Annotated in this window: 390 protein-coding genes, 13 tRNA genes, 1 other RNA gene and 1 pseudogene (1 of these 405 only partly in view); 158 read left to right on the plus strand and 247 right to left on the minus strand. The window is 42.4% G+C overall.

Annotated elements, in window-relative coordinates; genetic code table 11:
* Nucleotides 1–346: 346 nt before the first annotated feature.
* From cmoB to FET73_RS07850, 11 genes are all read right to left on the minus strand, one after another.
* Complete coding sequence (gene cmoB, locus FET73_RS07800; protein ID WP_154223397.1) at nucleotides 347–1324, minus strand: tRNA 5-methoxyuridine(34)/uridine 5-oxyacetic acid(34) synthase CmoB; 978 nt, start codon at nucleotides 1322–1324, stop codon at nucleotides 347–349.
* A complete protein-coding gene (cmoA, locus tag FET73_RS07805; protein WP_154223398.1) occupies nucleotides 1324–2037 on the minus strand; it encodes a carboxy-S-adenosyl-L-methionine synthase CmoA in 714 nt (237 codons plus the stop codon). Before cmoA ends, cmoB begins: the two co-directional genes overlap by 1 nt.
* Before the next feature lie 12 nt (nucleotides 2038–2049).
* Nucleotides 2050–2400 (minus strand): histidine triad nucleotide-binding protein, encoded by a 351-nt coding sequence (locus FET73_RS07810; RefSeq protein WP_154223399.1) that lies wholly within the window; start codon nucleotides 2398–2400, stop codon nucleotides 2050–2052.
* Between the two features lie 18 nt (nucleotides 2401–2418).
* Entirely contained in the window at nucleotides 2419–3006 is a 588-nt protein-coding gene (gene recR / locus FET73_RS07815; RefSeq protein WP_154223400.1) for a recombination mediator RecR, read from the minus strand.
* A gap of 20 nt (nucleotides 3007–3026) precedes the next feature.
* Nucleotides 3027–3350: a YbaB/EbfC family nucleoid-associated protein gene (locus FET73_RS07820; protein WP_154223401.1), complete on the minus strand. Its 324-nt coding sequence runs from the start codon at nucleotides 3348–3350 to the stop codon at nucleotides 3027–3029.
* A gap of 14 nt (nucleotides 3351–3364) precedes the next feature.
* On the minus strand, nucleotides 3365–5098 hold the full coding sequence (gene dnaX / locus FET73_RS07825) for a DNA polymerase III subunit gamma/tau (protein WP_154223402.1): 1734 nt from the start codon (nucleotides 5096–5098) through the stop codon (nucleotides 3365–3367).
* A gap of 27 nt (nucleotides 5099–5125) precedes the next feature.
* An RNA gene (ffs, locus tag FET73_RS07830) (signal recognition particle sRNA small type) lies at nucleotides 5126–5221 on the minus strand.
* A 43-nt stretch (nucleotides 5222–5264) separates the two neighbouring features.
* On the minus strand, nucleotides 5265–5957 hold the full coding sequence (locus tag FET73_RS07835; protein WP_154223403.1) for an HdaA/DnaA family protein: 693 nt from the start codon (nucleotides 5955–5957) through the stop codon (nucleotides 5265–5267).
* A gap of 1 nt (nucleotide 5958) precedes the next feature.
* A complete protein-coding gene (locus tag FET73_RS07840) occupies nucleotides 5959–7146 on the minus strand; it encodes an AI-2E family transporter (RefSeq protein WP_154223404.1) in 1188 nt (395 codons plus the stop codon).
* Entirely contained in the window at nucleotides 7136–7717 is a 582-nt protein-coding gene (locus FET73_RS07845; RefSeq protein ID WP_154223405.1) for a CDP-alcohol phosphatidyltransferase family protein, read from the minus strand. The genes FET73_RS07840 and FET73_RS07845 overlap by 11 nt, the downstream gene beginning before the upstream one ends.
* Nucleotides 7714–8802, minus strand: coding sequence for a DUF2066 domain-containing protein (locus tag FET73_RS07850; protein WP_154223406.1), 1089 nt, complete (start codon nucleotides 8800–8802; stop codon nucleotides 7714–7716). The genes FET73_RS07845 and FET73_RS07850 overlap by 4 nt, the downstream gene beginning before the upstream one ends.
* Before the next feature lie 346 nt (nucleotides 8803–9148).
* Here FET73_RS07850 and FET73_RS07855 point away from each other — a divergent pair, with 346 nt between their 5' ends.
* Entirely contained in the window at nucleotides 9149–10597 is a 1449-nt protein-coding gene (locus FET73_RS07855; RefSeq protein ID WP_218944298.1) for a DUF5123 domain-containing protein, read from the plus strand.
* Between the two features lie 99 nt (nucleotides 10598–10696).
* On the opposite strand, the gene FET73_RS07860 is transcribed toward FET73_RS07855, so the two are convergent.
* Both FET73_RS07860 and FET73_RS07865 read right to left on the minus strand, forming a co-directional pair.
* Entirely contained in the window at nucleotides 10697–11239 is a 543-nt protein-coding gene (locus FET73_RS07860; protein ID WP_154223408.1) for a hypothetical protein, read from the minus strand.
* A gap of 1 nt (nucleotide 11240) precedes the next feature.
* Complete coding sequence (locus FET73_RS07865; protein ID WP_154223409.1) at nucleotides 11241–11618, minus strand: GFA family protein; 378 nt, start codon at nucleotides 11616–11618, stop codon at nucleotides 11241–11243.
* A gap of 236 nt (nucleotides 11619–11854) precedes the next feature.
* Here FET73_RS07865 and FET73_RS07870 point away from each other — a divergent pair, with 236 nt between their 5' ends.
* Entirely contained in the window at nucleotides 11855–12886 is a 1032-nt protein-coding gene (locus tag FET73_RS07870; RefSeq protein WP_179952182.1) for an SdiA-regulated domain-containing protein, read from the plus strand.
* A gap of 44 nt (nucleotides 12887–12930) precedes the next feature.
* Here FET73_RS07870 and FET73_RS07875 read toward each other — a convergent pair whose 3' ends face one another.
* The 11 genes from FET73_RS07875 to FET73_RS07925 all read right to left on the minus strand — a co-directional run bounded on the left by FET73_RS07875 (nucleotide 12931) and on the right by FET73_RS07925 (nucleotide 27860).
* Nucleotides 12931–13365, minus strand: a complete 435-nt coding sequence (locus tag FET73_RS07875; protein WP_154223411.1) for a hypothetical protein — start codon at nucleotides 13363–13365, stop codon at nucleotides 12931–12933.
* A 502-nt stretch (nucleotides 13366–13867) separates the two neighbouring features.
* Complete coding sequence (locus FET73_RS07880; protein ID WP_154223412.1) at nucleotides 13868–14617, minus strand: SDR family oxidoreductase; 750 nt, start codon at nucleotides 14615–14617, stop codon at nucleotides 13868–13870.
* 16 nt (nucleotides 14618–14633) lie between these two features.
* Entirely contained in the window at nucleotides 14634–15893 is a 1260-nt protein-coding gene (locus tag FET73_RS07885; protein WP_154223413.1) for a tetratricopeptide repeat protein, read from the minus strand.
* Nucleotides 15894–16020: 127 nt separating this feature from the next.
* On the minus strand, nucleotides 16021–21399 hold the full coding sequence (locus FET73_RS07890) for a DNA repair ATPase (RefSeq protein WP_154223414.1): 5379 nt from the start codon (nucleotides 21397–21399) through the stop codon (nucleotides 16021–16023).
* Between the two features lie 86 nt (nucleotides 21400–21485).
* Entirely contained in the window at nucleotides 21486–23525 is a 2040-nt protein-coding gene (locus FET73_RS07895; RefSeq protein ID WP_179952183.1) for a flotillin family protein, read from the minus strand.
* 109 nt (nucleotides 23526–23634) lie between these two features.
* Nucleotides 23635–24294, minus strand: a complete 660-nt coding sequence (locus FET73_RS07900) for an OB-fold-containig protein (RefSeq protein ID WP_154223415.1) — start codon at nucleotides 24292–24294, stop codon at nucleotides 23635–23637.
* Nucleotides 24294–24677: a hypothetical protein gene (locus FET73_RS07905; protein WP_154223416.1), complete on the minus strand. Its 384-nt coding sequence runs from the start codon at nucleotides 24675–24677 to the stop codon at nucleotides 24294–24296. The genes FET73_RS07900 and FET73_RS07905 overlap by 1 nt, the downstream gene beginning before the upstream one ends.
* A complete protein-coding gene (locus FET73_RS07910) occupies nucleotides 24667–25410 on the minus strand; it encodes a PspA/IM30 family protein (RefSeq protein WP_154223417.1) in 744 nt (247 codons plus the stop codon). Before FET73_RS07910 ends, FET73_RS07905 begins: the two co-directional genes overlap by 11 nt.
* Complete coding sequence (locus tag FET73_RS07915; RefSeq protein ID WP_179952184.1) at nucleotides 25407–25814, minus strand: YjfI family protein; 408 nt, start codon at nucleotides 25812–25814, stop codon at nucleotides 25407–25409. Before FET73_RS07915 ends, FET73_RS07910 begins: the two co-directional genes overlap by 4 nt.
* Before the next feature lie 126 nt (nucleotides 25815–25940).
* Entirely contained in the window at nucleotides 25941–26891 is a 951-nt protein-coding gene (locus FET73_RS07920) for a toxic anion resistance protein (protein WP_154223419.1), read from the minus strand.
* A 45-nt stretch (nucleotides 26892–26936) separates the two neighbouring features.
* Nucleotides 26937–27860 (minus strand): FHA domain-containing protein, encoded by a 924-nt coding sequence (locus FET73_RS07925; RefSeq protein ID WP_179952185.1) that lies wholly within the window; start codon nucleotides 27858–27860, stop codon nucleotides 26937–26939.
* 335 nt (nucleotides 27861–28195) lie between these two features.
* Between FET73_RS07925 and FET73_RS07930 the strand changes: the two genes are divergently transcribed.
* Nucleotides 28196–28564 carry a hypothetical protein gene (locus tag FET73_RS07930; protein WP_154223421.1) on the plus strand — a complete coding sequence of 123 codons (369 nt, stop codon included), beginning with the start codon at nucleotides 28196–28198 and terminating at the stop codon, nucleotides 28562–28564.
* 67 nt (nucleotides 28565–28631) lie between these two features.
* On the opposite strand, the gene FET73_RS07935 is transcribed toward FET73_RS07930, so the two are convergent.
* Nucleotides 28632–31499 carry a serine/threonine-protein kinase gene (locus FET73_RS07935; RefSeq protein ID WP_154223422.1) on the minus strand — a complete coding sequence of 956 codons (2868 nt, stop codon included), beginning with the start codon at nucleotides 31497–31499 and terminating at the stop codon, nucleotides 28632–28634.
* Between the two features lie 121 nt (nucleotides 31500–31620).
* Nucleotides 31621–33144, minus strand: coding sequence for a diguanylate cyclase (locus tag FET73_RS07940; protein ID WP_179952186.1), 1524 nt, complete (start codon nucleotides 33142–33144; stop codon nucleotides 31621–31623).
* Between the two features lie 214 nt (nucleotides 33145–33358).
* Here FET73_RS07940 and purM point away from each other — a divergent pair, with 214 nt between their 5' ends.
* The 6 genes from purM to FET73_RS07970 all read left to right on the plus strand — a co-directional run bounded on the left by purM (nucleotide 33359) and on the right by FET73_RS07970 (nucleotide 38334).
* Nucleotides 33359–34393 carry a phosphoribosylformylglycinamidine cyclo-ligase gene (gene purM, locus FET73_RS07945; RefSeq protein ID WP_154223424.1) on the plus strand — a complete coding sequence of 345 codons (1035 nt, stop codon included), beginning with the start codon at nucleotides 33359–33361 and terminating at the stop codon, nucleotides 34391–34393.
* 4 nt (nucleotides 34394–34397) lie between these two features.
* Nucleotides 34398–35012 (plus strand): phosphoribosylglycinamide formyltransferase, encoded by a 615-nt coding sequence (purN, locus tag FET73_RS07950; RefSeq protein WP_154223425.1) that lies wholly within the window; start codon nucleotides 34398–34400, stop codon nucleotides 35010–35012.
* Nucleotides 35013–35161: 149 nt separating this feature from the next.
* Complete coding sequence (locus FET73_RS07955; RefSeq protein ID WP_154223426.1) at nucleotides 35162–35746, plus strand: hypothetical protein; 585 nt, start codon at nucleotides 35162–35164, stop codon at nucleotides 35744–35746.
* A 51-nt stretch (nucleotides 35747–35797) separates the two neighbouring features.
* The gene (locus FET73_RS07960) at nucleotides 35798–36181 is read left to right on the plus strand and encodes a BlaI/MecI/CopY family transcriptional regulator (RefSeq protein ID WP_154223427.1); all 384 of its coding nucleotides are present in this window, start codon (nucleotides 35798–35800) and stop codon (nucleotides 36179–36181) included.
* Between the two features lie 13 nt (nucleotides 36182–36194).
* A complete protein-coding gene (locus tag FET73_RS07965; protein ID WP_154223428.1) occupies nucleotides 36195–37952 on the plus strand; it encodes a M56 family metallopeptidase in 1758 nt (585 codons plus the stop codon).
* Nucleotides 37953–38049: 97 nt separating this feature from the next.
* Nucleotides 38050–38334: a polyhydroxyalkanoic acid system family protein gene (locus FET73_RS07970; RefSeq protein WP_154223429.1), complete on the plus strand. Its 285-nt coding sequence runs from the start codon at nucleotides 38050–38052 to the stop codon at nucleotides 38332–38334.
* A 46-nt stretch (nucleotides 38335–38380) separates the two neighbouring features.
* Here FET73_RS07970 and FET73_RS07975 read toward each other — a convergent pair whose 3' ends face one another.
* Nucleotides 38381–38830, minus strand: a complete 450-nt coding sequence (locus FET73_RS07975) for a peroxiredoxin family protein (RefSeq protein WP_154223430.1) — start codon at nucleotides 38828–38830, stop codon at nucleotides 38381–38383.
* A gap of 172 nt (nucleotides 38831–39002) precedes the next feature.
* Between FET73_RS07975 and FET73_RS07980 the strand changes: the two genes are divergently transcribed.
* Nucleotides 39003–39093: transfer RNA gene (locus FET73_RS07980), tRNA-Ser, on the plus strand.
* Between the two features lie 744 nt (nucleotides 39094–39837).
* Nucleotides 39838–40911, plus strand: coding sequence for an energy transducer TonB (locus FET73_RS07985; RefSeq protein ID WP_154223431.1), 1074 nt, complete (start codon nucleotides 39838–39840; stop codon nucleotides 40909–40911).
* A 15-nt stretch (nucleotides 40912–40926) separates the two neighbouring features.
* Here the strand turns inward: FET73_RS07985 and FET73_RS07990 are convergent, their stop codons facing one another.
* The 3 genes from FET73_RS07990 to FET73_RS08000 form a co-directional block, all read right to left on the minus strand.
* Entirely contained in the window at nucleotides 40927–44049 is a 3123-nt protein-coding gene (locus FET73_RS07990) for an SNF2-related protein (protein WP_154223432.1), read from the minus strand.
* Nucleotides 44050–44121: 72 nt separating this feature from the next.
* Complete coding sequence (locus tag FET73_RS07995) at nucleotides 44122–45168, minus strand: saccharopine dehydrogenase family protein (RefSeq protein ID WP_154223433.1); 1047 nt, start codon at nucleotides 45166–45168, stop codon at nucleotides 44122–44124.
* Entirely contained in the window at nucleotides 45168–45971 is an 804-nt protein-coding gene (locus tag FET73_RS08000; protein WP_154223434.1) for an SDR family NAD(P)-dependent oxidoreductase, read from the minus strand. Before FET73_RS08000 ends, FET73_RS07995 begins: the two co-directional genes overlap by 1 nt.
* Before the next feature lie 66 nt (nucleotides 45972–46037).
* Here FET73_RS08000 and FET73_RS08005 point away from each other — a divergent pair, with 66 nt between their 5' ends.
* The 8 genes from FET73_RS08005 (at nucleotide 46038) to FET73_RS08040 (ending at nucleotide 54323) form a co-directional block, all read left to right on the plus strand.
* A complete protein-coding gene (locus FET73_RS08005) occupies nucleotides 46038–47255 on the plus strand; it encodes an acyl-CoA dehydrogenase family protein (protein ID WP_218944299.1) in 1218 nt (405 codons plus the stop codon).
* Nucleotides 47255–47992, plus strand: coding sequence for a TetR/AcrR family transcriptional regulator (locus FET73_RS08010; protein ID WP_154223436.1), 738 nt, complete (start codon nucleotides 47255–47257; stop codon nucleotides 47990–47992). Before FET73_RS08005 ends, FET73_RS08010 begins: the two co-directional genes overlap by 1 nt.
* On the plus strand, nucleotides 47943–48941 hold the full coding sequence (locus tag FET73_RS08015; RefSeq protein WP_154223437.1) for a phosphotransferase family protein: 999 nt from the start codon (nucleotides 47943–47945) through the stop codon (nucleotides 48939–48941). The genes FET73_RS08010 and FET73_RS08015 overlap by 50 nt, the downstream gene beginning before the upstream one ends.
* A 3-nt stretch (nucleotides 48942–48944) precedes the next feature.
* Nucleotides 48945–49700, plus strand: a complete 756-nt coding sequence (locus FET73_RS08020; protein ID WP_154223438.1) for a glucose 1-dehydrogenase — start codon at nucleotides 48945–48947, stop codon at nucleotides 49698–49700.
* 73 nt (nucleotides 49701–49773) lie between these two features.
* Entirely contained in the window at nucleotides 49774–50814 is a 1041-nt protein-coding gene (locus FET73_RS08025) for a DUF3011 domain-containing protein (RefSeq protein WP_179952187.1), read from the plus strand.
* Between the two features lie 146 nt (nucleotides 50815–50960).
* Nucleotides 50961–52004, plus strand: a complete 1044-nt coding sequence (locus tag FET73_RS08030; protein WP_154223440.1) for a DUF3011 domain-containing protein — start codon at nucleotides 50961–50963, stop codon at nucleotides 52002–52004.
* Nucleotides 52005–52106: 102 nt separating this feature from the next.
* Nucleotides 52107–52829, plus strand: a complete 723-nt coding sequence (locus FET73_RS08035) for an SDR family NAD(P)-dependent oxidoreductase (RefSeq protein WP_154223441.1) — start codon at nucleotides 52107–52109, stop codon at nucleotides 52827–52829.
* A 69-nt stretch (nucleotides 52830–52898) separates the two neighbouring features.
* Complete coding sequence (locus tag FET73_RS08040) at nucleotides 52899–54323, plus strand: hypothetical protein (protein WP_154223442.1); 1425 nt, start codon at nucleotides 52899–52901, stop codon at nucleotides 54321–54323.
* 68 nt (nucleotides 54324–54391) lie between these two features.
* On the opposite strand, the gene FET73_RS08045 is transcribed toward FET73_RS08040, so the two are convergent.
* The 5 genes from FET73_RS08045 to FET73_RS08065 form a co-directional block, all read right to left on the minus strand.
* A complete protein-coding gene (locus FET73_RS08045) occupies nucleotides 54392–54652 on the minus strand; it encodes a YcgL domain-containing protein (RefSeq protein WP_154223443.1) in 261 nt (86 codons plus the stop codon).
* A 203-nt stretch (nucleotides 54653–54855) separates the two neighbouring features.
* Nucleotides 54856–55167 (minus strand): hypothetical protein, encoded by a 312-nt coding sequence (locus FET73_RS08050; protein ID WP_154223444.1) that lies wholly within the window; start codon nucleotides 55165–55167, stop codon nucleotides 54856–54858.
* Between the two features lie 133 nt (nucleotides 55168–55300).
* Nucleotides 55301–55828, minus strand: a complete 528-nt coding sequence (gene mobA, locus FET73_RS08055) for a molybdenum cofactor guanylyltransferase (RefSeq protein WP_154223445.1) — start codon at nucleotides 55826–55828, stop codon at nucleotides 55301–55303.
* Complete coding sequence (locus FET73_RS08060) at nucleotides 55825–57099, minus strand: molybdopterin molybdotransferase MoeA (RefSeq protein ID WP_154223446.1); 1275 nt, start codon at nucleotides 57097–57099, stop codon at nucleotides 55825–55827. The genes mobA and FET73_RS08060 overlap by 4 nt, the downstream gene beginning before the upstream one ends.
* A complete protein-coding gene (locus FET73_RS08065) occupies nucleotides 57041–58633 on the minus strand; it encodes a nitrate- and nitrite sensing domain-containing protein (RefSeq protein WP_154223447.1) in 1593 nt (530 codons plus the stop codon). The genes FET73_RS08060 and FET73_RS08065 overlap by 59 nt, the downstream gene beginning before the upstream one ends.
* A gap of 173 nt (nucleotides 58634–58806) precedes the next feature.
* Here FET73_RS08065 and FET73_RS08070 point away from each other — a divergent pair, with 173 nt between their 5' ends.
* The 11 genes from FET73_RS08070 (at nucleotide 58807) to FET73_RS08120 (ending at nucleotide 71479) form a co-directional block, all read left to right on the plus strand.
* Entirely contained in the window at nucleotides 58807–60111 is a 1305-nt protein-coding gene (locus FET73_RS08070; protein WP_154223448.1) for an MFS transporter, read from the plus strand.
* 63 nt (nucleotides 60112–60174) lie between these two features.
* Entirely contained in the window at nucleotides 60175–61791 is a 1617-nt protein-coding gene (locus FET73_RS08075) for an MFS transporter (protein ID WP_154223449.1), read from the plus strand.
* A gap of 77 nt (nucleotides 61792–61868) precedes the next feature.
* Complete coding sequence (locus FET73_RS08080; RefSeq protein WP_154223450.1) at nucleotides 61869–65630, plus strand: nitrate reductase subunit alpha; 3762 nt, start codon at nucleotides 61869–61871, stop codon at nucleotides 65628–65630.
* On the plus strand, nucleotides 65627–67216 hold the full coding sequence (gene narH, locus FET73_RS08085; RefSeq protein ID WP_154223451.1) for a nitrate reductase subunit beta: 1590 nt from the start codon (nucleotides 65627–65629) through the stop codon (nucleotides 67214–67216). The genes FET73_RS08080 and narH overlap by 4 nt, the downstream gene beginning before the upstream one ends.
* 1 nt (nucleotide 67217) lies before the next feature.
* A complete protein-coding gene (gene narJ / locus FET73_RS08090; protein WP_154223452.1) occupies nucleotides 67218–67934 on the plus strand; it encodes a nitrate reductase molybdenum cofactor assembly chaperone in 717 nt (238 codons plus the stop codon).
* Nucleotides 67931–68602 (plus strand): respiratory nitrate reductase subunit gamma, encoded by a 672-nt coding sequence (gene narI, locus FET73_RS08095; protein ID WP_154223453.1) that lies wholly within the window; start codon nucleotides 67931–67933, stop codon nucleotides 68600–68602. Before narJ ends, narI begins: the two co-directional genes overlap by 4 nt.
* A 95-nt stretch (nucleotides 68603–68697) precedes the next feature.
* On the plus strand, nucleotides 68698–69252 hold the full coding sequence (gene moaB, locus FET73_RS08100) for a molybdenum cofactor biosynthesis protein B (protein WP_484502570.1): 555 nt from the start codon (nucleotides 68698–68700) through the stop codon (nucleotides 69250–69252).
* Between the two features lie 26 nt (nucleotides 69253–69278).
* Entirely contained in the window at nucleotides 69279–70289 is a 1011-nt protein-coding gene (gene moaA, locus FET73_RS08105; protein WP_154223455.1) for a GTP 3',8-cyclase MoaA, read from the plus strand.
* 1 nt (nucleotide 70290) lies between these two features.
* Complete coding sequence (gene moaC / locus FET73_RS08110; RefSeq protein ID WP_154223456.1) at nucleotides 70291–70788, plus strand: cyclic pyranopterin monophosphate synthase MoaC; 498 nt, start codon at nucleotides 70291–70293, stop codon at nucleotides 70786–70788.
* A gap of 9 nt (nucleotides 70789–70797) precedes the next feature.
* Nucleotides 70798–71064, plus strand: coding sequence for a MoaD/ThiS family protein (locus tag FET73_RS08115; RefSeq protein WP_154223457.1), 267 nt, complete (start codon nucleotides 70798–70800; stop codon nucleotides 71062–71064).
* Nucleotide 71065: 1 nt separating this feature from the next.
* Complete coding sequence (locus tag FET73_RS08120) at nucleotides 71066–71479, plus strand: molybdenum cofactor biosynthesis protein MoaE (protein ID WP_154223458.1); 414 nt, start codon at nucleotides 71066–71068, stop codon at nucleotides 71477–71479.
* Nucleotides 71480–71500: 21 nt separating this feature from the next.
* On the opposite strand, the gene FET73_RS08125 is transcribed toward FET73_RS08120, so the two are convergent.
* Entirely contained in the window at nucleotides 71501–72589 is a 1089-nt protein-coding gene (locus tag FET73_RS08125; RefSeq protein ID WP_154223459.1) for a GGDEF domain-containing protein, read from the minus strand.
* 137 nt (nucleotides 72590–72726) lie between these two features.
* On the opposite strand from FET73_RS08125, the gene FET73_RS08130 reads away from it, so the two are divergent.
* On the plus strand, nucleotides 72727–73953 hold the full coding sequence (locus tag FET73_RS08130) for a phosphopentomutase (protein ID WP_154223460.1): 1227 nt from the start codon (nucleotides 72727–72729) through the stop codon (nucleotides 73951–73953).
* Between the two features lie 41 nt (nucleotides 73954–73994).
* On the opposite strand, the gene FET73_RS08135 is transcribed toward FET73_RS08130, so the two are convergent.
* The 4 genes from FET73_RS08135 to FET73_RS08150 form a co-directional block, all read right to left on the minus strand.
* Nucleotides 73995–75356, minus strand: coding sequence for a PDZ domain-containing protein (locus FET73_RS08135; RefSeq protein ID WP_154223461.1), 1362 nt, complete (start codon nucleotides 75354–75356; stop codon nucleotides 73995–73997).
* Complete coding sequence (locus tag FET73_RS08140) at nucleotides 75353–76651, minus strand: DUF885 family protein (RefSeq protein ID WP_154223462.1); 1299 nt, start codon at nucleotides 76649–76651, stop codon at nucleotides 75353–75355. Before FET73_RS08140 ends, FET73_RS08135 begins: the two co-directional genes overlap by 4 nt.
* Nucleotides 76648–77355, minus strand: a complete 708-nt coding sequence (locus FET73_RS08145) for a trypsin-like peptidase domain-containing protein (RefSeq protein WP_154223463.1) — start codon at nucleotides 77353–77355, stop codon at nucleotides 76648–76650. The genes FET73_RS08140 and FET73_RS08145 overlap by 4 nt, the downstream gene beginning before the upstream one ends.
* Before the next feature lie 89 nt (nucleotides 77356–77444).
* Nucleotides 77445–78647 (minus strand): helix-turn-helix domain-containing protein, encoded by a 1203-nt coding sequence (locus tag FET73_RS08150; protein WP_154223464.1) that lies wholly within the window; start codon nucleotides 78645–78647, stop codon nucleotides 77445–77447.
* A 192-nt stretch (nucleotides 78648–78839) separates the two neighbouring features.
* Here FET73_RS08150 and FET73_RS08155 point away from each other — a divergent pair, with 192 nt between their 5' ends.
* Nucleotides 78840–79361 carry a hypothetical protein gene (locus FET73_RS08155; protein WP_154223465.1) on the plus strand — a complete coding sequence of 174 codons (522 nt, stop codon included), beginning with the start codon at nucleotides 78840–78842 and terminating at the stop codon, nucleotides 79359–79361.
* 15 nt (nucleotides 79362–79376) lie between these two features.
* Entirely contained in the window at nucleotides 79377–80507 is a 1131-nt protein-coding gene (locus tag FET73_RS08160) for a hypothetical protein (protein ID WP_154223466.1), read from the plus strand.
* Between the two features lie 117 nt (nucleotides 80508–80624).
* Here the strand turns inward: FET73_RS08160 and FET73_RS08165 are convergent, their stop codons facing one another.
* From FET73_RS08165 to lolA, 6 genes are all read right to left on the minus strand, one after another.
* Nucleotides 80625–81323, minus strand: coding sequence for a CPBP family intramembrane glutamic endopeptidase (locus tag FET73_RS08165; protein ID WP_154223467.1), 699 nt, complete (start codon nucleotides 81321–81323; stop codon nucleotides 80625–80627).
* Nucleotides 81324–82364: 1041 nt separating this feature from the next.
* Nucleotides 82365–82441 (minus strand) — tRNA-Arg (locus tag FET73_RS08170).
* Between the two features lie 26 nt (nucleotides 82442–82467).
* The gene (locus tag FET73_RS08175) at nucleotides 82468–83394 is read right to left on the minus strand and encodes a TolB family protein (RefSeq protein WP_154223468.1); all 927 of its coding nucleotides are present in this window, start codon (nucleotides 83392–83394) and stop codon (nucleotides 82468–82470) included.
* A gap of 25 nt (nucleotides 83395–83419) precedes the next feature.
* Nucleotides 83420–83791: a fluoride efflux transporter CrcB gene (crcB, locus tag FET73_RS08180; RefSeq protein WP_154223469.1), complete on the minus strand. Its 372-nt coding sequence runs from the start codon at nucleotides 83789–83791 to the stop codon at nucleotides 83420–83422.
* Complete coding sequence (locus tag FET73_RS08185; RefSeq protein WP_154223470.1) at nucleotides 83784–85091, minus strand: replication-associated recombination protein A; 1308 nt, start codon at nucleotides 85089–85091, stop codon at nucleotides 83784–83786. The genes crcB and FET73_RS08185 overlap by 8 nt, the downstream gene beginning before the upstream one ends.
* 11 nt (nucleotides 85092–85102) lie before the next feature.
* Nucleotides 85103–85747 (minus strand): outer membrane lipoprotein periplasmic chaperone LolA, encoded by a 645-nt coding sequence (gene lolA, locus FET73_RS08190; RefSeq protein ID WP_154223471.1) that lies wholly within the window; start codon nucleotides 85745–85747, stop codon nucleotides 85103–85105.
* A gap of 179 nt (nucleotides 85748–85926) precedes the next feature.
* On the opposite strand from lolA, the gene FET73_RS08195 reads away from it, so the two are divergent.
* The 6 genes from FET73_RS08195 to FET73_RS08220 all read left to right on the plus strand — a co-directional run bounded on the left by FET73_RS08195 (nucleotide 85927) and on the right by FET73_RS08220 (nucleotide 93593).
* Entirely contained in the window at nucleotides 85927–90957 is a 5031-nt protein-coding gene (locus FET73_RS08195; protein WP_154223472.1) for an Ig-like domain-containing protein, read from the plus strand.
* Nucleotides 90958–91160: 203 nt separating this feature from the next.
* On the plus strand, nucleotides 91161–91673 hold the full coding sequence (locus FET73_RS08200; protein WP_154223473.1) for a phage tail protein: 513 nt from the start codon (nucleotides 91161–91163) through the stop codon (nucleotides 91671–91673).
* Nucleotides 91674–91682: 9 nt separating this feature from the next.
* Complete coding sequence (locus FET73_RS08205; protein ID WP_154223474.1) at nucleotides 91683–92201, plus strand: phage tail protein; 519 nt, start codon at nucleotides 91683–91685, stop codon at nucleotides 92199–92201.
* Between the two features lie 9 nt (nucleotides 92202–92210).
* Complete coding sequence (locus FET73_RS08210) at nucleotides 92211–92729, plus strand: phage tail protein (protein ID WP_154223475.1); 519 nt, start codon at nucleotides 92211–92213, stop codon at nucleotides 92727–92729.
* Nucleotides 92730–92731: 2 nt separating this feature from the next.
* Entirely contained in the window at nucleotides 92732–93088 is a 357-nt protein-coding gene (locus FET73_RS08215; RefSeq protein WP_154223476.1) for a DUF6916 family protein, read from the plus strand.
* Nucleotides 93042–93593 carry a GNAT family N-acetyltransferase gene (locus FET73_RS08220; RefSeq protein ID WP_154223477.1) on the plus strand — a complete coding sequence of 184 codons (552 nt, stop codon included), beginning with the start codon at nucleotides 93042–93044 and terminating at the stop codon, nucleotides 93591–93593. Before FET73_RS08215 ends, FET73_RS08220 begins: the two co-directional genes overlap by 47 nt.
* A 9-nt stretch (nucleotides 93594–93602) precedes the next feature.
* Here FET73_RS08220 and FET73_RS08225 read toward each other — a convergent pair whose 3' ends face one another.
* The 4 genes from FET73_RS08225 to ald all read right to left on the minus strand — a co-directional run bounded on the left by FET73_RS08225 (nucleotide 93603) and on the right by ald (nucleotide 97933).
* Nucleotides 93603–93896, minus strand: a complete 294-nt coding sequence (locus tag FET73_RS08225) for a DUF6916 family protein (protein ID WP_154223478.1) — start codon at nucleotides 93894–93896, stop codon at nucleotides 93603–93605.
* 89 nt (nucleotides 93897–93985) lie between these two features.
* Entirely contained in the window at nucleotides 93986–94528 is a 543-nt protein-coding gene (locus FET73_RS08230; RefSeq protein WP_154223479.1) for a DsrE family protein, read from the minus strand.
* Nucleotides 94529–94541: 13 nt separating this feature from the next.
* Nucleotides 94542–96818 carry a DNA translocase FtsK gene (locus FET73_RS08235; RefSeq protein WP_154223480.1) on the minus strand — a complete coding sequence of 759 codons (2277 nt, stop codon included), beginning with the start codon at nucleotides 96816–96818 and terminating at the stop codon, nucleotides 94542–94544.
* A gap of 59 nt (nucleotides 96819–96877) precedes the next feature.
* Nucleotides 96878–97933, minus strand: coding sequence for an alanine dehydrogenase (gene ald / locus FET73_RS08240; RefSeq protein WP_154223481.1), 1056 nt, complete (start codon nucleotides 97931–97933; stop codon nucleotides 96878–96880).
* Nucleotides 97934–98196: 263 nt separating this feature from the next.
* Between ald and trxB the strand changes: the two genes are divergently transcribed.
* Together trxB and aat are read left to right on the plus strand one after the other, a co-directional pair.
* Nucleotides 98197–99147, plus strand: a complete 951-nt coding sequence (gene trxB, locus FET73_RS08245) for a thioredoxin-disulfide reductase (protein ID WP_154223482.1) — start codon at nucleotides 98197–98199, stop codon at nucleotides 99145–99147.
* Between the two features lie 51 nt (nucleotides 99148–99198).
* A complete protein-coding gene (gene aat / locus FET73_RS08250; RefSeq protein WP_154223483.1) occupies nucleotides 99199–99843 on the plus strand; it encodes a leucyl/phenylalanyl-tRNA--protein transferase in 645 nt (214 codons plus the stop codon).
* Nucleotides 99844–99868: 25 nt separating this feature from the next.
* On the opposite strand, the gene FET73_RS08255 is transcribed toward aat, so the two are convergent.
* The 10 genes from FET73_RS08255 to FET73_RS08300 form a co-directional block, all read right to left on the minus strand.
* On the minus strand, nucleotides 99869–100564 hold the full coding sequence (locus tag FET73_RS08255) for a helix-turn-helix transcriptional regulator (RefSeq protein WP_179952189.1): 696 nt from the start codon (nucleotides 100562–100564) through the stop codon (nucleotides 99869–99871).
* 339 nt (nucleotides 100565–100903) lie between these two features.
* Entirely contained in the window at nucleotides 100904–101626 is a 723-nt protein-coding gene (locus FET73_RS08260; RefSeq protein ID WP_154223485.1) for a TIGR04219 family outer membrane beta-barrel protein, read from the minus strand.
* A 334-nt stretch (nucleotides 101627–101960) separates the two neighbouring features.
* Nucleotides 101961–102671: a SprT-like domain-containing protein gene (locus FET73_RS08265; protein ID WP_179952190.1), complete on the minus strand. Its 711-nt coding sequence runs from the start codon at nucleotides 102669–102671 to the stop codon at nucleotides 101961–101963.
* Nucleotides 102672–102673: 2 nt separating this feature from the next.
* Complete coding sequence (locus FET73_RS08270; protein ID WP_154223487.1) at nucleotides 102674–103294, minus strand: hypothetical protein; 621 nt, start codon at nucleotides 103292–103294, stop codon at nucleotides 102674–102676.
* On the minus strand, nucleotides 103291–104307 hold the full coding sequence (queA, locus tag FET73_RS08275) for a tRNA preQ1(34) S-adenosylmethionine ribosyltransferase-isomerase QueA (protein WP_154223488.1): 1017 nt from the start codon (nucleotides 104305–104307) through the stop codon (nucleotides 103291–103293). Before queA ends, FET73_RS08270 begins: the two co-directional genes overlap by 4 nt.
* A 34-nt stretch (nucleotides 104308–104341) precedes the next feature.
* Entirely contained in the window at nucleotides 104342–104782 is a 441-nt protein-coding gene (locus FET73_RS08280) for a copper chaperone PCu(A)C (protein WP_154223489.1), read from the minus strand.
* On the minus strand, nucleotides 104779–106134 hold the full coding sequence (glmM, locus tag FET73_RS08285; protein ID WP_154223490.1) for a phosphoglucosamine mutase: 1356 nt from the start codon (nucleotides 106132–106134) through the stop codon (nucleotides 104779–104781). Before glmM ends, FET73_RS08280 begins: the two co-directional genes overlap by 4 nt.
* Nucleotides 106127–106945, minus strand: a complete 819-nt coding sequence (folP, locus tag FET73_RS08290; RefSeq protein WP_343032280.1) for a dihydropteroate synthase — start codon at nucleotides 106943–106945, stop codon at nucleotides 106127–106129. The genes glmM and folP overlap by 8 nt, the downstream gene beginning before the upstream one ends.
* Nucleotides 106946–106956: 11 nt before the next feature.
* Nucleotides 106957–108891 (minus strand): ATP-dependent zinc metalloprotease FtsH, encoded by a 1935-nt coding sequence (ftsH, locus tag FET73_RS08295; RefSeq protein ID WP_154223491.1) that lies wholly within the window; start codon nucleotides 108889–108891, stop codon nucleotides 106957–106959.
* A 52-nt stretch (nucleotides 108892–108943) separates the two neighbouring features.
* A complete protein-coding gene (locus tag FET73_RS08300; protein ID WP_154223492.1) occupies nucleotides 108944–109561 on the minus strand; it encodes an RlmE family RNA methyltransferase in 618 nt (205 codons plus the stop codon).
* A 21-nt stretch (nucleotides 109562–109582) separates the two neighbouring features.
* On the opposite strand from FET73_RS08300, the gene yhbY reads away from it, so the two are divergent.
* Nucleotides 109583–109921 carry a ribosome assembly RNA-binding protein YhbY gene (yhbY, locus tag FET73_RS08305; RefSeq protein ID WP_154223493.1) on the plus strand — a complete coding sequence of 113 codons (339 nt, stop codon included), beginning with the start codon at nucleotides 109583–109585 and terminating at the stop codon, nucleotides 109919–109921.
* A 15-nt stretch (nucleotides 109922–109936) separates the two neighbouring features.
* A complete protein-coding gene (locus FET73_RS08310; protein WP_154223494.1) occupies nucleotides 109937–110308 on the plus strand; it encodes an Mth938-like domain-containing protein in 372 nt (123 codons plus the stop codon).
* Here FET73_RS08310 and FET73_RS08315 read toward each other — a convergent pair.
* The 6 genes from FET73_RS08315 to FET73_RS08340 all read right to left on the minus strand — a co-directional run bounded on the left by FET73_RS08315 (nucleotide 110291) and on the right by FET73_RS08340 (nucleotide 114276).
* The gene (locus FET73_RS08315; RefSeq protein WP_154223495.1) at nucleotides 110291–111091 is read right to left on the minus strand and encodes a class I SAM-dependent methyltransferase; all 801 of its coding nucleotides are present in this window, start codon (nucleotides 111089–111091) and stop codon (nucleotides 110291–110293) included. The genes FET73_RS08310 and FET73_RS08315 overlap by 18 nt on opposite strands.
* Before the next feature lie 9 nt (nucleotides 111092–111100).
* Nucleotides 111101–111988 carry a HEAT repeat domain-containing protein gene (locus tag FET73_RS08320; RefSeq protein WP_154223496.1) on the minus strand — a complete coding sequence of 296 codons (888 nt, stop codon included), beginning with the start codon at nucleotides 111986–111988 and terminating at the stop codon, nucleotides 111101–111103.
* Between the two features lie 115 nt (nucleotides 111989–112103).
* Entirely contained in the window at nucleotides 112104–112229 is a 126-nt protein-coding gene (gene ykgO, locus FET73_RS08325) for a type B 50S ribosomal protein L36 (protein WP_077412593.1), read from the minus strand.
* A 75-nt stretch (nucleotides 112230–112304) separates the two neighbouring features.
* Nucleotides 112305–112685: a VOC family protein gene (locus FET73_RS08330; protein WP_179952192.1), complete on the minus strand. Its 381-nt coding sequence runs from the start codon at nucleotides 112683–112685 to the stop codon at nucleotides 112305–112307.
* Nucleotides 112682–113386, minus strand: a complete 705-nt coding sequence (locus FET73_RS08335) for a 2OG-Fe(II) oxygenase (RefSeq protein ID WP_154223498.1) — start codon at nucleotides 113384–113386, stop codon at nucleotides 112682–112684. The genes FET73_RS08330 and FET73_RS08335 overlap by 4 nt, the downstream gene beginning before the upstream one ends.
* Nucleotides 113387–113415: 29 nt before the next feature.
* Nucleotides 113416–114276, minus strand: coding sequence for a GGDEF domain-containing protein (locus FET73_RS08340; RefSeq protein ID WP_154223499.1), 861 nt, complete (start codon nucleotides 114274–114276; stop codon nucleotides 113416–113418).
* A 549-nt stretch (nucleotides 114277–114825) separates the two neighbouring features.
* Here FET73_RS08340 and gcvA point away from each other — a divergent pair.
* Both gcvA and FET73_RS08350 read left to right on the plus strand, forming a co-directional pair.
* Entirely contained in the window at nucleotides 114826–115755 is a 930-nt protein-coding gene (gene gcvA, locus FET73_RS08345; protein ID WP_154223500.1) for a transcriptional regulator GcvA, read from the plus strand.
* 15 nt (nucleotides 115756–115770) lie between these two features.
* Nucleotides 115771–116871, plus strand: a complete 1101-nt coding sequence (locus FET73_RS08350) for a GGDEF domain-containing protein (RefSeq protein WP_154223501.1) — start codon at nucleotides 115771–115773, stop codon at nucleotides 116869–116871.
* Nucleotides 116872–116912: 41 nt separating this feature from the next.
* Here FET73_RS08350 and FET73_RS08355 read toward each other — a convergent pair.
* The 5 genes from FET73_RS08355 to FET73_RS08375 all read right to left on the minus strand — a co-directional run bounded on the left by FET73_RS08355 (nucleotide 116913) and on the right by FET73_RS08375 (nucleotide 120608).
* Nucleotides 116913–116987: transfer RNA gene (locus FET73_RS08355), tRNA-Val, on the minus strand.
* Between the two features lie 102 nt (nucleotides 116988–117089).
* On the minus strand, nucleotides 117090–118424 hold the full coding sequence (locus FET73_RS08360; RefSeq protein ID WP_154223502.1) for a PDZ domain-containing protein: 1335 nt from the start codon (nucleotides 118422–118424) through the stop codon (nucleotides 117090–117092).
* 10 nt (nucleotides 118425–118434) lie between these two features.
* The gene (locus FET73_RS08365; RefSeq protein ID WP_154223503.1) at nucleotides 118435–118926 is read right to left on the minus strand and encodes a hypothetical protein; all 492 of its coding nucleotides are present in this window, start codon (nucleotides 118924–118926) and stop codon (nucleotides 118435–118437) included.
* Complete coding sequence (locus FET73_RS08370) at nucleotides 118904–119470, minus strand: sigma-70 family RNA polymerase sigma factor (RefSeq protein WP_154223504.1); 567 nt, start codon at nucleotides 119468–119470, stop codon at nucleotides 118904–118906. The genes FET73_RS08365 and FET73_RS08370 overlap by 23 nt, the downstream gene beginning before the upstream one ends.
* A gap of 58 nt (nucleotides 119471–119528) precedes the next feature.
* Complete coding sequence (locus tag FET73_RS08375) at nucleotides 119529–120608, minus strand: glycosyltransferase (protein WP_154223505.1); 1080 nt, start codon at nucleotides 120606–120608, stop codon at nucleotides 119529–119531.
* Between the two features lie 78 nt (nucleotides 120609–120686).
* Here FET73_RS08375 and FET73_RS08380 point away from each other — a divergent pair, with 78 nt between their 5' ends.
* The 4 genes from FET73_RS08380 to FET73_RS08395 are packed head-to-tail and all read left to right on the plus strand — an operon-like array spanning nucleotide 120687 to nucleotide 124594.
* On the plus strand, nucleotides 120687–121364 hold the full coding sequence (locus tag FET73_RS08380; protein WP_154223506.1) for a glycosyltransferase family 2 protein: 678 nt from the start codon (nucleotides 120687–120689) through the stop codon (nucleotides 121362–121364).
* The gene (locus tag FET73_RS08385) at nucleotides 121361–121708 is read left to right on the plus strand and encodes a DUF2304 domain-containing protein (protein WP_154223507.1); all 348 of its coding nucleotides are present in this window, start codon (nucleotides 121361–121363) and stop codon (nucleotides 121706–121708) included. The genes FET73_RS08380 and FET73_RS08385 overlap by 4 nt, the downstream gene beginning before the upstream one ends.
* Nucleotides 121709–121715: 7 nt before the next feature.
* Nucleotides 121716–122867, plus strand: coding sequence for a glycosyltransferase (locus FET73_RS08390; protein WP_179952193.1), 1152 nt, complete (start codon nucleotides 121716–121718; stop codon nucleotides 122865–122867).
* Nucleotides 122864–124594 carry a dipeptidyl-peptidase 3 family protein gene (locus FET73_RS08395; RefSeq protein WP_154223509.1) on the plus strand — a complete coding sequence of 577 codons (1731 nt, stop codon included), beginning with the start codon at nucleotides 122864–122866 and terminating at the stop codon, nucleotides 124592–124594. Before FET73_RS08390 ends, FET73_RS08395 begins: the two co-directional genes overlap by 4 nt.
* 25 nt (nucleotides 124595–124619) lie before the next feature.
* On the opposite strand, the gene FET73_RS08400 is transcribed toward FET73_RS08395, so the two are convergent.
* Together FET73_RS08400 and FET73_RS08405 are read right to left on the minus strand one after the other, a co-directional pair.
* On the minus strand, nucleotides 124620–125969 hold the full coding sequence (locus FET73_RS08400; RefSeq protein ID WP_154223510.1) for a hypothetical protein: 1350 nt from the start codon (nucleotides 125967–125969) through the stop codon (nucleotides 124620–124622).
* Nucleotides 125966–127093, minus strand: a complete 1128-nt coding sequence (locus tag FET73_RS08405) for a hypothetical protein (protein WP_154223511.1) — start codon at nucleotides 127091–127093, stop codon at nucleotides 125966–125968. Before FET73_RS08405 ends, FET73_RS08400 begins: the two co-directional genes overlap by 4 nt.
* A gap of 152 nt (nucleotides 127094–127245) precedes the next feature.
* On the opposite strand from FET73_RS08405, the gene FET73_RS08410 reads away from it, so the two are divergent.
* Nucleotides 127246–128007, plus strand: coding sequence for an FHA domain-containing protein (locus FET73_RS08410; RefSeq protein ID WP_154223512.1), 762 nt, complete (start codon nucleotides 127246–127248; stop codon nucleotides 128005–128007).
* A gap of 44 nt (nucleotides 128008–128051) precedes the next feature.
* Here FET73_RS08410 and ppnN read toward each other — a convergent pair whose 3' ends face one another.
* Nucleotides 128052–129422, minus strand: a complete 1371-nt coding sequence (gene ppnN, locus FET73_RS08415) for a nucleotide 5'-monophosphate nucleosidase PpnN (protein WP_154223513.1) — start codon at nucleotides 129420–129422, stop codon at nucleotides 128052–128054.
* Between the two features lie 280 nt (nucleotides 129423–129702).
* Between ppnN and FET73_RS08420 the strand changes: the two genes are divergently transcribed.
* Nucleotides 129703–130029, plus strand: a complete 327-nt coding sequence (locus FET73_RS08420; protein WP_154223514.1) for a DUF3301 domain-containing protein — start codon at nucleotides 129703–129705, stop codon at nucleotides 130027–130029.
* Here the strand turns inward: FET73_RS08420 and FET73_RS08425 are convergent.
* The 5 genes from FET73_RS08425 to dksA all read right to left on the minus strand — a co-directional run bounded on the left by FET73_RS08425 (nucleotide 130026) and on the right by dksA (nucleotide 134111).
* Nucleotides 130026–130637, minus strand: coding sequence for a LysE family translocator (locus FET73_RS08425; RefSeq protein ID WP_154223515.1), 612 nt, complete (start codon nucleotides 130635–130637; stop codon nucleotides 130026–130028). The genes FET73_RS08420 and FET73_RS08425 overlap by 4 nt on opposite strands.
* A 6-nt stretch (nucleotides 130638–130643) precedes the next feature.
* The gene (locus tag FET73_RS08430) at nucleotides 130644–130988 is read right to left on the minus strand and encodes a PilZ domain-containing protein (RefSeq protein ID WP_154223516.1); all 345 of its coding nucleotides are present in this window, start codon (nucleotides 130986–130988) and stop codon (nucleotides 130644–130646) included.
* Nucleotides 130989–130993: 5 nt separating this feature from the next.
* Nucleotides 130994–132472 carry a lysine--tRNA ligase gene (gene lysS / locus FET73_RS08435; protein ID WP_154223517.1) on the minus strand — a complete coding sequence of 493 codons (1479 nt, stop codon included), beginning with the start codon at nucleotides 132470–132472 and terminating at the stop codon, nucleotides 130994–130996.
* Nucleotides 132473–132543: 71 nt separating this feature from the next.
* Nucleotides 132544–133639, minus strand: a protein-coding gene (gene prfB / locus FET73_RS08440; RefSeq protein ID WP_154223518.1) for a peptide chain release factor 2 whose coding sequence is annotated in 2 segments (ribosomal slippage) — nucleotides 132544–133566 and nucleotides 133568–133639 — 1095 coding nt in all. Because the reading frame shifts where the segments join, the coding sequence is not laid out codon by codon here.
* A gap of 13 nt (nucleotides 133640–133652) precedes the next feature.
* Nucleotides 133653–134111, minus strand: coding sequence for an RNA polymerase-binding protein DksA (gene dksA, locus FET73_RS08445; RefSeq protein ID WP_246172711.1), 459 nt, complete (start codon nucleotides 134109–134111; stop codon nucleotides 133653–133655).
* A 153-nt stretch (nucleotides 134112–134264) separates the two neighbouring features.
* Between dksA and yidD the strand changes: the two genes are divergently transcribed.
* Entirely contained in the window at nucleotides 134265–134546 is a 282-nt protein-coding gene (gene yidD, locus FET73_RS08450) for a membrane protein insertion efficiency factor YidD (protein WP_154223519.1), read from the plus strand.
* A gap of 166 nt (nucleotides 134547–134712) precedes the next feature.
* On the plus strand, nucleotides 134713–136902 hold the full coding sequence (locus tag FET73_RS08455; RefSeq protein WP_154223520.1) for a carbohydrate binding family 9 domain-containing protein: 2190 nt from the start codon (nucleotides 134713–134715) through the stop codon (nucleotides 136900–136902).
* On the opposite strand, the gene FET73_RS08460 is transcribed toward FET73_RS08455, so the two are convergent.
* Nucleotides 136884–137774 (minus strand): alpha/beta fold hydrolase, encoded by an 891-nt coding sequence (locus FET73_RS08460; RefSeq protein ID WP_154223521.1) that lies wholly within the window; start codon nucleotides 137772–137774, stop codon nucleotides 136884–136886. The genes FET73_RS08455 and FET73_RS08460 overlap by 19 nt on opposite strands.
* A 48-nt stretch (nucleotides 137775–137822) precedes the next feature.
* Here FET73_RS08460 and rarD point away from each other — a divergent pair, with 48 nt between their 5' ends.
* Entirely contained in the window at nucleotides 137823–138710 is an 888-nt protein-coding gene (gene rarD, locus FET73_RS08465; RefSeq protein WP_179952195.1) for an EamA family transporter RarD, read from the plus strand.
* On the opposite strand, the gene FET73_RS08470 is transcribed toward rarD, so the two are convergent.
* Nucleotides 138711–139100, minus strand: a complete 390-nt coding sequence (locus FET73_RS08470) for a DUF2237 family protein (RefSeq protein WP_154223523.1) — start codon at nucleotides 139098–139100, stop codon at nucleotides 138711–138713. It abuts the gene before it with no gap.
* A 55-nt stretch (nucleotides 139101–139155) separates the two neighbouring features.
* On the opposite strand from FET73_RS08470, the gene FET73_RS08475 reads away from it, so the two are divergent.
* Both FET73_RS08475 and FET73_RS08480 read left to right on the plus strand, forming a co-directional pair.
* Nucleotides 139156–140034: an ATP-grasp domain-containing protein gene (locus FET73_RS08475; protein WP_154223524.1), complete on the plus strand. Its 879-nt coding sequence runs from the start codon at nucleotides 139156–139158 to the stop codon at nucleotides 140032–140034.
* 73 nt (nucleotides 140035–140107) lie between these two features.
* Nucleotides 140108–140419, plus strand: a complete 312-nt coding sequence (locus FET73_RS08480) for a hypothetical protein (protein WP_154223525.1) — start codon at nucleotides 140108–140110, stop codon at nucleotides 140417–140419.
* Nucleotides 140420–140526: 107 nt separating this feature from the next.
* Here the strand turns inward: FET73_RS08480 and FET73_RS08485 are convergent, their stop codons facing one another.
* The gene (locus FET73_RS08485) at nucleotides 140527–140832 is read right to left on the minus strand and encodes a YciI family protein (protein WP_154223526.1); all 306 of its coding nucleotides are present in this window, start codon (nucleotides 140830–140832) and stop codon (nucleotides 140527–140529) included.
* Between the two features lie 64 nt (nucleotides 140833–140896).
* Between FET73_RS08485 and FET73_RS08490 the strand changes: the two genes are divergently transcribed.
* From FET73_RS08490 to FET73_RS08500, 3 genes are read left to right on the plus strand one after another with little or no spacing between them, the layout of a single operon-like run.
* The gene (locus FET73_RS08490; RefSeq protein WP_154223527.1) at nucleotides 140897–141091 is read left to right on the plus strand and encodes a YwbE family protein; all 195 of its coding nucleotides are present in this window, start codon (nucleotides 140897–140899) and stop codon (nucleotides 141089–141091) included.
* Between the two features lie 6 nt (nucleotides 141092–141097).
* Nucleotides 141098–141739 (plus strand): glutathione S-transferase, encoded by a 642-nt coding sequence (locus tag FET73_RS08495; RefSeq protein ID WP_154223528.1) that lies wholly within the window; start codon nucleotides 141098–141100, stop codon nucleotides 141737–141739.
* Between the two features lie 34 nt (nucleotides 141740–141773).
* Nucleotides 141774–142058 (plus strand): DUF1244 domain-containing protein, encoded by a 285-nt coding sequence (locus FET73_RS08500; RefSeq protein WP_154223529.1) that lies wholly within the window; start codon nucleotides 141774–141776, stop codon nucleotides 142056–142058.
* 576 nt (nucleotides 142059–142634) lie between these two features.
* Here the strand turns inward: FET73_RS08500 and FET73_RS08505 are convergent.
* The gene (locus FET73_RS08505) at nucleotides 142635–145826 is read right to left on the minus strand and encodes an amidohydrolase family protein (RefSeq protein WP_154223530.1); all 3192 of its coding nucleotides are present in this window, start codon (nucleotides 145824–145826) and stop codon (nucleotides 142635–142637) included.
* Between the two features lie 100 nt (nucleotides 145827–145926).
* Between FET73_RS08505 and FET73_RS08510 the strand changes: the two genes are divergently transcribed.
* Both FET73_RS08510 and FET73_RS08515 read left to right on the plus strand, forming a co-directional pair.
* Nucleotides 145927–146823 (plus strand): DMT family transporter, encoded by an 897-nt coding sequence (locus FET73_RS08510; protein WP_154223531.1) that lies wholly within the window; start codon nucleotides 145927–145929, stop codon nucleotides 146821–146823.
* Between the two features lie 53 nt (nucleotides 146824–146876).
* On the plus strand, nucleotides 146877–147281 hold the full coding sequence (locus FET73_RS08515) for a cupredoxin domain-containing protein (protein WP_154223532.1): 405 nt from the start codon (nucleotides 146877–146879) through the stop codon (nucleotides 147279–147281).
* Nucleotides 147282–147348: 67 nt separating this feature from the next.
* Here FET73_RS08515 and FET73_RS08520 read toward each other — a convergent pair whose 3' ends face one another.
* From FET73_RS08520 to FET73_RS08540, 5 genes are all read right to left on the minus strand, one after another.
* On the minus strand, nucleotides 147349–150966 hold the full coding sequence (locus FET73_RS08520; protein WP_154223533.1) for an Ig-like domain-containing protein: 3618 nt from the start codon (nucleotides 150964–150966) through the stop codon (nucleotides 147349–147351).
* A 239-nt stretch (nucleotides 150967–151205) separates the two neighbouring features.
* Nucleotides 151206–151877, minus strand: coding sequence for a 2OG-Fe(II) oxygenase (locus FET73_RS15495; protein ID WP_343032281.1), 672 nt, complete (start codon nucleotides 151875–151877; stop codon nucleotides 151206–151208).
* A gap of 240 nt (nucleotides 151878–152117) precedes the next feature.
* The gene (locus FET73_RS08530; RefSeq protein ID WP_154223534.1) at nucleotides 152118–152423 is read right to left on the minus strand and encodes a DUF3817 domain-containing protein; all 306 of its coding nucleotides are present in this window, start codon (nucleotides 152421–152423) and stop codon (nucleotides 152118–152120) included.
* 143 nt (nucleotides 152424–152566) lie between these two features.
* The gene (locus FET73_RS08535; RefSeq protein WP_154223535.1) at nucleotides 152567–153793 is read right to left on the minus strand and encodes a winged helix-turn-helix domain-containing protein; all 1227 of its coding nucleotides are present in this window, start codon (nucleotides 153791–153793) and stop codon (nucleotides 152567–152569) included.
* 249 nt (nucleotides 153794–154042) lie between these two features.
* Nucleotides 154043–154276, minus strand: a complete 234-nt coding sequence (locus tag FET73_RS08540; protein WP_154223536.1) for a hypothetical protein — start codon at nucleotides 154274–154276, stop codon at nucleotides 154043–154045.
* Nucleotides 154277–154458: 182 nt separating this feature from the next.
* Here FET73_RS08540 and FET73_RS08545 point away from each other — a divergent pair, with 182 nt between their 5' ends.
* Both FET73_RS08545 and FET73_RS08550 read left to right on the plus strand, forming a co-directional pair.
* A complete protein-coding gene (locus FET73_RS08545) occupies nucleotides 154459–156111 on the plus strand; it encodes a DUF2891 domain-containing protein (protein ID WP_218944300.1) in 1653 nt (550 codons plus the stop codon).
* 8 nt (nucleotides 156112–156119) lie between these two features.
* On the plus strand, nucleotides 156120–157334 hold the full coding sequence (locus FET73_RS08550) for a pyridoxal phosphate-dependent aminotransferase (protein ID WP_154223537.1): 1215 nt from the start codon (nucleotides 156120–156122) through the stop codon (nucleotides 157332–157334).
* A gap of 4 nt (nucleotides 157335–157338) precedes the next feature.
* Here FET73_RS08550 and FET73_RS08555 read toward each other — a convergent pair whose 3' ends face one another.
* Both FET73_RS08555 and FET73_RS08560 read right to left on the minus strand, forming a co-directional pair.
* Nucleotides 157339–158142, minus strand: a complete 804-nt coding sequence (locus tag FET73_RS08555; protein ID WP_154223538.1) for a type 1 glutamine amidotransferase domain-containing protein — start codon at nucleotides 158140–158142, stop codon at nucleotides 157339–157341.
* A gap of 170 nt (nucleotides 158143–158312) precedes the next feature.
* Nucleotides 158313–158735, minus strand: a complete 423-nt coding sequence (locus tag FET73_RS08560) for a hypothetical protein (protein ID WP_154223539.1) — start codon at nucleotides 158733–158735, stop codon at nucleotides 158313–158315.
* A 958-nt stretch (nucleotides 158736–159693) separates the two neighbouring features.
* On the opposite strand from FET73_RS08560, the gene FET73_RS08565 reads away from it, so the two are divergent.
* The 3 genes from FET73_RS08565 (at nucleotide 159694) to FET73_RS08575 (ending at nucleotide 162642) form a co-directional block, all read left to right on the plus strand.
* The gene (locus FET73_RS08565; protein WP_179952197.1) at nucleotides 159694–161253 is read left to right on the plus strand and encodes a SulP family inorganic anion transporter; all 1560 of its coding nucleotides are present in this window, start codon (nucleotides 159694–159696) and stop codon (nucleotides 161251–161253) included.
* Nucleotides 161254–161463: 210 nt separating this feature from the next.
* A complete protein-coding gene (gene ppk2 / locus FET73_RS08570; protein ID WP_343032282.1) occupies nucleotides 161464–162369 on the plus strand; it encodes a polyphosphate kinase 2 in 906 nt (301 codons plus the stop codon).
* Nucleotides 162370–162378: 9 nt separating this feature from the next.
* Entirely contained in the window at nucleotides 162379–162642 is a 264-nt protein-coding gene (locus FET73_RS08575) for a hypothetical protein (RefSeq protein ID WP_154223540.1), read from the plus strand.
* 50 nt (nucleotides 162643–162692) lie between these two features.
* Here FET73_RS08575 and FET73_RS08580 read toward each other — a convergent pair whose 3' ends face one another.
* From FET73_RS08580 to FET73_RS08595, 4 genes are all read right to left on the minus strand, one after another.
* The gene (locus tag FET73_RS08580; protein WP_154223541.1) at nucleotides 162693–163406 is read right to left on the minus strand and encodes a response regulator; all 714 of its coding nucleotides are present in this window, start codon (nucleotides 163404–163406) and stop codon (nucleotides 162693–162695) included.
* A 67-nt stretch (nucleotides 163407–163473) separates the two neighbouring features.
* Nucleotides 163474–166779, minus strand: coding sequence for an efflux RND transporter permease subunit (locus FET73_RS08585; RefSeq protein ID WP_154223542.1), 3306 nt, complete (start codon nucleotides 166777–166779; stop codon nucleotides 163474–163476).
* Nucleotides 166769–169987: an efflux RND transporter permease subunit gene (locus FET73_RS08590; RefSeq protein ID WP_154223543.1), complete on the minus strand. Its 3219-nt coding sequence runs from the start codon at nucleotides 169985–169987 to the stop codon at nucleotides 166769–166771. The genes FET73_RS08585 and FET73_RS08590 overlap by 11 nt, the downstream gene beginning before the upstream one ends.
* Before the next feature lie 33 nt (nucleotides 169988–170020).
* The gene (locus FET73_RS08595) at nucleotides 170021–171088 is read right to left on the minus strand and encodes an efflux RND transporter periplasmic adaptor subunit (protein ID WP_218944301.1); all 1068 of its coding nucleotides are present in this window, start codon (nucleotides 171086–171088) and stop codon (nucleotides 170021–170023) included.
* 282 nt (nucleotides 171089–171370) lie between these two features.
* Here FET73_RS08595 and FET73_RS08600 point away from each other — a divergent pair, with 282 nt between their 5' ends.
* Nucleotides 171371–171949 (plus strand): superoxide dismutase, encoded by a 579-nt coding sequence (locus FET73_RS08600; RefSeq protein ID WP_154223545.1) that lies wholly within the window; start codon nucleotides 171371–171373, stop codon nucleotides 171947–171949.
* 63 nt (nucleotides 171950–172012) lie between these two features.
* On the opposite strand, the gene FET73_RS08605 is transcribed toward FET73_RS08600, so the two are convergent.
* From FET73_RS08605 to parC, 5 genes are all read right to left on the minus strand, one after another.
* Nucleotides 172013–172609 (minus strand): hypothetical protein, encoded by a 597-nt coding sequence (locus tag FET73_RS08605; RefSeq protein WP_154223546.1) that lies wholly within the window; start codon nucleotides 172607–172609, stop codon nucleotides 172013–172015.
* Complete coding sequence (locus tag FET73_RS08610) at nucleotides 172606–173262, minus strand: RNA polymerase sigma factor (RefSeq protein ID WP_154223547.1); 657 nt, start codon at nucleotides 173260–173262, stop codon at nucleotides 172606–172608. Before FET73_RS08610 ends, FET73_RS08605 begins: the two co-directional genes overlap by 4 nt.
* 306 nt (nucleotides 173263–173568) lie before the next feature.
* Nucleotides 173569–174174, minus strand: a complete 606-nt coding sequence (locus tag FET73_RS08615) for a peroxiredoxin C (RefSeq protein WP_154223548.1) — start codon at nucleotides 174172–174174, stop codon at nucleotides 173569–173571.
* A 106-nt stretch (nucleotides 174175–174280) separates the two neighbouring features.
* On the minus strand, nucleotides 174281–175099 hold the full coding sequence (locus FET73_RS08620; protein ID WP_154223549.1) for an alpha/beta hydrolase family protein: 819 nt from the start codon (nucleotides 175097–175099) through the stop codon (nucleotides 174281–174283).
* Entirely contained in the window at nucleotides 175080–177314 is a 2235-nt protein-coding gene (gene parC, locus FET73_RS08625; RefSeq protein ID WP_154223550.1) for a DNA topoisomerase IV subunit A, read from the minus strand. Before parC ends, FET73_RS08620 begins: the two co-directional genes overlap by 20 nt.
* Before the next feature lie 263 nt (nucleotides 177315–177577).
* Here parC and FET73_RS08630 point away from each other — a divergent pair, with 263 nt between their 5' ends.
* From FET73_RS08630 to FET73_RS08645, 4 genes are all read left to right on the plus strand, one after another.
* Nucleotides 177578–178807: an MBOAT family O-acyltransferase gene (locus FET73_RS08630; protein ID WP_218944302.1), complete on the plus strand. Its 1230-nt coding sequence runs from the start codon at nucleotides 177578–177580 to the stop codon at nucleotides 178805–178807.
* Nucleotides 178808–178970: 163 nt separating this feature from the next.
* A complete protein-coding gene (locus tag FET73_RS08635; protein WP_343032284.1) occupies nucleotides 178971–179924 on the plus strand; it encodes an alginate O-acetyltransferase AlgX-related protein in 954 nt (317 codons plus the stop codon).
* Between the two features lie 70 nt (nucleotides 179925–179994).
* Complete coding sequence (locus FET73_RS08640) at nucleotides 179995–181059, plus strand: hypothetical protein (RefSeq protein ID WP_154223552.1); 1065 nt, start codon at nucleotides 179995–179997, stop codon at nucleotides 181057–181059.
* A complete protein-coding gene (locus FET73_RS08645) occupies nucleotides 181049–183667 on the plus strand; it encodes a M14 family zinc carboxypeptidase (protein ID WP_154223553.1) in 2619 nt (872 codons plus the stop codon). The genes FET73_RS08640 and FET73_RS08645 overlap by 11 nt, the downstream gene beginning before the upstream one ends.
* On the opposite strand, the gene FET73_RS08650 is transcribed toward FET73_RS08645, so the two are convergent.
* From FET73_RS08650 to FET73_RS08665, 4 genes are read right to left on the minus strand one after another with little or no spacing between them, the layout of a single operon-like run.
* Nucleotides 183664–185817 carry a DUF255 domain-containing protein gene (locus FET73_RS08650; RefSeq protein WP_154223554.1) on the minus strand — a complete coding sequence of 718 codons (2154 nt, stop codon included), beginning with the start codon at nucleotides 185815–185817 and terminating at the stop codon, nucleotides 183664–183666. The genes FET73_RS08645 and FET73_RS08650 overlap by 4 nt on opposite strands.
* Complete coding sequence (hemF, locus tag FET73_RS08655; protein ID WP_154223555.1) at nucleotides 185814–186731, minus strand: oxygen-dependent coproporphyrinogen oxidase; 918 nt, start codon at nucleotides 186729–186731, stop codon at nucleotides 185814–185816. The genes FET73_RS08650 and hemF overlap by 4 nt, the downstream gene beginning before the upstream one ends.
* A gap of 20 nt (nucleotides 186732–186751) precedes the next feature.
* Nucleotides 186752–187201 (minus strand): PaaI family thioesterase, encoded by a 450-nt coding sequence (locus tag FET73_RS08660; protein ID WP_154223556.1) that lies wholly within the window; start codon nucleotides 187199–187201, stop codon nucleotides 186752–186754.
* Nucleotides 187198–188253 (minus strand): ribonuclease D, encoded by a 1056-nt coding sequence (locus tag FET73_RS08665; protein ID WP_179952199.1) that lies wholly within the window; start codon nucleotides 188251–188253, stop codon nucleotides 187198–187200. The genes FET73_RS08660 and FET73_RS08665 overlap by 4 nt, the downstream gene beginning before the upstream one ends.
* On the opposite strand from FET73_RS08665, the gene FET73_RS08670 reads away from it, so the two are divergent.
* Together FET73_RS08670 and FET73_RS08675 are read left to right on the plus strand one after the other, a co-directional pair.
* Nucleotides 188252–189880: a bifunctional metallophosphatase/5'-nucleotidase gene (locus FET73_RS08670; protein ID WP_154223558.1), complete on the plus strand. Its 1629-nt coding sequence runs from the start codon at nucleotides 188252–188254 to the stop codon at nucleotides 189878–189880. The genes FET73_RS08665 and FET73_RS08670 overlap by 2 nt on opposite strands.
* Before the next feature lie 3 nt (nucleotides 189881–189883).
* Nucleotides 189884–191758 (plus strand): formylglycine-generating enzyme family protein, encoded by a 1875-nt coding sequence (locus tag FET73_RS08675; RefSeq protein ID WP_154223559.1) that lies wholly within the window; start codon nucleotides 189884–189886, stop codon nucleotides 191756–191758.
* Here FET73_RS08675 and FET73_RS08680 read toward each other — a convergent pair.
* Nucleotides 191720–192610: an NAD(P)-dependent oxidoreductase gene (locus FET73_RS08680; RefSeq protein WP_154223560.1), complete on the minus strand. Its 891-nt coding sequence runs from the start codon at nucleotides 192608–192610 to the stop codon at nucleotides 191720–191722. The two genes, FET73_RS08675 and FET73_RS08680, sit on opposite strands and share 39 nt — an antisense overlap.
* Before the next feature lie 45 nt (nucleotides 192611–192655).
* Nucleotides 192656–193108, minus strand: a pseudogene (locus FET73_RS08685) (RNA pyrophosphohydrolase); the annotation flags it as partial.
* A gap of 264 nt (nucleotides 193109–193372) precedes the next feature.
* Here FET73_RS08685 and FET73_RS08690 point away from each other — a divergent pair.
* The 5 genes from FET73_RS08690 (at nucleotide 193373) to FET73_RS08710 (ending at nucleotide 199355) form a co-directional block, all read left to right on the plus strand.
* Nucleotides 193373–194590, plus strand: coding sequence for an alginate export family protein (locus FET73_RS08690; protein ID WP_154223562.1), 1218 nt, complete (start codon nucleotides 193373–193375; stop codon nucleotides 194588–194590).
* 197 nt (nucleotides 194591–194787) lie between these two features.
* Nucleotides 194788–195222: a c-type cytochrome gene (locus FET73_RS08695; RefSeq protein ID WP_154223563.1), complete on the plus strand. Its 435-nt coding sequence runs from the start codon at nucleotides 194788–194790 to the stop codon at nucleotides 195220–195222.
* A gap of 12 nt (nucleotides 195223–195234) precedes the next feature.
* A complete protein-coding gene (locus tag FET73_RS08700) occupies nucleotides 195235–196629 on the plus strand; it encodes a cbb3-type cytochrome c oxidase subunit I (RefSeq protein ID WP_154223564.1) in 1395 nt (464 codons plus the stop codon).
* A gap of 64 nt (nucleotides 196630–196693) precedes the next feature.
* Nucleotides 196694–197521 (plus strand): CbbQ/NirQ/NorQ/GpvN family protein, encoded by an 828-nt coding sequence (locus FET73_RS08705; RefSeq protein WP_154223565.1) that lies wholly within the window; start codon nucleotides 196694–196696, stop codon nucleotides 197519–197521.
* A gap of 4 nt (nucleotides 197522–197525) precedes the next feature.
* Nucleotides 197526–199355, plus strand: a complete 1830-nt coding sequence (locus FET73_RS08710; protein ID WP_154223566.1) for a nitric oxide reductase activation protein NorD — start codon at nucleotides 197526–197528, stop codon at nucleotides 199353–199355.
* Between the two features lie 39 nt (nucleotides 199356–199394).
* On the opposite strand, the gene FET73_RS08715 is transcribed toward FET73_RS08710, so the two are convergent.
* The 12 genes from FET73_RS08715 to FET73_RS08770 form a co-directional block, all read right to left on the minus strand.
* Nucleotides 199395–202250 carry a type I restriction endonuclease subunit R gene (locus tag FET73_RS08715; RefSeq protein ID WP_154223567.1) on the minus strand — a complete coding sequence of 952 codons (2856 nt, stop codon included), beginning with the start codon at nucleotides 202248–202250 and terminating at the stop codon, nucleotides 199395–199397.
* A gap of 489 nt (nucleotides 202251–202739) precedes the next feature.
* Nucleotides 202740–203291 carry a DUF6933 domain-containing protein gene (locus FET73_RS08720; RefSeq protein ID WP_154223568.1) on the minus strand — a complete coding sequence of 184 codons (552 nt, stop codon included), beginning with the start codon at nucleotides 203289–203291 and terminating at the stop codon, nucleotides 202740–202742.
* A gap of 42 nt (nucleotides 203292–203333) precedes the next feature.
* Nucleotides 203334–203870: an REP-associated tyrosine transposase gene (locus FET73_RS08725; RefSeq protein WP_154223569.1), complete on the minus strand. Its 537-nt coding sequence runs from the start codon at nucleotides 203868–203870 to the stop codon at nucleotides 203334–203336.
* A gap of 213 nt (nucleotides 203871–204083) precedes the next feature.
* Entirely contained in the window at nucleotides 204084–204398 is a 315-nt protein-coding gene (locus tag FET73_RS08730; protein WP_154223570.1) for a transposase, read from the minus strand.
* 338 nt (nucleotides 204399–204736) lie between these two features.
* Entirely contained in the window at nucleotides 204737–205159 is a 423-nt protein-coding gene (locus FET73_RS08735; RefSeq protein WP_154223571.1) for a hypothetical protein, read from the minus strand.
* Between the two features lie 204 nt (nucleotides 205160–205363).
* Entirely contained in the window at nucleotides 205364–205666 is a 303-nt protein-coding gene (locus FET73_RS08740) for a hypothetical protein (protein ID WP_154223572.1), read from the minus strand.
* 328 nt (nucleotides 205667–205994) lie between these two features.
* Nucleotides 205995–206387: a hypothetical protein gene (locus FET73_RS08745; protein WP_154223573.1), complete on the minus strand. Its 393-nt coding sequence runs from the start codon at nucleotides 206385–206387 to the stop codon at nucleotides 205995–205997.
* A gap of 17 nt (nucleotides 206388–206404) precedes the next feature.
* On the minus strand, nucleotides 206405–207079 hold the full coding sequence (locus tag FET73_RS08750; RefSeq protein WP_154223574.1) for a hypothetical protein: 675 nt from the start codon (nucleotides 207077–207079) through the stop codon (nucleotides 206405–206407).
* A 21-nt stretch (nucleotides 207080–207100) separates the two neighbouring features.
* Nucleotides 207101–207535 carry a hypothetical protein gene (locus FET73_RS08755; protein WP_154223575.1) on the minus strand — a complete coding sequence of 145 codons (435 nt, stop codon included), beginning with the start codon at nucleotides 207533–207535 and terminating at the stop codon, nucleotides 207101–207103.
* Nucleotides 207536–207606: 71 nt separating this feature from the next.
* Nucleotides 207607–208365: a TIR domain-containing protein gene (locus FET73_RS08760; RefSeq protein ID WP_154223576.1), complete on the minus strand. Its 759-nt coding sequence runs from the start codon at nucleotides 208363–208365 to the stop codon at nucleotides 207607–207609.
* Between the two features lie 62 nt (nucleotides 208366–208427).
* Nucleotides 208428–209738 carry a restriction endonuclease subunit S gene (locus FET73_RS08765; protein ID WP_179952200.1) on the minus strand — a complete coding sequence of 437 codons (1311 nt, stop codon included), beginning with the start codon at nucleotides 209736–209738 and terminating at the stop codon, nucleotides 208428–208430.
* 11 nt (nucleotides 209739–209749) lie between these two features.
* Nucleotides 209750–211345, minus strand: coding sequence for a type I restriction-modification system subunit M (locus FET73_RS08770; protein WP_154223578.1), 1596 nt, complete (start codon nucleotides 211343–211345; stop codon nucleotides 209750–209752).
* Between the two features lie 510 nt (nucleotides 211346–211855).
* Between FET73_RS08770 and FET73_RS08775 the strand changes: the two genes are divergently transcribed.
* The 5 genes from FET73_RS08775 (at nucleotide 211856) to FET73_RS08795 (ending at nucleotide 220438) form a co-directional block, all read left to right on the plus strand.
* Nucleotides 211856–214030 (plus strand): TonB-dependent hemoglobin/transferrin/lactoferrin family receptor, encoded by a 2175-nt coding sequence (locus FET73_RS08775; protein WP_179952201.1) that lies wholly within the window; start codon nucleotides 211856–211858, stop codon nucleotides 214028–214030.
* A 109-nt stretch (nucleotides 214031–214139) separates the two neighbouring features.
* On the plus strand, nucleotides 214140–216281 hold the full coding sequence (locus FET73_RS08780) for a cytochrome D1 domain-containing protein (protein WP_281347625.1): 2142 nt from the start codon (nucleotides 214140–214142) through the stop codon (nucleotides 216279–216281).
* 191 nt (nucleotides 216282–216472) lie between these two features.
* The gene (locus tag FET73_RS08785; protein ID WP_154223580.1) at nucleotides 216473–218494 is read left to right on the plus strand and encodes a S9 family peptidase; all 2022 of its coding nucleotides are present in this window, start codon (nucleotides 216473–216475) and stop codon (nucleotides 218492–218494) included.
* A 269-nt stretch (nucleotides 218495–218763) separates the two neighbouring features.
* The gene (locus FET73_RS08790) at nucleotides 218764–219159 is read left to right on the plus strand and encodes a BlaI/MecI/CopY family transcriptional regulator (protein WP_154223581.1); all 396 of its coding nucleotides are present in this window, start codon (nucleotides 218764–218766) and stop codon (nucleotides 219157–219159) included.
* Nucleotides 219152–220438 (plus strand): M56 family metallopeptidase, encoded by a 1287-nt coding sequence (locus FET73_RS08795; protein ID WP_154223582.1) that lies wholly within the window; start codon nucleotides 219152–219154, stop codon nucleotides 220436–220438. Before FET73_RS08790 ends, FET73_RS08795 begins: the two co-directional genes overlap by 8 nt.
* 160 nt (nucleotides 220439–220598) lie before the next feature.
* Here the strand turns inward: FET73_RS08795 and FET73_RS08800 are convergent, their stop codons facing one another.
* Together FET73_RS08800 and FET73_RS08805 are read right to left on the minus strand one after the other, a co-directional pair.
* The gene (locus FET73_RS08800) at nucleotides 220599–221540 is read right to left on the minus strand and encodes a TFIIB-type zinc ribbon-containing protein (RefSeq protein WP_154223583.1); all 942 of its coding nucleotides are present in this window, start codon (nucleotides 221538–221540) and stop codon (nucleotides 220599–220601) included.
* 32 nt (nucleotides 221541–221572) lie between these two features.
* The gene (locus FET73_RS08805) at nucleotides 221573–222949 is read right to left on the minus strand and encodes an FAD-binding oxidoreductase (RefSeq protein ID WP_154223584.1); all 1377 of its coding nucleotides are present in this window, start codon (nucleotides 222947–222949) and stop codon (nucleotides 221573–221575) included.
* Between the two features lie 49 nt (nucleotides 222950–222998).
* On the opposite strand from FET73_RS08805, the gene serA reads away from it, so the two are divergent.
* The gene (gene serA / locus FET73_RS08810) at nucleotides 222999–224231 is read left to right on the plus strand and encodes a phosphoglycerate dehydrogenase (RefSeq protein WP_154223585.1); all 1233 of its coding nucleotides are present in this window, start codon (nucleotides 222999–223001) and stop codon (nucleotides 224229–224231) included.
* A 48-nt stretch (nucleotides 224232–224279) separates the two neighbouring features.
* Here the strand turns inward: serA and FET73_RS08815 are convergent, their stop codons facing one another.
* Nucleotides 224280–224573, minus strand: coding sequence for a hypothetical protein (locus FET73_RS08815; protein ID WP_154223586.1), 294 nt, complete (start codon nucleotides 224571–224573; stop codon nucleotides 224280–224282).
* A gap of 92 nt (nucleotides 224574–224665) precedes the next feature.
* Nucleotides 224666–224953, minus strand: a complete 288-nt coding sequence (locus FET73_RS08820; RefSeq protein WP_154223587.1) for a hypothetical protein — start codon at nucleotides 224951–224953, stop codon at nucleotides 224666–224668.
* Between the two features lie 190 nt (nucleotides 224954–225143).
* Between FET73_RS08820 and FET73_RS08825 the strand changes: the two genes are divergently transcribed.
* On the plus strand, nucleotides 225144–226910 hold the full coding sequence (locus FET73_RS08825) for a DUF885 domain-containing protein (protein WP_246172712.1): 1767 nt from the start codon (nucleotides 225144–225146) through the stop codon (nucleotides 226908–226910).
* A 65-nt stretch (nucleotides 226911–226975) separates the two neighbouring features.
* On the opposite strand, the gene FET73_RS08830 is transcribed toward FET73_RS08825, so the two are convergent.
* Nucleotides 226976–227674 (minus strand): energy transducer TonB, encoded by a 699-nt coding sequence (locus tag FET73_RS08830; RefSeq protein ID WP_154223588.1) that lies wholly within the window; start codon nucleotides 227672–227674, stop codon nucleotides 226976–226978.
* A gap of 154 nt (nucleotides 227675–227828) precedes the next feature.
* Between FET73_RS08830 and msrA the strand changes: the two genes are divergently transcribed.
* Nucleotides 227829–228338 (plus strand): peptide-methionine (S)-S-oxide reductase MsrA, encoded by a 510-nt coding sequence (gene msrA, locus FET73_RS08835; protein WP_154223589.1) that lies wholly within the window; start codon nucleotides 227829–227831, stop codon nucleotides 228336–228338.
* Between the two features lie 84 nt (nucleotides 228339–228422).
* On the opposite strand, the gene FET73_RS08840 is transcribed toward msrA, so the two are convergent.
* From FET73_RS08840 to FET73_RS08850, 3 genes are all read right to left on the minus strand, one after another.
* Nucleotides 228423–228683 carry a GlsB/YeaQ/YmgE family stress response membrane protein gene (locus FET73_RS08840; protein WP_154223590.1) on the minus strand — a complete coding sequence of 87 codons (261 nt, stop codon included), beginning with the start codon at nucleotides 228681–228683 and terminating at the stop codon, nucleotides 228423–228425.
* 137 nt (nucleotides 228684–228820) lie between these two features.
* Nucleotides 228821–230068, minus strand: coding sequence for a hypothetical protein (locus tag FET73_RS08845; RefSeq protein ID WP_154223591.1), 1248 nt, complete (start codon nucleotides 230066–230068; stop codon nucleotides 228821–228823).
* 190 nt (nucleotides 230069–230258) lie between these two features.
* On the minus strand, nucleotides 230259–232259 hold the full coding sequence (locus FET73_RS08850; protein WP_154223592.1) for a hypothetical protein: 2001 nt from the start codon (nucleotides 232257–232259) through the stop codon (nucleotides 230259–230261).
* Nucleotides 232260–232481: 222 nt separating this feature from the next.
* Here FET73_RS08850 and FET73_RS08855 point away from each other — a divergent pair, with 222 nt between their 5' ends.
* The 5 genes from FET73_RS08855 (at nucleotide 232482) to FET73_RS08875 (ending at nucleotide 239964) form a co-directional block, all read left to right on the plus strand.
* Nucleotides 232482–235064 (plus strand): immunoglobulin-like domain-containing protein, encoded by a 2583-nt coding sequence (locus tag FET73_RS08855; protein ID WP_179952202.1) that lies wholly within the window; start codon nucleotides 232482–232484, stop codon nucleotides 235062–235064.
* Nucleotides 235065–235215: 151 nt separating this feature from the next.
* The gene (locus FET73_RS08860; protein WP_154223594.1) at nucleotides 235216–235773 is read left to right on the plus strand and encodes an ECF-type sigma factor; all 558 of its coding nucleotides are present in this window, start codon (nucleotides 235216–235218) and stop codon (nucleotides 235771–235773) included.
* Between the two features lie 53 nt (nucleotides 235774–235826).
* Nucleotides 235827–238484, plus strand: coding sequence for a serine/threonine-protein kinase (locus tag FET73_RS08865; protein ID WP_154223595.1), 2658 nt, complete (start codon nucleotides 235827–235829; stop codon nucleotides 238482–238484).
* A 93-nt stretch (nucleotides 238485–238577) separates the two neighbouring features.
* Nucleotides 238578–238913, plus strand: coding sequence for a hypothetical protein (locus FET73_RS08870; protein ID WP_154223596.1), 336 nt, complete (start codon nucleotides 238578–238580; stop codon nucleotides 238911–238913).
* On the plus strand, nucleotides 238906–239964 hold the full coding sequence (locus FET73_RS08875) for a hypothetical protein (RefSeq protein WP_154223597.1): 1059 nt from the start codon (nucleotides 238906–238908) through the stop codon (nucleotides 239962–239964). Before FET73_RS08870 ends, FET73_RS08875 begins: the two co-directional genes overlap by 8 nt.
* Before the next feature lie 59 nt (nucleotides 239965–240023).
* Here FET73_RS08875 and uvrA read toward each other — a convergent pair whose 3' ends face one another.
* Entirely contained in the window at nucleotides 240024–242852 is a 2829-nt protein-coding gene (gene uvrA, locus FET73_RS08880) for an excinuclease ABC subunit UvrA (RefSeq protein ID WP_154223918.1), read from the minus strand.
* Nucleotides 242853–243065: 213 nt separating this feature from the next.
* On the opposite strand from uvrA, the gene rplU reads away from it, so the two are divergent.
* From rplU to cgtA, 3 genes are all read left to right on the plus strand, one after another.
* Complete coding sequence (gene rplU, locus FET73_RS08885; protein WP_154223598.1) at nucleotides 243066–243374, plus strand: 50S ribosomal protein L21; 309 nt, start codon at nucleotides 243066–243068, stop codon at nucleotides 243372–243374.
* A 15-nt stretch (nucleotides 243375–243389) separates the two neighbouring features.
* The gene (gene rpmA, locus FET73_RS08890) at nucleotides 243390–243650 is read left to right on the plus strand and encodes a 50S ribosomal protein L27 (protein WP_154223599.1); all 261 of its coding nucleotides are present in this window, start codon (nucleotides 243390–243392) and stop codon (nucleotides 243648–243650) included.
* A 110-nt stretch (nucleotides 243651–243760) separates the two neighbouring features.
* Nucleotides 243761–244783 carry an Obg family GTPase CgtA gene (gene cgtA / locus FET73_RS08895; protein WP_154223600.1) on the plus strand — a complete coding sequence of 341 codons (1023 nt, stop codon included), beginning with the start codon at nucleotides 243761–243763 and terminating at the stop codon, nucleotides 244781–244783.
* Between the two features lie 54 nt (nucleotides 244784–244837).
* Here the strand turns inward: cgtA and FET73_RS08900 are convergent, their stop codons facing one another.
* The gene (locus tag FET73_RS08900) at nucleotides 244838–245935 is read right to left on the minus strand and encodes a GGDEF domain-containing protein (RefSeq protein WP_154223601.1); all 1098 of its coding nucleotides are present in this window, start codon (nucleotides 245933–245935) and stop codon (nucleotides 244838–244840) included.
* Nucleotides 245936–246643: 708 nt separating this feature from the next.
* On the opposite strand from FET73_RS08900, the gene nagZ reads away from it, so the two are divergent.
* A complete protein-coding gene (nagZ, locus tag FET73_RS08905) occupies nucleotides 246644–247672 on the plus strand; it encodes a beta-N-acetylhexosaminidase (protein WP_179952203.1) in 1029 nt (342 codons plus the stop codon).
* Nucleotides 247669–249681: an NADPH-dependent 2,4-dienoyl-CoA reductase gene (locus FET73_RS08910; RefSeq protein WP_154223603.1), complete on the plus strand. Its 2013-nt coding sequence runs from the start codon at nucleotides 247669–247671 to the stop codon at nucleotides 249679–249681. Before nagZ ends, FET73_RS08910 begins: the two co-directional genes overlap by 4 nt.
* A 159-nt stretch (nucleotides 249682–249840) precedes the next feature.
* On the opposite strand, the gene FET73_RS08915 is transcribed toward FET73_RS08910, so the two are convergent.
* From FET73_RS08915 to FET73_RS08940, 6 genes are all read right to left on the minus strand, one after another.
* Entirely contained in the window at nucleotides 249841–250053 is a 213-nt protein-coding gene (locus FET73_RS08915) for a DUF6500 family protein (protein WP_154223604.1), read from the minus strand.
* A 105-nt stretch (nucleotides 250054–250158) separates the two neighbouring features.
* Entirely contained in the window at nucleotides 250159–251559 is a 1401-nt protein-coding gene (gltX, locus tag FET73_RS08920) for a glutamate--tRNA ligase (RefSeq protein WP_154223605.1), read from the minus strand.
* Between the two features lie 47 nt (nucleotides 251560–251606).
* On the minus strand, nucleotides 251607–252134 hold the full coding sequence (locus FET73_RS08925) for a protein tyrosine phosphatase family protein (protein ID WP_154223606.1): 528 nt from the start codon (nucleotides 252132–252134) through the stop codon (nucleotides 251607–251609).
* A gap of 37 nt (nucleotides 252135–252171) precedes the next feature.
* On the minus strand, nucleotides 252172–252969 hold the full coding sequence (locus FET73_RS08930) for a tetratricopeptide repeat protein (protein ID WP_154223607.1): 798 nt from the start codon (nucleotides 252967–252969) through the stop codon (nucleotides 252172–252174).
* A gap of 25 nt (nucleotides 252970–252994) precedes the next feature.
* Nucleotides 252995–253606: a NifU family protein gene (locus tag FET73_RS08935; protein WP_154223608.1), complete on the minus strand. Its 612-nt coding sequence runs from the start codon at nucleotides 253604–253606 to the stop codon at nucleotides 252995–252997.
* A complete protein-coding gene (locus FET73_RS08940) occupies nucleotides 253603–254610 on the minus strand; it encodes an alpha/beta hydrolase (protein ID WP_154223609.1) in 1008 nt (335 codons plus the stop codon). Before FET73_RS08940 ends, FET73_RS08935 begins: the two co-directional genes overlap by 4 nt.
* 223 nt (nucleotides 254611–254833) lie before the next feature.
* Between FET73_RS08940 and FET73_RS08945 the strand changes: the two genes are divergently transcribed.
* A complete protein-coding gene (locus FET73_RS08945) occupies nucleotides 254834–256165 on the plus strand; it encodes an amidohydrolase family protein (RefSeq protein ID WP_154223610.1) in 1332 nt (443 codons plus the stop codon).
* 82 nt (nucleotides 256166–256247) lie between these two features.
* Here FET73_RS08945 and FET73_RS08950 read toward each other — a convergent pair whose 3' ends face one another.
* Together FET73_RS08950 and FET73_RS08955 are read right to left on the minus strand one after the other, a co-directional pair.
* Entirely contained in the window at nucleotides 256248–256976 is a 729-nt protein-coding gene (locus FET73_RS08950) for an NAD(P)-dependent oxidoreductase (RefSeq protein WP_154223611.1), read from the minus strand.
* A gap of 205 nt (nucleotides 256977–257181) precedes the next feature.
* Nucleotides 257182–258039, minus strand: a complete 858-nt coding sequence (locus FET73_RS08955) for an RluA family pseudouridine synthase (protein WP_154223612.1) — start codon at nucleotides 258037–258039, stop codon at nucleotides 257182–257184.
* A gap of 480 nt (nucleotides 258040–258519) precedes the next feature.
* On the opposite strand from FET73_RS08955, the gene FET73_RS15135 reads away from it, so the two are divergent.
* Together FET73_RS15135 and FET73_RS08965 are read left to right on the plus strand one after the other, a co-directional pair.
* Nucleotides 258520–261699 carry an Rne/Rng family ribonuclease gene (locus tag FET73_RS15135; RefSeq protein WP_218944304.1) on the plus strand — a complete coding sequence of 1060 codons (3180 nt, stop codon included), beginning with the start codon at nucleotides 258520–258522 and terminating at the stop codon, nucleotides 261697–261699.
* Nucleotides 261700–262794: 1095 nt separating this feature from the next.
* Nucleotides 262795–262871, plus strand: a tRNA-Arg gene (locus FET73_RS08965).
* 78 nt (nucleotides 262872–262949) lie between these two features.
* Here FET73_RS08965 and FET73_RS08970 read toward each other — a convergent pair.
* From FET73_RS08970 to FET73_RS08980, 3 genes are read right to left on the minus strand one after another with little or no spacing between them, the layout of a single operon-like run.
* On the minus strand, nucleotides 262950–264326 hold the full coding sequence (locus FET73_RS08970; RefSeq protein ID WP_154223613.1) for a pyridoxal-phosphate dependent enzyme: 1377 nt from the start codon (nucleotides 264324–264326) through the stop codon (nucleotides 262950–262952).
* A gap of 24 nt (nucleotides 264327–264350) precedes the next feature.
* A complete protein-coding gene (locus tag FET73_RS08975; RefSeq protein ID WP_154223614.1) occupies nucleotides 264351–265313 on the minus strand; it encodes an OmpA family protein in 963 nt (320 codons plus the stop codon).
* Nucleotides 265310–265750, minus strand: coding sequence for a hypothetical protein (locus FET73_RS08980; protein WP_154223615.1), 441 nt, complete (start codon nucleotides 265748–265750; stop codon nucleotides 265310–265312). The genes FET73_RS08975 and FET73_RS08980 overlap by 4 nt, the downstream gene beginning before the upstream one ends.
* Before the next feature lie 38 nt (nucleotides 265751–265788).
* Here FET73_RS08980 and FET73_RS08985 point away from each other — a divergent pair, with 38 nt between their 5' ends.
* On the plus strand, nucleotides 265789–266409 hold the full coding sequence (locus tag FET73_RS08985; protein WP_154223616.1) for a transglycosylase SLT domain-containing protein: 621 nt from the start codon (nucleotides 265789–265791) through the stop codon (nucleotides 266407–266409).
* A 16-nt stretch (nucleotides 266410–266425) separates the two neighbouring features.
* Nucleotides 266426–267085 carry a CPBP family glutamic-type intramembrane protease gene (locus tag FET73_RS15500; protein WP_154223617.1) on the plus strand — a complete coding sequence of 220 codons (660 nt, stop codon included), beginning with the start codon at nucleotides 266426–266428 and terminating at the stop codon, nucleotides 267083–267085.
* Here FET73_RS15500 and tadA read toward each other — a convergent pair.
* The 3 genes from tadA to guaB are packed head-to-tail and all read right to left on the minus strand — an operon-like array spanning nucleotide 267030 to nucleotide 270549.
* Nucleotides 267030–267539, minus strand: coding sequence for a tRNA adenosine(34) deaminase TadA (gene tadA, locus FET73_RS08995; RefSeq protein ID WP_246172713.1), 510 nt, complete (start codon nucleotides 267537–267539; stop codon nucleotides 267030–267032). The genes FET73_RS15500 and tadA overlap by 56 nt on opposite strands.
* Complete coding sequence (gene guaA / locus FET73_RS09000; RefSeq protein ID WP_154223618.1) at nucleotides 267530–269080, minus strand: glutamine-hydrolyzing GMP synthase; 1551 nt, start codon at nucleotides 269078–269080, stop codon at nucleotides 267530–267532. The genes tadA and guaA overlap by 10 nt, the downstream gene beginning before the upstream one ends.
* Before the next feature lie 8 nt (nucleotides 269081–269088).
* Complete coding sequence (guaB, locus tag FET73_RS09005) at nucleotides 269089–270549, minus strand: IMP dehydrogenase (RefSeq protein WP_154223619.1); 1461 nt, start codon at nucleotides 270547–270549, stop codon at nucleotides 269089–269091.
* Nucleotides 270550–270566: 17 nt separating this feature from the next.
* Here guaB and xseA point away from each other — a divergent pair, with 17 nt between their 5' ends.
* From xseA to FET73_RS09020, 3 genes are read left to right on the plus strand one after another with little or no spacing between them, the layout of a single operon-like run.
* Nucleotides 270567–271937 carry an exodeoxyribonuclease VII large subunit gene (xseA, locus tag FET73_RS09010; RefSeq protein WP_154223620.1) on the plus strand — a complete coding sequence of 457 codons (1371 nt, stop codon included), beginning with the start codon at nucleotides 270567–270569 and terminating at the stop codon, nucleotides 271935–271937.
* Nucleotides 271938–271978: 41 nt separating this feature from the next.
* Nucleotides 271979–272395, plus strand: a complete 417-nt coding sequence (locus FET73_RS09015) for a hypothetical protein (protein ID WP_154223621.1) — start codon at nucleotides 271979–271981, stop codon at nucleotides 272393–272395.
* A complete protein-coding gene (locus tag FET73_RS09020) occupies nucleotides 272388–272993 on the plus strand; it encodes an IMPACT family protein (RefSeq protein ID WP_154223622.1) in 606 nt (201 codons plus the stop codon). The genes FET73_RS09015 and FET73_RS09020 overlap by 8 nt, the downstream gene beginning before the upstream one ends.
* Nucleotides 272994–273008: 15 nt before the next feature.
* Here the strand turns inward: FET73_RS09020 and FET73_RS09025 are convergent, their stop codons facing one another.
* From FET73_RS09025 to FET73_RS09040, 4 genes are all read right to left on the minus strand, one after another.
* Nucleotides 273009–274079, minus strand: coding sequence for a lipoprotein N-acyltransferase Lnb domain-containing protein (locus FET73_RS09025; RefSeq protein WP_154223623.1), 1071 nt, complete (start codon nucleotides 274077–274079; stop codon nucleotides 273009–273011).
* A complete protein-coding gene (locus tag FET73_RS09030) occupies nucleotides 274076–274924 on the minus strand; it encodes a CorC family transporter (protein ID WP_154223624.1) in 849 nt (282 codons plus the stop codon). Before FET73_RS09030 ends, FET73_RS09025 begins: the two co-directional genes overlap by 4 nt.
* 154 nt (nucleotides 274925–275078) lie before the next feature.
* Nucleotides 275079–276134 (minus strand): TFIIB-type zinc ribbon-containing protein, encoded by a 1056-nt coding sequence (locus FET73_RS09035; protein ID WP_154223625.1) that lies wholly within the window; start codon nucleotides 276132–276134, stop codon nucleotides 275079–275081.
* A 1-nt stretch (nucleotide 276135) separates the two neighbouring features.
* Nucleotides 276136–277239, minus strand: a complete 1104-nt coding sequence (locus FET73_RS09040; protein WP_154223626.1) for an SPFH domain-containing protein — start codon at nucleotides 277237–277239, stop codon at nucleotides 276136–276138.
* Nucleotides 277240–277310: 71 nt separating this feature from the next.
* Between FET73_RS09040 and FET73_RS09045 the strand changes: the two genes are divergently transcribed.
* Nucleotides 277311–277769, plus strand: a complete 459-nt coding sequence (locus FET73_RS09045) for a GNAT family N-acetyltransferase (RefSeq protein WP_154223627.1) — start codon at nucleotides 277311–277313, stop codon at nucleotides 277767–277769.
* 21 nt (nucleotides 277770–277790) lie between these two features.
* Here the strand turns inward: FET73_RS09045 and FET73_RS09050 are convergent, their stop codons facing one another.
* The 23 genes from FET73_RS09050 to rnhA all read right to left on the minus strand — a co-directional run bounded on the left by FET73_RS09050 (nucleotide 277791) and on the right by rnhA (nucleotide 296882).
* Nucleotides 277791–278288, minus strand: coding sequence for a glycine zipper 2TM domain-containing protein (locus FET73_RS09050; RefSeq protein ID WP_179952204.1), 498 nt, complete (start codon nucleotides 278286–278288; stop codon nucleotides 277791–277793).
* A 279-nt stretch (nucleotides 278289–278567) separates the two neighbouring features.
* On the minus strand, nucleotides 278568–279710 hold the full coding sequence (locus tag FET73_RS09055; RefSeq protein ID WP_154223629.1) for an EAL domain-containing protein: 1143 nt from the start codon (nucleotides 279708–279710) through the stop codon (nucleotides 278568–278570).
* Nucleotides 279711–279853: 143 nt separating this feature from the next.
* The gene (locus tag FET73_RS09060; protein ID WP_154223630.1) at nucleotides 279854–281743 is read right to left on the minus strand and encodes a SurA N-terminal domain-containing protein; all 1890 of its coding nucleotides are present in this window, start codon (nucleotides 281741–281743) and stop codon (nucleotides 279854–279856) included.
* A gap of 59 nt (nucleotides 281744–281802) precedes the next feature.
* A tRNA-Asp gene (locus FET73_RS09065) sits at nucleotides 281803–281879 on the minus strand.
* 5 nt (nucleotides 281880–281884) lie between these two features.
* Nucleotides 281885–281960: transfer RNA gene (locus tag FET73_RS09070), tRNA-Val, on the minus strand.
* Nucleotides 281961–281974: 14 nt separating this feature from the next.
* Nucleotides 281975–282247 (minus strand): HU family DNA-binding protein, encoded by a 273-nt coding sequence (locus FET73_RS09075; protein ID WP_154223631.1) that lies wholly within the window; start codon nucleotides 282245–282247, stop codon nucleotides 281975–281977.
* Nucleotides 282248–282426: 179 nt separating this feature from the next.
* A complete protein-coding gene (lon, locus tag FET73_RS09080; RefSeq protein WP_154223632.1) occupies nucleotides 282427–284820 on the minus strand; it encodes an endopeptidase La in 2394 nt (797 codons plus the stop codon).
* A 14-nt stretch (nucleotides 284821–284834) separates the two neighbouring features.
* Entirely contained in the window at nucleotides 284835–286094 is a 1260-nt protein-coding gene (gene clpX, locus FET73_RS09085) for an ATP-dependent Clp protease ATP-binding subunit ClpX (protein WP_154223633.1), read from the minus strand.
* Nucleotides 286095–286308: 214 nt separating this feature from the next.
* A complete protein-coding gene (clpP, locus tag FET73_RS09090; RefSeq protein ID WP_154223634.1) occupies nucleotides 286309–286911 on the minus strand; it encodes an ATP-dependent Clp endopeptidase proteolytic subunit ClpP in 603 nt (200 codons plus the stop codon).
* A gap of 26 nt (nucleotides 286912–286937) precedes the next feature.
* Entirely contained in the window at nucleotides 286938–288239 is a 1302-nt protein-coding gene (tig, locus tag FET73_RS09095; protein WP_154223635.1) for a trigger factor, read from the minus strand.
* 33 nt (nucleotides 288240–288272) lie between these two features.
* A tRNA-Leu gene (locus tag FET73_RS09100) sits at nucleotides 288273–288356 on the minus strand.
* Between the two features lie 95 nt (nucleotides 288357–288451).
* Nucleotides 288452–288527, minus strand: a tRNA-His gene (locus tag FET73_RS09105).
* A gap of 15 nt (nucleotides 288528–288542) precedes the next feature.
* Nucleotides 288543–288619: transfer RNA gene (locus tag FET73_RS09110), tRNA-Arg, on the minus strand.
* A gap of 20 nt (nucleotides 288620–288639) precedes the next feature.
* A tRNA-Pro gene (locus tag FET73_RS09115) sits at nucleotides 288640–288716 on the minus strand.
* Nucleotides 288717–288858: 142 nt separating this feature from the next.
* Nucleotides 288859–288935 (minus strand) — tRNA-Arg (locus FET73_RS09120).
* 89 nt (nucleotides 288936–289024) lie between these two features.
* Nucleotides 289025–289115, minus strand: a tRNA-Ser gene (locus tag FET73_RS09125).
* A gap of 280 nt (nucleotides 289116–289395) precedes the next feature.
* Complete coding sequence (gene csrA / locus FET73_RS09130; protein WP_154223636.1) at nucleotides 289396–289611, minus strand: carbon storage regulator CsrA; 216 nt, start codon at nucleotides 289609–289611, stop codon at nucleotides 289396–289398.
* 129 nt (nucleotides 289612–289740) lie between these two features.
* Nucleotides 289741–292356 carry an alanine--tRNA ligase gene (gene alaS / locus FET73_RS09135; protein ID WP_154223637.1) on the minus strand — a complete coding sequence of 872 codons (2616 nt, stop codon included), beginning with the start codon at nucleotides 292354–292356 and terminating at the stop codon, nucleotides 289741–289743.
* Between the two features lie 125 nt (nucleotides 292357–292481).
* A complete protein-coding gene (locus FET73_RS09140; protein WP_154223638.1) occupies nucleotides 292482–293282 on the minus strand; it encodes an FHA domain-containing protein in 801 nt (266 codons plus the stop codon).
* 91 nt (nucleotides 293283–293373) lie between these two features.
* Entirely contained in the window at nucleotides 293374–294654 is a 1281-nt protein-coding gene (gene serS / locus FET73_RS09145; protein ID WP_154223639.1) for a serine--tRNA ligase, read from the minus strand.
* A gap of 100 nt (nucleotides 294655–294754) precedes the next feature.
* A complete protein-coding gene (locus tag FET73_RS09150) occupies nucleotides 294755–295687 on the minus strand; it encodes a hypothetical protein (RefSeq protein WP_154223640.1) in 933 nt (310 codons plus the stop codon).
* A gap of 65 nt (nucleotides 295688–295752) precedes the next feature.
* The gene (gene dnaQ / locus FET73_RS09155) at nucleotides 295753–296451 is read right to left on the minus strand and encodes a DNA polymerase III subunit epsilon (RefSeq protein ID WP_154223641.1); all 699 of its coding nucleotides are present in this window, start codon (nucleotides 296449–296451) and stop codon (nucleotides 295753–295755) included.
* Nucleotides 296448–296882 (minus strand): ribonuclease HI, encoded by a 435-nt coding sequence (gene rnhA / locus FET73_RS09160; protein ID WP_154223920.1) that lies wholly within the window; start codon nucleotides 296880–296882, stop codon nucleotides 296448–296450. Before rnhA ends, dnaQ begins: the two co-directional genes overlap by 4 nt.
* A 51-nt stretch (nucleotides 296883–296933) precedes the next feature.
* Here rnhA and gloB point away from each other — a divergent pair, with 51 nt between their 5' ends.
* Both gloB and FET73_RS09170 read left to right on the plus strand, forming a co-directional pair.
* Nucleotides 296934–297701 carry a hydroxyacylglutathione hydrolase gene (gene gloB, locus FET73_RS09165; RefSeq protein ID WP_154223642.1) on the plus strand — a complete coding sequence of 256 codons (768 nt, stop codon included), beginning with the start codon at nucleotides 296934–296936 and terminating at the stop codon, nucleotides 297699–297701.
* Between the two features lie 116 nt (nucleotides 297702–297817).
* Entirely contained in the window at nucleotides 297818–300385 is a 2568-nt protein-coding gene (locus FET73_RS09170) for an EAL domain-containing protein (protein ID WP_154223643.1), read from the plus strand.
* A gap of 8 nt (nucleotides 300386–300393) precedes the next feature.
* Here FET73_RS09170 and yaaA read toward each other — a convergent pair whose 3' ends face one another.
* From yaaA to FET73_RS09200, 6 genes are all read right to left on the minus strand, one after another.
* Nucleotides 300394–301167 (minus strand): peroxide stress protein YaaA, encoded by a 774-nt coding sequence (yaaA, locus tag FET73_RS09175; RefSeq protein ID WP_154223644.1) that lies wholly within the window; start codon nucleotides 301165–301167, stop codon nucleotides 300394–300396.
* Nucleotides 301164–302438 (minus strand): adenosylmethionine--8-amino-7-oxononanoate transaminase, encoded by a 1275-nt coding sequence (bioA, locus tag FET73_RS09180; RefSeq protein WP_154223645.1) that lies wholly within the window; start codon nucleotides 302436–302438, stop codon nucleotides 301164–301166. Before bioA ends, yaaA begins: the two co-directional genes overlap by 4 nt.
* A gap of 22 nt (nucleotides 302439–302460) precedes the next feature.
* The gene (locus tag FET73_RS09185; protein WP_154223646.1) at nucleotides 302461–302928 is read right to left on the minus strand and encodes a regulatory protein RecX; all 468 of its coding nucleotides are present in this window, start codon (nucleotides 302926–302928) and stop codon (nucleotides 302461–302463) included.
* A gap of 8 nt (nucleotides 302929–302936) precedes the next feature.
* Complete coding sequence (gene recA / locus FET73_RS09190; protein WP_154223647.1) at nucleotides 302937–303995, minus strand: recombinase RecA; 1059 nt, start codon at nucleotides 303993–303995, stop codon at nucleotides 302937–302939.
* 170 nt (nucleotides 303996–304165) lie between these two features.
* Nucleotides 304166–304741 carry a CBS domain-containing protein gene (locus FET73_RS09195; RefSeq protein WP_179952205.1) on the minus strand — a complete coding sequence of 192 codons (576 nt, stop codon included), beginning with the start codon at nucleotides 304739–304741 and terminating at the stop codon, nucleotides 304166–304168.
* Between the two features lie 16 nt (nucleotides 304742–304757).
* On the minus strand, nucleotides 304758–305474 hold the full coding sequence (locus FET73_RS09200) for a methyltransferase family protein (RefSeq protein ID WP_154223649.1): 717 nt from the start codon (nucleotides 305472–305474) through the stop codon (nucleotides 304758–304760).
* 220 nt (nucleotides 305475–305694) lie between these two features.
* Between FET73_RS09200 and mutS the strand changes: the two genes are divergently transcribed.
* Nucleotides 305695–308262 carry a DNA mismatch repair protein MutS gene (gene mutS, locus FET73_RS09205; protein ID WP_154223650.1) on the plus strand — a complete coding sequence of 856 codons (2568 nt, stop codon included), beginning with the start codon at nucleotides 305695–305697 and terminating at the stop codon, nucleotides 308260–308262.
* 50 nt (nucleotides 308263–308312) lie between these two features.
* Here the strand turns inward: mutS and FET73_RS09210 are convergent, their stop codons facing one another.
* From FET73_RS09210 to pheA, 8 genes are all read right to left on the minus strand, one after another.
* Nucleotides 308313–308888 carry a hypothetical protein gene (locus FET73_RS09210; RefSeq protein WP_154223651.1) on the minus strand — a complete coding sequence of 192 codons (576 nt, stop codon included), beginning with the start codon at nucleotides 308886–308888 and terminating at the stop codon, nucleotides 308313–308315.
* Between the two features lie 108 nt (nucleotides 308889–308996).
* Nucleotides 308997–309803 carry a TonB family protein gene (locus FET73_RS09215; protein WP_154223652.1) on the minus strand — a complete coding sequence of 269 codons (807 nt, stop codon included), beginning with the start codon at nucleotides 309801–309803 and terminating at the stop codon, nucleotides 308997–308999.
* Between the two features lie 116 nt (nucleotides 309804–309919).
* Nucleotides 309920–310708, minus strand: coding sequence for an enoyl-CoA hydratase-related protein (locus tag FET73_RS09220; RefSeq protein WP_154223653.1), 789 nt, complete (start codon nucleotides 310706–310708; stop codon nucleotides 309920–309922).
* A 52-nt stretch (nucleotides 310709–310760) separates the two neighbouring features.
* Nucleotides 310761–312368: a carboxyl transferase domain-containing protein gene (locus tag FET73_RS09225; protein WP_154223654.1), complete on the minus strand. Its 1608-nt coding sequence runs from the start codon at nucleotides 312366–312368 to the stop codon at nucleotides 310761–310763.
* A 2-nt stretch (nucleotides 312369–312370) separates the two neighbouring features.
* Complete coding sequence (locus FET73_RS09230) at nucleotides 312371–313552, minus strand: thiolase family protein (RefSeq protein WP_154223655.1); 1182 nt, start codon at nucleotides 313550–313552, stop codon at nucleotides 312371–312373.
* Between the two features lie 50 nt (nucleotides 313553–313602).
* Nucleotides 313603–314766, minus strand: a complete 1164-nt coding sequence (locus FET73_RS09235) for an acyl-CoA dehydrogenase family protein (RefSeq protein ID WP_154223656.1) — start codon at nucleotides 314764–314766, stop codon at nucleotides 313603–313605.
* On the minus strand, nucleotides 314766–315878 hold the full coding sequence (locus FET73_RS09240; RefSeq protein WP_154223657.1) for a Glu/Leu/Phe/Val dehydrogenase dimerization domain-containing protein: 1113 nt from the start codon (nucleotides 315876–315878) through the stop codon (nucleotides 314766–314768). The genes FET73_RS09235 and FET73_RS09240 overlap by 1 nt, the downstream gene beginning before the upstream one ends.
* 263 nt (nucleotides 315879–316141) lie before the next feature.
* Nucleotides 316142–317230, minus strand: coding sequence for a prephenate dehydratase (gene pheA / locus FET73_RS09245; RefSeq protein WP_154223658.1), 1089 nt, complete (start codon nucleotides 317228–317230; stop codon nucleotides 316142–316144).
* 140 nt (nucleotides 317231–317370) lie between these two features.
* On the opposite strand from pheA, the gene FET73_RS09250 reads away from it, so the two are divergent.
* Nucleotides 317371–317793, plus strand: a complete 423-nt coding sequence (locus tag FET73_RS09250) for a hypothetical protein (RefSeq protein WP_154223659.1) — start codon at nucleotides 317371–317373, stop codon at nucleotides 317791–317793.
* Between the two features lie 49 nt (nucleotides 317794–317842).
* On the opposite strand, the gene FET73_RS09255 is transcribed toward FET73_RS09250, so the two are convergent.
* From FET73_RS09255 to dgt, 3 genes are all read right to left on the minus strand, one after another.
* Nucleotides 317843–319648 (minus strand): ExeM/NucH family extracellular endonuclease, encoded by a 1806-nt coding sequence (locus tag FET73_RS09255; RefSeq protein WP_154223660.1) that lies wholly within the window; start codon nucleotides 319646–319648, stop codon nucleotides 317843–317845.
* 75 nt (nucleotides 319649–319723) lie between these two features.
* Entirely contained in the window at nucleotides 319724–320857 is a 1134-nt protein-coding gene (locus FET73_RS09260; RefSeq protein WP_154223661.1) for a M14 family metallopeptidase, read from the minus strand.
* Between the two features lie 348 nt (nucleotides 320858–321205).
* Entirely contained in the window at nucleotides 321206–322675 is a 1470-nt protein-coding gene (gene dgt / locus FET73_RS09265; protein WP_154223662.1) for a dGTPase, read from the minus strand.
* A 393-nt stretch (nucleotides 322676–323068) separates the two neighbouring features.
* On the opposite strand from dgt, the gene FET73_RS09270 reads away from it, so the two are divergent.
* The 3 genes from FET73_RS09270 to FET73_RS09280 all read left to right on the plus strand — a co-directional run bounded on the left by FET73_RS09270 (nucleotide 323069) and on the right by FET73_RS09280 (nucleotide 325078).
* Nucleotides 323069–323581 (plus strand): hypothetical protein, encoded by a 513-nt coding sequence (locus tag FET73_RS09270; protein ID WP_154223663.1) that lies wholly within the window; start codon nucleotides 323069–323071, stop codon nucleotides 323579–323581.
* 84 nt (nucleotides 323582–323665) lie between these two features.
* The gene (locus FET73_RS09275; RefSeq protein ID WP_154223664.1) at nucleotides 323666–323935 is read left to right on the plus strand and encodes a hypothetical protein; all 270 of its coding nucleotides are present in this window, start codon (nucleotides 323666–323668) and stop codon (nucleotides 323933–323935) included.
* A gap of 393 nt (nucleotides 323936–324328) precedes the next feature.
* Complete coding sequence (locus FET73_RS09280) at nucleotides 324329–325078, plus strand: hypothetical protein (protein ID WP_154223665.1); 750 nt, start codon at nucleotides 324329–324331, stop codon at nucleotides 325076–325078.
* Between the two features lie 103 nt (nucleotides 325079–325181).
* On the opposite strand, the gene FET73_RS09285 is transcribed toward FET73_RS09280, so the two are convergent.
* Nucleotides 325182–325445, minus strand: coding sequence for a hypothetical protein (locus FET73_RS09285; protein WP_484502569.1), 264 nt, complete (start codon nucleotides 325443–325445; stop codon nucleotides 325182–325184).
* Nucleotides 325446–325650: 205 nt separating this feature from the next.
* The gene (fusA, locus tag FET73_RS09290; RefSeq protein ID WP_484502571.1) at nucleotides 325651–327747 is read right to left on the minus strand and encodes an elongation factor G; all 2097 of its coding nucleotides are present in this window, start codon (nucleotides 327745–327747) and stop codon (nucleotides 325651–325653) included.
* 320 nt (nucleotides 327748–328067) lie between these two features.
* Here fusA and FET73_RS09295 point away from each other — a divergent pair, with 320 nt between their 5' ends.
* Both FET73_RS09295 and FET73_RS09300 read left to right on the plus strand, forming a co-directional pair.
* Nucleotides 328068–330398 carry a serine/threonine protein kinase gene (locus FET73_RS09295; protein ID WP_154223667.1) on the plus strand — a complete coding sequence of 777 codons (2331 nt, stop codon included), beginning with the start codon at nucleotides 328068–328070 and terminating at the stop codon, nucleotides 330396–330398.
* Nucleotides 330395–330955, plus strand: a complete 561-nt coding sequence (locus tag FET73_RS09300; protein WP_154223668.1) for a sigma-70 family RNA polymerase sigma factor — start codon at nucleotides 330395–330397, stop codon at nucleotides 330953–330955. The genes FET73_RS09295 and FET73_RS09300 overlap by 4 nt, the downstream gene beginning before the upstream one ends.
* A 62-nt stretch (nucleotides 330956–331017) precedes the next feature.
* Here FET73_RS09300 and FET73_RS09305 read toward each other — a convergent pair whose 3' ends face one another.
* The gene (locus FET73_RS09305; protein WP_154223669.1) at nucleotides 331018–331407 is read right to left on the minus strand and encodes a hypothetical protein; all 390 of its coding nucleotides are present in this window, start codon (nucleotides 331405–331407) and stop codon (nucleotides 331018–331020) included.
* Nucleotides 331408–331417: 10 nt separating this feature from the next.
* On the minus strand, nucleotides 331418–332695 hold the full coding sequence (locus FET73_RS09310; RefSeq protein ID WP_154223670.1) for a hypothetical protein: 1278 nt from the start codon (nucleotides 332693–332695) through the stop codon (nucleotides 331418–331420).
* 312 nt (nucleotides 332696–333007) lie between these two features.
* On the opposite strand from FET73_RS09310, the gene FET73_RS09315 reads away from it, so the two are divergent.
* Both FET73_RS09315 and FET73_RS09320 read left to right on the plus strand, forming a co-directional pair.
* A complete protein-coding gene (locus FET73_RS09315) occupies nucleotides 333008–334303 on the plus strand; it encodes an acetyl-CoA C-acyltransferase (protein WP_154223921.1) in 1296 nt (431 codons plus the stop codon).
* A gap of 3 nt (nucleotides 334304–334306) precedes the next feature.
* A complete protein-coding gene (locus FET73_RS09320; RefSeq protein ID WP_154223671.1) occupies nucleotides 334307–336409 on the plus strand; it encodes a 3-hydroxyacyl-CoA dehydrogenase NAD-binding domain-containing protein in 2103 nt (700 codons plus the stop codon).
* Between the two features lie 54 nt (nucleotides 336410–336463).
* Here FET73_RS09320 and FET73_RS09325 read toward each other — a convergent pair whose 3' ends face one another.
* The 8 genes from FET73_RS09325 to FET73_RS09360 all read right to left on the minus strand — a co-directional run bounded on the left by FET73_RS09325 (nucleotide 336464) and on the right by FET73_RS09360 (nucleotide 345874).
* Complete coding sequence (locus FET73_RS09325) at nucleotides 336464–337369, minus strand: GGDEF domain-containing protein (RefSeq protein WP_154223672.1); 906 nt, start codon at nucleotides 337367–337369, stop codon at nucleotides 336464–336466.
* 76 nt (nucleotides 337370–337445) lie between these two features.
* Nucleotides 337446–338450 carry a hypothetical protein gene (locus tag FET73_RS09330; protein ID WP_154223673.1) on the minus strand — a complete coding sequence of 335 codons (1005 nt, stop codon included), beginning with the start codon at nucleotides 338448–338450 and terminating at the stop codon, nucleotides 337446–337448.
* Nucleotides 338425–339792, minus strand: coding sequence for an MBOAT family O-acyltransferase (locus FET73_RS09335; RefSeq protein WP_218944306.1), 1368 nt, complete (start codon nucleotides 339790–339792; stop codon nucleotides 338425–338427). Before FET73_RS09335 ends, FET73_RS09330 begins: the two co-directional genes overlap by 26 nt.
* A 50-nt stretch (nucleotides 339793–339842) precedes the next feature.
* On the minus strand, nucleotides 339843–340850 hold the full coding sequence (holA, locus tag FET73_RS09340; RefSeq protein WP_154223675.1) for a DNA polymerase III subunit delta: 1008 nt from the start codon (nucleotides 340848–340850) through the stop codon (nucleotides 339843–339845).
* Nucleotides 340851–340854: 4 nt separating this feature from the next.
* Nucleotides 340855–341361: an LPS-assembly lipoprotein LptE gene (locus tag FET73_RS09345; protein WP_154223676.1), complete on the minus strand. Its 507-nt coding sequence runs from the start codon at nucleotides 341359–341361 to the stop codon at nucleotides 340855–340857.
* Between the two features lie 10 nt (nucleotides 341362–341371).
* On the minus strand, nucleotides 341372–343825 hold the full coding sequence (leuS, locus tag FET73_RS09350) for a leucine--tRNA ligase (protein ID WP_154223677.1): 2454 nt from the start codon (nucleotides 343823–343825) through the stop codon (nucleotides 341372–341374).
* Nucleotides 343826–343972: 147 nt separating this feature from the next.
* Nucleotides 343973–344704, minus strand: a complete 732-nt coding sequence (gene crp, locus FET73_RS09355) for a cAMP-activated global transcriptional regulator CRP (RefSeq protein WP_154223678.1) — start codon at nucleotides 344702–344704, stop codon at nucleotides 343973–343975.
* 93 nt (nucleotides 344705–344797) lie between these two features.
* Nucleotides 344798–345874, minus strand: a complete 1077-nt coding sequence (locus FET73_RS09360) for a chorismate transformation FkbO/Hyg5 family protein (protein WP_154223679.1) — start codon at nucleotides 345872–345874, stop codon at nucleotides 344798–344800.
* On the opposite strand from FET73_RS09360, the gene cysS reads away from it, so the two are divergent.
* Nucleotides 345863–347242, plus strand: coding sequence for a cysteine--tRNA ligase (gene cysS / locus FET73_RS09365; protein ID WP_154223680.1), 1380 nt, complete (start codon nucleotides 345863–345865; stop codon nucleotides 347240–347242). The two genes, FET73_RS09360 and cysS, sit on opposite strands and share 12 nt — an antisense overlap.
* Nucleotides 347239–347652 carry a SufE family protein gene (locus FET73_RS09370; RefSeq protein ID WP_154223681.1) on the plus strand — a complete coding sequence of 138 codons (414 nt, stop codon included), beginning with the start codon at nucleotides 347239–347241 and terminating at the stop codon, nucleotides 347650–347652. Before cysS ends, FET73_RS09370 begins: the two co-directional genes overlap by 4 nt.
* A 58-nt stretch (nucleotides 347653–347710) precedes the next feature.
* Here FET73_RS09370 and FET73_RS09375 read toward each other — a convergent pair whose 3' ends face one another.
* Nucleotides 347711–348025 (minus strand): HPF/RaiA family ribosome-associated protein, encoded by a 315-nt coding sequence (locus FET73_RS09375; protein WP_154223682.1) that lies wholly within the window; start codon nucleotides 348023–348025, stop codon nucleotides 347711–347713.
* A 137-nt stretch (nucleotides 348026–348162) separates the two neighbouring features.
* Here FET73_RS09375 and FET73_RS09380 point away from each other — a divergent pair.
* Nucleotides 348163–348249, plus strand: a tRNA-Leu gene (locus FET73_RS09380).
* 339 nt (nucleotides 348250–348588) lie between these two features.
* On the opposite strand, the gene FET73_RS09385 is transcribed toward FET73_RS09380, so the two are convergent.
* From FET73_RS09385 to FET73_RS09420, 8 genes are all read right to left on the minus strand, one after another.
* Entirely contained in the window at nucleotides 348589–348873 is a 285-nt protein-coding gene (locus tag FET73_RS09385) for a porin (RefSeq protein WP_154223683.1), read from the minus strand.
* A gap of 83 nt (nucleotides 348874–348956) precedes the next feature.
* Nucleotides 348957–351194: a hypothetical protein gene (locus FET73_RS09390; RefSeq protein ID WP_154223684.1), complete on the minus strand. Its 2238-nt coding sequence runs from the start codon at nucleotides 351192–351194 to the stop codon at nucleotides 348957–348959.
* A gap of 20 nt (nucleotides 351195–351214) precedes the next feature.
* A complete protein-coding gene (locus tag FET73_RS09395) occupies nucleotides 351215–353716 on the minus strand; it encodes a choice-of-anchor Q domain-containing protein (RefSeq protein ID WP_154223685.1) in 2502 nt (833 codons plus the stop codon).
* 126 nt (nucleotides 353717–353842) lie between these two features.
* Nucleotides 353843–356536: a serine/threonine-protein kinase gene (locus tag FET73_RS09400; RefSeq protein ID WP_154223686.1), complete on the minus strand. Its 2694-nt coding sequence runs from the start codon at nucleotides 356534–356536 to the stop codon at nucleotides 353843–353845.
* 9 nt (nucleotides 356537–356545) lie between these two features.
* The gene (locus FET73_RS09405; protein ID WP_179952207.1) at nucleotides 356546–357079 is read right to left on the minus strand and encodes an ECF-type sigma factor; all 534 of its coding nucleotides are present in this window, start codon (nucleotides 357077–357079) and stop codon (nucleotides 356546–356548) included.
* A 369-nt stretch (nucleotides 357080–357448) separates the two neighbouring features.
* Nucleotides 357449–358540 carry an OprO/OprP family phosphate-selective porin gene (locus FET73_RS09410; RefSeq protein WP_154223688.1) on the minus strand — a complete coding sequence of 364 codons (1092 nt, stop codon included), beginning with the start codon at nucleotides 358538–358540 and terminating at the stop codon, nucleotides 357449–357451.
* A gap of 18 nt (nucleotides 358541–358558) precedes the next feature.
* The gene (locus FET73_RS09415; RefSeq protein WP_154223689.1) at nucleotides 358559–361093 is read right to left on the minus strand and encodes a putative bifunctional diguanylate cyclase/phosphodiesterase; all 2535 of its coding nucleotides are present in this window, start codon (nucleotides 361091–361093) and stop codon (nucleotides 358559–358561) included.
* Between the two features lie 3 nt (nucleotides 361094–361096).
* Nucleotides 361097–361900: a substrate-binding periplasmic protein gene (locus FET73_RS09420; RefSeq protein ID WP_154223690.1), complete on the minus strand. Its 804-nt coding sequence runs from the start codon at nucleotides 361898–361900 to the stop codon at nucleotides 361097–361099.
* A 196-nt stretch (nucleotides 361901–362096) separates the two neighbouring features.
* Between FET73_RS09420 and FET73_RS09425 the strand changes: the two genes are divergently transcribed.
* The 8 genes from FET73_RS09425 to FET73_RS09460 all read left to right on the plus strand — a co-directional run bounded on the left by FET73_RS09425 (nucleotide 362097) and on the right by FET73_RS09460 (nucleotide 370884).
* The gene (locus tag FET73_RS09425) at nucleotides 362097–364049 is read left to right on the plus strand and encodes an acetoacetate--CoA ligase (RefSeq protein WP_154223691.1); all 1953 of its coding nucleotides are present in this window, start codon (nucleotides 362097–362099) and stop codon (nucleotides 364047–364049) included.
* Between the two features lie 13 nt (nucleotides 364050–364062).
* Nucleotides 364063–365013, plus strand: coding sequence for a helix-turn-helix transcriptional regulator (locus tag FET73_RS09430; RefSeq protein ID WP_154223692.1), 951 nt, complete (start codon nucleotides 364063–364065; stop codon nucleotides 365011–365013).
* On the plus strand, nucleotides 365010–366620 hold the full coding sequence (locus FET73_RS09435) for a DUF748 domain-containing protein (protein ID WP_154223693.1): 1611 nt from the start codon (nucleotides 365010–365012) through the stop codon (nucleotides 366618–366620). The genes FET73_RS09430 and FET73_RS09435 overlap by 4 nt, the downstream gene beginning before the upstream one ends.
* Before the next feature lie 109 nt (nucleotides 366621–366729).
* Nucleotides 366730–367623, plus strand: coding sequence for an NAD(P)-dependent oxidoreductase (locus FET73_RS09440; protein ID WP_154223694.1), 894 nt, complete (start codon nucleotides 366730–366732; stop codon nucleotides 367621–367623).
* A 14-nt stretch (nucleotides 367624–367637) separates the two neighbouring features.
* Complete coding sequence (gene ubiE / locus FET73_RS09445) at nucleotides 367638–368420, plus strand: bifunctional demethylmenaquinone methyltransferase/2-methoxy-6-polyprenyl-1,4-benzoquinol methylase UbiE (RefSeq protein WP_154223695.1); 783 nt, start codon at nucleotides 367638–367640, stop codon at nucleotides 368418–368420.
* Nucleotides 368417–369055, plus strand: a complete 639-nt coding sequence (locus tag FET73_RS09450; RefSeq protein ID WP_154223696.1) for a ubiquinone biosynthesis accessory factor UbiJ — start codon at nucleotides 368417–368419, stop codon at nucleotides 369053–369055. The genes ubiE and FET73_RS09450 overlap by 4 nt, the downstream gene beginning before the upstream one ends.
* A 13-nt stretch (nucleotides 369056–369068) precedes the next feature.
* Nucleotides 369069–370733: a 2-polyprenylphenol 6-hydroxylase gene (ubiB, locus tag FET73_RS09455; protein ID WP_154223697.1), complete on the plus strand. Its 1665-nt coding sequence runs from the start codon at nucleotides 369069–369071 to the stop codon at nucleotides 370731–370733.
* 13 nt (nucleotides 370734–370746) lie between these two features.
* Complete coding sequence (locus tag FET73_RS09460) at nucleotides 370747–370884, plus strand: hypothetical protein (protein ID WP_154223698.1); 138 nt, start codon at nucleotides 370747–370749, stop codon at nucleotides 370882–370884.
* A gap of 88 nt (nucleotides 370885–370972) precedes the next feature.
* On the opposite strand, the gene FET73_RS09465 is transcribed toward FET73_RS09460, so the two are convergent.
* Both FET73_RS09465 and FET73_RS09470 read right to left on the minus strand, forming a co-directional pair.
* A complete protein-coding gene (locus FET73_RS09465) occupies nucleotides 370973–371266 on the minus strand; it encodes a type II toxin-antitoxin system RelE/ParE family toxin (RefSeq protein ID WP_154223699.1) in 294 nt (97 codons plus the stop codon).
* A complete protein-coding gene (locus FET73_RS09470) occupies nucleotides 371263–371526 on the minus strand; it encodes a type II toxin-antitoxin system Phd/YefM family antitoxin (RefSeq protein ID WP_154223700.1) in 264 nt (87 codons plus the stop codon). Before FET73_RS09470 ends, FET73_RS09465 begins: the two co-directional genes overlap by 4 nt.
* A 223-nt stretch (nucleotides 371527–371749) precedes the next feature.
* Here FET73_RS09470 and FET73_RS09475 point away from each other — a divergent pair, with 223 nt between their 5' ends.
* A complete protein-coding gene (locus tag FET73_RS09475) occupies nucleotides 371750–372400 on the plus strand; it encodes a YiaD family glycine zipper/OmpA-like lipoprotein (RefSeq protein WP_154223701.1) in 651 nt (216 codons plus the stop codon).
* Nucleotides 372401–372460: 60 nt separating this feature from the next.
* Here FET73_RS09475 and FET73_RS09480 read toward each other — a convergent pair whose 3' ends face one another.
* Nucleotides 372461–373951, minus strand: coding sequence for a DUF5666 domain-containing protein (locus FET73_RS09480; RefSeq protein ID WP_154223702.1), 1491 nt, complete (start codon nucleotides 373949–373951; stop codon nucleotides 372461–372463).
* A 55-nt stretch (nucleotides 373952–374006) separates the two neighbouring features.
* A complete protein-coding gene (locus FET73_RS09485) occupies nucleotides 374007–374816 on the minus strand; it encodes a DUF6502 family protein (RefSeq protein ID WP_154223703.1) in 810 nt (269 codons plus the stop codon).
* Between the two features lie 347 nt (nucleotides 374817–375163).
* On the opposite strand from FET73_RS09485, the gene FET73_RS09490 reads away from it, so the two are divergent.
* Nucleotides 375164–375577 carry a secondary thiamine-phosphate synthase enzyme YjbQ gene (locus tag FET73_RS09490; RefSeq protein WP_154223704.1) on the plus strand — a complete coding sequence of 138 codons (414 nt, stop codon included), beginning with the start codon at nucleotides 375164–375166 and terminating at the stop codon, nucleotides 375575–375577.
* A 105-nt stretch (nucleotides 375578–375682) separates the two neighbouring features.
* On the plus strand, nucleotides 375683–377752 hold the full coding sequence (locus tag FET73_RS09495; RefSeq protein WP_154223705.1) for an acetate--CoA ligase family protein: 2070 nt from the start codon (nucleotides 375683–375685) through the stop codon (nucleotides 377750–377752).
* Between the two features lie 41 nt (nucleotides 377753–377793).
* On the opposite strand, the gene FET73_RS09500 is transcribed toward FET73_RS09495, so the two are convergent.
* Nucleotides 377794–378363 carry a PhnA domain-containing protein gene (locus FET73_RS09500; RefSeq protein WP_154223706.1) on the minus strand — a complete coding sequence of 190 codons (570 nt, stop codon included), beginning with the start codon at nucleotides 378361–378363 and terminating at the stop codon, nucleotides 377794–377796.
* A gap of 71 nt (nucleotides 378364–378434) precedes the next feature.
* Between FET73_RS09500 and FET73_RS09505 the strand changes: the two genes are divergently transcribed.
* The 4 genes from FET73_RS09505 (at nucleotide 378435) to FET73_RS09520 (ending at nucleotide 385179) form a co-directional block, all read left to right on the plus strand.
* Nucleotides 378435–380834, plus strand: coding sequence for a zinc-dependent metalloprotease (locus FET73_RS09505; protein WP_154223707.1), 2400 nt, complete (start codon nucleotides 378435–378437; stop codon nucleotides 380832–380834).
* A 108-nt stretch (nucleotides 380835–380942) separates the two neighbouring features.
* The gene (locus FET73_RS09510) at nucleotides 380943–382334 is read left to right on the plus strand and encodes a hypothetical protein (RefSeq protein WP_154223708.1); all 1392 of its coding nucleotides are present in this window, start codon (nucleotides 380943–380945) and stop codon (nucleotides 382332–382334) included.
* Nucleotides 382331–383752: a hypothetical protein gene (locus FET73_RS09515; protein ID WP_154223709.1), complete on the plus strand. Its 1422-nt coding sequence runs from the start codon at nucleotides 382331–382333 to the stop codon at nucleotides 383750–383752. The genes FET73_RS09510 and FET73_RS09515 overlap by 4 nt, the downstream gene beginning before the upstream one ends.
* Nucleotides 383752–385179, plus strand: coding sequence for a hypothetical protein (locus FET73_RS09520; RefSeq protein WP_154223710.1), 1428 nt, complete (start codon nucleotides 383752–383754; stop codon nucleotides 385177–385179). Before FET73_RS09515 ends, FET73_RS09520 begins: the two co-directional genes overlap by 1 nt.
* Before the next feature lie 43 nt (nucleotides 385180–385222).
* On the opposite strand, the gene FET73_RS09525 is transcribed toward FET73_RS09520, so the two are convergent.
* Nucleotides 385223–385705, minus strand: a complete 483-nt coding sequence (locus FET73_RS09525) for a glutathione peroxidase (protein WP_154223711.1) — start codon at nucleotides 385703–385705, stop codon at nucleotides 385223–385225.
* A 147-nt stretch (nucleotides 385706–385852) separates the two neighbouring features.
* On the minus strand, nucleotides 385853–395233 hold the full coding sequence (locus FET73_RS09530) for an isopeptide-forming domain-containing fimbrial protein (RefSeq protein WP_154223712.1): 9381 nt from the start codon (nucleotides 395231–395233) through the stop codon (nucleotides 385853–385855).
* A gap of 196 nt (nucleotides 395234–395429) precedes the next feature.
* Between FET73_RS09530 and FET73_RS09535 the strand changes: the two genes are divergently transcribed.
* From FET73_RS09535 to FET73_RS09545, 3 genes are all read left to right on the plus strand, one after another.
* The gene (locus FET73_RS09535) at nucleotides 395430–396020 is read left to right on the plus strand and encodes a carboxymuconolactone decarboxylase family protein (protein WP_154223713.1); all 591 of its coding nucleotides are present in this window, start codon (nucleotides 395430–395432) and stop codon (nucleotides 396018–396020) included.
* A gap of 2 nt (nucleotides 396021–396022) precedes the next feature.
* Nucleotides 396023–396997, plus strand: coding sequence for a cation diffusion facilitator family transporter (locus FET73_RS09540; protein WP_154223714.1), 975 nt, complete (start codon nucleotides 396023–396025; stop codon nucleotides 396995–396997).
* Nucleotides 396998–397153: 156 nt separating this feature from the next.
* Nucleotides 397154–397807: a hypothetical protein gene (locus tag FET73_RS09545; protein ID WP_154223715.1), complete on the plus strand. Its 654-nt coding sequence runs from the start codon at nucleotides 397154–397156 to the stop codon at nucleotides 397805–397807.
* A gap of 194 nt (nucleotides 397808–398001) precedes the next feature.
* On the opposite strand, the gene ybeY is transcribed toward FET73_RS09545, so the two are convergent.
* From ybeY to FET73_RS09570, 5 genes are all read right to left on the minus strand, one after another.
* Nucleotides 398002–398451, minus strand: a complete 450-nt coding sequence (ybeY, locus tag FET73_RS09550) for an rRNA maturation RNase YbeY (protein ID WP_154223716.1) — start codon at nucleotides 398449–398451, stop codon at nucleotides 398002–398004.
* A gap of 2 nt (nucleotides 398452–398453) precedes the next feature.
* Nucleotides 398454–399425 carry a PhoH family protein gene (locus tag FET73_RS09555; protein ID WP_154223717.1) on the minus strand — a complete coding sequence of 324 codons (972 nt, stop codon included), beginning with the start codon at nucleotides 399423–399425 and terminating at the stop codon, nucleotides 398454–398456.
* The gene (gene miaB / locus FET73_RS09560) at nucleotides 399418–400749 is read right to left on the minus strand and encodes a tRNA (N6-isopentenyl adenosine(37)-C2)-methylthiotransferase MiaB (protein ID WP_154223718.1); all 1332 of its coding nucleotides are present in this window, start codon (nucleotides 400747–400749) and stop codon (nucleotides 399418–399420) included. The genes FET73_RS09555 and miaB overlap by 8 nt, the downstream gene beginning before the upstream one ends.
* On the minus strand, nucleotides 400739–401329 hold the full coding sequence (locus FET73_RS09565; RefSeq protein WP_154223719.1) for a CoA pyrophosphatase: 591 nt from the start codon (nucleotides 401327–401329) through the stop codon (nucleotides 400739–400741). The genes miaB and FET73_RS09565 overlap by 11 nt, the downstream gene beginning before the upstream one ends.
* Before the next feature lie 83 nt (nucleotides 401330–401412).
* Nucleotides 401413–402150, minus strand: coding sequence for an FKBP-type peptidyl-prolyl cis-trans isomerase (locus FET73_RS09570; RefSeq protein WP_179952208.1), 738 nt, complete (start codon nucleotides 402148–402150; stop codon nucleotides 401413–401415).
* A gap of 142 nt (nucleotides 402151–402292) precedes the next feature.
* Here FET73_RS09570 and FET73_RS09575 point away from each other — a divergent pair, with 142 nt between their 5' ends.
* A complete protein-coding gene (locus tag FET73_RS09575; protein WP_154223721.1) occupies nucleotides 402293–403069 on the plus strand; it encodes an enoyl-CoA hydratase/isomerase family protein in 777 nt (258 codons plus the stop codon).
* 70 nt (nucleotides 403070–403139) lie between these two features.
* Here the strand turns inward: FET73_RS09575 and FET73_RS09580 are convergent, their stop codons facing one another.
* Together FET73_RS09580 and FET73_RS09585 are read right to left on the minus strand one after the other, a co-directional pair.
* A complete protein-coding gene (locus FET73_RS09580; protein WP_154223722.1) occupies nucleotides 403140–406244 on the minus strand; it encodes an efflux RND transporter permease subunit in 3105 nt (1034 codons plus the stop codon).
* A gap of 3 nt (nucleotides 406245–406247) precedes the next feature.
* Nucleotides 406248–407399, minus strand: coding sequence for an efflux RND transporter periplasmic adaptor subunit (locus FET73_RS09585; protein ID WP_218944307.1), 1152 nt, complete (start codon nucleotides 407397–407399; stop codon nucleotides 406248–406250).
* Between the two features lie 168 nt (nucleotides 407400–407567).
* Here FET73_RS09585 and FET73_RS09590 point away from each other — a divergent pair, with 168 nt between their 5' ends.
* From FET73_RS09590 to FET73_RS09600, 3 genes are all read left to right on the plus strand, one after another.
* The gene (locus FET73_RS09590; RefSeq protein WP_179952209.1) at nucleotides 407568–408191 is read left to right on the plus strand and encodes a TetR/AcrR family transcriptional regulator; all 624 of its coding nucleotides are present in this window, start codon (nucleotides 407568–407570) and stop codon (nucleotides 408189–408191) included.
* A 112-nt stretch (nucleotides 408192–408303) separates the two neighbouring features.
* On the plus strand, nucleotides 408304–409290 hold the full coding sequence (gene trhO, locus FET73_RS09595; protein ID WP_154223724.1) for an oxygen-dependent tRNA uridine(34) hydroxylase TrhO: 987 nt from the start codon (nucleotides 408304–408306) through the stop codon (nucleotides 409288–409290).
* Nucleotides 409290–409922 (plus strand): lysoplasmalogenase, encoded by a 633-nt coding sequence (locus tag FET73_RS09600; RefSeq protein ID WP_154223725.1) that lies wholly within the window; start codon nucleotides 409290–409292, stop codon nucleotides 409920–409922. The genes trhO and FET73_RS09600 overlap by 1 nt, the downstream gene beginning before the upstream one ends.
* On the opposite strand, the gene FET73_RS09605 is transcribed toward FET73_RS09600, so the two are convergent.
* Nucleotides 409890–410216 (minus strand): PilZ domain-containing protein, encoded by a 327-nt coding sequence (locus FET73_RS09605; protein WP_154223726.1) that lies wholly within the window; start codon nucleotides 410214–410216, stop codon nucleotides 409890–409892. The genes FET73_RS09600 and FET73_RS09605 overlap by 33 nt on opposite strands.
* 3 nt (nucleotides 410217–410219) lie before the next feature.
* Entirely contained in the window at nucleotides 410220–412295 is a 2076-nt protein-coding gene (locus FET73_RS09610; protein ID WP_154223727.1) for a DUF1631 family protein, read from the minus strand.
* A 257-nt stretch (nucleotides 412296–412552) separates the two neighbouring features.
* On the opposite strand from FET73_RS09610, the gene FET73_RS09615 reads away from it, so the two are divergent.
* The 4 genes from FET73_RS09615 to mmsB are packed head-to-tail and all read left to right on the plus strand — an operon-like array spanning nucleotide 412553 to nucleotide 417218.
* Nucleotides 412553–414049 carry a CoA-acylating methylmalonate-semialdehyde dehydrogenase gene (locus tag FET73_RS09615; protein ID WP_154223728.1) on the plus strand — a complete coding sequence of 499 codons (1497 nt, stop codon included), beginning with the start codon at nucleotides 412553–412555 and terminating at the stop codon, nucleotides 414047–414049.
* 39 nt (nucleotides 414050–414088) lie between these two features.
* Entirely contained in the window at nucleotides 414089–415249 is a 1161-nt protein-coding gene (locus FET73_RS09620; RefSeq protein WP_154223729.1) for an acyl-CoA dehydrogenase family protein, read from the plus strand.
* The gene (locus tag FET73_RS09625; RefSeq protein WP_154223730.1) at nucleotides 415249–416319 is read left to right on the plus strand and encodes an enoyl-CoA hydratase/isomerase family protein; all 1071 of its coding nucleotides are present in this window, start codon (nucleotides 415249–415251) and stop codon (nucleotides 416317–416319) included. Before FET73_RS09620 ends, FET73_RS09625 begins: the two co-directional genes overlap by 1 nt.
* Nucleotides 416316–417218 (plus strand): 3-hydroxyisobutyrate dehydrogenase, encoded by a 903-nt coding sequence (mmsB, locus tag FET73_RS09630; protein WP_154223731.1) that lies wholly within the window; start codon nucleotides 416316–416318, stop codon nucleotides 417216–417218. Before FET73_RS09625 ends, mmsB begins: the two co-directional genes overlap by 4 nt.
* Before the next feature lie 62 nt (nucleotides 417219–417280).
* On the opposite strand, the gene FET73_RS09635 is transcribed toward mmsB, so the two are convergent.
* The 8 genes from FET73_RS09635 to FET73_RS09670 all read right to left on the minus strand — a co-directional run bounded on the left by FET73_RS09635 (nucleotide 417281) and on the right by FET73_RS09670 (nucleotide 423433).
* Nucleotides 417281–417877: a hypothetical protein gene (locus FET73_RS09635; protein ID WP_154223732.1), complete on the minus strand. Its 597-nt coding sequence runs from the start codon at nucleotides 417875–417877 to the stop codon at nucleotides 417281–417283.
* A 149-nt stretch (nucleotides 417878–418026) separates the two neighbouring features.
* Nucleotides 418027–418986: a peptidoglycan DD-metalloendopeptidase family protein gene (locus FET73_RS09640; RefSeq protein ID WP_154223733.1), complete on the minus strand. Its 960-nt coding sequence runs from the start codon at nucleotides 418984–418986 to the stop codon at nucleotides 418027–418029.
* Complete coding sequence (locus tag FET73_RS09645) at nucleotides 418983–419642, minus strand: protein-L-isoaspartate(D-aspartate) O-methyltransferase (protein ID WP_154223923.1); 660 nt, start codon at nucleotides 419640–419642, stop codon at nucleotides 418983–418985. The genes FET73_RS09640 and FET73_RS09645 overlap by 4 nt, the downstream gene beginning before the upstream one ends.
* Complete coding sequence (surE, locus tag FET73_RS09650) at nucleotides 419639–420403, minus strand: 5'/3'-nucleotidase SurE (RefSeq protein WP_154223734.1); 765 nt, start codon at nucleotides 420401–420403, stop codon at nucleotides 419639–419641. Before surE ends, FET73_RS09645 begins: the two co-directional genes overlap by 4 nt.
* 65 nt (nucleotides 420404–420468) lie before the next feature.
* A complete protein-coding gene (locus FET73_RS09655; protein WP_154223735.1) occupies nucleotides 420469–420924 on the minus strand; it encodes a hypothetical protein in 456 nt (151 codons plus the stop codon).
* Nucleotides 420921–421403, minus strand: a complete 483-nt coding sequence (locus FET73_RS09660; protein WP_154223736.1) for a GNAT family N-acetyltransferase — start codon at nucleotides 421401–421403, stop codon at nucleotides 420921–420923. The genes FET73_RS09655 and FET73_RS09660 overlap by 4 nt, the downstream gene beginning before the upstream one ends.
* Before the next feature lie 27 nt (nucleotides 421404–421430).
* The gene (locus FET73_RS09665) at nucleotides 421431–422201 is read right to left on the minus strand and encodes a Bax inhibitor-1/YccA family protein (RefSeq protein ID WP_154223737.1); all 771 of its coding nucleotides are present in this window, start codon (nucleotides 422199–422201) and stop codon (nucleotides 421431–421433) included.
* 140 nt (nucleotides 422202–422341) lie between these two features.
* Complete coding sequence (locus FET73_RS09670) at nucleotides 422342–423433, minus strand: bifunctional chorismate mutase/prephenate dehydrogenase (RefSeq protein WP_154223738.1); 1092 nt, start codon at nucleotides 423431–423433, stop codon at nucleotides 422342–422344.
* Between the two features lie 81 nt (nucleotides 423434–423514).
* On the opposite strand from FET73_RS09670, the gene FET73_RS09675 reads away from it, so the two are divergent.
* Nucleotides 423515–424216, plus strand: a complete 702-nt coding sequence (locus FET73_RS09675; protein ID WP_154223739.1) for a CsgG/HfaB family protein — start codon at nucleotides 423515–423517, stop codon at nucleotides 424214–424216.
* 132 nt (nucleotides 424217–424348) lie between these two features.
* Nucleotides 424349–425458 carry an OmpA family protein gene (locus FET73_RS09680; protein WP_154223740.1) on the plus strand — a complete coding sequence of 370 codons (1110 nt, stop codon included), beginning with the start codon at nucleotides 424349–424351 and terminating at the stop codon, nucleotides 425456–425458.
* Between the two features lie 66 nt (nucleotides 425459–425524).
* Here the strand turns inward: FET73_RS09680 and FET73_RS09685 are convergent, their stop codons facing one another.
* From FET73_RS09685 to FET73_RS09700, 4 genes are all read right to left on the minus strand, one after another.
* A complete protein-coding gene (locus FET73_RS09685) occupies nucleotides 425525–427756 on the minus strand; it encodes a DNA internalization-related competence protein ComEC/Rec2 (RefSeq protein WP_179952210.1) in 2232 nt (743 codons plus the stop codon).
* A gap of 26 nt (nucleotides 427757–427782) precedes the next feature.
* A complete protein-coding gene (gene lolD / locus FET73_RS09690) occupies nucleotides 427783–428472 on the minus strand; it encodes a lipoprotein-releasing ABC transporter ATP-binding protein LolD (protein ID WP_154223742.1) in 690 nt (229 codons plus the stop codon).
* The gene (locus FET73_RS09695; protein ID WP_154223743.1) at nucleotides 428465–429709 is read right to left on the minus strand and encodes a lipoprotein-releasing ABC transporter permease subunit; all 1245 of its coding nucleotides are present in this window, start codon (nucleotides 429707–429709) and stop codon (nucleotides 428465–428467) included. The genes lolD and FET73_RS09695 overlap by 8 nt, the downstream gene beginning before the upstream one ends.
* 100 nt (nucleotides 429710–429809) lie before the next feature.
* A complete protein-coding gene (locus FET73_RS09700; RefSeq protein ID WP_154223744.1) occupies nucleotides 429810–430001 on the minus strand; it encodes a DUF2061 domain-containing protein in 192 nt (63 codons plus the stop codon).
* 135 nt (nucleotides 430002–430136) lie between these two features.
* Between FET73_RS09700 and FET73_RS09705 the strand changes: the two genes are divergently transcribed.
* Together FET73_RS09705 and FET73_RS09710 are read left to right on the plus strand one after the other, a co-directional pair.
* The gene (locus FET73_RS09705; protein WP_154223745.1) at nucleotides 430137–430754 is read left to right on the plus strand and encodes a trimeric intracellular cation channel family protein; all 618 of its coding nucleotides are present in this window, start codon (nucleotides 430137–430139) and stop codon (nucleotides 430752–430754) included.
* 84 nt (nucleotides 430755–430838) lie between these two features.
* A complete protein-coding gene (locus tag FET73_RS09710) occupies nucleotides 430839–431393 on the plus strand; it encodes a hypothetical protein (protein WP_154223746.1) in 555 nt (184 codons plus the stop codon).
* An 11-nt stretch (nucleotides 431394–431404) separates the two neighbouring features.
* Here FET73_RS09710 and ilvA read toward each other — a convergent pair whose 3' ends face one another.
* From ilvA to ilvE, 6 genes are all read right to left on the minus strand, one after another.
* On the minus strand, nucleotides 431405–432679 hold the full coding sequence (gene ilvA, locus FET73_RS09715; protein WP_154223747.1) for a threonine ammonia-lyase IlvA: 1275 nt from the start codon (nucleotides 432677–432679) through the stop codon (nucleotides 431405–431407).
* On the minus strand, nucleotides 432676–433731 hold the full coding sequence (ilvC, locus tag FET73_RS09720) for a ketol-acid reductoisomerase (RefSeq protein WP_154223748.1): 1056 nt from the start codon (nucleotides 433729–433731) through the stop codon (nucleotides 432676–432678). The genes ilvA and ilvC overlap by 4 nt, the downstream gene beginning before the upstream one ends.
* Nucleotides 433732–433799: 68 nt before the next feature.
* Complete coding sequence (locus FET73_RS09725) at nucleotides 433800–434090, minus strand: acetolactate synthase small subunit (RefSeq protein ID WP_154223749.1); 291 nt, start codon at nucleotides 434088–434090, stop codon at nucleotides 433800–433802.
* A complete protein-coding gene (gene ilvB / locus FET73_RS09730; RefSeq protein WP_218944308.1) occupies nucleotides 434087–435856 on the minus strand; it encodes a biosynthetic-type acetolactate synthase large subunit in 1770 nt (589 codons plus the stop codon). The genes FET73_RS09725 and ilvB overlap by 4 nt, the downstream gene beginning before the upstream one ends.
* Complete coding sequence (gene ilvD / locus FET73_RS09735) at nucleotides 435849–437552, minus strand: dihydroxy-acid dehydratase (RefSeq protein WP_154223750.1); 1704 nt, start codon at nucleotides 437550–437552, stop codon at nucleotides 435849–435851. Before ilvD ends, ilvB begins: the two co-directional genes overlap by 8 nt.
* Nucleotides 437552–438418 carry a branched-chain-amino-acid transaminase gene (ilvE, locus tag FET73_RS09740; protein ID WP_154223751.1) on the minus strand — a complete coding sequence of 289 codons (867 nt, stop codon included), beginning with the start codon at nucleotides 438416–438418 and terminating at the stop codon, nucleotides 437552–437554. The genes ilvD and ilvE overlap by 1 nt, the downstream gene beginning before the upstream one ends.
* A 679-nt stretch (nucleotides 438419–439097) precedes the next feature.
* On the opposite strand from ilvE, the gene FET73_RS09745 reads away from it, so the two are divergent.
* From FET73_RS09745 to FET73_RS09765, 5 genes are all read left to right on the plus strand, one after another.
* On the plus strand, nucleotides 439098–440690 hold the full coding sequence (locus FET73_RS09745) for an alpha-isopropylmalate synthase regulatory domain-containing protein (RefSeq protein WP_154223752.1): 1593 nt from the start codon (nucleotides 439098–439100) through the stop codon (nucleotides 440688–440690).
* Nucleotides 440687–442084, plus strand: coding sequence for a 3-isopropylmalate dehydratase large subunit (leuC, locus tag FET73_RS09750; RefSeq protein ID WP_154223753.1), 1398 nt, complete (start codon nucleotides 440687–440689; stop codon nucleotides 442082–442084). Before FET73_RS09745 ends, leuC begins: the two co-directional genes overlap by 4 nt.
* Nucleotides 442081–442677, plus strand: a complete 597-nt coding sequence (gene leuD, locus FET73_RS09755; RefSeq protein WP_154223754.1) for a 3-isopropylmalate dehydratase small subunit — start codon at nucleotides 442081–442083, stop codon at nucleotides 442675–442677. The genes leuC and leuD overlap by 4 nt, the downstream gene beginning before the upstream one ends.
* Nucleotides 442674–443741: a 3-isopropylmalate dehydrogenase gene (gene leuB, locus FET73_RS09760; protein WP_154223755.1), complete on the plus strand. Its 1068-nt coding sequence runs from the start codon at nucleotides 442674–442676 to the stop codon at nucleotides 443739–443741. The genes leuD and leuB overlap by 4 nt, the downstream gene beginning before the upstream one ends.
* A gap of 208 nt (nucleotides 443742–443949) precedes the next feature.
* Complete coding sequence (locus tag FET73_RS09765; RefSeq protein WP_179952211.1) at nucleotides 443950–445809, plus strand: ammonia-forming cytochrome c nitrite reductase subunit c552; 1860 nt, start codon at nucleotides 443950–443952, stop codon at nucleotides 445807–445809.
* Nucleotides 445810–445816: 7 nt separating this feature from the next.
* Here FET73_RS09765 and hemH read toward each other — a convergent pair whose 3' ends face one another.
* Complete coding sequence (gene hemH, locus FET73_RS09770; protein ID WP_154223757.1) at nucleotides 445817–446893, minus strand: ferrochelatase; 1077 nt, start codon at nucleotides 446891–446893, stop codon at nucleotides 445817–445819.
* Between the two features lie 291 nt (nucleotides 446894–447184).
* On the opposite strand from hemH, the gene FET73_RS09775 reads away from it, so the two are divergent.
* The 4 genes from FET73_RS09775 to FET73_RS09790 all read left to right on the plus strand — a co-directional run bounded on the left by FET73_RS09775 (nucleotide 447185) and on the right by FET73_RS09790 (nucleotide 453153).
* Entirely contained in the window at nucleotides 447185–447922 is a 738-nt protein-coding gene (locus FET73_RS09775) for an arylesterase (RefSeq protein ID WP_218944309.1), read from the plus strand.
* A gap of 12 nt (nucleotides 447923–447934) precedes the next feature.
* Entirely contained in the window at nucleotides 447935–448609 is a 675-nt protein-coding gene (locus FET73_RS09780) for an ABC transporter ATP-binding protein (RefSeq protein ID WP_154223758.1), read from the plus strand.
* Nucleotides 448606–451164, plus strand: a complete 2559-nt coding sequence (locus FET73_RS09785; RefSeq protein ID WP_154223759.1) for an ABC transporter permease — start codon at nucleotides 448606–448608, stop codon at nucleotides 451162–451164. The genes FET73_RS09780 and FET73_RS09785 overlap by 4 nt, the downstream gene beginning before the upstream one ends.
* A gap of 114 nt (nucleotides 451165–451278) precedes the next feature.
* Nucleotides 451279–453153: an FG-GAP repeat protein gene (locus FET73_RS09790; protein ID WP_154223760.1), complete on the plus strand. Its 1875-nt coding sequence runs from the start codon at nucleotides 451279–451281 to the stop codon at nucleotides 453151–453153.
* Nucleotides 453154–453278: 125 nt separating this feature from the next.
* On the opposite strand, the gene FET73_RS09795 is transcribed toward FET73_RS09790, so the two are convergent.
* From FET73_RS09795 to FET73_RS09820, 6 genes are all read right to left on the minus strand, one after another.
* Complete coding sequence (locus FET73_RS09795; protein ID WP_154223761.1) at nucleotides 453279–455183, minus strand: PLP-dependent aminotransferase family protein; 1905 nt, start codon at nucleotides 455181–455183, stop codon at nucleotides 453279–453281.
* 228 nt (nucleotides 455184–455411) lie between these two features.
* Nucleotides 455412–456110, minus strand: a complete 699-nt coding sequence (locus FET73_RS09800; RefSeq protein WP_154223762.1) for a glutathione S-transferase family protein — start codon at nucleotides 456108–456110, stop codon at nucleotides 455412–455414.
* Nucleotides 456111–456126: 16 nt separating this feature from the next.
* Nucleotides 456127–457029: a dienelactone hydrolase family protein gene (locus FET73_RS09805; RefSeq protein WP_154223763.1), complete on the minus strand. Its 903-nt coding sequence runs from the start codon at nucleotides 457027–457029 to the stop codon at nucleotides 456127–456129.
* A gap of 190 nt (nucleotides 457030–457219) precedes the next feature.
* Nucleotides 457220–460351: a hypothetical protein gene (locus tag FET73_RS09810; RefSeq protein ID WP_154223764.1), complete on the minus strand. Its 3132-nt coding sequence runs from the start codon at nucleotides 460349–460351 to the stop codon at nucleotides 457220–457222.
* 129 nt (nucleotides 460352–460480) lie between these two features.
* Nucleotides 460481–461113 (minus strand): Rieske (2Fe-2S) protein, encoded by a 633-nt coding sequence (locus tag FET73_RS09815; RefSeq protein WP_154223765.1) that lies wholly within the window; start codon nucleotides 461111–461113, stop codon nucleotides 460481–460483.
* Nucleotides 461114–461120: 7 nt separating this feature from the next.
* Nucleotides 461121–461373, minus strand: the 3' portion of a protein-coding gene (locus tag FET73_RS09820) for an MFS transporter (protein WP_154223766.1). The gene runs 995 nt beyond the window's last position; the window shows 253 of its 1248 coding nt (coding positions 996–1248); its start codon lies beyond the right edge, outside the window; the stop codon is at nucleotides 461121–461123.

The following is a 461373-nucleotide window of genomic DNA, read 5'->3' on the forward strand; positions in this document are numbered from 1 at the left end:
TTATCGCCGTTTTGATTTCGTTTGCAAGCTTTATTTTCAATCTTTTTCAAAACCAAATCAAACCGCTTTCAAAATCTTTTCCCTTCATCTCGAAGGGCTGCGTATTATCGCTTTATTTTCACCTTATGCAAGCGGTTTTTTTCATCTTTTTGAAATTTATTTCAAAGCCAATTAAAAAACCTTTTAAACAGTCACTTTTCGTGACCACTGCCTGACAAGGTGTGCGAATTATAGACCCAAAAACTTTCTTGTAAACCCTTTTGTGACACTTTTATGAAATTAGTTTGTGGCTTATATTAAATGCGACCATATAGCTGATTTTTTAAAATCAAACAATCTAACTTATTTACCTTTGTGCTTTGATGATAGCGCGCTTTGGCAAGTCATAACCTTCTATGGTTTTACCTGTTTCTTTATCAATGAATTCTGGAAGTGAGTGAAAGCGCATCCATTCGGTTGACCGTTGTTCCTCTGGTGTGGTTGTACTGACATCAAGCACTTCTATGTTTTTCATGCCAATGCGCTCTAACCACAGACACAACATGTCTGTACTGGGTAAGAACCACACGTTACGCATTTGTGCGTAGCGATCTTTTGGAATCAAACATGTTTGTTTATCACCATCTACCACGATTGTTTCTAAAATCAAAGTACCCTCTTTAACCAACAACCCCTTCAAATGCTCCAGATGCCCAATGGGTGATTTACGGTGGTATAACACACCCATGGAAAACACCACGTCAAAGCACTGCATGTGTTCGGGCATGTGTTCCATCTTCAATGGCAAGATACCCGCTTGAGACTTTATGTATTGATTAACCGCCCAAAACTGAACGTTCTGTAAAAGGCCTGGTTCAATACCTAACAACAACTCTGGCTTTTGTTGCGCCATACGCAACAAGTAATAACCGTTACCACAACCTACATCCAACACACTCTTATATGACAAGTCCGGTAAATGGGGTTCAATCCGCGACCACTTCATATTGGATCGCCATTCAGTATCTATAAAGGTATCGAACAATTGAAATGGCCCTTTTCTCCAAGGGTGTAACAGCTCTAGTTGTGCTTGTAGCGCTTCGGCTTCATTTAGGGTAGGCATTCCTCTTGCTGTAACTGCATCCAGATTCAAACCGACCGAATCAACATCAATTGTTGGTAATTCACTCAATGCAGTTAACCATTTAGGTAAGTCACCCTGATTGATGTTATCAATGATTTGTTGTGTTATGGATTGTAATACATGCTTATGAGGCGCTACTTTACTGTTATCTATTTGCTTCCACAGTGAAGCCAATTGTTTTTCAAATACAGCGTGATGCATTATTTAACACAAACAAATGATACAAAGTTAAAGGCACGAAACCACACTTCGACTTGAGAAAACCCGGCTTCAGTTAAACGCACTTTCCATTCAGAAACCGTGTCTGGCAATAAAGTGTCTTCTAAAGCTTGGCGTTTGCGAGCGATTTCACGGTCACTGTAACCGTTGATTTTTTTATAACCATGGTAAGCATCAATCAATGCATCCGATGACTTGACCTTTTCAGATAGAACAAACACCCCACCCTGATTCATGCCTTGATAAATATTCTTTACAGCACCATTTCGCAGCGCAGGGTCAATAAATTGCAAAGTGAAATTGCTCGCCACCATACTGGCGTTTTTGATTGTCGTTTCTGACAGGTCTTGTTGCTCAACTGAAATGGTGTTATTGATTTGCTGGGTTCGAAGTAATTGATTTAAACCTGCAATCATTGCATCAGAAATGTCGATGGCATGGATGGTCACGTTTTGAGGTCCAAGTGCTTGATCCAGTGTCAGACTGACACCACCCAAAGAAGCACCCAAGTCATATATGTGTGTTTGCCGCTTCACATGTTTCATGGCAAACATGGCAATGCCTTTTAATATGGTGTCATAACCTGGTACTGATCGTTTGATCATATCAGGAAACACTGAGACCACTTTTTCATCGAAAGCAAATGATGAAACTTGACTGAAACCCTCATCAAAAATTTGGTCTTTCTTATCCATCGACCTAATCCCTCAGCCCGGCGGCCAATTCATCATGCGGCCAGCCAGTAGGTGCATGTGAATGTGATACACCGTTTGCTGACCGTTTTCATTACAGTTCATCACCACGCGGTAACCATTTTCAGCTTCACCAATTTCTTTGACATAGTCATTGATTGCCAAATGCATTTTAGCAACGTAGTCCACATTATCGGTATTGATGTCATTGTGGGTACTGATGCGCACTTTGGGGATAAATAAGACATGAACAGGTGCTTGTGGATTGATGTCCTTAAAACCCAGCACAAAATCATCTTCATATATGACATCAGCAGGAATTTCCTTGCTGATGATTTTATCAAAAATCGTTCCTTCGTCAGACATAAGTCACTCAAAAATTATTTAAATATTAACACGTGACGCAAAAGCATGTGCCAATGTGCTGTTATCGATGTACTCTAAATCACCACCCAAGGGCACACCATGTGCTAATCGTGTGGTTTTGATACCGCCCTTTTCTGCCAAATGTGACAGGTATTGAGCCGTGGTTTCACCTTCAACAGTTGACCCAGTGGCTAAAATCATCTCTTTACAAGCTTCATCTGATAACAATTCAACCAACAGATCCAACTTCAACTCTTTGGGGCCCATTCCATCAATGGGTGACAATTTGCCATGTAAAACAAAGTACCTGCCTTTGTAATCCGTGGCTTGCTCCAAATGAACTATGTCCGCAGGCGATTCAACCACACAAATTTGTTGTTTACTTCTTTGTTCGTTACTACAAATTTTACACAATTCATGCTCTGTCAATGTGCGACAAGCTTTACACTCTTTGACCTGCTCTACGGCTTGCAATAAAGTTTCAGCCAAATGCTTAGCACCTGCTTTGTCTTTTTGTAATAAATGAAAAGTCAGCCGCTGGGCTGACTTGGGTCCGATGCCTGGCATGATTTGCAAAGCATTCATTAATTGACTGATTAAAGACATGAAATATGAGCGCCAAACAATCAGAATGGCATTTTAAAACCAGGAGGCAATTGCATGCCCTGGGTTAAATCACCCATGTCAATTTGCTGCAATTCAGACACTTTATTCAACGCATCATTGAACGCCGCAACCAACAAATCTTCCATCATTTCATTGTCACCGTCAATCATGTCATGATCGATGCGAATAGATTTAACCTGGTGTTGACCATTCATGGTTACACTGACGATGTCGCCGCCAGCCTTACCCACCACTTCTTTTGTCGCCAAATCTTTTTGATTTTGTTCCATTTGCTGTTGCAGCTTTTGTACCTGCTGCATCATATCGCCTAATTTACCTTTCATAATTTCACCTGATGTTATTTCGTACCAAATTTGTTTTCAATCACTGTGGCGCCAAACTGTTGTTGCAGCTCTGAAACCACAGGATCCTTGTGAGGCGCCAATTGTTGTTGTTGCTGTTGCGCTGCCAAAGCTTGTGCCTTGGCCACGCTGCTCACCTCATCTGCCAATTGATAAATCAACTGAAAACCTTGAGCTTCAACTTGTAAAATCTGCTCAAAAACCTGCTTAGACTTATCTGACAAATACATTTGCGCCTGTGTATCTACAGCAAATGTGAGGGTGTTTGCTTCATTTTTCAACAGTTCAAAATGTCGGGCCATTTCTCTGGTACTGCCCTTTAAAGGCAAATCTGGAAAAGCACTGAGCCACATTTCTTGGGTCAAACCTTCAAATGACAAGATGGGTTGGTGTGTTTGGGCAGATTGATTTTGCTCGGCAACCGCTTGCCTTGATTGAGGCTGGCTTTGAACCGGCTGATCTGATGAAGGTTTTTGAGTATGAGATTCAACAACAGCATCAACAGGCTTCTCTGTAACTTGATCATTATTGTTTTGTTCAACCGCCTGGTGCGACTTGATTTGTGCCTGGGGTACCTCAGTTTTTTCAGGCACAGGCTTTAATTCAGTGTTTTTTTTTGAGTCCGCGTTCATTCCACTGTCATAAGGCCCTACTTCAAAAGCCAGCATCCTGATGATGGCCATCTCAAAACTGATTTTCTTATTCGGTGCCATGCGCATTTGATCCAATGACAACATCACCAATTGATAATACATTTGTACCGCTTCTGCCGACAAGGCCTGTGCAAAATGCTTCAGGTCTGCCACATCAAATGCGGCACTGCCAGTGACCTTTTGGAATTGTTGTATCAAAGCCACTTCGTGAAGCAGCAAACACAGTTCTTCTAATACTTGCACATAATCAATCGACATTTCGTGCAACCATTCAAGCTTGGCTACCACGCCATCATGATCGCCTTCACCTATCAACTTCATCAACTCAGTCACATGAGAATGTTCAACCGTACCCAGCATGTTGCGGATTTCATCGTAAGTCACTTGGCCAGCACCAAATGCCAAAGATTGATCCATTAAGCTCAGAGAGTCTCGCATTGAACCGTCTGCCACCCGCGAAATTAACGCGATGGCCTTGTCATCATAGTTGACGTTTTCTTTAACCAGCAGAGATACCAAGTGGTCTGAAATTTGTTTTTGGGTTAAACGCTTTAGGTTGAATTGTAAACAGCGTGATAAAACCGTAATAGGCAATTTATCTGGTTCGGTCGTTGCGAGTAAGAATTTAACGTGTTCGGGTGGCTCTTCCAATGTTTTCAATAAGGCATTGAAACTGCTTTTAGAAAACATGTGCACCTCATCTATGAGGTAAATCTTGTAGCGCCCTTTACTCGGTGAGTAATGGACATTTTCTAACAGCGCACGTGTGTCATCAACACCTGTTCTTGACGCCGCATCAACCTCAATCAGGTCAATGAATTCGCCTGACTTAATCTCTTCACAGTGGGTGCATACACCACAGGGAGTTCCTGAAACACCTTCAAGACAATTCAGTGATTTGGCCAACACACGAGCCAAGGTGGTCTTGCCTACACCGCGAGTTCCGGTGAATAAAAAAGCATGGTGAAGTCGGTTGTTTTCAAGTCCGTTGACCAATGCCTGTACGACATGTTCTTGTCCAACGATTTCTTGAAAGTTTTGAGGGCGGTATTTACGTGCTAAAGCTTGATATGTCATTTGAGGCCAGTGATGAATTAAAGGGACTCCCGCCAGCCGGTCCCCGCACATGAAGTCACGACTGTGGCTGCTCCCTTCCGGGCCTGACCAAGTCCACCGCTATTCATTGCGAGGTGACAAACGGAAGTCACCAGGCCGGTATTATCGCCAATCAAGAAATTAAAGTCTATAGTCCAGACAGATTTATTTTCTTTAATAAAGGGACAGTCAACCTGTGCTTTTCTTTCAAGGTCTCTGTTTCTATTGTTTTCAACAATTGGCATAAACTTGGGTAATCTCTGGACAAATGTTTTTCGACGTATGGCAAAACGGCTGCATCAAAAGTGATGCCTTTATCTACCAATTGCCTTTCAAACAGTGCCAACGCTTTTTCTCCTGCCAAAACAGTCAATGGTAAGATTTGCCCAGCATTGAGCCTAGAACGCAAATCCGGCAAACACCAGTCTTTGCTTCGCGGGGAAATTGAAGCACTGTATATCAATGAAATGCCATTGGCCTTACAGTGGTTATATAAATTAAATGCCAATGTTTCATCAGCACGATTGCCTGCAAGCACATTCACATCATCCACCAACAACAAAGCCAAATCAGTTGGCAACACATTTTCAATGGGCACTGTTTTCATTTGCTCTGCAGCAACCATCATGACCTTGGTCGTTTGTCTTTCATGCCAATGTCGACAGGCATTCAGCACGTGCGTTTTTCCCGTGCCAGGTGCTCCCCAAACATAACTGAAATCTGGTAACCTGCTTTTGAGCGCAGACACAACCGGCACATCCTCATCTGCAAGGATAAAGTCTTCGAAGTCTTGTGACTGAGCGGTAACCAATTCCAGTGGCACTTGCTTGCTGTGTTTCATATCAAACTTCTTTATCTTCACCAGTGTCTGGAGCTTGACTCAGTTTGTCTTCCGTTTCAGATTGAATTGCTTTCTGTTTTTGCCGCTTGTTGTTATCCCCATCCGGCTTTTTGCTTAAATTGATTTCATTTTCCTTGCCATATAACTTACTTTCCATATACCTGACATGCCCATACCGCAACAACACCATAATGACAGCCGCCAGCGGCAAGCCTAACAGCACACCAACAAAACCGAACAATTGACCACCTGCCAAAACAGAAAAAATGACCGCCACTGGATGTAAACCAATGCGATCACCAACCAACCAAGGCGTCAAAATAAAGCCTTCCATAAGCTGACCAATGCCGAAAACAATCAATACATATATGATGTGGTTGATGTCTCCAAATTGCATAAATGCCGCAATCACACCAGCAATCAAACCGACAATAGTGCCTAAATAAGGCACAAAAGAGACCATGCCAGCCCCCATGCCAATCAATAAAGAGAGCTCAATACCAACCAACCACAGACCAATGGTATAAATGGTACCCAAAGCCAACATCACACTCAATTGCCCCCTAAGAAATGAAGACAACACTGCATTTGAATCGCGGGTTAATTGATTGACAGTATTATAATAAGGTCGTGGCACCAACTCACCCACTCGAGCAGTAATGATGTCCCAGTCTCTCAATAAATAAAATGTAACCACAGGAATTAATAAACCATTCATCATCCAGTTCACCACCACCATGCCACTCTTGCCGACTGAAGAAATGATGTTTTGAGCAATACCACCGGCTTGACTCCAGTGCGATTTAATCAAAGCACCCAATTCAGATATATCAAACAAGTCAGTTTGCAAGCCAAAATTTTGTTGCAACCAAGGGGTTAGATTCTCACTTAACCATTCGAAATACATCGGTAAACGACTGACAAAACTCGATATTTGTTGCTCCAATGCAGGAATCAAGAGCAAAGCCACACCAATCACTATTAAGGTAATAACAAAAAAAACGATGGTGACCGAAATAGAACGGCTGAACTTCCAAGACTCCAGTTTATCCGCCAACGGGTCAAACAAATAAGCCAACAAAGCACTGACCGCAAATGGCGTCAATATGGGGGACAGCAAGTAAACCAAATAGCCCACTAAAATAGCAACGGCCAAAAAATACCATTGTTGATTTCGATCAGTTAACATGAGACTGCTCCAGTCGCGCCATACGGCGACCCATTAATACATATTGAATACCACTGCTAAATGTGGTGAAACCCACGGCATAAAACAACCATGACATTGAAAATGGTAAGTGCCACCAATCTGCCAAATCAAGTAATAAAAACAGAATCAAAAGGATTTGTAACACCGTATTACACTTGCTCCAGAAAGTCGGTTGTGCTTGTTTTATCTTACCAATCTTAAAGTGATAATAGCTGGTACCTAAAACAATCAGCACATCGCGCAACACCACCATAACAAACAACCACAGCGGGATGACAGATTGCCATGCCAACACCAAATAGCACAACATCATCATGGCTTTATCAGCCAGAGGATCTAAAATGCCGCCCAACCAACCTTGCCAACCAAACCGCTTGGCAAGAAAGCCATCCAAACCATCAGATAAACCTGCAAAAAAAGTGATGATTAAAGCGGTCTGATAATCTTTCTGCCACATGTAATACACCAAAGGCCCTAAAGCAATGATGCGCCCTATGGTGATGATGTTTGGCAAATAACTCAGCCATTGTAACTTTTGTTCTGGTTTCATTGAGGTAGTGCAGAAAAAATTAAACTGTTTCCCGTATCTAATGGCAAATAATTCAACACCGATTCATTGTCAACGAATCGTGTAAACGTTTCTGCAAGCACACTGATATCCAATCTCAAATGAAGCACCTGCCCTTTCAGTTTTTCAATTTGCCACTGGTTGATCAGCGATTGGTTATTCAGGTAATTGATGATCATTAACATTTGGTCGGCATTGTAAATATTATTGATTTGAATAGAAATGGTGCGATTGGCCAATTCATTGGCAAAAATTTGTTGATTCGCTGCTTGGTGACTTTGGACAAAATCACTCAAATGATTGAAACCTTGACTGAGCTTCACAAACTGTCGGTGTTTGATGATGACATCTTCACCCGCTTTAGCCAAGCCCATTCTGTAAGAATACCCAAGTCCAGTGTCCTTAACATAAACCAGTAACACATTTTCATATTGTTGCACTTGATGCAGATAGTCAATCACATCAGGGTTGAGCAACTTCACATCTTCAGGCGCAAAATTCATCAAATCTGACGCGTCAACTTGGTAAAAATCGGCAGGAACGCCCTTATTTTCTAACCACTTGTTTAACCAATAATGATTGTCCCCAGTTTCTGGCTCAAACGACAACACACCTGACTCATCTTCCGAAACCATCCAAACCAACATGGGTGTGCGTCTGTTAGGCCAGATTGGTATTTCTTTTTCAACCATCTTCTGGCGCAACAACTGTTCATCTGCTACCACATGCAACCAATACTGCTGCTGACCATTGTGCCGCGGTGCTTGCTCAAAATAATGTCGCAATATCACAGAAGAAAAACTGTCATCTAACCAACCTTGACTTTCCACAGCTTCGGCATTTAAACCACTGCCTTTGCTGATCAGGTTAAACATGGCAGACTTAAGCGCACCCGGTGCTTTCACATTTTGTGAATCGACCAATGCTGCAGCTTGATTGACATTCACTTCTTTGGCGACACTTTGCAAAGAAAAAACCAACAACATACAAAATATCAAGCATACAAATAGAGCATCCAATTTAGGACTGAGAATCTGTGTGTTCGCATTCAATGGGATTTTATTCACAATGCACCTGTTGCCAAAAAAAACATGTTAACAGCGAATTATAAATGAATCAAAGTAATGACATTCACCTGATTTGATTGTTTTTTTGAATTAATTTTAGTTTCTGCGTCAGTAAATTTAAAAGCGGCTTGGTTATTAGACTTTTAATTTAAAAGGAACATGCGATCATCAGGCACCAAAAGGCAACTTATTATTAAAATGACAAACCACTAAACCATACTCATACAATGGTCATCAATATCAACCGCCTTAAAACACAGCAAGTGACTGATAAATTCTGAAACAATTCACATTTCATGTTGCCTGAAAGTGATACCATATTTCCTTTTAATTCCGTTTAAATATGATGACTAAAAAGTGGACGTTGTGCGCTCTACTCCTGTTGCTGATGTTCAATATACCAATGGTCTCAGCACAACAAAACTTCTATATTGACCCTATTAATGGCAGTGACAACAACACGGGGTCAGAAAACGCCCCTTGGGAAACCTTCCGAAACGTCATCAGCTATTATTCATCCAACTTCAAACCGCCACAATGGATTGAGCTTCAGCCCGGAGACACCATCTTCCTGATGGAAGGCATTCATAACACTTTGCTGAACCCTGGTGGAGATGGCGGTGCCACAGACGGTGGCGCATACCTTGTCTACTTCAGGGGCAAATACGGCGACATCAACAATTGGTTCCACATCAAAGCTTATCCTGGCACCAACCCCATACTCGATGCGGGAGGCAATGGCTCAGGCGCCCTCATCTACCAAAGCAGTCATTGGAACATCTCCGACATCACCATTCGCAATGCCTATGCCACGGGCGAAGGTGGCGGCCTCAGGCTAGCAGAGATTGAACACGTCAAAGTTTCAAATGTGGAAGTCTATGACACAGACGGTCTAGATAACAACAACATATCAGGCCTCCATTGTGCTGGCTGTTACGACATCGAAGTTTTTAACAGCAGCTTCCATGACAATTATGATCGAACCAACCACGACACCAATGGAGAAAGTACTGTCAACAGTTCTAATATGGTTTTTTTCCAAGGTGGCAACATCAGCGTCCACGACAACGACTTTTACAACAGTGTGCCGACATCTGCACAAAAGTCAGGCACATGTTTGAAATACAAACACGCCAGTTCAGATCCAGTTGCTTATTTTAAGGTTTACAACAACCAGTTTGAAAATTGCAAACACCACGCAATACAAACAGGTACAGCAAACAGCCACATACACCACAACACCATCATCAATTCTGACCGCATTCATTCGATTGATGCCGGCGGGCCAACCCACCAAGTGAATCAAACTTTTGAATACAACACGATTTATAACTCAGGTGGCATCCTACTCAACCCAACCACCAATTGGATCAACCAAGACTTCCCAAACGATCCCAAAAACATCACCATCAACAACAACATCTTTTATGACCTGATCCCAGCCTACAACCAAGAAAAAGGCCTGATCAATATTGGTACTTACATGAGCGATGACCTTTACAGCTTGATATTGCCCGAACTTAATTTACACAACAACTGCTACTACAACCCCAATACAGCGATTGAACTGAATATTGGTGCACAGAATGGTGGTAATTACGGCGTGCTGGGTGGCCGGTATGTACTCAGCGACTGGCAACAAGACTTGGGATTAGACAGTAACAGCATTGAAGCCGACCCCATGTTCACAGACATCAACAACGGCAACTTTCAACCTGAAACAAGCAGCCCTTGCATCAACATGGGCGCTTTCCCTCAGTATATGGACTTGATATTTGAACATGGTTTTGAATAAGTAAAATAAAAGTTAAAAACAAGGAAAGTCTAAAATTAAAAGGCGCTGGATAATGAGCCTAGAAACTGCATTGGACTCGTTTATTCATGACATTATTAATTAACATTCAATCCCACTGACTTTGGTTTGGCTCCCATCAAGTAATAGCCAGCCAGGAGAGCTTCCGTCTTTAAATAATACCCGCTGCCAAACTTGAACTTCAGGAAATGTAATGACCTCGAATAAACCAAAACCTTCATCAACTGGAACCTCACACTGAGAACCTTTGATAGAAACCCTTCCGTACCCTTCGCTGGTATAGTACAAGTAATCCACAATTTCATTTTTATATATGACTCGCTCATTGTCAGGCAGCGTGGGTTCACACTGTGTTGCCAACGCTTGTTCTTTAGTTTTCAACTTACCTACAGAAATGACTCGAGTTAAACCATCTTTTAAGCTAAAAGGTATTTTCCAATCAACGCCGTAAGGAATGATTTTTGTTTGTGACTTTTTATTCGGCAAGTTGTAAAGAAACAAGCTGTCCTGACCAGATGCATAATGCGGGAGACATTCGCCAAAAATACGCGGCTCCTCATGTACCGCATCTTGAGCCCAGTTTACGCCAGACATGAGCAACAACATAACAACCAGCTTTATCATTTCAATCTAAAAACTCCCAAGTATTCGCACCATCAAAGGGCCTGATTTTGAGCCGTGCGCGGTCTTTGGCTGTACACATGCGAAAATTCACCGCCATGCGTGTTGACTCATCACAGTTCAAACTCAACCAGTGTGTGGTACAGCCACAGTTTTTACATGAATGCATGGCTAAGGTTTTATCACCATGAACATAAGCAATGGTCTCGCCATTGCTTTCAGGCAAGGTCACATGACTCATGTCAACATGGCCCCACAATGCCCCCAGCCTTTGGCAAATGGAACAATTACATTCAACCAGCCACTTAGGCGATGCCGACAGGTTAAAAACCACAGCGCCACAATGACAGCTGCCTTGTATATTTGTTTTCTCAGTTTCCATCAAATGATGTTAACACAAGCATGTGACACATGGTTCAGCAACAGATTTGAAAATCTTGGCCCACCATTATGATCCTGTTTCACATAAAACACTGGTTTTATTGTAGTTGCTGGGCTTGCCCCAGCCTTTGCCCCGTATCACTTTTTTTTCAAAGTGACTTACTGAACGACAAGATCATTCCGCTGCATGAATATCTTCATAAAGGCACCCGCAAGGGGTGCGACTACGGTGATTCCTTGCTATCAACCATAAATACTTGTGAAACAGTACTAAAGTACAGCGCTATATTTGAAAATTCCAGTACGCCATCACAAATCAACCTGCCATTCAGTCATACCATAACTAACTACAATACAACGCCAATTAGCTTAACCATGCCTTTTAAAATCACAGCCTATTTCATACTGACCACAATCACCTGCCAGCACAGCAACGCCAATCCAGCCAACGGCAATCCGGCCAACTTAAGCGACTACATAGTTGATGGCAATTTCAGCCAACTGACCACTGAATATAACTTGTCTGGGATTACTTACAACCCGATTGCTGATGAATATGTCACGGTCAACCAAGACCGCTATTGCCGTTTGGACAATCAATTCAATGAGTTATTTTGCGGCGTGTTGTCATGTGGTGATTGTGAAGACATCACTTATTTGGGCACCAATGGTCAATTTTATGAATACGCCATTGTAGAAGAAGGTGGCAGCGAAGGTTCTGTATACATCGTCCAATCACCTTTTGAAACCCACAGCATCCGCATTGACCTACCAGGCCTACAAACACTGACCTATGCAGCCACATCCGGTGGCGATTCTGGCGAAGGCATTGCCTATGATGCTGCTAACAACCGCTTTTTTGTTTGCATAGAAGACCCTTCAATGGAAGTACTGGTATTCGACCGCCCTGCCCACTCAAACGATGCCACTTATTCAGACAACAGTCTGGTTGTCGCCACCGCATTGGACACCAATACACTTGAAGGCCTTTTAGGCACTTTCGCAGATTTATCCAGCTGCTATTTCAATCAAGCCAATGGCCGCCTGTGGCTAATGTCAGACACCGCCCACAATCTCAGCGTGGTGGATTTTCAGGGTAATTTACACGAACAACTGACCTTACCCGACCGCCAAGTCGAAGGCTTTACCTTTAGCCAAGACTTCAGCCAGCTGGTGGTGGTAACAGAACCCCGAGACTACCAAACTTATACGGCCGACATTGAAGTGATTGATTTGATTTTTGTTGATGGGTTTGAGGCTGGTAATTAGCGCCGCGCTCAGCCGCGGATAACTTTGGGCGCTTTGTTATGCATTTACTTGAGGGCCCTGATTTTTTCGAGTTTTTTCTCAACCTCGGTCCCCTCGATGTTAAAAGTTGACAGCTCGACGTCACAAATAGTAAGCCAAGGGTATTTGGCATATTCGTTGCTCTCACCGAGAAATGCCAAATAATAGATGCCCGGGATCAAACCAACCAAACCAGTACCATACCCCAAGACCTCTACAACTTTACCTTCTTTCTCTTCCGATCCTTTAAAGGACTCAATCAAGCGATATGTAGCTTGACTGTATCCAACTTCTTGCCCATCAAATTCTGTAGTTTTTAACTCTGTAGCCACTACTTGGAACAGTAATACAGATTTGGCTTCTTTAAACTTTTCTTTCTCGCTCTTTTCAGGCCCACACTGAAACCCAAAAGAAAGAGACGAAATAAGTGAAAATGTGATTGTTGCTATGATTTTCTTCATGATTGCATAACGATTAGCATCAGCGGCCCAGCTTTGCTGGGTCCGACTGCTTGCGTTTGTTATAACTTAGCTTTATTATAATGATACCAGGCATTAAGAAACACAGTAACGTAAATTAAAAATGCGATGGCAATAGTGCCAACTGGTACTTGGCCACTGGTATTTTCAAATAAGACTAGAGTGTACAAGCCGAATTGCACAACACCAACAACAACTATAAGCACGGACATGCCTACGCGCCTATAATAAGTCGAAATCACTTGCAAAGGTGTAACCAATAATACCCCCAACAAAAAAGAAGATCCATTGTAAAGGCGTGTAACTAGAGATGGGGGCTCGCTTGCAGGTGCGAATGCACTAAATATGAGGAAAAAACCAATAATTAGACCGATTATTCGAATAAAACCCATTTCTAAAGTTTGCCCCTAAAAGTTATAACAATTTATTAAATACGCATTATATGCATTTAACAAAGTAAAACTTAACTCATTATGGCCTGCGTTCAAGAAAGTTTTCTGATGATGCCTTTAGGTAAAACTGGAAACACATACCTGAAAAAGGCCCAAGGCCAGAAAGGCACATAACTGTTCAGCTTTTCTTTTTCTATTGCTTTCACCATGGCTTTAACACCCGTTTCGGTATCTACAATAAACGGTACTTTTTTCACTTTCTCATTGATTTCACTGCGTATAAAACCCGGATGAACACAACTGACTTTGATGTCTGTGTTCATTAAGTCAATGTACATACCCTCACACAAGTTGGTGACTGCCGCCTTGGTGGCCGCATAAACCGTGAGTGCACGCCGATAACCGCGAAAACCACTCATGGATGAAATCGCGACCAAGTGACCGTGCTGTTGTTCGCGCATGATTTCAAGCGCCGCTTCAGCTTGTGCAATTAAAGCGACAAAGTTCGTCTCAGCGGTTTGTTTATTGGCATGAAAGTAACCTGTACCCAAACTCGCGCCCTTCCCCATACCGGCATTCAAAATCGCCCGGTCTATATCACCCAAAGCGGATTTGAATTGCTTAAACACCGCAAAAACCTCATCATGGTCATTGACATCCAACTCAGCCACTTCAACCTGAATCTCAGGATTGATCAAAAGCAATTCCTTTTTCAACGATTCAAGGCTTTCCGTTCGGCGCGCACAAATAGCAAGGTTCCGCCCCTTCTGAGCAAACTGTCTCGCCATTTCCCTGCCCAGTCCTGAACTGGCACCGGTAATTATGATGTTTTTTCTGGTCATGTTTTTTTTGTTGTTATTAATCCAAAGTGATTGTTTCAGCTAAAATAGATTGCGTGTTTCTATAATGCCACTCTAGTACACTACTCTCTTCATTTTCGATAATTTTGAATTTTATCTCAATTGTACTTAGTTCAAGTTTTGATTGGTTTATTGCCTCTGTAATCAATTCCTTTACAGCTGAAGCAACCCCCTTCTTGACTGTATATTGGACCACTTCAAATGCGTTTTTAGGGCCCTCACAATCTGGGTCGTTATCTAACTTGTCATAATCCATATAATCTAACCCAAATTTACATTTATCGTCTTCTTCATCCACATCGTCTACATCATCACTGATAAACAAACCATTAATACTGTACCCATCATCAGATTCAATAAGCGTTTTATCTTCAGTCAGCTTATCTAAAATTTTGTCACCCAGCTCACCCAAAAATTTCATCTTTATCTCACCTCTGAATTCAGAAACATCTGTGCAAGTTGAATAAATGAAATCTTTTAACTCTGGAATATAATTATCTAACGATTCAGAAAAGCAATATTGCGTTCGTGGTTCCTTGTGTTCTCTTAAGTAATGACTTGCCTTTAATAATTCCACTGATTTTTCATCTGGAATCTTTGTTACAACAAACAGAGATTCATCACTTCCTCTGTACATGTGAGGGCCATGTTGGAGTCTTGAGGCATTTATAACACCAGATAACGACTCACCGGCAAACACTTCAATGACTTTTATTTTGTAAGTTATATACGCATCCATACAAAGTACACCAGGTTCAAAACAAGATGAAGGCTGAACCAATGGAATGTCTTCATAACCCAAGAGTTTGCCAACAAAAACCGTATTTACTTGTGCCGATTTATACTCTTCTTCTTTAATTTTTCTTTCAACAGCATTGGTATAATGTTCGGGAACTTGCCTTTCTTCTTTCGACATTCTGCCTAAATTAAATTGTGCATCCATATTTCCTTGTTTTGCAGCCTTTGAATACCAATGAACTGCTTTAACTGATTGTGAATATCCAGCAGTACCTGCATCAACCATATACCCAAGTAAAAACTGTGCCTTCGAGTGACCAAGCTCAGCGGCCTTTTCAACCCAAACTATTGCTTCTTTATCTTTAGATTGCTTAATGAGTTCAAATGCTTTCACATAATATTCTGTAGCTAGTTTTGAGTCAGTATTTAGCTTTTCTTCCGCCTTAATCTGATTAGGCTGAGTAGCACAGCCAGAAAAAATCAACGACATCAGATAAATCAGTAAGTATTCGATTTTCATATTTACCTCAATTAGAAATATTCAGTTATTTGAAAAAATTGACAAGTTAAAAGAGAATTCCTCTCGTCCACAAACCAAACAATTGAATATCATCTACTCAATTTTTGGTTCAACTTGCTTTACACCATTACTCATCATCTGATTTTTTAGCCACCTTCTTGGCCGTTTTTTTCGTCACTTTCTTTGACACTTTCTTGGCCTGTTTACTGCTGGCTTTGGTGACTGATCGGCTGGTTTTATTTTGGCTCAAACTTTTGATTTTGCTCGATAATTCTGTGACCTTTTCAAGGACTTCATTATTGATGCTGAGTTTTTTGTTCATGGCGACGACAATCGGGACGAAGGAGGTTTCCAGTGTTTCGGATAATGATGCCAAGGCATTGTCTAGGCCGGGCAGCGGTTCGTTGTTGACTGAAACCTCAAGGTTTAGCGCCTTGATGGCGGCGATCATTTGTTGTGCAACGCCCTCTAAGCTTTCTGTGTTTCGATCTGAGGCATTCTGGCTACCGCTGGCTATGCCACTCGCAATCAATGTACCAAGATCGCCCATTGAATTTTTCAGCCCAGCGATTTGACTGGCGACCTTGGTGGCGCCATCGGCATCATCACCAGCGAGTGCATTGCGGATTTTGAATTCTGACTTGATGGTTTCCCAACGTTCGCTTTCAGCTTCTGTTAACTGTCCGCGCAGTGATTTCAATTTGAGCAAATTGGCCTCGGCGCCGGTGGTGAGTAATTGGGCTTCGCCAACATAATGGTCATCGATGACGGCTTGTAGCTCGGCATCGTCCATGATGGCGACAATTTTTTCGGACAGTTTGTTCATGTTGCGGTAACTGCCTTGTAGTTTGAACGGCGGTTCTTCGCGGTAGCGGTCGTCCATGGCAGCCGATTGGATGTAGGCTTGGTTAACCTGCAATATCACGTCTTGGACTGTGAACAGACGTTGTAATACCGTGGTGATTTCATTGATTTCACTGGTGGCATAGCTGTGCGACAAATCGGCTGTGGCGACTTCTTTGCCTTTGGCTTTGTCCATCAATAAATACAAGTCATTCAAATCACGCAAAGCCAAAGGTGCCAAAACGGCATTCGAGGTCAAAGAGTTTTCGATATAACTCATGGCAAAGATGTCTTCTTGACCACTCAATACGTCACCCAAATTATAAACGTCGGCGCGGTTGGCCAGCATGTCAGGGACGCGGAACACTTCGCCCGATTCGGTGTAGGGGTTTCCGGCCATGATGACACAGAACTTTTTACCTCTGAGGTCATAGGTCTTACTCTGCCCTTTCCACACACCTTCTATTTTTCTGGTGCCATCACAGAGTGAGATGAATTTTTGTAAAAATTCGGCATGGGTGTGCTGGATGTCATCGAGGTACAGCATGACGTTGTTACCCATTTCTAAGGCCAGATTGAGTTTGTCCAATTCTTGCTTGGCCGTGGCATTAGGAGCATTCGCCGGATCCAATGATTTCACGTCATGACCTAATGAGGGGCAATTGATTTTCATGAAATTCAAACCCAAGCGATTGGCCACATATTCCATCAAGGTGGTTTTACCGTAACCCGGTGGTGAAATCAGCATCAACAAGCCCATCAAATCGCTGCGCTTGTTCTGGCCCAAAGCGCCCATCTGCTTGGCCAAATTGTCACCCAGAATCGGCAAGTAAGATTCGTTGATTAATTTATTGCGCACAAATGAAGCCAAGGGTCTGGCTTTGAAGGTATCCAGCGCCATGGTTTTCTTTTGGTCTTGCATCACCTGTTGTTTTAATTCGCGGTAAGCTTGGTATTGTGGTTTGAGGTTGGCATGGTAATGTTGCAAACGCTCGATGAATTCATCAAATTCAAAGCGAACCGCTCGGTCTGAGACATTGGCATGTTCACCGAGTAATTGATCGACTTCACAATGCAGGGCCACGGCTTCATCTGCGTAGGCTTTTTTGTTATCAGTGAGCAGGTAAACGATGGCTTCGTTCATGTAACGCAGGGTGCTCGCTTGGTCTTGACTTTCGCCACGCTCCCCTTCACTTTTGCCTGCTTTGGTCACATAACCTGTGACCCAATAGGACAACATCAGCCACTGTTCTTTGGGTGATCCAGACAAGTCTTTCAATCGGTTCATCAGGTTTTTGTGTTCACCAATGGATTCCAAATAGCTGGTCATGTTATTGACCAAGGCTTTGGCCGCTTTTGAGATTTGTATGCGGCTCGAGTCTAAACTGTTCAATGCCTCATCTGTCACCAAATAAGCGAATAAATAAGCCGCGGCATTAGCCACTTGCTGCGCCGGAACTTCCATGTCTAAAGCTTGATAAAAATCTGTCATGGCCTGTTCAAAATCCAAACAGAGGTCTTCGCTCATGGCCCGCTGGCCCAAAGCATTGATCAAGGTTTGTGCGGTTTTGGCCTGATGGGTGAACTGTTGTTGTAAGGGCTTGTCGTTGACATTGAGCCAGTAAAAATTGGCATAGGCACGAGCAGATGGATTGAACATCATCAACGGCGAGGCGCTGTGGACTTTCAGCAAGGCCGACAATATGCGACTGGCATCGTGGTCATGTACGCCTTTTTCGTAGCCTTCTTGGTACAGCGGGCTGGCATAGTCTTTGACTGTTTGTGCCAACTCCTCATCATTTAACTGTTTCAATGCAGCCATGTCAGATTCTATTTTGCCCAGCAAGGCGGCATTAAAAATGGCGTAGGCCAAATACTCTGCGCGGTATATCTCACGATTTTCTGAACTGAGGGTTTGTTGCCAGAATGCTTTGTATTGATGCAACTGTTCGTTGTCTATGGGTTCGTAATATTCTGTGCCAGATAAATGGAACACCAATTGCTCGCCTTTGGGTAAAATCGTCAGGTCCAAAGCTTGTGTGTTGACACTGAACTTGTGTTTGCCCAGGTTGATGGTATTACCACCATCTTCGAAGATGTCTCTTTTGTCGCGTAGACTTCGGATGGCTTGTTCGCGCACCGCTTTGAGTTTGGCTTCGATGTCATCGGCCTTGACGTTGTCGTCCAGTTCACGCAGTTGCACCATCAAATCGGCCACTTTGTGAACGATCGGGTCTGATGAATAATAGGTGTTGAGCTGATCGTTGTCGGTGAATTTTAATGAACGTCGTTCGATGCTTTTAAGCACGCGATTGGCTGCTGATTGGACGCTTTCTGCTTTGCGTTGACGTTGTTCAATCAGGCCTTGTTTTTTGTTCTCAAAGGTTTCGTGTAACTCCTCACGTTTGCTGAGGATTTGATCCAAGAACGCTTCGTTGTCACTGAAATTACTTTCCAGTTCTTCGAGTTGTACCAACAAACGCGCTAACTGCTCATCACAACCATCTGGCGTATCGGCCAAAGCCACACCACTGGTGATACTTTGTGACAACACCGCCAACTGGGCACCAAATTCGGCCACAGATTCTGTCGCTGACAATTCTTTGATGGTCAGCTTGGCGTGGGCTTTGGTTTGGTTGATGCGGCTGTATATTTTTGAAACCGATTCTAAAATCGCGGTTTTTTGTAAGGTGTCATCAATTTCAAGGCCATTGATCACTTCAGACAAGGCGTCCAAGCCCATGCCCATTTCGTCCAATTCTTCAGTTAATGGCTTGAGGTCTTTGACCGTTTTGATGGTGGCGATCTTGTCATGAACACTTTCCACCACGTCGTTGTAGTGCTGCATCGCTTCGGCTTGTGACAAGAATGCCACGGTTTTCTTACCGAAGTTATCAATTTCCTGTTCTACCTGCGCACTTAAATCATCCAACACCGAAAGGTCGATGTAACGGTATTCGCGCAGTGAAAGCAGGTGGCCTTTCTGTTGTTTCAATTGTAACAAGGCATCAACAAATGGCCTGGGCGTGTCCCAATTAGACACTTGAATTTCACGCAATAATGACTTTAATTCCTTTTCGGCCAGCTTCAATGACTTGGCAGATTCTTGATTGATGGCGGTGACTTTTTCAAATTCATCCAACACCAGCTCTGCGGTGTCGCCAATCAGTTTAAGCTGCTGGTCAAAACCACCCAGCTCTTCGTTTTCTAACCAATAAAAACCGTCTTGAACACGTTGAATGTTTTTGATCAGGTCTTCATAGACTTGGACACTGGGTTGTTGCTCACTGATGAGTTTGGAAATGCCATACAGTTCAGAAATACCCTGAACCAGTTCGGCATTGCCGATGGTGGACAAAAAGGACTTTTCATCCGTCTGCGCGGCTGTGAATTCTTCGCTGGTGTATGGTGTTTGCCATATTTGCATCGGATGGATGCGCGAAGGCTCAACAGACTCCGAACGAAAGATGATCATTTTACCATCATCAAACAAAGAATAACCGTGACCAAAAATCGGACTTTGTAATTCTTTTCGTATCATGTTGTATGAATACAATACGAATTTACCTTCTAAGTGTTCATAAAACACATACAAAACATCTTCACCATTAGGCGACAGCCAACGCCTTTTGAATTTCAAACCATTGACATCTTCGGCAAACACCTTGTATTCACCACTTTGTAGGTAGTAACCGCCGGGGAAAATAATCCCATGGTCATTGGGCAGCTGCAAGCAAGCATGCCCTAAGGAATCAATCCGAACCACTTCATGGGTGCGGCTGTTGTAGACAAAATAGCGCCACAACTCTTCTTTGTATGGCAGCACTTTGAGTAAAATTAAACCGTCAATTTTGGCATACTGAACCTCAGCATCTTCCAGTGATTGGTGTGCTTCTTCTACAAGCTCACGGTATATGCCCTCACCGTCCTCGGTGTTGTCTTCAATTTTTATGGTTAAATCGCCGCCAACAGTTTCAACAAAAACCTCATCTAAAACAGACACATGTGGGTGTTTCCCTTGAACATAATCTTCGCGCGTTGTTTTGTGCCACTCAAAATCATAAGACGGTGGCAGCTCCATGTCCCTTTCGCCACGGTCATCGATGTATTTAACTTCGCCTTTATTATCGGCACCACCGTCTTCAATGGCCCAACGAAAGACACGAATGTCGCCAATTTTTTCACCAATTTGGAATGATGCCAGGACTTTTTGGTTGACCACACGCAATTGGATTAACTGGGCTTTTTTGTAGTAGCTGTAGAGCTCTGTGAATTGTTTATTGAACATGGGATCGGCCAAAAAGCTGCCTGCAATCGGCGCTTCTTTGACTTCGAAATGACCGTCATTTTCCTCTAAGGTGTATAAGGCAAAAACATCAGATATCTTGGTTTCTTTTTTCAATCCAAGAAACACATTGTAACCAAACAACAACAAACCATTGATGCGAACAATGTCACGCGGTGTGCAGTTGTTTTCTGTGCGCACCCTGACGCGGTCCACCACATCTAAGATGGTTTTACCGAATTCCGCTTCGCGTAACTGGTTGAGTTTGATGACCTCAGATTCCAGTCGTTTATTCTGCGTTTCTAATCGCTTGCGAATGACGTCATAGGAGCCGCCATCGGCAACCGCTTGATTGATGGTGTTGTTTGCTTCAGCCATAAATAATCCTGATCAATTCAATAAAAGTTTCATCAAGTCGGGTTCACTTTTGAACCCGACATACATAAGTTTTTTAACTGTTGTGCTTATGTTTCAGATGAATCTTGGTCGTCATTCCTTGACAGTTTTTTGATGATTTTGGTCACAGCATCTTTATCAAAAGCTTGTCCAGATCCCAGACTCATGACCTTACTCACCGCGGCTTGTAAGATGTCACTTTTACCAATCGCGCCATCTACGGCTTTACCCACAGACAATGAGCTCATGAATTTCTCTAAGAAATCACCATTACCACCAACGATGTCGATGTTGGCTTCTTTCAATGCTTCAGCCAAGACTTGCGCTTGTGTTTCGGCTATCTCAGTATTGGCTTCAATGGCCTTCATGTTTTCAGCATGTGACAAGTCCAATCCCATGCGGAATTCCTCATGGTCACGTGCTTTGTCGTCCATGGTTGCCATGGCTGCAAACTTCTCTTTCAAACCACGTGCTTCTGCTGCATAACGTTGCTCAATCACTTCAGCTTCAGCCGCACCACGTTCTTTGATCGCTTGCGCTTCTGCCACTTGGATGTTCACACCCACCATGGCTTGTTGCTCTTCACCCTCGGCATCAGCCTCTTTCACACGCACATTGGCCATACCGATTTCTTCGGCACCCGCGGCTTCTGCTCTGAATTTACTTGCCATAACAGCGGCTTCTGCTTCACCTTGTTTTTGATTGGCTTGTGCTTTGGCTTCAATCACTTTGGCTTCTGCCAAACCCGCCGCTGCCACTTCTTCACGTATACCTTCGGCCAAGCGGATTTTTGCATCGGCTTCTTTAGAGGCTGACTCACGTGCAGCTTCTGCCATCGTGATGCGTTCACTGGCTCTGTGCTTGGCTGTGGTTTCTTGTGCTTCGGCTGCTTTGATTTCCTTGATCAATTCTTGCTCTGCCAAAGACTCCGCCATAATGACTTGGGCTTTTTTGTTGCGGCTGGCTTCTTCTACCACACGCAATTCATTGATCTGCTCTTCTTGCTCGGCCACTGTTTTTTCAACAGAGATGCGCTCACGAACCACGTCAGCAATGTTTTTCTTTTCGACTTCGATGTCTTTTTGCTTGTTGATTTCTTGTAAGGCCACTTCGCGTTCACGGGTCACCACCTCTAATTGTCTGACCTTGGTCACCTTCTCTTCTTCAATCGCAACAGCACGCAAACGGTTATTGCTCGCCACTTCGACTTCACGCTTTTTATTTTCTTCCATCACCATCACCTCTTGTTCAGTGGCAATTCGGGCAGATTCAGATTTCAAGCGCTCTTCACTTTCAATTTTTTCCTTCTCAGCCAATTCACGGGCTTTAACAGAAGCAATTTCACGTTCTTGCTTTGCCACTGCATCGGCTTCGATGCGTTCCAATTCCAAAATACGCTCTCTGGCTTCCACATTCCTTTTTTTGATTTTGGTTTCTTCTTCACGCTCAAACTCATTGGTTAAAATGTGCTGTAAGGCCGTTAATTCAGTTATTTTTCTGATGCCTTGTGCATCTAATATGTTGTCCGCATCCAGTGCTGACATGGGCGTCTGCTCTAAATAATCAATCGCAGCATCTTCTAAAACATAACCATTCAAGTCTTTTCCAATCACTTCAATGATGGCGTCTCTGAAACGGTCACGCTCCTCATAGAGCTCTTCAAATTCCAGTTTCTTACCCACCGTTTTTAGAGCCTCTGAAAACTTGGCACTGAACAGTTCTTCAATGGTCGCTTGCTTTGAAGCACGATCACAACCAATGGCTTGCGCCACTTTCAAAACATCTTCCTTGGTCTTATTTACGCGAACAAAGAAAGTCACTTTGATGTCTGCTCGAATGTTGTCTTTACAAATCAATCCATCCTTATCACGTCGATCAATCTCAATCGTTTTCAAAGAAATAATCATGAACTCTTTCTTGTGAATGATTGGCCAGACAATGCGACCAGTGAAAGTCACTTCTGGCAAATCTTTCATGGTGTTCACAATCATGGCCTGCCCTTGTTCTACTTTTTGATAAAACTTCTTAAACAACAAACCCGACACCAGCAGCAAGCCAGCCACTATGCCAAAAACCCAACCAAACATGATCAATACATCTACGCCCATACTTTTTCTCCTAAAAAATTTTACTTTTTATTTTTTATTAATTACTTTGTTATTTATTTATGCTTTTCCGGCATTGCTTTTTCCGGCAATGCTTTATTTTGTTATGTTGTTAACTCAGTTTTTTTTTAATCAAATAACTGCTGTCATCCTCTATATATTCGACCAATACCACTTTATCTCCCTTCTTGATACCTGCCGCCTCATCAGCCCGTACATCAAAAATCAAACCATCGACATCATGCTCCAATATGGCTTGACCAAATGTGGCCGTCACCTTTCCAGTTTTAACGATACATTCGGTACCAATCAGCGTCCCTTTGCTCACAGCTTCGTGGGTAATGAACAACTTTTTCAAAGGTTTGATTACCCAGGATGCCAGAGGAATCGCCAATGCGAAGCTGATAAAAATCATCACAGCACCTGTGATCATTTTCAAGATATCGCCTGGTATCAAGACCGACAAAACCGACACATATATATAGCAAATCATCCATGAAAAGAGCACCAATATAGAAACCACAAGCGTCACAGGTACACCTGTTAAGCCGAATTTTAAGAAGAAGCCTGTGATGCCACTTAAGCCCCTTGAGCCATCGACATCCGCACCCAAATCTCCTTCAATATCAATGTCTGTATCAAAACTTAAATCAAACATTTCTGTGTCTATGCCACCCAAAAATGCCAACAACCAATAGCTGAGGATGATGGCCAATAAAACCGAGTACACCACCACTGGAAAACTGATTAAATGCGTTAAAAATAAATCCATCATGACTCCTTTTTATTGTTGTTCTTGTTATTATTTAACTGCGGGTTCACTTGTTGGTTTTCCCTCGCATGTAAAACCAACTTCTCAGCTGCCCTGCGCTTGACTTCAACGGCATCTTGGGAGGCCAGCCCATAACTTTCAGCTAAATAGCCCAAATCTTCATCTGACAGCGAGATCGACAAGCGCAGCCTTTTCGGTTTTCTCGACACTTTGAGTCCAAGAATCTGCCTGATGCGATCAGATGGATTGATGTTCCTGTCCAAGGCTTCTTTTCTGATCACATACTGAACCTGTTCACCCAAGTCAAAGGCCACTTGTGTCGCCTTGACCGCTTTGTTCTCGTTGGCCCATTTTTTGGGAATTTTGCCTTTTTTATTTGTCATCGTTCGACTTATTTTTGTCTTGCAACCTGTCCAACACGGCTTTTGCATGTTGACTGATGGCTTCAGTGTTCAGCGACTTTTCTTGGTTCGCCGCCGCCCGAACACCTTTGTAATTATTGGCCAGTTTTTCTTCATTGGTATCAACTGCGCTGCTTTTCTGCTTTGCTCTGATTCGCTCTAAAGACTTTTTCGCTGAAACCATTTTTGAATCGGCACCATCGATATTACCCATGATGGTTTCAGTCGCTTTTTGTACTTTTTCAGATGTTCTCAGCATCGAAAGCTGCCTTTCCAGTTCTTTTAAGGCGCGCTCCGACTGCTCCAGCTGGCTTTGTAAGTAGCACACATTGTTTTTGACGTTTTCCAATGACTCATGCAAATAATCTCGGTCCAATTCCAAGTCCACCACCTCAATGGCATACCCCATGGCCAATGACTCATCACCTTGGGCCATGGCTTCAACCACCAAAGCTTCTTGTTGTGATAATTTGTCATTGATGATAGACAATTGATTCGCCGACTGTTTTTCCTTGGTCATCATTTGAGTCAAAACATGTTTTGCTTCATCTAAATTTGCTTTCGCCTCTTCACAGGCTGATTCCACTTTCTTCGAACCTGCAGCATCTGTTACGGCATCGGCCAGTTCACGTGACTCAGTTCGTATCGTTTTAATGATTTTACTCAGAATGTTCATCCCTGCACCGTGGTCACCTGTTTTGTTCTCATCGCTCATAACAAAAAATCCTCCATCGCAGCCACCACATCCAAAGCGTTCTCATTCAATATCACCAACTCTTCAACCAACTTATCGAACTCTGAATTCACTGAAAGCGACCCAAACAATACATAACGGTCACCCACCCGTGCATAAGAAGACAAGGGAATTGAAATACTGGTGTCTAGCATCATTTCCAACATTTCTACGCGACTTTCAGCAATGATTTCATCCTCAGACCACAGGTAAATGATACAAATCACTTGCGTATTGGTTCGGGTGATATAAACAGGAAACCCATCAAAACCCGCCATTTCAACTTGTAAAACATCAACCTCCCCGTCGATGTTTTGACATTCAAAAGTGTAACCTTCTGATGTTCTGTGTTGTGACAATCTGATGGCAAAATCAGCTAAGTTCATGTTGTTTCTTACTCCTCTGTTGCGCCCGTTTGTTTGCTCTCTATTCTGACATAATATGTCATAATGACATATTATGTCAATGTGCATTTAGTCACAGTTACAAATTAATATAAGGTAACTTAGTGGTTATTCGCTTTGAACTTGACCGGACTCAAGTTCAGTCTGTACTGACTCCATTTTCGATAAGGCCTCAGCAATCAGTCCATCGGCATGGTTGATTTGTTTTTTATTAACAGCAGTTGTTGCTGATGCCGCCTGACCGGCTTGTTCAAGCACATATATACTGGCTGTGACCTTCATGGCTGCTGTTGTGGTATTAACAGATTGGTCTATGCCTCTGATTTGATATTCATTTTGGGTAATAAACAAGTCCAAGCTCATCACAGACTGCCTGGCAATCAACAGCTGTTGTTGCAATTCCAAGGTTCTCTTTTGTATCGCTGGTAACCATTCATCATGCCATATTGACTCATTACTTTGTTTATCGGTTTCTTGTTCAACAACCGTGGTTAAATGTGTTGCCACATCGACAACATGTTCTAAATGAAGCAAATGGGCATTCAGCGTTGATTTTTCTCCCAACAACATGGCGTTGTCGTTGGCTAATTGTTTCTTATGCTGTGCTAACTGTTCTGTTAATTGAGTGATTTTTTGTTGGTGTACTGGGAAACTTTCCAACCACATTTCCCATGCAGACTCTTTCACTGAGAATAACAGTTTGAACATACTCAGGAAGTTACCCCAAAAAGAATTTTTGGGTGGTTTGATTTTGAGCACCGTGATGTGCAGTTGTTTTAACAATTCAGTGGCTTGACCACCCGCTTGCGTTGACCGCATCAGCTGTTCTAACGGTGGCTTTAAGCGGTTGTTCACTTGCCAGAAAGCCTGTTGCTCTGAATCACCCAGGGCCAATAAACTTTGCTTTACTTGTTTGACCTGTGCGTCATTGCTTACGGCAAGTGCTTGCGTCAACCATTGCTGACTTAGGGTTTCCAATTGATTTTGCAGCGAATCTTTAAAACGCTGATGATCCAACTTGATCAATCCAAATTCCTTTTCGCTTGCGCTGTCTTCCATCGAATCCACATTTGAGGTTATGAGCTCATATCATTGTAGCAAAATTTAAACTTCAAGTCTTAACAAATCATTACCACCTATGATATGTATGTGATGCCATGCAAATCGCAATGCACCACGTCGCCTTTCCACCAATTGTAACTGTTTTAATTTATCAGAATGGCTGTGTATTAATTGTTGTCGAAGTCGGTAAATGTGGATGTTGATGTGTTTTTCATCGAGCCCCGTTTTGTGACTTAATTCCTCTTTATCGACCCAGCCCTGCTCTGGCACTTCAATGCCCACCTTTTCATCCGACAAGCGTTTTCGGGCCAAAAATAACAGCAATTCATGGTGAGTCCGTTCGCCCAAATCCAGCTCAGTTTGCTCAGCCTGAATCCTCAAAGAAACATGCTCTTCATCCTTACTCACATTAAATGTCACATGCAATGTATCTTTATCCATGCTTGTGCGGGCGACTTGTATAGTGCTTTCGGTATCTTCGCAGTCGACAAAATACCAACCTCCTTGACTGGTCATGATGTGATCACCTGTTTCGAGGGATCGAATCCCTGAAGCGTCTTCACTCACCCAAGTTTCATCTGTCGTTTGATAAACACTGACTTCAGCCAAATACTTGTCAGGCAAAGCAGTGAACGCTGACAATTCAATAATTGAAGCTGCATCATTAAATCCAACATTTAAAGCCTGCAAAAAGGCACGGGGTGCTGAATCACTGGTTAATTGCCAAACAGCTGTTTTTAGCGAACCAAACTGGATTGAATCACCTATTTTTAGACGCTGCTTTAGCCCCGACTTGATGATACACCCATTCACAAAAGTACCATTGCTGCTGTTGTCCTGTAGCAACCAACGAGAACCATTCCATGAAATGGAAGCATGTAATCGTGATGCTTCAGGGTTTTTAAGCAAAGTCTGACAACTGCCAGAATGACGCCCAATGATATGCTGACTTCTCAAAACCATCATGTCATTTGTTTCAGTATTTAAAAGCCTTGCCATTTTAAGTAAAAACCACAGCTGTAATATTTTGTAATATCATTTATCTGATGAATCAATTATCATATATAAATGATTGATTTTCATCAATCTAATCACTTGAGCTTGAGTAACTTAACCCTTTCTTTTAGTTTGGTGATGATTTATGTGTGTTGATGACCAGTATATCTATTGGCATCAAATTTTGTGAAATTGCGTGATGTATCGTTCTTGCGGTAACCGCTAAACATGGCATAACTGTCAGTACAGTGATAAGCGAATTGTACGTAAAGATAACGCGCGACTTAAAAAAAGTGAGGAAAAATATGACAAACCCAACGATTAATGTATCTTTGAGTTCTCTTGAAACTGGCACTGTACCCACAGTCACTCAAACCGTGGAGGTTGCCGAAGGCGCCAACTTAGACGTGACAGTAGATTGGCCTGCCGCTGGTGACAATACCATAACGGTAGAATTAGATTTCAGCAAAAGTGGGGATCAAGACCCGTTCAATGACGTTGATGGTGGAGACACATCATTCAATTTGACCCGAACCCCGCCGGCCACATCAGCCACTCACACATTAACCATTCAAAACAATGCAACCGTCACAACAGACACTTATGATTTGATATTAACTATTGGTAATCAGCAATATTCGACTGATCCAATGATAATAGTTGATGAAAATTAATTAACATAAGTATCATCTGTCAAAAGAATCGGGATTGAAAAACCGGTTCTTTTTAATTTTTATGAGTCTAATCGTTTATTACACTACCTACCAACTCTTTAAACCTTTTGTCACTGCGACTTATTTTTATCAAAGGGGAATTTAATATTTCTTGTATAGAATAATTTTTACGCAATGCCACTTCTAAATGCATTAGAGTTTCATCAACATACCCCAGGCAGTCATATGCAGTAGCTATAAAAAAGTTTTCGAATCCAGAGTTGGACTCACCTATTTGCTTCGCAAAAAAAAGCGCTTCACTTTCATTGCCTAGATTTGCCAAATAATAAGCTGCAGCTGATTTTGCATTACTATCATTTGGGTTTGTCTTTAATAAATCATTAATCCGATCAACTGCAACCTTATAGCTATCTTTACTTTTACTATTACCCACCAACTTATATGCATCCGCTAAGTTGCCCCAATTCATATAGAAACCCTTATTCAATTCAACTGCTTTTTCAAAAGCCACCACAGAATCCTCGTATTTCTCAATAGAAAACAACATGGTACCTAAATTTGAATAGGCCCTATCCGATGGGTTTAATTCAATGGCACGCTTCGTATATTCAATCGCGTTATCAATATCACCTAATGCATAATAGGCAGCTGCCATATTTCTGACGCCCAAGTCATTATTGGGGCTCATTTCAGACAACCGTTTAAATTGTTCAAGTGCTTTAGCGTAGTCTCCCACTTGAAAATAATAAATGCCAAAACCTGAAACCACACGCCAATTATTGGGTTCTGCTTGCTTTGCAGATTGGTATATTTGCTCTGCTTTTTCTGGTTTACCACTCTTGTAGTATGCTTTGGCCAATCCAATTTGGGATGGGGTGTGTTTTGAATTGAAGCGAACACTTTTCTCAAATAATTCAATGGCGTTTTCATATGCGCCTTTTTGAACAGCCACCTCTGCCAATAAATAATTTATTTGTCTGTTATTAGAGTTTAGGTTTCTCAACGCATCAACAGTTAATGTCATCGCATCCAACCATTTGACTTCTTCACTTTTGATGTACTTTCTATACTGCGATTCAGCCAATCCAACATAAGCAGCTTCATACCGTTCATCAATTTCAATGGCATTTTGGAATGCATCGAGTGCTTTATCGGCGTTTCCAGCCTGATCGAATCGATACAGGTAACCCCTGCCCTGAACGTACTCACGGTAAGCACCGTCGAGCTGTGGCCTTTGGGCTTTGATTTTTTCAGTTAAATCTTTTGGGAAAGTCCAATCCAATAATTCAAGTGCTTGGGTTCGAATAAGGCCATGACCTTGGAACAATTCATCGGCTTGGATGCTGATTTCAGCTGTTTTCATTTGCTGGCCGGTTACTGCATCAAGTAAATTCATCACCAATAACCTCGTTGACCCCATATGTTGGATACTGCCGGTTAAGACCAAATTAACACCATACTTATCAGCCACAGCTTTCAGCGACTGGTCTTTCATGCGGCTGATTTCTGTCGAAGGGACAATCCATGTGTTGTTTTGCTCAGCAGCAATCGTGGCTAAATCTGTACCTAAATTAACGGCCAAACCATCTCCGAATAATTGAATCAATGGATCTCCACTGATGTTTTCAAAGGGCAGAATGGCGATTTTATTGGCTTCGGCCAATTGGCGTTCGATTAATTGTTGTGTCGATGCGGGAAACAAAACATCTTTTACCGACCAGCCCAGGCCGATAACAAAAGGGATTAAAATGGCGGCTTTTGTCAGCCAGTGGCGTTTTTGCCACCAATTCTTTTTGTACGTCAATTCAGCATGAATGCGGTGCAGTTCTTCTGCCAATTCAGCAGAACTTTGCCAACGTTCGTCTTTTTGTGTCGCCAACATTTTATCCAGCAATGTGACCACCGCATCAGGCAGAGCGGGTAACAGTTGTTTGATCGGTTTGTATTGTCCTTCACAAACCGCTTGTTGAATCGATGGGATGTCTTTGCCTTGAAAAGGCCTTTGACCTGTGAGCATTTGATACAACAAGGTGCCAAATGAAAAGATGTCTGACCGTTGATCCAGGTTTAAGCCGCGTGCTTGTTCCGGCGACATGTAGCTGGGTGTTCCAACAGCCATGGTTTTAACCTGGCTTTCACCTTCCGTTTCTGAAGAGGCCACTTTATTTTGTTGCTTTATCAATCCTGCGATACCAAAGTCTAATATTTTCAATGTGCCATCCGCACTGAGCATGATGTTTTGTGGCTTGATGTCGCGGTGGATGATGTATTTTTGATGGGCTGAATTCAAGCCATCTGCAATTTGGCAGGCATAAGACATGGCCGTCACCAGATCCAGTCCTTGCTCTGGAATTAATTCATCCAATGGCTGGCCATCAACCCATTCCATGACAATGTAATTGCTGTCTGCGGCCCTGGCCACATCATATATCGTGACGATATTGGGGTGATTGAGTTTACTCGCCATGCGCGCTTCGTCAAGTAAAGCCTCGGCGCTGAGTTGGTTACTGGCCAATACTGGCCGCAGCATTTTGATCGCCACATCTCGGTGTAAGGTTTTGTCTTTGGCATGGTAAACCGCACCCATCCCACCTTGACCTAAAATCTCATGAATTTCAAAATGAGCCAAATCTCCGGCCAAATGAAAGGTATTCTTTTGCTGCAATGTTTTTTTCTGTGCTGACAACACGTCAGGAGCGACAGTTTGATTGGGGTCTGATTGTTTGCCATGATTCATGGGGGCCACTGTTTCATCAGCTTCACTTTTAGGGCAAATCTCATGTGAAGGTGTATTTCGTGAAGAAATATTTTGAGGGGCCACCGTCTGAACTTCATCATTTTGATTCAGCGGCCAATCACAGAGGTCACAATGCGTGGTACCTTTGCTGTTTTGGTGTAAACATTGTGGGCAGCTCAGTTTGGAATTTTGATCCATAAATCAATTTGGCGTTGGTTCGTTACCAGTGATTATATGAATTACTTGCCACGGTAGTCAATCAGGAGAATAAAACTGGCCTAATGATGTCTGAAGGGATGTATGAAAGTAATTGAACGGACTATGAAAAGCTGACCGTTTGGTTTCTGCCTTGTGCTTTGGCTTGATACAAAGCCGTGTCTGCATTTTCAAGCAATAACAAAGCATTGTGGTCACTGTGGTGTTGAAAACTGGCAGCTCCAATACTGACCGTGACCCAAATAGACTCTTCTCCTTTGGTGAACGGGTGTTTTTCTGTCGCCAGCCGTATGCGTTCGGCCAACTCATGTGCTGCGAAAATATCTGTATTGGGCAAGATAACGACAAACTCTTCACCACCAAAACGCCCAACCACGTCATGCTGACGCGTTTGAGACTTGATGATTTCTGAAAACCCTTGTAACACTTGATCACCCATGGTGTGACCAAAATTGTCATTGACTCTTTTGAAATGGTCTAAATCTAAGATTAACAAGGAAAGCGGTTTTTTGTTAATTTGTGATTGCCAAATTTGTTCTGCCAAAGCTTCATCCACATGCTGACGCGTATACAGCTGCGTTAAATCATCAGTGATGGCACGACGATAAAGCATGCTGTTATGCAGTGCAATACTGGTGTGTGCAGCAAATGTGGTCAAAAACGGAATTTGTTCCGGCGTGAAATTATGCGGCAACTGCTGGTTATCTAAGTAAATCACACCAATCACGTCATCCTCTTGAACCAATGGGATCACCACAATGCTGCGACCACCTCCATTTTTCACACTGTTCACATCCGCTAAGGCCGCATTGACCTCTGTGTCTCCAATGATCAGAATTTTATTTTGTTCAAAACAGCGTTTCACCAGGGCTTGACTGTAATCTTGTTCAACACCTGAGTCATCAGACCAAACCAGTTCATCAAAATGCCTCAGTGCAAAAAATTGATGGTCTTTACCGTTGAGGTGGTTCAAAACAACAAAACCGCGCTCGGCATTCAACACTTTACTGACCAAATTCAAAGACGTTTTGAGCAACTCAGACAAGGTCAAACTGCGGTTCAAGATGTGACTGATTGAATTGAGGATTCGTTGTTCTTTCAACCTGGCTTCCTGTGCCGTGATTAATTGATGTAATTCACTGTCAATGTTTTTAATGAGGTTGACATTGAGGGTGTTGTCACCAAAATTTTCTTGGAGCAAAAACAACAACTTAACCCTAAAGTCATTGAATTCACTGGAAAATTCCATTTCCTCATTTTGTGTGGTTGGCCTGAAACAAGTTTGAAACATTTCTTGGGTTTCATGCTCTCCCCTCATTTCATACCAAAGGCTTAAGTTTCCCAGTTTAATTTCTGTGTCTTGCTTTAATGCTACAACTTCATCAGGTTGTAGTTTTGCATTGCCAATCCATGTACCAAAACTTGAATTTAAATCTTTTACATGCCAAGCACCTGCCAACCAAACAAATTCTAAATGCAAGCGAGACACACTGGTATTAAACACTTCTACTTCAGCCACGTCTGATCGACCCAAGGTGATAGGTGACTGATCTGGTTGCAACATTTCACTGTGCATTTCATTGTCAACATCTATCCAAGACAGATAGTGGTTGGTGACTTGTGTCATAAGGGCCCCTCTAAAGCAGCAAACATTATGGTTTGCTTGGTATAAGATTGTCAAATACCGAATTATCCTGATATCACGAATGGATGATTCAACAATGAATTCAAGTAACCCTAATCCGTTATAGACGTCGCCTGACATTAATAAATAACGATTTTTCTCCAAACATGACGTTACTTGGCATAAAATCAGCGCGTTTTATCAAGCATGGGTCAACATGAGCAATAACAAGTCTTTCACATACAAAGATGCCGGCGTCGATATTGATGCGGGCAATCAACTGGTAGAAAACATCAAACCTTTGGTTAAAGCCACACACCGCCCCGGTGTCATGGGCTCTTTAGGCGGTTTCGGTGGTCTTTTTGATTTATCAGAAGTCAACTGCGACAACCCGGTTTTGGTTTCTGGCACCGACGGTGTGGGAACTAAACTTAAACTGGCTCATATGCTGAATGACCACAGCACCATTGGTATCGACTTGGTGGCCATGTGTGCCAATGACATCATTGTGTTGGGCGCTGAGCCCTTATTCTTCCTAGATTATTACGCTTGTGGCCAGTTAAGCACCGACCAAGCCAGTGCTGTTATTGGTGGTATTGCCAACGGCTGTAACATTTCTGGCTGTGCTTTAATCGGTGGTGAAACCGCTGAAATGCCCGGCATGTACGAAGGCGACGATTATGATTTGGCTGGTTTTGTTGTCGGCGTGGTTGATAAGAAAAAAGTGATTGATGGCTCGGGTGTTAAAGCAGGTCAAGCTTTGGTCGGTATCACTTCTTCAGGTCCGCACTCTAACGGCTACTCATTGATTCGTAAAATCATTGAAGCCAAAAATGTGGACATCAATCAAGATTTTGACGGCAGCACTTTGGGTAAAAAATTATTGGCGCCAACGCAACTGTACATCAAGCCGATTCTTTCCTTGCTAGAAAACACTACAGTTCATGGTATGGCACACATCACTGGTGGTGGTATCATGGAAAACATCACCCGCGTTATGCCTGAAGGCTTGGCCATTGAAGTGGTTCAAAACAGCTGGGAACGTCTGCCTGTATTTGATTGGCTGCAAGAACAAGGTAACATCGATGATGTAGAAATGCTTCGCACATTCAATTGTGGCATTGGCATGGTGATGGTTGTTGATCAAACTGATGTTGACACAGTTACATCACATTTTGCCGACCAGGGTTTAAATGCTTGGAACATAGGTCAAGTGATCGAAAAAACCCACCAAGACGTGGTGCTTAAATAAAACCATGAAAGTGGTTGTCTTTATTTCTGGGCGCGGCAGTAATTTGGCCGCGCTTTTGAATGCCCAACAAAGCGGTGGTTTCGAAGTCGTTCATGTCATAAGCAACAAAGCATCTGCTTATGGCTTGGAAATCGCCCAAGAAAACGGCGTCAACAACAGCCACATCGTATGGACTGATAAACAACAAGGTGAGCAATATGCCATCGAGGTTTTGAATCAGGTTAAACCCGACTTGATTGTATTGGCTGGTTTCATGAAGGTGTTATCCGCCCAATTTGTTGCTCAATTCGAGAATAAAATCATCAACATCCACCCGTCTCTTTTACCACTTTATCCAGGCTTAAACACACACCAAAGAGCGATTGATGATGGACAAACCATACATGGGGCCAGTGTGCACTTGGTCGATGACCAACTTGACCATGGTTTGGTACTGAGTCAATGTCATGTTGAAATCACACAACAGGATACAGCTGACTCTCTGGCTGTAAAACTCATCACAAAAGAGCATCGCTTATTGACCGAAACTGTCGCTCTGATTGCTGCCAACAAACTCACATGGATTGACAGCTTGGCATTAAATGGTGAACCATTGGCGTCAGCACTTGTCATAGAGTGATGCCGTTTAACTCCATAAAAATCAATTTGAGGGTGCTACCCGTTTTACTGACCTGCTTTCTAGGCCTTTCACTGAGTCACACTGCCGGTGCCAATTCAAGTTTAAAACCATTCCAAGCAACTTATCACATTTATAAAGACGGCAAAATAATGGCCGAACAAAAAACCACACTGAAAAAATCACCTGAAGGCCTTTACATTCTTTCAGATGAAACCACTGGCACCCACGGACTCGCTTCTTTTACCGGCTTTGAACGCAGCGAAACTTCCCGCTTCAGTACCAACAACAGCCATTGGTCTGTGTACCAACATAATATGATACAAAAAGTGGCTTTCAGTAAACGACAATTCAACTTCAGTAACAATCAACAACAAACCCAAATACAAGGAACCCACAAGAAAAAACCATTCACTGCCAGCAACAAAGAACACCCAGTCTCTTCTCATATGCTTGCCGTTAGGCTCTCTGCACTGGCTTGCTTAGACGACCAAACTGCTTTTACTGTCCCAGTATTAAAGTCAAAAAAAATATCTCGCTATCACTTTACAGCTGAAACCCTCGACAATAAATTAATCAAAGTCAGCCGCGAGTACCCGAAACAAAGTACCAGACAAAGCCACATCTGGTTTGATCCTGAGCAAAACTGTCTGGCAATCAAAACATCATACACAGATGATGACAGCTTGATTGAAACCAAAATACACACATTCAATAGCAAACCAGTTGCACACTAACTACGACTTGTTTAAGATATACGACAATATTCGTTAATAAGCTTAAACAATATGAACACACCAAAACCAACCAAAACCGAATTGGCGATTCTTAATGTCATGTGGCAAATTTCTCCAGCCACTGTGCGGCAGATACATGAAGAGTTAATCAAAAAAGCCAAAACCAGTTACACAACCACCTTGAAAATGCTACAAGTCATGTATCAAAAAGGCTTGGTCAGCAGAAACAGTGAACAAAAAGCACACATATACGAGCCCATTCTGACTAAAAAAGAAACACAGGCACAAATGCTAGATGACTTGAAACACCGCTTGTTTGGGGGTTCCATCAGCTCTTTGGTTTTACAAGCACTGGGCAACAACTCAGAAACCAGCGCAAAAGAAATTGAAGAAATCAAAGCACTGTTGGAAAATGTAGAAAACAAAAACATCTGATCTGGAGAATACCTTGTTTGACTCACACATCATCAATGCACTGGGATGGACCCTGATACATTTTTTATGGCAAGGAAGTGCCATAGTTCTGATTTATTGGTTAATTTCCCGAAGTTCAGAGTCTCTACATGCCAAATACTGGACCGGCATGTCTGCAGTGATGTTGTGTATATTAATTCCAACCAGTCAATTCATCAGTTTAATTCAACAATCTGAAGTCACAGAAAGCTTTTTTGTCATCAGCAGCAGTTACCAAAGCATGGCCCTAAAACCCATGTCAGCAATAGATACTGTCTTGATGCTGGTAAACCAAACACTACCCATCCTGGTATTTTCTTGGGCACTTATAGTGACTTTATTAACCACCGGGCTGATTCGCTCATGGTTCAGGCTCAATGCCATCGAACATGACTGTGATGCCACTTTATCTGCCGAACTCAAACAGTTCATTAAAAACACAGCAATTAAACTCGACCTGGCAGCCATTCCAATCCTCAAAGTTTCTAAAAAAATCTTTGTACCTGCAGCATACGGCATTTATAAGCCAACGGTTTTATTACCATTGAGTTTGATGAGTCAAATTCCAAAGGAACAGATTCATGCGATTATTACTCATGAGCTGTGTCACCTTAAACGCAATGACTACTTGCATAATATTTTACAATTAACTGCTGACATTTTGTTGTTTTTTCACCCTGCAATACGTTGGATGAATAATGACATCAGGCAAGTCAGAGAACAATGCTGTGACCAATTAGTTCTATCTCAGGACACCCATGCAATCACCTACGCGAAAGCACTCACCAACATTGCCAGTTTAAGCAATGGCCATTCCTTTGGGCCTCGATTACAAATTGGTATCAATGATGGCTTGTTGTTAAAACGCGTCAAATTTCTACTACAAAACAAATCAAGCCAATCATCTATCATGATGTTTTTACCCCTTGGCATTTTGTTACTGGCTTGTTTTTACTTATTTCAGTCAAACCAAGCCCCAATTGGGTTCTCAGACACATCCACAACAAAGTCCAGTCAAAAGGAACCCAAAATAAACAAAAGATTGGTCAGCAACTTATTTTACCCAAAACAAAGACAGCAAAGTGATTTTACGCTTGCAGCAGAAACAGTCAAACCAGCTGAATCTTGGCGTTTAAACAACACATCCGTTGCAGAAACGTTCACAGCTGAAAGTCCAAAAAACGCTGCCATTACTGAAGATTTTCAATTGCAGATTGTTGATGTTGAGATTGAAAACGCATTGCCAACCTCAGACCTCAGAAATGATTTACTTGATGCATTTGAATCGACACAGCCTGCCGTTCGCTACCCTGCGGTCGAGTTAACAACAATTAATGATTTAGAAATCATGAACCCAGTTGATAGCAATACGCACAAGTCAAATCACAACTTAAAAGCCACATCAGCATTGATTAAACCAAAATTAAAATCATATTTGGCACCTGAGTATCCAAATGAGTTTTGGAAGAAACAAGTAGAGCAAACCGTTATTGCCAGCTTTAAAATAAAACCCAACGGTAAACTTTATGACATTGAAATGAATTCTCAAGGCAATAATTATGTGGCTTTTGAACAAAACGTTAAAACCATATTGAGAAAATGGCGATTTGAAAAAGACTCTTTGAACAGAACCAATATGCAGAAAACATACCAACAAATATTTGAGTTCAAACTCAGTTCGGTGTTAGAGAAAAACTGTCAAAGAGCAACAACTGGTTCGCGCATGAAAAAAGCGATCGCATGTAATCAGTAAAGCATTTATTTATTTCAAGTCAAATCAGGCGAACCAAACTGGTTCGCCTGTTTTGGTTTCGGCATGTTAAAATATTCTTTTTTTAAAATGCTTAGACATGTCAAAAATTTACATTAAATACCCCTGTTCTGAACACCCCAAAGAAATCATTGCCGAACGCGTAACTGAAATGTTACACAAATTAGAAAGTAAATATGGCATATCTCATGAATTTACTTGTGACGACCATTGTGATTTGTCAGGCTCTGGAATAGACGGGCAAGTGAAAATTCATGACGACGGCATAGAAATTGAAGCCAAACTGGGCTTTATGATGATGGCCTTCAAAGGCATGATTGAAAATGAAATCCAAACCAAATTAGAAGAAACATTTTCAGAATAAAAAAAACCGGCTCATAGGCCGGTTTTTTCTTGATGCCACAAAATAATTATGATTTACGTTTAATCATTTCGCTTAATTCTTCGACAGAACGGCTGTAGATTGAAACTGGCTCTACGTGCTTATATTGAACTTCCATGTCTTTGTCCAATAAATAAATCGCACGCTGGATTCCAAACCAACCAAACGAATCATATTGCTTTGCTACCGCGCCGTCAGAGTCACTCAATATAGTAAACGGTAAATCTAAATCTTTTTTAAATGCCGCCAGATCCTTTGGCTGATTTCCACTGATGGCAATCACATCTACGTCCAACTCAGAAAACACATCCTGGCTGTCACGGTAATCAGACATTTGTTTATTACAAACTGGCATACCGTCACCTGGGTAGAACACCAATAACACTTTGTTTTTTATCTTGCTAGATAATTTGAATGGTTTCCCATTGTCTGCCACCAAAGAAAAATCTGGCGCTTTATCACCTGTTGCTAAAGCCATATTCAAAACTCACTTGAAAAAGTAAACCGCGTATTTTAGCTGTTTTTGAACAAAATAAAAAGCCCACCAGCACTTGAGTAAAAAAAATGAAGTTTTTTTTTAAAAATAGGTAGCCAAAAACAAATTTTAGGCTATAATTCGCATCCTCGTTTAGTTACGAGCAGCTTGATGCGGAGAGATGGCAGAGCGGCTGAATGCACCGGTCTTGAAAACCGGCATACGTTAATAGCGTATCTAGGGTTCAAATCCCTATCTCTCCGCCACATCAACCTTCTTCATTACCTCATTTATCTGAACACCCAATTAATTTCATAAAAGACAGCTGAATGCACGCCCTTTTCGCAATCTTTTTCAAGGCTTCTTTGGCTTACAGTATTTAAAAGCTCATTTATTTACCGAAAGATTTCCTGTTACTGACACTAACTCATCTTTAAGGCTGCCAAAACCGCCATGAAACGATTACGGGGCTGGTCTTGAAAAAATTGTCTGGAACAAATTTTAACGCCGAAGGCGCTCGAAGAGTGAATGGCAGGACGCCATTCATTAAAACCGGCATACGTTAATAGCGTATCTAGGGTTCACAAAATCATCTGGAATGATTTTGGATGCTGAAAGCACACGGAGTGTGAAAAACAGGACGTTTTTCATCCAATCCCCAAAAACAGAAACACCCTCTCCAACTAAACTATTTCCCTTACTTCAATCATTAAATCTTTTCCTAATAATAAAATGGCGGAAGCATAAGTTAGCTTGAACTCCACGGTTCACAAATTTGAATGGATCAAATTTGGATGCCAAAGGCACCCAAGCCATACATTAAAGCAGTGTAAAAAACAGGACCCAAAAAACAACTAAGCCCATCCAATCCCCAAAAACAGAACCCCTCCCCAACTAAACAAACATACTAACTGCATCAGCATCATTCTTTCATTCGACAAAAAATAAACCTTTATCAATGACACACCTCTAAAATACATCACTTTCTGAGCGGCCCAATAAACCACAACATGTCAAAACACCAGACTACAAAAAACATCATTCTGACATGCTTTTTATTCTACTGTACCTCGATTTTAAGCCAAACTGAACACACATTGGACGACCATGACTCTCATTTGCCTTTACAAATTCCTACACCTTTAAAAAACACACTAAGCAATCAGAACAAAACCTCAATTAAAGAGTGGGTTGAGATTGAAATGCTTATTTCACCTTTCAGAACTATAAGTGAATTAAAAATATTACATAGTTCAGAAAATGTGACCTTTGAGCGCGACAGTTTAAAAAACATAAATAAGTTATCACGAAGCTTCATTCCAAAAAAAGAAAACGGCATGTATGTCTATTCTTCTTATATCTATAGATATGACATATTTTTTGATTTCTCTGATAATTATGATGGAAAAGTCATAAGAGGTAAGCCCCAGAACATTGAAAGCCAATCAGTTTTAAAAGAAATTAATCAAACGAAAAACCTGTTGATCTATTTCACGCATGAAGTACCAGAACAAACCTTTATTGCCGAGGTAACTTCCCACAACTCAGGTGATTTCTTAGCCATACAAATCAAAAAAAGCATTGGTATTCCTGGAAGCAACCAAACCCCCTACCTCAAACACATCGGCTTTAATACCCTGCAAAACAAAAACTTGATTTCATATTTTGAGTTTTATTCTGCTTATGGAAAGTACATCAATTACCCAAACGAAATCTTCAGAGATAAAAATGGTACACAATATCTACCAGCAACAGTCAATGAACACAAACCACTGGCCGATAAAACTGAATACTGGACCAAAAGACCACATACCGCCAAACCACGATTCAAAGAAAACCTTCATTTATTCAGCAATTATTACGCAGAACTTGATTCCATCAACTATGAAGGAACTATAAAACTTAAATCTACTGTTGAAGCCACAGGCTTACTCAGTGATACAATCATCACAGAAAGCAGTGGACTAAAGAGACTGGATGAAATCACATTAAAAGTGTTAAAGCACCTTTATATGATTCCAGCTTACAAAAACCACCAGAATGTTGCCGATATAATCGACTTCGAAATTGAATTTAAAAGGTAATCACCTGCAACTTATTCACCCACCCAATGGCTCAAAGACACTTTCCCATTGTTGTTCACCCAGAATATCAGTCATGGTTTTGTTGTGGTTCAATACACTGTCAGCGAGCAGTTTCTTGTTGTTTTGCATGTCGTTGATTTTTTGTTCAACGGTACCGCGGGCTATCAACTTATAAACAAAGACTTGCTTGTCTTGTCCAATCCTGTGGGCGCGGTCACTGGCTTGTTTCTCAGCGGCAGGGTTCCACCAAGGATCGAAGTGTATCACCGTATCGGCTGCCGTCAGATTCAAGCCCGCACCACCGGCTTTTAAGCTGATAAGAAAGACTGGCACATTACCCTGTTGAAATTCATCCACCAAGCCGCTGCGCTTTGCAGCGGGTGTTTTTCCGGTCAGTTTCAAATAATCCACTTCAAGTGCTGAAAGCTCATCAGCAATGATTTTCAACATACTGGTAAATGACGAGAATATTAAAATACGGCGGCCGTCTTCTATTAAGGTTGGTAAAACCGTTCTCAACCAAGCCAGTTTGCCCGAGCCTGCTTGAGTTTCTTTGGATTCAGTTTGATCTTGACTGCTATTTTGGTCATTACTTAGGCCCAACAATGCCGGGTGACAGCATACCTGCCTCAAACGCAGCAAGGCATTGCCAATCAGCAATGAATGACCTGACTTGTTATGCACCGCTTGACGTATCTCATCGGCCATACTCAATCGTACCGACTCATAAACAGCGGCTTGCATTTCTTCCAGTTCAATCAATTCAACCACTTCGGTCTTGTCAGGCAATTCTGTGGCAACCTGCTCTTTCTTGCGGCGCATCATCAAAGGTGCGACACGCGCTTGCAATGCTTTTTGTTTCATTTCGTCACCGGCTTTTTCTATCGGCCATTGGTAAACATTTTGAAACTGCTTTTGTGAACCAAGAAAACCGGGCATCAAAAATTCAAACATCGACCACAACTCACCCAAATGATTTTCAATCGGCGTACCCGTCAAACACAACCTGTGTTTTGAGGGCACTTGCTTCACTGTTCTGCTGATTCTTGTTTTGCTGTTTTTGATGGCTTGAGCTTCATCGAGAACCAGCAAATGAAAGTCATGTTGGCGCAACTTTTCAACATCCCTCGATAAGGTCCCATAAGAAGTCAGCACCACATCTGCTTGTTTTATTTTTTTGTGTAAAGGTGCTCTGTTCTGACCCATTAATGCCAACACGGACAACTGCGGCGTGAATTTCGCACATTCACTTTGCCAATTACCAACCAAGCTGGTTGGCGTCACCACCAAACATGGCGTGGTCATTCTGCCCGATTGCTTTTCTGTCAAAATATGGGCCAATGTTTGTAGTGTTTTACCCAAACCCATGTCATCTGCCAAGATGCCCCCCAGGTCATGTTGAACCAAAAACTGAAGCCAAGACAAGCCTGATACTTGATATGCACGCAAAGTTGCATTTAAGCCACCTGGAACGGCCACTTCTGGTAATTCATTGACCGACTTCAAGGCATCTGCCTTGTCCTTCAACCACAAGTCACCTTGCCATTGTAGGTTTTCAGGACTGTCCTGCCACACTTGTTCTAATTGATTCAAGCGCAATAACTGACTGTCTTGTAACTTTAAGGAATCAGACGGTGCTTTCGTTGACAAATCATACAGTTCGCTCAATGTGGCAGCGATGTGCTTGACCTTTTTATGTTCCACACCAATCCATTGTCCATCGTCTAACTGTATGCTCAACTGCTCTGCGGCCGTTTCTAAAGCACCTGTTTTTATGGCCTTGACCAAATGCGGCAATAAATTAACCGGTTTACCATCAATCTCCACGCCCAAAGCCAAATCAAACCAAGGTGTGTCGGCATCTGATTGTATATTGGCAAACCATTTATCACTGGTAACCTGATTATTGCGGAACGTGGCATCAAAGTCCACATGCCATCCGGCCCTTTTTAAAGCCAGTAACAACGGTGCATGACTGGTCAAATCAGGCTGCAAACAGCGGTCATTTACGGAAAATCGTTCTGCCACAGGTGCTTCATAGGCGGCATGCACAGAAGGCAGCTTTTCCAACTGAATACAATAGCCTGCCACCGCATCTAATAATTGCTCATCTGCTGGCACCAGACCTTGACGCAAATCTTCTAAATTGAATGACACCTCGCCGACAGAAAATGATATTTGTGCCACATCTAAAGTCATCGCTGTTTGTGGCGCCCATTCCAGCGTCATGCTGTGACTTATTACAGCCAAATGCGCCTGCATAGTGGTAGCACGCTTAACATCTATGGCAATGAATCGCTTGGTTTGGGCGGCTACTTTTTCTACAATGGCATTGTTGCCCTTGTGAAACCATACCCCTTGAAGCATGGCATCTAAAGCCGACTGACTGGCTTGGATGTGTGCTGCAGGATGATTGTCTTGCCACGTTAATGGCGGTCGATAGCATGCACGCCAAAAGCAGCGACCTGTGCCAACCATGGCTTTGAAAAGGGGTTTGTCTTTGGCACTTGAAAGCAGGTACTCATGAGCACCAGTTGCACCTGCCTTGTGCATCATATGCATGATTTGTTGATCTGCCAGACTGAGGAATTTTGGCCTGACCTTCTTTAATAGTAAGCCACTGTCAATCTCGGCTTTTATTTGGTAACTGTCATCTTGATTCAGATAGGCCTTGTGTAAGCTGACCACATACTGCCCCACACTTTCGTCATAATTCAACAGGTAAGCGACCCTGTGACGTGCCATGGGCGGGAAAGGATCGTGGCTTTGTCGTTGCAACCAATGAAAAAAGGCCATACGGACATCGCTGCTTTTCTTTAATTGCTGAGTGAATGGTGGCAACTGATCTAATCGTGACTTACTCTCTATCACCAAGGCACAAATATGGACACAAGGCTTGGGTATTGCACAACTACATTTTGCGACCAATTGTGATTCCAGTGGCCAGTGCAACTGACAATGCACTTCTTCAGTACCGTCATTCAGTTTTGCCCTGACCAGTTGAGACACTTCATCATGTCGCCATTGAATCCACTCCTCACGCATCATCAGTGTCAATGCTTGGTAAACCAGAGCTTCTGATAAATGCGTTTGAAGCTGGCCTTTAGGGCCTTTGAAGCTGATTGGGTACTTAATCACTGGTCTGTTTAAATTTTCAAACCGTCCATTATATGACAAGTCACCCTGATCGATCAGGATTTTACTGAAAGATTAATCTAACTTGCTGGTGCCTGGTAATTTATTGACCAAATCAGCCCCCATCAACATCGCAGGTGTCTGGTAACCTGAGCGATTGACGCCAGTTAACATCGCAGCAGCAATATGGACTGAACCTTGAGCAGTCAACTCGTAGCCATTACTGGTCAAAATCCGCAGTGTTTTGACATCACCGGCTTCATTTTTAACCTCACCCCAAACATGCGTTGTCAAAGCTTGTCTGGTTGATTCCGATGGCCCTTTGACTTTTTTCTCAATCTTGTTTTTGATGATGTTTTGAATCCAACGCCACCCTAAGATGGGCCTTAAAAAGTTCATGCGCTTCATTTTTTTGACCAAACCAAGAGATGCAGGAATATACACTTCGATGTTTGGAATTTTGGTGTTGTGATAGGCCGTTGACACATCACCCCATGGAATGGTCATGGCCAGTTTCTCTCCGCCTCCGAAGTCTATTTTTCTGGTTTTAAATGCCAGTGGCACATGCTTAATCACACCATTTTCTCTCACTTTTCCGCCGTAAGGGAGCGCTTCTACTGATGTTTTGGCCGTGCCCGGACTGAATCCAGAGCGAGAATCAAAACCTAAAGTCAATTGCGTGGCATCTGGCATCATTTGTTTTAATTGAGAGGCCACACAATCAGTAGGAATCACATCAAAACCCACACCAGGGCACAATACCACACCTGCATTTTGGGCCGTCTTATCTAAAGAAGCCGCCAGTTCAAACACATCAATTTCACCTGTAATGTCTAAATAGTGGCTTTTCTGGTACAAGCAAGCTTCCATCATTATGGCAGCCGTTTGAGAAAATGGTCCCGCACAATTAAGCACCAAGAACATGTCTGCCAATAAACCATGGTCTTTTGCCAATTCATCTATAGAAAAAACTTGAAAGGGCAAATTGTATTGTGCTGCCAGTGTTTTGACCTTTTCTTCACTGCGCCCTGCCAATACGGGGTTCAAGCCTTGAGCAACCGCTTGCTCAACAATTAATTGACCAGAATAGCCTGTTGCACCATAAATCATCCACTTATTCATTATTTCAACTTCCCATAAAAAGACATTTTTTGTCTGTAAAAATAGTTTGGAAACCATCTAGCAATTCGGTGTTGCCAACGACTTTGCTTATCTGCCAAAATCAAAAATTCTTTTTTATCAACAGCATTCAATATCATTTTAGCCACATCATCTGCGGTGTATTTTGATGCTTTCATCCAAGAACCAATTTTTGATTTAACTGCTTCATCAACGCCTTCCATAGATGATACCAAATTGGTTTGAAAAAAAGCAGGACAAGCGCAACTGACATGAATATTTTTAGCTAACAGCTCGCACCGCAAGGTTTCACTCAATGCCAGCACGGCCGCTTTAACGACATTGTATGAAGACATTCCTGGCATCAAAGCCAATGCAGCAAACGAAGCCACATTCACTATACTGGCTTGACTGCTTTCAGACAACAAAGGAATCAGGGTTCGACTGATGCGCACCACACTGAGCAAATTGGTATCAATCAGCCGCTCCCACTCATGCTCTGTGGAACCAATCAGATCTCCTTGGCTGGCAACACCAGCATTGTTAATCAACACATCAAGTCGACCATAGGCATCCATCAAATGCTTTTTCATTGCTTCAATTTGTGTCAAGTTTGTGACATCACAAGGTATAAAAATGGCTTCACCACCTGATGCCTTCAAATCATCAACAACTTGTTGTCCTTGTTCTTTTTGCAGGTCAACCACCACCACATTATGGGTTTTTATCGCTTGCTTAGCCAATGCCAAGCCCAAACCACTGGCGGCACCTGTAATTAACATCACTGGCCTATTTTTTTGAGTCATATGTTTATGGTAAAATTTTTGGTTTTGCTATTCTAACAAACAAAACGAACATTCATTCGAATAATTATGTATAATGCCACCCATGATGCCAAGACCGGTCAAAATATGACAGCAATCAGCCCAGCTTTAGCAGCTGAATTCGAAAAGATTAAAACATTCATGGCCACTGAAGTGTTGCCATTGGAACCACTGCTTTTAACCCAACAGTGGGAAAAGTTAAATCTGGCTTTGAATGAATTGCGTAAAAAGGTCAAACATCATAACTGGTGGTCAACCCACTTTCCCACAAGCATGGATTCATATTCTGTGCATTTGACAGGTTTGCTGGCTGAAGTCATTGGTCAATCCCCCCTCGGCCATTATGTCTTCGGCTGGCAGGCTCCAGATATCGGCAACATAGAACTGTTACACGACCACGCACCAGAACACATTAAAAAACAATGGCTTGATCCTTTAAAGTCAGGTGATATTCGCAGCTGTTTTGCCATGACCGAGCCTAACAATGCAGGCTCAAATCCAACCCTATTAAGCACAAGTGCTAAAAGCGAAGGAGATGACTGGGTCATTGACGGTGACAAATGGTTCACCACTTCAGCAGATGGGGCGGCTTTCACCATTGTCATGGCTGTAACCGAACCCGATGCACCCAAGCATCAAAGGGCCAGCATGATACTGGTTCCCATGGATACAGACGGACTCATTTTTAAACGCAATATTCCAGTAATGGGACACGCAGGATCTGGCTATTTTTCACATGCAGAGCTCTGTTTTAAGTCTTGTCGTGTGCCTAAATCAAACACCATTGGACAAGCCGGTCACGGTTTCAAATTAGCCCAACAGCGTTTAGGACCTGGTCGGATTCACCATTGCATGCGCTGGATTGGCATAGCACAACGCTGTTTTGACATCATGTGTAAACATGTCAAAAACAGACAAATCACAGCCACACAAACATTGGCCGACCAAGCCATGATACAGAGCAAAGTAGCCACCAGTTTTGCTGCGATTCAGGCCGCCAGAACCATGGTTTTGAATACAGCCCAAACAGTTGATGCTGCTGGCTTTGATGCCGCCCGATTTGAAATTTCAATGATTAAATTCCATTGTGCGCAGATGTTACAAACCGTGATGGATAATTGCCTTCAGTCCTTAGGTGCTTTGGGCATGACTGATGACAGCATCGTCGCTTTTTTCTTTCGTGAAGAGCGTGCCGCGAGAATTTATGACGGTCCAGATGAGGTTCACATGCTATCATTAGGTAAACAAATTTTGAAAACCTATTGATGCGAACCAGTTACCAACAATTTTTAATTTTATTTGAACAATTAATTGGTGATGAGTGGATGTTTCTATATAAAAAACATCACCATAAATTAAACCTAAAAAACCAAAACATCGCGACTAAAAAAATTCAAACCATCATTGAAGCCACCACCTATCTGGCACACAAACAAGGCTTTCAATCGATGTCGATGCGAGACCTGAGTGAACATTGTCAAATGAGCATCGGTGGTTTGTATAAATATTTTCAAAATAAAAATCAATTGGCTGCCATGGTGCATACCGGCTTGATTGAGATGGGCTCAGTTTGCTTAAAACAGTTTGCAGACCATGACAAGGACCCCATACCGGAACTGTATGCCATGTTGACGCGTCATTTGTACCTCAGTGAAAGGCTAAAAACTTGGTTTCATTTTGTGTTCATGGAAGGAAAGCACTTAGACCGGGCTTTGATGAAACTTTTTATCCGTTCAGAAATTCAGATGGAACAAGCCATCGAAAAGAAAATCATTGCAGCACAGAAACTGGGGCATTGTGAATGTAAAAACCCAGAATTCACCGCATCTATGATCAAAGCCATGCTCCAAGATTGGTATACCAAAACTTGGAAATACCAAAAAAGAAACATCACCATAGATGATTACGCCGAAAACATGTGGCAAGACATCTGTGCCATGATCAAAATAAACAATGAACAAAGCGACAGTAAAAAACTATATCAGTACGCAACTCGGCACTGAAGCACCGATTACCATAACGCCATTAAAAGGAGGTGCCAGCAACCTGACGTTCAGGGTAACTGCCGGTGAACAACACCTCATATTAAGAACTTCTCCACCGGGCACCAAAGCCAAAGGTGCACACAACATGGAACGAGAGTTTCAATGGTTAAAAGCATTAAAACCCAGCTATGATTTGTGCCCAGAGCCCTTATTTCTGTGCCAAGACTCGTCTGTTTTTGAACGAGATTTTTATGCCATGCAGCCGATTGAAGGCCTGATCATCAGGCAAAATTTACCCGAAGCATTCAATCCAACGCAAGCCCCAGACTTATGCCGTTCATTAATAACTAATCATTTTCAATTACATCAATGTGATGGTCAAGGTTTGCATCATTTTGATAAAGGCCGTGGCTACATCAAGCGACAAATTGACGGTTGGATCACCAGGTATTTGAAAGTCAGGCCAGCACATGACAAGGCCCAAAAAGTGATGGATTGGTTAGAAAAAAACATGCCAGAAGACAACCGTGACTATTGCCCAATTCACAATGACTTTAAATTTGATAATGTGGTGTTTGACAGCAGCAAGACAGAAAAACCTCAAATCATTGGTGTTCTTGACTGGGAATTAGCAACCGTTGGAGATCCTTTGATGGATCTGGGTTGCTCATTGGCATACTGGATACAATCTGATGACAATGACATGCTCAAGCAATGCGCCATGATGCCAACACATTTACCTGAAATGATGAGCCGTGATGAATTGGTGCATTATTATTGCGACCTTGCAGGTATTCAACTTGACGATTACCGCTTTTATTATGTTTACGGCTTGTTCCGACTGGCTGTGATTGCACAACAAATTTTCTTCCGTTATGAAAATGGCCAAAACCCCAACCCGGCTTTTGCAACACTAGGCGCCATTCGCGACCTGATGATTCAACAAGCCACACAACAATTAAAATAAAACATGAACAATACATTTGAAAATAAAATAGTCCTGATCACAGGTGCATCGCGTGGTATCGGACAAGCTGTGGCAGAACAGTTTGCTGAACAAGGTGCCACCGTAATCGTCAGCTCACGCTCTCAAGAAAGCTGTCAAAATGTGGTCGATGCCATCACATCAAAAGGCGGCCAAGCGCATGCCATTGCCTGCCACAACGGCGACCCTGAATCCCGCATTGCCTTGATTGAAGAAATAAAAAAACAATTCACACGACTGGATATTTTGGTCAACAATGCCGCTGCCAACCCTTATTTTGGTAATGTGTTAGATACGGGATATGAAGCGATGAAAAAAGCGGTAGAAGTGAATGTAGAAGGCTATTTTCATTTGAGCCAATTGGCTGGTCAAATGATGCGTGACCAGAAATCAGGCGTCATCATCAATACCGCCTCGGTGAACGGCGTTGTTCCTGGATGGAATCAAGCCATTTACTCAAACAGCAAAGCCGCCATTATTTCCATGACCCAAAGCTTTGCCAAAGAGTGTGCCCAATTTGGCATCAGAGTGAATGCCGTATTACCAGGCTTAACCGACACCAAGTTTGCTTCGGCTTTAACCCAAAGCCCAGCCATGCTAAAAATGATATTGCCTCAAATTCCAATGGCAAGAATGGCCCAACCAGAAGAAATCGCACCTGCATTTCTATTTTTAGCTTCACCTGCAGCCAGCTACATCACAGGTGTGAACTTACCCGTAGATGGTGGCTTTTTGGCTTAAGATTCACAACAACACGGCAGAAACCATCCAAAGAAGGTATGATAAGTAAAACCAAATGATAACGGAGGCTTATATGAACAAAGCAATACTGACAATTATCACTGTATTTTTGACAGTCAGTTATCAACCTAAGGCGGCCGCACAGAAAGTTAAACGCCTGCCTAGTGAACACAACTCAAACGAAGCCAATTACCAGCAAAAACAAAACAAACGAAACCGGCAAAGCAACAACAATGACAGAATCACTTGCAAGTCAAAGAATGGCAGAAGAGCACACTGCCAGATTAACACCCAAGGTGGAATCAGGTTAGTTAAAGAGTTGAGTCGGGGTAAATGCCGAGGCAATTGGGGTTATGACTATTATGGGGTTTGGGTTACCAACAGTTGCCGAGCTAAGTTCACGACCGACCGGTATCAAGACCACTGGGGAAATAATTACAACAAAGACCATATAGTCCGCTGTGAATCTTACCGTTTAGGTAAACAAATTTGCACCATCGGTCACAACTTGAAAAACGTTAAAGTTCAATTAATCCATCAATTAAGTGCCAGAGATTGCAGCGGCAACTGGGGACACAATAACAAAGAAATTTGGGTTATTAATGGTTGTAAAGCCGACTTCAAAATTCAAAGAAACAACAAACCAAATGCCAACCACAGGCCTGGACAAGTAACAAACGAACTGGTTTGCCTGTCTAAAAAATACCGCAGACATTATTGTGATATGCCAAGATTAAAAGACGTCAAATTGGTTGAAGTCATGAGTAAAGCTGAAAAAACTTGTTTCAACAACTGGGGATTCGATGCCAAAGGCATATGGGTCGATAATAATTGTAAAGCCCGTTTTCATTACACACAGAAAGGCAACCGCTCTGGTAACTGGCAAGACAGACAAACAAACAACGTACGTCAACATCCAGACACCCCTCGCCTTCTCAAGTGTAAATCTCGCTCAAACACAAAAAAAACCTGTGCCCGCAACATCAGAAAAGCAGAGTTAAATCGCAGCATAAGCAAAGGTAAGTTCCCATGCAAAGGAAATTGGGGCATTGACCGCTCAGGTGACTTGTTCGTAAAAAACAACTGCTATGCTGAATTTAAGGTTTGGGATTAATCCAAACCACTACCAAGGCTGTTATACAAACAGCCTTCGATTGAGTATTCAATTACGCTTTTGATTTGGCATATAAATTTACAAATTAAGTCTCCATTCAGCTCAGAAGTGTTTAAAATAAAATAGAACACAATTGAGAGGAACAAATGAATAAATTCATCACTTTAATTTTATTGGCACTGTGCTTTCAAGTCAGTGCACAAACAACCAACAGACAAGCAGCAAAACAACTAGAAAAAATGTCACCCTCAATGAATTCTTCAGAGGATGATTACAATCGTTTCAAAGGCAACAAATCCAAATCAACCCAATACCGCCGTGGAGACACTTTCAAATGTGAGTCCTACAATGGACAAAGACAACACTGTTACGCAGACACGTCAGGAGGCATACGACTGAAACGCCAAATCAGCTACAATAATTGCCGTGGCAACTGGGGATATGATTATTATGGTGTATGGGTCACTAATGGGTGTAGAGCAGAATTCACTACAGACCGATACCAGAACCATTGGGGTAATGACTACAGAAATGACGATTTCATCAGATGTGAATCCTATAGCATGAGAAGAAACAGTTGTCAGGTAGGCAACTTAAAAAATGCAAAAATCACTTTGATTCACCAACTAAGTCGCTACAGCTGTCAAGGCAACTGGGGACACAACAACAATGAAATTTGGGTGGCTCGTGGCTGTAAAGCTGACTTTCGTATCAGTCGTTATGACAATGATTATGGATACGGTGGTAACCAACCCGATTTACAAACCATTCAATGTGAATCACGTGGCAGTTACATGGAATACTGTGAAGTACCAGAACTAGAACAAGTTGAAATCATTGAAGTTTTAAACCGCCGAGGAAATGCCTGTAGAGGCAATTGGGGTTACGACCCACGAGGCATATGGGTTAAAAATGGCTGCAAAGCTCAATTTGGCTTTTTAGCATACCAACAAGAAAACTACGATGATCATTATGATGATGGTAATTACCAAAGTAGGTACTTTGATATCAAATGCAAATCCAGAAGCAAACAAGTCAAAATTTGTAATGCCAAAAACTTTGAGCGTGTCGAATTCAAACGTGAGATAAGTAAAGGGAAATACCCATGCAAAGGCAACTGGGGCGTCAATCGTTTTGGCGAATTGTTTGTTAAAAACAACTGTTATGCCGAGTTCAGGGTCTGGAAATAAAAGCTAAATAAGTCGACAAACACAAAGCCGCACATGATGCGGCTTTGTGTTATATTGCTCAAAACCTTTTAATCAAACCACCCATACGTACACAAAATCAGCATGAAACCTTTAATATTTATTGCCGGGGGATCACAAGGCTTAGGTAAAGCCATGTGTGAAAAATACCTTTCTGAGAACTGGGATGTGATTGAATTATCACGCAGTGGCACTTCCAGCCACAGCATCAACTGTGACTTTGCGAATGTTTCACAATCCAACGAAACATTCAGACAACTGTTCAACCGTTACAAAACTGAAAACCGACCTGAAATTCAACTCATCATCAACACAGCCAGCTTATCTCCATTTGGCAATATCGGTGACACTGATGTTGAAGCAATCAGCAAACATTTAAACATTAACATCAACAGTGCGATGATGTTGGTACACCAATTCACCCATGCGTTTCAAACACACCAAGCTAAAAAAACCTTGGGTTACATCAGTTCTGGGGCAGCAAGAAGACCCATAGAAGGCATGGCCCTGTACTGTGCCAGTAAAGCCGCACTAGAGCATTTTACACTCACTTTTAATCAAGAACAGCAACGCCAAGATCATCCTATCAATGCCATGGTTATAAATCCAGGCGTCATGGACACAGGTATGCAGTCTGACATCCGTCAACAAAGTGAAGCAGATTTTCCTTTGGTCAATCAATGGCGTGATTTACATGCCAACAATCAACTGGCAGATGCAAAAACAGTTGCCGAAATTTGTCATCAGCTGATGAATAACCCCCTTACTGAAACGCCTTACCATGTGGCACAGTCTTATTTAAAGTAGTCATTTACAGGTATGTTGTATATTCTTGTAAACTTTTGTAAAGTGTTTGCCAAAAGAGAGGAGTGTTAAATGGAACAAAAATTTAAGGTCATCTATTTAGGGAAATTATCAGATGATGCCAATGAAGGGTTGATTGCCGAGCGTTTTGCTGAAAAATTCAAAATGCCTGAGGCCAAAGCCACAAAAATATTACGAGCGGGCAAAGAGGTGGTGCTTCACCCTGGTGCAGAGCATGTCAAAGCTTATAAACTCAAAGCAGCATTAGAAGGTTTAGGTCTTCAGATGCGACTTGAACGGGTTCAAATAACCCAAACCGCCAAACCACCTGAACTCGAAACGTCTAAAACTGAATCACCTCAACCTCAAACACCAGAATCGGCAACAGAAACACCCAAGAGCACAGCCCCTCAAGAAGATAAATCGAACACTCCTCCTGCACCGAAACAGTCCATAGACACTTCAGCGATGTCTTTAGAACCCATGCCTGAAGAGTCAGAAGATGAAAGTTCCGCAGAAGACAGCAACGACCTATCTCATAACCAAACTGCGGAAAAAAGCACACGTAATGAAAGTGATAAAGACACAAAACTTCAAGTGGGTTCAGACGTCAACTCTCCAAATTGGGACCTTGAACCCATAAAAGAGGAAACCAGCGATTCAGAAGACCAAGAGATTCAGGAAGGTGAAAAACGCAACAAACAAGCCACTGCCAAACAAGAGTTCGTTGACTTGAGTAAACCTTCAATGATTTATGAAAAGAAAACTGAAGAAAAAAATGAAGCGTTAACACAAGAACAAGAGAAGGCAACAGAAACTGAGGAAAAAGAACCTGCTCGTATTATCGGATTAATAAAACAATTTGGCGGAGTTGCTGTTGCTGGCTTGGTTGGTATTTTGTTTTTACTGAAGAAATTTGGTTTTTTAAAATTTTTAAAAATTGGCGGTTTGATGGCTGCAGCGGCTTATGCTGGTTACAACCCAGAAGAGGCCTGTATGGGTAATGGTGATTGTGAAGATGCAATTTCCGATCAAATTGATGCTTGTTGGTCATACAGTGAATTAGATCAATATGACTGGGATAACATGTCTGATGACCAATACTATGAACTCAAACCTCAAGTTGAAGAAAAATTCATTTCCTGCTTCCGTTATGAAGAGACCGGTGCTCAAGTTTTAGAATCGCCCATTGAATTGCGTTTTGATTTGATGGCCATGTGTGATGAACTCAGTACCCCAGTTTCTGGATGTATTGCAATAGCTGAACGACAAATTAAAACATGCTACGACCGCTCTGAAATCATCGAACCCATAAAAGCTTCAGGCTATGATTATTATGGAACCATGTTAACAGACATGCAGTATTATAAAAACTTCTATGGTTGCTTTGAAGACAACAGTGGCAGCATGTTATTTGCTGAATTTGTCGACAACATGGATGTAGAGGCAATTAACGACGCCATGCAACAATTACAAAACGAATTAGACGCTCAATAAAATTCAAGTAAAATAAAAAAGCCCAACAGTAATCTATGTTGGGCTTTTTCATGTTTTGGCTTTACCGTTCAGTCACCATAGCTGATCAAATCATTAATCACTTTAGGTGGCATTTGCAAATGATAACCTTGATTGGCTAAGTTCTCTTTTACTTTAACAATGTCTTCAGAAGCCAGCTTGTCCCGTTTTGCCAAATTCAATTGCATCACCTGAATACAAGGCTCAATCAATGTGCGTAATTCTTGTGGCACATCTTCTAGTTTTTTACCTCGCGCCAAATACAAGTAAGCACCTTCTTTTTTCTTTGAACGGTAAATATAAGCAATCATCATCAGTCCTTAGTATTTGTATTTGTATCAGGTTCAGTGTCTTTATCTGCTTTTTTAGCAGAATCACCTATGACAGTTTTTAAAGGGCAAACTTTTACGATTGGACATTTGGCACAACTCAGTACCAATGCATATGGACAAAGGGTCATTACATCTACTCATGAATAATGACCCCATTTTAACTTTTTAACTGACAATGTGCATCAAGATGATGCAACAACACCGGTAATGCGACAAGATTGCCACTGTGGGTGTGTATCTAAAATCGTGAACTGCCCTTTTTCAACTTCAGCTTTCAATTGCTTCACACCTGTTCTCAAGAAATAAGTCACTTCTATTTTTTCTTTGGCCAATAAGTAGCTATCCCACCGCTTACTGGGTTCGTGGCAAACCACTTCACAGCCTTCATCACCACATTGGAGAATTTCTTTGTGCACCTCAGTTTGGTTGGCCATTGATTGGTTGGCCACAACCATTAAGCCAACAGCCAACATTTTAGATATTGCATTCATCATAAGTCACCTCGTTAATTACTTAGGTTTCTATGATACTGACAACAAATGAATCAGCCATTAATTGTTATGGGAGTAAAACATGACACATTTCACATTTCAGTTCCATATGGTATTTAGCGTGCCTGTTATCTAATCAATTGTTTTTAATCGCTTGCCATTCTTTCTGTGTGTTCACGTTGGTAAATTGTACAGACTGACCTTCTAACTCAACCAACTTTTGGGACAACTGTTCAAACAACTGATGTATTGCCAACTGTTTATCTTCCAGTTGTTTGGTCAGAATTTGACGAACTTTTTTTGTGTTTTTTAATATCAACGGAAAATGCTGACCTTCAAAACGAGTCACTTCTGAATCTTCAACCACATCAAGCAAACCCGCAACCAACTTTGAATTCAACAAAGGCATATCAACCGGCACAAAGAGTACATTTATGCCATCATCCAATGCCCTCAAACTACTAGACATACCTGATAAAGGTCCCAGCCCTGATTGTTCATCTGCAATGCCATCTGGCCCACTGAAATACACTGAATCCAAACCCGCATCCAACAAGACTGACCTCATAAATGCTTTCAGTGGCTTGCCTTTGTAAATCAACTCAGATTTATTTTGTCCCATGCGTGACGATTGCCCTCCACACAAGACCACACCTGCTGTCATGAGACAGTCAATGATCCAGGAATCATTGGTAATACCGCCAAATACTCTCCAGCCGCTATGTGTTCGGCCTCTTCAGGCAGCACCAACCAACAATTTGATTCAGCGAAAGAATGTGTTTGAAATGAACCTTGACCTGTCAGCATATTGGCTTGCAGCTGTCCCGTTTTACTCAGGCTGAGCTGGGCTTTAGCAAAAGTTCTGAACCCTTGCTTCTTATCTATGTTGCACATGGTCTTGGCTAATATAGTTGCTTCAGGTGGCATGCCCTTGATCATGCGCAGTAAGGGTGTCAAAAAGAACCTCGCACCAGATGCAGCTGCTATTGGGTTTCCTGGCAACCCGAAGTACAAGGTACCATCTGGCAATTCAGCAAACAAGATAGGCTTACCCGGACGCACTTTGGCTTTATGAAAGTGTACTGTGGCACCTCTTTTTTTCAAAATACTGGGTATGAAGTCATACCGCCCCATAGATACCGCCCCCGTACTGATGATGACTTTAACTTGTTTCTCTGCCGCTTGGTTCAGCAACAACTCAAATGCGGCTTCGTCATCTTGACAATTGGCCTCAAATGTCACATCACAATCAATTTGAGACAAATACGCACGTAAAAAAGGTTGATTAGAATTGTGAATTTTACCGGCTGCCAAACCTGAACTGTTTTCATCGTCAGATAATTCATTGCCGGTAGAGAATAAGGCCACTGGCACTGGTTTTTTGACGCTTATTTTTTTTACACCCACAGTCGCCAAGGCCATGATGTGTTGGGCTTGAATCACTTGATTAACACCAACCACCGGTTGTCCAATATCATAATCAGTACCGGCCTTTCGGATGTTCTGACCTAATTCAACCGTTTTCTCGAAAATCACTTGGTCACCATCAACATGCACAGCCTCAACAGGCACCACCGCATCAAAACCTTTGGGTACAGGCGCTCCAGTCATGATTTCCCAAGCTTGCGCAGGCGCTGTCAAACCTCTTGAAACGCTGACATCATCACTGTCACCCGCTTGAATTCGTCCTGTGATTCCTAAACTGGCTTTTGACTGTTGTTGCAGCTGTTCATTCACCTCAGAAGTCACCACGGCAAAGCCATCCATGGCAGAATTATCAAATGAGGGCACTTGGATGGGTGAGTTCACTGGTGCAGCTGTCATGTGGTTTAAAGCCAATGGCAAGTCAACCGTTTGCTGTTGATCCCATGGGTGATTAAGAGCGACTTTTGTAAGAATTTCTAGCGTTTGTTGGTAACTGATCAGGGGTTTCATTGAATTGACAATCGTGTTGTTGTTTAAATTGGCAGCTTTGTGCGATTTCTTTATCACAGTACTCACAAAGCATTTTCATGTTCTTTACTTGTATTTGTTGCTTTTCAGAAGTTAAACCTTCTTGTTTAAAAGATTTCAATGAACGAGAAAAGGTTTCAGGCTTCATATCCAGCAATGAAGCAATGATGGTCTTTTCATACGGAAGCATAATGGTGTTGGGGTTTTTTTGTGCCACAAATTGTTTCAACAAAAAATGCCCTACACGCTCTTTGGTCGATTTAACTCGGTTGGCTTCAACCTGTTGTTGGTATTGTGTCGAACTTTGTGACAAGTACTTTAAAGAGTTTAAAGCCAATGTTAAATCCTGATTAACTAAATGGCGATAGATAGCAGCAGGAAATGACAACAACCTCGCTTCAACACTGACTTGTGCATTGTTACTGTAATTTGAACTTTCAAAAATCGATGATTCAATAACAACATCACCACTTGAAAGCATATGCTCTATTTTTTCTGTACCTTCTGCACAGTTTTTGAAAATTTTGATCCAACCAGATATAACAACATAAATCCGAGAAGCCTGTTCGCCTTCTAAAAACAACAAACTGCCTTTTTTGTAATCCCTGACATTACTGGACTGGAATAATTTCTTTTTAACTCCAGTTGATAAATTACGAAACAACAAATAATCTTCAATCAATCCAATTTCATCTTCATTAAATAAGCGGTTTTCGCCTTTTGCAGTATTCCTTACGGGCTTACTGAATAAAGCTGAAATGAATTTTTGCTCCAACTCATACATCATATCCATTTTCTGGCTTACCAATTCAAACCAAAATTTGGCTTTGATATTAAGCGTATGAGAACTGGTGATTTGTTTGTGAACCGCTTCTATTTCTATGTGTTCGATGTACAAGTGATTAAACAAATTTTTCTGGTCTTCATCTGCCAAAGCAAGAAAAGTTCGTTTATTGACCTGTTGTTCATTCAACAGCATTTCAAAACCATGTAAAAACATGTCGCAATCAAACTGCTGCATATTGATACCCATGGTACCTAATGCACGCTCTCTACCAATGCGGTCTTTCCATTTAATAAAGTTACTCAATGCAGAAATTTGTACCGATTTATTGGGTTTCAAAGCCAAAATTAATTCTATTTGCAAAAATACCAAATGGCTGATTAATTGGTGTGTATATACCATCAATGCTTCACTGGCATTTATGGTAAATGATTGACCAGAAACCCGATATGGCACCTGACTTAAAAAATGATTCAACGAACGGTTGATTTTATCCAAGCTTTTTACCAAAGACACATTTTCCAGCTGAGCACTTTCGTTCACAAGTTCACTGATTTGATTCATTAAACCATCACTTTCAATCACACACGATTGAAACAGGTTTAAATTGTCATCTGTCGGGTCACTCAAATACATACAAAGTACACCTCGCTCTGCCTGAAAAGCATGAGTCGTGCAGCTTATTAGTTGCAAAAACTCAAGGGCTTTGGTTTGATTTTTCATACGCCGCATTTTATCAGAAAGCCCAAATGTTTACCTTATTTTTTGTAATTACAAGGCCACCCCAAATGCAGAGAAAATCAACTTCACTTAACGATTTTTGAATAATTGATTCAAGTCAATTATATCTCTTAACAAAGTATCCAAAATGGCAACACCGGAAATTTCATTCAAAGAGAACTGCTATGAACTTACAAAACGTATCATCAAGCGACCAAAACAGAGCCCTGGGGATAAGCACCCTGGCATTTACCGTGTGTTTTGCTGTATGGACCATATTCTCCATCATCGGCATCAAAATCAAAGCCGAATTGGGTTTGAACGACACGCAGTTCGGCATTTTGGTTGCCACACCTATCTTAACGGGCTCATTAAGTCGCTTGTTCTTAGGCATTTGGACTGATCAATACGGTGGACGCTTGGTTTTCACTGCACAAATGTTAACCACTGCCGTGGCTGCTTTTTTCCTGACCAAAGCCAACAGCTATGAAATGTACCTCTTAGGTGCTTTGGGATTGGGATTGGCTGGCGGCTCATTTGCCGTTGGTGTGGCGTACGTTTCTTCATGGTATCCTGACCACAAACAAGGCACAGCATTGGGCATCTTTGGTGTCGGCAATGTGGGTGCTGCCATAACTAACTTTGGCGCACCTGTTTTATTGGTCGCTGTTGGTGGTGTTTGGCAAAGTGTGGTTTTGGTCTATGCAGGTGTGCTCGCAATTACCGGTGTATTGTTCTTTATCTTCACAAAAACTGACCCAGCACATACCGGTGCAAAAGGACAAGCCAGACCATTTATGGAACAAATGAAGCCACTGAAAAACTTACAGGTATGGCGCTTCTCACTTTATTACTTCTTTGTTTTCGGTGCTTACGTGGCTTTGGCTTTGTGGCTGCCTCGCTATTATGTTGGCGCGTATGGACTAGAACTCGGCACTGCTGGTTTCTTGGCAGCGTGTTATGCCCTTCCCGGTTCTGTCTTCCGCGCTTTGGGTGGTTGGCTTTCTGACAAAATTGGTGCTCGTCGCGTGATGTATTGGACATTTACTGCTTGTGTGATTTGTACTTTCTTTTTGTCTTACCCTTCAACTGACTACACCGTGGCAGGCATCGAAGGACCGATTCATTTCAACATCAGCATCCCTTTGTGGTTGTTTGTGACTTTAACCATTATTTTGGGCTTCTTTATGTCATTAGGTAAAGCGGCGGTTTACAAACACATCCCACACTACTACCCAGACAATGTTGGCTCTGTAGGCGGTATCGTTGGTTTGATAGGTGGCTTGGGTGGTTTCATCTTACCCATCACATTCGGCATCATGAATGATTTAATTGGTGTTTGGACAAGCTGTTTTATGCTTTTGACTGTGATCATTGGAATCGCTTTGGTTTGGATGCATTTCGCCATCATCAAGGCCAACAGAGAAGCCAATCCCAACATGGACAAACCTGAATTCTTACCTGAACTCAGAAACGTTAATAACAAATAAATTTACACCACCGAAGTGATTGACTATCCAATCACTTCGGTTTCTCATTTAAGGAGCATAGCTATGGCTAAAGATTTAAAAGGTTGGAACCCAGAGGACGAACAACAATGGGAATCCTATGGAAAAAAAATTGCCAACCGCAATTTATGGATTTCAATACCCGCACTGCTGTGCGGTTTCGCCGTTTGGTTGTACTGGGGTATCATCACAGTACAAATGATGAACCTGGGATTTCCCTTTGAACAAGCTGAATTGTTCAGTTTAACCGCCATAGCAGGACTGTCAGGTGCCACCTTGCGCATCCCGTCAACATTCTTTATCCGCATAGCAGGTGGAAGAAACACACTGTTTTTAACCACTTCATTGCTCATCATACCTGCAGTAGGTACAGGGTTTGCACTCCAAGATACCAGCACATCACTTTGGGAGTTCCAACTTTGGGCCCTGTTCAGTGGTATTGGCGGTGGTAATTTTGCCTCATCAATGTCTAATATCAGTTATTTCTTCCCTAAGAAAGTACAAGGTTATGCCTTGGGAATGAATGCAGGCTTGGGTAATTTTGGTGTCACCACCATGCAAATTTTGGTGCCTTTGGTGATGACTTTTGCCTTGTTTGGTTCTTTCGGTGGAGATTCACTGACCTTACTTGGGTTCAGTGGTACATTGATTGGTAAAATCCCTGCTGGAACAGAAACTTACATTCAAAATGCTGGCTTTGTCTGGTTATTGATTCTGGTGCCTTTGGCATTTGCCACCTGGTTGGGCATGAACAACATCAAAGACGAACATGTATCTCCACACATTGGTTCTCCATTCATGGCTTTTGCTAACATCATCTTCATGTTAGGCGGTGGTATGGTCACTGCTTTGTTTGGTTTGTGGCTGTTGTTACCTGAACACATGAGTGGTTCTGGATTAGAGCTTAACAAAGCTTTGGTGCTTTTAATCGTCATTGTTTTGACTGTGGTTTTATTAAAATTAACACCGGGACCTATTGGCCGCAACCTTTCACGACAATACAAAATTTTTGGTAACAAACACACCTGGGTCATGACTGTCATTTATACCATGACTTTTGGTTCATTTATTGGCTTTTCAGCTGCATTTGCTTTGTCTATCAAGGTCATCTTCGGCTTTCAACACATCATGGTTGATGGCGTGATGACTCATGACTTGGCCAATCCAAACGGACCCAGTGCCTTGATGTATGCTTGGATGGGACCGTTTATTGGGGCATTGATTAGACCTATCGGTGGCATGATTTCTGACAAATTAGGCGGTGCCAAAGTAACTCAAATCATTTCAGTCATCATGGTACTCAGTGCCTTGGGCGTGGCATATTACATGCAACAAGCCTACCAAAGTGCCACACCTGAGCAATATTTCGTGCCTTTCTTGGTATTGTTCCTGACTTTGTTCTTGGCATCTGGAATCGGCAACGGATCAACTTTCCGCAGCATCGCTGTGATTTTCAACAAAGAACAAACCGGCCCTGTTTTGGGCTGGTCTTCTGCAGTTGCTGCTTATGGTGCATTTTATATCCCACAAGTACTGGGTGAGAACATCAAAGCCGCCACACCTGAATATGCACTGTACGGCTTTGCCGGCTTTTACATGGTCTGCATCATTTTGAACTGGTGGTTTTATTTGCGCAGCAATTCTGAATTCAAGAACCCCTGAATAATTAAAACAAAAAATAAAAAAAGAACAATGAAATATTTCATGAGTAATAAAAAACACAACTACCGAGGTTTCCTATGAGTCAATTTTTAGACCGGTTAACTTATTTAACCAAACAAAAGCCAGAGACATTCTCAAAAGGTCATGGCATCACCACCGATGAAAATCGTGATTGGGAGCGTGCATACCGCAACCGTTGGGCACATGACAAAATCGTGCGCTCAACACACGGCGTAAACTGTACCGGTTCATGTAGCTGGAAAATTTATGTTAAACGCGGCTTGGTGACATGGGAAACCCAACAAACGGACTACCCGCGAACCCGCGAAGATTTGCCCAATCATGAACCCCGTGGTTGTGCACGTGGTGCTTCTTACTCATGGTATTTATACAGTGCCACGCGCTTGAAATACCCGATGGTGCGTGGTCGCCTGATTCGTTTGTGGCGCAAAGCCAAAGCTAAATACAACGACCCAGTTGAAGCTTGGGCATCAATTCAAGCGAATGAAGTCGATAAAAAGTCATACAAAGAAATTCGTGGCCTCGGCGGTTTTGTACGTGCTGATTGGGATGAAGTCAATGAAATCATTGCCGCATCGAATGTCCACACGATTAAAGAACACGGCCCAGACCGAATCATTGGATTCTCACCCATTCCTGCCATGAGCATGATTTCATATGCAGCCGGTAGTCGTTACCTGTCATTGATTGGCGGCGTTTGTATGAGCTTCTATGATTGGTACTGCGATTTACCACCAGCATCTCCTCAAACCTGGGGTGAGCAAACTGACGTGCCCGAAAGTGCTGACTGGTATAATTCATCTTATATCATTGCCTGGGGTTCAAATGTACCTCAAACACGTACACCTGATGCGCATTTCTTCACAGAAGCGCGTTACAAAGGCACCAAAACAGTTGCGGTGACTCCAGATTACTCAGAAGTGGCTAAATTATGTGACCAATGGATGCCAGCACGTCAAGGTACTGATGCGGCATTGGCGATGGCCATGGGCCACGTGATCCTGTCAGAATTCCACCGTGACAACACCAGTAATTACTTCGATGATTACACACGAACTTACACCGACATGCCGTTCTTGATTCGCCTAGACGAACATGAATCTGGTTATGCTGCCGGTCGAACTTTACGTGCCAGTGACGTCAAAGCATTGAGTGCACAAGACAAAGCCGAATGGAAACCTGTTTTGATTGATGAAAAAAGCAATCAAATTACAGTCCCCAATGGCACTGTAGGCTCTCGTTGGAGTGAAAACAAAGGCAAGTGGAACTTAGAAACCAAAAATGTAGACAATGGCACTGAAATTTGGCCGTTGAAATCATTGGTCAAAGACCATGATGACGTGGTTGAAGTGTCCTTCCCATATTTCGCCAACGAAGCACATGAACAACCAATTTTCAAACACACTGAGCATGAAGATATTCTGAAACGCAAAGTGCCAGTTCGTAAAGTCACCACGGGTGACGGCAAAGAAATTCTGGTTGCTACCGTATTCGATTTGATGATGGCCAATTATGGTGTCGATCAAGGTTTGAATGACAACAACTGTGCCAAGTCTTTCAGTGATGACATACCTTATACACCGGCTTGGCAAGAAAAAATAACAGGCGTGGACAAAGAAACCGTGATTCGCATTGCCCGTGAGTTTGGTGACAACGCAGACAAAACACGTGGCCGCTCGATGGTTATTTTGGGCGCAGCGATTAACCATTGGTACAACATGGACATGAACTACCGCGGCATCATTAACATGTTGATGATGTGTGGTTGTATCGGTAAATCAGGTGGCGGTTGGTCACATTATGTGGGTCAAGAAAAACTCAGACCACAAACTGGCTGGCAGCCGCTGGCCTTTGGCTTGGATTGGCACCGCCCACCCCGTCACATGAACTCAACGTCATTTTTCTATAGCCACTCTAACCAATGGCGTTATGAAAAATTACAAGTCGATGACATTTTGTCGCCTTTGGCTGACAAAAAAGATTGGAGCAACTATTCACTGATTGATTGTAACGTGCGTTCAGAACGCATGGGTTGGTTGCCATCGGCACCACAATTAAAACGTAATCCATTGGCCTTAACCAAAGAAGCCAGTAAAGCAGGCTTATCAAGTTCAGATTATGTGGTTAAACAATTGACTTCGGGTGACCTGAGCTTCTCTTGTGAAGATCCAGATCATGAAGATAATTTCCCAAGGAACATGTTCATTTGGCGTTCAAACATCTTAGGTTCTTCTGGTAAGGGTCATGAGTACATGTTGAAACATTTACTTGGCACCCAAAATGCCGTGATGAGCCAAGACGTCAAAGAGATGGGCCACGAAATCCCATCAGAAGTAAAATGGCATGACAAAGCACCAGAAGGTAAGTTGGACTTGGTTGTGACATTAGACTTCCGCATGTCAACCACCTGTTTGTACTCTGACATCGTTTTACCGACGGCCACTTGGTACGAGAAAAACGATTTGAACACATCAGACATGCATCCTTTCATTCACCCACTTTCTCGCGCGGTTGATCCCGCTTGGGAATCACGCAGTGACTGGGATATTTTCAAAGGTTTTGCTAAAAAATTCTCTGAAGTGTGTGACGGCCATTTGGGCACAGAAAAAGATTTGGTTGCCCTACCTATTTTGCACGACACACCCGCTGAGATTGCTCAAGCTTTGGATGTTAAAGAGTGGAAAAAAGGCGAATGTGAAGCCATTCCAGGCCAAACCATGCCTAACTTTATTGAAGTGGAACGCGACTACCCTAATACATACAAAAAATTCACTTCAGTGGGTCCTTTGTTGGAAAAACTGGGTAACGGTGGTAAAGGCATTTCATGGGATACCAAAAACGAAGTTGAGTTCTTAGGTAAATTGAATCAAAAAGTAACTGATGAAGGTGTCTCTCAAGGTCAGCCAAGAATTGAATCTGACATTGATGCCACCGAAGTGGTGTTGTCTTTGGCACCTGAAACCAATGGTCAAGTGGCAGTCAAAGCATGGGATGCCTTAGGTAAATTCACTGGTCGAGATCACACACATTTGGCCAAACCTAAAGAAGAGGAAAAAATCCGCTTCCGTGACATTCAAGCGCAGCCAAGAAAAATCATATCCTCACCTACATGGTCAGGTTTGGAAGATGAACACGTTTCATACAACGCCTGCTATACCAATGTACATGAGCTGATTCCTTGGCGCACATTAACAGGTCGCCAACATTTCTATCAAGACCACAAGTGGATGCGTGATTTCGGTGAAGGCTTCTGTGTTTACAAGCCACCCATCAACACCAAAACAGTGGCACCAATTCAAAAAGTCAAAAGTAACGGCAGTAAAGAAGTGGTATTGAACTGGATTACCCCGCATCAAAAATGGGGCATTCACTCAACCTATTCTGAAAACTTATTGATGCTGACATTGAACCGTGGTGGCCCAGTGGTTTGGGTTAGTGAAATTGATGCTCAGAAGATTGGTGTCAGAGACAATGACTGGATTGAGCTGTACAATGTCAATGGTGCGATTGCAGCCCGTGCTGTGGTATCACAACGTGTACCTGAAGGCATGAGTATGATGTACCACGCACAAGAGAAAACCATCAATACGCCGTTGGCTGAAAGTACGGGTGCTCGTGGTGGTATCCATAACTCGGTGACCAGAACTGTGGTCAAACCAACCCACATGATTGGTGGCTATGCCCAATTGTCTTACGGTTTCAACTACTACGGCACCGTCGGTTCAAACCGCGATGAATTTGTTGTGGTTCGCAAGATGGAGAAAATCCAATGGGAAAAAGAAGAAGCCAAGTTGGCAGCCGCTGGAGGTGAACAATGAAAATCAGAGCACAAATAGGTAAAGTCCTGAACTTAGACAAATGTATCGGTTGTCACACATGTTCTGTGACCTGTAAAAACGTTTGGACATCGCGTGAAGGCGTTGAATACGCTTGGTTTAACAACGTAGAAACCAAACCTGGCATCGGTTACCCAGATGACTGGGAAAACCAAGCCAAATGGAATGGTGGTTGGGAACGCCTCAAAAACGGCAAAATCAGACCCAAAATGGGAGGCAAATTAAAACTGTTAAGTAAAATTTTTGCCAACCCTGATTTGCCTGAAATTGACGACTATTATGAGCCGTTCTCTTTTGATTATGCCAACTTACAAAATTCACCAGAGGTAAGTACACCACCTACGGCACGCATGCATTCTGCCATCACTGGCGAGAAGATGGAAAAAGCCAACAAAGGTCCAAACTGGGAAGAAATTCTCGGTGGTGAATTTGAAAAACGAAGCAAGGATTACAATTTCACCAACATTGAGAAAGAAATCTACGGCCAGTTCGAAGAAACTTTCATGATGTACTTGCCACGTTTGTGTGAGCATTGCTTGAATCCATCTTGTGTGGCCACCTGCCCTTCTGGCGCGATTTATAAACGTGAAGAAGACGGCATCGTATTGATTGACCAAGACAAATGTCGCGGTTGGCGCATGTGTGTCTCGGGCTGTCCTTACAAAAAAATCTACTTCAACTGGGAATCTGGAAAATCTGAAAAATGTACTTTCTGTTACCCACGAATTGAAGCCGGTGAACCGACCGTTTGTTCTGAAACCTGTGTCGGTCGCATCCGTTACTTGGGTGTAATGCTTTATGATGCTGACCGCATCGGTGAAGCCGCCAGTGTTGAGAACGAAGAAGATTTGTATCAAGCACAGTTAGACATTTTCTTGGATCCAAACGACCCTGAAATTCAAAAGCAAGCGATCAAAGACGGTGTACCACCATCTTGGATTGAAGCGGCTAAGAAATCACCTGTATACAAAATGGCGATGGAATGGAAAATTGCTTTCCCATTACATCCAGAATACCGCACTTTGCCAATGGTTTGGTATGTGCCACCTTTGTCACCCATCAAAACAGCCATGCAACAAGGCTTGATTGATTCAGACGATGGTGTGTTCCCTGAATTAGATCAATTGCGTATTCCAGTTAAATATTTGGCCAACTTGCTGACTGCAGGTAAGGTTGAACCGATTGAAGTGGGCTTAAAACGCATCATCTTATTGCGTGAATTCATGCGCCGCAAAACGGTACTGGGCATCACTGACCATGACTTATTAGCAGAACACGGTGTTGATGAAAAAATGATGGACGAAATGTACCGCTCTATCGCTTTGGCCAATTATGAAGACCGCTTTGTGATCCCAACCAACCACCGTGAGTATTCGGGTGAAACGCCATTTGACAATGAAATGGCCTTTGAAAGCCGTTCATCATGTGGGTTCAGTTTTGGTAACGGTTGTTCTGGCGGTAGTGGCGATAAGTTGAAGCTGAACATTTTTGACTCATCTAAACAAAAGAACACCATGAGCGGTAAGGTTCGTGGCCAAGGTACCAACAACCTGCCCAAAGGAGAATGAGATGAAGACTTATAAAGTATTGAGTTTATTATTGAGCTACCCGCGTCAAGATTGGGTTGACCACGTGTCAGAATTCAAAACCGTTTTAGCAGAAGAAAAGTTACTCTCAAAAGCCAAATTAAAAGGCTTGAATGAACTGATTGATCGCATCGATTCGAGTGATTTGATTGATTTACAAGAACAGTATGTGGCCACGTTTGATCGTGGCCCTGCGCACTCTTTGCATTTGTTTGAACACATCCACGGCGAATCAAGAGACCGTGGACAAGCTATGGTCGACTTGATGGAAATGTACAGTGCCAACGGATTTGGCATGAGCACATCAGAACTGCCTGATTTCTTACCTGTATTTCTGGAGTTTTTGTCTTCAGGTACAGCCAAAGAAGCCAGTGCTGTGTTAGGTGAAGCAAACAAAGTATTGATGCTAATCAAAGAACGTTTGGCCAAAAAGAAACTGGATTATAAACACGTCTTCGCTGCTTTGAATGAAATGGCAGACGGTAAAGTGTCACCAAAATCAATGCGCAAAGAAATCAAACAAATGGTGGCCCAAGAGAAAGATGAGGTCACTTTTGAAGACATTGACAACCAATGGGTAGAACCCGAAGCATTTGGTAAAAACCCTTTCAAATCAAGAAATTACTTGAATCAAAAGATTAAAGTGAACATCAATGAGTCGAAAGGGCCAGCCATGCCACCTACAGGAGGATTACAATGAATCAATTTTTATTCGGCATTTATCCGTATATTGCCATGACGGTGTTTTTGTTGGGCAGTATTTTTCGCTATGATCGTGATCAGTACACGTGGAAAGCCTCATCAAGCCAAATGCTATCAACCAAAGGCATGCGCTTGGGCAGCAACTTATTCCACGTCGGCATTATTTTGTTGTTCTTTGGTCATTTGGTCGGCTTGTTAACACCACAAAGTGTTTACCACCTGTTCATGACAGCAGAAACCAAACAGGTTATGGCAATGACAGCTGGTGGCATCTTTGGCACTTTGTGCTTCATCGGCATGGTGATTTTAATTCACCGTAGATTGACCAATCCAAGGGTCAGAGCGACAACAAAATTCTCTGACATCTTTATTTTGTTGCTGTTGTTTGTGCAATTGATTTTGGGCTTGCTAACCATCCCAGCTTCGGCACAACATCCAGATGGCAGCTCTATGATTGCTTTGGCTAATTGGGCGCAACACATCGTCACATTCCGCTCAGGTGCTGCAGACTTTATCATTCATGAAGCGTTGATATTTAAATTGCACATCTTTTTGGGTTTGACCATGTTCTTGGTATTTCCTTTCACTCGATTGGTTCACGTATGGAGTGCACCCGCGAAATATTTATTCCGCAAAGGTTATCAAGTGGTCAGGAAAAGAGGTTAAAATCTCAAAATAACGGCATGTTGTTGTGGCATGTAAAAATACAGTCACAGCAACATGCCTATTTCAACTAAATTTGACACGAATAAAACATGAGTATGCACCAACCCAAACCCTTTGAAGCGTTGAATATCGCCGTTTTGACTGTCAGCGACACACGCAATGAAGACACAGACACCTCTGGTCTGTCATTAAAAGAAAACGCCACTGAGGCGGGACACCACGTGGTTGACAAAAAAATCATCAAAGATGACTTGTTTCATATCAGGGCTGTGGTTTCAGATTGGATTCACCGTTCGGATGTGCAGGTGGTACTGATTACCGGCGGCACTGGATTCACACAAAGGGATTCCACCCCCGATGCAGTGATGCCATTGATCATGACTGATGTGCCTGGCTTTGGTGAATTGTTTCGCCAAGTGTCATATACTGAAATCGGTACATCAACTGTTCAGTCACGCGCCTTTGCTGGCATTGCCAATGGTACATTGATTGCTTGTATGCCCGGTTCAACCAATGCCTGTCGTACAGCATGGAACAGCATATTAAAAGAACAGCTGGATGCCAGTCACAGACCATGTAATTTTGTTGAACACTTGCGCCCTGCCGACAATGATGCCAGCGTCAGCTCAACTTGTGGCACACGTAACTGAACACCAAACCATGTAAAATCTAAAATATGAATCACGAACCCTTAACAGATCAGCTTGACAGGCCTTGTAAAGATTTAAGAATTTCAGTCACCAACCGGTGTCAGTTTCGTTGCCGCTATTGCTTACCCGCAGAACATGTAGATGTCATGCGCGCGCAAAGTGCACCTGAGAACAACCTCAGCTTCGAAGAAATCACAGCATCTGTTGCCGCTTTTGCAGCCATTGGTGTGACTAAAGTGCGTTTAACCGGCGGTGAGCCCCTGTTGCGCAAAAATCTGAAGCATTTAATCCGCGACATTAAAGCCATAGACGGCATAGAAGACATTGCGCTGACCACCAATGGTGCCTTGCTTCCACCTGTATTGGATGATTTAATAGCCGCAGGTTTAGATCGCATCACCATCAGCTTAGATGCCATTGATGATGATTTATTTAAAGAGATCACCGGCACCAAACACACCGCCAAAGAAATCCTTGATGTGATTGAGCTGTGCAACCAAAGCAGCATCAAACAAGTCAAAATCAATACAGTTGTTCAAAAAGGTGTGAATGAACACCAAGTTTTACCGATACTTGATCACTTTCGTAACAGTCGTGTTGTCGTTCGTTTTATAGAATTCATGGACGTAGGTAACATCAACAAATGGCAAGAAGCCAAAGTACTGCCCTCTGCTGAGGTGTTGAAAATCATAGAAAAGCACGCTGACTTTGAAAGCAAAACACCCACCAGCAAAGGTGAAGTGGCTAAGCGTTATGGGTTCAGTGATGGCTCAGGTGAATTTGGCATGATTTCATCCATCAGCCAACCTTTTTGCAGTGACTGTAACCGCGCTCGACTGTCATCCGACGGTCAAGTGTTTACCTGCTTATTCACCGCTCAAGGGCACGACCTGAAACCCTTATTGAATCAGCCCAAAGAATTGAATGATTTTGTCAAAGACATTTGGCAACAGCGTGATGACCAGTATTCTGCCCAACGCCATAATGAAACCAAAACGCAGTTACCAAAAATTGAAATGTTTGTGATGGGTGGTTGAGATGACAACAGAAAATAACCCAAAGGGTAAAACATTGACCCACATAGATAAAAATAACCAACCCACCATGGTTGATGTCAGTGAAAAAGTGATCACACTCAGGCGCGCCGAAGCCATCACGCACATTGAATTACCACCTGAAGTACAAGCTGTATTGGAAGGCGGAGAAATCAACAGTAAAAAAGGCCCCGTTTTTCAAACAGCCATCATTGCTGGCGTCATGGCGGCAAAGAAAACACACGAGCTAATCCCCTTTTGTCACCCAATCAATATAGAATCTTGCAAAATAAACATCAAAGCCATCAGCCAAAGCCAATTAGAAATCCGTTGTGTTGCACAATTACACGCCAAGACCGGTGTAGAAATGGAAGCCTTAACAGGCGCCTCTGTGGCGGCCTTGACCGTCTATGACATGTGTAAAGCCCTGAGCCACGACATCGTTATTTCTCAGACACGATTGGTACAAAAATCAGGTGGCAAGTCCGACATCAAAAAGTAAGAAATCACAATGTCAGACATTGAGGAAACTAAAACAATGAATAACATCACCTTAGAATTTTACGGCCGCCTTCGTGCGCAATTTTCAGCACAAGCACCTGCCTATCAAACAGAACACACAACTATTGCTGACGTCTATCAGCAACTTTGCAAAGTCCACAAAGTGCCCCAAGCCAATGACATCAAACCCATCATCAACGATGAATTTGCCAACTGGCAAGATGAAATTAAGACCGGTGATGTGGTTGGCTTTTTACCACCCGCGTCAGGAGGTTGATATGTTCACGCTTAAAGACACTGCGATTGACCCTGATGCTTTAAAAGCCCAAACAGAAAACCCCAAAAGTGGTGGATACGTCTGCTTTGAAGGCTGGGTTCGCAACCACAACAATGGTGAGCATGTAGAACAATTGCACTACTCCTCACATGAAAAACTGGCACTACAAGTCGGCAACCAAATCATAGAACAAGCCAAACAAAAATTCGACATCAATGAAGCCGTGTGCTGTCATCGCGTCGGCGAATTGGCCATAGGCGATATGGCAGTATGGGTAGGCGTCTCAGCCAACCACAGAAAAGCCGCATTTGAAGCTTGTGAATACATTTTAGAAGAAGTTAAAAAAGAAGTGCCCATTTGGAAAAATGAACATTACACATCAGGTGAAACAGGCTGGGTTGAAAATAATTTTTAATAAGCCAAGCGTGAATAAAAGTCACCTTGAATACATCACCACATGATGTTCTTGGTTCTTTTTGGCTTGGTACATGGCAAAATCAGCACAACGACGCAGTTCACTGAATTTACTCGAATGATAGGGCGCTATAGAAACACCAATACTGACCGATACCGGAATGTGGTCTTCTTCATAGAAAAAACCAGCAGCAATTTTTTGTGCCAAACGGTTTGATAATTCAAGCGCATCATCATGGTGCTTGATTTTGTCACAAATCACTACCATTTCATCACCACCTATTCGACAAGCTTCATCACCTTTTCTGATGATAGATTTAATGGCCCCAGCAATAAACTGTAAGCAACAATCCCCCGCTTCATGACCATAATGATCATTGATAATCTTAAAGTTATCAACGTCTAAAAACATAACTGCTACATGACTGTGTTTCACCCTTTGCGCAATTAATTTTTCAATTTTTTTCTCTGCAAAGGTCATCAAAGACAGGCCTGTCAGCTGATCAAAAGAAGCCAAATGCTCCATTTTTTTATGTTGCTGTTCCAAGTTTCTAACAACAATCCCAAGCGCTTTCTTATATTCCAATAATGACATACCTATAAAGAAAACCACCACAATTGAGGTGAAAATAAATATCATCCAATGACCAGGATCCATACTGATGGCTTGTTGAGAAAAAGTTTGGACCACATGACCTTGAGCATACCCCCAAGCCAAACAAGACAACGCCAAAATGTTAAATATAAAAAAGCTCCAAAATGCCCGCCGGTCAAAAAACATGCCGATTATTAAAGCCGTCATGGGAATGATACTGAACCCAGCAGCCATCAATCCATATTTAAAAATACCTAAATAAGCAATGCCGCCACTGACTAGAGTAATGAGCGAAGTTTTAATGTATAACGGTAATTTTTTCCTAAATAAAGCCACCATCCAAACTGATAACATCAAAACAGATTGCGATACCTCTACCCAGTCCATAGAAGAAATTTCAGCCCGTTGAAGCTGCATAAATAAGGCAACAACACTCAGCGATATCCACAACCAAATGAACCGATTGATGATTTTATCTAAAATTTTGGCTTCTGTCTTAAGTAAAGTATTTGGCATGGCAATTCATATGGCGCAATGATAAGTGTTTTAAGCTTTACATTTATCTCACTGAAATTTCAGGATATATAAACATGTGTTGGGAGAAAAAATAGTTGTGTGTTAAATTACATTTTTAACTCAATAATCATCAATTTATGACACGCGCAGTTATTTTGGTACTCGACTCACTGGGAGTGGGTGCCAGTGCAGATGCTGACCAATACGGAGACAGCAAAGCTTGCACGCTTGGTCACATTGCACAGGCCTGCCAAGCTGGAGTGGCTGACACTGAAGTCAGAACTGGCCCCTTGTCCATCCCCAACTTACTTGCTCTCGGCTTAGGAGAAGCATTAAAAAACAGTTGGCCACAGTCCGACACTGGATTACAAGATGTCCAACAGCCTAAGGCAGCTTACGGCTATGCCCTGGAGCACAGCTTTGATAAAGACACACCCAGCGGTCATTGGGAAATGACCGGCGTGCCTGTGCCCTTTAAATGGGCCACTTTCCCAAAGACCACACCCTGTTTTCCACAAAATTTGATTAATGAACTCGTTGAGCGCTGTGAGCTTCCTGGTGTATTGGGACAATGCCATGCCTCTGGCACCACCATCATCCAAGACTTGGGTGAAGAAAGCATCAAAACTGGAAAACCTATTGTCTATACATCTGCCGACTCTGTGTTCCAAATTGCTGCTCACGAAACGCACTTTGGCTTAGACAAATTATTGTCAGTCTGTCAAATTGCCAAAGAGCTCACAGCGCCCATGAACATCACTCGTGTGATTGCCCGACCCTTTGATGGTGACCACGCCCGCAATTTCCAACGCACACACAACCGCAAAGACCTGACCACCGCACCCATTGAAAACACACTGTTAGATGCGATGAAAGCAGCCAACCATCAGGTGGTTTCTGTTGGGAAAATCAATGACATCTTTGCTGGTCGTGGCATCACAAAAAGCATCAAAGCCGGTGGTAATATGGCGTTGTTTGATGCCATGCTAGACGAAATCAAAACAGCCCAAGACAACACGCTGATATTCGTCAACTTTGTCGATTTCGACAGCTTGTATGGTCATCGACGTGATGTGGCAGGTTATGCCCAAGCACTTGAGGACTTTGATACACGTTTACCAGAACTGTTCAAACTCATGACTGATGAAGACGTGGCACTCATAACAGCAGACCATGGCTGCGACCCCACACAACCGGGATCTGACCACACCAGAGAACACGTGCCCGTTGTCTTTTTTGGCCCCAATATCAAGGCGCAAAACATAGGTCAACGAGACGGTTTTATGGATATGGGCCAAACCCTAGCCCACCACTTTAAAATCAAACCATTAAAACATGGTCAATGCATCCCTTTATATGAGTAATCATCAGTAATCACTGTTGGCATATGGTTCTGCTTAAATAATCATTTTTTAAGTACAGCAGCCATCCAATCAATCAAAACTTGTGCAACATCAGAATTGTAATGTTGACCTGGGTTTCCTGGGGAGTATGACCCAGCACTCATGTCAGCTTGTAATGCTTGCATGTCATCATACCGCATCAACCCATGGTCGGTATTTTTGATGACTTTTGCAGTCGCCGTTACTTTGTTGCCTTCATTCACAACTGCAACCAAATCATGTGCCCAGTTTTCGCTTATGGCTTGGATGTCGAATTCACCATGAATCGCCAATACCGGTTGTCGGCTATTTTTCCAAGCAGTTTTCAAGTCATAACGGTTCAAATCCCTGAAAAAACTGAAGTGCCTTTGTAAAATTTGTTCACCTTGTACCGGTAACAAGCCAGAATCCCATCCGGCTTTGTATGATGGATTATTCTGTAATTGTGACCAGCTTTGGTTTGAATTCAACCAAGCGGACAGTAAAGGTTGAATGTTTTTTACATTGGCCTCAGCTGTGGCTTTTGGTGTACCCATCATCACAGATTGCTCACCAAAAATGTCCAACATATACTCATACCATGGTTTGATAACAGCCCCATAAACAGCGACACCTGCCAATTGGTATTTTTCTGCCAAAAACGGTGCATAAACCCCACCCAAAGAATGGCCAAAAATAAACACCTGCTCAGCGTTGACAAAATCATAGGATTTCAATGCTTTAATACCTGACTCAAACCCCGCCATTTCGGTACTAAAATCTACTTCTTCACATCGCTTTTTGCCTTGGCTGTCACCTACACCTAGTTTTTCCATTTTATAAACCACCATGCCACTGAGTACCACTGCATCTAATAACTGTTGCATGGTCAGATTGGGCACCATGGCATGGTCTATTGACTGACATGTATATCCTTGAATGTAAAACATGGCTGGCCTTTTGTCGCCTGATTTCATGTTTTTAGGCTGGTAAACAATAGAACGAAGGCTGTCACCTTGGTGCTCAACGACATCGTATAAGACATCGTATTCAGCATGAGATTCTCGTGCCTTACCTTGCATGGCTCCTTTTAATGTCATGGCTTTATCTTGACGTACAATCGCCACTTCTATGTTTTCACTAACCCCAATTTCTTTGACCAATGCGATGATTTGTTCAAAACTACTGATGGGCTTTTGGTTTATCGATTGAATCACATCTCCTATTTGTAAACCAACCGCATCTGCTGTGGCTTGAGGAAGAACGCGCTGCACAACCACGTTTCCAGTTGTATCAGCTTGCGCCACCAAGCCTAAAAATGATTGTGGTTTTAATTTTTCTGTAGCACAGACAGGTGAAGTCAATAATATCGCTGTCAATATAAATATATGGGTTATCTTTGTCATTGAATAGTCTCCGATTGGGTGTATATTGTTTGATAATCATTTAAAGCAAGAACTGACATGCCACTGAGCTTCAACAGTTGATGATGAAACTGGCGGATGTCAAAAGCATGACCCTGTTGTTTTTTGAGTTTGGTTTTTAATTGTTCAATTTTATGTTTGCCAAAAACATAGGTATTGACTTGCATGGGCCAACGTTTCATTCGGTTAATTTCTCGCAACATCACATCAACGCCTTCTGGAAAGTGCTGTTGCCAAAACTTTTTCGAATATGCCACGGACCATCCTTTACTGTGTATACCCACATCAATCATGGTACGCATGGCACGCAATGCTTCCCACTTAAGCACAAACTGATGTTGTAAAGGGTCATTCAAAACCCCCAGGTCTTTTCCTAAAGTTTCTACATATGCAGCCCAACCTTCTACCATCGCCATGCGGCCATTGGCTAGCCAGTCTGGGTTCAGTTTCAACTCGGCACAGTCTATAGTGTTGTTACTCATCATGCTTTGATAATGGTGGCCTGGCATGCCTTCATGTAAATAGAGCCAAGGGATTTGAGCCAAATCATACCTTTCATCTTGTGGGTGGTAATACATGGTTTGGTTGCTGGGATCATAATAGCCAGGAGCGGGAAAGTCTTTGCCTTGAATAGAACGTGCCACCTTCAATTGTTTAAAACCTGAACTATTAAGAAACAGGGCTTCAAAGTTTTTCTCTACCGCGCGCTCAATTTGCTGAAAGGTCTTTTGAATCCCTCGGTCATCATTTGCAGCCAGTGTTTGTTGTTTAGGTTGCGTTTGATTGTTTGCGGATTGCCTATATTTGTCAATCGCAGTTTTGAATGAAGCTTCACCAACTGAATACAACTCATCAGGCGATATATCCTGCCCCAACCAAACCAAAGTGAGCCATTGATACCATTTGTCTGCGTTCTTCATTTCATGCAATCGGCCACTGAAAGCCTCATCACTTTTATGCCATTGCTGTTGTAAACCGTGAAATAGCTTTTGTGCTTGCACGCCCTGCTCTAATATTTTGACCGCCTGTTTATGGCACGAATTTTGTGGCTCAAATTGTTTCATGAGTTTTTCAAGTTGAGCTATTTCTTGCGCTTGATCTGGCACATTGGCATGCTTCATTCTGTGTATAAAATCAGCCCACGCCAATGGTGCCTGGGTTATTTCTATTCGATTCGCAGTGGCGGAAATTTCATTCCACTCAACACCACTGTTTGAATCAGCGACCAATGACATCATCAAAAGCAAAAAGAAAAAAGGTGTTTTAAAAGCTTTCATCGGTTCAAAAAATCCAAAACTGGCTGGGTAGAAAATGGAGCAAAAAATAAGCCACCTCCTTTTTCGTCAGGAATCGTATTTGAAACTATCCCAACAACATACCCTTCACCATTCAAAACCGCTGCGCCACTCAACCCACGCAATGAACTGGGATTGATGCCATCAAGCTTTATCAAAAGATTATTGCCCTCTGAACGAACAAATCGACCAGTAAAACGATCTTGTTGACAGCTTGCTTGCGTTGCATAAGTACACCCAAAAACAGTGACATCAGCGCCTGCCTTCAAATCTTGATCAGACAGTTTTAATATTTTTAATTTTGAGTCATTCTTTGTTACCTCAAACAACAGCCAATCATCTTGTAATACCTTCATATCCAGTGCTTCTTGAGTGTTTGCATTTAACATTTTTCCCAGCTCCACTGTGCCGCCGCTTTCATTAAAAGGCTTTAAAAACCAACTCGATACGACTTCATCAACATCAATTGAACTCAATCCTTCACCCATAACTGCCAGCAGCACATGTTTGGCGCTAACAGCATAGGTTTTTCCATGGTGTTCTATTAAAAAACCGCTGCCAACAAAGTCTTTGCTGTTACCCGACTTTGAAAAGGTGATGGCATTGGCCGCTGAATAGCGAAACTCGCCTGTTAAACCCTCAGATGCCATTAACAAAAGTAATAATATGTGGAATGCTTTGTTCATGTTTAATTATTGTTGCTAAAAACACCACAGCATAGTCATACAAGATATATAAGAGATAAATCCGACCCAATTTATCCTTTTCTCCTCACTTAACTGGCCATTTTTAATGTTTTACGGTACACAGAAGGAGAACAACCCTCCACTTCTTTAAAAGCTTTGTTAAAAGTCACTCGGTTGTTAAACCCACTTTCTGATGCAATGCGTTCCAAGGTGAATTGTGATTTAGCATCTTCAATCAACATTCTGGCATGATTCACTCGGTGTTGGTTAATCAGCTGGAAAAAAGTGCTGTCCATGGTTTGGTTGATGACCTGAGAAACCAAATGTTTGCGAATTCCCAACTGCTCTGAAAATGTTGTTAAATTCAAGTTTGAATCTAAATACAACTGCTGAGAATTCAAAACCCTCTTGATTTCCTCTGCCATCACATAAGCGGTGTCTTCATCTAAAATCGAATGGTTGTATTTATCGCTTGAGCCAGTTTCAACTAACGGCTTTTGCAGACTGGCAGACGTGACTTCTGCTGAGGCAATCCCTTCCAAAACCAAGTGTGGCTTTTGTAAGCCCCAATAACCCATCATTAAAACGATCGCTGACATCAGCAACAACCAATAATCACTGACCACTGCCAATGTGCCCAAGCCAAAAAACTGTTGGCTCAAAAACAGCACAAGCCAAAATACCTCCAACACCATCAGCATCAAGCACAATTTCTTTTGCCACCGCAAACAATAAATCGCATCATCTGCACGGGTGTCCATTACTTCAACAGCAGCGGTGTTCAACTGACGCCAAGCCACACCAAGGTAAGTGGCCAAATGCAGCTTAATAGACAATAATAAAAACACCCACTGCAAAGGCAAAGGTGCTGAACTGTTGGCACCTTTATAAGAAGCAATCCGAGTCACTTTTTGCGCCGCAGGTAATATCAGGTCAGGTAATTGAAACGCAAACAATACCAAAAAAGGTAACAGCTGCAAGACCCACTTACCTTTTGACCACACCGCCAAGCCCGCCATGCGCCTGACATAAGCCAAGAACAACGGACCAATAAGCAGCGCCACTCCAGAAAGCCAGTCTATTAAATGTGGCACATAACGAAACAAACCAGACTGAATCAAACCCGCTTCCAACAACTTATAAGCCATAACAGATAACAATACCGCCAAAATGATACCTGGTGGCTTGCTTAAGCCTTGTTGTTCCCACGCACTTTTGAACAAAATCACCGCCATCAAAGCCGCATGACTGAACGCCATAAAATAAATCACACTGAGAGGAGAAAACGCCATCCGATATTTAACTTTTTAAAAAAACCATTATTCAACACGACTGAGACTAAATCATGTGTCATTAGTCAGTTCAGAGTTATGCAAAGGTCACAAAACCTTAAAAAAAACAAAAATAATGATAAATGGGAACGCTTTTATCAACCCAATAAAGACCATTCATTAATCTGAGCCTTTTTAACAGGAGCAGACAAAATGACAAAAACCGCTTTAATCATCGGCTTAATGGCGGCCACCATCAGCCACGCCAACTGTACAGATGGCAACAAAACAACAGCAGCAAATCCACACACCTCCAAACCTGAAGCCATACAGTTTGGAATCCAATTAAACACCATGCAAACCCAATTGAAAAACTTGTGTCAGCGAGTCGAATACAAAGAAATCAAGCCGCCACAAATTCCAGGCACCAAAAACAGACAGGTACAACTCGATTGTCATGGCTTTGAGTTTGCCGGCGGTGAACGTCTGGCTGAATTTGTATTCAAAGACGATGCTTTATTCCTGACTTGGGTATTGGTCAAGGCCGAAGAATTAAACAAACTGGAAAAAAGCATGACACAAACCTATGGACAAGCAAGCCATCAAAACCAAATGTTCTCAGCCTACACTCAACACCACACCGCCCTCAGGAAAGACATACCAGAGGTGCTTTTTTATGCCGATGAAGCCGCCGCCCAATTTGAAGCATGGTTTAAATCAGCAGAATCTCAATAACCGCAGGAGCATAACATGACATATAAAAAACTGTTAATCATCACCTTAATCTACTTGTCACAAGCCGCCTATGCAGCTCATGATAACGCCTATTTTCGCCACCTTAAATTCAGGGAAACGCCCTTCAGCCCTTACCAAGGCATCCACCCCATCGATAAAAAAGAGGCCAAAGAAACAGCACACTATCGCTTTGAATACGATGACCAAGGCCGAGTCACCAGTGTTGCACACATGATTGGAAAGCAAATCATCAATGACAACGGCAATTGGGACACTTTTATATGGTTTGCTCCAAAAGTCAGTATGACATATAAAAAACACCAAGAAATTCACCATTACCACAACACCAAAGACGAAAGAATTTCAGCACACGGTAAAGTGTACCAAGCCACTTACCAGCTCAACTCAGAAGGCAAACGCATCAGCCTCAGTTTCACTGATGAACAGGGCCAAGCCAGTGAAAACGCATGGGGTATCAACCGCTACCAGTGGCAGCACAAAGACGCCCAAAACATCATCGAAAAACGCTTTGACTTGAAAAACACACAAAAACCCCTGCGTCCAGTATTTCCTTTTTACGAAACCCACATGACCTTTGACCACAAAGGCCAGATACAATTCATGAAAAACTACGGCACAGAAAGCCAACCAACCAACAACGACTCCGGCGCCGGCATCGACCGCATTTTTTACGACCTAGAAGGTAATTTCCAACGCTGGCATGTCTATGACAAAGATGGAAAACCCGTCAACGGCAACCGCCCCATGGTTCACATTGGCGAGCATCTTTACGACGACAAAGGCAATAAAATAGGCATGCGCGGCTTTAACCCGCAAGGCCAGCAAATAAAATTTTCTTGGGGCGATTTTGAAATCCGCAACCAATACGACAAATTCGGCAACCAAGTCCAAAGCCAAGTATTAAACGAATCAGGAAAACAATCCCACCGCATCACCGTCGAGTACAGTAAAAATGGCCTGCGCCGCGAATGGCTCAAAGCCTACAATGCAGAAAACCAATTATCAGCATCGCCCATGCTCAGTGGTGCAGCGGCACTGAAGTATCAATACGCTGATGATGACCTGATACCCAGTGGGCGCGTACCATATGATAAAGAATTGAAAAAACTACCCCAACAAAATTAGACCTTTAAACCCAACCACAAGACCTGCCATGGACGGCAAGGTTTCGGCATACGATTGCAGCTTAAATAACAGACTGCCAGCGGCCCGCTGGCACTGAAACCCCTTAAACGCCAATGCTTAAGATTTAGTTGACACTGACTTATCGCGAAAAAATAAAAACCGCAAAACAACATAGGTTAATAATGGTGCCATAAACATCCCCACCACACTGTGTAATAAAAGCCCCCATTCACTCATGTGTTTCGTCGATTCAGAAACAAACACACCCGCCGCCACCGGACCTTGAGCAAACACATTCGAAATAAAGTTCCAGCCAAAATGCAAACCAATAGGCAAAGCCAAAGAACCACTTTTATGAAAAGCAAACGCCCAAACCCAACCGGTTAAACCAGTTCCCAAAAAGACAAACAACATGGGAATCCATTGCCCCAAAATGCCATAAGAAAACCAATGGTAAACCCCAAATACCGCCGCCGAAATCAACAAAGCCCAACGTGCACCTAAAAATTGAATCGCAATCACCAACAAAGCGCCACGGAAAATCAATTCCTCAAACAGCACCGAACGCAAATGCCAATAAGCCACCTCTGGCCACTGCCCCCAATTCGCCCCTTCAGCCAACTGCCACTCCGTGCCACTGATCCACCACCTGACCACATAAACCAAACCACACAACAACACCATCAAAGCAAAGCCACAAAACAACTGCTTCAGCCGCAAAAGCACAGGCGACCAACCCAAAGCCGACAAATTCTGCTTCAAAACAAAATGCAACAACAACCAAGAAACCAACAAAATAACCACATTCCCCAACATGCACACCTCCCCAGCAAATCAAACATTATCTCAACAAAAACCCAACAAAAACACCGCCAAAAGTCCTGAAAACACCACCCAAACCAGCCACAAGCCCGCCTTGGCACGATTGTGTTTAGCCTGTATTGCTATATCACCTATAAAACACCGCCTTAGATTGAATTAAGTGAGGTGTGCTTGTTGCGGTGCAATGGGCAGGGGTGAACCCTGCAACTACATTTGTTTGGTGGTGGTTTGATCTGTAGTCACACCCCTTGCGGGTGTCTGTTTTGGTGGTGGTTTGAACTGTAGCCGCACCCCTCGCGGGTGCCTAAATCACCATTCCGTCATATTCCAACTTGACCTACCCCCATCACACTCGGGCTTGACCTACCGCCGTCATACTCGGGCTTAACCTACCCCCGTCATACTCGGGCTTGACCCACCCCCGTCATACTCAGGCTTGAACTACCCCCGTCATACTCGGGCTTGACCCACCCCCGTCATACTCAGGCATGACCTACCCCGTCATACTCGGGCTTGACCCGAGTATCTCCTTTTCTGGTTATATGTTTTGTTAACCTGTTGCGTTGCAAGGCAAGGGCAAGCCTTGCAACTACAATAAAACGAAACAGCAACGGTTAACTGGCAATCAAAGAGATTCTCGGGTCGGAGCCCGAGAATGGCGGATTGAATGGTGCGCTTGAGACGATTTTGTTCAGGCGTCCTTGCCCTCGGCTCTTTGGGCTCACTTCGCGCGGCTGATTTGTTCCTAGCAATCTTCTGTCCTATAAAGCCATGTTTTCGATTATTGGTAGTGCATTTTGAGATGGGCTGAGATTCTCGGGTCGAGCCCGAGAATGACGAAGTGTTAGGTATGGTGCGCTTGACAGGAATGGACTCGGGCTATCCCTGCCTTCGGCTATTTGGGCTCACTTCGCGCGGCTGATTCGTTCCTAGCAATTTTCTGTCCTATAAAGCCATGTTTTCGATTATTGGTAGTGCATTTTGAGATGGGCTGAGATTCTCGGGTCGAGCCCGAGAATGACGAAGTGTTAGGTATGGTGCGCTTGACAGGAGTTGAACCTGTGACCTGCCGCTTAGGAGGCGGCTGCTCTATCCAGCTGAGCTACAAGCGCTTGTGGTTTTGAAAGGGTGAATTATATCATTCTGTTGTGTTTTCGCCAGTGGCTTCTTGCATCACAACAGCAATCTGATTGCCTTTGGGGTTTGTGGTGATTCGGCTGATGTCACCCTGCTTTGGATCAGTAAATTGTTTGATCAATGTCCAGTGCTTTTTGTTGGTACTGACAAATAGGTTCTGACCCTGGCCTGTCCAGAATCTACCTTTGCTGTCTAAGGTGAAGTCTTCACTGCCTGCAATCAAATCCATGACTTTTGTTGCTTTGCCTTTTTTACTTTTGCGGGTTTTAATCTGCCAAGGCTTGGTTTTTTTGTCTACATAATACAAGGCCGTGTGGTTTTTATCTGTGATAAAAGAGCGGCCGATGTTTTCTTCAATTTTCGTGACTTTTTTGTTTTTGCCTTGGTGGTATAAATCTCCGCCACCGGTGGTATTCAGCACAAAGGTCCACAAGTGTAAGCCGTCGTTTTGTACCCAGTTGTGGTAACCAACGGGCTTGAGGTCGCTGTGGCGTTCTGCTTGTTGGTCTTTTTTGTTGTTCAGTTTGACCAGGTATTGATCACCTTGGGCGTCAACTTGTATCACGCTCAAGCCTTTTTTACCTGGAATCGGTGTGGGCGAGTATTCGCTTTCTGGCGTGACCATATAGGCTTGGTTGAGGTCTTTTTTGATGTCGTATTGGTAAATATCGGTTTGGCCATTGCGAAACTTGGTGTAGTAAATCATTTTGCCTTTTTTACCAAAACGCGGCTGTGAATCATAACCCGCACTGTGGGTGATGTTTTTTCCATTCAATAACTCAGGGATTTCGCCTTTGTTGTTGATGTCAAACAAGTAAATTTCACTGCCCGGAATGGCAGGAGTAGCAGCAATGACTGGGCCTTCTTTTGCTTCCTCAGCTTGGCTCATTGTGGCCACTGCCAACATCAAAAAAACATTTTTTTTCATATCTAATTCCTTAATTTTTACTTTCTTAATTCTTTAGGCAAAGGCCCAGCCAAAATGCGGTAAAGCAAAATATACATGTCAACAAAGTATAAGCCAAAGCGCGCAGCCATTCATCATTTTGTATCAGCAGTACCGTTTCCATAGAAAAGGCAGACCAGGTGGTCAATGCGCCCAAGAATCCCACCATCAACAATGGCTTGAGTGTGGCACTGATATCTGGTCGACTTTGTAGCCATGAATAAACCAACCCCATGAAAAAACAACCGACGACATTAACCAATAAAGTCGCCCAAACCAGCGGTTTGTCAAAAATCGCGACCACGATTTGGTTGACCCCATATCGTGCTGTTGCACCCAAAGCACCACCTAATGCAACTAACACATAAGCATTAAGCATTTGAACTTCCTTTGGCCTTCAGTGCTTGCACTCTTTTGTCTCGGATGAATTTTAGCCGCTCACTGATTTGTTTTTCTAAACCTTGCTGCACAGGCTGATAATAAATTTGTTCACCCATGGCATCAGGAAAACCGGTTTGGTCATATGCGATGCCGTCGGTACTGTCATGGTCATACTGGTACCCTTGACCATAACCTTGATCTTTCATCAAATCTGTCGGTGCATTTCGCAAGTGCATCGGCACAGGCTGTGTTCCACCTGATTTGGCCGCTGCTGTGGCTAATTTAAAAGCTGCATAAACGGCATTACTTTTGGGACAAGATGCCAAATAGCTGACGGCATGGGCTAAAGCCAAATCCCCTTCAGGCGAACCCAAACGCTCATAAGTCTGCCATGCATCAAGACACAAACCCATGGCACGTGGATCGGCATTACCCACTTCTTCTGATGCCATGCGCAGAACACGCCGTGCAATATAACGTGCATCACAACCACCATCTAACATCCTTGCCAGCCAATACAAGGCGGCATCGGGATGCGAACTTCTGACACATTTGTGCAAGGCAGAAATCTGCTCATAAAATTCGTCACCACCTTTATCAAAACGTCGTGTTTGGCCCGACGTGACCAATGCCACATCTTCGTCTTGAACGCCCCCATCAAGCACATAATCAGATAAAATTTCTAATAAACCCAATAGTTTTCTGGCATCACCATCGGCGGCTTGTATGAGTACCTTTTGTTGTCGCTCAGAAAGCTGCATGCCTTTGAGTTTTTCATGAGACAAACTGCGTTTTAACAGCACCATTAGGTCTTCTGATGTGATGGCTTTTAGGACATAGACTTTACTTCGTGAAAGTAATGCATTGTTCAAAGCAAAACTGGGGTTTTCTGTGGTGGCACCAATCAAAGTAATCAAGCCACTTTCTAGGTGCGGTAAAAAAGCATCTTGTTGAGATTTATTGAACCTGTGTATCTCATCAACAAACAACACCGTTCTTTTTGGCAGAACAGCTTCTGCTTTAACAATGGCATCTCGTATGTCTTTTACACCAGCCAAAACAGCTGACAGGTTAATTAACTGTGCATCAACACTTTGACTGAGGATTTTGGATAAAGTGGTTTTACCGGTACCTGGCGGCCCCCAAAACAACATGGAATGTAACTGTTTTTGTGCCACCAGTCGAGACAAAGGTTTTCCTTCACTGACCAAATGGCTTTGACCTACTACCTGGTCTAAAGCAGTGGGCCTCAATAATTCCGCTAACGGTGCTTGAGGTTCAAATATGGATTCAAACAAACTGATGGCCTTTAAAACTCACCGCCAGTTTGTTCACTGGGCGCTTGAATAACGTCAACACCTTCAGGTGGTGAAAACTGAAACAGGTCATCCTCTAATTTTGGATTTTTCACACTGTCATGAAATTCGAATATCATGGTTTGGTCTAAATGATTGACCACTTTAATTTGAGATAATTGCTTGTCTTTCAAAGCCAACCACACTGTTTTGACTTCTTCAGATTGTTTTTTTGGAGTCAGGCTTATCCATGAAGTACCGTTTGACTCGGTTTCAAACTTGATGTTGTAATGTTGATTGCTTAAATCTTTATTGATGATTACGTATATGGGGTTAAGCTGGTTATTTTGTTTTTTTACCGTGACTTGTTCTAAGTCTTCATCATAAACCCACACTTTATGACCATCAGCTATAATCAATTGTTCAATGGGTTGTTTATAGTGCCAACGAAATTGACTGGGTGCTTTAAGCCAAACCAAGCCGTGACTTTCTTCACCATGTTTGTTGTCTTCATTGACTTCAAACTGTGTAAACTCCGCACGCATGGTTGATAATCCATCCCTAACTTCTGCCAACAATACCTGCGGATCGGTTTGCGGTGCTTCAGCTGCTAATTGAAAACTCCACATCAAAATTAATACGATTTTTATTTTTTTCATTTTTATTTTATTCCTTTTAATTTCACAAAGTTTAACATTTAATCACTTTAAGTGAGATGACTGGGTTCAATAAATCACTTCTATAACTATGAAATTATTGACAACACTACAGTAATTTTATACTGTAATTTAACAATGCTTAACATTTTTTGAATCACAAACTAAAGGAACGGGGAACCATGAAATTTCTAAAATCAGCCATATTCATGTGGCTGGCTGTACTCACACTCAATACAGCCGAAGCTCAAAATCGTCAATACCACCTATTTGCCGACACCGATAACAACAGTACTTCAGGCTGTACTGTTAATTGGCCAGGTTTGGGAAACAGCATATCAGGTATAGAAAACCGATTCACTATCACAACCGACAGTCAGCTGCCACCTAACATCATTGACACGCAGGTTCATGACTGTCAGGGCAATGCTTTTGGTGCAGGTACAAGTCAAGGCCAAGCTGCCTTAGGCCTTAACACCGGCAATAACAGCAGTGATGTGTTTGAATTTTCAATCAACAGAAATTATTTGGGTATCAATTCATCAGGTAGTGTGCTGTTTTATTTCGCCAGTGAATCCAGTGCCGTTGCAGACGTGGTTTTAGCTGCAAACGGTGGCGGTCCTATTTTTATGGGTTTTGCATTTCCTGTTCCTGCTTTGGGCCTTTTAGGTTTGGTGCTAATGGCAAGTTTAATGTTATTTTTGACCCGTAAAAAAATCAACAAGCAATTGAAAACCACTGCTGTATTGATTTTAGTTGTTTCAAGCGCTTGGGCCATGACCATTATTATCGACGGCCAAACCAATGACTGGGCCAGTATGAGTCCTGCAGCCACAGACCCAATTGGCGACACCGATGGCACTGGCAGCTATGCAGACATCACCAGCATTTACTTGACAAAACAAAGTGATCAGCTGTATTTCCGTATGGACGTGGTTGATGTAGAAAACCAAGCTCCGGTGGCCAACGCCACTTCTGACAGCACATTAGAAGAACAAGCAGTTACTATTACACTGACCGGCTCAGATGCTGAAGGCGCAGCCATTACCTTTTCTCAAGCCACAGCGCCTGCCAATGGCACACTGAGTAATTTCACTGTTATTAATAACACCACTTCTTCTGTGGATTACACACCAGATTTGGATTTTGCAGGAAATGATACATTCACCGTTATTGCCAATGATGGTCAAGTAGATTCTGCACCGGCAACAATCTCAGTCACCGTAAACCCAATAAACGACGCACCCAGCTTTACTTCTGGTGGCAATGTCAATGTCTTAAAAACAGCAGGTCCTTACAGTCAAACGTGGGCCACTGCCATAGCAGCTGGACCCGTTGATGAATCCAGTCAAAACCTGAGTTTTAATATCACGGCCAATGACAATGCAGCGATTTTCACGCAACAACCAACCATTGATGCCAATGGCCTGCTGACCTTTACTGGGGTTAACAATGCCACAGGAACAGCCAACTTGACGGTTGAGTTAATGGATGATGGCGGCACGGCCAATGGTGGCATCGACACCTCTACCGCAGTCAACTTCACCATCACTTTACAGGGCGTTAATGATGAGCCTTCTTTTACGGCAGGTGCAAATCAAACTGTGAACGAAGATGCGGGGGCACAAACCATCAACGCTTGGGCCACCAATGTCTTGGCAGGACCACCTGATGAAATTGGTCAGACTTTAACTTTCAATGTGGTAAATAATACCAATGCTGCTTTATTCAGTGCAGGCCCAGCAGTGGCTGCTAATGGTACATTAAGCTACACACCAGCAGCTGATGCCAACGGCTCAGCAACCATCACAATTGAATTAATGGATGATGGCGGTACCGCCAATGGTGGCGATGACACTTCTCCTGCGCAAAGCTTCGACATCACCGTAAATTCTGTAAATGACGTGCCCAGTTATACCAGTGGTGGCGATATCACAGTTGATGAAGACAGTGGTGCATTTGATATGGCTTGGGCCACAAACATCTCAACTGGCCCTGCCAATGAAAACAGTCAAACTCCAAGTTTTAATATTGTTAATGTGAGCAATGTCAGTTTATTTTCTGTGACTCCTACGATTGATGCCACAACAGGAAACTTAAGCTTTACGCCGACTAATGGTGTATTTGGTACTGCAACAATCACCATCAACTTGATGGATGATGGCGGCACCACCAATGGTGGTGTTGACACCACAGCGAATGCGACTTTCGATATTTCAGTCAGTGAAGTCAATGAACCACCAGTTTTGGCCAACATAGCTGACCCCAGTGTGGATGAGAATACCTTGCTGGCTTTCACTGCAACAGCAACAGATCCAAACGTTCCCGCTCAAAACTTAACATTCAGTTTGGGTGGTACAGCGCCATCAGGAGCCGCGATTACTGCTGGAGGTGATTTCACTTGGACACCTACAGAAGCCCAAGGAACCACCGGCTCTTTCACGTTTGATGTCATTGTCACTGACGACGGCACCAACCCCAGTAACCTCACTGATTCACAATCTATCACTGTGACTGTCAATAAAGCCAACGAAGCACCCGTGCTGTCTGCCATTGGTGCACAATCAGTCGATGAATTGACTTTATTAAGCTTCATGGCCACAGCCACTGATTCTGATAATCCTGCTCAAAACCTGACTTATACATTAGGTGGAACAGTTCCATCTGGTGCGAACATCACACCGGCAGGTGCTTTCACTTGGACGCCTACAGAAGCACAAGGTCCTGGTGTTTACACTTTTGATGTGATTGTGACTGATAATGGCGCCAATCCAAATAACCTCACAGATTCAGAAACCATCAGTGTGACAGTCAATGCAGTCAACACAGCACCTGTATTAGCCGCGATTGGCAATCAAAGCATTGATGAAGAAACCCTGTTAAGTTTCACCGCCACAGCAACAGATTCTGATTTACCGGCCCAATCACTGACTTATAGCTTGAGTGGTCAACCTGCTGGTGCTTCAATCAACCCTGGCAGCGGCGTGTTCTCTTGGACACCCACAGAAGCACAAGGACCTGGTGTATATACATTTGATGTTGTGGTGACTGATGATGGCACCAACCCTATGAATTTAAGCGATTCAGAAACCATAACGGTCACAGTTGCGGAAGTCAATGTGGCTCCAACCGCCAATGGACAAGCCACAACCACAGATGATGCAACACCTATAGTTATTACCTTAACTGGTAGCGATCCAGAAGGTGCCGCTTTAACATTTGCTATTGCTTCACCACCTGCCATCGGTAGCTTAGGCGCCATTTCGCAAATCACGCCAACTTCTGCCGATGTGACTTACACGCCATCTGGAGCGACAGGCTCTGCAGACTTTACCTTTACAGTGAATGATGGTGCATTAACCAGCCCTGCCGCAACGGTTACCTTGCCGGTCACATCTTCTAACACGGCACCAACAGGTGTCAATGACGCGTACAATGTCACCGGAAATGTTGGTATTGATGTGCCTGCTGGCAGTGGTGTCACTTCAAATGATACAGACCCAGAATTAGATACCTTAACGGTTACGGCTTTTGATGCAGCCAGCGCACAAGGTGGTACGGTATCTGTGAACGCCAATGGCAGCTTTACCTATGATCCACCGGCTGGCTACACCGGCGCAGATAACTTTAGCTACACATTATCAGACGGTGCACTAACCGACACAGCTACAGTTAATTTGACTGTTGCCAACAAGATTTGGTTTATTGATAATTCTGCAGCTGCAGGCGATGGTCGTTTAATATCACCATTCAATTCAATCGGTAGTTTTAATTCAAGTGCTAACGACGCTGCAGGCGACGTGATTCATATTGACTTTGGAGACGGTACCACCACAGGTTATGACACAGGAATCATACTGTTAAACAATCAAAGGTTGTTGGGTCAAGGTGTGGTACTCAGCTCCACAAACACTGGAATTACATACCCTACTCACAGCAGAACCCTACCAGCTGCTGCCGGGAATCCAACATTGGTGACCACCAATGCCAACAGCATAACCCTAGGAAATAATAATATAGTCAAGGGTTTGACCGTTGGTAATACAGGTACAGGGATCGCAATTTTGGGTCAACCGTCATTTGGCAATTTGACCATTTCTGATGTGTCTGTCAATGGAACAGGCAAAGCTTTAGATTTAGTCAACGGTACACTTGATGCCACTTTTGATGAAATCAGCTCGATTTCCAGTACGACTGAGGTGATTGACTTATTGGCATTAGATGGCCAACTCACTGTCAATGGAGGCAATATGTCAGGCGCTGCCACCAACACAGTTAGCATCAGCACCAACTCAAGTTCATTCAGAGCTGATTTTAATGGTGTTACAGTGGGCGCTAACAACGCAGCTACTGGCATTAATGGCATCAGCTTCATTTCCTCAGGTTCAGCCGCAGCTGAACTCAATATTAATAACAGCATCTTCACCGGCTCTAAAAACCGCATGATTTCGGCGACCTTCACAGGCTCTGGTGGTGGTTTAGTTAATATAGGGACAGTGTTAGGTAATCAGTTCATAAGAAACCAAGATCAAACGCCATTAACTGGAGCTGTCATTGGCATATTTACGGATGGAGCCGGTGCAATGACCACTAACATTGTTAACAATTCTATATTGGCTGGCGCATTCCGTTTTCAAGGGGATGGTATTTTTGTCAGAAATGCCGATACCTATACAGGTACGCACAGGGCCACTATTGCAAACAACACCATAGGTACACCAGGTGTCAATGGCTCAGCCTTTAACCCTGCAGACAACTCAGGCGATGCCGGCATAGTTTTGATGGGCGGAGATTCCAGCAACATGATCGCACTGATTAATGGTAACAATGTCTATGATTACAACGCCTCTGGAATTGAAGCAGATTTTACGTCCACCGGTGGAAATTATGACGTCACCATTACCAACAACACCATCAGTGACGCACTGGGAACCAGTGGCTTCGATGCTGCAATTGCCGTCTTTGGTGGAGTCAATGCCGCCTCTGCTGTAGATGCCTGTGTACAGGTAGATGGAAATAACTTAAATGATCCCACTAACGAAGAAATTGATGTGGACGTCTTCAATGACGCAGGGACATATAATGACCCAGGGCTTACTACCTTGACTGATGCAGGACTTGAGACACATTTGCTGGGCACTAACACAGCCGCAACTGCAGTAACGTTCACATCTGGCACACTGGGCGGAGGAGCCGGTTGTATTCTACCTTAAGCTGATCATTTAATAATTGTCACATGAATTGAGAAAAAATTTTCACATGTGACAATTATTAAACTTTAAACAATAAAAAGTTCTTTCCGAGAACAACATAATTCTAAATGGTGTTAATTAGCATCATTTGAATGGGGAAAATAGGAGTAAGGCAAATCCAACTTTGCAACTTCTCACACTAAAACAAATTGGAGGATATTCTAATGTCAGAACCTTTTTTAGCCGAACTCAGGATGGTTGGGTTTAACTTTGCACCAAGAGGGTGGGCGCTTTGTGATGGGCAAATACTGCCAATCAATCAAAATCAGAGCTTATATTCCTTATTAGGTACTACATATGGCGGTGATGGGCGAACCAGTTTCGCATTACCTGATCTTCGCAGTCGTGTGGCTGTTCACCCTGGCAATTCTGGTACAGGAACGGACTACTCACTGGGTCAAAAAACAGGAGAAGAAACCCATACTTTGACTGAAGCAGAAATGCCGCAACACACCCACACTTCTTTCGGCGTATCAGACGCAGCAAACACCACAGCACCTTCTGGCAATCAATTTGCATCGACACAAGGTTTATACCATACAGCAGATTCTTTGGTGGCAATGGATCCAACCAATATACGCAATACAGGTGGTAGCCAAGCTCATGAGAACATGCAACCATTTACTGTAGTTAATTACTGTATAGCCCTTCAAGGCCTATTCCCATCACGAAACTAGGAGAAAATCATGTCAGATCCATTTGTTGGAGAAATAAGAATGTTTGCGGGCAATTTTGCACCGCGATCTTGGGCATTTTGTGATGGTCAGCTGCTGGCCATTTCCCAAAATGATGCTTTGTTTTCATTATTAGGCACTGTTTATGGAGGTGACGGAAGGACCACATTTGGCCTTCCAGATATGCGCGGCCGTCTATCAGTTCATGCTGGTAATGGACCGGGTTTAAGTCAACGCAGACTGGGGGCGAAAGGTGGCGCAGAAAACGTGACTTTAACGGCCAACCAAATGCCTTCACATTCACACACGTATAATGGCAGTACTGCCGCAGGTAACCTGAACTCTCCTGCTGGGAATGTATTGGCAGGCCGTGCCAACGATCCCACTTATTTAGAGTCACCCGCAACAGGACAAATGTCATCCAGCTCAGTGAGCAGCGCAGGCGGAAGCCGTTCTCATACTAACCTCATGCCTTATTTATGCGTTAATTACATCATCGCATTATTTGGTATTTATCCAAGCAGACAATAGGAGATTATCATGTCAGAACCATTTATTGCAGAAATAAGAATATTCGCTGGTAATTTTGCCATCAGAAGCTGGGCATTCTGTAACGGACAATTATTACCTATTGCTCAGAATACCGCATTGTTTTCACTGATTGGCACCACCTATGGCGGTGACGGCAGATCAACAATGGCACTGCCCAATTTGCAAGGACGTGCGCCCATGCACCCGGGCAGGGGGCCAGGATTAACCGCCAGACAGCTGGGAGAAAGGGGCGGAGTCGGTACGGTTACACTTTCTGAAAATCAAATGCCATCTCACAACCACGCGCATGGGGTTGGTGAACGCAGGCCAAGAGGCACAGTGCCCAGTGGAACTGCGGTCGTGACAGAAGCAGGTGAAGCCACTTACAAAAACAATGGCTCCAATGTGCCTATGGCCAACCAAGCCATCAATAGCACAGGAGGCAGTCAACCACACAATAATGTACAGCCGTTGCTGGCTCTTAATTTCATTATAGCCCTACAAGGCCTATTCCCATCCAGGAGTTAATTATGAACCGAAGAAAGTTTGCAAAATCAATCATGGGAGGCATTGGCGCAACAGTTATGACGAGCCAAGTTATGGCAAGCACTGTCCAAGCTAAGTCTACCTCATTTCAATTTGAAGCTGGTCATACCATGCGTACTGAAGACGGTTTAAACATGACGCTCAGTGGACATCAACTGCCCACTAAAAACCGTGATCCTAAACAATTTGTATTGACCTTTGATGTGCACAATGCCAATGGATTGCTTCAAGAGAACATTTATCAATTAACTGATCACAAGGGTGTAAAGCATGAAATATTCATGACCCCAGTTAATGAAAACCAACTCCAAGCAGTCTTTAACAGGAGAACGCATGCCTAAAACTTGGTTAAAACTTAAGAAATACCAGTACATTCCAAGCAGCATTTCTTTCCAAGCCATATCCGATAACGATATGGCTTTTCTTTCTGAACTGTACCGCAGCACCCGCTGGGAGGAAGTCATGCAGGCACCTTGGAGTGAGCAACAACGAATTGATTTTTTAGATCAACAATTCAACGCTCAACACACACATTACCTATCGCACTACCCTCATGCTGAAAAACTTTTGATCATTCAAGATAACCAAAGAATTGGTCGCATTTATTTAGATCGCGATGACACATCTATCTGCCTGATTGATGTCGCTTTCTTAACACCAAACCGCGGAAAAGGTTTAGGAACGAAGCTATTAAAAGAGCTCCTTTCAGAAGCACAAACCACCAACAAAAAAGTGGTTATACATGTGGAAAATTTTAATCCTGCTTACCAATGGTATATCAAACATGGCTTTCAACAAATTGAAGACAAAGGCGTTTACCAATACATGGAATGGTATCCACAATAAACAAGGGATTTAAGTGAAAACAGCCTCGTAATGAACACCTTTGTCATCACCAAAGACTGGCACCAAAAACAACTCAAACTCACCCAATTCTTTATGGGACACAGTGTAAACGCCTTGCTCATAAACCGTGGGTGATTCATTTGAAAACACCACGGAAAATTGTTTTCCTTCACGGTTCGCTGCTGGGGCTTGACTGGCTGTTACTTCAACAATTTGACAATTTGACTTCTGACTGCCGACAAATTGAATCTCAAACACATCTTTCTGATTGGCTTCAAATGATTTTTGATCAGGTAAACTCATAAAAATTAAGGCGTATTAATGAATTATTATTATAGCTGATTTCTTGCTGATTATTTATACAGAATGGAAGTATTATTGAATGATTTGCTTTAAAAAGGATTGACGGTAAAACCTTTTTGTTGAAGCAAAGCATGTGCTGTCATCGCAGATAATGACAACTTGACACCCGGCAACAAATCACTTTGATTAACGCCATAATAAGCCGCACTCTGACCACATACATAAAAAGTCACGCCCTGCTCATGCAAAGCCTTAATTAAAGCTTTATTTTTATTTTCTACTTTTTGCTTAGCTTGATAATAAGTATCAGAAGTCAGGTCTTTAACCGCACCGCCATGAACCACCACCGCTAGATTGATGTGTTCTTTTTTAACACCAGCTGCATGGTGCATGTTGATGAAACGAGCAACAGTATCAAATGACCTGTTCACTTCACCCGCTTTGGCTTGTTTTGCCACATCAAAGCTGACTTTAAACTGAGCATTTTCAGGTAATGCTTCCATATCCTCAACTTCAGCAATTTTCCCAAACTCAGGAATGACTTTACCTGCATGAAAATGATCATTTTGCGCCCATACAAATGAGCTGACACATACAGCAAACAACACCAAAAAGTATTTACATAGTTTCATTATTTCACTCTCGTTATACAGATGGTGGCGGTGGCGCCAATACTTCGCGAGCACCATTATGTGCAGGCGCTGAAACGACACCATTTTCTTCAAGTTGCTCAACAATGGTGGCGGCGCGGTTATACCCTACTCGCAAACGCCTTTGAACGTATGAAATAGAAGCTTTGCGACTTTCTGTAACAACAAACACCGCCTTGTCATACAGTTCATCCACATCACCTTCTGCTTTTTCTGGTAAACCAGTGTCTCCCAACATTTGACCATCTTCAGTCAACTGCACTTCATCTAAAATACCTTCTTGGTACTCAGATTCATAATGTGTGGTCAAGTAATTCACCACACCGTGCACTTCATGATCATCAACAAAGGCACCATGGACACGATCTGATTGTGACCGCCCTGGTGGCAAATACAACATGTCACCATGGCCTAAGAGCTGTTCTGCACCACCTTGATCTAAAATCGTTCTTGAGTCAATTTTTGAAGACACTTGGAATGCCATACGTGTTGGAATGTTGGCTTTAATTAAACCGGTAATCACGTCCACTGACGGACGTTGTGTTGCTAAAACCAAATGCACACCCGCCGCACGGGCTTTTTGTGCCAAACGCGCGATCAACTCTTCAACTTTTTTACCAACAATCATCATCATGTCAGCAAACTCATCAATCACCACCACAATAAAGGGTAAAGGCTTTAATTCCTCAGGTTCAAGCCCTATTCCACGAGTCACTTCATCAAAGAAAGGATCCAAAATAGGCTCACCGTCGGCAATCGCTTTTTTGATTTTTTTATTGAAACCGGCTAAATTTCTCACGCCCATGGCGGCCATTAATTTATAACGGCGTTCCATCTCAGCCACACACCAACGTAAGGCATTGGCCGCTTCTTTCATGTCCGTTACAACGGGGGCTAGCAAATGCGGAATGCCTTCATAAATAGACAGTTCAAGCATCTTCGGGTCGACCATGATCATTTTGACTTCTTCAGGTGTGGCCTTGTACAGCAAACTGATGATCATTGAATTAACAGCCACAGACTTACCAGATCCTGTGGTACCTGCTACCAACAAATGTGGCATTTTGGCAATGTCCACAATCACTGGCTTGCCACCAATACTTTTACCTAAACCCAAGGTCAGTGGTGACTTGGATTTATCAAACTCAACTGAACGCAAAATTTCACTCAAATAGACAATTTCACGGTTGATGTTAGGTATTTCAATACCGATATAAGGTTTACCCGGAATCACATCGACAATTCGGACAGAAGAAATGGACAACCCACGAGCCAAATCCTTAGACAAATTAACAATAGTTGCTGCCTTGATACCTGCAGCTGGGTTGACCTCAAAACGTGTAATAACAGGGCCAGGATAGACTCCCACCACTTCAGCTTTGACTTTAAAATCAGCCAGTTTCAGCTCTAACTGCCTTGATAAAACTTCAAGTTCTTCATCACTGTAACCCACCACTTGGCTGGGCGGATTATCTAACAAAGCCAAAGGTGGCAATTTCCCAGGCGGCAAAGAATCAAACAAATTCATTTGTTTTTCCTTGGTCGCTCGCTGGCTTTCTTCTTTAACGGGTTCCGTTTTCTCTATCACAATGGGTTCGCGGTTTTTCTGTACCACGGCATCATTCCTGCGAACGACTTCACGCTCAGATTGTGCTTTGCGACCCGCTTTCCAATCACCAAACTGATCCCACTTGGACTGAAGCCACAAACCCAACCTAATCATCCCCTTACCCACTTTATCCATCAAGCCTATCCATGACAGTCCAGTAAACAGTGTGATTCCAGCTAAGAAAACAGCGGTTTGTATCATGCTGGCACCAATCATCCCAAATCCAGACATGACAGAACTGCCAAAAACTTCTCCAATGATACCACCTCCTGAAAAAGGTAAACCTGCCGTGTTTCCATGCAAATGTGCCAAACCACAACCCGTGACCAGTGCAGCCAAAAAACCACCCACTTTGATCACGGTGTCAAGCCACGTCAACTCTTCATCATCTGAACCGCGATATAAACGCCAAGCAATGATGAGCAGAGCCAAAGGCAAAAAGTAAGCAAAATAACCGAGAAAATGAAACAAGAAGTCAGCTAAATAGGCCCCACTCACTCCACCCAGGTTGTTAATTTGTGACACTTCAGAAGAAGCAAATGACCCCGGATCATTGGGGTTATAAGTGATTAACGACAATAAAAAATAGGCCGCTATGGGCACCAGCACGAAAACCGTGCTCTCCAGTACCCTTTTTTTGATTTGGTGTGAAACTTGCGTCAAATTTACCTCAAAAAAAAGGGTTTTCTATTGCGAAACTTCGCAATAGAAAACCTCTTATATTACAACAGTGCTGGGTGAACTATTTTACCCGAATGCACATTGATGCCTTTTTGTAACGAAGGAACCGAAGCCCAATCAGGCTGTGCCAATCGTTGCACATATGGCAAGATGGCCGCTGAAATCGCTTGTGTCGAAGTTCTTGGAACCGCACCTGGCATGTTAGTCACTGAAAAGTGAACCACGCCATGCTCAGTGAATGTCGGTTCTGCCCAAGTAGTCGGACGTGTGGTTTCTACACAACCACCTTGATCAACAGAAATATCAGCAATCACCGAACCAGGTTCCATGCCTTTAACCATTTCTTCAGAAATAACATGTGGCGCTTTGGCACCGGTAACCAAAACAGCACCAATGACCAAATCAGCATTTGAAATTTCAGATGCCACCAATTCTTGGTAAGGGTACAAAGCCGTCACATTAGAACCCATGGCCATCATTTGAGCCAAACGGTCTTGACGTTTATCAAAAACCACCACATTAGCACCCGAAGCTGCTGCCAGTGCAGCTGAAGCACCACCGGCGGCACCACCACCTAAAACAACCACTTTACCACGTTCTGTTGAAGGTAAGCCACCCAATAAAACGCCTTTACCACCCAGAGGATGATGTAATGTATGTGTACCCACTTGTGTCGCAATGCGACCGGCAATAATCGACATGGGCGCCAATAAAGGCAATGAGCCATCAGTTTCTTCAACAGTCTCAAATGCCACACCAGTCAAACCGATGTCCAACAAAGACTGTGTTAATGCAGGCTCAGCGGCCAAGTGCAAATAGCAAAACAGCAAATGATCTTCGCGCAGGTATTGTAAATCACCAGCAATTGGCTCTTTGACTTTGACAATCATCTCCGCTTCACGGTACAAGCTTTCTGCATCAGCCTCAACGGTGACACCTGCCTTGATGTAGTCTTCATCTGTAAAACCACTCATAAACCCAGCAGTTGCTTGGATATAAACTTCATGGCCTGAACGAACCAAGTCAGCTGCTGCTGCTGGCACCAAAGCCACTCGGCCTTCTAAGGTTTTGGTTTCTTTTGGAATCCCGATTTTCATGAACTGTATGTCCCCATAAAAAACTTTGAAAAGCGCACCGACTCATGCCGACGCAACAAAACGCCTATTTTAGCCAAGCAATGCCAATAAAGGAACAATTGTTTTATCAATGAACAGTCCTTTCAGGTATATCATAGACAGACCCATCATAACCAGTGAATTTAATATTCGCAAAAGCAGAACACTGCATTCCAATAAATCTATTTTACAAAACACAGCCTGCCGTTTATTATGGCTGCTTTGAAAAATTTGAGTACCCATCCATGGAAACAATACATCACAAACTCATCATTGTGGGTTCAGGCCCCGCAGGTTATGCAGCAGCCGTTTACGCGGCCCGTGCCAACTTAAAACCAGTTATCATCACAGGCCTTGAACAAGGCGGACAATTAATGACCACCACAGAAGTGGAAAATTGGCCAGGTGATCCAGGAGATTTACAAGGTCCCGAGTTGATGGCGCGCATGTTAGAGCATGCTGAAAAATTTGATACTCAGGTGGTTTTTGACTACATCAACAGCGTAGAACTGGGTGAACGTCCTTTCACATTAAAAGGTGATCAAGCGACATATACTTGTGACTCTCTGATTATTGCAACGGGTGCTTCAGCTAAATACTTAGGTTTGGAATCTGAAGAAGCGTTTAAAGGCAAAGGCGTTTCTGCTTGTGCCACTTGTGATGGGTTCTTTTACCGCGACCAGCCTGTAGCCGTTGTTGGCGGTGGAAATACAGCTGTAGAAGAAGCCTTATATTTATCAAATATTGCGTCAAAAGTCTATTTGGTACACAGGCGCGATTCGCTGCGTTCAGAAAAAATCTTACAAGACCGTTTGATGGAAAAAGCCAAAAATGGCAATGTTGAATTGGTGTGGGACCATGAGGTGGATGAAGTGTTGGGCGACAACATGGGTGTTACAGGTTTGCGTGTCAAAAGCACCAAAGGTGAAGGCACTCAAGACCTGAAGGTTCAGGGCGTGTTTATCGCCATTGGACACTCTCCAAATACACAAATCTTTGACGGCCAGTTGGACATGCAACATGGCTATATCACCGTAGAATCAGGTCAACAAGGCAATGCCACACAAACTTCTATTGAAGGTGTGTTTGCCGCAGGTGATGTCATGGACCACATTTACAGACAGGCCATCACTTCAGCCGGCACCGGTTGTATGGCTGCTTTAGATGCTGAGCGTTATTTAGACGCACAAGAATAAAGCATAAATGGGTGCGCCGGTGTTTTAAAGTGCTGGCGCCTCAAATTTTCCATGCTACCCTACCTCTATTTACACGAAGACTTTCCGCCGACTGAACAAGCATTAACAGCGCCTGATGGTTTGTTGTGTGCTGGTGCCGACTTATCACCAGAACGCTTGATTCAAGCCTATGAATCCGGCATTTTTCCGTGGTATAACGAAGACGAACCCATCTTGTGGTGGTCTCCATCTGAACGCATGGTGTTATTTACTGATGAAATTCACATCAGCAAAAGTTTTACCAAAGACATAAAAAAACATAAAATTAGCTATTTTTTAAACCGCAATTTCAAAGCAGTCATTGAGCACTGTGCCCACATAGCCCGAAAAGACAAAGGCACATGGATTCACCCCGAGATGATCGATGCCTATTACGAATTGTTTGCACGTAAGCGCGCTTTTTGTCTGGAGGTTGAACTCAATGGTGAAGCTGCAGGCGGCATTTATGGCGTCATCACTGACCATGTATATTGTGGGGAGTCTATGTATTCTTTGAAAACCAACGGCTCAAAATACGCCCTGCTCGGCCTGTGCCAGCACTTACAAAGCATTGGTATAAAGCTTATCGATTGCCAAATTCATAACCCACATTTAGAGAGTATGGGTGCCAAATTAATACCCCGCAAACAATTTTTAAATCATTTAAGTGGCCTATAACACGCAAGCGACTTAACCCAATAGTCTAAGCCATGATTTTTTTAAACAATGCCAATTGATTGTTGGTATTGGTTTTTTTTAAAATGTTTTTAAACTGACATCTGACCGTGTGATCTGAACGTTTTAACTGCTCAGCAGCCGTCTTCAGACAAGAATTTTCATATAAAGAAACCAATAAACGCGATTCTGCTTGAGACAAATTGTATTTACGCTGTAGCGTGCTGTCATAAATGGTGCCCGGTAAAGCTGCACCAAACAAGCCTTCACTGTCGAGTGCTTTTTTGATATGAATTAAATAGTATTGAAAACGCCACAAATCTATACTGGAATATTCTTTTTTATCAGGATGCGGTAACAGATCTATTAACAATTTTATACCGTCACTTAAATTCACATGGCCTACGGCTTGCTTAACCAATGAACAGTCTGCGTTTTGCTTCCTTTCAATGTGCAACTCAACACCTTGAACAGCTTTGTGTCCTAAGATCTCTTCTGGGCTGCTTGCAACTTTTGAAAATGTGTTTTCCATTGCGGTATTTGAAATAAAATCAGCCTCTGCTAGTACCCAAGCAGAATGATCAGTACCCTCAACAGAAACTGTGATAGAAGCTGCAGATAAATCCTCACCCAAATGCTCAGCGACAGAAAGCCAATTACTTTTACCCAAAGGCATGTCGTAAATGGATTGAATAACTTCAGAATTAACAGTGAGCTCGTACATAACAGCACCTTCTCTTAACTTGATATTCCTTAAACCAGGAAAAAACGACTCATCCATGAGCCAAACCAATTTGGTGATCCCTTGCTTCTTTGTGACACCATCGTGAACCAAACGATGATGCCACCCCCTTATGAATATTTCAGCTGTCAAATAATAATTTGAGGAGAACCTTTTCAGCCTACTTATATACAGTGCGTTGAATCTATGATATCTCTCATTATTTTTAAAACTTTTTAGCTCAAAGCCATTTAAAACTCTTTAGCTTCTTGATTAACAAGACTTTTTTAACCAAAAAAAACCCGCAATCAGCGGGCTTTTTTTTTAAAAAGTCCATGGTTTTTAAAAGTGAAAATTAATACCTGCAAAAAAACCATCAATTTCTAAATCAGAAGTCAAATCACCAATATTAACCAAGTCTACACTCAAGGCACGGTAACCAATCACGCCACCCAAACCCATTTTGCTTTCGTAGTTCACACCCACTTCAAAGTCAGTCACATCATTACTGTCAAAACTCAAAGCTTCAACACTGCCATAGACTGAAAAGCCCGTTAAAGGCAGGTCAACTTGCCCTTTTCCATATAACATAGGAATCACATCATCAAAATCCGAACGGTCATCTAACAGTTCCTGATAATTGAAATCACTGTACCCGTCGAAATATTTAAAGCTCAATCCCAAGTCTAAATTTATCCAATTATCTAACACTTCATAATAAAGCATCATATCCACATGGCTGAAATCTATATCGCCGATAACATCTACACTTTGTCCAGGAAAGGCAGCCACGTCACTGATGTTAATCAAACCTTCGGCTTGAACATCGTTTTGTTGAATTTTGATGTTGGGTAAGAATGGTACAGGGTGTTCCAAAGCCGCGTAAAAAATATTGCCGCCGTTGTCAAAATCAATGTCAACACGGTCACTGCTTGAAATATCTGAATTGATGTTACCAGCCATGTCGTGTTGCCAGTTACTGACACCCGCATAAAAACCCAGAACGGTATCGGCCACAGTTGCTTGAGTCATCATCAGAGCAACGAGAATAATTGTTTTTTTCATGTTTGATTCAATTTAAAAACGGCACAGTTTAACTGAGTTCATTGTCTTTGCAAGTATTGGTCAATTGAAATTATTTCTTTCGCAATATTTGCCTTTTGAAAATAGCTCAAACCCGTCATGCCAATGGCTCTTACCCATCATACCGACGCAGGTCGATATCCAGTGATTTAAGAATAAACCAATCAATTATTATAAGGCGCACAGATCAGCAAAAAAAACATTCAAACTGGATTACGGCCTTCGCCGCAATGACGATATCGCCCAATCAACTGCTCACACGAAAACAGAAAAATACGGAACGCCATCGGCTCGTTGGCTCATAGCCTTTTGTGATTCAATATTTGTGATTTAACAATAGTTGTCGCTCTCGCCAATCTGGCATAAAACCATCCATCAAAGCGTGGAACCGCTTGTTGTGCAAACGTTCATGTAAATGTGTCATCTCATGGACAACAATATATTCAACACAAGATACTGGGTATTGTGCCAAGGACAAGCTCAACCAGATGCGCGCATCATGAATGTGACATGTTCCCCAGCGGGTTTTCATGTTCTTGATTCTGCATTCGGCAACTTGTTTACCTACAATTGGCTGCCACTTTTCAATTATACTTTCTGCCTTGATTAACAGCTGGTCCCTGTACCATTGATTCAACAGTTTTTTCCTGTTGGCAGTTGTCGTTTTAGTGCCAACATACATGTACAGTCTTTGATCTTTAGACAAAACTTGGTGTTTGCCTTTGGCGGCTAACACCACCAATTTAAATGCTTCACCAAAAACTTGATGCCATTCACCCGACTTGTATTCAAACTCAGGCTTAATAGCTAAGGATTTAATTTGTGCTTGAGCTGATTCAATCCAGTCCAAGCGATCCAATACAAATTGTTCAATCACTCTATCTGAAACTTGATAAGGCACCGATACCCGAACTTGACCATCGGGTTTTAACACCCGCATATTGAGGTTCTTTATTTTTTTACGCCAAACCAAAACTTCTAAATCCTGAATGTAAAGTACAGATTTTTTTGTGATTTTACTGGTCACACTTAACTTTGTTCTTCAGTTTTCTGAAGCTTTTGACAATGCTGTATGACTTTCACCTGGGATTCATCAATCAAATAATTAATTTTGAAATGCAATATAACTGACAAAACAACTAGCACAACAGTCAATGTCAAGCCAATTATTGGCTTAACCAATGCTTTATTACCATAGGTGATTTTGGTAAGAGACATTGTTTTTGCGCCAGGCAAAGGAAATTGCCCTGACTTCTTGATTTGTATTATTTGTCGTACAAAAACAAACAAGATACCCAGTAACATTACATACACCATCAGCATAATCACAAAGAAGTTTAGCTCCATACCTGAAAACCCCATCCATTCTTTACAAAAACTTTGCTCCATATTCTGAAGCCATGGATTGAATACAAATTTCACAAGCAATAAGAGAGGAATCGCGCCAATAACCAGCCACATGACTTGCTTCAACCTGTCTTTTTTACTGTATAAAGGCGCATAGAGGTGCGCTTGGTCTTCTGTAATGTCATGACTGAACCATTGAATGCGTTGATTTTTTGGCCTTGAAAAATCTAAAAGCAAAGCCAATATTAAAGTGACAACACCCGCCGCCAAGAGCATATAAGTCCAATCTATTTCAAAATTCATATAATCAACATGGCATCACCATAACTAAAGAAACGGTATTCCTTTTCTATGGCATGTTGGTAGGCATTGAGGATGTTGTCTTTACCCGCGAGAGCCGAAACCAACATCACCAATGTGGATTCGGGTAGGTGAAAATTGGTGATTAAGCCATCTATGGCTTTAAATTCATAGCCTGGGAAGATAAAGATTTGGGTGTCACCTTGAAAAGGTTGAATGTTACCACTTTGCGAGGCGGTTTCTAAACAACGCACCGCGGTGGTACCAACGGCAATCACCCGGCCGCCTTTGGCTTGGGTATCTTTGACTATGTCACACACTTCAGGAGTGACTTCTAACCATTCTTTGTGCATTTGGTGGTCGTGGATGTTGTCTGATTTTACCGGCTGGAATGTACCCGCACCCACATGCAAGGTTACATGAGCGAAACGCACGCCTTTGTCAGCAATTTGTGACAACAACTCATCATCGAAATGCAATCCTGCAGTCGGTGCCGCCACAGCGCCTGCCTGTTCAGCATAGACTGTTTGGTATCGACTGTCGTCGTCTTCATCGGCTTTTCTGGTGATGTAAGGTGGTAATGGCATGTGGCCATGGGCTTGCATCAATTCAGACAGCGGTGAGTCTATGGTTTCACACAAAAAGAACATGCCATTGCGCGCCATAACACGCAGTTTGGCGACACCATCAAAGTAAATTGCTGTACCCAACTTGACTGATTTATTCGCTTTGAGCATGGTTTTGGCATATTTTTCATCCAATACACGCTCGATAAAAACTTCAACTTGACCGCCCGTGGCTTTTTGCCCTTTCAGCCGTGCAGGAATCACTTTGGTGTTGTTGAACACCAATAAATCATTTGGCTGTAATTGCGACAATAAATCTTTGAACTGCCTGTCGCAGACTTCGCCTGTATTTTTATCCAAATGCAATAATCGACTGTCACTGCGATTTTCTAAGGGATGTTGCGCAATCAAGGCATCGGGCAATTCGAAATTGAATTCAGATTTTTGCATTGCTGAAACTCTCAGTTGTTTTTATTATTCTGTCTTAATTGGCAGCTGCTTCTTTAACAGGAAAATCGAGGTGTTGAACATGTTTTTCGCCGGCACTGTCTTGATAGATTAAGCAAATGCGCACGTCTTCACCTAACTGTATTGTTTCTTTTGGCATCATCAACATGATGTGTAATCCACCTGGCTTGAACTGCAATTTATCACCTGCTTTGAGGGTCAGTTGCTTTTGTTCTTCCATACGATAAACACCATTCTCTTCGATGCTGCGGTGAATTTCGGCCATACCAAAGGCAGGGCTGAATGCACCCACCAAGGTTTTTTCGGTGTCGTCATTGTTCTCAATGTCTAAATACGCCGCCATCATTTTGACATTCGGCGGTGCAGCACGAAGCCACTTTCCATCGGTTTCAGGGAATTCATAGGCATCAACAGTCAATGCCATCAATAAAATCATTAAGCTCAGTATTATTTTCATAGTGATTCTGCCAGTTGGGCTAATTTTTTCGCTTCTTGCTGTGCTACTTGTGCATTTTTGGCTTCAACCATCACGCGCAATTTAGGCTCTGTGCCTGAAGCACGTATCAAAACACGCCCTTCATCACCCAAAGCATCATCTACTGCACGGGCCGCTTTAACCAATACTGGATGAACCGCCAATTGTTTAGGTGTTTCATTGATCACATTGATCATGGTTTGTGGGTAGAGCTGCATTTGGTCAGCCAATTGCTGTAAATTTTTTCCTGTTTCAATGATGACAGATAACACCATCAATGCACTGACGATACCATCACCGGTACCCGCCAATGCCAAGTTCAATATATGACCAGAGGATTCGCCACCGAGAATCCAGCCGTTTTGTTTTAATTTTTGGTGCACATAGCGGTCACCGACATCAGCACGCTCAAATGGCACGTCCATGGCTTTTAAACCGGCTTCCATGCCTTGGTTCGACATCAGGGTGCCGACAACACCACCATTGAGCTCACCTTTTTCATGTAAGTGTTTGGCCACCAAATAAATCAATTGATCACCATTCACTTCTTCACCTTTGTGGTTGACCATGACCACGCGATCACCATCACCGTCTAATGCGACCCCCAAGTCTGCACCCGATTCCAACACTTTTTCTTTAAGCACTGCGACTTCGGTTGAACCGCAGTCTTTGTTGATGTTAAAACCATCAGGTTGGTTACCAATCACTGTGACATCGGCGCCAAGCTCTTTAAACACCTGTGGTGCGACGTGGTAACTGGCACCATTGGCACAATCGAGCACCATTTTGATGCCATTGAGTGATTGCCTGTTGGTGCTTTGTTTACAAAATTCGATATAACGGCCGGCCACGTCATTCAAACGTTTGGCTTTTCCAATTTCAGCCGATTCAACCATCTGCATCGGTTGCGCTAACATCGCTTCTATCGCTGTTTCTTGTTCGTCGTTGAGCTTTTGGCCATTTTGATTGAAGAATTTGATGCCATTGTCATAAAACGGGTTGTGGGAAGCACTGATTACAATTCCCGCACTGGCATGTAATGTTTTGGTTAACCACGCCACGGCAGGTGTTGGCATGGGGCCAAATAAAATGGTGTTAACACCAGCTGAAGACAATCCCGCTTCTAAAGCAGATTCCAGCATATAGCCTGAAACCCGTGTGTCTTTTCCGATGACCACTGTGTGATTTGGCATGGTTTTGCCGAGTACATGACCGGCTGCATAACCCAAACGCAAAGCAAATTCTGCCGTCATTACTTTGCCACCTACTTTACCTCTGATGCCATCGGTACCAAAATATTTTTTTTCTGTGGCTTTATTTTTGGGCTTATTCATTGTTCATTCCTATCAGGTGATGTGAAGTAGTCAACACGTCATGTGTCGCTTGCACATCATGGACACGGAATATGTCCGCGCCTTGTAAATAACAAAATTGTGCCACAGCCAGTGAACCTGGCAGCCGCTCATCTACATTTCTATTCAATAAATCACCAAACATGGATTTTCGAGAAACACCTATCAAGACAGGAAATCCCATTTGTTTGATCGTGGCGGTATTTCTGAGTAATTGTAAATTATGTTCCAAAGTTTTACCAAAGCCAATGCCTGGATCTAAGATGATGCGATCGGGGTCCATGCCGTAGGACAAACAAGCTTCCACCCTTTGTTCAAAATAATCTAACACAGTTTGGACCACATCATCATATTCAGGGTTGTCTTGCATGTTTTCGGGCAACCCTTTTTTGTGCATTAAACAAACGTCCACATCATGTTTGACTGCCACTTCTATGGCATCGTCGTCGCCATGTCCTTCAAGGGCATTGACGTCATTGATGAAGTTGGCACCGGCATGAATGGCTACATCCATCACTTCTGCTTTACTGGTATCTATTGAAATGGTGAGGTCTGGATGGGCTTGTCGCAAGGCTTTGATAACTGGGATAACGCGAGACAATTCCTCGTCTATTGAAACCAAGGCGGCACCGGGTCTGGTGGATTCACCACCGATGTCAATGATATCAGCACCTGCAGCAATCATTTCTTCAGCTTGCACAAGCGCAGCATCTAATTGATTGAATTGTCCACCGTCTGAAAACGAATCGGGGGTGACATTAAGCACCCCCATAATTTTAAAATCTTTAACCACAATGAAATCTATTAGGTTTGTTCAGCGGTGTCTCCAAAAGGACCTGCCTTTTTGTCGCTTTTGCTGTCTTTGTTACCGCCGTCATTGTCACTGTCATTGTCTTCACTGATCCAATCTTCAGGTGGTGAAGGCTCTTTTCCAGCCATGATTTCTTCAATTTGCTTGGCATCGATGGTTTCATAGGTTATCAAAGCCTTGGCCATCACATGTAATTTATCTAAATTTTCATTCAAGATTTTTTCTGCGCGGGCATAATTTTTATCAATCAACGTTCGCACTGCCAAATCAATCTTATCAGCGGTGGTATCAGACATGTGTTTGTGTTGTGTCACTTGGCGACCCAAGAACACTTCACCTTCATCTTCTGAGTAAGACAGTGGGCCCAACTCGTCAGACAAGCCCCACTTGGTCACCATATTCTTAGCAATGGCCGTGGCACGTTCAATGTCATTTGATGCACCTGTGGTCACAGCATCTGCGCCGCCGATGATTTCTTCGGCAATGCGGCCACCATACAAACTTGAAATTTGGCTCTCTAAAGCGGTTTTACTGTATGAATAACGGTCTTCTTCAGGCAAATACATGGTCACACCCAGAGCTCGACCTCGAGGAATGATGGTTACCTTATACACTGGGTCATGTTCTGGAACCAAATGACCAACGATGGCATGACCGGCTTCATGGTATGCCGTGTTGCGCTTTTCTTCGTCTTTCATCACCATGGATTTACGTTCAGCACCCATCATGATTTTGTCACGTGCTTTGTCGAAAAGCTCCATGTCGATTTCAGTTTTATCAAAACGTGCGGCAAACAAAGCGGCTTCATTAACCAAGTTAGCCAAATCTGCACCTGAGAATCCTGGTGTACCACGTGCAATCACCAAAGGACTGACGTCATCTGCCAATGGCACTTTTTTCATGTGTACTTTCAAAATGGCTTCACGGCCTTTGATGTCTGGCAATGGCACAACCACCTGTCTGTCAAATCGACCGGGGCGTAACAAAGCTGGGTCTAATACATCTGGTCTGTTAGTCGCTGCAATCACAATCACACCCTCATTGCCTTCAAAACCGTCCATTTCAACCAATAACTGATTTAAAGTTTGTTCGCGCTCATCATGACCACCGCCTAAACCGGCGCCACGTTGGCGACCGACCGCATCAATCTCATCAATAAAAATGATACAAGGTGAATTTTTCTTGGCTTGTTCGAACATGTCACGTACACGTGATGCACCGACACCTACAAACATTTCTACAAAGTCAGAACCTGATATGGTAAAGAAAGGCACACGTGCTTCACCAGCAATCGCTTTGGCTAACAATGTTTTACCGGTACCTGGCGATCCCACCATCAAAATACCACGAGGAATGTGACCACCGAGTTTTTGAAATTTGCTCGGGTCACGCAAGAAATCAACCACTTCGCCGACCTCTTCTTTGGCTTCTTCGGCACCGGCCATGTCAGCAAAAGTCACTTTGTTCTGATCTTCATTCAGCAGTTTCGCTTTGGACTTACCAAAACTCATGGCGCCGCCCTTGCCGCCGCCACCTTGCATTTGACGCATGATGACAAACCACAAACCCAAGAACAATAAAATTGGGAAAATGGTTTCAAAAACACGCCAAAAAATACTGGTTTCTTGCGGTGCTTCAACCGCATATTTGACGTCATTTAAGATCAAATCATCTTCAAGGTGTGGGTCATTTCCCGCTTGTACCTCAAACTGTTCACCACTTTTTGTTTTGGCTCTTATTTTTCGATGTACTGATGTTTCTGGATCAATCAACACTTCTTCAATTTGGCCATTTTGAACCATATTAATAAAGTCAGAATAGACCACTTGGCCTTTTTGTTGTGGTGCTTGTAACATGCTGCCAAAGACACTCATCAGTATCATCAGTACAACCACCCACAGTAATATGTTTTTTGCTACGTTATTCAAATTGCTTCTCTTTAATTTAAATTACTTTATAAATTCAGTTTTAATGATCCAGTCATTTAAAGCCTTGGGCCACGGCAAACACTTCTCTCGAACGCGCTCGCGATGATTTGGGTTTATATATGGTCACTTTTTTGAATGCCTGTTTCATGTTTTGGATGTGCTCATCAAAACCAGCCCCTTGAAACAACTTGATGGCATGGTTACCATTTTTGTTCAAGGCTTGGTGACAAAAATCCAAAGCCAACTCTGCTAAATACATACATCGTGGCTGATCCATGGCATTCATTCCAGATAAGTTTGGGGCCATATCCGATAAAACAAGGTCTATTTTTTTATCGCCTAACAGCGTCAATAATTGATCATAAACTTCGTCCGATGTGAAATCACCTTGGATAAAATCCACCCCTTCAATGGGTTCAATGTCTAGTAAATCTAGACCCACCACCATCGCATCTGACTTTAAATGGTACTTGACTACTTGACACCAGCCACCCGGAGCGGCACCCAAATCAACCACAGCCTCAACACCTTTGAGCAGGTCAAACTTAGCCACCATTTCTTCGAGTTTAAATGCTGAGCGGGCGCGGTAACCACGTTCCTGTGACAATTTGACAAATTCATCGTCAAAATGTTCTTTTAGCCATTGATTTGAACTTTTACTTCTTGCCATCTGATAAAATATGCGGAAATTATGGAAATTTTACCACCAATGACAAACAAAACGAAAAAACAAGCCGCTCCTTTGAGCAAAAATGCGACAAAATACCTGCGCGGTGTCGCGCATCACATCAGCCCTTTGGTTACAATTGCAGACAAAGGCGTGACAGAAAATATCTTGACAGAGCTGGACATCTGTTTAGAACGCCATGAATTGGTCAAAGTAAAAATCAGAGCCGACCGTGAAACACGCAAAGCAATGGCTGAAGAATTGATCAAATCATCGAATGCACAAGAAGTTCAAAGTATTGGCCAAGTACTGACTTTATACCGCGCCAATCCAAAAGACGGCGTTTACGAGCTTCCAAAATAACAACCCAGTAATCACATGCAACTCACTGAACACGGAAACGACCATCCGAATTTAATTTCACAAGCCGAAACGGGCTTGTGCCATACCGCAGGACAAAGCTACAACCAGAGCATCATTGTGCCTTGGGATGCACCCATTGAAACTGTGGGAACAAAAACCGTTAGGGAACTAGATGAATCATTGGTTCAAAAGTTATGTGATTATCAACCTGAAATCATTGTGCTGGCCACTGGCGAGCACATTGAATACCCAGACACTGACTTGTTACTGCCCTTGGTGAAAAACAACATCGGCTTAGAAGTGATGACCAATGCCGCTGCCGCCCGAACCTTCAACGTATTGATGTCAGAAAACCGTCAGGTCTTGTGCTTATTTTTGATAGCTTGAGACCGTTTCTTCGCTACATTCTTTAACAGCTTTCAACGCATAAACCAAAGGTATATCATTGCCTTTATGCTGAAGGTGAAATTGACCGGCCTGGCGTTCTTCCATGTTATCAAAGCAATCATATGGGCTGTAATCAAACTCTTCAAAAGCTTGAATACTTAAACCTGCACATAACAATGCTGAGATAACTTCACCAAGCGGGTGTGACCACACAGCAATGGCTTGTTTTTCTTCAGACTTGTTTTCTGTGTAAACCGTTTCAGTTTCAACATCGGGTTCAAGCTGATGAAAATATGAATACCCATCAAGCAAATCATAGACAGGATGAAATTCTGCCATAAAGAAAGTACCACCTGGCTTAAGTTGCCTGGCCACGCCTTGCGCCCAAGCTTTGATGTCTGACAGCCAACAAATGGTCCCATATGAAGTGAACACCACATCGAATTGACGGCGTTTTTGTAGATAATTGATGACATCATCACATATAAAAGTGGCGTGTAAGTCGCACTGTTCACTCAAATCTTGCGCTTGCTTGATCGCCACTGATGACAAATCGACGCCAGTAACCTTTGCCCCCAACCTCGCCCAAGACAATGAATCCAATCCAAAATGGCACTGAAGGTGTAACAAACTTTTGCCTGAAACATCGCCCAAAGCCTTCATTTCAATGTCATTCAAAGTGTTGTTACCGGCTTTAAATGCAGGCACATCATAAAAAGACGATTTGACATGAATTTTGGTTTTGGCATCCCAAGCTTTTTTGTTTAGCTTTAAATAATCCATGATCGTTGTTTATTGAAGTTGTAACATTCCAACATCAATCAATCGTTCCTCCCATGCTTCAGGATCATTAGGAATGTCATATAAATTACTGATTTCCTTCAATGCTTGATAAATCCAGCCCAATTCTTGATCGGTGCTGTTCGGGTCATGTGCTAACTTAATCAAGGTCGGCAATGCAGCATAACGCTCTATAACTTGCAAAGTGCCTGTTTGAGCTAAGCCACAGAATGCCCGCTCTTGAATATAAGCTGATGTATCATTTTGCGCCACAAACAACAAAGGCTCAATGATTTCTTCTCCACCAAAACGAGCAAGTGCCTCTACCGCCCCTTGCCTGACTTTATCGCTTTCACTGCCAATGGCTTCTATCAGTACATCATAAACCTTTACACGATCAACACCACGAGCAGCAATCGCTGCCATGGCCCACAAAGCTCCTGCTGCATTCTTTTCAGGTTTACGCTCAAACTGTCTTATCAATCGATCGACTTTTTCGGGTGTTTTATCGACGTCATATTGTGCCAAATACAATTCAAACCCCGCCATTCGAATTTCAATCAACGGTGAATTCAAAGCGGTAGTGGTTAACGTTTGTAACCGTGGGTTTGATTCTATTTCTCCATGCCAATTTTCGGCGTACTTTAAAATATAATCTGGCGCACCTTCAAAACGATTAATCGCCAACTCCAACGACCTTTCAGCACGTTGCTGAAAAGGCAGTTCTTCAACCATGGCCGTATAAAAAGTGTCAAACTTAGGCTGTGTAGACTCTCCAGAGGAGAACAGTGGTTCAATAATGGAGCGGTATTGCTCAATCACATAGGCACGCACAGCTTCATTACTGGCCAATACACCCGCACTGAGGAAGAATGATAATAAGATAAGTGTTTTTTTCATCAATGCAGTATATCAAATTGAGCACAATGAGAGACAGTTGATATTTTCAAGACAAAAAAATACCCTCGATTGAGGGTATTTTTAAAATTCAGCTTTCAAGATTTCTCTGGGCGGTTTATCTTTGACGTGCTTTCAATTTTGGATTTGATTTACAAATCACAAAAACTTTTCCACGGCGACGAACCACTTTGCAGTCTCTTGAACGAGTCTTGGCTGATTTCAAAGATGATAAAACTTTCATAATTTACCGCTTGTTTTTAAAAGTCCGTGAATTATACCCACACAGTTGAAATGTGCAATATATTTTATGAAGTATTTAATCTTGAAAAGCCCTTTCTTCCATCAACCCTACCAAATGACCGTCCGGATCACGTAAAAAAGCCATCCATAAATCATGATCTGCCATCTTAACAACAAAATGTGGTGCCTTCTCTACAGCAACATGTTGTAAATCAGTTTGCTCAAACCAGCCATTCAAATCATCTAATTGATAGTAGATAACAGATGTGTGATGGTCCTTAGTATGTCCCTGTAATTCAGTTAACATCAGCCTGACTTCGCCACACTGCATAAATGCCATGCCACTGTCAGTATCAAAAAGCAGTTCCAAACCCACAACCTCACTGTAAAATGACACTGAACGATCCTTGTCACTGCAGCTGATGGCCAACTGACCTATTTTTTGCGGCTTGCTCATGATGCTGGTGTACCATATAACTGACTTGATCGTTGATACAACAGCCATGAAGTAAAAATATATTTATCATCAGATACCGGTTTATTTCCCCTGTGAGTATGGGTAAAACCAGCAGGCGCTATGACCAATGAACCACGCTTGGGTTTGACACTGGTATTTTGAAAATAAAAATCAGTCTCCCCCCCTTCTTCTACATCATTCAAATAAAACATCCACAACAATGTTCTGTGCAAAGAGTCGTTATATTCGTCTTTGGGGTGCGGATAAACTTCAGAATGCCAGTAAAAATACCCGCCTTCATTCTTTTTATACTTTTGAATGTTGATTGAACCCAGCCTATATACTGCTTTAATCATGTTTACTAAAGCCTCGTCAGACAGGTTGGGAATGTCTACATAAGAAACAGACTCAACCCCGTTTTCAGTTTGTACCTGAACAGAAATGGCACCTGCCAACAGGAATGGGTGTGCCCTGACATACTGCACCAATCCTGTAAGCACTGCATTTTGTAACACATTAATATCTTCTTGCCACTCAGAAAAATTATTGATCGTGATGTCGCTACTGTTCTTTTTGATTAAATCCACACCCTGTCCAGTAGCACCTGGTGCAGCATGTTGACTTTGATTGAATTTTTCAATTGCCTTTTGGCAAAATGCTTCCGATAAAACGTTCTCGTAAACGCCAATAAAATTTGTCAAAATAGCCACTCAGTTTTAATAAAGCATATTTATAAAACAGTTACGCAATTTTTTCCAGCAGTTTTTGATTGATATAATGCCCTGTCTGCTCTTTTAACGACTTCCATGTATGGCTCTTTACCTTTGCACTGGCTGACACCAAAGCTTAGGGTTACTTGATGATCTTGGATTGACCCTGACATATTAATTTCGGACAAATGAATCCTGATGTTTTCACACGTTTCAGCCGCTTCATCAACACCAACGCCTAATTCAACAATGGCAAATTCTTCACCACCCCAACGACCCACTTTTTGAGAGTCACTTAAAAATGCCAACAAAGACTGACCTGCTTTACTGAGCACCTCATCACCGGCCACATGACCATAGGTATCATTTATTACCTTAAAGTCATCAAAATCAATAATAATAACAGCATACGTCTCATTATTCTTATGAGCAACTTCATGGATTTTTTCCAGCTGACGCTGCATTCCTCTTCTGTTATAAAGCCCTGTCAAACCATCCCTAATCGCCTGCCTTGTTAAGGCAACATTCAAAGACTGGTATTCTTCCAGCCATTTTTTTACACCTATAAAAACAAAGGCATAACCCAATAACTTTAAACTCTTCTCTATAATGGCTGTATAAACCTCACCATGATAATAAAGCTGATCAAATGAGTCTGCGAGTAAAGCGACGAACGCCAAATAGAATCCCCATGACAAGTAGGGGTGATAAGGTTTGTCTTTTAAATCATCTACTTTAAAGTAAAAGAAAACCGCCATTATGGCTGTAAAAGACTCTGTCAACAAATTAAAAAACCGTATATCTTTTACTGGCTCAAACATCCACGCGCTGAATCCCAAAGAACACAAAACGGTAACTATGATAATGATGGTTTTTTGCATTCGCACTCTCTATTTAATGTTGCAACTGCAACATTTTACACACACGTGTTAAATCATAACCTCACAGAGCAAGAAATGACATTTTTTGAACACAATGTCACAATAAATAACAAATACAGACTCCAAAGAACAGACGAACAAGCATTTTTGGCAAATTTTTGTCAAAAAAAGGCAAAAAAAAGGGCCTCTAAAATGAGGCCCGAAGCTATTAGCTGAGGAAGAGGGAGGAAAAACCTCAGCAATTGGTCATGTGAAATAAATCACATGGTTGAAGTCTTGCGACTTCAGGGAACAATGAAAAAAAACTTATGTTCTCTTCATAATCATTTTACTTAATGATTATGAACAAAAGATGAATACACATTCGTCTTTCATAAACCTTAGAACCATCTTAATAAGAAAAGTTCAAAGCATTTTAAGAATTTTTTGTTGAAAGGCTTTCCCCCTTCAACGGCTGCCTATTTTAAGTAAAAAAATAAAAAAAACAAACGAATTGTTTTTGCCTTTCGGATAAACTACACTTATCCGAAATTCACAAATATACAACACATGGCAATCAAATACCGCAACATACCGCCACTTAGAGCAATCAAAGCTTTTGAAGCTTCAGCTCGTCATTTAAGTTTCACTAAGGCAGCAGAAGAATTACACGTCACTCAAGCCGCCATCAGTCACCAAATAAAAAACCTGGAAAATATCACAGGAGTGCCTTTGTTTAAAAGGTACAACAGAGCACTCAAATTAACTTTTGAGGGTCGCATGTATTTGATTTCTGTGCGCAATGCCCTAGAAGGTATAGAGAAAGCGACCAGACAACTAAAAAATCAAGATGCATCTGGTACATTAAACATTTCTGTTCTGCCTTCTTTCGCCACGAAATGGCTATCTAAAAGGATATGGAAGTTTCAACAGCAACACAATGAATTAGATGTCAGAATTTCAGCGTTTGAATGGTTAACTGACTTCAAAAAAGATGACTGTGATATTGCTATCCGTTATACAGCGGAACCTCATTACCCAGGATTAAAAGCTGAGTTGTTTTTAGAAGAAGAAGTCTTTCCTGTGTGTAGCAAGCAATTATATGACTCTTTTGAGGGCCGATTATCTCCAGACAAATTACTCAAAGCAAAGTTATTGCATGAGGACTTTACCACTGAAGATTGGCATGAGTGGTTTGAATTGGCAGGACTGACAGCTCAAGTCAACCTACGAGGCACGCGATTCAGTCATACGGTTACAATGTTAGAATCTGTAGAAAATCACCAAGGCTTTGCCCTCGGAAGAACCACACTGGTACAGGATGACATTGAACGGGGCTTATTGGTAGCGCCATTTGATATTAAGATGAAAAGTCAAATGTCCTATTATTTGGTTTACCCTGAAAGTCATGAAAATGACACCAAGCTACAAATCATTAAATCTTGGCTATTTGAGGAAGCAGAAAAGTTTCAGTCTCAAGGTAATCAAAAATTATTTTGACTACATTCGTAAATAATGTATAACTTTCTGCAATTATTATTTCCGTTCAAAACGACTCAGCTTGTGAGTCATGCGTTTGATGAAAAATTTGAGGAATGGGACAAACCATCACGCCAAATACAAATATCGGCCATAGCCTTTCTCACAGCAATTCTATATATGCTTTTTTCAATGCTGAACAAGTCTTGGGCAACCGAAAATCTACAAAACTTGATGCTAAAAGTTCATTTGTTTGTGGTTGTCCCAATGCTATTAGTCATCAGCTTTCTTGCTTTCCGCAGAAAATATTACAACACCGTAATGAATATCCTGGCGGTTTCTCCAATCATTTCGATTATTTGTCATGCTTACATAATCAGCAAACTCCCCTACCAAGCACCCTATCAGATGGAAGGTTACATGATTATTTTTTGGACGTTTGTTATATCAGGGCTCACATTTAAGCATGCCTTAATCAGTGCTTCCTGCTCCGCCATAATTTTATTGACGACCGCCTATTTCTATATAAATCAGCCCGATTATTACACCATGCACGTTTTTTGGGTATTCTGTAGTTTTTCATTTGGCTTTTTAGGTGCTTTGATCTTTGACCAATCTAGAAAAGCCGTTTACAGCAGTCACCAAGAATTGCATCAAATTGCAATTACAGATAATTTAACGGGTGTTTTTAATCGAAACCAATTAAACCAGGTCTTAAAAGCTCAAATTGACAAATGTACAAAGGAAAGTCATTCATTTGGCTTGATCATTTTGGACATTGACCACTTTAAAGCAGTCAATGACACTTTTGGTCATGACATAGGGGACAAGGTGTTACAGCAAACAGCACAATTGTTATCAGAGCTTACTCAGAATGATGACATTCTATTTAGGTGGGGCGGAGAGGAGTTTATTATTGTAGCCCTTGACGTCAATAAACAAAGCCTTATCCAGTACTGTGATGTAGTAAGGAAACAGTTCGAACAAGAAAGTTTTGGCACAACTGAAAGTATGACTGTCAGCATCGGTGCTACACTTTTACAGCCGGAAGACACTCAGGACAAGTTAATTTCACGTGCTGACAAAGCACTTTATAAAGCAAAAGAAAACGGGCGCAACAACTGTGTTTATATATAAATCTGTGAATTGAAATACTGAGATGTAGTGACGTTTTGCAGTGGTGGACACGACTGGGATTGAACCAGTGACCCCTTCGATGTCAACGAAGTGCTCTCCCGCTGAGCTACGCGTCCACTGCAATATTAAGGCATCTTTGATTAAAAACGGCACTTAAGAAAGTGCCGTTCATCAAAGAGGAGCGTATTCTATTAAATAGAATCAAATAACTCAATACTTTATGACTCTAAATATAATTTTTCTTTATTACGGTAGATTTCTATCTCAACTTGATCATCATTTTTCAAGGCAGACATTTTTTTAACCACATCTTTGGGCGAGTTGACAACCTCACCATTGATGCTTTGAATGACATCACCATCTTCTAAGCCCAGTTTATTATCGGCATCAACTTCTAAAACCAAAACGCCTGAATCGACACCAAAATACTTTCCTAAATCTTTTGTGACTGTAGAAAAGTGGTGCTTCTTGCCCAACCATTGATTCATTTTTCCATTTGAAAAAAAGTAGGCATCAGCTTCACCACCAGTGGTCATCACACGAACTTCATGGTCACCTAAATTCAAATGCTCACCCAAAGCTTGGCCATCTTTCCCATCAAACTTGAATGTAAAGGCACTCGGACCATGGATATTTTCTATTTCAACCTCACCGTCTTTGCTGATCCATTGGTGAACATTTTTCATCAAGACATCTGGTGAATTAACCACCTTGGCCTCAACATCCACTACCATTTCATTTCCATTTCGATCAACAATCACTTCAATCAAGTCACCTGCTTGATAGTTGTTCTTTGAGAAGTCATTCAAACCCATGCCCTCTTTTCCCGTTTCTGCACCATCGACTGAAACGATCACATCACCTGCTTGAATACCTGCTTCTGCTGCACCACTTTCTGGCACAACCGAGATGACATCCCATCCAGCATCACTCACAGAAGCCATAAAACCCAACCTGGGCTTATTCTCATCAATGGACACAGCACGGCGGTCCAATTTAATTATTTTTTTGTGAACTTGGCCTTCATCAGCCTCTATGCCATGCTCAATCATCAGGTCTTCAATCAATTGGTTCAAATCCTCGTCCTCACCAACCTCCATGGTTTCTTCGATGACTTGAACTTCACCATCCACGTCCTTCTTGATAAAGACTTTGGCCACGCCGTCCTCTATATCTACGTTGATGTCATTGCTTTTTTGGACAAACATCATTTTATGGTTACCATGAACAATGTCTTCGTCACTTAAAACAATGTCTTCGTCACTTAAAACAATGACTTCTTTATGAACCTCAGCTCCTTCTGCATTGATATCAATACCATGTTCTGCCATCAAAGCATCAAGCTTGTCTTGCATGTCTTCACCATCGGCCAAATCCAAATTTTCATGTATTTTTGTCACTTTGCCATCGTTATCTTTGATTATCAGGACTTTACCTTGATTGCCCTCTACCTTAACATCGACATCTACCGTTTGAGTCTCCTCTGCTAGAGAGGATAAACTGGCTGCCATCAAAGCGGCTGTTATGGCTGTTTTTAAATAAGTATTATTCATGTTCTTTCTCCTAAATAAGTGGTTGGCTTGTTTCAATTGGCGGCATCAATTTTTTTTGTAAAGCCGCCAAATCATCCAAGACCTCAAGTTTTGCATTCAATAGCGCCAGCGTCTGTTGCTCATCAGTGCTCTGCGCAATGTTGGTATTAAGCTGTACCAACCAATTTTCTATAGAAACCATTTTCTCTAAAATATCTGAGCCCGGCTCAGAGTGCTTTACTGACTGGCTTAAAACTGCCAGTTCAATCAAATTAACTTTCTTAATCAACTGAGCCATCTGATCATTGACTGTCGTTTTGTTGCTTTCAGTCACCAAAGGTGGCAACAACATCCATACACTGACAAACAACACAAACATGGCTGCCATAGGTAACCACCACTGTTGCTTCTTTTTAGCATGATGTAACTGATCCATGATTTGATCAAATTGCTCTATATCAGGCGTCATCACTGGCGCTTGCTTTAAAACTGATGCCACATCAATTGTTGTGTTTTTGGTCATTATCCTGCTCCTGATGGGCCAACCATTCGGCCATTAACTTTTTACTTCTAGATAATTGTGACTTAGAGAAACTGACAGACATTTGATACCAGTCTGCAATTTCTTTGTGGCTGAAGCCTTCTACTTCATAGAGCCAGAGAACACTGCGTGACAAGGGTGGCAACTTTTGCAGCAACACATTCAAATCATGTGCAAGATTAAGGTCAATATTGACAGCAGTTTGTTCAGGAAGCTCCGCAACGGACATTTGACTTTCTCGTTGGCGGTGATTTTTTTTGATCAACTGTAGGCTTTGGTTCACCGCTATCTTTCTTAGCCAAAAACCAAAAGCCACGTCACCTGAGTGTTGTGCCATTTTTTGAAATGCAGCAACAAATGTATTTTGCAAAACATCCAAAGCATCTTCACGGCTTTGTAGCATACGAAAAGCCAAATTATAAACAGCTGATTTATATAAATCGTAAATGCGACGGTATGCCACCTGCTTGCCTTTCTGCGCTTGGGCTTTGGTCATCTCATCTATGTCTATACTGAAAGGGCTCACGGCTTAATTAATTTGTTTATTACCTATAAAGATAACAGTTTGGACCGAAAGGTCGCAGTCAAATCAAATATTTTGAAATATTTTTTAAAAACAAGTGGGTATCGAAATCCAAAGCCCTGTGTTCACATGCATCCCTCATGCTACTGGCTTTTTGTGGTGTCAACAAACTGACCGACGCTATAATTGATTCAACCAAATGCTCATCGTCTGCATAAAAACCTGTTTCTTGGTTAATCACAGATTCCAATGGACCTCCATGATCTGAACATATTACAGGCTTCCCAGCGGCCATTGATTCGACAGGTGTCATACCAAAATCTTCATCTTCTGGCACATAAATCGTTGCCAAACAGCCACCCAATAGGTCCAACAATTTTTCTTCACTGAGCCAGCCTGTGAATGAAATATTGTCATGACCCTGTGCTAATTTCTGTAATGCCTCAGACTCTGGACCTCCAGATGCAATCACCACTTTTTTGTCTGGCATTTTTTTGAATGCTTCTACAATAGATTTTATTCGCTTTAAACCATCTAATCTGGCCAATGAAAGAAAATAATCGCCTTGAGCTTTCCATCTGAATTGCTGAGTATCACATGGTGGATAAACCACTTGGGCATCAAGACTTAAGGTATTTTTAATTCTCTTTTTCACATATTGTGAGTTGGTCAGCACCACATCCATCTGATTGACCGCTTGTTCATACTGCGGCTGAAACCATGTGTTCAGGAGGTGCAAAGCCTGCTTGCCCAGCCAAGATAAATCTTTACTGTAATGCGCCTTCTTATCGTAAACAAAACGTGGTGGTGTATGACAATAAAATACGTGCTTTTGTGCATTGATGTTATTAATAGCCAGCGGACTGGCCACGCCAGAATAAATCACATTGGCATATGCCTTATCAAGGCGATATTTTTTAAATGCACGAGCCAGTGACCATGTCTTTATGCCTGACAAACCACTTAAGCCGTTTAAGTTTGTGACTTGACCTGACAACTGGGATAAATCAAAACCCTGTTCACTGATGGCTCCAGTCACCAAGTCACTGTTTAAACCCAAACATAAATCGTGGATCAATCGCTCTCCACCACCTTTGATTAAAAACAAATCATGTAAAGTTAAAACTGAGCTTGGGTTCATAGAAATGACAACAATGGATTGTGAAAAAAAGCGTAATGGTATATAAATACCGTCTTATTTTAAACCAAGCATCAGGACATGAAGACATTAATTGTCATTCCTGCCTTTAACGAAGCAGACAATTTACAAAAGCTACTGCCTCAAATCACTCAATTACGTGGTCTTGACATTTTAATTGTAGATGATTTCAGTAGTGATGGTACAGCGCTAAAAGCTAAAGACATGGGTGTAACTTGTTTGTCTTTGCCGGACCAACTGGGTGCTTGGGGGGCAACACAAACTGGCATTCGGTATGCATTAAGCAATGGCTATGACCAAGTCGTCACAATGGATGCAGATGGGCAACACCTCCCTGAGGAAATAGCCACCTTGTTAAACAGTAAAAGCCAAGACAACAATGTCATCATCGGAACCTTTCCGAAAAGGCTCAGTCGATTGAAAAAAATGGCTTGGGGGTTCTTCAAAGCATTAACCCTTATAAAAATTCAAGATTTAACATCTGGCTTCAGACTGTATGACAAACAAGCCTTGACTTTATTGTCTGGTGAACGTGCCAGCTTGTTAGATTATCAAGATGTTGGTGTTTTACTCCTGTTGTTAAGATCAGGCTTAACCATTTCTGAAGTTCCTGTTAAAATGTACGACCGTCAAGATGGAAAGTCTAGAGTATTCAGCTCATGGTTGGTTGTGATGAAATACATGATTCAAACCACCACCTTGTGTATTGCCAACTTTGGAGTTAAAAAAACGAAATGACAAACATTGTAATCTTAGTAATTGGCGCCCTGCTCTCTGTGACGATTTTCTATATGGTTCGCAAAGATAAAATGCACGGGCCATTTGCTACTTGGTGGTTGTTTGTGGCATTGGCCACTATCATTTTAGCCGCTTTCCCTCAGTGGGTAGATCTCATTGCTGGGCATTTAGGCATCGTTTACCCACCCACATTAATCCTGGTTCTTGCTGTGGCGTTGATATTAATCAAAATGTTGACCATGGACATGGCACTGACTCGTAAGGAAAGAAAAATCAGACGCTTAACTCAACGCATGGCAATCATCGAAAACAAATTGGATGAAGTCCTCCAAAAAGACAGTTAAGCAATCCATGAACATCCTGCATCTTGGTAAGTATTACCCGCCCTATCATGGCGGTATGGAACACTACTTACAAGACCTGGCCGAAGCACAAGTTGAACAAGGTCATCAAGTCACAGTGATGGTACACAACCACGAATTTGGCAAACTACTTTCTCAAACAAAAACTGAACATGTCAACGGCGTAAAAGTCATTCGATTGAAATCAACCAGACCCATCTGCTTTACTCCCCTGATGATTGGCCTGGGCAGAACACTCAATCAACTACTTAAAGAAAACAAATTCGATATACTTCACCTACATTGGCCCAATCCATCATTGGCTCTGTTGCTATTCAATAAAGCATCAAAAAATCTGCCTTGGGTCTTACGCTGGCATTCAGATATGGTGACTGAGTCATCATCTAAATTGCTCAAATTTATTTATGCACTGATCAAACCGATTGAACAAGCAATAATCAAAAGGAGCCAATTGATTTTATGCAGCAGCCCTGTATACATTGAACAAGCTCCTGCATTACTAAAAAACAGAGAGAAATGTCACGTGTTGCCTTTGGGTATTAAACCGATGCTCAAATCAAATGATCAATTACCCACAGAATGGGCAGAGCAACAATGGCCAAAAAATAAACTGAGGTTGTTTAACTTAGGTCGATTAACGTTTTATAAAAACCAAAAGCTTTTGATAGAAGCCAGCATACATCATCAGTCCCAACACACTTTAATTGCCGGTAGTGGCCAACTCAAAGCCCAACTGGAAAAACAAATCAAAAAAAATAAGCTACAAGAAAACATCAAGCTATTGGGCAACTTGAGCTGGCCAAAAGTCAATGCCTTGTATCAAAGTTGTGATGTTTTTTGTTTGACCTCAAATGACCGAGCGGAATCATTTGGCGTGGTGTTACTCGAAGCCATGTGGCACAACAAAATCATATTGGTAGCAGATACCTTGGGGTCTGGCATGTCTTGGCTGGCCCAGCAATATAACAAAGGCTTCATTTTCAAATCTAATGACGCCCATGATTTCATTAAAAAATTAAATCACATTGAAGAAAATTTAGGGTCAATTCAGGCATTGCCTGAAAATTTTCAATGGCCAATTAACCAAACGGCTTCAGACCTCAACCACTTGTACAAAAAAATAAAAAAGGAGACACCATGAAAAGAAAAACATTGTTCATTGCCTGCGCCATGTTCAGCACCAGTTTGCTAACTGCTTGCAGTGATGAAAAAGTGATCACTGCCGAGCCTTCAAATGAATCGGCTCAAACTCAGATAGCAACTGAAACAACTCCAGTAAATCATAAAACAAAACAAGGCACCGAAGTCAAAGCAGTAACTGGCAACAAAACTTTAATCAACAAGTATGCCACGTTTGAGTTAAGCAGTGACTTATCCCATTTATCAGACAATCAAAAAGCCATGATTCCTTTGTTTATCAAAGCTTCACAAATCATGGATAAGCTATTCTGGTTACAAGCTTATGGTGAGCAAGATCCGTTTCTGAAATCTCTTGGAGATGAAGAGTTGCGCCGCATTGCAGACATCAACTATGGCCCATGGGATCGTTTGGATGGTGACAAACCTTTCATCGATGGCGTAGAAGAGAAGTCTTTGGGCGCTAACTTCTATCCAAAAGACATGGACAAAGCTGAATTCGAAGCACAAGCCACTGATGAATTAAAAGACCTGTATACCAATGTAGTCAGGGGTGAAGAAGGTCAATTAATGGCTGTACCTTTCCACCAAGCCTATGCCAGTGATTTGAAAAAAGCTTCAGACTTTCTGCAACAAGCGGCCAGTTTAGCTGAAGACGAAGGGTTTAAAAAATATTTAACACTCCGAGCCGAAGCTTTGGTCACAGATCAATTCAAAGCCTCTGATTTGGCCTGGATGGACATGAAGTCGAATAAAATTGATTTAGTCATTGGCCCTATAGAAAGTTATGAAGACCAATTGTTTGGCTACAAAGCTGCCTATGAAGCCTATGTGTTAATCAAAGACCTTTCTTGGAGTGAAAAGCTGGCAAAATTTGCGGCCTTTTTGCCTCAACTACAAAAAGAACTGCCAGTACCTGACGCCTATAAAACAGAAACACCAGGAACTGATTCAGACTTAAATGCTTATGATGCCGTATATTATGCCGGCCACTCTAATGCAGGCAGTAAAACAATAGCCATCAACTTACCAAATGATGAATCCGTGCAATTAGAAAAGGGCACTCGTCGCCTACAACTTAAAAATGTCATGCAAGCCAAATTTGAGAAAATCTTGGTACCCATTGCAGAAGAGTTAGTGGCTCCAGAACAAAGAAAGCACATCACATTCAATGCATTTTTTGCCAACACCATGTTTCATGAAGTGGCACATGGCTTAGGCATCAAAAACACCATCAATGGCAAAGGCACTGTACGAACGTCATTGAAAGAATATGCCTCATCTATTGAAGAAGGAAAAGCTGATATTCTTGGTCTATATATGGTTGAAAAACTCTATAAGATGGGTGAATTAGATGACAGCGAAATGATGGATTATTACACCACTTTCATGGCTGGAATTTTTCGCTCTATACGTTTTGGATCGAGCTCAGCTCACGGCGTTGCAAATTTATTGAGGTTCAATTATTTTGCGGATAACGGCGCCTTTAACTTTGATGAGGTAACTGGACATTACTCGGTAAACGCTGAAAAGATGTCTGCTGCCATTGCTTCTTTGTCAGAAAAGATACTGACGCATCAGGGTAATGGTGATTATGAAGGCATCGCTGCATGGATGAAGAACAAAGGTCAAATCACACCTCAATTGAAGCGCTCTTTAGATGCCATCAACCAAGCAGGTATTCCAGTAGATATTGTCTTTAAACAAGGCCGACACATCCTTGGTTTATAAATTCAGATATAAACCTTCATTCGGATTAAAGGGTTGGCTCGCCAACCCTTTTTTGTTGCCAAACCACAAATACTTGAGTCAATAAATACATAAAGACGGGGACCAGCTGTAACACAATTCGATTAACGGCAGTATAATTCTCTGCCCACTGAGAAGCGCCTGTAAAAAAGAACAGAAACAGAAAAGCAGTAAACGATAATACAAAAAATGTTTGAGTAACTTGTTCATGTTTTGGGTGTTTAACCAACAACCAAAACAACACCACAAATGGCAGAAAGTACCACAAAAATCCCCAGTTGTTCTGTAAAAACAAGCCTGTAAACACTTCATTAGCAACCGGTGCAGGCATTAACAACATCTCAAAAACTGAACCAAATTTGATGAATTCTTGGCTGATAACCACCGTTCGACCTGCCCAACTGAATGACCATGTGCCTATGAAAAACCAGACTGTTAAAAACAAAGCCACCAAACTCAATACATACCAACGATGCTTTCTGATCAAAAATTTAGAAACCAGTTGTGCCAAAAGCATTAATCCCAGCCAAACCCAGCCTTCTGTTTTGAACAATGGCAGCATAGAAAGCAACAATGCCAACCTAATACCGTTGGTAACTGTGTGACGTTTATTCCACTCCGAAAGTGCTAAAACAGCAAGCAGTAACAACATTGACAGCCAAATGTCTGCATACCCTTGTAGATTGATGTGATTATTTAACAGCGGCATACACAAAAACAAAATGGTGGCACAAACTGTTAACACCCAATCAGCACCAGCTTGATGTAGCCTCAATAAAACCAAATAAACCAACCAAAAATAGCAAAGGCCATATAAATACCCAAGGACTTGATTGTTCTCATCACCCAAAACTTGGCCAATATAATAAAGCAAAGGTAAACCATCTGGATATTCAGCTGTCACATTAAACACGGCTGCCTTGTCACTTAGCCACTGAACTGATGAAACCATTTCCACAGAAAGACCATGGCTCAACCATTGCTTGGCTTTTAACTCCCATCCCAACCAACTGTCCCACGCAATCAATGGCATTTCAGGCTTAAGAAATAACCAATACACCAAGTATAAAAAAACCATTACACCAAACAACAACCAGTTATGGTTTCTTAATAACTTCAGTTTCCGCCATAACGAAGGCAAAGCAGCCATGAGTAAGGGTAAAAATACCAACAAAATACTGATATTTAAATCAAGCCACTGAATCACATTCAAAGCATGAAGCATGATTCCCATACCAATAAATATTTCAAATCCATTGATAGCGCTGTCTGAAAACTTGTTATCAAAAACCCTTAAAAAGGCAGTGCCCAACAATGACCAAAGCAAAATAACAAATATGGCAATCAATAGCATCATAGTTTCACCACACAAAATTGGTCATTAGATAATACCGTTTTGATATGCTTGGGAATGTACGATTTTTTTGAACTTTGACAGTCTGGCAATATATTTCGAGTCGTTATCAAATACACCTCATCCAAGTGATTGACTTTTTTAAATGCTGACGCATCTGACCAATATACATAATCATAAGTCAGAACCCCATGAAGGTGATAACGCATTCTACTTTTAATAAAAGCATCAGAAGCTTTGATAAAAACGGCAAATTCATGTGGCTCAGCTTGATCAATCCAGTCAACAAATTCAGCGGTAAAGTCATGGACTTTCCTGTCCAGCTCATTGATGTCTTTATTGGTATTTGGTCTTGGGTAATCAATTATTGTTTGCTGTTTCAACCTGTATTGACTGACAACAAAATATGCCGATGTTGGAAGCAACACCATTAACCACAAATACATCACCTGCTGTATTGGTAGCGATTGAAACCATGCCAACAGCAAAACCACGGTTAACCAAACTGCCAAACCCAACGCCAACTGTGGAAACAACGATTGTTTTTGCCAAAAGTTCAGTGAAGACAATTGATATTCAGCGCTATTCGACATCCAGGCTTTAACATAATACCATCGACTTACGATTGAATCTGAAGATAAAAAGAGTCCATCAAAACCCATGTCCTTGTTGACTGTGGTGTGCAAGCCCAAGTCCCTTTTAGAATTTACTGAAATCTGCAACTCCATTGGCACAGATGACTCGTACTCGACAAAAGACAACTCAGGTAATTCAACCACAAAATCATCAGCTTGCAAAAAATCACCATTAAACAAAGTCTTCCTGCCTTGCATGATTTTCAATGAAACTTGATACAATGAATCTGCTTTGGCTCCAGAAAATTTCAAGTACTTGTATTGACCCAATGCTTTTGACTGTATCGTGTATGAAAAAGATACAGGGCCAAAGGGGTTAGCGCTGATTGAGAAGTGGTCGCCATTGCGGTAAAAAACACCAGGCTCCACATCTAATTTTAAGGTGATATTTTGTTCTTTGTGCGCTACAGAGCCAGCATACAGCGAAAGAAACACTGTGCCTGTCAAACCCCCAATCACAACCAACCAAAATACCAAAACCTTTTTATTCATTTAAGCCCTTCCAGTGCTTTTATTTTTGACTATTATATGCAAATAAAGTCCCATTGACCATGCTCAAAACCGAGACTCAGTTCATAAAACCACATTTATGCATTGAATAGTTAAGCATTTTCACATTACAATCGTGTAAACCATTGAAAATAATGATGCATTTACAACGCAAAGACAACAACGAAACAATAAAATTCCCACTTAAAGAGCAGGTCATAGTGGGCAATGACTTTGATTGTGACATTCAAATCAATCACCCTGATTTGCATGGCAAGCACTTTATGGTTAAAAATAAAGACTATGGTTGTGTTCTGGAAGTCTTTGAGGGGACGGTCTTTTTAGATCAGAAGCAAGTCATGAAACAATGTATGATTGAACCAGGTGAGACCATTGGCGTTGGAGATTTGTGCTTGACATTAATTGATGATGAATTTATCCCCAAAGATTCTGCCATCAACCACACCCAAATTGATATTAAGAAAAACACCAAGCACAGTGCGGTTTTTGGACTCCGAAGTTTCGATCGTTTAAATGCAGGTCATTTCATTATCAATGACTTTCATCATGCAGATGGTTGGCATGTCATCCGTCAAGACAATGACTTACACTTTATTGACAGCAAACACAAAACCAGACTCAATGGGCTGAAGGTCGCACAAGCAAAACTCAGCAACGGAGATGTCATCACAAGTTCAAACTACAAATACAAAGTAGAGTTACCAGGCACTTCAGGGTATTCAAAATTCAGTCCGTCTCACCCTAAAAATGTCATGTTAAGTGAACAGGTAAGCAAGCAAAAAACTAACAAACCTGCCACACAAAACAAGCAATTCATCAAAAACAACTTATGGTGGATAACACTTTTGGTCGGTTTGTTGCTACTCATCATTTTAATCATAAACAATAAGCAATAAAAAAGGGCCTCCAAGCCCTTTTTTATTGCTGCCATCACCTCAGCTTATTTAACTACCTCAAAAACAGGTGTATATTCACTTCCGGGTAACTTCATGCGTTTTTGCTCAATAAATGCTTGTAACAAGTCATCTAACTTATGCATCAGCTCACGATTACCGTTGATTTGGTAAACGCCTTTTTCCTTGATTTGCTGTACACCAAACTCTTTAACATTACCGGCAACAATACCGGAAAAAACTTGTCTCAAAGAAGCTGCCAACTCACCAATGGGCCTATCCAAATGCAAGTTCAAAGCCGCCATGTTTTCATGAGTAGGAACAAAAGGAAATTGTAATGCCGGATCTATTTCTAGTCCCCAGTTATAGAAATAACTGACTTCATTTTTGGAACGATATTCCTTCACTTCATCAATACCTGTCATCATTTTTTGCGCAACTTGTTCTGCATCATCAATAATAATTTCATATAAACCAGCCACTTCTTCACCCAGTGCAAAGCGTATAAATTGATCAATTTGATGAAAATAATCTGCTGATTCTTTAGGTCCTGTCATGATAAAAGGAAAAGGTTTTCCCTTGTTTTGTTCATTAGACAAAATACCAATCAAATACAAAATTTCTTCTGCTGTTCCAACACCACCCGGGAAAACAATAATGCCATGCCCTAATCGAACAAAGGCTTCCAATCGTTTTTCAATGTCAGGCATGATAATCAGTTTGTTCACAATTGGGTTGGGAGCTTCTGCAGCAATAATACCAGGTTCAGTTAAGCCAATAAAACGCCCTTCCTTAATACGCTGCTTAGAATGCCCTACAGATGCTCCTTTCATTGGTCCTTTCATGGCACCAGTGCCACAACCTGTACAAATATCTGCACCACGTAAACCTAATTGATAGCCCACATCTTTGGTGTATTGGTATTCAACTCGATTAATAGAATGCCCACCCCAACAAACAACCAAGTTAGGATCAATTCCATATCGATGAACTTCAGACCGACGCATCAATTGAAACACATAATTAGTGATCTCAAATGAATCCAGCAATTCATCAGAACCATGCTCTGTGTGCTGGTAAACAATGTCTCTTAGTACAGAAAAAATTGAGTCCCTGATACCTGAAATCATTTTTCCGTCGACAAAAGCTTGTGCTGGCGCATTGATAAACTCTAAATGGATCCCCCTTTCTCTTGGCACCAAGTTCACATCAAAATTTGGATACCTTGACAACACTGCCATGGCATCATCATCTTTGGCATCACAGTTTAAAACCGCTAAACAACATTTCCTGAACAGTTCATAAACACCGCCTTGTCCAACTGCCATCATTTTATTGACTTCTTCTTGTGACAACAATGTCATACCGCCACGTGCTGCAATAATACAGCGATCTATGGTTTTAACCTCTTGATTCATTATAATTCTCCTTTTTTAGGGTCAATATGGCCAAGGCCCAATGGCCTATGTCATATAACCAGTATTATGTTATGCTTTGATTACAATCCACAGTCATTGTGTTGAAATCATTTTTTGGCCGCATTCGCATGGAATTTTGAAGACAATGAACGAGTCATCGAGAACATTCGAATACCACCCTTATCATTAATTTTTATTGGGTGGCAGTATTCACATTGATTTTTCAGAATACGGGCAAATATATTACATATAATAATCTTCAGATGCAAAATATTTTTTTATGACAGAGATCCCAATACTTTTTTTCTTCGTTGCTTTGGCTTATTTTTGGTACAACCAAATGCAAGCCTTAGACCACGTTAGAGCAACAGGTAAACACATCACCAAACAAAAACAATGGGTATTTCTTGACGACTCAATAGTGCAAAAAAAACTGACCATAAAACCCAAGGCAGGCAAGCTTTGTTTTTACAGGGAATTTGAATTTGAATTCTCAGACACTTCAGCCAAAAGGTATCATGGCACCATCACACACCATGGTCAAAAAACCACAGAAATTCAATACTTCATTGCAGACTCAATAGAAAGTATCAAGCTGAATCATTAAGACCAAAGTGTTGAAAGCAAGAACAGTGCCAACCCAAGGAATATCAAAACTGACACCCTATCCATCCACCATTTGAACCGAGCTTTCTCAAAAAAATGAGACAAACTTTTATCTGTCAACCATGCCAAAGATCCAAAGACCAACACTGTGACGAGTGAAAAAATCACGCCCAACCACAACAAACGCAAACCGGCACCAGGCTCATCTAATTGTGCAAATTGAGGAAACAAGGCAAAAAAGAACAGCAGCACTTTAGGGTTCGTCACATTCATGATGACACCACGCCAATAGCTGGCTTCTACAACACGTTGCGGCTTTAGCATGTCATCCGAACGATGTAACCAGGTCTGCCACGCCAAATAGAATAAGTATCCAGCGCCAAGAGTCGTCACCAGTTTTACTGCCCAGGGTGTGGCTAAAATTAAAGCCGTCACACCCAAGGCTAATAACAAAGTATGAACCAAACAACCCGTAGCAAAACCTAAAGTTAATTTAAATGCAGACAGGAAACCTTGTCGGCCGGCCGTCGCAACAACCAACAATACATCAGGCCCCGGTGTTAAGGCCAATAACACCGAGGTGATAAAAAAAGAAAAATATAAGGTCAATGAAACTTAGCCTTGGTAAGGTTCTACTTCATGCACTTGATCGCCTAACAGTTGCCACAAGGCTTGTTGTTTAGCGTCTTCAATCACTGTAAAGTGAAGTGCCAATTCTTTTTCATCCGAGCGAATCACCTGTGCCGTGACATCAAAATTGAATGATTGATTAACCACAATTTCTAAGATACAGCTGTCACCTTTATTTAAAGTTTCAATGTGATCTTCACTGATTTTTTTGAGTAGAATTCCCGAAGCTGAAATGTTTTTTACCTCTGCAATCAATGAATGACCGCGATGCAAAACCAAGCACGAAGCTATTATCTTTTTTCTGGCAAACCTAACACCTTCTTCATTCATATCACTTACTCTGGTTTCATATAGGGAAATAAAAGGACATCTCGAATTGAAGCAGAGTCAGTAAACAACATCACCAACCGATCAATTCCAATACCCTCTCCAGCAGTTGGTGGCATACCATACTCTAATGCTCGGATATAATCCGCATCAAAATGCATGGCCTCATCATCACCTGCTTCAAACTCTGCCACCTGTGCCTTAAACCGCTCAGCTTGATCCTCAGGGTCGTTCAACTCAGAGAATCCATTGGCGATTTCATTACCACAAATAAACAACTCAAAACGATCTGTAATCTCAGGGTTTTCATCATTGCGTCTGGACAGTGGCGAAATTTCTATCGGATATTCTGTCACAAATGTGGGTTGAATCAGGTGTTCTTCTACTGTCAACTCGAATAATTCAGCCAAAAGTTTGCCTTTTTTCCACTTTTTATCAATAGAAATATTGTTATCAGCACAGTAACTTTGCATAACTGACAAATTGTGACAATCATTTTCAGACAAGCCTTCATTGTATTCTGCCACCAATGAAGCCATGCTTTGTCGGCGAAATGGTTGAGCAAAGTCTAGTTGATTCCCCTGGTATTCGAATGCTGTTTCACCTTTAACATTTTCTGCCAAAGAGCGAAACATGGCTTCAGTCAGGTCCATCAATTCGTTATAGTCCGCATAAGCCCAATAAAATTCCATCATGGTGAACTCAGGATTGTGCTTAGTAGAAACACCTTCGTTACGGAAATTCCTATTGATTTCGAACACCTTTTCAAAACCACCCACTGTCAATCTTTTCAAAAACAGTTCAGGGGCCACACGTAAGAACAACTCCAAATCCAAAGCATTGTGATGTGTCGTAAAAGGTTTGGCTGTTGCACCACCTGGTATCATGTGCATCATCGGGGTTTCAACTTCTAAAAAGTCACGCTGTTCCATGAAGTGACGAATATGAGACACCATACGAGAACGCATTTTAAAAACATCTGCAGAATCTTGATTCATGATCAAATCCACATATCGCTGGCGGTATCGCGTTTCCTGGTCCGAAAGCCCATGGAACTTTTCAGGTAGAGGACGCAGGGATTTGGTGATTAACTCCAGCTCTGTGACTTTGACAGACAACTCATTGGTTTTGGTTTTGAACAACACGCCCTTACCCGCAACAATGTCACCCATGTCCCATGTTTTAAAATCAGCAAATTTCTCTTCACCTACTTGATTCAATTGTATAAACAACTGAATGTCACCCGACACATCTCTTAAATTAGCGAATCCACCCTTACCAAACAAGCGTTTGCTCATCATGCGACCAACAACTTCAACTTCTATCCCTTGTGGATCGAGCGCTTCCTTGTCTATGGCATCATAGTCATTGTGTAAATCAAGTGCCAAATGTGAACGCCTGAAATGATTTGGAAACGCAATGCCGTTTTCACGGATGGCTGTCAACTTAGCGCGACGTTCAGCTATTAATTTGTTATCTTCACTCATGAGTTATCTTCTTTAGTTGCTCTTGAATTAATTCTTTAAGAATGGTTTGTTATTTGAAAACAGGGCTTATTTTACAAACCCTGTTTTAAACTGGCTTCAATGAATTTATCTAAATTACCATCGAGCACTGACTGTGTGTTGGTGTTTTCAACACCAGTGCGTAAATCTTTGATTCGAGATTGGTCCAAAACGTATGAACGGATCTGACTGCCCCAACCAATGTCTGACTTAGTTTCTTCTAAAGACTGAGACTCTGCATTGCGTTTTTGCATTTCCAACTCATACAGCTTGGCTTTCAACTGTTGCATGGCTGTGGCTTTATTTTGATGTTGAGAACGCCCGTTCTGACACTGAACAACCGTATTGGTTGGCACATGTGTGATTCGTACTGCCGACTCTGTTTTGTTCACATGCTGACCACCTGCACCCGATGAACGGTACACATCAACACGCAAATCAGCAGGATTGATGTCAATTTCAAAATTATCATCAATTTCTGGGGAAACAAATACCGAGGAAAAACTGGTGTGGCGTTTGTTACTTGAATCGAATGGTGATTTACGAACCAAACGGTGGACACCAATTTCAGTTCTTAACCAGCCAAATGCATAATCACCAGTCACTTTGAATGTTGCCGATTTAATACCAGCCACATCACCGGCTGAAACCTCAATCAACTCTGGTTTCCAGCCTCTGGACTCTGTCCAACGCAGATACATACGCAATAACATTTCTGCCCAATCTTGAGCTTCCGTGCCACCTGAACCCGCTTGAATATCTACGAAAGCATTATTGGGGTCCATCTCACCAGAGAACATTTTCTGAAATTCAAGTTGTTCAATTTTTTCTTGTAAATCGGCCAATTCTGACAACACCGTATCGAAGCTCTCTTTGTCTTCTTCTTCATCGGCCATGGCCAAAAATTCACGGGTATCTTCGATGCCAGATTTTAATGCATCTATGGTGCTGACTATATGATCTAAACTGGCCCGCTCTTTACTTAATGCCTGGGCTTTCTCCTGATCATTCCATACATCAGGATCTTCTAGTTCAATATTGACTTCTTCTAAACGCTCTTTCTTGTTTTCATAGTCAAAGATACCTCCACAGCGCTTCGGTGCGCTGGGAGAAGTCATCTAATTGAGCAACTTGTTGTGCAATTTCCATGGAATCCTCTTTATTAACCTTCTCTGGTAATTTTTTGTTTCAATTCCCAACGCTCTTGGGCATCAATACACATGGTAGCAATGGGTCGAGCAATCAAACGCGGCAAACCAATCTCTTCATCAGTTTCTTCGCAGTAACCATAATCACCAGATTCTATGCGACGCAATGCTTTATTGACTTTCTTTAACAGCTTTCGATAACGGTCGCGTGTGCGTAATTCAAACGTGTTCTCAGTTTCACGAGAAGCACGCTCTGCCTCATCACTGACATCTCTTGCTTCAGATCTTAGGTTTTCGATGGTTTCATTTGACTCTTTAAGCAATTCTTCTTTCCATTGCTCAATGCGCCTTCTAAAGTATTCAATGTGCTCATCACACATGTATTCGTCTTTATCAGTAGGTAAGTAGCCGTCAGCCAATTCCAATTGGGCAACATATCCTTCTGGCAAATCATTAATGCTTCTTTCTGACATGGTATTCTCCTATTAAATGCCTCACAGCTAAAACCGCGTGCTAAAATATGGACTTATTATTATTTATCAATAGCTGGGCATCATACAGACACCAAACAATTTTTTAAGGCGGTAGTTTATACCTGAATTAAGTAAATTCGGCAACTTATTTTAATGATTAAAGCGATTTTCATCACACTTTTACGTGGCTACCAAATACTCATCAGTCCATGGCTTGGAAACCGCTGTCGATTTTATCCATCATGTTCAGAATATATGATTGAAGCAATAAAGCGGTTTGGGATATTTCAAGGCATAAAATTAGGCGTAAAACGTCTGGCCAGGTGTCAACCCATGTGTGAAGGTGGCATTGACCCTGTTCCTGACATAGACCCCATTACAAAGCAACCCATTAAAGATACTCCTGACCCGAAACCCAAAAACCCTTCCGATTAAATGCTGTTACACAAATATTTCAGTACTTGGGTAAATCCATATTTGATACTGTTTTTCATTAAGTTGCGCCCTTAATCACCCTGTATTTCAACATTCATGACCAATAACCTATTCCACTGCTTTTTAGTTTAACTGATACTGTCGTTCTACAATAAAAAACCCAAACATGAAAAAAGCATTTCTGTACTTGATGTTATTGTCCCAAGCAGCATGGACACAAACCACAATAACAACAAGCAATTCACCCATCACCATTGATGGCATTCTTGACGAAAAAATATGGTCAGAAGCCACTCAAATTGAACTACAGCATGAAGTGGAGCCTTTGGTTAATCAGCCAGCTCAAGTTAAAACCGTTGCCATGTTGATAGATACAGGTCAATCGTTGATTATTGGCTTTGATGCCCAAGACCCTAATCCTGAAAAAATTGCCGCTTTCTTGCATGACCGAGATGCCGCATATCAAGATGACCAAGTGGGTGTTTTACTCGATACATTCAATGATGAACGTCGTGCATTGGGGTTCTTTGTTAACCCTTTAGGTGTTCAAATAGACTTTATAAAAACGAATAACAGTGAAGACAATTCCTGGGATGCCATTTGGAACTCAATTGGCCGAATTACGCCATCTGGTTACCAAGTTGAAATAGAAATCCCTTACAGCGAACTACAAATGCCTTCCCATGACGGCCCCAAAACATGGGGCATTTACGCCCAACGTATCTACCCAAGAAAAACCCGCCAAATCCTTCAAAACGTCATACGAGATCGTGACAACAATTGTTTTTTGTGCCAGTCAGAAAAATTCATAGGTTTTGCTTCTGCACAACAGGGGCGCGATTTAGAAATCACACCCAGCTTTACAGCCATAAGCAGTAAAAGTCGGCCGGAACCAGACCAAGCCTATGACAGCACCGACTCTGATTTTGAACCCAGCCTAGATGTGAACTGGGGGGTGACTTCAAACTTAACATTAAATGCCACTTTGAACCCAGATTTTTCACAAGTTGAATCTGATACCGCCCAATTAACCACCAATCAAACATTTGCCCCTTTTGTGAATGAAAAACGTGCATTTTTTCTAGAAAACAATGACGTTTTTGACAGTCACTTTAACCTGGTTCACACCAGGAACATTGCTGATCCAAATTATGGTTTACGGTTGGTAGGTAAAACAGACGGCAATGCTTATGGATTTTTCTTTACAGATGATCAACAAACCAACTTATTAGTGCCCGGCGTCTTTGGCTCATCATTTACCAGCATCAATGAGCACAGCAACAACATGGTCGGACGGTTCAAACGCGATTGGGGAGATACATCTTCCACAGGTGTCATTGGTACCCACCGCATTGCAGGGGAATATGAAAACAGTGTCATCTCTGTAGACACGGACTATAGAATCAATAACAACCATCGAATCACTGCACAATGGGCACACTCAGAAACACAATACACCGACGAAATCATCGAAGAATTTGATCAACCTGAAGGTCGTTTTAGTGGCAATGCACAATATATGCAGTATCGATTCACAGACGACCACTGGAATATCAATGTTTCATACAACAACCGGGACAATGAGTTCAGGGCTGACTCCGGCTTTATGGGACAAATTGGGTATGACAGAAAAGTGGTAGGCGCAGGCTACACTTGGCGCAGCAACAATGCTTGGTGGAGTGACATCAGGTTTTATTCCGATTGGGATATCTCTCACGATGAAACGGGTCAGATGCTTGAAAAAGAATGGGAAGGAAACTTTCATATTCATGGACCTTTACAGTCCCATATATCAATTGGCGGTGGCGTGAGAGACCGTTTTTGGGAAGGTAAAATATATGCAGAAAATTTTGTCTTTGGTGGCCTTGAATTCAAACCATTTAAAAATTTACGCACCAAACTGGACTTTAATACCGGTAAATCTGTTGATTTCAGTAACAATCGACTCAGCGATTCGATCAGGTACACATGGAGTATTGATACCAATTTAGGGCAACACTTTAAAATAAACTTTGACCACAACTTCCGAAAACTGGCTTACCAAAGTAGAAATGTACTGATTGCTAACCAGTCGGATTTACGACTGTCATACCAATTTAATATCAAGCAACGCTTAAAACTGGTGGTTATTAATACCCATGTAGGCAGGCATTTAAGCCAATACCTCACGCCTGAAGACTTTGATGTCAGAAGTAACAACATATCCACGCAATTGGTATACTCGTATAAATTGAACCCCAGAAGCTTGGTGTACGTTGGTTATTCAGATACCGGTTTAGAAGATGATGACATAGAGTCTTTCACCAGAACCGACAAATCGTTATTTGCCAAATTCAGCTACGCCTTTAAAAGGTAATCCAATACAGCCTGACCCCAGCGGTCAGGCGATTCCAACATGGGAAAATGACCTAACTGAGGTAAGGTTGTTTTAATGGCATTTGTTATTTCGTTGTTTAAAACTTCAGCCATTTCGATGACAGCCACTGGGTCATTTTCTGCCCACAGCACATGTACAGGTAACTGCGTTTGCTGCAAAGCACCAATCCAGCGGTACCAAAATTGTTTCCTTTGCTTGATGTACTGCGTGGTTTGATGAATCACAGCTTTGCCCTTATTGTGGATCATCATATGCCAAAGAGCATCTACCTCATCTTCAGATACTTTAGTTGAGTCAAAGTATATCTGTTTTAAATTTTTGGCCAATGTACTTCTGTTGCTCAAGTTAGCCATAGATGGGCCAATAATACGATTTAATAGCAAACGCTGTATCAACCTCAACTGAGCCAATTCAATGTGCATCGAACCATTACACAAAGTCAAAGTTTTGATTTCAAAACCTGATAACAAACCATGGTTATCCCGAGCCACCAGCTCTGTTGCCACAGAAGTACCATAATCATGCGCCAACACATGTGCTTTAGTGATGCCTAATCGCTCCCAAAGCTGCAATGCCACATCACATTGGTCAATCAAAGTGTAGCTGTAATCTTTCGGCTTATCAGAAAACCCAAATCCAAGGTGGTCATGAATCACCACTCTGAAATGGACTGACAGCATGGTCAATACCTTATGGTAGTCATAGCTGCATGTTGGATAGCCATGTAAAATAACCAAAAAAGGTAATTGACTGTCTTGGTTTTTCGACTCAACCACAAATAGGGAGTTTACTTGAATTTCGACCATTCGACCTTGGGCTATCCATTGTTCGGCTTTGTTTTTCTCGTTCATACCTAAATGATATCATCAGCAGGGCTTTTTACGGGTACAATTCGCCCCATGAAAGAAACCACACAACAAAAAGGCCTGGCCGCCGCCATCTTTGCTTTTGTCTTTTGGGGCTTGGCACCGATTTATTTCAAGATGCTGAACCATGTCGATGCCTTCAACATCATTGCGCACCGTGTGGTTTGGGGCGTGTTGTTTTTGGCTGTATTTTTATTGGTTAGAGAGCGTCAAAGTTTTTTTTCAACATTGAAAATCCCACTCAAAACTTTTTTTGGGCTGCTGATCAGCGGTTTATTGATTGTCTGTAACTGGCTTATTTTTGTATGGGCTGTAACCCATGACCAAATCCTCGCAACATCCTTAGGTTATTTCATCAATCCTTTGGTTAATATTTTATTGGGCACTTTATTCCTCAAAGAACGGCTCACCAAGGCACAAATGATTGCCTTAACTTTGGCCGCTGCAGGTACACTCTACCTCGGTATATACATTGGCCAACCACCATGGATTGCTTTGGCTCTGGCCATGAGTTTCGGCTTTTATGGCCTGGCCAGAAAGCTATTACAAGTCAGGCCACTGGTCGGTCTATTCTGGGAAACCATGTGGTTGGTACCGGCTGCTTTGTGGTATTTTTCCGCCACAATGAACACCCAATTACAAACAACAACATCCACAATGATATTGTTGTTCTTTTCAGGTTTGGTGACAGTTTTACCACTGATAGGCTTTAATTATGCTGCCAAAAGATTGAGCTTAACTTATATTGGATTTTTACAATACATGGCACCGAGTATCAGTTTCATTATTGCAGTAATGTTTTATGGAGAAGCATTCACCCATGGCCACCAGGTGGCTTTTGCTGGCATTTGGACGGCCTTGTTTATCATCAGCTACCATTCATTCAAAGAAAGAAAGCGCAAAAAACTGACCATGGTTTAATTAAACCAAGTCCACAGCGAACTCTTTCAGCCATGACAAAGGTAACACTTCTAAAGTCCGTTGATGTGTGCTGCGGATATAAACCTTGGGTGCAACACCTTGTTCATAAGCCTGTTTCCAACGCAAAGCGCACAAACACCACCTATCTCCAGCGTTCAATCCAGGAAAGTCAAATTCAGGATGAGGCGTTGACAAGTCATTGCCTACAGATTGCGAAAAAGCCAAAAATTCATCCGTCATTTTGACACAAACCGTGTGCATTCCCTGGTCCTCTTCTGCAGTGTTACAACAACCATCCCTAAAAAATCCCGTTTCAGGCGTGCCTGCAGTCTCTTCACTACAGGGTTCAAGTGGCTCACCATAGACATTCAAGCTGGGTAATTTATTCATACACTTTTACTACATAAAAAGACTATCATAACAGTTTTACAATTCATAAAAAATCATGAAAATCGCTATAATTACATGCGCTGACCACCCCCAAGGTGTTTCTGAAGACCAACCATTGTTTATGGCTTTAAAACAAGCACAAATTGATTTTCACATATGCATTTGGAACCACCCCCATGACTGGTCACAGTTTGATGTTTGTTTGTTGCGTTCTGTTTGGGACTACCATGAAAAGCCAGCCGATTTCATACGATGGGCTCAAACCACATCAAAAGTCTGCACGCTATTAAATCCTGTTGATGTGATCGAATGGAACCGTGACAAAAAATACTTAAAAGAATTGAGCGAGCATCAAATCAACATCGCACCCACGATTTGGTTGACGAAACAGACAAACATTCAGTTGTACGCTGAAATAATAAAACTACCCAAGAGCAAAACATATTTTTTAAAACCCACAATAGGTGCTGACTCTTCGGGTACTTTTAGATTCACTCTGAACACCATAGACAAAGCACAAACACACTTAAATCAATGGCTTGATAAACAAGACATGATACTACAAAGCTACCTGCCTTCAGTTGAAAGCTATGGTGAAGTTTCTTTGATTTTTATTGGCAACCAATATTCACATGCCATCAGAAAAATTCCAGTTGCTGGAGATTACAGAGTTCAGGACACTTTTGGTGCAAAAGACATGCCGCATCAACCCAGTGAAAAAGAAACACAAATCGCCTATGCAGTTAACCATTTCATTATAAATAAATTTAAAAAGTTATGCTATGCCAGAATAGATTTATTAATCGACCATAAAAACAATGCGGTGATTAATGAGGTGGAATTAATTGAACCTTCTCTATTTTTTCACCACAAAAAGGATGCTGCAAATACATTAGTTAACGCCGTTTCTTCAAAATTATATTACAAACGATAAATTTATCCTTGCACATACTACGAAACTAACTGTAGAATAAGAGGCACTACTACTTTTTACGTACGAGGATAATATGAAAAAAATTACTATAGTTATAAGTATCTTGGCACTGGCCGCATGCAGTAACAACAAAGGGAATGTGCTGGGAGTAGAATCTGGCGGTGAATATTACTCATTAGACCACGCAGCAAAAGCCGCTGTAGCAAAAAACAATGACGACGAACGATTGGTTTGTAAACGCGTTCAAAAAACAGGTTCACATTTTAAAACCAAAAGATGCACCACTGTTGCTGAGTTAAAAGCTGAGAAACGAAGGGCAAAAGAAATTTTAGAAGAGCGACAATTGCAAGAAACAAGAAGAATGGTAAGAGAAAAAAATAATTAATCAGTCTTTCGGGAGAGGGGATGGATTTCCACCCCTCTTGTATCTCTTAATTTTCACTTCAGTAAACAGTTTTCAGTTGTTTTACTCTAAACATATAAAGATTTTTATTAGTTATTAGGCAAAACTTTCAAAAACGGTTTAATCACCACATCAGCATACACACCAGCCGCCACATAAGGGTCTTCATCAGCCCATGTTTTGGCAGCTTCCAAATCATCAAATTCCGCCACAACCAAGGAACCTGTAAAAGCAGGTGTTTCAGGTTGTGCTTCGTCTGTTGCAGGATGAGGGCCTGCCAAAGTCAAACGGCCTTGGGCATCTAATTCTTTGAGTCGAGCAATGTGCTGATCACGAACAGGCATGCGCAGGCTCAATGAATCAGGGACATCTGTTGAAATGATGGCAAATAACATAGGAAATCCTTAAATATTGCAAATTCCACATTATAATCACCACTTTGAAATCAACAAGCAATACATGTCAGGCACATTAAGAAAAAACATCAAACCAGGCCTACAAGTGGCCGTAGTTCAGAAGCATCACCAACGATCGGGTGAATTAACAGAGGGCGAAGTTGAAAAACTACTGACCAATTCGCCCCAACACCCACATGGTATAAAAGTGCGATTGACTTCGGGCATAGTTGGTCGGGTCAAGGAAATTCTAGACTAAAAACACATGACACAACATATCCTCTATACTTTCAGACGTTGCCCTTTTGCCATGCGCGCAAGAATGGCCTTGGCAAAAGCGGGTATAACATTAGAACTTCGTGAAATCTTACTCAAAGACAAACCACAAGACATGCTTGACCATTCACCAAAAGGCACCGTGCCCACTTTAATCACCGCATCTGGTGAGGTGATAGATGAAAGTTTGGACCTGATGTATTGGGCATTGGAACAAAACGATGCTGATAATTGGCTGACTGATAATGGTATTGGTTCACAATGGATTGACGCCTGTGATAACCACTTCAAAACATTGCTCGATAAATACAAATATGCAGACCGACACCCAGAGCTGAGTGAATCAGAACACCGTAAGAAAACACTGCCTTTTATCAACACGTTAAATGAACAACTGAACAAATCCACTTACCTGACTGGAAGTAAACTCAGCATCGCTGACATCGCCATTTTTCCTTTCATCAGACAATATGCCATGGTGGATAAACAATGGTTCGATACGCAACCCTACCCGGCCTTGCAAAGATGGTTGGCTGAACTTTTGGATTCAAAATTGTTCTCAAGCATCATGAAAAAATACAAACTATTTAATGACGGCCGCAGTTACACATGGCCTGAAGACCTAAATTGAACAAAAAGACATCACAAATTAAAGAGAGCAAACCATGGAAAAAGAAACTGAAATCAAAGCCCGCGTATTAGATCGCTTAATCGCTCACTTAGACAACAACAAAGATGTGCAAAACATCGACCTGATGATACTCGCCAAATTCTGCCGCAACTGCCTGTCTAAATGGACCGTTCAAGAGGCCAAGGAGCTCGGTATCGAAGTTGACATTGATGATGCGCGCCAACAAATCTACAAAATGAGCTACCAAGAGTGGAAAGACAAGTACCAAAAAAAAGCCACACCCGAACAAATGGAAGCTTTTAATAACCGAAATATTTGATTATAAATCTGAGTTAAAATCTTTAGTGCATGCAGGGCACTTAGACCCTATGGCAAGCCATTTTCTGTGTAACTTGCTGTCTTTTTTGCTTATTGCCCACCAGTGCCATTTACAGCCGCATTCTGGGCACTTAATCGAAAAGTTAACCCAGATAAAAGTGACAAAAAACAAAACAAAACCAAAAAAAATGACAAACATGTGGTTTTTTTCCTGAAACACCAAACCATAAAGCATGACCAACATTGCTATCACATTACAAAAAATAAATAACTGTATTTTCCACTTCTGGCCTGTTGCAGTTAATAAACCAACCTTTTCCTCTGACTCACTCATAATACCCTCACCTTTTTGTGGCCAGTGACATTGGAAAATTAACAACACATAGCCATTGAATTACTTATTTATGGTAATTGAAAACAGAACCACCAACAATCTTTTATCAGATTATCAAGTCAAGCTAAACAACAATACAAGAAAGGATTGGGTGGACTGTGGTTTATGCTGCCCAGCTGTACATTGGGCAAAAAAGTGGCACCAACACGGGTGTTGATGCCATGAATTCAAACCTTCTTCTATTTACTCAAAATAGAATTTCGGTCTTTCAACTTTGTCAGGGTAAACCTGATTCATGCTGGCCGCATCGTACAAACGGCCGTTGAGCATGACTTGATTCACTTGGTCAGAATCTTGAATGTTCTGTATGGGGTCGGCATTTAAAATCACCAAATCGGCCAATTTACCGGCTTTGATTGAACCCAGTTCATGGTCCATACCGATGTATTTCGCGCCATCAATGGTGCTGGCTTTCAATACATTCCAAGGGCTCATGCCACCTTGGGCGAACATCCACATTTCCCAGTGCGAGGCCAAACCTTCGCGCTGACCGTGCGCACCCATCAAGACATCAACGCCTTCAGTCTGAAGCTCTGTGGCCACACGTGCATTGTTAAAATGGTTGTAGTCCTCCAATGGCGCTTTGGTTCTGCGTACAGATTTAGGCTCCAACACATTGGCCGGAACAAATTTTGTTAACAAGGGGTGTTTCCACACATCGGTGGTGTCATACCAAAAATTCTCACCCCAAATACCACCGTAGCCTACACCGAGCGTTGGAACATAGGCAGTGTTCGAACCTGACCACAATTGCTTCACGTCATCATAAATATTGGCCATAGGAATCGAATGCTCAATGCCGGTGTGACCATCAACGACCATGCTCATGTTGTGCATAAACAATGAACCACCTTCTGGTACCACCATTAAGCCAGTTTGTCTGGCGGCTTCAAGTACTTGTTGACGCTGTTCACGCCGTGGTTGGTTGTATGACTTCACTGAAAATGCGCCAACGGCTTTCATGCGTTCCAAATGACCAACGGCGTCATCTATACCATTCACAGGAGCCGTAAAGAAATGGGTTGCACCATATAGAATGGTTCCCGTTGAATACAAACGAGGTGCAATAATCAGGCCCGCTTGTTGCATTTCTGATGCAGAAAATACCGTCGCGGTATCAGCCGATGGATTGTGTGTTGTAGTCACACCAAAGGCCAATGAAGCTTGGGCATTCCAATTGTTTTGTGGAATGATGGCACCATTGCCGTAAGGCCCATGCCAATGCACATCAACCAATCCCGGTATGATGGTTTTGCCACTGACATCGATCACTTCGGCATCTGCCGGAATTTGAATGTCACTGCCCACGGCTTGGATGCGGTTGTTTTTTACCAAAACCGTACCATTTTCGATGATGCTTTGCTCTCCATCAACCATTTCCATGGTGATGATTTTCGCGCCTTTCAAAGCCACCATACCATTCGGAATGTCAGTTTTGACTGGCAACTTCACCGTTACAGAGGATACTTTGCTTTCAGCTTCCTTGGATTTGTCGTTCAAAAAATCAAATTGGTCTGATAACTTTTGGCTGTACATCACAGGACCCAAGGCCCAAGACAATTGGCTTGATTTCTTATCCCAAGTCAAATAACTGCCTGCAAATTCTGAGAATTTTTTCAAAGGCATGTTGCTGGCTTTGCTGCCTGTGCCGATGTATTGACCACTTTTGACAAATGGTGTGACATAAACTTGGAAATTTTGAACAAAAGCCAACCACTGCTCATCAGGTGATACACTGTAATCACTGATCCAAGCACCTTTATAATGCTTTTGCATCTTGTTTCCTGACAGGTCAACACTCTTCAACTGAGTTGTTACCACTTCACCTGACACATCTGAACCGACATAAAAAATACGGTCTGATGATTTGTTGAACGATGGAGAACTGCCCGATTCAGCAACTTTGGTGCGTTTGCCTGTTTTCACTTCAGCAACAAAAATACCGGTATCATGCGAATACAATGGCGAGGTCAAATGCCCGCCCCTTTCGGCTGAATAAACCACATACTTGCCGTTTGGAGACATAGACACTTCGGTGTAATGACCAGGTGTTTTGCTGATGGTTTTGCTGCGACCCGATAAATTAGATACTTTAACTGTGCCTAATTTTTCATCATGCCATGAGGTATATACGATTGATTTACCGTCGTTTGACCATTTAGGAAACAGTTCGAAATGATCATTTTGTGAAGTCAAACGTTTGGGTTTACCATCTGGCAAATTGGTCAGATAGATTTTACCCAATGATTGGAACACCGCTTTTTTTCCATCTGGCGATGGTTGTAACCAGCGCAACATTTTGGCATTGAACTCCTCAGGGGCCACGGTATTTTTAACAGTGACTGCTTCGCGGATTTCGCGCTGGTCATCAATGTTGAATGGAATCACTGTCGCTTCACCACTAGCTACATTCAATTGATGGATTTTACCTTTAGCCCAAAATACGATGTGCTCACCGTCATTGGTCCAATCAAATCGCGGGTAAACACCATGAATCGCCCAAGTCTCTTGCATGTCACGCTCTAAACCCTGGTAAATAGGCTTGATTTCCCCCGATTCACGGTCCTGTAAAAACAAGCTGGATTGGTTTCTGATACGGCGCACGAATGCCAAAGCTTCACCATCTGGTGACGGCGTCGGACGCACCGCACCACCTGGGCCTGAGACCCAAGGTTTGGTTTTACCCGTGGCCAATTCTATAGCGAAAATTTGGTAAATTTGGTTATTTGAATCTTTAGAGTATTCAAAGTATTTACCTGGAGTTGAATCTCGCGAGTACAAAACATATTTGCCATCTGGCGTGTAAACGGGTTCGCCCAAGTCTTTTTGCTCATTTGGACGTTTGTTCAACTGAACGCCTTTTCCACCTGTTTTGTGGTACATCCAAATTTCACCCGCACCCAAAGAACGCATGCCGGTAAAATGTTTGCGTGCAACGATGTAATGCCCGTCAGGCGACCAAGCAGGTGAATTCAATAACCTGAACGACTCTTTGGTCACTTGGGTTTGGTTTGCACCGTCACCGTCCATGGTCCAAATGTTGTCGCCACCACCTTGATCGGTGGTAAAAGCGATGCGAGAACCATCAGGTGAAAAAGTGGGCTGCATGTCCCAAGCCATTGAATTAGTGATGTTTTTGGCATCGCCACCTGTTATTGGCATGGTGTAGATGTCACCTAACATGTCAAACACGATGGTTTTACCATCTGGACTGACATCAAGACTCATCCAAGTGCCATTGTCTGTTTTGATGTCTACCATTTTAGACACGCCTGGTGCCTTGTTAACATCCCATTTGGGTGTTTCTTTTTTGGCATCATCTGCCCACACCATACAGGTGGTGAGTAGCATTGCCGTGGTCAAAAATCTTTTCATATTTGTCCCCTTCTATCGGTTTAAGAAAAAATGAACAACAATTATACGTATCTGAGCGTGCTTATCGCATACAATCTGCTTTTTTTCTGCTGGAACCAAAATGGTTGGATTGGGTGAATTTCTTTCGATACTGTGCGCCATGCTCTGGGCATTCGCGGTGATATGCTATCGAAAAGCAGGCGACCACATGCCTGCTTCTACCATGAACCTGTTCAAAATCAGCCTCACCATGCTGTTGATGATTCCCACGGTCATACTCACTGACGGCGCCACACCGCCAGAGATGCCGTTACAGCATTGGGCATTGATGCTGTTCAGTGGTTTGGTGGGCATCATGTTGGCAGATTTATTTTACTTGCGTGCTTTACAAATGATTGGTGCCGGGCTCACAGGCTTAACAGGCAGTTTATACAGCCCTTTTGTTGTCGTGCTTTCCTTCTTTTACCTCGGCGAGCGTTTGAATGCTTGGCAAGTTATGGGCATGGCTTTGGTCATGATAGGCGTTTTGGTCATTTCTTATCGTCGCAAATCATTGACCATCGAACATCCGCCAATTAAGGGCTTTGTTTTTGCCGCTTTGGGCGTATTTTTCACAGCCTTAGGAATCGTTATCATAAAACCCATCAGTAATGAAATTCCGTTTTTTTGGATCATCACGATTCGATCAATTGGTGGCCTTATTGCCATGGTTTTGTTCAATATCTTGATGAAAAAATCACTCAATGTATTCAAAGTTTTTAAAGCCAAAGGCCGCTATTGGTTGATCGTGGGTGCTTTGCTTGGTCAGTATTTATCCACCATGGTTTGGGTGGCAGGTTACAAATACACCTCGGCTTCTGTGGCATCCATACTGAATGAAACAGCTTCAATCTTTATCTTATTTTTAGGCTGGTTGATTCTCAAAGAAGAAGTGAATCAACGAAAAATCCTGGGTGCAGTTATCAGCATTCTGGGTGTTTTGTGTGTGCTTTATTTCAGCAATGGCGGTTTTCATTGAATAAGCTATAGGTTTTCGGTGATAATAATTATCAACATTCACTCGGAGACAATATGAAATTCACATTCGTTGCACTCGTTAGTTTAAGTACCTCTGTAATCGCTGCTGACCAGACAGTCATAGTTAACAGCAACAATTTCAGTCCAAGAGACATCACCGTTTCAGTAGGCGACACCGTGACATTCACCAATCAAGGTGGCTTTCATAATGTCATTTCAGATGACGGCACCTCAAACAACAATGCTTTTCGCTGTGCCAATGGCTGTGATGGGGATGTCGGCGGAAATGGTGATGCAGCAAGCAACTCTTGGTCATTCTCCCTGACTTTTTTCAGTGAAGAGATGATTGGTTACTATTGTGGCATTCATGGTTCTTCTGGTGGCAATGGCATGTCTGGCACCATTAATGTCATCGATGACATCATTTTTAATAATGATTTTGAAACGATACCTGGTTAAACCTGATACCTAAAACAAAAAAAGCCAAGTACAGAGACTTGGCTTTCTTATGCAAAAGAACGCTTGGTTAATCTTCAAAACCATTTCTGAAAATCACATCCAACTCTACAGTGAAATACAGTACCAAACCATCATGATCTGATGCACGCAATACAGTTTGTGTATCTTCACCGAAATCAATGTTGGCATCGGCATTACCACGACCAAATTCGATGTCTACGAAAGGCAATAAAGCTTCGTCATTCAAAACCGCATTGTCTAATACCTGTGCATTGCCTTGATAAACATAAGAATACTGATCAAATGGCGTCATGAATTGAACCGCTTGGGTCATAGGCTCAGCAACAAATAAAGGCTCTGTCCACAAGGTGTTCATTGATTCCACCGCATTACCATCAATCTGACCCATCACATCAACATAACCATCTGAAAATTGGAATGCATTGAAATCACCAATCACAACCACAGCTTCATCGGCATGATTGGCTTCTATGTCTGCAACCATACTGGCCACATCATTCGCTTGAGCCAAACGCTTCAATCGCACACGCTCGCCCTCTTGGGCATCATCTATGCTGCCACGAGAACGCAGGTGAACAATTAACAAATTGACACGAAATTCATCAAAACCAACAGCAACATCTGCTTGAACATGCAGAGGTGGGCGGTCATGCAATAAAGTCACACTCATGTCAGGATTGACAATCGTTGTGTCTTTACCCAGTTGATTCACTGCAGCCAATGAGACATTACTTTGGTACAACACACCGACATCAATGCCGCCTTTGTCATTACCCTCAATCAACTCAGCTTGGTAGTTCAAACCACTGTCTGTATTGATTTTATCAGCCAAAACAGTCAAAGCATTCAAATTTTCAACTTCTTGAACAGCAACAACCATAGGTGCTTTCAATGTATTGACCACGTAGTCAGATAATTTGGCCACTTTTTCTTGAAACTCTTGGGTAGTCGCCACGGCATCATCGTCTTCTTCACCTTTGTCATCTACATCATCAAACAAACGGAACAAGTTAAATGAAGCCACTGTCACTTCTTGGGCTTGTGCAGCTCGAACCACACCTGGCAAGACATTTTCATTGATGACAGTCAAAGATTTTGGCCAAACTTCATATTCGCCAAAGTTATAACCAATCACACCTTCAATTGAAATTTCAGAACCTGCTGAATAATAAGCTGGAGATAGCAACAATTCATCAATATCAACTTCGAACAGCTCAGGATTTCCGTCAAATGTTTGGATAGATCCGCCGCCGCCAGGATACTCAATACCTGGTTCACGTAAAGCCCTTTGAGGACCCGCTTTGACAACCAAGTCGCTGATGTTAGCACCAAAATAAGCCGCATAGGCTGAACTGATATACCCTTGTGGCATATCAATCAACATGCCTTCCATACATTCATACTTGGCAATTTCTTGATCAGTTGAACAAACGGCAACTGTAGGATCAGTTGGTGGGAACGTATCATCAAATGTGATTGCCGTTGGCAAAGCATTACCCGATGAATTCACCACAATGGTGCTGCCAAAGCCAATTTGTGTTGCATCATAATATTCGTCCACCTCACCTGTCACATTGACATCGTCTCCTTCAGCTACGGGCACATTGTTTCCAGTGTAAACATAGATACCATTTGATGTATTCACATCCATGTCATCACGTGCATCTGGTGTTTGCATAAAGAAGCCATTAGTATCCAAGGCTGTGACGATGTTGTTTTCAGTAATCACAGTCAAACCTAAATACGGAGAAGTCAGTCCACTACCTTGAATTTCATAAATTTCTCGCAGTTGCGGTGGCGCAACCACAACAAAAGTGAAATCATAATCTGCCGCCATGTTATCGACGTTGCCATCTTGGTCAGTCACTTCCGCTGCTACTACATTTACAGTACATGCTGCATTGAATGCAAAATCAGCCGTCGGCGTGATTTCAATTGAAGCACCTGAAGCAGGTAACCCAGAGAATGCAATTGTTTGCGCGTCACAGGTCAAAGTCATACCACCGGCAGTCACATCTACAGCTTCCGAGAAATCAACTGTGATACTGGCATCAACAGCCACATTCATATCACCATTGGCAGGTGATGTTGAAGACACAGTAGGTGCCACATCAACTGGTGCCGGACAGCCAGCAAAAACCGTACCATCAACTTTTGTGCCAGGTGAGAACAATGCACCAGCAGAACCTGTTGCCGCACTGTGATCTACATAAGATGAACCAGTGACATCTGGATCTAATGTGCCTGACTGATCAGATGGTGCAAAAGCACTGTAATCTAAAACAGCCACATCGTTATTACCATCATTCACTGTAATCGTGTCACCACCATTATTTAAGCCTAACAAGTTTGTGCTTGCAGTTTGAACAACCGACTGGCCAAAAGCACCGGTTGGCGTACCGCCTCCAAAAACAACCAAACTACAATCGGCAGGGATAATCGAGTTGGCAGGGAAGGTATGACGCGTGCTAGTTGCATCTGAAACAGTCCAACCACTCACATCTAAATCTGAACCTGAGTTATTATACAATTCAACAAACTCGTCCTGCGAACCGTCTCTTGTACCATCCCCATTGGCATCACCTGTTATATCACCTGCTGGATCTGCTTGAAATTCATTGATGATAATTGCAGGAGGTATAACCACCAATGATTCAACAGTAAAACCAAAGCCATAATCGGCAGCCATGTTATCTGCCGTTCCATCTTGATCAGTCACTTCGGCTGCAACCACATTAACAGCGCACACAGCATCATTAGCTAAATCACTGTCTGGTGTAATGACCAATTGTGAACCTGAAAAAGGCAAGCCTGAAAAGCCCACGGTTTGTGCATCACACATCAAAGTTACAGCTGTTGCCGTCGCATCAACTGCTTCAGAAAAATTAACAGTGATTGTTGAATCAACCGCCACATCAATTGCAGAATCAGCAGGTAAAGTCGATGTCACTTCTGGCGCATTATCTCCGCCAACATCACCGCTAATAACTATATTATCAAAGGCCACCTCTTCCTTTGCTGATTCCATATTAACTGTAATTAATATGTCTAAAACCGCGCCTGTTACAGGTATATCAAAACCAAAAGTTTGCATCGCAGGAGACAGTCGGTTAGTCCCATCATTGTGATCTGCAAAGTCCGTACAATCGGCATCCAGCGTCAAAGGTTCATTTGAAAAATCTCCGCCACCAGGTGCTTCGTATGAAAAACACATGCCGTTAACATAACTGCCACCATCAATTTTATATTGAATCATGATGCTGTCATTACTGTCATACCCACCGTTTGCTGACGCACCTGAGCCAGATGCATTTCCTGCACCAAACAGAGCTGAGAATGATAAGTTTTGAAGGCCGGTGATATCAATACCAGTAAACTCTAAAGTTTGATCAGCGTTGCCATTACCACCACCATCGTCAGTATCTTCTGCAGCCCAAAACTGAGCGCCACCAAACCCTGAATAGGCTCCTGATATATTACTGACATTTGATCCATCAGTTCTGCCCCAATGATCACTGCCTGTGCGATTAAACTCAGGGGAAGACACATAACGTGTGCCCTGTCCGTCTGTTTCAAAATCTTCAACCAAAATATCAACAGCCTGAACTGTTCCCAAAGCACCGAATGTCATTGCAGAAGACAACAACCAATGTTTAAATTTCATAAACTCACCAAAATAAAGAGAAACAACCACATAAAAAACTTTTAAAGCTTAATTTGCGCAAAGTAACAAGGAAGCGATTTTAGAATGATTCATTGCTTAAGTCGCTAACGGCGGCATATTAACACTGCTTTATGACAATTTCATTCCAAATTGTCATAACAACTTTAAAGTGACAATAGTTTTGACTTTCGCGACAATCAGTGAACACTTTAAATGAACTTCATATGACAGCAAATATATCAAACAAGGCTTTCATTGACGCGATACCATCCCGTTAAGCTGTATCGAGATCGAGTGGCAGGTAACACTTCATGCGGAAACTCTTCACTCAGGAACAGAATCATGGTGCCAAAAGTGGGCGACACTTCAAACAAAGGACTGGGGGATATTTTGTCATACACCACCAATTGACCACCATCTTGTGCACCCCATTGGGGATTCAAATACAAGACCGAGCTGAGCCTGCGGTTTTTGCTGTTTTTAAATGCATCCAAATGTTTTTTGTAAAACGCCCCTGCAGGATAATGTGCAAACATACATTCATAGTCATACAGACCCAAAAACAAATGTTTGTTGATATAAAGCCGCAAAGCTTCTACCCAGCGGTTATAACGACTCAAATAATTCTCATCCCCAGAAAGCCAATGAATTTTGTCACTTCGAACAAACATGTTTTTCTGAAAGGAATCTTCACGGCCAACACCCGCCCGATCAAAGTCTGTAGGATTTAACTCAATCAACTCCTTCAACAAACAGGCCAAATAATCTGTATCAAATACTTGAGGTAACACCACGTAGCCTTGATCAAGCAAGGCCTCTACAATAAAAGCAAAACAATCCTGAGCCGGATCAGCAAGAGAAACAACTGGGTTCAATAAGATAGCCAAAAGTAAAGTTGACTTATATGCCACATCAACTTTATAAGCTACACATTAATGCCCTTTAGTTAATAAAAACCACGATAATGTTTCAGACATAAGCAACCCACAGAATAAAGCATTTGTTACTTAATTCAAAGGAAACCTTCAAAGCATGCTTTTTATAAGCCTACCGACCAATAAGTTATGCTTTCGAAATTACCAATTGAAGCAGGAAACAATGAGATTACATTAAAATTTTTATCAAGCCTGATCTTGAACCGTGAGTCAGATTTACACTTGTTTGACGCCCATGCCATTTTTTACATTCTTACCCAGCTCTTTTTGTAAAAACAATTCAACAGGCACAAAAGCAAAAGGTATGAATGCGGCGATAAGTACCAGCAACCAGACAACTACAGACCAATCTTGTCTATGGGATACCACCAGTGACAACAAAAAATACAAAAAGAATAACGCACCGTGTGTCATGCCTATGATAAAAACATAGTCCCTGCTGATAAAGCCGAGTGTGACACACAAAATAGCAAGATAAGAACACCCTTCTAACAAACTGGCGACTCTGAATAATTTTAACATGTCATATTCCTATATTTTAGATTGGACAGCCCGTCGTCCAAATGTACTTTAAAAATTGATGCATAGAATAATCGAAGTACACACATAACACCAAATGTTATTTAACGGAGCAATCCACCTGAGGAGACTGTTTTTGACTGCCATTAAAATAACGATTTTATGCCACTGTACAAAGCTTCAGCTGATGACTTCGATTGAACTTCAGTCAAAGTAATTGAATCACAGGACTGGAATATCATGAAGCTTTTCAAAGCTTTAATAAATGCGACATTGATCGCATCTTGGTCATAATTGTGCCGTTCCAATGGATGTTCAAGGTGCAGCATTTTAATTTCCAAACGCCGTTCTTTTCGGTGCGCCTTAGAGTCCATGCGACCTATAAACTTTCCCCGGTACAATAGAGGCAAAGAAAAATAGCCGTATTTTCTTTTGGCCGCCGGTACATAACATTCGATTTGATAGTCAAAATCAAACAGCACCTTGAGTCGGTCACGTTGAATCACAACGTTGTCAAATGGTGACAGGATCATCAGGCGATCATTCAAGCGTGGTAAGCGGCGTTCTAAAGCCCCAGCTTCAATAAAATAGCGCTCGCCAGTAGGTAATTGAATTTCGGTTAAATCACCTGCCGCCAAACGTTCATTAATCAGTTTTTTCACTGCTTCACGCAATTCAGTATTGCGGCGCAGATAGGTCAAACCTTTGAGTGATACCAAACCATGACAGCGCAGTTGTTGCGCTAACAAATGTGTGGCAAACTCAATGACACTCGGCATCTGTGTGTTCACACCTGATGGTAAAACCCGCTCAGTCAGATCATAGACTTTCTGAAACCCTTCTCGACGACTGACCATCAAGTCGCCTTGCATATACAATTGTTCCAAGGCTTTTTTCGCCGGCTTCCAATCCCACCAACCGGCTTGTTTGGTCCTCTTGTCCTCCACGTCGCGCGAACGCAAAGGCCCGTCAGATTTGATTCGGGCCAATAATTCAGCCATCAGTTTTTCATCACGGGCTTTATACCAATGGGTTTGACCACTTTTTATAGCGTGCTTATAAGGCAGAGAAAAACGGTAGTCAGCCATGGGTAAAAAGGCTGCTGCATGAGACCAATATTCAAAAACATCTCCTGAGGCCAACATTTGATTCATCATTTCTGGCTTAAAATTCGGCACCCTAGAATACAACACATGGTTGTGTGCGCGCTCAACTACTGAAATGGTATCGATTTGAACATAACCCAGATGTTCAATGGCCTTGTGCGCTCCTTTTACACTTTTGCCAAAAGGTTTAGCTGGTAGCAAGCCTTGAGACAGCAAAGCAATGCGTCGTAAACGAGCCATGTCGCTTTGGTTTTTAATTATAATCATGAACTGATTTTATCTGTCCTGGATTCAAGTAACAACAGCAGAAACCCAGGCTTTACTAGAGACAACAAGTCTTCCATTAATGTTTATTCTTGATGTGGCTTTTGTGGCCAGGAAACATTACTGAAATATTGAGTTAATACCATAGGTACTTATTAGGTCAAATAAATTTTAAAAATTAAAAAGGCGCTGAAACAATATAAATTCCAACGCTTTTTTTAACTTTATGACAAGTTACTACTAAATCACAGATCATGGTTCATTGTGGACAGATTCCGCACCCAATTTATGCAGGTAATCCAACACTTCCTTAAGATTGGCATCAGGGCCTGAAGTCATGTTTTCTTCTTCAGCGACTTGCATTTGTCTGACCGTGCATTCCCACTCTTGCAAAAGGGAAATCTTATCACTTTTACTTAATTTTGAAGAGTTGAAAATTTCTTCAGCACTTGAAAATGCCGCTGATGAAATTGTTTTATCTGACATATTTGTTCTCCTTTTATTTACGCAAATCACTTATAAGGGTATCAAATACAGATGTAGATTTAAACCACCGTCCAATGTTTTTGTTAGCATCCTAATCAGAACGATTACTGTTATAACAAACTCTCATTAACTTCTGTTTTTAAACTGTTATATAATTTTCAAATTTACATTGTTGGTTAACTGTGCAATTAAAACTTATACACATTAAAAGCATTCACTTGATTGTTGCTCTTGGCTTTTTTACTGTTGCCTTTGGCCTCAATGCGCAAGATTATAAAGCTCAACTAAATGATGCACTGAGCTTGGATCAAAAACACAGGGTAGAGATCAAACAACTCGAATTCAGTAATTCGCAACAAGCGAGCGATAAGAAAGAAATTCAGCGTTTAAAAAAACTTCAAGCGAAATTAGATGCAAAAAACATCGCCACCCTTGAGCAAATCATAAATCAACTGGGTCATTGGCCTGGTATCAGCGACGTGGGTGAGAACGTCGCCAAAATGGCATTGATCATCGTTAAACACGCGCCGATTGAGCAACAACATCACTTTTTTCCTGAAATCAAAAAAGCAGTCGATTCAGGCCAAGTCAAAGCTGAATGGTTTGCCTATTTATTTGATCAATACTTATTGAAACAAAATTTGCCCCAGGCATATGGCACATTGATGGTGGCTGGACAAAAACTGTACCCCATGCAGCCATTAGCACAAGTCAATTTAAATCGCACAGCCATTAAGCTACCAGCCCTGGAATCTGCTCTGGCCAGCAAGTCCAAGTGGTTACGACCCAATTTATTAGAAGAAGACCATTTTGAATTGCTCGATGTATCGGTCTTTGAACAATTTGCAGATTTGGCACTGGCATGCTTAGACAAGGAATACCCCAACAGCATCAAACATGTTTTGCAAAGTGACACTGACGCCCAAACACCCGGTCAAATGCACCCTGCTTTCTTTGGTTGTTTTGACTGGCATTCATCAGTGCATGGTCACTGGCTTTTGGTCAAAGCTTTAAAAACGTTCCCAGATCACCCCGCTTTTCAAAAGATCAAGCCGCGCTTGGCGGCACATTTCACTCAAGAACACATGCAAAAAGAGTTGGCATACTTTCAACAAGAAGGTCGCAAAAGTTACGAACGTCCTTATGGTATGGCTTGGTATTTGCAATTGGTGGCTGAGTTACATCAGTGGGATGACCCCGAAGTTCAGCAATGGCGTCAGAACCTCCAGCCATTAGAACAAGAAATAAAAAACAAACTGAAACAATGGATTCCCAAATTAACCCACCCCATCCGTAACGGCACACATTCACAAACGGCTTTTGCCTTTGGGATGATGCTGGATTATGCCGGACAAGTGAATGATTTAAACTTTCATACATTCTTAAAAGAGCACATCAATCGCTTTTATTTAAATGATAAAAAATGCCCCATAGCATATGAACCGTCTGGTCACGATTTCCTCTCAGCTTGTTTGGCTGAAGCTGATTTGATGCGGCGTGTTTTATTGGAACCAAAAACCTATCAAAAATGGCTCAAAAAGTTTCTGCCACAAATCAAACACGGCAGCGACTGGTTAGCAGTGGCCGTTTCAACCGACCCCAGTGATGGTCACTTATCACACATGGATGGCTTGAACATTTCTCGTGCTTGGATGTTAGAAGGTATGGCATCAAAATTACCGTTGAAAGACAAGCGCAGGGCCATATTACTAAGACAGGCCAACAACCACAGACAAGCTGGACTGGCAGCTGTAACAGGCGAACACTATGCTGGCGGCCACTGGCTGGGTTCCTTTGCCATGTATTACTTGACCCAAAGCGGCCTCAAAAAATGAACAACAACATGAACATCAAACAATCAAATAAACTCAATGATGTCTGCTATGACATCCGTGGACCTGTACTTTCCGCAGCACAAAAGATCGAAGAACAAGGTGGCAAAGTACTGAAACTCAACATCGGCAATCCTGCACCTTTTGGATTCGATGCACCTGATGACATCGTCCGCGACATGATTCACAACTTACCTCAAGCCGAAGGCTATTGTGACTCCAAAGGTGTCTATTCAGCCCGGGTGGCGATTTATCAATATTACCAAGAACGTCAAATCAAGAACCTCAATATTGATAACATTTATATTGGTAATGGCGTATCAGAATTGATCGTTATGACCATGCAAGGCCTGTTGAATGACGGTGATGAAATGCTGATCCCAGCGCCTGATTACCCGCTTTGGACCGCTGCGGTACATTTATCAGGTGGTAAAGCTGTGCATTATTTGTGCGATGAAGACAGTGACTGGGCCCCTGACTTGGCAGATATGGAAGCCAAAATCACTGACAAAACCCGCGGTTTGGTGCTCATCAACCCCAACAACCCCACAGGCGCCGTTTATACCGAAGCGCAATTGATACAAATCATTGAACTGGCCCGCAAACACAACTTGATTATTTTCAGCGATGAAATCTACGAAAAAATCTTATATGACAACACGCCCTACACTTCTATCGCATCCTTGGCCGATGACGTGATGTTTGTGACTTTTAATGGTTTGTCAAAAACGTATCGGGTGGCCGGATACCGCACAGGCTGGATGGTCATCAGTGGTCACACGGAACATGCCAGTGATTATATTGAAGGTTTGAACATCCTGTCTTCTATGCGCTTATGTGCCAATGTGCCCAGTCAGTTTGTCATTCAAGCCGCACTGGGTGGTTACCAAAGCATCGATGACCTGACTCAAGGCAATGGTCGGCTGAATCAACAACGCCTGTTGGCCCATGACATGATCAACAGCATCCCAGGACTTTCATCTACCTTACCCAAAGGAGCGCTGTATAACTTTGTTAAAGTCGATACCGAGCGTTTTGGCATCAAAGACGACGAGCAAATGATTTTGGATTTATTGGTCAGCAAACACATCTTACTGGTTCACGGTACAGCATTCAACTGGCCCAAACCAGACCATTTTCGTTTGGTTTATTTACCGAATAAAGAGGTATTAGAAGATGCCTTATACCGCATGGCTGATTTCTTTAAGAGTTACAGGCAATCATAACGCTTCAATCAGCCGACGCGTTAGCGGTCGGCTGTATTGATGTGTTAAGCTTTTCGCCTTTCTCGAGCAAGATAAGCATTTCTTTCGCTACCAATGCAGCAGGTGGCAAGAACATTGTTGACACTATGCGCGCATCTATGATGACCTCATGTTTATCGGCAATATTGTCTTTATTGATTGCTAGTGCACCGTTTTTACGAAGCTGATCTTCAACGAGAAATGGCAGTAAAGTACCCTGCTTAGCCCAAGACTTCTCCGCTTCCGTCGAGTTAGGGAAGCCCGCAACTCGCTTTCCCTGAACCAAAAACTTGCCATTTTTTAGTTTTACATTCGCAAAAGCGCCCGCTCCGTGCCCACTACTCCCGACTACTCCACCGCCTTCATAAATCTCCGCCATTATATCAAGTAGCTTTTGATTCGAAGCCACGTCAAACAGCGTCCCGTAGCCCCCACCTACAAAGACGGCAGCATAATCCTCAGGGTTAACCTGATTCGGCTTCAGTGAGCTATTAGCCTTGTCCAAAAAACCTTCATACTTTATTGTGTAACTGCTGATACCAAGAGGGTCCATCATAAATGGCACTACTCCTCCGGCCGGAGAAGCAAAATCAACTGCATAGCCATGAGAAATAAATATATGGTACGGAGGCGCGTATTCCCAAAGGTTATTTCTAGCGTCATGCTTATCAGGATCGCCCATATCTTCCAGATTTGAGGCAATGATCAGAATCTTTTTGGCGTCGCCTGCTTGGGCTGGCAGAGCAAAGCCGATAAAGATGATGCCCAATACCAAAACTAAATTTTTCATATTTACTCCATTGATTTAACTTTTGCTCAGAATTAGGCTTAACGCCAAGCTCAATTGCACAGCGGTTGTAGTGAGTATTGTGCAACAATGAGCGCAGCGAATGCACATAAACGAACGTAGACCACTAAGTCAATTGGAGCGCCTAGTTATGTGTTTTTTGTACTTAAACTTTACCAAAATTTCCACCAAGGTTTTGTTACTTCCAATTCTACGGCACTACTTGGGAATAATATTTCTCCGTTGTCAGCGCTGGCATCAAAAAAACCTATAGAGTGCTTTATTGATAGTTCACGCATTTTTGGATAAGCCTCTTCAGCTACAGACCATGAAAATGCGGAATAAATTACGTGCTTACCAACACAATGATCAGTCACCTTAGGATTGTCGTCATCTTCAGAAGCAAGTGGTCCATTCATGGGAGGGAAATATTCAATCATATCCTTGAACCACGCCTGCAACCCTTCGGTTGAAACTTCATTATCTTGATATGAATGATCTTCTTCCCATTCTGTTTGTTGGGCATACCACTTCATAAAGTCTTTTCTTTCCTTTGGTGCGACTGTGGGGTCAAAGACCATTAAGTCATAACTCATGCTTCACTCCTCTAGCACATAACAATTTATTAAATATGCATTGTAGTCATTTAATAAAGACAAATACAGCGAAACACTGGCTTTTGAATTGGTTTTCAACACAATATGGTAAATATTTTACAAAACAAATGGTTTTAAATTTGAATTTCTGTAATAAAAAAGCTGTGATACGCCGATATTTAATCAAACCTTGAATAACATGCAATCTATGTCATTTTATATACATCTAACCCGTGGTGCATTTGGGAGTTTTTCCAACAAAAAATACCGTCATTACCCGGCTTGACCGGGTAATCCATAGCGAAGCGGGTTCAAACGAAGTTTGAAAATATACAATATTCAAAAAAAATGTGATGTTTTTCAATTTTTCCTGCTTCAAATGCACCACGGGTATACACCTATTTAATGTTTATTGGTTAAGTTTTTGACGCAACTGTTTTATATGTTCTGGTTCCTGAACTCGCGGATAACGGTATGGCGGTGTGAAAACCACTTTCAACCGTCATACCGGCGAAGGCCAGTATCCAGTTGGAACAGCAAACAACGCACAGTATTATAGCTTATAGGTCTTGAGTAAGGTCTTGAGTAAGGTCTTGAGTAAGGTCTTGAGTGTTGTGCAAAGTAACCTCTGAGGCTGAAAATCATTTTTCAAAACTGGATTACGGCCTTCGCCGCAATGACGAGATGTGGTGTTGCACTGAACTGGATTACATGCTTGGAAATTCTCTATTGCCCACTCGATTTAGCTGGAACCATTATTGCTTTTATTGCTAATTAGCTGGAGATACTCGTGTCAAGCATGAGTATGACAGTTTGAGGACATACTTTTTGATTGAGCATTTTTTTGAGAGTGAGTGCATATTTTTGGCATGTCCAGAGTTTAAGTAACTCAGCTTTTGATTGACATTTCAAGCACATCAGGTAGTATGCGCGGCATTGTGAATTAAGGGTTTTTACCGTGTTTAACTTGATATCTAAAAGAATGGGCTACAGCGTCAAGAATGACGTGTTGTCCGGTTTGACCGTTGCTTTGGCTTTGGTGCCCGAAGCTGTGGCTTTTGCTTTTGTCGCCGGTGTGGATCCGATGGTGGGTTTGTATGCGGCCTTTATGGTGGGTTTGATTACCTCAATTTTTGGTGGTCGTCCTGGCATGATTTCAGGTGCCACAGGCGCGATGGCTGTGGTCATGGTGGCTTTGGTTGCACAACATGGTGTTGAATATTTGTTTGCTGCTGTGGTGTTAACCGGTGTGCTGCAAATCTTGGCCGGTGTGTTCAAACTCGGCATGTTCATACGCATGGTGCCTCACCCTGTGATGCTGGGCTTTGTGAATGGTTTGGCGATTGTTATTTTCTTGGCCCAATTGGGTCAGTTTAAAATCATTGACGCCAATGGCATTCAACAATGGATGACAGGTCCTACCTTATATTGGATGGTTGGTATGGTGGCTTTGACGATGTTCATCATTCACTTCCTGCCCAAATTGACACGTGTGGTGCCGGCTTCATTGGCTGCCATTTTGATTGTCACGGGTTTGGTGATTGGTTTTGATGTGCCTATTCCTAATGTGATCGATTATGTTCGTTCTAATTCAGGCAACCCTGAGGCCACGATTGCTGGTAGCTTACCCGCCTTTTCTATTCCATCAGTGCCCTTTAATTTAGAAACACTAAAAATCATCTTCCCTTATGCTTTGATTTTAGCCGCTGTTGGTTTGATTGAGTCTTTGTTGACTTTAACTTTGATAGATGACATCACTGAAACTCGCGGTCAAGGTAACCGCGAATGTGTCGGCCAAGGCTTGGCCAACTTCACCAATGGCTTTTTCGGCGGCATGGGTGGTTGTGCGATGATTGGCCAAAGCATGATTAACATCAAATCAGGTGGTCGAGGCCGCTTATCAGGCATCACTGCTGCGATTGCTTTGTTGCTGTTTATTCTGGTGGGTTCTTCGTGGATTGAAATGGTGCCATTGGCTGCTTTGGTTGGCTTGATGTTTATGGTGGTTTTGGGCACTTTTGAGTGGGCCAGCTTGCGCATGATAAACAAAGTTCAGAAGTCAGAAATATTTGTTATCGTATTGGTATCAGGTATCACTGTGATTGCTGATTTGGCGATTGCTGTGATTGTCGGTGTGATTGTTTCTGCTTTGGTTTTCGCTTGGAAAGGGGCCAAACGCATTTTTGTTGAAAGCCATACAGAAGAAGATGGCAGTAAAATTTATATGGTCAAAGGCCCTGTGTTTTTTGGTTCAATTCACAATTTCAATGATCAATTCAACCCAAAAACCGACCCTCAAGAAGTGATTGTTGATTTTGCTCAAGCACGCGTTTATGACCACTCAGGCATTGAAGCCTTGGACTCTTTAGCAGAGCGATATATGCGCAATGGCAAGAACCTGCATTACCGTCACCTCAGCCCTGAATGCCGTCAACTCCTGAAAAAAGCAGGTAATTTAGTTGAAGTCAATGTGATAGAAGATCCAGACTATCATGTGGCAGACAGTCAGCTGGGATAAAGTAACCCAATTGACCACATCCCCAAAGGGCTTGAATCCAACTGGATTTCAAGCCCCTTTTTTTTAAAATTACAGTCACTTTTAAAAGCATATTCATTCGACTGCAAAACAATCAGTCTAATTACATTCTTCCTCTTGATATATCTCAATTAAATTGACATCTTTTATAGGTATAATGTTAGTTATTTGCACACTTTTTTGGAGAACTGAGTGAAACTATCTAAAACCGATGCTTTAAAACAGCTTGAAATTTACACTGATCATCAGTTTGTCATGTCTCAAGACAAACCCATTTCTGGCAAAAAGTTATTAAAACTTTCTGCAGCTGCTGGAGACTACCCTTTTTCAGAAAGGATTGGTTTGTATGACTATGAACAACAAAAACACCTGCTCCAAACAGAACTGCTGAAAGTGCAAAGCTGGGTTAAAGAAACGGGCCAAAAAATCGTCTGCCTTTTTGAGGGTCGAGATGCAGCCGGTAAAGGTGGTACCATAAAACGTTTTATGGAACACTTAAATCCCCGTGCTGCTCATGTTGTCGCTTTAGAAAAACCCACTGCCCGTGAATTGGGACAATGGTATTTTCAACGCTACATTGCTCAACTCCCCTCACAAGGTGAAATGGTGTTTTTTGACCGTTCTTGGTACAACAGGGCTGGTGTAGAGAAAGTCATGGGCTTTTGTAACAATGACCAATATGATCAATTCATGCACCAGGTGTCACCTTTGGAAGACATGTTGGTTGACTCAGGAATCATCTTATTTAAATTTTGGTTTTCAGTGACGCGACAAGAACAATTGAGGCGATTTTTTAATCGCAAGAATGATCCTTTGAAACAATGGAAGTTAAGCCCTGTTGATATCGAATCATTAGGGAAATGGGATGATTACACCACAGCAAAAACCAACATGTTTAAACACACAGATACAGAAAATGCACCGTGGACCATCATCAAGTCAGATGATAAAAAAAGGGCCCGAATCAATTGTATGCGTTTCTTTTTAAGTCAATTAGATTATCCTGAAAAAGACCATTCAATTGTTGAACCTTATAATGATAAGATTGCTGGTTCTGTTGAACAAATATACAATGGCTTTTCACAAGACCGTCAATAAAAAACACCCATGGACAAAAAAGATTTAGAAAAACTGACCAACCGCACAGAAAAAGCGGCCAAACAGGCTGAAAGCCATTTAAAAAGAATAGAAGAAATTTTATTAAAAGTTGAAACTGAATTTGAAGAAATCAAAGACATCAGGGCTGATTTAGCCAAAGAACAAAAGAAAAACATCAAAAAGCAATTGTTAAAAATGTCTCAAAAAGCAGCCAAAAAAGCAGCCAAAAGAAGTGAAGCAATTGCTAAGATAAAAAATCAATTGAACAACTGATGCTTTATTAAGTCAACCTCACAATGTCCGTGAGGTTGACTGATGTGTTTTTAGGCAGTAGCAAGTTTGTACCCAATACCACGTACCGTCTGAATCCACTTGTCCCTCTCATGAGGTTTCAACGCCTTCCTTAAGCGCAACACATGAACATCAACCGTTCTGTCTTCTACAATGGTATTTCGTCCCCAAACATGATTTAGAATATGCTCACGAGCCAATAATTTATTAGGGTTTTGCAAAAACAACTTGAGTAACTTATATTCAGTTAAACTTAAACTAACACCCGATTCATTGACCGTCACTTCATGTGCTGAGGCGTCCATCACAATGTCTTGAAAACTGAGTTTATGACTGGTTTCAAAGCCTTTAGATCGACGTAAATGCGCCCTGATGCGAGCCATCAGTTCAAGCATCGATGCCGGTTTTGTCAAATAATCATCGGCACCACGCTCAAGTCCCTTGATCTTGTCATGCTCTTCAGAGCGTGCAGTTAACATGATGATGGGGACCTCTTTGACCACTTCATCTCGTCGAATCATGTCAATCAAGTCTATACCACTCATGTCTGGTAAACCCCAGTCTACAACTATCAAGTCAGGGTGCACCTGATTCAATTGTTCCAAAGCTTCATTACCAGAGGCCGCTTTGATGGGATCAAAGCCTTCTCGTTTTAAAGAAAACGCCATCATTTCTCTGATGGCCATGTCATCTTCAACAATCAATATATTGGTGTGCATTTCTGGAGGTTCTGTTAAAACTGACATATTAGGGTGTTATTGTGACGATACCATGACAATATCGTCACAAATAAACCAACCTTTAGCAAGTAACTTAAACAGATTCTGCCTTCTTAGCTGTGCGCGCTTCTTTTCTGGCTCCAAAATGGCGCAACTGCCAACGACTTGAAGACCAAGCCCTCAAGTCATCTAACCAGCAATACAAACTCGGCAAAATCACCAAGCTGACCACAGTAGAAAAGGTCAAGCCTCCAATAATCGCACGAGCCATCGGAAAATACTCAGCACCACCTTCACTGCCTAAACTAGAGGCACTGACACTCAATGGAATCAACCCCACAACAGTGGTTGATACAGTCATCAAAATCGGGCGCAAGCGATCTTGGCCACCTTGTATGATGGCATCATATCGGCTTAACCCCTTGAGCCTTAAATTATTAATGTGATCTATCAAAACAATGCCATTGTTCACAATCACGCCAATCAATATCATCATACCAATGCCGGCCATGACATTGAAAGTCGTTCCTGTTATGGCAAACATCACCCATGTCCCAACATAGGAGAAGAAAATTGAAGTGATCACACACAGAGGAAACAGCAAGGATTCAAACATCGCTGCCATGATAATAAAGATGAGGCAAATGGCAATAACCAAGTTCAAAAACAAATCATCTAATTTCGGATTGAATCCCCTGCTGCCACCGTCAAAACTCCAACGGTAGCCAGAATCAAAAGGAAATGCATCAAGCTTAGCTTGGATGCTGTCTTTGACTTCTTTGACATTGGCATCATCTATCACATCTATTTCAATTTCAACCGTGCTTTCGCGGCTCATTCTTCTCAGGCGTTGAGGAGATGAGGCTTGTGAAATACTGGCCACATTTTCCAATGGCACTGAAACACCTTGGTTGTTTTTAATCGGTAAGTTGAGCAGCTGTTCCAGTTTGAATTCGCCTTTTTTGTAATAACGCATCTTGACTGGAATTTCACCCGACTCATTGATGTATTCTTTTAGGTTCATGCCTCGCATGGCGATGTTGACACTTTGTGCCACTTCTACTGGACTTAAACCCAGATTCAGCGCACGCTCCCTGTCAACCACCACCTGTAACTCTTGTTGACCATTGCGCTGCTCCACCTGTACGTTCGTAACTTGCTCCACCTGTCTTATGGAAAACATCACATCATCTAAGTAACGGTCTTTAATCCACTCAGCAGAATCGCCTTGTAAATATACCTTGATGCCTTCATCACCAGAATTGCTTCGCCACCTAAACGAAGGTGCTCCGATGGCAATTTCCGGCAAGTTTTCAAGGATTTCTTTTTTAATTTCAGCCACGGTTTTGGTACCCTGCTCGGCTGGAATCAAAGTGATCATAGAGCTGGCGTTCCCTTCTTCACTGAAGTAACTGTAAACAGAATCTATTTCAAATTTTTCTTGGTTTTCATACAAGTACGCTTCTATGCGGTCCACATCTTTTTTCATGCGCTCAAGGGTATATGTCCCTTTCACATGGTATGGCAGCCAAAAATTTCTGCTTACGGACTGTCCCGTACCATCATCTTCTTTCATGAAACTTTTTGCCACCTGTCCGGCTAAAGACATCAGCACAATAAACCCCACCATAGCCCATCGATGGTGCAAGGTGAAATGCAGTATTTTGGCGTATTTGGCAGTGAATACCAAAGAAAACAAAAAGAACAATGACACGTAAACCAATATGGTGTTGCTGTCACTTGGCATGCCGAATGATTTAGCGACAACCGACCCCAGAATGATGACCATCAATATCAACAACCACTTTTTACTGTCTGACAATCGAGACCAAAAAGTGTTTTTAGGTGTGCTTTCAGCTTTATTTTGAATTTGTTTGTTGATGCCTGTGGCAAACTGATAAATGGCCATGGGAACCACGGTCACTGACAGCATCAATGAAATAACCAAAGCAGCAATGATGGCAACAGCCACATGTATCATAAATACAGCTATCAGATTTTCTTCCCCAACGATTAATGGCAAGAACACACAAATGGTGGTTAAAGTACCTGCAATCACTGGCGTCATGACTTGTTTAACACCTTCGATGATGGCCAAACGCGGGTGGCCCGGATTTTTCTGCTTCTGGGTAAAAATACTTTCGGTAATCACCACCGAATTATCTACCAACATACCAATCGCTAACATCAAGCCCATCAATGACAAATTATTTAAAGTGATGCCAGTAAAATACATCACTGACAAGGTGATAATGATTGATACAGGAATAGACAATGAAATGATCAAAGTCATCGCCCAATTGCGTAAAAACACAAACAAAACCACCAAAGACAACAGCGAACCTGTCACCCCAGCCGTCACCACATCACGCAAAGAATTTTTCACACCTTCAGCTTGGTTTTCCAAGAACACCAGCTTAATGCCTGCCATTTGCGATGTTTCACCCAATTGTGTGATGGTAGCCACCACTTCTTCAGCAACATCCACCAGATTAGCGGTTGATTCTTTGTAGATTTCTAAGCCAATCGAATATTTGCGGTTCAAATGGCGAGAATAATTACGCTCGCCATTCATCAATGTCACCGTGGCAACATCTTTCAGGCGCACATTGTTGTCATTGAGCAATAAATCTTGATAGTCTTCGATTCGCAGGGCTTTGGATTTAGGCGTGATGCGAATCACTTGATCGTTGGTGGTGAAGTTTCCTGAACCCACATTGAAATTCACGTCATTGATTTTACTTTGTAACTCACGAAAACCAATGTTGTAGCGCTTCATGCGTTCATTGTCTAATTTGATGCTGATTTCAAGTGGCTCAATGCCTTGTAAATCTACGCGAGCCACACCCGGTATGCGTTGAACTGGCTTGACCAAGTATTGATTCAATAAATCATAAGCACCTTCCAAATTACGATCCCCTGTAATTCGCAACTTCATGAATGTTTCTTCACCCGCTTCCGCTTTGTTGATTCGAATGTACCTAACATCATCGGGCAAAGAAGGTCGTAACAAATCGACCTGTTCTTTTATTAACATCGCTGTTTCATCGACATCCACATCTGTGGCAAACATCAATCCCACGCCACCGCCATCGGTGCTGCTGTTCGAGTTCATTCGTTCAATGTCACCAATGGTGGCCAATGCCTCTTCTAATGGTCGAGTGATGGTGCGTTCCACATCCTCAGGCGTACCCGCTTGATAAGGCACAAAAACATAGAAGAAAGGCAATTTAATTTCTGGCATCGATTCCAAAGACAACAAACGCGAAGATATCAACCCCATGGTCAATAATGACACAAAAACCATGCTGATGGTGATGGGTCGATTCAAAGAAAAGGCAGCGAATCGACTGACGCCAGTTGAAGCTTCTTCAAATGCTTGCGGTGCTTTATTCGACATCTTGGCGCTCCTTGGTCATCAACGAGAACAAGACCGGAATCACAACCAAGGTCAAAAAGGTAGAAACCATCAAGCCACCCATCACAGTGATGGCCATTGGCGCCCTGATTTCACTACCTGCGCTGGATTCACCTATCGTTATGACCATTGGCATCAAGCCCAACACGGTTGTCATGGTGGTCATGATGATGGGACGCAGTCGTGAATGACCTGCCTCAATGATGGCTGCTGTTTTGTTCATGCCTTGTGCCATCAATTGCTTAATAAGGTCAATCAATACAATCGCGTTATTCACCACAATTCCGGCCAGCATGATGAGACCAATAAACACCACCACCGATATGGTTGTTCCAGTGAGGTACAAAGCCCAAATGGCGCCAATAAAGGCCAACGGAATAGAAATCAAAATCACAAAAGGGTGTACCAATGACTCAAACTGGGAAGCCAGAATCATATAGACTAAAAATACAGCCAAGCCCAACGCAAATACCATGGATTGATTTGAAGCCTCTAAATCTTCGTTCTGTCCAGTCACTTGGGTATAAACCAAAGGATGAATCTCCGTGCTTTGCAGCTTCTCTTTGGCTAATGCCACCGCATCACCCAATGCAATGCCTTGAATATCTGCTGTCACCACGATTACACGCTGTTGATCACGACGTTCGATTTGTCCAGGACCTTCTGCCAAACGCACATCTGCCACATCTGAAAGTCGAATGGGCGAAGTGCTATTGGGGTTGATGATGAGGTTTCTGACATCCTCAACAGAATCTCGCTGTGTTTCTTGAGTTCTTACACGCAGCTCAACTTTTTGATCCTGCCAATGCACATTGGTCTCAACCTTGCCCAACACTTTATTGACCACATTATTCGCCACTTGTGACACATTCATGCCTAAAGATGCTATTTTTTCTTGGTCAAAATACAGTTGAATTTCAGGGTTGCCGATTTCAACTCCGCTGTCCACATTAACAAAATAAGGCGAGCTGGATAAAGATTGCGCCATTTTCTTGGCATTTTCTTTTAACAAATCTAAATCATTTCCTGCTAATTCAATTTCAATCGGCACCGCCAAATCAAAAAATTGCCCCGCGGCCAACTCACTTTGCAAGCCCGCTTTTTGATTCAAGACACTCAATAAGTCTTCTTGTATGCGTTGTTTGTCTGAACCTATTTTCAAGCTTAATAAAATCTCACCTGAGTTTTCACCACCTGATAAGGCAGATGCATCTAATTTATTGCCTTCTCCACTGATGCCGTAAACAAATTGAACACCTTCAATCTCACTGATTTTGGCGCTGATTTTTTTGAAAAATGTATCTGTAGATTCAATCGTTTCACCTTCAGGCAATTTAAATACCACCTTGGCTTTATTGGCCTCTAAGTCTGGTATCAGTTCCATCCCCAACCGAGGTAGTAGTTGTAAAGTCAGAGCAAAAGTGACGACAGCCAATGTCAAAACAACCCAACGGTGATTCAATGCCCAAGGCAACAGTTTTTTGTAGAGCTTTAACAACAAGTTATATAAACCATTAACGCCCTTGGCTGGAAAATACAAAACGAAGCCCAGCAGCTTGCCAAAAAGTTTGAATAGGGTTTTAAAGAACCAAATAATACTTTCGAATAAATTGTTAAAAAAGCCACGCCTTACGCCCCTTATTCCGCGACCAATACGTGTCTTAGACTCATATTCGGCTTGGCCTGTGTTACTTAAATGCGTCTTTTTGTGTGCTTTCAAACTGGACATCATTGGTATCAATAACAAAGCAAATACCAAAGAAACAATCAGAGTAAATGTAACCGTCAGGGCTTGGTCTTTAAACAATTGGCCGGCAATACCCTGAACAAAAATCAAGGGTAAAAACACAGCAATGGTGGTCAGCGTTGATGCAGTAATAGCACCACTGACTTCAGAGGCACCTTGCTCTACAGCCAACAACTCATCCCCTTTGCTTCCTTTCATTTTAGCGGCGATGTTTTCCAGTACCACAATACCGTTATCCACCAACAAGCCCACTGCCAATGCCACCCCACCCAAAGACATGATATTGAAACTGACGCCTGCACGGTACATAAAGAAAAACCCAGCAATAACTGAAACTGGAATCAAAGCACCAATAATCACTGTTGCCCACGCATCTCGCAAGAACAAGAAAATAACCAGAATCGCCAGAAAACCACCGATAATGGCAGATGAAACGACGTTATCAATCGCATCTTTAATAAACAATGACTGGTCGTTGATGATTTTTAGCTGGCTGCCATTGGGTAATTCTTTTTTCAATTGATTGATTTTTTCTTTGACCGCTTCTGCAACTGACACTGTGTTGCTGTCGCCTTCTTTATAAATGGCAATTTCAATCGCTTCCTTACCATTCAGTCGATTGATTGATTTGCGGTCTTTGTGACCCAGTTTAACTTCAGCCAGGTCTTTGATTTTGATGATTCTGCCGTCTTTATTGGCAATGATTAAATCCTTGATTGAATTGATGTCTTCAAACTGATTAATCGTTCTGACCAAAAACATCTGAGAACCTTGTTTGATGGCCCCACCTGTGAGGTTGATGTTTTCCTGCCTTAAACGTGATGAAATGTCACTGATGGTCAAACCCAACTGGGCCATGCGGAACTGGTCGGGTTGAATTTCTATTTCTTTTTCATAACCACCAGATATTTTCACTGCGGCCACACCCGCTACTGGATCTAATTTTTTCTTTAAAATATGGTCAGCGTACGAACGAAGCGCTTTTAACTCAGCCTCACCTTCTATGCCATCCAAACTCAAAGCCAATTGAATGACAGGGTCAGTAGATGGGTTAAAACGCAATAAAATTGGTGCATCCACATCCAAAGGTAATCGCACAGCATCCATGCGGTCACGTACATCATAAGCAGCTCGTTTCATGTCCGCATCCCATGTGAACTCTAACTTCACATCAGATCGACCTGTTGTTGACGTTGAAAACACCCGAGATATGCCTTTTACGACACCAACCGACTCTTCCAGTGGTTTGGTTATCAACAATTCTATCTCTTCAGGTCCAGCATTTTCATACTCGGTTCTGATGGTCATGGTTGGGTATTCTAATGACGGCAATAAAGTCACCGGCATTTCTTTCATGGCAATCACGCCAAATAGCATGATGGTAATAGCCATCATCGAAACAGTGACACGTCGTGTTACCGCAAAATGAGTCAGTCCTTTCATGGGGCCTCGCCTTTGATATGTTGTGGTTTGGGTTTAGTTATAGTTAATGACTTTAACAGTTGAGTCAGGCGTCAAGTTATTTTTGCCTGTGGTCACTACCGTTTGACTGGCCAGAATGCCCGCAGTCAACTCCACCGTATCTAACATTTCATAACCCAATGTCACTGTTGTACGTTTCACGCCATCTTCACCATCTAGCTCATACACGAATGCCATGTCGTCTTCACGAATGATGGCATCTTTATCAACCACAACAACATCTTTTCTTTGATCATAAATGATTTCAGCTTTGGCAAACAGTCCAGGTCGCAAAATATGGTCTTTGTTATCAACAGCTACTGTAACTTGAAAGGTTCCAGAACTGGAATCTATCGTTGGTGCAATGCGTTCAACATGGCCGTCAATTTTCATGTTCTGTACCGCATCAAAATCAAAGCTAACAGGCAAGCCTTTTTTCATCAACAACCAATGGTGCTCTGGAACAGAAATTTTAGCTTGCAAAGAATCAAAATCCACCACATCGAATACTGCTGTCGCATTTTGAATTAAATTGCCAATTTTGACGTGTCTTTTCGCAACCATTCCATCAAAAGGCGCTTTTACCTGTGTGAACGACAGGTTCATGGCAGCCTGATCATAACTGGCCTTTAATGACTTGGTTTCAAAGCGCAAATTATCAACTTGTTCGGTATTGGTTAACCCTTTTTTAAGCATCAACTCAGCTCGCTTAAGGTTATTCAAGCTTTTATCGTAATTCGCTTTGGCACTGTTTAATGACAACTGCTGTGTATCAGACTCAAGCACCATCATGACATCACCTTCTTTTACCAAATCACCCTCTTCTACTTTAATTTCAAGAATGATACCTGAAGATTTGGTTGTTACCGTTGCTTGCCTGTCAGCTTCGAGTACCGCAGTAGATTTAAATGTGGCTATGGCATCACCTAACATGGTTTCTGTGGTTTCTACATTGATGACAATTTTTTCTTTATCCTTGTCTTTATCTTTATTTTCTTTATTGGCATTGGCTTGCCCACCGCAACTGGACAGTAACAACGACGAAAAGGCCACAACAAAGGCCATTAACACTTTTTTACTCATGATGATTTCTTTAGATTCCGTAGATTTAATGATTATAACCATATAACGGCTTTATTCATGTGCCTTAAGTCATTTAAAAACAACCCTTCAATCAATAAAGCATTTGATTTAGCCAGCCTCAACTTTGCTGGTCAGTTATTTTTACTGCTCAATTATTTCAAACAGCCCGTGAATTTTTGATGAAAACGTAAAGTTATTTGAAATTTTGATAGACTGTCCATATATTGCACAGACAGATTTTCATTGAGCCTCGGTGCTCACAAACATTGATAGGAGTGAATCATGTCTTTTGAATTACCAAAATTACCTTATGCTGAAAATGCATTGGAACCACACATTTCTGCTGAAACATTACAATACCACCACGGCAAACACCACAATGCTTATGTGACCAATTTGAATAACATGGTCAAAGGCACAGAATTTGAGGGCATGTCACTTGAAGAAATTGTGATGAAATCTGACGGCGGTATTTTCAATAATGCAGCTCAAATTTGGAACCATACTTTTTACTTCAATGGTTTCTCTCCAGATGGCGGCGGTGAACCTACTGGCGTTTTAGCTGACAAAATCAATGCAGCCTTTGGCGATTTTGCTACTTTTGTAGAAAAATTCAATGCTTTAGGGTTGGCTACCTTTGGCTCTGGCTGGGTTTGGCTGGTTCAAAATGATGCAGGAGATGTTGAGTTGGTCAACAGCTTCAATGCAGGCAATCCAATGACAGAAGGTTACACACCTTTGATGACTTGTGATGTTTGGGAGCATGCCTATTACGTTGACACCCGCAATGACCGAGGTGGCTACTTGAAAAACTTTTGGAATTTAGTTAACTGGGACTTCGTTGCAGGCAACTTGAAATAACCGCAAACATTAAACATAAAAAACCCGCATCATGCGGGTTTTTTATGTGTTGAATATTACAGCTTAATTCACTACAAAGCTGAATTGCTGCTGTTCATTACTTTTTTGATTGGTCAAGGTGAGTTGATAATTGCCTTCAGATAATTGGCCTTTTGACACCAGAACACTTACCATATCGTAAGTGGGTGTTAAATCACTGATTTTCATCATTTCATTTGTGCCTTCATTCACTGAATTGATTGCCACTTGATACAAATCAGAAGACAAATAAGCCACTGGCATTTGAATCAGATGATCACTTTCTTTACTTAAGTTCCAAACCAATTGTTCAGCACTTCTCACTTGAGAAAAGACAGAAATTTGTGGCGCCACCAAACCTTCACTCAACATATCATCTTTAGGCATCAATAAGCCCCAGGTCATCAACACAAACGCCGCTGCCATCCCAAATGCGGGTAACCAACTCACTTTATGAGTTTCTGTTTTGGCTTCTTCTTCATAATATTTTTTAACACCAGACTTCAATATTAAATCCAGCTCCAATTCTTCTTGTTCAGAAGGGTGTTCAAACAACCACATCTCAAACTGTGTTTTCGCATCAGGCGACAGTTTATTTTGAATGTAATCTTGTTTCATTTTTTCATCAGGTTGAAATTTCATTTCATCACTCCAATCATCATCCCTACTAATGTCACAGAAAAGCCCACAAAACTGAGCTTATTGGAAAAAATAGAAACCACGTTGTCTGCTTTATTTTCTTTCTTACCCATCAGCAATTCTTTTAACCTATGTTTGGCCCTAAACAACACCCTTGAAAAATGATCGGGTGTAATTTGCAATTCTTGGCAAATGGACAGTTTATCTTTATCTTCTAAGTAAAAAGCCTTCAAAATCTCTCTGTCACGCGCTACTTTTAATTCTTTAATCAAACGTTTCACATACTCAATGCTGTCATCCCATTCAACTTCTCGAGCCACATCGGCCGTTTTGTCTTCTAAAATAAACAACAAATCTTGGTCTAAGCTTGACCTGAATTTTTTATCTTTTCGTAAATACGAATATCCGATATTAATTGCTGCAGTTCTTAAATAAAACTTGATAGATTCAAGCTTATTAATTTCATTCGCCTTGAGCTTTTCAATGGTTAAACCAAAAGCATCATGAACTATATCCATATATAAGTCTGTATATGGAAACTGTTGGCGAACAATCACTGTTAACCATTGATAATGGTCCACAACAAATTGTTGACAGGCATCGGTATCACCTGCGGCAATTTGTTTCAATAAATTCAGATTTTGTTCGTCACTCACAGTATTCCTTTGGCTTTTTGAAACATTCACATTCTGCACACGACTATGAACAGACAAATTCTTTTTAGAATCTGAATGTTTCCAATGCGCGTGTCTGAGTATTATCATACTGTAAATGTCCAAAATTTCAATCACTGTCTGTGAGTGCTTATTTAATAGTGACATCAATTACAGCAAAATCTCATTAATTTGACAAAAACATGAAAAGTTAACACTTTTTTACAGTTAAGCACCACTTTTTGATATATCTGTCACAAAAAAACCCAGCACAAGGCTGGGTTTTAGTCAGTCGAATTTTAGCTCAATTTACAAAGCGTCAGACTCTTTTGACAAATAATCAGCAACGCCATCAGGTGATGCAGTCATGCCTTTGTCACCATCTTTCCAGCCCGCTGGACAAACTTCGCCATGTGCTTCATGGAAAGTCAGTGCATCCACCATGCGCAACATTTCGTCTACGTTACGCCCCAAAGGCAAATCATTAACCACTTGGTGGCGAACCACGTTGTTGGCGTCAATCAAAAATGAACCACGGTAAGCAACTGCACCGTCGGGTGTTTCAACATCATATTTCTTACATGCTTTGTGGGTAACATCAGCAAACATGGTATATTTCACTGGGCCAATACCACCTTCATTGATGGGTGTATTTCTCCAAGCATTGTGGGTAAATTGTGAATCAATTGAAACAGCAACCACTTCAACACCTCGTTTAGTGAATTCATCCATGCGCTTATCAAATGCGATTAACTCTGAAGGGCACACAAACGTGAAGTCCAAGGGATAAAAGAAAACCACTTTGACTTTGCCTTCTGTTGCTTTTTTGAAATTGTAATCGTCAACAATTTCACCTGTTCCCAGTACTGCAGCACCCTTTAAATTTGGTGCTTTTTTTCCAACTAATACGCCCATGCGATTTCTCCGTTGTGTTTAAAAAAATGACATTGTATCTTATCAAGCAAAAGGCTTCATTACGAATTTCAGAATGTTGCTTTCGTAAAAATCAATCAACAAGAGTTTAATCAAATTTTGACTTATCACACAGGAACTCAGCGACTTTTTCAGGAACATCAACAGTTAACTCATGCCCACCAGTAAAAGTTTGCAGTTGATAATTAACTCCTGATTGCCAGCCTGCATTTAAAAAAGCAGCTTGGTCATTTAAAGTGTATGAATATAAAGCATCAGTGGTTCCAACCATTTCCATAATGGGAAGTTGCCGTGTAGCACTCAGCGGGTAAGACAAGCCTGCATAGGCTTCTAATACACCTGCATTGACAGCATAGGCCGCAAAATACTCACTGTTAAGCAAATAAAACCAATGACCGACATGACCACCCGCTGAAAAACCCCAACCATAATACCGTGTAGTTTCAATGTTATAATCACTTTCAGTTTGATTCAATATTGTGACCCATATGGATGCATCAGTTCCTGGAACCCAACCTTGAGAACCTGAAGCCACCGGTGCGATCAGAATCATTTGGTATGTTTCTGCTGTCGCCTGCCAAAAGTTTCTCATCGCCAAGGCAGCTTGTGCTGTTTGACCAGGTGCCGCTGCACCATGAAGCACCATGAGTACAGGAAAGGCCGTGTTGGGGTTGTATTGACTGGGAATGTAGCTGTAATAAGTTCTGTTGACTTGATCAACAGTAATTTGATTTGTTAAAGGACCAGGATAAACACCCCCAAGGCCATTACTGGCTTGCGATTGATTTTGAAAGCCTGAATTGTGAATGATGTCTGGACAGTTTGTGAAGCTGGGAATGTCGGGCAAGGCAACAACTGTGCCTTGCCACATTAATAACAACGAAACTTTAGTCTTCTGCCACTTCAATTTCTAACCTGTCCACATTTCTGAAACCTTGAGGTAACAGACTACCACGTTTAGCACGAGTCCCCAAATAGTTGACTAAGTCTTTCCACTTAAAGCGAATATATCGGGCGCCTGCATGCACCAAGAAACTTTGCTCTGAAGTGATGACTAAAACATCGGCCAACCACTCTTCACCCGCTTTTAATCGTTTGGCAGGAATATTGATCAGTTTGTTGCCTTTGCCTTTCGCTAATTCAGGCAATTCATCCAAAGGAAACACCAGCATATAGCCGGCACTGGTAACACACACCACATGGGCATCAATTTCTGAGGCAATGTGCTTGGGCTTCATCGCAACAAATCCCGCAGGCACACTGAGCACTTTTTTACCTGCTTTCATCTTGCTGTGCAAGTTTTCAACTAAACCAAAATACCCATATCCAGCATTAGAACTCATTAAAACTTTTTCTGAAGGTTTTAAACAGGTGACACTGGTAGGCAGCATGTTGTTTTTGAATGAAAATTTTGTAGTCAAAGGTTCACCCTGCCCACGTGCAGAAGGCATGGTGTGTGTGGCCAGGCTGAAAGCCCTACCATCAGCTGACAAAAACACTGAAATTAAATTACTTCGTCCATGTGCATGATCTTGGTATTCATCTCCGGGCTTATAGCTCAATGACGCGGCATCAATATCATGACCTTTTGCCGCTCGAATCCAAGCCGCTTTTGACAAAATAATGGTACTGGGCTCACTCGGCACCAAAGTGGTTTCATCAAAGACTGCAGCCGCTTCGCGGGTCATGATGGCCGTGTTGCGCACATCACCATAGGTGTCACGGTCTTCAATGATTTCTTTTTTAATCAAAGATTTCATTTTTGCACGAGACTTTAATGTGCCTTCTAAACCGGCTTTTTCAGTTTCTAATTCGCTTTGCTCGGTGCGAATTTTCATTTCTTCCAAACGCGCTAAATTTCGCAAACGTGTATCTAAAATGGCGTCAGCCTGAATTTCAGTCAATTTAAAAGTGGCCATCAACTGTTCTTTCGGGTGCTCTTCTTCTCGAATGATTCGAATCACCTCATCCAAGTTCAAATAAGCAACCAACAACCCTTCTAAAATATGCAAACGGGCATCGACTTTATCCAAACGGTGCTGCAAACGTCTGCGTACAGTTTCTGTCCGGAAAGTCAGCCATTCGGTCAAAATCATGCGCAAATCTTTGACTTGAGGCCGGCGATCGAGACCAATCACATTCATGTTGACCTTATAGGTTTTTTCTAAATCTGTTGTGACAAACAAATGACTCATGATGCCGTCAAAGTCAACACGATTTGAACGTGCCGTAATCACCAATCTGACCGGGTTTTCATGGTCTGATTCATCACGCAAATCACTGACCATTGGCAATTTTTTATTGCGCATTTGAGCAGCAATTTGCTCCAAAACCTTACTACCCGAACATTGATGAGGTAAAGCCGTTACCACGATGTCATTACCTTCTCTTTCATAAACCGCCCGCATACGCACACTGCCGTGGCCTGTTTTATAAAAGTTAATGATGTCTTCACGTGGTGTGATGATTTCCGCTTTGGTTGGATAATCTGGCCCTTGAATGTGCTCACAAAGTTCTTCAATCTCAGCCTGAGGATTATCTAATAAATGCAACACACCATTAGCCACTTCTGTCAAATTATGAGGCGGCACATCGGTTGCCATGCCCACAGCAATGCCAGAAGTGCCATTCAATAACAAATTAGGCAACCGTGCAGGCAGCCACAAAGGTTCACTTAGGGTGCCATCGAAATTAGGCCCCCAATCCACTGTTCCGTGTGGAATCTCTGCCAACAGGGTTTTCGCATAGGCTGTCAGGCGTGACTCTGTGTAACGCATGGCGGCAAAGGATTTAGGATCATCTGGAGAACCAAAATTACCCTGTCCATCCACCAATGGGTAGCGATATGAAAAGTTTTGAGCCATCAAAACCATGGCTTCATAACAAGCAGAATCACCGTGTGGATGGAATTTACCAATTACATCACCAATGGTTCTGGCAGACTTTTTGTGCTTGGATTGTGCCGACAGGCCCAGTTCGCTCATGGCATAGATGATGCGTCGCTGTACGGGCTTCAACCCATCACCCACAAAAGGTAAAGCGCGATCCAAAACCACATACATGGAATAATCTAAATAAGAACGTTCGGCGTATTCGCCCATTGAAATCGTTTCGAAATCCATCCTGCTCGTCAATAATCAAAGCAGCGATTGTAGCGACTTTAAATAAATTTTTCACCTGCTTGTTAATTATTGACCTTGCTAATTTAATGACAAGGATTACAATTACTGCCGATATGCTGTTCACATCCCCTGTATTTCTGTTTCTTTTTCTACCTGTTTGCCTCTTGGCATATAGTCTGACGCCGAGGCCTCTAAAAAATACCCTGCTGTTGATATTCAGCTTGTTTTTTTATGCTTGGGGTGAATTGCAGTATGTGCTGTTGATGCTGGCATCCATTGTGACCAATTACCTGATGGGCTTAACCATTGATCATGCCAAACATAAAAAACTGTGGCTGGCTTTTGGGGTGTCGTTGAATTTATTGCCCCTGTTGTTTTTTAAATACAGCCAGTTTTTTGCTGAACAATTTGGCTGGTCATTTGATCAAGACATTCACCTGCCACTGGGTATTTCTTTTTTTACTTTCCAAGCCCTGTCCTATTTAGTGGATGTTTACCGCCAAGAAGTCAAAGCCGAACGCAATCCGCTCAACTTGGGTTTGTTTATCAGCCTGTTTCCACAATTAATAGCCGGCCCAATTGTTCGTTTCAAACACATTGCCGAACAATTAAAATCGAGAACAGTTGGTCTTCCAATGTTTGTTTCAGGCGTCGAACGTTTTGTTTTTGGTTTGGCAAAAAAGTTACTGATTGCGAACACTTTGGCGGTGGTGGCAGATGACATTTTGGCCTTACCTCAGGAACAAATCAGCTTGTCATTGGCTTGGATAGCCATGACTTGTTACGCCCTACAAATCTATTTTGATTTTTCAGCCTATTCTGATATGGCCATTGGACTGGGGCGCATGTTTGGCTTCCGCTTTTTAGAAAACTTTAATTACCCATATGTTGCACAAAGTATTCAAGAATTTTGGCGTCGATGGCACATGTCTTTATCGGGCTGGTTTCGTGACTACCTCTACATTCCGCTGGGCGGCAACAGAAAAGGCTCTTGGCGAACATATTTGAATTTATTTTTGGTATTTTTCCTGTGTGGACTGTGGCACGGTGCCAGTTGGAATTTTGTTATTTGGGGCATGATTCATGGTGCCTTCTTGGTGATTGAACGTTTAGGGGTTGGTCAGTTGATAATCCAAACACCCAGAATCATCCGGCACGTTTATGTTTGTCTGGTTGTGTTGGTTGCTTGGGTGTTTTTCCGAATTGAAGGCTTGCCTGATGCTTTAGGGCTTTTAAATATCATGTTTACCGGCAGTGAAACTGCCACTTATTACAGCTGGAATTACTTTTTCAGCAATCAATTTTATGTTGTTGCAACATTGGCTTTGATACTGGCATCACCTGTCGCAAAACAATTCAGCATCGCACCAGCCACCTCTCTTTCCATTACACAGCAATACGCAAGAACAGCCCTCGTCTCAAGTCTTTTACTATTGTCAGTGGTGTTGGTCTCAGCAAATACATACAACCCATTCATTTATTTCAGGTTTTGATATGAATCACACCCAATTTAACCTGATATTGACCCTCTGCTTTTTCATTGTTGTGCTGTTTTTAGCTCCAATTAAAAACTTCGCCTCCCCCGGTTATGGCCAAATTGAGTTCGAAAAAAGGCGGCTTGAACAACGGCCAAAGTGGCCGCAGACATTGACTGAAGTGAGATCATATCCGAATCAATTTGAATCCTATTACAAAGACCATTTCGGGTTCAGGCCTGTCTGGGTTAACCAATACAGAAAACTGAAAACTTGGGTGAAAGATCCCGTTGTAGAACAAGTTATATTTGGTTCAGAGCCTGGTTGGTTATTCTATAATGACAAAGATGGTAATGATGTGATTGGTGATTTCAGAAACATCAAACAATTCTCACCGTCACAACTGAAACAATTCGTTAACAACATCAAATCAAAACAAACATGGCTTGCTGACCAAAATATTGAATACTTATTTGTCATAGCACCATCTAAACATTATGTTTATCCAGAGTACTTACCCAAAAAATACCAGCCCATCAATCAACAAAACCTTAAAACACAACTTGCACAAGCATTAAAAACACACCCTGAAATCAACTTTTTAGATTTAACTCAAAACTTGATTGAGGGTAAAAAACAACAACAAATGTTCCTGAAAAACGACACCCATTGGACAGATTTTGCCACCAACTTAGTACAACTCGAAATTGCCAAAGTATTAGAAAAACTTTTTCCTCAACACATTCACCCCAACCTCAGGCCTTGGACCGATTTCAAGTCAAACGCCCCACATGCTGGTGATTTAGCCATGATGAATGGCACCATTGAACAATTTCCAGAAACCAGAAGCTTACCTGAATTCAGTGATTGTGCTGAAACACCTCTACAAAAAAAGGTCAAATACAATGACACCTTTGATACCAACTGCAATCATAAAGTTCGTGCTCTGGTATTCCGGGATTCATTTTTCTCAAACCTCCAGCCCTTTATTTCAGAGTATTTAGGATTGAGTCGCTTTGTGTGGAAACCAATGAAGTTCAAATCTGCTGAAAAACACATAGATGACATTCAGCCGCACATCATTATTGAGGAATGGGTGGATCGGCATTTACCTAATTTGAGACCACCAAAGTAGGTTGCTCTGACACATTGAGCTTACGAAGCTTATCGTTTATAATCATGACTAATCCAATCAAAGATTAACCATGAAATATTATATTTTATTCATTATCCTGTGCTGCGGAAACGTTCATTCCAGTTTGTATTCTGATGATGAAATTGCACAATTTCTGAAGGAACATCAAACACAAAGCAGTCCATTGGTCACAAGCATATTTACAGACAAGCAACCATTGAAAACTTTGAACAACTGGCTGATTTCGAAAAAACTCAATGACTTAGAAAAAGAGTTTCAACTGTATGCCTTGCTTAATCAACTGGCCACCACGCCACCGGACAACCACTTCTTACCATTACTTGAAAAACTGAGCTTGCATCAATCAAAAACGTTTAAAAACCACCCTGAAGGGAAATACCACGGGCATGCACCGATTGAGCTGTTTAATATCAGTGCCAAAGCCAACGGTGTATTGAATATTTGGTCAATGAAAAACGCTCAATCACAGGCCAGCAACATAATCAACAACCCATCCAATGTGGTTGAAGCGCTTGAGCAATTACTGAACCATAAAACGGGCCACATCAGACCCGTTCAATTGGGCATTAAAAATGCCTTTCAAGTAGCGACAAACAATCAACTAAAACATGTGAAACAGGCTTTTTATCGTTCACCACACATTCCCAGTGTTTTGCACACCACATTAGCTGACCTGGTTGTTGTTTCTGCTGACATTGAATTCGCCACTTGGGCATTGGGCTCTGTTAACAAACAACAAGCAGAACGGACTTATCGTTTGATCGCCAAAGAATACCCACAACAGCAAAGTATAGATTTATTGACCCGAGACATCGACAGCAAAGCCAACCCCAATTTTATAGTGACTTTGCTGACACCACACATCAACCAAAACAAAGTGGCAGATTACCTATTGGATAAATTAACCAAAGAGTCAACAACTGAAGGGGCGGCTTATGTGCTCTCAAAGAGTAATGACCCTTTGCTTTGGAAAAAAATGGAACAAATTCACAACACGACCACGTCTGAAGCCGTTAAGTCAAAAATTCGCTTGAGCTTTAAACACAATCAAAACGAAGCCGCTCAATTTATATTCAAGCGCATCGAAAAAATGGAGGCCATTCATGAGTTTTAAATATAAACAATCCCTGATAGCTGCACTTTTGGTTTCATCTGCTGGTTTAGGGCACACACAACAAATCACCCACTGGACTGAACAGAATGGTACGCTTGGTCTGGGCTACCCTGTTCCTGTTCCAGTTGACACACCTGAGCCATTTGACGGGTTCAGAACTTATGATGGCTTGCACAGCAAACACATGCAAATCACAGATGAAAACCCTCATGTCACTGCACATGTTATTGGCCAAACCATTGATGGAAGAGACATATGGGCCTATCGATTAAGCGATGAAAACCAACTGACGCAATATGGTGTGCCCGAAGGTGGCATGTTAATGAATGCAGGCATACATGCACGTGAATGGCAGTCACCAGAAACGGCCACGGGTGTTATGGAGTTACTTCATGACAACAGAAATGATGAATCAATTCACCAATTTTTATTAGAGAACACACAAATAGTCATCATACCTGTTAATAATATAGATGGATTTTTACAAACCCAGCGTTACCCAACCAGCAACTACTATTCCAACCAAGGTGGACCTCGTGATGGGCGCATGCGGCGCAAAAACATGCGCAATGTAGATGAAGTGCTAACAACCCGGTCAGATCATTTGTTTGGCATAGATCTGAACAGAAATAACGACCCATATTGGGCCTTTACTGAAAACTCCAATAACCCACGGTCATCAGGCGATCCCACATCTATTGTTCACCGTGGCATTGAGGCCTTTTCTGAGCCCGAATCCATTGCTCGCAGAGACTCAGTCAATTTATTAGACCCTGATCACTTAAGAGTGTACACAGATGTCCATTCTTTTTCTTTGGTCCATTTTTCAACCTTGACTTTCAACCAAAACAGAAACATTTTACAAGGTCGACTGTTGTCTGACTTTACAAGCTACCACAAGGAAATGCCCGGCAATAAAAACTATGTCAACGTCCCTTCTGCGCCTGGTGGTGGCATTGGTGCCACCGATGAATACTTTGGCTATACTTATGAAGTACCTTCTTGGACATTAGAAATTGAACCAAGTAATGGTGGCGTTGACTACGGTGGATTTGGTAATGACGGGCATGATGGTTTTATTCTTCCAGAGTCGGAAATCAGAAGGGTGAGAGAAAATTTAGCCAAAACATTTGTGGCCACTTGGTATGGGCAAGCGGGCCCTCCTTCAGCAGTTCAAATGCGTTTGATTGACCCTGAAATTGATGCCGTTGTTTATGATGCAGAGTGGGACACTATTGATCAAAATACGCGCGACTTATTTGAAAATCGAATTGACCGCATAAAACCTGGTAAAAAATACCAAATGCTATTGCGTTTTGATAAACCCATGCGTATCCGAAATGCCGAAGGTGAAGCCAGCGGTTTAACTGGAATAAACTTAAGAATCGACCCAGTTATCCAAGCACAAATAAATGGCCAACCCGTAACGCTTAATTTTGAAAATGGGGAGTGGCTCAATCAAAAGACAAACACATGGAAGAGCTATGGTTTGTATAAAGACGATACCTTTGTCACTGATGTAACCATTGATGAAAACTTATCATACACACAAGGAGATGAACTGACTTGGCGTTTTGTAGTTACCGACCTTTTAAATCAAGTCAATGATGGGAATCCTGCGACTGTGGTTACTTGGTCAGACGGTCAATGGCAAAATTATGAAAGCACAGATGGCAGTTTAGGCATCAACGGTGGGTTTGATAACACTTTATCTGTAAGACTGGGCAGCCAATCAATCAACGACGTACCAGCCCGAGTCGCCGCAACCGGACTCTACTATGCACCTGATCGCGCTGGTGAAGGCATCAGCTTAGAAGTATTGGATTCTGAAAATTTTTGGATGACTTTCTATAGTTTCAATGAACATGGTCAACAAGACTGGTTCACTGGTCAAAACAATTATTCAGGCAACCTATTAAAAACCCCGCTTACTGCTGTTTCAGGCGGTATATTCGGCCCGGACTTTAATCCAGACAACATCAGTCTACAAAACAAAGGCGAAATAGAAATGGTGTTCAGTGGTGGCGTCAGTTTGGCTCAACCCATTGGATTACAGTATTGGTACCGTAATGCTGCCGTTAAATTCACCTATCCAGATGGTTCAAAATTCCGCACCACTTGGGATCCCTTGAGTGTTGCGGCAGGATTTTACAGTGATTTATTTATGGACGGTATTGGCTCAGTCCTGTTGCCTCCTGTGGCTCCCAACCAACCACCATCGTATACTGGCTCTTGGTATAATGCAGATCGTGCGGGCGTGGGCTATCACATCCAAATCCTTGAAGACAACCGAGCTGCTTTGCTGTGGTACAGCTTCAGTCCAGAGGGTGATAAAAAGTGGTTTGTAGACATGCAAGGTGAAATTACAGACACTGACTCTGGAGTGACTCTTAACTTCAATAACATTTCAACCGCTAGTGGCACCATGTTTGGTGCAAACTTCAACCCAAATGACGTAGTCATAGAACCATGGGGTAGTGCAGAATTTAAACTGTCTTGCTTTGAAGGCAGCATGACCTATCAAAGTACAGACAACGCCTATGGCACTGGTGGCTATGATATTGAACCCCTGACGCGACCTGCCGGCAATATGTTTGGCTGTAACTAATACAAATAAAGCTTTAGGCTTTGCGGCGGCAAACACTGTTTGTCGTCGCACAATTGCCAAGACAACAGCAAAGGCTGCCGCTTTAAAGTCGGACTGACAATAAAACAATTTTTGTCCCTAGAATACGGTGATATAACCGCTTCACCATTACACAGCTGTACACCTTGTAAGGTCCAGGGCATTAGAGATTCAATGGACACTTTCCAACTATTCTCAACATTTATTAGCGTTATTTTAATGCCCTCTTTATTGATCTTTTTTTGCCCAATTGTGTGACTTTTAGACTGCAAATAGGCAGTTAACAATCCAGCATGTGCCGTATTTTGCTGTGCAATAGATGCCACATGACCTGCTAAAATTTGATTAAACCATTGTGTGTGGTTTTGATCTGATAGACTGATTACTTGTAACATTTTGGCCGTTGCCGAAACCGTGGCACCATCTTTGGCATTCACTACCTGAGGTTGCCAAGCATGCATTGTCTCAGCATTGCCTGTGGCTTCAGACTGGTATAAAACGCCTAGATACCAAAATTTTTCTTTAATTAAAGACAGCAACAACTCAGCATCTTCATCATAAGCCCGCGGTGATTCATCAGCAACTGCATCATGCAACGCCAAAGCCGCTGCTGCTAAATTACTGTAATCACTCAACACTGATTGAGTGCTGTTACGCTGTCCAGACTGTGAGACACGCCTCAGCTGGCCTTCGTGCCAATGTAAATTCCACAAATGATCATAGGCACTTTGAGCCAAACTGATAAAACCGACATCCTTCAATAAAACCCCAGCACGAGCCAAGGCTTCTATCATCATGCCATTCCAAGAAACAATCACTTTGTCATCAGTCAAAGGCCGAGCTTTACTTGCTCTGGCAGCAATCAATTTATTTTTAATACTTGGAAATTGATCTTCGAAAACCTCTAAATCACGTTGAAAAAGTACATTTTGACCTTCAAAATTACCACCAGGAAAAACGGCAAAATGAGTACTTAACCAAGCAAATTCAGTTTCAGTCAAAACGCCTTTCAGTTCATGCCAAGACCACACATAATAGGCGCCTTCGACCAATTCACCTCGGTCATTTAAACTGTCTGCATCCAAGGCCGAATAAAACAAACCTTGCGCACTCAACATTTCAGTGCTGACAAATGCCACTATTTGCCTCGCCGTTTCTGCAAAGCTCGCCTCATCAAACACCACTGCTGCTTGGGCATATAATTGAAGCAGCTGGGCTTGGTTATAAAGCATTTTTTCAAAATGCGGCACCAACCAATCTTCATCGACACAATAACGATGAAAACCACCCGCCAAATGGTCATGAATGCCACCTTGTTGCATTTTTTTCAATGTCAGCTTCAATGCAACCGCTACGTCTTCATCACAGCTGTCCACATATTGGTACATAAGAAATTGGAGCCAAGCTTCTTGAGGAAACTTGGGCGCACCACCAAAACCACCGTTTTGACCATCATGCATGTTTAATAATTCGGCACACAACTGCTCAGACGCTTGGTTCAGCCAATCTATAGAAACTTGTGATTCAGACACACCAACAGACAAGTAACGCTTCACGGTCTTTTTGACTCGCTGACCTTGTGCTGTTAATTTTTCTTGTTGCTCATTCCATAAGCTTTTGATTTGTTGTATTAAATCCAAAAATCGGGGTTGTGGAAAATAAGTGCCGGCCATGAATGGCTCGGCATCAGGTGTCAAAAATGATGACATCGGCCAACCACCTTGCCCTGCAATCAGCTGTAAAGCCGTCATGTAAAAATCATCGACCACCGGATGCTGTTCTCGATCGACCTTGATGCAAATAAAATGTTGATTCAAAAATTCAGCCACGGCCAAATCTTCAAAACTTTCATGTTCCATCACATGACACCAGTGACAAGTGGCGTAACCTATGGATAAGAATATCGGTTTATTTTCTGCCTTGGCACGGTCAAATGCAGCTTCATCCCATGCCATCCAATCAACAGGATTGTGTGCATGCTGGAGTAAATAAGGTGAAGACTCTTTGATCAATTCATTAATGAACTTCGGCTTACCACCTTCATGTAAATGTCGCGTTCTGACGTCATACTGCGCTTTTTTGTCTTGAAACAGCTGCCAAAGTACTTTTTTCGATGAATCAACCACTGTCACTTATTGAGGCCCAGCCAATCATGTGGCTTGAGGTAATCATACAGTTTGGCTTCTTGAGTGCCCGCTTCGGGTTGGTAGTTGTAACGGTATGAAACCTCAGGTGGCAATGACATCAAAATCGATTCAGTGCGCCCACCTGACTGTAAGCCAAACAAAGTACCACGGTCATACACCAAGTTAAATTCAACATAACGGCCACGGCGGTATTTTTGAAAGTCTTTGTGTTCATTATCAAATATACTGCCCTTGTGCCTTTTAACTATGGGAACATAGGCTTCACAATAAGCTTGACCAATCGCTTGAATAAACGCAAAGCTTTTATCAAAACCCCATTCATTCAAGTCATCAAAAAACAAACCACCCACACCGCGTGTCTCGTCCCTGTGTTTGAGGTAGAAATAATCATCACACCACGCTTTGAATTTACTATAGACATCATCACCAAAAGGCTTACACGCATCATAAGCCACTTGGTGCCAATGTCTGATGTCATCATCAAAAGGATAGTAAGGCGTTAAATCAAAACCACCTCCAAACCACCAATGGCTTTTTTCATCACCTTTAGGAACCGTTCTGAACACCCGGACATTGGCATGGGATGTTGGTATGAACGGGTTATCAGGGTGAACCACCAATGACACACCCGAAGCTTCAAAACCTTGTCCAATCATTTCAGGCCGTTTGGCCGTTGCGGCTGCCGGCAGCGCATCACCTTTAACATGTGAAAAATTCACACCTGCTTGTTCAAAAACTTCACCATTAAGCACCCTGGTTCGGCCGCCACCGCCATTGCTGTGTTGCCAAGCATCTTCTTGGAAGGATTTTTTATATTCTATGGATGCCAGTTGTTGGCAAATGTCATCTTGTAGTGACTTCAAAAAAGTCACCACTTGGTCAAATTGTTGCTGGTTCATGGCTTATCAGATACTAAACGTCAATCTAAAGCACAATTATAACCGTTCACATCAACTAATTTATTTTTAGAGCGCACAAAGATACCATTTCCACGACCTATTTCTTTGTCATGTTCGTTATACACCACGGCTTCAGCTATTATTTGGCTGCGATTTTTGTTCACCACACGACCTTTAGCAATCATTTTTCCGGTTGAAACAGGCCGAGTCAGGTAGGTTGTAAACGAAGTTGTGAGGACGAAATAATCAGGTTCGATTGAATTGGCAGCAAAAAATGCCGCATCATCGAGCATTTTAAAATACACAGACCCGTGAACGGCACCACCGGCATGATGGTATTGTTCAGTCAGTTCAATGCTGATATCGGCCCTTCCCTCATTGACGCTCAAATTTGGCATAAACAAAGCATTAAAAGGAGCAGCTTGGTACATGCTTTCTAAACAACGATAATGCACTTCCTTTGCCTTCATTGGATGGCTCGCCAGGTGGCCAAATCATTTAAAGTTTTGTTTTCAAATGCCAAACGCTTCAGTCCAGCAACATTAACGACTAATGCCGGTTCAATGCCCAAAGATTCGCAATGTTGGTTCAAGGTGTTTTTCATTTGTGTTAAAGCTTCACCCTGTTGACTTTTAAGCTTTACCATCACCGGCAATGCCGCTTCTTCTATGTCCTGCGCACCTTTTAAAAGTTTCAGTAAATGGTCTGCATGTATTCTCAACATATTGGGGTGTAAGCCCAATTGAAACATATCCTGTTTGCTTTTCACCTTGACAGCCATGTCTGACAACTGTTGTGGATTGAGAATCCAATTTCTGGGTTTGTTTCTATCTACTGCCTGTTGCTCACGCCACCCTAACAAAGCCCAAAGTTTCTTTTGTGCAGCAATTGGCAGCCTTTGTGACTTAACCATTTTTTGAAACACTTTTTCTGCATGCAAATCAACAGTGACATTTGCCAACTGTTGTGACATCAACTCATCAAACAAGGGCCGCGTACTTTTGGATTCCATTTTAGCCTCCAAAAGACCTTTCAATTCAGGCAAGTAAGCAATGTCCTCTATCGCATAATCAATTTGAGCATCTGTTAATGGCCGTTTCAACCAATCTGAACGGCTTTCAGCCTTTGACAATTCAATTCCAAGTAAATCTTTTACTAAGTTTTGATATGAGTAATGCAATCCAAACCCACTTGCAGCAGCAGCCACCTGCGTATCAAACAAGGCATCAGGTAAGCTACCTGTTAATTGGTGCCATAAATACAAATCCTCTGATCCCGAGTGCAAAATCACTTTTTTTATGGCGCGAAACATCATTGGAGCCACCTGTTGGTCCAACAAATCCACTAAATATGCACGCCCATTCACACAAACCTGCAACAATGCCGGATTCATATAATAAGTTCGACTGCGCTCAAACTCAGTATCTATCGCATAAAACATGCCATTGTCACAAACAGATGCTAAATTAGCTGCCTGTTCTGGTTCATCTATCCATTGATAATTTGTTAAGATATTGCTCATGAAATTTCCTAAGATTTTTTTGACCTGTGTGGTCATTGTAGTTTCTGCTTGCCAACATGCAAGTCAAAAACCTGAACCCGCTGTTCAAGCTTCTAGTTTGGCAGTGATTTCAATCAACGATGTTTACCGTACTGCTGGTATTGATGCAGGCAAAACTGGTGGCTTGGCACGCGTGCGTGCATTGAGGAAAAAACTGCAATCAGAATACGAACACGTCCTGTTATTACATGCAGGAGACTTTTTACACCCTTCTTTCGCCAGCAAACAAGACAATGGTGCCTCAATGATTCAAATCATGAACCATTTAGATGGTGCATTTGATGAATTTGACCAAGACATGGTTGTCACATTTGGTAACCATGAGTTTGATAAAAGCAAAGCCAAATACACACCATTAATGGAGGGGCTATTAAACAAAAGTGAATTCACCTGGCTTGATTCTAACATCAACTGGCAAACCGGTTTCAACAAAAATGACCACGTCATAAACAGCATCATCAAAACTTATGGTGATTTGAACGTGGGAATTTTTTCTTTCACCACCGACATGCAACACCCAGATTTTATTGAGTCTTTTGATGGTTTTGCGGCAACTGCTGAAAAGTATGTACCCGCACTGCGAGAACAAGGGGCCGATGTGGTCATTGCTTTGACACACCAATGGCTTCAAGATGATGTGGCGATGATGCAATTACCTTTGTCATATAGGCCAGACGTTATTTTTGGTGGTCATGAACATTTTGCACAATTAGAAGCCGTTAATGACCGATGGATCATCAAAGCCGATGCCGATGCCGCCTCTGCTGCTGTGGTTGAGATCAGCCAGTCAAATGGCGGGGTTTCAATTGAACAACCCATTATTGTACCTTTAGACCATAACATCCAAGAAGACCCAAAAACGGCACGCTGGGTTGCCGCACTGAATCAAAGCATTGATCATGCTTATTGTCGAAAAATAGAACACGAAAGCGAACAATGTTTGGCCACAGAATTAGGGAAAACACAGGTAAAACTGATTGCTGAAGAGACAGAAATCAGGCGTTTTGAAACTAATTTAGGAAGTTTATTGGCAGATTTGGCTTTGGCGCCATTCAAAAGCTGTGGCGCTGACATCGCGTTACTGAATTCGGGCTCAATTCGACTTAACCAAAATATTCCTGCAGGTGACAGCATCACCCAAAAACATTTGGAAGAAATGTTTCCTTACCCATCAGATTTAAGGTTAATTGAAATCAACGGTAAAACACTACAAGCCATATTAAATCACAGTGTTTCTGGTTGGACAGCCAATGGGCATTGGCTACAAATAGCTGGACTGGCTTACACACATGATTCTGACCTACAAACAGCCACGCACATCCATGTCAACAGCAGCAATGAAACCATCCAAGATGACCAGATTTTCAGGGCTGTGGTACCACATTACCTCATTTCACCTGTAACCAATCATGACGGTTATCACATGATTGATGAGTCTATGGAAGTGTCATGTGAAAAAACAACAAACAACCCTACTCTGAGAGAAACCAAACATTTATTTAAACAATATTTGATGCAAAGCCCTGAAGGCATATCGCCTGAAACCAAAGGCAGAATCTGTCATGTGCAAACACAGCAGTGCAACTGACGCATGGGACAACTAAGCTTCAAAGAACTGTTTATGATGCTGTTAGGGCTTGGCTTAATCGCCAGCCTTTATTACCTCAAAATCAGCCCTGATTTATTTACTCAACCAGTGGCAACGCTACCAGTAGAGTTAACAGAAACAGTCGAAGTAGAATCTAAGCCGATCAGTTTACCTGCCACAGTGATTGAACAGGTAAAAATCCCTGACTGGTTAGAAAATAAAAATGATTACGACTTGGTTGGCCTGACTGTAGATGATTTGTGGCAGTTTGCCCAAACAGCACATCAACAAGATCATGATTTTTTCCCCGAACAACAAAACGCATTGTTTTATTTGCTCCAAGCACAAAAGGCTGGTTTGGACACCGAGGAAAGTCAGGTCATGATGACCACATTAGAAGCCCGTCTTTATGCTGCAGCTGAAGAAGCTGCTACCAATTATCAAACTCAACGCCTGACTGACCTCACAGCACGATTGAAAACCATTAATCCTGATGATGAAAAAATTCAACAGTACACCACAAAAATTGGTACGTTTTACACTTTAGAAAAGTTAAGCAAACAAGCCGCACAACAATTAAGTGAAGGTCTTTTTAGTGCGCAAAACCAACAGGATCTGGTTCATACCTTGATTGCTGCAGAACAAATTGACAACAACCATCCAGAAATAAAAAGAATAAAAAACTTGGCAATCATGGATTTAACAGAACAGGCTTTTCGTTCGGCAGATGAAAATGATTATGAAATAGCAGAATCACAATTAGCCATTGCACAAACCATTGATTCAGCCCACCCAGAAACATTAGCAACCGTTGACGCCATATACCAACAAAAACAAGACCGGTTCACTTATTTAGACAACCAATTTTATTTGGCAATTGATCAATTGAATTTAGCTCGAGCCAAAAACCTGCTGGCCGAATTATCAGCCCTGAACATTCAAAGTGACCAAATAAATGGCTATCAAGCACTTTACAACAAAACACAGACATACGGTCGCTTAAACCCCCTAGACCCTACCCAAGACTATTTGGCCAATGGACAATTAGGACCTGAATTGGTTGTCATTCCTGTCGGAAGTTTCACTATGGGCGATCGACAAGGACCGTCTCATCAAAAGCCGGCACATCAAGTAACCATCACCAAAGCTTTTGCGATTGGTAAAACTGAAATTTCCGTTGCTCAATTTGCTCAATTCATAAACAGCACGCAATACATTACCACTGCTGAGGAAAAAAACATCTCTCAGATTTACGACCCAAGAAGTGGACGTTTCAAAGCCAAACACGGCATCAACTGGCGACATGACTACCAAGGAAAAAATGCAGATCAAGACTTGCCCGTTATTCATGTATCCGTCAATGATGCCTTGGCTTATGCTGCATGGCTGGCTAAACAAACAGGAGCAGCCTATCGTTTGCCTTCTGAAAATGAATTTGAATACGTATTAGGCATGGGTCACGATTACCGTTACCCGTGGGGTAACAGTGACCCAGTCCAGGTGATGGGAAACTTTTCTGGTGCCAAAGATAAATTGAACAAAAGCCGCATCCGTTGGCGTGAAGGTTTTACTGAGTACCAAGATGGCTTTTGGGGGCCGGCACCCACTGCTCATTTTCTGCCGAACCTATATGGCTTAAATGATTTAAGTGGCAACGTGATGGAATGGGTGGCAGATTGTTGGCATGATTCATATGTGCGAGCACCCAGTGACAACACCGCATGGATTAACGCCGGCTGTGAAGAGCGTGTCATTCGCGGTGGACATTGGGCCAGCAGCAAATCAGACTATCGCATTCAACACAGAATAAAAGCCAAACAAGACTTCACTGACCCAAGATTAGGCTTCCGAATCGCCAAGGACATATTGGTTAAATAATTCAACAACCATATCAGCTGTTTGTTGGGCATCAGAACGAGCTGAAACGTGTGGCGTGATGGTCACATTGTCCAATTGCCATAACGGACTTTCTGCAGGCAACGGTTCAGCTTCAAACACGTCCAAAACAGCATGTTTAAGTTGATTATTTTGTAATGCCTCACACAATGCCATTTCATCAACATGCGCGCCACGAGCCACATTAATTAATGTGGCACTGTCTTTAAACCAAGACAAAGAAGTGCCGTTTATGATGTGATGCGTTTCGTTTGTTAACGGTAACAACAAGACAACAAAGTCACTTTGTTCTATGACATGTTTGAACCCCGCATTATCATGAAAACACTGATGATTGGGGTGCTCAGATTGCGCAGTCCAAGCCAAAGTATTGAACCCCAAATCAGAACATCGGTCAGCAACAAAACCACCTAAAGCCCCCAGACCAATAAATCCCACGGTAGGAATGTCTTCAGTCTCTAATACCTGCCATTGTTTTTGATGTTGTTGGGAGTAGTACCCCAACTGGTGACGAGATTCAGACATGATGTACAACAGCACATATTGAGCCATCAGCTGCTTTAAACATTTTGTGACAATCCGCAGTTGAAGCAAACCAGATAAAGCCACATCATGGTCCATATGGTCAGTACCCGCACCCAAAGATGTCACTGCTTTTAAGTTTTTAAATTGTTCAGTAATGCCTTGAGGGTGTTGCCACAACACGGCAAACTCCACCAAATCAGGTCGTGAAATATTGGGCCACTGCTGAATCAAAAAACCCGGCAACTTTGCTTGAATCATTTGACACAAACCACTGCAGTCACGATCTGTAACCACCACTGCAATACTCATGCCTTTACCCTTTTACTCAAGTTAAACTGCGTCGATTAAAAACTCCAAATGTTTCAATGCGCGTTTATAAACTGGACGTTTAAAATGAATCACATTGTGCGCTGGATACCAAAAATCAACCCAACGGTAGGATTCAAACTCAGGAGAATCTGTTTTATTAAAATCTACAACAGATTCATGCTCAATCAATTTGAGCAAATAATACACTTGTTTTTGTCCAACGAACAACGGATCAGAATCGCGCTTATGAAACTTTTTAGGCAGCTCATATTTTAACCACCCTGGGGTACAACCCAACACATCAACATGTTGTGGACGTAGACCCACTTCTTCATACAGCTCTCTGAACATGGCTTCTTCTGCGGATTCGTCATTATTTATGCCGCCTTGTGGAAATTGCCACCCGTTCCCTCGGGTGCGCTTTGCCCAGAAAACTTGTCCGTTATCGTCTAACAAGATGATACCCACATTGGGGCGAAAGCCATCTCTGTCAACCATAACTCTTTATATTTTTAAACTGGCTCTATTGTTTCAAAAAAATGAATTTTTCACAAGTAATAATCAGTTTTACAGCCCACCCTGTATTACAAATTCAATAACATCAAAGGCCCTTATCGCATCAATAAAACGGCAATATAACCACAAAAAGCACACTGTGGTTTTACATTTATTTAACTTTTGCCAAAAGTTGACCTGGGTCAATGCAACTGCCTTAAAGAAAAAGCACAATTCACCCCATCATTTAACCACTGGAGTTAATCCTTGAAAAAAACACTCAAGCCATTATATTTATTAGCCTTGTTGCCCGCATTAGGGCAAGCAGATGATGCCGTTCAAGCGGCCACTTTTGGTGACGCCATTTCTGAAGGTAAAGCACATGTAATGTTGCGTTACCGTTTTGAACATGTAGACCAAGATGGCAAATCAAAAAATGCCAACGCATCAACTTTATTAACACGGTTGAACTATTTGACAAAAGATTACAATGGTTGGCAGGTGTTTTTAGAAGCTGACAATGTTTCAGAAGTAGGCATTGACGACTTCAATGCAGGCATGGGAAACACACCGAATCGTGGCGAATATCCAATTGTCGCTGACCCATCAGGTACAGAGGTAAACCAAGCCTGGGTTCAGTTTAAACACAATAACAACAAGTTCAAATTGGGTCGTCAACGCATAGTGTTAGACAACCAACGCTTTGTTGGTGGCGTGGCATGGCGTCAAAACGAACAAACATACGACTCATTCAGTATGGATTTCAATTTTGATGACAGCCGCTTATTTGTCGCTTACATTGATAAAGTTCACCGTATTTTTGGTGATGATGTTGCTGCTGGCAACCATGACAATCAATCATTCTTGATTAACTACAGCAACAAACTGAATCAAAACAGTAAGCTCGGTATATACCACTACAACATTGACAACGAAAATGCAGCCGCCTTTTCAACTGCCACTACTGGTGCGTTCTTCGAATGGGGTAACAAAGGTGCTGATTTGCCGTTGAACTTCAAAGCTGAATTTGCACAACAAAGCGACAATGCAGACAACCCAGTCAACTACACCGCCAACTATTACCGTTTAGACGCTGGCATACAGTTCAAACCGATGAAATTACTCGCCGGCTACGAAGTCCTCACTGGCGATGCCAACAAGTCAGGTGCCATGTTCCGTACACCTTTGGCTACTTTGCATGCCTTTAATGGTTGGGCCGATCAATTTTTAAATACCCCACAAGCAGGTATTGAGGATGCGTTCATCGGCAGTCAGTTCAACACAGGCAGCTTTAAATGGCAGGTACTATTCCATGACTTTAATGTAGAAGATGGCAGTTCTGACTTAGGCAATGAAGTGGATTTATCTGTAGCTAAAAAACTCAGTAAACGCACAAAAGGCTTATTTAAAATCGCCCACTTTGACGGCAAAGGCGCTCGTAAAGACGTGGATAAAGTTTGGTTCATGTTACAGGCCAACTTTTAATTAGTTTACACAAATTGACCTAGGTCAAGTGAGGTAGAGTAAAAAATGAATATCATGGGAACCATCGTAGGCCGGCTTATCATACTGTCAAGCATAAAACGTGATTCACACCGTCGGTCTGCGATACTTTTGATTTCTTCCCAATATTTATTTTCAACTTTGCCTCGCATCTTTTTTAACAAAGACAGGAGGATTCCATGAAAGAATTTTTCACCAAAAGTGTCGCCAGAAATATTTACTATGGTGGTTCTTTATTTTTCATATTGCTGTTTATCGTTTTAACGGTAGACACCCATAAACGCTTACCCGATAGAGACAACCGTGAAGCACTGACAGAAACTGCCAAGCATGGTAAGCGATTGTGGGAAGAAAACAACTGCATTGGTTGTCACACATTGTTAGGAGAAGGTGCGTACTTTGCACCTGAATTGGGCAATGTTTACTTGCGATTCGGCAAGAGCAAAGAAGCCATTAAAGCCTACATCAAAAGCCGCCCCGTCAATGGCATTCCAGGCCGTCGCAGCATGCCGCAGTTCAACTTCACAGAAGAAGAACTGGATGCCTTGGCTGATTTTTTAGAGTACACCAGCGGTATCAATACCGAGCAGTGGCCGCCTAACATTCAAGGATAAAGGAGCATCAAAATGAAATATCAATCTCAATCTGTAGCAAAACTCTATTTTATAGCTGCCATTGGCCTCTTCGTTGGCCAAATTTTATTCGGTGTTATCCTAGGGTTGCAATACGTCATGGGTGACTTCCTGTTTCCTTATATCCCTTTTAACATCGCCAGAATGGTCCATACCAACCTGCTAATCGTCTGGTTACTCTTCGGTTTCATGGGTGCCAGTTACTATTTGGTGCCAGAAGAATCTGGGCGAGAACTCCACTCAGTAAAACTTGCAAAACTCCTTTTTTGGGTGTTTTTAGGTGCAGGTGTCATCATCATTCTGAGTTACTTACTGATTCCATACGGCCGACTGGCCGAACTCACTGGTAACAGCTTTTTACCGACCATGGGTCGTGAGTTTTTAGAACAACCAACCATCGGTAAGATAGGGATAGCTGTGGTTTGCGCAGGCTTTCTCTATAACATTGCAGTCACCATCCTGTCAGGTAGGAAAACCGTGATTAACATGGTCTTATTGACTGGTTTGGTGGGTTTGGTTGTACTCTGGCTGTTCTCTTTTGTTAACCCAGAAAACTTGGTGTTAGACAAATACTATTGGTGGTGGGTTGTTCACTTATGGGTAGAAGGTGTCTGGGAGTTGATTCTCGGTTCATTATTGGCCTTTGTCCTGATCAAAACCACTGGTGTTGACCGCGAAGTGATTGAAAAATGGTTGTATGTCATCATTGCCATGGCTTTGATTACAGGCATCATCGGTACGGGTCACCACTACTTCTTCATCGGCACCCCGGGTTACTGGCAATGGTTGGGCTCCATATTTGGCGCTTTGGAACCGATTCCATTCTTCTTGATGACTTTATTCGCCTTCAACATGGTCAACAAAAGACGCAGACGCCACAGCAACAAAGTGGCCGTACTTTGGGCTCTAGGTACGGGTGTGATGGCATTCTTGGGTGCAGGTGTGTGGGGCTTCTTGCACACTTTAGCACCTGTAAACTTTTACACTCATGGCACACAAATCACCGCCGCTCATGGTCACATGGCCTTTTATGGCGCCTATGTGATGGTGGTACTGACCATCATTTCTTACGCCATGCCTAAACTGCGCGGTCGCCGTGCCAATTCAAATAAGGCCCAAGTGGTTGAAATGTGGTCTTTCTGGATGATGACTGTATCGATGGTGTTCATCACCTTGTTCCTGACCGCAGCAGGCGTGGTTCAAGTCTATTTACAGCGCATGGGCGAAGCACCTTTGCCATTCATGGTGGTTCAAGAAAAACTTGAAATCTTCTATTGGATGCGTGAAGCCGCTGGCTTGGTGTTCTTGTTGGGCTTGATTGTTTATATCTCTAGCTTTTTCATCAAAGGTGAAGCCGACCCAGTTGATGAAATCAGTCACCCCAATTAATTTCCTCCGATGTTGGGCTCTTTACTGCTTTGCAGTAAGGGGCCTGACTTTATAAGGATTGACTATGAAAAACATACAAACAATTAAACACTCAGAATCAGCCGCAGAATCACACGAAAAAGCACCCTTCTATCAAGCAGTGGGTAATGAGCTTGAACTGTTCACTACCGCTTGGCAAAACCAATTGCCGGTGTTGCTGAAAGGCCCTACAGGCTGCGGTAAAACCCGCTTTGTTCAACACATGGCAGATCAGTTGGGCAAAAAACTCTACACCGTCGCCTGTCATGAAGACTTAACGGCTTCAGATTTGATTGGCCGTCATTTGATTGGTGATGGAAAAACCTATTGGCAAGATGGTCCTTTAACCAAAGCCGTACGTGAAGGCGCCATTTGTTACCTTGATGAAGTGGTTGAAGCGCGCAAGGACAGTATTGTTGCCATACACCCTTTGACCGATGACCGCCGCATTTTACCGATAGAACGCACCGGTGAATTATTACAGGCACCTGATGGTTTTATGTTGGTGGTGTCTTACAACCCCGGCTATCAAAATTTACTCAAAGGCATGAAACCCTCAACCAGGCAGCGCTTTGTATCGATGCGCTTTGATTATCCTGATGCCGAACTGGAAGCCAACATCATTCAAAAAGAAAGTGGTTGCACCGACGAATGGGCCAATCAATTGGCACAGTTAGCACAACAATTGCGACAACTTAAAGACCACGACTTAGAAGAATCCGTTTCTACCCGTTTGTTGATATATGCTGCCACTTTAATCACCCATGGCATGCCCGCCATGAACGCCTGCGAGGCCGCCATTGCTGAAGCTTTAAGCGATGATGAAACCGTGGTTGAAGCCTTAATGCAAGTCACCAAAGCGCACATAGGATAAGTCAATGGAAGAATGGGTGGGTGTCAAATGGCACCATTACATCACACAAAAAGCGATGCCAAGCTTTACAGAAGCTGCTGTTGCCTTAGACTCTATTCAAAAGTCACTGGCAATCTATTTCCGTGCCTTGGGTGGTGATAAAGCGCTAAAAATCAGCTTCACTGGCCCACAAAAAATACACAGTCATCGAAACTGGATACAAAAAATTGCCGGAGCTGGCGACCGCCTAGAATGCGCCCACTTCCAACGTGACCACCTGTATTTACCCGAAGTTATCAACTGCTTTGCCGACAGCGAAAACAACCGTGCGTTGTATTATTGGTTGGCCGCCATGGCCAGCCACAACCAGTCACCCCACAGCGACCACCTTCTGGCGCACAACCTGTATTTAACCCAATCATGCTTTAAACAATGGCCCGGTTTGCGCAAAAGCTACAACACCTTAATCAAAAAACACATCAAACACCGCCGTGACATCAACAAACTGCCCAAGTCATTACAAGCCGCTGAGCAACAATTGCGTGACTCCTTACTGGATCTGTCGCCAGAGCCGGGCATTCCAACTGACCTGCTCAGTCAACTAAACCCCGTGCCTTTGTGGTTATACCCCAGCCCATTGGGCGCATCCAAAACGGCGAACAACAATGACCAGCAAGACCCTGATATGTCAGCCCAAGCCAGTCACAATGAAGCCAAAAAGAACAAAAGGTACCAAGCCGAACGGATAGAAGATGCCGAAAAAGACGGCCTCTTGTCTTTCCGCTTAGAAAGCCTGTTCACTTGGTCTGAATTCATCAATTTAGACCGCAGTGAAGAAGACGGTGAAGATGAAGATGCCATGCGAGTGGCCGATGACTTGGATCAATTAAGCGTATCAAGAGGCGAAACTGCCAGTAAATTGAAACTGGATTTAGATTTACCTTCACCCGAATACGATGACCACATCAAGTTGTCTGGCATTTTATTACCCGAATGGCACCACAAAAAACAACAACTGATCAAAGACCATTGCTCGCTGCAAGTGATGCAAATAAAGCACACACCACCCGCCACCTGGTCTCCAAAATTAAGAAAAACAGCGCAACAATTAAAACGCCAATTCGAAGCCCTCAAACCGCAAAGACAATGGTTCAACAACCAAAGCGAAGGCCAAGAACCCGACCTCACCAGCTTCCTCGACTTCATGGTCTCCAAACACCAAGGTTCGGGACAAAGTGACCCCAAACTGTATCGACATTGCCAACAATCACACCGTGATTTAAGCAGTTTGATATTGACCGACATATCTTTATCAACTGACGCCTACATCAGCCAAAGTCAAAAAGTCATAGACGTCATTAAGGACAGCCTTTACCTGACATCAGAATGTTTGCACGCCGCAAACGAACGCTTTGCCATCGCGGGTTTTACCTCACGCAAACGCAACCTGGTTCGCTACTACGACATCAAAGGCTTTGATCAACCATACAATGATGATATCAGGAATGCCATTCATGCCATTGAACCCAATTATTACACCCGCATGGGCACCGCCATACGCTACGGTTGCGAACAACTGAACAAACAGAAAACCAGCCAAAAACTGATGATCATTCTGACCGACGGTAAACCCAACGACTTAGACCATTACGAAGGCAAACACGGCTTGGAAGACACCCGCCACGCCATCATCGAAGCCAAACAAGCCGGCATCACACCATTCTGTGTATCAATTGACCAACAAGCCTACGAATACCTACCCTATTTGTTCGGCTCACAATCCTACTTCCACATCAAAAAAGCCACCGACCTGCCTAAAAAACTACCCCAACTGTATTACCAATTGACGACTTAAAGCGCATTCACTGCCCTTAAACCACCACAGATAAACGCATCAAACTCCACCTATGCCATTAATGAATGTATCTACATAATTCGTGACTTTCTGAATCAAGCGTTCGGCGGTGGATTTTCTTTCGCTGAGTTTGGGTCGGGTTTGCATCATGGCGATGACATCGTCGCGCATGGGTTCTCTTTTGGTGTAGAGGAAATCTCCAATAACCGATTCGAGCTTGTTTGGGTCGAGTTGTTCGGTTTCTGAAAAAACTTGGATGGCGCGTTGTTTTTCGGCTTCCCAGAATGCTTCAAAAGCATCCGGTACCGCATTGGCATCACTGATGAGTGGCAAATGTTTGTTGATGAATTTTTCTATCAGTTCACGCTTGCTGCGCAGTTCCAATTCGCCCATCATGGCATCAATGATTTTAGCTTTGTGGGCATCTTGTTCTTTCTCTGGGGCTTCTTTCAGGCCTTTGAGTAAGTTGACGATGTAGGTGACGTTAATTTCATCGCGGTGTATCAACTCTAATTCAAAGTCGATGTCATCAAGGATGGAAACTTTATCAGGTTCATTTAACTTTCTGGTTTTGTCGTACAAGTCCAGGTATTTGCTTTTGTAATCTTCAAAAGTTTGTTCCTCTATTGGCAAGTCTTTGAACTCGAAATCGGTATAACTACTGAGGATGTTTTTGATGCGCATCAGGTTACGAAAAGCCTGAACAAAAGCCAGTTCATCCTCTTCTGTCTGCAAATCATTCACACTGTCCACAGTGGGCACCAGTCCTAACAATATTTGGCAAGCAGATTCAAAATCCTCTAAATAGTCTTCATACGGCGGAATGATGATTTCGTCTTTGTTGTGCAGATTGGAGAACAAACGAATGGCATCATCTGTGGCCGGTTTGAGGTTACGGAAACATACGATGTTACCTTGAGATTTCAGTTCATTGAGGATGCGGTTGGTTCTGGAATAGGCCTGAATCAGACCGTGATACTTGAGGTTTTTATCTACATACAAAGTATTTAACGGCTTGCTGTCGAAGCCAGTTAAAAACATATTCACTACCAACAGCACATCGACCTGTTTGGCTTTCACCCTTTTGGCAATGTCATTGTAATAGCTATAAAACGATTTGGAGTCTTTGGTGGTGTAGTTGGTGCTGAATTGTTGGTTGTATTCACTAATGAAACGCTCCAAATGGTCTCTGCTGTGCGAATAATATTGTCCACTTTCTTCTGCCGCTTTCAAAGCTTGAAAGTCTGGGTCTGTGGCACCCACTCCCAATGCTTTTTTATCCTCTTCATTGGCTTGATAAGAAAATATGGTGGCCATTTTTAAGTCATGATCACCTGCTGACTTTCTGTCCAAGAGCATTTGATAATACTGAATCAAATGATCGACGCTGGAAACACAAAAAATAGAGGTGAATGCTTTGTTGTGGGTTTTGCGGTGGTGGTGTTTGATGATGTAATCGACGACTTGAGTCATGTGCTTTGAATCTGAAAAAACCTCTTCTTCATCAATCCCAGCAACTTGTTCATCATTGATTTCATTCTTTTGCTTGAACGTTTTGTAGTATTCAATCGAAAACGGCAACACATTTTCATCCCTGATGGCATCGGTGATAACGTATTTGTGTAGGCATCGGCCAAATAACATGCCAGTGGTTCGTTTGCCCAAATCATTCTTCAAGGCGTTTTCTTCAAAGATAGGCGTGCCTGTGAATCCAAACATTTGAGCCCCAGTGAAAAATTCTTTGATCTTACCGTGTGTCGCGCCAAACTGACTGCGGTGACATTCATCGAAGATAAACACCACCCTTTTATCCTGTAAATTGTTCAATCGCTTTAAATACTTGGTCTTAGATATTCCATTGTTCAACTTCTGAATGGTGGTCACAATCAGCTTGGTGTCACCTGCCAATTGTTTCACCAAAGTGCCTGTGTCTTCGGTGGCATCAATACTGCCTTTAGAGAAATTATTGAATTCCTTACTGGTCTGGTAATCAAGGTCCTTGCGGTCAACCACGAATACGACTTTGTGAATAGAGGGTAATGCCGTGAGTATTTGTGCCGTCTTGAAAGACGTCAGCGTTTTACCCGAGCCAGTGGTGTGCCAGATATAACCGTAATCGTCAGATGTCTTAACCTGATTAACAATTGCTTCAGTGGCGTAATATTGATACGGCCGAAGCACCATCAGCATTTTCTCTGTTTCGTTCAAAACGATGTACTGGCTGATCATTTTGGCCAAATGACCAGGGTCAAAGAATTCAGCAGAAAACTCGCTTAAATCTGTGACCAACTTGTTGTCTTCTTTTGTCCAATAGAAGGTCTGTTTGAAAGAACGCGAAGGAATCGCATTGTTGGCAAAGTATTTGGTGTTCACGCCATTGGAAATCACAAACAACTGCACATACTGGAACAAGCCATGGCCCGACCAATAAGAATGTTTTTCATAACGGTTAATCTGATTAAAAGCTTCTTTGACTTCCAAGCCTCGGCGCTTCAATTCAATCTGCACCAAAGGCAAGCCGTTAATTAGAATAGTCACATCGAAACGTGTGCTGTAACGCCCTTCCATGCGCACCTGTTGTGTCACTTGGAAATTGTTTTTCTCCCAGTTCAAGCCATCCAGTAACTGCACTGTTTTGGTTTCACCATTGGCATCCATATACGTCACGCGGTCACGCAAGATTTTGGCGCGATTGAAAATATTGCCCTTGTTGATGTTGTTAAGGATTTGCTTGAATTCGTGGTTGCTTAAAGTCACTTCGTTCAAACGTTCCAATTGAACTTTGAAGTTCGTCACCAACTCAGCATCGTCAGTTACATTAACCTGCTCATAGCCGATGCCTTTGAGCTGTTCGATTAAATTGTTTTCGAGGACTTGTTCGGCTTGGGTTGTCATTTGTTAATCATATGGGTCAGTTTAGTTTTCAAATACTTGAATTTGTATTGTCTTGGCGCCATAATTGTCGATGACGGGTAAGTCCTCTTATGTGCTTCAAATGTTCCCTTCCATCGGTTGGCAAGAGTTTGAAGATTATCGACATAACAGGGACCGTCTTTTTTTTGCCTGATTTTCACTTCAAATATTCCGTTTCAAATACAATCTGATTTTTAAATACATCATACCACTGAGTGTCCTGTCGTTCATACAGATTAATTAGGTTTACACTTTTCGAATTTAACGGCGATAAAAGCCGTCAAATAAAACTTATTTAAACCAAAACTTCATGATGAATCGAAGCAAGCATATTTTAAATTTCAGCCTTTTTCTTAAATAAGAACCACTGCTATTTTAATTTATCGCCATTTCCTTAAATAAGGACTTGGTTGGTTTAATAAAATAAACATATTTTAAAATGAAATTGAACCCTTAACTTTTCTAAAAAACCTAAGATCGACCCAACAAAGCCATAAACGCTTTACCAGGCCAGATGGCATCTTTACGTCCTTTTACCGTACAAGGCCTTTCAGAAAACCAAACATTCTGACGATAGCCCAACAAATCACGTACTTCAACCCCATGCATATGCCATTTCAATTCTTGAATCATTTGATTCATTGAACCCTGAACGGAACGATCGGTTTCCGTATCAAAAGCCAAACGGTGAATCAAATCATAGGCTTTATCCATTAACAGCTCATCCGCGCCCAACTTCATGATGGTGTTCAATACAGCATCCTGAAAATAATGATCGAAGTCACATAAGTCGGCCTTTTTGATATTAGGAATAAACAAAGAAAATCGCGTGGCATCATGCACCAAGAACAAACAAGGACTGCGCTGAATGCTGAAATAATGCCCATGCCAATGATTCAAAGGTATGATGCCATCTTCTGACAGCTTTTCAGTCAATGGCGCACGCAATTTGGGCTTAACACGTCCAGCTTCATCGAGTTTCAATGCTTCATACAGTTTTTTTGTGCAGTGTATTTTTATCATTATTTCTTATAAAAATGTAGGATGGGCTCTGCCCATCATAACTTAATGGTAGTTTTTTAATTGAGTAAAATCACACCAATTAACATCATAAAAACCACCCTCAACAAACTTCATAAAAGATGAATTGTGCCAATCGCATGGCTTTTCAACCAAACCATGCTTAACAGGATTATAATGAATATAATCGGTTAAATGATTTAATTCAGAACCATTGCGAATGGTGTGTTCATAATACCTTCTTTGCCACACACCACTTTCCCTTTTTTTAACCTTGCTCAATGACACTTCTCTTGACAGCTCAAGCCTTAAATCATTCGGTAAACTTTTTGTAAAATTAATCTTCAGTAGTGAAACAATACGGGGATATTCTGCAATATTCTGCGGCTTTAAAATCAAGTGGAAGTGTTCAGGCAGAACCACAATGGCATGAATGTTGAATTTCATTTTTTGCTGAACAGCCTTCAAAGCCAATCTGAACTCAGAAATATAATCTGTTAAAAGCTGACGCTTTCTGTTATTGATTGCGACAGTGATAAAAACATAACTATTTTCTACAAAAACTCTTCTAAAAGTTGGCATCTATAAATTTTAACACCGCATGATAAGGAAACCCATCAATAAACCAAAACCTTTTAAATACACAAAATACCGTAGGATGGGCTCTGCCCATCAAAAACCCCAACAAACCATTAATGCCGAATATTTTTTATCCAAACACCTCAAATTTCAAAGCTGGAACGATTACACATACCGATAAATTGTGATGGGCGGAGCCCATCCTACGTGGCTTTTTTAAACCTTGCTCAATGACACTTCTCTTGACAGCTCAAGCCTTAAATCATTCGGTAAACTTTTTGTAAAATTAATCTTCAGCAGTGAAACAATACGAGGATATTCTGTAATATTTTGCGGCTTTAAAATCATGTGGAAGTGTTCAGGCAGAACCACAATGGCATGAATGTTGAATTTAAATTTTTGCTGAACAGCCTTCAAAGCCAATCTGAACTCAGAAATATAATCTGTTAAAAGCTGACGCTTTCTGTTATTGATTGCGACAGTGATAAAAACATAACTATTTTCTACAAAAACTCTTCTAAAAGTTGGCATCTATAAATTTTAACACCGCAAGACAAGGAAACCCCATCAATAAACCCAAACCTTTTAAATACACAAAATACCGTAGGATGGGCTCTGCCCATAAAAACCCCAACAAACCATTAATGCCGAATATTTTTAATCTAGCCACCTCAAATTTCAAAGCTTGAGAGATTACACATGCCGATAAATTGTGATGGGCTGAGCCCATCCTACGTGGCTCAAATTTCAAAGCTGGAACGATTACACATACCGATAAATTGTGATGGGCGGAGCCCATCCTACGTGGCTCAAATTTCAAAGCTGGAACGATTACACATACCGATAAATTGTGATGGGCGGAGCCCATCCTACGTGGCTATTATTTGAGAATCAGAGTACGTAATTCGTTTAGATTGCTCAAGTCCTTCTACTAAGACTACTTTTTGTTCGTCTTTTAAAAGATCAACTATTTTTAAGGCGCTATCAATAGAAGGGTCATAGTCTTTATCATTGATTGGAAAATTCACATAAACTTGATTATCTTTGGTTTTCGAAAAAACAAAATAAGCTCCATTCTGGATTGGAATAAAATTATCTATTTCTTTTTTTATATCACCCGAAAAGAAACAAACTTTTTTCCAAATATAAGTAGAGTCATCTCTATAACCTCTTATATATTCTGCTGTAGAAAAACCAAGTAAACTATAATCCTTTGAAAAACTAAACTCAAAATATAAATTTTTATTTGGGTTAATTTCAGTTTCAAATAATTTATCTAAATTTATTTTCATAGCTTTTAAAAATAGTATCGTAGGATGGGCTCTGCCCACCAAAAACCAATCCTGTTCTTTCAGTTAAACTCTAAATGGTGGGTGGAGCCCAACCTACCTTGCTTAAGCCAGCTTCTTTTAAAAGTGCGTGTCCCTTATATTATATAATTAGTATAAAATTTTTCATTCCTTTGATCCCTAATCTGAGTTGTAATTTAATTCTTCCTAATCAATCCGCATATTGTATTTCACCAAATAAATATAGATGCCTGTTGATAACAAAGCTCCAATGAGAGCACCACCAGGTAAGCTTCCCATAAATTGCATCAGCATCACTTCAAATATGGTTGCTGCACCAGCAGCCATCAATACCAGAAATACAGGCACCATATATGCCAGATAAAGCTTATCAAATGCCATAAGGATTAATCCAAAAATTACATATAACCCAATGCTCACAATAAAACTCATTACTAAGAAGGTCAGAAAACCTTCACCTGGGTCAGGATAGCTTGATGCTGATGCCATATTGGGCATTAATACAATGATGGTTATTAATAACTGTCTCAATTTAAGCTCCTTTTGTAGTTTAACTAATCAAGTGTTTCCTTAATTTGGGTGCCTGTCCTCGCTTTTTACTTTATTTATCAATAACTTATATTTTAAAGGGGTCTGACCCCTTTTGTTTTGAAAATATAAATTTTTATTTGAGTTAATTTCAGTTTCAAATAATTTATCTAAATTTATTTGTTTTGGTCCTTTGATTAAATTTGAATTTATTTTCATAGCTTTTAAAAATAGTATCGTAGGGTGGGCTCTGCCCACCAAAAACCAATCGTGTTCTTTCAGTTGAACTCTAAATGGTGGGCGGAGCCCACCCTACTCGGCTTTTATGTATCTTTAAAACTTGGTTACCTTCTTTTTCAGAAACATATTCTTCATCTTGAATGTCACCTAATTCTGGTTTATATAAGGTAATGAAGCCCAGATTTTCAAAAAACCGATTCGCTTCAATTGAATTTTGATCAATTCTATCTGAAACTTTTGATTTTTTTGAAAGTAACACAGCAACATCTAAAAGATATTTTGTTGGGTAAAGTTTGCTATCAACTTCAACGAAATATATTTTAGATTTTCTAGAGACTGGCACTTCATTTTCATCTATATATACTGCCGCATCATAAATCATATTTTTTGCAATTGTTTCATTGCCAAAAATCTTAAGAACTGTTTCAAAATGATTTTTCATATTATTTTAGAAGGTACTCACTCCAAATCAAACTGTCGTTTTCGAAACCATGAATCCAAATCTACTTTGTCTATATTTTCTGGTGGGACAAGTTGTTTCACACAGTCAGCAAGAGTTTTAGCTAACTGGTTCATAAACTCTTGCATAGCTATATTAATGTCCTTACCTTCAAGAAAAGTTAAATCTACACTCATCATGTCAGGCAAGCTTAATGGATGAACAATTCGGTTTCGAATATCTCTTAACTTAAAAAGGTTTGGCAAAGAATGTTGTTTTAAATGTCCATATTCACTTTGCAAACCTACCATTTGAGGCAATATTGAAAATTGAACTTTCATCAAATCTTCAAAACCAATTAGCCTATCTTTCTTCTCGAGAGTAATTCGTTGTTTATTTGATATTTTACGTAAAATACCACGTTTGTTTGAATTTAACAGTAGTTTCTTAGTCGACATTGCAACACCGTCAACATAACTGAAAAATAACACAACTGAAAGGTAAGTAAGCCGAGTATATTGTGCTAAATTATTATCAATATTTTTGATAATGCCTAACCGTTCAATCAAGATAGGTTCTAAATTCGGCCAAGAGTATTCAGAAAACTGTTTTCCTATAAATAACAGTCCCTTGGTGACGTCTTTCAATTCCTTAGGATTTAGAAATTCATTATCTATTTGTTTTGATTGATTCATTTAAAAAAAAATCCAATAATTTTAATTGCGATTTATAGTTATTTTTTGAAAAATATTAATGATTTTTTTCAAATCATCACACTCCGTTAAATTTTCAATAGTTTTGATTGACTCATAATGCCCAGTAGATAATAGATGAGCAATGAAGCTTGAATCTTCTTTAATTATTGTGATTACATCAACCAAATTATTACTTTTTTGTGAAATAAGATATTCACCAAAATCAATCTTGGCCTGATTCAGAGCCTCCTTAAGAACGAATTTTTTGTCAATTTTAAAATCTACGTCTTTAGGTATTTGGCAATCAAATGATATTTTTCCATGTTTTAAACTATCATTAGGCGTTACTAAAAAGAATTCAGATTTTAAGTCTGGCTTTACCTTGTAATAAGTAACTATAATTAGTGCTTTTGGCCCAAATCTTACAGTTTCAGCCGAATATACTTTAAATTTCATTTGATACCTCTTATTATTTTTAAATGTGTGATTATTTATATTAGCTGTTTTCTATTGAAAACAACGCTGAGCTAACTAGATGCATTTGTAATTTTTTCAGGATTTAAAACAAATCCTGCAGCTCGAAATCTATCCGCTAATTTTGGAACAACTTCCTTTACGTGTTCATTGAAAGGTACATATAAAATGCCTTGAGCATCTGAAGGAGCTTCAAGATGACCTTTTTTCAATATTGCAACATTTCCTCTTCCTACTGCTGAGATTAGCATACCCATTTCAAGAACAACATTTTGACGCGCTCTGGGTTGAATATTTTCAGTACCATCTGCCTTTGAATAACCCATATCATCTGGTGTCATCAACACAATTCCAAATCTAGCTTGATTATTATTTGTTCCAATTTCGGCCTCTAAAGCTTCAATTATTGTTAACCCGCCACCGCCAGTATTTGCAAGTACAAATGGATCTAAACCCAGCTTATGTAATATCAATTCCAACTGTTCACGAGCTTGCGTATCATGCCCATGTACTACAAATACCTTTTTATTGGCATTTATTGGATTTTCAGGAGCAGAAGGCTCAGGTGCTTCAGCATTATTAGTTTCAACTGAAGGTAATCCATTGTATGTACTCCAAGCATCTTGCAACTTTTCTTTATTAGCTTTTTTTCCCTGAATTTGTAATTTCCCTGTTGTTTGGTACCAATTAACTATAGCACCTTCATTAGTTCTAATTTGATACCCATGTTCTTGGTTTTTTACTCCTTTAATCGTAAATCCACAGCCAATAATTTTAGTTTTCAAATCGTCTAAATTACCTTCGTATTTCATATGTTTTCCTTAATCATTACTTGTTGAATTTTTTAATTCTTTAATTTTTAAAATTCCAAAATCTACACAAACATCCTCTGTAACAAACCTTTCTTGAAGGATTCGGTTTCGGTGATTTGTTTGTCCATGGTGGTTATTTTTTTATCTGTGGCGGATAGGAAGTTGGCGATTTTTTGTTGTTCTTCAATGCAAGGTACTTTTAATCTTAAACCTGAAATATCTTTTGAGTTCACAGATTCAAATGTACTTCCTTGAGATATGCTCACCCACCGTGGTTCATACCAAAGTAGAAACTGAAATATAAATTCAATCTCTGTATTAGTTTTTGGTGAGATAGCTGAAATCCCCCTACCAATGCATGCATGATGACTTGATTTAGAAACTTCGCCAACTGGTGCTCTAACACTTAATAGCAAATCATTTGGATGGCATTCTTTAGTAATTTCTGTCGTAAAGACTCTGGGTGCTGACTGGCGATTCTTAATGTCAGCATTTCCTTGAATCAACGGTATACCATCACCTTCATTGTTGTATGCTGATGATTTTGGTGATGTCCCCATTTGTAGGTTACAAACATCACCTAATTTCTTCTCCACCCAATCCGGAAAATCATTCCTCTCATCATCTTTGGCCGTTCCTGCGCGTCCTGCGCTCTCGGCATTAGTGACTCCATTAGCACTTACCTCTCCTTCACGTCCTGTGACCGAGGTATTTGAAAGTCCATTTACTTCGAACCTAATCTCCTGATTAAAGATTTTTTGCATCAGGCCTTTTTTGTATTGTTCTAGGGCGGCTTTTTTTTGTTTGAGTAAGGTGATGCGTTGGTCGATGGCGGTGAGGAAGTTGGCGATTTTTTGTTGTTCTTCTTCACTCGAAGGTATACCGACCATTAAAGTATTTATTTCATTAGGTGATAAATTTGGTGGATCTGTTCCAGCAATTCTTGAGTCGATTTGAAAAATCAATTTGTTTCTTTGAAGCATTTGATAAATAAACTCCAAATTATTTTTAGATTTAACTTTTCCAACTCTTTGATTCAATAATGCAGGTTTATTTAAACCGCCAATTTTAGTGATTTTCAGCTTGTTGTTTAAAATTGGTCGAGTTAATGCAACTATGTAGTCACCATTGTTGAGACAATATTTTTCATATTTATCAATGTATTCTGAAGGCAAATATGACTTGTTATTACTCTTAATTTCTCCAATACCTACATCAGCAATTTTTATCCACCTACATCCACGGGTTTTTGAATCTTTACTTTTGAATGCATAGCCGTTAAAAATACTGAACACACTATTAATTGACTTATATAACCATTCTTCACTGTATTGTGAAAACCTCAACTCAGGAACCAACTTCTCTTTATTCAAAACCCCACCCATCAAAACGGCGTTGGAATGCCCAATTCTTTACAGAACTTAGCAATCTCTTCATTAGTTTGTTTTAGATCGGCATCGATTTGCTTGAGCTCATCTGATACGGCTTTTAAATCCACCGGCTCTTCTTCCTCAAAGGTATCAACATACCTCGGGATATTGAGGTTGTAATCGTTCTCAGCAATTTCTTCTAAGCTGGCGATATGGCTGTATTTGTCTTTTTCCTTCCGTTGTCTATACGTCTCGATGATTAAATCAACGTCTTCGTCGCGTAATACATTCTGGTTACCTTCTTTGATGTAATGGCCTTCGCCACTGGCGTCGATGAAGACGACTTTGTCGTTGGGCTGGCGGTCTTTTCTCAGTACCAAGATACAGGTCGGGATTGATGTGCCGTAGAAGATATTGGCGGGTAAACCGATGACGGCATCCAGTGCGTTCATTTGTTTGATGATGTATTCGCGGATGGTGCCTTCGGCTGCGCCACGGAACAGTACGCCGTGGGGAAAGACTGAGGCCATGATGCCGTTGTCATCTAATTGGTGCAGCATGTGAGTCAGGAAGGCGTAGTCTGCTTTGGTTTTCGGTGCCAGTCGGCCGTAGGGACTGAAGCGTTCGTCTGAGTCGTTCAGTGGATTGGCGCTTGATTTCCAATGGGCTGAGAATGGCGGGTTAGCGACCACGGCTTCGAAGCGTTGTTCGAGGTGTTGTGGATTTTCTAGGGTGTCTTCTTGGCTGATGTTAAAGTCGCGGTAATGCACGTCGTGCAGTATCATGTTCATGCGTGCCAAGTTATAGGTGGTGCGGTTCAGTTCTTGGCCATAGAATTCGGCCACATCGGCTTCTCTTTGCACACGCAGTAACAAGGAGCCTGAACCACAGGTCGGGTCGTAAACCGATCGCAGGCGGTCTTTTCCGGTGGTGACCAGCTTGGCCAGTATCTTCGAGACTTTTTGTGGCGTGTAGAATTCTCCGGCTGACTTCCCTGCCCCAGCGGCGAATTTCGCAATCAGGTATTCATAAGCATCACCGAGGACATCGGATTCGATTTCGTCGAGCTTGAAGTCGATTTTACTCAAGAAGCCCAAGATTTCGACCACGATGTCGTTTCGTGCTGCCACGGTGCGACCGAGTTTATTTGATTGTAGGTCGAGGTCTTCGAATAAGGCATTGAAGTCTTCTTCGGATTCGGTGTTTCGGGTGCTGTCCTCGATGTGGTTGAGTACCGCTTGTAGGTCTTCGAGGATGTAGGTAGATTCTGCATCATGACCTTCAGTGGCTTGACCTTGGCCGGCTTTACCTTGGCCTTTAGCGACCAGTACGCGGAACAGTTCGTTCGGTGCCAGGTAGTAGCCGAGTTTCAGTACCGATTCTTCTTCGATGGCCTGTAGCGTTTCTGGGTCTTTTACTTCGGTGTATGCTGTGATGTCTTCGCCCATCAGCAGTTCATTGGCGTAGATGTATTGTTTTTCCGAGAGGTATTTAAAGAAGATGAAGCCGAGGATGTAGTCTCGGTAGTCGTCGGCTGAGATTTTTCCGCGCAGTAAGTTGGCGATGCCCCAAAGTTGTGTTTCGAGGTTTTTCTTTTGGTCTTCGGTCATGATTCCTTTTTTGTTTCCCTAAGTGAGTCCATTTGTGAGTCCATCTGGTCGGTCATTGAGCTTGTCCCTGTGGTGATTTATGCGTTTTTGTGAGCGTGTCTATTTAATATAACCAGTTATGAATATTTATTCAATAGCGAAATGGCTCGCATGTTCTTTTTTGTTCTTAAGTGGTGTGATTATAATTTTTGGTTTTCTCAAATGGTGAGAATGTGACATTTTTTGTAGCCGCACCCCTTGCGGGTGTCTGTTCTGTCTTGGTGGGCTGTTACGGTGTAAAGGCAAGGCAAGCCTTGCGACTACATTTAATTTTGATGTGTTGTTGCGGGGCAAGGCGGGGGTGAACCCCGCAGCTACGAGTTAAAATTCGATGATTTGTTGCGACTTAAAATTGACATATGTCATACCATAGCATGATGATATCAAACATTTTTGTATATTTGACTTGCATCAATTATCAAACGTTTCATCAATACTATCCTGTTGCTTTAGTAACAAGCTACAGTAATGATGAAAAGAAACGTTTTGACAAAGAAAATCAACATGGTCATCGCAGCCAGCGCCTTGGGGTGTTGCTGGGCTCCTGCTTGGTCTGAAGACCGTGCCGTGGAATTAGATGAATTGGTTGTGGTTGCGAGTAAACAGGCTCGACCGATTCAAGAAGTGGTGGGGCAAGTCAGCTTGATCAATGCCGCTGACTTAGAGCAAACCCAAAGCTTCGATATCACTGATGCACTGCGCTATGAAAGCAACATCCACATGGAAAACGCTGGCAACCGTTTTGGCGCCACCGGCATTAACATACGTGGTATCGGCCAGAACCGCGTCGCTATTGAAGTTGATGGTGTGCCCATTTCTGATCAGTTTGACATTGGCTCCTATTCACAGGCCAGCGCCTTGTTTCCAGATGTTGCCTTAATTCAGTCTATAGAAATCCTCAATGGACCTGCTTCAACACTTTATGGCAGCGACGCACTCGGCGGCGTGGTCAGCATCAGTACATGGGACCCTTTTATCCTTTCTGCCCAAGGCCAAGAAGACAGTTTATATAAGTTCAAAGCGGCTTATAATGGCAATAACCACGGCAGAAACATCAATGCCACAGGCGCATGGGCGCACAGCAATTCGGCCACATTACTGTCATTCACCCAACAAGATGGCAAAGGCAAACTGAACCACGATTCAAGTGAAGCTTTTCGAGACATCAGTGATTGGGACCAACAAAACGCCTTGCTCAAGTGGAAACACCATAACAGCAAAGGCGATGCTTTCACCATAGCTTTTAACGGCCACCAAAAAGAACAATCAGGTGCCTTACAAGCTTTACTCGGCACAGGCCGGTTCAGCAGCACCACCGCACTGAACTTCAATGACCAACACAGTCAAAACGGCATCAACATCAGTCAAGACTGGTCATTTGCTGACAGCAGCTTTGATCATGCCCTGCTCAAAGTGTACGCCAACAACAGCGATTTTGATCAACAGACCCACGAAGAAAGGACCGTCAGGGGCGTGAATAAATCACTCTATCGCCGCTTTGAATTTGAACAAAAAACTTTTGGCTTTGAATTCAATTTGCACCAGAACTGGCAAACTGACAACAGCGAGCACCGCCTGATATATGGTGTGACTTATAGCCAAAATGACATCACCGAACAGCGCGATGCCACCGAAACCAACCACAGCACGGGCCAAGTGAGCTCAAACTTGCTGGGCGAACAATTTCCACTGCGTGACTTCCCCAAATCTAAAGTGTCAGAATGGGGTGTGTTTGTTCATGATGAAATTGAATTAAGCGACCGCTGGACTTTAATACCGGCTGTTCGATACGACCATTACCGCATGAGCCCACAAGAGGATGCTTTATTTATCGGTGAAATTGCATCAGCCAACAGCAGTGACTTCTCGCCTAAGCTGGGTTTGTTATATGACATCACAGACAGCAGCAACCTATATTTTCAATACGTCAGAGGTTTCAGGGCGGCACCATTCTCAGATGTGAACATTGCGCTCAACATCCCTTTTTTGAACACCATCGCCATCGCTAATCCTGACCTCAAATCCGAAACTTCCGATGGCTTTGAGTTAGGCTATCGCTGGTTTGGTGACGAACAACAGTTTCAAGCCAATTACTTCCACACCGATTACAACGACTTGATTGAAAGTAAAGCACAGGTGGGTTTTGACCCCGTTTCACAGGCTTTAATTTTCCAGTCTATCAACATTCAGGAAGCGAAAATATACGGTGCAGAATTAGACTATCAATGGCAGTTTCATCCCCAATGGCAAGCCAAAGTTAACTTCAGTCTCACACGCGGAAAAAACAAACAAACTGACCAGTATCTGAACAGCATTTCGCCTGCCAAAACCGTAGCTCAGCTGCAGTGGCATGACACAGATCAACGCTGGTTTGCTACTTTGTATGGCAGTCACAGCATGAGAAAAACACGTGTTGAGGACCCCGACAATGAACTGTTTTTACCACCCAGTTACACCACATTTGATTTGTTACTGTCACACCACTTGAATGACAAATCTACAATCAAAATGGCCATCAACAACCTGGCCAACAAGAAATATTGGTTGTGGCAGCAAGTCAGACATTTTGACCAAAATGACCCCGTCATAGAATCACTGTCACAGCCCCAAAGAAATGTTTCTTTCACTTTTACACACCAATGGTGAGGTCAATTGACATACATCAACGAAACAAACATGAAACACCATTATTATCAGATGGTTACTACTGTTAACCAGACAATTAATTAATACCAATGAAGACTCAGGAGTGCTTATGAAAACTTTGAAAAAAACCCTGCTGTGTGCAGGTCTCGTGCTTGGCTTACAGGCCTGCGCAGAGCCACCATCAAAAGAATCGAAAACTGACCCTTTGGCTGAACACAAAGCTGAAATGAAGTCAGCACAAACCGACCTTAAAACACAAATGACAGCAGGTGAAAAACTGTATCAAACACATTGCTCTGCCTGTCACCAAGGTGATGGTCAAGGCCTGAAAGGTGCATTCCCTCCTTTGGCCAAATCAGATTATTTGATGGAAGATCGAAATCGAGCCATCAACACAGTGATTGCCGGCTTAACAGGTGAAGTTGAAGTCAATGGTGTTAAATACAATGCCGTGATGCCCAACTTTGCATACCTCAAAGATGATGAAGTGGCTAATATTGTCACTTACATCATGAATTCATGGGGTAACAAAGGCTTTCAAGTTTCTGCTTCTGAAGTCACTTCAGCCAGAGGCGTAAACATCCAGGTGCCAACAGGTGCGCCAGCTGACCATCCAACAACTTCTAAAACAGCTGTCAGCTATGAGGGCGCACCTTCTGGAATCAACCCTGAAGACACGGTGGCCATGATTGATTCAGAAGGCCCTGCCATGAACCAAGATGAATTTGCCTATGCAACTAAGATTTACTTTGAACGTTGTGCAGGTTGTCATGGTGTATTAAGAAAAGGGGCAACAGGTAAACCCTTGACCACTGACATCACCCGTGAGAAAGGCACAGACTACCTGAAAACCTTAATCACTTATGGTTCACCAGCCGGCATGCCTAACTGGGGTACATCTGGCGATTTCACTGAACAAGAAATTGACACCTTGGCACGCTTCTTACAGCATGAGCCACCCGAGCCACCACAATGGGGCATGGAAGAGATGAAAGCTTCTTGGAAAGTGCACATCAAGCCAGAAGACCGTCCTAAAAAACCAGAACACAAAAGAGATTATAAAAACTTTTTCTCAGTCACATTACGTGACTCAGGCGAAGTGGCGATTATTGACGGTGATACCAAAGAAATCGTTAACATCCTGAAAACTGGTTATGCGGTTCACATTTCAAGAACCTCAGCATCAAGTCGATACATCTATACCATCGGCCGTGACGCCAAAGTGGACATGATTGATTTGTTTATGGATCCACCACAAATCGTTTCCACCATCAAAGTAGGCTTAGAGGCACGCTCTGTTGAAACCTCTAAATACCATGGTTACGAAGACAAGTTTGCCATTGCGGGCTCTTACTGGCCACCGCAATACACCATCATGGATGGCGACACTTTAGAACCCAAGCGCATCGTTTCAACCCGAGGCATGACTGTTGATACCCAAGAGTACCACCCAGAACCTCGAGTGGCAGCGATTGTGGCATCGCATCAGCATCCTGAGTTCATTGTGAACATCAAAGAAACAGGTAAAATTTTGTTGGTCGATTATTCAGACATCGAAAACTTGTCTGTGACCACCATCAATGCCGCCAGATATTTACATGACGGTGGCTGGGATCGCAGCAAACGTTATTTCCTCACCGCAGCCAACAAATCTAACAAGATTGCTGTGATTGACTCAAAAGAACGTAAGCTTGTTGCCCTAACTGATGTGGATCAAATCCCTCACCCAGGCCGTGGTGCGAACATCGACGATCCTGATTTCGGCCCTGTTTGGATCACCAGCGCCTTAGGCAACGACAAGATCACATTCCTTGGCACAGACCCCGAAAAACATGCAGACAATGCATGGAAAGTGGTTCGTACTTTACACGGTCAAGGTGGTGGTTCATTGTTTGTGAAATCTCATCCTAAGTCTAAAAACTTGTGGGTAGATGCGCCATTAAATCCAGATCCTGCCATCTCTCAAAGCATTGCGGTTTATGACATCAATAATTTGGACAAAGGCTACGAGGTACTTCCGATTGCTGAATGGGCCGATTTGGGTGAAGGTCCAAAACGTGTGGTACAACCTGAATACAATGCCCACGGTGATGAAGTGTGGTTCTCAGTGTGGAACGGTAAAGAGCAACGCTCAGCCATAGTCATCGTTGATGACAAAACCAGAAAATTGAAACACATCATCAAAGACAAACGCATCATCACACCAACCGGTAAATTCAATGTCTTGAACACTGTAGAAGACATTTATTAACCCCCCGTTCTTTTAACAAGGAACAGCTGGGCGACTCAATGAGTCGCCCTTTTTTTTGCTTCGCTCAATTTTCTTTTTGTCATGCCAGTACATTAATTATTGAATCGCCACGCTTTTCAAAAAACCAACTTATTTTGGCTGTTAGCAGTTCTGGTTTATACTGTTGAATCTTCTACAGGAACCCATAACCCATGAAAATACTGTTATCCATACTGCTGCTGACATTAAGTTTAAGTACCACCTATGCCAGCGAATCCAATAAATTAGAGTTACTTGATGTATTCAATCTGGAATATGTATCAGACCCCCAAATCTCGCCGGACGGACAAAAAATCATTTATGTTCGTAACTTCAAAGATGTGATGACAGATAAAAATCACAGTAATTTATGGATTGTAGATTTTGACGGCAAAAACAACCGACCTTTAACAACAGGAAACCACAACGCACGATCAGTCAAATGGTCGAACGATGGCAAGAAAATAGTCTATTTATCTAATCATGCAGATGATAAAACCAAGCTGTACTTGATGTGGATGGACAGCAAACAATCTGTGGCATTAACCAACACAAAATCGGCACCAAGCCAAGTCGCGTGGTCACACGATGACAAGCACTTGGTGTTCACACAATTTGTCGAAAAAACAAAACCGTCATTGATTAAAATGCCCGCTAAACCGAAAGGTGCCAAGTGGAATAAGCCGCCCGTTTATATTGATGACATGAATTACAAAGCCGATGGTCGTGGATTCTTACCCGCTGGTAACCAACAAATATTCATGCTATCAACTGATGGTGGTACACCGCGCCAGCTCACTGACACGGCACACAACCACCAATCTCCAGTCTGGGCAGCTGACAAAAAATCGATTTATTTTACCGCTAACCTACATGAAAACCACGAACATGAACCACTGAATGCAGAGGTTTATCAGTTGCAACTGGCGGATCTGAGCATCAAAGCACTGACCAAAAGGTTTGGACCAGACAGCAATGCCCAATTATCTCCTGATGGTAAAAAAATCGCTTATGTCGGTTTTAATGACACTTTCCAAGGCCATTCAATCCGTGAGCTTTATGTCATGAATGCCGATGGTTCTGAACCCAAATCTATATCTCAACCATTAGATCGCTCTGTACAATCCATGGCTTGGGCGGCTGACTCTAAAGGCCTTTATGTTCAATACACAGACAAAGGTGATGGCAAGTTGGCTTTGATTAAACTGTCTGGAAAATCCAAAATTGTGGCAGAAAACTTGGGTGGCTTGTCACTCGGCAGACCGTACAACGCAGCTGCATTTTCTGTTTCCAATAACAACCGCATCGCCATGACTCTAGGCGGCACGGAACACCCCGCTGACTTGGCCACAATTCACAACAACAAAACACGCCGCTTGACACAGTTAAATGATGACTTGTTCAGCTACAAAAAACTCGGCAAGGTTAAGGAAATATGGTGGGAATCGTCTGCTGATCAGCGACAAGTGCAAGGTTGGCTGGTCACACCACCTGATTTTGACCCCAGTAAAAAATACCCTTTAATTCTAGAAATCCATGGCGGCCCTTTTGCCAGCTATGGTTCGGTGTTCTCCGCAGAAGTTCAACTCTTTGCCGCTGCAGGATATGTGGTTTTGTATGCCAACCCAAGAGGCAGTACGGGTTACGGTCAAGAATTTGCTAATTTGATACACCATGACTACCCCAATAACGATTACCATGACTTGATGTCGGGTGTTGATAAGGCCATTGCTGAAGGGTACGTGGATGAAGAACAATTGTTTGTCACTGGTGGCAGCGGCGGCGGCGTTTTAACCGCTTGGATCATCGGTCACACGGATCGCTTCAAGGCCGCAGTGGTGGCTAAACCTGTCATCAATTGGATCAGCTTTGTGTTATACGCTGACAACCCTGGTTTTTTCTACAAATATTGGTTTCCAAATAAACCCTGGGAAGACACTGAAAACTATTTGAAACGCTCGCCCTTGTCCTATGTGGGTAATGTCACCACACCGACCATGTTACTCACTGGCGAAGAAGACCACCGCACACCGATGGCAGAAACCGAACAATATTATGCCGCATTGAAACTACAAAAAGTGGAATCAGCCATGGTCAGAATACCTGGAGCTGGGCATGGCATCGCCAACCGCCCCAGCAATTTAGTGGCCAAAGTGTCCAGTATTCTCGCATGGTTTGAAAAATACCGAGACTAAAAACAGGACAGGAAACCTTTACTTCAAATCCAACCAAGTTATAACTGGCCATACAAATTTAATCACGGCTCCGCTCATTAAGCGGAGCCTTTTTATGTATTCTGGCTCGCGCTTTAAGCACCCATTGATTTGAGGCTCTTTTTATCATTGCGGGTGTCATCCCTGATTTAAATGTTTGCGCATGAGACCTTAAAATTCTTATTAAACTTTATTCTTGACAAGTGTAGAGAGTAAGCATATCATGCAGACAATCGACAAATGTAGAGAAAATGAAATTATCTGAATTTGAACTTACTGTGATGCAGCTTTTGTGGCAAACAAAACAGGCATCAGCACCTGAATTACATCAGCAAGTGATTGCTCAAAAAGACGTCACCTACTCTACAGTTAAGACCATCATTGATCGTTTGGAAAAAAAAGGCGCCATCACGCGCAGTGAAAAAATAGGCAAAACCATATTCTATAAAACTGTCGTATCACCTAAAGACATTCAAAAACCGATGTTTAAATCAATGCTGAATCATTTATTTGGCGGCAACAAAAAACAATTGATGAACCACCTGTTTGATTCACAAGAACTGGATCAAAACGACATTGATTACTTGGAACAATTGATTCAGAAAAACAAAAAATCAAACAAAAACAACGAGCATAACAATGACTGAATACCTCATCATTAATATAACCATCAGCATATGGGCTTTGTTGATTCATCATTTCTTACTTACTGATGCACGCCATCAATTCATCATTTTATTGGTTGCCATGGCGAGCTGGCTAATCCCATTTGGTTGGTTTCAGTTCAGCACCGAAGTCACGGTTTTAACAGCCACTCAAACCATCATTGAACAAATCACACAACCGGTTCACACCTTGACCATCCAGTCCGAATCACATGTTTCATGGACACAAATCATGATGGCAATATGCAGCATGGGTATTTGTCTTTTTATCAAAGATTTACTGTCTCTGCGACAACAGCACCATACATTCGAACAACAAGCCCAAAGCACTGACATTCAGAACGTCTTTACCATCAATGGCTTGAACAATGCCTGTGTTACTGGTTTCAGACCCAGCATCATTTGGATTGATGAAGCCTTGTTCAATAGTGAAGCCCAAATCAGCATCCTCGCCCATGAGCAGCAGCACATCAGGCAACATGACCCTTACTGGTTGTTGCTGATTACCTTCATTCAACGGCTGTTTTGGTTCAACCCCATCGTCTGGCTATTGAGCAAAAAATGCCAACACAGCTTGGAAATGCGATGCGATCAGGCCTGTAAAAAACAATTGCCTCAAGGTTTATACCAAAACCACTTGGCCCAAACCCTACTGAAAATGCAGTCCAAAAACATGCCATTGAGCAACTGGATGGCACAGTCTGGCACCAAGCATTTACAACGCATTCAACAACTGTCAAAGGAGACAACCATGAAAAAGCACCACAAATACCTACTCGCCCTGAGTTTTACTGCAATCACATTACTTTCAGCTGCCGTTTTGGCCAATAAAACAATATCGAAAGTAGATCAGAATAATTTTCCAGGAATTGGTGCCAACCAAGTCTACTTAGAATTCAAGTTCAACATAGATGAAAAAGAAACACAGGAACTCAGTATTTTGGTAGAGAACGGTACTGAAGGCAGTGTTAAAATAGATGATTACACTTTTTCCTTTACACCACACATAATTAAACAAGCCACGGCTTCAAAAGAAAAGCAAAAAACCATGGCCAATAACAAAGCCCAAAATGAAGCTAATGTTCAAATTTATACAGAAATCTCAGTTCACCAAGACAAAAAAGCAAAAACAGAAATCAGCAACATGTCACTGATGTCACTGTCTAACACATGGGCATCATTTAAAATCAATGACCCAAAGAAAAACGAGGCCATAACAGCTGAGCTCAGAGCCACAACTCTTAATAACCCAGACGCCTAAGGCAAAATCCATTTGGCTCAACTCAAAGCCTGAAATGAATTCAGGCCTTGAGTATTCGACTAATTTGATACAATTCCTGTTGTGTGAAACAACCAGCCCTCCAGTCATATTGTAAGCCAACAACAGACACCTTAGTTTGTATTGCTGAAAACCAAGCCCCCTACTTCTGCCCTTGCGCCCACAAAGTCCAATGGTCTGGCTGGCCTTTTAAGAAAGTACCAACACGGATTTTGAACCCTGATGTTTCGCTCGCATTGAGGTTTTTGATGGTGGCAAATGCATTACCCAAGCCAATCGGCTCACCTGCCTGGTTTCTGGCCACCGCCAGTACTCGTGTGTATTTCACCGGATAATCATTTGAATTTTTGACATCTCCGATGATTTCAAAGGCGCCGTTTTTCTCATTGACTGAGAAGTCAGTCACTTGTAATAATTCTTGTTTTTGGCTGAATTGATTAGGGGCACTGGCCAGGGTATTTATTTCTATTGATTCCACACCATCTGGCGATTCAGGTAAAAAAACCAAAACCTCAGTTTCTTCGGTGGGTGCTAAAGTGTGTAATGCGGACCAACCGCTTTGTTCTGCCAAACGCTTACCTTCTTTATCGAACAAACTGACGACCACACCAGGGCGGTTCAGCGTTACTTGGTTATCCTGTACTTGGCTACTATTCTTAACACTGAATATCCAATACAAACCCTTGTTAGCCGTTTCACCCTTAACCTGACTTTTTATCTGTAGTAATTCGGCATAGGGTGTTTTTGATGCATCAACAGTTTCTGCCACAAATGGTTTCGCCAATGGAACAATGTTTTTTTGATGATCGACCTGTGTGGTTCCATCAGGGAAGTAATGTTCAACTGGCGTATTGACTCTCATGTTTTTAAACGCCACCCAAAAAATCACCATCAAAACCACCACAATCAAGGGCAATGAAATCATGATGGCTGACAATTTGGTTTTACTTTGTTTAATGACCACCGGCTCGCTGTGACGCATCACAGAACCGCAGTATTGACACTCCAATAATTCTGTCGTTTTGTTCTTTGTGACACTCGATGCCCCACAGGCATTACATTTGATGGTTTGATTATGCTTCATTGTCATAGTATAAAATTTCCGCTAAAAATGTATCAAACGACCTTACCGATATTCAACACACCGTTGGGGTCAAACACACGTTTCACATCACCCATCAGCTTGATTTCTTCTGCTGATTTAGAATAAGGCAAAAATGGCTTTTTGATTAAACCAACACCATGTTCTGCAGAAATACTCCCTTCAAAAGCTTTTATCAAACCATAAACATGTTGATTTACTTGTTCACATTGGGCCTTGAATTCTTTGGTTTCCATACCTTCAGGCTTCAATATATTCAAATGTAAATTGCCATCACCAATGTGACCAAACCATATGGTTTCAAAATCTGGGTATTCAGCGGCCAAAACATCCTCAAGCTGTTGCATGAATGCGGGCACCTGAGAAATTTTAACTGAAATGTCGTTCTTATAAGGTGTGAAGTGTGCAATCGATTCAGAGATGCCTTCACGGTACTGCCACAACTGTTGCCCTTGCTCTATGCTTTGGGCAATGATTCCATCAGTCACATGTTCGGCAATCATGCCCTGCTCAAATACGTCCATGGCCGCGGCTTCATTTTCATCGAACTCCAACAACACATAAAAAGGATGCAAGTCTTCAAAAGGATTATCAAATTCACGGTGCGCCATGACGCGCTTTAAAGAGCGGTCTGAGAAAAATTCGAATGACGACAAAGTTAATGCTGCTCGTGCTTGAGCAAACACCGCCATCACTGCTTCCAAGGATGACAAAGCCAAAAGCATAACGGATTGATTGGGTGGTTGATTAATCAACTTGATTTCAGCTTCAACCACAATGCCCAATATACCCTCTGAGCCTATCATCAAATGCCTAAAATCCAAACCAGAAGCATTTTTTACCAAGCCATTGTTCAGCTTTAAAATCTCACCCGAACCCGTCACCACGGTGAGGCCTAAGACATAATCTCGAGTCAAACCATACCGCAAAACACGAATGCCCCCAGCATTGGTCGCAATGTTTCCACCGATGTGGCTCGAACCCGATGAGGCAAAGTCTACTGGATAGAACAAATTGTTCTCGGCGGCAAAGTTGTGCAATTGCTCAGTAATCACTCCTGCGCCAACTGAAACGGTTTGATCTATTTCATTGAAGCCCGAAATGTCATTCAAACGCACCAAAGAAACCACCCATTCACTATTGGTAGCCACAGCACCCGCGCTGTAACCAGTTCTGCCACCTGATGGCACAATCACAGCACCTGTTTGATTGGCTAACTTGACGATTTCTTGCACTTCCTTGGCATCATTTGGGAAGAACACCACTGCGGCATTCGGCTCATGGAAACGGGTCCAATCTTGTCCAAACTGGGTCAAGTCATCTGTCTTGTGAGAGCGTGCAATGTGTGGAATGTGTTTTTCTAATAAAGAATGCAGTGTTTCGGCGTTCATATCTGGTAGAATCCTGAGTTTTATAACGGTCGGAAAAAAGGGCAAGAATATGACCAAACTCTCGCTAAGTAAAGAAAAAATCAAGGTAGTTTTACTCGAAGGTGTCCACCCGGATGCAGAACAGATGTTTCGCCAAGACGGCTACGACAACCTGCATGTTTTAAAATCGACACCAGATGATGCTGAACTTAAAGTCTTATTAAAAGATGCCCATATCCTCGGCATCAGATCTCGAACACAGTTAAAAGGTGACATCTTAGACAGTTGCGGAAAACTGATGGCTGTAGGCACTTTTTGTATCGGCACCAATCAAGTAGACCTGGAAACCTGTAAAAAGCGCGGTATACCAGTATTCAATGCGCCATTTTCTAACACACGATCCGTCGCAGAACTGGTCATGGGTGAAATCATTCTGTTATTACGTGGTGTACCTGAAAAAAATGCCAAAGCCCACCGCGGTGAATGGTTTAAATCGGCTCTGAATTCGAATGAAACCCGAGGCAAAACATTGGGCATTGTTGGATTTGGTCACATTGGCTCACAACTGGGGATTTTGGCCGAAGCCATGGGCATGAAAGTGAAATACTTTGATATTGAGAATAAATTGCCTTTGGGAAATTCAGAAGCCATCGCCAGTTTACATGATTTGTTACCACAAATTGACGTGCTGACATTGCATGTCCCCTCTACTGAATTAACCAAAAACATGATTGGCGAGACTGAGTTGTCACTGTTACCCAAAGGTGCGTACGTGATTAATGCAGCCCGTGGTGACATTTTAGACATCGAGGCTTTGGCTGCTCATATGGAAAGTGGACACTTAAATGGTGCAGCAGTTGATGTCTATCCAACAGAGCCTGCCAGTAACAGCGAACCATTTGAGTCGCCTTTGCGGCAATTTGACAATGTGATTTTGACACCGCACATTGGTGGCAGTACACAAGAGGCACAGGTTAATATCGCCAACGAAGTGGCCGATAAACTGATCAAATACTCAAACAACGGTTCAACATCATCTGCGGTCAATTTCCCCGAAGTGTCATTGCCCTCTTTGCATGAAGATTTGACCCGTGTGATGCACATTCATGAAAACAAACCAGGCATGTTAGAAAAGTTGAATCATGCCTTTTCAAGCCAGGGAATAAATATTGCTGCGATGTATTTGCAGACATCTGGCGATGTGGGTTTTGTGATCATGGACGTTCAATGCGAATCATCAGACCCGATTGTGGCTCAACTCAAAGACATCGAAGGCACTGTTCGCGTTCGAGTATTACACTAACTGAATTGAATAGACTCAAGCCCACTGAATTAATCAGTGGGCTTATGCTTACCTGTGCGTCCTGTAAATTTGTAATACGATTTCGGTTATGTCCTTACTTTGCTCTTCTTGGTGTTTTTTAAACACCTGTTTCTTGGCTTGTTGGTCTAAACGGTCGTAGTATTTAAAAGTACTAGGCTTATTAGATTTGATGTAATTAACCAGCTCAATTTCATCTTGAAACGTTAATACTGGCTGAGAAATAGCAAACAAGTTGCGTTCGACACTTGGGTCATTGGCTGTTTCACCAACAACAATTCCTGAAAAAAACACAAAAGCTGTGATTGTCAGTTGTTTCTTCATGGCTTACCCTCTTTAGTTTTTATTGTGTCTAAAATACTGCGACAAAAAATTAGAGTAAAACACCTAAAACATTGCTGTTTAAAAACAGACCATTAATTTTTATTGTCTTTATACACTTTCAATACAATGTCGGTTAAGTCTAATTGACGCTCTTTTAAATGTGACACAAAAACTTTACGTTTTGCGTCTTCATCTAAAAGGCTATAAATTTTAAAAGTCCTTGGCTTTTTTTCTTTCAAATACGAATTCATGTGATCGTGATAAAAAAAAGTGTACTGCTGTTCTGTTACCACAAAAATATTGTTTTCATACCCAGTGCCAGCATAGCCATAAGACACAAAAAATAAGATTAAAACACTGAAAGCAATTCTTTTATACATAACACACACCTTTCAAATGCTCGCCATTATAAAAACCCTGAGCTTTTCTGCCAGCATTAAACACCAATTGAAAAGATTGTTAACAATTAAACTCCCTTTTTATTGAACTCCGGTTTTCAGGCCACTTTTCCACTTTTTTGTGCCTTATAAAAGAGGTATGATGAGTACATTTAAAATAAGAGATAAAGCCATGAAATACTGTTTTATGATAGCTGTGTTACTGACTTCATTGATAGTAGATGCAAAAGTCAGTAAAAAAGAAACCAAAAAATTTCACGCTTTACTTGACCAAATTTGGCAATCACAATTAGCATTGTCACCACAAAGTGCCGCATATTTTGGCGACAAAAGCAAATCAGGTCAGCTCAATGATGTGTCTTTAAGTTGGCATGAAAAACAAAACAAAGTCATTAAAAGCGCCATACATGAGTTAAAAGAAATCAACCCCAAGAAACTGTCAAACACCGACCGCATTAATTATCAGATGCAGCAAACCACTTTAGCCAACACTTTGGCGGACAACCTGTTTAAAGAATTTCAGATGCCCATCACTGCTGAAGGGTCCTTTCATGTCAACCTGGCCAGTATGGGAAGAACCACCCGATTCCAAAACGAGGACGACATAAAAAACTACTTAAATAAACTAAAACAAGTACCGCGTGCGATGAAGCAGCACATGGACAACATGCAGGCTGGTCTTGACAGGGGCTTTTCACAGCCACGAGCCATCATCGGCCACTATCCTGAGTTCATATCCACTTACATTAAAGAAGATTCAACCGAATCCCCATTTTATCAACCTTTTATGAACAAACCCAAGCATGTGGTGACTACTGATTTCACACACTTCCAGCAACAAGCAAAAGACATCATCCGAAATGACATCAACCCCAGCTATAATAAATTCAAAGATTTTATGGTAGATGAATACCTACCCAAAGCCAAACAAAGCATAGCGGCTTATGACTTTCCTGATGGTAAAGCCTATTACCAACAACAAATTCGTGAATACACCACCTTAGACTGGACACCTGAAAAAATCCACAACATCGGCCTGGCTGAAGTCAAACGCATTCGTGCTGAAATGGAACAAATCATCACTGATTTACAGTTTGAAGGCAGCTTTGCTGAATTCTTAGAATTCTTGCGTACCGATCCACAGTTTTATGCCAACACACCAGAGGCATTACTCAAAGAAGCCCGCGACATTGCTAAACGCATGGACGGCAAACTGCCTGAGCTGTTCACCAAGCTTCCAAGGCAACCTTATGCCGTAAACCCTGTGCCTGCAGGTATCGCCCCCAATTACACCACTGGCCGCTATGTTTCAGCACCATTGAACTCTACTCGCCCTGGCCAATATTGGGTTAATACCTATGCCTTGGAAAAACGCCCTTTGTATAATTTAGAAGCTTTAACCTTTCATGAAGCCGTTCCAGGCCATCACTTACAAGGCGCGTTGAATGCAGAATTGGAAAATTTGCCCAAATTTAGGCGTTACAGCTACATTTCAGCCTTTGGAGAAGGTTGGGGATTGTATTGTGAAAAACTGGCCAAAGAAGTTGGCTTTTACCAAGACCCTTATTCAGATTTTGGGCGCCTCACTTATGAAATGTGGCGTGCCATGCGCTTGGTTGTTGACACGGGGATGCATGCCATGGGTATGACTCGTGATGAAGCCATCAAACTAATGGAAGAGAACACGGCACTGTCAAAACACAATGTACGTACAGAAATAGATCGCTACATTGCTTGGCCAGCACAGGCTTTGTCGTACAAACTTGGAGAAATCAAAATTTGGGAGTTACGAAATAAAGCAGAGAAAGCTTTAGGGTCAAATTTTGACATTAGAACATTTCATGATGCATTACTATCAAAAGGCCCAGTCCCCTTGGATGTATTAACAGTAATTATTGATGAGCACATTCAGAACGAACGCAAAAAAGCCAACCTGTAAGAATACAGCCCTTTACTTTACTCAGTGTTGCCAAACGAACAACACTGAGTACGTAGTAAAAACATTCACCTTAATACCAATGGGATAACCAATTCCTTAGTGATGTTTTTGTCTATCCCAAAGTTTTCAGGTGGTTCAAACTGCCAAGATTTGAGTGCTTGATGGACATAATTAAGCACTGAACGTGGGGTTGTATTGCGGATACCCCTGACTTTAACCACTTGACCTTGAGGGTCAATCGTCACTTTTAATCTCACTTGTTTTTTACTGAAATAAAGTGTTTTAGGTATAGAAATTTCATTTGATTGTGCGATATGCCAACTGTACTCATCAAGGGACTTCACTGGTGTCAGCACAGCTGGAGAAGCATCTTCAGTTGTTTCTTTAGGCACATCAGTCTGCTCTTCTTCTGGCTCGGATTCTGTAACCACATCGGTGGAGCCAATGTCTTCAGTAGGAATTTCAGTATCGTTTGCTGATTCCGTTTGACCTTCAGTACCAGAAGTCAGATCTAAATCAGGATTGAAACCGCCCACATCTAAATCTGATTCATCAAAACCAAAATCAGGTCGTTCGACCGAAGTATCTACCACTTCTGGTTCATCAGATGTCATCACTGGTGTATTTAATTGTGGTGCCGAGGTTCTTTCAGGCAAGCCTAACGGGCCACCTTGGTTTTGTTTTTTTTGTTCATCATCTTTTGAATCTTGAGCAAAGACTGGCAAACAAAAGAAAATTAAGCAAATGATTAATGTTAATCGCATCATAAAGTCAAAAACTAAAGCCCCATTTTAACACACACCTTAAATTCAATTATATTTCATAAAAACTTAAATTTATTAAAAATGATATTTACATCCAGATGTTTAGACGGCTATAATTCGCATATTATATTAATTACCTTATTATTTACTGATCATGAAGAAAGAAATTGCAATTTTAGCTGGCGGCTGTTTTTGGGGCATGCAAGACCTAATCCGTAAAATGGATGGTGTCATTGGAACCCGAGTTGGCTATACAGGTGGAGATGTGTCAAACCCAACATATCAAAACCACGGCACACATGCGGAAGCTGTAGAAATCACCTTTGATAGCTCAGTGATTTCTTACCGTCAATTATTGGCATTCTTTTTCCAAATACATGACCCCAGTACGGTTGACAGACAAGGAAATGATTTTGGCGCCTCTTACCGATCAGAAATTTTTTATACAACGTTTGATCAAAAGTTGGCAGCTGAAAAAGCCATCAGAGATGTTGATTCTACATCCCTATGGCCAGGACCTGCTGTCACAAAAGTAACGCAAGCGGCTACTTTTTGGGAAGCTGAACCAGAGCACCAAGATTATCTAGAAAGGATGCCGAATGGTTACACTTGTCATTTCGCCAGACCTGACTGGGTACTTCCTGATTCAGATTTAAGTCATTAATTAAATCAATTGATTAAATTTATTCGAACCCACCAATAAAAAAGCCGCTGAGAAATCAGCGGCTTTTTTATTTCGATTTGCTGATTATTTTGTGGCTTTTTTAATTACATTGATCAAAAACAATAAAATCACTGCCCCAATGGTGGCGTTGATGATACTGCCAACAATCCCACCACCAATAGCGATGTTCAACAAGCCCATGACATAATTGCCAACAAAAGCACCAACTATCCCAATCACAATATTTGGCACAAGACCAAAGCCTTTGCCTTTCATTAAAACGCCAGCTAACCAGCCCGCAACCGCACCGACTACCAACAATATAATTAAACCTTCTACTGACATATCATCTCCTCTTTATAGAATTATTTTAGGGGAGGAAGGCCACAATGCAGCCCTTCCCTTCATTCATGTTATGTCATCACATCACATACGACAAGCAAGAAAAGTTTGATTTCACAACTGTTAACATGCCAATCAATTTAATGTTCAAAATCAACTTTTTTGACGTCTTTCCAATTCACATATTTGCTTACACCATCGACACTGAATAGCAAACCTAAGTTTTCTTCAGTAAAACTGGCTGAATCGAACATTTCAACCTGCTCACCATCAATTAGGGTAACCAAGGCATGTTGGTTACTTTTAGGCTCGATGCTTTTGATTTGAAACAAAGGTAAATAGTAATCCATTCCTTTGACGGTGCATCTAATCATTTCAGCAGGGCTTGTTTGAGCCATGTTATAGACCAAATTTTTGGCAGAAATTTGAGCGCCATCTTTCAACGTCAACTGTGCATTCAACTTGCCTTTTTTACTTATCAATGAATGGTATTCTTGCCAATCATTTTGAGGAAACTCTTGAATGGCCATTTTTTTGAACTGTTCCCAAGGCAATGACATCCTTCCTTTTTCAGGTGTATCAATAAATATACCCCTGTTGTCAGCATCAACATCATTGGTGCCTGATAAATGTAATTGCTTACCATTTTGCAAGGTTAACAGCGATCCCTTCTCTTTTTTCTCTATACTTTCAATGTCACTTAATGGAATGCTTAATTCTTCATTCTCTGGGTTTGCCAAATCACTGCCGTCAATGGCTTCTTTTAAAAACCGTTCATCTCTGTCCCATTGAATTCGGCCTTTGAATGTTCCCAGTTTGCTGTCAACAACGGCATAAATTCCTTGATCAAAACCTGACAACCCATCGGCAGCCCGAGAAAAAGTGATGGATTCAATTTGCTTCATTCTGAATTCACCAGTTGTCCCATCAGACTTTTTGACAAACACGTCAGCATTCAAGTCATTAGAACCCTCGTAACTCTCAAACACATCACCATTGTGCAACTCTATTTTTAACCCCCTGCTCCCAGAGTCATCAGTAACTGTTAACAATTTTGCAATGGCGGCAAAAGGCACAATGAAGTCTGGATTTTCAATGTCATCAGCAAAAACAGAACTCAAAGTGATTTTAAATGAAAGTAAATTAAGTTTTGGACCAACTTGAGCATCTTCAATTTGTTCTTTGATGTCATCTGACAGGGTTTTGTATTGGGGAATTTCACTTTTTTCTCCATTAAAATGATCTGACCAAAACGTTTCTTCGTCCTCATCCCACCTCAAAATGCCAGTATGAGATTCACCACTTTTTAATTTTACTGTGCCATGGATGTATTCATTGGCCACAACATTCCCAGCCACAAAAAGCAGCAATACCATCAAACAACGCATATAAAAACCTCTCAATTGATTAATTAATTATTGTGTCATGATTGTAGGAAAAATGAAATAGCCCATTAGCCATTGATTTTAATCAATGACTCATACAATGCTTCAAATTTAATTGAAGACCAGTTGACCGTTGTTCGCGTTTTTACTTAAGGCTGTGTCTAAAGTTATTCATACACAGCCCAAAACAAAATTATTCAAAGCCAATAAAAGCATTTGATAGACGCAAATTGATAAAACCTTTCACAGATGTTCCCAGAAGCATGCCATAAACCTCATAATTTAATTCGGCATAAATCACAGCCGAATAGGAGGCTCCAGCAGCGACTCCAAGGCCGGTACTGCTCACATAATCAGCCATAGAGCCATTTTTACTTGCAGGATTCTTGGTGTTGATATGCATCCTTTTTTCAATGAATTGACTTGACGAGTTTTCCAACTCTATACCCATAGCACCACCAATGAACGCGCTTTCTAATCCCAAATAATTATGACTGATCTCTAAAGTATTACAATTACCTCTCGGACATGATTTTTTATTCTCTGACGGGGAAGCATTCAGTTTGATGTTGCCTGCTTTAGCAAACTTGATAGGGTGTTTTCTGCGGAGTTTCACTGAACCCTTCTTACTGTAGGCTGTCGAGCTGCTAGACAACACTTGTTTAAAGTTAATACTCACTTGTTTCAAATCTTCATCAAATTCCATCCCTTTTAAATTACCTGTTGTTGTACCTTGCCATGGTGAACTAAAAAAAGCATAAGCACCTCCTGCACGTTCAATGGCTGTAAAACTGCCAAACAAAAGCGAATTTGCATCAGGCTTATTCACAACAGTTTTGGCAGTAACGTCAATAAATTGGGTTTTGATTTTATTGGGCTTAAACGGCAATGAATTGTGTATGGTTACTTGTTGTGCTTGTTCATAAGGCAGGTGGTAGTGATAAACTTTCCAGAATGAACTGCTGTGTATCACATCATAGACGCCATCTTTTTTTGAACTGGTCCACCAGTCAGCAATTTTTTGTTTTCTTGGAAAAATAAAATCTTCACCCACTTCAATTTCAGCAACATAGCTTGGCTCATAACTTTTACCTGAAAGCGTCAGCTTACCATCCCAGGCATCGCCCATTGAAATCACCCTTCCCCTCAAACCTCCTACGTTTAATTGCATGGCAATGAATGCATCAACACGTGCAAAGATAACTTGGGCATCAGACCTGAGAAAATTAGCACTTGAGCCAGAATAAAAACTCCTGTCTAACACCACATTATCAATACCTGCACTGTATAAGTTCAGTTGTTGTGCCATGTGTTTATTAAACAACAAGTTAAAACTTTTAGCGGTATGTGGCAACTTGTTTTTCAAGTCACATTGCTGATTGATTTCACATTGCTGCTCTATGATTTTAGCCGCCCAAACATACATAGAATAACCTTTGGTTTGTTGCGCTATGAGGTCAGATATAACCGCCTCGCTGTAATCCAATAACAGCGTAAAATCTGCGCTAACTAACGCTTCATTGGGTGTGCCATCATGCTTGAACTCATCATTTAAAATGTCCATATATCCTTTAATCCATGACTTTTTATCTTTGAACACATTTTTAGTCATGTTTTGGTGTACGTCACTGAGTTTTTCGTGGATTTTTGAGTCAAAAACTATGGTTTCAGCAAAGTGAAGCAATCCATCATGAGTGAATGACTTTTCTCCGTTAAACAGTGGTTCGAATTGATCGTCCCACAAGCCATTGATGCGAGTCAGTGATTTTGTGATGTTGATTTCATTGGCCACCATGTCCAGTTTGCCCAAAATCTTTTGGCCTTGTTTTTTTAAAGCCTCTTGATTGCGCTTTAAGTTGTTGAGCTCTTTTTCTATGTTCTTAACCGCCACGTTAAGTACATTCAATTTATTTGTAATGTCCTGTTTCCATTCAGCTTCCGTTTCTCCCGAAAAACTGCCCAATGCACCACAAAGCAAACTGTGGGCCTGTTTTGCCACTGCCCCGTCAATGGGTGGTCCATGACATTCACTTTTATACAATTCTCCAACCACTTTCTTGGCTGCCGCTGTGGCAATTGACACCCCAGCTGACTTTACAGCTTTAACGATGAAATCATCTTCTTCACCCTGTGCTTGACTTGACACCATGACCAGCATGACAAATACCAAACTTATGTTTTTTAACATTTTCATTGAATTCCTCTTTTTTTATGTGTGAATTTATAAAAGCGAATAAATGAAGTCAAGGGCTCAAAAATATTTACCGAATCAGCAAATTAAAAATTAATTTGAAATAAATGACCCTTAAGCCAAATTAAACCGCTACTTATATGTAATCCATCCTTATTTATTGTTATGAATCTATTGTTAAACAAAAAAAATTCTGTACTAGGCACTTGGTCTGTCCTCTTGTTTATGATTTGCAACGCCGCCCATTCAGCTGGTGGCCCACTTTGTCAAACGCCTGCACTGGCTGTTGATGGTTTTACCACAACAGTAACCACTGCTGCCGAGATGGTGCAAGCTGTGCATTGTGCCAACGAAAACGGTGATGCCAATGGTGGCGACACCATTTTGTTAGGCAATGATGTGGTATTCACAGCGTATGAGGAAGTGGCTGATGGTTACAATGCTCTGCCACGTTTCACCGCACCTTTAACCATCGATGGACAAGATCATGTACTCAGTCGTGACATCAATTTAAACTGCGTCAATGATCAGGTATTATCAGTTGATGAATTCAGATTAATCAACAATACCTCGACCCTTTTAATCAAAAACATCAGCTTAAACAACGCGTGTGCTTGGGGCGATGGCAGTTTTCAAAATTTTGACTCATATGGAGGCGCCATACTCAATCACAGTGAACTCACTGTTGAGCGGGTCATATTTGACAATAACCAAGCACAATTTGGTGCTGCAATTGACAACACACCCACAGGAATGATTGCTGAAATCACCAACAGCATCATCAAAAATTCATCTGGTTTACAAGGCGCAGGCATCATGAATTTAGGAACCATTGAAGTCATTCGCAACAGTGCTTTTATCAGTAACACCGCTTCAAATACCACAGGGGGTATAGAGCTAAACGGCAATGCCGTAATCAACTTGATTGAAAACACCGTTTTTTCTGACAATCAAGCTGGTGGAATTAATGTTCGAAGTAGCTCGGCACAAGTGGTCAGGATCAACAACTCTACATTTGCCTATAATTCCGGTGCTATTGAAAATTTAGGTAGTGTGATGCAAATTGACAATTCAATCTTTACTGGCAATACAACTGACTGCTATAGGTCAAACTATACCGGTAACAACAATTTTTCTGATGGGGGGGACATCTGCCCAGGCGATGTCGGCGACGTTACAATGATGGATAACACCTTGTCCACAGATATGTGTGTCACGCCACTGCCTGATGGCAGTTGTTTACCGGTGTTTAAATTACAACCTGGTAGCAATGCCATCGATGCAGCCACTGACACACCCAGTAGCACCGATGCACGTGGGTTTACAGCCAATGGCATCAGGGACATGGGGGCATCGGAACTCATCGCGCCTTTCGTAACACCACCTGCTGATATTATTTTAGAGGCCACAGGCCCTGCAACAGCTGTCACTTTAGGCACAGCCACCGCGGTTGACTTTAACAACCAAAGCCTCAATGCGACTCCAGACACCAGTGGCCCTTTTGCGGTCGGTACACACACCGTGACATGGACTGCAACCGACAGCCATGGCTACAATGGAACTGCCACACAAACCGTCACCATCACCGACACCACGCCACCGGTGGTAACAATGAATGGAGACAACCCCATGCAGCTGTTTGTCGGCGATGTATTCGTTGACCCAGGTGCCACAGCTTATGACTTAGTTGATGGTGACATCACTGCGGACATTGTTGTTTCAGGACTCGTTTTTACCAATGGTCGTGCCACATGGGTGCGGGGGTATAACGTCCATGACAACGCTGGCAACTTAGGCTATGCCTCACGTATGGTGGACATCAATGTCAAACGCACCTTTACCGGCACCATGCCCAGTGGACAGCCAGGCACTATATCATTCTCCACACAGGACTATGATTGTACTTTCATTACCGACCCCAGTTTCCTTGAGGCCAACAACTTCACGCCTCAGCCACCTGCCACCTTGTCATTTTTAGATGGCGTGGTGTTGTATAGCATAGAAAATTGCGCTGCTGGTGCTGATATTGAGGTCACAGTTGATTATGTGCAAACCATCCCAAATGATCACAGTGGCTGGAGACACGGTGCAACTTGGACAGAATTCACCCCAAATATCAACGGTAATTCCTTCAGTTTTTCGATACAAGCACCCACCGCTCAACCCACCCAAGGTGCAAGCACATTCATAACCGATGCCATAGGTATGGCGGGACCGGCAGACTTAGAAGCACCCATAGTTACTGCTCCAGCTGACATTACTCAAGAAGCCACAGCGACTCTGACACCAGTAACATTGGGAACAGCCACAGTGACTGACAATGTAGATCTAAACTTAACAGCGATTGCAGACAACACAGGTCCTTTTTCCTTGGGAACACATGCCATCACATGGTCAGCCACTGATAATAACAACAACACGGGGACTGATACGCAATCAGTTACCCTTGTTGATACCACTGCGCCTACCATCACTTTGAATGGCAGCAGCACCTTGCTCATCAATGTAGGTGATATTTTTATTGATGAAGGCGCCACAGCCATTGATTTGGTTGGTGGTGACCTAACAGCTCAAATCACTGTGTCTGGGACGGTAGATATTACAACTGCGGGCACATATGACTTGATTTACACAGTGCAAGACAACAATGGCAATCAATCACAAGTGACAAGAACAGTGGAAGTCAATGCGGGGGGACCAACTTCACCACAAGTTGTACCCGCAGGAGATTATTTGACTTGGCTTTTGATGTTGGTACTCATTGGTGGTATTGGCTTTATTGCGGTTCGGGATACAGCCAGTAAATAACAAACATGAGCTCAGTTGGTTTGAATCACACAACTGAGCTCATCTTTGAGCTAAAAAATAGAGTATCTCATTGATTTAACGGGTAAAAAGCAGTTATCTGGTGTTTTAATCGTGATAGGATTAAGCAACCCATTTATCACTTTTACTTTAGATGAAATCAAATGAACCAAAGCATAAAGATGACGCAATCAGTAACGAACAACAAAAGGTATTTGACGAAAACCTATACCTACAGCTGAGAAAATTGGCACATGGACTGATGCACAAAGAGCGTTCTGGCCACACCATGTCACCCACTGAACTGGTGCACAATGCTTATTTAAAAATGTCGAATTACACAGCGGGCTTTACAGATGAACAACACTATTTCAGAACCATGGCAAGACAAATGAGGCGACTACTGGTAGATTATGCCCGACACAAATCCAGTAATAAACAAAAAGGTGCCTTACAGAAAGTGGCATTAACAGACTCATTAGGATTGATTCAGGAACAACCCAATTTTATTTACATCAATGATGCCATTGAAGCATTGAATGAGATCGACACGCGCAGTGCAGAAGTCATTGAATGGGTGTATTTTACTGGCGCAGAAGTTCAAAAAGTAGCGGACCTTTTAGCCGTTTCAAATAGCACAGTTAAAAGAGATTTGAAATTTGGCCGTGCTTTTATCAGCGACTATGTCAGTAACACTCATCGTAACAAATAAGCCACGTTAGACAGCTAACAACAGCCAAAACACAATAACATCAGTGATTAAATATGAGCCACTTTGGTCAAAACATAAAACAACTGTTCAATCAGTGCATTGACTTAAACCCTACAGAACAAAAAGCAGTCATTGCGGCCTCTGAATTTGATGAAGAGGTAAAAGCTAAAGTCACCAGCATGCTGAAACACCACCACATTAATTATGGTTTAACCGCTGCCATGATCGAAGAAGTCACTGAGGACATGGGCTTAGAGCAACTGAAAGCTGGTGATGCTTTAAACGAATATCGATTAATCAAAATGCTCGGCCAAGGCGGACAAGGTGAAGTTTGGTTAGCAAAACGCACCGACCCAAACTTTGAACAACAAGTCGCCATCAAAGTCTTAAAACCAATACACAGTAGACTTGAGTTAAATCGCTTTCAGGCTGAAAGAAACCTGCTGGCAACACTCAACCACCCGAACATTGCCCAACTGTATGGCGGTGGTACACACAATGATGGCCGACTGTACATGGTGCTTGAATACATTGACGGCATCAACATTCTTGACCACACACGCAAAGCAAAACTGAACTTAACACAGCGCTTGAAGTTATTTTTACAGGTGGCAAAAGCCGTTCAGTTTGCCCATCAAAACGGCATCATACATAGAGACATAAAACCTAATAACATACTGGTTGATCCATCAAATCAAATCAAACTGTTGGATTTCGGCATTGCCAAACACGTCGATGCCGAAGTCACTGAAACCATCAATGAGCGCATGCTCACCATGGCATATTCCAGCCCTGAGCAACTGACAGGTGAAGCTGTATCAACAGTGACGGATGTTTATGCATTGGGCTTGGTTTTATATCAACTTTTAACAGATCAAAACGCACACGTTAATAGCACGTCTACACCTGCCGAAATCATCATCGATGTCACAGAAAAAACACCCCCACTTCCCAGTAAGTGTACAAGCAATGAAGTCAGTTTTAAAAACCGCTTGCAAGGAGACTTAGACAACATCGTCATGCTGGCCATTCGCAAAACACCAGCCAATCGGTACCAAAGTGTCGATTCATTGATTCATGATGTAGAACAGCATTTAAAAGGCAGGCCGGTAAGTGCTTCTGGAGAAAATTGGCTGTATAAAGTTAAAAAACTGATACGCAGAAACCCCTTGTCAAGTTTAATGACTGCCTTGACTGTTGCCTCATTTTTGACCTTATTTGTCATCATTTCAAACGTCAACGTAACGGTCAAAGCACAAAGAGACTTGGCTTTAGCTGCACAAAGTGAAGCCGAACAACAAACACAGCTGGCCATGAAAACAAAAGATTTTTTGGTCACCTTATTACGCTCAGCTTCGCCTTTGGGTTCTGAAGGCAAAGAAATTACGTTGAGCCAAGTGCTGGCACAAGGAGAACGACAATTACTCAACAGCGCCGATGACCAACCCCATTTAAAAACCACCTTAATTCAAACTTTCGCTGAAATTCAGTCTAATTTGGGCAACAACGAAAATGCGGTGAACTTTTTAAGTCAATCCATTGCAATCGGAAAAAAGCATGGGTTTATTGATATAGAACTACAGGGCATTGGCCAATCAGCCATAGCATTGATGTGGCTAGGAAAAAACGATGATGCCCAGCGCTTATTTAAAGAAGCTGATGCGTTGTTTTTACAAACCAACAACGTTGAAGCAAAGGCGTGGCACTTAGCCAGAAAAGCGACGTGGCTACAAGAATCAGGAAAACAAGAATCATCTGAAAAAATGGCCCTACAAGGCATCTCACTCCTGAAAAACAATGGTATAGACAACCCAGGATTATTGGGTAGGTTTTATAATGAATTGGCGGCAGCCAACAGACACAGGAATAACGAACAAGCTTTGATCTATAATGACAAATCTTTGAAAGCTGCAGAATTATCCACTGGAATCAACCACCCTTATTATCAAATGAGGTTGGTTTCCAGGTCTGTCATACTGATGCGATTAAAGCGCCATGAAGAAGCAGAAAAAACACTTCAAACTGCGCTCAAAATTGCCGAAAAACTCTATTCAAAGAACCACCCCATTTTGGCTCATACTTGGTCTGAGTTGGCTACCTTTTATCATAACAAAGGTCATTTTAATAAAGCAAAAAATGCTTATGAACACACATTAAGCATGCTTGAAACCACTTTGGGTAAAGAAAACGTACATTACATATTACCACTCAATAATTTGGCGTTCTTAAATGAAGACATGGGTAATTGGACCTTAGCCGAAAAACAATTTTCAGAGTCTTTGGCGCTGAGGAAAAAAGTATTAAAAAACCAACCCATGCGAATTGCCAGCGTACAGGCAAACTTGGCACGACTGCTGGCCAAAATGAATCGATCAAATGAGGCAGCACACTACTTGAAATTGGCCATGCCAGTCTTCAGGCAATCAAAAAGAAACAACATTTACAACCAAGTCACAGACACAGCCATCGCCCTCAATAGAAGCTGTGAAATAGGTGAAACCTCATTGAACCAGTTGCTCCCAGAACTTAATACCCAAAACACTGGTTGGAGAAAAATGTATGCCCAATTTTGGCTGTCATCACTCAGCCAAGCTTGCGGTCTAACCGACATTGCTGATGACTTAAAAAAACAAGCCAAAGAACAGCTTGATGACGTATACGACATAAACTCAATAGGGTATAAAAACTTGTCATCGCAGTGGTTCAATTGATTTTTAAATTTATCATTATTTTAAAATATCAAAATAAATGAGCCCTTGACCGAATAAAACCGCTTTTACTTGTATACCATACAAATAAAAGCCATGAATACATATACCAAAACTGTTTTAATCATATTGAGCGGCTTCTGCTGCTCATCTCAAGCAACTGATGAACTGTCTTCAAAACATCAAAAAGTAGCGCCTACTGAATTTCAACTTCAAAGACGTGCATTCTCAGCTGGCGGCCACACCAAAAGCAAACAATTCACTATCAATGCCAGTATAGGACAAGCAGTTTCACACCAGTCCACTTCACAGTCTTGGCAATTGCAATCAGGGCTCATAACCCAGCAACACGGCTTGCTCAGTGACTTGATTTTCAAAAACACATTCGAACAACTTTCCAATAACTTTCACTCAGGAGAAGAACATGAGTAAGTATCACTCAGTATGGCTGTTGACAGCCTTTTTTATCACATCAGTTGAAGCACAAATCGACACCAGCATCAGTTACCAAGGCGAATTAACACGCAATGGCCTGAGCGCTGAGGGCCTTCATGACTTCAGTTTCACACTATTTGATGATTTAGAAAGTGGGCTGCAGATTGGTGATACCTTGTTGATTGAAGACATTGAAGTCAGCCAGGGCATCTTTACCGTTGTGCTAGACTTCGGCCCAGGCACCTTTGTTGGAGATAAACTCTGGCTTGAAGTGGCTGTTCAGGCTGATAACAGCAACGATTTTGAAACACTGCACCCAAGACAATCCATTCAAGCAGCACCCTATGCTTTGCATGCTGAAATGGTGGCACTGGATGCCATCGGTAGCACCGAAATCATCAACAACAGCATCACAGGCGACGACATCGCCAACCAAACCATCAATGCCACACACTTACAAGACGGCAGTGGATCACAAATAGATGCCGACTTATTGGACGGCATGGACAGCCAAGACTTTGCGCAACAGGCGGTAATTGACAACCTCAATAACACCATTACTGCACTTCAACAGCAGCTGAGCTCCCTCAATGACCTCGTGGTTAACGGCCCAAAAATCCTTGGAAGAACTGCGATGACAAGCAATGCAAGATTTGAATTTAATAACGAAACAGGCAGTCAGGCTGCAAATCCAATGTGCCAAGCCACTTTTCCAGATGACCCAGGTGCTCATATGTGTACTACCCATGAAGTGCAAAGGGCCTTGGCCAGCAAGCGATTTCCCAGTGACACAAGTTCAATAAACAACCAAAGATTCTGGACTGTAGAAAACACATTCTACAACCATTCCTCTTGGCAAAACAACTCAGTCCACAGTAATTGTTCAGGTCTATTGGAAAATGCCAGCGATGTGGCCCATGGCACCACAATGACTTTGATGTTCAACCAGCAGTCTGGAGGTAATGGCGGCAATCTTAATGGTGATTTTTTTGACCTTCAAAAAGGCGTTTATTGCGGGACCAACCTTCCCGTTCTTTGCTGTTTATAATCGTTCTAAACAGCAAAAGTCATAAGGCAAAATGTCAGTTCGACATTTTGCCTCTTTTATTATTTCAACAAAGGTTTTAAAAACGCCGCAGTGTGGCTCTTCTTATTCTTTATCAAAGCTTCAGGCGTACCTTTGGCAATGATTTCGCCACCGCCGTTACCACCTTCTGGCCCCAAATCAATTATCCAATCGGCCGTTTTGATCACGTCTAAGTTATGCTCAATGACAATTATGGTGTTGCCGTTATCACGCAAGCGGTGCAAGACTTTCATCAATTGCTTGATGTCGGCAAAATGCAATCCTGTTGTCGGCTCATCCAAAATATAAACTGTTTGGCCCGTGTCTCGTTTGGACAATTCTTTGGCCAACTTGACCCTTTGCGCCTCACCACCCGACAAGGTGGTCGCATTTTGACCTAAGGTTATGTAACTCAAACCCACATCCATCAAGGTTTGTAGTTTATTTTTCAAGGAGGGAATGGCAGCAAAGAATGGTAGCGCATCTTCAACCGTCATTTCTAAAACTTGGTAGATGTTCTTGCCCTTGTATTGAATGTCCAGCGTTTCTCTGTTGTAGCGTTTGCCTTTACAGGTATCACAGGTCACATAGACGTCTGGTAAAAAGTGCATTTCTACTTTGATCAGTCCATCGCCTTGACAGGCTTCACAGCGCCCACCTTTGACATTGAAACTGAATCGCCCTGGCTTATAACCACGGGCACGTGATTCTGGCGTACCAGCAAACAAGTCGCGAATGGGCCCAAACAACTGTGTATAGGTGGCTGGATTGGAACGCGGCGTGCGACCAATTGGCTTTTGATCAATGTCCACCACTTTATCGAACAACTCAATGTTCTCAAATTTTTCATACACCTGTGGTTGTTGCTGCGCACGGTTCAATTCATTGGCCAACACTTTATATAAGGTCTCATTAATCAAAGTTGACTTACCGGAACCTGAAACACCCGTGACACAGGTGAACAAGCCAGCTGGAATTTCTAAAGTCACATTCTTTAAGTTATTGCCTTTGGCGCCTTTCAACTTAAAGACTTTCTTTTTGTCTACCTTGTGTCTTTCAGCAGGAATTTCAATTTTCTGTTTGCCCGTTAAAAATTGTCCTGTGATGGAGTTTTCATTGGCACAAATTTCTTCTGGCGTGCCTTGGGCAACAATTTGTCCACCATGAACGCCGGCACCTGGACCAATATCAATCACATGATCGGCCATCTTCACCGCATCTTCATCATGTTCAACCACAATCACGGTGTTACCCATGTTTTTCAGGTTCACCAACGTTTTCAAAAGCTTTTCATTGTCTCGTTGGTGCAAGCCAATCGAAGGCTCATCCAACACATACATAACCCCAACCAAGCCGGCACCAATTTGACTGGCCAGCCTGATGCGCTGCGCTTCACCACCAGACAAAGAATCGGCCTTTCGATCCAAGGTCAAATAATTCAACCCCACATTAACCAAAAAACTCAAACGTTCAGCGATTTCTTTGATGATTTTTTCAGCAATCTGCGCCTTATTGCCCTGTAATTTGATGGTTTGAAAATGTGTCAAAGCATTGGCAATCGACATCGCATTGATGTGTGGCAAAGGCACGTCGTTAATAAACACATGACGCGCTGCACGATTCAAACGTTGGCCTTCACAAGATGGGCATGGTTTTTTACTGATGTATTTATTCAATTCGTCACGCACCATTGAAGATTCCGTTTCTTTATAACGTCGTTTCATGTTATTGGCGATGCCTTCAAAACTGTGGTTGCGGTTGTACTGGCCTTTGTCACTGTAATAGGTAAAAGGAATGGTTTTGTCACCACTTCCAAAAAAGATCACATCTTTGATGTTTTCAGGCAATTTATTCAACGGGGTCTCGACATCGAAGTCATAGGCTTCGGCCACCGCTTGAATCATTTGAAAATAATAGCCGTTGCGCTTATCCCAACCACGCACGGCACCATTAAATAAGGACAGACTCCAATCAGACACGATTCGGTCTGGATCAAAAAACTGACTGATGCCCAAACCATCACACTCCGAACAAGCACCATTGGGCGAGTTGAATGAAAATAAACGTGGCTCCAATTCACTTAAAGAGTAATCACAAACTGAACAGGAAAACAAAGAACTGAATAACACATCCACTTTGTCATCGCCTTCCACTTCATCGAAAGAAACCACTTTGGCTAAACCATCGGCCAAAGACAAAGCAGTTTCAAAAGACTCTGCCAAACGCTGAGCCATGCCATCTTTGACTTTGAATCGATCTACTACCGCTTCAATGTCATGCTTTTGTTTGGGGTTTAAGGCCGGCAAATCATCAATGTTATATACTTTGCCATCAATTCTGACACGCACAAAACCACTGGAACGCAGCTGCTCCATCAACAACAAATGTTCACCTTTGCGGTTTCGAACCACCGGTGCCAATAACATCAACTTTTTACCCGTTTCCATCGCCATGACTTTATCGACCATTTCAGAAACTTCTTGGGCCTCTAATGAAATGTGGTGGTCGGGACACTGTGGCGTGCCAATACGTGCATACAATAAACGCAAGTAATCATAGATTTCAGTGATCGTGCCCACTGTTGACCTAGGGTTGTGCGATGTGGACTTTTGTTCAATAGAAATCGCCGGAGACAAACCTTCAATGTGATCTAAGTCTGGCTTGTCCATCATTGACAAAAACTGTCTGGCGTAGGCAGACAAAGACTCCACGTAACGGCGCTGGCCTTCTGCATAAATGGTATCGAATGCCAAAGACGACTTACCAGAACCAGACAGGCCCGTAATGACAATAAATTGATCCCTAGGGATATCAACATCGATGTTCTTTAAATTATGGGTGCGCACACCACGCAGAGAAATTGTTTTCATGGGTTCTAAAGTCAAAGCACAACAAACCCACCATTTTAATGAGTATTGCATCGATTCTGTACCTAAATATTGCTCTTTTTACTTGGTTTGGTCATAATGTGCCTCCGAATCTGAGCGATGACTGAAATCATTTCAATAATCAGTTGACCGAGCTTATCAAGTTAAGTAAAATCCCCGCTCTTTTTAAGACAACCGAAATATTGGAGTAGTTTGATGCACGCAGTTGTAGCTACAGGTGGCAAACAATACAGAATCAAAGAAGGCGACGTAATTAAAGTAGAATCTTTAAAAGTTGAAGCTGGAGATAAAATCGAATTAGACAAAGTTTTGATGTTGTCTGATGGCGAAAATGTTGAAATAGGTAAACCTTTATTAGAAGGTAAAACTGTTTCAGCCGAAGTATTGTCGAATGGCCGTCACAAGAAAGTAAGAATCATGAAATTCAAAAGACGTAAACACCACATGAAACAAATGGGTCATCGTCAGAATTACACTGAAATAAAAATCACTAAAATAGGATAAGAGAGGTAACTCGTCATGGCACATAAGAAAGCAGCAGGTAGTACTAATAACGGTCGCGATTCGAATCCTAAGTACCTTGGCGTTAAAATGTACGGTGGCCAACAAGCCATTGCAGGTAACATTTTAGTTCGTCAACGTGGTACTAAATTTCACGCTGGCGACAACGTTGGCATGGGTAAAGACCACACATTATTTGCACTTAAAGACGGTGAAGTTAAATTCACTAAAAAAGGCAAAAACTACAGACAATACATTGAAGTTATCGCACAAGCATAACTACAGTCTGACAGTTAATCGAGAAAAGCTCACATTTTGTGGGCTTTTTTTGTGAGCCAATCAAAACCAGCCCACTCCCTATTCTCAATAAATAAGATATAATCCTCGCCATGAAATTTGTAGATGAAGTCAAAATAACAGTCAAAGCAGGAAACGGCGGCTCCGGTTCAGCCAGTTTCAGGCGTGAAAAATTCATTCAATTCGGCGGCCCAGACGGCGGCGATGGCGGCAAAGGCGGCGACATCGTGTTACAAGGTGACCAAGGATTGAACACCCTGGTGGATTTCCGTCACAAAAAGCGCTTTGACGCCCAAAACGGCGAATCTGGTCGAGGCAGACAAATGTACGGGAAAGGCGGCGATGACCTGGTTATCAAAGTACCTACCGGTACCGAAGTATACGACTTAGAAACCGACCAAAAACTGGGTGACATCACTGAACATGAACAAAAACTAGTCATCGCCGATGGCGGCAAAGGCGGCCTGGGTAACATGCACTTCAAAAGCTCAGTCAATCGCGCACCCAAAAGGTTCACATCAGGTGATCAAGGTGACCTTCGTGAGATCAAATTAGAGCTTAAAGTTTTGGCTGACGTGGGCTTGTTAGGCTTCCCTAATGCAGGCAAATCCACCTTCGTAAACGCCATATCAGCTGCCAAACCTAAAATTGCTGACTACCCCTTTACCACGCTGTACCCAGCCCTTGGCGTGGTTCCTGTGACCTCTGACACCAGCTTTGTGGTTGCAGACATCCCAGGTATCATTGAAGGTGCTGCAGAAGGTGCCGGTTTGGGCATTCAATTCTTAAAGCATTTACAACGCACAGGCTTGTTATTGCACATGATTGAGCTGCCAGCCTATGAAGGCATGTCAGATCCAGTGGAACAATTTCATCAATTATCAGAAGAGTTGGTTAAATTTTCAGAACAATTGAAAGAAAAACAACGCTGGCTGGTATTCACTAAAGCTGATGTCACAACAGATGAAGAAGCAAATGCATTGGCAGCCAATTACGCCAAAGCCATGGGATGGGAAGGTGGTTACCACTTGATATCTTCGATCAGCAAAAAAGGCTTGGATAAAATTGTTCAAGACATCGCCCAGCACTTATTTGGCGAAGAAGACGACTTTTAAGCCCGTAGCACACTCTAAACCAAGTCAAGCATGCCATTCATAACAATGGCATGCTTATAAGCCTTTCTCCTTATAAGGACTTACCACATATTTTGAATTAACTATGGGGCCACACTGCGTATCTGACGCCAATGCTTTGGCGATATTCATTGCTTTACTTTCAGCCACTGACTCACTGGCCTGAGGGCACACCAATAAAAATTGCGACGCACTGATTCTGAATAAGCCATCAGTAACATCACTGTTGTTTTTCAACACTGAAGCCATTTTTTTCAAGCACATGTCTCTGACTTGCTTGCCCCAATCCCTCATGATTTCGTCAACATTAATAAACTCAAAAGTGACCAACATTGCTCCTTTAGTTTGTAACTTCATAAACTCAGGAAAATAGTTTTTGTGCCACATCCCAGTCAAGTAGTCACGATTCATCAAGTGATTGATTTGCTTGTGGCTGTCAGCCAGCAAATCATTCGCCTCTTGTAACTCCCGCCCCATCAACTTAGCAACCATAGCCAAACAACTGATACCCACCACACATTCATAAATGGCATCTATAAATGAAATGTGTGTCATATAGTCAGGAACCGAACCTCCCAAAAGCGCAGGAATCAGCACCAAGCCATGATGCAAGAACAACAAGCCTTCAACCAGAAATACCGCCCATATCACCATAAAACGCTGCTTTTTCGACTCTGAAAACAACAAAAGACAATGGATTATCAGGATCGTTGACACACCTAAATAGACCATCACTTGAGTTTGTAATGTATCAAAGCCCAACAAAAACCAAGCCAAGTGCATCATTAGGTACAAGCCAATTTGTAGCTTTGAACTTAGAATAAAGCTGACATTGTGTGCTTTCAACTCAAACAAAGCCCTTACCAAGAACACAACAAAAGCCAATTTGAAAACAGCATACAACTGATAAATAAACCGCTGGCCAGTTTCACCACCACTTTCAGGCCAATTTAAAACCAACAACACCGACAGCAAGGCCAATGCGTTCATAGCCCAAGCCATGCGCCATGTTCTTATGAATAACCGTTTTAAACGCCAATCAAGCCAAGAAAAAAGAGAGAAAAATACCAACAACAAAGACACTTGAACTGACAATGACCATTGGTTAAGAATGACTTCAACAGCTTCTGGCATAAAATATATCGTTGATCCAATTGAATACAATGATTAAAACAGATTTCCTCAAGAAATGCATCATCGAGAATGCACTCACTAACAGTCATGTTCAAGCAGGCTAGAATCTGGTACAAAGAACAAAATACTCACTTGCAGCCTTACATCGTTGTAGGCTCAGCTTCCGTGTCCTCGACAATTGCTCCTGCATTGTTCTAATACCTGCCATCCTTGCCAGCATGCCTCCTCTGCCGCCCTACTTCCCTTACACTTGTCTGCTGCCGGCATCCTGCCTCCGCTGCCGCCCTACTTCCCTTACACTTGTCTGCTGCCGGCATCCTGCCTCCGCTGCCGCCCTACTTCCCTGTAGGGCAAAAAAAAACGCCATGTTCTAAGAACACGGCGCTTCTAATGTAAGCTAAGATTTAACTCAGTCTTTACTCTCCTCTACTTCCTCTTTTTTTTGGGCCTTTGGCCTCATTTTATTTATAGCTTGGGCACTTTGTTGGCTGCTGAATTATTATTGACATTTATTGTCAGCCTTAACAAAACTGTAACGATTATAAAGAAACCACGAAATAAAACAAGCCCCTTTTTTAAACTAATTCCTTGAAGTATAAAGTGAACATGCGTTCGCAAATGTAGACATACATGTATTTGAGAACTGCATCACAACACACAAATCAATCTTGCTGTATTTATGTTTGCCCAATTGATTATAATGAGCCGATGACTGCATTAATGATTGGCCTAGCGGGGCCCGAATTGACCGCCCAAGACAAAATAAACCTCCGGCACCCACTGGTTTGTGGTGTGATATTTTTCAAAAGAAATTTTGTCGATTACAAACAATTAACACAATTGATTACTGCAACCAAAGCCATCAAAGGTGACGACTGTCTGTTTGCCGTGGACCAAGAAGGTGGCCGTGTGATTCGCTTTGGCTTACCTTTCACGCAACTGGACCCATTGGCCACAATAGGTGACGCCTTTGACAGCAATCCTGACAAAGGTAAAACCTATGCCCACTTGCATGCTTGGTTGATGGCGTCTGAATTATTGAGCATCGGCATAGATTTAAGCTTTGCACCCGTTCTTGACATAGACAACGGCTCCAATGTGATTGGTGACCGTGCTTTTTCAACTGACCCCGACACTGTCAGCACTTTAGGTGAAATTTACTGTCGCAGCATGCAAGCAGCCGGCATGAAAACCACGGGTAAGCATTACCCGGGACATGGTACAGTGGTTGCCGACTCTCACGTTGACTTGCCCATTGATGACCGCCTTTGGGATGAGTTAGAAAATCTCGACCTCAAGCCTTTTGTCCAATTGATTGATGCTGGATGCATTGATGCCATGATGCTCTCCCATGTGATTTACAGCAAATCTTGTGATTTGCCGGCTGGTTACTCAAATGTCTGGAATGAAATTCTGTTGCGTAAGAAACATGGGTTTAGAGGCATCAGTATCAGTGACGATTTGGGTATGAAAGCGGCCGAATGCGTTGGCCCTGTAGAAAAAAGATACCAGGCTTGTGTTGACGCAGACATTGACATGACCTTGGTTTGCGACTTTGACTTGTGCACAGAATTACTTTCAAACAATCGTTTGAAATATTTACCCCGTTACACGCAAAAATTATCTAAAATAAGGCGCTTAAAAGGTCAATCCACTTTGGATACTGACCGACCCTTTTGGGAACAAAGCCGATGGCAGAACGCCAGAAAAGCACTGATACATTTGAGAAATTCATGAGTGAACACACATACCCACATTTATTTGCCCCATTAAAAGTTGCCAACCACGAAATCAAAAACCGTGTACTGATGGGCTCAATGCACACAGGACTAGAAGACCGTGCAAAGAATTACCCTAAATTGGCCGAGTATTTCAGGCAACGTGCTGAAGGCGAAGCGGGTATTATTGTTACTGGTGGGATTTCTCCGAATATTGCTGGCTGGGTCGCACCCTTGTCCGGTTTTTTAAAATACGGCTTTCAAACCAAACGCCACAAAATTGTCACAAAAGCAGTTCATGAAGCCGAAGGTAAAATCTGTATGCAAATTTTGCACTCAGGCCGTTATGGCTACCACCCATTCACCGTTTCATCTACAGACAAACAATCGCCCATCACACCTTTCAAACCCAAAAAGTTGAATGAGAAAGGCATTTGGAAACAAATCAAATCTTTTGTTAACTGCGCCCAATTGGCACAAGATGCAGGCTATGACGGCGTAGAAGTGATGGGTTCTGAAGGCTATTTGCTGAACCAATTCATTTCACCACGCACCAATGACCGTGATGATGACTGGGGTGGCTCATTTGAAAACCGCTGCCGCATAGCATTAGAAATCGTCAAACAAACCCGAGCCGCTGTTGGCGAAGACTTCATCATCATTTTCAGGCTGTCCATGCTTGAATTGGTTAACAACGGCTCAGAAATTAAAGAAGTGATTGCACTGGCCAAATTACTCGAAGAAGCAGGTGTCAGCATCATCAATACTGGCATCGGTTGGCACGAAGCCCGAGTACCCACCATCGCGACGATGGTGCCACGTGGCGGCTTTGCTTGGGTGACAGAAAAGATCAAAGAACACGTATCAGTGCCTTTGGTCACCACCAATCGCATCAACCACCCACAAGTGGCCGAAGACATCATTTCTTCGGGTCAAGCCGATATGGTTTCTATGGCCCGACCCTTTTTGGCCGACCCAAACTTGGTTAAGAAGTCACGTATCGGACAGGAAAAAGAAATCAACGTCTGTATCGGGTGCAACCAAGCCTGCTTGGACCACGTATTCAAAAACCAACGCGCCAGCTGCTTGGTCAACCCGCAAGCCTGTTACGAAACTGAATTCGTTTCAAAAGACACACCACAAGCCAAAAACATAGCGGTTGTCGGTGCTGGCATGGCAGGACTTTCATGTGCCACCACATTGGCAGAACGCGGCCACACAGTCACGCTATTTGAAGCCAGTAACAAAATCGGTGGCCAATTCAATTTGGCAGCCAACATCCCCGGCAAAGAAGAGTTTGTGCACACCATCAGTTACTACACAGAACTGATTGAAAAACATGGCGTTAAATTAAAACTCAACACCCCTGCCACAGAAATGGCATTGGCCGGTTATGATGAAGTGGTCATCGCCTCAGGCGTTAAACCCCGTGTACCGCCCATCGAAGGCATTGGACACGACAAAGTCATCATCTACAATGAATTGCTCTCAGGCGAGAAAAAAGCCGGTGAAAAAGTCGCTGTGATTGGCGCTGGTGGCATAGGCTTTGACGTCTCTGAATATTTGGCCGTTGAAGACCCAACACAGGCACAAACCATTGATGAATTTTGTCAAGAATGGGGCATCGATAAAACAATAGAAAATGCAGGCGGCCTGACCAAAGCCATAGACGAAAAATCACCCAGAACCATCTACATGCTACAAAGAAAAACTTCAAAGCCCGGCAAAGGTTTGGGTAAAACCACTGGTTGGATTCACCGTTTGAGCATCAAGAAGAAAGGCGTCAAAACCTTAACAGGCGTGCAATATGACAAAATTGACGATGAAGGCTTGCACATCACCATCGGTGAAAAATCACAAGTACTGGATGTCGATCACGTCATCGTCTGTGCCGGCCAAGTATCACAAAAAAGCCTCTACATCGAAGACAAAGACAACTACCACATCATCGGCGGTGCCGATTTGGCAGCCGAACTCGACGCCAAACGCGCCATCAAACAAGGTACGCTTCTGGGCCAAAGACTGTAAACTATTTGAATCAAACTAACCTTGTAGTCGCACCCTTTACGGGTGCCCTATTTGGCATGATGTTACAGCAAACGAAACCAGCCATCATCGGACCGAGTTTAAAGACAGAAAAAACTTAAGTACAATCAATCAGACCCAAGGCCTAAGCAAGACATCAAATCACTTACTGACCATCTCCCTTACCTTCACAGCCTTCTCAAAATGATCCAATTGGTGCGTATGAATCCACCAAGTGGCGGCTTCCATTAACAATTCAGGTTCGGTGTTTTTATTGGCAAAGAAGGCATAAAATGACAAGCCCACACCCTCACCTTTTGCAGCAATTTTATTATCACAAACTGTAACAATCCTTTCTCTTAACTGAGGACTCATAAATTCCGTACCATGATGTAAATTGATGCAATGCATTAACCCATCAAACAAGAAAGCCCCTGCTATACAACAGGGGCTTTGTTAAATAAATCAGTTTAAACAATCTTACTCAGCCAACTTAGCTTTCACATAATCCAAAGCCGCTTGGAAGCGTTTAATACTTTCTTTTTGGCCGAGGATTTTCATGATGACGTCATTGGCAGGACCTTGTGCCTGACCAGAGAGTGCCAATCGAGCAGGCATGCCGACTTTTCCGAAACCCACTTCCAACTCTTCAACCACATCAGCGATTAATTGGTGCAAGTCAGCACCCTGCCAATCAGTGACGGCTTCACATTTGTCGATGATGGCTTGCAATGCGGTGTCGCTGCCGGCTTTGAAGGCTTTCTTTTCGGCTTTTTCGTCATAGCCAGTTAAGTCTTGCATCAAGAACAAACCCATATCGGCCAGTTCATTGATGGTTTGGGCACGTTCTTTGAACAGTTCAACCACTTGGTGCAAGTCGATATCAGTTTCTATGTTCAAGGCAGCCAAACGGTCTTTCAATAATTCAACCAAACGCTCATTGTTTGCTTGTTGGATGTATTGTTGGTTGATCCATTTGAGTTTGGTGGTGTTGAAGGCACTGGGTGCTTTGTTGACACCTTTGAGCGTGAACAATTCAACCATTTCTTCTTTGCTGAACAATTCTTGATCACCATTTGACCAGCCCAAACGCACCAAGTAATTCAATACCGCTTCAGGTAAATAACCGTCTTCGGCATATTGCATCACACTGACCGCACCGTGCCTTTTCGACAAGCGCGCACCGTCATCACCCAATATCATCGGCACATGTGCGAATTCTGGCACAGGAAAACCCAAGGCATGGTAGATGTTAATTTGTCTTGGCGTGTTGTTGATGTGATCGTCACCACGCACCACATGCGTGATGCCCATGTCAGCATCGTCAACGACCACTGAGAAGTTATAGGTCGGCATGCCATCGGCACGTGCGATCACCAAGTCATCCAACTCATCATTGGCGACCGTGATCGAACCACGCACATGATCATCAAATGTCACTTCACCTGTCAACGGTGTTTTGAATCGAATCACGGTTTCTTCTGTTTTGACCAAGCCTTTATCACGATTTCTGCCGTCATACCTTGGCTTTTCACCATTGGCTTTTTGCGCTTCACGCATTTCGTCCAATTCTTCTTTGCTGCAATCGCAGTAATAGGCCTTGCCTTCTGACAACAGTTTGTTGATTTGCTCGTGGTAACGTGCCAGGTTTTTGCTTTGGTACTTAACCTCAGAGTCATGTTCCAAACCCAACCAATTCATGCCTTCAAAGATGGCATCAACCGACGCTTGCGTCGAACGTTCTGTGTCAGTGTCTTCAATGCGCAGCTCAAATTGACCGCCATGATGGCGAGCAAAAAGGTAAGAAAACAAAGCGGTTCTGGCACCGCCCACGTGCAAATAGCCTGTAGGGCTGGGGGCAAATCTAGTGATGATTTTCATGTGTATTTTTATTTTAAAATTATATATTTATCGCGACTTATCGCAGTTTATAAACCCAGCAGCTGATCAATAGCTTCATCTGACCAGGCGTGCACGGCTTTTTTGGCTTCTGCCTTGTCCATGTCATTGTATTTGATTAACCAAGCGGCGTACATCAAGTTGGCGCGGTACCCCGAACGGCAATGCATCAAAATTTTGGCGTCGCCTTCCTTCTGGTTTTGCATCACTTGATTGAAATCACTCAATTGTTCTGGTGTATAACCCAGAGCTTTACCCATAGGAATCAATTCATAATCAACACCTTCGGCTTTCAAAATCTCCGACTCGTCAAATGACAACGCCAACATTTCTTCTGTTGTTCTGAAATTTATCACTTGGGTGAATTGTTCCGCTTTGAGTGACTTAAGTTCTTTTTCAGAAACCTGTGGTCCAACCCAAATGTTTTCAGCTAATTTTTGCGTTTTATTCAAATAGCCTTCGGCCATCACATCACCTAAACCCACTGCCATCATCAACGGCATCGCCATGACCACCAAGAGTGCCTTGATGCTTTTGAATCTGTTTAACTGTCTCATGTTTGTCTCCCCAGTTTAATTAGTATTTTGCTTGCCCTTAAAACAGCAGACGCGACATGCGACGCCTATATGCAGCCACCGCTTTGGGATCTTCAAGCAATCCAAATGACGCAATCAATAACTGTTTAATCTCAGCTTTATCACCCTTTTGTGACAACAAGTCCAATAACTGTTCCAATGCCACTTCATATTGACCCGACAACAACAAATCTTTTTGCACTGTCAATTCAGGGCGTTCAGTCAGTTCCAATTGGTGTAATTCAATTTTGGCAGCCGCCTGCTGGGCATTGACCATCTTCGCCATGACATCAGGCAAGCCATCTAATGTTTTTTGCGCTGCTGTGACATCACCCATTAACAAATGAAGGTCTATCAATTGCCAAGCACTTTGCTCAATCGGTAACTGCTGTAATTGCGCCAAAGCGACCTCATAATGCCCCGATTCAATCAAAGCATCCAATCCCGCATCAACCACAGGCTCAGGTGCCACAGGTTCCAAAGCCACGTGAGCTGATAACCATTCGGTCACCTCAGCTTCAGTTTTCGGCCCCATAAAGCTGTCAGCAATTTGACCACCTTTGACCAAAATGACGGTTGGTAAAGCTTGAACGCCCATTTGCATCGCCATCGATTGCTCTTTATCGGCATCGACCTTTCCGAAATTGAACGCCCCGGCTGCTTTTTCAGCCAAGCTTTGCAACACCGGCATCACTGTTTTACATGCCTCATCCCAGTCAGCATAAAAAGCCACCAAAACCGGCTTGGTTTGAGATGTTTCCATCACTTGTGTAGCGAATGTGGTCGCCGTCACATCAAATATATATTCTGCAGTCATAGCTTATTGTGATCAATAACAAGGGTTAATAATAGGGGTTCTCGCCAGACGCATGGTCCGTCGCATCCAGTACTTGTGTGATTTCAGGGAAAGCCGTTGTGATTTGACCTTGCATGCCAGTTGATAAAGTTTGTTTGGCCATACCACAACCTTGGCAACCGCCACCAAACAATATATAAGCCTTGTCATCTTCAATCGCTGTTAAATTGGCCTTACCACCATGAGCGGCCAACATCGGATTGATTTGCGCTTCAATAAAATAAGCCACACGATCAAACAAAGGCGCATCATCATCAGGCGCTTCACCCTTTAAGTTAGGTGCTTTGATGTTCAACTGGCCGCTGGCGCCTTCAATTTCATAATCAATGGTCGCTTCAGTGAAGTATTCAGCATCATCATGAGACACATACAAATTGAATGGCCCCAACTCTTGTTCAGTAAAACCTGTGCTTACTTCATCTGCTTCACAAAAACCCAAATGACAGTCAGCCAACGGTGTGCCCGGATTCTGAACTGAAACTTTCAGATGTAAGTTATCGATATCTTGCTCGTTAATAACGCCAGTTAAAAATTCGATGGCGCTTTCAGTCACCACGATGTCTTGTCCTTTTTCAGGTGCTGTTTTTAAGTCGTTCATTTGATGTACTCGTATAAATAAGGTAAGGACTCATCCAAGCGGTAATCGATGCCTGAATGGGTACCATTGAATTCCTTGTAAATGTGTTCGATTTGGTGTTTTTCAAGCTGATTTGACAACTGTCTCATACCATAGTGAATGAAATATTGGTCACGGAAGCCACAATCCATAAACAATCCTTTCAATTGCTTCAAGGCATCTTGACTGCCAGCCACTCGCCTCACCGGATCATGGCGCAACCAACGTTGCCATTTTTTCTGATCTAATTCACAGGTTTTAAGATCAAAAGGCAGCTCTAAAGTCTCATCATAAGTGGCAGCCATACACACATGCATCAGTGCCAAAATATGTGAACCCATGATTTTCTTGGCTTTCCAGAATCGCTTAATGAATTTTTCGATGTCATAATCAAACTGTGACAACACATCTGCAACCGCCGGAAAGTCCCGTTGGTATAACAAGTCAAATCCTGAATCACCAGAATGGTTGGCAATCGCGCCCCATTGACCCGGAAAATCCATAGCAAATCGCATCGCCGCAAAACCACCTGATGATTTACCCAAAACGGCACGGTGATCGGCACCTGCCTTAACATGGAACTCACCTTCTATAAAAGGAATGATTTCATCATGGACATGACTCGCATATTGCCCAACCGCTTTGCTGTCTAAATATTGGTTGCCACCCAAAGAAGTGAAGCAATCTGGAAAAACCACGACTGTCGGACCCATTTTTTCAGTGGCTATCAATCGATCGAGCCGCTCAGGAATGCTTTCGCCAAAATTACGCCATGAACTCACCCCTTGGCCAGAATTAGAATAGGCCGCTAAGTAATACATCACAGGTAAAGCTTCACCTGAATTGTCATAGCCGTGCGGCAAATAAACCGGCAAATCGCGCACAAAAGGGTCGCCCAAGGCATTGTCTTTCAATAATTCTGAAGTTATGGACAAGCTTTTCACTTGTCCCTTTGGGTAAGTTTCTTGGTGGTTAAAAACAGACATCAACAGCCCACTTGTAAAAAAAGCACATTTTAACCGAAGCGCCTGACTTATATAAAACTAAGGGCTATTTTTTGACCCAGCTCAACTATTTTTTGACTTTATTGGGAACGATTCAACAACATGCTTACCTCACTGACCAAGTTAAATCTTTTTTGTGAACATGCTCATTATCTCCTATAATCAATAAAAAATAATAATTCCACACTAAAAAAAGAGCAAAACTATGAAAAGAGCACCTTGGATCATTTTGGCACTGTTATGCCAATTCACAGCGCAAGCAGTAGAAGTAAAAGCATTGGTTGGTGGTATGCTAATCGATGGATTTAATGACCACCCGATACAAAATTCAGTAGTCATTATTCGTGATGACAAAATTGCTGCTGTTGGCACCATGGGAAAACTGGCCATTCCTGAAGGTGCTGAAATCATTTCTACAGAAGGCATGACTGTGATGCCAGGCTTATGGGACATGCACGTGCACTTGCAAATCAATGGCCATGCAGATTACAAGCATTGGCACAGCACTTATCCACCTCGCTTTGAAAAAGAAATCATGCCCGCTTCAGCGCACCAACTTTTGATGGCTGGCGTGACCACAGCGAGAGATTTAGGCGCGCCCTTGGACGCCATCATTGAAGTTCGAGATGCAATAAACCGTGGCGACATTCCAGGCCCAACGATGTATGTTTCAGGGCCTTTCATCCAGAAAAAACCCTATCCGGGTACTGAACTTTACCGTTGGGGCATCAAAAATCCCAAAGACGCTCGCGCCAAAGTCAAAAAATTAGCAGACGGTGGTGTCGATGTCATCAAGCTGATTGACCAAGATGAAATGACAGAAGCCGAATTACATGCCGTTGTTGATGAAGCACACAAATACAATTTACCCGTAGTGGCTCACGCCCATCGCCCCAAAGAAATCTTAATGGGCCTGAAAGCGGGTGTTGATAATTTTGAACACACCGGCTTATCTACAGCACCTGAATATCCACCAGAAGTGATGGCAGGTTTAAGAGAACGTGCGGCCCAAATGAACATCGGACCGCTTTTTTGGACGCCAACCGTTGAAGGTTTATTCAACTACGATTACGTCAAAAACAACACCGAGAAACTGGACAATGACAGTTGGCATTTAGACATGCCTGAGGACATCATCAAAGACATCAAACAATCCATTGAGCACCCTGAACGCCTGCCCTATTTTCAGATCACAAGTAAACGCAAACCCACTTTAAAACGCAAGTTTAAACAACTAATTGATGCCGGCGTGGTGTTAATGGTAGGCACAGACAGTGGCATCCCTCTGAAATTCCACAGCCAATCAACCTGGAATGAACTGGACATCTGGGTCAGAGAAATGGGCGTATCTTCAATGGAAGCGATAAGAGGTGCGACTTATTGGCCTTCTGTGATGATGAAAAAAGACCACGAAGTGGGCACCATAACTGCGGGCAAATATGCCGACATCATTGCCGTTAAAGGCGATGTTTTACGCTACATCAACTTATTGCAAAATGTGGATATGGTAATCAAACACGGTAAAAGAGTTAAATAAAAAATCAAATCAAGCCCACATCAAATCATGTGGGCTAAACAAAATGACAGGATTATCTTTCTGTAATATACAACTCTTTTGATTACTTATCAGAATTGTAAATCACTGGCATTTGACCTTTCCATTTTTGCCACAGCGCTTTGTCAATTGCCAGTCGTGACATAAAGTCAGCAACATTGATGCGACTGACAGTGCCTGCATTAAAAATCACATTACTGATTGGAGAGTAATGAACATCATAATCAGAAACTTCAGCTTCATTAATCAGCCCATCAGGACGAACTATAGACCATTCCATGTAAGGATTTTCCTGACCTACAGTAGTCCTAAGAAAATCAGCAGCTTTTTCATTATCAACATGCGGAGGAACCAAAAGTCTCAATAACGCAACAACAAACCGTTGAGATAGCGGTGGCTTTTCTGGAATATCTCTATTAGGGTTTCCAGATGTATTCATCAAAATGACTTTAACTTTTTGATCAAGCTTTAATGAAGATAAAATTTTGGCAACTTTTTTAATCACATCAGTAACAAGTAGCCTGGGCTGACCGAAAATCCCTTTAAAAGTCAAATTATGACCTAGGCAGGAAACGACCACATCACATTCTTTTAAATGGTGACATAAATCAGTTTCATCCATGCTCAAAATATCCGCATTGACTTGATTGTAGTTTGGCCTTTTCTGAAAGGAATGTTCAAAAGCACTGGCTGGCCTAACGACCGCAATCACTTCTATATTTTTATTAAGCAAGGCTTTAACCACTTGCTGTCCAGTGGCCCCACTGGCACCTAAGACCAATACTTTTTTCATAACACAACCTGTTTGAATTAATTTAATCTAAATTTTTCTAGAAAAATGACAAGATAACAAACCATTTAGTGACCTCAATTCAATAATTTTAGCAACTGCAGTAATTACTTAAAATTGCCATAAGTCACTATCTTTAAAGATGGAATAACGCTTAAACTTAGACTAGAGTATTCTGATTGAGTTTAAAGATCTTGGCGTATGAACTTCAGAATCCAGCTTCACACCGCCAATCATAATCACCAAATGACAACGACTGGGCGTGCAGGTAAATCTTTCTTTTGCCTTTACTGGCTCTGGCACCATACAAAGTATCACCAACTACTGACATGTTCATGCTCGCCGCATGGGCTCGAATTTGGTGTGTGCGGCCATGCTTAATTTGGCAAACCACCCAAGTGTGGTGCTCATCAAATTTGATAGGTTTGAAAGTGGTTTCAGCACTTTTGCCGTGGGTGTCTGGAACCACTGTTCTGATACCATTTATCCGGTTATCTGTATTGAGTGGCAAATCAACAGTCTTTTCTGAAGATAACTTGCCTTCTAGTTTCGCCAGATATTGTTTTTCCACTTGATGGTCCTTCATGGCAGCTTGAAAAGCCAATAAAGCCTGACGATTTTTTGCCAACAACAAACAGCCACTGGTGTGCACATCGAGGCGGTGTGCCAATTGTGTCTCAGTATATTCTGGCATGGATTGAATGATTTCTATCACCCCGAAATCATGACCTGTTCCCACATGACAAGGTATGCCTGCTGGCTTATTCAGCACAACATAATCAGCATCTTCAAAAACAATCGCTTGAGTCATTCGCGCACGGCTGGCATCTGGCACTTGTACCTTTTCTTTTTCATCAAAGAAAATAAAAGGGGGTACGCGAACGGTATCGTTCACATCCAATTTCAATTCAGGTTTACAGCGCTTCCCATTGACCCTAACCTGCCCTTTTCTGATTAATTTGTACAAAACAGACTTGGTGATGTGGCGGCGTTGCTTGAGGATAAAATTATCCAAACGCATGCCTAAGTCGTTGTCACTGACTTGAAATATCGGTTTTTTATCCATAATTTACTCACATGAGGTGAAAAACACTCAGAATTCAAAGGTTTGGTGTTACAATCGCGCGCTGGACTTCAAGATGAATTCCAGCAGCCGAGTTTGGCTGACATTATATAAAGAATCATGTGTCAATTGAAAAACATTCACGCAAGGTCTTTAAATCAAGAAAATTTTACGGGTTTGCAAAACATCGGATGGCTCTATTTAGAGCGTTTATAACCGTCATTGGAATGACAACAAACCCAAAACTGAAGGGTCTAACTTTTTACGACCAGCAGTTGACTGACAAAAACTGGGTGAAAGACACGCAGTAACATGACAAGCGAACTGAACACATCGCGAGTGGCGTTGAACTATATAACAACGAAATCATATGGGTATTGAGTGATTGAACCGCGACAACCCATTAAAAGGGCACACTAATATAAGCCCTCAGTCAAACGCTAGGCGTTGATCGTTATTCCTGCGACAAAGGAATAAATAAAAATGAAAAGAATGCTGATCAATGCAACGCATACCGATGAAATCCGAGTAGCGATTGCCGATGGCCAAAAACTGTATGATTTAGATATAGACTCAGCAGGCCATTACCGTAAAAAAGGCAACATTTACAAAGCCAAAATCACACGTGTAGAGCCCTCTTTAGAAGCCTGTTTTGTGAACTATGGCTCTGAAAGACACGGTTTTTTACCTTACAAAGAAATCAGCCCGCTTTACTGCAAACAAGCACCCAAAGGCCAACCACGACTACCCATCAACAAAGCCCTCAAAGAAGGCGATGAAATCATTGTTCAAGTTAACAAAGAAGAACGTGGCAACAAAGGCGCGGCATTAAGTACCTACATTTCATTGGCAGGTCGCTATTTGGTTTACATGCCAGGAAACCACCGAGCTGGTGGCATCTCTCGCCAAATCAAAGGTGAAAAACGCACACAATTACAAAACATATTAAGTAACTTAGAAATCCCAAAAAATGACGGTGTCATCGTAAGAACTGCAGGATTGGGCTGTTCCCCTGAAGAACTGCAATGGGATTTCACTTACTTGAAACAAGTTTGGCAAGCCATTGGCACTGCTGCTGAAAACAAAAACGCACCGTTCTTTATCTACCAAGAAAGCGACCTGTTCATCAGAGCATTACGTGATTACTTACAACCAGATATTGGTGAAATTTTAATTGATGACCGCGAATCTTATGAAAAAGCCCGCGAATTCATGCAACAAGTGATGCCGCACAACTTAAAGAAGCTGTCTCATTACAATGACACCACACCTTTGTTTTCACGTTACCAAATCGAACGCCAAATCCAATCAGCTTTTGAACGTGAAGTGAAACTGCCTTCTGGCGGTTCTATTGTGATAGATCACACCGAAGCCTTATTGAGCATTGACATCAACTCAGCACGCGCCACCAAAGGTGCAGACGTTGAAGCGACAGCTACCCACACCAATTTAGAAGCGGCTGATGAAATTGCACGTCAGTTACGTATCAGAGACTTGGGTGGTTTGGTGGTGATTGATTTCATCGACATGCGAAACCACAAAAACCAACGCGAAGTAGAAAACCGCATGCGTGCCGCAGCCGACATCGATCGTGCTCGCGTGCAAGTCGGTAAAATTTCAAAATTTGGTTTGTTAGAAATGTCACGCCAACGATTGCGTTCCTCAATCAGCGATTCAAGCCAAGTCACCTGCCCAACATGTTCAGGACATGGTTTCATTCGCAGTATGGAATCACTGGTTATATCTATTATTCGTTTGACAGAAGAAGAAATGATCAAGCCAAAAACGGGCAAAGTCGTGATTCAAGCGCCAATGGACATCACCAATAAAATCCTCAATGAAAAACGTACTGAATTGAACGAAATGGAAAAACGCCACAAAGTTCAAGTGGCCGTTATTTCAAATGAAAACCTCAGTTTCCCTGCATTTCATGTTCAACGCTACAATGTCAATGAAGCCAACATCAATGTGGCTGATATTGAGCTAGTAACAACTGAAGATTGTCACAAAGCAACGGCCAAGTTAGACCCTCCTTCACCAACAAAAGAAAAAGCCATATTACAAATGGTTAAACCTGATGCACAAGCGCCTAAACGCTCTTTGGCATTGACGATTTCTTCTTGGTTTAAATCTTTGTTCAGCAGCAACAAGAAAAAGCCCAAGCACAACAGTCGCCAAAACAAAAAACCACACAACAAGAAGCATGGCGGTCATAAAAACAAACAACACAACAAAGGACCTCACAACAAACAAGGTCAGCAAAAAGGCAAGCCCCAACACAATAAACAAGGCAAACCACAACACGGTAATAAAAAGCCTCAACACAATAAACAGCAAGGTAATAAACAGCAGCCTAATAACAAGCAGCAACAGCCTAACAAGCCACAGCCAAACCAAAAACAACAGCAAGGCAAGCCGCAACACAACAAGCAGCAGCCTAATAAGCAGCAAAGCACTAACAAAGGGCAACAGCAAAGCAAGCCGCAAGATCAACAAACACAACAAGGTGAAAACAACACCAATCAAGGCCAGCAACAAAGCCAAGCTAAGCCGCAGCAAAACAAGCAGCAAGGGAATAAAAAACCTCGTGGCAAGTCAATCTATGGCAACAAAAATCGTGGTAACAAGAACAACCAAAAACCGAACGATAATAACGCTTCAAAAGACAAACAGACTGCAGCTCAAACCGAGCAAAACAATGCACAGGTAGCCAACAAAATGACACGGCCTTTAGGCAGTGTTGCGGAATTGGCGGCGAAAAAAGAAGCGCAAGCTGCAGCCCAGAGCAAAACAGTCAACAAGGCAACCGACCAGGGAAATAAAGCCACCAACGACAGCACCAGTAATAACGCTGAAAAACCAGCGGCTAAAAAGCCGGGCCTCCATAAGCTTGATAAGGCACCTGAAAATAAATCTACTGAAAAGAAGCCGGTAGAAAATAAATCAGACACAAAGCCAAACCATGGCAACAAGCAGGAAAACAAAAGTACAGCAAAACAAAAGCCTAAAACTGATGCACCTCGCCCTAAAAAGCAACCCAACGCACAGAAAGACAACAAGGCAACATCAAAACCTGCTGACAATAAAAGTGCGGAAAGCAACAATTCAAACGAGCAAAAGCCTGTAGAAAAGAAACAAGCCACTCAAGAGAAAGTTACGCCGAAGCCCAAAGCTGATAGTAAGAAAGTTCAAAGTAAGAAAGTCCACAGAAATGCAGTTAAAGCAGTGGCCACTGGCAAACCCGGCATCCACAAATTAACCAAGCCTACTGAGCCTGAAGCAGAAAAAAAATCAGCACCTCAAGTTACTGATACAAAACCCGCTAACAGCAAATCAACAAATAAAAAGCCGGTAGAAAAGAAAACCACAAAAAAGAAAACCAGTAAGAAAAAAGCCACTAAAAAAACGGCCAAAAAAGCGTCAAAGAAAACAGCAAATCAAGTATCTGCTGATGAAGCTAAAACTTCAACTGAGACAAAGCCAACTGAGAAGAAAAAGACAACTAAGAAAGCGGCGTCTAAAAAGAAAGCCACCAAGAAAGCAGCAGCCAAGAAAACTGATGATCCGGCCAAAGCTCAAAAACCCAAAACTGAGCAGCCCAAAGCCGACAAGCAACCTGACATGTTCAACGAGGCCCCTGCGCAGCCTCCCAAAGAAGGTTAATTGTTCTTGTGAAAATCAAAAGCCGGCACCCGCCGGCTTTTTTTGTGCCTCAAATAACAACCTATCATAAAACGCAGCTGCACCCTTTGCAAATGCCTAAGCAGATATGCATCACAAAATATACCCTATCCCGTTGCGGTGCAAGGCGAGGGCAAGCCTCGCAGCTACAAATCCACTGCCATAAACCTCAACTCATCGCAAGAAACAAGCAGGTACATACTATGGAACAAAAAAAATACTGTCATACTGAACGAGCCAAAGCCAAAAGTAGGCGCCTTAAGCGCGAGCTGAAGTATCTCGTTTGCACAGCAAAAAACGCGAAGCGTCCACAAACTGTTTAGATGAAACGTTTCTTCAATAACCCAGAGATTCCTCGGCTCGCCTGTGGCTCTCTCGGAATGACGAATTCATGCCGATATTTGATTACCCAATAATGTAGCTGCACCCCTTGCGGGTGCCCATTCTGGCAAGATGCTTATCAATGGTTGGCGAGTTATGCGTGTCCTATCTACATTCCCATCTGTTGCAGTGCAAGGCGAGGGCAAGCCTCGCAGCTACAAATCCACTGCCATTAACCTCAACTCATGGCAAGAAACAAGCAGGTACATACAATGGAACAATAAAAAAATACTGTCATACTGAACGATCCAAAGCCAAAAGTAGGCGCCTTAAGCGCGAGCTGAAGTATCTCGTTTGCGCAGCAAACAACGCAAAGCGTACACACAAACAGAAGAAATATAATGTTTCTTCAATAACACTGAGGTTCCTTGGTTTGTCTTTGGGTCACACGTTATGACACGGCCTTTATATTTAGTATGCCAATTTTACTAAACAGATTGCTAATTCATCATTTTCTATTACAATACCTAACCACGCGCCCATAGCTCAGCTGGATAGAGTAACCGGCCTCGAACCGGTTGGTCGGGAGTTCGACTAAAATGTCTGGAACATTTTAGCCCGTCAGCTTGCTGACGACCCCGAAGGGGCGAAGTGCATGGATGCACGAAGTAATCTCTCTGGATGACAACAGTTAAGTCCAAGGAACTTCATCAAACAGATTGATAATTCACCAAATTCTATTACAATACCTACCACGCGCCCATAGCTCAGCTGGATAGAGTAACCGGCTTCGAACCGGTTGGTCGGGAGTTCGAATCTCTCTGGGCGCGCCAACCTTCAATTTAGATTTCACCCACAAAAAAAGCGCACCACCGGCACGCTTTTCCTTCAACTATTTGTTATTCAAATCCTTATTGATTCTCTTCAATCCTTCTCAGGTAATTCAATAAATCAATGCGGGTAATCAAACCCTTGAATTGATCACCGTCTTTAACTATAGCCACGCGGCCTTGGTCAAAGATGGGCATTAATTTTTCAATGGGCGTTTTGCTGTCGAAGAATTCCAGGTTGCTGGTCATGGCCGTATCTACCGTGTCTCTGAATGCGTCAGGCTTACCGAACACTTTCATCAGCACATCAGATTCATCAATGATGCCTACAATTTCGTCATTGTCCATCACAGGGAGCTGTGAGACATCATACAGCTTCATGCGTTGGTAGACGGCGGCCAAGGTTTCATTCGGTCGCATCACAACGGTGTCGTTGCTTTGATACGGTCTTGAAATCAAATCACGCAAGTCACCGTATTGTTTGGTTTCGATGTATCCGTTGTCCAACATCCAGTAATCGTTGTACATTTTGGACAGGTACTTGTTACCCGTATCACAAACCAACATCACCACTTTTTGTGCTGTTGCTGATTCTTGACAATATTTCAGAGCGGCCGCCATGATGGTACCTGTGGATGAACCACCCAAAACACCTTCTTTTTTCAACAGTTCACGACCCGCATCAAAACTTTCAGCATCGCTGATGGCGTACGCTTTTTTAACGTGTGTAAAGTCACTGATGTCAGGCAGAAAATCTTCTCCAATGCCCTCAACCTTCCAACTGCCAGCATCTTCGCTCAAGATGCCTTCATTGATGTATTGTGCCAAGATTGAACCCTGTGGATCGGCCAACACCAGCGCCGTTTCTGGGTGGTATTCTTTGACATACTGACTCATGCCAGTTACTGTGCCACTGGAACCCACACCAAACACGATGGCATCGACTTGATTGTCCATTTGTTGGTAAATCTCAGGGGCTGTGGTTTGGTAATGTGCTTTCGGATTATCTGGGTTAGCAAACTGATTAATAAAAAAAGCACCGGGTGTTTCTTCAGCTATGGTCGCTGCCAAATCTTGGTAATATTGCGGATGCCCTTTGGCCACATCAGAGCGGGTTAATACTATTTCTGCGCCCATTGCTTTGAGGTTAAAGATTTTCTCTTTGCTCATTTTATCAGGGATGACCAGGATTAATTTATAACCTTTTTGTGCCGCCACCAAGGCCAAGCCAATACCGGTGTTACCTGCGGTACCTTCGACCAAAGTCGCACCAGGCTTTAATTTTCCTGACTTTTCAGCTTCTTCAATCATAGACAGGCCGATGCGGTCTTTGATTGAACCACCGGGATTCATGTTTTCTAACTTCAGGTAAAGCTCGCACTTTCCTGTGTCCATGTGATTGACTTTGACCATCGGTGTATTACCGATCAGGTCAAGTACTGTATTGGCTACTTGCATGTATTTATGAGTTCTTGGTTTGGTTTATTTTAAAATGATGATGTCAACGCGGCGGTTTTTGGCTTTGCCAGAAGCTGTATTGTTATCAGCAACTGGTAAAGACTCACCCATACCAATGGCTTCTATCCGCTCAGCTTTAACGCCGTAGTTAATCAACAACAGACGCACCGCATCGGCACGTTTTTGAGATAAATTGAGGTTAAATGCTTCACTGCCTGAGGCATCAGTGTGCCCTTCAATTCTGATATTCCTGCTCGGGTACCCATCAATGAATTCTATGACTTTACTGAAGTTTTCAATCGCACCTTGTTTGATATTTGCTGAAGCTGAGTCGAAAACAAAATCACCTAAAGTCATGACCAAACCATCATTGGTTTCACGTGCAGCCAAAGATTCCAGCTGTCGTTTCAAAGCATCAATTTCTTCAAAAGCCAAATCGGCTTCCTGTTTGGCTAAACTGGCCACTTGTTCTTGTTTTTTCGCATAGGCCTTTGTTGTGTCCAACTCTGCTTGCTTTTGTTCAATTTGTTCAGAAGCTGCTGCTAATGCTGCTTGTTTTTCAGCTTCTATTCTCGCCACTTCCTCTTGTTGCAAGCTGAGTAACAGTTGTGCTTTGTCTGCTTGCAATCTGGCCACTTGTGCTTCTGTTTTTAACGTTTCTAAATCCAACTCATTGAGGCGTTCGTCTGCTTTTACAATTTCAGAATTTAAAAACTCTTTTTCTGCCGTCATCTTTGCCAAGGATAGCTTTTTTCGAGCCATAAATACGGCGTGCTCTTTTGGCTTTCTCCGACTGCTTTGGTACAAAGCCTCAATGCTTTCCTTTGCTTGACGTTTTTCTGCCTTAGCAAAGTCACTGTATTTTTCTAGTTGATAAAAGTTTTCATACTCAATGCGCAATGCTTCAAGTTCTAAATTCTTTTTCTTAGCTGCACTTACTGGCATGGCCATCAGTACCAAAAGGCTTAATACAAAAATACGACTCATTTCAACTGCCCCTTCAAATCCAACAGGTAAACTTCAGATGCTGAAATTTGCTCTCTTTTATTAAGCAGCTCAGCATTCAAAGCATTCACATCAGCCCTCAATTGTGCAATTTTCATTTCAGCCCTGATTTGTTCAGACAACTGACCCTCTAATTTTTTCTTCTTCTCGGCTTTGGCTTTTTTGGCCAATACCATTTTTTCTTTGATGAACTTCACCTCTAATGGCGCGGCATCTGCCGTGGGTGATGCGATCAACGCCTGTACTTCAGCTTCTAACTTAAAAAAGGCTTCTTTGTCGTATCTGGCCGCTTGACCTAATGTGGTCATTAGCAACAACAAACAAACGCTGAACAACGTTATTTTCGGTGATTTTGTAAAAAAAACAGGGTTTAATGCAGTGTCTGCCTTAACTTGTTTGTCTAAACTGATTGATTTCATTATAATTTGTTGGCTTTTGGCTCTTTTCAATTAAACAAATGGATTCATTTAAAACAACACGCTTACTGACTTTTGCGATAACCTTTTTGGCCGTCTTTGCCGCCAATGCAGGTAATTTAAAAGTTTACAAACACGTTGATAAGAAAGGGATTATACACTATTCATCCAAAAAGCCAGCAGGCAAATCCTATAAGATCATGAATATACGCTGTCCTGAATGTGCTGTATGGCGCAACAGCGTTAATTGGAATACGACGCCGCTAATCAAAGACAAATTCAACAAAGAAATATACGTGGCCGCCAAGAAACACAAAATTGGTGAACATATCTTACGTGCCGTTATCCATGCTGAGTCGGCCTTCAAACACCAGGCAGTTTCTTCAGCTGGTGCCCAAGGGTTGATGCAATTGATGCCTTTAACCCAAAAAACTTACCAAGTCAGCAACCCTTTTGATCCCGCACAAAACATCAATGGTGGCGCCGCTTATTTAAAACATTTAAAAGACACCTATGGCACATTAGACGTTTTTCTTGCTGCATATAATTCTGGTGAAACGGCTGTTGAACGTTATGGTAAAACCGTCCCTCCTTTTCCTGAAACTCAAGAATATGTTCGCCGCGTCAAAATTCTCCTCAGGCGTTATAAAAATCAAACTTGATTAACACCACTGCTCGGTGACAGTCACAGAGAAAAACGCAGCTCACCTTTCTGGTTTACAAGCTGGCGCGATTGTTTTGCTTTTGTGTTTTTGGTTTGTTGGCTTGATCATTATTCTGACCAAAAGCCAAGCCACACACACAATCACACCTGCTTTGTTGTTACACACATCCTGTTTATTGTTATTGATGTTGTTGGCACGTGTATTCCGTGGTCACTGGTCAAATGACTTGGCCATAAAAAAGAGTCGATTTTTATATTTAATGTCAGCGATCCTGATTGGCATGGCTTTTTGGCAAGCGCAACAATTTTTAACCGTTCTGCTCATTCCACAGGGTTGGGAGCATGATGCAATCAATTGGCAACGAGCACAAACAGGCTTCACTTTGTGGTCGGTGTTTTTAGCCAGTTGTTTGATTGGGCCTTTTTTTGAAGAATTGTTGTTTCGGGGATTAATTTACACGCAAATCAGACACAAGGCAGGCACCCTCCTCGCAATATCCGTTTCAAGTGGCATGTTTACATTATTACATTGGAACAGCAGCGAAGCGGTTTGGTTATTTTCAGCAGCTGTGATTTATGCCATTCTCAGAGAGAAAAGTGGCAGTATTTGGCCGTCCGTTATTGCTCACGTGATTCAAAACGTGTTGACTTTTTGGCTTTACGTCTCAATTTAAAAAATGCTGAAATTAAGGCGCTGCATTCATCTTTTAGCACACCACCTTGCCATTCAATTTTATGGTTTAAGTAGGTTTTGCTAAAACAGTCATCCACAGTTTCTATCACGCCAGTTTTCTCATCATAAGCCCCAAAGACTACACGCTGAACACGCGAATGCACCAAGGCACCCGCACACATCATGCATGGTTCCAAAGTGACGTACAAAGTACATTCTGGCAAGCGGTAATTGTTGCGATTTTCCCCAGCTGATTGTAAAGCCATGACTTCTGCATGGGCAGTGGGGTTGTTGAGCGTGATGACTTGGTTGTGACCTTGACCTATGACTTGGCCTTCACAACTCACGATCGCTCCTACTGGAACTTCACCAGCTTGTTGAGCCAAATGCGCTTGGCCTATCGCCAAGCGCATCATGACTTCATCTTGCATTTTATTGGGGGTGGTTATTCCCATTCAATGGTAGCTGGTGGTTTACTAGACACATCATAAACCACGCGTGAGACTTGAGCGATTTCATTGATGATGCGGCGTGAAACCAAATCAATAAACTCATAAGGCAAATGCGCCCAACGCGCTGTCATGAAATCTATGGTTTCTACAGCCCGCAAAGCTATGACATACTCATAGCGTCTGGCATCACCCACTACACCCACAGATTTAACTGGTAAGAACACAGCAAAAGCTTGGCTGGTCTTATGGTACAAATCATGGTTGCGCAACTCTTGAATAAAAATGTGATCGGCACGGGCTAAAATATCGGCATACTCTGCTTTGATTTCACCCAAAATCCGAACACCGAGTCCTGGACCCGGAAACGGATGGCGATGCACCAATTCTGCTGCCAAACCCAAATTAACACCCAGCTGTCTGACTTCGTCTTTGAACAAGTCTTTCAGTGGCTCAATCAGCTTCAATTCCAAATCTTCGGGCAAGCCACCGACATTATGGTGAGATTTAATCACATGTGCCTTTCCTGTTTTGGCACCTGCAGATTCAATCACATCAGGATATATTGTGCCTTGTGCTAACCATTGAATGCCGTCTAAATCACGCGCTTCTTTTTCAAAAATACGGATGAACAGCTCGCCAATAATTTTGCGTTTCTTTTCAGGGTCTGATTCGCCTTTAAGTGCTTCGTAGTAGCGCTCTTGGGCGTTGACTCTGATCACATTGATGTCCATTTTTTCGGCCATCACTGTCATCACATCATCACCTTCATTGTGGCGCAACAAGCCGGTATCAACGAACACACAAACCAATTGCTTACCTATGGCTTTGTGCATTAAGGCTGCAACCACTGATGAATCCACACCACCTGACAACCCCAGTAAGACTTTTTCTTCGCCCACTAAGGATCGGATGTTATCAACATGGGTGTCAATGATGTTGTCGGTTTTCCATAATTTTTCACAACCACACACTTTGTGCACGAATTGTGCCAATATTTCTCGGCCGTCTTTGGTGTGCTCTACTTCTGGATGAAACTGAACGCCATAAATGGGTAATTCTTTGTGTTGGCAAGCTGCAAAAGGTGTCGATGTGGTGTTGGCCGTGGCATTGAAGACACTGCCCAATGATTTGACTTTATCACCATGACTCATCCAAACGTCTAGTTGTTTGTGATCTAATGTCTTAAACAAATCTGATTCACCAGTTACATTGACTTCAGCATATCCAAATTCTTTTTCATCCGAGCCTTCAACTTCTCCACCGAAATGTACATTCAATAACTGCATGCCATAACACACACCTAAAATAGGTACGTTCATGTCAAGAATCACTTTATTTAATGTCGGCGCACCTGCCATATGAACTGATTCAGGGCCACCGGACAAGATGATCCCATTAGGGTCAAATGCTTTGATGTCTTCGCTGTCGGCATCCCAAGCATAAATTTCACAATAGACATCAGCTTCACGAACACGCCTCGCAATCAATTGCGTGTATTGCGAGCCGTAATCTAATATCAGGATCTTACTTTGTTTGATATCCATAACTTTCCTTAAGTTCTTGAGCGGTAGTTAGGCGCTTCTTTGGTGATATGAACGTCATGAACGTGAGACTCTTTCACACCTGATGCAGTGATTTTGACAAATTTTGGCTTGGTTTTCATTTCTTCTATGTTGCGACAACCCACATAACCCATACTGGCACGTAAACCACCCATCAATTGATGTACAACTGGAGCCAAAGCACCTTTAAAAGCCACGCGACCCTCAATGCCTTCTGGCACCAATTTTTCAGCGTCAACTTCATCTTGGAAATAACGGTCTTTAGATCCTTTATCCATGGCACCTAAAGACCCCATGCCTCGGTATGACTTGAATGTTCTGCCTTGGTACAGTTCAACTTCACCAGGAGATTCTTCAGTACCAGCAAACATGCCGCCCATCATCACGGTTGAAGCACCTGCCACTATGGCTTTAGACAAATCACCCGAATAACGCACACCACCATCAGCAATCAAAGGTACACCCGTTCCTCGCAATGCTTTGGCCACATCATCAATGGCTGACACTTGGGGAACACCCACGCCTGCAACAATTCTCGTTGTACAAATAGAACCGGGGCCAACACCCACTTTTACAGCGTCAGCTCCTGCTTCAACCAACGCCAAAGCCGCAGCACCTGTTGTGATATTTCCAGCAATGACGTCAACATGTGGATATTGTGTTTTGACTGCTCTGACGCGATCAATCACACCTTTAGAGTGGCCATGGGCCGTGTCAACGACCAACACATCAACACCTGCTGCAACCAACCCAGCCACACGCTCTTCAGTGTCACCACCAGCACCAACGGCAGCAGCCACACGCAATTGCTCAGATTTGTCCTTAACCGCCAATGGATAATCTTCAGATTTTTGAATGTCCTTTACAGTAATCAAACCTTTCAATTTGAATTGGTCATTGACCACCAGCACTTTTTCAATGCGATTTTGATGAAACAATTGCAACACTTCATCTTCAGCGGCCTCTTCACCTACTGTAACCAAGTCTTCTTTGCGTGTCATGATGTTGCGAACGGGATCATCCAGTACCGTCTCGAAGCGCATGTCACGACTGGTTACGATACCGACCAAGTCATCACCTTCAACCACAGGTACGCCAGAAATGCGGTGCTTCTTGGTTAATTCCAAAACTTCGCGTATGGTGGTTTGTGGTGTCACAGTCACAGGATCTTTAATGACACCTGATTCATATTTTTTGACTTTCAACACTTCAGCACATTGGTTTTCTATGCTCATGTTTTTGTGAATCACACCAATACCACCCAATTGAGCCATGGCAATGGCCAACCGAGATTCAGTTACGGTATCCATAGCGGCAGACACCACAGGAATGTTTAATTGAATGTTTCGCGTTAGGCGAGTGGACAAATCAACGTCTTTGGGTAAGATATCAGAATAATCTGGCACCAAAAGTACGTCGTCGAAGGTTAAGGCATCGTATAGAATTCTCATGGTAAGCCACCTCTCAGATGAAAAATAGCGACGCATTTTACCACAGTATGATAAGAGAAGAACAAGGAAAATCACCACAAACAGCCTATTCTCCCAGCAGTTTGAACCAATTGTTAAAAAAGCATTTGGCAAACCATTGGCAAGCGTTGTGGCTGACAGGTGAAATATTTGAACTTTATCGCTCTCCTGCTGGTCATCAATACTTTACACTGAAAGACTCATCGGCCAGTATTAAGTGTGTTTTGTTCCGTCAGAAACAAAGTATATCGTTAACAAAAGGACAAAAAATTACCGTGCTGGCACAGGTCACATTGTACGAAAGTCGCGGTGATTTGCAGCTTAATGTTATACGTACTTTAGATGCAGGCTTGGGTGACTGGGAAGCACAACTGGCGCAATTGAAACAAAAACTAGAAATTCAGGGGTTATTTCGTCACGACCATAAAAAGCCCTTACCTGCTTGGATTGACCGCTTGGCCATTGTCACTTCAAGTAATGGCGCAGCCTTACACGATGTGTTAAACATCATACAAAAGCACAACCCACTCATAGACATACAAGTGTACCCCACTCAGGTTCAGGGACCAACCGCTCCTGGGCAAATCATTGAACAGCTTCAACTGGCTGATACACAAGCACATGATGCCATTCTTTTAACCAGAGGCGGCGGCTCAAAAGAAGACCTATGGGCGTTCAATGATGAATTTTTGGCGCGCACCATACACCAATTAGAAACCCCAATCATCAGTGCGGTTGGACATGATACAGATGAAAGCATCACGGATTTTGTTGCCGATGTAAGCTGTATCACACCATCGGCTGCGGCCCAATTATTGGCTGGCGACTTCATTCAAAAGAGACAGCAGTTGAAACACCAGCAACAACTGTTGCATTTTTTAGGTAAAACAAGCATTCAAAATGCGCAACAAAGAATCGACCTGAATCACCAGTTACTTCAGCAGCAGCACCCTAAAAACACCATTACAAGGCAAAAAGAGGTTTTGGCACAAAAAGCCAAATCATTGAACCAACTGGTAAAAAACACTGTTATCCATGCCCAAATTCAGTTTGAGCAAACCTATAAACAGCTAGATCGTGCAATCCCAAACGTCAAAGAGAAAACCTCGGCTTTAGAACAAAAAAAGCAAGTCCTTAATTGGCTAGGACAGCAAAAACTCAAATCAGCAACCCATGAATTCAAACAACATGTGACTCAGCTGAATGAGCGCAGCCCCATGAATATTTTATCTCATGGTTACAGCATCACCAGAAGTGAAGACAAAAAAAACATCATTGACAGCAAACAGGTGAATACAGGGGAAACTGTCGAAACCTTATTCAAATCTGGTAGAATACGCGCGAAAATAATTGAACGTTTAGATGATTAACCCATCTAAGCACACGAATTTAAACAAAGATAGAGAAAATCATGTCACAATCAAAATCAATTTTAATGCCTTTTATTGTCATTGCCGTCATTCTTTTTGGCAGCGCAGTTGCATGGAAAATGATGGGGCAAACTGAGTCAGAAGAAAAAAATACAACAATTACTGAATCAAAAAAACCTGTAAAGAAAACTGAAAATAAAGCAGAACAACCTGCAATTACGGTTAAAAACTATGAGCCTACAGAAAATTTAAAAGTAAACCTGTCTGAACAAGAAAGAGCAGAGTCGAAAAAAATCAGTCAAAACTTTTTAAAATTTGCCATGCAGTATCAAACTAAAGAATCTGTGGTAGAAGCGCTAAAGAAATACAAAGACAACGGTAACAAAGAAAAATACCATTATTTATCACTTTTTGCCGAAGACCACTACCCAGATTTAGACATTCCGTCTTTTGAGTAATAAACGACTCACGCGGCTTATTGAGCGCGAAGAAGAGATAAAAAAAAGCCTTTTCATAGGCTTATGTAGCCCTATAAAAAGCATCGAAGATTTCGATGCTTTTTACGCTCAACATGCGATTCCTGATGCCACACACAATTGTTGGGCTTATCGCATGGGTCAAACCTATCGATTCAATGATGATGGAGAACCCTCTGGAACGGCAGGAAAGCCTATTTTGGCTGCCATAGATGGTGCAGATTTTGATGGGGTCGCGGCATTGGTAATCAGGCATTATGGCGGCATTAAATTGGGGACTGGTGGTTTGGCACGTGCTTATGGCGGTGTCATTGCCCGAGCCTTACAACAAGCGCCTTATGAAATACATGTGCCTCACGAAACACTGACTGTACAACTGCCGTTTGCCAACGAACAAATCATGCACCAACTACTCAAAACAGCAGACGGTAGTTGTCTTCATGTCGATTACATCAGTGAAGGCATATTAGCCAAAGTAGAACTACCAAGCCACACTATAAAAACATTCACTGAACAATTGAATAACGCCAGTAAAGGTGAAGCTCAAATCAAACCTTTGAATGACACCTCAAATAAATAATTTGCTTTTGGTGGTTCAATGCGTTTTTAACTGACGGCCCATCAAAATAAGTACCCAAGTATTCACCACGATTAAAGGCCATAAATACCAGCTGCCTTGCCATATAGCCAAAGGCACCCATAAAATCACAAACAACCAAAGCACCTTTCTGATCTGCAGAAATTTGATCGCAGCAACAGCTAGGGGAGAAAAGATTAACAACTGAATGTTCCATGCGGCCATTTCATGTGCCGTCCCAAACCACAAAAACAACAATATAACGCCCACCAAAGACTGTACACTCAGCCAAACATTAATTGTCAACTTTCGCACTGGCTTCAACCCTAAACACAACAGCATCAAAACCGTCAGTAACATCAAAAACAAGTGTGTTTTTAAAAATTGAAACCAACTGTCAGCATCACTTTTATTCACCTTGACCTCAAGTTCACCATGCCAGTCTGACATGCCAGGCTGTAATAAGCTGTGCCTTAAAAACATTGGAAATGCCATCAACTCCCAATCAGTCCTTGGCTGATATGCAGCATGCCCAAACGCCACAGCGAGACCAAAAGTCATCAGAGATTGGTTGTTGACGGGAAAAGTGTGTGAAAAATAACTACCAGAACCCTGATTTGAGAAATTTGCTTGCAATTCACCGTCCATTGCACCATCTAAGATATCTCGAATTTTGGTGGCACAGTTTTGCAAAAAGTAATCATATGCGTAACTTTGGTTTTCTGGTTTGAAGTGCCAGCGTAAATAGGCCATGATTTCGTTCTGAGCATCAACAGAAATGTTCAATGGCAGCATCGTCATTTTTCTACCCTCTACCTCTGCCCAATAAACCTCATCTTCAACCGCCGTATGACCAACCATATAAGTCATTTCATTGCGCGCGAAGGATTGATAAAAATCTTTTTGCTCAAAACTAAACACACCAAAGCCATAAACATCATCATCAATCACCAATGCCGTATGACCATACACTGACCAAAACTCAGTGCCAGGCTCAACTGTCATCAAATAAAATTGACGCGCAGATGTGACTTGGGCTGCCCAAAGCAGCCCAAGAATCAAGAACAGTTTGGCGTTAATGCGCTTCAACTCAACTCAACCTCCAAAAACTCAATCCTTCTTTTATCTGCTTTAGACACTTTAAACAGCAAGTCTTCAACTTGAATTTGCTCACCCGTTTCTGGCAGCCTTCCCGCATGCGCAGCAACCAAACCACCTAAAGTGTCATACTCTGAATCATCAAATTGGTATTTAAACTGCTCATTGAAATCTGAAATGGTTGTCAAAGCATTGATGCGGTAATGACCTTCTTTTACTTTGAGCACATAAGGGTCTTCATGACCATCATACTCATCATCAATCTCACCAACTATTTCTTCTAAGATGTCTTCGATTGTGATCAAGCCCGCCACACCCCCGTATTCATCAATAATGATGGCCATGTGATTGCGGCTGGTTCGAAATTCATTAAGCAAAATATTAACCTGTTTGGATTCAGGAATCACAACAGCAGGTCTGATGAATTGGCCCAAGTCAAATTGCTCTTCTTCTTTGACAAAGGATTTCAATATATCCTTAGCCAGCAAAATGCCTTCTAACTCGTCTTTATCTTCACCAACAACAGGGAATCTAGAGTGACCAGATTCAACAATAATCGGTAAAATCGTTTCTAATGCCGCCGTTTTTGGAACAACCACCATTTGTGCGCGTGGCACCATAACTTGACGCACCTGAAGTTCAGACACTTTTAAAGCGCCTTTCATCATATTTAATGCATCAATATCTAGTAATTTATTGTGATGTGCTTCAGTGAGAACTTCAACTAAATCGGTGCGATTTTGAGGTTCGTCCGTGAACATATTGGCCAATTTACTTAGCCATGATGATTTCTGATTTTCCTGTTCAGAATCATTCCTACTCTGGTCTTCTGTCATTCAGGTCTTTTAATACACCCAAGATTATTGTACAAGCACAAAGTTTAATCTGCCATTGACTGATTTGTCTATGTTTTTATTAAGGAACCTCTGCACAACAACTGATGACTGTTAGCTTGCTACTGTTAAATAAAGCATTTGATTTATCTTGTGTTTACTGGGAGTAATAATAGGCCGTTGCTGCCAAACCTGCCAAAGTCACAACAAGTCCCGCTATTTTCCACCAACTCCAAGGCCGTTCTCCATAAGCTTTTCCAGTTTGACCATTGATGACATAACGAAAAGTTTTTTTATTGTAATTGAAAGCAGATATCCAAATTGGTGCCAAAATCAACTGAAAACCGAGGTTGTGGTAACTGGTGTCTGTACTGTAAATTCTTTGATGATCACCGCCAATGTCTCGGCGTATATGCGCTCTGATGACTTGGTTCATGACATGCTTGGCATTTGTCAGTCCTTGGGACAACGGAATGGTATAAAGCTCTGATCGAAAGCCACTCAAATACCGGGCATCATAAGACATAGATTGATTTAACTTCCAATCAGATAAGAAGTTTTGAAATTTCAATGGCAAACTTTCTGTTCCGAGCACCAACAAATCATCAAATTTGACATCAACATCACCACTGACATTTCGCCACCGTGTTTTGACCACAGTTTGCGTTTCACCATTTCGTCTGACAGTGGTGACATAATTATCTCCTCTTGAACCCGTATATCGGCTATAGGTATCAGCATCAAACGACCACAACGGCATATATGAACCAACAATAGGTTGTGCTTGAATCGCCTTTCGCTTTAAAGCATTTGGGGCAAACCATAAACCATGAAGCCATTCTTTGAACCCTTTTTCTGCTCGCTGTTGATTGACTTCAAAAGGCATCAATCCATCAGGCACCAACTGTCGCTCTAAACCCAATGGTACAACCACATTCAAATCACAATAGGGACACTCATCAGCATGAACGTGAGCTGGCATAACAAAATCAGCACCACAGTTTTCACAATGAAGCTCATGTTGTACTGCATTGACATCACTATGATCTACTTTTCGAGATGTATGCAAGTAATCATGGGCGGTAAAATCCATTCCCGCCACTTCAATGACTTCCGCTGCGCCGCAACTGATACATTTTAGAGAATGTAAGCCAATGGCATAATCCATATCCGAACCACAGGCTTTACATTTAAACGCTCTGTATTGCGTCATTTTAGGGCATGGCTGGTGGTTGATTATTTAACAAGCTTTCCACTTCATTCAATGTATCAGCAGCCACCCACTCGGGCAATCCTGCAGTCCACATCAAAGTTTCTGCTTCTAACTCATGCTTTTCTATGAGCTCTTTCACTGCTGCTAAGTTTATTGGCCCTACACGTTTCCCAGCGATGACCGCAAAATAATGTTTTATGACCTCCGTTTTTTCAGGCATCGGTGGTGGGGCCAATGGATCGGTGGCATCGCCCTGTCCAAGCGCTTGACCAAATGATTGCGCCATACCAAAGCCCATCCCCATAGCCATACCAGAGCCTGCTGTACTTTGATTATTAGCTGCATCTCGCATCGACTGTGCTTGCTGATACCTTGTGAACCGATTTAAATCTCCAACAGCAATGGAGCTGGCACGTTCATCCAGTGCCCGCTCAACAGCTTCTGGAACTGACACATTCTCAACCAATAAAGTTTCTAATGACAATCCATAGGCACCAAACATCGGTTGTAATTGATCTGTAAGGAACTTTCCTAAATCATCATAACTGGCTACCAAATCCAAAATAGGCACTTTGGCTTCACTGATCACTTTAGCAAATCCAGTTACAACCAAGTTTTTCAATTGACCTATGATTTCTTCTAAAACAAAATGACCATCGGTACCCACAATTTCTTTGAGCATAAGACCTGGGTCTTTGATTTTAAAAGCATAAGAACCAAAAGCCCTTGTGCGAATGACACCGAATTCAGGGTCACGTAAAATCAAAGGATTTCGTAAACCCCACTTCATGTCAGTAAAAACGGTGCTATTGAAGAAGTAAACCTCTGCTTTAAAGGGACTTTCAAAGCCATGTTTCCAGCCCTGTAACGTTGAGAGGATTGGTACATTTGCTGTGGACAACTCATATAAACCGGGTGTAAAGACATCTGCCACTTCACCTTCATTCACTAAAATAGCAACCTGGCCTTCACGGACTGTCAACATGGCACCATTTTTTATTTCATTACCATATCGTGGAAAACGATACACCAAGGTATGTTGTGTATCATCCGTCCATTCTATGACATCAACCAGCTCTCCAAACAACTTATCCCATATGCCCATCAGCCTTGCCCTCTTGATTAAAAATAACTATTATAGCAACACAATTAAATAACATAAATAGCCCAAAAATAATGTCCTATCAAATAGCAATCAATGACCCCACCTTAGGTCCTCATTTTAAAACATTGAATCTGGCATGGCTTGAAAAGTACTTTGTTGTTGAACCCATTGATGAACAGGTTCTTTCTCAACCACAAAAAATCATTCAGCAAGGTGGTTTTATTTTCTACATATTGGATAATAACCGTGTATTGGGCTGTTGCGCATTGAAACACCACGGTGATCAAGTTTATGAATTAACCAAAATGGCCGTTACTAAAACAAGCCAAGGCAAAGGCTTAGGTAAAAGATTGATGGACGCTTGTATTTCACATTTTGAATCCATTCCTGGTAAATCATTGTATTTAGAAACCAATTCCTCACTCAAGACGGCCATCAAACTTTATGAAAAATATCACTTTGTTGCTAAGGAGTGTCCTTTTAACACCCCTTATGACCGTGCTGATTATTATATGGAATGGCAGGGTTAAAAAAACACTTGAATAATCGCTTTATTCAATTACCGAAACATTCAATCGCAGCTTAATTTGATCACCAGGGTACTCAGCCATTTCAATATACCTTAACTCACCGTTATATCGATAAGACACGTCATAACCTATGAGCTGTTCCTCTTCAACATAGACAGTATCAATAAAGCACCTGGTTTCTACTTCATGATAGCGATTCCGGGCTTTGTCCTTTTGTGCACCCACACTGGCGCCAATCATAACACCAGCAATTGTAGCGGCATCCCTTCCACTGCCTCTTCCGAACTTGTTGCCAATGGCACCACCAATAATTCCACCAAGGATTGAACCGCCTTTGTGTTTTTTGCTGTACCGTTTATCGAGTGGCATACGCTCACAAATTTCCCTACTCTCAGGTACTGAAATGGTTTCTATGATCGGCTGTGCGTCTATTACATCAACATAAATCACATCATTATATCGGCCAGCTAAAGCCACGCCACTCAACACCAGTGACAACATTAAACATGTATTTTTCATTTTGCACCTCAAAATTATGGTATACGAAATATCATAGTTGCCTCGAAGTGAACAAAAACTGAATAAAGAAGCAGAAATAGTAAGAAAATTAACTAAAAAGCGTGAGATTTGCAAAAGGTTGGCCGAGAAAAACTCGGCCAACAAAGGCGACATCATAACCCTATGATGTCAACCCATGTTCACTTCAAGGACTTTGACCATATCCTGTGTAGAAGTGAACTTACCCACGGGTAGAATTCTAAGCCAAAACATGCCAAAAGTCATGGTTTTTTTATGCCCTTATTTTTCTGTCAATTTTAATACATCAGATTCTGACATGGGTCTACCAAAGTAATAGCCCTGACCATAATCAAATCCCAACAGCTTTAAAGATTGATATTGCTCTTTTTCTTCAACACCTTCTGCTACCAGTTTCATACCTAGATCAGTACCAATCCTTGCTATTGACTGAAGAACCGTTGCGTATTTTTTATTTTCAAACATATTTCTAATAAACACTTGGTCCACTTTCAAAACATCAAAATCTAATTCAACTAGCTGTTGCATACCAGAATGACCAGTACCAAAGTCGTCAGCACATATTGGAAAACCTAATGCTTTACATTTATGAATCCATTCATTGGCTTGTTCAAAATCAACAACCATAGTTTCTGTTATTTCTAACTTCAGCCGCGATGGAGCCACACCATTTTGCTTCATTAAATTAACCACATGCTGTAGGAACAAATCATTATCTAACTGTTTAGGTGAAACATTGATATTAATAAAATAATGTTCAGGTAAACGACTGAGTACCTGACACGCTCTTTCAAATACCAAGCGCCCAACATCCACTATTAAATCAGTTTCTTCGGCCAAAGTTATAAACTCAAAAGGAGATATCACCCCTTTATCTGGGTGCTCCCAACGACTCAACGCTTCAAAACCAGCAATGTCTCCTGTAGCGATGTCATTTATAGGCTGATAAACTGTTTCAATTTGTTGGTTCCCTATTGCTGTTCTTAACTCACTTTCAAGCTTAATTTTCGTTAACCCAGCATCTTCAATGACTGATTCGACTTCTGAAAAAAGGACATCACTATCCAATGATGTATCATTAGACAGCAGCGATCTGAACCTTTTTAACAATACACGCACCAACGCCTTAACAATTGGGTCACTGCCTTGCAGTCGCTCTGTTATTTGATTTGTTTTGACCTTTAACAAAGCCACCTGAGTAAGCGCCCTGGCTGAAGTAGATCGGGGCTTTTGATCAAGAACCCCCATCTCACCGAACAAATCGCCAACCACTAATGTATCAAGAGATTCATCTTCAATGAAGATATCAACTTTGCCATGCTCAATTACATAAGCACAGTCTGAAGTTTCACCTTGGTGAAAAATCACCTCTCCTGCTTCATAAAATCTCAGATGTGAACCCATAATTTGCTCCAGTTACTTATACTTATTCTGAATTGTTTTATGGAAAATAACAACTGAAACTACCATTACTGCAAATATTGTATTTTTTTCAAAAAAAAACCCCGGAAGTATCCGGGGTTTTAATTAACAGCTGATTGTTGCTTTTAGAAACCAGTCTGACTGAGCATATCTTCATTGATATAAACATCCGCTTTTTCTCTGAGTGCTTTAATCAACAATTGTTGTTCATTGGCTTTAACATTTCTGCTTAATTGGGCCGTTTCACTATTTAAATCAACATTTTCCAAGTCAGCATCATTAATTTGGGTCAATTTAACCAATGCAACATCATTTCCATTGGCTTCAAGAAGCACTGTAGAGTCTCCTTCATTAAGTTCAGTTGAAAAAACATTAGCAACCAAAGTAAATGGGTGTTCTGATCCCGTTCTTTTTACATCAGTTGCTACAACTAATGTTAAATCATTCTCATCAGCCAACTGCTGTAAAGTCTGTCCGTCATTTGCCGATGTTAATAGTTTCTCAGCAAGTTCATCAGCCATAGCCTTAGCCTGTTCATTTTTAACAGCCGCAGCCACAGACTCTCTCACTTCTTCGAGAGGCTTCAATGCAGCTTCTTTACTTTCATTGATATGAATAAAGACAATATGTGTGTCAGAAATATTGATCACATCAGAGTTTTGTAGATCATCCTTTACCAAACCTGAAAATGCCGCTTCTCTAAAATCTGCATTAGCTGCCAAACCTTCACCGCTGTTTCTGGTAAATAATCCAGTTGTTTTCAATTCAAAACCAGAATCTTCAGCTACAGAATCTAAATTGTCTTCAGCATCCAAAACCAAAGCCGCCAACTCACTGGCCTTGTCTAAAAATAGATTTTCCGCTTTTTGAGCTTGCAAAGCTTGAACAATGTCATTCTTTACTTCTTCAAAAATAGGGCCATCTGATGCTTTTATTTCATGCAATTTAATTAAATGGTAACCAAAACTGGTTTTAACTGGCTCGGAAACAGTACCTTCAGACATAGAAAATAAGGCTTCATCAAATTCTGCGACCATGTCACCAGAATTAACCCATCCCAAATCTCCACCTTGAGCTGCAGAACCTGGATCTTCTGAGTTTTCTTTCGCTAATTCTGCAAAATCTGCACCTTCATCAATTAGCTGCTTCAACGATGCGATTTTTGTTTGTGCATCGTCTGAGTCATTAATTAATATGTGTGAAGCCAATCGCTGTTCACCTTTTTGATACAAGACTTTATTTTTTTCAAAATCTTCCAAGGCCTCTTGTTCAGATATTTGAATATCCGCAGCCACAGTTTCTGCATTCAACTCAATATAATCAACAGCAACTTGGGGTTCTGTCATGTATTGGTCATGATGGTTGTCATAATAAGTTTTGATGTCTTCATCACTCAACTCTATGCTTTCTAGGAATGGTTGCGGAGACACGACAACATAATCAAAATTTCTGGTTTGTAGATTTAAAGCAGCTATACTTTTTTGCTCTGCAGGAGTCACGAAGTTGGTTAAATCAACAGCGTCGTTAATAGCGGTTGCTATAAGTCCATCAGTAATCTTGCCCTGTAAAATAGTAGCGGATTGGTTTGTTTGAGATAAGAAGGAAGCATACAGTTCAGGACTGAATTTACCTGAAGCGTCTTTAAAAGTAGCAGCGTCTTCTATAATTGCCCTAATTTCAGATGCTGTCACTACATAGCCACTGTCTGCTGCTGCTTGTTTGAACAACTCATTGTTTATCATTGATTCCAAGAAATTTCGTTTCATCATTGGAGATTCGAAATAACTCGGGTCAAACCCTTCGCCAAACTGGTTCATTAAATTCTGTCTATACTGACTAAATTGTTGACTGTACTCATTGATGGAAATTTTTTCACCATTGACGACAGCTACAGCATCATTGCTTGATTGTGTGAAGTAATCTTGCACACCCCACATGGCAAATGCCAAAATCAACAACCCCATGACAAAGGTCATTAACAAACCTGAAGATTTCTTTCTGATCCAAGTTAACATATTTAATATACCTAAAAATAACTAAAAAAAAAGGGTGTCATATGACACCCTTTTTAGTATGGCGGAGCGGACGGGACTCGAACCCGCGACCCCCGGCGTGACAGGCCGGTATTCTAACCAACTGAACTACCGCTCCGAATCTGGTGGGTGCTGAGGGGATCGAACCCCCGACCCTCGCCTTGTAAGGGCGATGCTCTCCCAGCTGAGCTAAGCACCCGATTCAGTGGAGCGTCAGTTTACTGCATCTTTAAGTGCTTTACCAGCCTTAAATGAAGGAATTTTAGCAGCTTTAATTTCAATGGTTTCGCCAGTGCGTGGGTTGCGACCTTGACGGGCAGCACGCGCTTTAACAGAAAAAGTACCGAAGCCAACAAACGTTAATTTGTCATCATTTTTCATGGCATCAGTAATAGTACCAACTACTGCATCAAATACGTCTGAAGCGGTGTTTTGAGATACATCAGCAGATTCTGCAACTGCTCTGATAAAATCTTGTTTTTTCATTTCTTAACTCCTTCGTTCTTATTTTTAAATCCGACATTCCGTCGAGAAAGGCGCATTTTATACTAACATTTAGCATTTAGGCCAATTTATTTTAACTATTTTTAATCTTTTTTATTTTTTCTTGAAATCATCAATAAAAGCGACCAACACCTACAACATTTGGGTTCTAATTTCCAGCGTTAATGACGATTTTCTTTGCCAGAATCCTTAGTTTTAACTACTTTGTCTGCACCCTCGATAACAACATCTTTTTTATCTATTGGCACTATTTTCTGAAACAAAGCCAAAGTCAACACCTCATCAATCCATTTAACAGGAATGATTGATAGCTGCTCTTTGATATTATCAGGCATTTCTTTCAAGTCTTTTTCATTTTCATGTGGAATAATTACAGTCTTAATTCCACCCCTTAAAGCCGCCAGTAACTTTTCCTTTAATCCACCAATGGCCAACACCCTGCCTCGTAAAGTAATTTCTCCTGTCATAGCAACTGTTCGCTTAACCGGATTCTCCGTTAATGCAGAGACCAAAGCCGTACACATACCAATTCCAGCACTTGGGCCATCTTTAGGAGTTGCACCTTCTGGCACATGAATATGAATGTCGTTGGTTTTAAACAAAGATTCATCAACACCTAACAGATGCGATCTTGATTTAACTACAGACAAAGCTGCTTGGATTGACTCTTTCATCACATTGCCCAAATGGCCTGTCAATGTCAACTTGCCGGAACCTGGATAAACGGCAGCTTCAATTTGCAATAAATCACCTCCCACTTCAGTCCACGCCAGACCGGTTACGACTCCCACTTCGTCTTTTTTCTCTGCCACACCATAGCTGCATTTGTGAACACCTAAAAATTCATCAATATTTTTAACTGACACATTGATTGTATTCACTTTTTCATCAGTTAATATTTTTTTAACCGCCTTTCTAGCAACTTTTGCGATTTCTCGTTCTAAATTTCTAACACCTGACTCGCGTGTGTAAAAACGAACTATCTCTTTGATGGCAGCCTTTGATATTTTGACTTCTGATTTACCTAAGCCATGCGCTTTCAATTGTTTAGGAATCAAATAACGAAGGGCAATTTCAATTTTTTCCTCTTCGGTATATCCAGGGATTCGAATAATCTCCATGCGATCACGCAATGGTCCTGGAATATTCAAAGAGTTCGCTGTAGCAATAAACATCACCTCTGAAAGATCAAAGTCAACTTCTAAGTAATGGTCGGCAAAAGCGTTATTCTGTTCCGGATCCAATACTTCGAGTAACGCAGCTGCAGGGTCACCACGAAAATCTCGTGACATTTTATCTAATTCATCCAAAATCATAACAGGGTTGCATTTTTTAACCTTGCTTAAATTTTGTATAACTCTACCAGGCATAGAGCCTATATAGGTTCTTCTATGACCCCTGATTTCTGACTCATCAGACACACCGCCCAATGAAAATCTACTGAAAGCTCTATTAGTGGCTTTGGCAATTGATTTACCCAAAGAGGTTTTACCCACACCTGGCGGTCCCACAAGGCACATGATGGCACCTTTCATTTTGGGTGTTCTTTGTTGTACCGCTAGGTACTCAAGGATTCTTTCTTTAATTTCCTCTAAGCCATAATGATCTTCATCTAACACTTGCTTTGCATAAGCCAAATCCAGCTTTAATTCAGATCTTTGCTCCCATGGCAAGGCCAAAACTGTATCCAAATAATTCCTGACCACAGTCGCTTCAGCAGACATGGGCGGCATCATTTGCAGCTTTTTAAATTCAGAATCAATTTTTTCTTTAGCTGTTGGTGACAATTTTGTTTCGGCAATTTTTTTCTCTAATTCACCATACTCAGAATTACTTTCATCAATATCAGTTAACTCTTTTTTGATTGCCTTGATTTGTTCGTTTAAATAGTACTCACGTTGATTTTTTTCTATTTGTCCTTTGACACGTCCACGGATTTTCTTTTCCATGACCATCATTTCCAATTCTTTTTCAATCAGCGTCAGAATGTATTCCAAGCGTGCCTGTGTGTCGAGAATTTCTAATATGGTTTGCTTTTCTTGGTGTTTGATTTGCAAATGAGCAGAAACAGTGTCAGTTAACTTTTGAAAGCTTTCTATACTTCCAATGTTATTCAATATTTCTTTAGGAATCTTTTTATGCTTACCTACATAATCTGAAAAACGTTCACGCAATGCCCTTTTAAGCGCAACAGTCTCAGCATTGCTTTCAGGCTCTAGACATTCAAGTTCTATATAGTCAGATTTAAAATATTCGGTATCTTCAAGGTTTTGAAGCTGTACACGTGATTTGCCTTCAATCAAGACTTTATGCGTACCATCTTGTAACTTAACCATCTGCAATATAGAAGATAAAGTACCAACATCAAACACATCAGAAATTTGAGGCTGGTCTTCTTCTGGAAGGCGTTGTGCCACCAAAATAACAGGAGAATTGTCCTTCATCGCTGTTTCCAACGCTTTAATCGATTTCTCCCTGCCAACAAATAATGGAACCACCATACCAGGAAATACCACCACATCTCTCAGTGGTAATACGGATGTTTTATTAGTCATGCTGTCTCTCTTTGTTATTCAGTCCCTTGATTGGGAATGGCACCGTAAACGATATAAGGGGTATTACCATCTTCAATCACCGCACGATCGATGACTACTTTTTCAACATTTTCTAAATCAGGCAAGTCATACATGATGTCAAGCAATGCATTCTCCATGATGGTGCGGAGCCCACGGGCACCCGTCTTTCTGGACATCGCCAATGTGGCAATTGACTCAAAAGCATCTTCACGAATTTCTAGCTCAACACTTTCCATATCAAATAATCGCATGAATTGTTTTGAGATGGCATTTTTAGGCTCTTTTAAGATCCTTACCAGCGCACTTTGATCCAACCTTTCTAATGTAGCAGACACAGGCAATCTGCCAACAAACTCTGGAATCAAGCCAAACTTAACCAAATCGTCTGCTTCTAACCCTTTGAATAAGGCCAGCTCTTCTTCATGTGCTTTCTGAGAGGCAACTGTAGCTGAGAAACCAATTCCAGTTTTAACTGAACGCTCTTGGATGATTTTTTCTAAACCAGAAAAGGCGCCACCACAAATAAACAAAATGTTTTTGGTGTTTACTTGCAAAAATTCTTGTTGTGGGTGCTTTCTTCCACCTTGTGGAGGAATTGATGCCACTGTTCCTTCAATTAATTTCAATAAAGCCTGCTGTACACCTTCACCCGAAACATCTCGTGTAATAGAAGGGTTCTCAGACTTTCGAGACACTTTATCTATCTCATCAATATAAATAATGCCAGACTCAGCTTTTTCTACATCATAATCACAATTCTGTAGCAGTTTTTGAATGATGTTTTCAACATCCTCACCCACATAACCCGCTTCAGTCAATGTCGTTGCATCTGCAATGGTGAATGGGACATTCAATATCCTGGCCAATGTTTCTGCTAATAATGTTTTACCGGAACCTGTTGGGCCAACCAATAAAATATTAGACTTTGAAAGCTCTACATCACTGCCATCTGCATAATTAGAACGAATTCTTTTGTAGTGATTATAAACAGCTACAGCTAACACTTTTTTTGCTGTTTCTTGACCAATAACATAGTCGTTCAATAACTCATGAATTCGCTTTGGGGTGGGTAAATCCTCTAGACCCTCAGATATGTTTTCTTCAATCTCATCTCTGATGATTTCATTGCATAGATCCACACACTCATCACAAATAAAGACGCTAGGTCCTGCGATTAATTTTGTAACTTCTTGCTGGTTTTTTCCGCAAAAACTGCAATGCTTGATTTCTTCTATTCCTTTGTCTTCGCTCATTTTGATGTATAGATTGGTTAAGTTTATATGACAATATCATACAAAATATGCCATCAGAATTCGATCTTTTGGCTTAATTTTGCTTTGCTGATTTTGAATATGTGGGATTTGTCTTAATATTCAAGACAAAATTTAAATCATTGACGATTTGAGGGAATAAAAAGCCTAATCTCTCGTCAAAGAAAAATCAGGCTTAAATACATTTCTAGTATGTTTATCGTTCAGTGATAACTTCGTCGATAATGCCGTATGATTTGGCTTCTTCGGCCCCTAAAAAGTGATCTCTGTCAGTATCTTTCTCTACCTTTTCTATAGGTTGTCCAGAATGCTTAGCCATTAACTCATTCATTTTAGCTTTAATCTTTAACATTTCACGGGCGTGAATGTCAAAATCGGAAGCTTGACCTTGAAAGCCACCCAAAGGTTGATGAATCATCACTCGGGCGTTGGGTAAAGCAAACCTTTTTCCCGACGTTCCTGCATTCAACAAAAAAGCACCCATGCTGGCAGCCTGACCAATACACATGGTACTGACATCTGGCTTAATAAATTGCATGGTGTCATAAATTGACATCCCAGCAGTGATAACACCACCGGGACTGTTAATATATAAATTGATGTCTTTGTCTGGATTTTCAGCTTCTAGAAACAACAGTTGAGCCACAACCAAATTAGCCATATGGTCATCAATTGCACCAACCAAAAATATGATCCGCTCTTTAAGAAGTCGTGAATAGATATCATATGAACGCTCACCTCTGGCAGTACGTTCAACCACCATAGGGACCAAGTTCATTGCTTCTTTGTTTTCTAACATATTATCCACTCCAAACCTTTTTGTGATTATGCTTTAGGCTTCATGATGTCATCAAAAGACTTTTTATTCTCAACAATTGAAACTTGTGACTCTATCCATTCCATCACTTGAGATTCCATAACATTTTGTTCAATACTAGACATCAACTCTGGTGTCTTGTAATACATTTGCACAACCTCTTCTGGCTTTTCAAATGTTTGTGCCATTTCATTAATTTGCTCTCTTACTTTAGCAAAATCAGTTTTAATATCTTGTTCTTTAGCGATATTTTGTAATATCAAAGTATTTAATATACGATCAGAAGCTTGCTCTTTGAATGAGTCAGCTGGTGGCATAGGGGCATCTTGAACACCCATTTGCTTGGCTTTTTGAACCTCTTGCTCAGCCATAAACTGACTTTCACGACTGACCATAGACTCAGGCAATAAAGTACCTTCACAAGCACCTCGCAATGCTTTTAATGCGTTGTTTTTAAAATCTACAGAAATAGATTGACTCAATTCGCGCTCTAAGTTCTTTCTGATATCGCCTTTAAAGTCTTCTACATCACCACTTTCCACTCCGAAAGACTTGATAAACTCTTCATCAACTTTTGGTAATTTGGCTTTTCTCACATCTGCAACATCAAATGAAACTGTGGCTTTTTTACCAGCCAAAGCAGCAACATTAAAGTCTTCAGGGAAATCAACATCCACTTCAGCCGATTCTTTTGCCTTTAAGCCAACAATGGCTTTTTTCAGGTCAGCAGGAATGTTACTCTCACCTAAAAGAACGCCCATTTTTTCTGCGCCATCTTCTGGGTATGTAACTTCACCTGTTGTTTTATACTCAATAGTAACTAAGTCACCGTTGGCAATTTTACCCTTACTTTCTTTCCAGTCTTGCTTTTGTTTTTGCAAGTTTGTAATCATGCCATCGATGTCTTTATCAGATATCTCTGCCACCATTTTTTCTACTTTCAGTGCACTGTAATCAATCGTAGGCACTTCAGGCATCAATTCCACTTTAGCCTTGAATGCGAAACCACCATCTTCTTTGTCATCAGCTTCTGTTACTTCTGGTGCAGCTACAATATTCAAGTCATTTTCTTTCAATGCTTGTTCAATGGAGTTTTGCATCATTTCACCCAACACTTCTTGTCGGGCATGCTGACCAAATCGTTGGGTTAAAATATTTTTAGGCACTTTGCCTTGTCTGAATCCCTTCAAACGAACTTCTTTACCCAGTTCAACTAATTTAGCATCTACTTTTGACTGAATTGCATCCGCAGCTAAGTCGATGTTAACAATTCTTTCCAAGCCTTCTGACTGATCAATAGAGATTTGCATCTTTACTCCAAAGTTTTTCTAATTCAATAAATATGGTGCGAAAGGAGAGACTCGAACTCTCACATCAAAGATACTGGTACCTAAAACCAGCGCGTCTACCAATTCCGCCACTTTCGCAATGTGTGTTGTATATGGGGTAAATGAAAACAATTTCAAGTTACCATCACCACCCTATTATATAAGGAGTGCATATAAATGATGAGAAGAATGAATGGGGTGGCCGATGGGGCTCGAACCCACGACAACCAGAATCACAATCTGGCGCTCTACCAACTGAACTACGGCCACCATATCAAATACCGCTGGCGCGCCCGGCACGACTCGAACGTGCAACCCTCGCCTTAGAAGGGCGATGCTCTATCCAGTTGAGCTACGGGCGCAATGCGGTTTTAACAAAAAATGGTCGGGGTAGAGAGATTCGAACTCCCGACCCACTGCTCCCAAAGCAGTTGCGCTACCAGGCTGCGCTATACCCCGACTGGTCTTACTTCACTCATTTCATCAAGCTGGCGAATTTTATACGTTCACCTACTTAAGTTCAATCATAAAAGTAAGTTTTATTCTTTGCCAACTTGGCAAAGATTTTCAATTAACAGTATTTTTACCATCAATCTTAAAATGGCGCGCCCGGAAGGATTCGAACCTCCGACCACCTGGTTCGTAGCCAGGTACTCTATCCAGCTGAGCTACGGGCGCTCAAGGGATGCGAATTATGTTGTTTTTAAAATTCAAAGTCAACATTAATTCTCATCTTTTTCACACCGCCTGAAATCAGACAGTGAAAATGGCGGAGAGTGAGGGATTTGAACCCTCGATGGGCTTTTGACCCATACTCCCTTAGCAGGGGAGCGCCTTCAGCCGCTCGGCCAACTCTCCGTTTCTTTTTAAATACTTTTTAGACTTGTGTATTCATATCAAGTGCTGCGCTCCCATGGGAGACGCCTGACTACCGGCTCCTGCCCTTCGCCCTTCGGGTCCGCTTCGCGGGGCTAAAATGTTCCAGACATTTTAGTCAGCCGCTCGGCCAACTCTCCGTGTTACATGAACTTTATTAAATAGAAACATGCAATCTGTTAAAGCACTGCCTTAACGGGTGGCTCATTTTAAGTGATAAAATGAATTTTGCAACTTGATTTTTTAATTAATTGATTCTTTTTTATTTGTTACCTAAATTATCTTCAGGTTCAACCTCTACAACCAATTCAGTTTCTTCATTCTTGATCCGCTCATATATCTCTTCCCTGTGCACGGCTATTTCTTTGGGTGCATTAATTCCAATTCTGACCTGGTTCCCTTTGATACCTAAAACGGTAACAGTTACATCATCACCAATCATCAATGTTTCACCAACTCTTCTTGTCAAAATTAACATGCTATTCTCCTTATATATTTCATTCAGCCCTCGGGGCGAGCTTTCCAATAGAGCCTTGTTATTTTTATTGTTAGACTCAGACAGAAGATAGATTAAACTATATTTCCGTCTGATTTTAAAGTGCTATTTTTATTTTTGCTGCAAGGTATTCAATACTTTAGCTATTGAAGCTTCAAGTGTTTTGACATCTCCATCTCCGCCACCTTGAGCAAAATCCGGACGACCACCGCCACGACCACCTAAAGGAGCCAACACATCTTTAATAATAGCACCTGCTTTATGCACTTGAGTCATCGCATCAGTGACACCAACCAAAATTTGAGCCTTTCCCTCTTTGACATTCGCAAAGACAACAATGCCCTTTTCAAACTTCCCTTTGAAACCGTCAATATGATCTCTCAACACACCAACTTCTGTATTTTCAAATACATGTGACAAAAAATGTACATCACCCACAACTTTTACTGAATCAAATACATTTTTAACAGCTGCATTGGCCTGAGACTGTTTTATTGAATCGATTTCAACTTGTAATGATTTATTCTTATCAATTAACTGCATCAAAGATTGAGTTATTTGACCAGGCTGCGCCTTTAAAGTATGAGCCAACAACCTCAATTGCCTTTCATTTTCCTGAATCAGCGACAGTGCAGTAGAGCCAGTAACAGCTTCTATTCTTCTGATGCCTGAAGCCACTGCAGTTTCTTCAATGATTTTAAACAAACCGATATCACCTGTCGCCTTAACATGCGTTCCACCACACAACTCAACAGAGTAACCACCAAAATCCATGACACGAACATCGTCACCATATTTTTCACCAAAAAGCGCCATAGCACCGCTTTCAACGGCTTCATCGAAAGCCATGACGTTCGCTTCGGCACTGTAATTGGCTCTGATGGCATCGTTTACCTTCCGCTCAACTTGTTGCAACGTTTCTGAATCAATGGCTTGATCATGTGAAAAGTCAAAGCGCAACTTTTCTGCATTGACCAAAGAGCCTTTTTGCTGCACATGTTTACCCAAAATATCTCGCAAAACCTTATGCAGTAGATGTGTTGCCGAATGGTTCAAAATCACATCATTCCTATATGATTGATCAACTTGAACCTTAACCTGGTCACCCTTTGATAAACCTCCTGATTTAACTTCAGCATGATGTAAATGGAATTGATTCGCTGCTTTTTGAGTATCACTCACAACAACATGAACTCCACTATCATTTGTGATAACACCTTTGTCACCTACCTGGCCACCAGATTCAGCATACATTGGAGTGGCATCTAAAATAACAATGGCATGACTACCGGCACCAACCGATTCAACCAAAGAACCTTCTTGAATAATTGCCACAACTTCAGCATTGGATTCAGACCTGTCATAACCCAAAAACTGTGTTACTGGAAGGGTTTTAATGATTTCGGCTGATAGTTGATTGGCTTGCGTGAATTGCTTGCTTGATCGTGAACGTACTTTTTGCGCCTCCATCAGAGACTCAAAACCCGATACATCTACAGCGCGACCTGACTCCCTGGCAACATCTTGTGTTAAATCCAAAGGAAATCCATAGGTGTCATACAACTTAAATGCAACGGCTCCACTGACGGGCTCATTTGCCTTTAATTTTTGGGTCATCTTATTGAACTCTTGCATACCTAAACCTAAAGTTTCAGCAAACTTCTGTTCTTCCTTTTTCAAAGCAGCCATAATCACATCACGCTGCTCTACCAACTCAGGATAGTCTTCACCCATCACATCTATCAATGCCGGAACCATATGGTAAAAGAACAAAGATTGTGCACCTAACTTGTGACCATGTCTGGCTGCACGCCTGATAATACGTCGCAATACATAACCCCGCCCTTCATTTGACGGTAAAACGCCATCAGCAATTAAAAATGCACAGGTTCTGATGTGGTCAGCAATCACTTTCAAAGAAGGATCTTTTGTGTCGCGTGCACCAGTCAATGCCACTGCTTTTTTAATCAAATGTTGAAACAAGTCAATGTCATAGTTATTGTGCTTCCCTTGCATAATTGATGCAATTCGCTCAAGACCCATGCCAGTATCCACACAAGGTTTAGGTAAGGGAGCCAATGTACCATCTGCCTGACGGTCATATTGCATGAATACCAGATTCCAAATTTCTATGTACCTGTCGCCATCTTCTTCAGGCGTACCAGGTGGACCACCTGCAATGTCTTCACCGTGATCATAAAAGATTTCAGTACAAGGGCCACAAGGACCAGTATCACCCATCTGCCAAAAATTATCTTTGGCTCCGATACGTGACAATCTGCTTTTTGGAAAACCCATATCATTAAGCCAAATTTTTTCGGCCTCATCATCTTCTTCGAAAACAGTTACCCACAATTTTTCAACAGGCAAACCCAGTTCCTTGGTCAAAAAATCCCAAGCCATTTGAATCGCTTCTTTTTTGAAGTAATCTCCAAAGCTGAAATTACCTAACATTTCAAAAAAAGTGTGATGACGCGCGGTATATCCCACTTGGTCTAAGTCATTGTGCTTTCCACCTGCCCTAACGCACCTCTGCGATGACGTGGCACGCGTGTAGTTTCTTTTTTCTGCACCCAAAAACACGTCTTTGAATTGAACCATACCAGCATTAACGAACAACAATGTCGGGTCATTGCCAGGAATTAATGAACTGCTTTTGACTTTGGCGTGTTGATTTTCAGCATAGAAGTCTAAAAATTTCGCCCTGATTTCTTGGGTACTGAGCATAGGAAATAATTCAATGATAAAACGATGTGATTGTATTGAACTGTGTATCAAGATACAACATGATTAAATTCTGAATGCATAAAAAAAGGCGCCATCAGCGCCTTTTACCAATTTGAAGCCTTGATTCAACCAAGAAGGCCGTTTAAATAGCCCATCTTCCATGCAGCGAATACAGCACCACCCAATACACCTATGGTTATCACCCATTTCAAAGCGCCTGAACCACTCGATTCAGACTGCTCAAGAGGAGCCGCATTTCCATGAGGTGCTGTGTTTTTCTGTGAAGCTTCTTTTCCAGCAGGTTCTGGCATGCCTGGCGTCTGAATTAAAAACCTCAAATTATCAAGCTTAACTTCATCACCCACATTCAAGTGTGCTTCATCAATTTTTTCCCCGTTGACATATGTACCATTTGAAGAACCTAAATCTTTGACCGACAAACCATCAGCTTCTACAGTTATTTGTGCATGCTTCCTTGATATGCCGTCGGCATTGATACAGACATGACATTCAGAGTGACGTCCCAAGACGGTGGCGCCACGCAAAGGAAATGTTTTACCAAAATAAGCACCAGAAACACCACGCAATACAAATTTAGGCAAAGCCATTCTGATGCGGGTGCGGTTATCGTCCTCTTCCTCTTCAGTCACGTCAATAACTTTCAAATGTACCTGAGCCATAATAATCAAATCATTGGGTCTGACTTCTTTATTTTGCTTAACCAGTTTGCCATTAACGGAAACCAGACGAGCCTCATTATCAATTGAAATTGACAATTCCTTACCCTTTACATGCAATGTGGCGTGTACTTCTGCCAAACCTTTGTCCTTAATCACCACCTCGGCCTCATCAGATGAGCCAATGCGATAATCGCCGTCTACCAGGTCTTTGTCTTTCAATTCTCCATGCGGAAAGTTTAATTTCATGTTATTGGTCCCGAAAGTTTATTGATAAAAGGTTTGTAGCCTTGTTTTTCTTTTGATTATAGCAAACTCCAATAAAGGCGCAAGCAATCAATTAAACGCTTGCCAAGTTAATCACAGTTTTACCACACATGTAGTTTTGTAACACTTCTGGTACCAAAACACTGCCATCTGCTTGCTGGTAATTTTCCAGCACAGCAATCAAAGTGCGGCCCACGGCCAACCCAGAACCATTTAAAGTGTGTACCAATTGTGGCTTTTTAACATCAGCAGAGCGAAAACGAGCTTTCATACGTCGCGCCTGAAAATCCAGACAGTTAGATACTGAAGAAACTTCTCTGTATGTGTTTTGAGCTGGCACCCAAACCTCTAAATCAAAGGTTTTTGTGGCTGAAAAGCCCATGTCTCCAGAACACAACACCAATACACGATATGGTAAATTCAATGCCTTTAAAATTGCTTCAGCATGCCCGGTCATCTCTTCTAATGCATCAAATGATTTGTCAGGGTGAACAATTTGTACCATCTCCACTTTTTCAAACTGGTGCTGGCGAATCATGCCTTTGGTGTCTTTACCATAACTCCCAGCTTCACGCCTAAAACAAGGTGTGTGTGCTGTCATCTTGATGGGCAAATCAGCTTCATCAATAATGGTATCGGCCACCAAGTTAGTTAAAGGCACTTCAGCTGTAGGAATCAAATAACGATTGTCTTCCGTTATGAATGCATCATCAGCAAACTTAGGCAACTGACCTGACCCTTTCATGGTTTCTTCATTCACTAAATAAGGTACGTAAAACTCTTTATAACCATGTGATTGGGTCTGCTTATCCAACATAAACTGAGCCAAAGCACGATGAAGCTGTGCCATTTCGCCCGTCAAAAGGGTGAAACGTGACCCTGATAAATTGGCCGCTGATTCAGCATCTAATCCTTGACTAATTTCGCCCAGCTCAACATGGTCTTTGACTTCAAAGTCAAACTTTCTGGGTTCACCCCAAGTACGTACTTCTACGTTATCTTCTTCATCCTTACCTAATGGCACCGAATCATCTGCTAAATTGGGGGTATATAAAATCACCTCATCCATTTGAGCCAAAATATCTTTTAATTTGTCTTTAGAATCATCCAAAGCAGCACCAATTGAAGCCACCTCATCCAACAATGGCTGTACATCCTCACCGCGCCCTTTGGCTTGACCAATGGATTTAGAAATGGTGGTCCTTTTATTTTGTAAGGCTTCAGTTTCTAACTGAACCGCTTTTCTTGATTGCTCTAAAGCTTGCCATTTTGCCACGTCCAATTGATAACCACGTGCGGCCAGTTTTTCAGCCGTTTGTTCCAATTCATTGCGTAAAAGTTGTGGATCTAACATGATTGATTATCTGTACTACTAAAAAGTGGCTCATTGTAGCCCAACAGCCCTCATTATTGAAGTCGACTGCCATCCTTTAACAAACACAGGAAGTTATTTTTTATTCAGTCGACTCATCGCATACCATTCCAGCAAGTTTAGTCAGCCGTGAAACCACCATTTCTCCTGCAGGATAAAGGTTGATGTTATTGGGTTTCCACTTAAAAACACCTTGATTACAACTGGTAAAATGAAGCTCAAAAAAACCCCAACTTGAGACCATAACATCACTGCTGTTAAACAATGGAGGAAACAAAGCGCCATCAGTAACTGCAGCCTCACCTTCAAATTTAACACCATCATGTGTGCCAACCGCAACCAACCACATGGTATTACCCAGATGGTCATAGGTGTACCAGTAAACTTGCGCTCGACCAGCTGGCAAAATTTCAACATTCAATCCATGACCTGACTGCTCAAGGTTGTACCAAGAACCACTGTGTGAAGGCAAAATGGCAAACTCGTTTGGTGAAGCAATTTCAAACCTAACATCGTCCAACCTTGCCACAGATAACTCATTTGATCCTGAATTTTCCGTATCAACGCCCAAAGCAATTTGTGCATACTTCATTCCTTCTGGCGGCATCACTTCTATACTGACACGGTGCCATATGCCATCATTAACAGTATCATCTGAATATAAAAACTCCGTATACCCCACTGACATCTGGTCTTCATTCAGCCAGGTAATGATTGCTGCGGCCCCTGTTGCTTGTGTATTGGACATCACCTTCATAGAAACAGAAAGTCGATACATTCTTGAGCTGTTTACTTCGATTGGTGTATAAGATGCAGTAGAAACGCCACCATTATTAAAATCCGTTTTTATTTCAAAAGCACCATCAGCGGCATGGCCATCATCTGCCACCCAAACTGCATCAGAGTAAGTGGTGTCCCAACCAGATATGTCTTGGTCAAATGCACCATTGGTGACTAAGTTTTGAGCTGAAAGTTGAGCTGAGAAAAAAGTTAATAAGAAGAATAAATGTTTCATGGAATTTGCCTTTTATATCATTGATTACCCTTTCTTACGATATAAAGTCATTTATCAGGACAAAATCACCAATTTATTTTTAAATCCTCATCCATGTTTTTTTCTAACCATTGTTTATGTGACTTTATTTCATCTTCACTTGCTTTGACACTGACCAATGAAGGCAAATCATCTAGATTAAATTGTAAGTTTTGCAGACCGTCATCTTGACTCACCGACAGATCTAATTTGGTTTGACCTCCTGTCATGGCCAAGAATACTTGACCTAAAATTTCTGAATCGAGTAATGCGCCGTGCAAAGTACGGTGTTCGTTACTGATACCATACCGACGACACAAGGCATCCAAATTATTTTTTGCCCCAGGGTGTTTATGCTTAGCAATGGTTAAACTGTCGGTGATTTTACAAATATCCTCTAATCGAAAGTCTTTGCCACACAGCATCAATTCATTATTGATAAAGCCGACATCAAATGGTGCATTATGAATCACCAATTCAGCGCCTTTTACAAAGTCCACAAATTCATCAACGATGCGCTCAAAAGTTGGCTTGTCACTCAAAAACTCTTGAGTGATGCCATGAACCGCCAAAGCTTCTGCATCAATCTCAAAATTGGGCTGAGTATATTGGTGATAATGTTCTGAAGTGACTTCTCGGTTTTGGACTACAACAGCACCAATTTCAATGATTCTGTGACCGTCATCAGGCTTTAAACCCGTGGTCTCTGTATCCAACATGATTAACTTGCCATCAATCAAATTCATCTGCATTGCTCCGCTTGTGCCCTGGCAGCCTCATCAACCCGCTCATTGTTAACATCACCTGCATGCCCTTTGACCCAATGCCAATTGATATTATGTCTCATTAAAGCGGCATCAAGTTGTTGCCATAAGGCTTTATTTTTTACAGGCTCTTTTTTACTGTTTTTCCAACCCTTAGCCTTCCAACCATGAATCCAAGAGGTGGCGCCATCCATGACATACTTAGAATCCGTATATAATTCAATATCACAAGCGGATTTTAAAGCAGTTAAAGCCGATATCACAGCCTGCATTTCCATTTGGTTATTAGTCGTCTCAGCTTGATGTCCTGTGAGCATTTTCTCTTTACCTCGACACATCAATAAAGCCGCCCAGCCACCTGGGCCAGGATTGCCTAAGCAAGAACCGTCGGTATAAATCGTTACCTTTTGCATCCGTTCAGTAGTATCATTCATGCAGGCATTATAAAACATTACATCGACTATATGAAAATCAAGATTCATCCTATTCCAGCATTCAGTGACAATTACATATGGACTTTACAAAACCAAAGTCATGCAGTGGTGGTTGACCCAGGTGATGCCACCGCAGTAACATCCTATTTAAACAACCACAACCTCAATTTAGCTGCGATTTTAATCACCCATCACCATTACGATCATGTCGATGGTTTAGTTGAATTACAAACCCAATGGGATTGCCCCGTCTTTGCCCCCAAAGATGAAAGGATTCCTGGTAACTTAACTGTTGTTAGTGATAAAGCAAGCGTCAAGATTGAACAACTTAAACTCAAATTTAAAGTCTTATTTACACCTGGCCACACGCTGACCCACATATGTTATCTTAATAAGGACATGTTGTTTTGTGGAGACACACTCTTTAGCTTAGGCTGTGGCAGAATGTTTGAAGGAACTGCCGAACAATTCAGCTCATCATTAAATCAATTGAAACAACTTAACGATGACACTAAAGTATATTGTACCCATGAATACACAGAATCTAATTGGCGCTTTGCTCAAGAAGTCAATCCAAAAAACCAGAAGCTAAACACATTCAAAACACTTCTAGATGAAAAACGAAAGCAAGGTTTGCCTTCCTTACCTAGCACAATGGCGGTAGAAAAGTCATTGAACCCGTTTTTAAACTGCAGTGACCCAACTATAGTTTCAGCCGTTTCAGGACACTTCAATCAACAACCAAACACAGCATCCGAAACTTTTGCCCTACTCCGGCATTGGAAAGACAACTTTTGACGCCATCAAAAACCTTATGGGCCCACTGGTAGGCCACTGACCCAGCAACCAAGTGACTCTATTTTTTGGCAACAATCTGTAGTATGATGATAGGCTAACGACGGTGTGGCCACAGAATGACTTTTAGATACATTTTCATCATTTTTTTATTTCTTAACTACTCTTTTTCAACGGATGCACAAGAGTTAAAAGGAAATGATTATCGTGTCGGATATTTTTCTAGCCCACCCTTGGTATTTTTAAACCCCGACACCAACCAAGCTGAAGGTCTGTTGGTCGATTTAATGAACCAAATGGCGCAAGACCATCAATTCAACATCACTTGGGTGCATGAAGAGTGGCCCACCTTGCTCGAATTGTCAAAAAAAGACCAAATTGACATGATCACTTCAGCTGGCTACAACGAAGATCGAGCGGGTTATTTAAACTTTTCCGAACAAAGCTTCATTACTGTTTGGGGGCAGGTGTTCCTCCCTTTGGACTCCGATATTGAAAATATTTTTGACCTAAGCAACAAAACCATCGCGGCCATGAAAGGTGACATCAATGCCATCAATCTACTTAATCAATGCCAACAATTCGAAGTCGACTGTCAAATTCAGGAAGTGAATTCTTACCCAGAAATATTTGAGTTAATCCAAAGCAAACAAGTGGATGGCGGCGTTTCAAACAACTTGGTCGGTATTGAATATGTTAAAAACACACAGATTCTTGGTAGCAGTGTGGTGTTTAACCCCTTCAAGGTCTTTGTCGCCATTCCCAAGGGGCATGAGCAGTCATTGCTGAACATTTACGACCAGTCCATTTCAAAATGGAAAGCCGACAAAAACTCACTCTATTATTCTGCGAGAATAAAGTGGCTCCAAGTGGAGGGTGATGAGATTTTTCCACCTTGGGTTTGGCCAATGCTGTTGGTTGTTGGCATCATTGCAATTTTGGCATTGGGATTTGCTACTCTTTTCAAAAAACAAGTTAATCTGAGGGTGCTGGAATTAACTGGGCGTGAAGAACAGTTACAACAAATCATCAACTTGGTTCCACATATCATCTACGTTGTTGACATCAATGGTGACATTCTTTTAGCCAATGAAACAGCCAGTCATTTCTTTGGACTGACCACCAAAGCCTTTGAGTCAATCAACAGTGAAAAATTAGTGACCACACACCCAGAGTATGAACCTTTTTTCAACAACCAAATTTTAATCAATCCCAGAAACTCCCAACCCATCCATAAAGAACTGACTACTGATGACTTCAGTGGTCAAGAACATGTTTTGTACCTGTCTAGAATGCCTTTCTTGGGCAGGCATGACGAGTCACCTGCCATACTTACAGTGGGTGTTGATATCACGGAAGCGAAAAAATTTGAAGAAAAAATCAAGTTTATGGCCCAACATGATGCACTGACAGACTTACCTAATCGCATACTGTTAAATGACAGGTTAAACCATTCTTTGGCACGTGCATCACAACATCACCATCACGGTGCCATTTTGTTTTTGGACATTGACAACTTCAAAACCATCAACGATTCACAAGGCCATCACATTGGCGACATGATGATTAAACAAATGGCCACTCGATTACAAAAAATTGTAGGTCAAGGGGATACCATAGCCAGACTGGGAGGAGATGAGTTTATTGTTGAGCTATCAGAGCTAGGAACAGACACAGAATCAGCGGAAAAGGAAGCCCTTTCTATTTGCGACCAAATATTATCATCTATAGCCGAAGCCTTTCACATCAAAGAACGAAAGTTTCACATCACCAGCAGCATAGGCATGGTGATTTACCCTCGTGACGGCACCAACCAAAATGTTTTGATTCAAAGGGCCGATACTGCCATGTATGAAGCCAAAGCCAATGGCGGTAATCGCGTGGTCACATTTCGAAATCGCCTTGAAAGGGCTGTCATCAAATCCCATGAGCTAGAAAACGAACTGAGGCGTGCACTGGAAAGGAATCAAATCCATTTGGTCTACCAGCCCATTATTGATTCAAATACAGGAGAAACTGCGGGTTCAGAGGCTTTAATGCGTTGGGACCACCCCAAAAAAGGGTCAATATTACCCAGTGACTTTATTCCCATTGCCGAGAAAACACACATTATTTTAGACCTTGGGTTTTGGGCATTGGAGCAAGCTTGCATACAAATCAGTGAATGGAAAAAACAGTCTAACAAACCATTTTTTGTTGCTGTTAACCTCTCCGTAATTCAAATCCGAGACGACCTCTTTTTGCCCAAAGTTTCTGAACTTATTCAGCGATATGATATCCCCAGAAATTTTTTAGAAATTGAAGTAACCGAATCTGTATTAATGAGAGAAACCAAACGATCCATCCGAATTTTAAAAGAATTGAAACAACTGGGTATCAGAATTTCTATTGATGACTTTGGCACAGGGTATTCTTCATTTAACTACATCAGGCAGTTACCCTTAGATAAAATAAAAATTGACCGTGCCTTTATTAAAGACATACCCCATGACAATAACAGCACCACCATTGTTAGAACCATATTAGGAATGGCCAAAGAAATGAACTTTGATGTGGTAGCTGAAGGAGTTGAAAACCAAGAGCAAGTCGATTTCTTAAAAAAAGAACAGTGCCATTTCTTTCAAGGGTTTTATTACGCCAAACCACAAAAGGTATCAGAGTTTGAAAAAAAAGCCCTGTTTTTATAATCCCACAATCAGCCGTTTACAGGGGGCGGCTGTTGACGTTCAAAGACCCAATTCAAACCTTCTGATAAGCTATCATCAAACTGATAACCATCGAAGCTGAGCCCCTTGATGTCATCGGGTGAGGTGACATTATTTTGTATAATGGCCCGCGCCATTTGGCCTCGCGCTTTTTTAGCATAAAAACCAATCACTCGTGTTTTACCGTCTTTGGTGTCTTTGAAGTTGATGGTCAATACTTGCGCTTTAAGGCCTTTTTTCTTAACGGCCTTAAAATATTCATTGGACGCTAAATTGATTACCCAATCATCACATTCTTTGTTGATGGTGTCTGTTATTTGATGACCCCAAAATTGATACAGGTTCTCGTATTTGTCATGCTGCAGCTTGGTTTTCATTTCAAGTCGATAAGCCTGAATTAAATCCAAAGGCCTTAAATAACCATACAATCCTGACAAAATTCGAATGTGCTTTTGTGCGATGGCCCAATCCATATCTGACCAAGTATCGGCATCCAAACCTGTATAAACATCACCTTTAAATGCCAATGCTGCCTGTTTGGCTTGCCCTAACATAAATGGCGTTTTAAAGGCTTGAAAACGGTCCACATTCAATTCAGCCAAATTTTCACTGACAGACATCAATTGTTGAACATCCGACACTTTGAGCTTTTTCAAGGTGGTCATCAACTGTTCAGAATGCGCTAAAAGCTGAGGATAAGAATGTGGTACATATGGATTTTGTTCGAAATCCTGCCCTTTTGATGGAGACAATAAAATAATCATGAATGTAATTCTTCAGTAATGTGTTTGATAACCGTGTAAATGCTTTGGCACAGATGTGAAACATCTTCGCCTGGCATGATATAAGGCGGCATCACATAAATCAAGTTAGAAAAAGGGCGAATCCAAACCCCTTGCTCCACAAAAGCAGCGACATAAGTGTCAGTATCCACGCGATCATGCATTTCTACCACACCTATGGCGCCTAAACTGCGAACTGTTTTTACAGCTGATAATGACAAGCATGCTTGCAGCTCATCAAACAATTGGTTTTCCAAATGCTTCACCTCAGCATGCCAGTCTTTATTAATTAACAAATCAATAGAAGCAGAAGCCACAGCACAAGCCAAAGGATTGGCCATAAATGTCGGGCCATGCATGAAGTTATTGTCCATGCCATGACCAATGTGCTCTTGACACAAAACAGCAGAGAGTGTCATATAACCACCCGTGATGGCTTTACCCAAACACAGAATATCGGGCACCACACCCGCATGTTGATAAGCGAACATTTCACCGGTGCGTCCAAAGCCTGTGGCAATTTCATCAAAAATCAACAACACACCATAGCGATCACACAAAGTACGCACTTGACGCAAATACTCTGGATGATAAAACCACATACCGCCCACACCTTGAACAATGGGCTCAAAAATAACCGCAATCAGTTCCTCATGGTGCTCAGTAATAGTTTGTTCAAATTCAAGCAAGTAATCATCTTGCCATTCTTCACCATATGCACAGATTGGCGCATCAACAAACAGGTGTTTGTTGATGAGCTTTGAAAACATGGTATGCATGCCATTGACTGGGTCACACACCGACATGGCACCAAATGTGTCACCGTGGTAGCCTTTGGTGAACGTCAGAAATCGTTTCTTTTTATTTTGGTTTTTGGCGTAACAGTATTGAGCTGCCATCTTCATTGCAGCTTCCACAGCAACCGAACCAGAGTCAGCAAAAAATACTTGATTCAAGGCATCATCATTCAATGCCAAGAGCTGCTTGCCCAATCGAATCGCTGGCTCATGGGTCAAACTACCAAACATCACATGTGACATTTGTGCCGCTTGATCTTGTAATGCTTGGTTCAATTCCGGTACATTGTAACCATGTATACAAGCCCACCAAGACGACATGCCATCAATCAACTCTCTACCATCCTCGAGCTTTAAGCGCACACCATCAGCTGACACCACAGGAAAAACCACCGCGGGATCAGAAAGGTTGGTATAAGGATGCCACAAGTGTTTTTTATCGAATGCTAAATCCATGTTACTTTTAAATCCAAATTGATTAATCTACAACTGATCGAATTAACTCAGAAGGAAAGCCACGCCTGTATAAAAAATTCTGACGCTTGGCTTTCTCTTTAAAGTCAGTCCAGGCTCGCCCTTTGTATTTTTTTTCATACACTTGGTGCACCAAAGCTTCAAAATCTATTTCGGCCTCATAAAGGGCCTCTTGTATCAAGCGACTGGCGACACCTTTTTGTTCTAACTCACGCTCAATACGCATTGGCCCATAACCTTTATTACTTCGAGAACGCCAGTAACTCTCTGCATAACGTGCATCACTGAGTAAGTTTTCTTTTTGCAACTCAGCTATCAACGCAAAAACCACCGCTTCAGGGTGGTTTTTGTTCAATAGCTTTTGTTGCAATTCATAAGCTGAATGCTCGCGCATCGCTAATGAACCAATGGCCGAAGCCCTGGCTTTAGACTCTGGGCTGTATTTCTGGTCAGCCTGCGACAGTTCCTTCATGCCATGCCTTATTCAGCTGCAACAACTTCTTCTTCGACATCTTCAGGTTTAGGTAATAATATGTCTCGAATCTTGGTTTCCAATTCTTGTGCATGTTCTGGGTTATCACGGAAGTACTGCTTGGCATTCTCTTTACCCTGTCCTATGCGAATTTCACCATAACTGTACCAAGCACCAGCTTTAGACACCAAGTTATGCGCCACACCAAAGTCAATCAACTCACCCAACAAGGAAATTCCTTGCCCATACAAAATTTCAAACTGGACTTGTTTGAACGGTGGTGCCATTTTATTTTTAACCACTTTAACGCGGGTGTCATTACCAATCACTTCATCACCTTTCTTGATCGCACCTATGCGGCGGATGTCCAAACGTACCGATGAATAGAATTTCAATGCATTACCACCTGTTGTGGTTTCAGGAGAACCAAACATCACACCAATTTTCATGCGAATCTGGTTAATAAAAATCACCATACAATTGGTGCGTTTGATGTTACCGGTTAATTTACGCAACGCCTGTGACATCAATCGTGCCTGTAGGCCCATATGGGAATCGCCCATGTCACCTTCAATCTCAGCTTTGGGCGTTAAAGCCGCAACTGAATCCACCACAATCATATCAACCGCATTAGAACGAACCAACATGTCACAAATTTCCAAAGCTTCTTCACCTGTGTCAGGCTGTGAAACCAACAAATCATCAATGTTAACACCCAATTTAGCAGCATAAGCCGGATCAAGCGCATGTTCAGCATCAATAAAAGCAGCCGTGCCACCTTTTTTCTGACATTCAGCAACAGCATGTAAAGTCAAAGTGGTTTTACCACTGGACTCAGGCCCATAAATTTCAACCACACGACCACGTGGTAATCCACCTATACCCAATGCCACATCCAAACCCAATGAACCTGTGGAATAAACATCCGTGGTTAATGCCTGGTTATCACCCATGCGCATCACCGAACCTTTACCGAATTGCTTTTCAATTTGTCCTAAAGCCGCTGCCAGGGCTTTCTTTTTGTTGTCATCCACTTTATTTTGCTCCACTAATTTGAGGTTGTTCATTTTCAAGCTCCGTATTATCGCACGTTATCAACCATGACAAAATTCAAAATGCTTTAAATGTTTGTCAATTTTCTCTACATGCTGCCAATGATATAGACAAACATTCTCAAAACATGAGAATTAAAATAATTAATGACATTAAGGTGCTGTGCATTTATAACAGCATCAAATCACAACTTTATACGAGGTTGTTTAGACGCTTGAAAGATTCTTTTAAAGTCTGATGCTTCACTGATATCAACAGGCAACCTTAACTTTCTGGCAATGTCACTGCTAGAAATGACGCCTCTGATTTGGTTCAAGGCATGGTCCACAACCAAACAATGCTGTAAACCTTGTGATTTTAACAGTTCCATCACCTCAGCAATAGTAGCCTCACATAAATCACTGTATTCAATGGCTTTTAATTTGGATTTGGGACGCATAAAATCCACCACTGTCATGTCAGAAGCTGCTTGTCCAAAGGCCTGCCTTTTGTTGATTTCTTGTTCGTTTAAATCATCGGTACTGACAACACCCAAAAACATCCCCGCGTCATCAACAACAAACTTCATCCTAACATGAGCCGCTTGCATCAAATTCAATGCCTCTCTGGCTCCCGCGATGTGACTTAAATCAAATGGGTGGTAGACATGAAAGTCTGTAAAAATTAACAGTGCAGAAGAATCAGTGGATATGGAGGTGTCATGTTCTGGGTTAGCCACTTCATTAATGTCAGTGACCGTCAACAATTTTAATTGTTTCATTTTAAACTCCCGAATGTTAATAAAAGTAAGGGAAAATCTTTTTGGTGCGTTTTTTGTATTGCTGGTAATCCTCTCCGAGGTCATGCTGCAATGACTTCTCTTCAAAATAGATACCAATAAAAATATAAATGCTCATACCAACAGCAAATACCAAATGTGTCACCGTCATCACGGGGATCGCCCAAAGGCTCATCAACAGGCCCAGCATCATGGGATGACGAATGGCTTGATAAAGCCACCTTTCAGAAAAGGGAATCGGTACATACGTCCGTTTCAAAAATGCCAGCCATACTTGACGCAACCCAAATAAATCAAAGTGATCAGTTAAAAATGTAGACAACAACACAAGTCCCCACCCCAAAAAGAAAATTGACCACATCAACCAAACCATGCCTTGGCCATCAAAGTGCCACAAAACACCTGGCATAGGCTGCCAAAACCACATCACCACGCCAAGCACCACAGCAGTAACCAAAACATAAACACTGCGCTCAATGGTTGGAGGAATAATTTTAGCGATTTTATCTTTAAACTTTTGCCTGGCCATCACACTGTGTTGAACGCCCCAAAATATAATCAAAAAAACATTGATCAACAGTGCTTCTATATCAAAATCTTTTGAAGTCAAGGACAAATGGTTTTGAACGTACTGCTCTGCCACAAAAGCAATGAAATAAATGAAAGCAAAAAAGAAAGCCAAATAACTGATTGAACCAAACAACAAATAAAACATAGACACCTCGTATCACAGCCCAGAACCGCTATGTCACTTTGATTTCTTGATTTATGTTGAGTGACTCAGCACACCAGGAATATTAATTGAGAACCTTAATTATTATAACAACCGTTGATTCTGACGGTCAAATGAAAGCCTGAATTTATATGAACAATGCATATATATGATTAATCGCTGTTTTTTGCTAAAATTTCGCCTTTGAATTTTAAAGCTTTATATGTCTAAGCAAGCCAAAAACGCCTCGCATACACCGATGATGCAGCAGTTCTTGAAAATCAAGGCAGATTATCCTGATATGTTGTTGTTTTATCGCATGGGCGACTTTTACGAGTTGTTCTTTGATGATGCCTTGCGTGCGGCCAAATTATTGGACATCAGCTTAACCCACCGTGGTAAATCCAACGGTGAACCGATTCCCATGTGTGGTGTGCCTTACCATGCAGCGGATAACTATTTAGCCAAACTGGTCAAAAAGGGTTTGTCTGTTGCCATCTGTGAACAGGTCGGTGACCCGGCCACCAGTAAAGGGCCTGTTGAACGCGCGGTGCAACGCATCTTAACGCCAGGGACGGTAACTGAAGAAGCGCTTATGGATGCCCACCATGAGAATTTATTGGTGGCAGTTCACAGCGCCAATCATTCAACTGAATCACACTATGGCCTTGCCTATTTGTCGTTAAGTAACGGTGCATTTACTGTACAGCAGATTGAAGACCGTGCCACCTTGGATGCCCAATTAGCACGCTTGGCACCCAGTGAAGTACTGATCAGCGAAAACGACGTCTTATTAACTCAATTAAGTCATTTACCTTGTGTTACCCGCCCTCCATGGGATTTTGATGCTGAATCGGCAAGCCATGCTTTGAAAAAACTGTACCAAGTGCATGACTTATCTGGTTTTGGAATCAATGGTGATGAAGTGTATTTACCGGCAGCCGGCGCTTTGTTGCAATACGTTCAGCACACGCAAAAAAGCAGCATACCGCACATCAAAGGTTTGCACATTGAATTGTTGGATGATTATTTACACATCGATGCCAATTCACGCAAAAATTTAGAAATTGATTACCACACCGATGGCTTGGACGAATTGACCCTGTGTGGCTTTTTAGACCAATGCGCCACCGCCATGGGTTCAAGAAAGCTGCGTCGCTGGGTTAAACAGCCACTGCGATGTCGCGAAACTTTGAGCAGCCGATTGAATGCCATTGAATCATTGATTGATGCGCATTTGTATGATGAAATTTTATTACAACTGAAAAGCATCTCCGATGTGGAACGTATCGTAACGCGCATTTCTCTGGCGACTGCAAGACCCCGTGACTTGGTTGCTTTGCGCGACTCTTTGATGTCAGTCCTTGAATTACAAAATACTGTTCAGGGTATTAAATCTAACCAATTAGACGAAATTAAGACAGACCTACAGCCCCACCCGCACTTGATTGAACTGTTACAAAAAGCCGTCAAAGACAATCCGCCTGTGGTGATTCGAGACGGTGGCGTCATCGCAGATGGATATGATGAAGAATTAGACGAACTGCGCCGCATCAGTACCGATGCAGGTCAGTACATGCTGGATTTTGAAACTCAGGAGCAAGAAGCCACTGGCATCAACGGCTTAAAAGTCGGCTACAACCGCGTACACGGTTATTTCATCGAAATTTCAAAATTGCATGCCGACAAAGCACCCGAACATTACATCCGACGGCAAACTTTGAAAGCCGTCGAACGCTACACCACGCCCGAATTAAAACAGTTTGAACAAAAAGTGCTGTCGAGCAAGGAAAAGTCCTTGGCCTATGAAAAGCAGCTTTATACCGACTTATTGGCCGCATTCAAACCCGACATTGTCAGCTTACAGGCTTGTGCAGATGCCATCAGTCAATTGGATTGTTTGTGTAACCTAGCTGAACGGGCGGTGACACAAAACTTTTGTAAGCCTAAATTAGTACAAAAAAACTGCATCAACATCATCCAAGGCCGCCACCCTGTGGTTGAGACCATTCAAGACACACCTTTTGAACCCAATGATTTGGTGCTCGATAAAAAGCGCAAAATGCTGATCATTACCGGCCCCAACATGGGCGGTAAATCGACCTATATGCGCCAATCGGCGATCATTGTATTGATGGCCTGTATTGGCAGTTATGTACCCGCACAATCTGCCGAAATTGGTGACATTGACCGCATTTTTACCCGCATTGGCGCGGGTGATGATTTGACCCGAGGCCGCTCTACTTTCATGGTTGAAATGTCTGAAACAGCGCACATCCTTCACAATGCAACCAATAAATCACTGGTCTTGATGGACGAAATTGGTCGCGGTACCAGCACCTTTGACGGCCTTTCATTGGCACATGCCTGTGCTTTACACTTGGCCAACCAGAATGATTCTTACTGTTTATTTGCCACACATTACTTTGAAATCACCGCCCTGGCTGATGAATTAAAAACTGTTGATAACGTACATTTGAATGCCGTTGAACACGGCGAAGGCATCGTCTTTCTGCATTCCGTTCAATCTGGCGCAGCCAACAAAAGCTATGGCTTACAAGTCGCCGCTTTGGCAGGCTTGCCAAGTTCTGCTTTGCAACAAGCCAAAAGTTATTTGCACCAATTAGAAAACAGTGAATCGAATAAGGCGCCGATTCAAGCCTCTTTATTTGAAGTGGCAGCGCCACCTGAATCTCAAGTTGAAAAGAAACTCAAAAGCATTTCAGCCGATGATTTGACACCCAGACAAGCACTTGATTTGGTATATCATTTAAGGCAATTGATTAAATAGTTCCACAAGAATTGGTTGCGCGTTAATTAATGCCAGTGATTGAATACGAATTATTTTATTTGAACTTGGGCACATTCAGCAAAAGCCTTGATCACATCTGACAAGACATGACTCCTGTTGATGTGATCATCTATACCAAGAAAGGCCAATGACTGACTGGGTTCTGCAAACCATTCATTGGCAGCCAGCAACCTGACCTTTTCATTTGTATGAATGTGAATGACACCACCTGACGTGCCGTAATGTTTTTCTGAAGTACCTAAGCTGTCGGATGACAAACGAGAACTGTGACCTATTTGAATCAACGACATATTAGACCAACTGATTCTGTAAGAGCTGTTTGGTTGCAGTGCACCTTTATAGTAAATGTCTTTTTGAATACCGTGTTTATCTACTATTAATTTTCTTCCGCACTCTCCACCTTGATCCAATAACCACCAAAAAGCACCCAACGATAACGACATAAAAACGGAAAAAATAGTCAACTCCCACACCATACTTCGCTCAAAGGTGACAATTTCTATCCAACCAAAAAAACCCAACAAAACTGCAAATACTGGCATTAGCAGTTTTTTATTCGGCGGCGGCTCTGAAAACCAGATAGATTCTTTATCAAATGCATGCATTAAAATCACTCTTGATTTGAGAAAAAAAACCGCAGCTTGCTGCTAGGCAAGTTGCGGTTCTCGCAAAAGTTCAAATGCGACGCCTGAGCCTAATTAACTCTAGGACGCTTAAAGCTTGAACTCGATTTTATAAATTCGACTCACATTGCTGTTGATACCCTGATTAGCTGGCGGGTCAAATTTGTATTTCTTTAATGATTGTATCGCTGGCGGACCAAAAACACGACCTTTTCTTGAATAATTTTCAGCTTTTGTATCAATCACATCTCCCTGAGGGTTAATTGTAACCAAAACATCCACCCAACCAGTCAAGCCCTGACGCGCTGCTGAACTTGGGTAATTCAAAGGTGCATTTTCAATAATCTTCCACTGGTACTCAGCAGCCTCAGCTGTAGCTTCAGGTTCTGGCTCAGGTTCTGGCTCAGGCTCAGGTTCTGGTTCTGGTTCTGGCTCAGGTTCTGGCTCAGGTTCTGGCTCAGGCTCTGGTTCTGGCTCAGGCTCAGGCTCTGGTTCTGGTTCTGGTTCAGGCTCAGGTTCTGGTTCTGGTTCTGGTTCTGGTTCAGGCTCAGGTTCTGGCTCTGGCTCTGGCTCTGGCTCTGGCTCTGGTTCTGGCTCTGGTTCTGGCTCAGGCTTTGGTTCTGGTTCTGGCTCAGGTTTTGACTCTGGCTCTGGTTCTGGCTCTGGCTTGAATCCAAAATCACTTCTGTCAATTTCAAGGTCTAAATCTTCTCTGAGGTCAGACTTAAAATCAGGCTTGGTTATAGAGGCAGGTTTGTCTTGTTTTTCAGGCAGACCAGAAGACCAACTCGGGCGGTTGGCTTCATCTTTTTGCGATTCTTTGTCCTCTTGCGCATGGGTCACAGTGGGTGACGCCAGCACCAAGGCAATCATCATTGGTAGGCTTTTATGGGTCATTATTTAACGCTTTTTAAATTTATATTTTCTAATTTATTAAGCTTATTGTAACAACCGCGTCACAGAATTCAATAAATATACTTGTGATATTGTTTATTTTGTGTTTATTTCACTGATTACCACTGCGGCTTTTCTTTGTTTAAAAAGGCATTCAGGCCTTTTTGACCTTCATCAGAAACCCTAACAGCAGCAATCACTTGCGTGGTATATTCATCTAACTTCTTTTGTTGAGGCAACGTTCTACCAACCACACTCATCACCAGCTTTTTACCAATTTCTTTTGCATATGGGCCAGTTGAATTTAACAATTTGACCTGTTTTGACACTTTTTCACCCAATTCAGCATCTGTACACAACTCTGACACCACACCCAAACGAAAAGCCGTATTGGCATCAAAAATTTCTGCCGTTTGGAAATATCGTCTGGCATGCCTTGTACCCATGGCATCAACGACATAAGGAGAAATAACCGCTGGCACCAAACCCAACTTGGCTTCTGTTAAACCAAATTTGGCATCCTCAGTAGCAACAACGATATCACAACAACAAACCAGCCCAACACCACCACCAAGCGCCAAGCCTTGTACTTTAGCAATTGTGGCTTTACTGTTAAAATTAATGGTACGCAATAACTTTGCCAAGCGTTCAGAGTCTGCCTTGTTTTCATCTTGCGTAGCAGAAACCATAGACTTCATCCAGTTAATGTCTGCCCCTGCTGAGAAAGATTGTCCTGCAGATTGCAAAATGATCACACGAACTTCTTTGTCATCATTTAAACCTTCAAAACAAGTGGTTAAATCTGCAATCATCACTTCATTGAACGCATTGTGTACGTCCGGTCTGTTCATGGTCACTGTGGCTACGCCAGCTGATTTTTCTAAAGTGATGGTTTCAAAGTTTTGCATGTTTCATCTCGTTAATTTGCTGAATCTAATTTAATCATGAAAGCCAATCAGCTTACATTCTGAAGACGCCATATTTCACATCACCGACATCCGCTTGGGTGCTGGCTTCTATGGCCAATGCCAAGACACGACGCGTGTCAGCAGGGTCAATCACACCATCATCCCACAAACGCGCTGTCGAATAATAGGGGTGACCCTGATCTTCATACTGGTCTTTAATGTGGTCAAAGAACTGCTGTTTTTCAGTTGAATCCCATTCAATGCCAGCTTTGTCCATACCGTCTTGTTTGACTGTGGTCAAAACCGATGCGGCCTGTTCACCACCCATGACTGAAATTCTGGCATTGGGCCACATCCACAAGAAGCGTCCACCATAGGCACGGCCATTCATGGCATAGTTTCCGGCACCAAATGAACCTCCAATAACCACGGTAAACTTCGGCACTTGGGCACAAGCAACAGCGGTCACCATTTTGGCGCCGTCTTTGGCTATGCCTGCATTTTCATATTTTTGACCGACCATAAAGCCGGTGATGTTTTGTAAAAACACCAAAGGAATTTTACGTTGGTTACACAACTCGACAAAATGTGCACCCTTCAAAGCAGACTCAGCGAATAAAATGCCGTTATTGGCAACGATGCCGACGGGATATCCATTGATGTGGGCAAAGCCACAAATCAAAGTGGTACCGTATTTTGCTTTGAATTCTTGGAATTCTGAGCCATCGACAATACGTGCAATGATTTCTTTCACATCATAAGGAATGCGCGTACTTTGAGGCACAATACCGTACAAGTCACTTTTTGGATACAAGGGTTCTTTCGGTTCTTTTTGTTTTAACCAGTCATGTGCTGGTCGATTCAAAAATTGCAGTGTGTTGCGTGCCATTTGCAAAGCATGCTCATCATTTTCTGCAAAATGATCAGTCACACCTGATTGGCTTGAATGCACTTCAGCGCCACCCAATGATTCAGCATCAACTTCCTCACCGGTTGCGGCTTTGACCAATGGTGGACCACCCAAGAAAATGGTGCCCTGTTCTTTGACAATAATGGCTTCATCACACATCGCTGGTACATACGCACCACCGGCTGTACATGAACCCATCACCACAGCAATTTGTGGAATATTTTTAGATGACAATTGCGCTTGGTTATAAAAAATACGACCAAAATGCTCTTTGTCTGGAAACACTTCATCTTGCAGTGGTAAAAATGCACCACCTGAGTCAACCAAATAAACACAAGGTAAATGGTTTTCTAAAGCAATTTCCTGCGCCCGCAAATGTTTTTTAACCGTCATTGGGAAATATGTTCCACCTTTGACCGTTGCATCATTGGCAACAACCATAACCGGTTGACCATGCACAGTACCAATACCGGCAACCACACCTGCAGCAGGGGCTGCATCTTTGTACATACCATGGGCCGCCATAGGCGCGATTTCTAAAAAGGCGCTACCAGGATCCAATAGCAATTGTATGCGATCACGGACCAATAATTTTCCGCGACCGGTGTGTCTTTGGCGTGATTTTTCAGAGCCACCCAAGGCTGTTTTTTTCAACTCACCTTTTAATTCATCCACCAAACGGCGCATGAATTCATGGTTTTCACTGAATTGCGAAGATGCCGAATCTATGGCCGTTTTGATGATTTTCATGATTACACCAGTTCAATAGCAATGGCAGTGGCCTCACCGCCACCGATACACAAAGAGGCCACACCGCGTTTTAATCCACGCTGTTTCAAGGCATAAATCAAACTGACCAAAATGCGGTTACCAGAAGCACCAATCGGATGGCCCAAAGCAGTCGCACCACCGTGTACATTCACTTTATCATGATCAATGTTCATGTCTTCCATGGCAGCCATAGTGACCACAGCGAAGGCTTCATTAATTTCCCATAAATCCACATCTTCAACTGTCCAATTGATTTTCTCAAGTAGCTGCTGCATCGCACCCACTGGTGCCGTTGTGAACCATTCTGGTGCATGTGCATATTGATGATGACCGACAATTTTCGCCAGTGGCTTCAAGCCTTTTTCGTTGACATAGCTTTCAGATGCCAATAAGGTCATCGAAGCACCGTCAGAAATTTTTGATGCATTGGCAGCCGTTACCGTACCGCCATCACGACGAAAAGCCGGACGCAACTTTGGAATTTTATCTAAGTTACAAGTCGGTGGCTCTTGATCTTTTGAAACCGCAACAACATCACGTCTGTTTTTAACGTCAACGGTTGTGATTTCTTCATCAAAAGCGCCGGATTCAATCGCCGCCATCGCACGTTTAACCGATGTGGCTGAAAAGTCATCCTGGGCTTCACGGCTGAAGGTGTATTTGTCAGCACAACTTTCAGCAAAAACGCCCATCATGTTACCGTCGTATGGATTCTGTAAGCCATCGAAAAACATGTGATCTAACATTTGTGCATGGCCCATACGATAACCGCCACGGGCTTTGGGTAAGACATAAGGTGCCATGGTCATTGATTCCATACCGCCTGCCAATACCACTTGAGCTGACCCTGCTTTGATCGCATCATGAGCCATCATCACCGTTTTCATGCCTGAACCACACACTTTATTGATGGTGGTGCAACGAACAGACTGAGGTAAGTCGGCCCCTAAAACAGCTTGTCTGGCTGGCGCTTGGCCTACACCTGCAGGCAAAACACAACCAATCAACGCTTCTTCAACATCAGCGCCTTCAATACCCGCTTGAGCCACTGTGGCCTTAATCGCAGCTGCGCCTAATTGTGGCGAAGGCGTGTTGGCAAATTGACCTTGGAATGAGCCAATCGCTGTGCGTTTGGCAGCGACAATGTAAATGTTTTCACTCATGTTTGTTCTCTCAAATAATTTGTAACTGATATTTAATATTAAGCCAATTTTTAAGCTTTGGCATCACGGTAAAGTTCACGACCAATCAACATCAACCTGATTTCATTTGTGCCTGCGCCAATGTCATACAATTTGGCATCACGCAACAAACGACCTGTTGGGTATTCATTGATATAACCGTTTCCACCCAATGCTTGAATCGCTTCCAAAGCCACAGCCACTGCTGAAGTCGAAGCAAAGTATAAACAAGCTGCCGGGTCTAACCTTGACTCAATGCCCAAGTCATAGTCTTTGGCAATGCCGTATGCAAAGTATTTCGACGCTTGTGTTTTGGCGTACATGTCACCCATCTTGGCTTGCATCAAACCGAACGAGCCCAGATCCTGACCGAACTGCTTGCGTTCAGCAACATAAGGAACCGCTGCATCTAATGCTGCTTGCATGATGCCAATTGGGCCACCTGAAAGAACCACTCGCTCTGTATTCAAACCAGACATTAATATTTTAACGCCTTGATTCACTTCACCTAATATATTTTCTTTTGGAATGCGGCAATCTTCAAACACCAATTCACAGGTGTTAGAACCACGCATACCAAATTTATCTAATTTTTGTGCCGTAGAAAAGCCAGCCATGCCTTTTTCAACCAAGAAAGCCGTCATGCATTTTGAACCGGCCTCTTTACCAGCAGTTCGCATATAAACAATCAGCACATCAGCATCTGGACCATTGGTGATCCACATTTTGTTGCCATTAGCGACCCAGTGGTCACCGTCTTCTTTTGCTGTACAAGCCATTGAACCGACCACGTCCGAACCAGCACCTGGCTCGCTCATGGCCAAAGCGCCTACAAACTCGCCAGAACACAGTTTTGGCAAGTATTTTTGCTTTTGTGCTTCATTGGCGTGCTTGAATAAATTATTGACGCACAAATTTGAATGTGCGCCATACGATAAGCCAACTGATGCCGAACCCCGAGAAATCTCTTCCATGGCCACCAAATGAGCCAAATAGCCCATTTCAGAACCACCGTATTCACCGGGAATGGTCATACCCAATAAGCCCAAATCACCCATCTTCTGCCATAAATCAGCAGGAAATAAGTTGTCTAGGTCAATTTGCTCTGCACGAGGCGAAATTTCTTCAGCAGTGAATTTACGAACGGTGTCTCTCAACAGCTCTAATTCCTCTGAAAGTGCGACATCATAGTTCATCAGCTGTTACCGCTTTTAGTTCTACCAGAAAAGTTGACTTTACGTTGGTTCATATAAGGCAACTTCACACGACCCATGGTTTGGATTCGCTCTTCACCCATGCGATCAGCCGCTTGCCAAGAAGCAATCCCATCACGCTCAGCAATGTCATAAATTTTCTTGATGTTGTAATAAATATTACGTGTCATGCGCATCGCACGTTCACGGTTATAACCTTCTAATTCGATAGAAACGTTCATCAAACCGCCAGCATTCACAGCGTAATCAGGGGCATAAATCATGCCACGTTTTTCTAACTCATTTCCATGGCGCTCTTCTGCCAATTGGTTATTAGCAGAACCACAGATGATGTCACACTTCAAACGCTCTAAGGTTTCATCATTAACCGTCGCACCTAAAGCACAAGGCACATAAACTTCAGCATCAACATCATAAATCTCATCTAAACCAACGGCTTCACAACCCAGCTCTTCAACACATTGGTTTACTGCTTCTTGGTTGATATCAGTGACAAAAACTTTGGCGCCATCGGCACGCAACAATTTAACCAATTCGAAACCAACATGGCCCACACCTTGAACTGCGTAGGTATAATTACCCACTTCTTGGTTGCCATATTTTTTTTCTAAACTGGCTTTGATGCCCTGGTATGTACCGAATGCAGTAAACGGTGAAGGATCCCCAGAACCACCATGCATTTGATGAACACCAACCACATTATCTGTTTCTTGAAACACATACTCCATGTCATTCACATCAATACCAACGTCTTCCGCTGTAATATAGCGACCACCTAATGAATCCATAAAACGACCAAAAGCACGGAACAATTCTTCAGATTTATCAGTTTTAGGGTCACCTATGATGATAGATTTACCACCACCCAAGTTCAAACCAGAAACAGCAGCTTTGTAAGTCATACCACGTGACAAACGCAACACGTCATTCAAAGCTTCTTGCTCAGTTTTATAAGGCCACATACGCAAACCACCCAAGGCAGGTCCCAATACCGTATTGTGAATCGCAATTATGGCTTTCAAGCCCACATCTTTGTTATGACAAAAAACCACTTCTTCGTGTTCGGTTTTGTCGATGGTCTCAAAAATATTCATGTTTTGTCCTCATCAGAATCGATCAGATCTTTGTCTCATCGTCTGCTTAATATTCTAGAATGATTCAAGCCAAGATGCCCCAAGGAATTCCAAGGTGTCCACAGCTGTCAGTGAATCGTGGTGTCCCCCTCGAACGAAAAAAGCGGCATAAGCCACTTGATTGAATGAAGGTTTTGAAAAATGCAGGCTTTAGATTCGCCTGCCAATCGGCGCGCAATTATACAATAAAAACTGTTTTTTTGCACGCCTTGGCTGAACTGATGTCAGACTGACTGTGGGTAGGAACCCAGAACCTTTAAATGCTTAGTGAATCGCTCCATTTGACGCATTGCTTTGGCAATATTTTCATCCTCAACATGACCGACTAAATCAATAAAAAATACATAATCCCATCGGCCTTGTTTGGATGGTCTTGACTCAATCCGCGTCATGCTGACACCGCAGTCATTCAAAGGCTTCAGTAAATGAAACAACACACCTGCTTCATCCTCTGCTGACACCATCAATGATGTCTTATCCTGACCACTGCTGTTCAAAACCTGTTTGCCAATCATTAAAAACCGAGTGGCATTATCAGCCCGATCTTCAATTTCACTGTACAAGATTTCTAGACCATACATCGCCGCTGCTGACTCTCCTGCAATCGCTGCAGCATGATCTGAATAACTGGCTTTTCTGGCTGCAGCTGCATTACTACTGACTGACACTGTTTCTACATGCGGTGCATTATTTTTCAACCAAGCACGACATTGAGCCAAAGATTGCCGGTGAGAATACACCACCTTGACATCAGACAAGTTCTTACATTGACTCATTAAATGGTGGTGAATAGGCAAATCTAACTCGCCACATATCTTTAATGGTGACGATAAAAACATGTCCAATGTATTATTTACGGCACCCTCAGTTGAATTTTCTACTGGCACCACACCGAAATCTGCCACACCTGCTTCAACCTCTGCAAACACCTGATCAATAGAGGCTTCTGGCATGGCTTTAACCGAATGACCAAAAAATTTGTATGTCGCCATTTCAGAGAATGTCCCCTCAGGGCCCAAATAAGCAATATTTAATGGCTTTTGTTGTGCCAAACATGCTGACATGATTTCACGGAACAAACGCACCAAAGTTTCATCTTTCAAAGGGCCGTCATTGCGCGCTTTCACTTCACGTAAAACCTGAGCTTCACGTTCAGGTCGATAATAAATACCTCCTGTTTCAGCTTTTGACTTGCTTTGAGCCACTTCATTGGCTATTTCAGCGCGTTGAGAAATCAGGGATTGAATGTCTGCATCTATACCGTCAATTTTCGTTCTTAAACTCAACAACCATTCTTTGTTATCTTGTGTCATGTGCGTAAAAAAAAATCTATTAACTGGCATTGTAAGTCAAATATTATGACCTTGGTCTCTTGATAACAAAAAAATATGTCAGTAAAAGACTCACCCATGTGTTTAAAGGGATAACACCAATAAAAAAACAGGAGAGAATGATGAAAAAATTATCAATATTAACCTTGGCCCTTACATTAAGTGCATGCGGTGAATCAGGCACACCAAGAGAACGTGCAGAAGCCAACTTCCATCAAATCAACAAAGCTTGCGCCGACAAAATGGGAGACTATTCAGGAACAGCAGGGTTGATTGCTTACAATGGCAGTGACCGTGAAAGAAAGTACAAAGATGTGGCATCAGCTGAAGGCGATGATCGCACCATCTTGAATCGCATGTGCTACCAAATCAGCAAACTCAAGGAAGGCAGCGACAAAAACAGCTACACCGTCATGTCATTTGAAGAAGAACCTGAGGGTGAGCAAACCTGGTATGTACTGAATATAAAATACCCTAACAACAAGCAAGCACAATTTGCATTCATTGATATCAAAGGCACTATGGCCTTGGGCGACATAGACTGATGCGGTTAAAAAGCTGTCACACAATACTGTGACAGCTTTTTTATTGTGTTTATAAATCCAACCCCATGATGACCAAGTCATGATCTGATGAACTGAATGGCCCTTTGTCATAGAAGTGCTTCGGCCTATCCTGACCTTCATCCAAACCTTCAAGGTCGTAACTGAAACCGCGAAATTCATCTGAGTTGATGTGCCATTGTTTGAACCCATTGGTATATTCAAGCACATTGCGACTCACCATGATGTGGTCCAAAGCCCCCACTTTACCACGATAAGATGTGGTCCAATTTTGATCCCCTATCTCATGTCGAGCCAAGTCCGTGTAGCCACCGGCTTCTAATATACGAATTGAATCTTCACGGCCGTAGCTGTTGAAGTCACCTGCCAAAACAGTATGTTCTATTCCCAGCCCTAATGGATCGGACTTAATCCAAGCCACCAATTGTTTGGCAGCCAATGCACGCTCACCAGCGTAACAACCTTGTCCATCACCTTGGGCTTTGTTGTCACCTTTAGCTTCCCGACAACTTTTAGATTTCAAGTGGATTGATGCCAGCTGAAACTGCTTGCCTGAACGGGTTTCGAAGCCTTGTAACAAAATAGGACGGTGTCTGTGCACTTTAAACTCAGGGTCACTTTTGTTGTCCAACACGGCGAACTCACCCACAGGCTTCACCGCTTGCTTTTTATAAATAATACCCACTTTGATGACATCATCAGCCAAATAGCCACTGTCAACAAAACCCCATGCCGTCTTGCTTGCTTTATTCAAGGCGTTGACCAACGCTTTAACACTGGCATCGTCATCATTTTGTAACTCTTGCAAGGCAACCACGTCAGCACCCGATTGCACAATCGCTGACACTGTTTTATTCAACTGGCGGTTAAACTCTTGTTCGCTGTCAGCACCTCGACATCCCCAAGATTTTTTTGGCCCACAGATTTCTATACCGTTATCAATGGTATGAAAAAAGTTTTCTATATTGAATGTGGCCACTTTCAATTGGCCATTGATACCTTGAACCACTGGCGTCCGCAAACTGCCACCCGCAGTAAACTGAAGCTGTGATGTCGGTTGAATTTTGTATTCACCAAAGGCGTAATCTAAAACGCCCGTCACAGGAGACACTTGGTAACCCAAGCGAACGGGGTTTTTGGCACTGAATCTTTTGCCTACATGATCAACTGTTATGGTCTGATCAGCAAATGATTTATTTTTTCCATCATCAAGCTTGATTTGATTCATGGCATTTTGTAGCATCACCTTCTTGGCATCAGCTCCTGGCATGGCCACTTGCGTGGCACTGAACAACCTGCCAGCAGATAGCGTAATCTGACCGTGTTTTGCAAAACTGTAAGTATCGGTCACGGTTAATTGTTGTGGCAAAGTCACTCGCATGCCTTCAAAAGGCTCTAAATTTTTATCTGACAGCGGTAAAGTAATCGCCGTTGCTTCAGGTAAAGGCACTTGCTCAGCACAAACATCACCAATCATGGCAGAATGAATTTGCGTCAAGTCATGGCGCTCTGACACCATGCCATGGACCACCACATGACTGCCCAACGACACATCAGTTTTTGAGTGATGTACAAACACAGCCTCAGAAGTCTTTGGGTTGTCATCCGCTTTGAGCGACTGCAAATAAAAACCTTCTAAAGCACCTTTTCCTTGAAAATCTCCGACAACCACACCTTCAACAGTGACTTTTTGACCAAGCAATGGACTCTTGGCACCGTCACCTTGCACTTCAGCAATAGTGACACTTGTGCGGTTACACATCGTACTGGCTTGGCTGTGGAAACTGACGAGTAAAGCCAAGGCTAAGGATAGTTTTGGTGCAATTGAGTTTTTCATGTGGGATTCGAATTTATTTTTCTACAAAAATGCCACAAAGCTTATATCAACTTTGTGGCAATGGTATGAATCTATTTAAATTTTGTCTGTGGTGTTGTTGATGGCTATGACAATGTCTTCACCCAGCTTTTTGCTGCGCTCAGGTGACCAGCCATACATCTCATCAGGCAAGTCGTGATTGTCTTTGAATGGCATCTCCAAAGTGTAAGCCAAACAATTGAAAGTTTCGCCAACGTAATTGGTCGCAATGCGCAAATCACCTTTACCCGGTTCATCTTTAGGGTAACCGTGCTCATCTTGGAAATCAGGACTGGCCGCATGGAAAGCCGCTTTGAAAGCCTCTTCCAAACCTTTCAACCGTTCATCATAATTAGGATTCCCTTCACAACCAGCGACAAAATTATAGGGAATCGCCTCGTCACCATGCATATCGATGAACATGTCCACGCCATGCTTGTGCATTTGTTCGCGCACCAAATAAACTTCTGGCGATTTTTCCATGGTAGGCTCTAACCACTCTCGGTTTAAGTTGGCACCTGTCGCATTAACACGCAAGTTACCACGGTAGGCGCCGTCAGGATTCATATTGGGCACAACAAAAAATCGACACTGCTGTAACAGCGTTCGAGACGTTGGGTTGTCGGCATCTAAAATGGTTTCCAAGAATCCTTCAGCACACCATTCAGCCATGGTTTCGCCCGGATGTTGACGCGCTATCACCCACAAATTTTTCTTTTCAGCTTGATCGCTTTCTACGTCATCAATCACCAACATATCGAAATCACGACCATCAACTGTCTCACCCAAGCTTTGCAAACGACACAAGTCTGACTGTTGTGCAAAAGCCAATAAATTCAAGTGGCGTTCAAAAGAATACGGCGCAAAATAAGCCAAATAGATGTCATCGGTATCGGCAGTGAATTCAACAGTCATTTGCTTGCCATCATAGTCAGTCGGGATGCGGAACCATTCTTCACGGTCAACCGATGCACAGACATCATAATCTTCCCAACCTTCAGCCACAAAACAATCGGCAGCATTCAAAAATTTCACCACACAGTTTTGGTCTTTCACACCCTGTATGCGGAAGTAAAACCATTGTCTAAAGTCTGAATTTGAATCGTTTTTGATGTTAAGTTGGATGTCATCAAAAGAATCGGCTTTGACCACGTCAATGCGGCCACCGTCAAATGCACTGCTGATTTTCATAGCTGTATGTAATTTTTTAAAAGGCGTATGATGTCATATCAGGCTCAAAATCACAATAAATGTAACATCTGAATATGCCATGCCTAAACCTCTTGTATCTCAGGAATTGTCACATTAGAAACGAAAACTTCAACATATGGCATTACAATCCTTCGTCATTCTCGTGCTTGACACGAGAATCTCGTAACACCCTGATCAAACAACCCCACACCCCGTCATCCTGACCGAGCACACAACACCCCCTTGTCATCCTTACCGAGCGAAGCGAGTGGAAGGACCTAAGGTTTTTCGGCTGCGCTCAACACGACAGCAACAAACTCAAGCCACATAATTAATGCTTTCAATTCATCAATCCGCCACCATCAAAGTTTTGTACTCATCATGGGCACTGTGATCGGTCATGGCAGAAATGTGGTCTTGTATCATGCGACAACGATAATAAAACTCCAGTTCTCCACCCTGCTCTTTCACCGCTTTTTGATAAGCTTTACGGATCTTTGGATCAATGCGATTGAACAAGAGCTGCTCATACAAACAATCGCTATTACCCGAAAGTAAGTCAGACATTTTTGCGCCGGATAATTTCAAAACCTTGGCATAAATATCAAGCAAACCCGTGATGATTTGATGACCTTGCAGCTCCAAGGTCTGCACTTCTTTGTGATTAAAAACATGGTTATACCCAATACCCTTGAATGTTTGTACAATCTGCATCGCTACAGAATCATCTTCTAATAGGGCTTGGTTGAAGTCTCCTCGATAAATTGTTTCGATATTGTCTATAAAACGATTGGCCGCATGATTGACCAAATGGTGAATCAAATTGATACGCAACTTGATGAAAAATTGATGATTACCATCAATGACATCAGTTTTTGAAGCTTGAATTGCCTCATTAACCACTCTTTTTAAACTTTTTTCAGAGTGATTAAATGACGTGATATTGCTGGCATCAACATCACCACCTAAGGCATGGAACGTCTTCACAATCAACCCCGACAGTTGGGACAAGTTCAATATACCTTTTTCAACTGCATCTTCAATATCAGCCAAACAATAAGCCATGTCATCAGCCGCTTCCATAATATATGTGAATGGGTGCCTGTGACCTAACTGTACCTCTAATGCATCGCACATTTTCGCCACAGCTTCTCGTTCAGACCAGTAAAAACCCGGCTTCTTTTTTAATTGACTCAAAGGGTCTTTGTCTTCACGTTTTTCCCAAGCACCACGGGTGTATTTCAAAATCGCAGCGGTTTGTGCGTGCGTCAGGTTCATTTGCTGCAAAGAATAAGTCAATCTCACCGCTTGTGCATTGCCTTCAAAATTTTGTAAGTCTTTTATTAGCAGTTTACGCAGTGACTCACCTTTGACCGTCTTCCAAGCTTTAAACTTCTTGAATTGCTTTGAATTGAACCAACCATTGATGGCTGCCTCACCAAAGTGCCCAAAAGGTGGGTTACCAATGTCATGCATCAAACAAGCCATCTCCACCAAAGACTCAACCGCTCCTGCCAACCCGTTCAGACCCAACTCTTTTTCGCGACCTTGAAGTTTTTTAAACAGCGTCTTCACAATATAGCGACCGTTCTGTTGCACTTCCAAAGAATGGGTCAGCCGCGACCGCACCGCCGCATTGCGTTCCAAAGGAAATACTTGCGTCTTCTGCTGCAAACGCCTGACAGACGCCGATTGAATAATCCGCCCACGATCAGATTCCAATTGATTGGTGATGTCTGCTGGTGTACTGGTTTTGTTTGACGGTGCCCCATAAGGCCGCAAAGCCGACATTTTTATATTGAATTTTATACCCATCATCACATTGTAAATGATTACCTAATTCATCTTCAAAAAAACTTTTTGCGAACTAAAAATGCAACTGAATATGCACAAACAAGATGTTGAAAAACACTCACATTCAGGAATCATAACAACAACTGAACAACTTCAGTCTGTACATTCCCAAGCCCAATTCTTCTTATATCCTGACACCTTTTCACTTGACAGCCGCAGTCATTTTAAAAAATAAGGACATGTCTACCTCATCATAAAAACGATAAACTATTTTTTACTAGTGAACAGTTTATTTATATTATGTATGGGTATTTTGCACCCCAACACTCATGTATTTGACAACTCTGTGCGATAACCCCAGAACGGCTGTTGAACCAATGTATAATTTTCTTCTTTGCACAGTCAACCTCATAGCACATGCACCTTTTTCACATTAAAAATCAAGAATCATTTTTACAACTGATAGAAAGTCAAACACAGCAGTTGAAAGAACTGAAAAAAACAGAGCAACAGTTAACACAAGCCTTGGCATCAAAGCAACAGCATTTATTTCATGGTTATAGCTGGCCTATACAACGTGAAAGCCAATTTTTGCTGGATCAAAAATACGCACACTCAGGTGAAATCAATTTCAGGGAAAGGTTGGTGTGTCAATCAACACAATTTAATAACAGAGTTCGTGGGGCGATTCAAGTTTTTGAGACCACAATCAAGCCAAAACCATGCGACACTATTTACATCTCAGAGCAACACACTTTGTTATATAAGTGGCTAAAAAACAAGTACACCAATACTGTCGGCAGCGAATACATGACTGAAAGCTCTTTTTTAAACAAACTCAGGTTTCAACTCAAATTGTTACCCGACAAACTGAACCACCAAGATTTAACCCAACTGTCATTTAATGACAATCACTTTAAATACGTCTAATCTTTTGACTGTTTTGAACACATTCCAAACTATAAAGATGCGCTCCATGAAATATTTAGGTCGCTTAAAAATAACGGAACCCTTATGTTTTCAGTTCCTTTTAATCCAAAAGCTTATCAAACACTGGTTCGCGCTTCAGTAAACTCAAAAGGCAAAACAATTTTTCACGAGAAACCCGAATATCACGGCAATCCTGTATCAAAGAAAGGCAGCCTAAGCTATTACACTTTCGGCTGGGAACTGCTGGACACCCTTAAAAAAATTGGTTTCAAAGAAGTGAATGCCATCGTGTATTGGTCAAAAAAATATGCATACCTAGGTGGTGAACAATTTTTATTCAGCGCTAAAAAATGATTCTAACAGCTGTTGGCCTAGCTATTAATAATATGATCTTCTGGCGTGAACACGCCCACTTTCATGATAGGTTCCATGATTTGTGGCGAACATTTCTTAACAGATTGACGGCATGTGTCTTTTACTCCTTCTCCAAAAGGTGGGTCATCAAACAAACCATTTCAATCAAAGACCCTACGATCGGAATCTAACTGATTGATGATGACTTGCTACATATTCGCATTTAGTAAAGGTTTCCCTTAGGACGCCAAGCCAACATTTTTTTAGTGAAATTTATTTCCATAACAGTATTGCATGGCATTGCTTTATATAACTTCAATTAACCTTATACGGCAGCAAAATATTGTGAAAGACCTCAATACGCTATAATTATATTTTTTCAATTCGATGACCATGCAATTATTATTTTTTTTATTGATGTCACAAATACACGCACAAAAGTTTCAATCACCGTTTCAATACCCCCATCCAGACAATACAAGCATTGAACAGCACACGTTAAACTTATTAAAGCAGGGCAAAATTAAATTGTATGACCATACTTTCAATGACGCAGAGTTAAGTGTCAGCATCATCAAACACATTTACTACCCTCACTCAAATAAAAACGATATCAAAATTATTTTATACGCTAATTGTGGCCTTAATTACAATCATAAAGGAAGTGAAGACGATTGGCATTATGCCAGTGTCGAATTGACCCTGTCACCAGAGGGACAAATAACTGACACCAGTTACTCAACATTCGATAACCCATGTAACAAAAAAGCCAAACATTACAGCAACCAACACATCAAAACTAATCCCAAAGCCATTTTTAAGCGTGACTTTGACTTTGATAAAGCGCCAACTGAAAACATCATGAAATACATCAGCCTGATGTCTATCAACGGTCAGTTAAATTACCACGACTTCAGAATTAAACCTGAACAATTTGAGGTTGACTCAATAGCCTTTAATGAGTTGGTGACAATAGATTTTCACGGAATTGAAATCAATTTGAGTATGAAATGTGACATTAATTCAAAAGACAACTTTCTTAAATACGGACCAAATCGAATCACATTTTTCTTACGCACAGATGGGTCAACATCTGAATTACACGGACATTTTTCAGGCCAACTAAGCAATGCATGTAAATAAAACTTTAACATTTGGATTAACCAATTTCAGAAATTAAAAATATGTATCCATAAAAAAAGACGCCCATTGGGCGCCTTTCTCATCAAGCTTGTTTAGAGTCGAATTACTTCGCTTCTTTGCGTGCTTTGGCCGCTGCAATCACTTCTTCAGAAATGTTGTTAGGACACGGGTTATAGTGCGAGAACTCCATAGAGAACTGGCCACGACCAGAAGTCATGGTACGCAAAGAACCAATGTAACCAAACATTTCAGACAGTGGCACATCAGCTTTGATGCGAACAGCTGTTGGCCTGGGTTTTATATTATGATCTTGTGATTTGATCATGCCGCGACGACGGTTCAAATCACCAACCACATCACCGCTCACATCATCTAGGAGATCTTCAGGTGTGAACTACATCAACCTTCATGATAGGCTCCCTGATTTGTGGCGAACATTGCGCAACTGATTGACGACAGTTACTTTAACTGTCACTCTAATAATTGCACCAGAGATAATAAGTAGCTCACAAAAAAAGGCGCCCTATTGGACGCCTTTTTTTTCAAGCTTTTGTGAATCGAATTAAATTTAATTAACTCGCGTCTTTACGTGCTTTAGCCGCTGCAATCACTTCTTCAGAAATGTTAGCAGGACATGGGTTGTAGTGCGAGAATTCCATAGAGAATTGGCCACGACCTGAGGTCATGGTACGCAATGAACCGATGTAACCAAACATTTCAGACAATGAAACGTCAGCTTTGATTCGAACACCTGTTGGTGTTGGATCTTGTGACTTGATCATGCCACGACGGCGGTTCAAATCACCAATCACATCACCCACATGATCTTCTGGTGTGAACACGTCCACTTTCATGATGGGTTCCATGATTTGTGGTGAGCATTTCTTAACTGATTGACGGTATGCACCTTTAGCAGCTGCTTCAAAAGCCATAGTCGATGAATCCACTGCATGGTATGCACCATCTTGCAAAGTGAATTTCAAATCTTGTAAAGGATAACCAGCCAATGGACCTTCTTCCATCAAGCTTTGGAAACCTTTCTCGATCGCAGACCAGTACTCTTTAGGTACGTTACCACCGGTTACAGTTGATTCGAATACGTAACCAGAACCTTCTTCACCTGGCTCAATGGTGTAATCAATTTTACCAAACTGACCAGAACCACCTGATTGTTTCTTGTGCGTGTAAGAATCCGTCACAGGCGCTGTGATTGACTCACGGTAGGCCACTTGTGGTGCACCCACTTCTAATTCAACACCAAACGTTCGAGACAAGATGTCCACTTTAATGTCTAAGTGCAACTCACCCATACCTTTCAAAATAGTCTCGCCTGAATCTTCATCAGTTTCAACTTGGAAAGATGGATCTTCTGCAACCATTTTACCCAAAGCGTTACCCATTTTTTCTGAGCCGCCTTTGTCTTTAGGTGCAACAGCAATCGAGATTACTGGATCTGGGAAGATCATTGGCTCCAAAGTACAAGGATGCTTCACATCACACAATGTGTGACCTGTTTGAACATTCTTCATACCAACGATGGCTAAAATGTCACCAGCTTGCGCTGAATCCAATTCGTTTCTGTCATCAGCATGCATCTCAACCATACGGCCAACACGCTCAGTTTTACCTGTAGCTGAATTCAAAATGGTGTCACCTTTGTTGATTTTACCTGAGTAAATTCGCACGAAGGTCAAAGCACCAAAACGGTCATCCATGATTTTAAATGCCAAAGCACGGAATGGCTCATCAACAGCAACAATCGCTTTTTCACCCGTAGGTTCACCAGTTTCTTCATCAGTCAAATCTTGAGGATCAACTTCAACAGGAGATGGCAAGTAATCAACAACCGCATCCAAGATCAACTGCATGCCTTTGTTCTTAAATGCTGAACCACAGTAAGTTGGGAAGAAAGCCAAATCACGAGTACCTTTACGGATACAACGTTTGATGTCTTCCATAGCAACTTCTTCACCTTCCATGTAAGCCATCATCAAATCATCGTCTTGCTCTACGGCAGTTTCGATCAATTGCTCATGGTATTTATTAACTTTATCAACCATGTCAGCTGGCACATCCAGCACTTCATAGTTTTCAGGTTGCATTGAATCATCCCAAACGTATGCTTTCTTAGACAATACGTCAACAACACCAACAAAATCATCTTCGATACCGATAGGCAAAGTCATCACCAATGGGTTAGCACCCAAAACATTCTCAACTTGGTCTACGACTCGGTAAAAATCTGCACCCATGCGGTCTAATTTGTTCACGAAGATCAAACGTGCCACTTCAGATTCATTGGCATAACGCCAGTTGGTTTCAGATTGTGGCTCTACACCACCTGAACCACAGAATACACCAACACCGCCATCCAATACTTTCAAAGAACGGTAAACTTCAACGGTGAAGTCAACGTGACCTGGGGTATCGATGATGTTGAAACGGTGGTCTTTCCAAAAACAAGTGGTCGCAGCTGACTGAATGGTGATACCACGCTCAGCTTCTTGATCCATGAAATCCATGGTAGATTCACCATCATGCACTTCACCCAATTTATGGATTTTACCGGTCAGTTTAAGAATACGCTCGGTTGTTGTGGTTTTACCCGCATCAACGTGAGCGAAGATACCAATATTTCTGTATTTAGTTAAATCTGTCATGTCTTTCAATCTTGTTTTTATCATCAATGATAAAGTGGAACAAATTGGTCGGTTTCAATGAAATTCTTCACCCACATTTCTGTGAACAAAAGTCACCCGACCATAAAGTGCGCGCATCTTACTATAAAACATAGGCCATTTGTAGCAAATACAGTAAGAAATCCTGTTTTTACGCTCCTTTATAACCAAACAAGAATCATTTAATCTTTAAAAACATTTAGGACGACCTGATTCAGTGTATTTTTACACCCCCCCAAGACATCACTCAATCTCAGTCACTCACAGATGTGATAACATATCAGTCGCCTACAATTCATACGCCATAATAAATGCACCCAGAGCAATACAAAAAAATCACAACCGTGGTTTCTACTGCATTAGAACTTCCCCCTGAACAAATCCCTGCTTATCTTGAAAAAGCATGTGGCAGTGATGATGAATTACGCCAAGAAGTTGAGATGCTGCTCAACCAAGAAATCACCCCAGATTTTTTAGAGGAAAACGCCATAGAAATTGACGACCCCAATCATCACAACGAAACACAACTGAAAGATAAAATCGGCAAAATCCAACTCAAACACTTGATTGCTACTGGCGGCATGGGCGAAGTTTATGCTGGCATTGATACCGTATTGAAGCGACCTGTCGCGGTTAAGGCCATCAAAGCTGGATACAAGCTTTCATCACAAGGCAAATCAGACTTCTTAAACGAGGCCCAAATTTTATCCAGTTTACTGCATCCTAACATTTGCCAAGTTTTTGATTTTTTCAGCGAAAACAACACAGATATTTTGGTGCTCGAATTAATCACCGGCAAGACATTGCGTGAAGCACTCAGTTCACAAGAAAAGATTGATGTGCTTGACATCGCCAAACAAATTACCAATGCACTCGTTGCTGCACATGAAAGGGGCATAATACACCGCGATTTAAAACCAGAAAACATCATGATCACAGATAATAACGTGGTCAAAATACTCGACTTTGGTTTAGCCCGATTAACAGAAAATACAACAACACCTCCTCTAGCCACAAATCATCAGCACCCCTCACAACACACCCAAATCGCTGGCACACCAGGATACATGTCACCAGAACAAACCTTAGGCAAACCCTCTTCAACTGCAACTGATTTATGGAGTTTGGGTATCATACTGTGTGAACTCCTTTCTGGTCGGCAACCGCACCCAAAAAATTCAACTGCCGATGAACTGATCGCTCGAACCAAAGCAGCCCAATATCAAATCCCCAAAGACATCAAAGCAGCAGAAACCAAGTTAATCCAACAACTGCTTGCTCCAAATGCTGAAGACAGGCCCTCGGCTCGCAGTGTACTTAACGAAATAAACCGAATCCAAGCACTGCCCAAACGACGAATCAGGATGGCTTTGGCCATGAGTTTACTCACATTGGTACTGTTTTCAGGCTGGAAATACACCACTGATTTGCAGTATGAGACAAACAAAGCCAATACAGCTCGCATAGAAGCAGAAAAGTTGGCCAGTTTCATGCTGCATGACTTACACCCACAGTTGCGCGCATTGGGAAAATTGGGGTTGCTGGAATCCGCCGCCACTGAAACCTTGTCCTATTATAACAACCTCGACGCAGAACAGAGTCAAAAAACCCATGACAAACAAGCACTGGCACTGATTAAAATTGCTTCCGTATTCGATGACCAAGGCAACACAAAAAAAGCTTTGAGCACTTACACAAAAGCAAAGAAAATTTTAACTCAGCTCTACCATGAACAACCTCATAATGAAGAGATTCTCATGAGGTATGGCCAAGTTCACATGAATATTGGTGAACTTTTAGCCATCACAGGTGACTTTGATCAATCACTTTTAGAGTTAAAGACTGCTGTTAAAATCGGAAAAAAACTGACCACAAACTTTCCTGCTGATAAATTGTCTGTGAACAAACCCAGCACCCATGATCGTTGGTGGTTATATTTACGAGCAACGTACATGATTACTGACACATACAGGCGCAAAGGTGAGTTAGATACCGCCTTGTCACTGTTATCAGAAGTCACTCCAGTGGCCAAAGATGCCGCGGCAAAACTGCCGTCCCTGTTGTCGAACTATGCTGACATCAGCTACATGCATTGTAATACTCTGTATCAGATAAAGATTGATCAGCAAGTGCTCAAGGCTTGTATTGAAATGGCCCAAGTCAGTGAGCAAGCACTGCAACAAGCCCCTGATGAGTTTCGCCTGAATTTTAACCATTCGATCGACCTCGGTTTTCTGGCTGGCCTCTATCGAAACATGGATCAACCTGAAAAAGCCCTTGAAAACATAGACAAAGCTTTGGCCATAAGCCACAAACTAAACCACTGGGACCCGGACAACCAATCCACAGAAAATGACATGATCAGTAACATGAACATCAAAGGCCAGCTGTTGTTTGAACAGGGTGCGATTAGCGCCAGCAATGACATTTTTAAGGACGCTTACCAAAGAGTCCTTAAACTGACAGAGAAAAACGAAGAGCTGCATTTTGTGCACAACAAGTTACATGCAGAAATCTACTTAAACAAACTACAAGATGCACAACAGACGGCTGATTATTTGAAATCAAAAGGCATGAAAACTCGAGATCTGTTGGAATTATTTGAAGAGTTAAACCGAAGACAAAAAAAAACAAAACAATGACTGATAACAACGTCCAAGTAACCCTACTACTCAACCGTTGGCAGGCTGGTGACCAACAAGCTTTGGACAAACTGATTCCTCAGGTTTACTCGGAATTACACCGCTTGGCACAAATTCAGTTACAGCGGAACAAGAAAAACAGCATTCAATGCACCGAACTGATTTCGGAAGCTTATTTACGTCTGGTTGATGCAGACAGTGTAGATTGGCAAAACCGCACGCACTTTTTCTCAATGGCAGCGCGCACCATGCGACGGGTTTTGGTTGAGCAATATCGAAAGAACAATGCAAATAAACGTGGCAACAACCAAACTTTACTGACATTTAAGGAAGAGTTTAGCCCCAATAATGATAACGCCATCCAGCTTGACACCCTTGACAGTGCTTTACTTAAACTGGAACAATTAGATTCCAGACAAGCCGAAATAGTCACCATGAAATATTTTGGCGGTCTGACCAACGAAGAAATCGCCGAAGTGCTATCTGTCTCAAGTAAAACGGTACAAAGGGATTGGTCAGTTGCCAAGCTGTGGCTTTTTCGAGAGTTACAACAGTAGTTAGACAATAAAAAACCCAAGCCAAATAGCCCGGGTTTGTGTAGATTAAATCAATCGGTGTATTATTGCCAATTGCCTTGATCCCAGCTCATTTCATCCCAGTTATTGCTTCCATCACCACAATCAACAACCAAGGTATTGGCTCCGCCTGGTGCCATTGTGCCAGAGTTATTCTGTAAATCACAGTTTTGACCAGCTGGCTGGCTGTTGATGGCAACAGTCCAAGTTGTGCCAATAATGACTTCGCCAAAGAATGTAAACGAACCATTCTCATCAATGGATAAAAACTCTAAATTTGGCCCAAAGTTGAGCGATAAACTCAAGCCAGAAGCTGTCAATCCATTGACAGTTCCTGAAACCAAACCCCGGTTTTCAAAGCCAGCTTTGAAAATTAAATCACCAGCAAACAGTGGTTGAGAAATTAAACAAAGAAGCATGATATATTTTTTCATCATCATCTCCTTAGTTATCCTCTGTCAATGAACCACCAACCCAGTCAAATTCATCTGTTGCTGTTCGCGCTTGCCCACCGCTGATTGTGGCGCCAAGCGCACTGGAGACATTTTGAACACCACCGCTGACAGCAGCGCCAACCCCTGATGCCAAATTATCACCACCTCCTGTTACAGAAGATATATTCCCTAAAGCCTCATTATCCTCACCAGCAGTAACCGATGAAAGCTCACCTGAAGCAATATTCTCAGTGCCCCCACTGACCACTGCACCTGTTCCTGATGCCAAGTTCACAGTCCCGCCAGTTACAGATGAAAACTCACCTGATGCTTGGTTTCCACCACCACCAGTTACAGACGAATAAGTTCCTACAGCTTGATTTTGTGTACCACCACTGACCGATGCATGAATTCCTATTGTTGAATCATTCTCATCACCACCTGCTTTATTATTTTGACCTCCTGCCACGGAAGAAAAATCACTCAAGCTTTTATTGAGTTGTCCTGCAGAAATAGTTGAATATTGCCCTATAGATTGATTGCTTTCGCCTCCCAATATACTCGCCCTTAAACCTTTGGCATTATTAAATCTACCTCCTACTACTGTTGACTCAACTCCAGAAGACGTGTTTTGAAGACCTCCAATGACGACAGAGCTTGCGCCAGATGCCCTGTTGGCAAAACCACTTATAATGGATGCATGATCTCCAGTTATTTTATTTAACCTCCCTCCTAATACACTGGCAAAAGTGCCTTGCACAACATTATTGTTACCTGCCACAATTGAAGCAAATTCCGTATATGAATTACTCTCCCCTAAAATCAAATTATGACTGCCACTGTGTACATTATTTGACCAGAGAGAACCATCATTGGTACAATCAGTTTCGTTACCTATTGCGGAGTTTGAGCAAAACTCAGGAGCATTAGCGCCACTTTCATTGTAACCAATGATGATATTACCAGTGCCAACTGCACTAACAGTTGCTCCAGTACCGTCGACTACTTGTAAGTTAACACCCTCAAATATAGCAGTCGGATATTGTTCATCGTCATCATAAGTGCCTAGCTTTAAAACACCGTCTAGGGCAATGACTGAATTCCCTTCTAAATCAGCAATCCTGTTCTCTAGCTGATTAATTTTCGCCACCAATGCCGCAAAATTGGCATTCACTTCACTCGCTTTCGCCGGCGTATTGGGTGAAAAAGTGTGTGGTACCGATACACCACCTGCATGTGCCCCGCAGATAACTGACATCATCACTGTGATTAAAATTGTTTTTTTCATGGCTGTTCCTCGTATTTAATAAAATGTATGGAGCTGAAAAACTATTTCACCCCTCTCAAAATAGGTATGCGTTAAACACTTTGGAAAACGGACATTTTTATCATTTAAATTTATATTCATTCCTTCAGGCCAATATCACATTAAAAATTGTTGTCATTTGAAATGCTTTATCAACATTCATTACTTTATGCTCAAGTTTCAAACTTTAAAATCTGTTTAAATCACCTCTCTATGTAACGAACTCCATGGTTTCACTTGACAATACGCATGCGTATGGTGAGAATATATGACTTTCAAAATAACCACGACATTATGATCTTCAAAGACTCCAAAGTTGCTGTCATCGATGGTGTACGCACACCTTTCATGAAAGCCCCGACAGGCAAGGCCCAAGATTTAAAAGCCTATGATTTGGCTCGCCATGCATTGAACCAATTGAAGCACCGATACGACTTTCTTGAAAACGACACAGATCAAATCACTTTAGGCAGTGTGACGCACAATGCTGCGACTTCTAACATTGCTCGTGAGTCCATGATTGGCGCAGGTTATAACTTAGATACACCAGCTTACACAGTGACCATGGCCTGTATTTCTGCCAATGTCGCCATCACAAATGCCGCACAATCCATTCAATTAGGAGCTGCAAAAGTGGCCGTGGCAGGCGGTGTGGAATCATCATCGGACGCACCGGTTCGAATTTCAGATGCCTTCAAAAAAACATTACTGACTGCGCAAAAAGCCAAAGGTTTGGGCGGTTTCTGGAAAGTGTTCAAACAATTCAAGTTCAAATCATTGGTACCTGTTGCACCAGCGATTGCTGAATTTTCAACTGGTTTGTCTATGGGTCAAGATGCTGATCAACTGGCAGCCAAATTCGGTGTGACACGTGAGATGCAAGATGAATTCGCTTTGAATTCACACCACAAAGCAGCCAAAGCCTGGGAAGACGGTAAGTTCGAAACTGAAGTTGTTGCCTTGCCTATCAAACCGAAATTTGAAGTGGTAGAGCAAGACGATACTTTTTATGCCAACTCTTCAATGGAAAAATTAAGCACGCTGCGTCCCGCTTTTGTGCGCCCTCATGGCACGATTACTGCAGGTAACGCATCCCCAATTACTGATGGCGCGGCCGTCAGTCTGCTGATGGACATCGATGAAGCCAAAGCAAGGAAATTAAAACCAAAGGTGGTGATTGAAGGTTTTACCTTTTCAGGATCAAACCCACAAGGTGAATTGCTATTAGGCCCAGCTTACACTTTAACCAAACTGTTAAATGAAGCGGGATTGAAAATAGAAGACATTGACGTATTTGAGATACATGAAGCTTTCGCGGGTCAAGTATTGGCTAATTTAGCCGCAATTCAAGATGAAGATTTTTGCAAAAAATCATTGGGTTTGGATGGCGCATTTGGCGAAATTCCGATGGACAAAATCAATACCCAAGGTGGTTCATTGTCATTAGGACACCCTTTTGGCGCGACAGGTTCACGCCTGCTCACTTCAGCCACAAGACGCTTAATTGAGACCAAAGGAAAATACGCATTAATCAGTGCCTGTGCGGCAGGCGGACTGGGATCTTCTATATTGTTAAAGAGGGTAGGATAAATCATGGCCAATTTTAAAATAACAAAAGAAAACGGCATCGCAACCATCATCATGGATCAAGTTGGCTCTGAAGTGAACACCTTATCTGTTTCACTTTTAGATGAGTTCAAATCATTATTAGATGACATTGAAAGCGACAAAGATGTTAAAGCTGCGGTATTGACCTCAGGCAAGGACAACTGTTTCATTGCCGGTGCTGACATCAAAGATTTCATTGACATCAAGGACTCAAAAGAAATTGAGCAGTTATCACGTGATGGCAATGCCATTTTGATGCGCCTGTCAAAACTGAAAAAGCCAGTCATTGCAGCCATTAATGGTGCCTGTCTGGGTGGTGGTTTGGAAGTGGCCATGGCCTGTCATTACCGCATTGCCAGCACCGACAAGAAAACTGTCTTTGGATTACCAGAAATGAAACTGGGTTTATTACCCGGTGGCGGCGGTACACAACGCCTGATTAAATTGACCAATTTACGTTTTGGTTTAGATTGCTTGCTGACGGGTAAAAATATATACCCATTCAGTGCCAAAAAAGCAGGCCTGGTTGATGCCTTAGTTCATAAAGAAGGCTTACAGCAAGCTGCTTTGAAGATAGCTTCTCAACCAATCAAACGCAAAGCCAAAAAAGTGGGCTTACTCGATAAAGCTTTGATGACTTCTACTGGACGCAATTACGTACTGAAAAAAGCACGTGAAACGGTGATGCGTAAAACACGTGGTAACTACCCTGCCCCACTGAAGATTCTTGACTGTGTTGAAACAGGTTTGAGTTACGGCATGGCAGCAGGCCTAGAAGCTGAAGCTGTTGGCTTTGGTGAATTACATGCCACAGAGGCAAGTAAGAACTTGATTGGTCTGTTCATGGCCATGCAAGACAACAAAAAACTTAAAAACAACAACAAAACTGAAAATGTCGATGCACTGACCATGATTGGCGCGGGCTTTATGGGCGCAGGCATAGCCGAAGTATCTATCAAAAACGGTTATGACGTGGTACTGAAAGACATTTCTGAACAAGGACTTGCCAGCGCGCTGCAAACCATTTGGTCTGATTTTTCTAAAATGGTTAAGAAAAAAGCCATGGGGGCAGTAGAACGTGACCGCATGATGTCAAAAATCAAAACAACCACCAAAGATGAAGACATCAATGACAGTGATTTGATCATCGAAGCCGTGTTTGAGGACATCAACCTGAAACAAAAAATATTGGCAGATGTTGAAGGCCGCTGCAAAAAATCCACGGTCTTTGCCACCAACACCTCATCATTGCCTTTGGCTGACATCACTGCCAAGGCTGCTAACCCACAAAACGTGGTTGGCATGCACTACTTCTCTCCAGTGCCTAAAATGCCTTTATTAGAACTGATTGTGACTGATAAAACGTCTAAGAAAGCAAGACAGATGGCCACCAATGTCGGTATCAAGCAAGGCAAAACCGTTATCACAGTTAAAGACGGTCCTGGCTTTTACACAACCCGCGTTCTGTCAGCATTGACACATGAAGCCATTCAAGTATTACATGACGGCGGCTCAATTGAAGACATCGACAATGCCATGAAAGATTGGGGCTTCCCTGTCGGCCCATTGTCGTTAATGGATGAAGTGGGTATTGATGTTGGTGCACACATTGCACGTGGCTCTCTCGGTGACATGTTTGTTGAACGTGGCATTGAACAAGACACCACAGTTCAAAAACTTGCGGATGCCAAATTGTTTGGTCGTAAAACTGGAAAAGGTTTTTATAACTACCCGAAAAAAGGCCGCAAAACAGTCAACAAAGACATTTACTCATACTTCGGCGGCGAAGAGCGCAAAACATTTGCTAAGAAAGACATCCAGAACCGAATCGGTCTGATCTTTGTTAATGAATGCGTATTGTGTTTAGAAGAAGGCATTTTGTTCTCTGCCAAAGATGGTGACTTGGCGGCCATACTTGGTTTGGGGTTCCCTCCATTCACTGGCGGTCCATTCAGCTATGTAGATGCCACAGGGGCCGATCAAGTGCTAAGCACATTGAAAGACCTTGAAAAACAACATGGACTGCGTTTTAAAGCAGCCAATTTACTGACATCTCATGCTGAAGCAGACAAACCATTTATAGAATAAAACCATAAGCGTATTAAAGGCCAGATTGTCTGGCCTTTAATTCAGTTAACCGACTTAAGCTTTAACCACTTTATTTTTACCTGTATTTTTAGCTGCTAACAAGGCTTTGTCTGCGCGCTTAAAGGTTTCAACAGTTAATGACTCTCCACGACACCATTGCGCCACACCAATACTTACAGTGATGTTAATCTGCGTATCAGTTGTTCCCACACTGATTTCTTCAGCTGAAATCAACAATTTACTTGCCACGCCAAACGCCTCATCTAAGTCAGTCACCGGCAAAATCACCATAAATTCTTCACCACCCCAACGGTAAGCATTGTCTGTTTTACGAATCTTATCTTTAAGTAAGGCAGATAGCTTTCTGATAACCAAATCACCCACATCATGTCCATGAATGTCATTGACCGGTTTAAAGTTATCAATATCAATTAACAACAATGACAACGCTGAATCTGTATTTTCTGCAAATCTTTTTTCATTTCTTGCATGAGTAGCCAGCGCTCTGCGGCTATATAATCCGGTCAACTGGTCCTGCTCAGTTTTGGACCGAATTTTTCTTTTAACCTTCATACTGTATTGCACCCACTTTAAAGTGCCATAAGCAGTTACAGAAAAACCAATGGCGCCAAAACAGGATGCCAAAATTACCAACACATCACCAGAGCTCTGAAACACCAAGCCCAAAGTCAAAAATGCAAAACCTAAAAAACTCAAGAAAAAACCAAATGGCAAAGACTGTGCTTTTATTTTCTTGGCGTAAACATTATTAATCGCAAAGAATGCATATGATATACAGGTCAAGAACGAAAAATTGATGATGGTTAACCAATGAACTTCTAACTTCAAAGGTAATCGTTTCAGTGAAACAAAAACAATAACCGCACACAAAATTGCAAAAATAACGGCATGCTGAATAAACCTGTTCAGGTATTTTTTATCAAATATCCAAGCGTACATATGGGGAGATGCGGGGGGGGGTATCAAAAGTGGGACTATTGTAACAATCTACCCGGATTTTAATTGCAAAGATTTGTCACAAACCGTTCACCATATTCAAAAGGGATGCGGTGAAAAAAGGGGCATCTTTGGCATCTAGGTGAGAACTGTCTGGGAGTACAAAACTATCAAGTAAAACATAGTCCTTAAAGTGAACCGACTGCCAGCCTTCATACTTTTCAATCACATCCCAATATGTTGATTTTGGGTAATACTGTTCATCCAGCGCCCAATGGCCCTTATCCGTAGGCATTCGAATCAACAAAACACGTCCACCTCGGCTTGTTATTTTATGACTCAGCCGTTTCATTTTATCAACTTGATTTGACCAAGTCGATGAGTCCATAGGTGGTTGGTCTTGGTAGTTTTGTTTTTTTTGTTTAACGAAATGCTTGACCATTTCATCTTTATTCAGATCTGAGTAATCGCCCGATTTTGACAAGTCTAAATGCTCTTTGACATAAAAAGGTTTAGGAAAGGCGCCTGTTTTTTGTACCTTTTGAACTAATATCTGTCCATTTAATTCAGGGTGCAGGAACCTAAACTTTGATTGCAACCACGATGACAAATAAGCATTGGTGCTTTTATCCCAAGTGGCTTCATCCTCAAAATACCGATTATTTGGCTTTTGCATATCCCAGTAAACAGGTTCTAAGCTTTGAGCAACCAAAGAAACCCATACCTCTCCTACAAATGACTCATCATTAGCCAACGATTCAAATGTGGCCATCGGATATTGCCCATTGATGGTCAACTGAAAAACATCTTTTTCTGGCATGGTTTTTCGAATGGTTTCACTGTGTAGCCCCAATTGAGCACGCGACGCACCTAATATGACAAGTGCATCAGGGTTATCTTGGGCTTTCTTGCGGTAATATGACCACAAATCTTGGTCAGAAACCACAGAGGCCTCATGGCCTTGTGCTTTCAACCAAAGCTCATACAAACCAAAAAAAATCAGCAAGGCCACGACCAATAAAAGCCATGATTTACCCCAAGCAACATTGTCTGATGGTTCAGAATTGGAAATATATGAAAGCATCTTTCTCTCCTGAACCTAAGATTATTAAAACCACACAGACAAAAAGCAATGCACTGCGACACCACCAAGGCATTGCCATCAATACATCTGACATCAGCCTGTGTCGCAACCTCCATTGAACCAGCAATAAAGTCACAAAAGCCGCAAGCACAAAACCCATCCACACATCCCACGACAACAAATCATCAACAAGCTGCATACCAAACATAGCACGGAACATTTCACTGACCTGCGTCATATTTTCCGCTCTGAAAACCACGAAAGCCCACACCACAAAAAGTAATGTCATCAGTGAAAACAACCATTGTATAGCGGTTGAACTGAATAATTTTGGCCATGAACATCGTTTCAATCCGCGCTCAATCAACAAATACAATCCGTGTAAAAACCCCCAAAGCACAAATGTCCAGGAGGCACCATGCCACAGCCCACCCAGTAGCATGGTAAACATTAAATTTTTTCCCGTTGACCAGAAGCCGTGTCGATTACCACCCAAAGGAATATATAAATAGTCTCTCAACCAAGAGGACAATGATATATGCCAACGACGCCAAAAGTCAGAAAATCCAACCGCAGCAAACGGTGCTTTGAAATTAACAGGCAGATTGAAACCCAAGCACATGGCCACGCCTATGGCACACAAAGAATAACCTGAAAAGTCACAAAATATTTGACCTGTGAAAAACAAAGACCCCAACCATGCATCGGTACTGCTGGCTTGAGCTGACTGATTAAAGACTTGGTCAACCACGGGTGCAAACCAAGCATCTGCCATCACTGTTTTTTGAAACAAGCCTATCAGAAAAAGTGCCACGCCCGTTGAAAATTGATCGACACTTACCCGTACTTGCTTGAGTGTTTGTGGTAAAAAATCAATGGCCCTGACTATAGGCCCTGCCACCAGTTGTGGAAAAAAACTGACATAAAGCGCGTAGTCTAAAAAACTGTGCCAAGGCTTTAAACGTTTGAAGTATATATCCAGGGTGTATGACAACGTTTGAAATGTATAAAAAGAGATTCCCATGGGTAAGATCAAGCCAGGATCTGAAACTTGCCACTGCACCCCAAGGTTTAATATTAATGTATTGAAATTTTCCAGTAAAAAACCAGCATACTTGAACACCACCAGCATGCCCAGATTTAAAAACAAGCTGACAAACAACCACCTTCGTCGTTTATTGACCTCTTCTGACTGGTGAATCTTTTGTGCCACCTGCCAATCCCAAAAGGTTGAGAGCAGCAACAACAAAACAAAGGGTGGATTCCAAGCCGCGTAAAATAAATAACTTGCCAATAACAGGTGCGACTTTTTCAATCGCCATGAAATGGGCAAGTGGTGCACAAAAAGCACCCAAAGAAAAAACAAAATGAACGTTGCTGAATGAAACAGCATCAGGCCGTTACAAAATCAGCCAACCAGCGCTCTAATGCTTGCCAAGCATCACCTGCAGCTCGACCTTTGATGATGGCATCAATATGCGCCAACTGAGACAACTGCTTTTCAAAATGAAGCGGTGCAAAGCGGTTCAAACATTGTTGAATCACCGCCTGGCGGTTCTGCCAAATTCCGTGACGCCTATAATCTGCTGCACTGACATTGTGGTTTTTGGCACGAATGGCAGCCAAATCGCACAACATGCGAGATTCTCTTTCCAATGCCCAATGAATCACTACAGGAGACAGGTCATTTTTCTTTAAAGAACGCAACACTCGAATGGCTTTCAATACATGACCTTCAAGTAAATTATCAGTCAAGCGAAAAACGTCAAAGCGGGCATTGTCCGCAACTAACCCAGCCACGTCTTGACCACTGATTTGCGCATCAGCAAAACGCATTTTAAGCTTCTCTAATTCCTGAGCAGCGGCCAATAAATTGCCTTCCAAGCGCATGCTCAACAAAGCAATCGCATCTCTGTCCACATTAAGCCCTATTTGCTGACAGCGACCTTGAATCCAAGCAGGCAATTCATTGGCTTTGGGCTGAAACACCCGCAAAAAGGCGCCCCTTTCAGACAACGTTTTGACCCACTTGGTTTTGTCATTACTGGCAGTCCATTCATCACAACGAATCAACAGCATGACATCAACTGGCATGTTACCAACAAACTCAACCAGCGCTTTTGATCCCGCCGTTCCTGGCTTTCCTGTGGGTAAATGCAATTCAATCAAACGCTTGCTAGCAAACAATGACATATTGCCTGCACTGTCACTTAATTGATACCACTTAAAAGACTTGTCAACTTGATGCAATTCACGCTCAGTAAAGCCTTGTGACTGCGCTTTTTTCTTGATCGAATCACAGGCTTCTTGCAACTGCAAAGGCTCGTCACCAACAACCAAGTAGCAGCTCAATAAATCGCCTGACAAATGTCTGTTTAACTGATTAGCATACAAGCGCATCTGATTAGTCTTGGCCTGATTTATGTAAGTTATTTTGTGTCGGCAGCCTTCTGATGATCATGTCGGCCATGTCCTGATACATTTGCTCCCTAAGGATGTTTTCCTCTGCTTGGCCGCCAGTGATTTGCTCAATATCAAAAGAGTAATCACGAGAAATGGTCAATAATTGCCTGTCAACCACCGTGTTATCGAATTCAATAACAGAAAAAATCAGCTTATAATCTAATCGGTATTCTTGCACTCGATTGTTGACACCTATAGATTGAACTACTTTTTCAAGTCTGTTTTCATGCACAATAATGCGCGATTTGGCATCATTAACATCTTCAAAAAGCTGCACACCTTGATTACCCAGCGCCATACTCAATGGACGGTATAAAGGAGAGCTGGTTTCCAGTTGCAAATAACTTTGCTTCAGCGCATCAGACAAAGGCACTGCTTTTTTCAAATGATAACCACAGGCCGATATCAAAATGCACACCAACAAAACCAATCCAACTGACTTTTTCATAATCACTTCCTTAAATCACCACATTGACAATTTTCTTAGGCACCACGATGACTTTCTTCGGCGCCTTACCTTCCATAAATTTTTGTACTTTCTCATCAGCCAATGCAAGCGCTTCAATGTCTTCTTTTGACATGTCAGTCGCTACAGAGATGGTTGCGCGTAATTTACCATTCACCTGCACTGCCATATTCACTTCATCTTGAACCAAAGCCGCTTGGTCAACCTTTGGCCATGAGGCATCGCATAACAGCCCATCTTGTCCCAATGTTTGCCACAATGCTTGTGTCATATGAGGGGCAAATGGACTCAGCATCATCACCAATGAAGTCCAACCTTCTTGTAACACAGCCAAGCTTTCAGCCGTATCATCACCGTGCTTTTGCAAAGCATTGGTTAATTCCATCATCGCGGCAATGGCCGTATTAAATGTTTGACGCTCACCCACGTCTGCGGTCACTTTTTCAATGGTTTGGTGAACTTTTAAACGCAATGCTTTTTGCTCTTTGGTCAAGGTTTGCGGTATCTCCAATGGTGCGATGCCCGCTTTTTCAATGAAGCCGTGGACTTGGTTCCAAACACGATTAAGGTATCGTGACGCACCCTCCACACCCTCATCGGCCCATTCTAAAGATTGCTCAGGAGGCGCAGCAAACATCGAGAACAAACGCACCGTGTCGGCACCGTACTGATCAATCAATGCTTGTGGGTCAACTGTATTACCTTTTGACTTAGACATTTTGGCACCGTCTTTAAGCACCATACCTTGGGTCAAAACATTCTTAAACGGCTCATCAGATTTGACCAAACCTTGGTCACGCAACACCTTGTGATAAAAACGGGCATACAACAAATGTAAAATGGCATGTTCAATACCACCAATATATTGATCCACGGGCAACCAATGATCCGCTTCTTCTGACAACATGCCTTGATTGAAGTCAGGGCAGGTATAGCGTGCATAATACCAAGACGATTCCATGAACGTATCAAATGTATCTGTCTCACGTGTTGCATCTTTACCGCATGTTGGACAGGTGGTTTGATAAAAACCTGGGTCTTTCTTGATGGGTGAACCACCGGTTTCATCAAAAGTCACATCTTCAGGTAAAACCACCGGCAATTGATCTTCAGGCACGGGTACCGCACCACAGTCATCACAATAAATCACTGGAATAGGACAGCCCCAATAACGCTGGCGAGACACGCCCCAATCACGCAAGCGGAAGTTCACTTGAACTCGACCTGTTCCATTGGATTCAAAGTGCTTCGCCATGGCATCAAATGCTGTTTGAAAATCCATACCATTGAACTCACCTGATTCAATCAATGGGCCCTTTTCTAACAAGGCTGCTTGTGATAAATCACCTTCACAGTCAATCACTTGATTGATGGGCAAATGATATTTTTTTGCAAACTCGTAATCACGTTGATCATGAGCAGGAACGGCCATCACGGCACCGGTTCCATAGGTCATCAAAACAAAATTCGCCACCCAAACAGGCACTTTTTCACCCGTCAAAGGATGTACCGCATCAAAGCCTGAATACATGCCTTTCTTTTCCATGGTTGCCATGGCTGCTTCGTTACTTTGCTCTTTACCGCATTGTTTCAAAAATGATTTCAACGCTGCATTGTTTTCAGCTGCTTGCAGTGCCAAAGGATGTTCAGGCGCAACTGCCATATACGACACACCATATAATGTATCTGGGCGTGTGGTATAAATACTCACCTTACCAAAATTTTCAACGTCAAAATCGAGTTCCAAACCTTTGGATTTACCAATCCAATTTTTTTGCATGGTTTTAACTGAATCAGGCCAGCCTGGCATGTTATCCAAAGAACTCAACAACTCTTCAGCATAATCTGTGATTTTCAAAAACCATTGCGGAATGGTTTTACGAATCACATCAGCACCCGAGCGCCAACCTTTACCGTCAATCACCTGTTCGTTGGCTAATACCGTTTGGTCAACTGGATCCCAGTTGACTACTGCGTCTTTGCGATACACCAAGCCTTCCTTCATCAGCTTAACGAACATCCACTGTTCCCAGCGATAATATTCAGGCTGACACGTCGCCAATTGACGCGACCAATCGTAAGCAAATCCCAACCGTTTTAATTGCTCGCTCATTTCATCCATATTGGCATAAGTCCAAGCAGCAGGTGCGGTTTGATTTTTGATGGCCGCGTTTTCAGCAGGCAGGCCAAAAGCATCATAACCAATTGGGTGTAACACATTCTTTCCTTGCATCTTCTGATATCGCGCAATAATCTCACTCAATGTGTAATTACGCACGTGCCCCATATGCAACTTGCCACTGGGGTAAGGAAACATGCTTAAACAATAGTACTTTTCTTTGTTTTCGTCAGGTTGAACTTCAAAAGATTTGTTCTCATTCCAAAGTTGTTGGGCTGATAATTCAACTTGCTGCGGATTGTATGCGGGGGTATGTTCTGAACTCATTCCAAAATATCGCGTTAGGGCAAAGCGGAAATTATACGGTTTCAGCCCAATCGGGTAAAGCCGTGATTGCAATCTATCGCTGTAATTGTGGATGAATGGGTAGGGCCATCATTGATTTGGCTATGATAACCCTACACAATAAGTCTGTTATTCGATTTCTGGCTCAACTTCACGATCATGTAATACCACAATCGTATGACCTTTGACTGCCAAGTTTCCTTGCTCCTCTAGGTCCTTAAGTACGCGTCCAGCCATTTCTCTTGAACAGCCAACTATGCGTGATATTTCTTGTCGTGATATTTTGATTTGTGTGCCATCAGGATGTGATAACGCATTGGGCTCTTGGCATAAATCAATCAAAGTACGTGCGATGCGCCCAGAAACATCCAAGAAAGCCAAACGGTGCACTTTTCTCGAAGTTTGTAATAATCGATGGGTCAGCTGCGTTCCAATCGCGTACATCAAATGCAAACCATCTTCTTTCAATTCGTTTTCTAATAACTGCCCCAAACGCACATAACCAATTTCCGCCACTTGTGTCACGGACCGTGTTCTTACCATAACTTCACGCCGCTCAGTTTTCATGAACAGGCCCATTTCACCAATAAAGTCGCCCTTATTGAGGTAGGCTAGAATCAACTCTTTGCCTTCGTCATTTTCATAAGAAATGGAGACAGAACCTTCGACAATATAATACAAAGTATTGGCTAAATCACCCGGTCGAATCACTGTGGTCTTGGTAGGAAACTTGCGCAAATGACAAAACCCTAAAAATCGGTTTAAGGCATCAACACTGAGTTTAAAAAAACTCAGGTTTTGAAAGCGCTCTTGCAAATACAGTTCATCAAAAACTGCTTTTTCTAATTTTTTCTTAGGCATGATCCCTCCTTTAATTCACACTGCCTCAGTATTTCTTGGTACGCAATAAACTTTTTTACTCACATACAAACAGTTATTGTACATGAGAATGGGTTACTTTTGAAACACTGCTTCACATTCAATCAATAAGTCTTCCCTACAAACATCTGCAGCCAACACCACATAATGATTAATTTTTGATTCAGCCAAACAAGTCAACACCTGAGGAATGTCATCAGGATTTCTCAAGTAAAAGCGAAAAACACCTTGGTGAATTTCCACCTTATCTTCACTTTGCTCTAACAAGGTTTGAACATTTAAAACCGATTCATTGAATTGTTTGACCACATCTCCTTTGTGATGGGTTTCATGACCAACCACACTTGCGGTACCTGAACATATCAACAACCCAGAGTGCCACATGGCACGTGCAAACCGAGGTTGTTTGGGCGCATAATGCGGCGGATATTCCCAAGCTGACATTTGCCTGTTGTTTTCCAGGCCCTTGCCTTTGGTTTTGGCAAACAAAAAAACGAAGTTATTCTCTTCTCTGTGGGTACCAATCGCAGTAGCCGCTGGATTCTGGGCTTGAAACTCAGGAAAATGATTCAGCACATCTTGTCGAGCAACACAAAAATGCTGATAACGCTCTAAACCATTTTCATGGTCATTGATGCGTGGGAAAAAATTCCATGTCCTGATTAACGATTTAAATCCCAACAACCGTGCTTGGGACAATGCCTGTTGGTACACTTGTCGGCTGATCGCTTCAATATCCGATGATTCAGGCGTCATCAATATGACCAAAAAATCATCACTCACCCATTGCTGACCAAAGGCCAATTCACTAAAAGTTACTTTTGAATCTGTTATCCAAAGCTCCTGATAAGCTGCTGATTGAGCCAATACTTCAAATGGCACAGGCATTTTCTCAGCTGAAGATTGATTTGAATCAAAGTCAAAACACATCAACTCGAATACTTTTTTCTCGCTTGAATTTGGATTTACAGAAAGATACGACAAGGTCAGTAAAGCATGTATAAAAGAGCCGACATTATCACCAAAATCACAAAACAACACAAGCCATGACCAACGCTTTAAAGGGCAAATTACAACAAAGCTGTTTAAGCCTTGTTCCTGATACCTTAAAATACCGCCTTTTATGACAACAATTTGAACATGAGCATTCAATTACATAACACACTGACAGGAAAGAAAGAGCCTTTCCAACCGATCGACGAAAACCGTGTGACCATGTATTTGTGTGGACCCACAGTCTATAACTATGCCCACATTGGTAATGCAAGGCCAGCTGTTGTTTTCGACGTTTTAAACCGCTTGTTGCGTTTAAGCTACCCAAATGTCATCTTTGCGCGCAACATCACGGACATTGATGACAAAATCAACAACTACGCTAAAGAAACAGGCCGTACAATCAAAAGCATTTCAAGTGAATACGCCAAAGCCTATAACAATGACTTAAAAAGCTTGAATGTTCAAATGCCGGATGTGGAACCTTATGCCACGCACCATTTGGGCGAAATGATTGCCATGATTCAAACCCTGATCGAAAAAGGCCATGCCTATGAAGCTGAAGGTCATGTGCTTTTTAACGTCAATTCATATGATGACTATGGTAAATTATCTAAAAGAAATTTAGATGACTTGCAAGCTGGCGCTCGAATAGAAGTTGCAAGTTACAAGAAAAATCCAGGTGATTTTGTATTATGGAAACCTTCTGATGACACCTTACCCGGCTGGAACAGTCCTTGGGGACGTGGCCGTCCCGGCTGGCATATTGAATGTTCTGCCATGGCCGCCAAACATCTAGGTAAAACCATAGACATCCATTGCGGCGGCAAGGATTTGGTTTTTCCTCATCATGAGAATGAAGTGGCCCAAAGCTGCTGCGCCAATGACACCCAAAACTTTGCCAATTACTGGGTACACAATGGTTTCATCACCATGAGCGACCAAAAAATGTCTAAATCATTGGGCAACATTGCTTTGATTAAAGATGTGGTGGCCGAAAATAACGGTGAAGTGGTGCGCTGGCTGCTCTTAAGTGCGCATTACAGACAGTCTGTAGATTTTTCGCAAGCCTCCTTGGAACAGGCTCAAAAAACATTGAATCGCATCTATACCACACTGCGGGACAACCAACACATTGAAGCTCAGGCTGATGCAGCTATTGATATTGAATTATTAGCGGCATTGAAAGATGATTTAAATACACCGATGGCTTTTGCGCGCATCAATGCCTTAGCCAAACAACTGGCCAACGCAGAAACAGATCAAGATAAAGCTAACATCAAGGGTTGTCTGATGGCCAGTGCAGAATTGTTAGGTATATTCCATATGCCTGTCGATGAATGGTTTGCACAAGAACAAGATGTAGATGATGAGTTGAAGCAAAAAGTAGAACAACTCATCATTGACCGCAAACAAGCCAGAGCAGATAAAGATTGGGAGAGGTCTGATGCCATTCGCGATGAAATTGATGCACTGGGAGTTATACTTGAAGACGCTAAAGATGGCACACGTTGGAGTTTAAAATGAGTCATTTAGACCAAACAAGCCAGGAAGAAGTGATCGAAACTTTTGACCTGTTCGATGACTGGTTAGAAAAATACCAATACATCATAGATCTGGGCAAAAAATTACCTGCATTAGATGACATCCATAAAGTTGATAAAAACTTATTACAGGGCTGCCAGTCTAGGGTTTGGCTGGTTCATGAATTCAAAGACAACACGCTGACTTTTCATGCCAATTCTGATGCCGCCATTGTTTCTGGCTTGGTTTCATTGGTGCTGTCTATCTATTCAGGACACTCACCTCAAACAGTGATAAACACAGAACCTGAATTCATTGAAAAAATAGGATTGGCTTCTCATTTGTCTTCAACAAGAAGCAACGGCTTGAATGCCATGATTGCCAAAATCAAACAAATAGCTCAGCAATATTGACTGAATGCGGCTGTGAGTATATGACCACAGCCGCATTATTTATCATAATTCAAATCAATTAATACGAACGCCTTTTTTCTATTGTTTTATTCACTGTTCTTTGAATCCGCTCTGCAGCACCGTCTATTGCCTGATGAATATCTGAAGCATGGTGCGTTACCGCAATAGGATGTAAACCACTGATGCGAGCCTCTATGGTACAACGCAAATCATCATCTCCGCCTTTGGGCCCATTTTCATCTGCCAAGTGGACTTCAATTCTAGTCACTTGATCTTTGTGGTGATTTAAAGTATTTCCCATTAAGTCTTCAACATATTGGGTTAACAACTCACCACCATTGATTCCATGGTTTACATTGACTTGAATTTGCATATTTTCTTCTCCTGTTTAGCTTACTGTCAGATATAGAGCTGTGGTTGCTTTAACGAATTTCAAGCAAATTAAATCGAATAAAAGAAAAGAAAAAACTTGCCAATAAAAAATATTCTTATATACTGTGCAACCTCAGTGCCGGGGTGGCGGAATTGGTAGACGCGCCGGATTCAAAATCCGGTTTCTTTACGGAAGTGCGAGTTCGATTCTCGCCCTCGGCACCATTAAATTTTACCAAATTTCAAACTTTCTGAAATTTAAAAATTTAAACCCTTCAAATTAAAAATCCAAATGACGCCCCCCTCTTAAAGATAAACAATCAACTTTAGTTTTATTACTCTAATGGTTTTGTAAATAATTGCACCCACTATTTCCAAAAAAAACAAACCATGAACATTTTTAATAACAACATGAAGCCAGGCACACACGATGACCATTTGACAGTTTATGAAAGTCTTGAAGCGTTGGCGCCTTATCCCAAAACAAAAGGGCAGCATTCATCAAAATCACTTTTTCATAGGATTTTCAATCTATTCACCTTTAACAATCATTAAAGGATTAAATCAAAAAACAAATTGTACTCGCAATTGCAACAATTTTGGTTGGTCTGAAACACCTCCTTTTTCTGCCTTTGAATCAATATAATTCAATGCCATTTTCCAGTCGCTGTTGACATACCAATTCAAACCCAAAGTCCAATTGTCCATGGTTCCACCGACAACCTCATCATCATTCAAATCCATACTTGAATAATGCAAACCCAGCTCCCAAGCGCCACTTTTCCTTGAAGGCTTAACTGAACCAAAAAGCCCATAGTTTTGGTCATAATTTCGTGATTCACCGGTCAAGAAAAAGCTGCTGAGTAATTGTTGCCATTTTCAACCAAGCCAAAGACACTGGCAAAAACACACTAAAACTCAACAAACTACCATCACTCAAAGCCATTTTTAAAAATGGGACATTCGGTGATTTGATTGCTGGCACTGAACCAATTGCTGTTGTTATTTCCGCTTCCGGCGGCATGTGAGGCTGAGTTTCCAGAGAATGAGACGTCACAAAACTCAACTGTGGCCAATGTATTTGGCATGCCTTGCTGACTGGCACCACCGTTACTGCTTTTATGTACCATAAATAAGGCACCACCCAATCCGCTGGCGCCACCTGTGGCCTGTGCCGCGTTGTTGTTGAAATCAGTGTTATTGATGGTTACATCACCGCTTCTGATAAACACAGCGCCACCCATACCGGCACCGTGCAAAGTGGCACCAAAACCAGGGTCGCTGTCTGATCCACCACCAAACCCACCATCACCTTTTGAGACAGAATCACCGCCGCCGCCACCAAATCCACCATCACCAGCTGAAGCGCCAATCGAACCTCCTGCACCACCGCCGCCGCCAAAGAAACCATTGTCACCATCGCCACCAATTGAATTTGATGCATCACCACCTCGTCCAAAACTGCCATAAAAACCACCATGTCCTCCAGTATTACCCGAAGCAGAGGCAAACAGGCCACCACCCCCATCATCACCATGACCAAACATACCACCACCACCTTCAAATAACAAGTGATCTATACCACCTGAAGCAAGGGAGTCACTGAAGCTCAAATTATTGATGGCAACTTCTCCTGTATAAATAAACAAACTGCCTCCCATGCCTGCTCCGCCGGTAAAACCTCTACCACCTTGAGCCAAGCCATTGGTCATATCAAAATTTTGTAACACCACTTGCCCTGATTTAATGAACAATGGCCTGAATTGGTCGTTTCCACTGATGGTTCTTCGGGTGCCATCGCTTTGAATGGTCACATTGGAATCAATCAGGCGTTTCATCACACCTGTTATGGTCACATCGGAGGCCAAGGTGATGATGTCATCACCGGGTATGGCATTGGATGTTTTGATGGCCCAACTGAGGGTGTTTTCTGTGTCACCCAAGCCATTGTCAGATGAGACTGTGACCACTAAATTTTGTTGTACCGGGCACAGTTGTGTTAAGTCTTCAGCCACGCCACCCAAGTCAAACACATCATTGTCATCATCGGGAACACCTGATGAACCCGATGCAAAGTTGTTGGCAAATGTATTCTCGCAGCCAGTAACACTGGCGAGTTGTGCTGGCATGCCTTGATGATTACCGTTGCTGTTGGTGGTTGAATGCAACACAAAAACACCACCGCCCAAACCTTTGGCCCCATTGGCCGCCAACGCAGAATTGTTATTGAAATATGAGTTGCTGATATGAACTTGACCCGTTCTTACGAATACCGCGCCTCCCATCCCTGCCGATGCACTGTAGGCAGCACCATAGCCAGGAATGCCGCTGTTACTGCCATAAGAGCCAGCATAAACCGCACCCGCTCCAAAACCGCCATTTCCAGCCACGTTATTACCAGTGGTGTCAGCACCGCCACCACCAAAACCACCATGTCCTGAAGGCCAGCCGCCACCGCCTCCAAAACCACCGTTCTCAGCTGGAACATTACCCGTGTAATCACCGCCAGTACCAAAATCCGGGGCTGTGTTTTGATAGTTACCATTCCCCCCATAACCACCATAGTTACCACTGCCCGAAGCAAACAAACCACCTCCGCTGTAATCACCGGCATGACCCAACATGCCGCCGCCACCTCGTGTGTATGTGCCGGATAAATCATCACCACCACGAGTAATGGAGGTATTAAAATCAACGTTGTTGATGCTGACATTACCGTCATAGATAAACAGCCCCCCTCCCATACCGGCTCCTGGAGCACCAACACCAGAATCCCCGCCTTTGGCCAGTCCATTATCAATGTTAATATCTTGCAGGGTGACCGTGCCTGATTTTATGAACAGGGGTCGGTGAGTTGCATTGCCGTTAATATATCGGCGATTATTGCTGTCGGCACTTTGGATGGTCACATTTGAATCAATCAACCGTGTCATCACGCCATCTATAATGACATCCGTGTCTAAAATGATGGTGTCATCCCCGGGTGTGGCATTGGCTTGTGCAATGGCCCAACTGAGGGTATTTGTCACATCACCTGTGCCATCATCATATTGCTCGCTCACGGTAAAATTTGCCGCCATCACCGAACAGGGCAGACACAAGGAGATGGCACTGGCCAAAAGATTTCTTTTTAATGTAGTTTGTTGTTTTTTCAATGGTTGCTGTTTCATCTTATTCACCCTTGTTTGTTTCAGTCATCAAAACTGTTTCTAAAAATTAAATCACCGGCTGCTCCAAATTCAAAAGCACCCACGTCACGTTGACCCACAGCAATGAATTCACGCTGATCTATCGTTGTTGCGTTGTTGTCTCCCGCATCAATGGCGAAACTACCAGACATTAAGGCGTGAGTTAACACACATGAACCATCAGGCAGCGGTGTGGTACAGCCATTATCTGCAATGGTATCTATCAAGGAAGCATCCAACCCGCCTGAAATATCTGCTCCGGTGCAGTTGTGGTCATCTTGGTCAGAATGGTTGTTATTGCCCATCATTTGCACTGGATTGAAAACATGGCAATCTGCTGAATTATCGGTTGCTGTGTTTTCACTGAACAGGTTATTGGTTATGCCAATGATGGTGGAATCAAAGGCGGATATTCCCGCTCCGGTTGTGGCTTGATTATCAATAAAAGAACTGTTTTTGATGGCATTGACAGTTGAGGCAATACGTATTGTTATACCTCCTCCAGCACCAATGGCGGTATTATTTGAAAATGTTGAGTTCTCTATCAAATCAACATCGCTTTCATTGATAAATAATGCTGCTCCATTCGTACCAGACACATTTCTCATAAAAGTAGTGCCTTTAATAGAGCCTAACTCACCTCGATACACATACAATGCACCACCGGCAATTAATGCTGTGTTTTCAATAAACTGTACATTTTTAATCACAGAAATACTTCCGGTGTTATCAACCGCACCGCTAAAATTGGCGCTGTTCTCACTAAAAATGACATTCTCAACCCTTAACTGACCCTTATTATTTATGGCACCACCAATCCTGGCGTCATTACATCCATTCAACAATAAAATGTTTTTTAAATCCAAATCACCTGTTGTTGAAACTTGCAACAGCCCAAACTCGTCAGCTGTTCGTGTCTCATCTAATTGACAATTTAAAAACCTTGCTCTTTGAATTTGATGCCCATTACCGTCTAATTTAATGGCAGAACTGATATAAAGTAATCCAGTGTCTGTTGTCACTTTTCTAACTAACTCGATGTCATCACCCAGCAAAACTTGATCCGTGGTATTGGCATTGAGATTGGCACAGAAAATGGCATTGTTGAGGTTTTGCGCATTGAAAACTGTGGTGGAAAAAGCAGCAATGATACCCATGTTTATATTTGCGCATTGTTCTGCATCAGTTAACAACTCGAATGCTCCAATATCCCTGCTGCCGCTGCCAACTCCCAAACCTCTTTGACCACCACTGGTGGCGCCTGAGCCAGTGGCATCAATGGCTTGAGAATTCTGAGCAATGCTGACCGTTTGGACACAAGTTCCATCGGCCAGACCATTGTCACAACCATTATCAGTCAGAGTACTTACGGTCGCCGGGTCTAAATTGGGGCTAAGTAAACCCGGACAACCACCTGAACCGTTGTTTGATAAATTAAAGGTTCCGATTAAAAACCCTTCACAATCAGCGCCGCTTGTTACCGCTGTATTCATGTGTAACAAGGAGTTTCTTAGGGTGATTGTGCCATCTTGCTCATTAAAGATTGCACCACCAGAGGTTGTTGCTGAATTGGTTGAAAATGTGCTGTTAGACAGTGAAAAAATTGTGCCACTGAAACGGTTGTACAGACCGGCACCATGGGTGGCGGTGTTGTCATAAAAGGTGTTGTTATTGAAATTATTAATGGTTCCCCAGTTATAAAGCCCGCCACCTTGACTGTTCGCAGTACCGATATTTCCACTGAATGTGGTGCTTTGTAATAGATTGGTCGTTCCATAATTAAGCAGACCTACACCAAATTGTGAAGTATTGTTATCGATGCTGTTGTTAATCATGTTGATGATGGTTCCAGGGGATTGGTTTTGAATACCACCGCCGTCAAGTGTGGCCGTGTTATTACGGATGATACTGTTTTGGATATTTGTGATGGTTTTTTGATTTTGGATGCCACCACCTCGGTTGGCTGTGTTATCTCTAATGATGGTATTGATAACCGCCAAAGTTCCCAAATTCAACACCCCAGCACCGGCATTAGGAAAGCCGATTTCGGTGCCATCAATACAACCATGAGCCAATTGCACATGGTTCAGTTCCAAATCACCAGTAGCCAAAACCCTGATTAACCTGAACTCAGAAGCATCGAGTACATCATCTCGGTTACAAAACAATGTGTTATCTCGTTGAATGGTAAAGCCCTGGCCATCAAGAATGATTTCAGATCCAATTGAGATGAGCCCTGTGTTGCCATAACCATCGGCTTCATGAAATTGGGTCAGGGTGACATGCCCAGTCAGGCGGATGATGTCTTCCCCCACCTCACCAGCAGTACATTCATTTACAGATTCATTGCCATTGGCAGCAACAATGGCTTCATTAATTGAACAAACACCATCAACAGCAGTAACCCCATTGGTCCCATCGACCACAATGGTGGCAGCTTGTGACAAGCCAATTCCAACCCAAACCATCAATACAATAAATTTAACTCTTGACCCAAAACGCATATAACACCTCTTAAAAAATCATGGGAATAAACTTTCCTTAACCATTCAAAGCGAGATATTGATCTTCAAGTGTCAAAATATTTTTATTTATTGAAGGCTATTTTGAAACGGTATTTTTAGGTTGTATTAGTGTAGTGCGGATTCTACCAAATGATGAACCCGTTTAAGGCCAGCTGAATCTGGGGCATATATATCGGTTGCGCGGTTCTTTGCTGCCAATAGCAATTCTTCAGCCAAATCTTTAAACCCACATTTTTGCGACAATTGGCCTATCCACAATTCATTGTATAAACGGCGCCAGCTCTTTTCTGAGGTTTTATTGACCTCTGGTAGAAGTTGGTCGATTTTATGTTGGGCTTGTTGACAGCTTTGGGCATCAGCATGTGTGCCAATAATATTGGCCAATTCAATGATTTCTAAAGCAAGGGTGTTTTTTTTGTTGCTTTGAAAAACAGGCATGATTCTATTAAGTATTTGCTGAGATTCTTGATGTCTGTTTGTTTTAGCCAACAACCTGGCTAAATTACTTTGGTTACTCGCAACACGGTACGGATTATCAGCATAATACTTTTGTCTTAATGCCAATGATTCTCTAAAAAACTGTTCCGCTTGCTTAAGTTCCCCCATGTCTTCATACAAGTAGGCCAAATTATTGATGGCCAAGACATAACTCAAATTTTCGACACCATAATATTTTTTATTCAATGAAACTGCGGCCTCATAGCTTTCCTTTGCTTTGGAAAAGCGGCCAGAATCATGGTATAAAATGGCTAACTCACCAAAAAGAATGGCTGTTCTAGGGTGTTCGTTTTTGTAGAGCTTTGTAGAAATATCTTTCGCTAACAAGAAGGTATCTTCTGCTTCTGCAGTTCGATTTAGGCGATTGAGTTTTGTGGCTTTGGTAACCAGCCGGGTGAAGTATTTGGGATGAAATTTACCAGTGTCTTGTTCTGCATGGTAAAGGGCCTGCTCAATTTGCTGCAAGGCCTCTTGTTGATCCTTTGTTGAGATTGACAACTCATTGTACACCCTGCCCAATAATTCATGGTCTTCTGTATTTTCTTGCTTGAGCACATGCAAGGCAGCAGTGAGCCTTGTTCTGGCCTGTTCTTTTTTCCCAAGGCTCGCTTGTAAAGTGGCCATCTTGCTGTGGTGCCAGGCAATTTCTACTGGATCTGATAGTTGCTGACTTAATTGTTCGGCCCGTTGGGCATAATCTCTGGCTTTATCCGGTTGGTTACTTAAAAATGAGATAACTGCCATTTGCCCCAAGGTGATTACTTGGCCTTTGATGTTTTGCTCTTGTTGATATAGTGGTAAGGACTTTTGGTAATAATCCAATGCTTTTTGACTGTCTCCAAGGTGGTGCTGAATGCTGGACAAGGTATTGAATAATTCAGCTTTGAGAATTGGTTGGTCGTTCAGGCCATGTTCCAGTTGCCGCTCGGATTGAGCCAACACATCATTTAAGCTGATGTCCTCACCTTTGTTTGCCAATGGCGAAGCTGATTTGAGGATGTTAATCAAAAAATCTTTGGTTCGATTGGCAATATCCGACTGTTGCTGCGCCTCTTTACGGGCCGCTATTTCCAAATCCCTTTGCTGGCTGATTTGTTGTTGGCTGTTGTACATCACCACAGGTAAAATAATCAAGAAGCATAAAACAGCAGCAGACAATAATGTTACTGTTGGATTTCTAGACAGCAGTTTTCTAAGCTTATACCAAGAACTATCACCCATAGCCAATAATGGCTTGTCATCCAAATAATTCTTCACATCACTGGCTAATGCTGAAACTGTACCGTATCGTCTGTTTGGCTCTTTGCGTATAGCCATCATAATCAGGTTATCTAAATCACCTTTTAAATGTTTGTTGCTGTAATTTCTATTAAGCTGGGGCAACACCTTAACCTGACTCGGTGAAGTTGGAATTTTTTCCGTAATTTCATGAATCAATTCACTGGGAACTTCAGTTGAAACCGCTTGTGCCCGTTGACCAGTTAACATTTCATACAACAACAAACCCAATATATATATGTCAGTAGCTGTTGAGATGGGTGCCCCTGTGACTTGTTCAGGACTGGAATATGCCAGCGTCATGATAGGTACGGTTTGGGTATCCTCTGTATTGGATTCCAACATTTTTGCGATACCAAAATCAAGCAGTTTAACCACACCTTCATCGGTAACAATGATGTTATTCGGCTTGATGTCTCGATGTACCACCAAATGTGAATGGGCATAACTGATGGCATCACAAATTTGTAAAAAAATCTTTAAGTATTGCTTCAATTTAAAATGGTGCTTTTTGCAATATTCCAACAGAGGCAATCCCTCAACCAATTCCAAAATCATATAAGGTCTGGGACTGTTGGAATCACCTAGCAACTCTCCACCACCGATCAATTGAGCGATGTTATTGTGTTTTAAATGCGCCAAGACTTCACGTTCATTGCGAAAACGTTGTAATTCTTTTTCATCATGCATTGGCTTCAAGAATTTTACCGCCACTTGATGGCTGAAATCACCTTCATCCCTGATGGCTCGCCACACCTCACCCTGACCACCATGCCCAAGGGGCTGGGTTAACACATAAGAGTCAATCTTCATACCTGCCTCTATGGGCTTGATATCAAGTCCGATATGCACCGAATCAATGATGGTGCCAGTTAATTCAACTTGATTGACATCAATTTGTAACAGCCTTTTGACTTTCTGCTTAACCTCATCACTGTATTCACTGGCATCAATCACAGCCTCCTGTTCACTTTCAGGGTATTGGGCGGCGAGGTCAAATAATTGTTTGATGTGTTGTTTCATGAAAAAAGACTAATTGAGTGAGGTTTCATTTAAAAAGTCAGCTATAAAAGCTTTGGCAAAACGCACTTCTCTGGCCAGTGTTGCCATGGATACTTCTGAAATTTCAGCCGTTTTTTCACGAGAAATACCGGTAAAATATAGTAACTCTATAATTTTGGCACAACGTTCACTGACCAACTCTAATTCATCAATGGCTTGATTGATCGCTGCAAAATCCATGACCTTAAAACCAGCAATTTGCAGTCCTTCGGTAAAATTCACACGATTCAAATAAGCTCCATGTTTCATTGTGGCTTTTTGTCGGCCGTAATCAATCAGCAACCGTCTCATTTGTCTGGCCAAAATAAATAAATAAGCATTATTTTTGGAATCATCTAATTTGGAATGAGATAATTGCACATAGGCTTCATGCACTAAATCTGTTGGAGATAAGGTATGACCCTGACGCTCTTGACTCATCAGCTTGTTGGCAATAGTCTTCAACTTCAGGTAAACGTCTTCATCAAGTTCATTCTCGTGATCGTTGAATACACTGGTCATCATCATTTTAAAAGGCTTGAATCATCATTGATAATAACCCAATTTAAGCTGAAATCGCAATATTTACAATGACCTCAAATAAAACTTGTTCTGTTTGATGACAAAAGGAATGTTCAATTTATCAAAATTCCCTTAACAATAGTCAGGAATAACCAAGGACACCCTCCTTTTAAAAATATAGTCTCAATTCCCCCACAAGTGTGTAGCAAAATATGAACTGAATTTTTCCATTGAAATGATTGGGGCCAATATGAATAAAAAGGCCAGCCCCTTTATAAAAATCTCCAAAACCTATATTACTTTCAGAACATAAGCAGTCGGTAATCACAGAATCAGCCCGTATTCAAAACCACTTTTTTAGCTCAGATGATGTTAAAAAACGTATTGCAATCTGAGTTGAGTGAACTTTGGCCGGTCTTTGATTTGACCTTTTTCAGCCTTTGAATCGATGTAGTTCAAGGCCATTTTCCAATTGCTGTTGATGTACCAATTCAACCCTAAAGTCCAATTGTCCATGGTGCCACCGACAATTTCTTGGTCATTTAAGTCAATACCTGAATAGCGCAATCCCAATTCCCATGCGCCACTTTTTCTTAACGGCTTAACCGAACCAAAAATACCATAGTTTTGGTCATAGTTTCGTGATTCCCCAGTAAAGAAAAAACTGCCCATAACGTACCAGCTGTTAAAACTTAAATCACTGGCTTGTGACCTGTTCGGGTTTTGTTGCATGTATTCTGTTTGAATAGACCATGGTCCATTAAGCCAAGCCAGCTCTAGACCCATGGTACTGTAATCACCTACGCCATCTATATGACCTGTGTTGACCAAACGCGTGTCAGTAACATGAGACTCGGGCCTTGTTCGACTTCTGTAGATCCCACCGTCTGTTGTTCGCCATGCCAAGCTGCCGCCCAGATGCCACAAATGACCGTTTTGCTCTGTTGACCATGCCAATCTGGCTGATGCACCGTGACTGTTTACATCACTGTCTCTAAGGTTCCTGTCATAATAACCAGTCGCAAACATCCAATGATCTGACCAACGCGTATAACTGACACCTAAAGCACGATCTGGCACAAATGCCACTGGCAGAGAACGCTCAATAAACATCAAATGCTTTGAACTGGTAAAACCTTCCAAACTGACCATTTCAAAAATTTGTCCCAATTGAATCACACTGTTTTCCATACCCACATAGGTTATATGTAAATCCTTCCACTCACCACCACCGGCAAAATCATATTGCGCCTTGTACTTCCAATTGGACCCCAGTTTTCCTTTGGCATATAAACGTGCCCGACGTATCTCTTCACCATCTCGGTGGGCAAAACTGTCTTCATCGACACTCAAATAATCTGCCTGTATGCGACCACCGAAAGAAATCCAATCTGCAGCGGCTGAATTGACAAAACACAAAAGCACCATTAACAATACATTCAAGCCCAACCTTTTAATATTCATAACACCACCTCATAGACCTCATTTTTGTGCCAACTGGGAAATCAATTCATCATTGGTTAACGGTTTAGAAAAGTAAAAACCTTGCATCATATCGCAGCCCAAATCAGCCAATATCTTGACCTGCTCTTTGGTTTCAATACCTTCGGCAATCACAGACATGTTCATGGCTTTGGCCAAACTCACAATAGCCTCAACAATACTCATATCTGAATCATCATCAGGAATGTCTTTAATAAACCCTTTGTCTATTTTTAAATTTTTAATCGGCAAATGTTTTAAATATTGCAGTGATGAATAGCCTGTTCCAAAATCATCAATAGAAATATCACATCCCAAATTCGCAATGTCATTCAAAGTTAATGAAGCTTGCTCCAAATCATCTATCAACATAGACTCAGTAATTTCAAAAGTTATCATCTCTGCATCTACACTTGATTGTTTAATTTCAGTCAAATACTGTTCTACCAATGTGGGGTTATTCAACTGGTGAGCTGAAAAATTTATGGCCACTTTTATTTCGCCCAGTTCAGGAGCCAAAGATTGCCATGTTTTCATACAATGAAGTGTTTCACTCAAAACCCAACTACCCAGTTTATGGATCAAACCACTTTCTTCCGCAACGGCAATAAACACATCTGGAGAAACATCACCTAACTCAGGATTGTTCCACCTACACAAAACCTCAACAGAATGAATGCGGTTTTTTGAAACACTAAATATCGGCTGAAACTTCAGCGTTAACAATGAATAATCTATGGCATTACTGAGCATTTTGGACATCACCACTTTTCGCTCAATTTCTTCTGCAACTTCATCTGTAAAATACTGCGTTTTTACGCCTTCTTTATGCTTTGCCATATTAACTGCATACTCGGCATTTTTAATCAAAACTCCACTGCTGTCACCATTATCTGGATACATAACAACCCCAATACTCACCTTGGGATTGATCAAATGATTTCGGATAGCAAACGTTTGTTGTGTCGCTGCATGGATGTTCTGGCTTAAAATTTTATCCGGCCCTGCTTTTTTTGCAGACATGATAATCACAAACTCATCACCACCCACACGAGCCACTTTACAAGAATCAGTAACCAAGCTCTTTAATCTGCGTGCCATTTGAATCAACAACTCATCTCCAACCTCATAGCCAAATGATTCATTCACCCATTTAAAGTTATTCACATCGACATGCAATAAAATAACTTTACCCTGAGAGGCATCAACATCATCAATGGCTTGTTTTAACAACTGTTGAAAATGATTTCGGTTAGATAGTTTGGTTAAATTGTCAGTATGAGCCACCTCTAGCATCAACTTTTCTTGCCTTTCACGTTCACTCTCTGTCACAAATCTCCTGCTGAGAATTTGGAGTAAAGACTTGTGCTGGGCATAGAAATCATCTGATATTGGGCTGGTAGAAACCAGTTGCAAAAGATTAACTATATTTTGCCTTGGGTTTCTTATTGGTATGGTCATTCCATAGAGTTTTTGAAATCCATTATCAGTATACCCTGTGTCAAATGTGATGGTTGATACCGCATGATGTCCACTGACAATATCTAGCGGCAGATCTTCCAGAGCAATGGCTTGTGGCACAACTTCACGACCATGAATCATACTGAAAACAGGTTGATAATAGATGTCATCACCTTGTGTCTTTCTTCTGTATAAAGCCACACCGTCCAAGTTTAAAGATTCACCGATAAACTCAACCATACTTTTAATGTATTCTTTACCAGTTTGGCCAGCTGTCCGCTCTCCGGCTAAATTGAGCGCCTCTTCAATGCGAGACTTATCCAACAGTTGTTGGTTCAGTTCTGCATTCAATTCATTACTTTGACCTACCACCTGCCTGATTTTTATCAGTAAGTTGTTAATCAGGTCTGCCAAACTCCCCAGTTCATTGTTTTTATGCTTTTCTGATACTTCAATTAATTGGTTCCCACCACCTAAAGGGTCAATTTTAGCCAGATCATTGCTCAAACCTAAAATCGCACTCGTCACCAAGCGATAACTCAAAAACAATAACACAATCGCTAACAATACGTTTCTGATCAGACCCGAAAAGACAATCACCATAGACCGCTCAACCAAGTCATTGACCACCAAAAAAGGGTCAACTTCAACTGCTATTCTTGCAGGTTGATCAGCCACTTCTGAGTTAACAGACAAAGGATAACTTAATGTTTTTGTATTTAATAATAAAAAATCTGGCCACCAGCTAGGTCTCGGACTGATTTCTCGAACATCTTTAGATTTAAAAGCATCATTATAGTCATCATAAAGCGTCACCTTTAGTATGGCTGGATGCCCAGCAATACTGTCCACAACCAATTGAGCCAAAGCTTCATCAAATTCATATACTGATTTTTCTGCACTGCCTTGAATCAAACTGATGCGTTCATCAATTTCTGCTATCAGCCTGGTTTCTTGCTGACTGTAATCATGGTAAATCTGGTAAACACTGATAACCAAGCCAAAACTGAAGGCGATGATAACGGAATATGCTGCCAGTTTCTTATATAACCCCTTTGGTATTTTGTTTCGCATCAATCAATCTTCATTTTTGCTTTCAGGTAAATATTCTTTGAACTGACTGTCCTCTCGAACACGCTTGATTTTTCTCCAAATAAAATCGGCCTGTTTTAAATCAATTTGTCCCAACTTAGAAAAAACCAAAAAGTAAGATTTAGATTTCAATGGTTTTTCAATCAATCTGATTTGCCCTGCGAATTCATCTTGCTTGTTAGCCCAGTCCACTAAAGTGGGTAAAGCCACCACCGCGCCATTTTTTTCACGCACCAACCTTTTTAAATTTTGTAGGTCATTGATTGAGGAATCATCTATGTTAAATCCCATGGATTTAAGGTCTTTGCCAATTGAGTAGTCACGAGAAACGCGCGTAGGTTGGGGCACATACTCTAATTCACCTTGATATTCAAAATCACTGCTGGCATGAACAATGATATTATATTGCACCTGCCCCACCCGAAACCCTGACAATTGATTGGAAGCATCATCAGGGTAAAGTAAATATGCAGCCCTGTCTTTATTATATGAAGCGGTTGCAATGGCATCAAAAACACCTTTTTCAGCCCCCTTTAAACACCGTTTCCATGGCGTCACTTTAAATTCGTAAGACAAACCTAAATCAGTTAAAGCACCTTCGATAGTTTCAATATGCAGCCCTTTAATTTGATTGTCTTCTTGGTAAATGAATGGGCGCCAATTGGCACCATCTAGACATATTTTTAAAGTTTTTTGTGTTGACTCGGCTTTTGAATAAAACGCAAAAAACAACAGACCAACAACCATATACCGGAGCTTCTTGAAATACACCCACCTCAAATTTTTCATACTAATTACTATAAATTACTATCATTTTTTTTGCAATCAATAAGTTAACTGAAAGCTAGCCCACTGATATCAAATAAAATACATGGATTTATTAAAACAGCCACACCAGCATGTCTTCTTTTTGTTATTTTTACAGCGCTTTACAAAGACAATGAATTGTTGTCAAATTGTTGGCACATCCAAACACCACATAACCATGACAAATAAACCATTATGGTCACCAAGCGAAAGTGCATTAGCCACCAGTCAAATGACGCAGTTTCAACAATTGCTCGAAAAGAAACACAAAAACGCTTTCAAAGGATACCCCGAGTTATTGAATTTTTCAGTCAACAACCGCGCTGACTTTTGGCGAAGTGTGATTGATTTTTGTGGCGTGATTTACCACCAAGAAGCCACTCAAGATTTGCTCGATGAAGGACACATGATTGACGCCCAATGGTTTGCAGGCATGACATTGAACTTTGCTGAAAACCTGTTACGTCATACAGGTGACGATGAAGCATTGGTTTTTGAGCGTGAAGACGGTGACTTTAAGTCATACAGCTTCTACGAATTAAGGCAAGAAGTGGCTTTATTACAACAACATTTAATCAGTTTAGGTGTGAAAAAAGGCGATGCCGTCGCTGCTTTTATGCCCAATATCCCAGAAACTGTTATTGCCATGCTGGCCACCACTTCTTTGGGTGCCATTTGGTCATCAACTTCGCCTGATTTTGGCATCAATGGCGTGGTTGACCGCTTTGGACAAATTGAACCCAAGGTTTTGTTTTGTGCCAACGGTTACCAATACAACGGAAAAAACTTCGACTGCCTAGAAAAGGTCAGTCACATAGCAGAGAAAATCGACAGCATCAAACAAGTCATTGTCGTTGACTACATTGAGCAAGACAACATCATGCCCGATAAGGCGGTCAAGTATTCAGTTTCTTTGGCACACCATGATAAAAATACCGAATTGCAATTCACTGCTGTATCTTTTGACCACCCGTTGTATGTGCTGTATTCATCTGGAACCACCGGCAAGCCCAAATGTATTGTGCATCGCACGGGAGGCATTTTACTTCAGCACCTAAAAGAGCTGATGCTACATGGCAATGTGGCCGAGGGTTCCCGGTTGTTTTACTTTACGACTTGCGGCTGGATGATGTGGAATTGGATGGCTTCCACTTTAGCGACAGGCGCGACTTTAGTGCTTTATGAGGGCTCTCCCTTTTACCCTGACGGTAACCGATTGTTTGATTTAACCGATCAACACAAAATCACCCACCTCGGCACTTCGGCCAAGTGGATTTCAGCAGTAGAAAAAGCAGGAATCGTGCCACGAATCAGCCACAAATTAGACAGCCTAAACACGATATTTTCAACAGGATCTCCACTGCTGCCGGAAAATTTCGACTTTGTTTACCGTGATGTCAAAGCAGATGTTTGCTTGTCCAGCATTTCGGGTGGTACCGACATTTGTTCATGTTTCGCTCTCGGCAACAGCAACTTACCTGTGTATCGCGGACAGTTACAGTGTGTGGGTTTGGGCATGTCAGTTAATATTTTAAATGATCAAGCCCAAAGCGTGGTTGGTGAGCCCGGAGAACTGTCCTGTGACAAAGCCTTTCCATCGATGCCAGTTTATTTTTGGAATGACGCAGGTCATGAAAAATACAAGTCAGCTTATTTTGACAAATATGACAACATCTGGTGTCACTCTGACCGCGCAGAAATCACTGAAGAAGGTGGTATGGTTATTTATGGCCGTTCTGACACCACCTTAAACCCCGGTGGTGTTCGTATTGGCACTGCTGAAATATATCGCCAAGTTGAGATTTACCCTGAGGTGTTGGAAAGCATTGTTGTCGGTCAAGACTGGGATGGCGACACCCGAGTGATTTTATTTGTGGTGATGCAATCTGGCCATGAATTGACTGATGACTTGGTGCAAAAAATCAAAACCACCATTCGCAAAAACACCACCCCTAGGCATGTGCCTGCTAAAATTCTGGCCGTTGCCGAGATTCCGAAAACCATCAGCGGTAAAATTGTCGAAATTGCCGTGCGAGATGTCATCCATGGTAAAACCATAGCCAACACCGATGCTTTGGCTAATCCTGAAGCATTAGAATTGTATAAAGACTTACCTGCCTTGCAAACATAAATGGAGTGACTGGATGGCCAAATTAGAAAAAATCTATTTGCTTGATGACATTTTGCAAAACCGCAGAACGCCAGCCAGTGCGGCGTATTTAATGGAAAGATTGGAATGCTCCTCGGCCACTTTATACCGATTGATTGGAGAATTAAGGGATCAGTTCAATGCCCCTATCATAAGTAAAAAAGGTTTTTTCTATGACCCCAGCGCACAATTCAGCCTGCCAGGTGTCAGACTGAATATGGAGGAAACCAATGGTTTGTTGATGGCGGCACAAATCCTTGAAGACTTACAATCCGATGCACTGAACCAATCGCTCAGCCGCATCATTGGTAATATAGAAAAAGTACTGGAAGACAAAGGTTTGAACAACAGAAAACTGGTGAAAATCATCCCTGCTTTATCCAGAAAACCAAACTCAGATACTTTTCAAATGGTATTGAATGCTTTGAGCCAAGGTAAAAAGCTTAACATCTCATACCAAGGTCGCCAACAAACCAAAGCCACCAAACGATTGGTTTCACCACAGCGGTTCACCAGCTACAAAAACGCTTGGTATCTCGACGCGTATTGCCATTTAAGGCATGACATTCGCCTCTTTGCTTTAGAAAATGTCCAAAGCTGTGAAATAGACATAGAACCCAGTAAAACACTGTCTGAAGACACCTTGCGAAACCACTATGCCCATTCATACGGCATTTTTGCAGGAGAAGCCAAACACACCGCAACAATTGAATTCAATACAGCATTGGCTCCTTGGGTTGAAAGCATCCATTGGCATTCTGCTCAAACCGTTCAACGCCTTGATGACACCCACATCCTCATGACACTCCCTTATAATAAAAGTGACGAACTCATAGCAGATATCTTACACTTTGGCCCTGCTGCTAAAGTCATTTCACCTGAGCCACTCAAACAACAAGTCAAGGACACTTTGACTGCTGCCTGCCAGCAATACAAGACCACATGAAAGTAAAATCAACATTCAAATTCATGTCATACGCCATCGGATTGTTGTTTTTTTTATATGTGGTGCTTGGCTTTTTCTTTGTCTCCAAACCCCTTGGCACCCTCATTCAAGACCAAACACGCAGATTAACAGGAATGGAGGTCAGCTATGATGACATCACATTCAACCCTTTAAGTTTTTCTGTACAACTCAATCAAGTACAAATAACAGACCATAAAAGCCAAGCCTTTTTAACTGCCAAAACACTGAGTGCCAATTTCAATCCAAGTCAACTGTTATTCGGGCAGTACCATTTGTCTCACATCACATTAGTCGAACCCGTTATAGCGCTTGAATTGGATGCAGACTTCCAATTATCACAACCGTCGATTGTAGAAACCAATCAATCCAATGAAGCAATCACTACAACCGACATCAATTTATTGATCGATCAATTATCAATCTCTAAAGGTGCCATAAACCTCTTTTCCTCCGCCACCAACAAACACCAACACTGGCAAAATTTGACATTCAACCTCAACCACTTCAATTTAGAAGACATTGGGTCCGATTTCAAATTAAACCTCAGCTCATCGAACAAAGAGCAGCTCATGCTCAATGGCCAATACAACCACCATCAACAATCGATCACTGCTGAATTCGCAACCACCAATGGTCTAAGTCAGACAGCAGCTGACTTTTTGCCTGATTCATGGGAGCTATCACTTGAAGAAGGAAGCATACATGCCAATGGCCATTTAAACTGGGCATTATCCGCCTTACCTACCTTTGACATTGAGACGCTGGAATGGTCCGATTTAGGAGGGTTTTGGTCTGAAAAACTGACATTTTCTAAGCTGTTTATTCTCACAGAAAACATTCAAATTAACTTAAACGAACAATTGATTGACATCAAAAGCTTGGCGGCCGAACAAGGCCAAATAAACATCAATTGGCCCTGGGAAACTCAAGAGCCCACACAACCGTCCGATGAGGTAGATAACACATCACATTGGCAATATAGTGTTGAACAAACCACAGGCTATGATTTATCAGTGCAATTTTCCGATGCCTCCCTTCAAGCTGACATACAACAGGTGATTGACTCTTTTCATTTAAACAAAATAGACAACAAAGGGACAATTGCAGACTTTCAAATCAAGCTGTCAGACCACTTGAATAATGCCAATAACTACCACGCCTACTTAGATGGCAACATTTCGTCCTTCCCAAGCTTGGTGCTGGACAGTGACATTGAAATTAACAACTTGAACCTAGAAAACTATAGCCCCTGGATACAAAGTTTAAGTGGCATCTTTGTGTCTCAAGGCCTGGTTTCTGGCCAACAACAATTGTCAATAAAGCAAAACGATTGGCACAGTGTGGGCTCAATCACTCTAAACAACATCACCTTGCAAGAGGATAGGCAAGTTGAGCTGGCCAATATCGGCACCCTGTATGTTGCTGACAGCCATATATCAAGCCCTAAAAAGCGCATTGTATTAAATCAAATCACATTAGACCAAGCTTCAGGAACCCTGCCTACCAACATTAATGAAGCCCAGCCCCCAAATCAAACCAACCCACAATGGCAAATCATCTTCGGACACAAAGCAGCCAAAGAATAAATTGAATCATTTCTATAATTTGGAGTAATTGACCACCATCAACCCAAGGTGCTTCAGGTCGGTTATAATACGCCTTTTAATGACATAGCCTCAGGACAGGCAATCATCTATGAGTGATAATAAATTAAAACAGGTAGTGGTTTATGGTTTAGGTGCTATGGGTCGTCCCATGGCGAGAAACTTGCATCAACAAGGTTTGCTGGTTGGCATTAAAAACCGCACAGAAGGCAAATCCAAAGCGATGCAAAATGAATTGGGTTTAACAGCGTTTGAATCTGATTCAGAGATGTTTCAAGCCGCCGATACCGTTTTAACTTGTGTTTCAGCTGATCAAGATTTGATGGACGTGGTTGCTGGTTTTATTGATGATTTAAAACCTGGTTCAACCGTAATTGACTGCTCAACCGTCAGTCCTAAGACTGCACGCACTTTAGCAGACGACTTGGCTTCGCGTGGTATCGCGTTTATGGACGCTCCTGTTTCTGGTGGTGTAGAAGGCGCTAAAAAAGGCACACTTTCAGTGATGGTAGGTGCAGAACGTGAAGAGTACAAACGTGCTTCTGAAGTGTTTGCTGCGATTGGCTCACAAATCACCCATGTGGGCAAAGTTGGCCAAGGCCAAGCCACCAAAGCGGTGAATCAAGTGATGGTTGCAGGTGTGGCACAAGCCGTTTGTAGTGCTTTGGCATTTGCAGAAAACTGTAATTTGGACATGAAAAAAGCAATTGAGGTATTGAGTGCAGGGGCTGCCGGTAACTGGTTCCTTGACAACCGCGGCCACACCATGGTCAAAGACGAATTTAATGTCGGATTCAAGCTTCAACTGCTGCACAAAGATTTGAAAATTTGCCAAGAGGCATTGAAAGATTTAGGTGCCGACTTATCTGTCGTCGATCAGAGCATTGAAGACTATGCCCAGTTGATGGACATGGGACATGGTGATGATGATATTTCTGGGTTAATTCGATTGCGTCGGGCAGCATTTAACAACCAAGAATCCTGAACAGGAGTTTTGATATGAACACTGATGTGAACAGCAAAGAAAAAGCACAAAACACCGATGAAACCACACACTTTGGATTTCGCGATGTGGCCAAAGGTGACAAAGAAAAACTGGTGGGTGAAGTATTCACTTCTGTAGCGAGCAAATACGACATCATGAACGACATGATGTCTGCCGGTATTCACCGCATATGGAAACGACACTTTGTCGGCACCAGCGGCATCCACAAAGGCAACAAAGTCCTAGACTTGGCCGGTGGCACGGGTGACATTGCTAAGCTGATGATGCCGTTGATAGGCCAAACCGGTCATGTCATCATCGGTGACATTAACCAAGCCATGCTGGATGTCGGTAATGACCGCATGATTGACGCCGGTTTTATGGGCCGCTTTGAATGTGTTCAGATGAATGCCGAAGCATTGCCTTTTGAAGACAATACCTTCGATGCCATCACCATGGCCTTTGGCTTGCGCAATGTGACTGACAAACAACAAGCCTTGAACGAAATGGAACGGGTCTTAAAACCGGGTGGTAAAGCCATGGTTTTAGAGTTTTCAGAAGTTAAAAACGAATTAATGAGTAAGTTATACGACTTTTACTCGTTCAAAATACTACCTGAAATTGGGCAGTTTATTGCCGGTGACAAAGCTTCATATCAGTACTTAGTGGAATCCATCAGAAAACACCCAAACCAAGAAACTTTAAAATCAATGTTTGAAAAAGCGGGTATGGCGATGTGCGAGTATGAGAATTTATCAGGTGGTATGGTGGCCATTCACAGGGGTTACAAGATATGACCGAAACTGATTCAAATCCCACAACATACAAAACGCTACCGAAGCCAGCCACTGACATGATGAGCCGCGCTTTGGCTGGAGCCATCAAATACGACCCAGATTCAAAGAAGAAACTGAAAGCCATGGCAGGTAAAGTGGTGGACGTTGTCATTTTACCGATTGATCAACACATTCCTATGTTGATTCATGAAGATCGCATTGAGATTTTGAGCGAAGTTCCAAATACAGTCGATACCACCATTTCTGGTAAGCCAACGGCTTTGTTCGCCATGAGTCAAAGCCAACACATTCCTGGCTTGGATTCGGTCAGTATCAACGGTGATGCCACCGCGGGTCAATTTGTAGCAGACTTTTTGAAGCAATTGAAGCCTGACTGGGAAGATGCCATTTGTGACGTGTTTGGCGATGAAGCCGGATACCGCATTTCAGAAACATTGAAAACCGCCAAACAGATTGGCAGCAATTTTTTCGGTTCATTCCTCAACAGCAGCAAAGAATATTTTCTTTACGAAAACCAAGAATTAGTCCGACCAGATGAAATGGAACAATTCCTTGATGAGGTCGACGTCTTAAAATCAGATGTCGCCAGACTTGAACAGAAAATCGCTCAAATTTTGAGCGCCAATAACCCATAAATTACAGTCGGTCATGAAACTAATTCGAGCTTTTATCATATTACGCACCTTGGTCGCTTATCGCGTCACCAACATGTTACCGATAGATTCAAAATTCGGATGGCACCGACTGATTCATATTCTTGCGCCTTTTGCACCGCTCAAACATAAGCACCTGACCGAAGGACAGCGTTTACGTACAGCCCTAGAAAAACTGGGACCTATTTTCATCAAGCTCGGACAAACATTATCAACACGCCCAGACATGGTGCCAGTTGAAATTGCCAAAGCTTTAGAAAAACTACAAGATGACGTCGAACCCATCACTTGGGCAGAAGCCAAAGCCGTAATCGATGATCAACTTGATAACAAAGCCGATGACATATTTGAGTCAATTGATGAGGCCGCACTGGCTTCAGCTTCAATTGCGCAAGTCCATGCGGCCACACTACAAAATGCCGACAAAGATAATAATAAGGATGTCGTCATCAAGATATTACGGCCAGGCATAGAAAAGAAAATCATCCGCGATGTGGCCTTGATGAAAAAGCTGGCTGCTTTTGCTGATCGCTTCTTATCACCTGGCGTACAGGTAGATCATGTTGAAATCGTTGAAGAGTTTGAAAAAACCATCTATGACGAATTGGACTTACAACGTGAAGCGGCCAATGCTTCTGTGCTGCGCAAGCATTTCACAGATTCAAAAGATTTATACATCCCGAAAATTTATTGGGATTACTGCAAAACCAAAGTCATGGTGCAAGAACGCATCCACGGCATACCGATTCGAGATTTTGATGCCTTAAAAGCAGCAGGTATCAACTTCCCAGTGCTGGCAGAAAAAGGCCTGAATATTTTTTATACCCAAGTATTCCGTGATAATTTTTTCCACGCTGACATGCATCCGGGTAACATCTTTATTAACCCAGACACCCCTGAAGACCCGCAAATCATCTTATTGGACTTTGGTATCTGTGGTTCCTTGCCCAAAGGTCACCGCGTTGACTTAGCCAATAACTTCATGGCCTTCTTCAAACAAGATTACCGCCGCATTGCGGAATTACACATTGAATCTGGCTGGGTACCAGAAGACACCAATTTAGAAGACTTAGAAGCTGCCACCCGAACCATCTGTGAACCTTATTTTGCACGCCCGATTGAAGAAATATCTTTCGGTGAAGTAATGTTAAAAACTTTCCAAATGGCCAAAAGATTTCAACTGGTGATACAACCTGAATTTATCTTGCTACAAAAAACCTTATTGAACATTGAAGGCTTGGGCCGACAGCTCTATCCGCAACTGGACATCTGGAAATCATCAGAGCCGGTACTTCGTGACATCATGAAGAACCACTACGGCACACAAAACGCCATGGACAAGATAAAACAAAACTTGCCCAAATGGATTGAACAACTGTCAGAAACACCACAAATGCTCAACCAACTGCTATCACAACAGGTCAAACCACTGCCACGCCACATGAAAATGGCTCAACAAAAAGCCGAAAAGCAAGCCCAAAAGAACAAAAACCAAAACCGCTACGCCCTGCTCTCCGCTGGCACCTTGGTATCAGCATCAGTTCTGTTAGGCCAGGGTGGCACTGATTCATTGATCAGCGGATTACCAAATGCAAGCTTGTGTTTTTATTTACTTTCGGGTTTACTTGCCATTATGGCACTTAAGAAATCAGACAATTGAAAGTTATCTAACCATGAAGTTTATTGCAGTCATTCTTATGTTATTTGGAATTTCCACCTTACTGCTATCATATGGAGCAATGGCAATGATGCCCCAAGGAGCTGGCTATGCCACCAATGAACAATGGCAAGGTTTTTTATCGCTTGGATGATGTTTTTTGCTGGAATTTATTTATTTCGCTTTGAAAATAAAAAGATGGTGATTAAAATAAATCCTGATTTTCTGAGATGTATTACCTGTTAAAGGTGGTTTTCTGGCAACATAGATTGATGCAAAATTGCCATTACATAAATACAGGGTCCTTCCAATTGATAATAAACCATGTGACTTTGTATTGGAAAGCGATAAATACCGGGCCAATTGCATAAATCCAACCTACCTATTTTAGGGTTGTTTTTAATCATCTGAAAAGCTTGGTTGAATGTTTTTAGGTATTTTCTTGCTTGAACTAAACCCCAGTTTTCAATTGTAAATTTTTTAATGTCTTGCAGCTCTTTCTGTGCTTCTTTAGTAAATTTTAATTGAAAAGTCACTGATCCACCAAATCATCCATCAATTGGTTCAATACTTGCTCGCCATCAACTAGTTGACCTTTTTTAATTTCAGTTTTCGCTTCTTGCATTCTACTTTCAAACCATTTAGTTTTCATCTGCTCTGATGCCTGATAATCTTCTATCGACATCAAAACTGCCACAGGTCTGCCATTTTTATCAATTTGTACAGGGGACTTTTGCGCTTTCATTAACAATTCACCGAATCTTGTTTTGGCGAGGTTTGCAGAAATATTTTCCATAATCATTACTCAATCGTTCGATTCATTCATTTTAATCGATATTTTCCATTATTACCACTTTATATGATTTTTGATACTTACAATCTATACTTTTAACTCATAAAATATAGTTCCACAAAATTACCATCCTCATACATTTAGTAAGATTATTTGACGTCTTTGTTCACATTATCTTAAGCTTACTTTTCATACAATCTACACACTTTCAAACAAATGGATGATTATGAAAACGATATTAAAACTGCCTTTATTAATTGTGAGCGTCATTGCTTTACAGGCCTGTACCACTTCAGACCCATACACGGGCGAACAAAAAACACGAAAAACCGTTAAGTACGGCGCCATTGGTGCTGTGGTTTGTGGCCTGATCGGTGCCACCAAGAACTCAAAGCATGCACGCAATGCAGCTGCAGGTTGTGGTGCGATTGGTGCTGGTGTGGGTGCCTACATGGACCACCAAGAACGTGACTTACGCCGTGAACTGGTAGGTTCAGGTGTACAAGTACGCAGAGATGGTGATCAAATCCAATTGATCATGCCTGGAAACATCACTTTCAATACCGCCGAATATTCAATACGCAGCAGTTTTTATGACACCTTGAACTCAGTTGCGAAAGTGCTTTATAAATACAAAGACACCAATTTAGACATCATTGGTCACACTGATTCTGTCGGCAGCGAAGCTGACAACCAAAAGCTGTCACAACAACGTGCTTACAGCGTTGCAGATTACTTATCCTCACAAGGCATACCGGCACAACGCCTTACCCCCATGGGTGCCGGAGAGAATCAACCCATTGCTGATAACATGTATGAATCAGGCCGCGCTCAAAATCGACGTGTGGAACTGTATATCACCGCGATCGAGCAGTAAATAATACCAAAAAGGCTTGGCTGATGAGCCAAGCCTTTATCTTTTCATACTTCCTGATTTTTATTCAAATCCATTGGAATAAATCACATCTACCGAACCCGTTATTGTTCCAACTCCAAGTGCTTTCTGACTACCCGCTTTGATGATATTAAATCGGCTGAAATCATCATCTTCATCAATCCTAATAACACCCCCTGATATGATATTATTGACTTCATTGATAAAGGCATCTTCAACTTCTATTTCAGTACCCACAGCAACCTGAGCAAAAAAACTGGATGAACTGATGGGCATGCCATTGATATCAAAAAACACACTGACTGAAGTATCCACCTTGATTCCAAATAGTTCTATTTCTGGTGCATTGATGGCTGTGATCGCGCCATCGGCATTAGCATCTGTTACATCTGGGTCACCCCTTTCTCTTACCCTTGTTGCATACAAATTACCGTCACTGTCAGCATAACCCCTGACTTCAACTTGCGTCTCTGTTCCCAAGCCAAGGCTCATGATGCCATCTTCATCACGCAGCTGTGGTGTAGCAAAAATGGTTTTTCCAAATAAACTGATGGATTCACCCGCAACCACATCAGCAGGTAACACGGGTTCTTCAAACTTAAACCTCACTTCTTTAAACTTGACTTTAAAAGCATCAATCACAGAAGTCGTGGTATTCATCAATCCCTCCACTTCAACTTTGGCACCAACCACAATGTCATCAATCTCTCCATTAATATAAACCGTGACACCACTGACTGTGATTTGCTGCCCTGCTATGGTGAACTGATCATTAGATTCAATACTTTCAAAATCAACAATACCTTCTAAAGCCACAGGTATGACATCTCCAGGTAATGTGATGATGCCTTCGGGCTTACATTCAATTTTGGTTACTGTTGTCAAGGGAGATCCTGCCATAAAAGTGGCATCGGGCATGGCCTTCACTTCTACAAATGATCCATTGCTTAAACCTAAATCACAGTCATCTGGTACAACAGTACCGATCACAACCACTTGATTTTGTATATTAAACTGAGTGGCATTCAATCCCGAGACATAGCCTGATAACTTCCATTCAGTCAGGGCGTCATTATCAGCCTCAACACGACTCACTAACAAGGAAGAATTGGCGTCAACAAAACCTGACAATTTTAATTCATCGCCTGTGTTAATTTGCTCAAACACAAGGTTGTCATCAAAAAAGGTATCTCCTGTAATTTGTGCATCCACATTGAAAATTTTGAACGGATCCAAAGAAGTGACCGGCCCTTTGTGTGTGTTGATCAGGTCAATTTCCTCAATGGTTCCAGCTGTTACCGAAGTGTTTACATCACTCCCGACCCGGTAACGAACTTTGAATCCCGTTCCACCCTGTCCTCTTATTTCAGGTATGACCTGACCGTCCTCTTTAATCACCGTATTTTGATTAAATTGAAAACTCCTGATGTCATTTATCGAGACGCCTGTGCCACCTTGTCCTTTTTCAGCACCTATCGCAATGGTGCTGAACAAAATCACAGTCACCATCAGTAAATATTTGTATTTATACATGTTATTCTCCTGTTTCCGGGTTTGATAATTATTTGCTTGTTGGGGTAATTTGTGTTCAATCTCCTTGGTAGTAATACAGACCAAGGCCTATATAAGGTACTTTTTCACCGTCATCATCGGCATATTTGATCAAATGTTCTAAGTATTCATCCACTTCATTCGCCAATTGCTGGCTTTTCCCTCTGACAAATGTTTCAGCAATACTGACCAAAGACAATGGCAATTCCTCATGAAAAACGATGCGCTGAAACCTTGGGGTTGATTCAACAGGGTTGATGTTGTGTTCAATGGTCTCAAGTAAATACTGAGTTGAGACCCCCAAAAAATTTAATTTTTGAATTTCATCTGGATCATTCACTGTCAAGTAATAGGGTTTTAATAACTCCACCTTCTTATCCTTCACTTTTACTGAACCAGAAACAATCAAATCGTCCAATATAGAACGAACGGTTGAACCACCAGAATATTGTTCCACCAAGCCTTTAAAGTCTGGCTCATTGTTTGATTCAAGGGGGATGACTTTGGTACTGTTGTATTGATCTAGGTATGCTTCATTTTCCGCCCAGCCAGTCAGCACGCGAACTGCCCTGTTCCACTTATATTGCTCAGTTTCCACCTTGAACAAATCAGATTTCATTTGAACATCAACCTGCGTTCTGGAAAGTCCTGTAATCACTGAAATACGTGATTTTGTCGGTGGTTTTCCATTGATACCAAAGTGCTCATGAGCCACATCCACGTAAGTCCACCTCAAAACATCACTGACTTCATTGAATGGCACCTTTAGTCGCAATAAAACCTTGACCAAGGGTCTGAATATTTGAACCAACATCTGAATAACAACAGTTTTTAATTGATTTTTCATTGTTCACGAATGATTAAATTTAACCCCACTTTATCAACGATCTTTTTTATTTGCAATATTTATTTCAAATTAAATAATTATTAGCATTAAAATATATATATTGCAATTATATTTTCAATTTATTAAGAATAAGTTTACAAAGATACCAACATCAAAATAAACACAAAAAAATCTGATTCATTCAAATCAAGCAACATCAACTCCCAATCATTGGCTGGGTAAACACCGGGGTATTTAAAATTTGGAGATCAAAAGAGGTTGATAAGAAAAATTTGTCGATATCTTAAGCACAATTTAACTGCTGAACTGTGGTTGTTGTTTATACTGTAGATTTGTCTACCATTTACATGAAACAAAGCACACTCACCATACAAACAACCGGACAAGGCTACATGCTCATCACCGATGTAATTGCTCAAGCACTGGCAACCATGGCCAACCGGCACCACAATGGCTTGTTGCATATATTCCTACAACACTCCTCTGCCAGTCTGACCATCAACGAAAATGCCGATCCGACAGTAAGACAAGATTTCAAAGCTTTTGAAGAGCACTTAGTCCCCAGAAGCTTTCCATACCAACATGATTATGAGGGTGAAGACGACATGCCCGCTCACATCAAGTCTTCTTTGTTTGGCTGCGACTTGACCATTCCAGTGACCCAAGGGCGATTGAATTTAGGCACTTGGCAAGGTATCTACCTGTGCGAACACCGTGACCAACCGCACACAAGGCGGTTGATTCTGACGTTACAAACCTGAGGTTGTCCAAAAGCGCCAAAGCACACAATTTCATTGTTCTTGACTCGGGTCAATTGAAAATTCAAGTCAGCTTTTATAATGCTTCATTTGCTGCTTTGAACGCTCATGATCAACAACCAACTCATTAACCCACAAAGCATAGTCGTCATAGGGGCGTCTAATGACCTGAGAAAAGCCGGCGGTAAAATGCTGCACAACATCATTGCTGGCAGTTTCAGTGGTGATTTATCAGTGGTTAACCACAGAGAATCGCAGGTTCAAGGCCTGAATGCCTTTGCTCAAATCCAAGATTTAGCTGATGTTGAACTGGCCATATTGGCCATTCCTGCCAAAGCCTGTCCTGAAACCATAGACTACTTGGCCGCAAACAAAAAATGCAAAGCTTTTATCGTCATTTCAGCAGGTTTCAGCGAATTGAATGAAGCGGGAGAGCAACTGGAACAACAAATGATCGCTGCGGCAAATAAATACCAAGCTGCTTTAGCTGGCCCCAATTGTATCGGCATACTTAATGCCAATTACCAAGGGGTTTTTACTACGCCCATCCCAACTTTAGATTCAAAACATGGCTGTGACTTAATTTCCAGTTCTGGTGCCACCGCCGTGTTTTTAATGGAAGCCGGCATGCAAGTGGGTTTGCGGTTTTCAAGCGTTTATTCAGTCGGTAATGGCAAACAAATTGGCATTGAAGATTATTTGGCCTATTTGGATGCGCAATTTGATGAAGCCACCAGCTCAAAAACCATCTTGCTTTACATGGAAAACATCAGCAAACCACAAAAATTACTCAAACACGCCACAAGTTTAATCAACAAAGGTTGTCGCATTGCTGCCATAAAGTCTGGCGCTACGGCTGCTGGTTCGCGCGCCGCCAGCTCACACACAGGCGCCATGGCTACATCTGACATGGCCACACGTTCGCTGTTCAGAAAAGCCGGTGTGGTGTACTGCAGCTCACGAGATGAATTGATCTCTGTTGCTTCGGTATTTTCCTATAAAAAACTCATTGGCAAAAACATCGCTGTGATCACACATGCTGGCGGCTCTGCCGTGATGCTGACCGATGCTTTAGAGCGTGGCGGTTTGCAAGTACCTGGACTTGAAGGCCCCGTAGCAAGTGAGTTATTGGATTATTTATATTCTGGCTCCTCGGTTTCAAACCCAATTGACTTTTTGGCCACCGGCACAGCAGAACAATTGGGCATCATCATAGATTACTGCGAACATAAATTTGAAGAAATTGATGCCATGGTGGTGGTTTTTGGCAGCCCGGGTTTATTTGATGTTGAAAATGTATATAAGGTACTTAATGTCAAAATGGACGTGTGCAAAAAGCCCATCTTTCCAGTGTTACCATCGGTCATTAATGCAGAAAAAGAAATCAAATATTTTTTATCCAAAGGCCACGTCAACTTCCCTGATGAAGTGGTATTGGGCAAAGCCTTGTGTGAAGCCTATTTCACAGGAAACCCTGTACAAGCTGAACCAATTGACACCAGCATAGATGTCGATACCATTCGTTCCGTACTTGAAGCGCCAAGAGACAAAAACGGCTATTTAAGTGTCACAAATAACAACCTGCTGATGGACACCATCGGCATTCCAAGGGCCATTGAAGTCACGGCCAATGATCAGCAAGCGGCCATACAGGCTGCGAAAAAGTTAGGCTTTCCGGTTGTGATGAAAGTGGTTGGCCCTTTGCATAAATCCGACGTTGGCGGCGTGGCATTGGATATCAATTCAGATGAATTGGTCATGGCACATTTTAATAACATGATGTCAATTGACGGTGCTGAAGCGGTATTGCTTCAAAAACAATACCAAGGCACTGAGCTGTTTATCGGTGTCAGCCGTGAGGCTGGTTTTGGACATTTGTTACTGATGGGCTTGGGCGGCATTTTCGTCGAAGTGATTAAAGACATCAAAGTATGTCTCTGCCCGTGCACGCGGCAGGAAATTCAACACCGGTTGCAAAACCTCAAATCATACCCACTGCTCGAAGGCATGCGAGGTAAACAGGGTGTTGATATTGAATTATTCACTGACATCATTCTCAAGGTCAGTCAATTAACACAAATTTTACCTGAAATTGCTGAATTGGATATCAACCCCTTAATTGGTCAAGGCGATGACATCACTGCCGTTGACCTGAGGATTCGCATCGATGAACACTAAAACCCTGCTTCCAATAAAGCCAATGGAAGCAGGAAATCATATCAATGTGATTTTTTCACGTATTTGGTGACAATCATGATGCGCTGACCTTCGACTCGGCCTTCGATGTGGGTCGGGTCATCGGCTGGCAGTCCAATGTTGCGTACGGCTGTACCTTGTTTGGCCGTAAAACCACCGCCTTTGACTTTCAGGTCTTTAACTAAAGTCACTGTATCACCCGCCGCCAATGGCGCACCATGACAATCCCTGTGACCCATGTCATCTGCATCGGCACCTGCTTTAGCCCAAGTCATGCGGTCATCTTCCATGTACATCATGTCCAATAAACCCTGTGGCCAACCTTCAGATTTCAACCGATCTAACATGCGCCAAGCGATCACTTGTACTGCTGGGACTTCAGACCACATGCTGTCGTTTAAACAATGCCAATGGTTGACTTCAGTTTTGTCCTTGTCTTCTATTTGTTCTTTACATGTGCCGCACACATAAGCGCACGATTCAATGTCAATTTGTTCCACTGGTTGGACTTCATAGACGCTCAAAGCATCGGTAGCACCGCACAATTCACATGTTGAACCTGAGCGGTCTTTTAACAATTGTTCAATTTTCATGACGCGAATTATATCCGAATCCAGCTTGTTTGCGATAGAATCATTCCCTTTGACTGATTAGGGACACAATAATGAAAAGAGCTACCCAATTTTGCCATTTATTGTTTTGGTTATTTTTAAGTTTTCAATGCGCTGCAGAGTCTGTTGTAGACAAGACCAAGGGGATGCAACACCATGCCGGATTTGTTGATTTCTACTGGCAAGAATCAAGCGGTAAAATTTATATCAAAGTGTCTGATTTTGAAAAAGATTTCCTCTATGTCAATTACTTACAATCAGGTGTCGGCTCTAATAACATTGGGCTGGACCGTGGGCAAATTGGCGACACCCGCGTGGCACATTTCAAACGTTTGGGTAACAAAGTACTGATGGTACAACCCAACCAAAGTTTCCGTGCACACAGTGACAATGCACTTGAACGCCAAGCGGTCGCAGATGGCTTTGCTCAATCTGTATTATGGGGTGGAGAAATTAAAGCAGAAACTGAAGGCACCGTTTTATTGGACATCACGGACTTTCTGTTGCGTGATTCGCAAGGGATCGCTGGTCGCTTGACTCAAATGAAAGAAGGTAGCTTTGCTGTGGATGCCAAGCGTTCTGCTGTTTACATGAACAACACGAAAAACTTCCCAGACAACACAGAATTCGAAGCATTAATCACCTTACAAGGCAAAAAACCGGGTAAGCACATTCGTTCGGTAGCCCCGACATCAGATGTGATTTCAGTAAGGACCCACCATTCTTTTGTTCGCTTGCCAGAAGACGTGATGCCTACCCGAAAATTTGATCCGCGTTCTGGTGGCATCCCGATCACTTTTGATGATTATGCGGCACCTTTGGGCGAACCGATGAAACAACAATGGGTGATTCGCCATCGCCTAGAAAAAGATGATAAAGGGCATGTCAAAGAACCCATCGTTTATTATTTAGATTCTGGTACACCAGAACCCGTGCGTTCGGCTTTACTTGATGGTGCGCGTTGGTGGAGCGAGGCTTTTGAATACGCTGGATTTGAAGGTGGCTTTGAAGTCAAAATGCTACCCGCCGATGCCGACCCTTTGGATGTCCGTTATAACACCATTCAATGGGTTCACCGATCAACACGTGGTTGGTCCTACGGTGCCAGCATTGTCGATCCACGCAGTGGCGAAATCCTTAAAGGTCATGTGACATTAGGTTCTTTGCGTGTGCGCCAAGACATGAAAATAGCACAAGCTTTACTTTCACCATTCAAAGACGGTTTTGAATCGTCTGATAAAATGAACCAAAAAATGATTCAAGACATGGCCCTGGCCAGGTTACGCCAATTATCAGCCCATGAAGTCGGTCACACCTTAGGATTGATTCATAACTTTTATGCCAGCAGCAAGGACCGGGCTTCGGTGATGGATTACCCGCATCCATTGGCTCAATTAAAAGACGGTGAAATCGATTTGTCTGATGCTTACGCCACAGGCATGGGAGATTGGGACAAAGTTTCTACTGATTATCTGTACCGCACATTTGAAAATGCCGAAGCTGAACAGGCGGGTTTGGAAAAAATTCTCACCGATGCCGCAGCAGAAGGCCATGTGTTCATTGCCGACCGTGACGCCCGCATGGCAGGTGGTTCACATCCCAAAGCCCACCTTTGGGACAATGGCGCAGATGCAGCTGAGGGTTTACTTGATGTATTGAAAGTACGTGAAGTTGCTTTGTCGCAGTTTGGTTTGGACAGCATCAAATCAGGCGATACCGTTGCCAGCTTAGAAAGCCTACTGGCACCTTTGTACTTGTTCCACCGCTACCAAGTGGAAGCCGCCGTTAAGTTAATCGCTGGTGTTGATTACCGCTACGCCATCAAAGGCGAAGCCGATGTCGCCAGCCAAATCGTTGATGCAGATCAACAACAAGCCGCTCTGGAAGCGGTATTAAAAACCATCGAAGCAAAAACACTGGCATTACCTGAACATTTATTGAATGTATTACTGCCACCAACCGAAGGCAGCTACCGCGACCGCGAGCATTTCAAACACCGCACAGGGTTAAACTTTGACATGTTATCAGCTGCTGAAGTGGCCGCTGACCACAGTTTGTCCTTGTTATTGAATCCAGCCCGCATCAATCGTCTGGCCGAACAACACAGTCGTAATGACAACATCATGTCTGTGAAACAATTATTAGCACAATTACAAAAAACCACATGGGGCCAAAAGCACAAATCCAGTAAACAACAATTGCTGCAAGACAGCATCAATTGGGTGACCTTACAAAACACACTGCAACTGGCCAGCGACAAAAACTTAGCCGCACCTGTGAAAGCACAGGTTCACTCGCACCTTAAATCTTTAAGCAAACAATTAAAGAAAAGTGGTGCCATGGGACAATTGGCCACAGATGAAATCAACCTATATTTCAAAGGTGAATGGAAAAAAGAGCAAACCAGCACACCCAAGATTCCACCGGGTTCACCCATCGGGAGCATAAAATAACAAAAGTCGAAATAAGGGCTGCTTAATACAATATTAACGCAGCCCTTAATACATATTGATATACTTTCATGGTTATTTTATTTGCCACCAAAGACTTACACATAAGCCATGAAAAACATTTTAAGCTCAATCACACTGGCGATTTTTGCCCTTTCACCTCCAGCACACAGCGCCGTTCACCTCAGCCCGACTGACACAGGCTCAGCCATCATTGTTCCGTTTTATACGGTTGCCAATCAAATGAATACTTTGTTGACACTGAACAACACCAAAGACGAAACCAAAGCGGTAAAAATTCACATCAAAGAAGCAGCTCAAGGCGCGGTCGTTGCTTCATTCAATGTGTACCTGACACCGCAGGATATGTGGACTTTCGGTATGGGCTCAGATAACAGAAAATTGAAGATGATCAGCAACGATGCCTCATGCGCATTGGGTTTCCCCAATAATCAAACCATATCACCAGAAAACAATTGGTTGTGGACCAACGGCATCATTGAAATCATTGAGATGGGTGTGGTCAATGAAGTTGAGCCCCTGAATCCCGACAATTTAAGCTGTGCCGCTGTCTCAGCATTGTGGGAATCGGGTGGTCAATGGTTTTTAGACAACGAATCGGCCATGCTTCCAGCAACTGGCGGTCTACACGCCGAAGTGACTTTGATGGACGTCGAGCAAGGTCATTCAGCCAACATCCCCGTCATTCACATGGGTGGCTTTTATGGTGAAGATAAAATCCAACACACTGCAGCAGGTCTTGATATCCCAAATTTAGCCAGTGGCACACACAACAGCATGGTGATTCACAATGGTGAATTGATAGAAACCACCTGGCCGACTGGTTATGAGGCGATCAGTGCATTATTAATGAAAAGCACCTTGACCAATGAATTTAATTCTGAACCTGAAGTGTTGGCACAGACTGAATTGGTCATCAGTATTCCCACACTCTTTTATCATTTAAACTCACAAGATACGGTAGCACCTTTTGATCGAGCTCAAGCTTTCTGGTTTCCTTACCTCTACAGGAACATCAGCTTCTTTGACCGAGGAGGCACTGAAAGAAAAGGTACTTGCCCTCGATGCGACCCACCTCCTCCTGAAAATCTTAGGCATTCAGTTAACAACTTCAGGCTTTTGTACCATGACATGGGAGATTTGTATTTTAGTTCATTGCTTTCAGCCACCAGTGACATTGCTCCAGACATAAACGCAGCCAATGAATTATGGCTTTGGGAACAAGATTATGTAGCTGCAAATACCACAAATGGCAAAATTTCTTTTAATTTGTCTAGATCAACCGGCCCCAGATCCGAAAATGACCGAGGCAGAGATTCAACAAATTCAAGCATTATGCATTTGTATATTGGATTGCCTGTTGTTGGTTTTACCTACACTAAATTCACCAACGCCAATGCACAACCGGGCTTGCTGGCGCAATACGCCTTTGTTCGCGAACATTTTGGTGAGAAGAAAATCATTTTAGGAGACTCACAATGAATATATCAAAATTGACTACCGCCTTATTTTTAAGCTTAACCTTTGGTCACAGTCAAAGCGCAGTTCATTTAAGTTCCAGTAAAACTGGTTCTGCCATCATCGTTCCTTTTTACTCGGTATCCAATCAAATGAACACGCTGTTGTCATTGAACAACACAACAGATGACAACAAAGCCGTTAAGATTATTTTTAAAGAAGCCCAGAAAGGCGAAACATTGCTCTCTTTCAATGTTTATTTAACGGGTCAAGATGTTTGGACCATGGGCACAGCCCAGTTTGATGAGGAAATAAAGTTCCTCACCTTAGATGAGTCCTGCACTGTGGGCTTTCCCGATCTTGATGAAGACATTTCCCTTAATTCTGAGTGGTTGTGGGAAAACGGCACCATAGAAATCATTGAGATGGGGACACTTAATGACCTCGACGCCCTGAATCCATATGACACAGACTGTGATGAAATGGCCAATTTTTGGCATCCGGGTCAGATGTGGGACACAGACAGTGAAGATAAACTGTCTGCAGCCACAGGAGGTTTACATGCCGAAGTGACTTTGATGGACGTCGAGCAAGGCCATTCGGCCAACATGCCCGTCATTCACTTGGATGGTTTTTATGGCGAAGACAATATTCAACACACCAAACCCAGTACGGCCATTCCAAATTTATCGACAGGAACACAGAACAGCTCAGTCTTCAGTAATGGTGAAAACATCACCACCACTTGGCCCACAGGTTACGAAGCCGTCAGTGCGGTATTAACGCAGCATACCCTGACCAATGAATTCAATACTGAAACAGCAGTTGCTGCGCAAACTGAATTCATCATCAGCATGCCCACTTTACACTACCATTTAAGCGGTTCTAGATCCCCTTTCAATACATACTCTTCCAGCAGCTTGAGTTTCTGGTTTCCTACACTGTATACCAACAAACAATATTTCAATAGAGCAGGTGAAATGAAAAGCCATTACCCATGTGGCAATTGCTCACCCATTCCCCCTGAAGTCCTCAGGCATTCCGTTTCAAACTTTGTTTTCTTCCGACTTCCCGATGAACATATTCCTGGAGACATTTGGACTCGCCCTACGCCCATGTTAAGTGAAGTAAACCCTGATCATTTAGGCAACACACTTTTTATGTTAACCGAAAGTATTCCTTATGAAGCTTATGAACCTTGGTCATTTGTTAATGGCAAAATTAAATTTTTGCTTGAAGCTACAAATGACAGGGGAAGGAGCATAAGTGACCCTTCGATTGTCCACACTTTTCATGGCATGCCAGTGATTGGCTTTGCTTACACCAAATTCTCAAATGCCAATGCCCAACCGGGCTTATTGGCCCAATATGCTTTCATGAGAAAACATTTTGGAGAAAAGAAGATTGAAATCTCGCAACCGGGAACCGGAGTGGAAAAATGATGACTTACGGTAAAAAATCAACAATTAAATATACTTTCTTGGCGGCCTTCATCTGTTCATCTGTACCATTTGAATCAAGCCACAGTGCTGTTCACTTAAGCGAAACTGAAACCGGTGCTGCCATCATCGTGCCTTTTTACACGGTATCCAACCAAATGAATACACTGCTGTCATTAAGCAACACCACGGACGACAACAAAGCGGTCAAAATACACGTCAAAGAGGCCAAAGCCGGAGGCTCAGTGGCTTCATTCAATGTCTACCTCACTGGCCATGACACTTGGACCATGGGCATGGGGCAAGTACCTTCAATCGATGGTGCTCGAATGAGGATGGTCAGTAATGATGAAACATGTACAACAGGTTTTCCAAATAACCAAGACATCGCCATTGCTAATGACTGGCTGTGGGAAAATGGCATCATTGAAATCATTGAAATGGGCACAGTTGATCCAACAGAAGCACCGCTGGTTCATCGCAGCTGTGAATTGATAGACCAAATGTGGCAAACAGATCAAGTCTGGACAAACAACAATGAAGATCAAATGTCAGCAGCAACCGGTGGTTTACATACCAAAGTGACGCTTATGGACATCGAACAAGGCCATTCTGCCAACATTCCCATCATTCACATGAACAACTTCTTTGGTGATGACAACATTCAACATACCGCCGCGGGTGAACCGACTCCCAATCTGTCAACTGGCTCAAAAGACAGCATGGTGATGATTGATGGCCAAACCTTTGCCACAACATGGCCAACAGGATATGAGGCCGTCAGTGCTTTACTTATGCACAACACATTAAAGAATGAATACAATTTAGATCCTGTATTGGCTGCAAAAACAGATTGGATCGTCAGTTTTCCAACCATGAGTTATCACCTTTCAAATCCAAATACAATTAAACCATTCCGCAGCAACAATATGAATGACGTGTGGTTTCCCTATTTTTATAGCCACAATATCAGTATTTTTAATAGGAGTGGATTTGAAACCTATTTTTCATGTGGCTTAGGAACCTGCCCACCAATACCTACTGATACCATTCAACATACTGTGGTTAACTTTGTTACACAAGCTGCCGAAAACTATTATCAATACCCTATTAACCCTTTACTGAGTAATGCTTCAGCGAATAACACGCAAACCATAGTTGTCCCCAACAGAAACACCGGATATTCAAATGAATTTGAAAATGGAAAAATCAGAATCACTTTGGATCCCAATCACGGTTATACAGAAGCAAATGACAGGGGAACAGACAGTACCGATTCGAATATCAGACATGAATACCACGGTTTGCCTGTTGTTGGATTCACTTATTCCAGCTTTACCAATGCAGCTGCTCAACCCGGTTTATTAGCACAGTATGCTTTTCTGCGCGAACATTTCGGCCACCAGAAGGTCATTGTTAATCCAGAATAACGAAATAAGAAGTCATCACACAGGAGATGACTTCTTCAATTACTTATGCTTTTAAAGCTTTTTCTATGTGCTTTTTAATGTCTTCTGGTTTTGTGGTGGGTGCAAATCTTTTGATCGGCTGACCATCTTTACCAATCAAAAACTTGGTAAAATTCCACTTCACTTTCTTACCCAAAGTACCCGGCAATTCGTCTTTTAAATACTTAAAAACAGGGTGGGTTTTGTCCCCGTTGACATCAATTTTTTCGAACATCGGAAAGTTAACACCATAGTTTAGCTGGCAAAATTCTGAAATGTCATCGGCACTGCCCGGTTCTTGTTTACCAAATTGGTTACAAGGAAACCCTAAAATCTCTAAACCTTCTCCATGCAATTCTTTATACAAGGCTTCCAGCCCCTCATATTGTGGCGTCAGGCCACACTTACTGGCTGTATTGACCACCAAAACAACTTTGTCTTGGAAGTCTGACATGTTCTGTTCTTGACCAGTGAGGGTATTGGCTTTTAAATCATAAAAATTGGTCATTGTGTTTCCTTAAATAGAATACCCATAGATTTATGTTCAAATCTGGTAATTCCAAGTCTAATTGTTTTGTTAAGTTCAAACTAAAAAAAGCCTGAATACAATTACTCAGGCTTTTTATTATCCATTGTGATTTATTTTAAAGTTGCATCAGGTTCTGAATCTCCTTTTGGCAACAACCCCCATAGACAACACCATGATCAAAACTGCCCACACATTCAATGCGGGTACAGGGAATGTCCTTCCCAAAGTAGTCGGGTCACCAACTTCCGGTGTTAACGGATAATCAGTATCAACAGGATCTTGGCCACCTATGATGTCATCGTCTGGTGTACCGTCATTATCATGATCCCAGTGTGCACGTGCTTGATTTTCAAACCTATTACTTCCAGAACCTTGAATTCTGACGTCAAATGAAATCACTATAGGGTTATTCAACTGGTCTGGTGTGGCGTCAATTGGCGCTCCTTCATCTTCCCCTATCATTGCACTTAATTCAATGCGGTTTAAGCCAGCGTTAAATACAGGCTGTGTACAGGTTGAGGTTCCATATGGAGTACAAGTGGCATTACCTGCAAATGTTGTTCCTGCAGGAATCTCATCATAAATAAAAGTCGGTAATTCCCTGTTATTATTAGGGTTAAACCACCAGAATGTCCAACGAATCAACCTGTCATCCACTCCATCAAACTCACCTATTTTAATCCCTACAGGCGGCTCTAGTGTCAAAGGTGTCACCTCATTATCGGTGTTGTTATTTGTTTCTGGATCAGGACCGTTGGTACCATCGTCTTGTATCAGCACAATGTTGACCATTTCATTAACACCTGCAGGCAATGGATCATTAATATCAACAGAGAACGTTATTTGATTTGAATCACCGGCGTCAAGGTTACCATGAACGTATATACAGGTGCTTCCAGCTGAGTTATCAGGCAGACATGACCAAGTGACCGAACTTGCCGTTTGATTAAACATGCTGTTATCAGGTACTGTTTCAATGATTTCAACACCCGTGGCATTTTGATTACCTTGGTTCCCATAATCTATAGTATAGACAACTGTATCTCCTGGACTTGCGTTGATCTCTCCGTCGGTTTTAGTCACGTACAAATCTGGAGCAGCTGTGACGATGGTTTGTTCATCATCGTTATTGTTGCTTAGATCCGGGTCTGGACCATTCGTCCCATCATCTGTGATTGAAATTAAATTGACAATTTCTTCTTTAGATGAATTAAGTGTGTCCAATACCATAACTGCATACTGTAGGTTTTGCGGCCCATCATTCACCGCCAATACAGCAGCAACATCATATGTACAAGTACTACCGGCAGTTCCGTCAGGCACACATGTCCAACCCGCAGAACTGTTAGTGGAATCAAATGTTGTATGCACGGGCACTGTTTCTGTCAAAACCACCCCTGTAGCATCTTGATTACCAATATTTTCATATACAATATCGTAAACGATGACATCACCAGGAGTTACTGGAGACTGTTGGTGTGTTTTTACCACTGACAAGTCAGGCGCTGCATTTACAGGTGTTACATCATTTGCCGTATTGTTATCAGGGTTCAAATCTGGACCATTTGTGCCATCATCACCAATAGATACCGTGTTGACTAATTGCTCTACACCTGAAGGCAAGGGGTTATCTACAGTCACTGCAAATTGAATTACAGTTGTCGCACCACCACCGGCCAAGGCTCCCACATTAAATGTACAACTGCTTCCTGCATTGTTGTCAGGGGAGCAAACCCAAGCTCCGCTGCTTGCACCTGGATTGAATGTGCCATGTTGTGGCACCGTTTCCGTGATGACAACACCGGTACTACCTATATTACCTTCATTGCTGTAAGTGATATCGTAAATCACAGTTCCACCTGGTATGGTGGTTGTGTTTTGATCAGTTTTTAAGACAACTAAATCAATTGAAGCTCCACCGACGCCATCAATGTCATCATCCATGTTGTTTGATGTATCTGGATCAGGACCGTTGGTCCCATCATCTGCAATCGAAACAGTGTTTGAAATTTGATTTGTGTTGGCATCCAAAGGATCATCGAGCAGAACAGCAAAATTCACAGATCCAGAACCACCACTTCCAACAACAGCACCAACAGCTAAAGTACAAATTGATCCCGCATTATTACTAGGAACACAATTCCAACCAGCCGTGCTGGCACCAGGTAAGAAAGTAGATTGCAAAGGAACTGTTTCAGTAATAACAACACCAGTTGCATCTTGATTTCCTATGTTTTGATAATTCAAAACATAGGTCAGGGTATCTCCCGGAGATACAATGCTGACACCATCACTTTTGCTTATTGCCATATCTGGCGCACCACCTACTGGCGTGGTGTCATTGTCACTGTTATCACCAGGAGTAGGGTCTGGGCCATTGGTCCCATCATCTGCAATTGATCCAGTATTAACTATCTGGGTTAGTCCAGATGGAATAGGGTTGTCAATTTGTACAGCAAAATTAACTGAGCCAGTATCATTCGGATCCAAATCAGCAATAGCCAAAGTACAAGTGTTTCCAGCCGAACCATCAGGCACGCACAACCAGCCTACAGAACTGCTTCCCGACTCAAATGTTGTTGAAAGCGGTACAGTTTCAGTGATTTCAACGCCGGTTGCTGTTTGATTACCAACATTCTCATAAGATAAAGTAAAGACCACGATTCCACCAGGAACAACAGTGGCACCACCATCATCTTTGGTCAATGTTAAATCGGGTGCTGCATTTACCGGCGTATTATCATTGTCTTGATTGTTATTCAAATCAGGGTCTGGGCCATTTGTGCCATCATCTGCAATAGAAACTGAATTGTTTAATGTATCAACACCGTCAGGTAAAGCGTCATCTACAGTCACAGTGAAGCCAACACTGCCATTATCACCCACATCTATATCACCAATAGCCAGCGTACACGTACTTCCAGAAGAGTTATCTGGCAGACAAACCCAAGCATCTGTGTTCGCACCAGGATTATAAGTGGTGTATAAAGGTACCGTTTCTGTGATCACGACTCCTGTCGCGTCTTGGTTCCCTACATTATCATAATTGACAGTGTAGGTTACATCATTGCCAGGAATGACAGTGACACCACCATCATCCTTAGTCACAGCTAAATCGGGTGCTGCAAATACTGGAACAATTGTTGGGTCATCATCTGGACCTGTATCAGGGTCATTACTCTCCTCATCTGGCAACTCTTGTGAAGACAGTAAAGCTTGATTAACCAGTTCCTCAACTCCGGTGGCCAGTGGATTATTAATGTTCACATCATAGGTAATGGTAATCATCGCACCAACTGCAACCGTTCCGATGTTAATGGCTACAGTAGTATCACCACCTGTATTACCTGTGTTTACAGTTCCTTGTGTGGTTGTGACTGAGCCAACCACCAATGCGCCATTAGGGTCTGGAATGTCGGTTAAATCAACCAATGTAGCAACGGCATCACCACTGTTGGTGATTACCAATGTATATCGCAAAGTATCACCCGGGCTGACATTGGTTGATACATCCGCGTCAATAAGTAAAGCCGCTGACTTGTCCACCTCTAACTCAGGTAATAATAATTGATCACTACCAATCACCGGCCCTAATTCACGCTCATTAGGGTCATCACCTGGCAAACTACTTGCTTCTGTTAATGTTGCCGTATTATCAATCGTCGTTGGCAATACCACATCTCCACGTAGGGTGGCATTGAATGTAAAGACCAAAACTTCATTAGGCTCTATCGAATTATCAGGTGCCGTCATGGCGCCATTCGAACTGATTGATACTGTATGTTCAAAGGCACCAGGACCTGCCACATCATTGAACAAATATCCTGCTGGTATTGTCACAGCTGAGAATCCAGCCACATCCCAAACATTGGTATCGAATACATCCTCTAACACCAAATCATAAGCAGCAGCAGTTCCACCGGTGTTATTGAGTGTCAAAGTGATGGGAACAACTAAGTTGTTCACTTGGCCAAATGATTTGGCCAGACCTAAATTAGGCTCTACAACTTCAATATCTGCACTGTCATTCAAAACTGTATTGGCACCAAATGTAAATGTGGCATTGTTCGTCAACAACAAACCATCAACATTCAACGGATCATCCACAACACGAGCAGTAACAGTAATGGTCAGTTGGTCATTAACATTAACCACACCATTGGGGACATTGGTAACTGTTCCAAAATCAAAAGTAACTGTGTCATTGATGCCATTGGCATCTGCATCCCTGTCAGAGAATACAGGCGTACCCGGCAAGGTTGTTGTCAAACTTCCTATAGAATCAACAGTTGCACCGACCACTTCTAATAAACCACCATCAGCAGCCACGGGTAATAAATCTTGAACCACTCCGTTGGTTGTTGTGCCTTCTGGGAATATAACTGTCAAAGTGAAATCTATGGTTTCTCCAATGGCTAAATCAGGGAGCAACATATCATATTGATTATCACCCGTATCTGACAGTGAAGAATTTGCAGTGACTTTCATGATTGCGGGATCTGGAGTCATGAATGTTGTTTGGTCCATATCAGAAGAATCACGTATTTCTGCGCCGTTACCCGGGGCTGTACTGTAGCTCAAAGTGGCAGTGTTTTGATATGTTTCATTAGGATTAACCAATAGATCAACCTGAACCTGATACTCTATGGTACAGGAATCTGCTGATAGTGTCAGAGGGTCTATCGTAAAAGCAATGGTCGGATCATTGGATGAATCAACAAAAATGTTTGAGCAGCTACCCATAACTGTGGCGTCATTGATCCAGCTTGTTCCAGGGTTCGGTAACACATCTGTCACACTGATGTTAAAGGCATCTGCTGTTGAATTAGCAGCATGATCAATGGTCAATCTGTAAGTTAATTGATCGCCTGCATCTGCCGTAATTGAATTAGGCACCGTTTCTTTGTTAACCGTAACGACAGGCTCGACTATATCGATGTCAACATTGGCTGTAGCCGATCCTCCATCTGAAGTAAAAGTCGCGTTATTGGTTACATTGTCTATCAACGTCTGATTGACAGCTTCATCAACTACAACAGCTACCACCTCAAATACTATTTGATCATTTCCATTTGAAACACCATCGGGTGAGTTTGTTAAATCGCCCAAATTCCAAGTCACTACATCGTTGTACCCATCTGTAGGCAGTGTATCGGAAACAGAACCGGCCAAACCAACCGAGATACCCGGACCTGTGATGTTTCCGATTGAAATAATTTGTGAGCTAACAACATCCATAATAGCAACGGTGTTTGGCAATTGATCAACCATCATGGCATTGGGTGTGGTTCCCTCTGGCAATGTTGCTCTTATTCTATAGGTCACTTCTTCGCCAATCGTTACATCGTCTTCAGGCCCCGATATGGCAGTGCCTGTAGTCAGCACTGATGTATTGAACACTGTTTTCTCTAAACCACTGGCTGTGATGGTCACCTGATGATTATTGGAAGTCATGCCATCACGCTCTTCAGCTGGGTCTCCAGGCATTGATGACCAGTTGATATCAACAGTATTGGCAATGACCTGTTCAGGAGTGACTGTATTTTCTACGATCAAATCGTATGAAATGGTTGACACCGCATTCAAGGGGAAGTCCGTCCAGCTGGCAGAAATCACACCTGCGTTGTGCATCAAAGTCCCTCCGTCTGGAGCCTCTCCTCCATCAAAACTTAAATTTCCGTTGTAAATCAAACCTGCTGGTAATGTATCAGAAAGTGTCACCTCAAAAGCACGCGCACTTGATACAGGGCTAGAATTAGAAACGACAACAGTATAGGTAATAATATCACCTGCATCTGCTGTAGTCACTGACCCTGTTTTAGTTACTGTCATGAGGGGTTCTACCACCTCAACATCGGCAGAACCTGAAACATCAAGTCCTGAACTGTACTGAATCAGCACGTTGTTAGTGAGTGTTTCTGTGCCTGCATTCACCGCCGCATCAGCGACAACCGCCCTGACTTCTATGACAATTCGATCGTCATCATTGACCACGCCATCAGGTGCATTCGTCACAGAACCAAAATCAAAACTGACTACATTGGCAGGGCCAATGTTTGCAGTAGGTGCTGGGTTGGTTGCAACCAGTGTTCCTGTTGAAATTAAATTGGCACTCACAACTTCCATTTGCCCAGTCGCATTACCAGGTAAAGTATCTGTGATGACCACATCGGGGGAAACACCTTCGGCTAAAGTCGCTGTGATACGGAATGTAACTTCTTCACCAATGGTTAAATCAACCAAAGTCGGGTCATTACCCAATACCACAGTACCATCACTTTGTTCATTACTGGTTGCAGGCAATACGACTTTGACAATTTGTGCCGCGCTGATGTTGACAGTGGCAGAACCATCAACAGGACCATAGGCTCTTTCATTGGGGTCATTACCTGGCAGCGAACTGAATTCAGCACTGGCAGTATTATTAACGGTATCACCTGACAAAACGCCGGCACTGATCAGTGCGTCAAATTGAACCGTTACAGCACCACCAACAGCAATAGAAGGCACATCAACCTGTATGGTTGTATCACCCAAACTGTTACCTGTCGTTACTGTTGCTGGACCTGCAGATGAGGTCACGGTCGTAGCGATCAAAGTCAAGTCAGGATCACTCATCGGATCTGTCAGGGTAACATCATATGCTGGACTGGTTCCTGTATTAGTCACAATCACAGTGTATGTTACCGTATCACCAGCGTCGGCATTGGTTGGTGTAACCGATTTATTCACTGACAAAGCAGGTTCGCGAATGGTTGTATTTTGTGCGCTGTCTGAGTCTGTGGTTAAGCTGGTATTAAAATCGACATCATTGTTTTTGTTTCTGCCATTCTGAATCGCTGGGAGTACATCGTTAACCAACACTGTATAAGTCACTGTGATTGTCTCACCCGTATTCCCATTGTTGGTGACGGTACCAAAATCAAAAACAGCATCTCTGGTGTTAATTCCAGTGGCACCTGAAAGAATCGTTGCAAAGTTGTTTGGCGCCGTTGTCACATTGGCTGAACTTGCGACTATGGAATCAAAAGATTCAAAAGTCAGTCCATTATCTAATCGATCGACCAATTGAGCACTGCTGCCCTGACCTTCAGGCAATGTGATGACCACTTGATATACAATGGTTTCACCCACAGTAGCTGTACCGTTATTGCCATCTACATTAGGAGAAATACTCACCCTGCTTTTATCAATTGAAGGACTGGCGACAGTCACCATCGCAACGTCGCTGATTGTTGGAAAAGGGGTTGCTCCAGGTTGTGCACGGTAATTCACACTGGCGGTATTGGTATATGTTTGTCCAAACTCAGCTGTGGCAGCAAGCGCACAGTCCACAGTGACAATGGCAGTATCTGGACCATAAGGTGCACCACCACCCACAGGGTTGTCATCATTGGCTGCCAGTGAATTATCCAACAACAAGCCTGTTGCAATGCTTCCTGTAAAAGTCAATGGCGTCCCTGTGCCATCAACAACAGTATTTAATATACATGAAGAAAAGCCAGCTGGCGTCACATCTGTGATATTGACTTGATGAGCAGGTGCACCACCCACATTTTCTACAGTAATTTGGAATCTGACCAAGTCATTGGCATCTACATCAACCACATCACCATCAACAGGTAAGTTGGCTGGTAGTGGAGAAATGATTCCTTGATCAGCACTCAATACACCTTTGGTAATAACCAACTCAGGCGCACGTACCTGAAACAAGACTGGAGTAACCGCTACAGAACTTACATTGATGGTATTTTCTGTGCTGCCTTGAAAAAGATTAGATAAACTCAAATTATCAGCAAAAGGTTCAGAACTGACATCGACATCAATATCAACCGAAATAATTTGGTTAGTTAGCGTGTCAACATCGGGCCAAGTAATTTCAAGGCTATTGGTTGCACCAGTTGCAATCATTGAAACTGGTGTTAAACCCATTGTATCCAAAGGGCTTAAGCGGATATCAAAACCCACTCCAAAATTGGCAATGTCTATACTGGACACATCAAAGACTGGTAAAGGCAAAAAGTCTGTAAAAACAATACTGCTGGTGTCACCAGAAGGAACCATCATAGTCAAACGATAAGTGACTGTTTCACCTGGCTGATATGAGGCTTGAGGGTTAACAATTTCCTTGCTGATAGTGATGGGTCTGATAGCCACTGTAGCACTTGAACCTTCAGCACAAGCCGAGGCTCCACCGGTCAAGTCATATACTGACATCAGGGTGTTGGTCAAACTGTCACTGGCCAATACGGGAGAGGAATTATTATAAGTTTGGTCAATGGTGGCTTCATAAGTAAAAATGATTTGCGGGTTTCCACCAGCTATGTTCCCTGCCGCTGTGGCATCAATAGCTAAGGTGGTTGAACCGTCCGCATTCACTGTAGGCACCGCAGCAATGCCAATGATGGAACTGGTGAAGTTACCTTGGTATGTGTATCCATCTGGAATGGTATCAGTCAATTGTAAATCATTGACTGTTGCGTATTCACTGATTTGAACGTTGACTGTAAAAACCACGGTTTCTCCAGGAGAAGCCAAACCAGGACTTGCCCCTTTCTGAATGCTGACATGCTCAACAACCACATCAGATGTAGTTGTCTCTTCGGGTATGGGGTTGCTGTTGTGCTCACCATTTAAAGTGGCTGAATTTGTTCTGGTCTGCACATCGCACACCATTTCATCTAAAATATCAGCAAAGTAACCACTGTATTCAATCACCAAATCATCACCACTGGTTCCATTGACAGCAGCACAGTTAACCACAATCGGGTTAGACGTGGTTGTCACACACCCTACCCCTCCTGTCACATTGACCGGCGGTTGTAAAACAAAGCCGGGTGGTAATAAATCATTGATTACCAAGTTATCTATGGTGTTACCTGAAGCAACATGGGCCGTCAGTGTAAAGCCAACAGGCCAATCCTGGCCTGGTGGACGTTCACCTTCTGGTGCGTTGTTCGTTTTTTCAAAAACAACCAATATCGGTGTTACATTAAAAGATTGAGTGGCTCCGGTGATGGGGCCATTGTCACCTGTTGGCGTATCACCAAACTGATAAACAGGAGTCACTGAAACCGGGATAGCAATATTGACTGGCGCATTGGCATCAATACTGAAACATATATCGAAATCAAGCGGCGGCCCTCCTGAGACAACCGACCCAATGGGAGGCTGAATAATGTACAACACATCACCCTCATTACCCGAAACCGAATCTCCCGTAACAGGGTCAGTCAACTGATTACCTGGTGCAGCAGGGAATGAGCCAACTGCAGTAACAGTAACACCACCGCCAAAAAGTGTCACAGTATCAACAGCAACATCTGAAGGTATTGTGATTTGAAAATAAGGACCATAACCAGTCGCACCTGTATTATTTAATGACACCGTCGTACACACATCTGCGCCAGGAAAATCTGATAGGCCACCTATGGGAGAAACTACCGGTACTTGACCCCAGGTACAGAACCCAAGAAACAAAAACAAAATCCCACTAATAAATCTCATTCTAAACTACCTAAAAAAAACTAAAAAACTAAAACCCCAACCGAAAAGTATATTTTAAAAAGCACACAATTGATACAGGCCAACTCAAAACTGGTCTTATTTACCAGAAAGTTAACACAAGTTTACAGACGGAAAAATTCACCCCTTAAATTGAATGAAATTTTGTTACAATTTAGAACTTTTATTAGAGAAAATTATGCCGCTGATTTCACCACTTGACCAATTCGCCAACCCAGAAGTAGAAAAACTGGTTAAATTTTTCAATGAAACCTTGGGCTTCTGTCCTAACAGCGTCTTGACCATGCAGCGACGCCCTGCCATCGCTGAAGCTTTCGTTAATTTGAATATGGCCGTTATGGCCAATGAAGGCAGAGTAACAGCCGAACAGAAACGCTTGGTTGGTTATTTAACCAGCGCCCAAACTGGCTGTAAATATTGCCAAGCACATACCATTTTGGCCGCTGAGCGTTATGGCGGTTCAGAGGAAAGATTAGATAAAATTTGGGAGTTCAGGACTTCAGATTTATTTTCCAATGCAGAAAAAGCAATGTTTGAATTTGCCTTAGCTGCATCATCTGTGCCCAATGCTGTTGACAACACCATAGAAGCCGAACTGAAAAAGTATTGGGATGATGGTGAAGTGGTTGAAATACTCGCCGTGATTGCTTTATTTGGTTATTTAAACCGCTGGAATGATTCTATGGCCACATCGCTTGAGCCCGGTGCAGAAGCTGCTGGTACCAAATACTTTGCTAAAGATGATTGGACCAAAGGTAAACACAAATAAACATGTCTCAAGCCGAAGAAAACAATCCTAAAGCGCATCATGACTGTGAACACTCACACCACAGCCATGGGCATGAACACGGTCAAGGACATGACCACAGCGTGACCGTTAATGAAGACAATAAACAACGAGTTTTTATCGCGATGATACTTACTTTTGGTTTTATGTTTGCCGAAATCATCGGTGGTCTTTGGTCTGGCTCTTTGGCGCTATTGGCAGATGCCGGTCACATGTTCAGTGATGGATTGGCGCTATTGCTGTCTTGGCTGGCCTTTAAGTTCAGTGACAAAGCGGCTGATGATGAACGCAGTTTTGGTTGGCACCGTTTTCAAATTTTGGCGGCATTTGTTAATGGCTTGAGTTTAGTTTTGATTGCTGTTTGGATTGTCATTGAAGCTGTACAGCGTTTTTATGCGCCCGTATCTGTCATGGCAACGCCCATGATAGTGATTGCCATATTGGGCTTGGTGATCAACTTGGTCGTTTTTAAAATATTGAGTGGCGGAGATCATGAGAACCTCAACCTCAAGGGCGCGATGATTCATGTGCTTGGAGACTTACTGGGCTCAGTCGCTGCCATTGTTGCGGCCTTACTGATTATGTTCATGGGATGGCACTGGGCAGACCCCGTCCTTTCACTGTTAGTGGCTATATTGATTGTAAAGTCAGGATGGGCGGTGGTAAAGAAATCAGCACATATATTAATTGAAGGTGCGCCCGCTAACTGGGACCCTGACGAAGTCAAACGACACATCATAGATTCCATTGATACCGTGACTGGTGTTCATCACATCCACGCATGGAGCCTGACCAATGAAATTCAATTAATAACTTTGCATGTTCAAGTCAGTGAAGTGGTTGATGATGCGGATGTCTTAAGGCAAATCAAAGATTTACTTAACACACAATTTGATATCCAGCACAGCACTGTACAAATAGAACACCTGCCCTGCCCTGATGATGGCTGCCAAATATGAACACAGCTTAATAAGCTGCTGTTTTACTGTTGACTGAATGGAATTCAGTCAACCCAATGAAAAAAACCTGATTAACATTAAAAAAAACTAATGAATAATTGACAGTGGTGTGGTTAACCATAAAATACGTGACCAAAATTATAATTACAGATACCCATGAAGTATATTTTAGTCACAAGCTTAGTCTTAAGCAGTGCTGTTTCAGCGCAAAGCCCAACAGATCAGCAAACTACAGAAGAAGCCAATAAAAAAAGACCCAGTTGGTCACAAGGCTTACCAGAAAGACAGAAAGTCTTAAAACCCGGTGCACCTGCACTGAACGTAGACTCATCGACAAGAAGTGACATAGAAGCGCCCATTGTTGAAAGGGTTCAAACTGAGCAACCTAAATTTGAATTAGAACAATTAGAAGTACCCACATTTGATCACCAAATAGAGATTGAAGCGCCTGTTTTAGATCAAACAGATACCCAACCCCCTCAACGTTTAGATGCGCGCGCTAAATCACAAAGACGCACGTTAATTACTAAAGAAGACAACCCTTTGCATGACAAATACCAATGGGAAGTTGTGCATACCACGCCTATCGAAATGCCAAGTCACTTGAACAGCAAAGGCAACATTGAAGTCATTATTTATATCAAACCAGATGGCAGTGTCAGCAAGGTCACTTCAAGAGACCCTGACGTTACATCAACCATGCTTAAGTACGTTTCTGAAAGCATTCAAAATTGGCGATTTGAAGCGCCCAACAAAATAGGCATTTCAGAAGTCATGTCAAAACAATTTGCAATCGAAATCAAATCTTAACTGAATCAATCGACAACTGAATCAACCTCATTTTTTGTCGGTTGATTCAGCTTTCTTTTTCTCAGCATTCAATCGCCTTTTATTATTTCCAACACTGAAAAAAGCCACCTTACAATCATGTTTTACCTGTGACGTAAGAGGTCATGAAAAACCATACCCATTGCTTAAATGTAGAGGCAAATTAATCGTTTATTTCAGTACGGGTCTGAAATACTTAACTCCGCTAACAAATCCGCTTCCAATCTTTCCATAGTCTCAGCTTCTTCATCTTCAATGTGATCGTAACCCAACAGGTGTAAACAACCATGTATGCTCAGGTGAGCCCAATGGTCTTTGACACTTTTGTTTTGTTCTTGTGCTTCTTGTAGAACAACATCAGCACAGATCGCCAGGTCACCTAAAAGCGGAGAGCCAACAAAGTCCGGAATCTCTGACGGAAAAGAGAGTACATTGGTTGGTTTGTCTTTTTGTCGGTAAGTGTTATTCAAAAACTGACTTTCTTCAGCACTGACAATTTTGATACATATTTCTTTGTTTAATTCTAAATAATTGGCCACAGGCTGAAGAAAAGCCGCAAATTCATCAAATGAAGGTGATGACAAGTCGTCTTCATTCATTAAAATCACATCTATAGCATACGACATGATTACCCGTTTCTGTCAGCCGCTTTGCCTTTCTTATCATAGGCATCTACAATCTTTTGAACCAAGTTGTGTCGAACCACATCTTTGGATTTAAACCAAGAAAAACTGATGCCTTTAATGCCTTCAAGCACTTGCATGGCATGTTTAAGGCCTGATGTTTCACCTGGACGCAAATCAATTTGAGTCACATCACCGGTAACCACAACAGTGGTGTTAAAGCCTGTACGCGTCAAAAACATTTTCATTTGTTCAACGGTGGTATTCTGCGCTTCATCCAAGATAACAAATGCATCATTCAAAGTACGACCACGCATGAAAGCCAATGGTGCCACTTCAATTTCGTTCTTCTCAAGCATTTTCTCGACTTTGTTGTGACCTAACATGTCATACAAAGCATCATACAAAGGACGCAAATAGGGATCAACCTTATCGCTCAAATCACCTGGTAAAAAACCCAGTCGTTCACCAGCTTCTACCGCTGGTCTCACCAAAACCAACCTTCTGACTCGATCGTGATTGAAGGCATCAACTGCACAAGCCACAGCCAAATAGGTTTTACCCGTTCCAGCTGGCCCTATACCAAAATTAATGTCATGGGTGACGATGTTATGCAGGTATTCTTTTTGGTTATCAGAACGACCTGAAATCACACCCGCTTTGGTTTGGATTGACACATCTTGTGGGATGTAATCAGGTTTGGTGGCATTGCCGGCTAATATCACATGGACAATTTCTGGATTCAATGCCTCTTTTTTGGCCTCTTTGACCAACAGCCTGAGCATCGCTTCAGCTTGTTTGACAACAGCGTCAGATCCGGTGATTTGGAATTGGTTGCCACGGGCGCGAATGTCTGCACCCGTGTGTTCTGCCAATTGTTTGAGGTGGGCATCTTGCTGACCATAAAGGTTAGCCAGCTTGCCATTATTCAAGTCAGAAAGCTTGATGTTTCTGACGGCTTGATTGTTTTCAGTCATTAACTGCTACACGTCCTCTCAAAGAGTTTCTTAAAGCTTCGGTAATGGTCACATCGACCATTTGACCGATCAAACGCTTGGGACCTTGGAAGTTCACCACGCGATTATTTTCTGTTTTACCAGATAATTCTTCTTCTGACCACTTAGAAGTGCCCTCAACCAATACTTTTTGTGTTGAACCCAACATTGACTGGCTGATTTCAGCTGCTTTTTCATTGATGGTTTTTTGCAAGAACTGTAACCGTTCTTTTTTCTCTTCCATCGGCGTTAAGTCTGGCATTGAAGAAGCGGGTGTGCCGGGTCTGGCTGAATAGATGAAACTGAAACTTTGGTCAAAGCCAATTTCTGTAATCAACTTCATGGTGTCTTCAAAATCTTTTTTACTTTCACCCGGGAAACCAATAATGAAGTCAGAAGACAAACTGATTTCAGGCCTTACTTCACGCAATTTGCGGATGGTTTGTTTGTATTCCAAAGCCGTATGGCCACGTTTCATCATAGACAAAACTCGGTCTGATCCACTCTGAACAGGTAAATGTAAATAGTTAGCCAATTCAGGAACGTCGCGGTAGGCTTCAACCAAAGCATCGGTGAATTCAACAGGATGTGAAGTGGTAAAGCGGATGCGTTCAATACCTTCAATCGCCGCCACATAATGTATCAACAAAGCCAAATCAACCACATCACCATCATGGGTTACGCCTCGGTAAGCGTTCACATTTTGGCCCAATAAGTTAACTTCTTTAACACCTTGTTCTGCCAAATCCATGATTTCAGCCAGCACGCCATCTAATGGACGAGAAACCTCTTCACCACGGGTATAAGGCACCACACAGAATGTACAGTATTTGCTGCAACCTTCCATGATTGATACAAATGCCGAGGGACCTTCTTTACGTGGCTTTGGCAAATTGTCGAATTTTTCAATTTCAGGGAACGAGATATCTACTTGCGGTTTGGCTTGCTCTTCACGGTCTTTCAATAGTGTCGGTAAACGGTGAATCGTTTGTGGTCCAAAAACCAAATCTACATAAGGTGCACGTTTGATGATGTCTTCACCTTCTTGTGAAGCCACACAACCACCCACACCAATGACCACATTAGGGTTCTTTTCTTTCAACTTGCGCCAACGACCCAATTGTGAAAACACTTTTTCCTGTGCCTTCTCACGAATCGAGCAGGTGTTGATGAGAATCACATCCGCATCTTCTTCAACATCTGTGATTTCTAAACCGTGTGACTTCAGTAACACGTCTTGCATCTTGTCAGAGTCATATTCGTTCATCTGACAACCATGTGTTCTTATAAATACTTTACCGCTCATGTCTTTCTTCTAATCTTTTGACTAATTTTACTATGATTTGAGCCGTTAAACCCCAAATCACGTCATCATTGTACTGATAAATATAGTAATGCGTTCTGCCGAATGGCGTTTTTGCATACTGCTTTTGCCTGTTGGCCTTGTCTTGAAAAAAAGCAAAGGGCACACCAAACACTTTATGCACTTCATTTTCATCCTTAAAAATTTCAAACCCATCTGCCAAAACACCGACAAATGGTGTCACTTCAAAGCCACTGATGGACGGCAAACTGTCCAAGTGACCCAACAGTTTGATGTCACTGGCGGGTACACCAATTTCTTCTTCCGTTTCTCGCAAGGCCGTGTTTCTGACATGCAAATCATTGGTTTCAAAAGCCCCGCCAGGAAAACTGACTTGACCAGAATGGTGCCTTAAATCTTTGTTTCTTTGTGTCAATAATACCCAGGGTTCGCCGCCTTTCCAATAAAAAGGAAACAACACCGCTGCAGCACGTTTATCAACTTCCGCCACACCAGACCAAACCGATTCAGGTAACCTATTTTGGTTTAATCCTGCTGTAATCTGCTTGATAAATTGTTGCATAACTTAATCATTAGCGACTGGTTCAGAAACGAAAAAAGGCAAGTAGGAAACTTGCCTTTCTCCATGTTTCTTATGCAATCTGTTTATTTTACTGCCAACAAATGTACATCAAACACCAAGACTTCATTCGGGCCGATAGGACCATTTGGAACACCTTGAACGCCGTAAGCCATTTCAGGTGGAAGGAAAACCTGCCACTTATCACCGGCTTTCATCATTGGAATGATTTCTCTCCAACCTTTCAATCCCACTTTGGTCATGTCCATGTCTAAAGGCTCTCCACGGGTGTACGTGCTGTCGAACTCTCTCATGTTGTCAAAGTTTTCAGAGCCAATCAGCGAACCACGGTAATGCAAAGAAACTGTATCGTTCACAGAAGCATTTTTACCACTGCCAGCTTCAATCACTCTGTATTGAACGCCTGATGCCAATTCTTTGATACCAGTTTTTTTGCGGTTTTGCGCTAAAAAGTCATCTGAACGCTTTTGGTTCTCTGCGGCCAATGATTGGTACTGCTCTGCTTGAAATAACTGAAGCTTTTGCTGGTATTTTGTAAATTCGGTGGTCATCAATTCTTTAGATACCGCGGGTTCTTTTTCTGACGCTGCATCTTTCATGCCTTTAAGGGCTTGGTCAACATCAATAGAAAAATCACTGCCTTTGCGACCTGCTAATTGTAAGCCCATGCGGTAACCTACTGCATAACTGGCTGCATTTTTATCAAATGTGATGTCTGCACTTTTGGGTAATTCTTGTTTTGGCGCTTGAGCTCCAGCAATCATTGCTGTACCAACCAATGCCAAGGTTAATAATTTTTTCATTCCAAACCTCATTTCAAAAAATTTAAGCGGCGTATTGTAAGCCACAAAACTACGATAAACAAGACAACCAAGCTGCTATAAAGTTCAATGAGGGTGATATAATGCCTGTTTTATTAATAAATCATTAAATGGAGCACAAAGCATGAGCAATGTCCTATCAGCGCTGAACAACAATGTAATGACAGTCACCATTAACCGTCCAGACAAATTAAATGCATTAAACCAAGCCACATTGGCTGAGTTATCCAACATCATCAGTGATGCCAAAGACAACAGCGAAGTTGCAGCCATTGTGATCACTGGAAGTGGTGACAAAGCCTTTGTCGCCGGTGCTGACATTTCAGAGTTGGCAACAACTGATGCCATGACAGGTATGAAGTTTGCTCAATTTGGTCAATCGGTTTTTGATGAAATCGAAAACTGTGGTAAACCCGTCATTGCTGCAGTTAATGGCTTCGCCTTGGGCGGCGGTTGTGAGTTGGCCATGGCTTGTCATTTGCGTGTGGCATCTGATAATGCCAAATTTGGACAACCTGAAATTAAATTGGGTGTTATTCCTGGGTTTGGTGGTACACAACGCTTAACACGCTTGGTAGGTAAAGGCCGCTCTATGGAAATGAACTTATTGGGCGACATGGTTTCTGCCGACAAAGCCGAACACATTGGCTTGGTTAACTTGGTGGTTCCACAAGGTGAACTGATGGCAACAGTCAACAAAATGGCTAACCAGTTAGCACAATCTGCACCTGTGGCCATGTCTATGGCGATTGATTCAATCAACCGAGGTTTAGAGTGCAGCCTGAACGAAGCTTTAGATTACGAAGTCAAAGCCTTCGGTATTTGTTGTGCCTCAGAAGACAAGAACGAAGGCACCAGTGCTTTCTTAGAGAAACGCAAAGCCAATTTCACTGGCAAATAAAGTCGATAATAAAAAAACGCCCACATCTGTTTCCAGAGTGGGCGTCAAAAAGGTCAATTATCGTGGGTAATTAATCTTTTTGTCTTCTGAACACTTTTTGCACCATCACATAAAACATCGGCACAAACAGGATAGCCAAGACGGTTGATGCAATCATGCCACCCATCACCGCGATACCAATCGCGTTTTGACTGGCCGCACCAGCCCCATCCGATAATGCCAAAGGTGTGACACCAAGAATAAATGCCAATGACGTCATCACAATTGGCCTGAAACGTTGTTTGGCAGAAACTGAAACTGCTTCCAGTAAGTCCATGCCCTGGTCTTTTAACTCTTTGGCAAATTCAACAATCAAAATCGCATTCTTTGAAGCCAAGCCTACAGTGGTTAACAAGGCCACTTGGAAATACACATCATTGGCCATTCCAAACCATCGACTGGCAACCACTGCACCCAAAATACCCAAAGGCACTGCCAGAATCACAGCAAACGGCACCGCCCAACTTTCATACAAAGCAGCCAAACTAAGGAAAACAATCAATACCGACAGTGCATACAGTGCCGGTGCTTGCGAGCCACTTTGTTGTTCTTCATAAGACAAACCAGACCAGGCCAGTTCTATTCCTTTGGGTAATTGATTAACAATCTTTTGAATCGCATCCATGGCTTCACCAGTACTGACACCAGGAGCCGCAGAACCTTGTACATTGACAGACGACTCACCATTAAACCGTTCCAGTTTGGGCGAGCCATACACCCACTCAGTATCGGCAAATCGGTTGAATGCCACCATCTCACCAAACTTGTTTTTAACATACCACTGAGACAAGTCTTCAGGGTTCATCCTGTGAGGTGCATCTGACTGTAAAAACACTTTTTTGATTTTTCCATTGTCTAAAAAATCATTGACATAGCGAGATCCCCAAGCAATTTGTAGGGTGCTGTTAATGTCATCCAAACTCAGACCCATAGCCGCCGCTTTTTCATTATCTATATTGATTTTGAATTGTGGCACATCATTCAAACCATTTGGCCTGACACCCACTAAATGCGGACTCTGTGATGCTGCACCTAACAATTGGTTCCTGGCATTCATCAACGCTTCATGTCCCAGACCCGCCTTATCAACCAACTGAAAATCAAAACCCGAAGCATTTCCCAGTTCTTGTATTGGCGGCGGAAAGAATGCGAATGCACTGGCGTCTTTGATCTGAGTAAAGGCGCCATATGCTTGACCTGCAATCGAAAACACACTTTGGTGAGCTTCAGGGCGCAACTCCCAGTCTTTCATGCGAACAAAACCCAGCGCTGCATTTTGTGCGGCACCACTGAAACTGAAACCAACAATGGTAAACAAATGCTCTACATTGTCACCTTGCTGATCCAACATATAATCTTCCACTTGCTTTACAGACTCTAATGTCCTTTCTGCCGTGGCACCAGCGGGCGCATTAACCATGACAAACATCGTTCCCTGATCTTCATCAGGCAAAAATGATTTGGGTAAGCTGAGAAAAACATAAGCCACTATTGCCAATAACAAACCATACAAAACAAAAAATCGCATGATGCGTCTGGCCATATAGGACGTAACCTTTTCATAGCCTGAACGCAAAGCGTTGAAATTGCGGTTAAACCAACCAAAGAACCCGGTATTTTTTCTTCTACTCTCGTCTTTGTTGTGCTTCAAAAATGTGGCACACAAAGAAGGCGATAAAACCAAAGCAACAACCACAGATAAAAACATGGCAGAAACGATGGTGATCGAAAACTGACGATAAATTGAACCTGCCGAGCCTGCAAAAAACGCCATCGGTATAAACACTGCTGACAACACCACTGCAATACCAATCAAAGCACCTGTAATTTGTTCCATTGACTTCTTGGTTGCCTCTTTAGGTGACAAGCCTTCTTCGCTCATCACACGCTCGACATTTTCCACCACCACAATGGCATCATCGACTAACAGACCAATAGCCAACACCATAGCAAACATGGTCAATACGTTGATCGAAAAGCCAAAGGCTGACAATATCGCAAAAGTACCCAACAGCACCACAGGAACAGCAATGGTTGGAATCAATGTGGCACGAAAATTTTGCAAGAACAGCAACATCACAAAGAACACCAGAACCACCGCTTCGATCAAGGTCATGACCACTGAATTGATAGACAACTCAATAAATGGCGTGCTGTCAAAAGGGTATATAACTTTAACATTGCTAGGTAAAAATTTAGACAGTTCTTCCACTTTTGCTTTTACCGCATTGGCAGTATCGAGTGCGTTGGCTCCTGTGGCCAATGAAACTGCTAAACCTGTTGCTGGCTGTCTTTTGTAACGGGCAATGGTGCCATAGGATTCTGAACCTAATTCGACCCTGGCCACATCACTCAAACGTACCTGCCCACCACCTGATTCCACGCGCAAAATAATTTTTTGAAAATCTTCAACAGTTTGTAACCTTGATTGTGCCGTCACCGTGGCATTGATTTGCTGACCTTCTATTGCTGGTAATGCACCAAGTTGACCCGCAGAAATATCAGTATTTTGTTGTCTGATTGCATTTTGCACATCAACTGGCGTCATGTTGTAACTGAATAATTTGGCCGGATCCAACCAAATACGCATCGCGTGCTGTGAACCAAAGACAGTTACACTACCAATACCATTGATACGGGACAAAGGGTCTCTGAAATTAGATGCCAGCAAATCACCCAAATCTCCTTGGGAAACACTGCCATCTTCACTGTAAATACCCACAACCAATAAAAATGTATTGTTAGACTTGGTCACTGTTACGCCTTGCGCTTGTACTTCTTGTGGCAATAGACTGACCGCTCCTTGCACTTTATTTTGTGTTTGCACCTGTGCTATGTCTGGATCCACACCAGGTTCAAATGTGATATTGATGGTCATTGAACCATCTTGACTGCTTGAATTGTAATAACGCAATTGATCAATACCTGTCAACCGCTGTTCAATCACTTGAGTCACTGCATTTTCAACTGTTTTAGCAGAAGCACCTGGGTAGGCAGCAGTAATAGATACAGCAGGTGGTGCAATTTTAGGGTACTGCTCTACCGGCAATGTTCTGAGTGCCAATACACCTGCTAACATGATGATAATAGCTATTACCCATGCAAAAACCGGCCTGTCTATAAAAAACTTTGCCATGCGTTATTCCCCTGTTTTCAAAAGATTAGCTTTACCAGGCTGTACCCACTTTTTGAAATCCACCTCTGCTCCAGGTGTCAATCGCTGATACCCTTCAATCACAACCCGTTCCCCAGCTTCGAGGCCTTGAGTGACTATCCAATGGTCATTATGAGCTTGATCGGCTTTGATTATTCTGGAATTGACTGTATTGTCTGGACTGATTACCCAAACCTGTAAATCCCCATTAGGATTTCGAGTTGTCGCCCTTTGTGGCACCAAAATGTGATTTTGCATCCCCAAAGAAACCTCAGCATTGACAAACAAACCAGGTAACAAATGACCACTTTGATTGTTCAGTTTTGCTCTGAGGGCTACTGAACCTGTATTTTCATCAACTGTAACCGCTGAAAATATCAATTCACCATGTTCAGTGTCATACCCTTTCAATTGAACTGAAACCTGTTCATTTGAATTGATATGTTTTTGAATAGGCTGTAGGTCATCACCAGATACTTGCATGTCAACATAAATCGGGTTGAGCTGTGTGATGGTAGTCAATACCGCTGACTGACTTGCTGTTACCAAAGCGCCAACCGTGACATTTGATTTCCCAATACGCCCAGAAATTGGCGCATAAACTCGCGTATAATCAAGATTGATTTTTTCCAAAGATACCGCCGCTTCGGCAACCGCAATAGCCGCTTTGGCTTGATCAAACTGGGCTTCTACATCCTCTAAGTCTTGTTGGCTTACGGCCTGGCTGCCGACCAATGATTTAACTCTGTTTAATCTGGCTTGGATAGATTTAAAACTGGCTTTGGCACTCTGCAGATTGGCTTGCGCACTTTTTAGATTGGCTTCATATCTGGCATCATCTAATTGATACAGTTGCTGGCCTTTAACTACCAAAGCACCCTCTTTAAACATCCTTTTTGTGATGATCCCTGTTACTTGAGGCCTCACTTGAGACTGCTGAAATGCCACCGTTCTGCCAGGAAAACTCATTTTCACATCAACTAACTCTGTTTGAACAACATGCGCAGTCACGCTTACTTTCATAGGACTTGCCATCTGTTGTGTGACTGATGCCGCATCGTCCTGACCACTTTGATAATACCAAACACCCGCACTGACCAACATCAGCATGGCCACTGTTATTACTTTATTTTTCATACTTAAACTCTGTTTATTGTCTTTTATTTTTTTCGGTTGAACTCATTGCAAATTCAACATAACTTACCGCTTTGCGTGTGAAGCAAACGTTATGGGTTCTAGGGTTTTGCATTATACATACACGTATGTATGTTGTCAATCCTAAACAATTATGTTAAACTGCCCGCCATGAAAAAAACCAAAGAAGAAGCACAAAAAACCAAAGACAAAATCCTGGCTGCCGCTTTGGATTGCTTTTCTGAACACGGTTATTTCAACACCTCTTTGGACCAAATTGCCAAACAAGCGGCAGTAACACGTGGCGCTGTTTACTGGCACTTTAACAACAAACCTGAAATTTTTGACGCCCTCCACACCCTATTGCATGAACCGTTTATCCAAATCATTCTGGAAGATTTAGAACAAGAGGCCGCCGAACCCATCAGCCAATTGAAAATGCTATGCATCAAACTGTTACACAACCTTAAAGACAACCAAACCAAAACTCGCATCATGAAGCTGTTTTTTGAGTGTGACTATTCAGGTAACTTGGAACAATTTAAAAAACCACACCAAGACCGAAAACTTAACAGCCTCAAATTGTTTATCAAATACTTTGAAAGGGCGCAGGCTGTTGGTCACTTGAACCCAGAGGCTGACCCTGAAGTTTTGACATTGACTTTGCATTGCTTTTTAAAGGGCATTTTATTTGAATACCTCAATGGTTCAGGCTTGATAGACATCGAATCACACGGCACAAAATTAGTTAATCAGTTCTTTCTCGGCTTTAACCAATGCCACAAATCAACATAAATCCCCTGATAAGTAAGAAAAACAGCCACATATCCTTGGTATTTTTAATTTTCTGACTAAAATAACGCTGAATTAATTGCGCCCGATTTACGTTCGGGTCAGCGGAGTAGCTATGAAAAACCAATACCAAGTCTCAGCACTTTATCATTTTGTGCGGCTAGAAAATTTTGAAACGTTAAAACAACCTTTGTTGGATTGCATGATAGCCAATGAGGTCAAAGGCACCTTGCTTTTAGCCAATGAAGGCATCAATGGTACCATTGCTGGTACCACTGAAGGCATCCAAGCAGTATTCAATCACCTCAAAACAGACCACAGGCTTCAAGACATCAGAAGCAAAGAGTCATTCACGGACACCCTGCCCTTTTACCGCTCCAAGGTGAAACTGAAAAAAGAAATCGTCACCATGGGTGTAGAGGGCATTGATCCAAGACATGTAGTTGGCACCTATGTTAAGCCCAAAGATTGGAATGATTTAATCTCAGACCCTGATGTGGTTGTGGTTGATACTCGAAATGATTACGAATACCAAATCGGATCATTTGAAAATGCACTTAACCCAAACACAGAAACATTCAGAGAGTTTCCAGATTATGTAGCCAAAAACTTAGACCCTGAAAAACACAAAAAAGTCGCGATGTTCTGTACTGGCGGTATCCGCTGCGAAAAATCAACAGCTTACCTGAAAGAGCAAGGCTTCGAAGATGTCTACCATTTAGAAGGTGGTATATTAAAATATCTAGAAGATGTTCCCAAAGAAAATACCATGTGGGAAGGCGAATGTTTTGTCTTCGATAACCGCGTGGCAGTCAATCACGACTTGGAAAAAGGCCAGTACGACCAATGTTTCGCCTGTCGTTACCCCATCACCGAAGAAGAGAAACAATCTGATAAGTACCAGAAAGGCGTTTCATGTCCCCATTGTTACGACCAAACCACAGCTGAACAGCGAGCACATTTTGCTGAGCGTGAGAAACAAATGCAATTAGCCAAAGCCCGTGGTGAAGACCACATTGGCATGTCTGCATGTGATGCGATTGCAAAACGACGTGCAGAAAAAATTGCGGCTAAAAACAAAATGAGGGCCAACAGTAAATAATGCTGTTAATAATCAGCTGTTTTGTATGCTGTGCCACCAGCCTTTGGCTGAGTTTTGTCGCTCAACCCAAACTGGCAGGAAGTTTTAAAATCCTTGCCAGTTTAAGTGTTGTTTTATTGGCATATTCACTCAAACTGTTTGAGACTTCACCTTGGTTCGTTACAGGGTTAATGTTTTGTATGATTGGCGATGCTTGGTTAATTATTAAAGGTAAAGGCTTGGCATTCACTTTTGGTATAATCAGCTTTATGCTAGCGCATGTTCTTTATGCCCTGGCTTTTATCGAATCCGGCATTGTCGTGAATACCTTGATATTTTCCGCTGTGGTTGTTGTGATTTTTACATGGGTTCTCGCTCAGTGGCTGCTGAAGGGGTTGCGCCCAATCCATAAGAAGTTGGTGGTGGGTTACTTGTTGGTGATTGGCACCATGGTCAGCCTTTCTTGGAGTACTTTAAATCAAACAGAAGTGACCATTTATTTCGGCCTGGGTGCCAGTTTGTTTGCTGCTTCAGATGTGTTTGTTGCCATAAACCGCTTTAAAAATCCTGCATTTATCAACAGGATATTGGGGTTACCCTTATATTATACTGCGCAGTGCTTACTCACTTTGGGTTTCTATAAAATGCTGTAATCGACCTTTGTCATCTTCAGATATGTCAATGATCATAAATCCACCATAAGTCATTCCAGATTCTTGGGTCTCCGCCCAAACACACTCCAAACCAACAGAAAGCTCGTAACCACCCAAACTCAGTTTAGTTTGAAACATTTGATCGTCTGAAAACTTCTGTCTAGATGCCAACATCATCCCACTGATAGAGATGTTCACAATTTGAGCCAACACATCACCACCAATAAAGTTAATGACATCAATACGTTCCTTAGGGTTAACCCGCTTTGCTCTTTGTGTTTCGTTATTTTCCATTAATCAAGCCTGTTTCTTTTGTTTGTGATTGTTTATTTTTTTTAAAATGATTCTCATGGTTCTGTCAAAATAACCTTTTTTAGCTGGCTCAACCAAAACCACCACACCTTCCGCCATTTCACTGACTACTTGTTTGATACTCCGCTTTTCAGATCGATCTCCTGTTGGATCTGACAGCACCACATTATCAAGATCCCTATTTTGCCAGCACAATATCTTTCTCCTGTCATTGTCTTCTTCATATAAAAAGTCCAACATGGTACCCACTGGCAATGCCAAAAATTGACGGTAAATTTTTTCTTCAACTGCTGATAAGGTTTTGTTTACATAAGGAGAGGCTTGACCACCATCAATTGCCGACTGTGCAGAAGAACCTAACAACTGTTTGCTTTGAAACGCACTGAAGTCTTGTGCTGCATTCATCCAAGACATATAGCTACCAAAATTAGATTCCGTATTCAAAATATCAGCAGCCTGAAAATTCAGTGTCATCATCAGTTGACATGAACGCTTGGTGATATCAAAGCCATGCTTCTTGGCATATTTATGACTGTATTCTGAGGGTAAAGTCAGTTGATGAACGTCTCTGGCTAATATTTTTAATTCACGCCAAGAATCTGAATCTTTACCATGCTGCAACACCGACATGGACAAAGCATCCGCCAAAACACGTTGATAAAATTGCTGCACAAATTCAACTGGATTAGCAGCAACATATTGCTCTATATATTGCTCCACCACTTGTCGGGTAACGCGTAAACGGTCTTTTCCTGCTGATTCAGCCTGAAGCTTTTGTATTCCTTTCAATGCTTGCTCATGCTCAATGGACAACCAATCTGACAAGTCATTGTTGGTAATTTCAAAAACCCTTGGATTGGTTTGATAACCATCATTGATAAGACCGCCAAACACCAACAATTCATTCAAGTTATTGCACCCAAACCAGTCACTACCAGCTTGTAATAATTGCTCTAAAAACTGCCTGGCTGGATGCAAACCATCATTGAAAAATTCAGGCTCTTTAATCACGGTAACCATCAAGGGTTTAACCAACACATTCAAAGCAACTATCACTCGGTCATCAAGGTCCTTATCAGTCACAATACCTTCTGCCAGCATACCTAACACATCCATGCTTTGTGATGCCAACTTGGGTAATACAGGGGCTGCTATATCTAAATGGCTTTCTATGTAATCCAAAACCTTTGCTTTGAGTTGCTTCACACCTTTGAAGTTTAAGCTCAAGGATTTAGGGAGATGGACAGCGTTTATTGCTTGTATCAACTGATCTACAGAAACATAGTTTCGTTGTCCTGTTGCATCATGATATGCGTGAATGTCCTCCATGGCTTTAAATAGATCCAACATCAAGTCATCTGACAACTTGAAGTTTTTATTTAGGTCACTTGAACCGGTAGCAACTGTTTTTGCGCTGATTTCAACTCGCTGACGTTTTGCGTGTTGTTGCATAGATTCCAAATTAGGTAAAATTCCCGCATCGGCATAAACTTGATTGATCTTTTGGTACAGGTCGGCCACAGAGTTTGACAATATTTGACTGAACGCATGCATCAATTTCAGTTGATTCTCTTGATTCAGTTCGACTGCCAAAAACACTTCTTTTAACATTTGGGTGATGTTAGCCAAACCAAACGGCATAGACTGAATGTCAATTTTTCCGAAATAAAACAGCGCTTTGTTCCTTTTCTCCAATAAGGAAAAAGCTTGATTGAAGCGGATTTTCAACACAGCTTCCAACTGTGACACGGCCATTGCCAATTCAATGTGGTCAAATCCAACAGAAGAAAAAACAGACGCACCGCGCACAGACTTTTCTTCTCTATTCTCCAGATGTAAAGTTTGTTCGAAAATTTTAACCGCCACATCATGAAAGGCATCAATCAAAATTTGGTGTTTTCGTTTCAGTTCATAATCTAAATCTTCAGCTTTTCTTTGGCGCAGCGCTTCGGTCAATGACTGTTGCCAACAAGCTTCCATGTGCGCTATGTACATTTCACAAGCTGGCTCAATCTTTTGCCTTGAAAGTGCGGTTAAAGCTGCGATTTTAGACTGATTCATTCTGTCGTAATTACTTGATTATTCAATGATTCTATCAGATATTTTAAGAAATCTGAACTGTTTTTGAATTCACTTTTAATCTGGCCTGATAAATCGCAAAAGCCACATTCTGAATTACAACGTTTTCCAAGCTTAAAAGTGTTATAATACGTCGCGCTTTGATTGGGGGACAACCAGCCAAAGCGAACCCATTGACACTTCTTGTTCTGCTCAGGACAAGAAAGGATTCAAATCAACACAAATAATCAAGGTGTATTATGACAAAACAAGTTTCCATGTTTATCGATGGCCAAGCCGTCATCAGTAAAACAAACGATTGGTTGGACGTGACCGATCCTGCCACTCAAGAAGTGATTTGCACAGTGCCTATGGCCACTGAATCTGAAATGGAGCAAGCGATTGCTTCAGCTAAAAATGCTTTTGAAACATGGAAAGACGTGCCGGTTACCAAACGTGCCCGCATGATGTTGCAATACCAACATTTATTGAAAGAACACCATGATGAGTTGGCTGAAATTTTGGCCCTTGAAACAGGTAAAAACTTCGAAGATGCCAAAGGCGACGTGTGGCGTGGTATTGAAGTGGCAGAACATGCCGCCAACATCCCTAACATGATGATGGGCGAAACAGTTGAAAACGTTGCCTCTAAAGTTGACACCTATTCTTTGATTCAACCTTTGGGCGTTTGTGCCGGTATCACACCATTTAATTTCCCTGCGATGATTCCTTTGTGGATGTTCCCTATGGCCGTTGTTTGTGGCAACACATTCATCTTAAAACCTTCTGAGCAAGATCCAAACACACCGATGCGTTTGGCTGAATTGTTCTACGAAGCAGGTTTTCCTCGTGACGTATTACAAGTGGTTCATGGCGGTAAAGATCAAGTGAATCAAATATTGCACCACGATGACATCGAAGCGATTTCTTTCGTCGGTTCAGTACCTGTAGGCGAACACATTTACAAAACAGGTACCGATAACTTGAAACGTGTTCAAGCTTTTGCTGGTGCTAAAAACCACATGGTTGTGATGCCAGATGCCAACAAAAACCAAGTGATCAATAATATTGCGGGCTCTGCCTGTGGTGCAGCCGGTCAACGTTGTATGGCAATTTCTGTCGCTGTATTGGTAGGTGAAGCGCAGTCTTGGTTAGACGAAATCAAAGGCAAGATGACTGAAATGAAACCCGGTTACTGGGAAGATCCTAAGTCTTTTTACGGCCCATTGATTTCACCACAAGCCAAAGCACGCGTTGAAGGTTTGATTGCACAAGGTGTTGAAGAAGGCGCTGATTTGTTATTGGATGGCCGAGGCTTGGAAGTCGAAGGTTACCCGAACGGCAACTGGATTGGACCCACATTATTCTCTAACGTCACCACTGACATGGAAATTTACAAAACTGAAATCTTTGGCCCCGTTTTGTGTGTCATGACAGCAGACACTTTGGAAGAAGCCATTGAGTTGATTAACAACAACCCTTACGGTAACGGCACGTCATTGTTCACATCATCAGGTGCAGCGGCGCGCAAATTCCAACATGAAATCAAAGTCGGCCAAGTGGGCATCAACATCCCTATTCCAGTGCCCTTGCCTTTCTTCTCATTCACTGGCTGGAGAAAATCCTTCTACGGTGACCAACACGCCTACGGCAAGCAAGCGGTTCGTTTCTACACCGAAACCAAGACCATTACTGCACGTTGGTTTGAAGACGACATTCCAGATGATGCGGCACCAAATGCCACCATTAATTTGTAATGCCAACTTGCTATTATTTGCTATTAGGAGGACTAAGTTATGAATTTTGATTTAAACGAAGACCAACAAGCTTTTGTCGATGCAGCCAAAGAATTTGCCTTAAGTGAAATGTCGCCGAATGCTGCCAAGTGGGACGAAGAAAGCCATTTTCCTGTCGATGTGATTAAATCCACCGGCGAACTGGGCTTTTTGGGCTTATATTCACCAGAACAGTATGGTGGTTTGGGTTTGAGCCGTTTGGATGCTTCTTTGATTTTCGAAGAAATGTCTAAACATTGCACATCAACCACAGCTTTTTTAACCATCCACAACATGTGTGCTTGGATGCTGACCTCATTTGGGTCAGAAACTTTGGCCAATGAATGGGGCACCAAACTGACTTCTGGTGAACTGTTGGCTTCTTATTGTTTGACCGAGCCTGGCCATGGTTCAGATGCCGCCAATTTGCAAACTTCTGCCAAAAAAGACGGTGACGAATACGTTCTTAATGGCAGCAAAACCTTCATATCAGGCGCAGGTTCTACTGATGTATTGATCGTGATGGCACGCACCGGCACCACTGGCCCCAAAGGCATTTCATGCTTTATGGTTCCTGCGGATGCCGCTGGCATCAGCTACGGTAAGAAAGAAGACAAAATGGGTTGGAATTCACAGCCCACACGCTTGATCACTTTTGAAGACGTGCGCATCCCAGCCGGTTATTTGATTGGTGATGAAGGCAAAGGCTTTACCTTCGCCATGAAAGGTTTAGACGGTGGTCGCATCAACATCGCTTCATGTTCTTTGGGCACGGCACAAGCGGCTGTCAACCAAGCACAGGCTTATATGTTGGAAAGAAAGCAGTTCACTAAAAAACTGGCTTCATTCCAAGCCCTGCAATTCAAATTGGCCGACATGGTTACTGAATTGATTGCGGCACGCCAAATGGTTCGCTTGGCTGCGGTTAAATTAGACAGCAAAGACCCACAAGCCACGGCCTATTGCGCCATGGCCAAACGTTTTGCTACCGATGTCTGCTTCCAAATTTGTGACGAAGCATTACAACTACACGGCGGTTATGGTTACATCAAAGAATACCCACTGGAACGACATGTGCGTGATTCGCGTGTACATAGAATTTTAGAGGGCACCAATGAAATCATGCGTTTGATTATTTCACGCAAAGTTTTGGAAGAAGGTGCCACTGAGGTGATCATCTGATGGCCATTGTTGCGGAGACTATTGAAACATCATTCGGCTTGTTGGGGAAAATCATCCTCGACAAACCGAAAGCTTTGAATGCTTTATCGACTGACATGATTGAGTCCATGCAAGTGGCTTTGGATGATTGGGCGACCAATGACGAAGTCAAAGCGGTATGGGTTGAAGGCGCAGGTGAGAAAGCATTCTGTGCCGGCGGCGACGTGGTGATGTTATACCACTCAATGAAAGAAACCGCAGCGGGCGATGTACCTGCCAAAGCCACTGAATTCTTCACCAAGGAATACAAACTCGACCAAACCATCCACGAATATGCCAAACCCGTTATCATTTGGGCTGACGGCATCGTCATGGGCGGCGGCTTGGGTGTTGCTGTCGGTGGTTCACACCGCATCGTAACAGAACGCTCTATGATCGCCATGCCAGAAGTGACCATCGGATTATACCCCGATGTCGGCGCTTCCTGGTTTTTCAACCGCATGCCAGGTAAATGTGCCGAATTTTTGGGCATGACTGGTGCACGAATGAATGCCGCCGATGCATTGTTCACCAAACTGGCAGACTTTGCTGTCGCATCCGAAGACAAAGACCATGTGCTTCAGGCCATAGCCAGCTCTGACGGCACACATGATGGTATCACAGAAGCCATCACCACCACACAAATGGAATGCCGCGTACATGAGTCTGCTTTGTGGATGAATTATGAGTTGATCAATGAACTGATGGCACCGACTGATTTATCTGATGTGGTGGCACAGTTTGAAGGCTTGGAAACCGATGACAAATGGTTGTCACGCGCCAAAGCTTCATTGTTAGGCGGCTCGCCGATGACTTTGGCTTTGGTAAGAGAGCAAATTGAAATGGCCAAACACATGAGCTTAGACGAAGTCTTTGCCATGGAATTGACGATGTCGGTTCAGTGCGCCATGCACCCAGATTTACAAGAAGGCATTCGCGCCTTGTTGATTGACAAAGACGGCACACCACAATGGAGCGTTTCATCAGTAGAAGACATCACTGATCAACAGCTTGCCGAATACTTTACAAAACCTGAGGGGATGACAAAATGACACAAAAAGTAGCATTTATTGGTTTAGGTAACATGGGCGGCCCCATGGCCAAAAACCTGATAAACGAAGGCTTTGCAGTCACCGTTTATGATTTGAACAAAGACGCCATGGCTGAATTGAAAGCCGCTGGCGCATCGATTGCAGCACAGGCCACTGATGCGGTCACTGACGCCGATTTTGTGATTTCCATGTTGCCCAATGGCGCCATCGTGAAATCCCTCTATATTGGCAACAACAAGGGCAACAACGGCTTAATCAGCCACTTGAAAAAAGACGTGCTGGTCATCGATTCATCGACCATTGCTGCCGATGATGCGCGTACCGTCGCCAAAGCCTGCGAGATCAGCGGCATTGCCATGATTGATGCACCGGTATCGGGCGGCACAGCTGCGGCACAAGCCGGTTCATTGACCTTTATTTGTGGTGGTGAAGCCGAACATTACGAGCGCGCTCAACCCGTTCTACAAGCCATGGGCAAGAACATTTTTCATGCTGGCACATCAGGTGCTGGACAAGTGGCCAAGATTTGTAACAACATGCTGCTGGCCATTCATATGATTGGTTCAGCTGAAGCGCTGAACATGGGCGCACAACAAGGCCTCGACCCAGCAGTGATGTCAGACATCATGAAAGCCAGCTCCGGCAACAACTGGTCATTACAAGTCTACAACCCCTACCCTGGCGTCATGGACAACGTGCCATCAAGTAATGGATACCAAGGTGGTTTCATGGTTGACTTGATGAGCAAAGATTTAGGTCTATCGCAAGAACTGGCTGCCAAAAGCCAAAGCGCCACACCACTGGGTGCATTGGCCACACAGCTATACCAAATCCACCAAGCCGCCGGGCAAGGTGGCAAAGATTTTTCCAGTATTTTAGAAATGCTGCAGAAGAATTGATTGTATAAAAATAACTGAGCTTGCTTTTATCTTATTGCAAGCTCAGGCCTTTACTTGCGGGCCTATTTTGCCGGAAAATAAAAGCCATCAAACCACACTTTCCACGTTTTTCCATCATCTATTGATTCTTCAAAAAACTGTCGGACAACACCTTGCTCTAATGGCGTCCATGTGCCTCGGAAATCTCTGACTTGTGGTTTTTGCTGACTTGATGCATAGTAGATTTTTCCAATCAATCGCATGGCTTTGTTTTTGCTTTTGGAATGATTTCCTTCTATATCAACCAACCCACCAGAATACTCAATCACTGTGCCACCACCGCTGACCCAACGTTGCACCCACTTTTCACTGATGCCATCGTAGTAATTCATGCTGGTGCCGGTACTGCCGCTGGCGCCTTGCCATTGCTCCATAATCAAACAACCTTGTTCAGTTCGAGTGATGCTGTTATGACCAAGTTTTGGGCCCCTTTTATCCAAACTTCCATAAACCTCCCACTCACCCAACCAGAAATCAAAAGCTCGGTAAATCTGATTTTCCATACATGGGAGCGGCTTTGACTTTTTAATGCCTGTGTCATTCTCTTCACTGGCAATTGATCCTGCAGACAGCAAAAGAAAAACAACTAACAAAACCACTTTAAATTCACTTTTCTTCATAAACAACCCTGCATAAATACACTATAGGCTAAGATTTAAGCACAATCTCGACTTGAGTGAGGCATTTTTGTTCCATAAATCAACTTAAGCGATTACACACCGGTGTAAAAACATTCAACATATACAACAGCTCTTTTTTCAATTCCTAACTAGGGCTTAACATAATTCAATGGATTGACTGGTTTGCCGTTTTTTCTGATTTCGAAATGCAGGTTGTTGACATTGGTGCCACTGGAACCCAGTTCAGCTATGGTTTGACCCACTTTAATCACATCACCCTCTGTAACCAAGCGTTTTTTGTTGTGGCCATAGGCGCTGAGGAATTGATCATTGTGTTTGATGATAATGAGTTCGCCATAGCCAAGCAAACCAGAACCAGAATAAACCACAACCCCAGGAGCCGCGGCTTTGACTGCCTGCCCCTCTTTACCACCTATGGATATGCCTTTGCGAGCGGGGTTACTGGCGAGGAAGGTGCTGCGGATTTTTCCTGCTGTGGGCCATGACCATGTGATGTTGCCGCTTTTGACGGCTGGCGTTTTGGCTGCAATGGCTTTGGGTTTTACTGCAGGCTTTGTGGCAGGTTTAACTGTCGACTGATTGGTTGGATTATTAGTTGGTTTTATAGCAGGTTTTGTGGCAACAGCGACTGGCTTTTTAACCACTGGCTTAGAACTGACTTTTGCCGGCTGATATTGACTCCCTTGGCTGTTTGCCAATGGTTTGGCCTGAATTTTGTGATTGGTAACTATGGGGTTGGTCTTTAAAGGCTGTGTGGTCACATAAGATTTCTTGCTGTCAGATTTAAGCTTTAAGGTTTGACCCGGATAAATTCTGTAAGGTTTTGAGATGTTGTTGATCTGGGCCAAAAATTTATAATCCAGGTCATATTTGAAACCAATGGAGTACAAAGTGTCGCCTTTTCGTACTTGATATTGGTCTCTGTTTTTTTTATTTTCAATGCGCTGTGCAGTTCTTCTTGAGCTGACCTTGCTGCTTTGAGCGTATTTTTTGGTATTGATCTCATCAACTCGAGCAGGCCTTTTTTTGCTACCACAGGCAGATAATAACGACAATACCAATGTCAGCAATACCAAACGAATCATCATCGCACCACCCCTTCTAACAGCGGCACAAAAAACACTTCGCCGAGCTTTTCTTGGCTGAATCCATCCTCACCTTTGATTAAAGCAATCAATTCTTGCTTGTCCTTGTCTCCCACTGGCAGAATCATTTTACCGCCTTCTTTCAACTGATCTAACAAGCTGTATGGAATTTTTTCTGGTGCCGCAGTACATATGATGACATCAAATGGTGCTTCGCTTGCCCAGCCCTCAAAACCATCACCTGTTTTACAGCGGATGTTCCTATAACCCATATTGATGAATCGGCGGCGCGCAGGCTTGGTTAACTTGTCAATCCGTTCAATGCTGAACACCTGATCGATTAATTGTCCCAAAACAGCGGCTTGATACCCAGAGCCTGTGCCTAATTCAAGGATTTTTTCTGGCACATCATCTTGTAAAATGACTTCCGTCATGCGTGCCACAACCCATGGTTGTGAGATGGTTTGGCCGTGACTGATGGGCAGAGCCGTGTCTTCATAAGCACGGTGTGATAAAGCCTCATCAACAAATAAATGTCTCGGCACATTAGACATGGCCATCAAAACACGTTCGTCATTGATGTTTTGTTGGCGCAGGCGTTCAATCATGCGCAATCGCGTGCGCTCTGATGTCATGCCTATGCCAACAGGACTCATCATAAATGATTGGCCCAAGTGCCTAATTCATTGATAAAATCATGCTTGGTCATGTCGGTCTGTATAGGAGAAATAGAAACATAACCATTTTTTACGGCGTGAAAATCTGTGCCTTCTCCTGCATCAGCTTCCGGGCCTGCAGGGCCAATCCAATACATTTTAAACCCTCGAGGGTCTGTAATCGGGATGGCATTTTCAGCTTTGTGTCGATTGCCTAACCTTGTGATTTTGACACCTTTGATTTCATCCACCTCTAAATTCGGTACATTGACATTCAATATGGTGTCTTGGGGTAAAGGATGGGTCATCACATGCTGGATGATTTTTTTCAGAAAATGGGTCACCGTGTCGTAATTTCTTTTTTGCCTTTTGCCTTTGACTGAATCTACAACTATTGAAGCAGCCACAGCAGGCAACCCCAAATAACGACCTTCTATCGCAGCAGCCACCGTACCTGAATACAATACGTCATCACCGAGGTTGGCTGAATTATTGATCCCTGATACCACCATGTCTGGTTCATCTTCCATCACACCCGTAACGGCTAAGTGAACACAATCTGTAGGCGTACCATAAACACTATAAACCTCTGGTTCCACTTTTTCCACACGAATGGGCCGATCTAAAGTCAAAGAGTTACTGGCGCCCGAACGGTCACGATTGGGCGCAAAAACCACCACATCACCTAAGTCTTTGAGCATACTGCTGAGTTTTTTTATGCCTTTGGCATGAACACCGTCGTCATTACTGACCAAAAATTTCATGGTTTGCCGTTGATTGATTAATAGAATGCAACATTATAAAACGGACGGCGCTGATTGAAAACGGCTTATTGGAGATTAGCGCTATCTTTGGGACATGGCGAAAAAGCACAATTGTTATTTGGGTCTCTGCCAACATGACTTCCATTTGGACATTGCTTGACCTCTTGTGTACACATCATGGGCTCACTCTTTTTCATAACCGGCAACTCCTGACAGGCTTTGAAAGCACAGCTTTTCAGAGGGTCACGACTGACAAAACTACCGTCAGGACATTGTTTAACATCATCGGTACAGCCAGCAGAATTTTGAGGCTTTGTCTCTGGGCAAGCGTCAAATTCACAGTTATTGGCACTGTTTCGGCCAACACCACTGCCATCCGGACATATTTTCAATTCTTTGGTACATGCTTTCAAAGTGACTTTATTTTCAGTCAAATCTTTTGATTCTACTGATTTATCTTCGCCTTTCTCAACACAGGCTGCCAAATACAAGCAAGCCAATACCACCAAAAATTGTTTCATAATTTCTTTTCCCAGAACATTGCTGCACCCAATTGTGGGTCTAATTGATAATGTTTAAATCCATAATTTTCATAGGCAGTTTGTGCTATTGCATTTCCTTCAAGGACTTCAAGGGTTAACTTGCAACAGTCGCGGTCAACAGCTTCCTGTTCTGCTCGATCAAACAAGGCTCGACTGACACCCATGCGACGGTATTCTTGAGCCACCACCACATCATGTACATTCACCAAAGGCTGACAGGCAAAGGTCGAAAAGCCTTCAAAACAATTCATCAGACCGGCAGGCTGCCCGTCAACATAAGCGATCAAGCTGAATGCTTCCGGCCTTTGAGACAAGGCCGGAACCAAATTTTGCGCAGTGAAGTCACTCAAAGCCACGCCGCCGCCCATAGGATCAGTGGCATAACAATCTAACAACTCCATCATGTGTTTGGCATGTCGTGGGTTATTGTATTCAACTTTGATGACTTCAACACTCATGTCTATTCTCTGTTTATCTTCTCGCTGTTAATCTTCTTGGAATCGAGCCAACAAACGCAACAGCTCGATGTATAACCAAACCAAAGTAATCATCAAACCAAAGGCACCGTACCATTCCATATACTTAGGCGTGTTTTGTTCAGACGCACGTTCGATAAAATCGAAATCCAAAACCAGACTCAACGCCGCCAATCCAACAATCACCAAGTTCAAGCCAATGTTGAACATGCTGTTGTTGCCCATTTCAAAATAAGAAGGCGCGGCGCCAAAAAAGCTGGCGATAAAGCTCACAACATAAAACAAACCGACACCCATCAAAGCAAAAGCCATGACTTTCTTGAAAGTGCCAGTCACTTTAATGATACCCGTACGGTAGGCAAACAGCATAGAAAACATCACTGCAATGGTCAAACCAATGGCTTGAACCACCAAACCGGGGTAACGCATTTCAAAAACGCCTGAAATCGCACCGACAAACAAACCTTCAAGCACAGCAACAATCGGTGCGCCAATCGGTGCAGTTGTGGGTTTAAAACTGACCACTAAACTGGCAATAAAGGCACCAATCGCTCCAAATATCGCTAAACCATAACCCAAAGAAGGGTTGGTCATAATGGTATTCCAACTGAAAGCGCCAACAGCCACAACAACCATCAACAAGATGCCTGTTTTATTTATGGTGCCATTGACAGTCATGCGTTGCGAATCATCAACAATGAGTTCGTCAACAGGCCCTAAGCTCATGCTCTGCTGCTCAAATTGTTTCATTGCCGGGTTAGAAGATTGCATTTGTTTCATTTCTTTCTCTCAAAAATTTAAATTGTGTGAATTTACTGAGTACACTTTTTGCACTCAGCTTTCTTATCATTATATGCTGACTATTGTAAAAATCTCAAGCCAGATGTAACCAACTCTAACAACAAGCGTTTAACTGGGTATTAATCTGCAAAATATTGTTTGGCTTGATTCATAATCTGAGTAAAAGCCACATCATTGCCATCATGCACCAACTTTGTTAACCGTTGGACTGTATCTGATAAGGCATTGAGTGTACTTGGCGTGTAATGGTTCAGTTTTTGAATTTCATAATAAAGGTGTGGATTCTCATGTGAGACATTACGGGCAATGTCCAACTGAGCATCAAATGTGGTACTCGACAGTTGTGCCAAATGTTGGGCAGCTTCACCAGATTCTGTCAAAACCGTCATGAATGCGATGTTCAGGATATGAGACAAACCAAGCACATAAGCAATGAGGCGGTCATGATCTTCAAACTTCATGTCTATTCGCTCTGCCATGGTCGGATGGAACAACTGTTTGACTTGAGTGACCGCTTCTTCATCACCCATGTTAATGAATATGACGTGTTTATTAGACAGCAGTTGAGTGGCCGGTCCAAACATCGGGTGAATCGACACCACACGGCAGCCAGCATCTGTTAAAAGCCTCAACGGTCGGCGCAATGGACTTTTGATAGAACTGACGTCCAATACAATGCCACTGGGTTTCAAAGTGGCTAACTGCTCGATAATTTCAGCACTTTTTTGGATCGGCGCAGCAACAATGATGTAATCATGATCCAGTTCAATGGTTTCAATGTCGGCAATGAAATTTTTCTGACTGGACAATGGTGCCTGATCATTGATGTGAACATCAAAATTTTGGGTACTGAGGAATTGGGCAAACCATTGACCCATTTTTCCATTACCACCGATGATTAATGCTTTTTTGTTTGCACCATAGGTCGACTGTTTAACCTTTAGGTTTTCCTGTTTACTCAATGACGTTTCAATGATGAGTTCAAAAATACTTTGTGCTACCGTTTCATCTAATCCTGCTTTTTTGGCTTTGGCTTTGACGCCATCCATGACTTCTTTTTCTCTTTTAAAGTCGCGCGTGGGCTTATTAATGTCTTTCTTAACCAGACCAATTTCTTCAACATGGGCCTGCCTTTGAGCGATCAAAGAAATGATGTTGTCATCAATTTCGTCCAAATTTCTGCGTAATTCATCAAGTTTTTTATTATCCATGATTGATTGTCAGTAAAAATCAGGGTAGATTGTTGCAGTATAAGAAGCAATTATCAATATTTAAAAGTTAGAGGTGAAATTATGAAAAAGTTATTGTTATTAATCGTTACGTTGACATCGTCTTTCGGTGTCATGGCCAAAGACAGACCCGTTGTGGCTGTTTTGGACTTTACCAATTCTACACAAGCCCATTGGTGGCGTGCTGACGTAGGCCGTGAACTAGGCGGCATGCTGGCCAACGAACTGGTCTCAACAGGTGCATTCAAAGTGGTAGAACGTCAAAAATTAGACAGCGTTCTGGGCGAACAGGATTTAGGCGCTTCAGGTCGGGTTTCAAAATCATCGGCAGCCAAAATGGGTAAAGTCACCGGTGCTCAATACCTGATTACGGGTAAAGTGGCCGCTTATGAAGAAAACACCAAAGGCACTGGTGGCGGCATAGGCTTCAAAGGCTTCAGAGTTGGTGGTAAAAGCCAGAAAGCATATTTAGCAATCGACTTGCGTGTGGTGAATGCCACAACGGGTGAAGTTGAATATGTCAGAACAATTGAAGGCACCGCAAAAGGTGGCGGTATGAATTTTGGTGTTTCTAAAGGTTATTTTAGCGGCTCTTTAGGCGGTCAGAAGAAAACACCAGCAGGAAAAGCAATTCGTGCGGCATTGATTGAATCTACCGATTACTTGGCTTGCGTGATGTACGACCAAGACTCTTGTGTAAAAGAATACCGCGACAAAGAGCGTTCACGTCGTAACAAAACCAAGTCGTCTTTAGACTTAGATTAAAATAAAACAAAATGTACAAATACAAAGCCGGCACAGTCCGGCTTTTTTGTTAAAAGTTGTTAACATCTGATGAAATTGTTAAACTACGACAGTAAAATATTTCATTAACAAGATTACTGAGGAGTAAAAGAAATGAAAAAAGCGTTATTGATGGCCGGTTTAGTCGGCTTGACAGGCTTAAGCTCAGCCGCAGAATTTGATGAGCGTTGGATGATTTCTCCAATGATCAACTTCCATGCAGTTGACAGTGCCAAAGGTTTAGAATCTGACTTCGGCTGGGGTATTGGTTTGGGCAAATTTGTCAGTGAAAACTGGTCTGTTGAAGGAGAATTTGACACAGCTCGTTTCACTGCCGATACTGGCAACGGCGCCATTGACCAATACGCTGCAGGCATTATGGCCCGCTACCACTTCGGAGAAAAAGGCAGCTTACGCCCTTTCTTGGGGTTCGGTGGTGGTTACATTGACCATGACGGTGAAAAAGCATGGTCAGGCGTTAAATCAGATGACATTATGTTGAATTTGAGTGCTGGTGTCAGGAAAAAAATCAACGACCGCTTTGGCTTTACTTCAGAAATTAAATACCGCATAGACAATGATGACATTGTGGGTTCACAAAGCAGTTATGACGATTACATTTTCACAATGGCAATGAACGTGGCCATTGGTGCTGCATCTAAGTCAGCTGTTGCTGAAGACATTGTTACACCTGCACCTGTTGATTCAGATGGCGACGGTGTCAGCGATCAAGATGACCGTTGTCCAAACACACCAGCTGGTGCACAAGTTGACATGTATGGTTGTGAATTAGACAGCGACAATGATGGTGTTGTTAATTCGAAAGATAAATGCCCAGACAGCAAACCTGGTGCAGTAGTTGATGCTGACGGCTGTGAAGTTGAAGTTGTTATCGAATTACAAGGTGTACACTTTGACTTTGACAAATCTTCATTGAGGGCTGAGTCTTTTGCCATTTTAGATGCTGCTGTTTCTACATTGAGCACACATGGTAAGATTGCTGTAGAAGTCGCTGGTCACACTGATTCAAAAGGTTCAGAATCATATAACCAAGCTTTATCAGAAAGACGTGCTCAAGTGGTTAAAGACTACTTGGTCAACAAAGGCATTTCTGCAGATCGTTTGACTTCTAAAGGTTATGGCGAGTCTAGCCCAATGGCAGACAATGCAACTGAAGAAGGCCGAGCTAAAAACAGAAGAACTGAATTAATCATCCAAGATTAAATTCTGACGCTTTTAAAAATAAAAAACCCGGATTGATTCCGGGTTTTTTTGTGCTTAAATTTATTTTCATTCTTGTGGGGCATTTCGCCACAGTTTCGGAAAATCTTCCCTGAAACCATGAAAATGCCAAACAGGGTAATTTGAAGCGGTGACTTGTCCTAATTGTTGGGTGTCAAAGACAGGCATTTCATAACGCTCCATCACTTCAGTGGCTGGGTGATTAAATGGATTGTATTTTCCCGACGAATTGACCACCCATTGTGGCGACACTTGTTCAATAAACGCGGCCGTAGAAGATGTTTTACTGCCATGGTGGGGCATCAACATCACATCACTTTGTAATTTATCTGACTGAGACAACAAGCGGTATTCAACGGCAGATTCTATGTCACCGGTTAATAACAGGCTGCCGTGGACAGAACTGACCCGCAAAACACAGGAACTGTTGTTTTTCAGGTAGGGTATCAAATTATAAGGACTGAGCACTTCGAAAGTGACCTCATCCCATTGCCAATGCACGCCTTTAACACAGGAGATTTGACCCTCAGTTGAGCCATAGACTTTTTCTATGTTGATTAACTCTTTAAGGAAGGGTAAACCTCCTGCATGGTCATTGTCTTGGTGAGAAACCACCACCGCATCTAAATGCTTGATGGCTTCAATTTTTAATGCTGGCAGGACCACCGCTTCTGCCCAATTGAAGCCACTGTCATAAGCGGCACCTAAATCATACAACATGTCATGATTTCGGGTGCTAATGGCCACAGATAACCCTTGACCAACATCAAAAAACTGTGCTTTGAAAAACCCTTTAGGCAAGGACTCTTTGGTGTTTATAACAACTGGCAACAGCAAAAAGAATGCCCAAAATTTTTGTGGGATGACACGAGGCAACAGCATCAACAGCAAAAAGCCCATCAAAAACAGCCACTGCCACCAAGACATTGAAGGCACATCCATTGAAACCCAAGGCAACGACTCAAAAAGGTCGAGTATCCAATAGAACAGCTCACACAACAGCACCAAAATATCCATTAAAAATTCGGGCGGTTTGCCGACTAAAAACTGCCACATCAAAACCATGAACAACAAAGGCACAATGGCAACCGTCATTAATGGTATGGCCATCATATTGACTAAAGGTGCTACCCAAGTCACACGACCGAGCATCAATAGCTGCATAGGCATCAAACCTAGCAACAACACCCATTGTGCTTTTATCCACTGATGCCACTTCAATTTATTTTCGTCATGGCGGTTACCTTGCCCCTGGAACACCAGAATCAAAACGGCCACAGCACCAAAAGACAAAAACAAGCCGAAATCCAGCACCCCCAACGGATCAAACAAAACCACCAGAAATAAACTCAAAGACCACACATCCCATGCATAGGCTTTTCTTTTGATGAATTGGAAATACAAATAAACAGTCAGCATCAATAAAGCCCGCAAAGTCGGAACTGCCAGCCCAGCCAAAGCGGCATATGTTGCAGCCAATACCCATGCACTCATCGCTTGAATTTGAGGTCGGGTGATTCGCTCCTGTGGCCAGCATGCAAAAAACAGCCAACCCAAGCCATAGCCAACCGCTGCCATCATGCCTATATGTAGACCCGAGATCGCCACCAAATGGGCAGTGCCAGTATTTTGAAATCGTTTGAAATCTTCTTGATCAAAATGTGATTTGTCACCCACTGACAAAGCCATTAACAATGCACTGACTTTTCTGTCCTCTATTGATGCTTGCCAAAGCTTTGCCACTTCTGCCCGCCAACGATTGACGTGGTGTAAGGGGTTCCATGTATCAACAGTAAGTACTTTCCAAGTTTTGATTGTGCCAGTTGCTGCAATGTGTTTTCTGAACAACCAACGCTCACGATCAAATCCAACCGGGTTGGCGGTTCCATGTGGAGGCTTCAGGTTAACAACCAAGGACAAAACATCACCCGACTGCCAAGGTACCGTGTCATCCGAGTAATGGTTTAACAAATATTTATGAGATGATGAGGTGTCTTTGGCGACAATTTGGTGTCGGTCACTTTGACTTTTCACCAAGCCCAAAATTTGCACTTTGATATGCTGATCATATTTGGGTGACTTCAACTGCTGTGAAATATGCCATTGAGCCGTAATTCCAACCAACAACAAGCCCAAAAACAAAAACAAAACTGGCGTTAAAAACGTATTTTGCTTTATCCAGTTGGCCAAAACCAACAGCCCATAAAACGTTAACACCCCCCATACCCAAGACAAATCAGGTAGACACCAGATGTGAAACACACCCAGTACAAAAGCCAACAAATGGCTGTTGTTAACGCTTTTACTTAATTGCCACTGTATGGGTGTAAATCTCCAAGTCTTAATTCATAAATTTTTTGCATCTGCTGCGCCACTGCCATGTCATGAGTGACCAAAATCAAAGCCGTGTTATTTGCTTGATTTAACTCTAAAAACATATCCATAACAGACTGTGCCGTTTTTTCATCCAAATTACCCGTCGGCTCATCGGCTAAAATACAATCAGGCTGCATCACCAAAGCACGCGCAATGGCAGCCCTTTGACGTTCACCGCCTGATAATTGTGCAGGCCGATGCGTCAAACGCTCAGACAGTCCCACCTGCTTCAAAGTATCTGCGGCGATTTTAGCCGCTTCTTTTTTACCTTTCTTAGCGATCAACAGCGGCATCATGACATTTTCCAAAGCGGTAAACTCAGGCAATAAATGATGAAACTGATAAACAAATCCCAAATGCTGATTGCGCATCATGCCTCGTTTGTTGGCGCTCAGCTTTGATAAATCCTTACCTTTTAGCAGAATCTGACCAGCTGTGGCGTGATCCAAACCACCCAACAAATGCATCAATGTGCTTTTTCCAGAACCTGAAGCCCCCATGATGGCCACAGATTCGCCGGATTTAATGGCAAAATTTAAGTCCTTGAAAACCTGAACATTTTTTTCACCGTCTTGATAGGTCTTTGCCAATTGTTGACAACTTAAAATCACATCACTCATGACGCAAAGCCTCCGCAGGATGAATCTTAGCTGCACGCCAAGCAGGATATAAAGTAGACAAAACCGACATAACAAAAGCAATTCCAGCAATCATAACAACATCATTCTGTTGTAAATCAGCTGATAACTCAGTGATGTAATAAATATCTTTGGATAAAAATTCGGTATTAAACCAACCTTCAATTGCCTCAATAATACTACTGATATTCAAGGAAACGATGACACCCGCTACCAAACCTAACAGGGTGCCGACCAACCCAATCAAAGTACCAGAAATCATAAAAACCATCATGATGCGGCCTCCTGACAATCCTAAAGTCCTTAAAATCGCCACATCTGATTGTTTCTCAGTCACCAACATCACCAAAGTCGATAAAATGTTAAAAGCCGCCACAGCCACAATCATCGACAAAATAATAAACATCGCCATCCGCTCAGTGCGCGTGGCTTTAAAGAAATTAACGTGTTCTTGGGTCCAGTCTCTGATTTTCAAAAAACCATCTAAATTCAGGCCTATCTCTCGCGCTATGGCATTGGCACGCATTAAGTCATCCACTTTCAATCGCACCCCTTCGGCAGAACCTGAGGGCATGCGCAATAACTTTTGCATGTCACTCATGTGAATCAAGGCCAGTTTGAAATCGTATTCATACATACCGACCTCAAAAATACCGGTCACAGTAAAACGTTTCAAGCGTGGCGTTACCCCGACAGCCGTGGTGCGAAATTCAGGCACGTACAAAGTGACCTTATCACCTGGTCCCACCCCCAAATGTGCCGCCAAATCAACACCCAAAACGACATTGAATTCACCAGCTTGTAAATCATCCAACACCCCATAACGCATGGCATCTTGGAATTCTGTTACTGATGTTTCTAATTCAGGTTCAATCCCTCTGATCAAAGCGCCTTCGGTGCGCGAACCTTGTAACATGCCTTCACTGTGAATGTATGGCGCGGCACCCAAGACATGCTCATTCAGTTTGGCCGTTTCCGCAGTGGCTTGCCAATCATTTAATCGATCGCCAGTATAGGTTGAAATGGTGGCATGAGAAACGGTGCTCAACATGCGCTCTTTGAATTCTTTATTGAATCCATTCATCACAGAAACCACCACAATCACGGTCATCACACCCAAAGCAATGCCGCCCATTGAGATCAAAGAGATGAAGGAAATAAAATGGTTCTTGCGTTTGGCTTTGGTGTACCTAAGGCCAATAAAAAAAGGTAAGTTCATGATCGAGCTTGGCTTAATTCCATTTGATTAAGCAGCTATTTTCTATCAAAGCACCCAGTCTTACAACAGCTAAAGGTCACATTCTAAAACGACCCAATCATTAATCCGCAAGCTTTAACGAATTCCTTTCAAACCGTTGCCACACTTTTTCGTGAAAGTAAAAGCCAACAGTATTCACAGCTGGCTCAATCAAAGCCACTGTTCCACCAATTAAAAAGCTGCCAGTTAAGGCGTAAACCACCAAGAATGCAATGGAAAAATGCATGATGGCGAAAGTGATTGTTTTAATCATAGCATTCACAACTTAAGTGAGAATGATTCGCATTATCATACAAGGCTCATGAAAATACAAGACCAATAGAAAGGTTTATTTATCCATGCCATTTTTTTATAAGGTGGCTCAGTTAAGAACTGATAAAATGCCGACATGATGATTATCGATTACATTTATTTTGCGGCTGTATTTGTTTGCGCGGTCAGTGGTGCCATAGTTGCAGCACGAATGCACCTGGATTGGGTAGGCGCCACCGCTTTGTCATTGGCCACTTCTTTGGGCGGGGGCACATTCCGCGACCTTATTTTAGATCGAACGGTATTTTGGATTACTGAACCCATCAACATATGGGTGTCTATTTTTGCCACGGGCTTTACCATCATTTATCTTAAATATTTCAAGCCACCCCACAAGTCACTGCGATTGTTCGATGCCATTGGCCTCGCGTTCTTTACCATCTTGGGTGCAGAAATTGCCAGTGATTACCATGATTCAACCATCATCATTGTGTTATTGGCGCTGTTCACTGGTGTTTTGGGCGGTGTCATCAGGGACGTTTTATCAAATGAAGTACCCTTCATATTCAGACCTACAGAGACTTTATATTCGGTTTCTGCTTTGGTCGGCGTGGTCGTCTTTCTTGTGCTGAATAAATTTCAAATACCCAGTTTAATTATCAACTCAATGGCTATTTCATCAATCATTGTCATCAGAATGGCATCAATTTATTTCAATCTCAGGCTGCCCGCCATACGCATCAATGACGAATGACTCACTTTTTAAAAAGATGTTTACAACATTGAATTGATACGCTGCCACACTTAAAATACTTTTAATCACACAAATACTCGTATCATGCTCATAAAACTGCTATTAACTGCACTGACTTTAGTTACAAATCCAACCGAACAACTGACAACTTCAAGCAATCAATCCACATGGAACGCAGATTTATCTGCAGCCCAATTGATCAAGTCTGCATTGCACCCTTACCAAATAGATAAAACAGACCATTTATTGGTCACGATAACCACACCGATGAGTTCCAAGTCTAAAATGCATTTACCTAAAGGTGCTCACAACGCAGACAGTATTGAAATCACCATCCCTTTTGAATCTGATAACTATAAAAATATAGATGGTTCATTTAACATATCAGCACTTTTCATAGACATGAATCAAAAGATAGATAAAGCAACTGCATCAAATTCAAAAAACGCTGTAGCACACCTGTGTGGAAACCTCGCAGCCAGCAGTCAAGTTGTGGTCAGCTTGAGTAATTGTTCAATTGGCACACTCACCAACACCTATGAATGCAAAATTCACGATAAACTGAGTCGTTGGGAAGAAATCAAAAGGGACCAATCTAATATTTCATTCGCCCACAAATGCATCGCACCTGCTGACTAAGTCATAAATGATCACATCAACAAAGAAAACAGCTCAGGTTGGTGATTTAAATAATCACTGAAAAAACCTTGGGCCTTCATTTTATCCATCAAAGGTTCGAAGTCTGATTCACTTTTAAGCTCTATACCAACCACTGCCAGCCCGCTTTCTCGGTTGTGTTTTTTCTGGTATTGAAAATAAGTGATGTCATCATTTGCCCCCAGAATGTCAGCCACAAAAGACTTCAACGCCCCTGCCCGTTGTGGAAACCTGACCAAAAAATAATGTTTTAAACCATGATATAACAGCGCTTTTTCCCTGATTTCTTCAATTCGGGTGATGTCGTTGTTGCTGCCACTGAGAATACATACCACATGCTTACCTTTGATTTGCTCTTGATATTGTTGCAAGCCAGCCAAAGACAAGGCACCAGCTGGCTCAACCACAATGGCATCTTTGTTGTATAGATTAAGTATGGTTTGACAAACCAAACCATCATCAACGGTCAACACATCGGTCAAACCCGATTGGCACAATTCAAAACTGTGCTGACCCACTTGGCACACTGCTGCACCATCAACAAAACGATCTAACTGCGCCAAAGCAGTCGGGCGACCTCGCTCAATAGCTAACCCCATAGATGCCGCACCCGAGGGCTCGACACCAATGATTTTTGTTTCGGGTGACAATTGGCTAAACACAGAGACCATACCGGCAGCCAGACCACCTCCTCCAACAGGCACAAAAAGGTAATCAATCGGTTCATTGTGCTGTTTTAATATTTCCAAGCCAATGGTGGCTTGACCCGCAATGACCTCAGGGTCATCGAAAGGGTGAATAAAGCGCAACTGCTGCCGTTGTGCAAATGCCATGGCTGCATCGTTAGACTGATCAAAAGTATCGCCTATTAACTTCACATCGACCCATTGATCGCCAAACATATTGACCTGCTCAATCTTTTGTTTGGGCGTCGTGACAGGCATGAATATGGTGGCCTTTACTTGTCGCTTCTTCGCCGTATCTGCAACACCTTGTGCATGGTTACCAGCGCTGGCACAAACCACATGGTTTAGCTTGGTGTCTCGTTCCATTAACGCGCTGATTTTATTGTAAGAACCGCGAATTTTATAAGAACGCACGGTTTGTAAATCTTCACGTTTTAGCAGCACTATTGCCCCGAAAAGTTCGGAATAAGTCGTGTTCAGGGACAAAGGTGTTTCATTAACCACACCCGACAGCCGCTGAGCGGCTGCCGAAACATCGATAAAAACACCTTTATCATGGTTTTTGCGTTCTGCAACAGTCATGCTTCAGAACCTTGTTCTGGCCTTAACTTACGCACCTGTAAACCTGTTTGCCACAACTCTGATTCCCTCAATGTTTGTAACTCTTCGTTCAACTGTAAGCGGTAATCATCGTGTTGGTTGGCCGCAATCACACGCTCAGCTTCCTGCCCAGAAGCCACACTTTGATAAAGGCTTTCAAACAAAGGCACATTGGCTTCCCTGAATTTATGACGCCAATCTAATGCGCCGCGTTGCGCTGTTGCTGAGGTATTGGCATACATCCAATCCATGCCTTTTTCGGCAACCAATGGCATCAAACTTTGGGTCAGCTCCTCCACTGTTTCATTGAATGCCTCTGAAGGCGAATGGCCATGGTGACGCAGCACTTCATATTGTGCCTCAAATAAGCCAGCCAATGCCCCCATCAAAATGCCTCGCTCACCAGTCAAATCTGAATACACCTCTTTTTCAAAATCTGTTTCAAACAAGTAACCAGAACCAATCGCCATTCCCAAAGCGACTGCCGTTTGTTGCGCTTCTCCTGTAAAATCTTGGAATACCGCGTAGCTGGAATTCAAACCCTTTTTGTCTAAGAATAAACGGCGCAATGAGGTGCCAGACCCCTTAGGTGCAACCAGAACCACATCCACATTTTCAGGTGGGATGATGTCCGTTTGGTCATGAAAAGTGATGCCAAACCCGTGTGAAAAATAAAGCGTATCACCTGCATTCAACCCGACTTTGATTTGCGGCCAGGCAGCAATTTGACCTGCGTCTGACAGCAGGTTCATCACCACATCTGCTTTTTTGGCAGCGGTGGCCACATCAAATAAATTCACGCCCGGCTGCCAACCATCGGCCACAGCTTTGTCCCAAGAACTGGAATCAGCCCGTTGTCCGACAATCACATTCAATCCATTGTCTCTTAAATTCAACGCCTGTCCGGGCCCTTGTACACCATAACCCAGAACGGCAATGGTTTTATTCTTCAGCTGCGCTTGCGCTTCTGTTAAAGGGTATTCTTCGCGAGTAACCACTTGTTCCCAAGTACCGCCGAAATTGATTTTTGCCATGATATGTTCTCCTGTTTTTTTAATTAAATTGTTGTGAGACATCTACATATGTCTCGTAGTAATAAAAATTATTGATGACTTGCTACTGGCAAGCGCTGTTGCTCGTTGACCTGACCCCAAAAAGGTTGATTCGCCGGTTCAAAATGCACTTCATGTACATCCACCATCCTTTGTAATTGCTTTTGGATGCGTGTCGCCATGGCATCACTGCAAGCCACTTGGATGTGTTGTTGCATGGTGGCGCCATGATAGACAGCTGACATGCGCCAATCTTCAATGGTGAGACCGAACCTTGAAAACAAGGCTGCCGTTTTGGTTAATACATGGGCCTGATGGTTGGCCAGTATGGTGAATTTCATTGTTGTTCTCCGCTATTGATTGGATTGTTCTGCTCAATTGTTGTTTCCATGACGGTGCTTAATTGCATTTCTGAAACCGATGCACCAGGGGTGATGATGGGAAAGACATTGCCCTCTTTTTTAACCCGCACTTCGAGTAAATAGGGCCCATTGTGGTTAGCCATTGTGGTTATTGCTGAAACCAATGCCTTGTGAGAATCAACTTGTTGATTATCGATACCATAAGCAGCTGCCAAGGCACAAAAATCTGGGTTTTCTATCGCAGTTTCTGCATACCGCTGTTCAAAATACAGTTCTTGCCACTGCCTCACCATGCCCAAATATTCATTGTTCATAACCACCACTTTGACTGGGATTTGGTGCTGTTTTAATACGGCCATCTCTTGAACCGTCATTTGCAAACCACCATCTCCGACCACTGCCACCACGGGTTTTGGCTTGGCTGATTGCTGGGCTGCCATTTGTGCTCCCAAAGCCGCAGGCAAACAAAAACCCATGGTTCCCAGACCGCCGGATGTCACCCAGCAGCGTTTTGACTTCAGCTTGGCATAACGACAAGCCACCATCTGGTGTTGGCCGACATCGGTGACCCAAATGGCATCGTTGAATTGTTCATTCAGGGCACGGACAACCACAGCCATAGTCATCAGTTCATCCGATGCGGTACTTACCAAATCTGTAACCGTCACTTGTTGTTGCTCTAAGGATTGGTGTTGGTTATGCTGTGCCCACCAAGGTTCATAAACCTTGGCTTTTAAGTGTGGCATCAATGACGCCAATGAGGCTTTAAGGTCTGCCACAACCGCCACATCTGTGGCCACGTTTTTGTTGATTTCACTGGCATCAATATCAAAATGAACCACTTTTGCCTGGCGCGCGTATTTTGACAAGTCACTGGTCACCCGATCATCAAAACGCATGCCCATGGCAATCAACACATCGCATTCATTGGTCATTTTGTTGGCTGCATAATGTCCGTGCATGCCTAACATGCCTATCAAACAGGGGTGATCACTGGGCAAGGCCGACAAACCCAAAGCGGTACTGGCCGCAGGCATGGGAAGCAAGGACAACAAATCAGACAACAGAGATTCTGCTCCTGATAAGGTGACGCCTTGTCCAAAAATCAGCAATGGTTTTTGAGCTTGGTTGATGAGTTCAGCCGCTTGTTCAACCGCTGCCACATCTAATTTAGGCAATGCTTGGTAAGCCGGCACCGAAATACACCTGTTATGTCGCCATTCACAAACTTCCATCTGGGCATTTTTTGTGATGTCGATCAGCACAGGTCCCGGACGGCCACTTTGAGCCACATAAAAAGCTTTGGCCACTGCCGGTGCAATGTCAGCCGCTTGGGTTACTTGAATACACCACTTGGTGACTGGGGCTGCCATGCTGATGACGTCCAACTCTTGAAACGCGTCAGAACCCAATAGGTGCTCAAAAACTTGGCCTGTGATACAAACCACAGGCGTGGAATCCATGTAAGCATCTGCGATGCCAGTCAATAAGTTGGCCGCACCTGGACCCGAGGTGGCGAAACACACACCCGCTTGGCCTTTAACCCGTGCCCAACCTTGGGCGGCATGCACCGCCCCTTGTTCATGTCGCATCAAGACATGTTTCATCGCCGCAGTTGAACGCTCTAAAGCATCATAAACCGGCATAATCGCGCCACCAGGATAGCCAAATATGGTGGTCACACCTTCTGCATCCAATGAGTGGATTAAAGCATCTGCACCTGTCATTGCATGCCCGTCAGCCATGTGGTACTCCTGTGGTTTCATCACCGTCTGTGATACAACCCAATGACGCCGAAGCTACCAAGCGCGCATATTTAGCTAAAGTGCCTTTCACAGCTGTTTGCTTTGGCTTCTGCCATGCCGCTTTGCGCTTGGCCCATTCCGCTTCGTCAACTGCCACGTCTATTGAATTCTGCTTGGCATCAATGGTAATTTCATCACCCGTTTGCACCAAAGCAATGGGACCACACAACTGTGCTTCAGGACTGATGTGCCCCACCACAAATCCATGAGAACCACCAGAAAACCGACCGTCTGTGATCAAAGCCACCTCTTTACCCAAACCTGCGCCCATGATGGCAGCTGTGGGCTTGAGCATTTCAGGCATGCCGGGACCACCTTTCGGTCCCACATAGCGAATCACCACCACATCTCCCGCAACCACTTCGCCTGACTTGATGCCTTGATTGGCTTCAGCTTCGCTGTCATAAACCCGTGCAGAACCAACAAAGCGCTCACCTTCCTTGCCGGTGATTTTTGCCACTGAACCTTCAGGTGCCAACCGGCCAGTGAGTATTTGAATGTGACCTGCTTTCTTGATGGCTTTATTGGGTGGCTTGATGACCCTTTGATTTTCAGCCAGCGGAGGCACTTGTGCTAAATTTTCTGCTACCGAACGACCCGTTACCGTCATACATGAACCATCCAACAAGCCATGCTCTAACATCAATTTCATCACTGCAGGTACCCCACCGGCATGGTGTAAATCTTCCATCAAGTATCGGCCGCTGGGCTTCAAATCAGCCAACATCGGTGTTTGGCGACTGATGTTTTGTAAATCCAATAGGGCCAAAGGAATTTCAGCCGCATGGGCTATCGCCAACAAATGCAATACTGCATTGGTCGAACCGCCGAGTACCGTGATCACCCTGAAAGCGTTGAACAGACTGGCACGCGTGACCACATCTCTGGGCTTGATGTCATGTGCCATCAAGTAACGCAAAGCCCTGGCGATGCTTTGACATTCGCTTTTTTTCTCTGGGCTTGTGGCTGGATTTGACGCGCTATAAGGTAAACTCATGCCCATGGCTTCAGCCGCCGCCGACATGGTGTTGGCCGTGTACATACCGCCACAGGCACCTGCACCAGGACAGGCATTTTCAATCACCGCTTGGTAATCTTGTTGATTAATTTCACCTTTGACTTTTTCACCCCAAGCCTCAAAAGCAGACACCACATCCAACTTTTTACCCTTGTGGCAACCTGGTGCAATGCTGCCGCCATATAACATCAAGCTAGGTCGGTTCAATCGCAACATCGCCATCAAAGCACCCGGTAAATTTTTATCACAACCCACCACAGTCACTAAGGCATCGTAATGCATACCCGCCACCACAGACTCCATTGAGTCCGCAATCAAATCACGAGAAGGCAGCGAATAATTCATTCCGCTTGTGCCCATGGAAATGCCATCAGAGATGCCAATGGTGTTAAAAATCAAACCATTGACTTCATCAGTTGGCAATGCAGTTTTGACCTGTTGCGCCAGGCTGTTCAGGTGCATATTGCATGGGTTGCCTTCATAGCCTGTTGAGGCAATGCCTACGAAGGGCAATGCCAATTTTTGTTTATCCAAACCAATCGCATGCAACATGGCTTGTGCCGCAGGCAGGCTGTCATCCTGCGTCACCGTTCGAGAATAAGGGTTATCTAACTTCATTAGGCAGCCCTCACTTTTTGGTTGAACTGCTGGTGGATAGTGGCACCTAAGGACTCTTGCCACATCAATGGAAACACTTGACCATCCAAAGATGTCACTCCTTTGATTTCAACTGCCGTTCCAGTTAAAAATGCCGCGTCCGCGGCTAACACATCTGCCAATGACAAGGTGGCTTCTTGACAACTGATGCCCATTGACTGGCACAAATCGATGACAATTTGACGGGTGATGCCTGGCAGCAAATGTCCAGTTTTAGGGGTAAACAATACACCCCCTTTCTGGATAAAAATGTTGGCGCCTGTCGCTTCAGCCACATGTCCGTTTTTATCCAACAGCAAAGCATCATCAAAGCCTTGTTGCTTCGCCGCTTTCATGGCCAGCAAGGAATTGGCGTAGTGCCCTGTCACTTTGGCTTCAACATGGCATGAAGCAGGATCAGGTCGGGCATATTGTGATGTCACTAAATGCAATGGTTTGTCACCAAAGTAACTGCCCCAGTCCCATGCACACAAAAACAAATGTGCCTCATCATCTATTTGCAAACCCATGTTTTCACTGGTGTACAGCAAAGGCCGGATATAGGCATCACCCAATTGGTTCTTTTCAAGCAGTTCGTAGGTCAGTTCTACCAGTTCATCGACCGCATAGGGAATGCTGATGTGCATGGTTTTTGCTGAATACAGCAAACGTTCATAATGCGCTTTGGCATGCCAGACCTTTGGGCCGGTTGGCGTTTGATAAGACCTGATGCCTTCAAACACACCATTGCCATAATGGAATGATTGTTGATACAGCCCCACTTTGGCAGATTGTGCTTTGAGCCATTCGCCATTGAGGAAAACCACCGTGTTATCGTCGTAATACATATTTCGCTCTTTTTTTTAGTTTTTTATTTGATGTAAAAAAAAAGCCCTTCTTGGTGAGAAGGGCTTTTTTGAATGTTTGTTTATTCTGCCAACTCACCACATGCGCGTGCGTATAATCACTAAAATAATGACTGATAATAAGACGACGACGTTGTTGGCTGAAATGTTCATGTTGTTGTTTTCTGTTTTGTTCGCTGTAAATTGCTGTTCAATGGCTGCCTATAGTGGGAGAAGACATTCTGCTTGTCAAACTTATTTCTTGATTTTGCATATACAAATATGTTATATGGTAAAGACTGTTCATTCGGCCATCGGCTGTGATAACTTGGGAGCCGGCCAGTATGATTTGGCCGATAAAACACACAGTTTAACCAAGTAATTTAGGAGTTAAATCTCATGAACAGACAACCAAAAATGTCGCCAGAGGTGGCGCAGAAATGGTCGCCGCAAACACGGCCACAATCCAACACCCAAAGCGGTCACAATACCCTGCCATTCATGACAACTTTATTATTAAGCACCCTTTCTTTATTGCTGATTTTAATTAATTTATAAATCAGATAGATAGACCACTTCCTGTGGCTGTTTATAACCAACAAACCACACCCAAAGCATCAACAACGCCGCTTGTTGAAACGCATCAGTGTGGCCTAAATAAAATCAAAAAAAGAGCATTTAAATGAAACAAATTCAACTGTTTGACACCACCCTAAGAGATGGCCAACAATGCCCCGGTGCAGGCATGAGTCACCAACACAATTTACACTATGCTTCATTGGCTGCCCAAGTAGGCATTGATACCTTAGAAGCTGGCTTTCCCTCTGCCAGTAAAGAAGATTTTCGCATCGTGAATGACATAGCCAAACAATACAGCCATTTAAAATCTCCGCCAAAAGTGGCGGCATTGGCACAACTGAAAGAAGCCCAATTGATTCAAACCATGGAATCTTTGGCGCCGCTTGACCCTTCACAAGCACGCATTCATTTGTATTTACCTGTGGCTCCAGGATTGATGACGGCTTCTTTGGGTAACTATGCAAAAAACAAAGGCCATATCATCAAAGACACCCAACGTATGATTGCCATGGCACAGCAGCAAGGTTTTGAAGTAGAGTTCAGCCCTGAAGCCTATTCTCAGATGGCGGAAAATTTTGATTTTGTCAGTGATTTGATTTTAGCCGCTGTCGAATCTGGCGCAACTATCATCAATTGTCCAGATACCATTGGTAGCGCTTGTTATTGGCAAGGCGACGATTATTTTGTCAACCACATGACACAACATGCCGAGCTGGTCAAAACGCAATTGCCTCAACACCAAGTCACCTGGTCTGTGCATTGTCACAACGACTTTGGCATGGCTTTAGACAACAGCCTTCGCGCCGTCACCCAAGGCCCCGCGACACAAATAGAAGGTTGTTTCAATGGTGTCGGCGAACGCGCCGGCAATGTCGCTTTGGAACAATGCATCATGGCGATTAAAACCTTTGGTCAGAACAGTGACATCGCGCCGATTTACACACAGGCCAACAGCCAATACATCAAAGCCATCTCAGATTTTGTCGCCCACCACATGCTGCCAAGACAAGCCCATTGGCCGATTGCCGGCGACAATGTGGCCAAACACTCTTCAGGCGGGCATACCAATGCCATTTTAAAAGACAGCCACATTTATCAACCCTTTGCACCTGATGAAGTGGGCCAAAAAATCAGCTTTGCGTTTGGTCCTTTAAGCGGCAGCAACCACGCCAAGAAAATCATTGAAGACCATGGTTACCTTTGTTTGACAGAAGAAAAAACCGCCATCACACAATTCATTAAAAACCAGTACAGCAACCGCCGCAAAGGCTTGACTGATACAGAACTGATGTCTGCCTATTTCAGCTACCGACAACCGATCAAATCACTTGAATTTTCACACCAAAAAAATGGTCAATTGGTGGTCAGCTCATGTCTATTTGGCAGCGATACACAGTGGACTCTTGAAGCCAATGAAGCCACTTATCTGGCCGCAGTCAAACAGCAGCTAGAACAAGAGCTGGGCAAATTCAGTATCCAGTCATACCACAGTGAATCAACCACATCAGGCATAGATTCACCCGCAAAAGCGGAAATCATCATACAGCTGTCTGGTCAACGGTATGAGGGCAGCGCCACCCACAAAGACATCCAATTAGCCGCCATCACTGCATTGGTCAATGCCTGTAACCGCTGGCAAATTGACAACCATTACAAACAAACACAACGGCCCGAAATTAAGGAGCAGCAACAATGAAACACAACATCATAGAAAAAATTTGGCAACAACATCAGGTCGCATCAAAACCCGGTTTTCCTGATGTACTGGGCATCGATTTTGCTTTGATTCATGAAGTCACCTCAGCCCAAGCATTCCAACAATTGGCAGACAAAAACATTCCCGTACGTCACCCTCATCGATTGCTCGCCACCATAGATCACAGCATCCCGACTCGCAACAACCGAGACCAAGTTGATGACCCAGTCGCAGCCAAACAAATGGCCACCTTGCGTGACAATTGTAAAAAGCACGGCATCACTTTGCATGACATTGACAGCGGTCACCAAGGCATCGTGCACGTAATAGGTCCTGAGCTGGGCGTGACCCAACCGGGCATGACCTTGGTTTGTGGCGATTCACATACCGCCACCCATGGTGCTTTTGGGGCGCTGGCCTTTGGCATTGGCACCTCAACATTGGCGCATGTCATGGCCACAGGTGCTTTGTTGATGCACCGGCCTAAAGTGATGCGCGTGCATTTTGAGGGTGAGTTAGCCAATAATTGCAGTGCCAAAGACATGGCGTTGCATTTGATTGCTCTACTGGGGGTTGGTGGTGCCACTGGACATGTGATCGAATACACCGGCCAAGCCATTAAGTCACTCAGTATGGAACAACGGATGACGCTGTGTAACATGAGCATAGAATGTGGCGCGATAGCAGGCCTGGTAGCACCTGATGAAACCACTTTTGCCTATATTTTTGGTAAAGCCCACGCACCCAAAGGACAACAATGGGACCAAGCGGTTAAACATTGGCGCACACTGATCAGTGATACTGGCTGCCATTACGATGCCACGGTGACGATTCATTTAGATACAGTAAAACCGATGGTGACATGGGGTACCAACCCCGCTCAAGCCACTCACATTGATGGTCAAATCCCCAAAACTGAACAAACTCGGGACGCTTTGGCATACACACAATTAGCTGAAAGTGACCAACTGGCCGGCACACGTATTGATTGGGCCTTTGTCGGCTCCTGTACCAATGGTCGCATCGAAGATTTGCGTGTGGTGGCCGATGTTTTAAAACACAATCGGGTTGCCAATCACGTCACCATGTACATCGTACCGGGCTCTGAACAGGTGAGAAAGCAAGCACAAAGCGAAGGCTTGGATCATATTTTTGAACAAGCTGGCGCCTCCTTCAGACAGCCGGGCTGTTCAATGTGTTTGGCCATGAATGATGATGTGGTACCCGCAGGCGCACGTTGTATCAGCACCACCAACCGTAACTTTATAGGCCGACAAGGCACAGGCAGCATCACCCACCTGGCCTCACCTTTGACTGTCGCACACAGTGCCATTCAAGGGCACATCAGTATGGGTCAAAACAATCACGCACCATCAACAGGAGCACAGGCATGAAAGCAATCACACACATCAAAAGCCACATCACGCCAATGGTAATTGATGACATCGACACAGACATCATCATTCCTGCACAGTATTTAACCCAAACCAGCCAAACAGGCTTTGGTTCAAACGCTTTTTCCAGACTCAAAGCCGAACCTGACTTTGTGCTTAATCAGTCTTTATTCCAAAACAGTCGCATCCTATTGGCCGGTGATAACTTTGGCTGTGGTTCATCCAGAGAACACGCGATTTGGGCCATCAAAGAGCTCGGTTATCAGGCAGTCATCGCCCCTTCATTTGCAGACATATTCAGTAACAATGCCAAGAAAAATGGCCTGTTATTAATCCAAATGGACGCCGCTCAATGTCAACAATGGGCAGCAACTGCCACCAAAAAAGACCACACATGCTATATCAATATTGAAGCACAAGTGGTGACATACCAATCGGCATCTCATCATTTTGACATTGACCCATTTTTTAAATGGTGTTTGACACAAGGGCAAGACGAATTGGCCTATTTGCAAAATCAACAAACTGAGATTAAAGCGTGGGAACAAACCCAACAAACGCTGTTCCTCGAAGCTAAAGGAGCAAGTGCATGAAACCTTATGTAGCGGTATTACCAGGCGATGGTATAGGCCCAGAAGTGATGACCCAAACATTACGGGTTGCACAAAAAGTGGCGCCCGATTTGACCTTCAAAACGGGGTTGATTGGCGGAGCGGCGTTCAAAGAAACGGGACAGCACTTCCCTAAACAGACGGCAACATTAATTGACGGGGCTGAAGCCGTGTTGTTTGGTTCCGTCGGCGGCCCTGTTGATCAGCAACAAGAACCCCAATGGCAAAACTGTGAGGCCAATTCCATCCTCGCCTTGCGTAAACATTTACAATTGAACATCAACCTCAGACCCGTACACTTTTATCCCGCATTGACACACATTTCACCGTTAAAAAACGAACGCTATGCCGCTTGCAATGATTTTGTGATTCTCAGGGAGTTGGCCGGTGACATTTATTTCGGTGACAAATCAACAGTCATCGAAAACGAACAAAAAGTGGCGAGGGATGTAGCCGAATACAATGAAAGCCAAGTCAAATCGATTGCAGATTGGGCATTTCAGCTGGCATCAAAACGCCAAAATCAATTGATTTCGGTGGATAAAGCCAATGTGTTACAAAGCAGTCAACTGTGGCGCCAAGTGATGGAACAAACGGCACACAATTATCCTCAAGTTAAATTGACACATCAGCTGGTAGATAACTGTGCCATGCAATTGATACTCAAACCCGAGCAGTTCGATGTGGTGGTGGCTGGGAACTTGTTTGGCGACATCATCTCTGATGCTGCCAGTGCACTGCCCGGCAGTTTAGGACTGATGCCTTCAGCCAGTTTCAATCCGCAAGGCTTTGGTTTGTATGAGCCTGCCGGCGGATCGGCACCCGAACTCACTGGAAAAAACACCGCCAATCCTATGGCTCAACTGCTCTCTTTGGCTTTGATGTTAGAACACAGCTTTCAACGCGAAAAAGCAGCAAGTCAAATACGTCTAGCCATAAACAAAGCCTTAGGTGAAGGATACAGAACAGCTGACATTGCCTGTCATGAAAGTCAAAAAACCACCACTTCAGGGTTTATTGACCTGATCTTACACAATTTAACTTAATATTTTTCATCATAAAAATGAATATTTAATTAGGCTGTGCTAATATACCAACCAAGCATAATTGCAATACTATTTCTGGTCAGCGGCCAGATACCAACCCCCTTATTAGCCCTTTAACGAGGGCTTTTTTTTGGTTAAAATAAAAGCCACCCTTGGATCTCCAACTTAACTTATGCTTAAAAAGCTGTTGCCATTCTTGGCACTTATCATGTTAGCAACCGCTACATTCTATGCTTGGCACGTCACAGGTAAAGCTGTTGACCAAAAAGTAGACTTTCACCAGGGTGATTACACTGGTTCCGATACTTGTCAAGACTGCCACCAAGACAGGTATGACAGCTGGCATCGAACTTACCATCGAACAATGACTCAGGAAACCAGTCCAGAAACTGTGCTGGGTGACTTCAACGGAAAGCCGCAAACCTATTGGGGCTATACAATCAAACCCATCAAACGCAATAACCGTTACTACTTTGCCTACCATGATGGAACGACAGGCGCATTTCTCAGTGAAGTAGAAATAGTCAGGACAGTAGGGTCAAGAAGATATCAACAATATATGGCGCAAACAGAAGCCACTCAAGGTAATTATTACCGCTTGGAATTGTTATGGCACATTGAAGACCAAAGGTGGATTCATTTAAATGGTGCATTCCTTGGATCCGATCAACAATCTTTTTCTGCACACACCGGCATTTGGAATCAAAACTGTATCTTTTGTCACAACACGGGCATCACACCTGGCATGAGTAACTATAACGAACTGGCAAACCGCAGTCGATCCGGGGAGGCCGTTGATGTTTCCATAGACGCATTATTTCAATCTGAAGTCACCGAACTGGGGATTGGTTGTGAATCATGTCATTCACCAGCGGCCACACACAGTGAACTCAGCTCCCAAATCATGAGAAAATATTATTTAGGGTTAACTGACGCCCGAGATCCATCGGTGGTGAACCCAAATCACGTAGACCAACAAGCCTCACTGTCCATCTGTGGACAATGTCATGGTCAAAGAACACCTGAAACCTTGGCATTGGCCAAAGTTTGGATGGAAGAAGGCCCTACATTCAGGCCGGGTGATGACCTGGAAACACATGTTAACCCAGTGTGGCAAGACAGCCAAGTTGACACCCAACAACACGACCTATTTAAATCACGTTTTTGGGCCGATGGCACAGCCCGACTGACCGCCTATGAGTACCAAGGCATCGTACAATCTGCTTGCACACAAGACCCAACATTTACCTGCCAAAGTTGCCACACCATGCATGGTGGCGATGTCAAAGGCATGATTGAACCAGAAAACAGGACCAACCAAGCTTGTGCCAGCTGCCACCTAGACTTGGTTACAGACCCATCACCTCATACCGGCCACAAACCAGACAGTCCTGGCAGTTTATGTTATGACTGTCACATGCCAAAAATGAGCTACGGCATCATGACCTTTCATCGCAACCACCGCATAGAGTCTCCACAAACTGAAAACGAATTGTCGATCAGCAAACCCAACGCCTGTGTTGCCTGTCACCTCAACAAAACAGACGACTGGCTCATCAATGAAACCCAAGCATTTTGGGATCAAAAGTCCGCGCCGTACCAGCCGCACCACATGATACAAAGTTTGGTTGAATTACACTCTGGAGATCCAGTACAACGCGCTGTAGCGGCATACCAAATGGGGCACCATTTTGAGTCATTAAGTGCTAAAAACAGATTGTTTTTATTGCCCCATTTGTTACTGGGTTTACAAGATAATTACCCAGCCATCAGGCGATTCTCATACAAAAGCCTCAACCAAATCTTAAGTGCCACCCAAAACGAACATCCAGAACTCCAAGTTTTGTCTGAGCATTTGGTTTCATTTGACTTTATAGGCAACACTGAGCAAAGGGCACCCTTTTACAAAAACACCATGAACTGGTTAAATCATGTCGACACCAAAAATTGGCCAACCCCACCAGAAGGCTCGATGCTCAAATCCAACTATCAAATTGACTGGGAAATGATCACGCCTTTAAGGAACCAAGCACTGACAACAGACAAAGTCATACATATAGGAGAATGACTGGGTCTTATTTTAATTTAATGTGTTGGTAAGCCTTGTGATTTGGAGACACAGGCTTCCAATTAACCGTGTGTTTTTCAATCACTGACAACAAAGTTTTGATGTGGACTTGGTTGTCATTCAAAGCAGGGATGTAGCTGTATTCCTTACCACCGGCTTCTTCGAAATATTCACGATTTTCAACGGAAATCTCTTCTAAGGTTTCCAAACAATCGGCTGAAAACCCCGGACAAATCAATTGAACATTTTTTATTCCTTTGCCAGGCAAGGCTTTAAGTGTTTCGTTGGTATAGGGCTGTAACCAAGGTTCTCGACCAAAAATCGATTGGAAAGTGACTTGGTATTGTTCTTTAGACAAGCCCAATGTCTCAGCCAATAAGCGACCCGTTTTGTGACAATGGCAAAAATACGGATCACCATTGTTTAAATACCTTTGTGGAATACCATGAAAAGACATAATCAGTTGATCTGCTTGGCCGTTTATCTCCCAATGTTTTAAAACCGACTGTTTCAAAGCATCAATATACAAGGGATCATCATGGTACTGATTAACGAACCGCAATTCAGGCAACTGTCGCCACGTCTGTAATTCTTTGGTCACCGCATCAAACACTGCCCCAGTGGTGGTGGCAGAATATTGAGGATACAATGGCAGTACCAATAATTGACTGATGTTTTGATCTTTTAATTCCAGCATCGCCTTTTGGATTGACGGATTACCATAACTCATGGCCAATGCACAGGCATAATGATCTGAATCTAAAGCATCCGAAATGGCTTGATGTTGTAGTTGACTGACATGTAGCAATGGTGAACCGGTGCCTTCACCATAGTGATCCCAAACGGTTTGGTAAGCTTTCGCTGACTTACTGGGACGCACATTTAAAATCACACCATTGAGTATCAACCACCAAATCCAGCGCGGCATAGTCGGCTCAACCACCCGAGGGTCAGATAAAAATGGTTTTAAATAACGACGCAATGCGCCTGCTTCTGGTGCATCTGGCGTGCCCAAATTAACCAAAAGGATTCCTATTTTGCTGGCAGACCCATGATCACCAGGCTTTGTGTTTCGATACCGCAAGGCTTTACACCCAAATCAAAGTCGCTATTGTAAAGCATCCCTGCGGTCCTTGCCAAATTGGCGCTCCTTCCACTTAAAAAAGATAACTGAGCCCTCCTATTACAAAAATAACATCCCACAAACAGGCTTCGACAAGCTCTGCCAACTTATTTCACTGTATAAATTTAACACCACCAAAGCCCACTGAGCCTGTCGCGCTTAATGTACCTACATTTGGAAGTGTAAAAACCAGATGAACAAGAAACAAGTCAATTCAGCTAACAGGTTAAACAACAACAGGACAAATGGCCTATGGTTTGCGTTAAAATCAACGCCATGATGTATCAAATGAAATTCGTATTACAAAAAACTGTGAAATTAACGACCTACCTAAGCTTCTTTTTGTTGCTTGCTTGCGGTGAAAAGGCCGCGATTGAACTAGAAAATCAAACAACAAAATCGGAAGTGAAACAAAATGCCATCACCATTTTGGCTTTGGGTGATTCCTTGACCGAAGGTTTGGGGGTTGCCAAGGATCAGAACTACCCTGCATTGCTTGAACAAAAATTAAAGCAAAAAGGCCATAAAAACATCAAAGTGGTTAATTCAGGCTTGAGCGGGGAAACTTCTTCAGGTCTTAAGGCGCGAATTGACTGGGTATTACAAACCAGTCCTGACATCACCATTTTAACGATTGGTGCCAATGATGCCATGCGCGGCTTGCCGACTGACCTGATGGAACAAAACATCGCTGAGATCATAGAAAAGCTACAAGCGAGCGGCTCAAAAGTAATTCTCGGCGGCATGCAAATTTATGACAACTTAGGCAAAAAATACGTCACAGAATTCAACGCGATTTACACACGCCTTGCGGCACAATACGAAGTACCACTGATGCCTTTCTTTTTAGATGGTGTAGCAGGTGATTCAAAATTAAATCAAGCCGACGGCATCCACCCAACAACTGAAGGCTATGCTGTGATTGTTGAACAAAACATTTTACCAAAATTACTGCCTTTGCTTGAAGCCACTGCAAAGGCTCAAAAATAAAAAATAAAGCCCATGTCAAATACTAAAAACGCTGTTCTTACAGCACACAACATCCACAAATCATTCAAAATTGAAAATCGCCAATTAGACATACTGAAAGACATTTCATTATCAATTGCTGATGGAGAGTTTGTTGCCATCATGGGTAAATCAGGTTCGGGTAAATCAACCTTATTAAGCATTTTGGCCGGCCTTGATCAAACCTCTTCAGGTCATGTGGTGCTGAATGGCGATGATTTATCGAAATTAAGCGAAGAAGATTTGGCAGTTAAAAGGCAATCAGATATCGGCTTTGTGTTCCAATCATTCCACCTGATTCCAACCTTGTCAGTGGCTGAGAATATCGCTTTTCCTCTCAGCATTGCAAGAAACCCAAATCCAGACAGAGTCGAAGAATTAATCAATGCTGTCGAATTATCACACCGTTCAGACAGCATGCCGAACCAATTATCAGGCGGCGAGAAACAACGCACCGCCATTGCTCGTGCTTTGGTTGCTTCACCCAAAATTTTATTTGCTGACGAACCTACCGGTAACTTGGATGAGAAAAATGCCAAACAAGTGATGCAATTGTTACTCAATTTGCAACAAGCATCGAGCACCGCTTTGATCATTGTCACTCATGATCCGGCTTTGGCTGCCATGGCCGACCGCACCATCACCATTAAAGATGGTCAACTCGCATGAATCAAAAAAACAATGACATTGCGGGTCAATTAAATGGAGCCAATTTAAGCCGTCTTGTTGTCTGGCGTGAATGGTTTGGTCATGGGATTTACCCGATACTCTTTTGCTTCAGTTTGTTGGTGTCTTTGGGCGCTTATTTAACATTGGATTCATTACAAACGGCAGTCGATGAATATATTATTGGCAACCAAAAAGCCATGGTCGGTGGTGATGTGATTGTTCAGTCGAATGCACCGTTTACCGAAGACATCGAAGCACAGCTAAGCACCATTAACGATGAAAACCTGGTCATCGACCACCAGTTCAACGCCATGGCATATGCCGGTGATGCTTCTTTATTGGTGCGCATCAAATCGGTCGATGACAGTTACCCGCTGTATGGTAATTTGTTGTTATCCAAAGGCAAAAACGTCACAGAAACATTAACGCCCGGTTCTGTTTTGGTCGAACGTCAAGTGCTGACTGGTTTGGAATTGTCCATTGGTGATGCGCTGCAAATTGGCGAATCTTCATTCACCATTGCCGATGAAATCATTGAAGAACCAGACCGCCCATTGACCGCATTTGGCTTTGGTGCACGTGTCATGATGAGCAACAATGACTTGGCTGACACAGGCTTGATGGGACAAAAAAGTCGCGTCACGTTCAGGGCAGAAATCAAAGCCGATCCAACTACAATTCCAGAATTGGTTGCCACATTCAAAACGCTGACCGAGAATACCAAAGTCAGAGTCTCCACAGCAGATGACGCCAATACCAGCATTTCATTATTGAGTAATAACTTCCTCAACTTTTTGAAGCTACTGGTGGTAGCGGTCATCGTGCTTTCAGGTGTCGGTCTGATGAGCGTAGTCAAAGCCTTCGTCAACAGACAGCAGCAAACCAACGCCATTCGCCGTGCCCTCGGCGAACCGATGAAACAATTGAAAAACTCCTATTACAGCCTGTTGTTAATGATGACAGTGGTTGCTGTGGTAATGGCATCACTGCTCAGCATGGCAGTGTTGTATTTTGGTTATGATGTGTTCGCAGCCATCATTCCTGCGCAAGTGACTTTAAGCCTGTCACCTTTAAGTGTTTTAAAAGTGTCAGTGATTGCTTTGGGTTTGACCTTTTTGATGACCCACAGCACCATTCAGTCTTTAACTCAGATTAAACCTGTGGCCGTTTTACATGCCCAAGAAAGCGAAGCAGCCAATTGGTCATTTTCTAAAACTTGGCTGTTGGTGGCTTTGACTTGTTTGTATTTGTTGTTGTCCTTGGAGCTGGCTTCTTGGTGGCAGGGCTTACAAGTCACTGGTGGTTTGATTGCCATAGCTTTGGTTTTTTGGCTGTTCAGTTTGGCCATGCTCAAAGCACTCAAATCTTTGGTTAACAAAGGTTGGATTAACCACTGGCTGATGAAGCTTTCGGTTCAAAACATTTTCCGCAAAGGCAACCATTCGATGTTGTTTTTCACCACCTTATCGATGGCAGTGATGGTCATGGGCAGCATTGCCGCTCTGGATCACACCATTGAACAGCAACTGGTTAACACCTACCCTGAAGAATCGCCCAACATGTTTCTGCTTGATGTACAAAGCGACCAACATGACACATTGGATGAATTGATTGGTGAGGCCGTGATTGGTGATTCATTGACTTATTATCCTGTGATTCGTGCCAGAATCGAATCAGTTAACGGTGTGGCAGTGGAAGAACTGGTGGAAAAGCTGGGCCGCTATGATAATTTGATGCGCGTGTTTAACCTCAGTTATGCCGATGAAGTGCTGCCGACAGAAAAGCTCACCGACAGTCTGGTAGATAACAGTTTGTTCGAAGGTTTAGACAATGACGTTACACCAATTTCCATATTGAATTCGTTTGCTGAATTCCTGCAAGTTGGCTTGAATGACCAAATCACCTTCAACATCCAAGGCATAAAGAAAACCGTCAAAATCGCCAGTGTACGAGAACGGCACCAGCGTGGACCCAGCCCGTTTTTCTACTTTATTTTTCAAGCAGAAGTGATGAAAAATGCGCCACAAATTCAGTTCGCCACAGCACAAGTACCTGCCGATCGTGTACCTGAATTACAAACGGCGATTGCCAAAGCATTACCCGGCATCACCACATTGGATGGCGCCAGTATTGCCAAACAACTGAAAGGCTTTGTTGACCAGTTGACGCAATTGATACAAATATTTACCGGTTTGAGTATTGTCGCTGGCCTGATGATATTTGCCACTTCGCTGGTATCGACCTCTCAAGATCGGCTCAAAGACAGCGCCTACTTCCGCCTCATGGGCATGCAAAGTAAAGACCTCTACGCCATCAATGTGATTGAGTTTGTGCTGTTGGGTTTGTTGGCTTTTGTCGCCGGTGGCTCGTTGGCGTGGTTGGCCTCGTATTTGATCACCACCCAATGGTTCGCCCTGCCCTTCACTTTCCCATGGGCATTGGCACTACAAGCCAGCTTGGTGTTGTTTATCGTCTTGGTCATCATCAGCCTCAGCTACGGCCGCTTTGTCATCAAATCCAATGTCATGAACTTGGTGAAGAAAATGGTGGGCTAGCATTCTATTAAAGCTCAATAAAACAGACTTTATTGATTACCGGCAACACAAGCGCTTTTTTTATTGGTTTTATTCAGTATACTGGCCAAAATAATAAAATAGAGGGCCAGAAAATTGACACACTTCAATAAAATCAAACTACTCTTTGTATTGCTTATCTCTAGCATTCAAGTGACCGCATATGCTGACAAAAGCTTTCCTTTTGATCAACAACGACCATCAAGTGTCAGTGATAAGAATTGGGCATCTTTAAAAGCTGCAGTTCAAGAAGCTAAATTAATACCTATTTTAGGCAATTCTGCCGATCATTTCGGCAGCAGTGTTTCCATAGAAGGCACACGTGCATTGATTGGTGCAAAACTAGCTGATGAAAGTGGAAACTTATCTGGTTCCGCATATGTTTTTGAGCTGGTTAACGATGATTGGATTCAAACCACTCAGCTGATACCAACTGATGGAGGTGAATTTGATCGTTTCGGGTATTCTGTGAGCCTTTCTGGAGACAGGGCTCTGATAGGTGCTTATTTTAACCAAAACAATAACATAAGTACTGGCTCAGCTTATGTTTTTGAGTTAATAGATGGTGACTGGGTTCAAACCAGCAAATTATTTGTAAATGACGCCACTTCTACAGAATATTTTGGCTGGTCAGTCAGCCTCCAAGGGGACAGGGCTTTGGTTGGTGCCCAGAGTGGTAGAGTTAATGGAATCAATACAGGATCTGCTTACGTCTTTGATTTCATCAATAACAATTGGATTCAAAGCAGTAAACTAACAGCAACTGATGGTTTGGCAAACGACCGATTCGGTTTTTCTTTGAGCCTTGGCTATGACAAGGCATTGATAGGCGCAACAGAAAATTCAGTGAATGGAACAAAAACTGGTGCAGCATATATTTTTGATTTTGATGGAGCCCTTTGGTCTCAAACCAGTAAATTAATTGCAGACGATGGCACAGAAGGCGATCAATTTGGCAATTCTGTGGTGCTTTCAAATAACAGGGCCGTTATTGGAGCCAGATATGACGATGAAACGGGGAACGGATCTGGTTCAGCCTACGTCTTTGACTACAATGAAGGCATGTGGTCTCAACCCACAAAATTATCGGCTAATGATGCAGCTCCAGGAAATATATTTGGTGCCTCTGTAGCTGCGTATGGTGATAAAATCATCATCGGTGCGTCCAATTTGATTAACAATGGGGTTGGTGCAGCTTATTTGTTTGAACTCGACCAGGGAATTTGGAATCAAACCAATAAATTTACCCCCAATGATGGAGCGAATGGAGATAGTTTTGGCATTGCCGTCAGCATGAACCTTGACCGAGTTTTGGTTGGTTCTAGTTTAAATATTGGAAACAATATAGACTCAGGTTCAGCTTATGTTTTCAACTTAGACCCACAATACAAAGTGACTGGACAAATCACTGGTCTGGCCTTCGAAAACAGTATTGTGATACAAAACAATGGAACTGACGACTTATTTCTGGATTCCAACGGCGCTTTTACTTTTGCCACCAAATTATCTGATGAAACAAACTACGAAGTTTCTGTATTAACCCAACCCAATTCCCCCAACCAAACTTGCACTATAAGCAACCCCATTGGAGTCATCAATGGCTCAGACGTCTTTGTCAATGTCGTTTGTACAACAGACACTTATTTTATCGGTGGTCAGGTCAGTGGGTTATTTAACAACAGCACGGTGGTTTTACAAAATAACATGCAAGACGACACAGTCATTACATGTAATGGACCCTTTGTGTTCACTACATCACTTGATGATTTATCATCCTATTCAGCAACAATTTTGTCACAACCCCAATCCCCCATTGGTGAATGTATGCTGAGTCAAGCCAATGGAATGGTTTCGGGTGATGATGTGATTTCAATAGAACTCACATGTGAATACGACACAGCAGGGGATTTTTTGTTCAGAAACGGATTTGACGGATCGCTTTTGTGTGAACCAAAACCTCAACAACAGTAATGACGGCTTTAGTTTTCAATCATAAACCCTCTATAGTTACAGAGGGTTTTTTATTTGTAATAGCCAGCGCATACCAACTCTTTACTATAAACATGAACATCAAGCCAACTTCTTATGTTCAATACTCACAAAATTGAAGCCAATCCTTCATTACGACAAAATACTTCAAAAGATGCCATTAACATATCCACATTGACATCAGGGGCCAATGAGGCTCGGACAACGTAGTCTTTGTCGTCTTCTTTTGTGGTGCCTTGGGTAGAAGTGGCGGGAATGGTCCAATAACTGCCTTTGAGTTGGCCGTAGCTGACGCAGTTTTTGCAAGATTCTGGGTGTTGTTCAATCATGAATTGAATGAACTTTTTATTCAATTCAATTTGCTTGGCTTGTTTTTCTTCAACTGAAGCGCCCTTAACAGGCAGATCCAATGAAAAGACCGAGGGCATAAAACCCCTTTCGGCAATTTCATCGGTGACATAAAACATTTTTGATTCGGGCAATAAGGCTTTGATGCGGCTGACAAATTCATGGGTCTTTTTGTATGCTTCAACAATGCGCTCTGGCATCGAAGGCATGGTTTCGGCCAAGATGTTCAGCTGATTGGTATCTGCCTGGTTATCTGACAAAGACAAATGCGATGCGATTATAGGCATCAAGGCATCGGCAGCTTGATTAGCAGCACAATATCCCGCGATACAACGTCCGCCACTGGGGAATTTTGAACCACTGGAAAATGATATGGTTTTCACATTCACCAACTCACTTTCATCATGCAACAACTTCACATTGGGGCAGAAGGTTTGGTCTACCATGAAAGTTGGCTCTACAGCGGCTTCTCCAACGGCATTTTGACGTTTCTTGCTCAGGCTCTGGCCCAACAGAACCATGTCTGGCACTTCTACGCGCGGGTTGGTTGGGATTTCTGCCAGCACAATTGGCACACCATCATCTGCTGCGACCGAAGCCAAAGCCGTTTCTAAACTATTAACCAAATCGGCACCACCATCGACCAATAAATCAACAATACCGACTTGTGGAATCAAATCAGCCACACGCCGTGATTGGTCATTGGTGCCACCATAACAATTGGGCGGTAGGATGATTTTGATCGGTTTATCAGGATGTTCGGACATGGCTGCTTCAACCAAACCCATCAAAATGGCGTATTGAATCGACAAACCACTTGATGCCACCAAAGGTGTGGATTCACTGCCGGTGTTGTCACGGATACATTGTGCCACCATGTCTTGAGCAATTGTGGTTTCAGCTTCACTGGCCAACCGTGGCGTTTTTGCTTCAAAACCCACCATTTCTTTCAGCACATTGAAACAATTCAAAGGTGACATCGCGATCGACTCACGGCGCCTGACATGTTGAACAGCAGCCACAGTTTCAGCCACTATCTCAGACACTATCTCAGCCACAGTTGAACCTTGGTGAACCACCATATAAGCACCATAAGACTGGTGTAAATTCACTGTCGCATTGATATTCGAGTATACGCTGAGGTTCTCATCCATGGGTTTTTCAGTAACAAAAACAACAAAAGCATTTTCATGGGCTGGCACTTCATTTTGAGACGCCACTTTAATTAACTCATACTGATAGCCATAAATATTTTTTAATCTTGTTTCATCAATGAGTGGAGACTGATTGCCATCATAATAAATGTAGGTGGGTTGTTTCTTGATCGCTTGCTTTCGTAAAACCGCCAGAATAGGCATGGTTTTTGAAGCAAAGGCTATCACCTGCGCCTCAGGCACTTGATTAATCTCAGCCAAAACCCACTCCAACACACTCGATAACTGGTGACCCAAGCGAATGTAGTCATAAGCCGTGGGTAACTCAGCCAAGCTTTCAGCATTGACTTTTCCCTGAGAAATCAAAGCTTTCAATTCATGTAAAAATTCTGACTTCGCCTCAGATTCATTGTAAATATCAAGTCTGTGCGTGGTCAGCTTCAGCCAATCTTGAGGCAGGCTTTTGAGTAATTTTTTGATTGAATCAAAAATTGTCGTGATTGAATTCAATGGAATGTCCTTTTGCAAATTAATTGATGGCCGCCATTATAACTATATTGCCTAAGACGAAAAATGAATAAGGCATGCAATTGACGGAGAATTTTGTTAATAGCTAAATTGGGATAATCCCCCACGAATCAAGTTAATATTTCAAAATCCATCGAGTTTTATCACTGATTAGCTGCTGACATTCAAATAACGTACCTTAGATATACCATTAGTTGATTCAGTTATTTATCACCCAGAAAACTGTCCAGCAGGGTGATCCCTGTTGGGTAGTTCTGGATTAAACGCTTTGGCATCTGCAAAAGCTTTTTGAAACGCGGGACGTTTTGAAATTCGCGACAAGTAACCTCTAAACACTTCACTTTGACACATTTGATAACCACGTGCCCAAGTAACGTTATGACCAATGATGATATCAGCAGCCGAAAAGCTTTCACCACAGATGTAAGGTGTTTTATCCAATCTCGCCGCTAATTGTGGCTCAACCTCTGTGCGCATTTTGTTGCGATAGCGTGCTATCGTTCTGGCATCAGTTTCAGCCGTGGGCAACACATGTTCATGAATCCGCACCTGCCACAACATCATGTCCATCCAGGTGGAAGCGAAATGCAGCATTTGAAGGTAGTCTGCACGTGCCAAAAATAATCCAGGTTTAGGAGCCAAGCGTTTTCCAGGGAATGCATCGGCCAACCATTCAACCATCGCAGCACTTTCAAGCATGTGCATCACTTCACCATTATCCATGGTGATTTCTAGCATCGGCACATTGCGGTTTGGATTTTTCTTTTGGTATGATTCGCGGTACTGATCACCTTTGTACAATTCCACGATTTCTGTTTCAAAATCATCACCCACAGTTTCATATAAAGCCCATCGAACTCGAGCACTTCGAGTGGCGGGATAATGGTAAAGTTTGAGTTTTTTAATCATGATTGGCCTTTGGGTTTTATTTTAAATTTTGGGCAAAAAATTCCACCGTTCGCTGCCAAGCCAAATCAGCTTGTTCTTTGTTGTAACGGCTGGTCGAATCATTGTGAAAGCCGTGATGGGCATTTTCATACATGAACATTTGGTAGTCCACTTGGTTGGCTTTGAGGTCAGATTCATACTCAGGCCAAGAGGCATTAACTCGCTCATCGAGTGCGCCCAATTGAATCATCAACGGTGCTTTGATGTTCTTGCGCAGTTCTTTACTGGCCGGTGTTCCGTAGAATGGCACACCGGCTGACAATAAATCACTGTCCACAGCGGCCAAGTAATTGACCATATAACCACCGAAACAAAAACCAACGGCACCCAATTTGCCATTGCTCAGTTCATGTGATTTCAAATACCGAGCTGCCGCCACAAAATCGTTTTGGATTTTGGCCCGGTCCAATCCCCTTTGCAGTGTACGTCCTTCATCGTCATTGCCCGGATAACCACCGACAGGAAATAAAGCATCTGGAGCAAAAGCCAAAAATCCAGCCTTCGCCAAGCGCCTTGCCACGTCTTTGACGTAGGGATTCAAACCTCGATTCTCGTGAATCACCAAAACCACAGGATAAGATTTTTGATCTGTTGTTGGTTTGACCAAATAACCTTGCCCCTTGCCATGGCCTTCAGGCGAATCAAACTGTTCATAAGTGGCAAGAATATCCTCGTCATTGAACGAAACCTGCTCGGCCAAAGCATAGTTGGGTAACAAAGCACTGGTCAAAAAAGGCAGGGAAAAACCCAAAGCAGTCAATGTCCCCAACTTTTTCATGAATGTCCGTCGATCCATACCACCATGCGCGTATTGGTCATACCAATCAAAGGCTTCTTGGGGAATGTGTATTGATTTGTCTCTATTGTCTACGGCTTTCATGACTCACCTATTTTTAAAATGATGAATTAATTATACTGTACCCCGCCAATTTGTATATTTACTCATGCATAAGATTTCAAACGAGGAAATCATCAGCCTAGAAATTAACAATTAATGAACCGCCATTATTGATAAAACTTCTCCTGTCTCTATAGAGGCTAAAACAACTTTTTTTATTTCATTCATCATATTAGAAACTATCCCAATATGAACAAGGTTTGCCACCCAAACCCACACAAGCACCATCAATATAAAAACGCCAGTTTTTAATGGGTTGGTTTCCATCGGCTGTTTTTGTTTCGGTGTTGAGGTGACTGGTCAGGTAGAACAGGCGCCCAATGTCGTCTTTTTCCGCAGGACCGATGGTGGCGTCGCTGAAGCGGTCTTGTAGGTACGCAGGCGGTATGGACTGGTTGTAGAGTTTGACGGTGACGTGGCTGAAGTCTGCTTTTTGTTCCGCTGTCAGGGTCATTTGGTAATTGAGTCGATCGCTGCCGGTTTTGGTTTTGTCGCTGTAGTCTGGGTCTTTGGCCGCTTCGCCGAGCAGCACACCGAGCATTTGAATGTAGGGTGATTTGCTGTCGAGGTAGAACTGTTTATCAAAGCCTTTGCCACGGATGCGGTTGTCTTTTTTGTCGGTGGCGCGGCGCAGGAATGAGGTGGTGTTGTGGCCTGCTGAATCTTGGATGATTTCTTGGTAGATTTGCACTTGGTCTTGTTGCTTAATCACTTGGTAATGCGGCTGGTATTGGGTTTGATTGGCACCGCCTTTTTCGGTTGCCAAGGGTATTTTACTTGTACCTTCTAAAATCACGCCTAAGTCATTGCTTCGACCAGATGCCCAGAGGATTTCGCCTGACTTTCCATGTGCCACAGTTTCAATAAAAACACGCCTGAAACCCACACCTGAAGGCAAAAAGTGGCCTGTGAGGTTTTCGATTTCTACGTTTAAACTAATCGTATTGTCCTTCCATGCCATGTCTTTGATGTGTACTTTGGCGGTTTGATTGGTGGCCATTTCTATCATGGAATCACGGCCGGTGATGAGTGCGGGTTGTACGTTGCTGTTGACCATATAGTCCATTTGGCGCAGACCCAAGAGCATGGGGAACTGCTGGAACATTTCGTTCAAGAAGACGTTCAAACCGTGCAATGAATGGCGGGCAAAGGTATCTCGTGGTGTCAACGTGATGTCTTCATCAGGCAAGCGGTGTGTGGTCGGTGCGAAATCACTGGATTCTATGTTGGCTATTTTCATGCCTTTGAGTTCATTGTGGGTGTCGCCGACTTTGAAGTCTGTCGGCATGTGACAATCCTGACAGCTTTCGAAGCTGTCTTTTTTCGAGAAGTCTGAGTTGACCCATTCAAGGTGCGTGGTTTGTTCGTATGTGGCATAGACCACTTGGCCATCTGGCGCTGTGTGCGGGTGTTTTTTACCGTAGTTGTTGAATGTCGGCAGCAAGATGTTATGGCAAGAACCGCACATGTCTGAGTTGTTGATTTGTTTACCGTATTCTGGCGTGATGTTAAGCGCGTTTTGCATTGGCTTTGTCACCACTTCATCTGAAGCATATGGTCCCACCACTGTGCCGGGTTTATTGGCCACAAAGTTTCCGGTGTAGCCCGCTTCTGTGCCCAAACCATCTTCACTGATTTGATGACAAACCATGCATGAAATGCCATCACGCGCCAAGGCGCCGTATTTTGCATCGTGCCTGCCATCATAATTATTGGGCGGATTGTGTTGTAACGAGTCTTGTTGTAGCGAGTCGTTTTGTAAGTCGTTCTGCCAGTCCATCACCATAGACTTGGCAAATGGTTTTCCAAAAGGCACGCCTTCAGGTGGTGCTATCGGGAACAAGTCTTTGCATTCATCAGAAGCGGGTGTGTCTAGAGCCAATTGCCTCTGGCCCATCACACCATGACAATGCAGACAGGTATTTTCGATGCATTTTTTTGCATCGGGCAAGTTGTTGGTTTCGCTTTGTAACTGAGAAAAGAAAATAGGGTCACGACCTGCCAAGCCCATGGGCGAAACTCGCCATTCACCATAGGGTGAGACGTTGATTTTCTGGTCACTGTCTGCTTTGTCTATCTGCATATTGGCTTCGGCTGAGTTCGAATAGGTGGCATCGTGGCAGTTGATACATTGATCTGACGTCAGGTATTGGCTCAAATTGTCTTTGTGTGACAGCTGATGATCAAAGGTTTCGGCAGGCAGGCGCAATGGCCAAGCTTTATCAAAATCATTGACGCCCAGGTCGCCGTAGTAATCTGAGAACTTGGCATTAATTTCTGGCAAGGGTTGTGAAAAAGGTGATGCAGTTTGCTTTTCTTTTTTAGCATCATCTAAGGTTTGGCTGTGCAGGCTTTCTCGTAAATTTGTATTCAGTTTTTTTGTATCAGCCGGATACCAGTTATAGCGCAGGCCTTCTGAAACAAGGTTTTCCAATGACGAAAAAGTCAGCTCACTTTCCGCCGTTGCATGACAGTTTAAGCAGGCGGCTCCATATAAATTGTAAGGATAGACAATCGTATTAACATGTTCTTTGTCACTGAAGACATAGCCTGTTGGGTACCAATTGCCATTCCTTTCAATGGTTGATTTAGGCGGCGATTTAGGAATGTCTTTTTTATCAGTGAATGCAGATTTATCAACAACTGGCGGGTTTCCATCACCAGTCATGGTGGGATTGGCCCAATACCAACCATCGTGTGTGGTATCGGTCCGGTACATCACAGTCCATGAGCTTGGTAGGCGCTTGTCATCCTGTTTGATTTGCATGCAGTTATCAGGTTTTTCCACACCCAAATTTTCATCAATATTGGCCATTTCTTTGATGATCATGGAACCAAAAGGCAAATCACCCTCGCGACCTGAACACATCCATGCCACCACTTCAGGTGAATAATAAACTCGTACAGCAGGATGTACGCCGTAACTTTCACCTTTTCCAATCGGCCCCACATAAGGCCCTGTTAATCGCCACTCTTTATCGTGAGCCCAATTCAGCTTGTGGTCATAGCTGCGAGATCTGAGAAAGTCCCTGAGTACGAAATCAAAAGCATTCTTCTTTTTCAAATTGGTCAGTTGTCCTGGCTCAAGTAAGAATTCAACTTCTTCACGCCAATTCAAAGCATCATCAGTAGGTTGGTTAGCCTCACACCACGATTTACTGGCTTTTTTAGTTTTTAATTCATCGGGTTTTGAACACACCCAATCTTGCGGGTTTTCGGGCAAACTCTTGGAAGGTTGGGCTTGAGAAGTAGCAGAAAAGTGTAAAAAGAAAAGAACCGAAAACAATAAAAACCGTGCATGCATAACAAACCCCTAATTTGGTTAAAAATGAATCACACACAATAAATATATTAAAGGATTATATTTTTTAATGCAATCACAAACATTCTTCTACAATTAAAAAAACAAAGCTTATTTACAGATCAAGCAGCCTTATTCTGCCAAGTTTATTTCTAGCTTACTTCTTGCTGTAATTTGATAAGGAGGGACAAAGAGGTGTTGCTTGGCATCAATGCTGTTATAAAACACACGACCGGCATTATCGTACCCGAGGTTTGTACATGGGTCATAAAATTCATTCACGGTTGTTATGGCTTGCTGTTTCGCGTCATAATTTTCTGCTGATCGTTTTATTATCGAGCACCCACTTATCGGACTCAAAGCAAAAAAGACAAAATATGCCTCATCGTGTGACCTTAATTTCGGGTTGTGCCAATCTGTGTCTGGCACTTTCCATTTATGCAGTGCTTTTTGCCACGACTCCGTTGGCTGGTTTTCATGTTGTTTTTGACTCAATTGATCATAAACCAAGAATTGATGCCTGTTCAGCTTTAATATTTCACTTTGTGTTCTTCGGTAAATACCGACCGGAAAACCTCGTAAAATAACAGTTTTCATACTTCCAGGCTCAATCTCGCTGACTTCAATCAGCGCATAACTTATGGCTTTGGGTTTGTGTTTTTTAAATGCCGGGGCTTCTAAACTCTGACAAGCAACGACCATAACTGTATAAAATCCAAACACAGTCATCATCAACATCAGCCTAACCAACCACTTTCGTGTCATTGCATCATCATTTACGTAATACAAACAAAGAAGCCAGAGACAACAAAACCATAACAGCAACAAATGGCATGCTGGCCATCAAGATACCATCCCAGCCAAATTGAAAAACCACCCAACCGGCAAGCAAGGACGACGCACCTTGGAAAGCAAAGACACTGAAGTCATTGATGGCTTGGACCTTGTGTTTTTCTGCCTCGTGGTAACTTCTGGGAAGCAAGGTCGTACCTGAGAAAAAGAGGAAATTCCAACCCACACCCAAA

Source organism: Marinicella rhabdoformis, from assembly GCF_009671245.1.
GTDB classification, from domain to species: domain Bacteria; phylum Pseudomonadota; class Gammaproteobacteria; order Xanthomonadales; family Marinicellaceae; genus Marinicella; species Marinicella rhabdoformis.

Coding starts and splice junctions, on each gene's coding strand:
- FET73_RS08585 (WP_154223542.1), bottom strand. CDS start 166,779: ATGTCGAATAAAGCACCGCAAGCATTTGAAGAAGCTTCAACTGGCGTC.
- FET73_RS09240 (WP_154223657.1), bottom strand. CDS start 315,878: ATGAATATTTTTGAGACCATCGACAAAACCGAACACGAAGAAGTGGTT.
- FET73_RS08485 (WP_154223526.1), bottom strand. CDS start 140,832: ATGTTATTTGCCATCATTTCAACAGATGTCCCTGATTCATTGAGCCTG.
- FET73_RS08160 (WP_154223466.1), top strand. CDS start 79,377: ATGACATATAAAAAACTGTTAATCATCACCTTAATCTACTTGTCACAA.
- ubiB (WP_154223697.1), top strand. CDS start 369,069: ATGAAACTAATTCGAGCTTTTATCATATTACGCACCTTGGTCGCTTAT.
- FET73_RS08645 (WP_154223553.1), top strand. CDS start 181,049: ATGAGTTTTAAATATAAACAATCCCTGATAGCTGCACTTTTGGTTTCA.
- crcB (WP_154223469.1), bottom strand. CDS start 83,791: ATGCTTAATGCTTATGTGTTAGTTGCATTAGGTGGTGCTTTGGGTGCA.
- tig (WP_154223635.1), bottom strand. CDS start 288,239: ATGCAAATCTCTATTGATCAGTCAGAAGGCTTGGAAAGAATTGTTAAC.
- FET73_RS08315 (WP_154223495.1), bottom strand. CDS start 111,091: ATGGATTATTTAAAGCTAAACAAAAAAGCTTGGGATGCCAAAACCAAA.
- FET73_RS08495 (WP_154223528.1), top strand. CDS start 141,098: ATGACACAACATATCCTCTATACTTTCAGACGTTGCCCTTTTGCCATG.
- FET73_RS09710 (WP_154223746.1), top strand. CDS start 430,839: ATGCTCATAAAACTGCTATTAACTGCACTGACTTTAGTTACAAATCCA.
- nagZ (WP_179952203.1), top strand. CDS start 246,644: ATGACTGCATTAATGATTGGCCTAGCGGGGCCCGAATTGACCGCCCAA.
- FET73_RS08030 (WP_154223440.1), top strand. CDS start 50,961: ATGAATAAATTCATCACTTTAATTTTATTGGCACTGTGCTTTCAAGTC.
- FET73_RS09440 (WP_154223694.1), top strand. CDS start 366,730: ATGAGTGATAATAAATTAAAACAGGTAGTGGTTTATGGTTTAGGTGCT.
- FET73_RS08115 (WP_154223457.1), top strand. CDS start 70,798: ATGTCAGACATTGAGGAAACTAAAACAATGAATAACATCACCTTAGAA.
- guaB (WP_154223619.1), bottom strand. CDS start 270,549: ATGAGAATTCTATACGATGCCTTAACCTTCGACGACGTACTTTTGGTG.
- FET73_RS09495 (WP_154223705.1), top strand. CDS start 375,683: ATGATCAACAACCAACTCATTAACCCACAAAGCATAGTCGTCATAGGG.
- serS (WP_154223639.1), bottom strand. CDS start 294,654: ATGTTAGATCCACAACTTTTACGCAATGAATTGGAACAAACGGCTGAA.
- hemF (WP_154223555.1), bottom strand. CDS start 186,731: ATGAACCAGCAACAATTTGACCAAGTGGTGACTTTTTTGAAGTCACTA.
- FET73_RS08800 (WP_154223583.1), bottom strand. CDS start 221,540: ATGAAGCATAATCAAACCATCAAATGTAATGCCTGTGGGGCATCGAGT.
- clpX (WP_154223633.1), bottom strand. CDS start 286,094: ATGAGCGAAGACAAAGGAATAGAAGAAATCAAGCATTGCAGTTTTTGC.
- FET73_RS08740 (WP_154223572.1), bottom strand. CDS start 205,666: ATGGCATCAGCATCAAGCTATCCTGACCCAGGTGAAGGTTTTCTGACC.
- FET73_RS09515 (WP_154223709.1), top strand. CDS start 382,331: ATGAATATATCAAAATTGACTACCGCCTTATTTTTAAGCTTAACCTTT.
- FET73_RS09060 (WP_154223630.1), bottom strand. CDS start 281,743: ATGTTAACTTGGATCAGAAAGAAATCTTCAGGTTTGTTAATGACCTTT.
- leuB (WP_154223755.1), top strand. CDS start 442,674: ATGAAACCTTATGTAGCGGTATTACCAGGCGATGGTATAGGCCCAGAA.
- FET73_RS09520 (WP_154223710.1), top strand. CDS start 383,752: ATGACTTACGGTAAAAAATCAACAATTAAATATACTTTCTTGGCGGCC.
- FET73_RS09765 (WP_179952211.1), top strand. CDS start 443,950: ATGTTAGCAACCGCTACATTCTATGCTTGGCACGTCACAGGTAAAGCT.
- FET73_RS08140 (WP_154223462.1), bottom strand. CDS start 76,651: ATGAAAGCTTTTAAAACACCTTTTTTCTTTTTGCTTTTGATGATGTCA.
- gltX (WP_154223605.1), bottom strand. CDS start 251,559: ATGAAAATCATCACTAGATTTGCCCCCAGCCCTACAGGCTATTTGCAC.
- FET73_RS08640 (WP_154223552.1), top strand. CDS start 179,995: ATGAAATATTATATTTTATTCATTATCCTGTGCTGCGGAAACGTTCAT.
- lon (WP_154223632.1), bottom strand. CDS start 284,820: ATGACTAATAAAACATCCGTATTACCACTGAGAGATGTGGTGGTATTT.
- queA (WP_154223488.1), bottom strand. CDS start 104,307: ATGCAAAAATCTGAATTCAATTTCGAATTGCCCGATGCCTTGATTGCG.
- FET73_RS09680 (WP_154223740.1), top strand. CDS start 424,349: ATGAAAAAAGCGTTATTGATGGCCGGTTTAGTCGGCTTGACAGGCTTA.
- msrA (WP_154223589.1), top strand. CDS start 227,829: ATGAAGAAAGAAATTGCAATTTTAGCTGGCGGCTGTTTTTGGGGCATG.
- FET73_RS08195 (WP_154223472.1), top strand. CDS start 85,927: ATGAAATTTCTAAAATCAGCCATATTCATGTGGCTGGCTGTACTCACA.
- bioA (WP_154223645.1), bottom strand. CDS start 302,438: ATGGATTTAGCATTCGATAAAAAACACTTGTGGCATCCTTATACCAAC.
- FET73_RS08530 (WP_154223534.1), bottom strand. CDS start 152,423: ATGTTAAAATTATTCAGAGTCGCCAGTTTGTTAGAAGGGTGTTCTTAT.
- FET73_RS08520 (WP_154223533.1), bottom strand. CDS start 150,966: ATGAAATTTAAACATTGGTTGTTGTCTTCTGCAATGACATTCGGTGCT.
- FET73_RS07995 (WP_154223433.1), bottom strand. CDS start 45,168: ATGAATAAGTGGATGATTTATGGTGCAACAGGCTATTCTGGTCAATTA.
- FET73_RS08310 (WP_154223494.1), top strand. CDS start 109,937: ATGCAACTCACTGAACACGGAAACGACCATCCGAATTTAATTTCACAA.
- FET73_RS08590 (WP_154223543.1), bottom strand. CDS start 169,987: ATGAAAGGACTGACTCATTTTGCGGTAACACGACGTGTCACTGTTTCG.
- FET73_RS09460 (WP_154223698.1), top strand. CDS start 370,747: ATGAAGTTTATTGCAGTCATTCTTATGTTATTTGGAATTTCCACCTTA.
- rplU (WP_154223598.1), top strand. CDS start 243,066: ATGCACGCAGTTGTAGCTACAGGTGGCAAACAATACAGAATCAAAGAA.
- FET73_RS09605 (WP_154223726.1), bottom strand. CDS start 410,216: ATGGAAAATAACGAAACACAAAGAGCAAAGCGGGTTAACCCTAAGGAA.
- FET73_RS09055 (WP_154223629.1), bottom strand. CDS start 279,710: ATGGGTTCACATCTGAGATTTTATGAAGCAGGAGAGGTGATTTTTCAC.
- FET73_RS08150 (WP_154223464.1), bottom strand. CDS start 78,647: ATGGCGTTTTCTCCTCTCAGTGTGATTTATTTTATGGCGTTCAGTCAT.
- FET73_RS08605 (WP_154223546.1), bottom strand. CDS start 172,609: ATGAAATTTCAACCTGATGAAAAAATGAAACAAGATTACATTCAAAAT.
- FET73_RS09210 (WP_154223651.1), bottom strand. CDS start 308,888: ATGCATGCATTTGATAAAGAATCTATCTGGTTTTCAGAGCCGCCGCCG.
- FET73_RS09655 (WP_154223735.1), bottom strand. CDS start 420,924: ATGAAACAATTTTTGGTGGTATTGGCTTGCTTGTATTTGGCAGCCTGT.
- lolA (WP_154223471.1), bottom strand. CDS start 85,747: ATGAAAAAAATAAAAATCGTATTAATTTTGATGTGGAGTTTTCAATTA.
- guaA (WP_154223618.1), bottom strand. CDS start 269,080: ATGGATATCAAACAAAGTAAGATCCTGATATTAGATTACGGCTCGCAA.
- FET73_RS08515 (WP_154223532.1), top strand. CDS start 146,877: ATGAAATTCACATTCGTTGCACTCGTTAGTTTAAGTACCTCTGTAATC.
- FET73_RS08705 (WP_154223565.1), top strand. CDS start 196,694: ATGAAAAACATACAAACAATTAAACACTCAGAATCAGCCGCAGAATCA.
- ykgO (WP_077412593.1), bottom strand. CDS start 112,229: ATGAAAGTTTTATCATCTTTGAAATCAGCCAAGACTCGTTCAAGAGAC.
- moaC (WP_154223456.1), top strand. CDS start 70,291: ATGACAACAGAAAATAACCCAAAGGGTAAAACATTGACCCACATAGAT.
- parC (WP_154223550.1), bottom strand. CDS start 177,314: ATGGATTTCGAAACGATTTCAATGGGCGAATACGCCGAACGTTCTTAT.
- FET73_RS08165 (WP_154223467.1), bottom strand. CDS start 81,323: ATGTTGGGGAATGTGGTTATTTTGTTGGTTTCTTGGTTGTTGTTGCAT.
- FET73_RS07925 (WP_179952185.1), bottom strand. CDS start 27,860: ATGATGGTTTTGAGAAGTCAGCATATCATTGGGCGTCATTCTGGCAGT.
- yaaA (WP_154223644.1), bottom strand. CDS start 301,167: ATGATTATTTTATTGTCTCCATCAAAAGGGCAGGATTTCGAACAAAAT.
- FET73_RS08125 (WP_154223459.1), bottom strand. CDS start 72,589: ATGCCAAATACTTTACTTAAGACAGAAGCCAAAATTTTAGATAAAATC.
- FET73_RS09430 (WP_154223692.1), top strand. CDS start 364,063: ATGGCCAAATTAGAAAAAATCTATTTGCTTGATGACATTTTGCAAAAC.
- FET73_RS08365 (WP_154223503.1), bottom strand. CDS start 118,926: ATGACCAAAAACACAACAATTGATGTGGCATCAGTTTTAAAGCAAGCG.
- FET73_RS07840 (WP_154223404.1), bottom strand. CDS start 7,146: ATGTTAACTGATCGAAATCAACAATGGTATTTTTTGGCCGTTGCTATT.
- rnhA (WP_154223920.1), bottom strand. CDS start 296,882: ATGCAAAAGGTAACGATTTATACCGACGGTTCTTGCTTAGGCAATCCT.
- pheA (WP_154223658.1), bottom strand. CDS start 317,230: ATGACACAAGATAACAAAGAATGGTTGTTGAGTTTAAGAACGAAAATT.
- FET73_RS09670 (WP_154223738.1), bottom strand. CDS start 423,433: ATGGATAATAAAAAACTTGATGAATTACGCAGAAATTTGGACGAAATT.
- recR (WP_154223400.1), bottom strand. CDS start 3,006: ATGTCTTTAATCAGTCAATTAATGAATGCTTTGCAAATCATGCCAGGC.
- FET73_RS08980 (WP_154223615.1), bottom strand. CDS start 265,750: ATGAAATCAATCAGTTTAGACAAACAAGTTAAGGCAGACACTGCATTA.
- FET73_RS09705 (WP_154223745.1), top strand. CDS start 430,137: ATGATGATTATCGATTACATTTATTTTGCGGCTGTATTTGTTTGCGCG.
- FET73_RS08000 (WP_154223434.1), bottom strand. CDS start 45,971: ATGACTCAAAAAAATAGGCCAGTGATGTTAATTACAGGTGCCGCCAGT.
- FET73_RS08410 (WP_154223512.1), top strand. CDS start 127,246: ATGATGCATTTACAACGCAAAGACAACAACGAAACAATAAAATTCCCA.
- rpmA (WP_154223599.1), top strand. CDS start 243,390: ATGGCACATAAGAAAGCAGCAGGTAGTACTAATAACGGTCGCGATTCG.
- FET73_RS08260 (WP_154223485.1), bottom strand. CDS start 101,626: ATGAAAAAAACAATTATTCTCGTTGCTCTGATGATGACTCAAGCAACT.
- FET73_RS08010 (WP_154223436.1), top strand. CDS start 47,255: ATGCGAACCAGTTACCAACAATTTTTAATTTTATTTGAACAATTAATT.
- FET73_RS09235 (WP_154223656.1), bottom strand. CDS start 314,766: ATGAACTATGATGTCGCACTTTCAGAGGAATTAGAGCTGTTGAGAGAC.
- FET73_RS08350 (WP_154223501.1), top strand. CDS start 115,771: ATGTATAACTTTCTGCAATTATTATTTCCGTTCAAAACGACTCAGCTT.
- csrA (WP_154223636.1), bottom strand. CDS start 289,611: ATGTTAATTTTGACAAGAAGAGTTGGTGAAACATTGATGATTGGTGAT.
- FET73_RS09030 (WP_154223624.1), bottom strand. CDS start 274,924: ATGACAGAAGACCAGAGTAGGAATGATTCTGAACAGGAAAATCAGAAA.
- FET73_RS09785 (WP_154223759.1), top strand. CDS start 448,606: ATGAATCAAAAAAACAATGACATTGCGGGTCAATTAAATGGAGCCAAT.
- FET73_RS09405 (WP_179952207.1), bottom strand. CDS start 357,079: ATGATGACCAGTGTATTCAACGATCACGAGAATGAACTTGATGAAGAC.
- FET73_RS09295 (WP_154223667.1), top strand. CDS start 328,068: ATGCACCCAGAGCAATACAAAAAAATCACAACCGTGGTTTCTACTGCA.
- FET73_RS08855 (WP_179952202.1), top strand. CDS start 232,482: ATGATTTGCAACGCCGCCCATTCAGCTGGTGGCCCACTTTGTCAAACG.
- FET73_RS08430 (WP_154223516.1), bottom strand. CDS start 130,988: ATGAATGAAGAAGGTGTTAGGTTTGCCAGAAAAAAGATAATAGCTTCG.
- FET73_RS08670 (WP_154223558.1), top strand. CDS start 188,252: ATGAAATTTCCTAAGATTTTTTTGACCTGTGTGGTCATTGTAGTTTCT.
- FET73_RS08945 (WP_154223610.1), top strand. CDS start 254,834: ATGAAAAGAGCACCTTGGATCATTTTGGCACTGTTATGCCAATTCACA.
- FET73_RS08210 (WP_154223475.1), top strand. CDS start 92,211: ATGTCAGAACCATTTATTGCAGAAATAAGAATATTCGCTGGTAATTTT.
- FET73_RS09480 (WP_154223702.1), bottom strand. CDS start 373,951: ATGTATAAATACAAATATTTACTGATGGTGACTGTGATTTTGTTCAGC.
- FET73_RS08955 (WP_154223612.1), bottom strand. CDS start 258,039: ATGGATAAAAAACCGATATTTCAAGTCAGTGACAACGACTTAGGCATG.
- FET73_RS08540 (WP_154223536.1), bottom strand. CDS start 154,276: ATGTCAGATAAAACAATTTCATCAGCGGCATTTTCAAGTGCTGAAGAA.
- FET73_RS08745 (WP_154223573.1), bottom strand. CDS start 206,387: ATGAAAAATCATTTTGAAACAGTTCTTAAGATTTTTGGCAATGAAACA.
- purN (WP_154223425.1), top strand. CDS start 34,398: ATGAAAGTGGTTGTCTTTATTTCTGGGCGCGGCAGTAATTTGGCCGCG.
- FET73_RS08025 (WP_179952187.1), top strand. CDS start 49,774: ATGAACAAAGCAATACTGACAATTATCACTGTATTTTTGACAGTCAGT.
- FET73_RS08230 (WP_154223479.1), bottom strand. CDS start 94,528: ATGAAACTATGTAAATACTTTTTGGTGTTGTTTGCTGTATGTGTCAGC.
- gcvA (WP_154223500.1), top strand. CDS start 114,826: ATGGCAATCAAATACCGCAACATACCGCCACTTAGAGCAATCAAAGCT.
- FET73_RS08035 (WP_154223441.1), top strand. CDS start 52,107: ATGAAACCTTTAATATTTATTGCCGGGGGATCACAAGGCTTAGGTAAA.
- lysS (WP_154223517.1), bottom strand. CDS start 132,472: ATGAGTGAAGATAACAAATTAATAGCTGAACGTCGCGCTAAGTTGACA.
- FET73_RS08850 (WP_154223592.1), bottom strand. CDS start 232,259: ATGAAAATGTTAAAAAACATAAGTTTGGTATTTGTCATGCTGGTCATG.
- FET73_RS08785 (WP_154223580.1), top strand. CDS start 216,473: ATGAAAATACTGTTATCCATACTGCTGCTGACATTAAGTTTAAGTACC.
- FET73_RS08080 (WP_154223450.1), top strand. CDS start 61,869: ATGAGTCAATTTTTAGACCGGTTAACTTATTTAACCAAACAAAAGCCA.
- FET73_RS09665 (WP_154223737.1), bottom strand. CDS start 422,201: ATGAAACAAATGCAATCTTCTAACCCGGCAATGAAACAATTTGAGCAG.
- FET73_RS09635 (WP_154223732.1), bottom strand. CDS start 417,877: ATGAAGAAAAGTGAATTTAAAGTGGTTTTGTTAGTTGTTTTTCTTTTG.
- FET73_RS09260 (WP_154223661.1), bottom strand. CDS start 320,857: ATGAAAATCAGCAGTGCATTTGACGGTGGCCGCATTGACGTGGTCAAA.
- dnaX (WP_154223402.1), bottom strand. CDS start 5,098: ATGACATATCAAGCTTTAGCACGTAAATACCGCCCTCAAAACTTTCAA.
- FET73_RS09345 (WP_154223676.1), bottom strand. CDS start 341,361: ATGAAAAAGTCAGTTGGATTGGTTTTGTTGGTGTGCATTTTGATATCG.
- gloB (WP_154223642.1), top strand. CDS start 296,934: ATGAAAATCAAGATTCATCCTATTCCAGCATTCAGTGACAATTACATA.
- FET73_RS08930 (WP_154223607.1), bottom strand. CDS start 252,969: ATGACTGCAGAATATATATTTGATGTGACGGCGACCACATTCGCTACA.
- FET73_RS09425 (WP_154223691.1), top strand. CDS start 362,097: ATGACAAATAAACCATTATGGTCACCAAGCGAAAGTGCATTAGCCACC.
- FET73_RS09040 (WP_154223626.1), bottom strand. CDS start 277,239: ATGGGCATATGGGATAAGTTGTTTGGAGAGCTGGTTGATGTCATAGAA.
- FET73_RS09325 (WP_154223672.1), bottom strand. CDS start 337,369: ATGTACGCTTGGATATTTGATAAAAAATACCTGAACAGGTTTATTCAG.
- FET73_RS09645 (WP_154223923.1), bottom strand. CDS start 419,642: ATGATGAGTCCTGTTGGCATAGGCATGACATCAGAGCGCACGCGATTG.
- FET73_RS08405 (WP_154223511.1), bottom strand. CDS start 127,093: ATGAATAAAAAGGTTTTGGTATTTTGGTTGGTTGTGATTGGGGGTTTG.
- FET73_RS08215 (WP_154223476.1), top strand. CDS start 92,732: ATGAACCGAAGAAAGTTTGCAAAATCAATCATGGGAGGCATTGGCGCA.
- FET73_RS08900 (WP_154223601.1), bottom strand. CDS start 245,935: ATGCCAGAAGCTGTTGAAGTCATTCTTAACCAATGGTCATTGTCAGTT.
- FET73_RS09280 (WP_154223665.1), top strand. CDS start 324,329: ATGCAATTATTATTTTTTTTATTGATGTCACAAATACACGCACAAAAG.
- FET73_RS09185 (WP_154223646.1), bottom strand. CDS start 302,928: ATGAAGGAACTGTCGCAGGCTGACCAGAAATACAGCCCAGAGTCTAAA.
- FET73_RS08860 (WP_154223594.1), top strand. CDS start 235,216: ATGAAATCAAATGAACCAAAGCATAAAGATGACGCAATCAGTAACGAA.
- FET73_RS08225 (WP_154223478.1), bottom strand. CDS start 93,896: ATGAGTTTACCTGATCAAAAATCATTTGAAGCCAATCAGAAAGATGTG.
- FET73_RS09675 (WP_154223739.1), top strand. CDS start 423,515: ATGAAAAAGTTATTGTTATTAATCGTTACGTTGACATCGTCTTTCGGT.
- FET73_RS08950 (WP_154223611.1), bottom strand. CDS start 256,976: ATGAAAAAAGTATTGGTCTTAGGTGCCAGTGGGGCCACTGGACAGCAA.
- FET73_RS08865 (WP_154223595.1), top strand. CDS start 235,827: ATGAGCCACTTTGGTCAAAACATAAAACAACTGTTCAATCAGTGCATT.
- dnaQ (WP_154223641.1), bottom strand. CDS start 296,451: ATGAATTTGATTGATGGCAAGTTAATCATGTTGGATACAGAGACCACG.
- FET73_RS08060 (WP_154223446.1), bottom strand. CDS start 57,099: ATGAAACCCCTGATCAGTTACCAACAAACGCTAGAAATTCTTACAAAA.
- moaB (WP_484502570.1), top strand. CDS start 68,698: ATGCACCAACCCAAACCCTTTGAAGCGTTGAATATCGCCGTTTTGACT.
- FET73_RS08985 (WP_154223616.1), top strand. CDS start 265,789: ATGGATTCATTTAAAACAACACGCTTACTGACTTTTGCGATAACCTTT.
- FET73_RS07885 (WP_154223413.1), bottom strand. CDS start 15,893: ATGAAAATCGAATACTTACTGATTTATCTGATGTCGTTGATTTTTTCT.
- leuD (WP_154223754.1), top strand. CDS start 442,081: ATGAAAGCAATCACACACATCAAAAGCCACATCACGCCAATGGTAATT.
- FET73_RS08970 (WP_154223613.1), bottom strand. CDS start 264,326: ATGCAAGTAGCCAATACAGTACTTGACCTGATCGGTAATACACCGATG.
- FET73_RS08665 (WP_179952199.1), bottom strand. CDS start 188,253: ATGAGCAATATCTTAACAAATTATCAATGGATAGATGAACCAGAACAG.
- FET73_RS07860 (WP_154223408.1), bottom strand. CDS start 11,239: ATGATAAAGCTGGTTGTTATGTTGTTGCTCATGTCTGGCGTAAACTGG.
- FET73_RS09215 (WP_154223652.1), bottom strand. CDS start 309,803: ATGACCCATAAAAGCCTACCAATGATGATTGCCTTGGTGCTGGCGTCA.
- FET73_RS08710 (WP_154223566.1), top strand. CDS start 197,526: ATGGAAGAATGGGTGGGTGTCAAATGGCACCATTACATCACACAAAAA.
- FET73_RS08505 (WP_154223530.1), bottom strand. CDS start 145,826: ATGAAAAGATTTTTGACCACGGCAATGCTACTCACCACCTGTATGGTG.
- FET73_RS09580 (WP_154223722.1), bottom strand. CDS start 406,244: ATGGCAAAGTTTTTTATAGACAGGCCGGTTTTTGCATGGGTAATAGCT.
- mobA (WP_154223445.1), bottom strand. CDS start 55,828: ATGACAGCAGGTGTGGTCTTGTGTGGAGGGCAATCGTCACGCATGGGA.
- FET73_RS09275 (WP_154223664.1), top strand. CDS start 323,666: ATGTTTTCAGTTCCTTTTAATCCAAAAGCTTATCAAACACTGGTTCGC.
- FET73_RS08380 (WP_154223506.1), top strand. CDS start 120,687: ATGAAGACATTAATTGTCATTCCTGCCTTTAACGAAGCAGACAATTTA.
- FET73_RS09470 (WP_154223700.1), bottom strand. CDS start 371,526: ATGGAAAATATTTCTGCAAACCTCGCCAAAACAAGATTCGGTGAATTG.
- FET73_RS08575 (WP_154223540.1), top strand. CDS start 162,379: ATGGACAAAAAAGATTTAGAAAAACTGACCAACCGCACAGAAAAAGCG.
- FET73_RS08730 (WP_154223570.1), bottom strand. CDS start 204,398: ATGCCAACTTTTAGAAGAGTTTTTGTAGAAAATAGTTATGTTTTTATC.
- FET73_RS08385 (WP_154223507.1), top strand. CDS start 121,361: ATGACAAACATTGTAATCTTAGTAATTGGCGCCCTGCTCTCTGTGACG.
- FET73_RS08750 (WP_154223574.1), bottom strand. CDS start 207,079: ATGAATCAATCAAAACAAATAGATAATGAATTTCTAAATCCTAAGGAA.
- mutS (WP_154223650.1), top strand. CDS start 305,695: ATGTCTAAGCAAGCCAAAAACGCCTCGCATACACCGATGATGCAGCAG.
- FET73_RS07845 (WP_154223405.1), bottom strand. CDS start 7,717: ATGAAACCAGAACAAAAGTTACAATGGCTGAGTTATTTGCCAAACATC.
- FET73_RS07905 (WP_154223416.1), bottom strand. CDS start 24,677: ATGACAAATAAAAAAGGCAAAATTCCCAAAAAATGGGCCAACGAGAAC.
- FET73_RS08550 (WP_154223537.1), top strand. CDS start 156,120: ATGAACATCAAACAATCAAATAAACTCAATGATGTCTGCTATGACATC.
- FET73_RS07880 (WP_154223412.1), bottom strand. CDS start 14,617: ATGACCAGAAAAAACATCATAATTACCGGTGCCAGTTCAGGACTGGGC.
- xseA (WP_154223620.1), top strand. CDS start 270,567: ATGAAAAATAGCGACGCATTTTACCACAGTATGATAAGAGAAGAACAA.
- FET73_RS09530 (WP_154223712.1), bottom strand. CDS start 395,233: ATGAGATTTATTAGTGGGATTTTGTTTTTGTTTCTTGGGTTCTGTACC.
- FET73_RS09800 (WP_154223762.1), bottom strand. CDS start 456,110: ATGATTAAAAAACTCAAACTTTACCATTATCCCGCCACTCGAAGTGCT.
- glmM (WP_154223490.1), bottom strand. CDS start 106,134: ATGAATAAGCCCAAAAATAAAGCCACAGAAAAAAAATATTTTGGTACC.
- FET73_RS07855 (WP_218944298.1), top strand. CDS start 9,149: ATGACTAAAAAGTGGACGTTGTGCGCTCTACTCCTGTTGCTGATGTTC.
- FET73_RS09400 (WP_154223686.1), bottom strand. CDS start 356,536: ATGAAACAACACATCAAACAATTATTTGACCTCGCCGCCCAATACCCT.
- FET73_RS08135 (WP_154223461.1), bottom strand. CDS start 75,356: ATGACAAAGATAACCCATATATTTATATTGACAGCGATATTATTGACT.
- FET73_RS08875 (WP_154223597.1), top strand. CDS start 238,906: ATGAGTAAGTATCACTCAGTATGGCTGTTGACAGCCTTTTTTATCACA.
- FET73_RS09320 (WP_154223671.1), top strand. CDS start 334,307: ATGGCCAATTTTAAAATAACAAAAGAAAACGGCATCGCAACCATCATC.
- FET73_RS09575 (WP_154223721.1), top strand. CDS start 402,293: ATGAGCAATGTCCTATCAGCGCTGAACAACAATGTAATGACAGTCACC.
- FET73_RS07895 (WP_179952183.1), bottom strand. CDS start 23,525: ATGGGCGTAGATGTATTGATCATGTTTGGTTGGGTTTTTGGCATAGTG.
- FET73_RS07940 (WP_179952186.1), bottom strand. CDS start 33,144: ATGACACAAGTCACCAACCACTATCTGTCTTGGATAGATGTTGACAAT.
- FET73_RS09505 (WP_154223707.1), top strand. CDS start 378,435: ATGAAAAGAGCTACCCAATTTTGCCATTTATTGTTTTGGTTATTTTTA.
- FET73_RS08910 (WP_154223603.1), top strand. CDS start 247,669: ATGAGTGAACACACATACCCACATTTATTTGCCCCATTAAAAGTTGCC.
- FET73_RS08255 (WP_179952189.1), bottom strand. CDS start 100,564: ATGTACGAGCTCACTGTTAATTCTGAAGTTATTCAATCCATTTACGAC.
- FET73_RS08220 (WP_154223477.1), top strand. CDS start 93,042: ATGAAAACCAACTCCAAGCAGTCTTTAACAGGAGAACGCATGCCTAAA.
- ald (WP_154223481.1), bottom strand. CDS start 97,933: ATGAAAATCGGGATTCCAAAAGAAACCAAAACCTTAGAAGGCCGAGTG.
- FET73_RS09410 (WP_154223688.1), bottom strand. CDS start 358,540: ATGAATATTAAAAGGTTGGGCTTGAATGTATTGTTAATGGTGCTTTTG.
- recA (WP_154223647.1), bottom strand. CDS start 303,995: ATGAACAACCTCAAATTAGTGGAGCAAAATAAAGTGGATGACAACAAA.
- trhO (WP_154223724.1), top strand. CDS start 408,304: ATGAAAAACCAATACCAAGTCTCAGCACTTTATCATTTTGTGCGGCTA.
- FET73_RS08400 (WP_154223510.1), bottom strand. CDS start 125,969: ATGATGCTATTGATTGCCATATTTGTTATTTTGCTTTGGTCATTGTTG.
- FET73_RS08200 (WP_154223473.1), top strand. CDS start 91,161: ATGTCAGAACCTTTTTTAGCCGAACTCAGGATGGTTGGGTTTAACTTT.
- FET73_RS09695 (WP_154223743.1), bottom strand. CDS start 429,709: ATGAACTTACCTTTTTTTATTGGCCTTAGGTACACCAAAGCCAAACGC.
- FET73_RS08725 (WP_154223569.1), bottom strand. CDS start 203,870: ATGCCAACTTTTAGAAGAGTTTTTGTAGAAAATAGTTATGTTTTTATC.
- FET73_RS08755 (WP_154223575.1), bottom strand. CDS start 207,535: ATGAAATTTAAAGTATATTCGGCTGAAACTGTAAGATTTGGGCCAAAA.
- FET73_RS07820 (WP_154223401.1), bottom strand. CDS start 3,350: ATGAAAGGTAAATTAGGCGATATGATGCAGCAGGTACAAAAGCTGCAA.
- FET73_RS08300 (WP_154223492.1), bottom strand. CDS start 109,561: ATGGCAAGAAGTAAAAGTTCAAATCAATGGCTAAAAGAACATTTTGAC.
- FET73_RS09615 (WP_154223728.1), top strand. CDS start 412,553: ATGACAAAACAAGTTTCCATGTTTATCGATGGCCAAGCCGTCATCAGT.
- FET73_RS09700 (WP_154223744.1), bottom strand. CDS start 430,001: ATGATTAAAACAATCACTTTCGCCATCATGCATTTTTCCATTGCATTC.
- FET73_RS08870 (WP_154223596.1), top strand. CDS start 238,578: ATGAATACATATACCAAAACTGTTTTAATCATATTGAGCGGCTTCTGC.
- FET73_RS09420 (WP_154223690.1), bottom strand. CDS start 361,900: ATGAAAAATTTGAGGTGGGTGTATTTCAAGAAGCTCCGGTATATGGTT.
- FET73_RS09815 (WP_154223765.1), bottom strand. CDS start 461,113: ATGACACGAAAGTGGTTGGTTAGGCTGATGTTGATGATGACTGTGTTT.
- FET73_RS07890 (WP_154223414.1), bottom strand. CDS start 21,399: ATGGCTGAAGCAAACAACACCATCAATCAAGCGGTTGCCGATGGCGGC.
- FET73_RS09435 (WP_154223693.1), top strand. CDS start 365,010: ATGAAAGTAAAATCAACATTCAAATTCATGTCATACGCCATCGGATTG.
- clpP (WP_154223634.1), bottom strand. CDS start 286,911: ATGTTAGAAAACAAAGAAGCAATGAACTTGGTCCCTATGGTGGTTGAA.
- leuC (WP_154223753.1), top strand. CDS start 440,687: ATGAAACACAACATCATAGAAAAAATTTGGCAACAACATCAGGTCGCA.
- miaB (WP_154223718.1), bottom strand. CDS start 400,749: ATGAGCGGTAAAGTATTTATAAGAACACATGGTTGTCAGATGAACGAA.
- FET73_RS09565 (WP_154223719.1), bottom strand. CDS start 401,329: ATGCAACAATTTATCAAGCAGATTACAGCAGGATTAAACCAAAATAGG.
- FET73_RS08560 (WP_154223539.1), bottom strand. CDS start 158,735: ATGAGTTATGACTTAATGGTCTTTGACCCCACAGTCGCACCAAAGGAA.
- FET73_RS09805 (WP_154223763.1), bottom strand. CDS start 457,029: ATGAAAGCCGTAGACAATAGAGACAAATCAATACACATTCCCCAAGAA.
- FET73_RS07865 (WP_154223409.1), bottom strand. CDS start 11,618: ATGGAAACTGAGAAAACAAATATACAAGGCAGCTGTCATTGTGGCGCT.
- FET73_RS09610 (WP_154223727.1), bottom strand. CDS start 412,295: ATGAATCAGTCTAAAATCGCAGCTTTAACCGCACTTTCAAGGCAAAAG.
- narH (WP_154223451.1), top strand. CDS start 65,627: ATGAAAATCAGAGCACAAATAGGTAAAGTCCTGAACTTAGACAAATGT.
- FET73_RS08075 (WP_154223449.1), top strand. CDS start 60,175: ATGGCTAAAGATTTAAAAGGTTGGAACCCAGAGGACGAACAACAATGG.
- FET73_RS08330 (WP_179952192.1), bottom strand. CDS start 112,685: ATGAGCAAGCCGCAAAAAATAGGTCAGTTGGCCATCAGCTGCAGTGAC.
- leuS (WP_154223677.1), bottom strand. CDS start 343,825: ATGAGTTCAGAACATACCCCCGCATACAATCCGCAGCAAGTTGAATTA.
- FET73_RS08775 (WP_179952201.1), top strand. CDS start 211,856: ATGAAAAGAAACGTTTTGACAAAGAAAATCAACATGGTCATCGCAGCC.
- FET73_RS07930 (WP_154223421.1), top strand. CDS start 28,196: ATGACAAACCCAACGATTAATGTATCTTTGAGTTCTCTTGAAACTGGC.
- FET73_RS09450 (WP_154223696.1), top strand. CDS start 368,417: ATGACCGAAACTGATTCAAATCCCACAACATACAAAACGCTACCGAAG.
- FET73_RS08600 (WP_154223545.1), top strand. CDS start 171,371: ATGTCTTTTGAATTACCAAAATTACCTTATGCTGAAAATGCATTGGAA.
- FET73_RS09625 (WP_154223730.1), top strand. CDS start 415,249: ATGGCCATTGTTGCGGAGACTATTGAAACATCATTCGGCTTGTTGGGG.
- FET73_RS08070 (WP_154223448.1), top strand. CDS start 58,807: ATGAACTTACAAAACGTATCATCAAGCGACCAAAACAGAGCCCTGGGG.
- FET73_RS09255 (WP_154223660.1), bottom strand. CDS start 319,648: ATGAAAAACTCAATTGCACCAAAACTATCCTTAGCCTTGGCTTTACTC.
- FET73_RS07875 (WP_154223411.1), bottom strand. CDS start 13,365: ATGAAGAAAATCATAGCAACAATCACATTTTCACTTATTTCGTCTCTT.
- FET73_RS09535 (WP_154223713.1), top strand. CDS start 395,430: ATGCCGCTGATTTCACCACTTGACCAATTCGCCAACCCAGAAGTAGAA.
- yhbY (WP_154223493.1), top strand. CDS start 109,583: ATGGAAATTTTACCACCAATGACAAACAAAACGAAAAAACAAGCCGCT.
- FET73_RS09220 (WP_154223653.1), bottom strand. CDS start 310,708: ATGCAAAACTTTGAAACCATCACTTTAGAAAAATCAGCTGGCGTAGCC.
- FET73_RS07955 (WP_154223426.1), top strand. CDS start 35,162: ATGGCCGAACAAAAAACCACACTGAAAAAATCACCTGAAGGCCTTTAC.
- FET73_RS08280 (WP_154223489.1), bottom strand. CDS start 104,782: ATGAAAATAATACTGAGCTTAATGATTTTATTGATGGCATTGACTGTT.
- FET73_RS09475 (WP_154223701.1), top strand. CDS start 371,750: ATGAAAACGATATTAAAACTGCCTTTATTAATTGTGAGCGTCATTGCT.
- FET73_RS09200 (WP_154223649.1), bottom strand. CDS start 305,474: ATGTTTTATTTGTTGTTTGGTTCAATCAGTTATTTGGCTTTCTTTTTT.
- FET73_RS09725 (WP_154223749.1), bottom strand. CDS start 434,090: ATGAAATTCACCATACTGGCCAACCATCAGGCCCATGTATTAACCAAA.
- FET73_RS08925 (WP_154223606.1), bottom strand. CDS start 252,134: ATGAGACAGTTAAACAGATTCAAAAGCATCAAGGCACTCTTGGTGGTC.
- FET73_RS09525 (WP_154223711.1), bottom strand. CDS start 385,705: ATGACCAATTTTTATGATTTAAAAGCCAATACCCTCACTGGTCAAGAA.
- FET73_RS08770 (WP_154223578.1), bottom strand. CDS start 211,345: ATGACCGAAGACCAAAAGAAAAACCTCGAAACACAACTTTGGGGCATC.
- FET73_RS09390 (WP_154223684.1), bottom strand. CDS start 351,194: ATGAAACAGCAACCATTGAAAAAACAACAAACTACATTAAAAAGAAAT.
- FET73_RS09045 (WP_154223627.1), top strand. CDS start 277,311: ATGTCCTATCAAATAGCAATCAATGACCCCACCTTAGGTCCTCATTTT.
- ybeY (WP_154223716.1), bottom strand. CDS start 398,451: ATGTCGTATGCTATAGATGTGATTTTAATGAATGAAGACGACTTGTCA.
- FET73_RS09620 (WP_154223729.1), top strand. CDS start 414,089: ATGAATTTTGATTTAAACGAAGACCAACAAGCTTTTGTCGATGCAGCC.
- FET73_RS08320 (WP_154223496.1), bottom strand. CDS start 111,988: ATGAAAAAAACACTTATCTTATTATCATTCTTCCTCAGTGCGGGTGTA.
- FET73_RS08155 (WP_154223465.1), top strand. CDS start 78,840: ATGACAAAAACCGCTTTAATCATCGGCTTAATGGCGGCCACCATCAGC.
- FET73_RS09225 (WP_154223654.1), bottom strand. CDS start 312,368: ATGAAAATCATCAAAACGGCCATAGATTCGGCATCTTCGCAATTCAGT.
- FET73_RS09310 (WP_154223670.1), bottom strand. CDS start 332,695: ATGAAAAAAACAATTTTAATCACAGTGATGATGTCAGTTATCTGCGGG.
- FET73_RS08175 (WP_154223468.1), bottom strand. CDS start 83,394: ATGAAAAAAAATGTTTTTTTGATGTTGGCAGTGGCCACAATGAGCCAA.
- FET73_RS08660 (WP_154223556.1), bottom strand. CDS start 187,201: ATGAAGGCAAAGGAAGTGCATTATCGTTGTTTAGAAAGCATGTACCAA.
- FET73_RS08475 (WP_154223524.1), top strand. CDS start 139,156: ATGAAAATCGCTATAATTACATGCGCTGACCACCCCCAAGGTGTTTCT.
- FET73_RS09395 (WP_154223685.1), bottom strand. CDS start 353,716: ATGCGTTTTGGGTCAAGAGTTAAATTTATTGTATTGATGGTTTGGGTT.
- FET73_RS07910 (WP_154223417.1), bottom strand. CDS start 25,410: ATGAGCGATGAGAACAAAACAGGTGACCACGGTGCAGGGATGAACATT.
- cgtA (WP_154223600.1), top strand. CDS start 243,761: ATGAAATTTGTAGATGAAGTCAAAATAACAGTCAAAGCAGGAAACGGC.
- FET73_RS09500 (WP_154223706.1), bottom strand. CDS start 378,363: ATGAAAATTGAACAATTGTTAAAAGACCGCTCAGGTTCAACATGTGAA.
- FET73_RS09780 (WP_154223758.1), top strand. CDS start 447,935: ATGTCAAATACTAAAAACGCTGTTCTTACAGCACACAACATCCACAAA.
- crp (WP_154223678.1), bottom strand. CDS start 344,704: ATGCCTAAGAAAAAATTAGAAAAAGCAGTTTTTGATGAACTGTATTTG.
- FET73_RS09375 (WP_154223682.1), bottom strand. CDS start 348,025: ATGCAAATTCAAGTCAATGTAAACCATGGAATCAATGGTGGTGAGTTG.
- FET73_RS08815 (WP_154223586.1), bottom strand. CDS start 224,573: ATGAAGAAACAACTGACAATCACAGCTTTTGTGTTTTTTTCAGGAATT.
- trxB (WP_154223482.1), top strand. CDS start 98,197: ATGGAAACAATACATCACAAACTCATCATTGTGGGTTCAGGCCCCGCA.
- FET73_RS09075 (WP_154223631.1), bottom strand. CDS start 282,247: ATGAAAAAACAAGATTTTATCAGAGCAGTTGCAGAATCTGCTGATGTA.
- FET73_RS08805 (WP_154223584.1), bottom strand. CDS start 222,949: ATGAACGCCGAAACACTGCATTCTTTATTAGAAAAACACATTCCACAC.
- FET73_RS07835 (WP_154223403.1), bottom strand. CDS start 5,957: ATGAAACACAGCAAGCAAGTGCCACTGGAATTGGTTACCGCTCAGTCA.
- FET73_RS08145 (WP_154223463.1), bottom strand. CDS start 77,355: ATGAACAAAGCATTCCACATATTATTACTTTTGTTAATGGCATCTGAG.
- FET73_RS09510 (WP_154223708.1), top strand. CDS start 380,943: ATGAAAAACATTTTAAGCTCAATCACACTGGCGATTTTTGCCCTTTCA.
- ilvB (WP_218944308.1), bottom strand. CDS start 435,856: ATGGCTGACGGGCATGCAATGACAGGTGCAGATGCTTTAATCCACTCA.
- serA (WP_154223585.1), top strand. CDS start 222,999: ATGACCAAACTCTCGCTAAGTAAAGAAAAAATCAAGGTAGTTTTACTC.
- FET73_RS09540 (WP_154223714.1), top strand. CDS start 396,023: ATGTCTCAAGCCGAAGAAAACAATCCTAAAGCGCATCATGACTGTGAA.
- FET73_RS09170 (WP_154223643.1), top strand. CDS start 297,818: ATGACTTTTAGATACATTTTCATCATTTTTTTATTTCTTAACTACTCT.
- FET73_RS09545 (WP_154223715.1), top strand. CDS start 397,154: ATGAAGTATATTTTAGTCACAAGCTTAGTCTTAAGCAGTGCTGTTTCA.
- FET73_RS08270 (WP_154223487.1), bottom strand. CDS start 103,294: ATGAATTTTGAAATAGATTGGACTTATATGCTCTTGGCGGCGGGTGTT.
- FET73_RS08630 (WP_218944302.1), top strand. CDS start 177,578: ATGCTGGCATCCATTGTGACCAATTACCTGATGGGCTTAACCATTGAT.
- FET73_RS08825 (WP_246172712.1), top strand. CDS start 225,144: ATGAAATACTGTTTTATGATAGCTGTGTTACTGACTTCATTGATAGTA.
- FET73_RS08045 (WP_154223443.1), bottom strand. CDS start 54,652: ATGATTGCTTATATTTACCGTTCAAAGAAAAAAGAAGGTGCTTACTTG.
- yidD (WP_154223519.1), top strand. CDS start 134,265: ATGATTAAAGCGATTTTCATCACACTTTTACGTGGCTACCAAATACTC.
- FET73_RS08830 (WP_154223588.1), bottom strand. CDS start 227,674: ATGCGATTAACATTAATCATTTGCTTAATTTTCTTTTGTTTGCCAGTC.
- FET73_RS08735 (WP_154223571.1), bottom strand. CDS start 205,159: ATGAAAATAAATTTAGATAAATTATTTGAAACTGAAATTAACCCAAAT.
- FET73_RS09370 (WP_154223681.1), top strand. CDS start 347,239: ATGAGTCATTTAGACCAAACAAGCCAGGAAGAAGTGATCGAAACTTTT.
- FET73_RS09050 (WP_179952204.1), bottom strand. CDS start 278,288: ATGAAAAATACATGTTTAATGTTGTCACTGGTGTTGAGTGGCGTGGCT.
- FET73_RS08935 (WP_154223608.1), bottom strand. CDS start 253,606: ATGAACGACTTAAAAACAGCACCTGAAAAAGGACAAGACATCGTGGTG.
- FET73_RS09485 (WP_154223703.1), bottom strand. CDS start 374,816: ATGAAAAATCAATTAAAAACTGTTGTTATTCAGATGTTGGTTCAAATA.
- FET73_RS08455 (WP_154223520.1), top strand. CDS start 134,713: ATGAAAAAAGCATTTCTGTACTTGATGTTATTGTCCCAAGCAGCATGG.
- FET73_RS08020 (WP_154223438.1), top strand. CDS start 48,945: ATGAACAATACATTTGAAAATAAAATAGTCCTGATCACAGGTGCATCG.
- FET73_RS08420 (WP_154223514.1), top strand. CDS start 129,703: ATGACAGAGATCCCAATACTTTTTTTCTTCGTTGCTTTGGCTTATTTT.
- ppnN (WP_154223513.1), bottom strand. CDS start 129,422: ATGAATCAAGAGGTTAAAACCATAGATCGCTGTATTATTGCAGCACGT.
- FET73_RS08015 (WP_154223437.1), top strand. CDS start 47,943: ATGAACAAAGCGACAGTAAAAAACTATATCAGTACGCAACTCGGCACT.
- FET73_RS08680 (WP_154223560.1), bottom strand. CDS start 192,610: ATGAGTATTGCAGTGGTGGTTACAGATCGTGACTGCAGTGGTTTGTGT.
- FET73_RS08390 (WP_179952193.1), top strand. CDS start 121,716: ATGAACATCCTGCATCTTGGTAAGTATTACCCGCCCTATCATGGCGGT.
- narI (WP_154223453.1), top strand. CDS start 67,931: ATGAATCAATTTTTATTCGGCATTTATCCGTATATTGCCATGACGGTG.
- FET73_RS08340 (WP_154223499.1), bottom strand. CDS start 114,276: ATGCAAAAAACCATCATTATCATAGTTACCGTTTTGTGTTCTTTGGGA.
- FET73_RS08915 (WP_154223604.1), bottom strand. CDS start 250,053: ATGAGTCCTCAGTTAAGAGAAAGGATTGTTACAGTTTGTGATAATAAA.
- FET73_RS07935 (WP_154223422.1), bottom strand. CDS start 31,499: ATGGATCAAAATTCCAAACTGAGCTGCCCACAATGTTTACACCAAAAC.
- FET73_RS07810 (WP_154223399.1), bottom strand. CDS start 2,400: ATGTCTGACGAAGGAACGATTTTTGATAAAATCATCAGCAAGGAAATT.
- rarD (WP_179952195.1), top strand. CDS start 137,823: ATGAAAGAAACCACACAACAAAAAGGCCTGGCCGCCGCCATCTTTGCT.
- narJ (WP_154223452.1), top strand. CDS start 67,218: ATGAAGACTTATAAAGTATTGAGTTTATTATTGAGCTACCCGCGTCAA.
- FET73_RS08120 (WP_154223458.1), top strand. CDS start 71,066: ATGTTCACGCTTAAAGACACTGCGATTGACCCTGATGCTTTAAAAGCC.
- FET73_RS15135 (WP_218944304.1), top strand. CDS start 258,520: ATGAAAAGAATGCTGATCAATGCAACGCATACCGATGAAATCCGAGTA.
- FET73_RS08760 (WP_154223576.1), bottom strand. CDS start 208,365: ATGAAATACGAAGGTAATTTAGACGATTTGAAAACTAAAATTATTGGC.
- FET73_RS08580 (WP_154223541.1), bottom strand. CDS start 163,406: ATGTCAGTTTTAACAGAACCTCCAGAAATGCACACCAATATATTGATT.
- FET73_RS09015 (WP_154223621.1), top strand. CDS start 271,979: ATGTCACAATCAAAATCAATTTTAATGCCTTTTATTGTCATTGCCGTC.
- FET73_RS09810 (WP_154223764.1), bottom strand. CDS start 460,351: ATGCATGCACGGTTTTTATTGTTTTCGGTTCTTTTCTTTTTACACTTT.
- FET73_RS08130 (WP_154223460.1), top strand. CDS start 72,727: ATGACACGCGCAGTTATTTTGGTACTCGACTCACTGGGAGTGGGTGCC.
- FET73_RS08845 (WP_154223591.1), bottom strand. CDS start 230,068: ATGCGTTGTTTGATGGTATTGCTGCTTTTTGTGGCTGGGAATGTTGTG.
- FET73_RS08480 (WP_154223525.1), top strand. CDS start 140,108: ATGAAAAAAATTACTATAGTTATAAGTATCTTGGCACTGGCCGCATGC.
- FET73_RS07960 (WP_154223427.1), top strand. CDS start 35,798: ATGAACACACCAAAACCAACCAAAACCGAATTGGCGATTCTTAATGTC.
- tadA (WP_246172713.1), bottom strand. CDS start 267,539: ATGGGAATAACCACCCCCAATAAAATGCAAGATGAAGTCATGATGCGC.
- surE (WP_154223734.1), bottom strand. CDS start 420,403: ATGAAATTTTTGGTCAGTAATGACGACGGTGTTCATGCCAAAGGCATA.
- FET73_RS08065 (WP_154223447.1), bottom strand. CDS start 58,633: ATGCGGCGTATGAAAAATCAAACCAAAGCCCTTGAGTTTTTGCAACTA.
- purM (WP_154223424.1), top strand. CDS start 33,359: ATGAGCAATAACAAGTCTTTCACATACAAAGATGCCGGCGTCGATATT.
- FET73_RS09600 (WP_154223725.1), top strand. CDS start 409,290: ATGCTGTTAATAATCAGCTGTTTTGTATGCTGTGCCACCAGCCTTTGG.
- FET73_RS08840 (WP_154223590.1), bottom strand. CDS start 228,683: ATGTCAGTAGAAGGTTTAATTATATTGTTGGTAGTCGGTGCGGTTGCG.
- FET73_RS08395 (WP_154223509.1), top strand. CDS start 122,864: ATGAAAAGAAAAACATTGTTCATTGCCTGCGCCATGTTCAGCACCAGT.
- FET73_RS08780 (WP_281347625.1), top strand. CDS start 214,140: ATGAAAACTTTGAAAAAAACCCTGCTGTGTGCAGGTCTCGTGCTTGGC.
- FET73_RS09315 (WP_154223921.1), top strand. CDS start 333,008: ATGATCTTCAAAGACTCCAAAGTTGCTGTCATCGATGGTGTACGCACA.
- dksA (WP_246172711.1), bottom strand. CDS start 134,111: ATGTCAGAAAGAAGCATTAATGATTTGCCAGAAGGATATGTTGCCCAA.
- moaA (WP_154223455.1), top strand. CDS start 69,279: ATGAATCACGAACCCTTAACAGATCAGCTTGACAGGCCTTGTAAAGAT.
- holA (WP_154223675.1), bottom strand. CDS start 340,850: ATGCGCTTGTATGCTAATCAGTTAAACAGACATTTGTCAGGCGATTTA.
- FET73_RS09660 (WP_154223736.1), bottom strand. CDS start 421,403: ATGAGTGTTGAAGTCATCAAAGTTGAATACAATAACCCACGACATGCC.
- FET73_RS09305 (WP_154223669.1), bottom strand. CDS start 331,407: ATGAAAAAATATATCATGCTTCTTTGTTTAATTTCTCAACCACTGTTT.
- FET73_RS09585 (WP_218944307.1), bottom strand. CDS start 407,399: ATGAAAAATAAAGTAATAACAGTGGCCATGCTGATGTTGGTCAGTGCG.
- dgt (WP_154223662.1), bottom strand. CDS start 322,675: ATGATGGGTATAAAATTCAATATAAAAATGTCGGCTTTGCGGCCTTAT.
- FET73_RS09035 (WP_154223625.1), bottom strand. CDS start 276,134: ATGACGCAATACAGAGCGTTTAAATGTAAAGCCTGTGGTTCGGATATG.
- FET73_RS09270 (WP_154223663.1), top strand. CDS start 323,069: ATGCACCTTTTTCACATTAAAAATCAAGAATCATTTTTACAACTGATA.
- cmoB (WP_154223397.1), bottom strand. CDS start 1,324: ATGCATCACGCTGTATTTGAAAAACAATTGGCTTCACTGTGGAAGCAA.
- FET73_RS08460 (WP_154223521.1), bottom strand. CDS start 137,774: ATGAACGAGAAAAACAAAGCCGAACAATGGATAGCCCAAGGTCGAATG.
- mmsB (WP_154223731.1), top strand. CDS start 416,316: ATGACACAAAAAGTAGCATTTATTGGTTTAGGTAACATGGGCGGCCCC.
- FET73_RS09555 (WP_154223717.1), bottom strand. CDS start 399,425: ATGACTGAAAACAATCAAGCCGTCAGAAACATCAAGCTTTCTGACTTG.
- FET73_RS08790 (WP_154223581.1), top strand. CDS start 218,764: ATGAAATTATCTGAATTTGAACTTACTGTGATGCAGCTTTTGTGGCAA.
- FET73_RS08820 (WP_154223587.1), bottom strand. CDS start 224,953: ATGTATAAAAGAATTGCTTTCAGTGTTTTAATCTTATTTTTTGTGTCT.
- FET73_RS07985 (WP_154223431.1), top strand. CDS start 39,838: ATGTCAAAACACCAGACTACAAAAAACATCATTCTGACATGCTTTTTA.
- FET73_RS08675 (WP_154223559.1), top strand. CDS start 189,884: ATGGGACAACTAAGCTTCAAAGAACTGTTTATGATGCTGTTAGGGCTT.
- FET73_RS09590 (WP_179952209.1), top strand. CDS start 407,568: ATGAAAAAAACCAAAGAAGAAGCACAAAAAACCAAAGACAAAATCCTG.
- FET73_RS08050 (WP_154223444.1), bottom strand. CDS start 55,167: ATGATGAATGCAATATCTAAAATGTTGGCTGTTGGCTTAATGGTTGTG.
- FET73_RS08490 (WP_154223527.1), top strand. CDS start 140,897: ATGTCAGGCACATTAAGAAAAAACATCAAACCAGGCCTACAAGTGGCC.
- FET73_RS07970 (WP_154223429.1), top strand. CDS start 38,050: ATGTCAAAAATTTACATTAAATACCCCTGTTCTGAACACCCCAAAGAA.
- FET73_RS08555 (WP_154223538.1), bottom strand. CDS start 158,142: ATGAAAAATTTAGTTTTGGTATTGGGCATCATCTTTATCGGCTTTGCT.
- FET73_RS09640 (WP_154223733.1), bottom strand. CDS start 418,986: ATGATGATTCGTTTGGTATTGCTGACATTGGTATTGTCGTTATTATCT.
- FET73_RS08615 (WP_154223548.1), bottom strand. CDS start 174,174: ATGGGCGTATTAGTTGGAAAAAAAGCACCAAATTTAAAGGGTGCTGCA.
- FET73_RS07915 (WP_179952184.1), bottom strand. CDS start 25,814: ATGAACTTAGCTGATTTTGCCATCAGATTGTCACAACACAGAACATCA.
- FET73_RS08720 (WP_154223568.1), bottom strand. CDS start 203,291: ATGATAAAAATACACTGCACAAAAAAACTGTATGAAGCATTGAAACTC.
- FET73_RS08205 (WP_154223474.1), top strand. CDS start 91,683: ATGTCAGATCCATTTGTTGGAGAAATAAGAATGTTTGCGGGCAATTTT.
- cmoA (WP_154223398.1), bottom strand. CDS start 2,037: ATGGATAAGAAAGACCAAATTTTTGATGAGGGTTTCAGTCAAGTTTCA.
- FET73_RS07900 (WP_154223415.1), bottom strand. CDS start 24,294: ATGGATTTATTTTTAACGCATTTAATCAGTTTTCCAGTGGTGGTGTAC.
- ilvD (WP_154223750.1), bottom strand. CDS start 437,552: ATGAAGTTAGATAACCCTTATTCTCGAACGGTGACGCAGGATGACAGC.
- aat (WP_154223483.1), top strand. CDS start 99,199: ATGCTACCCTACCTCTATTTACACGAAGACTTTCCGCCGACTGAACAA.
- FET73_RS09150 (WP_154223640.1), bottom strand. CDS start 295,687: ATGAAACATTTATTCTTCTTATTAACTTTTTTCTCAGCTCAACTTTCA.
- alaS (WP_154223637.1), bottom strand. CDS start 292,356: ATGCTCAGTACCCAAGAAATCAGGGCGAAATTTTTAGACTTCTATGCT.
- FET73_RS09300 (WP_154223668.1), top strand. CDS start 330,395: ATGACTGATAACAACGTCCAAGTAACCCTACTACTCAACCGTTGGCAG.
- FET73_RS08715 (WP_154223567.1), bottom strand. CDS start 202,250: ATGACAACCCAAGCCGAACAAGTCCTCGAAAACAATTTAATCGAACAG.
- FET73_RS08940 (WP_154223609.1), bottom strand. CDS start 254,610: ATGTCTGTTTTTAACCACCAAGAAACTTACCCAAAGGGACAAGTGAAA.
- FET73_RS09570 (WP_179952208.1), bottom strand. CDS start 402,150: ATGAAAAAATTATTAACCTTGGCATTGGTTGGTACAGCAATGATTGCT.
- FET73_RS09775 (WP_218944309.1), top strand. CDS start 447,185: ATGGTTTGCGTTAAAATCAACGCCATGATGTATCAAATGAAATTCGTA.
- FET73_RS08500 (WP_154223529.1), top strand. CDS start 141,774: ATGGAAAAAGAAACTGAAATCAAAGCCCGCGTATTAGATCGCTTAATC.
- FET73_RS09230 (WP_154223655.1), bottom strand. CDS start 313,552: ATGAGTGAAAACATTTACATTGTCGCTGCCAAACGCACAGCGATTGGC.
- FET73_RS08595 (WP_218944301.1), bottom strand. CDS start 171,088: ATGAGTAAAAAAGTGTTAATGGCCTTTGTTGTGGCCTTTTCGTCGTTG.
- lolD (WP_154223742.1), bottom strand. CDS start 428,472: ATGAGTGATGTGATTTTAAGTTGTCAACAATTGGCAAAGACCTATCAA.
- cysS (WP_154223680.1), top strand. CDS start 345,863: ATGAGCATTCAATTACATAACACACTGACAGGAAAGAAAGAGCCTTTC.
- FET73_RS08535 (WP_154223535.1), bottom strand. CDS start 153,793: ATGATTATAATTAAAAACCAAAGCGACATGGCTCGTTTACGACGCATT.
- FET73_RS08470 (WP_154223523.1), bottom strand. CDS start 139,100: ATGAATAAATTACCCAGCTTGAATGTCTATGGTGAGCCACTTGAACCC.
- FET73_RS08510 (WP_154223531.1), top strand. CDS start 145,927: ATGGTTGGATTGGGTGAATTTCTTTCGATACTGTGCGCCATGCTCTGG.
- FET73_RS09330 (WP_154223673.1), bottom strand. CDS start 338,450: ATGCTTTCATATATTTCCAATTCTGAACCATCAGACAATGTTGCTTGG.
- ilvE (WP_154223751.1), bottom strand. CDS start 438,418: ATGTATTACGACGATAACACGGTGGTTTTCCTCAATGGCGAATGGCTC.
- FET73_RS08040 (WP_154223442.1), top strand. CDS start 52,899: ATGGAACAAAAATTTAAGGTCATCTATTTAGGGAAATTATCAGATGAT.
- FET73_RS08695 (WP_154223563.1), top strand. CDS start 194,788: ATGAAAGAATTTTTCACCAAAAGTGTCGCCAGAAATATTTACTATGGT.
- FET73_RS08795 (WP_154223582.1), top strand. CDS start 219,152: ATGACTGAATACCTCATCATTAATATAACCATCAGCATATGGGCTTTG.
- FET73_RS09490 (WP_154223704.1), top strand. CDS start 375,164: ATGAAACAAAGCACACTCACCATACAAACAACCGGACAAGGCTACATG.
- FET73_RS08700 (WP_154223564.1), top strand. CDS start 195,235: ATGAAATATCAATCTCAATCTGTAGCAAAACTCTATTTTATAGCTGCC.
- FET73_RS09745 (WP_154223752.1), top strand. CDS start 439,098: ATGAAACAAATTCAACTGTTTGACACCACCCTAAGAGATGGCCAACAA.
- FET73_RS09140 (WP_154223638.1), bottom strand. CDS start 293,282: ATGAAATTAAACTTTCCGCATGGAGAATTGAAAGACAAAGACCTGGTA.
- FET73_RS09415 (WP_154223689.1), bottom strand. CDS start 361,093: ATGCGAAACAAAATACCAAAGGGGTTATATAAGAAACTGGCAGCATAT.
- FET73_RS08005 (WP_218944299.1), top strand. CDS start 46,038: ATGTATAATGCCACCCATGATGCCAAGACCGGTCAAAATATGACAGCA.
- FET73_RS07920 (WP_154223419.1), bottom strand. CDS start 26,891: ATGGAAGACAGCGCAAGCGAAAAGGAATTTGGATTGATCAAGTTGGAT.
- FET73_RS09195 (WP_179952205.1), bottom strand. CDS start 304,741: ATGAAACAATTAAAATTGTTGACGGTCACTGACATTAATGAAGTGGCT.
- FET73_RS08975 (WP_154223614.1), bottom strand. CDS start 265,313: ATGAGTCGTATTTTTGTATTAAGCCTTTTGGTACTGATGGCCATGCCA.
- uvrA (WP_154223918.1), bottom strand. CDS start 242,852: ATGAAAACAATTTCTCTGCGTGGTGTGCGCACCCATAATTTAAAGAAC.
- ilvA (WP_154223747.1), bottom strand. CDS start 432,679: ATGACTGTTGCAGAACGCAAAAACCATGATAAAGGTGTTTTTATCGAT.
- ilvC (WP_154223748.1), bottom strand. CDS start 433,731: ATGGCAAAAATCAATTTCGGCGGTACTTGGGAACAAGTGGTTACTCGC.
- FET73_RS08375 (WP_154223505.1), bottom strand. CDS start 120,608: ATGAACCCAAGCTCAGTTTTAACTTTACATGATTTGTTTTTAATCAAA.
- FET73_RS07975 (WP_154223430.1), bottom strand. CDS start 38,830: ATGGCTTTAGCAACAGGTGATAAAGCGCCAGATTTTTCTTTGGTGGCA.
- FET73_RS08360 (WP_154223502.1), bottom strand. CDS start 118,424: ATGAATAATACTTATTTAAAAACAGCCATAACAGCCGCTTTGATGGCA.
- FET73_RS09250 (WP_154223659.1), top strand. CDS start 317,371: ATGAAAAAATTATCAATATTAACCTTGGCCCTTACATTAAGTGCATGC.
- ubiE (WP_154223695.1), top strand. CDS start 367,638: ATGAACACTGATGTGAACAGCAAAGAAAAAGCACAAAACACCGATGAA.